The following is a 458,009-nucleotide window of genomic DNA, read 5'->3' on the forward strand; positions in this document are numbered from 1 at the left end:
GGCGTCTGGACCTCGGGCACGGCACGGGACGCGGAGAACTCCCTCGCCGAGCTGGCCGCCCTCGCGGAGACCGCGGGCGCGCTGGTGCTCGACGGCGTGATCCAGCGCCGTGACAAGCCCGACGCGGCCACGTACATCGGCTCCGGCAAGGCGCAGGAGCTGCGCGAGATCGTGCTGGAGACGGGCGCGGACACCGTCATCTGCGACGGTGAGCTGAGCCCCGGCCAGCTGATCCAGCTGGAGAACGTCGCCAAGGTCAAGGTCATCGACCGGACCGCCCTGATCCTCGACATCTTCGCCCAGCACGCCAAGTCCCGCGAGGGCAAGGCGCAGGTGGCGCTCGCGCAGATGCAGTACATGCTGCCGAGGCTGCGCGGCTGGGGTCAGTCGCTGTCCCGGCAGATGGGTGGTGGCCGCGGTGGTCTCGCGACCCGCGGTCCCGGTGAGACCAAGATCGAGACGGACCGGCGCCGGATCCGCGAGAAGATGGCGAAGATGCGCCGTGAGATCGCGGAGATGAAGACCGGCCGCGAGGTCAAGCGCCAGGAGCGCCGGCGCCACAAGGTGCCGTCCGTCGCCATCGCGGGCTACACCAACGCCGGCAAGTCCTCCCTGCTCAACCGCCTCACCGGCGCGGGCGTCCTGGTCGAGAACGCGCTGTTCGCGACCCTGGACCCGACCGTGCGCCGCGCGGAGACGCCGAGCGGGCGGCTGTACACCCTGGCGGACACCGTCGGCTTCGTCCGGCACCTGCCCCACCACCTGGTCGAGGCGTTCCGTTCCACCATGGAGGAGGTCGGCGACTCCGACCTGATCCTGCACGTGGTGGACGGCTCGCACCCGGTCCCGGAGGAGCAGCTCGCCGCCGTGCGCGAGGTGATCAGGGACGTCGGCGCCACTGGCGTACCCGAGATCGTCGTGATCAACAAGGCCGACCTGGCCGACCCGCTGGTACTCCAGCGGCTGCTCCGGGTCGAGAAGCACTCCATCGCCGTCTCCGCCCGCACGGGCCGGGGCATCGAGGAACTGCTCGCGCTGATCGACAACGAGCTGCCCCACCCGTCCGTCGAGATCGAGGCGCTGGTGCCGTACACGCACGGCAAGCTGGTCGCCCGCGCCCACGACGAGGGCGAGGTGCTCTCCGAGGAGCACACCCCGGAGGGCACGCTGCTCAAGGTCCGGGTGCACGAGGAACTCGCGGCGGAACTCACGCCGTACGTTCCGGCGTCGCTCGCCTGATCGCCGTACGGGTCCGGCACGGACCCGGTACGTCGTAGGTCCGAGGGCCCGCCTCCCGCTTCGGCGGTGGGGCGGGCCCTCGGACACGTCGTACGCCGGTGTCGTCGCCACGGGGATGACACCGGGAAGGGGGAGGCCGAGGGGGACGTCGAGGGTGACGCTGCGGGGTGACGCCCCTTCGCCGCGCTCGGCGCGCCCTCACTGTCCGGCAGGCTCCGCGCTGACCGCGTCGTACACGGCCTTTGCCTCCGGGCCGATGGAAGTGCTGGACACCTGCACCGGGTCGCCGTCGGCCCCGGCCGCCACCCAGCCGCCGCCGGACGAACCCGGCACGTCGTACGTCCTGTGCCCCTGCCGGTACCAGAACGCTGTACGCCCGCTCCGGGGAACCTCCGGCGGAACGTCAACGGGCTGCGTCACGGGCAGATCCGGCGGCAGGCCGTAACCCCGTGCGCGATCGGGGGTTGGTAGCGGTGAGGGGTGGCCTGCGGCCCGACCGCGGTCCCTCCCTGAACAGCGGAAGGACAGGAAACCGTGGCCGAATCCGGGTGCGGGGGGTTGGTGTCGACGGGGGACGGGGCGGCGGGGACGGCGGTGCGGGCCGTCCGGGAGGCGCCCTCGGGAATGTACGTGGGCGCACCGAGGCGCCAGCCGGCGCGTGAGACGGCGGCGCGTACCTACGCGCGCGCCCTGCCGGTCGTCCCCGTCCGGGCGCGGGGACTCACTGTCGAGGGCGCGGACGGCCGGCGCTATCTGGACTGTCTCTCCGGTGCCGGAACACTGGCCCTCGGGCACAACCACCCGGTCGTGCTGGAGGCGATCCGCGAGGTGCTCGACTCCGGCGCCCCCTTGCAGGTCCCCGACCTGGCGACACCGGTCAGGGAGGCCTTCGTCGGCGAACTGCTGCGCACCCTGCCGCCCGTTTTCGCCGGGCACGCGCGCGTCCGGTTCTGCGGTCCCGGCGAGACGGACGCGGTGGACACCGCCGTGGCACTCGTCCGCGCCGCGACCGGCCGGACGGGCATCGTCCCGTGCGGTGCGGACAGGCCCGCGTGCGGCCGGGGCGAGTCCGCGCGGCTCGCCGCCTTCGGGGCGGACGCGACACCGGCCGGGATGCTGCTCGCGCCGGTCTCGGACGAGGGACTGCTCCCCTTGTCCGACGACCGGATGCGCCGGATGCGGAAGCTGACCGCCGCGCGGTCCGTCGCGCTGATCGCCGACGAGCGAAGCACGGGCGTCGGCCGGACCGGTGCCTACTGGGCGGTGGACCACGCCGGGGTCGTGCCCGAGGTGATGGTCCTCTCCCGGGCGATCGGCGGCAGCCTGCCGCTGTCCGTCGTCGTCCATCACGAGGACCTCGACCCCGGCGACCTCGGCGCCCCCGCCGGAGCCTTCTGCGGCAATCAGCTCGCCATGGCCGCGGGCACGGCGACCCTGGCCCACGTCCGTGAGAACCGCCTGGCCGAGCACGCGGCCACCCTGGGCGCCGGCCTGCTCGGCCGGCTGCGGGAGCTGACCGGCGTACACCCGTGCGTCGGGGAGGTGCGCGGGCGTGGGCTGATGATCGGGATCGAGTTCGTGCACGCCGAGGAGGACCCGTCCGACGACGGCGCCGGTCGTCCCTGCCGCCGTCCCGCGCCCGGACTCGCCGCCGCCGTCCAGCGGGAATGCCTGCGCCGCGGTCTCATCGTGGGCGTCGGCGGCCGGCCCGCGAACGTCGTCCGGCTGCTGCCACCGCTGACCATCACGGAGGAACAGGCGGCGGCGGTACTCGACCGCCTGGCCGACGCCGTCCGCTCGGTGGCCCGCGGCCACTCCGGTCAGGCCCCGCCCTGCCCGCACCCACGCTGAGCCCGTCTGCGCGACGGCACCCTCGCCGCCGGCTCCGGCGCACGCGCCGTCCCCGCCCGCGTCACATCCCGCGTACATCCCGGCTGCGCGAGCCCGGACCATCCGCCGGACCACCTGTTCGTCCCGCTCCCGGCTTCCTGTCCATTTCGTAGTACTTCCCTACGGAAAAACGTTCGCTCAGAGGACTCGTCGTGATCTCCTTCCCCCCGTCCGAAGACCAAGTCCGCCCGCGGACGTCCGGCACCCCGGGCCACCACGAGTCGGTGCCCAGACAGCAGGTCCCCGCCCGGACGGACCCCTTGGCGCATCCGGACCCCCACACCGCTGCCCAGGCCGCCGCCGTGGAGAACCTGCTGCGCTGCTGGCTCCGGGAGACCGACGTACCCGCCCCGGAGCACGGGGTCCTCCGCGTCCCCCTGCCCGCCAGCGGTACGGCCCTGCTGGTGCCCGTCCGCCACTGGTCACCGACGGGATGGCACCGTTTCGGCGTGCCCTGCCTGGCCGGAGCTGCCCAGCCGGGCCGGCCGGTGGACGCGGTGACCGTCGCCGCGCTGCTCGCCAGGGAGACGCCCGGCGCCACGGCGGCCGACGCCGTCGACCTCGTGGCCCGGGTCGCCGACTCCGTCCGCCGGACCACCGTCTTCGTCCGCGACCGCAGGGAACGGCCCGCCGACGCCCCCGACCTCTTCCTCGCCGCCGAGCAGGCCCTCGTCCACGGCCACCCCCTGCACCCGACACCGAAGAGCCGCGAAGGGCTCACCGAGAGCGAGCTGCGCCGGTACTCACCGGAACTGCGGGGCTCCTTCCCGCTGCACTGGATGGCGGTCGCCCCCTCGGTGCTGCGCACCGACTCCGCCTGGACCGAGCGCGGCCGCCCCGTCACCGGCCCTCGGCTCACCGCCCGGCTGGCCCCCAAGAGCGAGCTGCCGGACCTGCCGGACGGGTACGCCGCCCTGCCCCTGCACCCCTGGCAGGCCCAGGAGATCCGGCGCCGGCCCGAGGCCGAGACCTTGCTGGACGCCGGTCTGCTGCGTGACCTCGGCCCCCGCGGCCTGCCCTGGAGCCCCACGTCCTCCGTACGCACCGTCCACCGCACCGCCGCGCCCGCCATGCTCAAGCTCTCCCTGGGCCTGCACATCACCAACTCACGCCGGGAGAACCTGCGCAAGGAACTGCACCGGGGCGTCGAGGTCCACCGCCTCCTGCGCCGGGGCCTCGCGGCCCGCTGGCAGGCCGCGCACCCGGGGTTCGACATCGTCCGCGACCCGGCCTGGCTCGCCGTGGACGGACCGGACGGCACACCCGTGCGCGGACTGGACGTGGTCATCCGGCACAACCCGTTCCGCCCCTGTGACGACGTCTCCTGCGTCGCCGGGCTCGTCGCGCCCCGCGCCCACACGCCCGCGTCCCGGCTGGCCGAGATCATCCACGGCCTGGCCGCCCGGACCGGACGGTCGCCCGGCGCCGTGGCCGCCGAGTGGTTCCCGCTCTACTTGGAACAGGTCGTCCGCCCCGTCCTCTGGCTGGACGGGGAAGCGGGCATCGCCCTGGAGGCTCACCAGCAGAACACGCTGTTGCTCCTGGACGCCGACGGCCGGCCCGCGGGCGGCCGCTACCGCGACAACCAGGGCTACTACTTCCGGGAGTCCCGCCGCGCCGAACTCGACGCCCGGCTGCCCGGCCTCGGCGAACGGAGCGACACCTTCGTCCCCGACGAGGTGGCCGACGAACGGCTCGCGTACTACCTCGCGATCAACAACGTGCTCGGCCTGGTGGGCGCCTTCGGCTCCCAGCGGCTCGCCGACGAAGGGCTGCTGCTGGACGCCTTCCGCCGCTTCCTGTGCGAGGCCGCGGCGGGGCCGCGCCGGATGCGCAGCTCACTGCCCGGCCGGCTGCTCGACTCGCCTGTCCTGCGCTGCAAGGCCAACCTGCTGACCCGGGTGCGGGGCCTGGACGAACTCGTCGGTCCGGTCGACACCCAGTCCGTCTACGTCACCCTGTCCAACCCCCTGCATCGCTGACCCGTACGAGACAGGAGCGGCACCGTGCCACGCACCGAGGCGAGTATCCAGGTGGCCGCCTGGGGGCCGGCCGACACGCCCGCCGGCGTGTTCCGCCTGCTCCCCGTGCGCCTCGCCCGGGACCTGCGGCTGATCAGCCGCTGGATGAACGATCCGGCGGTCGCCCTCTTCTGGGAACTGGCCGGACCACCGAGCGTGACCGAGTCCCATGTACGCGCCCAGCTCGCCGGGGACGGCGGCAGTGTGCCGTGCCTCGGTGTCCTGGAGGGCAGGCCGATGAGCTACTGGGAGATCTACCGCGCCGACCTCGATCCGCTGGCCCGCCACTGCCCCGTACGGCCCCACGACATCGGCGTCCACCTGCTCATCGGCGCGGCCGCCGACCGGGGGCGCGGTCTTGGCACCACGCTGATCAGGGCCGTCGCCGAGCTGGCGCTGGATTGGCGGCCCTCGTGCACGCGCGTCCTCGCGGAACCGGACGTGCGCAACACCCGCTGCGTCGCCGCGTTCCTCGGCGCCGGTTTCCGGTTCCGCGGCGAGATCGACCTGCCGGCCAAGCGCGCGGCCCTCATGGTCCGGGACCGTGCCCCTCGCCGCTCGCTGTGACGCCAGGGGCACATACGGCGCCGTCCGCTGATGTCCACCACCCCGCGCGCCCTCCTTTCCTCCCCTGCGCCCCTGCCGGGCCGTCCGCGGCCGGGTGCTCCCCGTCGCCTGCTCGCCCGTTTGTCAGTCCCGGGCCGTAGGGTGGTCGCGCTATGACGAAGCCCTCACTTCCCGAACTCCTGCACGCTGCCGTCACTGCCGTCGGCGGCACGGAGCGCCCCGGCCAGGTGGCCATGGCCGAAGCGGTCGCGGAGGCGATCGACGACGGTTCCCATCTGCTGGTCCAGGCCGGCACCGGCACCGGCAAGTCGCTCGGTTACCTCGTGCCCGCGCTCGCGCACGGGGACCGGGTGATCGTGGCGACCGCCACCCTGGCCCTCCAGCGCCAGCTCGTCGAGCGGGACCTGCCGCGTACGGTGGACGCGCTCCACCCGCTGCTGCGCCGCCGCCCGGAGTTCGCGATGCTCAAGGGCCGGTCGAACTACCTCTGTCTGCACCGGCTGCACGAGGGCGTTCCGCAGGACGAGGAGGAGGGCCTCTTCGACCAGTTCGAGGCGGCCGCCCCCACCAGCAGGCTGGGCCAGGACCTGCTGCGGATGCGCGACTGGGCGGACGAGACCGAGACCGGCGACCGCGACGACCTCACGCCCGGTGTGTCGGACCGGGCCTGGTCCCAGGTGTCGGTGTCGTCGCGGGAGTGCCTGGGCGCCACGAAGTGCGCCTACGGCGCCGAGTGCTTCGCGGAGATGGCCCGGGAGCGCGCCAAGCTCGCCGAGGTCGTCGTCACCAACCACGCGCTGCTCGCCATCGACGCCATCGAGGGCGCCCCGGTCCTCCCGCAGCACGAGGTGCTGATCGTCGACGAGGCGCACGAGCTGGTCTCCCGGGTCACCGGCGTCGCCACCGGCGAACTCACCCCGGGCCAGGTCAACCGTGCGGTGCGGCGCGCCGCGAAGCTTGTCAACGAGAAGGCCGCCGACCAGCTCCAGACCGCCTCGGAGGGCTTCGAACGGCTGATGGAGCTGGCCCTGCCCGGCCGCCTGGAGGAGGTCCCGGAGGACCTCGGCTACGCGCTGATGGCCCTGCGCGACGCGTGCCGCACGGTGATTTCCGCGATCGGCGCCACCCGCGACAAGTCCGTGCAGGACGAGGACGCGGTACGCAAACAGGCCCTCGCCTCCGTGGAATCCGTGCACGACGTGGCGGAGCGGATCGTGAACGGCTCCGAGTGGGACGTCGTCTGGTACGAGCGGCACGACCGCTTCGGCGCCTCGCTGCGGGTCGCTCCGATGTCCGTCGCGGGCCTGCTGCGGGAGAAGCTCTTCGCCGACCGCTCGGTGGTGCTGACCTCGGCGACCCTGAAGCTGGGCGGCGATTTCAACGGGGTCGGCGCCTCGCTCGGCCTGGCCCCCGAGGGCACCGAGGGCGAGGACGTCCCGCAGTGGAAGGGCGTCGACGTCGGCTCGCCCTTCGACTATCCCCGGCAGGGCATCCTGTACGTCGCCAAGCACCTGGCGCGTCCCGCGCGGGACGGCGACCGCGGCGACATGCTCGACGAGCTGACGGAGCTGATCCAGGCGGCGGGCGGCCGGACGCTCGGGCTGTTCTCGTCGATGCGGGCGGCGCAGCTGGCCGCCGAGGAGCTGCGGGCGCGGATTCCCGAGTTCCCGATCCTGCTCCAGGGCGAGGAGACGCTCGGCGAGCTGATCAAGAACTTCGCGGGCGATCCGAAGACCTGCCTGTTCGGCACCCTCTCCCTCTGGCAGGGCGTCGACGTGCCCGGCCCCAGCTGCCAGCTGGTCGTCATGGACAAGATTCCGTTCCCGCGCCCGGACGACCCGTTGATGAGCGCCCGGCAGAAGGCGGTGGAGGAGGGCGGCGGCAACGGCTTCATGGCGGTGGCCGCCACCCACGCGGCCCTGCTCATGGCCCAGGGCGCGGGCCGGCTGGTCCGGGCTTCCGGTGACCGCGGCGTGGTCGCCGTACTGGACCCGCGTCTGGCCACGGCCCGGTACGGGAGCTATCTGAAGGCGTCACTGCCCGACTTCTGGTACACCACGGACCGTAATCAGGCCCGGAAGTCGCTGGCGGCCATCGACGCGGCGGCGCGACAGGCGGAAGCGGAAGCGGAGGCCGGGTGATCGGTGGGTGGCCTGGCGCGGACGCCCCGCCGGGCCACCCACCGATGCGCAAGCCGCGGCCACCGGGGTCTCGGGACAGCACAGGGCCCCGGAACCGGCGCAGGGGTCCCGGGGCCCGGTCAGGACGGCGGGGCCCTCAGTGGCCCGCCCGCCGTGGCACTCAGACGCGGCGCAGAACGGCCACCACCTTGCCGAGGATGGTCGCGTCGTCGCCGGGGATCGGCTCGTACGCCGAGTTGTGCGGGAGCAGCCAGACGTGGCCGTCCTCACGCTTGAAGCGCTTCACCGTGGCCTCGCCGTCGAGCATCGCGGCCACGATGTCGCCGTTCTCCGCGACCGGCTGGCGACGGACGGTGACCCAGTCGCCGTCACAGATGGCGGCCTCGATCATCGAGTCGCCGACCACCTTGAGCACGAACAGCTCGCCGTCACCGACCAGCTGCCGGGGCAGCGGGAAGACGTCCTCGACGGACTCCTCCGCGAGGATCGGGCCACCGGCCGCGATGCGTCCGACGAGCGGGACGTACGACGCGGCCGGCTTGCCCGCGGTGTCCGTGGGCTGCACGGAGGCCGCCTGGTCGGAGCCGCGCACCTCGTAGGCGCGCGGGCGGTGCGGGTCGCGGCGCAGGAAGCCCTTGCGCTCCAGCGCCATCAGCTGATGGGCGACGGAGGACGTGCTGGAGAGGCCGACGGCCTGGCCGATCTCACGCATGGACGGCGGGTAGCCCCGGCGCTGGACCGAGTCCCGGATGACCTCGATCACCCGGCGTTGGCGGTCGGTGAGTCCCGAGCTGTCCGCCCTGATCCCTGGAGGTCGGCCGGGCATGGAGCGCTTGGCTCCCTCTGGATTCGTGGCTTCGTTCATCGCGTGCACCGGCTCGATCCGCCCCGGGGAGCGGTCCTGGGCGGTGATGGCGGCACTGTCTGCGGTGGTGGTCACGTCGGCCCCTCTCGATGGTCTCCCTGCTGGACAACGGTAGTTGCTTTCGAAAGGTTGCGCCAAACACACGTTCGAGTGAAAAAACGTGGTTTGCCTGACGTGATCAGGTGTCCAGGTGTATTGCCCCCACAGGGTTCGGCGGGCATAAGGGTCCATTGCTGTACCCTTCACCGCCGGGGTGGTGGCCTCGCGGGCTGTGGCCCCAGTCTGCCATTCGGCATTCCGTCGGACGGGGAGCGGCCCTCATCTGCGCGGGAGTCCCACCTCGCCTCCCCGCGGCGCCCACGGTATCTCCGCACCCGCCGCATCGGCGCCGCCGTGCGTACGCGCGCGTGACGTGTCGTCCCGCCCTACGGGCTCGGGGGCGGCCCCGCCTTCCGCCTCGGCGGACCGGGGGTGCCCCGTCCTCCGGGTCCGCGGGCGTCTCGCCGTGCGGGTTCGCGGACGGTCCGCCTCCCGGGTGCGCGGATGTCCGGCCGTCCCGCGGCGCGGATGTCCCGCCGTCCCGCGGCGCGGACGTTCCGGCGTCCGGCTTCGCGGGTGCGTACGGTCCGGCTTCGCGGACGTGCACGCGCGACGAGGGCGACGCGGCCCCGCCGGCGGACCGCGCGCGAGGGCGGGAACGAGCCGCAGGGCGGCTCCGGCGCCGGCCGCGGCCGGGCGCGGCCCGGTTCGCCGGGGTGAACGGCCGGGCGCCGACCGCCGGTGCGGGCGCGACACGCGTGAAGGCGTGGATGTGTGAGCCAATCCCCATATCTAGTGGTTGGATTGCATCAGTGGCCCACAAGTTGTGGTGCCCCCGGTCTTGAGGCCGGTGGCGATCGCCTATGCTTGGGGCTGCTTCGAGGGGCCTGAAGGGCCTCGTGAGGCTATTGAGTCTGCCGTGAGGAGGGTTGGAGTCCCATGCACTGCCCCTTCTGCAGGCACCCCGACAGCCGTGTCGTCGACAGCCGTACGACCGACGACGGCACGTCGATCCGCAGGCGCCGCCAGTGCCCTGACTGCTCCCGTCGGTTCACGACCGTGGAGACCTGCTCGCTGATGGTGGTCAAGCGGTCCGGGGTCACCGAACCGTTCAGCCGCGCCAAGATCATCAACGGCGTGCGCAAGGCGTGCCAGGGGCGGCCCGTCACCGAGGACGCGCTCGCCCAGCTCGGCCAGCGGGTCGAGGAGGCGGTGCGGGCCACCGGGAGCGCCGAGCTGACCAGTCACGACGTGGGGCTGGCCATACTCGGCCCGCTCCAGGAACTGGACCTCGTCGCCTACCTGCGGTTCGCCTCGGTCTACCGAGCGTTCGACTCGCTCGAGGACTTCGAGGCCGCGATCGCGGAACTCAGGGAAGAGACGGGACAGCCGGGCGTGAGCGACGGCGACGGAGCCGGCGCGGGGAGCCAGGAAGACGGCCACGGGCCCGAGGGAACCGCGCAGGTCCCCGAGCCCGCAGGCGCCGCCGACTGACCGGCGGGCCGGCCCCGTCCCCCCGGGTGGGAGGAACCGGGACCGGCCGGACGGCGGCGGAGAAGAGACCTGTTGCGGGCGGAGCCAGTAGGCCCGCAACACCAGACAGAACACCGTGCCACGGGAACATCGGGGCACTTCAGGGCGTTTTCGCCCGTATCAGGGAGGCGGCATGACAGAGACGGCGAGCGGTCCGGCACGGAGTTCCCGCGCCAAGGGCACGAAGGCGAGCAAGGGGCTCCGCGTCGAGCGCATCCACACCACCCCGGGGGTGCACCCCTACGACGAGGTGGCCTGGGAGCGTCGTGACGTCGTCATGACCAACTGGCGCGACGGCTCGGTCAACTTCGAGCAGCGCGGCGTCGAGTTCCCCGACTTCTGGTCGGTGAACGCGGTCAACATCGTCACCAGCAAGTACTTCCGGGGCGCCGTCGGCACCCCGCAGCGCGAGACCAGCCTCAAGCAGCTGATCGACCGCATCGTGAAGACGTACCGGAAGGCCGGTGAGGACTACAAGTACTTCGCCTCGCCCGCCGACGCCGAAATCTTCGAGCACGAGCTGGCCTACGCCCTCCTGCACCAGATCTTCAGTTTCAACAGCCCCGTGTGGTTCAACGTGGGCACGCCCCAGCCGCAGCAGGTCTCCGCCTGCTTCATCCTGTCCGTCGACGACTCCATGGAGTCGATCCTCGACTGGTACAAGGAAGAGGGCATGATCTTCAAGGGCGGCTCCGGCGCCGGCCTGAACCTCTCCCGGATCCGTTCCTCCAAGGAACTGCTGTCCTCGGGCGGCAACGCCTCCGGCCCGGTCTCCTTCATGCGGGGCGCCGACGCCTCCGCCGGAACGATCAAGTCCGGTGGCGCCACGCGCCGTGCCGCCAAGATGGTCATCCTCGACGTCGACCACCCCGACGTCGAGGACTTCATCGAGACCAAGGTGAAGGAAGAGGAGAAGATCCGCGCCCTGCGCGACGCGGGCTTCGACATGGACCTGGGCGGCGACGACATCACGTCCGTCCAGTACCAGAACGCCAACAACTCGGTCCGGGTGAACGACGAGTTCATGAAGGCGGTCGAGCAGGGCGGCAAGTTCGGCCTGCGCGCCCGTATGACCGGCGAGGTCATCGAGGAGATCGAGGCCAAGAGCCTCTTCCGCAAGATGGCCGAGGCCGCCTGGGCCTGCGCCGACCCGGGCATCCAGTACGACGACACCATCAACCACTGGCACACCTGCCCGGAGTCCGGCCGGATCAACGGCTCGAACCCCTGCAGCGAGTACATGCACCTGGACAACACGTCCTGCAACCTGGCCTCGCTGAACCTGATGAAGTTCCTGAAGGACGACGGCAAGGGCAACCAGTCCTTCGAGGCCGACCGCTTCCAGAAGGTCGTCGAGCTGGTCATCACCGCGATGGACATCTCGATCTGCTTCGCGGACTTCCCGACCCAGAAGATCGGCGAGAACACCCGCGCCTTCCGCCAGCTCGGCATCGGCTACGCCAACCTCGGTGCCCTGCTGATGGCGACCGGCCACGCCTACGACTCCGACGGCGGCCGTTCCCTCGCCGGTGCCATCACCTCCCTGATGACCGGCACCGCCTACCGCCGCTCCGCCGAGCTGGCCTCGGTCGTCGGCCCGTACGACGGCTACGCCCGCAACGCCGACGCCCACCAGCGCGTCATGAAGCAGCACTCCGACGCCAACGGCGCGGCCGTGCGCATGGACGACCTGGACACCCCGGTGTGGGCCGCCGCCACCGAGGCCTGGCAGGACGTCCTGCGCCTCGGCGAGAAGAACGGTTTCCGTAACTCCCAGGCGTCCGTCCTCGCCCCGACCGGCACCATCGGCCTGGCGATGTCCTGCGACACCACCGGTGTCGAGCCCGACCTCGCGCTGGTCAAGTTCAAGAAGCTGGTCGGCGGCGGCTCGATGCAGATCGTCAACGGCACGGTGCCGCAGGCCCTGCGCCGCCTGGGCTACCAGGAGGAGCAGATCGAGGCGATCGTCGCCCACATCGCCGAGCACGGCAATGTGATCGACGCCCCCTCCCTCAAGCCCGAGCACTACGAGGTGTTCGACTGCGCCATGGGCGAGCGGGCCATCTCCCCGATGGGCCACGTCCGCATGATGGCCGCGATCCAGCCGTGGATCTCCGGCGCCATCTCCAAGACGGTCAACATGCCGGAGACGGCGACCGTCGAGGAGGTCGAGGAGATCTACTTCGAGGCCTGGAAGCTCGGCGTCAAGGCACTGGCGATCTACCGCGACAACTGCAAGGTCGGCCAGCCGCTCTCCGCCAAGACGAAGGACGTCAAGGAGGAGAAGGCCGAGGCGCCCGCGGCCGTCGAGGCCAAGGTCGAGAAGGTCGTCGAGTACCGCCCGGTCCGCAAGCGCCTCCCGAAGGGACGTCCCGGCATCACCACGTCCTTCACCGTCGGCGGCGCCGAGGGCTACATGACCGCCAACTCCTACCCGGACGACGGTCTCGGCGAGGTCTTCCTCAAGATGTCCAAGCAGGGCTCGACCCTCGCGGGCATGATGGACGCCTTCTCCATCGCGGTCTCCGTCGGCCTCCAGTACGGCGTGCCGCTGGAGACGTACGTCTCGAAGTTCACCAACATGCGCTTCGAGCCGGCCGGTATGACGGACGACCCGGACGTGCGGATGGCGCAGTCGATCGTCGACTACATCTTCCGCCGCCTGGCGCTGGACTTCCTGCCCTTCGAGACGCGCTCCGCGCTCGGCATCCACTCCGCCGAGGAGCGTCAGCGTCACCTGGAGACCGGTTCGTACGAGCCGTCGGACGACGAGGTCGACGTCGAGGGCCTGGCCCAGTCGGCGCCGCGTGCCCAGGAGCTGAAGGCGGTGGCCACGCCGAAGGCCGAGGTCGAGGCGGCCAAGCCCGCGCCGAAGCAGGCGCACACCAGCGCCGAGCTGGTGGAGATGCAGCTGGGCATCCAGGCCGACGCCCCGCTGTGCTTCTCCTGCGGCACGAAGATGCAGCGGGCCGGCTCCTGCTACATCTGCGAGGGCTGCGGCTCGACCAGCGGCTGCAGCTGACGCCTAGGACCTCATGAGCAAGGGGCGCCGACCCGATGGTCGGCGCCCCTTGCTCGCGTACGGCAGCCTCAGGGCCGCCGCAGTGCTCCCATGGTCGCGGTGAAGTCGGCGGGATCGTCCTCGTAGCCGTGCACGCCCGCGCGGAACTCCCACGCCCCGTCCTCGTCGCGGACGAACTCCGCGACCGTGGCCGCCGTCGCCCCCAGGACGTTCCCGAAGTCGGTCGAGGCGAGTTCGGTGTATCCCTCACGGATGCGCAGGCCCGGGTGGGTCACGCTGACGAAGGTCCGCCGGCCGGCACGCTGCTGGATGACCACACCGACCAGCACGCGCGCGTACCGGGCGTCGAGCCGTTCCAGTTCCAGCGTCATGACCTCGTCGAAGCCGAAGCCCTTGCCGTCCTGGCTGTCCCGGTTGAGATAGATGGTGCCGTCGGGGGAACGGCTGTCGAAGTGCACCACATAGGAGGGATCGCCGTACGGATCGTCCGCCAGGTAGGTCCCGGCGATCAGGTCCAGGTCGGCCGGCGGCTCGCCCGCCGGGTTCGGGTCCCACCTCAGGGCGACCTCGACCTTGCGGATCCCCTTGCTGAGGGCGTTCACTCACTTCCCCTTCCCAGTAGCCCGCCCTGTCCGTCCACCCCAACTGCCGAACAGCGACGGCCGGTTGTCCATCCTGCCACGCGTCCCGGCGCGCGGGCGGAAAGCAGACCTCGCAAGGGTGACCGGGGCCGCCTTCCCTGGCCTTACGATGGCGCGGTGCTGGTCAAGTGGATTCGCTGCACCGTGGTGGACCGCCGCGGCTTCGAGCGGGGGCAGCGAAAGTGGGCGGGGCTTCCGGGGGAGCCGGGTTTTCGCGGACAGGGCGGGGGCTGGAGCCGGATACGCCCGGACGTGGCCCACGTCTTCACCTTCTGGGAGAGCCGCACCTTCTACGACTCCTTCATGGCCCGCTCCCACGACCGGCTCGCCGCCGCGCAGTCGGGCACCTTCAAGGATGCCAGGACCAGGCTCTTCGACTACCGCTTCGATGTGAAGACCGGCTTCGAACCGCGTTTCACCGACGCCGATCTGGTGCGGGTGGCCCTCTGCCGGGTCCACGAGGAGCGCGCCGAGCACTTCGTCCTGATGCAGGAGAAGGTGTGGAACCCCGCGATGGCCGGCTCGCCCGGCATGATCCGCGGCCTGTTCGGCGAGGCGCCCGGCCACGAGTACCTGGTGCTGTCGATGTGGCAGGCCGCCGCCGAGCACGGCAAGTACCGCACCGAGCGGGTGGAACGGCTCGCCCTGCGTGCCCAGACGGAGGCCGACATCGCGGCCCTCACCGGGGACATCGTGGAGCTGGAACCGTCCTGGACCGTGTGAGCCGACGCGCGAGGCGGCGGGCGGGGCGACGTGTGAGGACTCTGTGACCTACGCCGTATGGAGCCCGGCCGGGTACTCGGCGGCGGTCGGCGGGATCTAGGGTTTTGGCATGGCACGACCACGGCGCATCGTCCTTGTCCGGCACGGCGAGTCAACGGGCAACCTTGACGACTCCGTGTACGAGCGCGAGCCCGACCACGCCCTGGGCCTGACCGAGCAGGGCCGGCGGGAGGCCGAACAGGCGGGTGAGAAGCTGCGCGAGGTGTTCGGCCGCGAGCGGGTCAGCGTCTACGTCTCCCCGTACCGGCGCACGCACGAGACGCTGCGCGCCTTCCGCCTCGACCCCGGCCTCATACGCGTACGGGAGGAGCCCCGGCTGCGTGAGCAGGACTGGGGGAACTGGCAGGACCGGGAGGACGTGCGTCTCCAGAAGGCGTACCGGGACGCCTACGGCCACTTCTTCTACCGCTTCGCCCAGGGCGAGTCCGGCGCCGACGTGTACGACCGGGTGGGCGGCTTCCTGGAGAGCCTCTTCCGCAGCTTCGAGGCCCCCGACCACCCGCCCAACGTGCTCCTGGTGACGCACGGCCTGGCCATGCGCCTGTTCTGCATGCGGTGGTTCCACTGGACGGTGGCGGAGTTCGAGTCGCTCTCCAATCCGGGGAACGGTGAGATACGGATGCTCGTTCTCGGTGAAGACGGCAAGTACCGCCTCGACCGGCCGTTCGACCGCTGGCGGGATCCGGAACCGTACTGGATGACCGGGTGACTGGATAGGGTGGCAGGGCCATGACCGCACGATCTCCTGCCGAGAGACGTCTTCCGTCCGCCGCGGAGCGCCTGGAGCGCGCCCTGGCCAGTCTGCGCGGACTGGCGGTGGGCGACGCGCTCGGTTCGCAGTACTTCGTACCCGTCAACCACCCCTTGCTGAAGCGGCGCGAGGTGCCGCCCGGGGCCTGGCAGTGGACGGACGACACGGAGATGGCCTGCTCCGTGGTGGCCGTACTCGCCGCCCACCAGCGCGTCGACCAGGACGCGCTGGCCCGCTCCTTCGCGGAGCACCACGACTTCGACCGTGGCTACGGCCCCGCGGTCAACCGGCTCCTGCGGCTGGTCCGGGAGGGCGGCGACTGGCGGGAACTCGCCGCCGCGCTCTTCGACGGACAGGGCTCCTGGGGAAACGGCGCCGCGATGCGCGTCGCCCCGCTGGGCGCCTGGTACGCGGACGACCCCGAGCAGGCCACGCACCAGGCGGAGATCTCCGCCTATCCCACGCACCAGCACCGGGAAGCGGTGGTCGGGGCCATGGCCGTGGCCGCTGCCGCCGCCCTGGCCGCGGCACCCGACGGCCCGCCGGGCGCGGAGGCGCTCCTCGACGGGGTGATCGCGCTGGTACCGGGCCGGAGCGCGGTCGGCGCGGGGCTGCGCCGCGCGCGGGACATGCTCGACTACGGCGACGCGGCCACGGTGGCGGCGGTCCTGGGCTGCGGACGGCGTACCACCGCTCACGACACGGTCCCGTTCGCGATCTGGTCGGCGGCCCGGGCCCTCGGAGACTACGAGCGGGGCTTCTGGACGACGGCCCAGGTCGGTGGGGACGTGGACACGACCTGTGCGATCGTGGGCGGCGTGATCGCCGCCGCGGGGCGGGCGGGAGCCCCGCCTCTGGCCTGGGCGGAGCGGACGGAAGCACTGCCGGACTGGATGACGCGCGCGGCCTGAGCCGGGGTGCCGGTGACGCACCGCTCATGGCGGGAACTCTCCGTGACCGTCCGCTCGTTGTCGCGACGAGTGCTGTGTGGGGCGTGAGGCCACGCACAGGTCGGCCGTGTGTCGCGAGGAGGACGGTGGACGGTCATGGATTCTCTGCGGGGCCTGGCCGTGTCCGGTGCGGCCGTGTCCGCCATGTCGGGCCTGGCCACTGCCGGCGTGGCCGTGTCCGGTGTGGCCATGTCGGACATGGTCGTGTCCGCGCTCGTCATGTCTGTCCTGGTGATGTGCGCTTCAGCCGTACTGCTGGTCGGCGGACGGCGCGTGGGGGCCCAGGTTCGTGGGCGTCACGGAAGACCGCGGAGCGGCCGGGCGGGGCTGCCGCGAGCCGGTGGCGCGGGAGCCGGCGGGCCGGGGAGCACAGGCCGCCTGTCGACCGGCCCCGGCCGGCCCGCGGTGCCGCCTTCTCACCCGACGCCGGGTCCGGCGGCCCCGGTCAGGGCCTCCAGATCGCTCTTGCGGACCCGGATCACCAGCCAGGCCGTGGCCACGGCGAGCACGGCCATCGCGGCGGCCGGGATGAACGCCGCGGAGATGCCCTGCGCCAGCACATCGTGCCCCCAGGGCGCGGGAAGCTGCTGTGTCCGGGCGAACTCGGCCTTCTGCTCCGGCGAGCTGTCGGCGAGGAAGCCCGGCAGCTGCTTCTCCGCCTCGTTCCTGCTCGCCGTGCCGAACACGGTCGTCAGGATGGACAGTCCGAGTGCTCCGCCGACCTGCTGCATGGTGTTCAGCAGACCGGAGGCCGCGCCCGCCTCGTGCTGTGCGACGCCGGAGACCGCCGTGAGCGTCAGCGTGACGAAGTTCAGCCCCATACCGAGGCCGAAGACGAGCATGGGGCCCAGCACCCCGCCCACGTACGAGCTGTCGGAGCTGATGAGCGCCTGCCAGGCCAGTCCGACCGCCGCCAGCGTAGAGCCGGCGATCATGAACGGCTTGGGGCCGAAGACGGGAAGGAAACGCTGGGACAGACCGGCACCCAGCGCGATCACCACGGTGACGGGGAGAAAGGCGAGCCCGGCTTCGATGGGGCTGTAACCCAGTACGTTCTGGACGAACAGCACGATGTAGAAGAACATCCCGAACATCGCGGCGGCCAGGCTCAGCATGATCACATACGTGCCGGAGCGGTTGCGGTCGGTGAACATCCGCAGCGGGGTGATGGGTTCCCGGGCCCGGGACTCGATGCGCACGAACGCCAGCAGCAGGACCACGGCGGCCCCGAAGGAACCGATGGTCAGGCTGTCCCGCCAGCCCTCGTCCGCGGCCCGGATGAAGCCGTACACGAGGGTCGCCATGCCCGCCGTGGAGGCCACCGCACCGGCGATGTCGAAGCGGCCGGGGTGCCGTTCGGACTCGTTGATGTACAGGGGCGCGAGCGTGGCGATCAGCAGGCCGATCGGCACGTTGACGAAGAGCACCCAGCGCCAGTCGAGCCATTCGGTGAGCATGCCGCCCGCCAGCAGGCCTATCGCGCCGCCGCCTGCGGAGACGGCGGCGAAGACACCGAAGGCGCGGTTCCGCTCCGGACCCTCGGGGAACGTCGTGGTGATGAGGGCCAGCGAGGTGGGAGAGGCGATCGCGCCTCCCACACCCTGGAGCACTCGCGCGGCCAGCAACTGCCAGGGCTCCTGGGCGAATCCACCGAGCAGCGAGGCGAAGGTGAAAACCAGGATTCCGGTCATGAAGACGCGGCGGCGGCCGAGGATGTCACCGGCCCGGCCGCCGAGGAGCAGCAGGCCGCCGAAGGTGAGCGTGTAGGAGCTGACGACCCAAGTGAGGTCGGTGGTGCTGAACTGCAGAGCTTCTTGAATGTGCGGGAGGGCGATGTTCACAATCGTCGCGTCGAGTACCACCATGAGTTGGCAGGCCGCGATGACGGTGAGCGCGATGCCGGGACGCTGGTTCCTGCGGGCCGAACCCGGCTTCTGATCTTGGAGTAACGGAGAGGTTGTCACTGTGAATCCCCCACGAGAGCCTTAGTGAACGATGGCGTTCACTGTCGTGTCGACCGTAGTGACTCCCGGACAGTGAACGCAACCGTTCACTGTCGTCGACGTCGCGATCTTCGCCCCCCCCGGTGACGGTCACGTGGCGTGATCCGGCCCCTCGCGGTCACGCGCCGTGCCCCCGCCCTGTCCCCGTCCCCTGACCCGCGTCCCCGGTCCCCGCTCGTATGCCTCTGGAGGCAGCTGGAATGACTACTTCTTCGCACTGGGGGGCCGCCTCCGCTCAGACGGCCTCTCGCCGGCGCGGCGCCGTGCTCGAACGCGCGATCCTCGACGCGGCGCTGGAGCAGCTCGGCACGGTCGGCTGGAACGGGCTGACGATGGAGGGTGTGGCCGCCGGTGCGCAGACCGGCAAGGCCGCCGTCTACCGGAGATGGCCGTCCAAGGAGGATCTCGTCGCGGACGCGCTGCGGTCCGGGCTGCCGCGTTTCGACACCGCGCCGGACCTGGGGAGCGTGCGCGAGGACCTCCTCGCCCTGTGCCGGAGGGCGCGCGACGCCATGTTCTCCCGGTCAGGTTTCGCCCTGCGATCAGTCATTCACGAATGCGACACCTTGCAGGCGGAACGCTTCCATGCCGTGATCGCGGAAGGGGTGATCGAGCCGACCCTAAGGCTGCTGAGGGAGGTCATCAGTCGTGGAATCGAGCGAGAAGAGGTGCGCCCCGACGCGGCGAACGGCTACGTCTTCGACGCTGTCCCGGCGATGATGATGTACCGCTCAAAAGTGTGCGGATGCGAATGGACGGATGCGGAGATCGAGGAGATGATCGACCAGTTGATGGTTCCGCTGCTGCGCCCAGTCGGCTCCTGACAGTGCGCGTGGGAGGTCCTTGAGCCGTTGCGGGAACCGGGGTGTCGGCGGCGGTTCGAGGCGGCGTACGCTATGAGCGCCATGCCGTACGAACCACCCACCCACACCGTCGAGCGCTCTCTCCGCGCCACGACCGGAGCGAAGATCGTTGCCGGTGTCGACGAAGTGGGGCGTGGCGCGTGGGCCGGTCCCGTCACCGTCTGCGCGGCCGTCACCGGCCTGCGCCGGCCCCCGGAGGGTCTCACCGATTCCAAGCTGCTCACCGTCAAGCGACGGGGCGAGTTGGCCGAGGTGTTGCGGACCTGGGTGACGTCCTACGCCTTGGGGCACTCCTCTCCCGACGAGATCGATCACTTGGGGATGACGGCCGCGCTGCGTCTCGCGGCGGTCCGCGCCCTTGAGGCTCTGCCGGTCCGTCCCGACGCGGTCATCCTCGACGGCAAGCACGACTACCTCGGGGCACCCTGGCGGGTACGCACGGTGATCAAGGGTGATCAGTCGTGCGTGGCGGTTGCGGCGGCCTCGGTGATCGCCAAGGTCCAGCGCGACAAAATGATGGCCGAACTGGGTATCGACCATGCAGACTTCGGTTTTGCGGACAACGCCGGGTACCCGTCGCCCGTGCACAAGGCCGCACTGGCGGAGCGGGGCCCCACCCCGTACCACCGGTTGTCGTGGGCGTATCTTGATGCGCTGCCCCAGTGGCGGCACCTCAAGAAGGCCCGCGGCTTGGCGGAGGGAAGCGTTCCGGAGATCGAGGGTCAGCTCGGTTTCGATTTCTGACGCCGCCGTCCGTGCGTATGTGCCACCCGCTGGCGCGAACCGCACCAACGTTTGATAAAAATCAGCTCATGCCTCTCATTCCCGAGGAGCCTCAGATTCACGAGAGTGCCCAGGGTCCCCGCGCCACTCCGGCCAGCGGCCGCATCGCGCCGACCCCCCGCCCCGTTCCCGGTCCCCGCCCCGCGGCCCCGCCGCGCCCTGGGCGTCCCGGCCCGGTCCGTCCCACACCGCCGGTGCAGCGCACGTCACGTGACGCGGCTGCGGCGAAGCCGGCTCCGTCGGGTCCCGCTGCTCCTTCGGCGGCCCCTTCCACAGGTTCGGCCGCCCCGCAGATCCAGCTGATCCCGGCCTCGGTCGAAGGCGCCCTCGACGCCGCCGAAGAGGCAGTGGACCTGCTGCTGGACTCCGGTCGCGCCCCCGGCGACGTGCTGGTACTCACCACCGGCGAGTCACATCCGTGGGCCACCCACGAACTGTCCTTCGGCGAGGCCTCCTACTGGGCTCAGCACGACGCGGGCGATGACGTCTTCTACGCCGACGCGGCCGTCGCGGACCGTGCCGCCGCGCGGCCCGTGGTCGTCGTGGCGGTCAACGGCGGTTCCGAGGCCGCTGCCGCCACCGCGCTGTCGCTGGCCCACGGGCGTGCCGGTGCCCTGCTGATCGTCTGCGGCGACCCGCAGCGCATCAACGCGGTGCTGGGCGCGAAGGTCTGAGCCGGCTCCCTCGCGCCGGGACCGCGCCGGAGTGACGAAGGAGCCGCCGTGCGGATGCCGCACGGCGGCGGCTTTCGTCTGCCCGGTGAGCGCGTCCGGCGTCCGGTCGGCACCGGAGACGCATCCCTCCGCGCCTTGTCCCTCCCCGACGCGCGCCACGCTGTGCCGGGTCGCGCCGGTTAGCGGACGCACCGTGGCCAAGGGCCGTTTGACGAGGCGCCGTTACCGGCGTCTGCGGTCGGCCGGGCGTTTCGACGGAAGCAGTGCGGAACGGACGCCGCCGGTGTGCGAGGGCGTACCCGGGGGCGTCAGAGGGCGTACCCGAGGGCGTACCTGGGGCGTCCGAGGGCGTACCTGGAGCGCCAGTGAGCAGCCGTGCGGGCCGGTGCCCGGGACTTCGGGTTGTGCTGTCGTGCTGGGACGTATCCGGGACGGTGGGTTGAGCTGTCGTGCTGGGACGTATCCGGGACGGTGAGTTGAGCTGTCGTGCTGGAAGATGCCCCGGGAATGGTCACGTGCGGCCGCGCCGGAACGTACCGAAGACGGTCAGCGCGCAGCCGCGCGGCGCAGTACCTCCGAGGCCGCTCCACCCGTGCGAGGCGGGGGAAGCGGTACCTCCGACGTGGCGAACGGCTCCGGCGTCGAAGCCGAGTTGGGGCGGCGTCCGCCCCGGCCCTCGCCGAAAACCTGCCACCCGTCACGGGTCAGCGTGATGTACGCCCCGCAGCGCAGGCCGTGCAAGGTGCAGGCGTCCCTCAGGCCCCACATCCACGCCCCGTCCTCCTCCGTCCAGCGCGCGTCGCCGTCGCGGCAGCGCATCAGCACCGCGGTGCGCACCGGTGTGCGGCGGCGCAGGTCGTGCGGGATGACCCGGCGCAGCTGGGAGAGCAGGACATTGCGGAACATCCACCCGTCGGCCTGAGCCGGACGACTGGCGAACGAGGCGCTGGCGCGCAGGCGTTCGTCCGGGTCGAGTACGGCCACGATCGTGGTGCCGGGCCTGGGACGATGGCGCGTGTGCAGTCCGTTGACGATCTCCCGGGGGCTGCGCAGCAGCGGGATCCCGGCGGCGGCCCACTCCGCCGGTTCGAGTACACGGGTGGCGGACGTGGTGGACGGCGACAGCGACGCCGCCGAGGACGGAGCGAATCCGAAGGTCACGTTCCTCCCTTCGGCTACGCGCCCGCACGCGGGCAGGGTCGGATTCGGGGGACGCGCACCGCAGTGAAGCCCTGCCGGATCGCGGACGAGCCGTGCGGGGAGCGGAGTCCAATTCTTCCTGTCGAACTGGGTTGCGGCAACGAGCAATCGGAATGGTCGACCCTTATAGGGCGATGTGTGTTGTATATCCCTACCCACGTCTCTCCGGGTGACGCATGGGACGTCTGGAACGGGTGCCCGGGCACGTGACGGGCACGCGACTCCGGACACGGGTGACCGGACCCGACGCCGTAAACCGTGCCGGCAATCAGCCTCCTGAGCCGGCTTGCACCGGCCTGCCCAGTCGGCCTGCCCAGCTGGTCTGCGATCCGGCCTACGAAGCCCCTCCGAAGCCGACCTTAGGAACCGACCTCCGGAACCGACCTCCGGAACCGACCTCCGGAACCGACCTCCGGAACCGACCTCCGGAGCCGGTCTCCGAGACAAAAGCCCGGGAGCCCGCACGGTCGCGCGTGATCAGCCCTGTACGGCCAGGACCAGCGGCAACACCTCTTCCGCGCCGGCCCGCCGGAGCAGACGGGCGGCGACCGCGAGGGTCCAGCCGGTCTCGGTGAAGTCGTCCACGAGGAGCACGGGTCCCGGCTGCCCGGCGAGGACGGAGGCGAGGTGGGGCGGCACGGCCAGTGCCCCGTCGAGGACCTTGAGGCGCTGCGCACTGTTGCTGCGCGTCGCCCGGGTGGCGTCGGCCGTGTACTCGACGGTGCCCAGCAACGGCAGCCGTCCGACCTCGGCGATGCGCTCTCCGAGGGAACGGATCATCAGGGGGCGGGTGCGGGAGGCGACGGTGACCACGCCGATCGGGCGCGACCGGGCTTCCGGCACGCCAGGGGCCCAGCCGCCGGGCCCCTTCGCCCAGTCCGCCAGTACTCCGACGACGGCACGGGAGACGTCGTCGGGCACCAACCCGTCCGGAGCCTGCGCCGTGAGCATGGGCCGCAGCCGGTTGCCCCAGCCGATGTCGGACAGCCGCCCCAGCGCCCGGCCCGTCGCAGCCTGCTCACCGGCCGGGATACGGCCCTTCAGCTCGACCCCGATCGCCGGCAGTCCGGTCGGCCACATACGGCGCGGCTCCACCTCCACGCCCGCCCGGCCCAGGTCGGCGCGGGCGGCGTCGAGCGCGGCGACGGACGTCTCGGCGGTGAAACGCGGCCCCGCGCAGTTGTCACAGCGGCCACAGGGCTTGGCGCCCTCGTCGTCCAGTTGCCGTTGCAGGAACTCCATGCGACAGCCCGTCGTCGACGCGTAGTCGCGCATCGCCTGCTGCTCGGCCTTGCGCTGCCGGGCGACCCAGTCGTACCGCTGGGCGTCGTACGTCCACGGCCGCCCGGTGGCGGTCCAGCCGCCCTTGACCCGCTGGACCGCGCCGTCCACGTCGAGGACCTTGAGCATGGTCTCCAGACGGGACCGGCGCAGCTCCACCAGCGGCTCCAGCGCGGGGAGCGACAGGGGCCGTTCGGCGCGGGCCAGGACGTCGAGCGTGCGGCGTACCAGGTCTTCGGAGGGGAAGGCCAGCGAAGCGAAGTACTCCCAGATCGCCTCGTCCTCCCGGCCGGGAAGGAGGAGCACCTCCGCGTGCTCGACCCCGCGCCCGGCCCGGCCGACCTGCTGGTAGTAGGCGATGGGGGAGGAGGGCGAACCGAGGTGCACCACGAAGCCCAGGTCGGGCTTGTCGAAGCCCATGCCGAGCGCCGAAGTGGCGACCAGCGCCTTGACCCGGTTGGCCAGGAGATCGTCCTCCGCCTGCTGCCGGTCGGCGTTCTCGGTCTTGCCGGTGTAGGAGGCGACCGTGTGCCCGCGGTGCCGGAGGAAGGCGGTGACCTCCTCGGCCGCGGCCACGGTGAGCGTGTAGACGATCCCCGACCCCGGCAGCTCGTCGAGGTGGTCGGCGAGCCAGGCCATCCGGGCCGGCGCGTCCGGCAGCCGCAGCACGGACAGGCTCAGGCTCTCCCGGTCCAGCGGGCCGCGCAGCACCAGGGCGTCCGAGGCGGCACCCGTGCCGAGCTGCTCGGCGACGTCGGCGGTCACGCGCGCGTTGGCGGTGGCCGTGGTGGCGAGCACCGGGACTCCTGGCGCCAGGTCGGCGAGCATGGTGCGCAGACGCCGGTAGTCCGGCCGGAAGTCGTGGCCCCAGTCGGAGATGCAGTGCGCCTCGTCCACCACAAGGAGGCCGGTCGCGGCGGCGAGCTTCGGCAGGACCTGATCGCGGAAGTCCGGGTTGTTCAGCCGTTCCGGACTCACCAGGAGCACGTCGACCTCGCCCGCGGCGATCTCGTTCTGGACCATGTCCCACTCCTCGGTGTTGGAAGAGTTGATGGTCCGGGCACGGATGCCCGCCCGGGCGGCGGCGTCGACCTGGTTGCGCATCAGCGCGAGCAAGGGGGACACGATCACGGTGGGTCCGCTGCCGCGAGCGCGGAGCAGCGCCGTCGCGACGAAATAGACCGCGGACTTGCCCCAGCCGGTGCGCTGGACCACCAGGGCGCGGCGCCCTTCGGCGACCAGTGCCTCGATCGCCCGCCACTGGTCCTCGCGCAGCCGGGCCTCGCCGGAAGGGTCCCCGACGAGACGGGAGAGGACCGCGTCGGCGTCTTCCCGGAGATCCGCGTTGCTCGTGTGCTCCATGCGTTCCATACAACAGGAAGCCACTGACAATCGGGGCGCCGCCTCGGGAGTCGATGGGCGGCCGTCGGAAGACCGGTGGTCCGCGACAGCTTCGCCGAGGTGACGTGTTCCTGATCGAAGTTATCCACAGGGCAAGCGGAGTTTCGTGTTCCGCGAGATCGTCGGGCCATGACGAACCACAGCGGATCGACCGGATCCTCCGAGAACGGCGACATCAGCGGACGTGAGCGGCCGGAGGGCGCCCCGCTCCCGTACGGGCATGAAGACGAGCACCCGATCACCCTGCGTACCCCGGCCGAACTGGCCGACGCGCTGCCCTACCTCCTCGGCTACCGCCCCGAGGACAGCATCGTCCTGGTAGCCCTGCACGAACGGGACGGGCGGGGCCGATTCGGTGGCCGCGCCCGGCTGGGTATCCCTCCGCACCCGGACGACTGGGACGCCGCGGCCAGGCAACTGGTCACCGGCCTGGTGACCGGCAGCGAGCGCAGGGGCAACCGGCCCGAGCAGATGGTCGCCTACCTCTGCCAGGAACCCGCCGAGGGCGAGACGGGGCAGCAGGTCATGGCCCGGCTGCGGGCGCTGGCCCAGACGCTGCGCGTCGCGTGCGGCGCCCTCGACGTGCCCGTGGTCGAGGCCCTGTGCATCTCGGACGGACGGTTCTGGTCGTACTGCTGCGACGACCAGTCCTGCTGTCCGGCCGAGGGGACCGCGATGGGCCTGCCCGGCACGTCCGTGCTGGCCGCCGCCGCCACGTACGCGGGCATCCAGGTGCGGGGCACGCTGCGCGAGTTGCACGCCAGGCTGCGCCCCCGGGAGGGCGCCGCCGCCCGTGAGCAGGAAACCGCCCTCGACGCGGCCGGCATGACACTGGTCTCCCGCATCCTCGACGACGGGAGCCGCGCGGAGGTGGCCGAGGAGACGCTCGACCTGGCGGAGCGGATCATGAGGCGGCTGGCCGACGCCCCACCGGTGACCGGTGTGGACCGGGCGGACCTCCGTGACGACGGACTTCTCACCCATGACGAGGCGGCGCGGCTGATCCTCGGCCTCCAGGACCGGACGACCCGCGACCGGGCGGCGGAGTGGATGGAGGGCGACGAGGCCCGCTGGGCGCTTCGGCTGTGGCGTGCGCTGGCCCGCCGCTGCGCCGGGTCCTACGGAGAGTACGCGGCAGCGCCGCTCACCCTGGCGGGATGGGTCGCGTGGTCCACCGGCGACGAATTGGAGGCGCGAGAGGCGCTGGCCATGGCACTGGCGGCGGACTGCGACTATCTCTTCGCCCGACTGCTGCACCAGGCGTGCAACGAGGGCCTCGGCCCGGAGTCGATCCGTGCCTGTCTGCGCGGCCAACGGAGCGGCCGAGACCGATCGGACACAGGAACGCGAGCCGGGGGCGGTGTCACCGAGGAGGAGGACGAGAGTGTGCCGGCCCGGCACACTGACGCGCCTTGCGCTGCTCCGGCAGACGGGCCTTCCTCCGCTCCGGAACCGGCAGCCGGCCGGCTGACGCGCGCGTGCGCCGCGGATCCGGCGGGCGGCTCCCGCCGCCGTCCTGGCGGTCGAGCCCGAGGAACGGCTACGAACCGCGTCCGTCCGCGCACGCCGGTGGGCGGCACGCGTCCGGGTGCGGCGCCGTCGGGCCGTGCGCGGCGATCAGGCCGACGGCCGCAGGGGTGAGCGGAGTGAGTGCCCGCGTCAGTCGTCTCTCCGCCGGGGCACCGGGCCGTGGGCGTGACCTGAAGCAGACCGGTTCCGTTCACCTGAGTGGCGGAGCGCCGGAACGGGGCGCGCCGCCGCGCCAGGCGTGTCCCCACGGAGCGCGCCCCGGACACCGCGCCTGCCCGAGTCCTGCCGAGCGCAGAGGAAGCCCCCGCATGCACGAGCCGACTCCGCCCTACGCCGCCGACGGCATCCGTCCGCTTCCGAGCGGCGCCGGGGTGTCTCACGGGCCACAGGGAGGACCCGTGCGACCGGTGGAGCCACCACGCGCCACCGGGCGGCCGACGGCATCCCTGGGACAGCCGGGCAACGAGCGTGGGCAAGATACCGTCGACTTATCGATGAAGCGCCCCGAAGTGACCATCGCCGTGGCCCCTGCTCCGGCCCTTGCCCGTCCGGGCGGCCGGACGCCGGCTCACGCGGCTGGACGGGCGCACAGCGCGTCCACCGCTCACCGGAGCACCGCGCCGCCGGGAGGCCCACGGTCCGGTGCTCTGCCGCCGGCTCACGACGTCATGATCTGCGTCGCGCTGCCGGGGCTGGCCGTCTCCGACGAACAGGGGCAGTTGACCGGCCGTGGACTGGAAGGGTTCTACCGCGAAGGCCGACGCCTGCTCTCCCGATGCCGACTCCTCGTGGCGGGGCGCGAACCGGTCCCCGTGCAAGCGCGCAGAACCGCCGCCGACCGTGCCCGCTTCGTCGGGACCGTACGGATCTCCTCGCCACCGGGGCCGGACCCGGACGTGGTGGTCGAGAGGACCAGGCAGGCGGACGGCACGGAGCGGATCACCCTGCGCAACTGGTCCCCCCGCGCCATACGTCTTCCCGTCGAACTGTCGCTAGGTACGGACCTGGCCGACCTCGGGGCGATCGCGGCGGGCGCCGCTGGACGGGACCTGCCCGCCACCGTGCACGGCTCGGGCCTCCGCTGGTCCTGCCGCGACGGGACCTCCTCGGTCACGGCAGAGCCGCCGCCCGCCGACGCGCTGGCCTCCGCGGGCGTGCTGCGCTGGGAGTTCGAACTGCCCTCGGGTGGCAGCAGAACGCTGGAACTCCGGGTACGGCGGGGCGGCACCGGACCGGTCAGGGCCGCCGGCCGTGTGGTGAACGGCCCGTTCGCCCCCGCCGCCGCGAGGGGCGACGACCCGGGGGCGGCGGCGTTGCTCCGGGCGAGCGTCGAGGACCTCCGCGCCCTGCTGCTACGGGACCCGGCGCACCACAACGACCTGTACCTGGCGGCCGGGGCGCCGTGGCGTTGCGGCCTGGCCCCCGCCGAGGCACTCGCCGCCGCCCGGATGACGCTCCCCCTCGGCACCAGGCTCGCGGCGGGGACCCTGCGCATTCTCGCCCGCACCCAGATTGCCGCTCGCGGACCGGGCTACGGCATGATCCCCGGACCGAGACGCGACGCGGGCCCGTATCTGCCTCCGGGCTGCACCGGCACCGAGGCCACCCTGCTCTTCCCTGTGCTGCTCGCGGAGGCCCGTCGCTGGGGACTTCCCGCAGCCGAGACGGAAGAACTGCTGCCGGCGGCCGAACGCTGCCTGACCTGGCTGCGCAACACCGCTGGAGACGGTCCTTATCTGCATGACCCCCACCCCGGCGGACCGGTCCGCTGCGAGACCCAGGCCCATGCCCACCGGGCGGCCCTGCTCGGCGCCGATCTGTTCGATGCCTGCGGCAGACCGGGCGGCGCCGGACTGCGGCACTGGGCGGAGGAACTGCGGAGCGCGTTCCGGCGAGACTTCTGGATCGACGACCCGGGCGGCGGCCGGCCCGCCGCGGCCCGCATCTCCGACGGACGCCGGTCACCGCACCTCGGTTCGGCCGTCGCGCACCTCCTCGACACCGGGCTGCTGGGTGGGGGCGTCCATGCCCCGGGTCTGCTGGACAAGGCGCAGACCGATCAGCTGGCCCGGCTGCTGGCCACCCCGGCGCTGGACTCCGGTTGGGGGCTACGCGGACTCGGTGTGAAGGAGAGGGGGTACAACCCGTTCGGTCACCGTGCCGGCGCCGTACGGGTTCACGAGACGGCGGTGGCGGTGGCGGGGCTGGCCGCCGCCGGGTACGAGCGGGCCGCGGGTTCGCTGCTGAGAGGGGTGCTGGCCGCGGCCGGGGCCTTCGGCCACCGGCTGCCCGAGATGTACGCGGGGGAGCAGCGCACGGAGGGGAGCGTGCCCCTGCCGCACCCGGCCGCCTGCCGGCCAGCCGCAACCGCGGCGGCGGCAGGTGTCCTCCTGCTCACGACGCTCGCCGGTATCCGCCCCGACGCCCCCGCCGGGACGGTCGCACTGCACCCCGTGCGCGGCGCGCCCCTGGGGGAGATCGGCCTGACCGGGTTGCGAGTCGCGGGCGCACCCTTCGCCGTGCGGGTCGGCAGACTCGGGCTGGCCATGGTCGAGGAGGCGGCCGAAGGGCTGCAGCTGGGGGTGTGACCTGGCGTGACGCCGTATCGAACGACAACCGGGAGCAGATGGTGAGCCCCACCCCGTACCCTGCTGGACCACCGGCCGGTGCAGGCACCGAAGGGCGTGCTTATCGTCAGGAAGACGACTATGATCGCGGCATGCCCTACGACCCGTCAGCCTTTCCACCCTTCGCCGTCACAGTGGACCTGGTCGTGCTGACCGTGCGACGCCACTCCCTGTGCTCGCTGGCGGTGCGCAGGGGTGAGCCGCCGTTCCAGGGGCGCTGGGCCCTTCCCGGCGGTTTCGTGCGGACCGACGAGGACCTCGCGCAGGCCGCGGCGCGCGAACTGGAGGAGGAAACGGGACTGTGCGTCCACGATCCCGCCGCGCCCGCCCAGGACAACGGCGCGCACCTCGAACAGCTGGCGACGTACGGTGATCCCCAGCGTGACCCCCGGATGCGGGTGGTAAGCGTGGCTCACCTCGCCCTCGCCCCCGACCTGCCCGCGCCCCGGGCGGGCGGCGACGCCAGCAACGCGCGCTGGGCGCCGGTCGAGGAATTGCTGGACCGGAGCGCGTACGGCCGGGAGGGCGAGCCCGTCGCCCCGCTGGCCTTCGATCACGCCCAGATCCTGGCCGACGGTGTGGAACGGGCCCGTTCCAAGATCGAGTACTCCTCCCTGGCCACGGCGTTCTGCCCGCCCGAGTTCACGGTGGGTGAGCTGCGCCGTGTCTACGAGGCGGTGTGGGGAGTGGCGCTGGATCCGCGCAATTTCCATCGCAAGGTCACGGGCACGCCGGGATTCCTCGTCCCCACCGGCGGTACGACCACCCGCCAAGGGGGCCGTCCGGCCCAGCTCTTCCGGGCCGGTGGCGCGACCCTGCTCAACCCGCCCATGCTGCGTCCCGAGGTGTGACGGCCGGGCCCTCACGAGGACCGCGGGCCCGCACCGCCGGGGGAAGAGTGAGCGGACGGCCCGCAGAGCAGGGCGCCCGTAGAGCCGGACGACCGGTGCCGGATGGGCCTTGCGATGCCCGGAAAAACGGACATACCGCGCTATCTTGCTGCGGGTGATCCAGGCCTTCGGACTGACCAGCACCCCACGCAAAGAGCTACCGCCAGCCGTCGACGACGTCTCCTTCGAGGCACGCGCGGGTCGCGTCACCGCGCTGCTCGGAGAGCCGGGCGCCGGCAAGACCACGGTGCTCAGGCTCATGCTCGAACTGCAACGGGGCCGTGGCGTCACGCATTTCAGAGGCCGCCCCCTGCACCGGATCGCCCACCCGTCACGCGAAGTCGGCGTGCTGTTGGGCGAAGTGCCCGGACACCCGGCCCGCACGGTCCGCGGACACCTGCGGATGCTGTGCGCGGCGGCCGGTGTCCCGGTGCGGCGCGCCGACGAAGTGCTGGAAGCGGCCGGACTCGTGAGCCTGCGCGACGAACGCCTCGGCACCCTGTCCCGCGGCACGGACCGTCGCCTCGGTCTCGCCTGTGCCCTGTTGGCCGACCCGCACACCCTCGTCCTCGACAGCCCCGCCGAAGGGCTCTCCGTACGTGAAAGCCGCTGGTTGCACGACGCCCTGCGCGCGTACGCGGTCCAGGGCGGCACGGTGCTGTACACCACGGCCGACCCCAAGGAAGCCGCCCGCACCGCCGACCACGTCGTGACGCTGGAGCGGGGCAAGGTCGTCGCCGACCAGCATGCGGCGGACTTCTCGCGCACCCGGCTGCGTCCCCGCGTCGCCGTCCGCAGTCCGCACGCCGCCCGCCTCGCCGCGCTCCTCGCCAAGGAAGCGCGCACGGCCCACCGCTCGGTCGAGGTGGTCCGCGAAGGGGGCAATCGCCTGTCCGTGTACGGCAGTACATGTGCCGACGTCGGTGAGACCGCGTACCGGCACGGCATCCTCGTCCACCAACTGGCCCACGAGGTGGGCGACATGGGGCCCGGCGCGAGCACGGAGGAGCGGTTCGACCCGGAGGTACTCACGGTCACGGCGGGGAACGGGCCGGGGCCTGGTCCCTCGGCGGTCAGGGGCACGGGCGCCGCGGGCGCGGAGCGGGAGACGCACCCGTCCGCCCGGCGGAGCCCGGCCGTCACGGCGGCGAAAGGGCCGCGACCCGGGCAGTCCGATGCCGCGGCGGAAGCGCCGACGGATGCGAGCCAGACGACAAACCGGTCCACACCGGCGAGCACCACCAGTACCACCAGCGCTACAAGCAGCATGAACACCACGGACGCCACAAACACAGATGCCGCGAACACCAGGGACGCCCCGAACACCAGAGACGCCTCGAACACCACGAACACCACGGTCGCGCCGGGAAACCGGACCGAGTCGGGTCGGTCGGACACCGCACCCCTCCCGCCCACGCCGACGTCAGCTCTCCGTACCCCCGCGCCTGCTCCCTCCCCGGCCCTCTCCCTCACCCCCGGCAACGAGCCCCTCGGCGGCGCCTCGTCCGTTCTCCCGCCCCCCATCACCGTCCGTTCCGCACCCAGCCCGCTCCGCCCCCTGCGGTACGAGTTGCGCCGTGTCACCGGCGTCGGCACCGGGATCGTCACCGGAGCGGTCGTACTCGTCCTGTCCGCCGTCACCGCCGTACTCCTCGCCCGTGTCGGGCACACCCCGCAGCCGCGTCTGCTGGCCGCGTGGCCGCGGGAGGTGCCCCTGCCGCCGGCGGCGCTCGGGGCGGGGCTGCTGGGGGCGCTCGCGTTCGGTGACGAGTTCCGCCATCCCGCGCTGGCGGCGGATCGCGGCACCGTGCCCCGCCGGCTGGGACTGCTGACCGCCAAACTCGTCGTCTCCGCCGCCACCGCGCTGCTGCTGGCCGTCCTCACGGTGGGCTGCGACGCACAAGTGCTCCACCTGTTCTACGGACGAGAACTTGTGCGGGTTCCCGCCGACTGGGCTGTCCTGGGCGCGGGTTGGGCCGGTCTGATGATCGGCTGCGCCTGGGCCGGCGTGCTGGCCGCGGGCCTTTTCCGGTCCACCACGGCCGGACTGGCGGCGGTGGTCGCCGTACCCGTTGTCGTCGTCCCTCTCGTACAGAAGGTCTGGAACGGCCAGTCCGTACGTACCGCGGCCGACCTTCCGATGCGGGTACGCGAGGTCCTCCTGAGCCAGTGGCCCTTCGGTGGAGAGCGCTACGTGGTGGCGGTGCTGCAGGCGCTCGTCCAACCCGTGGGCAGCGCGCTGGCGTTGTCGCTGACCGCTCTGCTCTGCGCGTATCTGCTCATGACCCTGCGTGGACGGGTCCGGTGACGGCAGCTCGGACCCGTCCGGTCCGGGCGTGCGCGCAACTCCCCGGGGAAAGTCCATTTCTTTCCGATAAGGCGTCAATTGCGAAGGGGTGAGCGATCACCCTTTCGTGTGCTTTTCACTAAAGACCTCAAGGGAGTTGGGAACGGCGCCGACAAAGGATGCGTGAGTACCCTTGCGCACACCATGATGACCGCCGCCCGCTCCGCAGACTCCGGCCTCCAGAGCCCGGGCGAACTCGACCGCTACCCCTACGCCGAGACGCCCGGCGTCGACCGCGTCGGGGCCTCCGCCTGGGAAGGGGCGGACCCCGAACTGGGCCGCGTGGGCCGGCGTACCGCGGGCAGCCGCGGCCGCGGACTGCACGGACAACTGGTTCAGCAGCTCGGTCAGATGATCGTTTCCGGCGACCTGGGTGCCGACCGCCCGCTGGTGCCCGAGGAGATCGGCCAGCGCTTCGAGGTGTCCCGCACCGTCGTCCGGGAGTCGCTGCGCGTCCTGGAAGCCAAGGGACTGGTGAGCGCCCGTCCGAACGTCGGCACGCGCGTGCGTCCCGTCAGCGACTGGAACCTGCTGGACCCTGACATCATCGAGTGGCGGGCCTTCGGACCGCAGCGCGACGACCAGCGCCGCGAGCTGAGCGAGCTGCGCTGGACGATCGAGCCGCTGGCCGCGCGCCTGGCCGCCGGGCACGGCCGGGAGGATGTGCAGCAGCGCCTGTCCGACATGGTCGGCGTCATGGGCCACGCCATGGCGCAGGGCGACGCCCTCACCTTCTCCCGGGCCGACGCGGAATTCCACACGCTGCTCATTCAGGTCGCGGGCAACCGCATGCTGGAGCACCTCTCCGGGATCGTGTCCGCCGCCCTCCAGGTCTCGGGCGGTCCGGTCACGGGCTGTGACCGGCCGAACGACGTGTCGCTGGCCCAGCACGCACGGATCGCCGACGCCCTCGCCGCCGGTGACGGGGCGGCGGCCGAGACCGCCATGCGTCAACTGCTGACCGTCCACCCCGAGGTGGAACGCGTGGTGCCCGCCCCGCGCGAGCACTGACCACGCCCCGCCCCAGCGGTGCGGCCGGGCCTGCCATCCCCTCCTGTGGCGGCGCCCGGCCGGGGCGCTGCCGCCGTCGACCCCGCAGCGCTTGGACGGCGCTGCGGGGTCGACGGTGTGACGCCGTACTGTTGGCATGGTCGGATCGCACGGGCGCTGTTGCTGATCCCTTTTGACCGCATCTGGTCGAGTTTGGACCCTTACGGGGTGTGACTCGGGCCACGCGGATTGGGCGTAACGCTCGTGGGAACAACGCGATGACCTAAGAGGTGACAGCCGAGGAGGGAATACGGACGCCGTTCACGGCGCTGTGCTTCTCCCGGCCCGCGCCCGCGCCGTCGGCCCATCCCCAAGCCGGCGGTCGGCACCTGTCCGTCAGGACGGGGCCGAAAGCCGTTTTCAACGTTCCGAGAGGTTGTTCGTGTCGGCCAGCACATCCCGTACGCTCCCGCCGGAGATCGCCGAGTCCGTCTCTGTCATGGCGCTCATTGAGCGGGGAAAGGCTGAGGGGCAGATCGCCGGCGATGACGTGCGTCGGGCCTTCGAAGCTGACCAGATTCCGGCCACTCAGTGGAAGAACGTACTGCGCAGCCTCAACCAGATCCTCGAGGAAGAGGGTGTGACGCTGATGGTCAGTGCCGCGGAGCCCAAGCGCACCCGAAAGAGCGTCGCAGCGAAGAGTCCCGCCAAGCGCACCGCCACCAAGTCGGTCGCGGCCAAGACGGTGACCAGCAGGAAGACCGCCGCCAGCCCGGCGCCCCCCGCGACTGAGCCCGCAGCCGAGGACGAGGCGCCCGCCAAGAAGACGGCGGCGAAGAAGACGACCGCCAAGAAGGCGGCGGCGAAGAAGACCGTCACCGCGAAGAAGACGGCGGCCAAGAAGACCACGGCCAAGAAGGACGACGCCGAGGTTCTCGAGGACGAGGTGCTCGAGGACACCAAGGTCACCGAGGAGCCCGAGGGCACCGAGAACGCCGGCTTCGTGCTGTCCGACGACGACGAGGACGACGCTCCGGCCCAGCAGGTCGCCGCGGCCGGTGCCACGGCCGACCCGGTCAAGGACTACCTCAAGCAGATCGGCAAGGTTCCCCTGCTCAACGCCGAGCAGGAAGTCGAACTGGCCAAGCGCATCGAGGCGGGACTGTTCGCCGAGGACAAGCTGGCCAACTCCGACAAGCTGGCGCCGAAGCTCAAGCGCGAGCTGGAGATCATCGCCGAGGACGGGCGCCGCGCCAAGAACCACCTCCTGGAGGCCAACCTCCGCCTGGTGGTCTCCCTGGCCAAGCGCTACACCGGCCGCGGCATGCTCTTCCTGGACCTCATCCAGGAGGGCAACCTCGGTCTGATCCGCGCGGTGGAGAAGTTCGACTACACCAAGGGCTACAAGTTCTCCACGTACGCCACCTGGTGGATCCGGCAGGCGATCACCCGCGCCATGGCCGACCAGGCCCGCACCATCCGTATCCCGGTGCACATGGTCGAGGTCATCAACAAGCTCGCGCGCGTGCAGCGCCAGATGCTCCAGGACCTGGGCCGCGAGCCCACTCCGGAGGAACTGGCCAAGGAGCTCGACATGACCCCGGAGAAGGTCATCGAGGTCCAGAAGTACGGCCGCGAGCCCATCTCGCTGCACACCCCGCTGGGCGAGGACGGCGACAGCGAGTTCGGTGACCTCATCGAGGACTCCGAGGCGGTCGTCCCGGCCGACGCGGTCAGCTTCACGCTCCTGCAGGAGCAGCTGCACTCCGTCCTCGACACCCTGTCCGAGCGAGAGGCGGGCGTCGTCTCCATGCGCTTCGGTCTCACCGACGGTCAGCCGAAGACCCTCGACGAGATCGGCAAGGTCTACGGCGTCACGCGCGAGCGCATCCGCCAGATCGAGTCCAAGACGATGTCCAAGCTGCGCCACCCCTCGCGCTCCCAGGTGCTGCGCGACTACCTCGACTAGGCCAGAGCGGCACGGTCGGCGAAGGGCCCGCCTCCTGTCCCGGAGGGCGGGCCCTTCGCCGTGCCGGGAGACGGAGCGCTCGTGCGCGCGGGGTGCGGAGCGATGCCGGGTGGATCACTCTGGGTGTTTCATCAACACAATGAGTGAGGAGCCCGTATGCGTCGCCCTAGTGCTCGGCCGCCGGTCCGATCGCTGATCCGGCCGCTGGCCCTGGCAGCCGCCGCGACCGCCATACCGCTGATGTCACCGGTGACGACCGCGCGCCCCGCGGTCGCCGACAGCGTCGTCGTCGGGGGATTCCCGGTGGATGCCGCGGAGAGCCCGTGGACGGTGGCCCTGTCCAGCCGTGACCGGTACGGGGCGACGAGAGCGGGGCAGTTCTGCGGGGGAGTGGCCGTCGGGCGGACCACCGTGCTCACGGCGGCTCACTGTCTGGGGCAGGAGGCCCTCGGCGCGCGGCCGACGCGCCTGGGCGATCTGAGGGTCATCGCGGGCCGTACGGACCTGCTGGGGGGCGGGGGCGAGGAGATCCCGGTGCGCGACGTCTGGGTGAATCCGGCCTACGACGAGGTGAGCAACGCCGGCGACTTCGCCGTGATCACCCTCTCCCAGGCCCTTCCGGCCGGTTCCGCCCTGGCGATGGCGGCCGAGAACGACGCCGCGTACGAGCCGGGGACGGCCGCGGTGGTCTATGGCTGGGGCGACACCTCGGGTGCGGGGGACTATGCGAGGAGTCTGCACGGATCACGTGTGAGCGTGCTCCCCGACGCGGTCTGCGAGCGGGCGTATCCCGGCAGTGAGGAAGGTGAGTACCGCGCGGGGACGATGGTATGTGCCGGGGATCAGGCCGGTGGCCGTGACGCGTGCCAGGGGGACAGTGGGGGACCGCTGGTGGCCGACGGGAAGCTGATCGGGCTGGTGTCCTGGGGGAGCGGCTGCGGACAGACGGGCAGCCCGGGGGTCTACGCGCGCGTCTCCGCCGTTCTGCGGACCCTGGGGTGGGACCACGGAGGCTCCACCTCCGAGGGCGGCACGGGCGCGTCCCGCGCGCCCTAGGCGCTCTGTACGCGAGCAAGGGCGGCCCGCCTCCGGGTGGGGAGGCGGGCCGCCCTTACCGGCCTGTGCCGGTCTGCTCGTCGTGGGACGCGATAGGTCAGCGCTCGTCTTCCGAGTCGCTTGCCGGAACGGAGGTCAGGCGCTCGGTCTCGTCCTGTATCTCAGCGGCGATCTTCTTGAGTTCCGGCTCGAACTTGCGCCCGTGGTGGGCGCAGAAGAGCAGTTCTCCGCCGCTCAGCAGGACGACGCGCAGGTACGCCTGGGCGCCGCAACGGTCGCAACGGTCGGCGGCCGTCAGCGGGCTCGCGGAAGTCAGAACAGTAGTCACGTCGCCTCTTCTCTAGCTCGACGAGCTGTCGTACCAGGGTCAACATCCAACCAGCCCCAAAACGTTCCCGCTCGTGGCTTTTCCTCGAAAAATTTTCCGAGGAGGCTGGCTGTTGCCGGTTGGCGGCGAATGTGCCGTATTGCGTGTCTATGTGTCGTACGGGTTCGCGCTATCGGTCAGTGTCGGTCCCCGCCGGCTGGCTTGCCGGTTGTTCATGAGGACGTGCCCGGAGCCTAAATGGTTCATGCCTCGAAGGGAACGTGATGTGCACTTCACCCCGACGAGGGATCGAACAGGTATGCGACCGTGGACTAGGCTGCCGTCGTGACGAGGGTGGCGTTACAACGGCTCTACCTGGGCTCGGTACCCTCTGAGCGGTGAACGACGCCGCGCCCTTACCCAACGGGGCCCCATCTGAAATTCAGCGAGGAGCGAACCGCGTGACCGCCGAGACGTCCGTGCCGTCCACTGCGCTGCTGGCAGGAGCAGACCGGGACGGTTCCAACTACACCGCGCGGCACCTGCTCGTCCTCGAGGGGCTCGAGGCCGTACGCAAGCGCCCCGGTATGTACATCGGGTCGACCGACAGTCGCGGTCTGATGCACTGCCTGTGGGAGATCATCGACAACTCCGTCGACGAAGCCCTCGGTGGCTACTGCGACCACATCGACGTGATCCTCCACGACGACGGCTCGGTGGAGGTCCGCGACAACGGCCGCGGCATCCCGGTCGACGTCGAGCCCAAGACCGGCCTCTCCGGTGTCGAGGTCGTCATGACCAAGCTGCACGCCGGCGGCAAGTTCGGCGGTGGCTCGTACGCCGCCTCCGGCGGTCTGCACGGCGTCGGTGCCTCCGTGGTCAACGCCCTGTCCGCACGGCTGGACGTCGAGGTGGACCGTGGCGGTCACACCCACGCCATCAGCTTCCGGCGAGGCGTTCCCGGTGCCTTCACCGGCGGCGGTGCGGACGCCGGGTTCGAGGTCAAGAGCGGGCTGCGCAAGGCCAAGAAGATCCCGAAGTCGCGCAGCGGCACGCGCGTGCGGTACTGGGCGGACCGGCAGATCTTCCTCAAGGACGCCAAGCTCTCGCTCGACACGCTGCACCAGCGGGCTCGCCAGACCGCTTTCCTGGTGCCGGGCCTGACCATCGTCGTCCGGGACGAGTTCGGGCTCGGCGAGGGCGGCAGCAAGGGTGAGGAGTCCTTCCGCTTCGACGGCGGCATCAGTGAGTTCTGCGAGTACCTGGCCAGTGACCGGGGTATCTGCGATGTCCTCCGCTTCACCGGGCAGGGCAGCTTCAAGGAGACGGTCCCCGTCCTGGACGAGCACGGTCAGATGACGCCCACGGAGGTCACCCGTGACCTGGGCGTCGACGTGGCGATGCGCTGGGGAACCGGCTACGACACGACCGTCAAATCGTTCGTCAACATCATCGCCACGCCCAAGGGCGGCACCCACGTCGCCGGCTTCGAGCAGGCCGTCGCCAAGACCATGAACGAGGTGCTGCGGGCCAAGAAGCTGCTCCGTGTCGCCGAGGACGACATCGTCAAGGACGACGCCCTGGAGGGGCTCACCGCGGTCGTCACGGTGCGTCTGGCCGAGCCGCAGTTCGAGGGGCAGACCAAGGAGGTGCTCGGCACCTCGGCCGCCCGCCGCATCGTGAACAACGTGATCACCAAGGAACTCAAGGCGTTCCTGACCTCCACCAAGCGTGACGCCGCCCAGCAGGCGCGGGTCGTCATGGAGAAGGCGGTGGCCGCGGCCCGCACCCGCATCGCCGCCCGCCAGCACAAGGACGCCCAGCGTCGCAAGACGGCCCTGGAGTCCTCCTCGCTCCCGGCCAAGCTGGCCGACTGCCGCAGCGACGACGTCGACCGCAGCGAGCTGTTCATCGTCGAGGGAGACTCCGCGCTCGGCACGGCGAAGCTCGCCCGGAACTCCGAGTTCCAGGCGCTGCTGCCGATCCGCGGCAAGATCCTCAACGTGCAGAAGTCGTCCGTGACGGACATGCTGAAGAACGCCGAGTGCGGCGCGATCATCCAGGTCATAGGGGCCGGCTCGGGCCGGACCTTCGACATCGACACGGCCCGCTACGGCAAGATCATCATGATGACCGACGCCGATGTCGACGGTTCGCACATCCGCACGCTGCTGCTGACCCTCTTCCACCGCTACATGCGGCCGATGGTCGAGGCCGGCCGGGTCTTCGCCGCGGTGCCGCCGCTGCACCGCATCGAACTGACCCAGCCGAAGAAGGGCCAGGACAAGTACGTCTACACGTACTCGGACCGTGAGCTGCGTGACAAGCTCATGGAGTTCCAGAGCAAGGGCGTCCGGTACAAGGACTCCATCCAGCGCTACAAGGGTCTCGGTGAGATGGACGCCGACCAGCTGGCCGAGACGACCATGGACCCGAGGCGCCGCACCCTGCGCAGGATCAACCTCACCGATCTGGAGGCCGCGGAGCAGGTCTTCGACCTGCTGATGGGCAACGACGTCGCGCCCCGCAAGGAGTTCATCTCCAACTCGGCGGCGACGCTCGACCGGTCGCGGATCGACGCGTAGGCGCCGCGGCGCCCGGGCGGGGAGCCTGCGGTAACGGACAGTGACAGGGCGCCTGTGACCGAGGCCCGGAGCAGCGGTCCCGGGCTGGCCTGGGGCCGCTGAGGTGCGGGGGGCCGAGCCCTCGGCCCCCCGCAGCCATTGCGTCATCGAGCTGCTGAGGCGCCGAGCTGCTGTGGGAGGGGACCGACGGGCCGCCTCCACCCGTGGGTGGAGTCCCTTCGCTCCGAGGCTCCACCCATGATCCACCCGGACTCCGATCTTCTGGTCCGGCACTTTCCGTAACGTCGAAGGCGTCGGCAGGACTCGCTGCCGACTTGCCCTTCTCGTGCACGGAGGCTTGGATGTCCGGGGTTGTCGACGCGCTGGTGATCGTGGCCGTGGTCGGCCTGGTGGTCTCTCGCCAGTTCCGCCCGAGCCGGATCAACACGGAGAAGCGCTGGTGGCCAGCGCCCGTCGTGCTGGCCCTGGTCGCGCTGAAGCAGCCGGGACTGCTCGCCGCCGACCACCACACCGCGTCGGCGGCCCTGCTCGCCGTGGAACTGCTCCTGGGGGCGGTGGTCGGAGCGGGGCTGGCCTGGACCACCCGCATATGGGCGGAGGCGGACGGCACCGTCTGGAGCAGGGGCAGCAAGGCGACCGCCGCGGTGTGGGGAGCCGGCATAGCCGTCCGTGCGGCCGTGTTCCTCCTCGGCCCGGTCCTGGGAGTGCGTCACGACACTCCCGCCCTGCTGCTCGCCCTCGCGGCCACCCTGCTGGCCCGCTCCGCGACACTGGCCTGGCGCCTGCGCACGGTGCGCCCGATGGCCCCCTCGGCCGCGATGTACGGAACCGACGCGTCCTGGTCCGCCCGGAAGGAGTTCGTGTGACGGAGAACGCCTGGACGCGGTGGCCGTCCAAGGAAGCGCTGGGGAGGGAGAGACGCTCGGCTCACCGGCGCCTGCTGGCCGTGGTCGTACGGGTGCTGGGGCTGGGCGCGCTCCTGTGGGGAGCGGTCGCCGGCGGCCAGGACGGGTGGCGCGCGGTCGGTGCGACAGCGGTGGTTCTGCTGGCCGTGGTGGTGGCCTGGGCACTGTTCCGGACCACGCTCACACACCGGCTCCGGCCCTCCCTGGGCCTCGTGGCGGCTCTCCTCGGCCTTGGCGGCATCGCCCAGGGCGCCGGCTTCGATGTCCCCGCTGCGGTCCTGTGGTGTGGATGTGCGGTCATCGCGCTGGAGCGGCTCCCCCTCGTGGTGGCGCTGCCCGTGGACCTGGTGGCTTTCGCCGCCTACGCCCTGGTCAGCGACAACTCCTGGGCGAGCAGCGCCGCCTTGGCGGCGGGGCTGGCCCTGGGCGGATACGTCCTGCGGCTCGACGCGGAGGCCCGGGGGCACGCGCAGCGGATGCTGGCCCAGGAGCGTGCCGCGCGGGCGGCCGAGGCAGAGTCGGCTGCGCTCGCCGAACGCGCCCGCATCGCACGGGAGATCCACGATGTGCTGGCGCACAGTCTGTCGGCACAGATGGTGCACCTGGAGGCGGCACGGCTGCTGATCGAGAGGGGAGCGGAGCGGGAGCAGATCCTGGAACGAGTGGTGGCAGCCCGGGGGATGGCCCGCGACGGACTGGCCGAGACCCGGCAGGCACTGTCCGCCCTGCGCGGAGAGCTGACGCCACTGGAGGATTTCCTGGAGCAACTCGTGGGCACACCGGACGGCGCCCGTACGACCGTCACACTTGCGGGTGAGCGTCGGCCACTGCCGGTCGAGGTGTCGCAGACCGTACGCCGGGTCGCCCAGGAGGCGATGACCAACGTCCGTAAGCATGCTCCGGGCGCGGAGGTCCGAGTGGTCCTCGACTACGGCAGGCACGAAGTGACCCTGGATGTCCGCGACTCGGGCGGCGCAACCGGTGAACTGGCCGGCACCGGAGGCGGCTACGGTCTTATGGGCATGCGGGAGCGTGCCGAACTGCTGGGTGGCTCGCTGCGGGCAGGACCGGGCGAGGAGGGGTTCGTGGTGACGTTGAAGGTCCCCGTATGACGGGGGAGGACCGGGACAAGGACGTTGGGGACAAGGACGCCCCGGGGAAGGACTCTTGGGGCGGCAAGGACGCCCGGGTCCTGGTCGTGGACGATCAGACAGTGGTGCGCGAGGGCATCGTCATGCTGCTGGGGCTGCTGCCGGGTGTCGAGGTGGTGGGCGCCGCGGGCGACGGTGAGGAGGCGGTGCGGCTGGTGGCCGAACTGGCTCCCGACGTGGCGCTGATGGACCTGCGCATGCCGCGGTGCGACGGGGTCGAGGCGACCCGGCGGATCCGGGCCGAGCACCCCGGGACGCAGGTCGTGGTTCTCACGACGTACGTGGACGACGAGTCGCTGTTCCCGGCCCTGCGAGCGGGGGCGCGCGGTTATCTCACCAAGGACGCGGGCGGGGAGGAGATCGTACGGGCCGTTCACAGTGTGCTCTCCGGGGATGCCGGCCTGTCACCGGGTATCCAGCGCCGGCTGCTGGAGAGACTGTCGGGACCGGAAGCGCGCCCCGCACCGCCGGCCGAGGCGCCGGACGGGCTCACCGCGCGGGAGACCGAGGTACTGGTGCTGATCGCGGAAGGGCTGAGCAACCAGGAGATCGCCCGCAGGCTGCATGTCTCCACCGCGACGGTGAAGACCCACATCAACAACCTGTTCGCCAAGACGGGGATCAAGGACCGTGCACAGGCGGTCCGTTACGCCTACGGGAAGGGGCTTGTACGGCCACCGGTGGGGTGAGTCACCTGAAGGGGTGAAGAGCGGGAGGAGTAAGAGTCGGGGATCTTCCCGTTCTGTCCATCCTTGGGCATGCAGTCAAGCAATGATCGCCTCCGTGAGGCAGGGGCCTATGACGACCCTTGGTACGACGCCCTCGCCTCCGGATGGGGTGAGGTGGCGGAAGCGGCCGGCACGGTGACGTCGGTCTCCCCGTCGCCGACTCGACGGGCACCGGGCGACGGCGCCCCCGCCGGGACTGCGCCCACGTCCGCGACGAGGGCCGCGAGCACGGCTGAGGCTACGGTCACGGCTGCGGCCGAGGCCTACTTGGAGGTGCAGGGGAGCGCGGCGTTCCAGGAGGTGCGCGGCCGGTATCGGAGGTTCGTGGTACCGGCGGGGGCCGGCTTCCTCGCGTGGTACCTGGGTTATCTGGTGGCCGCCACGACCGCGCCGGGGCTGATGGGCCGGCCGGTGGCGGGGGCCGTGAACGTGGCGATGCTCGCCGGGCTCGGCCAGTTCCTCACCACCTTCCTGCTGACCTGGGCCTACACCCGGCACGCCCGGCTGCGCCGGGACCGGGCGGCACTGGAGCTCCGCTGGCACACGCAGGAACGGGCCCGTGCGCGGGGTGGCGCGGCATGACCGGGGAGCATCAGACGCTGGCGGTGGTGCTGTTCAGCTGCTTCGTGGCGGTCACGCTGGGGATCACCACCTGGGTGGGCCGGAACCGGCGGGGATCGGCGGAGGAGTTCTACGCGGGCGGCCGTCTGTTCTCCCCGTCGGAGAACGGGTTCGCCCTCGCGGGGGACTACATGTCCGCCGCTTCCTTCCTCGGCATCTCCGGCCTCATCGCGCTCTACGGCTATGACGGCATGCTCTACTCGGTGGGTTTCCTGGTGGCGTGGCTCGTGGTGCTGTTCCTCGTCGCGGAACTGGTGCGCAACTGCGGGCGGTTCACCCTCGCCGACGTGGTGGCGGCGCGGATGCGGGAGCGCCCGGTGCGGATCGCCGCGGGCACCTCGTCGGTCACCGTGTCCGTGTTGTATCTGGTGGCGCAGATGGTAGGGGCGGGCAGTCTGGTCGCGCTGCTGCTCGGCGGCACCGGCGAGGCGGCGCGGGCCTGGACCGTCGTAGGAGTCGGCGCGCTCATGGTCGTCTATGTGTCGTTGGGCGGGATGCGGGCCACCACCTGGATCCAGATCGTGAAGACGGTGCTGCTGCTCGGCGGCACGGCGACGCTGACCACGCTGGTCCTGGTCCGCTTCCACGGCGACTTCAACGAACTGCTGCTCAGCGCGGCCGCGCGCAGCGGGCACGGTGAGGCGTTCCTGGCGCCGGGGCTCAAGTACGGCGGGGACTGGACCGCCCGTCTCGACTTCATCAGCCTCGGGCTCGCCCTGGTCCTGGGCACCGCAGGGCTGCCGCACATCCTGTCCCGCTTCTACACGGTGCCCACCGCCCGGGCGGCCCGGCGGTCAGTGGTCTGGTCGATCGGACTGATCGGCGGGTTCTACCTGATGACGATCGTCCTCGGGTTCGGTGCGGCGGCTCTCGTCGGACCGGACGCCGTGCGGCAGTCCAACGCGGCCGGGAACACGGCGGTGCCGCTGCTGGCGCTCGACCTGGGCGGCGGCCCCGATTCCACCGGCGGAACCGTGCTCTTCGCGGTCGTCGCCGCGGTCGCCTTCGCCACGATTCTCGCGGTGGTCGCCGGAGTCACCCTGGCCTCCTCCGTGTCCGTGGCCCACGATCTGTACGCCTCGCTGCGCCGCCGCCGCCGTGCCGAGCCGCGCGGCGAGGTGGCCGTGGCCCGCTGCGCCGCTGTCGGTGTCGGGGCGGTGGCGATCGCCCTCGGGCTGCTGGCCAGGGACCTCAACGTCGCCTTCCTGGTGGGCCTCGCCTTCGCCGTGGCCGCCTCCGCCAACCTGCCGGTCCTGCTGTACTCACTGTTCTGGCGCCGCTTCACCACACGCGGCGCCGTGTGGGCGGTCTACGGCGGTCTGGTCCCGGCGGTGGCGCTGGTACTGGTGTCGCCGGTGGTGTCGGGCAGCCCCGGGGCGCTGTTCCCGGACGCCGACTTCCAGTACTTCCCGCTGCAGAACCCCGGCCTGGTCTCGATCCCGCTCGGTTTCGTCGCGGGCTGGCTCGGCACCGTCACCTCCGCCGAGCCCGCGGACCGGGCCAAGCACGCGGAGACCGAGGTACGGGCGCTGACGGGGGCGGGAGCCGTGTGACGGGGGCACGCACGCCTGTGGTGCGTGCCGGCTCGTCCGTGGTGCAGTACCGGCTCGTCTGTGGTGCCCTCAGGTGTGCGTCGCCCACACATACCGGTGTTCCGGGCGGCCGGCGTCGCCGTATCTCAGGGTCAGTCTGGCCCGTCCCGTGCGCTCCAGGAGCTTCAGATAGCGCTGGGCGGTCTGCCGGCTCACGCCGGTCCGTTCGGCGATCTCCTGGGCCGACAGAGACCCCTCGGCCCGCATCAGGCACTGGCGCACCAGTTCCGCGGTGGTGGGGGAGTGGCCCTTGGGAAGCCCGGGCTCCGACGATGCCGACAGGGCCCCGAACATGCGGTCCACCTCGGCCTGTTCCGCCTCGCCGCCGCCGTCCAGGGCGCGGCGCAGCTCCGCGTACGCCTCCAGCTTGACGCGCAGGCCCGCGAAGGCGAACGGCTTGACCAGGTACTGCAGCGCGCCCTGGCGCATCGCCGCCTGTACGGTCGCCCGGTCCCGCGCGGCCGTCACCATGATCACGTCGGTCTGGTGGCCGCGCCGGCGCATCTCCTGGACGACCGCCAGACCGGTCCGGTCCGGCAGGTAGTGGTCCATGAGCACGAGGTCGAGACAGGGCAGGGTCTCCAGCCGCCGCAGGGCCTCGGCCGCGCTGTGCGCCTGGGCGGCCACGTGGAAGCCCGGTACTTTCTCGACGTAGGCGGCGTTCACTCGTGCGACGCGGGTGTCGTCGTCGACGACCAGGACCTCGATCATCGTGACTCCTCCTCGCCGTCGGCCCCGGCGTCCGGCCGGGTCGAAGGCACGGTGACGTCCGGCCGGGTCGAGGCCGCGGTGACGTCCGAACGGGCCGAGGGCACGGAGGCGGCCGCCGCGGGAGCGGGGTCGGTGGCGACCGCCTTGGTGCCGGGTTCGGTGGCGGCTGCCGCGGGGCCGGGTTCGGACAGTGCCTCGGGCAGGACGACCGTGAACTCGGCGCCCCCGCCGGGAGCCTCGCCGGCCACGGCGCTGCCGCCCTGCCGCTCGGCGAACGTCCGGACCAGGGAGAGCCCGATCCCCCGCCGGCGGTGCGCCGGAGGCTCCTTGGTCGACCAGCCCTCCGTGAACACCACCTCACGTTGCGAGGCCGGCACACCCGGCCCCGTGTCGCGTACGCGAAGGACCGCCGTACGCCCCTCGCCCCGCAGTTCCACCTCCACGCGCGCGTGCCGGGTGCCCGCGGCGGCGTCGACGGCGTTGTCGACCAGGTTGCCGACGACCGTGACGAGTCCTCTGGGGTCGATCAGCCGGTCCGGCAGCCGGGTCCGGTCCGACACCCACAGGGTGACGCCGCGCTCGGCCGCGACGGTGGCCTTGCCGACCAGCAGGGCGGCCAGCAGCGGGTCGGTGATCCGCTCGGTGATCTGTTCTGCGGTGGCCCGGTGGTTGCCGACCACCTCGCCGACGAACTCCGCGGCGTCGTCGTACATCTCCAGTTCGAGCAGTCCCAGCAGGGTGTGCATGCGGTTGGCGTGCTCGTGGTCCTGGGCGCGCAGGGCGTCGATCAGGCCGCGCGTGGAGTCCAGTTCCCGGCCGAGCTGCTCCAGCTCGGTGCGGTCGCGCAGGGTGGCCACGGCGCCGCCGTCGCCGGTGGGCATCCGGTTGGCGACCAGCACGCGCGGGCCGCGGACGGTGAGCAGGTCGGTGCCGGTCACCCGGCCGGCCAGCACATCGGCCGTACGTCCCTCTCCGAGCGCCTCGCCGGGGGTGCGGCCCACCGCCTCGTCACCTAGGTCCAGCAGGCGCCGTGCCTCGTCGTTGAGGAGGCGGACACGGCCCGCCCGGTCCAGGGCGACGACGCCTTCCCGGATGCCGTGCAGCATCGCCTCGCGCTCCGAGAGGAGCGCCGAGATGTCGGAGAAGGCGAGGTCACGGGTCTGCCGCTGGACCCGGCGCGCGATCAGCCAGGCGGCCAGCGCGCCGACCGCCAGCGCGCCCCCGGCGTACGCGAACAGCCCCGGGACGGCGTGCAGCAGACGGGCCCGGACGCTGTCGTAGGCGATCCCGACCGAGACCGCCCCGACGATGTCGCCCTCACCGTCGCGCAGCGGCACCTTGCCGCGGGCCGAGCGGCCCAGGGTGCCCTCGTCGATCTCCATCACCTCGTGCCCGGCCAGGGCCTCGCCCGGATCGGTGGACACGGCCGCGCCGATCCGGGCGGGATCGGTGTGCGACCAGCGCACACCACGCCGGTCCAGCACCACGACGTACTCCGCCCCGGTGGCCTTCCGGATCCGTTCCGCCTCCCGCTGCACCGGACCGTCCGCCGCCGCGGGGGTGCTCCGCAGCTCCGCCGCGAGCTGCGGCTGCTGCGCGGTCGTCTGCGCGATGGCCAGTGCCCGGCGCATCGCCTGGTCGTCCAGTTGATCACTGAGTGGCGCGAGGAACAGCCCGGTGGCCAGCACCGCGACTCCGGCGGCGATTCCCAGCTGCATCAGCAGCACCTGGGAGAACACCCGCCGTGGCAGACCGAGGCGCAGGCGGCGCGGGGGAGGAGTGGGGCTCATGGCCCTCGACGGTACGTGGTGCGGGCACCCAGCCGAAGACGGTGTGACGCGGATCTACCGGAAGCCCGGATGCCCGGAAGCCGGGAAGTCCAGAAGCCCGGATGCCCGGAAGTCCGGAAGTCCGGAAGTCCGGAAGTCCGGAAGCCGGGAAGTTCGGAAGCCGGGAAGTCCGCACGCCCGGATGCCCGCGAGCGGGAGGCGGTCAGCGCCGTCAAGACCCCGGAAATCCCCGGCGGCGCCGAACCTCCGGCGGCCGGACAGCGGCACCGGAGCCCTCAGGAGGGGCGACCAGCGGCATCGGGCGAATCCCGGCCGGTCAGCCGGTCAGCCGGCGAGCGCCACTGCCGTCGCCACCGCCAGTTCGCGGATCCCGGTGACCTCCATCCGCGCCGGCGAGCCGAGGACCGACGCCCCGCAGCTCTCCGGGCGCGGCGGCAGCGAGGCGCCCTGGGCCACCGTGACCCGCCAGTGCCGCCCGTCGGCGTGGGCCACGGTCACCTGCCAGCGTGGTGCCGCGCCCTCGGTACGTACGACGCTGAGCGTCTCGGCCGCGTACTCGCCCACCGCCGCGCGGACGGCCAGCTCGGCGGCCTGCCCGGGCCGCTCCCAGGCCGAGCTGCCACGGCATCCCGCGAGGACGATCCGCTTGTCCCGTACGCCCCGCAGGACCTCCCCGACCGCCTGAGCGTCGACCCTGCCGTACGCGTATCCGTACGGCAGGACCAGCACGGTCGGCGAGAACCGGTGGCCGCCCAGATGGGTGACCTCCCAGACGCCCTCGGTGCCGGCGGCGGCGAGGTCCGCGGCCAGCGGCCGGCCCAGCAGCGCGCAGCACCGGTCGCGCTTGCCGTTGGTGCAGACGAGGACGAGCGGGTCGCCGGTGTGCGCCCCGCCCCGGAGCGCGGTGTCGAAACTTCGGTGGTCCCCCCGGCCGAGCGCGGCGAAGTCCAGGTCGAGCAGGCGGGCGGGGTCGGCGACCGTGGCGGCGCGCAGCCAGGTGTTCCCCGGCGCGGTGTGAGCCGTGTAGACCCGTCGCTCGGCGGACGCGCCGGGGTCCGCGTGACGCCCGGGGCGGCGGATGAGCGCGATCCGCACGCCCGTGCCGCGCGTGGCCTTCTCCAGGGCACGGCCCAGGGCGGGATCCAGGTGGCTCGATGTCAGCGCCTTGGCACCCCACGGGCCGGGCTGCTCCAGCAGCAGCCAGGTCCGGGCGGTCGCCGCGGTTCCCGAAACGGGCTCGTCGAGGTCCTGGGAGACGGTTGAGCACCTACTCACAGAGGTGAGCCTAACCTGAGTTGAGTGGGACGACTTCCCGCCGCACTCGAACAGCCGCCGGTGGAGTGACGCCGGAGTGGACGCGGAGCGTGCGCGCCGCTCCCGGACACGCGTGAGGCCTGGTGCCGTGTTCCGGGACCAGGCCTCATCGGTGGAGCGTCGAGCGGGGGCGGAGTGCCGGGCTGCTCGCCGGGTGGTCGGTCCGTCCGGCTCGGGCGTCGGGGATGTCCGCCTTGGCGCGTACGAGGGGTTCCCGGCTGACGACGAAGCGTTCGTGGTCGGCGCGGGCGGCGTCGGCGGGCAGTGCGCGTTCCAGTGCCTCGGTGGCCTCGGTGCCGATGACGGCGCAGTTGCCGTCACTCGGTTCGAACGCGTCGGGGCAGATCGATCCCGAGGTACTGCGGCCGCAACGGCCGGACCGGCACTGGCCGCACGTCAGCGGCGATTCGGGCGGGCACGCCAGCAGGCCGGTCGCGGCCACCTCCGGAGCGCCGAGCGGCTCTGACCGGCGGAGAGGCGGAGAGGCGGAGAGGCGGCGCACGGAGGGAAGCGGGGTCACACGCACCGGCGCCTTCTCCCACGTCTGCCCCCGCGTACGCTGCTGACAATCGTTCACTCCGAGGCGTTACCGGGACTCGTATTCTGGGGTGGCACACGGCCCGGCAGACGTCAGAGAGGCAGCACCTTGGGGCAGAGTCCGACCCCGCGGGTTCCGGCCCCGCAGATCCCGGTGGTCATCCTCGCCGGATTCCTCGGTTCCGGAAAGACCACGCTCCTCAACCACCTGCTGCACCGCTCCGGGGGCAGCCGCATCGGCGCGATCGTCAATGACTTCGGCGCCATCGAGATCGACGCGATGGCGGTGGCCGGCGCACTCGGCGACTCCACCGTCTCCCTCGGCAACGGCTGTCTGTGCTGTGCCGTCGACCCCGGCGAACTCGACGTCTACCTCGCACGGCTCGCCCGGCCGGAAACCGGCGTCGACGTCATCGTCATCGAAGCCAGCGGTCTCGCCGAACCGCAGGAACTGGTGCGCATGCTGCTCGCCAGCGAGCTGCGGGGCATCGTCTACGGCGGTCTGGTCGAGGTGGTCGACGCCGCCGAGTTCGACGGGACGCGGGCCCGGCACCCCGAGATCGACCGGCACCTGGCCCTCGCCGACCTGGTCGTGGTCAACAAGCTCGACCGGGCCCCGGACGGCGGCGAGCGGGTGCTCGACCTGGTCGGCTCGCTCACCGACCGGGCCGCCGTCGTCCCGGCCACCTACGGCCGCGTCGACCCCGAGTTCCTCTTCGACTGCCGGCCGGCCGAGGAACGCGTGGGGCAGCTGTCCTTCGACGACCTGCACGACCACGCCCGGACCGGCGGCCACGCCGACCATCTGCACAGCGCCTACGACAGCCTGTCGTTCGTCTCCGACGTCCCGCTGGACCCGCGACGCCTGATGCGGTTCCTCGACAGCCGGCCCGAGGGCCTGTACCGGATCAAGGGGTACGTCGACTTCGGTCCGTACGACCCGCGCAACCGCTACCTCGTGCACGCCGTCGGGCGCTTCCTGCGCTTCTACCCGGAGCCCTGGCGGCCCACCGGTGCCGGTCCCGGTACGGGGACCAGCGCCGAACGGCTGACCCAGCTCGTCCTGATCGGCTCCGGCATCGACGCGCCCGCCCTCACCAAGGAACTCCAGGAGTGCGCGAGCCACGCCCCGCACGCCGACGAGCACGGCATGTGGGGCGTCCTGCGCTACGTACAGGGCCCCCAGGAGCAGGACCCCGACGAGGGGGAGGAGCCGGACCAGGACCCGGACCCCGACGACGGGGAGGGCCCGGACCCGGACTCCGTCGGCTAGCTAGGCCGGTCCGGCCACCACCGCCACCGTCTTCGGGAGGGACACGCCCGATCCGTCGCGGCGCGGGTCGATCTCCGGCAGCTCGGCCGGTGTGCCGTTCTTCTGCGCGGCCCGGGCCGGCGCGGGACCCGCCCAGGCCAGAGCCAGGCAGTCCTCGCCCTTCAGGAACCGCTGGCAGCGCACGCCGCCCGTGGCCCGGCCCTTGCGCGGATACTGGTCGAAGGGCGTCAGCTTGGCCGTGGTCTGCACGGAGTCGTCCAGCGTCCCGCGCGAGCCGGCCACGGTGAAGATCACCGCGTCCGCCGCCGGGTCGACCGCCGTGAACGAGATGACCTTCGCGCCCTCGGTGAGCTTGACGCCGGCCACGCCGCCCGCCGGACGGCCCTGCGGACGGACCTGCGAGGCCTGGTAGCGCAGCAGTTGGGCGTCGTCGGTGATGAAGACCAGGTCCTCGTCGCCGGTGCGCAGCTCGACCGCGCCGACGATCCGGTCGCCCTCCCTGAGGGTGATGACCTCCAACTCCTCCTTGCTGCCCGGGTAGTCGGGCACCACCCGCTTGACGACGCCCTGCTCCGTGCCGAGCGCGAGGCCGGGCGAGGACTCGTCGAGGGTGGTCAGGCAGACCACCGTCTCATCGTCCTCCAGGGAGACGAACTCCGCCAGCGGCGCGCCGCCCGCCAGGTTGGGCGTGGACATCTCCTCCGGCAGTTGCGGCAGGTCGACCACGTTGATCCGCAGCAGGCGCCCGGCGGACGTCACCACGCCCACCTCGCCGCGGGCCGTGGCGGGCACCGCCGAGACGATCAGGTCGTGCTTGACGCGCTTGCCGCCGCCCCCCGAGGCGAACGGCTCGCCGTTCGCCGTACGGGCCAGCAGCCCGGTGGAGGAGAGCAGCACCCGGCACGGGTCGTCCGCCACCTGGAGCGGCACGGCGGCCACGGGGGTGGCCGCCGACTCCAGCAGCACGGTCCGGCGGTCGGTGCCGAACTTCTTGGCCACCGCCGCCAGTTCCGCCGAGACCAGCTTGCGCAGCTCCTGGTCGGAGTCGAGGATGCGGGTCAGCTCCTCGATCTCCGCGTTGAGCCGGTCCTTCTCGGCCTCCAGCTCGACGCGGTCGAACTTGGTGAGCCGGCGCAGCGGCGTGTCCAGGATGTACTGGGTCTGCACGTCGCTCAGCCCGAAGCGCTCGATCAGGCGCTCCTTGGCCTGCGCGGAGTTCTCGCTGGAGCGGATGAGGCGGATGACCTCGTCGATGTCGATCAGCGCCGTGAGCAGGCCCTCGACCAGGTGCAGCCGGTCGCGTCGCTTGCCGCGGCGGAACTCGCTGCGCCGCCGTACGACGTCGAAGCGGTGGTCGAGATAGACCTCCAGCAGCTCCTTCAGGCCCAGGGTGAGGGGCTGCCCGTCCACCAGGGCGACGTTGTTGATACCGAAGGACTCCTCCATCGGCGTCAGCTTGTAGAGCTGCTCCAGGACGGCCTCCGGCACGAAGCCGTTCTTGATCTCGATGACCAGGCGCAGCCCGTGCTCGCGGTCGGTGAGGTCCTTGACGTCCGCGATGCCCTGGAGCTTCTTCGCGCCGACCAGGTCCTTGATCTTGGCGATCACCTTCTCCGGACCGACCGCGAACGGCAGCTCGGTGACGACCAGGCCCTTGCGGCGGGCCGTCACCGTCTCCACGGTCACCGTCGCCCGGATCTTGAACGTGCCGCGGCCCGACGCGTACGCGTCCCGGACGCCCGGCAGCCCGACGATCACGCCGCCCGTGGGCAGGTCGGGGCCGGGGACGTGCTTCATCAGGGCTTCGAGGTCGGCGTTCGGGTACCGGATCAGGTGCCGGGCGGCGGCGATGACCTCGCGCAGATTGTGCGGGGGCATGTTGGTGGCCATGCCGACGGCGATGCCGGAGGCGCCGTTGACCAGCAGGTTGGGGAAGGCGGCGGGCAGCGCCTGCGGCTCCTGCTCCTGACCGTCGTAGTTGGGGGCGAAGTCGACGGTGTCCTCGTCGATCGACTCCGTCATCAGGCCGGCCGCCTCGGCCATCCGGCACTCGGTGTACCGCATGGCGGCGGGCGGGTCGTCGTTGCCCAGCGAGCCGAAGTTGCCGTGGCCGTCGACCAGGGGGACGCGCATCGAGAACGGCTGGGCCATGCGGACCAGGGCGTCGTAGATCGACGCGTCGCCGTGCGGGTGCAGCTTGCCCATCACCTCGCCGACGACGCGGGCGCACTTCACGTACCCGCGCTCGGGCCTGAGGCCCATCTCGTTCATCTGGTAGACGATGCGGCGGTGCACCGGCTTGAGTCCGTCGCGTGCGTCCGGCAGGGCACGGGAGTAGATGACCGAGTACGCGTACTCAAGGAATGAGCCCTGCATCTCGTCGACGACGTCGATGTCGAGGATCTTCTCCTCGTACGGGTCGTCGGGCGGCGGGGTCTTCGTACTACGGCGGGCCATCGCTGCCGGCTCCTCGCTGAAGCGTGAACGGTGATCTGACGCGGTCCATTGTGGACTGCGGCACTGACAGCGACCGACCAGGACCCGTCGCGGGCGCCCGGCCCGGTGCTGCCCGCAGGGTACGCCCTCGCCTCGGGCGCCCACACGCGCGTGCCCGTGCCCACCGTCGGCGGTGCGCCTGCGGGGAGCGGTCCGGGACCAGCCTCCCGATCCCCGGTGCGCGTCACGACGGGCGCCCGGCCGCTGTCCGCCGTGGTGCGCGCCGGGGCGCTCGCCCGCCCGCGCCCGCCGCCCGTCCCTGCCCGCAACCGCAGCCCCGACCGCCGCGGCCCCCGCCCCGCGGCCGCCCCCGTGCCTGCCCGCGGCTCCCGCCCGCCACTCCCCGGGCTGCTCGCTCTCGGCGTACCGGAGGCGGGAACTTCTCCAGTGGCCCGCGCGCTTGCATACAGTGGCAGGACCGACAGGAATTCCGCAGTTCCGACCGCTGATACGGCCGGGACCGAGGATTCCGTCCAAGGTTTCCGCGAGCGAAGGGACGTACATGCCCATGGGTCACACGGCCACAGCCGAGGCAGGCTCCGGCGGGCTGACAGCGACCGAGTACCGCTTGGCCAACGGCCTGCGCGTGGTGCTCTCCGAGGACCACCTGACCCCGGTCGCGGCGGTGTGCCTCTGGTACGACGTCGGCTCGCGCCACGAGGTCAAGGGCCGTACCGGTCTGGCTCACCTCTTCGAGCACCTGATGTTCCAGGGCTCCGCACAGGTGGAGGGCAACGGCCACTTCGAACTGGTGCAGGGCGCCGGCGGCTCCCTCAACGGCACCACCAGCTTCGAGCGCACCAACTACTTCGAGACCATGCCCGCCCACCAGCTGGAGCTCGCCCTCTGGCTGGAGGCCGACCGCATGGGCTCCCTGCTCGCCGCCCTCGACGACGAGTCGATGGAGAACCAGCGGGACGTCGTCAAGAACGAGCGCCGCCAGCGCTACGACAACGTGCCCTACGGCACCGCGTTCGAGAAGCTGACCGCCCTCGCCTACCCGGAGGGCCACCCCTACCACCACACGCCGATCGGCTCCATGGCCGACCTGGACGCGGCCACCCTGGAGGACGCCCGCGCGTTCTTCCGCACCTACTACGCGCCCAACAACGCGGTGCTGTCCGTGGTCGGCGACATCGACCCCGAGCAGACGCTCGTCTGGATCGAGAAGTACTTCGGTTCCATCGCCTCCCACGACGGCAAGCCCGCCCCCCGGGACGGCGCGCTGCCCGAGGTCATGGGCGGGCAGCTGCGCGAGGTCGTCGAGGAGGAGGTCCCGGCCCGCGCCCTGATGGCCGCCTACCGCCTGCCGCACGACGGCACGCGCGCGTGCGACGCCGCCGACCTGGCCCTCACCGTCCTCGGCGGCGGCGAGTCCTCCCGCCTCTACAACCGCCTGGTGCGCCGCGACCGTACGGCCGTCGCGGCCGGCTTCGGCCTGCTGCGCCTGGCCGGCGCCCCCTCGCTCGGCTGGCTGGACGTGAAGACCTCCGGTGACGTCGAGGTGCCGGTCATCGAGGCCGCCATCGACGAGGAGCTGGCCCGGTTCGCCGAGGAGGGACCCACCGCCGAGGAGATGGAGCGGGCCCAGGCCCAGCTGGAGCGCGAGTGGCTGGACCGGCTCGGCACGGTCGCCGGCCGTGCCGACGAACTGTGCCGCTACGCCGTCCTGTTCGGCGACCCGCAGCTCGCCCTGACCGCCGTACAGCGCGTCCTGGAGGTCACCGCCGAGGAGGTCCAGGAGGTCGCCAAGGCCCGCCTGCGCCCCGACAACCGCGCGGTGCTCGTCTACGAGCCCACCGCCCCCGCAGCCGACGCCGACGACGCCACCGACGAGAACGAGGAGGCGGCCAAGTGACCGAGCTCGCCACCATGGACTTCCACCCCCGGCCGCAGGCGGGCGAGCCCAAGCCCTGGGCCTTCCCCGCCCCCGAGCGCGGCACGCTCGGCAACGGACTCACCGTCCTGCGCTGCGACCGCCCCGGCCAGCAGGTCGTCGCCGTCGAGCTGTTCCTGCGGGCGCCCCTGGACGCCGAGCCGGCCGGTCTCGACGGTGTCGCCACCATCATGGCCCGCGCCTTCTCCGAGGGCACCGACAAGCACTCCGCCGAGGAGTTCGCCGCCGAACTGGAGCGCTGCGGCGCCACCCTGGACGCGCACGCCGACCACCCCGGCGTCCGCCTCAGCCTCGAAGTGCCCGCCTCCCGCCTCGCCAAGGCGCTCGGCCTGGTCGCCGACGCCCTGCGGGCACCCGCGTTCGCCGACAGCGAGGTCGAACGCCTGGTGCGCAACCGCCTCGACGAGATCCCGCACGAGCTGGCCAACCCCTCGCGCCGGGCCGCCAAGGAGCTCTCCAAGGAGCTGTTCCCGGCGGACTCCCGGATGTCCCGCCCGCGCCAGGGCACCGAGGAGACGGTCGCCGGCATCGACTCCGCGGCCGTACGCGCCTTCTACGAGAAGCACGTCCGTCCCGCCACGGCCACCGCCGTGGTCGTCGGCGACTTCACCGGCGTCGACCTCGGCGCGCTGCTCGACGACACCCTCGGCTCGTGGACGGGCTCGGCCGCCGAACCGCGGCCCGTGCCCCCGGTGACCGCCGACGACACCGGCCGCGTCGTCATCGTGGACCGCCCCGGTTCCGTCCAGACGCAGCTGCTGATCGGCCGTACCGGCCCCGACCGGCACGACAGCGCCTGGCCCGCCCAGGTGCTCGGCACGTACTGCCTGGGCGGCACCCTCACCTCCCGCCTGGACCGCGTCCTGCGCGAGGAGAAGGGCTACACCTACGGCGTCCGGGCCTTCGGCCAGGTCCTGCGGTCCGCGCCCGACGGCACGGGTGCCGCGATGCTCGCCATCAGCGGCTCCGTCGACACGCCGAACACCGGTCCGGCCCTCGACGACCTGTGGAAGGTGCTGCGCACGCTCGCCGAGGGCGGGCTCACCGACGCCGAACGCGACGTCGCCGTGCAGAACCTGGTGGGCGTGGCGCCGCTGAAGTACGAGACCGCGGCGGCCGTCGCGAGCACACTGGCCGACCAGGTCGAGCAGTACCTGCCCGACGACTACCAGGCGACGCTGTACCAGCGGCTCGCCGCGACCGGCACGGTCGAGGCCACCGCGGCGGTCGTCAACGCCTTCCCGGTGGACCGTCTGGTGACCGTCCTGGTGGGTGACGCGGCGCAGATCAAGGAGCCCGTCGAGGCCCTGGGCATCGGCGAAGTCACCGTCGTACCGGCCGAGTAGACGGCGGAGGGGCGCGCCACGCGCGCGTGAGGGCCCCGGTGACCGGTCTGTCACCGGGGTCGCCCTTTGCCTGAATTCGACGCATTGGGGCGAAGGTTGCCTGTCTGCCCTGTGGGATGAGCAACAAAAACCCTGTTGCGTTTGAGTCTTGAACGGGCGCCCGCTTAGCGTCTCCGAGGCTGTTCGTCAGGCAGTGCGCCGCACCCGCGGCACCGGACAGTCATCGCCGAGTCCCCGTACGGCGCGAGCCAGGGGAGCCGGGGACCCACCGCAGTCCCTGGGGTGAATCGGACGCCCGCGCGTACCGCGAGGGGGTCCGTAGGAGACCTTCCTGCTCCGAACCCGTCAGCTAACCCGGTAGGCGAGAGGGAAGGAAAGGACCAGCCTCTACATGGCGTTCACACGCGCCACCGGGAAGCACCGCCGTCCCGGCCGGGTACACCGCACCACCGTCCGCGCGGCGGGCGTCGCGACCCTCACCACCACCGGCGTCCTCGGCACCCTCGCGGCCCCCGCGCTCGCGGCCGAGCCGTCCCCCGAGGACACCGGACTCACCCCCGTCATCACCCTCGGCGACGCCGTGGCCGAAGAGGTCGACGCCCAGGCCGCCGCCCAGCGGCAGGCCGCCGAGGACGCCGCCGCCCGGGAGAAGGCCGAGCAGGCCGCCCGCGAACGGGCCGCCGAGGCCGCCGAGCAGGCCCGCGAGGACAAGGAGCGCGCCGCCCGCGAGGCCGAGCGCAAGCGCCTGAACACCTACGTGGCCCCCATCGGCGGCTCGTACGTGTCCACCGCGTACCAGGCCGGCAGCAGCCTCTGGTCTTCCGGCTCGCACACCGGCATCGACTTCCACGCCGCCTCCGGCACCACCGTCCACGCGGTCGGCGCCGGCACGGTCGTCGAGGCCGGCTGGGGCGGAGCGTACGGCTACCAGGTCGTGATCAAGATGCACGACGGGACGTACACCCAGTACGGCCACCTGTCGTCCATCGGCGTCTCCGTGGGCCAGACGGTCACCCCCGGTCAGCAGATCGCCCTCTCCGGGGCGACCGGCAACGTCACCGGACCGCACCTGCACTTCGAGGCACGCACCAGCGCGGAGTACGGGTCGGACATCGACCCCGTGGCCTACCTCCGCTCCCACGGCGTCACCGTCTGACCCCCCGCGACATCGAAAGCCCCGGCTCCCCGAGCCGGGGCTTTCGGCGTTGAAGCTGACCAAAAACAGACCAAAAACAGCCGGGGAAACCGGCTCCCCTTCGGAAAGTGCGGCGCATTGCAATAGAGTCACTGAACACGCGTCAATCGTCGACGTTTCACGGGGATTAAGGCGGAGGTCGGTCATGCGTATTCCGGCGCACTCGGTGTGCACGGCGATCCGGGACGACATCGTCGCCGGTGTCTACGAGCGCGGCAGCCGGCTCACCGAGGAACTCCTCGCCCGCCGCTACGGCGTCTCCCGCGTCCCCGTGCGCGAGGCCCTGCGGACCCTGGAGGCCGAGGGGTTCGTGGTGACGCGGCGGCACGCGGGCGCGTGCGTGGCCGAACCCACCGAACAGGAGGCCGCCGACCTGCTGGAGATGCGGCTGCTCCTGGAGCCGCTCGGCGCGGCCCGGGCCGCCCAGCGGCGCACCGAGGCCCACCTGAAGGTGCTGCGCGGCCTGGTGCGGCTGGGCCAGGAGCGGGCCAGGCGGGGCAACAGCGACGACCTGCGCTCGCTGGGCGGCTGGTTCCACGAGACGCTCGCCCAGGCCGCCGGCAGCGCGGCGATGACCTCGACGCTGACCCAGCTGCGGCACCGGATCGCCTGGATGTACGTCGTGGAGGCGCCCGCCAGCCCGGTCGACACCTGGGCGGAGCACGGCGCGATCGTCGACGCGGTGGCCCGGGGCGACGGCGAACGCGCCCGGTCGCTGACCGCGCTGCACACCGAGCGGTCGACGGCCGCGCACCGCCTGCGCTTCGCCTCGGGCGCCGATCGCGCGGAGCGTGTGAGGAACTCGCAACGTGCCGTAAACATGCCGAGCCTGCGGCATTAACACGGGCGCCGTATACAAAGAGGGGTTATTCGGCGGGGTCTTTTTCTGCTGCCGTTTTATTGTCGTCCCCGCGTGCTTTTCCCGAGAGGGCGCGGCCGATTACCGACGCCCGGTGCCGGAAAAGCGAAAGCCGTGCCGGCCCCGAAGGGTCGGCACGGCTCGCCTTGGCGCGCGCGACGGCTCAGACGGTCTCCGGAAGCTCCTCGAGCCCCTCGGCGACCAGCTTCGCCAGACGGTCCAGCGCGACGTCCGCGCCCTCGGCGTCCGAGGCGAGGACGATCTCCTCGCCGCCCTGGGCGCCCAGACCCAGGACGGCCAGCATGGAGGCGGCGTTGACGGGGTTGCCGTCGGCCTTGGCGATCGTCACCGGGACGCCGCTGGCCGTGGCGGCCCGGACGAAGATGGAGGCGGGGCGGGCGTGGAGACCCTCGGCCCAGCCGACGTTGACGCGGCGCTCAGCCATGTGTTGCTGCCCTTCAGTTGTGCAGGCTTGTCTAGACCAGTCTTCCATACGGTGTCCCACCGGCCCGTTCCCGCTCGGCCCCCCCCCACGGCCCCGGGCCGTTGTCGTACCCGGGCCGTACGCTGGGCCTCATGCAGACCGCGTCGGACCGGCACGACTACCCCGCCCACTGGGAGGCGGACGTGGTGCTGCGCGACGGCGGTACCGCGCGCGTGCGCCCCATCACCGCCGACGACGCCGAGCGGCTGGTCAGCTTCTACGAGCAGGTCTCGGACGAGTCTAAGTACTACCGCTTCTTCGCGCCCTACCCCCGGCTGTCCGCCAAGGACGTCCACCGCTTCACGCACCACGACTTCGTGGACCGCGTGGGGCTCGCGGCCCTGGTGGGCGGCGAGTTCATCGCCACCGTCCGCTACGACCGGATCGGCGCCGACGGCACGCCCGCACACGGCCCGGCCGACGAGGCGGAGGTCGCCTTCCTCGTCCAGGACGCCCACCAGGGACGCGGCGTGGCCTCCGCGCTCCTGGAGCACATCGCCGCGGTCGCGCGCGAGCGCGGCATCCGCCGCTTCGCCGCCGAGGTGCTCCCCGCCAACACCAAGATGATCAAGGTGTTCACGGACGCCGGGTACACCCAGAAGCGCAGCTTCGAGGACGGCGTCGTCCGCCTGGAGTTCGGCCTCGAACCCACCGACCGCTCGCTCGCCGTGCAGTACGCGCGCGAACAGCGCGCCGAGGGCCGTTCCGTACGGCGGCTGCTCACCCCCGGCTCCGTCGCGGTCATCGGCGCCGGCCGCGCCCCCGGCGGTGTGGGCCGGGGCATCCTCGGCAACATCAGGGACGCCGGTTTCACCGGCCGGCTGTACGCCGTGAACCGGGCCTTCGAGAAGGAGCGGACGGAGCTGGACGGAGTGGCGGCCCACCGCTCGGTCGGGGAGATCGACGGGCCCGTGGACCTCGCGGTCGTCGCTGTCCCCGCCGAGCAGGTCCGGGAGGTCGTCACCGAATGCGGCCGGCACGGCGTGCGGGGACTGGTCGTCGTCTCCGCCGGGTACGCCGAGAGCGGCCCCGAGGGCCGTGAGCGCCAGCGCGCCCTGGTGCGGCACGCGCGCGCGTACGGCATGCGGATCGTCGGCCCCAACGCCTTCGGCATCGTCAACACCTCACCCGGGGTGCGGCTCAACGCCTCCCTCGCCCCCGAGATGCCGCGCCCCGGCCGGATCGGGCTGTTCGCCCAGTCGGGCGCCATCGGCATCGCCCTGCTCTCCCGGCTGCACCGGCGCGGCGGCGGGGTCACCGGCGTGACCGGCGTCTCGACCTTCGTCTCCTCCGGCAACCGGGCCGACGTCTCCGGCAACGACGTCATGCAGTACTGGTACGACGACTCGGACACCGACGTCGTCCTGATGTACCTGGAGTCCATCGGCAACCCGCGCAAGTTCACCCGCCTCGCGCGCCGCACGGCGGCGGTCAAGCCGCTGGTCGTCGTGCAGGGCGCCCGGCACGGCGGCACGGCCCCGCAGGGGCACCCGGTACGCGCCACCCGGCTGCCGCACGCGACCGTCTCGGCCCTGCTGCGGCAGGCCGGCGTGATCCGCGTCGACACGATCACCGAGCTGGTCGACGCGGGGCTGCTGCTGGCCAGGCAGCCGCTGCCCGCCGGGCCGCGGGTGGCGATCCTGGGCAACTCGGAGTCGCTGGGCCTGCTCACCCACGACGCGTGTCTGTCCGAGGGGCTGCGACCGCTGCCCCCGCTGGACCTGACGACGGCCGCGTCACCGGCGGACTTCCGTGCGGCGCTCTCGGCCGCGCTCGCCGACGACGCGTGCGACGCCGTGGTCGTGACCGCGATCCCGGCCCTCGGCGAGGGAGCGGCCGGCGACGCCGCCCTGGCCGAGTCCCTGCGCGCGGCCACCGTCGAGGCTCCCGCCAAGCCCGTCCTGGTGGTCCACGTCGAACTGGGCGGCCTGGCGGAGGCCCTGTCGGCGGCCACGAGCACGGCCCCGCCTGCGGTGCCGCACACGGCACCGCACACGCCCCCCTCCGCGGCCACGCAGGCGACCCGGCCTGCGACCCCGCCTGAGGCCCCGCACACGGCCCTGAGCACGGCCCCGTCTGCGGCCACGAGCACGGCCCCGCCTGCGGCACCGCACACGCCCCCGCCCGCGGCCCCGCAGGCGACGCCGCACACATCCCCGGACACACCCCCGCCCGCGACGGCCGACCGCACCCCTGCCCCGGCGGCGAAGCCCTCCGTCCCGCCCGAGCGGGCTCCCGCCCCCGCCCCCGCCGGGAAGCCCACGGACGGCACCCACCTCATCCCCGCCTACCCCGCCGCCGAGCGCGCGGTCCGGGCCCTCGCCCAGGCCGTCACCTACGCCCGCTGGCGCCGCGACACCGCCGAGCCCGGCAAGGTGCCGGAGTACGAGGACGTCGACGAGAAGGGCGCCGCCGAGCTGATCGAGCGCCTCCTCGCGCGCGGCGAGGGCCTCACCCTCGGCAGCGAGGAGACCTGCGAACTGCTCGGCCGCTACGGCATCCACGTCCACCGTGCCCTGCCCGCCCCCACCCCCGACGCCGCCGTCGCCGCCGCGCGCGCCCTGGGCCGGCCCGTCGCCCTGAAGGCCACCGCCCCCCACCTGCGCCACCGGGCCGACCTGGGCGGCGTACGCCTCGACCTGGCCGACGAGGAACAGCTGCGGCGCGCGTACGAGGAGCTGACCGGGCTGTTCGGGACCCCGGCCGAGCTGCGGCCCGTGGTACAGGCCATGGCACCGCGCGGCGTCGACACCGTCGTACGGGCGGTGATCGACCCGGCGGCCGGCGCCGTGCTCTCCTTCGGGCTCGCCGGGGCCGCCACCCAGCTGCTCGGCGACACGGCGCACCGGCTGATCCCGGTCACCGACCGGGACGCGGCATCGCTCATACGTTCGATACGTACCGCTCCGCTCCTTTTCGGCTGGCGCGGCTCCGACCCGGTCGACACCGCCGCCCTGGAGGAACTGCTCCAGCGCGTCTCCCGCCTGGTCGACGACCACCCCGAGGTCGTCGCCGTCACCCTGGAACCGGTGGTCGTCGCCCCGCGGGGCCTCAGCGTCCTCGGCGCCTCCGTGTGCCTGGCGCCGCCGCCCGCCCGCGACGACCTGGGCCCGCGCACGCTCCCGGCGTACTGACCACGGCCCGCGGCCCACCGCCCAGGGTCTGCGGCCCACGGCCCACGGCCTGGGGCGGTCCCGGAGGTCCACGACCGTGCCGGGCAGTCAGCGGGTCCCCGTAGGATGGACGGCATGGCCAAGACCAGTACGACGACCCAGGGGCTGCGTGCGGCGATCGAGCGCAGCGGCTACTACCCGGCCCTCGTGGCCGAGGCGGTGGAAGCCGCCGTGGGCGGCGAGCCCGTCCGGTCGTACCTGGTCCACCAGGAGACGACGTTCGACCAGAACGAGGTGCGGCGGCACGTGACGGTGCTCGTCCTCACCGGCAACCGCTTCATCGTCAGCCACACCGACGAGCAGGCCGCCGACGACACCTCCCCGTCGCCCTATGCCACGACGTCCACGGAGTCCGTCAAGATCGGCCGGATCTCGTCCATCGTCGTCAGCCGGGTGGTCGCCAACCCCGAGCAGTACAAGCCGGGCACCCTGCCCCGCGAGATCGTGCTGACCATCGGCTGGGGCGCCGTCGCCCGCATCGACCTGGAGCCCGCCGCCTGCGGCGACCCCAACTGCGAGGCCGACCACGGTTACACCGGCAGCTCCACCGCCGACGACCTCAGCCTGCGCGTCAGCGAGGCGGGCGACGGCCCGGAGACCGTGCGGCAGGCCCTCGCCTTCGCCCAGGCCCTCTCCGAGGCGACCGCGGACACCGCGCACTGATGTACCGGTCCACCGCCTGGGACATCCACCCCGAACCCCTCCCCGTCGACTCCGCGCCCGTCCCCGAGTACGGCAGCGGCTCCCTGGCCGACCTGCTGCCCACGCTCGCCGCCGGCATGGACGTCCCCGGCATGACCGCCGCGATCGAGGAACTGGCCCCCGCCGACCGGAACTGCGTCTTCCTGATCGACGGCCTCGGCTGGGAGCAGCTGCGCGCCCACCCCGAGTACGCCCCCTTCCTGACCTCGCTCCTCGGCAGCTCGCGCGGCGGCACCGGCCGCCCCATCACCGCCGGCTACCCGGCGACCACCGCGACCTCCCTCGCCTCCGTCGGCACCGGCCTGCCCCCCGGTGCCCACGGCCTGCCCGGCTACACCGTCCGGGACCCGGCCACCGGCGAGCTGATGAACCAGCTCCGCTGGCAGCCCTGGACCGACCCGCACGTCTGGCAGCCCCGGCCCACCGTCTTCCAGCTCGCCCACGCCGCGGGCGTGCACGCCGCGCAGGTCTCCGCCCCCGCCTTCCAGAACACGCCGCTGACCAAGGTCGCGCTCAGCGGCGGCACCTTCCTCGGACGGGAGTCCGGCGAGGACCGCATGGACCTGGCGGCCGAGCGGCTGGCCGCCGCCGACCGCGCCCTCGTCTACACGTACTACTCGGAGGTCGACGGCGCCGGTCACCGCTTCGGCGTCGACTCCGACACCTGGCGCGGCCGGCTCTCCCACGTCGACCGGCTCGTCCAGCGCCTGGCCGAACAGCTCCCGCCGCGCACCGCCCTCTACGTCACCGCCGACCACGGCATGGTCGACGTGCCCTTCGACGAGGAGCACCGCATCGACTTCGACGCCGACTGGGAGCTGCGGGCCGGCGTCGCCCTGCTCGGCGGCGAGGGCCGCGCCCGGCACGTCTACGCCGTACCGGGCGCCCACGGCGACGTCCTCGCCTGCTGGCGCGAGGTGCTCGGCGAGCAGTTCTGGGTGGCCTCGCGCGACGAGGCGATCGGGGCGGGCTGGTTCGGCCCGCACGTCGAGGAGCGGGTGTACGACCGCATCGGCGACGTCATCGCCGCCGCCCGGGACGACGTCCTGCTCATCGCCTCCGACCGGGAGCCGAACGAGTCGGCGATGGTCGGCAACCACGGCTCGATGACCCCCGCCGAGCAGTTGGTCCCGCTCCTCGAAGTACGTACCTGAACCGCCGAAGTCCCCCGAAAGGTGCCCGCCCCACCATGCCCGAACTGGTCTTCTTCTCCGGAACGATGGACTGCGGGAAGTCGACCCTGGCCCTCCAGATCGAGCACAACCGCTCCGCACGCGGCCTCATCGGCATGATCTTCACCCGGAACGACCGGGCCGGCGAGGGCAAGCTCTCCTCCCGCCTCGGCCTGGTCACCGACGCCGTCGAGGTCGAGGACGGCACCGATCTGTACGCCTACCTCGTCGACCACCTCTCCCGGGGCGGCCGGGCGGACTACGTCATCGCGGACGAGGCGCAGTTCCTGGCTCCGGACCAGATCGACCAGCTGGCCCGCGTCGTCGACGACCTTGGCCTGGACGTCTACGCCTTCGGCATCACCACAGACTTCCGCTCCAAGCTGTTCCCCGGCTCCCAGCGCCTGGTGGAACTGGCCGACCGGGTCGAGGTGCTCCAGGTCGAGGCCCTGTGCTGGTGCGGGGCCCGGGCCACGCACAACGCCCGCACGGTGGGCGGTGTCATGGTCGTCGAGGGCGCCCAGGTGGTCGTCGGCGACGTGGACCAGTCCCTGGACGAGGTCGGCTACGAGGTGCTGTGCCGCCGCCACCACCGGCGCCGTATGACGAGTGCCTCCGCGCACGCCGGCACGCTGTCGCCGGATGTCCTGCCCATCGTCTCTGGCTGACCCCCCCTTCCTGACCGAACCTTCCCTTCCCGGCTCCCGGGTCGGCGCGAAACGGTCCGTCACGCGAGTTTGCTCTCCCTGCCCCGTACTCCGTCGGCCGCCCGTCACGGCACCCGCCCCGACCCCGCGCCCCGGCCGGACACCCTGCTGTGGCCGGACGCCGACGTCTGGCACGACACCGTGCGGCGCACGACGCGGAAGCAGAGCCGTACCTCCTCGAACGTCTGATGAACAGCTCGCACCAGGCGCGCGGTCAGGTCGCCCAGGCGAGCACCGCGTGGCGGTACGGCGGCCCGCCCGCGCGCTCTCCGCCCTGGACGCCACGCCCCACCCGACCAGGACAGCGAGCGCGCCGCCCGCGAACAACTGGCCCAGGTACGCATCAGGGGCCGCGGCGCCCCGCCCCTCCTCCCGCGCACCCGGGGCCGGCTCCGCCTGGTCGGAGAGGACGTGGAACCGCGCTGGGGCACCGACGCCCGCTGGTACCCGTACACCGGACACCGCGGCCAGTGGCAGCCGGCCCGCCCGCACCCGACGCGGCGGAGGCGCTGCGCGGGGCCGTCACTCTGGAGCAGCGGCAGCGGTAGGAGAGTCGTCGTCCGGGTCGGTCACCAGCACGGCTGGCAACGGCAGCCCGTACTTGAGTGTGGTCACTGGGACTACGATGTCCTGTCAGTCAGTAGGCACGTGGGTGAAGCCGTCGTCCTGGTAGAGGTCGTGAATCGACCCCCCTCGCGAAACGCGGGCCGGCGTCATCCTCGCCCGCCCCGGTTCCGCCGGTACTCGGCCAGTGCTCCGCCCGCCCACAGCGGGGCCAGCCTGGGGACCTCGCTCGCGGGCACCATGCCGCGCAGGGCACGCAGGCCGAGCCTGGCCAGGGAGTCGGCGGCTTCGTTGAGCGGGTGGCCGACGACGTGGGCCTTCTCGTGGACGAAGGCCGGCTCTGGTGTGTACTCCGCGTACATCTGGAGTTCGACGAGACTGGGCCGGCGGCCCTCCGAGCGCAGCCGGGTCTCATATCCGTGCGGCATCCGCCGGCCGCCGCCCCGCCACTCGTGCAGGTACTCCTCAACCGCTGCCAGCCGCTCGACGGCGCTCAGGGCGCCCCGGCGGTCCCGGCCCAGCGCAAGACCCGCCGCGGGTACGAGAACGGCGTCAGCGCACTGACGCCTGCATTCGGCCGTGTCCAGGTAGTCCGTGACGGCCCCGCGAGGGTGTCAGACCTGGCCGTAACCGCCGTCGACCTGGTAGTCGGCGCCGTTGACGTGGGAGGCCGCGTTCGAGGCGACGAAGGAGATCACTGCGGCGACCTCTTCCGCGGTACCGGCCCGGGTCATCGGGGTCCCGGTGCCCATCGTGGCGATGAGCGCCTCGCGTTCCTCGGCGGTGGCGGCCAGCTGCGCGATACCGGGCGTATCCGTCGGGCCCGGGCTCACCACGTTCACCCGGATCCCGCGTGGGGTCAGCTCAAGGGCCCAGGTGCGGGCGAGAGCGCGGACCCCGGCCTTGGAAGCCGCGTAGAGACTCCGCCCGCGCGACGCCTTGTGAGCGGCCATCGAGCCGGTGAGGACGATGACACCACCGTCCGCCAGCAGCGGCAGCGCCTTCTGGACGGTCATGATCGTGCCGGTGATGTTGACGTCGAAGACCGTCCTGATGACGTCCTCGGTGATGGTTCCCAGCGGTGCGGTCGCGATCGCCGCCGCGTTGACGACCAGCACGTCCAGCCGGCCGCTGCGCCGCTCCACCTGCGCGAAGAGCCGGTCGAGGTCGTCGGTCGAGCGCGAGTCGGCCCGCACCCCGATGACATCACCCGGTATGTCCGCGGCCGCCGCCGTCACGGCGTCCTGGTCCCGTCCCGTGATGTAGACAGTGCCGCCCCCTTCGGCGATCTTCCGCGCGGTGACATGCCCGATACCGGCACTTCCACCCGTCACGACCGCGACCTTGTCGTGAAATGCGTTGCTCATGGAACTCGTCGTCCGTTCATCTGGGTAGCCGTCCTTCGGAACGTCGTGCAAGACGTCCCGGAAAGTCCTGAGGAGCACAGGCGGTACGAGCCTGCGCCTGTGCTGACACCGGTGCCAGAAGCCTGCTGATACTGGTACTGGCAGCACCAGGCCGACGCCTCCCGGCTCTGGCACAGTGGACCTGTGCCGACAACCACGAACCGGACCGAACTACGGGATTTCCTGCGCTCACGACGCGCGCGGATCTCACCCGAGGACGTCGGCATACCCGCGACAGTCCGTCGGCGCACCCCCGGACTGCGCCGCGAGGAGGTCGCCCAGCTGGCCGGTGTCGGCATCACCTGGTACACGTGGCTGGAGCAGGGGCGGCCGATCAACGTCAGCTCCCAGGTGCTCGACGCGGTGGCCCGCACGCTGTTTCTGAGCGCCGCCGAGCGTGACCACCTCTACCGTCTGGCCGAGGTCCCCCAGCCTCCGGCCATCAGTGATCCGCCGACCGAGCTCCCCGGCCACCTCGACAGCGTCCTGGGAGCCCTGGACCCGTTGCCCGCCATGCTGGTCGACGCCCGCACCGACGTGCTGTACTGGAACCGCGCGTACGCGGCCCTGCACCCCGCTCTGGTCAGTGCTCCGCCCGGCAAGCGCAACACCCTCTGGCAGCTCTTCGCGGCACCGGAGGGGCAACCCCGCGTCGTCAACCGCGACGAGCAGGCGCCCGAGGCCGTGGCAGGGTTCCGCTATCGCTACAGCCAGAACGCGGGCGACCCGCGATGGCAGGACTTCGTCGCCCGTCTGTGCACCGCCAGCCCGCTGTTCTCCCGGCTCTGGGCCACGCACGACGTCGCTCCACCGCACCTGTGCGACAAGCGCTACGACATCACGGGGATCGGCGAAGTGAGCCTGCGTGCGACCAGCATGGAACTGACCGACCACCCCGGCGTCCGCCTCGTCGTCCAGACCCCCACCGACAGACGCAGCCGCGAGAACATCGACCGTCTGCTACGCCGGGCGACGCACCTGTGACGAATGGACCGAGGCCCGGGTATGGGCCAAGCTCCACCGCCTTGGTCCTGGACGAAGTCGGTGCCCGCAGCGGACTGGACCGGTCGCGGTGCGCGATCGACTTCGTCAGCGTCCGGATCCTCAAAGGGACGTGAACGCCAACGTCTCGGGAGCGGATCACCACACTCCCGGCAGTACCGCCGAGCCGTGCCATCACCACCCGCACGCCAGACCGTCCAGCCAGGCGGCCTGTACCGCAAAGGTCTGCCCCATTCCGAACTCCTCGTCGCCGAGCCGCTCGTCCGCACCGAGATCAAGATCAGGTACGCGCGGGTGTCCAGCGGCGGGCAGAAGCTCGACCGGCAGGTCGACGCCCCCACCACCGCCGGGTGCCGGAAGATCTTCGCGGACGAGAAGTCCGGCAAAACCGCGCTCCGTCCGGAGCTGAAGGCGTGCCACGCCTTCCTCGACGCTGGCGACACCCTCCTGGTCCCCTAGCTCGACCGCTACGGCCGCAGCCTCCAGGACCTCATCAACATGGTCGCCGAACTGCGCGAGCGCGGGATCGGCTTCACCTCGCTGCACGAAGCGCTCGACACGACCACGCCCGGCGGGCGCCCCACCGTCGCCACCGAGGAAGTCATCAAGGCCGCCCGCGACTTGCTGCCCCATCCCGGCCGCTCCATCACCTCGATCGCCACACTCCTCGGCGTGCCCCCGGGCACCCTCCACAACCACATCCCGAACCTCCGCGAACTCCGTACGGTCCCCCGCCGGCTCGACGCCACGGAGCGGTGACCCCCGCGTGTTGATCCGACCCGAGAACCGCGACCGCTACCCGGACACCTGACCGGTCATCTCACAGGCCATCAAGGACCGCTCCGGGTGGCGGTGCGAGTGTGAGGGCGAGTGCGGACGCGGCAGCCACACCGGCCGCCCGGACCGAGAACCGGCACGCCACCCTCGAATCCTCAGGGCAACTGGCGTCCCAGCTGTAGCAGCTACTTCGCACCGTGGGTCAGGGATAGGACACCGGGGCCTACGAGGGCGAGCCGGCGCGGTCGAACGGGCGACCGGACACGCCCTACCGGCCGAGGCGGACCATCTCTACCTCGTGCGAGTCGAAAAGGCCCCCACAGGGCGCACGCCCCGTCACCCCCGCCCTTCGAGCAACGCGAACCGCGCCCCCTCCCGGTCCGCCACCATCGCCACCCGCCCCCACGCCCCCTCCCGGGCCGCCTCCAGGACCCGCCCGCCCAGGCCGACGACCCGCGCCACCGCCCCGTCCACGTCGGCCGTCTCGAAGTACGTCACCCAGTGCGGCCCCCGGTCCCGGGGCAGGGCGTCGCCCACGCCGCGGACAGCGGCGACGGGCCGGCCGCCGACGTGCAGGGTCACGGGGCCGGCGGCGGACACCGTCTTCGGCGCGTGGCCGAACACGGTCCCGTAGAACGTGGCGGCGCCCGCCGCCTCGTAGGTGATCAGCTCGTTCCAGGCGGGCGTGCCCGGGACCCCGCTGACGGCCGTGCCGAGGTGGGCCGCGGCCTGCCAGACGCCGAAGACGGCGCCGGCCGGGTCGGAGGCGATCAGCATCCGCCCGGCCTCGGCCGCGTCCAGCGGCCCCACGCCGATCGTGCCGCCGCACAGCCGGACGGCGCAGGCCGTCCGGTCCACGTCGTCGGAGGCCAGGTACGGCGTCCAGGCGACGGGCAGATGCCGGTCCCGGGGCAGTCGGCCGATGCCGGCCACCTCCCGTCCGTCGAGCAGGGCCCGTACGTAGGGGCCGAGTTGCTGGGGGCCCGGCCGGAACTCCCAGCCGAACAGCGCTCCGTAGAACTCCTGGGTGGTGTCCAGGCCGTGCACCATCAGGCTCACCCAGCACGGTGTGCCGGGCGGGCGCCGGGCGCGCTGGTCGCCGTCGCGGCCGGCCCGTCCCCGTGACTCGGTCATCGTCGCTCTTCTCTCGGCCCCTCGCGGTGGCCGGTCGCTTCCGCACTGACGGACCCCGTGGCCGTACGGCAACGTGCCGGCTCTCGCCGCGCTGTCCGTTTCCGCACGCTGGTTGACGGATGCCGATTGGCTGTACAGCATGTGCCCGATCCCGTACGCCTCGTGATCGAGGCTGCCCGGCGGGCAGGTTAACCCGACAACGACGTGTCGGCCAGACGGTGCGTCAGGATGGTGGCCATGAACGCCATCATCTCCGCACCCGACCTCGCCGACGACCTCGCGGGCACCGACCCGCCGGTCCTGCTCGACGTCCGCTGGCAGCTCAGCGCGGCCAAGGCGGCCGGTGAGCCGCCGTTCGACGGCCGGGCCGAGTACGCGGCCGGTCATCTCCCCGGCGCGGTCTACGTCGACCTGGACCGGGAACTCGCCGCCCCGCCGGGGCCGGGCGGCCGGCACCCGCTGCCCGACCTCGCGGAGTTCGGCGCCGCGATGCGCCGGGCGGGCGTGTCGGCCCGGCGGCCGGTCGTCGTCTACGACGGCGGGCAGGGCTGGGCGGCGGCCCGTGCCTGGTGGCTGCTGCGCTGGACCGGCCACCCCGACGCGCGGGTCCTGGACGGCGGACTGCCGGCCTGGCGGGGACCGCTCGTGACCGACGTGCCGGTGCCCGCGCCCGGCGACTTCGAGCCGGCCCCGGCCGCCACCGGCCTGCTCGACGCGGACGGCGCCGCCGAACTGGCCCGCACCGGTCTGCTGCTGGACGCCCGCGCGGGCGAGCGCTACCGGGGCGAGGTCGAGCCGATCGACCCGGTCGGCGGGCACATCCCGGGCGCGGTGTCGGCCCCGACGGCCGAGAACGTCGCGGCGGACGGGCGGCTGCGGTCCGCCGGGGAACTCCGCGCCCGCTTCGCGGAACTGGGCGCTGCCGGGGACACCGAGGTCGGCGTGTACTGCGGGTCGGGCGTCTCCGCCGCGCACGAGGTGCTGGCCCTCGCGGTGGCGGGCATTCCGGCCGCGCTGTACGTGGGGTCGTGGTCGGAGTGGTCGGCGGACCCCGAGCGGCCGGTCGCCGTGGGACCGGACCCGCGCTGAGGACATGAGCGAGGGCCGCTCTCCAGGAGAGCGGCCCTCACCCGGGGGCCGTACGGCAGCCCGTCTACTCCTGCTTCTTGCGCCGCGTCCCGAACACGATCTCGTCCCAGCTCGGGACCGCCGCCCGGCGCCCGGGCCGGACCCCGTCGGCCTCGGCCTGCCGGTCGGTGGAGCCGACCAGCCGGTCCCGGTGGCTGCCCACCGAACGCGGCATGAGCACATCGGCGTACGCGGAGCCTGCCCCGGCCGACGCGGCGGGGGCCGGGGGCTCCTCGGCCTCCGGTTCCTCGGCCGGCTCCTCCACGGGCTCGGGCGCGGCGGACGGGCGTTCGGGCACGACCAGGTCGCCCCGGAAGCTCGGCACCGCCTCAAGGAGGCTGGTCAGCGAGTCCCGCTCGCTCTCCTCGGCGACCGGCTCGGCCGGCTGCGCCGGCAGGCCCGGCCGCTCGCGCTCCCGGTCGCCGGGCCGGTCCAGCGGCCGGTCGCGCGGCAGCCGGGCGATGCGCGGCACGAACGGGAAGCTGGGCTCGGGCGCGGCGAGGTCGTCGGACTCGCCGATCAGCGCGCGCGCCTCGTCGTCGACGGCCTGGACGAGCCGCCGGGGCGGGTCGTAGGTCCAGCTCGCCGAGTGCGGTTCGCCCGCGACCAGGTAGACCAGCAGCACTTCCCAGGTGCCGTCGTCGCGGCGCCAGGAGTCCCACTGGACGGTGTCCTTGTCGGCGCCGCGCAGCAGCAGCCGCTCCTGGACGGCCTCGCCGAGCGGCGGACCGGAGTTCTCGCCGGGGCGGCGGACGGGGGTCTTGCGGGCCCGCTCGGCCATGAAGGCGCGCTCGGCGAGGACGGGTCCCTCGAAGCGGCGGACCCGGTCGACGGGGATGCCGGCCATCTGCGCGACCTCTTCCGCGGTCGCGCCGGCTCGTATACGCGCCTGGATGTCACGGGGGCGGAGATGGCTCTCCACCTCGATCTCGATCTGGCCGAGGCGAGGACGGTCGCCGCGTACGGCGGCACGGAGGCGCTCGTCGATCGGAAGCGTGTACTCCGTCGCGTCGGCAGCCTTCAGCACCAGCCGTGTGCCGTCATTCGAGACGGCCACGACACGCAGTTCGGGCATGGGGACCTCCCGGGTGGTGCCTGCCGACGTCACGTGCGTCGCTGCTTCCGCTCTGTCGAGTGTGGCCTGCCCGGGTGCAGCCTGCCACAACCTTGCCGAGTTGCCCGGCGTGTCGGGCGAGGGCCCTGGATCGCCGTTATGGCACGGTTACCTATTCGCAACGCTAAGTGACCACTTTAGTCACCCAGTGCAACTAGCCCCCTCCCGGCGGTCCTTTCAGGCCCTGAACCCCCTGACGGGAGACCGGACCCAGGGCTCGCAACAGTACTCCATTCGGGCCACGCGCGTGGATCGGCGCGCCGCCCGACTTCCACCGGGAAGGGCCGCCGGGCCCGTTCCCGCCCGGTACCTGGATCTTTCGGGTGGCGTACTTCACGTAATCACCAGAAACGGAACTAAAGGTTTCGCCCGTACGTCCCCTTCTCGTGCAGTTGTCGGCTCACGTTCGGAAAAGACAGGCAAGGTCCGGTGATGCGGGAAAGGTCCGTTGACGACGTCACGGAGAACAACACCGAGGGCGGCTCGGGCAGGCGGATCGACCTGAGCGTGCCCCAGGTCGCGGGCAGCGCCCTGGCGGCCGTGGTGGCCGCCAAACTCGCCGCCTCCTTCGGGGTGTACGGCACGATCCTCGGCGCCGGTGTGGTCAGCGTCGTCGCCACCTGCGGCGGCACGCTCTTCCAGCACTTCTTCCGGCGTACGGGCGAGCAGCTGAAGGTCCGGCGCACCGCCGAGCAGCCCCGGGTGGCCGGCGGCCCGTCCCGCTCCGGGGAGTTCGGCGCGGGCACGGTCTACCGGGCGCGGGTCAGGAGCTGGCGGCGGCCGGTGGTCGCCGCGGCCGTCGTCTTCGGCGTCACCATGGGCGGCATCACGACCTACGAGCTGATCACCGGTCAGAACCTGAGCGGCGGCAGCAGTACGACGGTGGGCGACGCGCTCTCCGGCCACAACGGCTCCTCCTCCTCGGACTCCGGTGACTCGGGCGGGACGGGGGACGGGGGCGGCTCCACGGGCTCACCCGGCCCGGGGGAGTCCACCGGGTCCGGCACGGGCGGCACCCCGGCGGCCACCCCGTCCGGCCCGGCGGCCGCGTCCGACGGCGCCACGTCCGCGCCGGGCGGCGGTACGACGTCCTCCCCGTCGCCGACGCCGACGCCGAGCGCCACCGCCGGTGTGGACGGCGACGGCTCCGGCGACGCCGCCGCCCAGGACCCCACCGCCTCGGCTACGGCCCCAGAATCCTCCGCAAGTGGTCGTTCCGGAACCGGCGGTCAGGGTCGAGACGATCCCGCAACGCCGTGAACTCACCGAAGCGCGGATACACCCGGGAGAGGTACTCCGCGTCCCGGGTGTGCAGCTTGCCCCAGTGCGGCCGGCCCTCGTGCGCGGTGAAAACACGCTCGGCGGCGGTGAAGTACGGCCGGTAGGGCGTGCCGCGGAACATGTGGACGGCGATGTAGGCGCTGTCCCGGCCCGACGCGGTGGAGAGCGTGATGTCGTCGGCCGGGGCGGTGCGCACCTCCACCGGGAAGCTGATCCGCAGCCGGGAGCGGTCCACCATCGCCTTCAGCTCGCGCAGCGTCTCGACCACGGCCGCGCGCGGAACGGCGTACTCCATCTCCACGAAGCGCACCCGGCGCGGTGAGGTGAAGACCTTGTGGGGGATGTCGGTGTACGTGCGTGCGCCCAGGGCTCTGCTGGAGATCCGGGCGATGGCCGGGACCGTGGCGGGTACCGCGCGGCCGACCCAGTTGGCGGCCTGGAAGACGCCGTTGGAGAGGAACTCGTCCTCGTAGAAGCTCCGCAGCCGCCGCACCGGGCGGTCCGGGCCCGCGCTGCGGTTGTTGCGCTTGGTGTTGGTGTTCCCGGTGTGCGGGAACCAGTAGAACTCGAAGTGCTCGTTCTCCGCCCACAGTTCGTCGAACCGCGACAGGACCTGGTCCAGCGGCATCGGTTCCTCGCGCGCGGTGAGCAGGAAGAGCGGTTCCACGGCGAAGGTGAGGGCGGTGACGACGCCCAGTGCGCCCAGGCCGATGCGGGCGGCCGCGAAGACGTCCGGGTTCCGGTCCGGGGAGCAGGTGAGGACGGAGCCGTCGGCGGTGACCAGTTCCAGGGCCCGGAGCTGGGCGGCGATCGAGGCGGAGTCGCGCCCCGTGCCGTGGGTGCCGGTGGCGGCCGCCCCGGAGACGGTCTGTTCCATGATGTCGCCCATGTTGGCCAGCGACAGGCCCTCGCGCGCGAGGGCGAGGTTGAGCCGCCTGAGCGGTGTGCCGGCCTCCACCGTGACGGTCATCGCCGCCCGGTCGACGCGGCGGATGCCGGTCAGCAGGTCGGGGCGTATCAGCAGTCCGTCGGTGGCCGCTATCGACGTGAACGAGTGTCCGGTGCCCACGGCCTTGACCGGCAGTCCCTCCTCGGCCGCCCGGCGCACCGCCTCGGCCAGTTCCTCCGCCGAGGCGGGGGCGATCACCCGCGCGGGGCGGGCGGCGACGGTGCCGCCCCAGTTACGCCAGGTGCCGTTCCTGCCGCTCACGCTCGCTGTGCTGCTCAACGATGCCTCCCCGACCCGCGGCCGGCCGTTCGAGCCGGCGGAACCCGAGGAAACCGACCGCCAGCGCGACGGCACCGGCCACCGCCGGAACCCCGTACCCGGCGCTCGCCCCCGCCGCGTCGATCACCCAGCCGCCCGCGGCGGAGCCGAGCGCGACGCCGACCGCGAGGCCGGTGCTCACCCAGGTCATGCCCTCGGTGAGCTGTGCGCGTGGTACGTGCTCTTCGATGAGGGACATCGTCGTGATCATCGTCGGAGCGATGGACAGGCCCGCCACGAACAGCGCCACGGCCAGAGACGGCAGGTTTCCGACCAGTAGGGGTGGGATCATACTCACGGCCATCGCGCAGACGCCCAGCAGCCAGCGGCGCGCGGGCGGTCCCGCGAAGCGCAGCAGCCCGAACACCATGCCCGCCACGCAGGACCCGGCCGCGTAGACGGCGAGGACCAGGCTGGCGGCGGCCTTGTGCCCCTCCTCCTCGGCGAACGCCACGGTGACCACGTCGATCGACCCGAAGATCGCGCCGGTGGCCACGAAGGTGCCGACGAAGACCTGGAGCCCCTTGGAGCGCAGCGCGCTGCCGCCGCTGCCCCGGTCACGCGGATGCGGCTCCGGCTCGGTGGCGCGCTGCGCGGTCAGCCAGAAGACGCCGGCCGCCAGGAAACAGGCGGCCAGCAGCGGCCCCGCCTCCGGGAACCAGGCCGTGGACAGCCCGATGGAGATGATCGGCCCGAAGATGAAGCAGACCTCGTCGATCACGGACTCGAAGCTGTACGCGGTGTGCAGCTGGGGCGTGCCCCGGTACAGGGCCGCCCAGCGGGCCCGCACCATCGCGCCGAGGCTGGGCACACAGCCGATGCCGGCACAGCACACGAACAGCACCCAGTCCGGCCACCGCAGGTGCGCGGCGAGCAGTAGCCCGGCCGCCGCGGCCAGCGAGACCAGGGTGGCGGGCCGCAGCACCCGCCGCTGCCCGTACTGGTCCACCAGCCGGGAGACCTGGGGGCCGCACACCGCGGCGGCCAGCGCGATGGTGGCGGAGAGCGCCCCGGCCAGCCCGTACCGCCCGGTGAGCTGCGAGACCATGGTCACCACGCCGATGCCCATCATCGACAGCGGCATCCGGCCGAGGAAGCCCGCGGCGGAGAAGCCCCTGGAGCCGGGGGCGGCGAACAGGGCGCGGTAGGGGCTGGGCAACGGGGTCTCCGGGAAACGGCTCAGTAACGGCTCAAAACGGCTCAGCGGGGTCCGAGTAAGGTCCGAACGTAGTCGATACAGCTTACTGGGCGGGTGGCCCGGGTGCACCCGTCCGGACCAGCCGGTACGGGGAACGGTGCGGGGAACAACCCCGCCGTGGCCCCGTTGTCAGTGGGGGGTGGCAGGATCGAGACATGCCAGACGTGCTCGATGCCACCCCCTACGACGCCCTCCTCCTGCTCTCCTTCGGCGGCCCTGAAGGACCCGACGACGTCGTCCCGTTCCTGGAGAACGTGACGCGCGGCCGCGGCATCCCCAAGGAACGCCTGAAGGAGGTGGGTCAGCACTACTTCCTCTTCGGCGGGGTCAGCCCGATCAACGACCAGAACCGCGCCCTGCTGGACGCCTTGCGCAAGGACTTCGCCGAGCACGGCCTGGACCTGCCGGTCTACTGGGGCAACCGCAACTGGGCGCCCTACCTGACGGACACCCTGCGCGAGATGGTCCGCGACGGCCGCCGCCGCGTCCTGGTCCTCGCCACCAGCGCGTACGCCTCCTACTCGGGCTGCCGCCAGTACCGCGAGAACCTCGCCGACGCCCTGGCCACCCTCCAGGAGGAGGGCCTGGAGCTGCCGAGGATCGACAAGCTGCGGCACTACTTCAACCACCCGGGCTTCGTCGAGCCGATGGTCGACGGGCTGGTGCGGTCGATCGAGGACCTTCCCGACGACGTCCGCGACGGCGCCCAGATCGCCTTCACCACCCACTCCATCCCGACCTCCGCCGCCGACACCTCCGGCCCGGTGGAGGAGCACGGCGACGGCGGCGCGTACGTCCGCCAGCACCTGGACGTGGCCCAGGTGATCGCCGACGCGGTCCGCGAGCGCACCGGCGTCGACCGTCCCTGGCAGCTCGTCTACCAGTCCCGTTCCGGCGCCCCGCACATCCCGTGGCTGGAGCCCGACATCTGCGACCACCTGGAGGAGCGGCACGCGGCCGGGGTCCCGGCCGTCGTCATGGCCCCCATCGGCTTCGTCTCCGACCACATGGAGGTCCTCTACGACCTCGACACGGAGGCCACGGCCAAGGCCGAGGAGCTGGGGCTGCCGGTGCGCCGCTCGGCCACCGTCGGCGCCGACCCGCGGTTCGCCGCCGCGGTCCGCGACCTGGTCCTGGAGCGCGCCGCCGCCGAGCAGGGCCGCGGCGTCACACCGTGCGCCCTGGGCGCGCTGGGCGCCAGCCACAACCTCTGCCCGGTGGGCTGCTGCCCGGCCCGCGCCCCCCGCCCCGCCGCCGCGGGCGCCGACAGCCCCTACGCGTGAGGAAGGCCGTGACCAGCCCTGTGACCGACGTGACCGACCCCCTGCACGCCGAGCTGCTGGAGACCGCCCGGGAGGCCGCCCGCCGCGCGGGCGAGCTGCTGCGGGACGGGCGCCCCGCCGACCTTGCGGTCGCCGCCACCAAGTCCAGCCCGATCGACGTGGTCACCGAGATGGACATCGCGGCGGAGAAGCTGATCACCACGCTGATCGCCGACCGCCGCCCGGACGACGGCTTCCTCGGCGAGGAGGGCGCCTCCGTCGAGGGCACCAGCGGCGTCCGCTGGGTGATCGACCCGCTCGACGGCACGGTGAACTACCTGTACGGGCTGCCGACCTGGTCCGTCTCCATCGCCGCCGAGCAGGACGGCGAGACCGTCGCCGGAGTGGTCGCGGCGCCGATGCGCGGCGAGACGTACCACGCGATACGCGGCGGCGGGGCCTGGGCGACCGGCTCCTGGAAGGGCGAGCGCCGGCTCACCTGCCGGCCCGCGCCGCCGCTGGACCAGGCCCTGGTCTCCACCGGGTTCAACTACGTCGCCGAGGTCCGCACGCACCAGGCGGAGGTCGCCCGGCAGCTGATCCCGCGGCTGCGGGACATCCGGCGCGGCGGCTCGGCCGCGATCGACCTGTGCGACCTGGCCGCGGGCCGCCTCGACGGGTACTACGAGCGCGGTCTGCACCCCTGGGACCGTGCCGCCGGTGACCTCATCGCCCGGGAGGCGGGCGCGCTGACCGGCGGACGCCCCGGTGAGCGCCCGACGGACGACCTGACGGTCGCCGCCACCCCGGGCGTCTTCGAGCCCCTCCAGCGGCTCCTGGAGGAACTCGGCGCCTGGCACGACTGACGCCGCCCGTCCCGACGGACGCACCGCACCCCCGGCGCTGGATTCGCCGGGGGTGCGGTGTCGTGCGGGCGCGGTCCTGTGAGCGCGCGGGGCGGTCAGCCGCTGGTCGCGGTGACCTCCACGCCGTGCTCGGCGGCGAGGCGGCGGAGGTCGTCCAGCTCGCCGAGCTCCACCTCGACGAGGAAGTCGTCCCCCTCGTCACGGGCCCGCGACAGGTCGGACTCGGTCGCCTTTATGCGCTGCAGAAGTCCTGTGGTGAAAGCGTCCATGCTGCGCCCCCTCGTCCTGGGTCGTGGGTCGATGGCACGGGGGTGTGCCGTTCGGAAGGGGCGATCACGTCTGCGAAGGTGCCCAGCGCCGCGCGACCGGGCGGCGACGGTGCCGGACACCCGCGCCCGCCCTGCGGCGAAGGGGCGCCGCGCACCGCCGGTCGTGCGGTACGGGCAGAGCGTGATCGCGGGGTGTAAAGCCGTCCTCCCCCCGCTCCCTTCCGCGGAAACCTCAACCTTCCGAGAAAATCTCGCATTCCCGTTCGGACCGGTTTTCTCCAGGGCACCGGGGCCTGGGCGCCGCCGGGTGCCGCCGGGGGCCCGCTGACCATCCTGAGCACCGTGGGCCCCGCCCCCGCCTTACAGCCGACTTATGGCCGAAAAGGGCAGGATGGAGGTCAACACACCCACCAGACCCCTGCCCGCGTGCGCCCGCCAGGCGCGGCCGGGCGGACACAGGAAGGACAAGCGACGTGCGCGTACTCGTCGTCGAGGACGAGCAGCTGCTCGCCGATGCGGTGGCCACCGGACTCCGCCGGGAGGCCATGGCCGTCGACGTCGTGTACGACGGTGCGGCCGCCCTGGAGCGCATCGGCGTCAACGACTACGACGTGGTCGTCCTCGACCGCGACCTCCCCCTCGTGCACGGCGACGACGTCTGCCGCAAGATCGTCGAGCTGGGCATGCCCACGCGCGTGCTGATGCTCACGGCCTCCGGTGACGTCAGCGACCGGGTCGAGGGGCTGGAGATCGGCGCCGACGACTATCTGCCCAAGCCCTTCGCGTTCAGCGAGCTGATCGCCCGGGTCCGGGCCCTCGGCCGGCGCACCAGCGTGCCCCTGCCGCCGGTCCTGGAGCGCGCCGGGATCAAGCTCGACCCCAACCGCCGCGAGGTCTTCCGCGACGGCAAGGAGGTGCAGCTCGCGCCCAAGGAGTTCGCCGTCCTGGAGGTGCTCATGCGCAGCGAGGGCGCGGTCGTCTCCGCCGAACAGCTCCTGGAGAAGGCCTGGGACGAGAACACCGACCCGTTCACCAACGTCGTCCGGGTGACCGTGATGACCCTGCGCCGCAAGCTCGGCGAGCCCCCGGTGATCGTCACCGTACCCGGCTCCGGCTACCGGATCTGATCGGCCGTGGCTGCGTCCCCCGCGCCCCCGCAGGCGCCTCCGAAACCCACCTGGGACCCCCCGTCGGCCGCCCCTTTCCCGTGGCTGCGCCCCACCATCCGGATAAGGCTCACGCTGCTGTACGCCGGTATGTTCCTGATCGCCGGCATCGTGCTGCTGTCGATCATCTACCTGCTGGCGGCGCAGGCCCTGGACGTGGGCAGCGATCTGCCGTTCAAGATCACCTCGGGCAGTGTCACCAGCGACACCTGCAACCTGCCCACCAACGCGGTGCCCGAAGTGTTCAACTCCGCGATGAACGACTGCGTCAACGAGCAGCGCCAGCATGCCCTGGACAGCCTGCTCAGCCGCTCGCTGCTGGCCCTGCTGGGCCTGGCCGTGATCGCCTTCGCGTTCGGCTACGCCATGGCCGGCCGGGTCCTGCTGCCGCTGGGCCGCATCACCCGCACCGCGCGCGCGGTGGCGGGCTCCGACCTGTCCCGCCGGATCGAGCTGGACGGCCCGGACGACGAGCTGAAGGAGCTGGCGGACACCTTCGACGAGATGCTGGAGCGCCTCCAGCGGGCGTTCACCGCACAGCAGCGCTTCGTCGGCAACGCCTCGCACGAACTGCGCACCCCGCTGGCGATCAACCGCACGCTCCTGGAGGTGCACCTGTCGGACCCCGGCGCCCCGGTGGAGCTCCAGCAGCTCGGCAAGACCCTGCTGGCCACCAATGAGCGCAGCGAGCAGCTCGTCGAGGGCCTGCTGCTGCTCGCCCGCAGCGACAACCAGATCGTGGAGCGCAAGCCCGTGGACCTCGCCGAGGTCGCGACCCAGGCCGTCGACCAGACGCTGGCCGAGGCCGAGGCCAAGGGCGTCGAACTGCGCGGGCGGCGTGCGCCCGCCGTCGTCCAGGGCAACGGCGTCCTGCTGGAGCGCATCGCCCTGAACCTGGTGCAGAACGCCGTGCGGTACAACATCGCCGAGGGCGGCTGGGTCGAGGTCACCACCGAGGTGGAGCACGGCCAGGCGGTCCTCGTGGTGACGAACACCGGCCCGGTGGTGCCGGCGTACGAGATCGACAACCTCTTCGAGCCGTTCCGGCGGCTGCGCACCGAGCGGACCGGCAGCGACAAGGGCGTCGGCCTCGGGCTGTCCATCGTCCGTTCCGTGGCCCGGGCGCACGGCGGCCACATCTACGCCCAGCCGCGCGAGGGAGGTGGACTCGTGATGAGGGTGACCCTGCCGGTCTGAGACGGCGCGCCGATCTGAGATCATGACGCCGATCACTGTTCCGAGGTCCGGGCTTGTTCGCTTTGCGCGGAATTTTCAGACCGAGGCTCCGGTGCTCGCCTGTGTGATCGATCACAGCGGCGCTTTTCCGGCCATCCACTCTCCGTGGCCAAGAACTCTGCCGGAAAGCCGGGAAAGTCCGGGTTTTCAGGGGTCTTGATCACGGGAAGTACACGGTGAGACGCCTTTGGCGTGCGGTATTCGGACCGTGTACGGTCCCCATCGCCATCCAAGCCGATCACTCGAGCGGAGTCCGGTTGGGTGTCGATTGAGTAACAGACCTTGATGTGAGGCAAAATCTCCGCCTCGGGTCGGGCACAAGTCCGGCCTCTCACGCGTTACGTGCGCTGGAGACACCGCAGACACCCAGAGGGGGAGAGCGACATGGCAACCGATTACGACACTCCACGCAAGACCGACGACGACGTCGACTCGGACAGCCTCGAAGAGCTGAAGGCTCGCCGGAACGACAAGTCGGCTTCCGCCGTGGACGTCGACGAGTTCGAGGCCGCCGAAGGCCTCGAGCTTCCCGGAGCCGACCTCTCGAACGAGGAGCTGGCAGTCCGAGTACTGCCCAAGCAGCAGGACGAGTTCACTTGCATGAGCTGCTTCCTGGTGCACCACCGCAGCCAGCTGGCCCGGGAGAAGAACGGCCAGCCGATCTGCCGCGACTGCGACTGAGGCGGGGTCGGCCGTGACTGGCTCGACCCCTCCCTGGAAGCGCCGCTTCTCCCAGCGGGGAGCGGACCAAGGGCCGTCCGACGGCCCCCATCGCGCGCGTGACGACGAGCGAGGCCCGACCCTCCCGGGAACGGCCTCGCTCGAACCGGCTGCCGACCGGACTGACCTCCCGGTCCCGGCGCCGACCGAGGTGCCCGCTGTCCGGCGCCGGGCAGCGGTGCTCCGGCAGAAGGCGGCGGCGGGCGCCCACAAGGGCAAGGACCGCGCCAGGGCCGCCCTGGCGCATCTCGCCGACCGCGTCATCGAGATCGCCCCGCGGGTCCCCGTACGGGACCTGGCGACGCTCCGCCGCCAGTTCCCCGGCCTCGGGCCCGAGGAACTGGCCGACCGGCTGGTGGCCGGTGCCACCAAGGCCACGGCCACCGTCGGCGCGGGCGTCGGCGCGGCGGCGATGCTCCCCGTGCCGCCGGCCATGCCCACCGAGCTGGCCGCGGAGGTGACCGGCGTCGCGGCCATCGAACTGAAGCTGATCGCCGAACTCCACGAGGTCTACGGCGTACGCCCGCCCGGCGGCCTCACCCAGCGCAGCACCGCGTACCTGAACGCCTGGTCGGACGAGCGCGGCGTCGACGTGACCAAGCCGTCGACGTTCGGCACGGCCGTGAACGGCCATCTGAAGCGCCAACTGCGCCAGCAGATCATGAAGCGGATGGTGCGCAACCTGCCCAACCTGATGCCGTTCATGGTCGGAGCCGCCGTCGGCGCGGTCATGAACCGCCGCGACACCCACAAGCTCGCCGCCCGCGTCCGCGCCGACCTGCGCAAGCACCAGGTGCCCTGGGAGAAGCTGCCCGCCCTGCCGCCCCTGGAGGTGCCCGAGGACGCGCTGGAACTGGACGGCCGGGAGCGGGGCGACGGGGAAGACCGCTGACGGCGAGGGCCGGGAGCGGCGTCGCGGAAGGCCGCCGAGCGCGCCGGCCCGGAGCGGAGCGGTGGGAAAGGCCCGCGGCGTCCGGAGAGGGGTGGTCAGGGAAAGGCCACTGACTACGCGGCCGCCCTCGCCGCCTCCAGTGCCTCGGCCAGCCGCTCGGGCTCGCGGGTCGACAGGTAAAGGTACGGCGTCGGGTCGTCGGGGTCGGTGACCTCGACGCGCAGCGCCGTGGGGATGTAGGCGCGCAGCAGCAGGAAGGCGCGGGTGTCGGCCTTGTACGTGCGCCAGGCACGGGCCTCCTCCGCGTCCATCACCGTGGCCTCGCCCAGCGCCGTGACCGGGATCTTCGCCTCGCCCGCGATCAGCGAGCCGCCCACGACCCGGATGCGGACCGAGCCGTACGAACTGGCGACCACCGCCGCCGCGGCCGTACCGCAGGCCAGGCCGCCGAGGATCGGGAGCGTGCCGAAGGGCACCAGGACGATGGCGATCGCGAGACCCACCAGGAAGCACAGCAGCCACGAGGAGCGGGGCGTGGTGAGGCGTTCTTCGTACGGGGCGGCGGAGAGCTGCATGGAGCCAAGCTTGGCACGGGTTCACGGCGGGGGCGCAGCCAGGTCGGACAGGTAAGGTCTGCGCCTGTGAGTGGTACTTCCCCGGCCCTTCAGCCCCCCGTCGACGCCGTGAAACCCGTACGGCACCCCGACGCGCCCGCCCCCGGCGAGCTGCTCGGCGCGCATTACGGACAGTGCTTCGGCTGCGGCGGCGACCAGCCCCACGGACTGCGCCTGGCGGCGCGGGCCGGCGAGGGCGTGACGATCACCGCGGAGTTCACCGTCCAGCCCGCCCACCAGGGTGCCCCCGGCCTCGCGCACGGCGGGGTGCTGACCAGCGCCCTGGACGAGACCCTCGGCTCGCTCGGCTGGCTGCTGCGCACGATCGCGGTGACCGGACGGCTGGAGACCGACTTCCTGCTGCCCGTGCCGGTCGGCGCCACCCTGCACCTGGCGGCCGAGGTGACCGCGGTGGCCGGCCGCAAGATCTACTCCACCGCCACCGGCCGGATCGGCGGCCCCGACGGCCCCGTCGCGGTGCGCGCGGACGCCCTCTTCGTCGAGGTCGAGGTCGGGCACTTCACCGACCACGGCCGGCCGGAGGAGATCCGGGCCGCGCTGGACGACCCGGACCAGGTGCGCCGGGCGCGCGCCTTCGAGGTGAACCCGTGAGCCGCGCCCCGCTGGAGGTCCTGCTCCGGCGCGTCGATCCGGACGTACCGCTTCCGACGTACGCGCACCCCGGCGACGCGGGCGCCGATCTGCGGACCACCGTCGCGTGCGAGCTGGCGCCCGGTGAGCGGGCCGTCCTGCCCACGGGCGTTTCCGTGGCCCTCCCGGAGGGGTACGCGGCCTTCGTGCACCCCCGTTCCGGCCTCGCGGCCCGCTGCGGTGTCGCCCTCGTGAATGCCCCGGGGACGATTGATGCCGGGTACCGTGGGGAGATCAAGGTGATCGTGGTGAATCTCGACCCGCGCGAGGCCGTGCGGTTCGAGCGCTTCGACCGGATTGCCCAACTGGTCGTCCAGCAGGTCGAGAGGGTCCGCTTCCGCCAGGTCGCGGAACTTCCCGACGCGGCACGGGCCGAGGGGGGCTTCGGGTCCACCGGCGGACACGCCGGCGCGGGCCCGGCAAGCGGCACAAGCGGTCGGGCCGTCGAAGGCGGTCCGACGGGTGGGAATCGATACGCTTCGGTCGTATCCGACCGGGAAGGACAGTGACGTGTTCGGACGTCGCAAGAAGAAGGGTGCCGCCGAGGACGCGGCCGGCGAGGCCGAGCAGGTCGTCGACAGCGTCGACACCGAGGCGGACGACGAGGGCACCCGCGTACGGCTGGAGCCGGAGCCGCGGCCCGACGGGCCCTGGGACAGCACCGAGGTCCGTGACCCGGCCGAGGGCCGGGTGGACCTGGGCGGCCTGTTCGTGCCCGGTGTCGACGGCATGGAACTGCGGGTGGAGGTCGCGGGCGACGCGATCGTCGCAGCCACCGTTGTGCTGCGCGACAGCGCCATCCAGCTCCAGGCGTTCGCCGCCCCCAAGCGCGAGGGCATCTGGGGCGAGGTCCGCGAGGAGATCGCCTCCGGCATCACCCAGCAGGGCGGCATCATCGACGAGGTCGAGGGCCCCCTCGGCTGGGAGCTGCGGGCCCAGGTGCCGGTCAAGCTGCCGGACGGCACCGGCGGCTTCCAGGTCGTGCGGTTCGTCGGCGTGGACGGCCCCCGCTGGTTCCTGCGCGGGGTGATCTCCGGGCAGGGCGCGGTGCAGCCGCAGGCGGCCGGCCTGCTGGAGCAGATCTTCCGGGACACGGTCGTGGTCCGCGGCGAGGGCCCGATGGCCCCCCGCGACCCCATCGTGCTGAAGCTGCCGAACGACGCGCAGATGGTCCCCGAGGGCGTCCAGCAGGAAGAGGGCTCCCGCTTCGCCGGCGGCATGGGCCAGCTCCAGCGCGGACCGGAGATCACCGAGGTCCGCTGACCGACGTGGCGCGCGGGGCGGCGGCCCACGCGCGCGTGGCGGGGCCGTGTACCGCGACGGGTACCCGGCAGGGCACGGCAGGGCCGCGTACCCCACCCGGGGTACGCGGCCCTTCGCCGTCGACGGGGGAAGCCGCCCCGCGTCAGAGTTGCGTCAAAGACGCCTCAGGCGCCGCGATCCGTCCGATTCGCCCCGGTCGCCGGTCGTAGGGTCGACGCTGCGCGGGCAGCGGTCGGCGGCCGGCGGGTGGCGGAAGACAATGAGGACATGGGACGCGGCAGGCTTCGGATCTACCTCGGCGCGGCGCCGGGCGTCGGCAAGACGTACGCCATGCTCTCCGAGGCGCACCGGCGGGTGGAGCGCGGCACCGACTGCGCCGTGGCCTTCGTGGAGCACCACGGCCGTCCGCGCACCGAGGTGATGCTGCGCGGCCTGGAGCAGGTGCCGCGCCGGACGGTGGAGTACCGCGGGACGCTCTTCGAGGAGATGGACCTGGACGCGGTGCTGGCCCGGCGACCCCGGGTGGCCCTGGTGGACGAGCTGGCCCACACCAACGTCCCCGGCGTGCGCAACGCCAAGCGCTGGCAGGACGTGGAGGAACTGCTGGCCGCCGGGATCGACGTCATCTCCACCGTCAACATCCAGCACCTGGAGTCGCTCGGCGACGTCGTCGAGTCCATCACCGGCGTACGGCAGCGGGAGACCGTGCCGGACGAGGTGGTGCGCCGCGCCGACCAGATCGAGCTGGTCGACATGGACCCCGAGGCGCTGCGCCGCCGCATGGCGCACGGCAACGTCTACCAGCCCGACAAGGTCGACGCGGCCCTGTCGAACTACTTCCGCCCCGGCAACCTCACCGCCCTGCGGGAACTGGCCCTGCTGTGGGTGGCCGACCGCGTCGACGCGTATCTGAAGCAGTACCGCAGCGACCACCGGGTGTCGCGGATCTGGGGCTCCCGGGAGCGGATCGTGGTCGGCCTGACCGGCGGTCCCGAGGGCCGGACGCTGATCCGGCGGGCCGCGCGCCTCGCGGAGAAGGGCGCCGGCGGCGAGGTGCTCGCCGTCTACATAGCCCGCAGCGACGGGCTGACCTCCGCCTCCCCGAAGGAACTGGCGGTGCAGCGCACCCTGGTCGAGGACCTCGGCGGCACCTTCCACCACGTGGTCGGCGACGACATACCGGCCGCCCTGCTGGACTTCGCGCGCGGGGTCAACGCCACCCAGATCGTGCTGGGCTCCTCCCGCCGCAAGACCTGGCAGTACGTCTTCGGCCCCGGCGTCGGCGCCACGGTCGCCCGCGAGTCGGGACCCGACCTGGACGTGCACATCGTCACCCACGAGGAGGTCGCCAAGGGCCGCGGACTGCCCGTGGCCCGCGGGGCCAGGCTGGGCCGGTGGCGGCTGCTGTGGGGCTGGCTCGCCGGCATCGGCGGTCCGCTGCTGCTGACGCCCGTGCTGGACAGCGTCCACCTCGGCCTCGCCAACGACGTCCTGCTCTACCTGGCGCTCACCGTCGCCGCCGCGCTGCTGGGCGGGCTCTACCCGGCGCTCGCCTCGGCCGCGGTCGGCTCCCTGCTGCTGAACTGGTTCTTCACCCCGCCGGTCAGCCGCATCACCATCTCCGACCCCAAGAACATCCTGGCGCTGGCGATATTCGTCGGCGTCGCCGTCTCCGTCGCCTCGGTCGTCGACCTGGCGGCCCGGCGCACCCACCAGGCGGCCCGGCTGCGCGCCGAGTCGGAGATCCTCTCCTTCCTCGCCGGTGACGTGCTGCGCGGCGAGACCAGCCTGGAGGCGCTGCTGGAACGGGTCCGGGAGACCTTCGGCCTGGAGTCGGCCGCCCTCCTGGAGCGCGAGAGCGACGTGGCCCCCTGGACCTGCGCCGGCCGGGCCGGCCAGGGACCGCCCGTCGAACGCCCCGAGGACGCGGACGTGGACATGCCGGTCGGCGACCACATGGCGCTGGCGCTGACCGGCCGGGTCCTGCCCGCCGAGGACCGCCGGGTGCTCGCCGCCTTCGCCGCCCAGGCCGCCGTCGTACTGGACCGGCGGCGGCTGCGCGAGGAGGCCGACCAGGCCCGCACGCTGGCCGAGGGCAACCGCATCCGCACCGCCCTGCTGGCCGCCGTCAGCCATGACCTGCGGACCCCGCTGGCCGGGATCAAGGCGGCCGTCTCCAGCCTGCGCTCCGACGACGTGGCGTGGTCGGAGGAGGACCAGGCCGAGTTGCTGGAGGGCATCGAGGAGGGCGCCGACCGCCTCGACCACCTGGTGGGCAACCTGCTCGACATGTCCCGGCTGCAGACCGGCACGGTCACCCCGCTGATCCGCGAGATCGACCTCGACGAGGTGGTGCCGATGGCCCTGGTCGGGGTCGCCGAGGCCGACGTGGAGGCGGACATCCCCGAGACGCTGCCCATGGTCGCCGTCGACCCCGGGCTGCTGGAGCGGTCGGTGGCCAACCTGGTCGAGAACGCCGTCAAGTACAGCCCGCCCGGCGCCGGCGTCCTGGTCGCCGCCAGCGCTCTCGGGGACCGGGTCGAGGTCCGGATCGTCGACCGGGGGCCCGGCGTGCCGGACGAGGCCAAGGACCGCATATTCGAACCCTTCCAGCGGTACGGGGACGCCCCGCGCGGCGCCGGAGTAGGGCTCGGCCTGGCCGTGGCCCGCGGCTTCGCCGAGGCCATGGGCGGCACCCTCGACGCGGAGGACACCCCCGGCGGCGGCCTCACCATGGTCCTCACGGTGCGCGCGGCGGGACCGGCCGCTCGACCCCGTAGTGCTTCCCCAGCAGAAAGGCAGGCTGCCCGATGACCCGGGTGCTCGTGATCGACGACGAGCCGCAGATCGTGCGTGCCCTCGTGATCAACCTCAAGGCGCGCCAGTACGAGGTCGACGCCGCCCACGACGGCGCCACCGCCCTCCAGCTCGCCGCCGCCCGCCACCCCGACGTGATCGTCCTCGACCTGGGCCTGCCCGACATGGACGGCGTCGACGTGATCAAGGGGCTGCGCGGCTGGACCCGGGTGCCCATCCTGGTGCTGTCCGCCCGGCACTCCTCCGACGAGAAGGTGGAGGCGCTGGACGCGGGCGCCGACGACTACGTCACCAAGCCCTTCGGCATGGACGAACTGCTGGCCCGGCTGCGGGCCGCGGTCCGCCGGGCCGAACCGGTACCGGGCGGCACGGACGACGTGATCGTGGACACGGGCGGCTTCAGCGTCGACCTGGCCGCCAAGAAGGTCGTCCGGGGCGGGAAGGACGTACGGCTGACCCCCACCGAATGGCATCTGCTGGAGGTGCTGGTGCGCAACACCGGCCGCCTGGTCAGCCAGAAACAGCTGCTCCAGGAGGTGTGGGGGCCGTCGTACGGCACGGAGACGAACTATCTGCGCGTCTACATGGCGCAGCTGCGCCGCAAGTTGGAGGCGGACCCCGCCCACCCGCGGCACTTCGTCACCGAGCCCGGCATGGGCTACCGGTTCGAGAAATGAGCGTTCCGGTTCCCTCCCCGGCGGATGCCCGGCTGTCGGCGCGTCCCGGTACGCTTCAGGTATGAGTGCTGTTCCTCGTTCCGGCAAGCCGACGGGCCGGTTCCGGCGCATGTTCGACCGGCTCTCCTCCTCGCAGGAGGACCTGGAGTCGGAGGAGCTGCGGGAGGACACCGAGACCACCGGCTGCACCCGCATCGGCGACTGCCAGGACCGGCAGGTCGTCTCGGTTACTGGTACCTTGCGCACGGTCACGCTGCGTCCGCGGGCGGGAGTCCCCGCGCTGGAGGCCGAGCTGTTCGACGGCTCCGCGGCTTTGGACGTCGTGTGGCTGGGCAGGCGTTCCATCACGGGCATAGAACCGGGACGCAAGCTCATCGCATCGGGCCGGATCTCCATGAGCCGGGGCCGCCGGGTGCTGTTCAACCCCAAGTACGAACTGCGACCCCTCGGACGGGAGTAGCCGGTGACGTCCCTCGACAAGCCGACTGAGGACATTGAGGACACGGGAGCGGACGACGCGCGGGCGGTGACGGAGGCCGCCCTCTTCGAAGCCTTCGGCGGCGTGCGGGGCATGATCGAGACGGTTCTGCCGGGTCTGCTCTTCGTCACGATCTACACGGTCAACAAGGACCTGCGCATGTCGGCGATCGCGGCGCTGGCCGTGTCGATCGTGCTGGTCGTGGTCCGCCTGGCGATGAAGGACACCGTCAAGCACGCCTTCAGCGGCGTCTTCGGGGTGGCCTTCGGCGTCGTCTTCGCGATGATGACCGGCAACGCCAAGGACTTCTACCTGCCCGGCATGCTCTACACCTGCGCGCTGGGGCTGGCGTACATCGTCACGACGCTCGCCGGTGTCCCGCTGATCGGCCTGATCCTCGGCCCGGTCTTCAAGGAGAACCTCTCCTGGCGCACCCGCAACCCGGGCCGCAAGAAGGCGTACGCCAAGGCCAGCTGGGCCTGGGGGCTGATCCTGCTCGCCAAGTGCGCGATCCTCTTCCCGCTGTACTGGTGGGCGGACACCACGGAGCTCGGCTGGGTCCTGGTGGCCCTGAAGATCCCGCCCTTCCTGCTCGCCGTCTGGCTGACCTGGGTCTTCCTGGCGAAGGCGCCCGCGCCGATCGACGTGTTCGCGGAGATGGAGGCGGAGGAGGAGCGGCAGAAGGCCGAGGAGGCGGAGCGGGCCGCCCTCGGCACGTATCCCGAGGGCACGCATCCCGAGGGCGGCCGTCACCGCAAGGGGTGACGAGAGCGCCCCGCAAGGGGCGCGGGGCTGTGTCCGACACGCGGCTCCGCCGCCTGGGCGGCGGCCGGCCGCGACGCGCCCGCGACTGACGTCACCGCGGACCGGGCGCCCGGAACACCGCAGGCCGCGACGCGCCCGCCACTGACGTCACCGCGGACCGGGCGCCCGGAACACCGCAGGCCGGGGGCGTCCCGGGACGCTCCGGGCGCCCCCGGGCCCCCGCTCAGCCGGCGGAGCCGCCCCGCCGCGCCGACAGCAGGTCCTCCAGCTGTCCCTCCCGGTCCTGTGCCGCGACGAAGAGCAGTTCGTCGCCCGACTCCAGCGAGTCCTCCTGCGACGGCGCCAGGACGCGGGTACCGCGGATGATGGTGACCAGGGAGGTGTCCTCGGGCCACTGCACATCGCCGACCCGCGTGCCGGCCAGCGCGGACTCCTCCGGCAGCGTCAGCTCCACCAGGTTCGCGTCGCCGTGGCTGAAGCGCAGCAGCCGCACCAGGTCGCCGACGCTCACCGCCTCCTCGACCAGGGCCGACATCAGCCGCGGCGTGGAGACGGCGACGTCCACGCCCCAGGACTCGTTGAACAGCCACTCGTTCTTGGGGTTGTTCACCCGGGCGACGACGCGCGGGACGCCGTACTCGGTCTTGGCCAGCAGGGAGACGACCAGGTTGACCTTGTCGTCGCCGGTCGCGGCGATGACGACGTTGCAGCGCTGGAGCGCGGCCTCGTCCAGGGACGTGATCTCGCACGCGTCCGCGAGCAGCCACTCCGCCATCGGCACGCGCTCGACCGAGATGGCGGTCGGCGCCTTGTCGATGAGCAGGATTTCGTGCCCGTTCTCCAGCAGTTCGCCCGCGATCGAACGTCCGACCGCGCCGGCTCCGGCAATGGCGACCCTCATCAGTGACCGCCCTCCTCTTCGGGACCCTTGGCGAACGCCGCCTCGACCTTGTCGACCTCGTCGGTGCGCATCATCACGTGCACCAGGTCGCCCTCCTGCAGCACCGTCTGCGAGCTGGGCAGGATCGCCTCCCCGAGCCGGGTGAGGAACGCCACCCGCACGCCCGTCTCGTCCTGGAGCCGGCTGACCTTGTGGCCGACCCAGGAGGCCGCCGTGTGCACCTCGGCGAGCTGGACCCCGCCGGTGGGGTCGCGCCACAGCGGTTCGGCGCCCGAGGGCAGCAGGCGGCGCAGCATCTGGTCGGCCGTCCAGCGGACGGTCGCGACGGTGGGGATGCCCAGACGCTGGTAGACCTCGGCGCGGCGGGGGTCGTAGATGCGCGCGGCGACGTGCTCGACGTCGAACATCTCGCGGGCCACCCGGGCGGCGATGATGTTCGAGTTGTCCCCGCTGGAGACGGCGGCGAAGGCCCCGGCCTCCTCGATGCCGGCCTCGCGCAGGGTGTCCTGGTCGAAGCCGACGCCGGTGACCCGGCGGCCGCCGAACGAGGAGCCCAGGCGGCGGAAGGCGGTGGGGTCCTGGTCGATCACGGCGACCGTGTGCCCTTGCTGTTCCAGGGCGTGGGCGAGAGCGGAGCCCACGCGCCCGCAGCCCATGATGACAATATGCATCGCGTCACACCGTGCTTCCTGCGGGCCTTCTGACAGGCCTTCCGGCCTGCGTTCCTGTCTTGCTCATGTCTCTCTTTCGGCTCACCTGGCGGCATGGTGCGGCCAGTGCGCGGGCCGCGGGGGACCATCATGCCGGTGACCGTCGGCCCTGACCCCTCCAGGGGCCCGGGACGCCGGGTTCCCCCGTCCGGGACCAACGTATCGGCGGGGTGCGGGGCGGGGGAGGGTACGGGGCCTCGGGTCATGGGCTGCTGGCTGCTGACTACGGGCGGGCCGGGGGCCGGCGGCGCCCGATGCTGCGCACGCTGGCACGGGTGAGGAATCCGAGGCCGACGAGTGCGGCGAGGGCACCGATCAGCTCGGCGTGCGCGGGCATACGGCCTCCCGGGTGGCGGCGAAGGGCCGCTGAAGTGGCGAAATTCGCATGGGTGGAACGAGTTTTGTCATATAGACACACCAAGCCCGTCACCTGCGGAATCCGTAGCCGCACGGCCCTGTGATTTCACCCGGAGGGCAGAGGACGGCCGCGGCGGGGGTGGCGGGTGGGCGACCCCCCGTTCGAACGCTTACGATCCTCTGTTGTGTCCAAACTGACCGACGTGCCCAAGCGGATTCTGATCGGGCGCGCACTGCGCAGTGACCGGCTGGGGGAGACCCTCCTGCCGAAGCGCGTCGCCCTCCCCGTCTTCGCCTCCGACCCGCTCTCCTCCGTGGCATATGCCCCCGGCGAGGTGCTGCTGGTCCTTTCCATCGCGGGCGTGTCGGCGTACCACTTCAGCCCCTGGATCGCCGTCGCGGTGGTCGTGCTGATGTTCACCGTGGTCGCGTCCTACCGGCAGAACGTCCACGCCTACCCGAGCGGCGGCGGCGACTACGAGGTGGCGACCACCAACCTCGGCCCCAGGGCCGGCCTGACCGTGGCCAGCGCGCTGCTGGTCGACTACGTCCTGACCGTGGCCGTCTCCATCTCCTCCGGCATCGAGAACCTGGGCTCGGCGATCCCGTTCGTCGTCGAGCACAAGGTCTTCTGCGCCCTCGCCGTCATCGTGCTGCTGACGCTGATGAACCTGCGCGGCGTCAAGGAGTCCGGCAAGCTCTTCGCGATCCCGACGTACGTCTTCGTCGCGGGCGTCTTCATCATGATCGTCTGGGGTGCGTTCCGCGGCGCCGTGCTCGGCGACGACATGCACGCGCCGACCGCGGACTACGAGATCAAGCCCGAGCACCAGGGCCTGGCCGGCTTCGCCCTGGTCTTCCTCCTGCTGCGCGCCTTCTCCTCCGGCTGTGCGGCGCTCACCGGCGTGGAGGCCATCTCCAACGGCGTCCCGGCCTTCCGCAAGCCCAAGTCCAAGAACGCGGCGACCACCCTCGCCATGATGGGCCTGCTCGCCGTCACCATGTTCTGCGGCATCATCGGCCTGGCCATGGCGACCGACGTCCACATGGCCGAGAACCCGGCCGCCGACCTGATCCACAACGGCGTCGCGGTCGGCGCGGACTACGTCCAGAACCCGGTGATCTCCCAGGTCGCCGAGGCCGTCTTCGGCAAGGGCAGCTTCCTCTTCATCGTCCTGGCCGCCGCCACCGCGCTCGTCCTCTTCCTCGCCGCGAACACCGCGTACAACGGTTTCCCGCTGCTCGGCTCGATCCTCGCCCAGGACCGCTACCTGCCCCGCCAGCTGCACACCCGCGGCGACCGCCTCGCCTTCTCCAACGGCATCGTGCTGCTGGCCGGTGCCGCCATGCTGCTGGTCTGGATCTACGGCGCCGACTCCACCCGCCTGATCCAGCTCTACATCGTCGGCGTGTTCGTCTCCTTCACGCTCAGCCAGATCGGCATGGTCCGCCACTGGAACCGCCACCTGGCCACGGAACGGGACCAGGCCGCCCGCCGCCGCATGGTCCGCTCCCGCGGCATCAACGCCTTCGGCGCCTTCTTCACCGGCCTGGTCCTGGTCGTGGTGCTCTTCACCAAGTTCACGCACGGCGCCTGGGTCGCGCTGCTCGGCATGTGCATCTTCTACGCCACGATGACCGCCATCCGCCGGCACTACGACCGGGTGGCCGACGAGATCGCGCCCCCCGAGGGCCCCGACACCGATGACGTCGTCCGCCCCTCCCGCGTCCACTCCGTCGTCCTCGTCTCCAAGATCCACCGCCCGGCGCTGCGCGCCCTGTCCTACGCCAAGCTGCTGCGCTCGGGCAGCCTGGAGGCGCTCAGCGTCAACGTCGACCCGGCCGAGACCAAGACGCTGCGCGAGGAGTGGGAACGGCGCGGGATCGACGTACCGTTGAAGGTGCTGGACTCGCCGTACCGGGAGGTCACCCGCCCGGTGATCGAGTACGTCAAGAGCCTGCGCAAGGAGTCGCCGCGCGACGCCGTGTCGGTGATCATCCCGGAGTACGTGGTCGGCCACTGGTACGAGCACCTGCTCCACAACCAGAGCGCGCTGCGCCTCAAGGGCCGCCTGCTGTTCACCCCGGGCGTCATGGTGACGTCCGTCCCCTACCAGCTGGAGTCCTCCGAGGCCGCCAAGCGGCGGGCCCGCAAGCGCCAGGACTGGAACGCGCCCGGCGCGGTCCGGCGCGGCCCGGCCCACGACCACCACGACCGGGCCAAGGAGTCCTCGCGGTCGACGTAGACTGGTCGGCTGTTGTCGTCACTCGCCCCCTTTCACTGGAGTCACCCCGCCATGCAGGCAGAACAGAACACGTCGCCGGCCGGGTCGCTGGTAGGGGAGGAGTACGAGGTCGAGGTCGGCCCCGTCGCCCACGGCGGCCACTGCGTAGCACGCACCGCCGAGGGCCAGGTGCTGTTCGTCCGGCACGCGCTGCCCGGTGAGCGGGTCGTGGCCCGGGTCACCGAGGGCGAGGAGGGTGCCCGCTTCCTGCGCGCGGACGCGGTCGAGATCCTGGACGCCTCCAAGGACCGTATCGAGGCCCCCTGCCCCTTCGCCGGCCCCGGCCGCTGCGGCGGCTGCGACTGGCAGCACGCCAAGCCGGGCGCCCAGCGCCGCCTCAAGGGGGAGGTCGTCGCCGAGCAGCTGAAGCGGCTCGCGGGCCTCACCCCCGAGGAGGCCGGCTGGGACGGCACGGTGATGCCGGCCGAGGGCGACAAGCTGCCCGCCGGCGAGGTCCCGGCGTGGCGCACGCGCGTGCAGTACGCCGTGGACGCCGACGGCAACGCGGGCCTGCGCCGCCACCGCTCGCACGAGGTCGAGCCGATCGACCACTGCATGATCGCGGCGCCGGGCGTCTCCGAGCTGGGCATCGAGAAGCACGACTGGGCGGGCATGGAGTCGGTGGAGGCCATCGCGGCCTCCGGCTCCCAGGACCGCCAGGTGATCCTCACCCCCCGGCCGGGAGCGCGGCTGCCCCTGGTCGAACTGGACCGTCCGGTGTCGGTCATGCGGGTCGGGGAGAAGGACGGGGGCGTGCACCGCGTCCACGGCCGCCCCTTCGTCCGCGAACGCGCCGACGGCCGCACCTACCGCGTCGGCAGCGGCGGCTTCTGGCAGGTCCACCCGAAGGCCGCCGACACCCTGGTGACGGCGGTCATGCAGGGCCTGCTGCCGCGCAAGGGCGACATGGCGCTCGACCTGTACTGCGGTGTCGGCCTCTTCGCCGGCGCCCTCGCCGACCGCGTCGGCGACACGGGCGCGGTCCTGGGCATCGAGTCCGGCAAGCGGGCGGTGGAGGACGCGCGGCACAACCTCGCCGGGTTCGACCGGGTACGGATCGAGCAGGGCAAGGTCGAGGCGGTCCTGCCGCGCACGGGCATCTCGGAAGTCGACCTGGTCGTTCTGGACCCGCCGCGGGCCGGTGCGGGTCGCAAGACGGTGGAACACCTGGCGTCGCTGGGCGCGCGGCGGATCGCGTACGTGGCCTGCGATCCGGCGGCGTTGGCCCGGGATCTGGGGTACTTCCGGAGCGGGGGGTATCGGGTGCGGATGCTGCGGGTGTTCGATCTGTTTCCGATGACGCACCATGTGGAGTGTGTCGCGATCCTTGAACCGGCCGCGAAGGGCTTCTGACCTGCGGTTTTTTGCGTGCGCATTATGTGCGGTGTGGGCGTTACGGGCGACATCCTGACGCTGAAATGACGCTCGGCGCAATTCCTCAGCGTCTGCTCGATTCCCCCACTTGATTGAGCGGTGAACGGTGAGGCCGGGGCAGCGCCCCGGGACCGCTTGGGATCAGCCCAACGCGTCCATCAGGGCCGTGACATAGGCATCCAGCCGTTCCTCCACGGCTCGCCTCGTCAGCTCCGTCCTGCCTGCCTCGCGCCACGGCCGCGACACCAGGTGCACTTCCTCCGAGCAGGCCAGCCCGTCCCGTACCTGCCAGTACAGCCGCTCGTCCGGGGCCGCGGCCAGCGTCCCGCCGGCCTCCTCGTACGCCTCAGCGAACCGCAGACCCCACGCCGGTCCGTGCAGCAGCGCGAGACTGGTGGCGCAGTGCGCAACATCGAGGTCCGCAGGGCCCCAAGAGGTCGCCGCCCAGTCGACGACGCCGGTGATCCGGGCCCCTGCCGGGTTTGCAGGCGGCACGTCGAACAGCACATTGCCGGGTTGGAAGTCCCGGTGCAGAAATCGCCCCTCGTAGGGCGGCGCGGGCCTGCGGATCACGTCGATCGCCGCGGCCCATGCCGCCGCGTCGGCGCCCCGCGGGACGACGACGGTGTCGGCGGTCGTCAGCGTCACGTACGTCGGGGGCCGCTCGTCGGGTCGCAGCGCGTGGATCGCCACGAGCTGGCGGGCCAGCAGCGGGACGCGCGTCTCCACTCCCTCGTCGTCGAGGATCGTCCGGCCCGGAAGATGCGTCATGAGGAGAGACGGATACTCGCAGTGCGCGGCGGTCGGATCAACCGCGACCAGTCGAGGAGCCGGCACGTCGGTTCCCTCGAGCAGGGCCAGAGCGCCCGGCTCCCTACCCATCGAGTCCTCGGCGTGCACGTAGAACGGGTCGACAATGCTCCGCAGCACCAGATCACGGGTGCCGCCGTCCCGCGTGCTGATGGTCAGCCTCCGCATCACGGCGGTGATGCCGCCGTGCAGCGCCTCGGTGCCAACAACTCGTTCGCCGGCCTTTAGGTGCCGGCTCACCCAGGCCAGCGTCAATGGTCGAACAGCCGCCGCTCCATCGTGGTTGGTCACCGTGCCACCTCATCATCCGGACGGTGCCTCCGAACAACCCGACAACCTCGATTCCGACAACCCACTTGCCTAGCCTCGAAGTTTCGTGACGGTCCACCGACGGAGTCGGTGGGCCGTTTTCGTGCTGTGGGCTGAGGCGGGGCAGGCCGAGGGCCCGAGTGTCGTCTCGGGGCGGCGCCGGGTTCCACTGCTCCGGATGAGTGTGGTGCTGTCGTTTGGTTGGGGAAGCCACTGGTCAGCCGGGGTTCGGCAGGAGTGCGCGCCGTTCGAGTGCGGTGGTGATGTGGCGGGTCCAGGGCCAGTGCCGGGTCAGGCGAAGGATTCGCCGGCGGCCGGTGGCCGCGAGTTGTCCGGCCGCGGAGAACAGCCGGAGCCGCAGGCGGCGGGGCTCCCAGAGACGGGCCTTGCCGGTCAGCGCGAGCATCGGCAACCAGGCGAGCAGGTCGAGAGCGATCTGCACGATCTCCAGCCAGATCCGGTTCTGGGCGGTGCGCTTCAAGGGCAGGTTCCGCAGGCCGGTGGCCCGGGCGGCCCTTATACGGTCCGCTGCCCTCGCCCGCCGGCGGTGACGCAGCTCGAGGTCGGCGATCGGCCGGTCGGTGGTGTTGGTGGCGAAGCAGGTCAGCCGCATGCCGTCCGCGTCCGTGAGCCTCAACTGGGCCCCGGAACGGGGCCGTTCCTTGCGGACGATCAGTCGCATGCCCTTGGGCCGGCCGTCCAGGACGTCGCCGGTGAGTTCGGCGACCCAGGCCCCGCCCCGGACCTCGCCGTCCGCCTCGACGGCCGGTGTCCAGGCGGAGGCGGGGATCTTCAGGACGTGCTGGTGGACCTGCTCGGTGATCACCATGCCGACCGAGTAGGACAGCCACCGTCCCCGTCGGGCCAGCCAGGTCACGAAGTCGTGGGTGCCGCCCGCGGAATCGGTGCGGACCAGGGTCCGCCGGCCGCGCCGGAACCGGGCCGGCACCTGGGCCAGGGCGAGTTGGGCGGTGGTGACGTGGTCGGCGGCGGTGGTCGATCCTGCGTTGCCCGGCCTGAGCAGGGCCGCGACAGGCTCCCCGGTACCGCCGGGGCCGTGGTCGGCGAACGCCATGAGCGGGTGATGGCCGTAGGTCCGCTTCCGGGTGGGTGCGGCGTCCTCCTTATCGGAGTGCGCGATCACCAGCACTCCGTCGAGGTCGACGGTCACCGTCCCGCCCGAGTCGGGCGCCGCCTGGCCGGCCAACTGCCAGACCCGCTGCCGTGCTTGGGCCCGCGCGGAAGGGATGGCCTTCAGGGCCTTCTCGCCGGAAGCGGCAAGGGTGTCGATGAGGCGGGAGACCGTCGGGTCGGAGGCGACCGGCCCGAACACGGCCGGCTCGGCCCGCGGCATGCCCACGTCCGCGAGACAGTCCCCGCCCGAGGCGACCGCCAACGCGACGTCCAGCAGAATCTTCCCGGGATCATGGACGGCCCGCGGCTTCCGCCATGGCGACAGCGCCGCAGATATCGCCCGGTCAAGGCCGCTGGCATCTGTCGCCGGTGCACGGTCACGGCGGCGTCCACAACGTGCGCGCGTCAGCGCCGCCGCCGATCGTGCTGCTCCCGCATAGCGTGACCACCGGCGCACTTGTCGCGCTTGCGGCGGCGTTGGTCGCGTTGGCGGAGCACCGGTACGACGAGCTTCCAGTGAGCGTGCACTGGCTGCTGTGCGCGAGCTTCGCGGTGTACGTACTCGTCGCCTGGCCGGTGGCCGCGCAGGCCGCCGAAGGCCCGCCGCTCGTCGGTCAGCCCACTCCCTTGCGCATACCTCATGCAGTCGGCATACCGCAGGGATCACGGGCCGTCAGCCCCTCCGACACCAGGCTTCGAAGCTCAGTACTCTGTCCCTACGAAAAGAGGACCCAGCCCGGAACAGTGGAACCCGGCGCCCACCCGACGTGACATTCGGGCCGCTGAAATGTCCGCTATCAGCCCCCGGAAGCGAAACGGTCCACCGACTCCGTCGGCGGACCGTCATGCAAGATCGAGGTTAGATAATTCCACCACAAGCGATGATCGACAGATCGTCCGTCGTGCGGTGAGTGGCCGGGGAAAGTCCTCTTACAGGATTTCGATCCGGTCGACAAGCGGCGGCCTGTTGGGGAACGTGATGATGAAGTTCTTGGGGTAGCTGACGACTGCGCTATTGCTGTCGTAGTACTTGACATTGTTGTTTCCGGTGGAGATCTTGTCGACCCACACGGCCTTTTGCGTCGGCCACTTTTGTGTGAAGTCGTGGACGCCCCTGTTCGCGAAGCAGAAGGAAGTGTAGACTCGGCCGCTCGGCCCCTCGTAGTGGGCGTCAACCGTCAGGTAGTCGGACGGGCCACAGTTCACTTGGTCGATGGCGTGTGCCGTTCCGACTGGTATTACGGCGCTCATGACGGCCGCTGCGGCTATCGGAAGGGCGATCCGAAGCTTCTTGGAGAGCACTTTTTCGCTCCTTTTTCTTTGAGGGGGCAGGTCGTTCAGCGTGAGCACTTGTCGTGTGCAATGTAAGCGAGAAGCTCTTTTGCCTAATGTCAACTTGCAGTGATCATGCTAGAAGTGTGATCGTCGCGCTGTCAACGGCGGTTTCTCGCTCCATCATTCAGCCGTGTGCAGGCGTCGGCGAACTGCTGGAACGCGACTTATGCCCGCCTGCGCCGACGCGGCCGACCGGTGCACGTTGCGTCGAAATGATGCCACTGGACGGCGGATTTTTGGCTTGTTCCTTTCGCTTCCAAGTGAAGCCGGAGGCGGATGAGCGATTGTCGGACCGGATCGGGTTTCGAGCAGGAGCTGACCTTCGAGCCGTGCGAGCCCCATGCGATCAACGAGACCGATGCGGAGACGCCGCCGGCCACAGCGTCCACCCCGACCCCGCCCTGAACATGTTGGCCACCCCCGACGGCGACCGTGACACAGCCCCGCGCTACCTCACCCACCTCGCCGAACGGGCCTCGGCCGCCGAGACCAGCAGCACGCCACCGGCCTGGCTGACCACTCCACGGCCGCCGCCCTCGACGCGGACACACGGATACGAGCCGATGCGCTTCTTCACCTGACGAGTGCAGCTTTCTTGACGACGACCCGGACCCCAGACAAGTCCAATCGTTCCAGGTCAGGTGCAGTCCTCACCTCTTTGATCACGCTACGGACAGACTCGCTCGTGAACGCGCAAGGCTAATGAACGGCCAGGACGTGCCAGGTGGACGGCGCGAACGCGGAGTCGGGGTGGCGCAGCCCGAGCAGCACCGTCCCGTCGGGGCGTTCCAGGTAGAGGTGGACGCCGATGATGTTGGGGACCGTGCTGTGCGGCGAAGTCAGACGTTCCTCCTCGGGTTCCGGCCCGCTCTGGGCCGCCGGAAGGCTGGCGGCGTGGCGCCGTACGAGGTCGCTGGTCGTGTCCGCGATGCGCAGGCGGTGGAGGTCGTCGGGAGCGAACCCAGCGAGCATTACTCCTTCGGTCAGATGGAGTTCGCGCGGGTCGCCGTTCCAGCGGCCCGCGTAGATGGCGATGGGTACGGTCGTACCGTCGTCGTGGGAGGCGTACTCGGTCCGCGTACTCGGTTCCGAACGGGGACAGGTCGGCGAGATCGAGGCCGGCCTCCTCGGCCAGTTCGCGCCGCACGGCGTGTTCCAGGGTGGCCTCCTGGGGCTCTCGGCCACCGCCCAGCAGGGACCACATGCCCGGCTCCCAGATCTGACCGGGGAAGTAGTCGCGGAGATGGGGCAGGTACTCGCCGCGGTCGTTGTAGATCAGGGCCGAGGCGTCGTCTCCGGCTCGACTTGGGGCTCCGTCAACGTGTACTTCACCGCGGCGGCTCCTCGACGGTCCGTGGACGGGAGGGCCAACTCAGGGCCGCTATAGACGTCTCGTGTGCAGAGGTGCTTCGTACGGGTGAATCGGGCTGTCAACAACCACGGCCGCTACAACGGCGATGTAGGAGGTCGGGGGATCCCCCCTCCCATCGGGTGGGAGCCGGCATTCCGGGCGACCTTCAGTACGCGGCGCTCTGGCTCGTACGCCACACCAGGAAGGGGCCCACGCGATGCCCCGTCCACCGGCTGGTGGCGGTGCGGGTGCGCCCCGGGGACGGACCGGGCGTCACCGAGGGGTGGGACGCAGAACGAGCCGCATGGGTGCCGTATCCGAAGCTGTTGCTGCTGCTCTCCCAGGCACGCGAACCGGCGGCGAGCGGCGGGAAGGAGATCGGCACGGGGAAGCTCGTCGATGACTCGGCAGCCCCCGGAGGATCCCGGCCCGCTGCCCGCCCGGGCGTGGAGCAGGACAGGCAGCGGGAGACCGAGCGGCAGATCCGGGCACTGCTCTTCCAGCTCCGCGACCGTCCGACGCTGCTGCTGGCGGACGCCGGCAATCTGCGTCAGTGCTGGCCTGGCCTGCGCAACGGTGCACTGGACCGCGACATGCTCGGCTTCGGGGCCGAACCCGCCCAGCGGCACACGCTCTACGGCCATGACCTGCGGGTACTGCTCGTGCGGGACGCCAACGCCCGGGGTGAAGTGGCGGAGTGGTACGCCCACGACACCGAGGACGGGGTCGGCTTCGCCGAGGGTGTGTGGGGGACGGCGGATACGGAGGGCCGTGTCTTCGCGAGTACGGCCTCGAAGCCGCACACGGTGGCCAAACTGCCGAAGGGGCTCATGAAGCTGGTGCCCACGGCACAGGGCCGGACAGCGCCCGGGAAGACCGCGTGGAACCCCGGGCAACTGGAGATCACCGTGCTCGGCTGTCTGTCGGAGAAGGCACTGACGGACTCGGGGCGTGCGGGTGACCCGCCCGACCGGCCGGCGGAGTGGGCGACGCTCGCGCACCAGCTGCGTTACCACGACGACTACCCGCCGCTCGCCCGGCCTCTCCCGCTGCACCTGGCGCGTCTCGCCGGTGAGTACGTGCTTCCGGTGGCCGGAACGAAGTGAGCGGGGAGTACGTCACCGCTTCCTGAGCGAGGTGCCGCCTGCATGGGGCGGCCCAGACGATCGACGCTGCCAAGAATCGATGCTTCCCTCGTGTGGGTGCCGAAGCCTGCGCCTGACCACGGTGGACGACGTCTGGCGCACTCCTTGCTGGGGTCACTGGGCGTCATTGTTCTCTCCGCCGTGACGCTCGTTCGACGCTCTTGGCGCCTGGTGGCTCCGAGGCGGAGACGAGAGACCTCACCTGACCTGCGGTTCGCCCGTGCGCATCAGGTGCGGTGTGGGCGTGGCCCATCGGGAGGGGCCCGCTCGGGCGTCCGGCCAGTGTTTCCTTTCCTGAAGCGTCTCGCGTGTCGTGGTCGCGCTACCGACTTCGGCTCGCAGGAGTCGGCCTATCAGTGGCACCGGTTGTGACGGGACGGTGGTGTGCAGGCGGAGCAGCGTGCGCGCGACCGTCATGGCACCGCCCGAGACCCACGGTGTGATCGGCAGCCTGGTGGCGGTCGTGCTCTGCGTCGGGTCGGTCGTGCTCGACTTCGTCGGCGTGATGCCGCTCAACGCGACAGCCACCGACTCGCTCGTCGCGGGGGTCGCCGCGAACTCCCTGGCCGGGGTGCAGCTCCGCATCCTGAGGGGTGGCGCGGCGCTCGTCGCGGCCGCGGTGCTCGCGACGGTGCTGGTGCGCAGGCGCGGGTGAGTCACGTGTCCAGCCGGGCGGCGATCCCGTCGAGGACCATGCCGAGGAGCCGTTCGAACCGCCGGTCGCCGTCGTCTCGGAGGTGCCCGGCCTCCTTGACCAGTGACGCGCCTTCGCCGAGCCAGGCGTCGCGCTGGTCGATCGAGTAGCGCGACGGATCGGCCCCGGCGGCCTGACGCCTCTCCTGCTCCTCAATGACGAAGCCGACGGCGAACGCGGTGACCAGGTCGATGGCGTCGTCCGCGTCGGCGGGCTTCCAGCCGGACGCGGTCCAGCGTGCGAACAACGGCTCCTTCATGCGGATCACGTCCGGGTCGGTGATCCGCGTGCCGCTGAAGATGCGGGCCCCGTCGCGGTGGAGCAGGTACTCCGAGCGCAGCACGCGGGCGTAGGCGGCGAGGTCGTCGCGCCACCCGTCGCCCGGCGGGACCGCGGCGAGGGCGCCGGCCACGCGGCGCATGACCTCGGTGGCCATCTCGTCGAGCAGCTCCTGCTTGTTGCGCACATGCCAGTAGAGGGCGGAGGGGCGGACGCCCAGCCGGGAGGCGAGCGCGCGGACGGTGAGGGCGTCCGTGCCCTGGTCGTCGAGGAGTTCGAGCGCCGCCGTGACGATCTGCTCCCGGGTGATGCCCTTGGTCATGGTTGACAGCTTAACAGCGTTCAGTAATGCTGGTAGCAGCCTTGAACTTAGTTAAGGAGAGCCCGTGATGCGTGCTGCAGTCGTCACCGCGCCCGGTGCGTCGCCCGTCTGTGCCGACTTGCCCGAGCCGACGGTCCCGCCCCGTTCCGAGCCCCCGCCCCTCCTCGGAGCCGGCCTGGACGACACCGTGCGCGGGCTGGCCACCTGGCGGCGCTACGGCCGCGGCCGGATGAGGTGTCCGCCGGTACGGGCGACTGGTCCGCACCGGGCGCGCGCGTCCGCACTTCGAGACGACGGCCGAGCGGCTGGTCGCTCCCTTCCAGGCGGAGGTTCCGGCGGCGGGGGGCGGATCCACTCGCGATCGCCGCGGGCATGAACCCCGGCCTGTCGGGCTGGGATGGTCCCCACCGCGCGACGCAAGGAAGTGGGGGCGTCGGGCACCGTGCTGGTGCTGGGCGCCACAGGATGTCGGGCAGCCTCGCCGTGCCGGGGGCGCCGGCTTTCCGGGCGGAGGGGATCATCGCCGCCGGGCGCCATCCGCAGGCGCCGGAGCGACGGTGCGGCACGGGAGCGACGACCGTGCCGGCGGCCCAGGACGGGCCCGACGGCCCGGAGAAGGCCCTGGCCGACGCGGTGTCCGAGACGTCGCCCGGTCTCGTGCCGGACTGCCTGTAGGGCCCGACACCGAGGCCGCCTTCGCCGCGCTGTGGCGCAGCGGCGAGGACACCGAGGCGAACAGGCCTACGCGCAGATCGGCTCGCTCCGGGGCCTGGAGGCGTCGCTGCCCGCGGGCCTGCTGCGCAGCCGGCGAATCCGGATCACCGGGAGCGGCGTCGGATCGCGGTCAGCCGAGGAGATGCTCGCCGAGGCGCCCGCAGTCATGGCCCGCTTCGCCGACGGGCCCCTGCAACCGCCCTGCACCGCGTTGCCGCTGAGCCTGGCCGGCGAGGCACGGGCACACACCGGCCGCAGCCGCGCCGTCGTCGTGCCGGATTGAGTCATCCATGCATCAGAAAGTGATCGGAGAAAGGAAAGCCATGCAGAAGAGGGCATTAGTGGTGGGGCTCGGGATCGCGGGGATGTCCGCGGCGATCGGGCTGCGCCGGGCCGGTTGGACGCCGGTGATCGTCGAACGGGCACCCGAGCGACGCACCGGGGGCTACTTCATCTTCATGTTCCCGGAGGGCGTGCGCGCCGCGGCCGACCTGGGGATCGCCGACCACCTGCACACCCGCAACCCGGAATGGCGACCGGGCGGGAACTCGTGGTCGGTGGATCGCCGGGGCAGGCGGAAGCCGGCTCTGGGATTGCTGGACGCGCCCAGCGGGCTGGCGGCGGTGCTGCGCAGCGACATCGAGGCCGCGTTGTGGCAGGGCATCACCGGCGACGGGACCGAGGACGCGGTCGAGGTGCGGTTCGCGACCACTCCGGTCGAGATCACCGAGGGCGCCGACGGGGTGCGGGTCCTGCTGGAGGACGCCGGCACCGGGAAGCAGTACCGCGAGGACTTCGATCTCGTGGTCGGCGCCGACGGGATGCGTTCGAGCGTGCGCCGGATGGTGTTCGGTCCGGACGAGGACTACCTGGCGAACTGGAAGGCGATGATCTGCGCGTTCCAGATGAAGGAGCAGGTGCCCACGTACGAGGCGAGCGACAGCATCATCGTCTCGCGCCCCAAGCGTGCGATGTGGGTGTTCGGACTCGCCGACCACGCGCCCTGCGCGTGGTTGACCTACCGCACCGAGGACATCCCGGACCGGTTCGCCGGGTCGTCGATCGAGCAGGTGCGCGCGGCCTTCTCCGGGATGGACGACGACCCCGTGGTGCGTCACGTCCTGGACTCCCTGGAGCAGGCCCCTGACCACGTGTTCGACTCGATCCACCAGGTGAAGATGGACCGGTGGAGCAAGGGGCGGGTCGTGCTGGTGGGGGACGCGGCCTGGTGCATGAACACCTACTCGGCCATGGGCTCCTCGTCCTCGCTGCGCGGCGGCGCCGCACTGGGCGCGGCCCTGCGGGAGCACCCCGGCGACCTCGCCGCCGCTCTGAACGCCTGGGAGGCCGGGCTGCGTCCTTACATCACCAGCCAGCGGCGCTCCGCACGGATCAAGCAACAGCGGTTCGTACCGTCCAGCCGCCCGGTCCAGGTGCTGGTCTCGGGCGTTCTCGAACTGATCCGCAAGGTCGTCCACCGCCGGCTGGCGGCGGAATTCACCGCGGCGGCGGCCGCTGCCCCGTCCGTCACGGCGCGGTGACGGCCATGGGGAAGAGGGCGTTGGTGGTGGGGCTCGGGATCGCGGGGATGTCCGCGGCGATCGGGCTGCGCCGGGCCGGTTGGACGCCGGTGATCGTCGAACGGGCGCCCGAGCGGCGCACCGGGGGCTACTTCGTCGGGCTGTTTCCGGAGGGCCGGCAGGCCGCGGTCGACCTGGGGATCGCCGACGACCTGCACACCCGCAACCCGGAACGGCGACCGGGCGGGAACTCGTGGTCGGTGGATCGCCGGGGCAGGCGCAGGCCGGCTCTGGGATTCCTGGACCAGCCCGGAGAACCGGCAGCGGTGCTGCGCGGCGACATCGAGGCCGCGTTGTGGCAGGGCATCACCGGCGACGGGACCGAGGACGCGGTCGAGGTGCGGTTCGCGACCACTCCGGTCGAGATCACCGAGGGTCCCGCCGAGGTGCAGGTCCTGCTCGAGAACGCCGAGACCGGTGCCCAGTACCGCGAGAGCTTCGACCTGGTGGTCGGCGCCGACGGGATGCGTTCGAGCGTGCGCCGGATCGTGTTCGGCCCGCACGAGGACCACCTGACCACGTGGGACGCGATGATCTGCGCCTTCCAGCTGAAGGAGCAGGTGCCCACGTACGAGGCGAGCGACAGCGTCATCATCGCGCGCGCCAAGCGGGCGGTGTGGGTGTTCGGGCTTGCCGACCACGCGCCCACCGTGCTGCTGACCTACCGGACGAGGGACATCCAGAAGCAGTTCAGCGGATCGCGGGTCGAGCGGCTGCGCGCGGTCTTCTCCGGGATGGACGACGACCCCGTGGTGCGTCACGTCCTGGATTCCCTGGAGCAGGCCCCTGACCACCTGTTCGACTCGGTGCACCAGGTGAAGATGGACCGGTGGAGCAAGGGGCGGGTCGTGCTGGTGGGGGACGCGGCCTGGTGCATGAACCTCTACTCGGGCATGGGCGCCACGTCCTCGCTGCGCGGCGGCGCCGCACTGGGCGCGGCCCTGCGGGAGCACCCTGACGACCTCGCCGCCGCCCTGGACGCCTGGGAGGCCGGGCTGCGTCCGTTCATCTCCAAGCACCAGCGCACCGCGCGGCTCAAGCAGCAGATGTTCGTCCCGTCCAGCCGTCGGGCCGAGGCGCTGCGCTCGGTCCTCGTCGGTCTGGTCCGCAGGATCCGCAGCCGTCGGCCGGCGGCGGAGGCGGACGGGCCGCAGGCCATGGCGCGGTCCGGCACGTCGCGGTGACGACGGTGCCCGCGCCGACGAGGGACGATGCGGGTCGCCGGAGCCTGGTGAGCGGGCAGTGTGGTGGCCGGGGCTCGCGCCCCTGCTCGTGACGGATTCGGTCCCGCCGATGATGCTGGGAAAGCTCGGTCCGATCCGCTTCCTGCTCCTGCACGGCAGCATGACCTACGGCCGGCGCGGCGCCCTGGGGTTCTTCGCTTGCGCGTATCCGGTGGCGTTCGCGTTCGGGGCGCTGGCCATGCGACGGGGTTCCCCTTCGGCTTCTCCACGACGGGCCCGGTCCACCGGGCCGCGGTGTTCGGTCCAGTGGCCCTGGACCCGGCCGTCTCCCGTCTCATCGGCACACCCGCGTCCCGCAGAAATCGGACCAGCACAACGAGGAGACATCCGTATTGGCGTCAGCAGCCGTACCTTATTCACGCTCACTCTTATGCCGGGTCTCGCCCCTCAGGCCTGCTCGCCCTTATTTCCTGTACCCCCGGTCATTTCCCCGAGGGAAGACGGCGGTTTTTGGGGCAACGCGTATCGAGGAGTGAAAAGAACAAGCCAGGCGTAGGCCGCCGGGTGGCGTCATTTCCATGCGGTGCGCACCGGTCGGTCACACCGGTCGGCGATGCCTGCCGCGACGCGCAAAATGCCGGGGCCATACAGGCCACCGGCGACTCCGGCATGGCCTCAGCGCAACCTCAATGCCATTGCGGAAAACCGCCGTTGACAATCTCGTGACCATGCTTTTAGCGTGAATACCGCATGCCGGCAGGTGAACTGTCCGTCGATTTTTTTGCGCCACGACAAGCTCTCGCCGGCCGGCCGGTTACCTCCCCCAAAAAAAGGAGTCAGAGGATGCTGTCCAGGAAATTGCGTCTCGCCCTTCCAGTAGCCGCGGCCGCCGTCATGGCCGCCGTCATACCGACCGGAGCAGCACACGCCATCGACAAGGTCAACTGCGGCCCGTCCGACTATCTGCGAGCCGATGTGCACGGCCAGACCTGGGGCGGCGGATCCTTCGACTTGAGTTACTGCTTCGCCAACAAGGGCACCTACAACTTCGAAGCGAGCGGGCCGGGCACCGCCGTGTGGGTCGACAAGATCTCCACCGGGAACAACAAGGTCAGGTACCACGACACGAACGGGACGATCATCGACTACCCCAAGCACTACATCATCACCTTCCCCAACCGGCCGCCCCACGTCGACTGGATCGAAATCCTGTAACGGAGTGGCGTGCCGCTGCCGGCTTCGCTCACCCGCGGCCCGGCAGCGGTACCCGTTCAGTGCGAAGTCGTGCGGCACCGGGCCGCCTTGGCCTCGCGCTGCCGCGAGTGCGCCTGCGTGGAACACGCGCGCCGTCGATGGGCGCTGAAGAACCCCCTGATCGCCGGGGAAGGCGAGGAACTCCTCCCGTGCGTGTCCAGTCGGCATGCGCAGGAGGAGTTCGCATCGGCATCACCGGCCGGGCCGATCCACTGGTTGGACCGCCGGAGAACGTCCGGCGTGCCGACCGGACGGAGCGCCGCGCGGACAAGTCGCCCCTCACCCCTGCCGAACACGCCCACTGGTACTCGCCGCACAGGCGTTGACATCACCGTCGCGTCATCGGGCGGGCTGATGCGGCAGCTGAACCGGACGGTCCGGGAGACCTCACCGAGTATTGATCGACCCGAACTGGTGACACCCCAGGCGTGCCGCGGAATTGAGGACGATACTGCGGCACACTCATCGAGAAACGAGGAGAAATTGCTGAAATCGCTGGTGCGCAAGAACCTGGCCATCGGGCTGGTGATCACGGCCGTCATGACGACGCTGTCGGTGGTCATGGCGGACGACGGCAGCAAGATGGAGGAATTCAGGAGGTCGCTGATGGTGGGCTTTTTGGTGACGGGAGTGGTGACAGGGGCGACCTGGTTGCTGCAGCGGAAACGTTCGGCTCCGTGACGGGCGTTGGAGCACCGGCCCCACACGTGCCGGCGCTCCAACGGCATCACCTTGTGAGTGAGCCTCCTTCATTTCGGCGCGGACCGCGGTCGCGTTCAGCTGTTCCAGCGGGTGGACTGGATCTTCTTCCAGTGCCGGTGCGGGAGGTCTGCGAACGCGGTCAGCTCTTCCTCGGCCGCCAGCAGCAGCTCTGACCCGGGCCCCGTTCGACAGGCACTCGTGGGACAGCAGCGCCGAGGCGCATCACGCGGCCTTCCTCGCCCTGTCGGAGGGCCGGGACGCTGCCCGACGGCCGTACGCGCGCGCCCGCGCCGCCCTCGACGCCTTGGCTGACGACGCGTCGTGGTCTCCGTACGTCATCCGCTCCAGAGGGCGGGCCCCCTTCACGTACGACACCGCCGCCGGCCCTACCGGCCTTGGCACGCCGGACGCTGTGGCTGAGGATCCGAGCCGTCGGGGAGCAGGCCGACTACGCCGGCGACTCCGCCTGAACCGGCTGCTCGCCCACTGGTCCGACGGCTCCCCCCAACCTCGGCCGAAGCCGTACGCGGCCCGTCGGGCGGGGTCTGTCCAGCTTCTTGCCGACAGGCCGGGCCAGCGGGGAATGGACCCGGCCTGCTCATGGTTGCCGTAACCGAATCTGATTCGGATAACGGAAGGACAGCCATGACCGACTCCTCGCGGCGGGACGCACTCCTGGAAGCCCGCTACGGGCAGCAGGCGACGCCGGGGAACATCATCTGGAACGAGCAGATCGAAGCGCTGCTCGCGCACCGCTCGGTGCGCGCGTTCACCGACGAACCGCTGCCGGAAGGCGCTCTGGAGACGGTGGTGGCGGCCGCCCAGTCGGCGTCCACGTCGTCGAACCTTCACCAGTGGAGCCTCGTGGCCGTCTCGGACCCGGAGACGAAGGCCGAACTGGCGAGGCTGACACACGGCGTGGAGTTCGCCGGGTTCGACTTCGTCGCCCAGGCCCCCAGCGTGCTGCTGTGGGTGGCGGACATGTCGCGCACCCACGCGATCAGCGTCGAGCAGGGCGCCGAGCCCGTCGTCACCGACTACGTCGACGCCTTCCTGATGGCGTCGATCGACGCGGCCCTGGCCGCCCAGAACGGTCTCGTCGCGGCAGAGGCGATCGGCCTGGGAGGCGTGTACCTGGGCTCGCTGCGCAACCACGCCAAGGAGCTCGCCGACCTGATCGGACTTCCCGCGTACGCCTACGTCGTATTCGGCATGGCCATCGGCACCCCGGACCCGCACCGCCCCAGCGCGGTGCATCCCCGCCCGGCGCAGGACGTCGTGCTGCACCGCGAGCGCTACCGGACACGGCCGACCGAGGAGTGGATCGAGGACTACGAGACCGCGTTCAGGGACTTCCGCGCCGAGTACGGACTGCGTGACAAGACGTGGAGCCACTCCGTCGTGGTGGGCACAAGCCTGGCTTACATGGACGGGCGTGAGAACCTGCGTCGTACGCTGGAGGAGCGCGGCTACCTGCTGCGCTGAAGGGCATTCGACGGGAAGTGAGGGCGCCGGGCGTGGCCAGGCCGAAGACGCCGCTGTTGTCCGCCGAACGGATCGCGGACGGCGCGATCGAACTCGCCGACCGCACCGGTGACGTCCAGATGACTCAGCTGGCCCGGCACCTCGGCGTCGCCCCGTCCTCCCTCTACTCCCACGTCACAGGCCGGGCGAAGGTCATCGACCTCGCCCGGCTGCGGATGCTGGAACGGATGGAACCCCTCGGCCCCGCGGACGACTGGCGCGGAGCCGTGGCCAACCTGCTGCGCCGGCTCACCGCCCTGTACGCCAGACACCGACGCATCCTGCCGCTCCTGTCCACCACCGCGATGGCCTGCGACCGTTCCCTCGCGGTGTACGAGCCGATGTTCGCCGCACTGATCGAAGGGGGCTTCCGGCGAGACCAGCTGCGCCTGGTCGTCGCCGTGGTCGAGTTCCAGGCGTTCGGCCTCGCGCAGGGACTGCCGGCACCGGTCATGTCCGACCACATCCGCGAGACCCTTCCCGCCTACACCGCATCAGTGGACCACTCGCGCTACGACCTGGCCACCGCGACCGAGTTCTCCGTGGCCATGGTCATCGGCGGGCTGGAAGCGATCCGGGCCGACGCCGGTGGGCCGTGACACACTCCGGCACACGACACACCAGCTCCTTGGACGGCCCTCCCCGCAGGCCCCTGAGGGGCTGTCCGACGTCGCCGAGGGCCGCGACGTCCGACGCAGGTGCACAAGGCGGTCCGGGCCCGTGGCTTCCACCGCGCGGCGCGGGGCAGCGGGCAGCCTTTGCACACGCGGACGGCCCGGCCCCCCTACCCGGCGGCCGTGTCACCGCGGACGCGGGTCGACCAAGCGCTCGAAGGCACGGGCGGCTGCGCTGGGGGCGCGGTTGCCGGGCGTGGCCAGCGCGATCGGCCAGTCGAGGTCCGCGCCGGTGACGGGCAGCGAGACGAGGCCGGGGTCGGGCGCGACACTGCCCCGGGGCAACAGCGCGACGCCCAGGCCGTGACGGACGAAGTCGGCACCGGCACCGATGGCGGTGATCTCGATGGTGACGTGGCGTCGAAGCCCGGCCGCGGTGAACGCGCGATCCGTCACGACGCGGTTGCCGTAACCGGAGGGGAAGTCGATGAACGCCTCACCGGCCAACTCCCCGAGCGCCACCCGGCTCCGGTCGGCAAGCCGGTGGCCCGCGGGAACGACGAGGTCCAACGGCGTGGCGGTGAGGTCTCTCCACCGCGCGCTGGACGGCGGCGAGTCAGGAATCGACACGAACGCGAGGTCGAGCCTGCCCTCGGTGAGCGCGTCGAGGAGCCCGGGTGAGCCGCCGTCCGACGCCGCGGTGACCAGACGCACGGAGACGGCGGGGTGCTCGCGGTGGAAGCGGCCCAGCAGCGCCGGCAGGTCGATCACGCCGAGAGAACTCAGTGTCCCGACGCGCAGGGTGCCGCGGATGCCGCCGTTGACCTCGTCGACCGCGTCCCGTGCGTCCCGCACGGCATCGAGGGCAGCCCGCGCCTTCGGCAGCAACGCGCGCCCCGCGTCCGAAAGACCGACCCGCCTGGAGGTGCGCTCCAGCAGTCTGGTGTGCAGCTCCCCCTCCAGGGCCGCGATCGTCGCCGACACGGCCGACTGCACGACGTGCAGCCGAGCGGCGGCGCGCGTGAAACTCGACTCCTCGGCCACCGCGACGAAGCACTCCAACTGACGCAGCTCCATCTCCCCACTATCTCTCGAAGTGATGGCTGCGAGCGAAATCATTCGTTGGACGTGATCTGTCGGGCGGCGGAGTGTGGAAGGCCCACGAGCCCACTTCTCCAGGAGCCGACCGTCATGACCACCGCACTGTCCGACCGCCGCCACGCCCCCCGCACCCACCGCGAGATCCGGCTGGCGGCCCGCCCCGCGCCGGGGGCACCGCTCACGGACAGCCTCTTCGAGATCGTCGAGGTCCCGGCCCCCTCCCCACAGCCCGGCCAACTCCTCGTGCGCACCCGGGTGATGAGCGTGGCTGCCGTGATGCGGACGCTCATGGACGAGACGACCAGCGTGCCGATGCGCTCCTTCGCACTCGGTGCCCCGCTGTACGGCCCCGCGATCGGCGAGGTCGTGTCCGCTCCCGGCACCGCATTCGCCCCCGGCGACCTCGTACAACACGATCTCGGCTGGCGCGAGTTCGCCCTCCTGGACGCCACCGCCGCACAGCGCGTCGAACCCGGCCTGCTGCCCGACCCGGCCGCCTACCTGTCTCAGGGCCCCACCGCCTGGATGGCCGTCACTCGCGGAGCCGAGGTGGGCCCGGGGGACACCGTCTTCGTCAGCGGCGCCGCGGGCGGTGTGGGTTCCCTCGCCGGACAGGCCGCCCGGCTCCGGGGGGCCCGGCGGGTCATCGGCAGCTCCGGCTCGCAGCGCAAGGCGGACATCCTGCGCCAGGAACTCGGTTACGACGCCGTGATCCTCCGCGACGCGGGACCGGTCGAGGAGCAACTGCGCGTTGCGGCTCCCCAGGGCGTCGACGCGGTGATCGACACCGTCGGCGGCGAACAGCTCCAGGCTGCGATCGCCGTGGCGAACCGGGGTGCCCGTATCGCCCTCGTCGGGGCGCTGGGCGCCCAGCTCACAGGCTCCGGCACCCCGGCGACGGCCATCGACACCTTCTCTCTGCTGACCCGGAGCATCACGCTGCGCGGCACCGTCCTCCACGCGGACCACCTCGACCTGATTCCCGAGTGGCACCACCAGTTCGGCGCCGGACTGCGCGACGGCACGCTCACCTTCCCGCACTCCCGGCTGCACGGCCTGGACAATGCCCCCAGGGCCCTGCGCGAACTGATCGAAGGCCGCCACACAGGAGCGGTCCTGGTAGAGCTGTGAGACAGGAACTCACTGAGCCATCGCAAGCTCGGCAGGTGTGGCGGCCGTATGGGCGGGAGGCGGTCGGGGGCGGCACTCCGCGGCCGCGCCGCGCCGTATTCGGGACGCCGTCCTCGGACGACTCGGCTGTCTGAGCGTGACGTGCCTGCGCCGGCTGAGGCCGCGACAAGCGGAGGCAGGGAGGAGCCGGCAGCCGAGGGGTGGTTACGGCCCTGGTGAGGGCGGGCCCGCCCGCTTCGTACCGCCCCCGGGCTGCGGCACGAGGCGGGCGGGCCACCGGAGGGCGGACACTGATGCGTCGGCCCTCCGGTGCCCCATGCGCGGCCGGATCGGGACAATGCCGCACACCTTCAGTCGATGACCGATCCGCCCTGGGCGGGACGGGTCTCGTGAGGCAGGAGGATCTGTCCGCCCGCTTGTTCGGCGACGCCCGCACCGAACAGGGCGCCGGGTGTGTGGGCGCCCGGCCGGCCCTCGCCGCGGGCGAGCCTGGCGGCCACTGTTGCTGCCACCGAGGCGGTGTAGGCCATGCCGTCGTCGGCGCGCAGCCAGCCCTCGCGGCGGGTGCCGTCAGGCCAGGTGACGACCGCGTGTCCCCAGGAGTACCGGCGCGGGGCCGGGGTTTCTTTCATCTTGGCCTTGGCCAACTGGCTGACGGTGAAGCGTCGCAGCGGCTCGATGGACAGCAGCTTCCCGGCCAGCGGGGCCACGGTCCGCACGACGAGCGAGGTGGGGGCCATCCCGGTGGTCACCGTGACGGACGGTGCGTTGCTGGCCCGGTGCGCGGCGAGGAGCTCCGCGCTGGGAGCGCCGGCGGACTTCGCCTGCTGCCCATCGGGCAGGGTGAGGTTCTGGAGACCGGCGCCGAGACGTGCAGCGACCAGGCGGCCGTCGGTGTAGCGGCGTCCACCCGTAGCAAACATGTCGATCATGGAGGAGGCGAAGGCGGAGCCGACGACTCCGGCGCTGAGGGACACCGAGGCCAGGGCGTCGACGCGCACGGCGGCGGGGGCCGGGCGGTCCTCGCACAGCTTGATCACGACGGCTTCGGTGGCCAGCACGCCGAATCCGGCACCGGTCACCAGTGTGCTGCCCGCCTGTTGGGCCTCCTGGTCCAGGTCGAGCAGGCGGGGGACGGCTGTCAGATCCGCGGCCAGGTCGAGGTAGTGGCCGCCGGGCATGCAGGCCCGGGCGATGACCGTGGCCGTCTCGGTGTAGTTGCCGATGCCGTTGAAGACCACGGCAGGTCGCTGCCGAGTGATCTCGGCTGCGATGCCGTCGACGCCGTTGGCGATGACGACACGGCTGCCGAGGTCCGCAGCGGCCTTGCGCAGCCGGTCGCCGCCGCTTTCGCGACCGACGAGAACGGGCTTGAGTCCTTGAGCGGCGAGGTTCGCCGTGACGGCACTTCCGATGCGCCCGCCGGCGCCCAGGATCCAGATCTCTCCAGATCGTGCGCTCTGGGTGGTGTCAGTCATGGGCTTGCTCCTGTCGTTCGGCACGTGAGGTGATCGCCCGCTCCACAGTGATGTCTCACTGTGTCATTACCAACCCTACCATCGATGACACACTGGGACATCGCTTGATAGTGTCCGGCCATGGCCAGATGGGATCCCGGAACCGAGGAGCGCCTCACACAGGCGGCGCTCGAGCTCTACACGGAACACGGATACGACAACGTGACCGTGACGCAGATCGCCGAGCGGGCCGGGATCACCCGCCGCTCGTACTTCCGCTACTTCCCTGACAAGCGCGAGGTCCTGTTCGCCGGCTCGGAACGGCTGCCCGCCGCAATCCGCGAGGCGGTCCTCGATGTCCGCCCGGCCGCCTCCCCGTTGTCGGCGGCCCTTGAGGCCCTCGCCCAGGTCGGCGCCACTATCGTCGAGCACATCGGCCGCACCGCCGAACGCCGCGCAGTGATCGCCTCCAGCCCGGAGCTCCAGGAGCGGGAGCGCACCAAACTCGCCGCGGTTACCAGCGCGATCCACGACGCGCTCCTGCAACGAGGCGTCGGCGACGACAGTGCGAAACTGGTGGCGCAGATCGCCACCATCGCCTCCCAGAACGCCATCGACCGCTGGGCCGACGCGCGCGGCCAGGAGGACTTCGCGGCCTGCCTCCACGCAGTCGCCGCGTCACTCCGAGACGCGCTCACCGCAGACAATGAGGCCTTTCGCTCCGAGTGAGCACTCCACCACCAGCTGCCCTGCCGTCGAAGCCGTACCTCGGCTGTCGGCAACGCTTGTGGTCACTGCACCTGCGCCGTCCGCCAGGACCGCCGAAGCGGCCTGTGTACCCGCGGGCAAGAAAGAGCGATCCCGGCACTGGGTCCTGCGGCGACGGCGGCGATGAATGACCGGGGCGGCTGTGGGCGCCTGCGCGCCCGGGGCCGGGCATCCGACGTCGACCGTCAGGACGTGTGGCTTGGCGACCGAAGCGGGGAGTCGTTTCGGCGTGACTGCGGAAGTCGCCTCCTGACCGAGTTCGCAAGGTCGGCTTTTGGTGCCGTTCAGGACACGCCCACTCCCTCAGCGTGTGGTTCTGATCCAGTTCAGGATCCGGGCGTTCGTCTCCGGTGCGTTCCTGTGCAGTTGTACGTTGTGGCCGCTGTCGGGCACGACGATCGATGTGAGGCCGGCCAGGTCGGAGTAGTAGGGCCGTTCGTTGGCCAGCATCGTCTCGGGGGTGCAGGTGCCGGCGGTGCAGTACTGGTCCTTGTCGCCGGTGACCAGGAGGGTGGGCACTTCGATGGCGCGGGAGGGGGACTTGGCGGGGGGAAGGGGTGTGCTGTCGGAGTCCGCGGCGGTGCTGACGTCCTTGAGGCGTTCGTCGGCTTCGATGACGGCGGGGTCGGCGTTCGGGGGGTAGTAGAAGAACTGCCGCATGCCGGCGTTCGTGGTCAGGTAGCCGGGGTCGTTGACCGCGCCGCGGAACTTGGGGTCGTCCTTCGCCTTGATCTCGAATGGGATGTCCTGGCCGGGGCCGTCGTCGGAGGGCTCTTCGTCGCGCACGACGTGGCTCATGCTGGTGAGCACGAAGGCGTCCACGTCATGGGTGTACTTCGCGGCCTGGGCCCAGGCCATGGACGAGCCCAGCGAGTGGCCGACCCAGACGACCTTGTCGAACGCGCGGTCCTTGATCTGGCCGTCCCGCAGCTGGGTGATGACCTGGTGGAGGGCGTCGGTGCCGGTGTCGAGGGTGTACTGGGGGCTGGGCGGCAGCGTGCTCTTGCCGGTGGCGAGGCGGTCGATGTTGAAAGTGGAGAAGCCCGCGTCGAGTGCCGCGGAGACGTAGGAGTAGCGGCCGTCGGCGACCGGCATGTCGTAGTAGCTGTGGTTGTAGGTGGAGCCGGGGACCAGCAGCTGAACGGTCTTGCTGGTCGTGCTCTGGTGGCGCGGTCGGCACAGCTCCCCGTAGATGTGGGCGTTGCCCCTCTTCTTCACCGACACCGGGACCCGTACTTCGTAGCAGGCCGCGTCGGGGTGCAGCTTCTGCACGCTGCTGACGGGCGTGTGCGCGGTGCCCGCGTTGGCGGACGTCGCTGGCTCGCCTCGCTCGCTCATGATCACCGGTATGGCGATCCCCGTCGCCGCTACGGTCGTCAGCACGGCGGTGAAGGCTTTGGTCTTCGTCGAGAAGGTACGACGGCGTCCGGTCATGATCGTCTCCAAGAAGGGGGTCATGAAGGGTTCGAGGGCGGCTGAGGAACGGCCGGTGGGCGAGGACGGTGTGATCGCTCGCACCCTGCACGTCCGGCGTGAAGGCGGAGCGGAGGCGGCACGGGAGCGGCTCGGGCGGTGCGAGAGCGCGGGATGCCGGCGAGCTTCGTACAGGTGAGGTTGATGCCGCCGCGTTCCGCGCGGGTGCGCCGTGGGGAGGCCGGTGGTGTCAGCGGATACCGTCGACGGTTGGTCCGGCCCGCCCGGGCGGTCAACCGTCTTCATGGGATGCCCGGTGGGCCGGGCAGTGGTGCAGAGCGCGCGTAAGGGGCGCGGACCAGGGCGAGGGTGAAGTCTTCCTCCATCAGGGCGCCGATGCGGGCGTGCAGCTCGTCCCATGTGGGGTCGGCGTCCTGGGCGGCGAGGGCTTCGTCGCTCTTGAGGAATTCCATGGCCCACAGGGTGTCGGGGTCGTCCTCGGCGCGCGCGATGATGACCTTGTCGGTGGCGGCGGACTCGTCGCTCGACTTGGCGCACAGGGCGAACAGTTCAGCTCCCTTGCCGGGCTCGGCCTCGAACCGCAGGACCTTGCCGGGCCGGCTCGGGCCGATCACGCCGTGCTCCTCGCGCGTCGTGCACCGTCATGGACGGCGCTGGGCGGGGGTGAACCAGCGTGTGGCGGCCTGCTCGAAGGAGCTGGGGTCACGGTCTTCTGCTGCGGCCCAGGCCACGACGCCGTCCGGGCGTACGAGCACCGCTGTGAAGCCGAGGGCGTTGCGTGCCGGGCCGGACCGGTACACGATCTGGTCCTGGTGGCTTTTGGCCGCAGACCGCAGGGTGTCGTCGGCACCGAAGTCGAGCAGGACGCCCCGGCCGTGGCGCAGCAGGTCGCCGAGGCGGGTGCCGTCCTCGAAGCAGAAGTCCGGGGCGGTGCTGCCGACGAGGGGGTGGGTATCGCCCAGGTCGTAGCGGTGAAACAGGCCGGTCGTGCGCCGGTAGGCGAGGGTCGTGCCGTCGGTGGTGCGCAGCAGCTCATGGACCAGCTTGCGCAGCGCGGGTGCGTTGGGGCCCGGCTTCATGGTCGCCACCTGGGCGCGCGACCAGTCGAGGACCGCGGCGCCCACGGAGTGGCGTTCGCTCGTATAGGTGTCGAGCAGGCCCTCGGGTGCGGTGCCGCGCGCGGTCGCCGCGAGCTTCCAGCCGAGGTTCACGGCATCGCCAATGCCCAGGTTCAGGCCCTGGCCACCGAGCGGTGAGTGGATGTGCGCGGCATCTCCGGCCAGCAGGACGCGGCCGTTGCGGTACGTCGTGGTCTGCATGGCGCGGTCGGTGAAGCTCGATGCCAGACGCACCTCGCTCAGCGTCACGTCGGTGCTCGTGATACGGCGCAGGACCTCTTGGAGGTGCTCGCGGGTCAGCGGCTGCGACCGGTCGAAGGAGCCGCCGTCGAAATCCATCATGCCTACGTGACCGGGGAAGGGGGTGCGCAGGTACATGCCGTTGTCCGTCAGGTGGAAGCCGAGAGGCAGCTGGTCGGGGTCGGCGAAGGTGACCTGGGCGGCGTAGCCGGTGAACAGCGGGTCCGTGCCGACGAAGTCGAAGCCGGCCAGGCTGCGCACCGTGCTGCGTCCGCCATCACAGCCCACCAGGTAGCGGGCCTGGTGGTCGTGGCCGCCGGCGGTGACCGTGACGTGGTCGGCGTGCTGTGCCAAAGCCGTGACGGGCGTGCCGCGCAGGAGGTGCACGCCCAGCTCGGCTGCGCGTTCGGTCAGGATCGAGGTGACCGCCTCCAGGCTGGTCATGAAGCCTTCCATCGCCGGGCTGGGCAGCCGCCACGGGAGCGAGGCCACGTCGATGTCGGCCGCGTCCAGGCTCATGCCGGCGAAGTGGCTCACGTCGTGGGGGTCCGGTGCTTCGGTCAGGCCGGGGGCGGCGCCGACCTTGGCCGGGTCGGCGTGCGAGGCGCTGAGTACGGCATCCAGCAGGCCGCGGCGGTAGAACGTCTCGGCCGATCCCGCGCTCAGGCCCCGCAGTCCCAGGGGGAGCGCCTTCCATGCCGAGGTGGCTTCCTCGTCTCGCTCCAGGACCAGGACGGAGGCGCCGCCCAGGGCCAGCTCGGTGGCCAGGAACAGACCGACCGGGCCGCCGCCCGCGATCACTACGTCACGCATGAGGGATTCCTTTCTGAAACACACGGGGACGGGCCGACCGGGGCGGGTCAGCCGAGCCGGGTGAGGCCGTCGACGATCACGGTGATGCCGGTGAGGAACTGCTCGCGGTCGTCGTGAGCGTGTAGCTGAGAGACGACGGCGTGCATGAACGGGTAGTCCTCGGCGTCGAGGTCCTGCCAGGCCGCCTCGGTCGCGTCGAGGAACGCGCCGCGGTCGTGTGACCCGTCCGGAGTGTCGCCCTCCATCGCGGTGTTCTGGCTGACGGCGCCGAGGATGTAGTGCACCAGCGTCGACGCCGCGTCGAACCAGGAAGCCCGCGGCACGCCCAGCGCGCCGACCTGACGGCCGATCCGCTCGAAGATGCCGACCGTCACCGTCCCGAACGGCTTGCGGACCACTTGCCGGGTCAGGCGCGTCGCCAGCCACGGGTGCTCGGCGATCACGTCGAACAGCGCCAGCGCCACAGTGCGGATCTCATCCTCAGGCGAGGGCGAAACCGACACGGAGTCGGCGGCCAGAGCGGCGGTGACAAGCGTCTCGGTCGCCGCGTCCAGCAGATCGTCGCGGCTGCCCACCCGGTAGTAGATCGCTCCCGAGCCGGTGGACAGGCGCTCGGTGAGCGCCCGCGTCGTCATGGCGGCGTCTCCGCCCGCGTCGAGCAGTTCGATCGCCGTCTCGATGATCCGTTCGCGCGAGAGCACCTGGTTACGCCGCTCTGGGCGGGGACTTCTCGTTGCCATGCGTCCACCATGACACATTTGGAGCCTTGCACCAAGTTAGTTCGTCGATCCAAAAAAATGCTGTTACAGAGGAGACCTGCCATACCTGACGGGTTACGGCGACCCAGGTGGTCGACCTATGGCCCAGTGGGCGCGAAGCCGACGAACGTGAAGGGCGCGAACGGCGCGGTCGACGCGGACGAGCACGCCGAGACCAGCGGGACGGTGACGTTCGTGGCGAAGAAGGAGACGAAGGCGGCCCCGTCCGCCGGTCGCGCCCCGAGCCTGGCGAAGCCTGCGACCGGGCCGACCTGCGCGGATGGTTGCGCGGCAAGTGAATCGGCGTGCGGATCGCCCGCAAGGGCACTGAGTCCAGCGAGCGATGGGGGTGCCGACGGTGGGTCGTCGCGCTGACGATGTCCTGGCTGACCGGCTGCCGCGGTCTCAGCCCCCGCCACAAGCGAGATCCCCGCGACTGCCTGGCTCTTCTCGGTCTCGCTGCCGCCTGTGCCGCTGCAAGCGGCTCCTCCGCTCCTCCGTCTCACCACGCAGGACACGGTCCTGAGCCGTGTCAGCGGGCCTACGGCAGACAGGGCGACGGCGCACCCGGCATCGGCTTCGGCGCAGCGGTCTCCGGCCGTCGGTCACGAGGTGCGGGAGGGGTCCCGTCACACGTCTGACACGGTGGCCCCGCATGTGGAGCACCACCGCGAGGTGCGCCATCTCGCGGTTACCGACCACAACCGTCCGGCCCCGGACCAGCCGTCCCGATCGTCCGGGGCCGTCAATCGAAGCGAGGCCCTATGAGACGCATGTTGCACGGGTTGTTAGCGGGTGCGGCCGCCGTCGGAGTCTCGGGTGGTCTCCACCCGGTCGCGTCGGCCGCGGAACCCTCCCCGCTGGAGGTCAAGAGCGTCACGGCGAGCGCACATGACGGCAACGTCCCCGCCAACACCCTCGACAACAACCTCAGCACCCGCTGGTCCGCCGAGGGCGACGGGGTGTCGATCCGCTACGACCTCGGCTCGGCCCAGACGGTCGGATCGGTGTCGGTCGCCTGGCACCAGGGGGACCGGAGGAAGAGCACCTTCGACGTCCAGCTGTCCGTGGACGGATCGTCCTGGACCACGGTGGTGAACCGGAAAGCCAGCAGTGGCAGCACTCTTGAGCAGCAGAGCCACGACTTCACCGATGCCTCGGCCCGCTACGTGCGGATCGTCGGCCACGGCAACACGTCCAACGACTGGACCAGCATCACCGAGACGGACATCTACGGAGCCGATGGCGGCGGAGGCGACGGGGGCGGCACCTGCGCCTACCCGGCCGACGTACTGGACCTGACGGACTGGTACATCGGGCTGCCGGTGGGCGAGGAGGAATCGCCCACCAACGTCTACCAGCCGGAACTCGCCACGTACGCGAACGACCCGTGGTTCGTCGCGGCCGACGACTGCTCGGCCGTCCGATTCCGGGCCCCGGTCAACGGGGTCACCACCAGCGGCTCCAGCAACCCCCGCTCGGAGCTGCGGGAGATGACGGACTCCGGCAGGACCAAGGCGAGCTGGTCGTCCACGTCCGGCACTCACACGATGGTGATCGACCAGGCCATCACGGACGTTCCCGAGGGAAGGCCGTACGTCGTCGCCGGGCAGATCCACGACGCCGCCGATGACGTCACCGTCTTCCGTCTGGAAGGCAGCAAGCTCTACATCACCGCCGGGAACACGTCGCACCACCATCTGGTGACGGACGACTACGAGCTGGGTACGAGGTTCCAGGCGAAGTTCGAGGTCAGCGACGGCGAGACCAAGGTCTACTACAACGGCCGGTTGCAGACCACGCTGTCGAAGGACTACTCCGGCGCCTACTTCAAGGCCGGCGCGTACACACAGGCCAACTGCGGCAACTCGGACCCGTGCAGCGCCGACAACTACGGCCAGGTGAAGATCTACGACCTGGACGTCACACACGCGGACGGCGACGGTGAGGGCGACGGCGGGGGAGACGGCGGGGGAGACGGGGACCGGACCGAAGCCGCCGAGCGGTACGGCTGGGGCACACCGCTGCCGATCTCCGACGAGTTCACCTACACCGGCGCGGTCGACTCCGCCAAATGGGCGGTGCCCACGGGCGAGATCGGCGGTACCCAGGGATGTTGGGAGGGGCACGCGGGAAACGGCCGCCGATGCGCCAAGAACAGCACCGTCGCCGACGGAATGCTCACCATGCGCGGCGAGGCGAACGGCGACACGGGATGGCTCAGGCAGCAGCGTGACGCCCAGTACGGCCGGTGGGAGATCCGCTCGCGCTCACGGAACACCGGCCCGGACGGCGGGCTCTACCACGCGCTGCACCTGATCTGGCCCACTGCGGGCAACCGGCTGGAGAACGGGGAGTACGACTGGGTCGAGACGTCCGATCCCGCCGCACAGTGCCTCACCGCTTTCCTGCACTACCCGAAGAGCCCGACGGACGAGAAGGAGCGCAACGACCTCTGCCCCCTGGACATGACACAGTGGCACAACTTCGCGTTCGAATGGACACCGGACGCGTTGGTCGGTTACGTCGACGGGGTCGAGTGGTTCCGGGAGTCGGGCGGCGCGAACGCCGACCGGGGGGACATCCAGGCGATGCCCTCGGGGCACCTGAACATCCAGCTCGACAACTTCACCGGCGACAGCGGGCTGCGCCCGGCCGTGCTCGAGGTCGACTGGGTCCGGACGTACGACATCGAGCCCGCGGGCGAGAATCCCCCCGATCCCGGCGGGGACTCGCCGGTCGGGGTCGTGGGCGTCTCGGCGAGTCCCGACGACGGCAACGTTCCGGCCAACACCCTGGACAACGATCTCGCCACCCGCTGGTCGTCCCAGGGCGACGGTGCGTGGATCCGCTACGACCTGGGATCGGCGCGGACCGTCGGGTCGGTGTCGCTCGCCTGGCACCAGGGGGACAGCAGAAAGAACACGTTCGACGTCCAGGTGTCCGGCGACGGGTCGTCGTGGCAGACCGTCCTGTCCCGGACAACCAGCAGCGGCAGTACACGTGAGCAGCAGAAGTACGACTTCTCCGACACCTCGGCCCGCTACGTGCGGATCGTCGGCCACGGCAACACGTCCAACGACTGGACCAGCATCACCGAGACGGACATCCACCCAGCCGACGGCAGCGGCGGAGACGACGGAGAGCCGGGCCCGGCCCGCACGGTCCGGGTCGCGGACTCGGACGCGTTGAAGAGCGCGTTCGGGGACGCGCGGCCCGGGGACCGCATCGTGCTCGCGGACGGCTCCTACGCGATCGGCAGGATGACCGGCAAGAACGGAACGGCCGCCGAGCCCATCACCGTCGTCGCGGAGAACCGCGGCAAGGCGGTGATCGACGACGGGCAGTTGGAGGTGGCGGACTCCTCCTACGTCACCTTCGAAGGGCTGAAGTTCACGAACAGCGACACACTGAAGATCACCAGCTCCCACCATGTGCGGCTGACCCGCAACCACTTCCGGCTGACCGAGGAGTCCTCGCTGAAGTGGGTGATCGTCCAGGGTGCGGACAGCCACCACAACCGGATCGATCACAACCTGTTCGAGGAGAAGCACCAGCTCGGTAACTTCATCACCATCGACGGATCCGAGACCCAGCAGTCGCAGCACGACCGTATCGACCACAACCGCTTCAGCGACATCGGTCCCCGCGCGGACAACGAGATGGAGGCCATCCGGGTCGGCTGGAGCGGCATCTCCCGGTCGAGCGGATTCACCGTCGTCGAGTCGAACCTCTTCGAGAACTGCGACGGTGACCCGGAGATCGTCTCCGTGAAGAGCAACGACAACATCGTCCGCTACAACACCTTCCGCGCCTCCCAGGGCGTGCTGTCCCAACGGCACGGGAACCGGGGCGAGTTCTACGGCAACTTCTTCCTCGGCCAGGGCAAGGCGGGGACCGGCGGGATCCGCATCTACGGACAGGACCACAAGGTCTACAACAACTACTTCGAGGGTCTGACCGGCAGCGGCTATGACGCCGCCCTGCAGATCGACGGCGGCGACGTGGACACCTCGGGCGCGCTGAGCGCGCACTGGCGCGTCCACCGGGCGACCGTCGTGAACAACACCTTCGTGAACAACGCGTCGAACATCGAGATCGGCGCCAACTACACACTCGCCCCGGTCGACTCGGTCATCGCCCACAACGTCGTCACCGGCAGTGAGGGCAAGCTGATCAACGAAGTCAGGCAGCCCCAGAACATGACCTACGCCGGGAACATCGCGTGGCCGACCGGATCGGCGACCCTCGGCGTGTCCGTGCCCTCCGGCTCCGTCAGGGCGGTCGACCCGCTGCTCGCCTCCGACGGATCGCTGTATCGGATCGGTGCCGGGAGCCCGGCGATCGACACCGGCACCGGCGACCACGCCTTCGTGACCGACGACATGGACGGCCAGGCCCGCACCGGAGGCGTCGATGCTGGCGCCGACGAGCGGTCGGCGTCCACGATCACACGGGCCCCGCTCACCGCGGTGGACGTCGGCCCCGGCGCCGCGTAGGACGGGCGGAGGTACCGGTGGCGGGTCGGGCCCGTCACCGGTACCTTGCCGTCGCGCGGGGTGCTCCGGTCCGGCTCCGCCACCGGATGGTCGATCACCACCGTGCAACGGCCCGGGTGGCACCATGCCGACCCGACCGGGGCCGGCGGCTGCGGTCGCACCGGCGGGGGAGGCGCGTGAGCCCGTGTGCGTCGCGGATCCGGCTACGGCTGTCCTGCCGGTGTCTCGTCCGGCCCGTCGGGGGCGTCGTCCAGGAGGACCAGGTCCGGCGGCACGAGTGTCGTCGACTCGACCAGGCCCTTGAGCAGGTTGTGCAGCAGGCTGTTGTCGGAGGGGCGTTCCTCGGATCTGTCGTGCATCAGCGCGTACTTGAAGCCGGTACCGTGCAGCCGGCGGCGTACCGCCTCGATGCGGTACTCGATCCTGCGCTCGTTCCAGTTGCCGTCCGGGTGCAGATGGACGAGCTGCCGGGCGGCCATGGAGTAGGTCAGGGGCCGCGGATCCTCCTCGTAGAGCAGGTACCGCTGGCCCAGGACGACGAGGAGCAGCCGTTCGTCGTCGTCGAGGGCCCAGGTCTGTGGCCGCAGGGTGTCGGCCCGGCGACGGGAGACCGGGCCCTGGTCGTCGTAGTCGGCCACGTACAGCTCGACCAGGTGCTCGCGGTAGCCGGAGCCCTTGACGAACAGGGGGGTGTATCCGGTCGTGAGCGGCACGGGCTCGGTGGTGGTGTGCATCCATCGGCCGCGCGGCAGCCGCACGAGCTGACGTCCGGTGTTGCGCAGCCACCAGCGGTCCTGGCGGAACGTCAGCTCCCCGTGTCGCCGGCTCACTCGGAGGTCGTCGACACCGACCTCCAGGTCCACGTCGGGGCGCTCGCCCCGCCCGAAGCGGACGGTCCGTCCGGGGCTGGGCGGTATACGGAGGTCGCCGGTGACCGTGCGCGCGTGCAGGGTGCCGGGCGCGGTGGGCGCAACGCCGCGCGCGAGGCTGGTGGAGAAAGGCATCGCTGGTCTCCTCGGTGCGCGGGGCGCGGGACGCCTGCGGATCGGCAACGGTGGGACCTGCGGCCGGCCGGCCCCGCCTCACGTGCTCACCACGATGCGCCGATCCGCTCGGGACCCCTCCCGGAAGTGCCGGCCGGCCGGAATCAGGCGGCGGGCAGCTTCTCGGCGGCGGAGGCGGCGAGGTCGGTGGCCATGGCGCAGAGTTCGGCCACGGGACGCCGGCCGCCGGCATACAGGCGCAGCATCTCCGCGGCTGTCCCGGCGTCGTGGCCGCTGTACTCGCGGTAGGCGACGAAGACCGTGCAGGTTGTGCCGCCGTTGCCCTCCGGCACCACGACGGCGTCGCGGCCGCCCAGTCGGACGGGGTCGCCGTCACGCGCGGACTTGGGCTGGTCGCGGAAGAAGGAGATCCCCGCCTCCAGGTCGTCGACATCGCTGAACCACTCGCAGCTCCAGTGCGCGACGCCCGCCTCGGGCGCGTCGGCGGCGATGCCCGGCACGGCGGACAGGGCCTTGGCGTCGAGCAGCCCGCAGGCGTCCGACCAGGCCAGGGAGTCGTCCGGGTAGGCGGGCTCACGGCGGGGCAGCGGGCCCCGGTTGAGGGCGTCGGCGGCACTGCGGGCGGCGGTTTCGGCGACCGTGCACAACGTGGCCGCGCCGCCGGCCACCGTGCCCTCGCCGACGTCGACGCGGATCCGGACGACGTCGCCCGCCTCGCCCGGCTTCCCGTGGGACAGCAGGAGCCCGCACTCGCCCTCGGCCGGTGGCTCCTCCCGGACGGCGATCTCCCCGATGGTCCGGGAGGGAAGTGACACCTCCGGGGGCGAGCCGTCGCGCAGTTGGAACGACACGTCGACGCGGTTCCTGTCGTCGGTCTGGACGAGCACGTCACAGCGGTCGAAGTTGCCGTAGTCCACATCCACGTGGCTCTCGCCGAAACGGTCGAACGCCGAGGGACGGGCCAGGGCGCACACGTCGGCGGTGTGCGGATCGCCGATCAGGGACCGCGCCGCGCCCCGCAAGGAGCCGCCGGGAAGCTGCCGCTGGGCGGAGTTGCGGCCAGTCCCGCCCGCGGCGTCGTCGTCCCGGTCGCCGGAGAAGGTGCACAGCGCGGCCACCAGCGCGGCGCTCAGACCGAGCGCCGCGGTGAGTAACCACCATGGGCCGCGCGGGCGCCGGTCCTCGTCCTCGCCCACGGCTGCCAGGAGCCGCCACGCTTCGGCCGCCTCCGGGCGTCCCCCTGGATCGTGCCGCAACATGGCCGAGAGCACGGGGTACAGCGGGCCCACGGCATGGGCGTCGATCTCCACGACCCCCTGTTCCGCCTTCCAGTACGCCAGGCGGGCCCCGCCCTCGCCGCCGGTCCGGCCGGCACCTGGCCCGTCAGCGTGCCCTCCCGCGTCTCCGCGCGGTGGCGCGCCGGTGACCAGGGCATGGACCGTGGCGGCCAGGCAGAACACGTCCGAGGCGGGCAGGGGGACGTTCCCGCGGGCCAGTTCGGGAGCGGCGTAGTCGGGAGTGAAGCTGTACGGGCCGTTGGCCGTGATGGTCTCGGTGCCACCGACGCGGTATGCGGCGCCGAAGTCCAGCAGCTTGGCCGTGCCGTGCCGGGTGAGGCCGATGTTGGCGGGCTTGACGTCGCAATGGACGACCCCCGCCTCGTGCAGCGCGGCCAGTGCGGTGGCGAGCTGGGCGCCGATTCGGGCCGCCTGCCGGGGCGGCAGCGGCGGCGCGTGGTCCAGGCCGCCGGGCACGTACTCCATGACGAACCAGTACGTCGTGGCGGCGCCCTCCTCCGGCGCCTCGGTCACCACGTCGAACAGCGTCACGACGTGGGGATGGTCGCGGAACTTGGCCAGGGCCCGCGCCTCGCCCAGCAGCCGCAGCGCGGCCTCGCGGTCTCCCTCGATCCGCTGGGGTTTCAGCGCGACGTCCTGCCCCACCACGGTGTCGTGGGCGAGCCACACCTCGCCACCCCGCCCCGCGCCGATGACCTCTTTCACGACGTAACGGTCGGCCAGCTCGTCTCCGGGACGCACCCTGTTCCCTCCCCTTGCGCCGGTCCGGAAGGCACGCGGCCGTCCTGCCCGCGCATGAGGACGAATCTACTGGGTGAGGGAGGTGTGACACACGGTTTCCGCAGCGACGGTCGCGGACGTAGCCGCCTCGTACGCGGTGACGCGTGCCGGGCCGTTCGCGCGCAGGCGTTCCCGGCGGGGCCGCCGCAGTCGCGTCCGCACGCGCTCGAAAGTTTCGAAGCTCGCGCACGTGCTTGCGGTACGTTCCTTCCCTGTCTCTTCCCGTCCCTCGCACGTGCTTACCGGGGAGGCGGCTTGACCAGCGAAATTGTCCTCTCGGAGCCCTGCTCCGTGACGGATGTGTTTCCGAAAGGTTGCCGAAAGGATTGACAGGGTCATGGCGTTCTACGAACACTGTGGCCACCGGACGACAGGAGACCGTCGTTTCCCCCGCGCCACATGGCCGGGGACGGCGGTCGGTCGTCGCGGCACGACGACGGGCGACCCCCGCCGTGTTCCATGCAAGGCCGCGGACAGCAGAAACTGGCCGCCCCCCACCAGCCTTCATCGGGAGGACGCATGCAGAAGGACGGCACGCAGCAGGACCAGATCCAGCAGAACCCCGCTCCCTTCAGCGGCTTGAGCCGACGAGGCTTCCTCGGCGGCGCCGGCACGGTCGCGCTCGCCACCGCGTCCGGACTGTTGCTGCCCGGCACCGCCCAGGCCGCCACCACCATCACCACCAACCAGACCGGCTACGACGGCATGTACTACTCGTTCTGGACCGACGGCGGCGGCTCCGTCTCCATGACGCTCAACGGCGGCGGCAGTTACAGCACCCGGTGGACCAACTGCGGCAACTTCGTCGCCGGCAAGGGCTGGAACACCGGCGGGCGCAGGACGGTCCGCTACACCGGCTACTTCAACCCGTCCGGCAACGGCTACGGCTGCCTCTACGGCTGGACGTCGAACCCGCTGGTGGAGTACTACATCGTCGACAACTGGGGCAGCTTCCGGCCCACCGGCGAGTACCGGGGCACCGTCTACAGCGACGGCGGCACGTACGACATCTACAAGACGACGCGGTACAACGCCCCCTCCGTCGAGGGCACCCGCACCTTCGACCAGTACTGGAGCGTCCGGCAGTCGAAGGTGACCAGCGGCTCCGGCACCATCACCACCGGCAACCACTTCGACGCCTGGGCGCGCGCGGGCCTGAACCTGGGCCAGTTCAGGTACTACATGATCATGGCCACCGAGGGTTTCCAGAGCAGCGGGAGCTCGAACATCACGGTCAGCGGCTGACCTCTGCCCGGTGAACAACCGGTTGCGGGCTCCGTCCCCGTGGCGGATCCCGCAACCGCGGCGAACTCGCCGCCGCGGTGGGGGCTCCTCCGGCCGAAGGCGGGAGGCGGGCCGACCGGTTCGACGCGTAGTCAGCGCCGGCGTCGGCCCAGCCGGGGTTCTCCACCGCCGGCCCGCGCGGCGGGCGCGGGGGCGTCTCCGGGGCGTACGCGCGCCCGGTCGTGACCGCCTTCCGGGGCGGCGTCAGCCGGGATTCCCGCGGCCTGGCTCAGCCGTGTGATCCGGGCGCGGGCGCAGGCCGTCGAGCAGGATGGCGAGGTGGCGGCGCCAGTCGGTGACGCCGGCCAGGACGACCTGGGCGAGACCGATGTACAGCGGTGACATGTCGGCGGCGGTGAGGTCGGTGCGGACCGAGCCCTGTGCCTGGGCCCGCTTGAGCAGGGTGTCGTTGAGTTCGTCGAGTTCGGCGATCGCCTTCTCGTCGAACTTGCTGCCGCCGACCAGGGCCGTGACGGTCTCGACGTGGCCCCGGTCCTGCTCCTGCATGGTGGCGCAGTACTCCAGGGAACGCACGAGGCCGTTCCAGGGGTCGGGATCGGGGAGCACCTCCGTGCGCAGGAACTCGACGATCTGCCGGAAGCGGTGTTCCAGGATCGCCTGGGCCAGGGACTCCTTGGTCGGGAAGTGCCGGTAGACCGTTCCGACGCCCACGCCGGCGCGTCGGGCGATGTCGCTCATCTGCGCGTCGTGGCCGGTCTCGGAGAAGGCGGCGCGTGCCGCCTCCAGCACTTTCAGCCGGTTGCGAGCGGCGTCCGAGCGCAGCACTCCGCCCTCGGTGGGGCGGCTTTCGGCAGGGGGGCGGGCAGTGTTTGACAAGGGGAACCGCGCTTCCGTATCGTCTCGAAACGGAACCGGACATCCGATTCCGTATCCACTTTACCTCATCACCGGGAGCGTACCCCTCCATGGCCATGCCCACAGAACGGCCGTTATCCCCCGATCCCTTGCGGTGGAAGGCACTGGCGGTGCTGGCCGTCGCCCAGTTGATGGTGGTCCTGGACGCGTCGATCGTGAACGTCGCGCTCCCCTCGATCCAGCGGGACCTGGGCTTCAGCGACGCGAACGTGCAGTGGATCGTGAACGCCTACGCCCTTGCCTTCGGCGGGTTCCTGTTGCTCGGCGGCAGGACGGCCGACCTGTTCGGACGCCGCAGGGTCTTCGTCACCGGTCTCGGGCTGTTCTCCGTCGCCTCCCTCGTGGGCGGCCTGGCGCCCACGGCGGGCTGGCTCATCGCCGCACGGGCCGGCCAGGGGCTCGGCGCCGCGATCATCGCGCCCGCCGCGCTGTCGATCGTCACGACGACGTTCACGGAAGGCGCCGAACGCAACAAGGCCCTCGGGATCTGGGGCGCCCTCGCCGGAGCGGGCGGCGCCATCGGCGTCCTGCTCGGCGGTGTGCTCACCGAATGGGCCGGGTGGGAGTGGGTGATGTTCGTCAACGTGCCGATCGGCCTGGCCGCCGCCCTCCTCGCGCCCAGGTTCGTCCGTGAGAGCCGCGGCCAGGAGCGCACCGGCCTGGACATCGGCGGCGCCGCGCTCGTCACCGTCGGGCTGGGAGTCCTCGTGTACGCCCTCGTCGACGCCGAGCAGGCGGGCTGGGGCTCGGCCAGGACCATCGGCATGCTCGTCCTCTCCGCGGTGCTGCTCGGCGCGTTCGTCCTGGTGGAACTGCGGCTCGTCGCCCACCCGGTGATGCCGCTGAGGATCTTCCGCAACCGCAACGTCTCCAGCGCCAACGCGGTGTCGCTCCTGGTGGGCGCGGCACTGCTGTCGATGTTCTTCTTCATCTCCCTCTACCTCCAGGCGGTCCTCGGCCTCTCCGCCCTGGAGGCCGGGCTGTCCTATCTGCCGTTCTCGGTCGCGACGATCGTCGCGGCCGGCGTCGCCTCGCAGCTGGTGACGCGGACCGGCCCGAAGCCGGTGCTCGTGGGCGGCCTGGTGCTGACCACGGCGGGCCTGCTGCTGTTCACCCGGATCTCCCCGGACGGTACGTTCCTCGGCGATGTCCTGGTGCCGTCGGTGATCGCGGCGCTGGGACTGGGTTTCTCGTTCGTACCCGTCACGATCATCGCCGTCTCCGGGGTGACCCCGCAGGAGTCGGGGCTGGCCTCCGGGCTCATCAACACCGCCCAGCAGATCGGCGGAGCCCTGGGCCTGGCGGTGCTGTCCTCGGTCGCCAACGCGCGTATCTCCGGACTGCTGGCGGGCGGCCGTCCCGACGAGGCCGCCGTCGCGGACGCCACCACCGAGGGTTTCCGGCTGGCCTTCGCGGTGGGGGCCGGCTTCGCCCTGCTCGGTGTGGTGATCACGCTCGTCGCGGTGCCCCGGACGGACCGCTCGGCGAAGGACGGCGTTCCGGCACCGGCGGTCATGTGACGCGCCGCCCGTGACGCGTGCTCGGCGCTCCCCGACCCCGGCGCGCCGCGGCCCGGCCACCTCGCTTCTCAGGTGGCCGGGCCGCCTTCGGGTACGCGTGCGGGCGGGTCAGTAGGACAGCCCCGGGCAGTACACCCCCGACTCGGGGCCGGTGTAGGAGCCCCGAGTGATCAGCGTGTCGAGCCGCACCAGGGACAGACCCCGGTTCCGCATCGCCCACGACAGGGTTTCCGGATAGAGCCGCCCCGCGATCCGCAGCACCGGCTCGGGCCCGTCCGGGACGGCCCTCCGCAGCAGTTCACCGGCGCCCGCGAAGAGCGCCCGCAGGGCCGGCTCGGACCTGGTGACGGCATGGCCCAGGTCGGACAGCCCGGTCGTGTACCCGGCGATCCGGCCATCGGCCCGGTCCACCACCACATACGGAGCCGACCAGGCGAAGGCGTGCTTGGCGGCCATGTGGATCTCCCCGTCCCGGGCGTGGCCGTTGACCGTCCGGTACAGCTCCTGGCACACGGCGACGTCCGCCTCCTCAAGGGGACGCACCTCGAAACCCGCCATGACGGCGGGCGTCGGCGCGGCGAACCCCCGGACCACCGACAGCTGTTCGCGCGGGGCCATCCCGAGCGTCGCGTACAGCCGGTACGTCGGCAGGTTGCTGGCGACCTGCACCCCCCGCACGGACGTGAAGCCGAGACGATCGGCCGCCGCGAACGCCCCCTCCATCAGCGCCCGCCCGATTCCGCCCGACTGGGCGTTGACATCCACGCTGAGGGGCCCGACCGCCGCCACCGTCCCGCCCGACACCAGGAAGTTGGAGCCGACGACCGTCCCGTCGGCGTCCTCGGCGACCAGGGCGACACAGCCGGGCGCGGCGAAGCGACCGCGGAACAGCTCCTTCACCGCCTCCACCGACGGCCATTCCGGAGGCAGCCCCAGAGCGGTGCTCGTCGCGTTGAAGGCGTCGAAGCAGATCTCGGCCGCGCGATCGAGGTCGGCCGCGGTGGCGTCCCGCAGCCGCGGCCCCTGAGCGGGGGTCCCCGCGCGCACCACGCCGGGCTGCGGGAAGTAGCCGACGCGTACGAAGAACCGCACGTACTTCTCGAAGAGTTCGCGGGTCATGGGCGGGCACTCGATGCCCGTGCCGGCCAGCAGCTGCCGCGTCTCGGTCGTGTCGACGGTCAGGTAGTGGTTCCTGCCGCTGTAGATCGTCGACTCGAAGCCGTCGATCAACGGCACGATCGCGTTCTCACGGTCGGCTTTCACCCGGGCGACCCAGCGGTCCCACGGCAGTTCGTCGACCGGGTGGCCGAGGTCGCGCAGCGCGGTCATCATCTCGGCGAACGGCAGATGCGTCCGGTTCGCGATGTGGTGGGTGCCGCCTGCGGCCGGCTCCTCACGCGACAGCCGCACGATCGCCGCGCTCACGTGGTCGACCGGCACCAGATGGAAGACGCCCGCGGGGTCCGCGGGCGCCGCCCCCGCCTGCACGATGCCCTTGATGCTCAGCCACACGAAATCGTGGGTCTGGCAGAAGCCGCGGTCGGAGTCCCCGGATATCTCGTCGACCCGGTACACCGAGACGGGCAGGCCCCGGTCCCGGGCGAGCCCGATGATCTGCTCCGCCACCAGCTTCGTCTGCCGGTAGCCGGAGGACAGCGCCGACGCCGGGCCGGGGGTGTCCGTCACCTTCAGCGCCACCCCCGGCACGGCCTCGGCCGCGAACACGCCCGTCGACGACACGTGGTGGACGGGCACGGTCCGGTGCCGGGCCGCCAGCCGCAGGATCTCCTGAGTGCCCGACACGTTCGCGGCCCTGAGCGCCGAGTAGGGGTACAGACCGTTCACGGTCGCCGCCGCGTGGTAAACGGCGTCGACGGTACGGGCCAGTTCGTCGAACCGCTCCGGGGTCAGCCCCAGCAGCGGTTCGGCCAGGTCGCCGACGACGACCGAGATCCGTGCGGTGTCGATGTCGTCCCAGAACTCGTACCACTCCAGGTTGGCCCGCAGCCGGCCCAGCGCCTCCGCCTCGTCCGCGCCGCGCACCAGGCAGCGTACCCGCGCGCCCGTCGTGCCGAGCAGCTCCCGCAGCAGGTAGGCGCCGAGGAAGCCGGTCGCGCCGGTCAGCAGCACCTCGCGCGGGTCCGCGGCGACCCGGACCGTGGTGTCCGCGGGCACGATGTCCTCGTCGAGCGCGACCTCCGCCGCGAAGTCCACCTCATCGAGGTCTCGTTCGCCGCTCGCGGTCTCGCTCAGGACCTTCGTCAGCACATGGTCGGCGAGCACGGCCAGGCTCGGGAACTCGAACACCAGCGTCGCCCGCAGCCTCAGCCCCGTCAGATCACCGAGCTGATTGCGCAACTCCACGGCCGTCAGGGAGTCGAAGCCCATCTCCGTGAACGGCTGGTCGGGGTCGATCTCCGTGGGGTCGCCGTGACCGAGGACGGCGGCGACCCGGGCGGCCACCCGCTCCATCACGTACAGCAGCTGCTTGTCCTCGTCCAGCCCGGCCAGTCCCGCCGCGAGGGCGGCGGTCGCACCGGCCGGGCGCCGCTCGGCCGGCGCCCCGGTGGTCACCGCGGGCGGCTCCGCGGTCTCGCCCGGGGCCGCCGGCGCACCGGCCGGCAGGACGGGCGCGGCGCCGTCCGAGGGGACCCGCGACCGGAGCGGCAGCCAGTACCTGCGGCGCTGGAAGGCGTACGTGGGCAGGGTGACGTGCCGTGCTCCGGTCCCCGCGAAGAACCGTTCCCAGTCGACGGGGACACCCACCGTGTGCAGCGCGCCGAGGGCGGCGACCGCCGTCTCCGCCCCGGGCCGGTCGCGGCGGGCCAGCGGCACCGCCGTGTGGCCGTCGTCACCGAGGATGTCCTTGGTCAGTGCCGTCAGCACCCCGTCCGGCCCCAGCTCGACGAACACGCCGTGACCCCGCTCGCGCAGGGTCCGGACCGCGGGCGCGAACCGGACGGCGGCACGCGGTTGTCCGGCCCAGTAGTCAGGGGTCAGCAGCGCGGGCCCGGCCGGTTCCCCGGTCACGGTCGACACGATCGGCAGCGACGGCTCCCGGTACTCCAGAGCGCTCGCCACGGTGCGCAGACCGTCCCGGGCGGCGTCCATGAGAGGGGAGTGGAAGGCGTGGCTGACCGTCAGCCGCCGTGTCCTGCGCCCCAGCTCCCCGAGCCGTGCCGCGATCGACAGCACCGCGTCCTCGTCGCCGGAGACCACCAGCGAGGCGGGCGCGTTGAGCGCGGCGATCCCCGCCCGGTCCTCCAGCCCGGCGAGCAGCGGCAGCACCTCCTCCTCGGTCGCCTCCACCGCCACCATGGCCCCGCCCTCGGGCAGCGCCTGCATCAGCGCGCCGCGGGCGGTGACCAGCCGGGCCGCGTCCGGCAGCGACAGTACGCCCGCCACGTGGGCGGCCGTCACCTCGCCCACGGAGTGGCCCGCCAGGGCGTCCGGCCGCACGCCCCACGCCTCCAGGAGGCGGAACTGGGCGGTCTCCAGGGCGAACAGGGCGGGCTGGGCGAAGACCGTCCGGTGGATCCGCCCGTCGTCGGCCGTGCCCGGCGGGGCGAGCAGCAACTCCCGCACCTCCCGGTCCAGATGGCCGCACACCTCGTCCAGGGCGTCCGCGAACACGGGGAACGCCTGGTGCAGGGCGCGGGCCATGCCCAGGCGCTGGGCGCCCTGGCCGGTGAAGAGGAACGCGGTGGACGGGTTCGGGGAAACCGTGGCCGTGACGGTCCCCGCCGCGGGCTCGCCCGCCGCGAGCGCGGACAGACCCCGCAGCAAGTCCTCGGTGCCGTTCGCGACGACGGCGGCCCGGTGGTCCAGGCCGGCCCTGGACAACGCCAGGGTGCGGCCCACGTCCACCGGGCGGGCCCCCGGCGCGCCGCGCAGGAACGTCTCCAGCCGGCGGGCCTGGTCGCGCAGGGCGGCGGCCGACCGGGCGGACAGCAGCCAGGGCAGGTACGCCGCCCCGGCGTCCGCGGCGGGCCCGGTCGCCCCAGCCTCCTCCCCCTCGGCTCCCGGCGCCTCCTCCAGGACCACATGCGCGTTGGTTCCGCTGATGGCGAAGGACGACACGCCCGCGCGGCGGGGGCGGTCCGCGGCGTCCCACGCGCGGGCCCGCGTCAGCACCCGTATCCCGCCCGCGGACCAGTCGACGTGGCGGGAGGGCCGGTCCACGTGCAGGGTGGCGGGCAGCGTGGCGCGGCGCATGGCCTCCACCAGCTTGATGACGCCCGCCACGCCGGCGGCGGCCTGGGTGTGCGCGATGTTCGACTTCACCGATCCCACCCACAGGGGCCGTTCCGGGTCCCGCCCTCGACCGTATGTCGCGAGGATCGCCCCGGCCTCGACCGGGTCGCCGAGGGCCGTGCCCGTGCCATGGGCCTCCACCAGGTCCACCTCGGCGGCGGCGACCCGCGCGTTGGCGAGCGCCTGAGTGATCACCCTCTGCTGGGCCAGACCGTTGGGGGCGGTGAGCCCGTTGGACGCGCCGTCCTGGTTGACCGCGCTGCCCCGGACCACCGCCAGCACCGGGTGGCCGGCCCGCCGGGCGTCGGAGAGCCGTTCCAGCAGCAGGACACCGGCACCCTCACCGAACGCCGTGCCGTCCGCGGTGTCGGAGAAGGCCTTGACCCGCCCGTCCGGGGCGAGTCCCCGCTGCCGGCTGAAGGTGATCATGTCGTCCGGGGTGGACATCACCGTGACCCCGCCGGCCAGCGCGAGCGACGACTCGCCCGAGCGCAGCGACTGGCACGCCAGATGGAGCGCCACCAGGGACGCGGAGCACGCCGTGTCCACCGTGATGGCCGGTCCCTCCAGGCCCAGGGTGTACGCGACCCGCCCCGACATGACACTGCCGGACGTCGCGAACCCGAGGTAGCCCTCGTACTCCGAGGCGGGCGCCGCCAGGGTGCTGTAGGTCTGTCCCTTGCTGCCGACGAAGACCCCCGTGCTGGTCCCCGCCAGCCGGGCCGGATCGATGCCCGCCCGCTCGAACACCTCCCAGGCGATCTCCAGCAGCAGCCGCTGCTGCGGGTCCATCGCCGTCGCCTCACGCGGGCTGATGCCGAAGAAGCCCGCGTCGAAGCCGGCCGGGTCGGACAGGAACGCACCCCGCGACACATAGCTGGTGCCCAGCCGGTCCGGGTCCGGGTCGACGAGGTCCTCCAGGGGCCAGCCCCGGTCGGTGGGGAACTCCGAGGTGGCGTCCCGGCCCTCGGCGACCAGCTCCCACAGGTCCTCCGGGGACGCGACGCCGCCGGGGTAGCGGCACGCCATCCCGATGATCGCGACGGGCTCGTCCGTGCCCGCCGCCCGGGCCGGGGCCGCCGGTGCCGGACGGGCCGAGGGGGAGGAGCCGGACAGCTCCGCCAGCAGCCGGTCCGCGAGCGACGCCGGCGTCGGGTGGTCGAAGACCACCGTGGCGGGCAGCCGCAGTCCGACCGCCGCGGTCAGCCGGCCGCCGAGCGCCACCACGGCCTGCGAGCCCAGCCCGAGGTCGACGAACGGCCGGTCGTGCGCGACCCGCGTGCCCTCCTCCAGCCCGAGTGCCCGCGCCACCTCGTCGAGCACGAGGTCCGACACGGCGCGGGCCCGTTCGGCCGGCGGCATCCCGGCCGTCCGCAGCCGCCGCGCGCCGTCACGCTCCCCGTCCCTCCCGTCCCCCTCCGCACCGAGCAGCGCGGCCGACCCGAGCAGCCGGCCCCCCGCGTCCGCCAGCAGATGCCGGGTGATCTTCCCCGAGGCGGTCCTGGGGATCCGCTCGACGGTGTACAGCCGTTCGGGCACCTTGAAGTACGACAGCCGGTCACGGCAGTGGGCGAACAGCGCCTCGGCGTCCACCCCGCCCTCACCCGGCACCACGTATCCGACGGGCACCTCGCCGAGTACGTCGTGCGGCTCCGCGCCCACCGCCGCGTCGGCCACCCCCGGAACCTCGCGCAGCACCTCGTCGATCTCGGCGGGGTGGATGTTCTCGCCGCCGCGGATGATGAGTTCCCTCAGCCGGCCGGTGAGGGTCAGGTGCCCCAGCGCGTCACGCCGCGCCAGGTCGCCGGTCCGGTACCAGCCGTCGCGCAGCACCTCGGCCGTCGATTCGGGGCGCCCGTGGTAGCCGAGCATCACGTTGGGGCCGCTGACCCAGACCTCGCCCTCCGCGCCGGCCGGCACGTCGGCCCCGGTGCCGGGGTCGGCCAGGCGGAAGCGCACACCCGGTACGGCAGGGCCCGCGGAGCCGTGCACCCGGTCGCCCGTCGGCCGGTTGGAGGTGATCGCCCCCGTCTCCGTCGAACCGTACTGGTCGACCAGCGGAACACCGAAGGTCTCCTCGAACCGGGCGCCCAGCGAAGCGCCGCTCGCCGAGCCCGCCACGAAACCGAGCCGCAGCGCGGGCAGTTCGAGGTTCTCCTGCCGCGCCCGGTCCAGCAGGTAGTGGTACGTCGTCGGCACACCGGCGAGGAACGTCACCCCGTCCGACCGCAGCGCCTCCAGCACGTCGGAGGCGGCGAAGCCGTTCATCAGCCGGGCACGGGCGCCCACGGCGATCACGCCCATCACGCACAGGTTCTGGCCCAGGCCGTGGAAGAGCGGCATCGGCCAGAGCACCCGGTCGTCCTCCGTCATGCCGAGCACCGGCACATGGCAGGCCTCCACCAGCCAGAGCGAACTGCGCAGCGAGTACAGCACGCCTTTGGGACGGCCGGTCGTGCCCGACGTGTACAGCATCCACGAGGGCGCGTCGAGGGCGTTCTCCCGCGGTGCGGGCCCCTCCGGCCCGGAGGCCGCCAGCGACTCGTACTCCACCGTGCCCTCCGGCACACCGGAGTCCGGGGGGATCTCCCCGGTCAGTACGATCCGCGGGCCCGGCCGGCCTTCCAGGACTTTCAGCAGCCGCTCCAGCCGGGGCGGATCGCACAGCACCACCGACGCCCCGCTGTCGTCGAGGAAGTGGGCGAGCTCCGCCTCCGACGCCTGCGGGTTCAACGGTACGGCGACACCGCCCGCCCGGATGACGGCCAGCGAACTCTCCACCGCCTCCACGGTGTTGCCCATCAGGATGGCGGCGCGCCCGCCGCCCGCCGCCCCGAGGAGCGCCAGATGTCCCGCCAGCCGAGAGGTGCGCCGGTCCAGTTCTCGGTAGGTGACGCCGCGCCGCGCGTCGTAGAAGGCGGTACGGTCCCCGATCCGGGCGGCGTGGTCGCCCAGCAGGCCGGACAGCGGCCGGATGATCTCAGTACGCATTCCTCGCACCTCTCGGCTTCGTGCTCAGGGTTCGCTTCGGGGAAGGGGGGCCGTCAGCGGACGGCCCGCACGGTCCTGGTCGGGCAGGAGAACTCGAGGGAGCCGTCGGGCCCGGCGAGCACCCGCAGCGCCTCGCGGGCCTCGTCGGTGGCCTCCGCCTGCCGTTCCTCGGGCACCAGGTCCCACTGGACGCGCGTGGTGACCGTCCGGGTCCAGACCAGGTAGTCGTCGATCGTCTCGAAACGGGACTCGGCCGGCACATGGCTGATGTCGACCTCGCGGAAGCCCGCCGCACGGAACGCCGCCTCCGTCGACTCGGCGCTCATCAGCGGACCGCCCAGCCCGAGCACCACCTTCCACGGGTCCTCGACGCCCTCGGGCAGATAGCGGGCCAGCACACCCGAGAGGATCTCCGCCGACTCCCAGCCCGTCGCCAGGCGGCCGTTCTCGGTGGGGAAGGTGGTGGCCGCGAACCGCCCGCCGGGACGCAGCGCGGCGTGCACGCAGGCCAGCGCCTTCTCCGCGGCCGGCAGCAGGAACAGCACCATCCCCGCGCTCGCCGCGTCGAACGGCTCGGCGAAGGAGAAGTCCTGCGCGTTGCCCAGCTCGGCCCGCGCCCGGCCCTCCAGACCGCGGGCCCGGATGTCGGCGGCACAGGCGTCGACCATGCCCTGCGCCTGGTCGATGCCGAGGACGAAGCCCTCCGGGCCCACCTGGTGCGCCACCGGGAACAGGCAGGCGCCGCGCCCGCAGCCGATGTCGAGCACGCGTTCGCCCGGCCGCAGGTCCAGGGAGTCGGCGACCAGCTTGCCCAGCGGGTGGAAGAGCATCTGCCCCGCCGAGTCGTACTGTTCCGCGGACTTGTCGTACGCGTCCCTGACCAGGTTGGTGATACGTCGGTCGTCGTTCACGATGCGTTTCTCTCCTCGATGTGTGTCACTTGTCGGAAAACTGTTGTCCGTCGCCCGGCCGGAAACGCGCCGAGCCGTTTTCTCCGATTCCGGAAACACGCGAGCCGGGCGGCTCACGCATTCCGTACCGGACTCACCACGAATCCGAGCCGGACCTCGGCGCAATGCGGCCGGCCGTCCACCCGCCACCACAGCGCGTCGGGTGTGGGCAGCATTTCGGAGACGAGCACCTCGTCCTCCACGAGCCGCGCCAGGTCCAGGACGGCGAGCGGATCCGCGAAATCCACGTACAGCGGCTTCGGTTCCGCCGGGTGCTTCACGTAGACGTGCCGGGGCAGCGCGTGCTCCGCCCGCAGCCGCTGCATCGCGCACCACCGGCCGTGGTCGTCAGCGGCCCGGGCCGGCAGCCGCAGACGCCAGCGCGCGCGCTGCACCACGACCCCCTCCACCGTGATCCGGGGGGTGTAGGCGCCGAGGTCCACCGGGACGGGCACCAGGGCCGGCCGGGAGACCGCCCGGTGCAGCGGGGACGACATGTCCCCCGGGTACAGCAGCCTGCGCCGCCCGCCGACCAGCACCGCGTCCCCGGACGCCGGCACGGTGACGTCGGCGATGGGCACCGTCTCGGCCCGGTCCTTCGCCGACAGCCCGCTCAACTCGATCGAGATCCCCGGAAGTTCGGGTGTCACGTGGGCGCTGCGCCTGCGGGAGACGATCGTCGCCGACGTCTCCGGGGGCAGCGCCCCGCTCACCCGCTCGGTGAAGCCGGCCCACAACCCGTCGGGGTCGCTGTGCAGCGGCCGTTCCAGACCGCCGAAGACGGAGCTGCAGTCGTCGTGCATCTCCGACAGCACCCAGGTCGCGGTGGACGGATCGGGCCCCACGGCCATCAGGTCGGGACTGGGCAGGCACGCGTCGCCGGGCCCGTAGGAGACCGTCTCCCACAGCGGCGCCATCGCCTCGTCCAGGTCCCGCGCCCGGAGTTCCACGACGGCCGGACGGCCCCCGCCGGAGGCGGCCGCGGCCCGTTCGGCCGCCGCGGACACCACGTGGCGCAGCACGCTGTCGAGCCGTCGCCGGCGCTCACCTCGCACGGGGACGTCCCGTACGGCCAGGGCCGCCAGTGAGCCCGGTTCGCCCCCGAGCGCCCGGCGCAGCCCGTCCCGGGCGTCCTCCCGCGCCAGCAGCGCGGCGAGGAACGACAGCGGGAACACGGCCTCGGTGACCTGCCGCAGCCGCTCGACGACCGGCCCGCCGAAGGCGACCCGCTCGCTGAACGGGCTGGACCTGTCCTCGTGGAACAGTTCCCGGTCCGCGTAGTGCCGCCCGCCGTCGCGCGACACCTCGCCGCCCGAACGCCGGCTCACCTCCCACGCCGCCTCCAGGTGCCCCGCGCGCCCGGGCCAGGCGGCCTCGGCGTACTTGTCGCGGTATTCGGCCAGCTCCACCGCGTCGGCCGTCGGATGCTCGGCGGCGATCCTGGTCAGCGCGTGCAGTTCGGTCGCCGGGAGCCGCCACGGCGACACGACGAGCGCCGGCCCCAGAGCCTTCACCAGCCGCGCCGCGTACTCCTCCGTGGCGCCGGCCGCACCGGCCGCCGCGAGCAGCGTGTCGAGCCGCTCCCCGGCACCCGCGCGGGCGGCCCGCCAGAGCGCCAGCGCGGGCTCGGCCACCGTGAACCGGCGGCCGTCCACGGTCCGTTCCAGCCCGGCCCCCGGCACCGGCTCGCGGAACAGCGGGCTCGGCCACACGCGCCGCCGGGCCAGCGGCACCCCGGCCACCGCCTGCTCCCTCAACTGCTCCACGAGCCAGGCGCTCGCCTCCACCACGACGCGCTCCGGGCCGGCCGGGCCGACCAGCACCGGCTCCGGCTGTCCGGGCAGCAGCCGGGCGAAGAGCACCGGCCCGAAGAACGACACTGTCTCGCACTTGGTGGCGAACCGCCGCAGATAGCGGTGCAGGGTGTCGAGGCGGCGGCGCAGTCCGCGCGGCAACTCCGCGCCCCCGGCGGCCCAGCCGGCGTGCGCGGCCGGGGGGGTGTCCAACGCGGTCCGGAAGAACGCCGGGTTCGACACGAACACCGCGTGCCGGACGGCCTCCAGCCCGCCCGCCTCCGCGGTGCGCAGCCTCGCCCGCCGCAGGGCGGCCGTGAACGCCGCGCGCGACGTCTCCAGGCGCTCCTCACGGGCCGCGACGAGGGCGTTCCAGCGGGGTGCGAAGTCCGGCAGCCCGGTGGCGTCCAGGACCTCGGCACAGCGCTCGTCCAGCGCGGCTCCCTCCTCGACCGCGGTGCGGCAGCGGTGCAGGGCGCGCAGCGAGCGCTGCCGGGGTTCGACACCGCGCACCCGCTCCCGCAGCCCCGCCCAGCGCTCGTCCAGGAAGCCCGCCCGTTCGGCGGCCACGGCACCCTCCGACGCGAGCAGCCCGGCGGCGTCGTCGAGGAGTTCCGGGAACGCCAGCCCGTCCAGCAGCCGGACGGGGAAACCCGTCGTCCGCAACAGCGACCAGGGCATGGCCTCGACGGCGAGCTCCCCGTCCCCCGCCGGTACGTTCCATGTCAGTGACGGCATGCCGGATCTCCTTGCCGGTCTCGCTTTTCGAAGTCGACTCCGGTAGGAAAGAAAAAGCTCGTCCGGAAGACGGCGAGCTGTTTCCCCGTATCCTGGAGGCAAGAATGCGGATGGCTATTTCTTCTCGGACGAAAAGCCGCTGCGGCGATGCCGTGGACCGTGCCGAGGAGAAACTCATTGCCCTGTCGAGAAGTATTCACGCCGAACCCGAGACGGCGTTCCGGGAACACCGCAGCGCAGCCAAGGTCGCCACTCTCCTGCGCGGTGAGGGATTCGAGGTGGAAGAGGGCGCCGGCGGTCTCGACACCGCGTTCACCGCCCGTTTCGGCAGCGGCCCGCTCACCGTGGGACTCTGCGCCGAGTACGACGCGCTGCCCGGACTCGGCCACGCCTGCGGACACAACGTCATCGCCGCGTCCTCGGCCGGCGCCGCCCTGGCGCTGCGCGACGTCGCCGACGAACTCGGCATCACCGTGCTGGTCATCGGGACCCCGGCCGAGGAGGAGGGCGGCGGGAAGATAACCCTGCTGGAGGCCGGCGTCTTCGACGAGGTGTCGATGGCGATGCTGGTGCATCCGGCCCCCGAGGACAACTGCGCGCCGCGCCCGCTCGCCCTCGTGGAACTGGAGGTCCGCTACAGCGGGCGTCCGTCGCACTCCGCCCTCGCCCCGCACCTCGGCGTCAACGCGGCCGACGCGCTGACCGTTGCCGAGGTGGCCGTCGGTGTCGGCCGCCAGCACTTCGAACCCCGGCAGCAGGTCCACGGCATCGTCACCCGGGGCGGCGAGGTCCCGAACGTGGTGCCCGCCGACACCCGGGCCCTGTACAACCTGCGCGCCGCCGACATGGAGTCGCTGCACCGCCTCCGGACCCGGATCGAGGCGTGCTTCGAGGCCGGTGCGGTCGCCACGGGCTGCACCCACGAGGTGCTGTCCACCCCCGCGTACGCCGAACTCGCGCACGACCCGTTCCTGTCGCAGGCGTACCGCTTGGCCGCCACCGAACTGGGCCGGCCCCTGGTGTCCCCGGAGGCGGAGCGTGACATGCCCACCGGCAGCACGGACATGGGCAATGTGAGCCGGGCGCTGCCCGCGCTCCAGCCCAGCATCGGCATCGGCAGCGGTGACGCGGTCAACCACCAGCCGGAGTTCGCCGCCGCCTGCGTCGCCCCGGGCGCCGACCGCGCACTCGTCCAGGGCGCGGTGGCCCTCGCCTGGACCGCCGCGCAGGCGGCCCGGGACGAGGGGACCAGGGAGCGCCTGCTGGCCCACCAGGCGGCCCGCCACGCCGCCCCGGACCTGGCTCCCTGACACCGCCGCGCGCGGGACCCCCGTGGCCGGCAGCGCGGTCACCGCTGCCGGCCGCGGGGCCGGTTCCCACCGTGCCGGAACCCGCCAGGGGCGTGGAGCGTGCCCGGGCCGTGAATGCCGCCGCCCGGCCGGTCTCCCCTCCGGCTCCGGCCCGTACTCGTCCGGCACTTCCCGGTGCGGGGCCCGCACCCGCTCCAGCCCGCCCCGCCCCGGCCGGGGCACCCCGGGCGGCGCTCCCGGCGTGCCCGGCACCGCCACCGGCGTCCCGGGCGTGTCCCGCATCCCCGGCACCGGCAGCGGCTCCGGCGCCGCTGCCGCCGTACCCCTCGCCGGCCGGGGCGCGGTCACCCGCCGGCGAGCCGGGTTCCCCGCCGTCATGGCAGCCGCACCACGGTCTCGCCCTCGGCGGTGCCGATGTGCACCGCGGTGATCTCCGGACCCGCGGCGGCGTCGGTGGTGACCGCGAGGCCGGCCAGCCCCGGCCAGTCCGGCGCCCACTCCCGCTCCCGGGCCGGGCCGGTCACCAGCCGGTCCAGCGTGCGCGGACACACCCGGTGGCCGGCGGCCGCCAGGTCGCCGGGCACCCGGGCCGCGCGTACCCGGGGGTTGCCGTAGCTGAGGAAGAACGGCAGCACACGGCTGCGCCAGGACACGTCGAACGCGGCCTCCGCCCACGGCACACGCCCGCCGTCCGCCCGCACCGACTCGCCCTCGTACAGACCGGGGTCCGCCCCGGTGAGCGCCTCCACCGCGCGGGCCGTCCCCTTGATGTCCTCGGTGAGGGCCGCCCAGTTGAGGAAGGCGGGGCCGTCCGCGGTGCGTTCCAGGAACAGCCGGCCGAAGTCGCTGCCCGCCAGCTTCTCCTCGTCGTGTGTGACCAGCAGCTCCAGGTACTGCACGTCGGGCGTGTCGAAGGGCACCACCCAGCTGGCCGTACCGTCGGGGTTGGGGCTGCCGTCGGTGATACCGAACCCGTGGCGCTCCCACAGCAGTTCGCGCAGTGGCCCGATCGTGCGGGCGCCGAGGATCACGTGGTCGAAGCGCATCAGGCCGAACCCCCCAGGGCGTGGTCCGGGCACATGCTGTAGGGCAACGCGTCCCAGTCGTCCTCGGTCAGACCCGCCGCCATGCCCTTGCCGGTGTGCCGGGCGGACAGCAGGCCGTGACCGGCGTGCCCCGCCGCCATGAAGACCCGCTCGCGGCCGGGGACCGCTCCGGCGAGCGGCCGGCCGGTGCCGGAGACGGGCCGGAGCCCGGCCCGCAGCTCCACGGGCACCGACTCGGCCAGCCCCGGCATGACGGTGGTGGCGAACCGCAGCAACTGCCCGATGCCGTGCGCCGTGACGTGTTCGGCGAACCCGCTGTCCTCCTCCGTGGCGCCTACGACCACGTCGTCGCCGACGCCCGGCGCGAGGTAGTACGCGGAGGAGAAGATGCCACCGAGCCTTTCCCCGGAGCGCAGCACCGCCATCTGACCCCGCTGCGGTCGTATGCCGGTCGCCTCCGCGAGTCCCTTGCCCGAGGTCCACGCCCCCGCGGTGATCACCACCCGGTCGGCCGTGACCGTGCCCTCGTCCGTGACGACGGACACCGCGTCCCGCTCCTCCCGCACCTCGCGCACGGTGCGGCCCTGGTGCCAGACGACCTTCTGCGCGAGGCAGCGTCGGCGCACCGCGTCGAGGTAGCGCCGCCCGTCGACCATCAGCCCGCCGTCGTCGAGCAGGTACCGCCTGCTGTCCGGCAGCTTCAGGCCGGGCCCGGCGGCGGCGAGTCCGTCCCGGTCGATCCACCGGCCCGCGCCCGCGCCCTCCAGCGCCTCACCGTGGGCGTCGACGTCGCTCTGACGCAGCGCCCGCACGATGGGCCGGGCCACGCTGAACGTGCCGTACTCCGGCTCCAGCCGCGCCACATCGGCGTCCAGGTCCTTCTTGGCGAGCCGCAGCCAGCCGTAGAACTCCGGGTCGGACAGATAGCGCAGGGAGGGGACGGCCACTCCGGCGGCCTTGTTGGTGGACCGGCCCGGTTCCCGGCCGGCGTCCAGGACGACGACCGAGGCACCTGTGGCGCTCAGTTCCTCGGCCAGGCAGGCACCGACGATGCCGCCGCCGACCAGCAGGAAATCAGGGGGTGTTGACGGAGACGACGGCATGTCCGCTGCCTTCCAGTTCGGCTGCGCCGGCGAGCACCAGCGAGCGGGTGGTCACATCGCTGTCGCTGTGGACAGCCGTGGGCGGGCCGGCCAGGCCGTGGGCCCGGCGCAGCAGATGCACGGGCCTGCCCCGCAGGACGACGGTGAACCGGACGCCGGGCCGGTCGGCGATCCGGGCCAGGCACCGCATCCGTACGGTGCCGTCGCCGTGGTAGCGCTGAAGTCCCTCGACGCAGCGGACGAGTTCCACCGCGTCCGCCGGAACGGCCGTGTCCGGGCCGAGGAGTTCGAACCGGGCCAGCTGCGGCGGTCCGCACGCCCCGGTGTCGTGGTCCCAGACCGCGCGCCCCACCGCCACGCCCTCCCGCAGGGGAACGGGCGGGCGGATCCGGCCGTCGTCCACGAGGACCGCGGGCTCCGCGGGGGCTCCCAGGTCGTCCCGCCCGCGGGCCGGGGGAGCCGTGGGCAGGTCGCGCAGGGTCAGGGACGGCAGGACCCGGCGCCCGGCGAGCCGGCGCGCGGTGTCCCGGCCGCCGCGCGAGGTCAGGGAGAACGCCGTGCCCGCGGCGAGCACGGCGGCGGGGGAGGGCCGCAGTACGAGCGGCCGCTCCCGCCAGTCCGCCGGAGGCCCCTCACCGGCCGTGTCGCCGGGCCCGGCCCCTTCGTGCCAGGGCAGTTCCGCGGCCGTGGCGAGGGGCTCGCCGTGACCGGAGGTGCCGAACAGGACCGGTCCGGCAGCGGTCTCCACCCGGGCCAGCAGCTCGGTCCGGCGATCCAGCAGCCGCCCGTCCGCGTCGTACCACTCGCGGACCGTCGCCACGGCACTCTGCAGCCCGCCGTGGGCGGTACCGGCCCCGGCGGCGGTCCGCGAGAGCAGCGCGCCGGTGTGCCGGGCAGCCTCCCGGCCCACCGGTTCCGTGATCCGCCGGGAGCCGGTGACCCGGCCGTCGGCGTCGCGTTCCAGACGCAGCGTGTCCACGGACACGGTGACACGGGGCCCGCCGGGGGCGGGCGTCAGAACCCCGAAGGCCCGTACGCGTGACTCAAGCACGGCCCACCGCCCGCAGGCCGACCAGACCGGCGGGGACGCGCAGTCCCGCGTTGGCGAACGACACCAGCACCGGGTACTGCCCCAGCTTGCCGCAGCCTCCCGTGGCGCGCAGATAGCCGTCGACCCGGTGGTCGAACGGTTCGATCCCGGACAGGACACGGGCTCCGTGACCCGTCACCGTCAGGGGGCCGAGGCGGGACACACCGCCGTCGGCGCGGTGCAGCAGGGAGAACGGGGCGTCGAAGACGAACTCGCCCGAGGCGACGTTCATCAGGTGCAGCCGCAGCCCGTAGGGGGTGACCCAGTCGCCGGCCGGCGGCCGGGTCACGGTCCCGGGCTCCACCCGCGCCACGGTGTGCGTCATGCGGGGAATCGCCGGATGGCGGTAGTCCTGACGGCGGCCGTGGCCCGTGCCCCGGGTGCCCAGCCGCCCCGCCAGGGCCAGATCGGTCATGGGGCGGCCCACGCGGCCCCGGTCGATCAGCCGGACCGTCGAACAGTCGGTGCCCTCGTCGTCGAACGGGCTGCGGTAGCCGCGTACGGCCTCCAGCCCGCCGTCCACGACGGAGAGCCAGCCGGGAGCCACCCGCCGTCCGGCGCGGACGCCGAGATAGCTGGTGGCCGATGCCACCACGTCGCCCTCCATGGGATGGCCCACGATCTCGTGGAAGAACGCACCGGCGAGCCCCGGCAACAGCACCAGATCGGCCCGCTCCGGGACGGAGTCCGCCAGGGGCAGCGCGAGGCGGCCGAGGATGTCCCGTGCCGTGCGGGTGGCCGCCTCCCGCAGCGCCGCCGTGTCGTCGGGGCTGTCGCACAGCACGGACCGCGAGTGACGGGTGCCGTCCTCGCCGGCCACCCCCACCTCCAGGGTCGTCACCCTCCGCTCCGTGGCCCGCACCCGGTCCGGCCCGCCCGCGGCGACATGCTGCTGGACCACGCCCAGGGTGAGGTCCGCGCCGGTCTCGGCGGACACCTCGGCCAGCGTTTCCGCGCCTTCCTCGGACAGCGCGAACAGCGGGCGCTCCTGGACCTCGCGCAGCGTGTCCGCGTCGACGGGACCCGCCCCGGCGCGGCGCGAACGGAGCAGGGCGTCGTCGTCGGCGAAGCGGTGCTCCGCCCAGCCGTCCCCGGTGGAGCGCTCCACGCTCATCCCGCGCACCACGGACCGCCGTTCGACGGGTCTGCCGCCCGGCGAGACATCGGCCCGCAGCCGCAGGGAGTGCTCGGCGAACACCGTCGTGTACGCGCTGCCGGAGTCCGGCACGGCCATGTCGCGCGTCTGTGTCGTCCTTGTCATGCCCGCGCGCTCCTGCCGATGACCTGGATCCGCAGTTCGCTCGTGTACCGCCGCCCCTCGGCGTCGCGCAGCCACAGGCCCTCCGGACCCGGAGCCATCCGCTCCACGTCGAGCCACGGCGTGTCGCGTGCCACATGGGCGACCAGATCGGCGGCGAGCGGGGAGGCGAGGTCGAGCAGATACGGCTTGCGTTCGCGCGCGCTGCGGCAGAACACGAACCGGCCCTCCGTGCGTTCGGCCAGCCGCCGCAGGGCGAGGAACCGGGCGTACGGCTCCGGCGCGGTCAGGGCCTCGGCGGGCACCCGCCACCGCGCGCGCTGGAGCACCACCTGGCCGACGCTCACCTCGGGCTGCTCCCCGTCCGCCGAGGCGAACGTCGGGTGCAGCACCTGCGGATGCGACAGCGCGGCGATCGGCGCGTACTTGACGAAGTCGCTCAGCGGCACGTACGCACGCACCTCGCGGCCGTCCGGGTCGCGCAGTCTGACCGCGTCCGGCGCGATCTCGACCCGCATCCGCTCCGGCGGCGTCACCTCCTCGCGGCCCTGGTCGGTCCAGCCGAGCGGGCGCATGGCGACCTCACGCCCGGGGAAGCGGTAGTAGCCCTTGTTGCGGCGCCCGAAGTCCAGTCCGACGAGCGTGCCGTCCTGTTCGGCGACCCAGTCCGCCGCGTCCGCGCCGAGGCGGTCCGGATCCGGATGCATGGTGCCCAGCCAGCTCCGTACCAGCAGGTGGTGATGGACGCGGGAGAGGACCAGCGGCGCGGCCGGGAGCCCACGGGCGTCCGCGGCGGACGGGCACAGGTCGACCACCGCGTACCGGTCGCCGTCGCGGGAGCCCGCCTCGCGGGCCAGCCGCTCCACCTCGGTCCGCCACCGCGCCCCCGAGTGCACGGGGGCGTGGGCCGCCTGGAAGGTGCTGGTGGAATCGGCCCGGCTCGCCGCGGCACGCGTCGCGTAGTCGAGCAGGTCGAGTTCCACCACCTCGTCGCCGGTTTCGTCCGTGAAGGCCGCGCGCACCGCGTCGGCGGCCGCCGCCTGGGCGGCGTGGCCGTGCGCCACGCACACCTCCAGGGCCGGAGCCAGCTGTTCTTCCCAGCGCCGTACCACGTCCTCGCCGACGGTCAGGGCGAACGGCGAGGCGCACTCCTCGAAGAACACCGCACGGTCCGCGTAGGCGGCTCCCGCCCCCCGGCGGGCGGGCTTGCCGGTGATCTCCGTGAACCGTTCCTCCAGCGCGGCCACGGCCGGCGCCTTGCCGTCGAGCGGCTGCTCCGCGATGTCCCGCAGCAGCGCGGCGAGTTCGTCGAGGTGGCCGCACCACCGGTCACGCGCGGCGGAGGCGGGCAGCGCGGCGAGCTGGCCGCGCAGGGTGGCCAGCGGATCGAGGTCGTAGTCGCCGCCGCCGAGGCCGATGGTGAGGGCCTCGGCCGCCACCAGCCGGGTCAGGGCCCGGGCCACCTCGCCGGCCGGCCGGCCGGCCGCGCGGACCACGTCCCGGAAGGCGGTCCCGCCGGGCGTGACGTGCCGCAGGAGGGGCTCGGCCCCGGCGTCACCGCGGCCGGTGCTGTGGAACGCGAGGTGGGGCAGGATCTTGGGGTCCCGGGCGATCGCCGTCACGAGGGCGCGCGCGGCCCAGTGGGAGAAGAACACCCTGCGGGTGGGCGGGACGTCCCCGCGCAGCGCGGCACCGGGACCCGGCCGGACGGACCCGTACGCCATGGGGCCGAAGAAGCTCACGGTCTCGTTCTTGGCGCAGAACCGCTGCACGTACGTGTACATCTGCCGGCGCACCCGGCGACGGCGTGAGGTGAGCGGTCCGTCGCCGGCCAGCAGCGGACGCAGCATGTTGCGGTACGCGTCCGGGTTGGACAGGAACACCGCCTCCGACACCAGCGGGTGCGCGAGCAGGTCCCGCAGCTGTTTCCCGGCCTGTTCGTCGGCCTCCTCGTAGGCCGCCGCGCAGCGCCGTACCGCACCCTCCCAGGCGCGCACCGCCTCGCTCCAGTCCCCGTCGCCCGACTTGGGCAGCCGGTCGGTGCGCCCGCGCAGCACTTCGGCCCTCAGGGCGTCCGCCCGCTCGCCGGTGAAGCGCGCCGCCACCAGGGCGAGCAGGACACGCTCCCGTTCGAGGACCTCGTGGGCCAGGTCCAGCAGGGGCTCGGGGGCACCCAGCTCCTCCAGCCAGTCGAACGGCATGCCCGCGTGACGCAGGATGAACTCCCGTCCGATACGCCATCGTCGGTTCACTGGGGCCTCCGCATCACACCGGCCCGTTCCAGCTGGCCGGAGAGTCTGGTACGGACCGTCTCGCCGAGCCGGTCCCAAACGGTGGGGTCGCCGGCCGCCAGCCGCCGTACGACGGGCGCGAGCCGGGGGTGCAGCCGGAAGGCGCCGCCCGACCGCAGGTTCACCACGAAGTGCCCGGGGCCGCGGCCGTCGGGCCCCTGGCCCTCCTCGGGCACGACGGCGGCCGACGGCTCCCACCGGGGGGCCGGGCCGGGCGCCCGCACGGTGCAGGCGGCGAACCGGCCGGGGAAGAGGTCGGTGGCCGCGCCGAACTCGCCGGTGAGCCCGGCGATGAGGGCGGTCCGCTCGTCCGCGCCGAGCGTGCCGGGAGCGTCGAACGCGTCCCAGCGGGGGAGGTCGTGGCCGGCGGTGGCGTGCCGTGCCAACGGCCGGCCGTCCCAACGGGCCGGGACGTCGCTGCCCCGTGCGGCGGGCAGCCGGAACGGGCTGAACCCGGCGAGCCGTGGCCCTGGGCCGGCCGCCAGCCTCCGGGCGGTGGCCGTGATGTCCCCGGCGTCCGCACCGGGCGCGCCGACCAGCAGCTCGGCGGCCAGCCGCCGCACGCCGGCGAGTTTCACCACGGGCTCCAGGTCGACCGGGTTGCCGTGGGCCCCGGTCACCCGGGCCCAGGACTCCAGCCCGGCGACGGTCAGCGCGACGCCCCGGCAGCGCTCCCAGGCCTCCTCGGGCAGTCGGGCGGCCTCCTCCGGTTCGAGCCAGCCCGCCCAGGGCTCCCCGGCCCGCCACGCCGTGGCCCGGCGCACCCAGCGCACGGCCTCGGAGCCGGGTGTCCACTCGGGCCGCAGCCGCCAGTCCGGCGCCCAGCTCTCGATGCCCGCGACACCCGCGAACGGGGGCAGCGCCGACAGCGCCGCGCGGTGCTCGGCGGCGAACCGGCCGCACAGCACGACCCGTTCGGCACCGAGCGCCCCGACCAGCAGGACCGCGGCGGGCAGTTGCTGGTCCGTCTCGACCAGCAGATGCACCTGGTGCCCCGCCGCCCAGCCGCGGGCGCGTTCGGTCTCCGGTCCCCACAGCGCGGTACGGGCCGCCGCCGCGACCACGTCGGCGCCGGACTCGGTGGTCCCGTGGGCGAGTTCCACGTCGTCCCCGGCGAGCCGCAGCGCCGGATCGTCCGCGGCGGACAGCCGCAGGACGACGCCCACGGCCCGCAGCCGGCCCGAGTCGTGACGGCCACGCGCGAGGACGGCCGCCGCGGCGCGCACGAAGAGCGCCTTGGTGGCCCGCTCGCCCGCGTCGCCGCCGACGCCGCGTCCGCCGGTCGCGTACGTGGCGGCCAGGGCGCGCAGACACGCGTCGTCCGTGAGCCGGGCGACGAAGGCCGCGTTGAGATCGAGGAGGTCGTCGCCCGGCGCGAGGTCCGGGACGAGACTCAGGTCGAACAGCGGGGGTACGACGAGCCGGCGGGCCATCAACGTCCGCCCCCGCCCCGCAGATAGACACACCGCAGCTCGGACGCGAACCGCAGCTCGCCGTCGCGCAGCCAGGTCTCCTCCGGCGCCGGCAGCGCCTCGGACACCGCGAGCCGTTCGGCGGTGCCCGCCAGCCGGGCGAGGCCCTTCAGCAGCTCGGGCGCCGCGGTGTCCACGTACACCGGCTTCCGCTCGGCCGGGGACTTCACGAAGAACCGCGCCGGCAGCCCGTGCTCGCGCACCAGCCGCGCCGACTCCAGCAGCCGGTCGCCGTCCCGCGGCCGGCCCGCCGTGTCGAGCACCACCTGGCTCGGCACCGTCCAGCGGCGCCGGGAGAACACCACGTTGCGCCAGCGCAGCCGCGGCACGTGCGGCAGGTCCGGCAGCAGCGGCCGGCGGATGCGCGGCAGGGCCAGGGCCGTGTGGACGGCCGTGTCCAGCTCACCGTTGTGGAACAGCAGGCTCCGGCCGGGGTGGGCGTCGCTGCGCAGCTCGACCCGCTCGCCGTCACTGTCCAGCCACAGCTCGTCCAGCCCGACCCGCTCGCGTCCCGGCGAGGCCGTACCGCCCAGTTCCAGGACGACACCCGGGAACTCCAGCGGCGGCAGTCCCGTCGTACGACGCGAGATCACGTTCACCGCGAGCCGGTCGCCGAGCGCACGGCGCACGGCCGCGTCCCGCTCGGCCAGGAGGGCCGCCGCGTCCGGATGGAACTGGAGCGCCCACGGGGTGAGCAGCGCCGCGTCGTGGATGTCGCCGAGCACCAGGGGGGTCTCACCGGACCGGTAGTCCGCGAGGCCGGTCACCGCGACGAGGACGTCGATCGAGCACAGGACCGGTTCCCGGGCGGCCGGCGGCGTCGGCAGCAGCCCCGCCACGTCCAGTTCGGCACGGTCCGCACCGGCGTCCCGGACCGCCTTGCCCAGCTCGGCGCCCAGCCATCCGCCCGGCTCGATCTCCAGGGACGCGCAGTCGCGCAGCGCCCGGGTCAGCGGAATCCGGCCGGCCCCGAGCCGGGCGGCGACCGCACGGTTGGTGCGCGCACGGGTCAGCTCCGCCTCGTGCGCCAGCAGGTCGAGCACCGGGGCGACCGCTTCGCGCATGTCCCGCGCGAGCGGCCCCCGGACGGTCAGTTCGGCCGTCCCCACGGCCGCCTCGTGGACGATCACCCGGTCGTTGTAGAAGCGGCCTTGCTGCGCCGGCCCCGAGACGCCCGGGACCAGCGACTCCAGCTCCGCCTGGACGGTCAGCTTGCGCTCGGGCGGCGCCGACGGGTAGCCGTCGAGCAGGTCGAGCACCTTGACCAGCAGGGCGCGCACCCCGGCGGCCCGGCTCGCCGTCCCGGGATCCGCCGTGTCGATCCGCTCCAGCGTCCAGCGCAGCGGATCGACCACGGTCGCCGGAGGGCACAGGGTGTGGGTGAGCAGTCCCTTGGCCAGGGCCGCACGGAACTGCCCGGCCACGCGCTCCTCGTCCGCGGCCAGCGCCGAGGCGATCTCCGCCACCGTGCGTTCGCCGTCGGCCTCCCGGACCAGGGCGGCGAGCGGGCCGTCCCCCCGGGGCCCGGCGAGCACCGTCTTGCGCACCGGCACCAGCCGCGCGACCAGGGCGTCGTCCGCCACCAGCAGCGCCTGCACGGAGTCGGTCACACGCGCCGCGGTGTGGGCCTGCCGGACGGGTATCTCGGTGTGCCCCCGCCAGGTGAGGGTCGTCGGGGTGCCGGCCTCGGCGTCCACCCGGCCGTAGTTGATGGGGCCGAAGAAGCTCATCGTCTCGCTCTTCGACGCCAGCCGTTGTGCGTAGGAGGCGAGCTGTCTGCGGATCCGGCCGCCCGTCGCGCCCCGCGCCAGATCTCGGTGGACGGCGGGGGAGGAGCACACGATGGCGTCGTTGACCCGGGGGTCGTTACGGATGCCGGTGAGCGCTTTCTCGACGGCGTCGGCGTCGGCGTCGACCGCCGGCCCGATCCGCTCCCGGACCCCGGCCACCCTCCCGGCCACGTCGTTCCACTCCGCGAACCAGTCGTCGGAGAACGACTCCGCCGGCGGCAGGGGCCGCAGATTGCGGAGTTTGCTCTGCTGGCCGCGGGTGAGACGGCCGTTGGGGCGCAGCCGGGCGGCGACGTCGGCCGCCTCCTCCTCCAGCGCCGACAGCTCACCGACGAGCGCGCGGGTGCGCTCGTACGCGAGGGATTCGACCATCTGCCAGGGGAAGCCGGCGCTGCGCAGGACCACGGTCGGCAGCAGCTCCCAGCGCGGCCCCGCCGGGGCGGCTCCGGTGGATTCGTTCACGACGCGGCTCTCTTCATGGCGATCCGGAATTCGGAGGTCACGGGCGAACCCTGGTGGCTCAGCCACAGGGCGTCCGGCGCGGGGCGCATCTCGGCGAGCGAGACCTGCCGGTCCTCCCCGGCCAGGACCATCGCCACCAGCGCGTCGACCGCGAGCGGGTTGTCCAGGTCCAGTCCGACGGGTTTCGGCTCGTGCGCGAGCGAGGCGAAACAGAACCGTGGGATGCGGTGCCGGGCCCGCAGCGACTGCACCGCGAGGAACGCGCCCGCCGGATCGCGTACGGCGTCGACGCCGAGGTCGGCGCGGTCGATCCACCAGCGGGCCCGCTGCACGATCACGTCACCGACCGTGATCCGGGGAGCGAAGTCATCGATCCGCACCTGCGGCAGCGCCACGCCCGGCGCGGCGAACGCCCTCAGGTGCACATGGTCGTCCTCGCCCGCGTACAGGACGAGTTCGCCGTCGGGCGAGCGCAGCCGCGGCACGTCGCCGTCGAGGACGACGGTCAGGTCGGTGAGCGGAACGGCCCGGTCCGGGTCGTCCGTGGCCACCGCGGTGATCTCGACGAAGCGGCCCGGGAACCAGTCGGCGACCAGGCCCTTGTGACGCCGCCGCCGGATGACCGTGGCGATGCGGCCGGAACCGCCCCACGGTTGAAGTCCGGAGGCGAAGTCCTCCAGCATCCGCTCCTGTTCGTCGCTGAACAGCCCTTGCGAGCCCCAGGCGAACACATACGGGTGCAACTCGCCCAGGACCAGCGTCTCCGCTCCGCCGGGCCGGCGCTCCAGCATCAGGTCGGGGCTGACGAACCGGTCCCGGCCGGGAGCGGGGCCCAGCACCGCCAGCTCCCCCGGTGTCAGCCGCGTCTCCTGACCGTGCAGTCCCGATCGGACCAGCTCGGTGTACGTGCGGGTGAACTCGTCCGTCTCTGCGGTCAGTTCCGCGAGCGCGCCGCGTTCGACCGCCGCGTGCGTACGGCGGATCAGCTCGTCGTACGGCATGACGTCCACGCCCGCGTCCCGCACGATCCGCTCGCACAGCCGTGCCGCGGCGCGCTGCTGCAGCTCCCCGTACCGCGCCGCGGCGTCCAGCACGGGTGTGAGCTGTTCCTCCCAGCGCCGGGCCACGGACCCGCCCACCACGACGGGACTCTGGTCGCCCTTGGCGTCGAGGGACACCACCAGCCGGTCCGCGTACATGCGGCCCCCGGCGCGACGCGCGTCGACCGACGTGAGCGAGGTGAAGCACTCCTCCACCTCGGCCAGCGCGGCGGCTCTGGCCCGGTGGTCGCCGGCCGCGGCGTAGCGGTCGGCGAACTCCCGCAGTCCGCGCAGCCCGGCGGGCCAGTCCGTCGCGGGGGCGTACCGGTCCGCCCAGGCGATGAGCCAGTCGAGCGGCCGTGCGGCGGTCGACGGGGGTTCGGGCCACAGCCGTACGGCGCCGGCCTGCCGCAGTCGGTCCAGCACGCGGTGCGCCTCGGCGATCCCGACGCCGGCGAGGCCGGCGAGGTCCGTGACCGACCGGCGGCCGTCGGTGCCGTGGGCGATGGCCCACTGGGCGCCGACCAGCCTGATCCGGCGGCCGTCCGCGGGGCGGATCGTTCCCTCGCCGGGGGTGCTGCCGGCCTCCCGGCGGCAGGAAGGCAGCCAGGACACCGGTGACGTGTCACGGACCGCGGGATCGGTACCGACGAGCCGGGCCAGCTCGCAGACGGCCCAGAACGCCGTCTGCGCCTGGAGGAAGTGGACGCCCGACTCCGTCTCGGGGCCGAGCGCGATGCCCTCGGCGTCCGGGTCGATCCTGCCGTGGACGAGTGGCCCGAAGAAACTCGTCGTCTCGTTCTTGGCGCCGAGCCGCTGCCCGTACAAGTACACACGGCGGTAGAAGGCACGGTCCTTCGCGCGGTTGCGCCGCTCGGCGTCCCGCTCGGCCCAGCCGTCGTTCCAGCGGAGCACCTCCGTGTGGAACGACGGGGAGAGCTGGAGCAGCGCGTCGCACACCCGCCCGTCGTCGAGCAGCTCCCGGACGCGCTCCGGGCGGCGCGGCGCCTCCTCGGCGAGGACCGCCGTCAGCCGTCGTGCCGCTTCGCGCTCGGCGGTGAGCGCCGTCCCGTAGGCGCTCACGGCGCCCTCCAGCTCGGGGCTGAGCGCGCCCGGCGCGACGGGCAGTCTGCGGCCGACCCGGCTGCGCATACCGGACAGTTCGCGCAGTTTCGCCCGGTCCGTGCGCCGGTCCGCGCGGGCGACGGCCTTGGCGATCTCCTCCCGCAGCAGGGTGCGGCTCTGTTCGAACCGCCGCGCCGCCGCGCGGTACTCCGCGGCCGTGTCCAGGGTGGGCCCGTCGGCCAGGGCTGTCAGCAGGTCCACCCCGAACCCGGCCCGCCGCAGCAGCAGGCGCGGGTACAGCCGCCATCCCTGTGTCTCGTCCGTCATGGCCGGTCCTGAAAGTTGATCAGGTCGAAGGGACGGTTGAGCTTGGTGCGCGGCGCGGGCAGCAGCCCGGACAGCTCCGTACCCTCCCGCACGGCCTTGGCCAGTGCCTCCGCCTCACCGGGACGGGTCAGGCTGAGGGCGGCGTGCTCCTCCGCGGACCGGGCGGCCGCCGCCGACCCCGTGGTCAGGAACCGTCCGGCCCGCGCCTGCGCGATCCGGTACGGGTCGCCGAGCCGGACGGCCGTTTCCCCGGCCCGCTCGTACTGGTCGGCGGCGGCCTCCCGGTCACCGGCCGAGGCGTGCAGGCTGCCGAGCTCCAGCCGCACCTCCGTCTCGTGGAACACGTCGGCCAGGGCGTTCGCGTTGACCAGGGTGGTGTCGAGATCCGCCAGGGCCCCCGCGCGGTCCCCCACCAGCAGCCGCAACCCGGCGCTGCGGTACGCGTGGTGCTTGGCGAAGCCGGCGTTCGACGACCCGGTGGCCTCCTTGAACTTCTCCCAGGTCCGCAGGGCCGAGGCGGCCTTGCCGGCCTTCTCCTGGAGCACGCTGATGTTCGAGTAGAGATTGATCCGCAGATGGGCGGAGCTCGCGTCGGTCAGACCGGCCATACAGGCCAGCGCCTGCTTCTCGTGCTCGAACGCGGCGCCCAGTCGCCGCTCGGCGAACAGGGTCAGGCCGCGCAGATTGTGCAGCCAGCCTCGCTCACGGCGTACGCTCTCGGCCTCGTCGGGGTGTTCCTCTACCGCCGTGAACCCCTGCTCCACCTCCGCGACGGCCTCGGCCAGCCGCTGCTTGCGCTTGGAGAGGGTGAGGGCCGCATAGAGATGGGACTGGGCGCGGATCTCCGGGGAGAGCCCGGGAGCCTCCTCCCGCATGGCGCGGAAGCAGCTCAGGGCGGTGTCCTGGTCACCGCGGAAGCCGGCCTGGATACCGAGCACCTTCAGCAGGAACCCGCGTACGTCGGAAGGACCGCGCAGGATCGCGGTCTCGAACTCGATGGCGTGGACCAGCTCGTCCTCCCGCTCGGCCTTCGCCAGCAGCTCGGGGATCACCGCACCGGGAAGGCCGTCGAGCAGCCGGACCGCCTCGTCGGCGACGACCGCCATGCCCTCCCAGTTCGCGGAGAAGAACGCCCGTCGGCTGTAGGCGAGGGCGGCCGCCACCCGGTCCACGGCGGAGCTGTCCTGGTCCCGGGCCCTGAGGTAGAGCTCGCCCTCCTCGGACTCGGGCACGAACGGCACGCCGCGATCTGCCGCCGGGTCCGGCACCAGGTCCCCGGCCGTGAGGGAGACCCCCATGCGGCGCAGGCAGCGGACCCGCTCGTCGCGGTAGTCGGCGTGGGTGCCGGCCGGGGTGCGGATCGTCCGCGGGTCGTCGAGCAGCAGCCGGGCGCCGGGTACCACCCGCGCGTGTTCCACCGCTCGCATGAAGCCGCGCAGGGAGGACAGGTCGGTGCCGCCGATGCCGCTGATCAGCAGGGGTCGGCCGAGTTCGGCGGTCCCGGCGCACAGCGCGGCGGCGGCCACCGACAGTACGCGGTACACCTGCTCGCTCTCGCGGTGCAGCCGCCGCTCGGAGGGGGCGAGGGCGATCTCCTCCAGCGGGGCCGTGCCGGGCACCGGCTCGGCGGGGAACAGCTCGGCCCACTCGGACGCGTGCCGGGCCGGCAGGTCACCGAAGGACGCCCCGTCGGCCCGCAGCGCCCTGAGGCTCTTCCGGAGTCCGGTGTAGGAGGCCGCGGGGCCCGTGTTCACATTGGTGCGGACAGCGTTCCCCCTGGCGGTGTGGGCACTCGTGGTGGTCACCATCGGGCGGACTCGTTCGAGGCGAGCGCCAGGGGGGCGATCTTGTTCTCGACCTCGTCGAGGTCGAAGTCCACGTCGTCGAGGTCGTCGAGCCCTTCGAGTTCGGTGTCGTCCTGGACATCGGGGGAGACGCCGGTGGACTCGGCGGTGGACTCGGCGGCGGACTCGGCGGCGGACTCCGCTGTGGGGTCGGGCTGGGTGGGCTCGGTGACGCTGTCCATGGTGTTCTCCGTTTCGGTCCGGTCGACCGGCGGCAGCCGGTCATCGTCAGGTGGTTGGTCTGCGGGCAGGCTGGCTCGCCCGGCCGCCGGGGCACGGGCATGCCGAGGACGAGGGTGACGGAGCAAGGGGTGGTGGGGCGCGGCGTGTGACGGGCCGGGTACGGTGCCGCGCACCGGGCGGCTCAGCGGGTGGCGGTGCGCACCCGGACGAAGTCGACGACCTGCTCGCCCAACGCGGACAGCTGGGCCGTGACGCGCGGATCGGTGCTGGTGCCGTCGTGCGCGAGCGTGGTCGTCTCGGTGTTGAGGGTCACGCCGAGCGGGGTGGGCCAGCCCCGCAGGGCGTGCACCACGGAGCGCAGGCCGGAGAGCGCCAGGGCGGCCTGCTGCCCGCGGGCGGTGACCACACAACCGACCGCGCGGCCGTGCAGATAGGGGCGGGAGTCCTCCCGCAGGTCCTCGATGTAGTCGAGGGCGTTCTTGACGAGCCCCGACACACCTCCGTGGTAGGCCGGAGTGCCGATGATCAGGCCGTCGGCTCTCATGACCGCGTCGATCAGGGCCCGCGCCTCTGGTGTCCGCCGAGCCTCGGACGGTGAGTACAGGGGCAGTTGCAAATCGGCGGCGCCGATCAGGAGTGTCCTGGCCCCCGCCCTGCGAGCGGCGGCCAGGGCGGCCTGGACCGCGCGCTCCGTGGAGGACGAGGGACGGACGGTGCCGCCGATGCCGACGACGAGAAGAGGGGCTTCGCTGTCGCCGGGACCTCTGCCTCGATCCCCCGCGAGGGAGCCGACGCCGCGTTCCGTTTCCAGCATGGAGCCACCAGCCTTTCGGGGCGAGCACATGTCCGCACGCTAGTCAGCGGGCGTTACGGAGTGGTTATGCGGACGGCCGGCGGGCCACCGCCGTGCACGCGACGGACGGCTGCCGCAGCAGGCGCACGTCCCGGGCCGGGAGTCCCGCCCCGCGCATCACCCGTTCGAGGACGCGCCGGGTGTCGTCGGTGACACCGACGTCGAGTTCCTCGGACAGCCGCCGGTGGCACTGGTCGTACCACGCCCGGGCCTGGCCCAACTGGCCCAGGTCGCCGTGGAGCCCGATCAGTGTCCGGTAGACGTTCTCCTGGTAGGGGTCGACCTCAAGGGTCCGTCGGCACAGGGCGATCGCCTCGGGGACGTCGTCGTGCGACAGCGCCTCGTCGAGCAGGTGGTCCAGCGCCGTCAGGGCCAGGGACCGCACCCACTCCCGCTGTTCCATGACCCATTCCTCGCTCTGCCCGCGCAGGAAGTCGCCCGTGTACAGCTCCTGCGCGCGATGGAAGCGGTCGAGGGCGGTGGCCCGGTCCCGGCGGGCGACGGCCCTGCGCCCCTCGTCGCAGAGTCTCTCGAACGCGTCGATGTCGAGCCACAGGTCATGGAGCATCAGGGTGTAGCCCTGGTCCTGCGAGACGATCTCGGCGGCAGGACGTCCGTCGTCCCCGGCGGTGCCGCGGAGTATCTGGTGGACCGCGTGTTTGGCCACGCGCACCGAACTCGACCGCGGTGACCACGTTCTGCCGGGCCACAGGGCTTCGTGGAGTTCGTCCTTGTCGACGGTCCGGCCGCGGTGGACGAGGAGATACAGGAAAAGGTCGCGTGCCTTCCCGGCACGCCACCGAATCTTCTGGCGGCCCTCCACATTCAGTGAGAACGTGCCGAGGCTGTGCACCACGATACGGGCGGAAGCAGCGGATGAGGGCAAGGGGGCCTCTTTTCTCGCCGATGATGAGACAGACGTGCCCGCACGCATTCCGGATGTGCGGTGGAGAAGTACCGGTCCGCTGGCCGGACGGACTGCGCAGGCCCCTCTTCGTCGCCTGCTTCGGTGGGAGGGTGAAGTGAGCGACCGAGATTTTCCCGGCCGATGCGGACTCAGTTTCCGTACGGAAAAGTCACGGGGGCAACTCTTCTTCCCAGTGACTGGGAATCCGCGGCCTTCGCCGGGGTATTCCGATTACGGCGTCCCCGGCCTCCGTGCGCAGGTCGGCGCGTTCAGGGCCGGGTGAAAGAAGGCAGCACCCTGATGTGCGAAATGGCAATGTACACGACATGCAGGCAAAGGGTTCTCCTGCTTCCGGCGAGGCGAACCGTGCCGGGTTCCGGCGGTGGTTCGGGGCTGCTGGGCCCCCAAGCCGCGAGTTCGACGTCCGTGGGGATCGCGGGGTTCGTGGAAGACGCCGTCCCGGAGCATGGCGAGCAGGCCGTCCGCGCGGGGCGGGCGAGCGGAGGAGGGCGCGGGGTGGGGTGCGCGCGGGACCGCAGGCGGTCGTGGCGGGTTCGGGAGGCGGGGCCGGCGTTCAGTACGGGGCGCCGGGCGGCGGTTCCTCAGTGCGCCTTTCCCGACAACGCCTCGGTGGCGCGTATCACCGCCCGTAATGCCCCGGGAATGTGAGGGCGGGCGATCGCCCCGACGACGCCCAGTGCGGCCACGGTCCGTCCCTCGGGATTCCGGATGGCGCCGGCGACTTCGCTGATGCCCGGGTCGAGCCGGTCCTCCGTCACGATGTGTCCGGTGCGGCAGGCGTGTTCCACGACGTGCCGGGGCCAGGACGACTCGCTCCGGTCGGCGGTGGGGCCGACTGCCCCGGGGCCTTCGGCGTGGGCCTGGAGGAGCAGACCCAGCGCGCTGTCGTCCGAGGGGATGCGGTCTCCGGGTCGTGGCGGCGCCGCGGTGCACCTCTCTCCGGGCAGTACTTCGAGGAGGACCATTTCGTTGGAGTCCCGGACGCCGAGCAGTGCCGTGGCGCGGATCCCGACGGAGAGCTGGAGCAGGTGGGGGAGGGCGGCCTGGCGGAGTCCGGCCAGGGGCGACCCGGCCACCGCTTCCCACAGCCGCAGTCCGATGCTGTACGCGCCACCGCTCCGCCGTTCCAGCGCGCCGAGGGCCACCAGCTTGGTGACCAGACGGTAGGTGGTCGCCACCGGTAAGCCCGAACGCCGGCTGAGCTCACTCGCCGTCAGGACCGGGTGGTCGTGGTCGAAGGCGGTGAGGATACGCATGGTGCGGGCCGTGGCCGAGCGATCGGCCGGCGATGTGGACAGGTCGGGTGACATCCCTGGTGGTCCTTTCCGTCGAGCACAGGTGAGGGAGCGGTGGGGACGCCAAGGGGCGAGAGGCCGCGGTGGTGCCGTGGGCCCCGAGGGGGAGCGTGTCGCGCAGGGGTGAAGAGACGGTGGCATGGGTGACCGGGGAGTCGCGCCCCGGGTGGCGCAGCGCTTTCGGGGATCCGCGTGCGCTGCGACGCGGTGTCCGGTGCGTCCGTACGGGATGAGCGCGAAAGCCGGTCGCGACCAGGTCCTTCGTATACCCGTAGGGACGTTCACCGTCGGAAGCTAAGTGCCTTCGCCGGTGCATTGCCAATACTTGACGGTAAAAAACGAGCCAAGTCCCGCCCGGCGCAACGTCGTTCGGCGTACGTGCGGGTAACGCGGAGGGAAGCGCTCCGGTGTTCCTGGCGGAGAGGAGCCCGGCACGGAGCGGCCGGGCCGCGCGAAGCTCGGGAAAACGGGTGCTCGGCGCCGCGCGGGACGATGTCGCGCGGCGCGTCGCTCGCGGCGGCCGGGGGCCTCGGCGACTGCCGGGCTCCGGCCACGGTCACGGCCCTCGCCGGCGCACCCCCCGGCGGCTCGGTGAGCAGCCGCCGGTAAGCCGTGGTCGCTGAGGAGGGGAGCGGTCTCGGGTGTGGGGGCGGGCGACGAGGGTGGAGGGGCGGCGGCGGTTGTCGGCCGGAAACATCACTGTGGGATTAGTCGCAGCAACCACTTCCTCCCCTGGGCCATCTGAAGGAAAAGGGCGCGGTCGCGGGAGACCGTCGTCGCCGGCCAAGGGTCCCCGCAGTCGGTCCCGCGCGCCGCGCGCCGGCACAGCGCCGCGGACCTGGAGCGGTCTCTCCCGGCGCCAGGGCTATGAGGCCGCCACCTCCGAGCGGCTCGCGAACACCGGCCCGGTGGTGGTCAGACGGCTGCTCGGCGTGCTGTTCGCCCTCCACCGCGCTACCCCGGGAGCGGGGACGCGGGATGGCGCGTCAGCGCGGCCGACCGCTCCGGACCGGCTGCCGGGTGCGCGGCGTGCGGTGTCGGTCCGCCGGGTTGTCGAAGATCCAGCGGGCCAGTGCCACGAGGGCGTCCTCCATGCTCCTGGCGGTGACGTCCCGCAGGGCGTCGAGGTCCGCGTAGGTGGAGCCGAGGACGGGGTCCGCCGCGAGCAGCCGCCACGTCTGGGTGAGCAGGGTCCCCGGCCCGCCGGGGCGAAGGTCCAGCGCCGGCGGACGACGGGCACGGGCGCCGAACCGCGCACGGTGCAGGTGAACTCGGCGCCGCGCACGGCCTCCCGCACCTGCGGACGGCTGTCCCACTCCGTGTCCCCGCGCCGGTTGTGGCCCCGGAACCAGGCGCCCGCCCGTGGTCCGGCGCCTTCCTCGTACGGGGCGTGGGTCGCGTCGGGGCTCCAGCGACCGACGTTCGACACGGTGCTCAACAGGTCGTACGCCCGCTCCGGGCCGGTCGCGACCCGGGCTCGTCGGGTGACGTGGCAGCCGGACACGTTGAGGACGGCGGTCGTGCTCTCCGGGTCACCGGGCAACGTGGTGGACATGGAGTTCCTCCTTGGAGGGGGTGGACCGTCGGATCAGGTGCGGGAGCACGGCGCCCAGGCTTCTGGTTCCCTCGCCCGCACATCGGTGGGGCGCCGGTATGCGGACGTCCTCCAGCCTGCGGGCGGCCGGCGCCTCGGGGGTATCGGACACGTGACTGCACTTCTCCGGCGGACGGGCAGCCGGCGCACCGCCCGGGTGCGGGACCGGAACCGCGGGCCCGGCTCCGGTGACCGGCGTCCACCTGGCGCGCCGGCCGTGGGGATGCCGACGGGCTGACCGCGGAGCCGTCGGACCGGGCGGGTGTCCCCCGCGGCACGAGAAGGCGGCGGCACCGCTGTACTCCGTCGCCCGCGACCGCGCGCCGCGCTCGACGTTCCGCTGGCGGCGACCGCGCGAGGTGCCAGGGCGGTCCGCCGGCGGCGTCGGCGGAGCTGGTGGTGGCCGACGGCTCCCGGGGGGGCGGCTCACCGAGCGGCTGGCGCCGCGGCGGACGGCCGCGGACCAGAGCGTCCGGGCGTGGTCCGGGGCGGGCGGCGGCCGGACGTCACGCGTGCCGCGCGCGGTGACCGTCGTCCAGGGGTGCCAGCCGCCGGCTGAGCTCCAGGACCTTCTCGACGGTCCGGGGGTCGTCGGCGCCGCGGAAAACGGGGACCCGACGGGCTCCGGGTCCGATGAGCACGCCGGTCCGTCCTTCGAGTGAGGCGTCGGTGGCCGCGAAGACGGACGGCGCGGCGGCCACCGACGCGGGGCCGGCGGTGGCGCGTGCGAAGGTTCGGCGCACCAGCGGCCACAGCAGGCGCAGCGGCGGGGAGACGATCTCCGGTGAGGTCATAGTGCCGTCGGTCATGCTGGTGGCGGCGCCGCCGGGGTCGGCCGCGAACACGGCGACCCCCGTGCCGCGCAGACGGTCGGCCAGGTGAAGGGTGTAGGCGAGGTGGGCGAGCTTGGCCCGGCCGTACCAGTGGAAGCCGTAGTAACCGCCCGGTGGTTCCACGGCGTCGAAGGTGCGCCTGGCGGCCTTGACGGCGGCGGAGGTGACGTTGACGATCCGGCTCGGGCCGGCCTCCCGGAGCCGGTCGAGCAGCAGCTCGGTCAGCAGGTACGGCGAGAGGTGGTTGAGGGCGAAGGACGACTCGATGCCGTCGACGGTGGAGCGGCGGTGGGTGAACATCGCGCCGACGTTGTTGACCAGCACCTTCAGCGGGCCTTCGGCTGCCAGGCGCGCGGCCAGCGCGCGCACCTGGTCGAGCGACGCGAGGTCGGCGGCCACGAATCGCGGTGCGGCTCCGGTCGCGACCGCCGCGATCTCCGTCACGGCGCTCGTGCCGCGCTCGGCGTCGCGGCCGACCACGGTGACGGTGAACCCGTGCCGCGCGAGTCCCTTCGCGGTCTCCAGGCCGATGCCCCCGGTGCCCGCCGTCACCACTGCGCGCTCGCTCATAACCCCGCTCCTCACGTCGCGCGATCGGATAGCTATCCGTTTCGATGGGCGCACGCTAACACAATCGGATAGCTATCCGTTTGTTGCGGGGGAGGGGGAGACGGGTGATCCGACGAATCGCCCGTCGGCACGGGCGGGAGACGAGGTGCGCCGCCGTCAGCGCGGCGGGCGCAGACCCTCCAGCAGAACGGCGAGGTAGAGGTCCCGGCGGGTGCCGCCCCCGGAGCGCACCGCGTGTTGGATCCCGCACAGCAAGCGGCGCACGTCCTCGGCATCGACACCGTCTCTGATCGCGCCACCGTGACGGGCGCGGTCCAGCAGGCCGGTGACCGTCCGGTCGAGTTCGGCCCTCATCTGCGAGGTCTGCGAGTCGGCATCGTCCGCGGACTCCAGCACGGCCGCGAAGTCCGGGTCGTCGAGCATGCGGTCAAGTCCGAAGCGCAGCAGACGGTGCAGGCCCGCGAGGGGGTCCCCGGCGGCGTCCGCCGCCTGTGCCTCCGCGATCAGTTCCTGAAAGCGCTCTGCCGAGAGTGCCGCGACCAGGGCGTGACGGTTGGGGAAGTGCCGGTAGACCGTCCCGACCCCCACTCCGGCGAGCCGGGCGATGGCGTTCAGCTGCAGTGACGTGTCACCGGCGGCCAGTTGTCCGCGGGCCGCCCGGAGAATCCGGGCGCGATTGCGCACCGCGTCCGCCCGCAGTTCTGTCTCCTGCCTCGCCCTGGGTGTCACGGCCCCAGCATACGACCGCGGCGTATCAGGGCCCGTCCGTCCGTCCGGACGGGCCCGGCCCCGGCGCCGGAGTCACCGCGGTGAGCCCGCCGAACGGGAGGGCCGCCGCCGTCACGGCGGCGGCCCGGGACCGTCAGCTCTCCTCGGGGGCAGGCCCCGTCAGGAGCGGGTCCAGCGCTGGTTGCTGCCGTTCGAGCAGGTGTAGAGCTGGATCAGGGTGCCGTTGGCGGTGCCGGATCCGACGGCGTCGAGGCAGAGGCCGGACTGGACGCCGACGATGGATCCGTCGGAGCCGAGGCGCCATTTCTGGTTGTCGCCGCCCCAGCAGCTGTAGATCTGGACTTTGGAGCCGGTGCCGGTGCCGGCGGCGTCCAGGCACTTGTCGCCGTAGACCCTGAACTCGCCGGCGTCGGTGTACGCCCACTGCTGGTTGGTGCCGCTGTGGCAGTCCCACAGCTGGAGCTGCGTGCCGTCGGTGGTGCTGGTGCCGGGCACGTCCAGGCAGCGGCCGGAGGCGACGCCCTTGATCGGCCCGCCGTCCGGCGGGGGCGTGGTGGAGCCGCCGTTGAGCGCGTTGAGGACGGAGGTGTAGGCGGCCTTCTTGCTGCCGTCGCCGTTGAACAGCAGCGGCGTCTGCTCCGACCGCCAGGAGTCGGTGTCGCGGACACCCCAGACGGTGATGCCGAGGCAGCGCGGGACGGCCAGGCAGTCGTTGACCACGTTGGCGTAGGTCGAGGCGGAGGCGCCCTGGATGTCGAGTTCGGTGATGGCAACGTCGACGCCGAGGGCGGCGAAGTTCTGCAGCGTGGTACGGAAGTTGGCGTTGTACGGGCTGCCGCTGTTGAAGTGCGACTGGAAGCCGACGCAGTCGATCGGCACGCCGCGTGCCTTGAAGTCCCGGACCATGTTGTACATGGCCTGGGTCTTGGCCCAGGTCCAGTCCTCGACGTTGTAGTCGTTGTAGCAGAGCTTGGCCGCCGGGTCGGCGGCGCGCGCGGTGCGGAAGGCGACCTCGATCCAGTCGTTGCCGGTGCGCTGCAGGTTGGAGTCGCGCCGGGCCCCCGAGTTGCCGTCGGCGAACGCCTCGTTCACGACGTCCCACTGGGCGATCTTGCCCTTGTAGTGGGCCATCACGCCGTTGATGTGGTCGATCATCGCCTGGCGCAGCGCGCTGCCGCTGAGGCTCTGCATCCAGCCGGGCTGCTGGGAGTACCAGGCCAGGGTGTGGCCGCGCACCTGCTTGCCGTTCTGCACCGCCCAGTTGTAGACGCGGTCGGCGGCGGTGAAGTTGAACTGGCCCCGCTGCGGCTCGGTGGCGTCGATCTTCATCTCGTTCTCGGCCGTCACCGAGTTGAACTCGCGGTTCGCGATCGTCGTGTACGTCGAGTCGCCCAGCTTGCCCGAGGCGATCGCGGTGCCGAAGTAGCGGCCGCTCTGCGCCGCCGCGGCGCCGAGCGTGCTCTCGGCGGCGTGCGCGGTCGGCGGCGCGGCCAGTGCGGTGACCGCACCGAGGATGCCGACGATCAGTGCCAGCAACAGGCCGCGGAGCCTCCGGCGGACGACGGGTCTGGGTAGGGCGTACGAGCCCATCACTGTGCCTCCAAGGTAGAAATCACGGAAGGACTGAAGCGCAGGGGTCCCGTCGTCCGCTCCCGAGCGGCAGACGGACGCGGCCGGCGGACAGCCGGGCGGCGTCAGGAATGATTGAGGTGTTGACGATGCATCGTCAATACTCCGCGCACAAGAAAGTTTCTGGCGTGATTCCGAAACTTTCGAACCCGGTGGGTCGGGTGGGTGACTTCGGTCGTGTCGTCCCAGGCTGGCGATGATGCGGGCCGCGGTGGGGTCGGCGGGGCGTCGCTCGGAGCTGCGGTCGGCGGTTCCGTGAATCGTTGTCCGGTACTCCGGGGGCGTGGTCGCGGCGGGGTGGCCGTGCGGTGCGGCGGTGAGACGTGAATGTTTCGGTTTCGAAAGCGATAGATGCGAGAGGGGTTGACGTCGGTCGTCGGCTCCCTAGCATTCAGGCTTCCCGATACTCCGACCCTTGTTCGGGATCTCGAACAAGCCGACCGCCCACTCACAGGAGAGGAAGTCCCCATGCGCAGCGGAAGTCTCACACGCGGGCACCCGTCCGTGGTGCTCGCCGCCATGGTTGCGGCCGTCGCCGTACTGGCGGCGCTGCTCGCCGCCGCCCCGGCTCAGGCGGCCGCCAGTGGCGCCTTGCGCGGTACCGGCTCGGGCCGGTGTCTCGATGTGCCGGGCGCCGTCCAGACCGACGGTACGTACGTGCAGATCTACGACTGCTGGGACGGGGTCAATCAGCAGTGGACGCTGACTGACAGCCAGCAGTTGACCGTGTACGGCAACAAGTGCCTGGACGTTCCCGGTCACGCCACCGCGCCCGGGACGCGGGTGCAGATCTGGAGCTGTTCCGGCGGTGCGAACCAGCAGTGGCGGGTGAACTCCGACGGCACGGTCGTCGGCGTGGAGTCAGGGCTGTGCCTGGAGGTCGCGGGCTCCGGTACGGCCAACGGCACGGCGGTGCGGATCGGGACGTGTACCGGTGGCAGCAACCAGAAGTGGACCGGCCTGACCGGGACGCCGCCGACGGAGTGTTCTCTCCCGTCGACGTACCGCTGGACGTCGACGGGTGTCCTGGCGCAGCCGGCGAACGGGTGGGCGGCGGTCAAGGACTTCACCACCGTGACCCACAACGGCAAGCACCTGGTCTACGCGTCCAACTTCTCGGGATCGTCGTACGGCTCGATGATGTTCACCCCGTTCACGAACTGGTCGGACATGGCGTCGGCCGGCCAGACCGGGATGAACCAGGCCGCGGTGGCGCCCACGCTGTTCTACTTCGCGCCCAAGAACGTCTGGGTGCTGGCGTACCAGTGGGGTGCGTGGCCCTTCATCTACCGCACGTCGAGCGACCCGACCAACCCCAACGGCTGGTCCGCGCCGCAGCCGCTGTTCACCGGGAGCATCTCCGGCTCCGACACCGGTCCGATCGACCAGACCCTGATCGCCGACGGCCAGAACATGTACCTGTTCTTCGCCGGTGACAACGGCAAGATCTACCGGGCGAGCATGCCGATCGGGAACTTCCCGGGCAACTTCGGTTCGTCGTACACGACGATCATGAGTGACACCAAGGCCAACCTGTTCGAGGGCGTACAGGTCTACAAGGTCCAGGGCCAGAACCAGTACCTCATGATCGTCGAGGCGATGGGCGCGAACGGGCGCTACTTCCGCTCCTTCACGGCCTCCAGCCTGAACGGGTCATGGACCCCGCAGGCCGCCAGTGAGAGCAACCCCTTCGCGGGCAAGGCCAACAGCGGCGCCACCTGGACCAACGACATCAGCCACGGTGACCTGGTCCGCGACAACCCCGACCAGACCATGACCATCGACCCCTGCAACCTGCAGTTCCTCTACCAGGGCAAGGACCCCAACTCGGGCGGCGAATACAACCGGCTGCCGTGGCGGCCGGGCGTCCTCACCCTGCGACGCTGACCTCCGATTCACGTCGAGCGTGATGTGGCGCGGACCACCGTCCAGCACGTCGGCGACTTCGCCGGCGCGCTGGACGGAGCGCTGGACGAGGGGGACCGGCGGGCTCAGGCGCATGCCCTTGACCTCATCGAGCGGGAGACGCGTGCCGGCCGCGCATCCGCAGAGCGCGTGGCGGCGTCCTTGGGGGCAAGTGACCGCCACGGAGGGGTAACCCGATGGATCAGCGAACGTCCGACCGCAAGGCCGATGTGACCACCGAGTTCGAGAGGGACGTCGTCAAGCTGTTGCTGGAGACGATGCGCGCGGTGGGCAAGCAGGAGCGTGCGGATGTCGGTACGGAAGCCCTGTTGTACGCGCTCGTGTCGGGCGAATGGGCCGAGGGTTCGGTGATCGCCCCCGGGATGAAGACCTCCGGCACGCTCGGCGGCTCGATCGCGGCCCGGGGGACCTCGGTGTGGATCAGCGGGGACGCGGGTGACGGCGAGGCGGGGAGCCCGGACGACGAGCGGGAGATCGACGCCTGCTGGCGGGAGGTCCGGCACGAGGAGGCCAAGAGGCTGCGCTGGAAGAACCGGAAGGAGGAGGAGCCGCGGACCATGGAACTCCCGCCGATGACACCCGCGTTGCGCGCCTGTCTGCGCAAGGCGCTGGAGGCGGCACGGGAAGAGGGCACCGTTTCCGTCCGCGTCCGCCACGTGGCGTGGGCGCTGCTCGACGTGCCCGACACGCGTGCCCGTGAGGCCCTGGTGGTGGAGAAGCTGGACGTCTCGGCCGCCTCGACCGCGCTGCGCGCGCTGCGGGGGAACGGCGAAGTGCCGGAACCCGGACCGGTGTTGTTGATGCGCAAGGCGGGGACGTTCGGGAAGAGCGGTAACCCACTGACCCGGAAGTTCATCTCCTGGGTGTCCGGGGGCGGCGCCGGGTTCGGCTCCGCGGTCGTCAGCGCGGTGCGCTCGGAGGCCCACCGGGGTGCGGTGCGGCGCGGGGCGTCGCGGACGGAAGCGGTCGACGTGCTGCTGGGGATGCTGGCACTGGAGCGGTCGTTGACCGTCGCGGAGCGTGAGCTGCCCGAGGAGCTGACGGGAGCCAACCGCGGGGCGGAACTCCTGCGCCGGCACGGCGCACGGCAGAGTGCCGTCGCCCGAGTGCTGCTGCCCTCCACCGGGGTCGCGCGGGCGGTACCCCCGGAGTTCGACGGCTCCGCCGGCTTCGAGCGACGACTCCTGCACGTCACGCAGTTCACCGCCGCCGCCCAGGGCTCGCCGACGGTCGGCACGACGCATCTGCTGGCGGCCCTGCTGGACGAGACCGGGACGGCCCCGGAGTCCGCGGCGGAGGTCGCGCGTGTGCTGGCGGAGAGCGGGGCGGACGTCGACGGGCTGCGGGCGGAGCCGGAGCTGCGGGTCCCCGGAGGAGCGGCACAAGGAGTCTGAGGCCGCGGCGGTGCGGTGACGCGGATGACCGCGTGCTCCAGCGGTTCGGGCCCGGACCGGCCGGCACCGTCCTGATCGACGCCCGGGGCCAGACGGTCGCGTTGCCGGAGGCAACCTTCTGCGGGGTGCCGGTTCGCACCGTGAGGTCCGCTGGGGGGGGGGATCGACGCCGGACCCGGCGGTGCGGGTCCGGGCCGGGCCACGGCGCCGCCCGACGCCGCGGTATCGGATCGGCCGTCACGACGACGTGACCGGACGCGCGGTCTTCCGCCGGATACCGGTTCCGGCGGCGGCGAGCAGTGCGACGAGGGCCGCCGCGACGAGAGCGCGGCGGTAGCCGTGGGCCAGGGCGGCGGGCCCGGGCGCCGCCGGGGCGGCGGCGGGGCCCGCGAGGGACGTGAGGACCGCGAGCCCCAGAGCGCCGCCGACCTGCCGGGAGGTGTTGATCAGCCCGCCCGCGATGCCGGAGTGCCGGGGCTCCACGCCCGCGACGCCCATCCCCGTCAGGGGTACGAAGGCCAGGCCCAGGCCGGTGCCGATGAGGACGGACGGGCCGAGCAGGTCGGAGAGGAACGTTCCGTCGAGTGGCAGCCGGGCCAGCCACAGGAGTCCGGCCGCGAGCACGACGAAGCCCGGCAGGAGCGTGCCCCGCAGCCGCCCCGCGCCCCAGGACGCCGTCATCAGGGCCGCGGCGAGCGGCACTTGGGTGAGGCCGGCTTCCAGGGGGGAGTAGCCGAGGACTCGCTGCTGGTAGAGCGGAAGGAAGAAGAACGTGGCGACCCACACCGCACCGAGCAGCAGCATCAGCAGATTGCCCGCCACAACCGAAGGGTTGCGCAGCAGCACCGGAGGCAGCAACGGGTTCCGCGCGCGCCGCTCGACCGGCATGAGCGCCAGCAGCAGGAACACTCCGGCCGCCGGCAGGACGAAGTCCGGCAACGGCGACCGGCCCTGGACGCCCAGGCCGGTGACGAGCAGGGTGAGACCGGCCGTCACGACGAGCGCGCCGGGCAGATCGAGGCGGGCGGCGCGCTCACGCTCCCCCCGGCCCAGAAGCAGGGGAGTGGCCGCGATGCCGGGCAGGGCGAGGAAGGCGCTGAGGGCGAAGACGGCCCACCAGCCCAGGGCGCTGGTGAGCACTCCGCCGAGCAGGACCCCCGCGGCGCCCCCGGCCGCCGAGGCCGCTCCCCACCAGCCCAGGGCCTTGCCACGCCCGGGCCCCGGGGGCCAGTGGGCCAGCAGGATCGCCAGACCGGCCGGTGACAGCACGGCCGCGCCGATGCCCTGGACCACACGGGCCGCGATGAGCGGTCCGGCGTCGGAGGGGACGCCGGCGGCGAGGGACCCGGCGGCGAAGACGCAGAGCCCCGCCAGGAAGGCGACGCGGTGCCCGAGCAGGTCGGTGAGGCGGCCACCGACGGGCAGCAGCGCCCCGAACGCGACGAGGTAGGCGTTGACGATCCAGGCCAGACCGGTCGGGGTCAGCCGCAGGTCCTGGCCGATGGCGGGCAGGGCGACGTTCACGATCGAGGTGTTGAGGACGACGAGGAACTGCGCACCGGCCAGCAGGGAGAGGACGGAGCCGGGACGGTGCGGGGGCGAGGGGGACATGATGCCTTCCGGAACGGTTGCTCGGCCGAGCGGAGCCGAGCGGGGCCGAGCGGGGGAACGGGGGACAGGGGTCGGGGGTCGGGGGACGGGGGACGGGGGGAACCGGGTCGGGTTCGCCGGTCAGCGGCAGGTGTCCTTCCCGCCCCCGGGGCGCTGCTCCGCCCGCTGCTTCAGGTTGTGCAGCCAGGCGTCCAGCGAGGCGTCCAGCGCTTCCTGGAGGTAGGCGGTGTTGGCGGTGACCGGTTCGCCGGTCCAGGACTCCTCGGTGTGGACGTGCACCCCGTCCTCGGCCCGGGTGAAGGTCCACACGTGGACGGCGGTGATGCCCTGGGCCGGCCCGCCCCAGACGATGCGGTGCCGGGGCCGCACCTGCTCGACCGTCGAGGTGATGTTCTCCAGGCCCTCGGTGGACCACACCCACGAGGAACCGGGGCGCAGCGGACCGGGGGTCTGCTTGACCGAGGAGCTGACCCCCGGCTGCCAGGCGGGCCAGTTCTCGACGTCCGTCTGGATGCGCCAGACCCGCTCCAGTGGCGCGTCGATGACGATGTCGTCCCGGGTGATCACCGGGGCCTGCTCGTCGATCCCGACCGGCGCGGGGCCGCCGAAGGCCAGGGGGAGTGCGGTCAGCAGGGCGGTGGTGACGGTGAGCATGAGGGTCTCCTACTAGTAGAGAAGGAAGCGAGAGAGAAGAGAGTGGTTGTTTACTCACTCACGCCGACAGGCCGGACCGGGCCGAGGTCCCGTTGGCGTGTGAGTAGTCGACCACTCTCACTCCCAAGTGTCAATCACCCCCAGCTCGCCACCCCCCCTCCTGACTGCCAGGCTTGACGCTCTGACGAGTGAGTGGTTGAGTACTCACATGAAGACGGAACGCCGCCAACTGTCCACGGCCGAAGAACGTCGGGAGACGGTGCTGCGCACGGCCATCGGGGCGTTCGCGGCCCGCGGGTACTTCGGGACCACCACCACCGAGGTGGCCAAGGCCGCCGGCATCTCGCAGGCCTACGTCTACCGCCTCTTCCCGAACAAGGAAGTACTGTTCACCGCCGTCGTCGAACACTGCTTCGTCCGGGTCCGCGCCGCCCTCGAAGGCGGTGCGGCGAACGCCGAGAGCGGTTCCCCCGAAGCGGTCCTCGCCTCCATGGGGGACGCCTACGCCCGCCTGATCAGCGACAACGACCTCATGCTGGTCCAGTTGCACGCTCAGGCGGCGGCCGTCTCCGAGCCGGCGATCAGGGAGGCGGTGCGGGCGGGGTACGCCCGCACCGTCGAGTACGTCCGCGGCGCCTCGGGGGGCAGTGAGGAGCAGGTTCAGCAGTTCTTCGCCACCGGCATGCTCTGCCACCTGCTCGTCTCCATCGACGCCGAGGCGATCTCCGCGCCCTGGACCCGCACGCTGACCGCCGGGATCACGCACTACTGACCACCTGGATCACGCACTACTGACCACCTGGGTCGCGCACCGCCGGCCACCTGGGCCGGCACCGCCGACCCACCCGCCCTCCCGGCAAGCGGCCCCGCGTCGGCGCACCCGGTGGCCGCCCTTTCTCGGCATGCGAAGTGAGTGTTCAACCACACACTCCCCGCATGCTTTGCCACCACAACCCATCCCTCCTCCGAAACCGAGGTCCGTCATGGCCAGCAAGCCCTACCTGACCGGTCACTACACCCCCGTCGCCGACGAGATCACCGCGACCGAGCTGACCGTCGAAGGCGCCCTGCCGCCCGAGCTGTCCGGCCGGCTGATCCGCAACAGCCACAACCCCAAGCCCGGCATCACCCCCACCCACTGGTTCAAGGGCAGCGGCATGGTGCACGGCATCCGGCTGCGGGACGGCCGCGCCGAGTGGTACCGCAACCGGTGGGTCCGCACCCCCGCCCTGGACGGTGCCCCGTACATGACCGACCAGGGACCCGACCTGACCGCCAGCACGGCCGGCACGCACGTCATCGAGCACGCCGGGCGGCTGCTGGCCCTGTCGGAGGCGGCGCTGCCCTTCGAGCTGACGGCCGAGCTGGAGACGGTGGGCGCCTACGACTTCGGCGGCAAGCTCACCTCCGCCATGACCGCCCACCCCAAGGAGGACCCGGTCAGCGGCGAGCTGCACTTCTTCTCCTCCTCGCCGTTCCCCCCGTACCTGATCCACCACGTCGCCACCGCCGACGGCCAGGTGCTGGACAGCCAGGAGGTGCCCGGGGCGAGCGCCGCGCTGAAGCACGACTTCGCGGTCACCGAGCACTACGTGGTCTTCCTGGAGGGCTCGGTCACCTTCGATCCCGCCGAACACTCCGGCATCCCGTACGGCTGGAGCGACGCGCAGGCCTCGCGGATCGGCGTCATGCCGCGCGGAGCGGGCGGCGCCCGGCAGATCCGCTGGTTCGAGATCGACCAGGGGTACGCCATGCACTTCGCCAACGCCTACGAGGACGCCCGCGGGCACATCGTCGTCGAGGGCCCCACGGTGGGCCGCGAGGGCTGGCGGCGCTCCTGGAACTGGTGGGTCGGCGCCCCCGACCGCGGCGCAGAGCCCAACTCCGGCTCCCGCAGCCGCCGCTGGACCGTCGACCTGACCGCCGGAACCGTCACGGAGCGGCAGACCGACGACCTGACGGTGGAGTTCCCCACCATCAACGACCAGTTCACCGGCAGCGAGCACCGCTTCCAGTACGCGCTGTCGTTCCCCGACGACCTCGGGATCGGCGAGCACGCCCTGGTGAAGTACGACCGGGCCACCGGCACCCGCCAGCTGCTGCCCTTCGGCACCGGCCGGCTGCCCAGCGAGGCCGTCTTCGTCCAGGCGGACGGCACCACCGGTGAGGACGAGGGATACCTGCTGACCGTCGTGAGCGACCTGAACGCCGACGCGTCCCGGATGCTCGTCCTCGACGCCTCCGACCTCACCGTGCCCCCGGTCGCCACGATCCACCTGCCGCGACGCGTGCCCGCCATGATCCACGGCTCGTGGATCCCCGACTCCGCCCTCTGACCGCCCCGAGCGGGGCGCCGGACGGCAGCCCGGAACCGCTTCCCGGGGTGCCCGCGCGGAGGCGATCAGCCCGGTGCCCGCGGCGCCGTGGTCCCGCGCCCTCAGGAGTGGACGCCGCGGCGCCGCAGCGCCAGCTCCAGCGCGCGCACCGCGTAGTACGTGCGGGACTTGACCGTCCCCCGGGCCACGCCGAGCGCCTCGGCGGTCTCGGCGACGCTGTGGCCCAGGAAGTACGTGTGGTGCAGGATCTGCCGCTGCAAGGGCGTGAGGTCGCCCAGGGCGTCGTGGACGACGTGCCGCAGCAGGATCCGTTCGACGTCGTCCTCGACGGGGAGGACGACGTCGTCGACCGGACCGGCGCTGACGGGCCGGATCAGCCGGGCCCGGTGGTCGTCGATCGACAGGTTCCGCACGACGGTGAAGAGCCACGGCCGCAACCCGGTCGCCTCCTGCTGCCGCAGCAGACCGACGTGCCGCCACGCCCGGACGGCGGCCTCCTGGAGGATGTCCTCGGCCCTGATCCAGTCCCCGCCCAGCAGGCGCGCGGCGTAGCGCAGGAGTTCGCCGCCGTGTTCGTCGTAGATCAGGCGGACGAAGCGCTCGCAGTCCGGGTCGCCGGCGTCGGGACGGGTGCCGCGCCGGTCCCCCGGCCGTGCGCGCGTCCGTGGCCCGGAAGTGCCCCGCGGGGCGCTCACGGCCTGCCTCATGGCGCCGACGGCCCCCATGTCTCCTCCTGCTGACTCCGGCCCTCGCCCGGTGGCGGCGGCGTCGTCAGCGTGGGGGAGACCGCTTGGCCGATTCTTGTCGTCGTCTTGCCGAGCCGAACCGTCCGGGGGATCTCCCCGTCGTACAGGTGAGCGGGCGCCGTCGGCCGCCCGTGGAACCGGGACGGGCGGCCGACGGAGTGGGCGCGGGTGAGCAGCGTTCGGGCTGTCGGGTGAGCATTCGACCGGGTGAGGGTGGCACCGAGCGAGAGAGGTGCCACCGTGACCACCGTGGAGTTTCGTTTGCTGGGCGCGCTGGAGGCGCGGCGGGACGCCGAGACACTGGCTCTGGGGCCGCCCAAGCGACGCGCCCTGCTCCTGCGTCTGCTGCTGGAGAACGGCCACACCGTCGGTGTGGAACGGCTCTGCGACGACCTCTGGGACGGCCGGCCTCCCCCCAGCGCCGTCTCCTCGGTCCACGCGCACATCAGCAGACTGCGCGCGGTGCTGGAACCCGGCCGCGGGCGCGAGGAGCGGCCCACGCTCCTGCGCAGCGCCCCCACCGGGTACGCCCTGTGCGTCCCGCCCGAACTGCTGGACTCGGTGCGGTTCGAACGGGCCGTACGGCAGGCGCACGAGCTGGCGGCCGACGGACGGGCCGGCGAGGCCCGCGAGGAGGCCGAGCGCGCGCTGGGCATGTGGCGCGGCACCCCGCTCCTCGACGCCCGCGACCACCGGTTCGCGCGGGCCGAGACCAGCAGGCTCGAAGGGCTCCGGCTGGCGGCCGAGGAACTCCGTACCACCCTGCTGCTGCGCGAGGGGGAGACGCTCCAGGCCGTCACCGGCGCGGAACGGCTCATCGCACGCGATCCCCTGCGCGAGGCGTCCTGGGCCGTGCTCATGCGCGCGCTGTACTTGGCGGGCCGGCCCGCGGAGGCACTGCGACGCTACGAGGAGGTACGCGCCCTCCTGGCCCGGGACCTCGGCCTCGACCCCGGCCCCGCGCTGCGCGAGACACAGCTCGCGGTCCTCCGTCACGACACGGCGGCACTGCGGCCACCGGGCCGGCGCGCTCCGGCCACCGCGCGGGCCGCGCACCCGGACCTGCCGGGCCGGGCGGCGGAACTCGGACGGCTGTCCGAGGTACTGCGGAGCGCCGCCGCAGGCCGCGCGGGGTGGGCCGTGGTGTCCGGGGAGCCGGGGGCGGGCAAGACCCGGATCGCCGAGGAGGTCGCCCGCGAGGCCGCCGAGAGCGGCTGGGAGGTCCTGTGGACGCGGTGCGCCGAGGAGGGCTACCCCGGGGCCCGGATCCCGGACCGCCAACTGCGGCGGCTGCGCGGCCGGCTGGAGCAGCTGACCGAGAACACGGGCGGCGCCGCCCCGCGACCCGCCCTCTACGTCGTCGAGGACGTTCACCTGGCGTCGGACGACGTACGGGGGCTGCTGCTCACCTGCGCGCGGACGCTGCGCGAGACGCCGTACGCGGTGCTGTGCACCGTGGCGGAGGACGCGGGCCCCGCCACGGAACGCTTCCTGGCCGAGCTGGCGGGCCGCGGCGCCGACCTGATACCGCTCGCTCCGCTGACGGAGTCCGCGGTACGGCTCGTCGCGTCGGCGTCGGCGTCGGCGTCGGCGTCAACGTCGGCGGAGGCGGCTTGCCGGCTGCGTGAGCTGAGCGGCGGCAACCCCTTCCTGCTCGACCAGTTGATCCGTCACTCCGCGGTTCCCGTCTCCGGCGGGCGGGTGTCCGTGCCGCCGGCCGTCCGGAGCATGGTCAGGGCCCGGCTCGCCGAACTGTCGCCCGCCGCGCGGCAGGTCGTCGACCGGGCGGCCGTGCTCGGTGACCGGCCCGACATGCGGCGCGTGGCCCGGCTCGGCCGGATGCCGGTCGACGAGGTGCTGGCACTGGCGGACCAGGCCGTCGCGGTGCGGCTGCTGTCCTGGACCGAGGCGGCGTCGCCGTACGCCGGTCAGGGCTACCGCTTCCCGGCCGGGGTGCTGCGGCTGGCCGTGCTCGGCGAGCTGAGTCCCGTACGCCGCCGGACCCTGCGCACCGACGCGGCCCGCGCGCTCGCTCGGCGGTAGCGGCCGGCGGCCGCATCTCGTGCCACGCGATGCGAGACGCGACGCTGCGCCAGACCGAAGCTTCTGGCAGCGTCCGGCCCTGACCGGACGCCGTCGTCGATGCCGGCGATGACGGCGATGTTCACGGAGCGCGCGGGGCCGGTGTTCGCGCCCCGTCGATTCCGGGGAGCGCTCTCCTGCGTCCCCGGGCTGGTGCGGCGTCGGAGCGCGGACCGCTGAACGCCGGACGCCATCTCCCGCCCATGTCAACGGAATTGGGCCCAGCCCTCCTGACGGCGTACCGGTCAACGGTCTTCCGCGGCATTCACCTCCCCAAGGTGGTGCCGTTTTTCCGACGTGTCGTTAGTCGTAGTGCTCCGGCCGCGACGGCCGGGCGAGCGATCCGACAGCGAAGAAGGACGGGTACAGATGTACGGCACTCGACGCATGGCGGCAGTGACCTCGATCGTGGGGATGCTCATGGCTGTTCCGGCCGGCATGGCCACGGCCCACGCCGGGGACGGCGACGCGGGACCGGGCGGTGTGCTGTCCAACGTCACCGGCCGGAACTCCTCCGGCCACGCCAACCTCTGCGGCACGGGCAAGGTGGCGCTGTTCAAGGAGCGCACCTGCGTGACCGAGGACGGCGGGAAGGGCGGCGGCGACCAGGTGGGCCCCAGCGGCGGCATCCTGTCCAACCTGGTCTTCGCCCGGAACGCCTCGGGCCACAGCAACAACTGCGGCAACGAGACGGTGGCGGTGTTCAGCAGGACCACCTGCGTCACCACGGAACGTTCCGGCCACTGAGCGACCGCACGGTCCAGCAGACAGAGGTGTCACGATGGCGTCGACTCCGTCGACTTCCCTGTGCGTCGGCGTAGTAGCGCCCCTGACAGGTCGGCTGGCCCCCCTCGGGTCACCGTTGTCGTACGCGCTGCGCAGGCTCACCCCTCGACTCGCGCGCGTACGCAACGGTGGCCGCCACCACGACGTGACCATCGCCGTGCGCGACAGCCGCTCCGATCCCGACGCGGCCCGGCGGGCCGCGCGCGACCTGGCCGACACCGACGGCGCGCACGTCGTCCTCACCATGGCCGGCACCCGGGTCCTGCCCGCCGTCACCCGGGCCTGCGAAGAGGCCGGGGTGCCCTGTGTGTCGACCACGTTCCCCTGGCAGGCGTACGTCCACACGCGTGGCGCCGAGCCCGGGCACCGTTTCCGGTGGACGTACCACTTCGCCTGGGGGCTGGACGACATCGCGGCCGTCTTCGCCGACCTGTGGGAGCGCGTCGACGGACAAGGCGCCGTCGGGTGCCTGTGGAACGACGACCTCCAGGGCGCCCTGCTCCGGCACGAGCGGTACGGCTTCGCCCCCGTGACGTCCCCGCGCGGGCACGCCCTCGTCGACCTCGGCTCCTACCCGGAACCGGCCGACGGCTTCCGCCCGCAGGTCGGCCGGATGCGCGAGCACGGCGCCGACGTCATCACCAGCGCCGCCACGGCCACCGACCTCGCCCTCTTCCACCGCCAGGCCCGCGAAGCGGGGCTGCGCCCGCGGCTGATCACCTGCTCACGCTGGCTGACCTACCCGCACACCCGCACCGCCCCCGCCCCCGGCGGCCACGGTGAACTCGCCGACGCGGGCGTGGCCACCCTGGTCTACTGGAGCCCCGGCCACCCCTACCGCTCCAGCCTGGACGGCACCACGTGCGCCGAACTCGCCCACGCCTACCAGCGGGACACCGGCACGGCCTGGCTCCAGCCCCTCGGCCTGGCCCACGCCCTTCTGGAGACGGCACACCACGCCCTCACCGTCGCGAGCGACCCCACCGACCGGGCCTCCGTCGCCGACGCCCTCGCCGGCACCAGGCTCGACACCATCGCCGGGCGCCTGGACTGGACCCGGGGGCCGACGCCCAACATCGCCCTGCTCCCCCTGGCCGGCGGGCAGTGGCAGCACGACGCGGAAGGCTCCCGGCTCGCCGTCGTCAGCAACCGCGCGCATCCGGACGTACCGCTCACCGGGGAGCTGACGACGGCGCAGTGACACGGGCGCGGGGAAGGTCCGGCAGGTCGCACCGAACCGGTCGGGGGTGGGGCTCGTAGCAACAGGTGTGAGGCACCGGGTGGTCACCGCCCCGGGCCGCCGTGTTCACCAGCAGCCCGTACCGGGCGGAAAGCGGATCTCATGCACACCACCCTCACCGCCCTCATGGCCGTCGTCATCGTCATCGCCCTCGGGGCCACCGCCGTCGCCCGGGGCCGCTGGTCCGGTCCCTGGTGGCTGGTGCTGATCGGCGCGCTGGTGGCGTACCCCTTCTCCCACACCTTGCTGGACCGGGTGTCCGAGGCGCCCGGCGGCTGGCTCCGCTGGGCCTTCCAGATCGCCTGCGGCATGGTGCTGGCCGTCCTCTTCGCCCCGCTCTACCACCGGTTCCGCGAGCCGGGCGAGGACCGGGCCGGGGAACGGGCGGAGGAGCGGACGGAGGAGCGGGCCGGCTGAGGCCCGGCTCAGCTGAACGGGACGGCGTCGGCGGGGTCGGTGTGCCAGTTGGTCGCCACGGGCTCGTCGACGACGGCGCTGTCGATGTCCAGGGAGACGGGGTTGGGGTCGCCCTCGCTGACGGAGGCGATGATCGTGCTGTACTCCACGCCGGTGTCGCCGTCGGCGCTCTTCGGGTTGACCCCCGCGTACACCGTCTTGCCGCCGCTGAGCGTGATTTCCTCGCCCGCGACCTGCTCGGCGGGACCGGCCTGGGTGCCGCCGGAGCCGAAGGCGAAGACGGGCAGACCGGCGGGGAGTACGCAGGTGATGCCGGACTTGGCCTTGACGCTGACCTGGTAGTAGCCGCCGGCCTGGGTCTTGGACTCGGCGGACCACTGGAGGTCGTTGGTGCCGCAGCTCTGGCCGTACCCGCTCTTGTCGGCGGCACCGGCGTCGCCCGCGGACGACGAGGACTGGCCCTCGGCGTCGCCGCCGCCGGTCCCGCCGCTCTGCGTGGCGGTCGGGGTGGCCGTGCCGCCGGCCGCCGCGTCCGCGGAGGTGCTGGAGGAGGCCGTCTCCGCGTCGCCGGCGCCGGTCGAGCCGTCGTCGCAGGCGGTCATGAGCAGGCCGGCGCTCAGGGCGGCGGAGACGACGAGGGCGGTGCGCAGGCGGCGGTTCATGACGGGGGTCCTCTCGGTCGGTGAGCGGGCCGCGGGGTGTTCCGCGGTTCCGCCTTCTCAGTCAGCACGACGACCGTCCGAGCCGGCTGGTTCGGTCGGTGGACTCGATCATGACGCCTTCGGCACAGCGCTGTGACAAACGCGGCCGGAACAGGAAAGGACGGGAACGGACAGGAACGGGGGAGGAACGAGGGAGGAACGAGGGAGTATGGAAGATCTGTTCATCGTGCGGGTGGCGCTCGGCGTGGGGCTGGCCCTGCCGGCGGGACTGGCCGTGCTGGCGCTGGCGGCGCTGGCCCGCGCGGCCCGGCCCGCCGCCCGCCGGGCCACGCGGAGCCCCGCCCCGGGCGACGGTCCCGGAACCGGGGAGTCCGACAGCCTCTAGGGCCTGTCGTCCAATTCCGGCCTGCCGCGCGGCGCGGCCCGCCCTACGGGCGGACGACTGGAATGTGACGACAGCCCCTAGGGGGTGCCCGCGGGGCCGTCGATCGCGGCGAGGAGTTCGGCCCTGCCGGGACCCGGTTCGCCGTAAGGCGGCCGGAGTCCGAAGCCGGCGATCCGTGCCGCCGTCTCGGCCTCGGGGAGCCGGGCCCCGGGGCCGGTGAGCAGCGCCGCCCCGGCCGCGTACACCCGCAGCAGGTCCGGGTCACGGAACTTGAGGGCGTCCAGCGCCCTCCTGATGTGCCACTCCCGGTCATCGGTGTCGTACGGCGCGGGAACGTCCGCCCGCACCGCGTCGATCTCGGCGAGCCTGTGCCGGTCCCAGCCGGCGATGCCGCGGTGGACCGGACCGAGTGTCGTCTCCGTCGTGTCCGCGAACGTCAGGGCCAGCTTCTGCGGATCGTCGCTGACGGCCGTGCGCAGCAGGTCGCGGAGCGCGGTGGCGTGCAGCGCGCCCAGGGACAGGCCGAGGCCGAACAGCGGGTTGGTCGTGGCCCAGGCGTCCCCGACGCTCAGCACCCCGGTCGCCACGGGGTCCCCGTCGACCACGGAACGCCGGTGCCGGCGCTCCATACCGGACATGGCCATGATGTCCGTGACGGGTTCGCCGTACTCGGCCAGGTGGGCGACCGGCGGCAGCAGGGCCACGGCCCGGTGCCACGCCGCCGGGCGGGCCAGTGCCCGCAGGGCGCGGTCACGGCTGGAGATGCCGACCGACAGCGACCAGACGCCCGCGTCCCCCAGGGTCGCGACGGTCGACACGCACGCGTAGTGGGCGCTGTGCGCGGGCGGCAGGTCCGGTACGCGGCCGTCCGCCGAGCGGAAGTACCGGGTGTACGCCAGGAATCCGTCCTCCTCCCGTTCCTCCACGGGGCCCGGCGCGCCGAGGTCCCGCAGCATCCTGCCCACGGGCGAGTTGCGCCCGCAGGCGTCGATCACCAGGTCGGCGAGGACGGCTTCGCCGCTCCTGGTGAGCACCCCGGCGACATGAGGGCGCCGCGGTGCCCGCTCGTTACCGGGCAGCAGCGCCGCGACCTCCGTGCCGCGGCGCACCGTGAGGCGGTCACAGCCCTCGGCGACGGAGCCGAGCGCCGCTTCGAGGAGTGGACGGCGGGCCGTCATCATGGCGAACCGGTCGTCGCCCGGCCGCCACGCGCCGGCCGCGCCGACCCGGCGCGGACCGTCGAGGAGGTTGGCCGGCACCGCGCCCCGGGCCGTCAGTTCGGCCACGACCTCGGGCAGTTCGTCCGTCAGGGTCCTGAGCACCGCGGGCAGCAGCAGGTGCGGATGGCGGAACTGGCTGACGCCCGGCCGGTGCCACCCCCGCCACACCTCCTCGCCGTCCCCCGCGGGCGGCGGCGCGCCGTCGCGCTCCAGCACGGTGACCCGGTGCCCGTCACGGGCCAGCATCATCGCGGCCATGAGTCCGACGGGTCCGGCTCCCAGTACGACTACGTCCATCACACCTTCTCCTGGTCGCGCTCCGGGGCGGAGCGACGGTCACCAGGCTGGGCGCGGGCGTTGTCCGGTTCCCAGACCGGTTCGCTGCCCAGTGCGACCGGACGGTGCTCACTCAGGAGTGGCCGGCGGGCGTCGGCGGGTGTGCGCCGGTGGGTTCGGCGCCGTACATCTCCTGGCGCCACAGCGCGTCGCAGAGCCGGGTGACGCCCTCGGCGAGGTGGCGGCGGTAGGTGCTGAACGGCAGGCCCAGCCGGGCGGCGACCGCCTGCTGGGTGGGTCTGCCCCGGCCGAGGTAGGTGGCCGCCACGGCCCGGTAGTACCTCTCGCCAGCGCGCTGCCGGCGCAGGCCCTCGGCGGCCTCCGCCACGACCTGGGGCAGGGACAGACCGCCGTCGGCCGCCAGCCGGCTGTGGCACAGCGGGTTCTTCGCCAGTTCACCGGGCTGGTCCAGGGCACGCAGCGCGTCCCGCAGGGCGTCGTCGAACTCCGGACGGGAGAGTACGGCGAACACCTCGCCCGGCCCGTCGCCCTCCGTCTCCGAGGCGGCGGCGGGCGCTCCGGGGACGCGGGCCAGCAGCGAACGTGTCTTCTGCTCCGCCCACGCCCACAGCGGCTTCGCCCGCCAGTCGGTGGCGAACAGCGCGTACCTGGTGCCGCCGGCACCGGGCCGGTCGGCCAGCCGCCGCAGACCGAGACCGGTCAGGTACGGCTCCCAGAAGTCGGCGGCCCGAATGGCGATGTACGTCCAGGTCAGGCCCGGTTCCGCACGTGCCACCTCGGCCAGGGCACGCCACTGGTGGAGGTCCTCCACCGGCGATATCTTCGGGTACTCCGGTGACGTCACCGAGAAGCGGGAGACCGCCAGGTGCTCCCCGTCGCGCAGCGCGGCGGTCGCGCGGGTGTGGCGCCAGGCGGCCTCGACCACCGGATCGGGGCCGGCCTGCGCCGGGTCGGACAGCCGCAGCCAGACGGAGAAGCCGACGATGCGGTCGTCCCGCGTGGTGCGGCACACCCGGAAGGCCCGCGGCTGCCGTTCCAGCCAGTAGCGCGCCAACGCGGCCGACTCGGGGCCCTCGACGAGTGCGGCCAGCTCCAGTACCGCGGCGTGGTCGGCCGGGTCGCAGGCCGTCAGCCGTACTTCGCCCGCCCGCCAGCTGTTGTAGGCGGACATGTTCCGGTCGTCGCGGTACAGGTACATGAAGGCGCCCACCGCCGGCAGGGTGCCGCTGTCGGACGACAGGCGGATCTGGTCGAACAGGTGGCGGCTGACGCGGCTGTGCAGTTCCGCGTACCCCTCCGGGTCCCGCCAGCGCAGGTCGGCTTCCAGCGCCCGGCGGACGACGTCGTGGGGGAACAGGCCCTGCCGGGCGGACTCGATGAACGGCAGGCCGCGCAGCCAGGCGAACATCGCGGCGGCGTCGTCGCCGAGCACGGCACGCAGCAGGGACTCGGTCGTCATGTGGGCGCGGGCGCACACCTCCAGGGCGCGCCGGTGCAGGGGCGAGGGCACCTCTCCGACCAGCCGCGCCAGCAGCGTGGCGATGACGTCACGGCCGGGCTCCCAGCCCTCGGCCCCCTCCTCCTTGAGCGCCACCGCGGCGGCGAGCGCCAGGGCCAGCGGGTGCCCGCCGGTGAACGCCAGCAGCGCCGTCTGCGCCGGCTGCGGCACCCCTCGCGCGTCGAGGAAGGCGGTGGCCTCCCGAGGGGCGAGGTTGCGCAGCGCGACGACGCGCAGCAGCGTGGCCCAGCCGGGGTCGCACACCCAGGCGGGGTCGGGCGCGTACCGGCCGGCGATGACGACGACCGTGCCGACGGGCAGCCGCGGCAGGAACTTGTCCCGCAGCCAGCCTTCGAGTGCCTGGCAGCGTTCGAAGGTGTCGATCAGCAGCACGGACCGCTCACCGGCGACGACCGGCCCGGCCTCCCTCTCGAACGCCTCGGGCGTGGGCTGGGTGGTGCGGGCGTCGATCTCCAGGACCTGGCGTCCGGCGTCCCCGGTCCCGGCCGCGCAGGCCGCGAAGCGGCGCAGCAGCATGGACTTGCCGATGCCGCCGGGGCCGTGCACGTACAGCACGGAGGGGGCTCCGTCGCTCCCGGACAACGCAGCCCGGAACAGCGCCAGTTCAGCCGTCCGTCCGGTGAACGCGCGGTCCCTGGCCCGCTGTACCCGGTCGGCTACGAGAAGTGTCTGGTCGCTGGTCATGGTCCGGGTACCTCGTGGCTGCGGTCGGAGAGCGGGGCGGTTCGGCGCCCGCCGATGATCTCATCCGGGCCGCGGCGACGACCGGTCGCGCGACGACGTCCACCACCAGGCCCCGGTCAGGGGGCGGGCAGCCGCGCGTCCAGGAGCTGTTCGGCCAGTTCGATCATGTGGTCGCCGGGAGCGGTGGTGCCCAGGGCGGCGGCCAGGACCTGTGCGCCGTCGAGGATGACGAGCAGCTTGCCGGCGGTGTCCTCGGGGTCGGTGTCCCCGGCCTCCCGGAGCTGCTCGCACAGCCACTCCTGCACCTCGGTCTTGTGCGCGACGGCCGCGGCGTGGGCCGGGTGTCCGGCATCGGGGAACTCGCTGGTGATGTTGAGCGTGGCACAGCCCCGGTAGCCGGGCCGGGACATGTCCTGCCGGGTGAGGTCGAACAGGAGCCGGACGCGCGCGCGGGCGTCGGGCGCGGCGGCGGCGGACGCGCGCAGGTGCCGCCACCAGTCGTCGTTGCGGCTGACGAGGTAGGCGGTGACCAGGTCGTCCTTGGTGGCGAACTGGCGGTAGAGGGTGGCGTTGGCCACCTCCGCGCGGCTGATCACCAGGTCCATGCCGACCGCGCGGACCCCGCGGGCGTAGAAGAGGTCGCCCGCGACCTTCAGGATGTGCCGCCGTGTCTCCTCGGCGGAGCGTCGCGCCACGGGTCCTCCTCGGGTCGGATGGGTCGGGTGGGTCGGGTGGTCCGGTCGGGGGTCGGGCCGGTCCCAGTATGAGACAGAACGTTCTCTGTAACAAAGCCCGCAACAGGGTTTGACAGGAGAGAACGCTCCGTCTCAAGATGAGTGAGAACGATCCGTCTCAATCTTCGAGGGGCACGACACACCATGCAGATCGACTTCGCCGGCCGCACCGCCCTGGTCACGGGCTCCACCCTGGGCATCGGGCTGGCCACGGCCGAGGCATTCGCCCGTGCCGGTGCCCGCACCGTCCTCAACGGACGTGACGAGACGCGCCTGAAGGCGGCGGCCGAAGGCATCCGGCAGCGCGTACCCGGCGCCGACCTGGTCACCGTCGCCGCGGACGTCACCACCGCCGAAGGGGCCCGGGTCCTGCTGGAGGCGGTCCCCCGGGTGGACGTCCTGGTCAACAACACCGGCATCTTCGCCTCGACCCCGGTCCTGGAGATCGAGGACGCCGAGTGGCGGCACTTCTTCGAGGTCAACGTCCTCAGCGGCGTACGGCTGGCCCGCCAGTACATGCCCGGCATGATGGAACGCGGCTTCGGCCGCATCGTCTTCGTCTCCAGCGAGACGGCCATCGACACGCCGCTGGACATGGTCCACTACGGCATGACCAAGACCGCGCTGCTGGCGGTCGCCAGCGGCCTGGCCAAGGCCGCCGCGGGCACCGGCGTCACCGTCAACTCCGTACTGCCCGGCCCCACGCACACCGAGGGCATCGAGCAGTACATCACCGCCCTCATCCCCGAGGCGGAGTCCTTCGACGCGGCCCAGCGCGAGTTCATCTCCCGCTTCCGCCCCACCTCCCTGCTGGGCCGGCTGATCCGTCCCGCCGAGGTCGCCGACCTGATCCTCTTCACCGGCTCGGAACGGGCGTCGGCCACCACCGGCGCGGCACTGAAGGTCGAGGGGGGCACCCTCACGTCGCTCACCCCGTGACGGGCGCACGGGCGTGTGGCCCGGGGTGTGGCGCGTACGGTGCGTCAGCGTACGGGCACAAAGAGTAGACGGTACGACGATGTCGCCGTCACTCTGGGTGCTGTCGATCGCGGGGATACAGCACGCAACGTACGCACCTGGAGGTGGCCGCGGATGACGCACGGCGACATGAGCGAGAGCAGGGAACCGGAGGCGGCCTGTGAGACGGAGGTACGGGAGCCCGACCCCTCGGACAGTCTGCGGACCTTCGGGGCCGTCGTCCAGGCCCTGCGGGAACACGCGGGGCTCAGCAGGGCCGAGTTCGCGACACGCGTCCGGTTCTCCAAACACACCGTGGAGTCGGTGGAGTTGGGCCGGCGGATGCCGGACGAGTCCTTCGTGGAACTGGGGGAGGAGGCGACGGGGAACACGGGGGCGCTCAGAAAGTCGTCACGGCATCTGACGCGCGGCGAGGTGGGATTGGCGGCCTGGTTCCGGCGGTGGGCCCGGCTGGAGCAGCTGGCGGTGAGCCTGTGCACGTACGAGTGCCGGCTGGTGCCGGGGCTGCTCCAGTCGCCGGGGTACGCGCGGGCGGTGTTCGAGGGGACGGTGCCCGTGGCGCCGGACGAGCGGTTGGAGGACTTCATGGCCCGGCGCATGGAGCGGCAGCGGATGCTGTTCGAGCGGCCCACCACGCCGTTCAGCTTCATCGTCGAGGAACATGTCTTCCGGCGGCGGTTCGGGGACGCGGAGCAGATGCGGGAGCTGCTGGACCACGTCCTGGAGCTGACGGCACCGCGCAACGTGACGCTCCAGATCGTGCCGTTGGAGGCGGGGTTGCATACCTGTCTGGACGGGCCGGTCCGGCTCTTGGAGACTCCCAAGGGGCAGCGGCTCGCGTACTCCGAAGGCCAGCAGAACGGTCGCCTGATTTCCGACGTGAAAGAGGTGAGCCTGCTCTATCAGCGCTATGACACACTGCGCTCGCAGGCCCTGAACGCCAAGGACTCGCGGGGTCTGCTGGAGCGACTCCGAGGAGAACTATGAGCACGACGGAACTGGCGTGGTTCAAGTCCAGCTACAGCGGCAGCCAGGGTGACGACTGTGTGGAGATCGCTGTCACCGAGCAGGTCATCCACATACGGGACTCCAAGGACGTTACGCGTCCGCACTTCGCCGTCGGGCGTGCGCAGTGGTCGCGGTTCGTGGGGTTCGCGGCGCGGGTCTGAGCCGTGCGCGGGTGCGTCCCGGCGGTCGGTCGTCCGCCGCCGGGGCGCCCGACCTGCTCGGACGGACTCGCCGATATGGTCCGATCGTCCCGCGGTGAGTCGACCCCCGGGATGTGGCGGCGGGAGGCGGGCACCGTGGTGCGCCGGGCCCTGGCGCTGCCGTAGCGGACGACGGCCCCGTCCTCCGTCGTCGCCGGCTTCCGCGTCGTCCCCGTCCCCACGGAGTATCCGCCGCACGCGCACGACCCGCACGAACTGGTCCGGGTGCGCGGGGGAACGCTGACCTCCCGGGTGCGGAACAGCGTCTTCACCGTGTTCGGCGGGCACGGGCTGTGGATGCCCGCCGCAATGGTGCACGAGGGCCGGGCGACGGCGGGTGCGGAGTTCTTCCACGCCTTCTTCGCGCCCGAGCACACCCCGTTCGCGTACGGGGAGCTAAAGGCGATCGCGATGACGCCGTTGCTGGAGTCGCTGCTGACCCATCTGTCCCGTACGGATCTCGACGCGGCGGCCAGGGCGCGGGCGGAGTCGGTCGTGTTCGACGTGATGCGGCCCTCTGAGCGGCAGTTCGCGTCGCAGTTGCCCGGCGACCCCCGGATCGACGCGATCTCCGCGGCCCCGCCGGACGATCCCGCCGACTGCCGCTCGCTCCGGAGGGCGCGGCCGGACCGGCCGCCGGATACGTCCGCTGGCTGCACGACCACCCGGTGAGCGAGCCCCCGTACTACGGCCAGAGCACCCACTTCACCTGCGGTGCCGTCACCGCCCTCGTCGCGCAGGCCCACGCGGGCACACTGCCGTGGGCGGCGCTGGACCGGCAGGCGGAGCTGACGCTGTGGCGCGACCCGACCAACTTCCTCGCCCGCGAGCCCGTCGGACTGGGCGTCGCCCCGCGCCGGGCGTGGCCGAGGTCCCCCGTCACGGTCCACCTCGACACGGCCCGGCCCGTCCTCCTCGACCACCTCGCGGCGAAGGACCAGGAGCGGCGGGCCCTGCTCCGGACCGCCTCCCGCACGGACGCCGCCCGCCTCGGTGTCCCGGTCGACCCGAGCCGCCTCTCCCCGACCGCGCTCCGGGACACGCTCGGCCGACGGGAGCGGGTGCTGCTCCTGCTCTCCCTCGCCACGATGCAGGGCTTCGACGTCCCGCACTGGGTGCTCTGCCCCGGCGTCGTCCCCGGCGCCGTCGTGATCGACGACCCCTGGGCCCACGCGGCGACGGGGGACACCTGGGCCGACGCCCACCTCCTGCCGGTGCCGGACCCGTCGCTCGACGCGATGTCGACGATCTCGCCGGGGGGGGGCTTCCGGGGGGGGGTGGTGGTGACCGTCGGGCGCGCACGCCCCCTCAACGGGGGGCCGGCAGCGTGATGCCGTACGCCCGCATCTTGCGGTAGATCGTCGTGCGGGAGATGCCGAGGCGCTGGGCGGCCAGCAGTTTGTTGCCGTCCGCCGCCAGCAGGGCCTGCACCAGGGTGTCGCGTTCGGACGCCTCCCAGGGGCTCAGGGCACGGCCGGCCGTGCTGTGCAGGGACGGGGGCAGGTCGCGGGGCTCGATGCGGTACGTGCGGCGGCCCGCGGCGGCCCTGCTCAGGACGTGGTTCAGCTGGCGGACGTTGCCGGGCCAGTCGTGCCGGCGCAGCAGGGGCAGGACCTCCGGCGCGCACTCCAGGTCCGCGCCGACGCGGCGCAGCAGGCAGTCGACCAGGGCGGGGAGGTCCGCGAGGCGGTGCCGCAGCGCGGGTACCGCCGCCGCCTCGGTGAAACAGCGCCGCAGGGGCTCGGGCACGACCGCCGCGTGGTGGAGCGTGCCCATGACGCCCACGATCCAGGTGCCCTGTGCCGCCGCGGCGTCCAGGGCCCGGACGACGGCCGGTGCCTGCTCGGCGGGTACGGCGTCGATGTTCCGCAGGACCAGGGCACGGCCCGGACCGGCGGGTGCGGTGCGCAGGGCGGCGGGCAGGTCGGAGGGCAGAGCGGCGGGCAGAGCGGCGGGCAGGTCGGTGCCGGTCCCAGGCGTGGTGTCCGAGGCCGGAGGGTGCGGGGCCGACGGGTGCGGGGCCGGAGGGTGCGGGGCCAGGGCGTCCACGACGACGGGTGCCGAGGCCGCCCCGGTGAGCGCGTGGGCGGCACGGGCCAGGGCGGTCTTGCCGGTGCCGGGCTCGCCGTGCAGCAGCAGTGGCGTCCGTTCGCGGGCGCAGCGCGAGGCCGTACGGGAGACGGTGTTCCAGGCCGGGTCCGTCCCGGCCAGGCCCGGCAGCGGCCACGGCAGGGACGCGTCCCGCTCGCCACGGGAACGGGAACGGGAGCCGGTGCGGGAGCCGGTACCGGGACGGTCTTCCTCGCCGCCGGGGTGCTCCGGGAAGGCCAGTTCCAGCAGGTACCCGGCCGCGCCCGCGGGGCTGTCGACCTGACGGCAGCGCATCAGGACGGTCCGCCCGCCGGTCAGCCGCACTTCCGTGCGGACGCGCGGCGCGTGTCCCGACTCGGCGGCGGCCTCGTGCAGCAGCCGGTGGTCGTCGCCGGTGAGCCGGGCGGAGGCGGCGGAGTTGGCGAGCACCAGGTCCTGGCCGAGGCAGAGCACCGGCCGGTCGCCGTAGTGGGTCACCTGCTGGAACGCCTCCAGCAGGGCACGCTGGTGGGAGCTGGTGAACTCGTACATCACGCGCTCGATGTCACCGACGGCCTCCTGCACCAGGGCGGCCATGAGGGTGCGCGCCGGACCGTTCCAACAGGTCAGGTTCATGGCCCCCTCGACCCGTCCGGTGACCGAGTTGCGGATCGGGGCGGCGGCGCAGGAGACGCTCTGCAGGCGCTCGTTGAAGTGCTCGGTGCCCAGCACCACGTTGGGCCGGCGTTCCTCCAGCGCGACCCCGATGCCGTTGGTCCCGACGAACTGCTCGGCGTAGTTGAAGCCGGGCGCCAGGTGGACCCGGTCCAGGTGTGCCGAGAGCCGCTTCTCGCCGACACGCCGGTCGCGTACCCAGCCCTTGCGGTCCGTCACGATCACGCAGGCGTCGGATCCGGCCAGCGCCCGTTCCAGACGGTCCAGGACCGGCGTGGCGGCGCGCACCAGACGGCTCTCCCGGTCGTAGTCCGGCTGGTAGGGGACGACCACCTCGTCCGGGCGGATCCCCAGGTACTTGGAGCGCTGCCAGGAGTTGCGGATGCTCTCGGGCACGATCGGCGCGGGCGGGTCCTGGTTCTCCAGGAACTCCAGGCGCGCTCGCGCGATGGTCCGGTCCCGCGCTGTGCTGTCGCTGAGCATGGCGCCTCCGATGAGCGTGTTTCCGCCATATTACGAACGCGTTTGCACCTGTCAACGGGTGGTTCGCCACGACTTTCCGGCGCGTTCGCCGCGCCCTGATCACGGGGCGGGCCGGGTGTGTTCCACATTGAAAAACTCGACGGCGCTCCCCGCCCCCACGCTGATGACAGCACCGCACGAAGGCGCGGTCGCTCAACGTCGAGCACAGGAGCAGCACGATGACCTCTTCCTCCGGCAACGCACCCCGTACCGCCATCGTCACCGGCGCCGCCCGCGGCATCGGCCGCGGCATCGCGGAGCGACTGGCCGAAGACGGGCTGGACGTGGCCGTCGCCGATCTCCCCGGTATGGGCGAGGAGTTGAGCGAGGTGGCGGCCGGTATCGAGAAGAAGGGCCGCCGGGCCCTCGCCGTGCACGCCGATGTGACCAGCAAGGAGCAGACCGACGCGCTCGTCGCGGAGGTGGCGGACCGCTTCGGCCGGGTCGACGTCTACGTCGCCAACGCCGGCATCGCCCGGGTCGCCCCGCTGCTGGAGACCGGGCTCGACGAGTTCGAGCAGATCATGGCCGTGAACCTGCGCGGCGTCTTCCTCTCCTACCAGGCCGCGGCCCGGCAGATGATCGCCCAGGGCGGCGGCGGCAAGATCATCGGTGCCGCATCGATCGTCGCGTACCGCCCGTTCGCGCTGCTCGGCACCTACTCGGCGTCGAAGTGGGGCGTACGCGGACTGACCCAGGCCGCCGCCATGGAGTGGGCGCGGTACGGCATCACCGTCAACGCGTACTGCCCGGGGATCGTCGGCACCGACATGTGGGACCTGATCGACGAGCGGCTGGCCGAGGAGGCCGGCATCCAGAAGGGCCAGGCCATCAAGAAGCACGCGGAGGCGATCGCGCTGGGCCGGGTCGAGGAGCCCGCGGACGTCGCGTCCTTCGTCTCGTACCTGGCCTCGCCGGACTCGGACTACATGACCGGCCAGTCCGTCATGATCGACGGCGGCATCCAGTTCTCCTGACGTACCTCGGCCACCCCAGCGAACCGAAGGAGCGAGATGTATTCCAAGGACGGCGAGAACTACTTCATCGTGGACGCGCACATCGCCCTGTGGGACGCGCGCCCCGAGAACCAGCTCAACATCCACGGCAAGCAGTTCATCGACTGCTTCTACGACTACCACCGCAACCTCGGCCCCGAGTCCGAGCACTGGCCGTACGAGGAGTTCCTCTACCAGGGCGGGGAACGCCTGATGAAGGACCTCTTCGCCGACGGGTACGTGGACCACGCCGTCTTCCAGCCCGCCCGCCTCGGCGCCTTCTACCGCAACGGCTTCGGGCAGACCGAGGAGGCGTCCGCGCTCGCCCGCGAGCACCCGGACAAGCTGACGTACAACCACTCGTGGGACCCGCGCTACGAGCAGAAGGGCCTCGACCAACTGCGGCGGGACGCCGAGCGGTTCCAGCTCAAGGGCGTCAAGCTGTACACGGCCGAGTGGAAGGGCGACTCGCGCGGCTACAAGCTCGACGACCCCTGGTCGCGCCGCTACCTGGAGACGGCGATCGAGCTGGGCATCAAGAACATCCACATCCACAAGGGCCCCACCATCCGCCCGCTGGACCGGGACGCCTTCGACGTCGCCGACGTCGACTCGGTGGCGAGCGACTACACGGAGCTGAACTTCGTCGTCGAGCACTGCGGGCTGCCCCGTCTGGAGGACTTCTGCTGGATCGCCACGCAGGAGCCCAACGTGCACGCCGGCCTCGCGGTGGCCATCCCCTTCATGCACACCCGCCCGCGCTACTTCGCGCAGATCATCGGCGAGCTGCTGTACTGGCTGGACGAGAACCGCATCCAGTTCTCCAGCGACTACGCGCTGTGGACGCCCCGCTGGCTGATCGAGCGCTTCGTCGACTTCCAGATCCCCGAGGACATGCAGGACGAGTACCCGCCGCTCACGGTGGCCCAGAAGAAGAAGATCCTCGGGCTGAACGCGGCCGCCATGTACGACATCGAGGTCCCGGCCGGCCTCGGAGCCGGCCGCACCGACCCGGCGGTGGTCTGAGATGCCCGCCCGTACCGCCGCCGCGCGGGAACAGTCCGTCCGCGCGGCGCTGGACACGGTCTACGACCCGGAACTGGACGAGCCGATCACCGACCTCGGCTTCGTACGCTCCGTGACGACGGCCCCCGGCGGCAGGCTCACCGTCCACCTCAGGCTCCCCACCTCCTTCTGCTCACCGAACTTCGCCTACCTGATGGCCTCCGACGCCAAGGACGCGCTGACGGCGCTGCCGTGGACCCGGGAGGTCGTGGTGCTGCTCGACGACCACCACGACTCGGACCTGATCAACCGGGGGCTGGCCGCGGACGCCGGCTACCGGGGCACCTTCGGGGCGGAGGCGGAGAAGGACCTCGAAGCGCTGCGGCTGACGTTCCGCCGCAAGGCGCACGCCGCGGCGATGGAGCGGGTGCTGACCCTCGTACTCCGTGCCGATCCGGGCCTCACCGAGGAGGACCTCCACGACGTGGTGCTCGGCGACCTCCCCGACACGGCGACGACCCACGCGCTGCTGCGCCGACGCGAGGCCCTCGGCCTCTCCACGGCACCGGCCGACCCGGTCCTGGTGGACGAGGAGGGGCGGCGCCACCCGCCCGGGGAGATCCCCCTCCGCCTCCGCTTCGCCCGTTCGATCCGGGTGTCGATCGACGGCAACGCCCACTTCTGCCGGGGCCTGCTGCGCACCCGCTATCCGCGGTCCGCGGCCGACCAGTCCCCGCGCGCGGCGGAACTCTTCCATGTCACCGCTCCGCCGAAGGAGAACGTCTCGTGAAGGCAGTCCAGGTCGTCGCCTACGGCAAGGACCTCGAAATGGCCGAGGTCCCGGCCCCCGAGATCACCGGCCCGTACGACGTGATCGTCAAGATCGGCGGGGCCGGCGTGTGCCGCACCGACATCCACATCCTGGAGGGGCAGTGGGCCGAGAAGTCCGGCGTGACGCTGCCCTACACGATCGGGCACGAGAACGCCGGCTGGGTCCACGCGGTCGGCAGTGCCGTCACCAACGTCCGTGAGGGCGACAAGGTCATCGTCCACCCGCTGATCACCTGCGGACTGTGCCGGGCGTGCCGGGCCGGTGACGACGTGCACTGCGAGCACAACCTCTTCCCCGGCATCGACACGGCCGGTGGGTACGCCGAGTACCTGAAGACCTCCGCGCGCAGCGTCGTACGGATCGACGACTCCCTGGAACCGGCCGACGTCGCCGCGCTCGCCGACGCGGGCCTGACGGCCTACCACGCGGCGGCCAAGGCGGCCCGGAAACTGCGGCCGGGCGACCGCTGCGTCGTCATCGGCGCGGGCGGCCTCGGACACATCGGCGTCCAGGTGCTCAAGGCCATCACGGCCGCCGAGATCGTCGTCGTCGACCGCAACGCCGACGCCGTGTCCCTGGCCGTCGCCATCGGTGCCGACCACGGCGTCGTCGCCGACGGCGACCAGGTGGACCAGGTCCGCGAACTGACCGGCGGCAAGGGAGCGGAGGCGGTCATCGACTTCGTCGGCGAGGGCGGCGCCACCAAGGACGGCGTCGGCATGCTGCGCCGGGCGGGCGACTACCACGTGGTCGGCTACGGCGAGAACATCGACGTCCCGACCATCGACATCATCTCCGCCGAGATCAACTTCATCGGCAACCTCGTCGGGTCGTACAACGACCTGTGCGAGCTGATGGTCCTCGCGGCGCGGGGCCGGGTACGCCTGCACACCTCGAAGTACCCTCTGGACCGCTTCCAGGACGCCCTGGACGACCTCGGGAAGGGCCGGATCCGGGGCCGGGCGATCCTCACCCCGTGAACCCCCTGGAAAGGAAGTGACCCTTGATCTTCATCACCGCGAAGTTCCGCGTCCTACCCGAGCACGCCGACCGATGGCCCGAGGTGGTACGGGAGTTCACCCTGGCCACCCGCGCCGAACCGGGCTGCCTGTGGTTCGACTGGTCCCGCAGCGTCGCGGACCCGACGGAGTACGTGCTGGTGGAAGCCTTCCGGGACGACGAGGCCGGCGCGGCCCACGTCGGCTCGGCCCACTTCGAGGCGGCCCGGCAGACCCTGCCGCCCCACCTGGCCGCGACGCCCAGGATCGTCAACGCGAAGGTGGCGCGGGACGACTGGTCGCCGCTGGGTGAGATGGCGGTCGAGGAGCGCTGACGCGGTCGGCAGTGTCGCGGAGGGGGCCGAAGCCGGTGGCACGGGCGTCGGCCCCCTCCGCAGGTGTTTCCCGCGCGGGCCGCGCTGGTCAGGCGGGAGCGTCGTAGACCAGGGTGTACCGCCAGAACAGGCGGCGGCGTATCCGGGCGCCGGGCAGCTCCCGGGCGGCTGCGGCCCGGATGTCGTTCAGGGTCTCCCGCGGGTCGGTGGTGGGCGCCGTCATGTGCGGGGGCGGGACAGTGGCGCGGGCGGGGTGCTTGGCCAGTCCCACGAGCGGGTTCGCGAGTACGGCCGGCAGGGTGGCCAGCAGGTCGGCGGGGCCGGCCTCCCGGTAGCAGCCGACGATCACGAGGCGCCCGCCCGGGGCGAGACAGCCGCGCAGCTCCCGCAACGTGGGCACCAGAGGGAGGTGGTGCAGGACGGCGACGAGGGTGACGGCGTCCCAGCGGCGCCGCCGGTCGCGGTCCGCGAAGCCGGCCTGGACGATGGTGACCGCGGGGTCGCCGGCGAAGCGTTCCGCCGCCGCGCGGGCGGTCGCGGGGTCGGGTTCGAGCCCGGTGACGGCGGTGGCGCGGCGGCGGAGCAGTGCGACGAGATGTCCCGTGCCGCATCCGACGTCGAGGACGTCACGGGCCCCGGACGCGGCGACACGGCCGGCGGTCCAGGGGCCGTAGTGGTCGTTGTGGCTCCACGGGTGCCTCTGGTTGAAACGGTGGAGGCGGGACGACAGGGACAGCGCCATGGCGCCACGGTAACGCTCCGGCGGGGCCCGCTGCCGAAGGGAACGTCAGCGGCCGCCGGCGTCGATGCCGCAGAGGTCCGCCCGTTCCTTCTCCACGCTGCCTCCGACCACCACGCCGTCCACGGACTCGTCGTAGAACGCCATGAACTCCACCTCTTGGAGAGTCCCCGAATCCCTCTTCCAAGCGTGACCCGCCCTGTCGACGAAATAGAACCCGTCGACCATCGAACGCCGCGGCGTGACCGGCTTGTGCCCGAAGGAGGAATACGGCGACGCGCGCAGTTCCCCGAGCGGATAGGTCGCCTCGGTGCAGGGGCCGAGGTCGTTCCGTCGCAGCATCACGGACGAGAACGGGCCTCCGGCTCCTTCTCCCAGGATCAGGACCACGGCTATCTGCTGCACGGGATCGGGCGATCGGTTCAAGAGGTGGACCTTGCCGATTCCATCGCCGACCGGATCTTCCACCCAGGCCGTGACCCTCGACGCCTGGGCACGGACTTCGCGTTCGCTGTTCTCCCGCGACTGCGTCAACTGGTCCCGTGCGGTCTGCTGACTCCAGTACGTCGCGACGGCCTGGAACCAGAGCCCGACGATCGCGGCGATCGCCGCGGCACCCGCACCGGCCACCGTGACGACGTTCGGCCACCCCAGGGCCTCGAAGCGCCGCCGCAGACGACGCGACCTCGACGGCCGGGGACCCGGCCCGGCGCCCGGGGCAGGTGGCGCGGCGGCCGGCTGCTCCTCCCGGACGCGGGCCCTGACACCGGCCGGAGCCGGACGCCGCCTCGCGAGGCGGAGCCGGACCTGCCGCTGCGGTTGCGGTCCTCCAGACACGAACTCCCCCTCCAGGCACGTCCGCGGGCACGGACAGACACTGCCACAACCCGTCCTGAAGGCGGGTCTTCGGTCACCTCAGGAAGAGTCGAAGCCCGTGTCCGAGGGCGTCGGCGGTGTCCCGCCGGCCTCCGGGGCGGGAATCTCGCCGTCCCGACCGGCCCGGTCCGACGGTCACGGCTCCGTGTCGGGAAGGTCCAGCCGGGCCAGTGCCGCGGCGCTCGGGCTGCCGGGGTCCGCGGTGTAGAGCACCAGCCGCAGCCCGGTACCGGGCACGAGCAGGGTCTGACGGTCCAGCTCCAGCTCACCGAGGTCCGGATGACGCAGGTGTTTGCGCACCGTCGGCCGGGGACGCACGTCGTGGCTGCGCCATTCGGCGAGGAAGTCAGGGTCGTGCGCGGCGTACTCGTCGACCAGCTCGCCCAGCGCCCGGTCCCCCGGGCGGCGGGCGCCGGCCGCGCGCAGGTGGGCGGCGGACTGCCGGGCGAAGTCGCCTTCCGCGCCGACGGGTGCCGAGCAGAGCGTGCCGCCCAGCCGGGCGGCGAGGCGCAGGGTGTTGCGCTCGTGGCGGGGCACCTGTGCGAAGTCGGTGATCAACGCGGCCGCCGCGGTGTTCCAGGCCACGATGTCCTCCAGGTCGTTCACCAGGTAGGCGGGGATCGGCCCGAGCCGGCGCAGCAGCCGGTGCGCGTCAGCGGGCACCGGCGCACCGTCCGCGTCCGTACTGGGCGGGATCTGCCCGGCGAGTCGCGCCAGGTGCTCGCGCTCCGTGGCGGTGAGGCGCAGCGCCGTGCCCAGCGCGGTCAGCACCTGCGGCGACGGGCGCGGCGCGCGGGCCTGCTCCAGCCGCTCGTAGTAGCTGGTGGACACCCCGGCCAGGGCGGCCACCTCTTCCCGGCGCAGCCCGGGGGTGCGCCGGGCACGCGGGCCGGGCGGATGGACGGCGGCGGCCGGCATGTGGGCCGGGCGCAGCGCCTCGCGTCGGCGGCGCAGGAAGTCGGCCAGTTCACCTCTGCTCACCCGGCCAGGGTGGCACAGAGGCAGCCCGCTCAGCCACGGACCAGTGGTCCGGGGCTAACCGGTGCGTTCCACGGTGCCGCCCGGTGCGCCCACTCTGGTGCGGACACACGTCCCGCCGAACGCTGGAGCATCACCGTGCCACCACGCACTCCCGAAGAGACCTTTCGCCGGCTGCTGGAACTGCTGCTGGCCAAGGACATGGACGCCATCGCCGATCTGTGGGCGGAGCACGGCACCGCCGAGTTCCCCTTCGCCGAAGGGGACGCACCGAGACAGCTGACCGGGCGTGAGGCCGTCCGGGCCTATCTGGCCGGCTACCCGGACCTGATGGACGTACGGGAGATCCCGGCCGTCACCGTGCACCACACGGGCCGGCCCGACACGATCGTGGTGGAGTTCACCGCGCACGGCCGCACGGTGGCCACCGGCGAGCCGTACCAGCTGGACTACATCACGGTGCTCACCACCCACCGGGGTCTGATCAGCCGCTACCGTGACTACTGGAACCCGCTGGCCGCCGCCTCGGCGGCCGGCACGCTGCCCGGACTGCTCGGCTCGCTGCGGTCGGGGGCCACCCGATGACCGGCGTGCTGATCACCGGCGGCACCGGGAAGACGGGCAGGGCCCTCGCCGAGCTGCTCCGCGGCAGCGGTGTACCGGTCCGGGTGGCCAGCCGCACGCCGTCGGCGGACGCCCCGGACACGGTCCGGTTCGACTGGAACGACCCGGCCACCCATCCGGCCGCGCTGCACGGGACGGACCGGGTCTACCTGGTGCCCCCGGTGGACACGACAGATCCGATGCCGCTGGTCGAACCGTTTCTGGCCGAGGCCGAACACGTCGGCGTGCGCCGGGTGGTGCTGCTCGGGTCCGCCATCGTGCTGCCCGACGCGCCCAGTGCGCTGGAGCTGGCCGCGTACGTGCGGGCCCGGCCCGGGTGGGTCGTGCTGCGCCCCTCCGGGTTCATGCAGAACTTCCTGGCCCCGCATCCGCTGGGCGAGCGGATCCGGCGACGCGGCGAGATCCGCACCGCCGCCGGACCCGGCCGGGTGGGCTGGATCGACGCCCGCGACATCGCGGCGGCGGCCGCCGCGCTGCTGACCGAACCCGAGGGCCACCCCGGCGGCTACCGCGACGACCGGCGTGACTACCTGCTCACCGGGCCGCAGGCGCTGAGTTACCAGGACGCGGCGGAGATCATCGCCGACCGCACCGGCCGGCCGGTCCGGGTCGTGCCCGTCGGGGAGGCCGAGCAGGCGGACGCCTACCGGGCGTCGGGCATGCCGGACGCCTTCGCGGCCGCCCTCGCCGCCGTCGACGCGGGTATCCGGACCGGCCGGGACGACCGGATCAGCACCGACGTGCTGGACCTGACGGGCCGACCGCCCCGTACCTTCGCCGAGTTCGTCCAGGACCACGCGGCCCACTGGGCGGACACCGGGACACCCTGAGGCTCGTGTCCGAGGCGTGCGGCCTCAGTCCAGGTAGGCGTCGTACTGCTCGACGTCACCGGGCTTCAGCCGCATCTTCGGGTCGGTCTTGATGCTGGACAGCTCCGTGCCCAGGATGCGTCCGGTGTGCTCGTCGAGGATGATCGTCCACCGCACCGTCCCCTTGAAGTCCGCGGCGTACGCCTGGCCCTGGCGCCCCACACGGTCCGTGACCGGGCCGATGGCGCGGATGCCGGGCTGCTTGGCGAGCAGGCCGTCGATCGCCGCCGTCTGGGCGGGGCCGGGCGTCCAGTCGCGCAGCAGCGCCTCCACGGAACTCAGCGTCCAGTACCCGCTGCCGCGGGTGTCGGGGTTCTCCTCCGCCAGGTAGTCGGCGAGGCCGCCGACGGTGGTCGGGGGCGTGCTCGGGTAGTCGGCGAGCTTCTCCCACGACCCCGCCGGCAGGTGCGTACGGTCGATGACCCGGCCGTCTTCGAGGTCCTGCACCTCACCGCTGCCGTCGGCGTCGAAGTGCTCGCGGACCTCGATCACCGGCATCTGCTCCGGCTTGTGCTCGCCGTCGTCCCACATCCCCAGTGCCCACTCCCGGCGGTGGGTGCCGCGCTGCGCGGCGCCGGGGGAGTCGGCGAGGGCGGCGGCCCGCTTCGCGACGGTGGCGAGCGGCACGGTGGCCCGGGTGCTCTCCACCTTGAGCGGGGCGGGCGCGGCGACGGCCGTCTGACCGCTGCTGCCGGTGAGGGCGAACCCCGTCATGGTCGCCGCGACGACGGCGGCGGCCGCTCCGAGGGACATCGACCGCACGGGCGTCAGCCAGCCGAAAGCCGAGGGGCGGCCGGCGGCGGAGCGGGACGTGGCCGTGTCGTCGGCCTCCTTCATCAGGTGTGCTTCGAGCACCGCGCGCCGGGTGGGCGAGAGCCGGGGGACGACGGGCTGCGGGATCATCTCCCGCAGTGCGGCGAGTTCGGCGCGGTCGCGGGCCTCCTGCCGCTCCCGCTCCTCCTCCTCGTGGGCCGGGTCCGCCGGGCTGGAGGACGGGCGGGAGGACGGGGTGGCGGAGCCGGAACGGTTCCGGAACAGGGCGTTCATGCGAGGTTCTCCTGGGTGGTTCGAGCCAGAATGCCGTCTACGTGCTGTATGTGTCCGCTGCCGCCGGGCGGTTCCCGGCCGGGTGCGCCCTGGGTGTCGTCGCGCCGGGTGGCCGGGTGCCCCACGGAGTCGCGCAGCTTGGCGCGGGCGCGGGACAGCCGGGAGCGCACGGTGCCGACGGGTATCCCCAGGGCCTCGGCGGCGGACGCGTAGTCCAGCCCGCCCCAGACGCACAGGGTGAACACCTCGCGCTCGGCGCGCCGCAGTCCTGCCAGCGCCGCCTTGGCCGCCGCCAGTTGTTCGGCGTCCGCCAGCCGCCCGGTCACCTCCTCGGCGAAATCCGGGACGGTGTCCGAGCGCGGCATCCGGGCCAGGGCCCTGCGGTGCCGCCGGACGGAACGGGCCGTGTTGCGCAGCACGTTGGTGGCGATGCCCAGGAGCCACGGGCGCAGACTGTCGGTCTCCTCGGGGCGCAGCCGCTCGCGCGAGCGCCACGCCTCCAGGTAGGTGAGGGAGACGACGTCCTCGGCCGTGGCCCAGTTGCCCGTGGACCACAGGGCATGGCGGTACACGGCGTCAGCGTGCTCCCGGAACGCCTCGGCGAGCGCGGCCGGGTCGCCTGCGCGGAGGCGGGCGGGGGTTGAGTGAGTCACGTGGATTGATGTCCGACCGGTGCGAGGGGTTCCTGTGTTGTGCGTCACACGCGCTGGGCGGATCGTGAAGCCGATGCTCAGGCCCCCGCGATCCCCTTGAGGATCACATCCGCGAGCATGCGGGCGACAGGGGCGTCCCCGGCGTCGATGGCCTCCTGGATCTACGCGGTCGCGGTCATCGGCATCCTTGTCCGTCGGGTCGTACGGGAGTGGCTGCACCTCCCGAGTCGCAGGACAGCGGCTACAGCGGACTGGCCGGCCAGGGCTCGTACCCCAGCGGCCACACCTACGGCGGCTACGAGGCCGGCACGATCCTCGCCACGCTGCTGCCGGAGCCGGCGCCGTCGATCCTCGCCCGCGCCTCGGAGTACGGGGACAACCGGATCGTCCTCGGCTTCCCCTACCCGCTCGACGTCATGGGCGGCCGGATGACCGCCCAGGCGACCGTCGCGCACCGGTGGGCGGACCCCGAGTTCGGGAAACTGCTGACCCAGGCGCACACCGAGATGCGGAACGTGCTGCTCGCGGCGTGCGAGACCAAGGGGTACGGCGACACGCTCACCGAGTGCGCGGGCGACCCGTACGCCGGGCTGAGCACGGCGCGGCACATCGACCTGTGCACACAGCGCCTGACGTACGGGTTCTCGCAGGTCGGCAGGGCCGGTCAGGCGCTGGACGTGCCGTCCGACGCGGCGGCGCCGCTGACCACGGCCTTCCCCGGCCTCACCACCGAGCAGCGCACGCAGATCCTGGAGCAGACGGCGACCGACTCCGGCTACCCGCTCGTCCTCACCGCCGGGGGAGGGGAGAGCTGGCAGCGGATCAACCTCGCGGCGGCGATGGCGGCTCAGGTCGTCGTGGGCGCCGACGGATCGGTCACGGTGACCGACTTCTCCGACGCCACGAAGGCGAGCGTCGCCGACGCGTCGGCGATCACGGTCGGGGGCGTGGCGCTCGACGGGTTCGACCCGCACGCCGGCACGTACGTCGTGGACTGGCCGGAGAACGGAAAGCTCCCGGCCGTCGGCGCCGTGGCGGCCGAGTCCGGGGCCCGGGTGAAGGTCACCACCGGCAGCTCCACCGTCTCCTCGTCCGTCCCCGGGTTCACCACCCGCACCATCACGGTGACCTCGGCCAACGGCAAGGTGGTGCGCATCTGCACGGTGGGCTTCCAGCGGACGGAGCGGGACCACCGGTCGCCCGCGCAGGGCGGCGGTGCCCATGACCACGGCATCTGGTCACCGGCCAGGGAGTGGGAGGGCGGCCTGAGCTGAGAGCCGGTCGGCGACGACCCGCGGGCCCGGGATCAGCATGGCGATGATCGCGAAGTTAGCTTAGCCTCACCTTCATGAGCTCCAGCGAGCGTCCCAGCCGACGCGACCCGAGACTGTTCCGCGCCACGGTCGTGTCGAGCACACGCCTCACCCCGAACATGCAGCGGGTGACCGTACGCGGCGACGACCTCCACGCGTTCCCGTGGCGCGGCTACGACCACTGGTTCCGGCTGTTCTTCCGCTACCCGCACCAGGACCGCTTCCACGCGCCCGAGGTCCAGGCCGACACCTGGTGGAAGCCCTACCTGGCGATGCCCGACGAAGTACGGCCCTACTGCGCCAACTACACCGTGGCCGACTTCCGTCCCGAGCCCGGCGAACTCGACATCGACGTCGTCGTGCACCGCGGCGCCGACGGGGAGATCGAGGGCGGCGTCGCCGTCTGGGCGTGCGCGGTCGAAGCGGGCGAGGAGATGGCCCTGCTCGACCAGGGCCTCCTGTACGAGGCGCCCGCCGACGCCACGAGCGTGCTGCTGGTCGCCGACGAGAGCGGACTGCCGGCCGTCGCGGGCATCCTGCGGTCGCTGGCCGGCGACCCGGCGCCCGGCGAGGTCCGGGTGCTTCAGGAAGTGCCGACCGACGCCGACCGCCGTGACCTGACCGCCCCGCCCGGCACACGCATCGACTGGATACCGCGCGCCGACCCGCACGCGGTCCCCGGCACGGCGGCGCTGGCCGCGCTCCGTGCCCACGTCGACGTGGACCCGCGCGGCTACGCCTTCGTCGTGGGCGAGCAGTTGCTCGCGGCGGAGGGGCGCCGGCATCTGCACCGCGCCGGCCTGCCGAAGGACCGCATCACGTTCTCCGGCTTCTGGAAGAGCGACCGGCACGCCGGGAGCGGCTCTCGGAAGTGATGCCGTCCGCGGGCCCCCGGGGGAGGAAGAGCCCGCGAACCCGTGTCAGCCGGCCGGCCGGTGCCCGGCCGCCCGCTCCAGACGGGAACCGAGCAGATGGGCGTCGAGCAGCGCGATGTCCGCCGTCCGCTGGGCCCGCGCGTAGCCGGTGAGCATGCGTTTGGTCAGCACCAGCGCCTCGGGGGAGCGCCGGGCGAAGGACCTCGTCCACCCGGCGATGGCGTGGTCGAGCTGGTCCAGGGGGGCCACCTTGTGCAGCAGGCCGATGCGGTGCGCGGTCGGGGCGTCGAAGGTCTCGCAGGTGAGCATGAGTTCGCGGATGCGCGAGCCGCCCACCTCGTGGATCAGCCGGCCCATCGCCCCGCCCCAGGCCGGCGGCAGTCCCAGCCCCACCTCCGGCATGCGGAACCGGCAGCTGTCCGCGCCGGCCCGCAGATCGCAGTAGGCGGCGAGGGCCAGTCCGGCGCCGATCACCTTGCCGTGCAGCCGGGCGATGGTGACGGCGTGGCACTCCTCCAGGGCGCGGCACAGGCGCTGGGCCTTGTCGAGCAGGCGCCGCAGTCCGGCGTCCGCGGGGCCGTCGGCGAGGGCCGCCTGGTACTCGGTGCGGTCGGCGCCCGAGCAGAAGTCGTCGCCGGCGGAGGACAGGACGAGGGCGCGGATGTCGGGGCGGTCGTGCAGGCCGTCGAGCAGCGCGAGGAGGCCGTCGACGACGGCGGTGCTGAGGGTGGGGTCCGTGCCCTGGGGATCGAGCAGGACGTGCAGGACGGGGCCGTCCTGCGTGACGCCGACGGCCTTGGAGCCGGTGACGGGGGAGAGAGCGGGTATGTGGTTCATGCGAGGGCGACATCCAGGCTGAGTAGGCGCCGGAAGACCACGCGCGGCGCCATCGGCGGGCGGCGCACGAGGCAGAGGCGGGGCAGACGGCGGACGAGGTGGCGGAGCAGGGTCTGGGCTTCCAGCCGGGCCAGCGGGGCACCGAGGCAGTAGTGGATGCCGCCGCTGAAGCCGAGGTGCTGGGTGACGTTGCGGGAGGGGTCGAACCGTTCGGGGTCGGGGAACCGGGCGGGGTCGTGGTGGGCGGCGCCGACCATGAGGTGGACCATGTCGTCGGCGCGGACCTCGAAGCCGCCGAGTACACCGTCCTTGGCGGCGACCCGGCTGATGACGTGGGTGGGCGGGTCGTAGCGCAGGGTCTCCTCCACGAAGGCGGGGACCAGGTCGGGGGAGCCGGCCAGCGGGTCCCACCGCTCGGGCCGCTCCACCAGGCGCAGCACCGTGGCCGAGAGCAGCGTGGACGTGGTCTCCAGGGCCGCGAGCAGGACGAACAGGGCCAGGAAGTAGACGCCTTCGTCGGCCTTGTCCCGGTCCGCCTCCATCGCGTCCCAGGTCCGTATCCACCGGGAGACGGGGTCGTCGCCCAGACGGGCGCGCCGGTGCCGGATCAGGTCCAGGAAGTAGGCGCGCAGTTCCCCGAGGGCGGCGTCGGAGCGGGCGAGCTGGCTGGCGGAGGGCAGCAGTTCCTGGGTGAAGACCTGCTCGTGGGTCAGGTCGCGCAGCCGGTCCCAGTCCGCGGACGGCAGCGCCAGCCAGCTGCCTATGGTGGCGATCGGCAACCGCTCGCTCACCAGGGCCGAGAAGTCGGCCTCGCCCTCGCGCAGCCGCTCCGCGAGGGAGTCGAGCAGTCCGTCGACGATGCCCTCCACGGACCGGCCCAGTTCCTGGATGGTGGTCCGGTCGAAGGACCCGGCCGCGCGGCGCACCCGGGTGTGCTCCGGCGGGTTGAGCGCGGGCATGGTGTTGCTGATCTCCCGGGAGGAGGGCGCGCTCCAGCGGGTGCGTGGCCCCTGCCGGGCCCGCCACTCCTGGTCCGGCTCCAGCCAGTCGCCGTCGCGCAGCAGCGCGGCGCACAGGTCGTAGCCGGTGACGACGAATCCGCCCCAGGGCGCCGGGCTGACCTCGCCCATGGACCGGAGCTTCTCGTACAGCGGGAAGGGATCGGCCTGGCCCTGCGGGGTACGCAGGCGGGAGAAGAGAGCGACGGCGGCGCGACGGTCGGTGGATGGGGTGGTGACACTCCCCATGGCGGCAGCTCCTTTCTCAGCAGCAGCCGCCATGCATACCCTCTAGATGATCATTACATCCAATAACCGTCTGTTCCCACAGGGTTACTTATGTCACTCACACGTTCACCCCGCTCGTCCGCCGGCGTCACTCGCCCTTGATCCAGGAGACGAAGTTGCTGAAGAGGCCCCCCTTGCGCTGCGGGGCGGCGGGAGCGGCGGACCGGGTGGCGGCAGCGACGGCGCGCTGCGGCTGCGCGGAGGAGTGCGCCGTACGGTCGCCCGCCGGGCTCGCCGGGGCGGCGTCGGAGGGCGCAGAGCGCGGCGTGAACCTCACCGGCAGGGTCACCAGGCAGCGGCTCCACGGCGCCGGGATCCAGGGCAGGTCGGCGAAGGGCACCCGCATCTCGACGTCGGGCAGCCGGTTGAGCAGGGCCTCCACGGCGGTGACCGTCATCTGGAAGGCCGGGTCCTTGGCGGGGCAGGCGTGCGGCCCGGCGCCGAAGGCCAGGTGCGCCTTGCTGAGCTGCTCGCGGTGGCGTTTCAGCTTCGGGTCCGTGTTGGCCGCCGCGAAGGAGATCAGGATCGGGTCGCCGGCCCGCAGGGTCCGGCCGGCCAGCTCCACGTCGTGGGTCGGGTAGTGCCCCGCGTAGTTGGCGATCGGCGCGTAGTCCCACAGCGTCTGCACGACCGCGTCCTCGACGGGCAGCCCGGACCGCCACTCCTCGCTGAGGTACAGCGCGGCGCTGGTGCCGATGGCCGCCGACAGGGGCGCGGTGCCGCCGGACAGCAGCGTGACGAGCTGGTGCAGCACCTCCTCGTCGGTGAGCTGGGCGGAGTGCTGCATCAGCCGGGTCGTCAGGTCCTCGCCGGGCTGCCGGTGCTTGAGCGCGATCAGCTCGGTGAGCGCACCGGCCAGCACCTCGTCGGCGCCGGCCGTGCCGTCGAAGATGCCGCTGATGCCGACGATGACCCGGTCGCCGATCTCGGGCGGGCAGCCGAACAGGTCGCTGAAGACCAGCAGCGGCAGCGGCTGGGCGTAGTCGGCCATCAGGTCGGCCTGGCCGCGCGCCGTGGAGCCGAAGCGGCTGATCAGGTAGTCGGCGGACTGCTGGGTCTGCCGCACGAACCGCATCTCGTCGATGGTGGCCAGACTGTCGGTGACCGCCCGCCGCAGCCGGGCGTGCGCCGCGCCGTCGCTGAACAGCGCGTTGGGCCGGTAGCCCATCATCGGCAGCGCCGGGCTGTCCTCGGGGACGCGGCCCTCGTTCAGCGCGTTCCAGCGACGGGCGTCGCGGACGAACCAGGCCGGGTTCTGGAGGAAGTACAGGGCCTCGTCGTAGCCGGTGACCAGCTCGACCTCGACGCCCGGCGCGATGTCGACGGGCGCGCTGGGGCCGAGCGAGCGCAGATGGTCGTAGTGCCGTTCGGGATCGGAGCCGAAGTCGTTGCCGAACAGCTGGGTGTTGCCGTGTGCGGGGCAGCCGGGGGGTATCTCGGGGGTGTTGGACTGCTGCATGCCGTGGCTCCTAGCCGAAGTGGGTCATGAGGTGTTCCACGAGAGCGATCAGCGCCTTCGCCGACGACTGGCTGTCGCGGACGTCGCACTCCACGACAGGGGTCTCCTCGGGGAGGTTGAGCGCCTCGCGGACCTCATCGAGCGGGTAGGCGGCGGTGTCGTCGAAGCGGTTGACACCGATGGCGTACGTCAGGCCGAACCGCTCGACCAGATCGAGGACCGCGAAGCTCTGGTCGAGCCGGGAAGGGTCGACGATGACCAGCGCGCCCAGCGCGCCCCGGGACAACGCCTCCCACATCTCCTTGAAACGCTCCTGGCCGGGCGTTCCGAAGAGATACAGGACGAGGGTGTTGCTGAGCGTACGCCGGCCGAAGTCCATCGCCACCGTGGTGGTGGTCTTGTCGGGGACGCCCGACAGATCGTCGAAGCCCTCACTGGCCTCGGTGATCGTCTCCTCGGTCTTCAGCGGCTCGATCTCGGAGATGCTGCCGATGTAGGTGGTCTTGCCCACGCCGAAGTGGCCCACCACGAGGACCTTCACCGAGTGGGAGACGTCCGGGTTCAGGTACTCGGGTGAGTGTGCGGCATCTGATGTGAGTGTCACGGGTCACGCTCCGAATTGGTTTCTCAGGCCGTCGAGCACAGCGCTGAGCAGTTCGCGGTCGACCCGTTCGGCGCGTGGGATGGGCTTTCGCACGAGGAGGAGACCGTCGTTGTCCAGTTGCGCCACCAGGATGCGCACGATGCCCAGCGGCAGCCGCGTGTGGGCGGACACCTCGGCCAGCGACAGGAAACCGTCGGCGACCAGGTCCGTGACCCTGCGCGCCTCCGGGGACAGCGCTCGGGTCGCGGTGGCCGGGGCGTTCTGCGCGGTCACCAGCGTGGTGTGCTCGTACTCGTGGTCCGGGGGCAGCGCACGCCCCTCGGTGATCACGAACAGTGGTACTAACGACCCGGTGAGTTCCGGTCCTTCGTCGGATCCGTCATGCATCGCCGGACCTCCTCGCGCCACTCGTGCCGTCCACGCCGAGCCGGGGCACGGCGTCGGCCAGCCGCGCGGTGAACCGGTCGATGTCGCAGTCGGGCGCCGCGGAGGCGGCCAGGAAGGCACCGTCCCCGGCCGCGATCAGGAAGATCCACCCGTGCTGGAACTCGATCACGGTCTGCCGCCACTGGAAGTCCGGGTCGCCCACGAACTGCGCCGTGGCCCGGCTGTAGGCCTGGATGCCGGTCATGGCCGCCGAGATGGTGTCGGCGAGGTCCTGGCCCATGCCGGAGGACGCCCCGCGGGGCAGCCCGTGCGACCCCAGCAGTACGGCGTGCCGGGCGCCCGGCACCTCGGCGATCACCTTGTCCAGCTCCGGCAGGACGAAGCCGGCCGGGGCGCCGCCCGCCGACAGCCGCGCGGCGCGCTGCTCCGCCTCGGCGGCGTTCTCCCCGTTCACCCTCGGCGGTGCCGTCAGGTTCTCGCCCAGCCGGGCGACCAGCCGGTGCATCCGGAAGGAGATCTGCTGGAGGTCGACGTCCGGGTCGGCGGCGGCGGCCAGGTACGCGCCCTGCCCCGCGCCGATCAGGAAGGCCCAGCCCTCGGTGAACTCGACGACGGTCTGGTTCCACCGCCGCTCGGCGGCCGGTCCGGCGAAGTGGGCGGTGGCCTTGCTCAGGGCCTGCATGCCGGACATGGCGGCGGAGATGGTCCGCACGTCCTTCTCGGCCAGGCCCTCTGTGGCACCGCGGGGAAGGCCGTCGGCGGACAGCACCACGGCGTGCCGCGCACCCGGCACGTTGTCCACGATGTCCCGGACCATCCACGACATGTCTTGGTTCACGCCTCTTCAGACCCTTCGGGCGTCGGTGCTGCGAGGTCCCGGCCGCGAAGCGTGCCGCGCTGGAGCCCGCCCAGACCGCGGCGGGGAGCCCTGATGGGCGTGATCGGGCCGTTGCCCTCGGTGCCCTGAACACTCTCGACCGGAGCCTGCCGGGCCCCCCGCTTCGGCAGGCCGTGCGCCGTACGAGCGGCGTGCTCGTCGGTGTCCTCGACGCGCCGGATTCTGCGGACGGGCGCCTCCTCGGTGGGCGGCGGTGTGATCTCCTCCATGGTCCACAGCTCCTCGGGCAGCAGGACGACGGCCCGGACACCGCCGTAGCGGGAGACGCCGGTGACATCCACCTTGAATCCGTAGTGGCGGGCGATCAGGCCGATCACCGGGAAACCGAACTTGGGCTGGGTCCCGAGCTGGGACAGCTGCGGGGGAGTGTCACCGGACAGCAGCGCGGTCGCCTTCTGGCGCTCCTCGTCGCTCATGCTGACACCGGCGTCGTCGATGATGATGCACAGGTTCTTCTGGACCTGCTGGAAGGTCACCTCGATCGGCGCGTCCGCCTGGGAGAAGCTGGCGGCGTTGTCGAGCAGTTCGGCGACCGCGAGGGCGACGGGCGCGACGGCGGACGCCTTCAGCGCCATGCCGTTGTGCTGCATGACGGTGACCCGCGAGTAGTTGCGGATCTGGCCCTGGGCGCTGCGGACGACGTCGTAGACGCTGGCCGGCTGGGTACGGCGGCCCAGCGGCGCGCCGCACATGACCGCGATGCCCTGGGACTTGCGGGCCATCTGGGCGTTGGCGTGGTGGACCTCCAGCAGATCGGCGAGCACGGGGTGGCCGCCGTACTTCTGCTGGATTCCTTCGAGGATCATGGTGGCCTCGGCCGTGAGGCTCTGCAGCAGGCGCGCGGCGCCCTTCAGCACCACCTTGGTGTTCTCCTCCGCCGTCCGCTCGGCCTCGCGGATGGCGGCGTCCTGCTGGTTGAGGACCTGCCGCAGTTCGTTCTCGCTGCGGGCGAGGCTGCCCTGGACGTCACCCAGCTGTCGCTTGGATTCCGCCAGTTCGGCCTCCAGCCGCCGCTTTCTCGCTTGCAGGGCTCTGCTGCGGACGAACAGGACCGCGGCTGTGGCGGCGGCTACCGCCGCCACAGCAACCAGGCACCATATGAGCACGTCTTGATTCATAGAAACCTTCCCGGCGCGTGGCATGCAGGCATCTGCGGACAGGCCTCGGGGGATCCGCGTGACATCCGCTGGGAGCTGCATCACCGCTGTCGCGCGATGCGCAGGCCGACCTCGGATCAGCACCTAAGCCGAGTGGATCAAGGTCGTGAACGCCGGAAGGCTATCACCGCGCGCCACCTTGAAAAGCGGCGCCCTCTATGCCCAAAAAGGCGGCAACGCGCCGGTCACGCGGGATTGTTGCGACGCGATCCGGCCACGGAGTGGCTGATTATCGCCGCTTTGGCAACATGCCTCGCGCGCGGGTCATGAATCTTCACAGAAAGGACATGAGGGCCCCGGCAACAGCCGTCCGCAGTACACCCTTTGACGGCAAGTGAGCCGCTTTGGCCACTGCGCTGACGGCTGGAGCGCATATGCCGGAGGAAAGTCGGCACCGGACACCGCGCCGAGGGGCCGGCCGGGGCGGGCGCTCAGATCTGCGAGCCACCCCCGTCCACGGCGAGCTCGGCACCGGTGGTGAAGGTCGCCTCGAAGGCGAGGAACAGCACGGCCCTGGCGACCTCCTCGGGCCTGCCCACCCGCCCCATCGGGTTCTCCGCGGCCATCCCCGCCTTCACCTGCTCCGCCGCCTCCCTCGGCATCGACTTCTCCAGGATCCCGGAGTCGATCGGCCCCGGGCTGACCGCGTTGACGCGGACCTTCCGGGGCAGCAGCTCCCGGGCCAGACTGCGGGTCATCGACCGCACCGCCGCCTTGCCGGCCGCGTAGGCGCTGAGCGCGGGAATGCCCAGGACGTTGACGACGGAGGTGGTGAACACCACGCCGCCGCCCTCGGCCAGCAGCGGGGCGAGCTTCTGCACCGTGAAGTACGGCCCCTTGGCGTTGACGGCCATCAGCTGGTCGAAGAGTTCCTCACCGGTCTCCTCGAACGGGGCGAAGCCGTTGACGCCGGCGTTGGCGAACAGCGCGTCCACCGTGCCGAACTCGGCCTTCACCCGGTCGGCCAGCGCGTCGATCCCGGCCAGTTCCCCCGCGTCGCTGCGGACCGCGACCGCGTTGCCGCCGAGCCGCGCGGCGGCCGTGTCCAGAGCGTTCCGGTCGCGGCCGGTGATCAGCACCCGCGCCCCTTCGTCCACCAGCAGCCGCGCGGTGGCCAGCCCCAACCCGCTGCTGCCACCGGTGATCACGACCTTCTTGCCCTCGTACTTGCCCATGACAGGACACACCCCTCTTGCGACACAGGTTCTGGATCGCGATCCAGGTTCTGGATGACGAACCGAGCCGTCCGGCGGGAGGTCCCCGCCGGACACCGTCGAGTCAACTCCCGCCCTCACCAGGGCGTCCAAGACCTGTTCCGCACCCCGTCATGCGGCAGCGGTATGACGTTCGGACGTATGGTGGCCGGATGGCTGACAGCACCCCGCCCCTGGACATCGACCTGAGGCTGGTCCGGTACTTCACCGTCGTCGCCGAGCACCTGAACTACGCCCGCGCGGCCGAGGCCCTGCGCGTCGCCCAGCCCTCCCTCAGCCGCCAGATCCAGCGGCTGGAGAAGACCCTCGGGGTACGTCTGCTGGAGCGCGGCACCCAGGGCAGCACGCTCACCGCGGCCGGCGCCGCCTTCCTCCCCCGGGCCCAGGAACTGCTGTACGCCGCCCAGCAGGCGACGCTGGCCGCCCGCTCCGCCGCCCCGCCGCGCACGATCACCGTCGGCTACGTCGAGGACCTCGTCATCACTCCCGCGGTCCGGGACCTGCGGCGCCGCCGCCCCGACGCCCACGTCCGCACCCGGCACCTGGACTGGGACGAGGCCCGCGCCCTGCCCGAGGGCCGGGTCGACGCGGTCGTCGTCCGCACGCCGCTCCCGATCCCGGCCGACGGCCTGGAGACGACCGTCCTCTACGAGGAACCCCGGGCCCTCCTCGTGCCCGCCTCGCACCGCCTCGCCGGCAAGGAGTCCGTCACCCCGGGCGACTTCGCCGGTGAACCGCTGGTCGCCTGCGCGGGCATGGCCTCGGCGTGGACCGGCTTCTGGCGCCTGGAACCCCGCCCGGACGGCGCCCCGGCCCCGCTCGGCCCCCTGCTCGTCGACACCTTCGAGGACAAGCTCGAAGCGGTGGCCGACGGCCGGGCCATCGCCCTGATCCCGTCCGGCGACCGCCGCTGCGCCCTCCGCGACGACCTGGCCACCGTGCCGGTGGAGGGCGTCGAGCCCTGCGCGGTGGTCGTCGCGAGCCGCCGGGGCGAGACCAACCGCCTGGTCGCGGACTTCCTGGAGTCGGCGAAACGGCTGCTGGCCGGGGGCGCGGATGAGGGCGGGAGCGCGGACGCTTCCTGAGTACGTCGATGAGGCGGGCCACCGCCCCCGAGGGAGGGACGGCGGTTTCGGGGTCGTGGCATTCCGGGGTCCCGGGGCCGGGTCCCGGGGCCGCGGGTGATCGCGTCGGCGAAGCGGAATATCAGCGGCCGCCGGCGGGTTGTGGAGCCCGTTGTCGATCAACAAGGAGGACCCGTGCCCACGATCCGTCGCCCCCGTGCGCTGCGTTCCGGCGATCTCGTGGTCGTCACCGCGCCCTCGGGCCGGCTGGAGCCCGGTGAGGAGCCGCTGCTCGCTCGCGGTGTGGCGGTACTGGAGCGGATGGGTTTCCGCGTGCGGGTCAGTCCGCTGGTCGACCCCGCACGGGGCCGTTGGTGGGCGGCGGGCACACCGGCGGAGCAGGCCGCCGAACTCAACGCGCTGCTCCGGGACCCGGAGGTGCGGGCCGTCGTCGCGCACACCGGGGGCCAGGCGACCATCGGTTACCTCGATCTGATCGACCTCGACGCGGTCCGGGCCGACCCGAAGCCGATCATCGGCTACAGCGACATCTCGCTGCTGCACATGGCGTTGTACGCCAGGACCGGCCTCGTCGGCTTCCACGCCGACATCGCCACCCACGGCTTCGGCAGCGACTGGTACACGTTGGGCGACGAGGCCCGCCGGTCCGAACTCGTCGACCTCTACGCCCGTGCGCTCACCAAGGCCGAGGCGCCGGGCACGCTGCCGGCCGGGGGGACGTGGCAGACCTGGCGGCCGGGCCGCGCGCAGGGGCCACTGGTCGGCGGCTTGCTGAACCGTCTGGTCCAGTTGCAGGCGACACCGTTCGCGCTGGACGCCGAACGGTTCGACGGCGCCGTCCTGTTCTGGGAAGAGCTGCAGCGGCCGGTCTCACGGGTCTGGTGCGACCTGCACGCCTTGCGGCTGTCCGGCGTGCTGGACCGGATCGCGGGCATGGTGGTCGGCATCCCGAGCGAGGTCACGCCCTACGAGGACGGCGACGACCGGATTGGTCTGCGCGACGTCGTGCTCGACGTCCTGGCGGAGCGCGACATCCCCGTCCTCGCCCAGGTCGACTTCGGCCACACCTCCCCGAACCTCCCCCTGCCGCTCGGCGTCCGCGCGGACGTGGACGCCGACAACCGGACCCTGTCCCTGCTCGAACCGGTGGTCGCGGAACGCTGAGCCCGGGGGTACCGCCGCAGGGCCCGTATCCTGAAGCAGGCGATGCGGGCACTGCCGACACGCCTCGCCCCTGCCCGCTCCAGCCGGGCGCCGTCCCACCCGGGGCGCGGCCACCCGGCAGAGGATCAGGAGTTGACCAGTGATCAGTCTGGCCGCGGTGGGGGGAGTGGCCCTGGTCGAACTGGGCATGGCCCTGACCCCGGGACCGAACATGATCCACCTCGCCTCCCGGGCGATCACCCAGGGCCGCAGGGCGGGCCTGGTCAGCCTGAGCGGGACCGCCGTGGGCTTCCTGTGCTATCTCGCGGCCGCGGCGGCGGGCCTGTCCGCGCTGTTCGCCGCCGTGCCGCCGGCGTTCACGGTGGTCAAGCTCGCCGGGGCCGCCTATCTGGCGTACCTGGCCTGGGAGATGCTCAGGCCCGGTGGGCGTTCGCCCTTCGCTCCGGCCCAGGACCTGCCCCCGGTCTCCGACGCCCGCCTGTTCTCGATGGGGCTCCTGACCAACCTGCTCAACCCCAAGATCGCTCTCATGTACGCCGCTCTCCTGCCCCAGTTCATGGAGCCGCAGGCGGGCCCGGACTGGGCGCAACTGCTCCAGCTGGGCGGTGTGCAGATCATCGTGGGGATCTCGGTCAACGCTCTGATCATGCTGGGCGCGGCGCGGGTGTCGGGGTTCCTGGCCGCCCGGCCCCGTGTGATGACCGCCCAGCGGTTCGCGTCAGGCGGCCTGCTCGGCTTCTTCGCGCTGCGCACCGCCCTGTCCCGTACGCCCGCCGCGGCCTGAGCCACACCCGCGCACCCGCACCTCCGGGGACGGCACGATCCGCGCCTCGGTGGCCGTCCGGGCGGACGACGGCTGGATCGGACGGCAGCGGTTCGGCGACGGGGAGTGGGCCGACACGGTGGCCCGGCTCCACGGCATGTTCACCGGCTGGAACCCGGAACTGACCGCGATGATCGACGCCTGCGACCCCGGATCGCTGGTCGCGCGCCACCATCACGGCCCTGCCGGTCGGCACCCGCTGGCCGTCGCGCCCGGACGTCACCCTGCTCGGTGACGCCGCCCATCTGATGCCCCCGGTGGGCGAGGGTGCCAACCAGGCGATGCTGGACGGCGTGGTGCTGGCCCGGGCGATCGCCGGGCACGCGGCCGACCCCGCCGCGGCGATCGCTGCCTACGAGGCCGGGATGTTCGAACGCACGGCGGCGATCGGGGCCGGCTCGGCGCGGCTGGAGCAGAGGGGTCTCGCGCCGGACGCGGCCGAGCGGATGGCAGCCTGTTTCGGCTGGTTCCGCGTCCGGACCAGGCCGCCCCCCCCGCCCGTGCGGACCTCGACTTGAGGCCCCAGGGCGGGGCGTCGGCTGTCCCCACTTCGCCGAGGGGTTGACGTGTACCTGTCGTACTGGCTTGATGGGAGCGCTCCCACAACCATTCCGCTTCCTTGCCTCACTCCAGGAGCCGCAGTGAGAACGACAAGAAGCACGACTCCCCCCGCCGCACCCGCCTTGTGGACAGCCCTGATCACCCTCCTCGCCCTGCTCGCCCTCACCCCGAGCACCGCCCACGCCGCCGCCCCCGAACCCCCCTCCGCCGCCGCAACCGGCCTGCACATCAGCGACGGCCGCCTCCTCGAAGGCAACGGCAACGACTTCGTGATGCGCGGCGTCAACCACGCCCACACCTGGTACCCCGGCGAGACCCGGTCCCTCGCCGACATCAAGGCACTCGGCGCCAACACCGTCCGCGTCGTCCTCTCCGACGGCCACCGCTGGTCGCGGAACACCCCCGAGGACGTCGCCGCCGTCATCGCGAACTGCAAGGCCAACCGCCTGATCTGCGTCCTCGAAGTGCACGACACCACCGGCTACGGCGAAGACGCCGCCGCCGGCACGCTCGATCACGCCGCCGACTACTGGATCAGCCTCAAGGACGTCCTGGCCGGCCAGGAGGACTACGTCATCGTCAACATCGGCAACGAGCCGTGGGGCAACACCGACCCGCAGGGCTGGACCGCTCCCACCACCGCCGCGATCCAGAAGCTCCGCGCCGCCGGCTTCGAGCACACCATCATGATCGACGCCCCCAACTGGGGCCAGGACTGGCAGCAGGTCATGCGGACCAACGCGCAGACCGTCTACGACGCCGACCCCACCGGCAACCTACTCTTCTCCATCCACATGTACAGCGTCTTCGACACGGCCGCCGAGATCACCGACTACCTGAACGCCTTCGTCACCGCCGGACTGCCCCTCGTCATCGGCGAGTTCGGCGGCCCCGCCGACGCCTACGGCGACCCGGACGAGGACACCATGCTGGCCACCGCCGAGCAGCTCGGCCTCGGCTACCTCGCCTGGTCCTGGAGCGGCAACACCGACCCGGTCCTCGACCTCGTGCTCAACTTCGACCCGGCGCGGATGACGTCCTGGGGCGAGCGCGTCTTCCACGGGGCGAACGGCATCGCCGCCACGGCGAAGGAGGCCACGGTCTTCGGCGGCGCCGCCCCCGACACCCAGGCCCCGACCGCCCCCGGCACCCCGGTGGCGTCCGCCGTCTCCGCCACCTCCGTCACCCTCACCTGGCCCGCCGCCACGGACAACACCGGCGTCACCGGCTACGAGGTGGTCCGCGTCAACGGCGCGACGGAGACGACGGCCGCGTCCTCCGCGACCACCTCGGTCACCGTGCCGTCCCTGACCGCCGACACGGCGTACACCTTCGCCGTCTACGCCAAGGACGCGGCCGGCAACCGGTCCGCCCGCTCCGCCACGGTCACCGTCACCACCGACGAGGACACCGGCACCCCGGGCGCCGCCTGCTCCGTCGGCTACCGCGTGGTGGGCGAGTGGCCCGGCGGCTTCCAGGGCGAGATCACCGTCCGCAACACCGGAACGGCGGCGGTGAGCGGCTGGACCCTGGGCTTCACCTTCCCGTCCGGCCAGACCATCACCAACATGTGGGGCGGCACGCCGGCCCAGAGCGGTTCCTCGGTGACGGTCGCCGCCGCGTCGTACACATCGGCGATCCCGGCGGCCGGTTCGGTCACGCTGGGCTTCACCGGCACGAAGCTCACCACCAACGCCGCGCCGACGGCCTTCACCCTCGACGGGACGCGCTGCTCCGCGGGGTGAGCGGCCCGGTGAACACGCCCACGCGTCAAGGGACACGGCCGGCGTGGGCCCTCGGGACCAGGTGATCGGCCGGGCGGATGCAGTGCGCGTGATGGCCCTGCTCCGGCTCGACCGAAACGGTGAGACTACAGGTTGTTCACCGCTTCGCTGATCGTCGCTACGAGCGCGGCAAGGGGGGCGAAGCCTTCCGTCGCCACCGCCAGCCCGGCAAGGAGTCGTCGCAGCCTGCCGGTCGGGGAGGGGGACGAGGTGACAGCGTCGCGTGCCCGCTCGGTCTCTTCGATCAGCTCGGAGCGTTCAGGGTGATCGGACTGGGCGAGTTCGTCGATGAGCCGGGACAGCAGCTGACGGATTTCCTCCATGGCGGCGTCCTGGTCCGTGTCCGTCTGCTCCGCTGCGGCGGTGTGGCGAATCTCCGCCTTGGCTCCCTTGCCGCTCGCGACCGCGTTCCAGGAGACGTCCGCGCCGTTACTGGCGGTGATTCCGTAGTTCGTTCCCATGCCGATTCCTTTCGATTGCCGACAGCAGTGGTACGGTTCACCTTCTCCGCAGGGGACTTCGGGTGTTGTTCTTCATAGAGATGCGCGACCTCGTGCCCGAGGCGACCGAATTGCCCCTGACCTTCGCACCGGCTCCGACGATCAGACCGTTGTTGATGATCACGTTCCGGTGCTCCAGCAGAGCGCTCACGTCGAAACGATGTTGACGGGCGAACTCGATCAGAGCGTCCAGCGCGCGTCGTTCGTACGCCTTGCCCGCCAGGCTGTCGTCGAGCTTTTGGAAGTGGTTCTGGTACTCGTCCTTGGACGCGCTCTCCCGGACCGCGAACTTCGCACCGTAGTTGAAATTATCGGTTTCCTCGATCTGTCGCCGCTGTTTGCGAGGACGCAACCGCATACGGAAGGCCCAGATCAGTCCCTTGATGCCACGTTCTGGTGAAGTCAGCAGGGCGAACAACGTGCGGATCGCGGTTCTGCCCGACAGCTTCACCAGGTCGAAGAGACTGGGGCGCCGCGTGATGGTGTCGATCCTCTGGTATCGCTCCCGGAGCGGGCAGAGAACCGTGTGGACGCCGTCCACGGAGAGGCTGGACCCGTAAACAGCGAACCGGAGAAAGAAGGAGCTGACCAGCCAGCCGTCCCAGCTTGTGCTGTGTACGGCGAGATACGGTCGGGCCCCCTCGTCCGGGACCCGCTTCAGGTGGTCCAGGTCCTCCGCGGAGATGCTCGCCGCCGGCCTTCCGAACCGGCTCTCCAGGAGCGGCCGGCTCTCTTTGAGGCCCTCCCCGGCGACGAACAGTCGCTCTTCGATCTGTGCGCCGGGCAGCGAGAGGTCGTGCAGACGCTCGGAGACGTACGCGTAGAGGTCCGTCACGTCGAATCCCAGAGGGTCGCCGCCCGGATCGCTTCCCTTGCTGGTGTCCAGGGTGAAGGACCAGGACTCGCGCTCGGTACCGTACCCCGTGAAGGGCGAGTAGCCGCTGTATACGCTGACGTTTCCCCCGGCGTAGGCACTCGCCTGAGCGATGAGTTCACCGATTCTTCCGCTGGGCGCAGGAGGCGCCTGCGCGGGGTCGAAATTCCCTGGCCGAAGGTTTTTCAAGGGGCGCCCGTACAGTGTTGACACTTCGAAGCAGAATATGATCACCCAGGCGCCGAGGAGGAGCGAGATCAGCCGTAACGCGTGATCGGGAGAGCAGACTAATTTCATCTTCTCTGGGCACGTCATGAATCCGGCTGGCACAAGAAGTGCGGAAAGGGAAAGATCTCGAACGAGGTGCCGCCTATTGCTTCGAAAAGCATGCCGAGCCACGACGGAAAGGTCACATCCGGGCGCCGGGGCAACTCCACGATGGGGTTCGGTCACGACCATTTCGATGATTGATTTCGCGTACTTCCAGTCCAGGTAGGCGGCGGCGCACAGGTATCGGGTCACGTCGCTCTGCCCGGTGGGCGTCGCGTTCGTCGTCTTCGGCAACGTGCCAAAGACGCTCTCGCCGTTCTCCCGCGGCCTTGGCCCCGGCACCGGCGCCGCGCCCCTCGTGGGGCTCTCTTCCGGCTGTCGCACATGCCCCCCAGGCATCAATCGGTCACGTCTGGCGGAAGACCGTCCGGTGGATCAGTGAAGCCTCAACGGTACCGTCCCAGGGTCTCCGAGAAGGGTCGATCCGGGCACTTCACCTGTTGGAGTGCGAAAGTGACGGACGGGGTCGCTGCGGGAGCGGGTGGCGCCTGACCCGACTTGCCGAAGGGGTTCCCCGAGGACGTCGTGAGGGCGCGCGCAACCGTGAGCCCGGTGCCACGGACATCGCCGGAAAGCGGCAGTGTGCCGACGGGCCGAGGCGAGTACCACGGCTGCGGGGAGCAGCACGGCGAGCGCTGGCAGAGAGCCGGTTCCGGGACCGCGTAAAGTGCGATTCCGTCACCCGTCGCACCGCGGGAGTGCCACCCCCCATCGCCAGACCCGAGGAACCGAGCCGCCGTGAACCCCGTCCCCTCCCCGCCCGTGACCGTCGTCGGGATCGGAGCCGACGGCTGGGACGGCATCCCGGACGCCTCCCGTGCCGTCCTGCGCGACGCCCAGGTCGTCGTCGGCGGTCCCCGCCAGCTCGATCTCCTGCCCCCCGAGTGCGCCGGGGAGCGGATCGCCTGGCCCTCCCCGCTGCGCCCCGCCGTCCCCGGCCTGCTCGCGGCGCACGCCGGGCGCCGGATCGCCGTGCTGGCCAGCGGCGACCCCATGTTCTACGGCATCGGCCGCGCCCTCACCGACGTACTGGGCGCCGGTGCCGTGCACGTCCTGCCGCACCCGTCCTCCGTCTCCTACGCCGCCGCCCGGCTCGGCTGGCCGCTGGAGGACGTCGAGGTGGTCACCCTCGTCGGTCGTCCGGCCCCCCGGCTCGCCGCCGCCCTGCACCACGGCCGCCGCCTGCTCGTGCTCAGCGCCGACGCCACCACCCCCGCCACCGTCGCCGCCCTGCTGCGCGACCGCGGCTTCGGTCCGAGCCGGATGCGGGTGCTGGAGCGGCTCGGCGCACCCGAGGAACACACCAGTGAGCCGTCCACCGCCGACGACTGGACGCGTCCGCCCGGCGACCCCCTCAACCTCGTCGCCGTCGAGTGCCGCCGCGCCTCCGACGCCCCGCACCTCGGCGCCGTCCCGGGCCTGCCGGACGACGCCTACGAGCACGACGGGCAGCTCACCAAGCGGCATGTGCGGGCCGCCACCCTCGGCATGCTCGCCCCCGCCCCCGGCGAACTGCTGTGGGACATCGGCGGCGGCTCCGGCTCGGTCGCGATCGAGTGGATGCGCGTCCACCCCTCCTGCCGTGCCGTCACCGTCGAACGCGACCCCCCCCGCGCCGAGCGCATCGCCCGCAACGCCGAGCGGCTCGGTGTGCCGGGGCTGAAGGTGGTGACCGGCCCGGCGCCCGACGTGCTCGGCGGACTCCCTTCCCCGGACGCCGTCTTCGTCGGCGGCGGGCTCACCGCGCCCGGTCTGCTGGACGTCTGCTGGGAGGCGCTCCCCGCCGGCGGGCGGCTGGTCGCCAACACCGTCACCCTGGAGTCGGAGGCGCTGCTCGCCGACGCCCGCCGCCGCTACGGCGGTGAACTGGTCCGGCTTGCCGTCGCGCACGCCGTTCCGGTGGGCGGCTTCACCGGGTGGCGGCAGGCGATGCCGGTGACGCAGTGGGCGGTACGGAAGGTCTGACGTGCACGTCCTCATCCTCGGCGGGACCGCCGAGGCCCGCCGGCTCGCCGAGTCGCTGGCAGCAGGCCGGCCGCACGCCCGCGTGACCACCTCCCTCGCCGGACGGGTCGCCGCGCCCCGCACACCCCCCGGTGAGCTGCGTGTCGGAGGGTTCGGCGGGGCCGAAGGGCTGGCCGACTGGCTGCGCGCGCATGCCGTGGACGCCGTCATCGACGCCACCCACCCCTTCGCCGGCACCATCAGCCGCAACGCGGAACAGGCTGCCGCCGCCACCGGCGTACCGCTGCTCGTGCTGCGGCGGCCCGGCTGGCAACCCGTCGCGGGAGACCTCTGGCACGAGGCCGGTTCTCTCACCGAGGCCGCCGCACTGCTGCCCTCCCTCGGGCGCCGGGTCTTCCTCACCACCGGACGGATGGGGCTCGCCGCCTTCGCGGACGGCCCGGACGACCTGTGGTTCCTCGTACGGTCCGTCGAACCTCCCGAGCCCCCGCACCCGCCGCGCATGGACGTGCTCCTCGACCGGGGGCCGTTCACCCTCGACGGGGAGCGGCGCGTCCTGGCCCGGTACCGGATCGACGTGCTCGTCACCAAGGACAGCGGGGGAGCGGCCACCGCGCCGAAGCTGACGGCCGCCCGGGAGGCGGGCGTGCCGGTGGTGGTCGTGCGGAGGCCGCCGGTGGCGGAGGGGGTGCCCGTGGTCGCCGATCCGGAGGCCGCCCTCCGGTGGGTCACCGGATAGGGCTCACTCCGCCTCGCTCGCCAGCGCGTTGACCGCCGCCGCGGCCATCGCGCTGCCCCCGCGCCGGCCCCGTACCACCAGGTACTCCAGGCCGAACGGGTTGGCCGCCAGGGCGTCCTTCGACTCCGCCGCCCCGACGAAGCCGACCGGTACGCCGATGACGGCGGCGGGGCGCGGGGCGCCGTCCCGGATCATCTCCAGGAGCCGGAACAGCGCGGTCGGCGCGTTGCCCACCGCCACCACCGCGCCGTCCAGCCGCTCCCGCCACAGTTCCAGCGCGGCGGCGCTACGGGTCGTGCCGAGCCGGGCGGCCAGGCCGGGAACGGCCGGGTCGGAGAGGGTGCAGAGCACCTCGTTGCCGGCGGGCAGCCGGGTGCGCGTGACGCCGCTCGCGACCATCCGCACGTCGCAGAGGACCGGCGCCCCGGCGCGCAGCGCCGCGCGGGCGCTCTCCGCGACACCGGGCGAGTACGCGATGTCCTCGACGAGGTCGACCATGCCGCAGGCGTGGATCATCCGGACCGCCACCCGGCTCACATCGGCCGGCAGCCTCCCGAGACCGGCCTCCGCGCGGATGGTGGCGAAGGACTGCCGGTAGATCTCGGCACCGTCCCGCTCATAGTCGTACGTCGTCACTCCGGGAGCATATCCACCGTCAAGCGCGCTCCCCGAAGGCGTCCAGGATCTCCTCCGCCGCCCGCGTCGCCGTCAGCTCGCCCTCCCGGACCCGCCGCTCCAGCTCGGGCGCGAGACGGCGGACCGCCGGGTCGGCGTGCAGGCGGCCCAGCAGTTCGTCGTGGACCATCGTCCACGTCCAGTCGACCTGCTGCTCGCGGCGCCGGGCGGCGAGGCGGCCGGTGGAGTCCAGGAGCGTACGGTGCTGCTCCAGGCGGTCCCAGACGGTGTCCAGGCCCGTCGACTCCCGGGCGCTGCAGTGCAGGACCGGCGGGGTCCAGAAGGCGTCCTTGCCGTGCATCAGGCGCAGCGCGCCCGCCAGTTCGCGGGCGGCGGCCCGCGCGTCGCGTTCGTGCGGGCCGTCCGCCTTGTTGACGGCGATGACGTCGGCCAGCTCCAGGACGCCCTTCTTGATGCCCTGCAACTGGTCGCCGGTGCGGGCCAGGGTGAGGAGCAGGAAGGAGTCGACCATGTCGGCGACCGCCGTCTCCGACTGGCCCACGCCCACCGTCTCCACCAGCACCACGTCGTACCCCGCCGCCTCCATCACCACGATCGACTCGCGCGTCGCCTTCGCCACCCCGCCGAGCGTGCCCGCCGTGGGGGAGGGCCGGACGAACGCCGCCGGGTCGACGGCGAGGCGCTCCATCCGCGTCTTGTCGCCGAGGATGGAGCCGCCGGTCCGGGTGGAGGAGGGGTCGACGGCGAGGACGGCCACCCGGTGGCCGAGCCCGGTCAGCATCGTGCCGAAGGCGTCGATGAACGTCGACTTGCCGACCCCCGGCACCCCGCTGACCCCGATCCGCCGGGCCCGGCCGCTGTGCGGGAGCAGCTCGGTCAGCACCTCCTGGGCCAGTGCGCGGTGCTGGGGGCGCGTCGACTCCACGAGGGTGATCGCGCGGGCGATCACCGCCCGCTTGCCGTCGAGGACACCCTTGACGTAACCGTCGACATCCAGCATCACAGCTCGCCGTGACCGAGGTCGGCCGCCAGCTTCGCCACCAGGTCGTGGGCGGCGTCCGGGATCACCGTCCCGGGCGGGAAGACCGCCGCCGCGCCCATCTCCAGCAGCGTGGGCACGTCCTGCGGCGGGATCACCCCGCCCACCACGATCATGATGTCCTCCCGGCCCTCCTCGACGAGCTGCTCGCGCAGCGCCGGGACGAGGGTGAGGTGCCCGGCGGCCAGCGACGACACCCCGACGATGTGCGCGTCCGCCTCGACCGCCTGCCGGGCCACCTCGGCCGGCGTCTGGAACAGCGGGCCGACGTCCACGTCGAAACCGAGGTCGGCGAAGGCGGTGGCGATGACCTTCTGGCCCCGGTCGTGACCGTCCTGGCCCATCTTGGCGACCAGTATGCGCGGCCGGCGGCCCTCGGCCTCGGCGAAGGCGTCCACCAGGGCCCGGGTGCGGTCCACGTTCGGCGCCTGACCTGCCTCGTTCCGGTACACCCCGGAGATGGTACGGATCTGGCCCGCGTGCCGCCCGTAGACCTTCTCCAGGGCGTCCGAGATCTCACCCACCGTGGCCTTGGCCCGCGCCGCATTCACCGCCAGCTCCAGCAGGTTGCCGTCGCCCCCGGCGGCCCGGGTCAGCGCGTCGAGCGCGGCCCGGCAGGCGGCCTCGTCCCGCTCCTCGCGCAGCCGCCGCAGCTTGGCCGACTGCCGTTCCCGCACCGAAGAGTTGTCGACCTTGAGGACCTCGATCCTCTCGTCGGTCTCCACCCGGTACTTGTTGACGCCGATCACCGGCTGCCGCCCCGAGTCGATCCGGGCCTGTGTCCGCGCCGCCGCCTCCTCGATGCGCAGCTTGGGGATGCCCGCGTCGATGGCCCGCGCCATGCCGCCCGCCGCCTCCACCTCCTCGATGTGCTGCCAGGCGCGGCGCGCGAGGTCGTACGTCAGCCGCTCCACGTACGCGCTGCCGCCCCACGGGTCGATCACCCGCGTCGTGCCCGACTCCTGCTGGATGAGCAGCTGGGTGTTGCGGGCGATGCGGGCGGAGAAGTCGGTGGGCAGTGCCAGCGCCTCGTCGAGGGCGTTGGTGTGCAGCGACTGGGTGTGGCCCTGGGTGGCGGCCATCGCCTCCACGCACGTACGCGTGACGTTGTTGAACACGTCCTGCGCGGTGAGCGACCAGCCGGAGGTCTGGGAGTGCGTGCGCAGGGAGAGCGATTTGGCGTTCTTCGGGTCGAACCGCTTCACCAGCTTCGCCCACAGCAGGCGCGCCGCGCGCAGCTTGGCGATCTCCATGAAGAAGTTCATGCCGATCGCCCAGAAGAAGGACAGGCGGGGCGCGAAGGCGTCCACGTCCAGCCCCGCTTCCCGGCCCGCCCGGATGTACTCCACGCCGTCCGCGAGGGTGTACGCCAGCTCCAGGTCGGCCGTCGCGCCCGCCTCCTGGATGTGGTAGCCGGAGATGGAGATCGAGTTGTAGCGGGGCATCCGCCGCGAGGTGTAGGCGAAGATGTCGGAGATGATCCGCATCGACGGCTTCGGCGGATAGATGTAGGTGTTGCGGACCATGAACTCCTTGAGGATGTCGTTCTGGATGGTCCCGGCGAGCTTCTCGGGCGGCACGCCCTGCTCCTCCGCCGCCACGATGTACAGCGCCAGTACGGGGAGCACCGCGCCGTTCATCGTCATCGACACCGTCATCCGGTCCAGCGGGATGCCGTCGAAGAGCTGCCGCATGTCGAGGATCGAGTCGATCGCCACGCCCGCCATGCCGACGTCACCGGTCACGCGCGGGTGGTCGCTGTCGTAGCCCCGGTGGGTCGGGAGGTCGAAGGCGACCGACAGGCCCTTCTGGCCGGCGGCGAGGTTGCGGCGGTAGAACGCGTTGGACTCCTCGGCCGTGGAGAAGCCCGCGTACTGGCGGATCGTCCAGGGCTGGTTCACGTACATGGTCGGGTACGGGCCGCGCAGGTACGGGGCGATGCCCGGGTAGGTGTCCAGGAAGTCCAGGCCCTCCAGGTCCTGCCCGGTGTACAGCGGCTTGACCGCGATGCCCTCGGGGGTCTCCCAGCGCAGGTCGTCACCGCCGGCGGCGTTCTTCACCGCCGTACGCCACTCGTCGGGTCCGGCGTCGGCGGACGGCGTGCCCAGCTCGATCCCGGAGAAGTCGGGGATGGTCATCGGGACACTCCCATACGGTCGAGCATGCGGTCGAGCGTGGCGGTCAGCACGGCCACGGCGTCACAGCCGGCGAAGACGTACGTGTCGATGCCGTGGTACGTCCCCGGGCGGCCCGCGAGGAACAGGTGCCCGGCACCCGCCGCCCGCAACCGCTCGGCGGCGCCGTCGGCCTGCTCCTCGTACACCGCGTCACTGGAGCACAGGCACGCCTCCCGCGCCCCGCTCTCCTCGAAGGTTCCCTCGGTGACGGTCTCGATGCCGCCCGCCTGGAAGAGGTTGGCGGCGAAGGAGAGGCGGGCGGTGTGCGCGGCGGCCGGGCCGAGCGCGGCGAGGTAGATCCGGGGCCGGGCGCCGGTCGCGGCGAGGTGGGCGTCGGAACGGGCCCGCAGCGCCTCGAACGCCTCGTCCCGCCGCACCCGGGGCAGCCCCCCGGACGGCGGCTCGGGCGCGGGTTCGCGGACCACCGGCTGCTCGGCCAGGTGCGGGAACTCGCTCACCCCCGTGACCGGCTCCCGGCGCGTGGCGAGCTTCGCGCCGCGCGCCGCCCACGTCGCGGCCAGCCGGTCCCCGACCAGGCCCGAGCGCAGCGCCGCCGCCTGACCGCCGCCGCGCTCGATCTCCTGGAAGAACTCCCAGGCGGCGTGCGCCAGTTCGTCCGTCAGCCGCTCCACGTACCAGGAGCCGCCCGCCGGGTCGGTCACCTGGGCCAGGTGGGACTCCTCGATGAGGATGGTGGAGGTGTTGCGGGCGATACGGCGCGCGAACGCGTCCGGCAGCCCCAGCGCGTCGTCGAACGGCAGCACGGTCACGGCGTCGGCGCCACCCGCCCCGGCGGCCAGCGCGGCGACGGTGGTGCGCAGCATGTTCACCCACGGGTCGCGGCGGGTCATCATCACCGGCGAGGTCACCACGTGCTGGAGCTGCCCGCCCGCCCGGGGCGCCCCGCAGACCTCGGCCACCCGCGCCCACAGCCGCCGCGCGGCCCGCAGCTTGGCGATGGTCAGGAACTGGTCGGCGGTCGCCGCGTACCGGAACTCCAGCTGTCCCAGGGCTTGTTCGGCGCTCAGGCCGGTGCCGGTCAGCTCCCGCAGATACGCCACCCCGGTCGCCAGCGAGCAGCCCAGCTCCTGCGCCGCCGACCCGCCGGCCTCGTGGTACGGCAGCGCGTCCACGGTCAGCGCCCGCAGCCCCGGGTACCGCTCGGCGTACCCGGGCACGTCCGCGAAGGCGACGTCGTACGGCTGTCCCGTGCGGGCCTCGTGGCCCAGCGGGTCGGCGCCCAGGCTGCCGCGCACCGCCTCCGGGGCGGTGCCCCGCTCCTCGTGCAGCGCGAGCAGCCGCCGTACGGCCTCCCCGGTCTCGGCGCCGGCGTCCAGGACGACCGGGGCCAGGTCCAGGTGGACGCCGTCGAGGGCGGTGGCGAGGGCGCCTGCCGGGAGGCCGGCCAGCCACAGGGAGGTGACGCCGTTCTCCAGGTCGGCCAGGACCGCGGCCCGGTCGGCGACCGTGTGCCGCTGGCGCACGTCCCAGCCGCCCGCCGTGTGTCCTTCCGCGCGGCCACCGCGCACGAAGGGCGCGAAGCCGGGCAGCCCGGGGTCGGGCGCGGCGTCCCGGGCGGTGTAGAGGGGCCGGACGCGGAGTCCGTCTTCCAGCTCGGTGGACAGTTTCCGCTCCGCCTCGGTGTCCGAGATCTCCTTGCCGGACTTGCGCAGAACACCCGCCACGAGGTGCTGCCACTGCTCATGTGTCGCGTCAGGGAACTCGGTCGCCAGCGGGAGCCTGTCGTCAGGCAGGGCCGTCATGGTCGGGATGCTAGGGCAGAAGGATGTACGCGCAGCAGAGGGCACGTGGTGACCTTCTTCTCTTCGGTCATGTGATGTGGAACGCTCGCCCGTTCGACGCAGCCGGTGTGACACGCGTCACGCCGCTCCATGTGAGTGGGGTACCGGGACAATGTCCGTACGCTCCCGTGAGGCGTGGGACACGGATACGGGGATGAGGGCGCCATGACGGCTGGGGGGTGCTCGCGGGCGGGACGTGCCGCGGTGTGCGCGGCCGTCTGCGTCGTGCTGGCCGCGCTCGGGCACATCCTGATGTCCGGTGCGGCGGTGCCCTGGTGGGCGATGGCCGGCGGTGCGGTGGTCACCGGCGGTGCGGCGTGGCGGCTCGCGGGCCGGGAACGCGGGCCCGTGGCGGTCGTCGCCTTCACGGTGGCCGCCCAGACGGCGCTGCACGGCTGTTTCACGCTCACCCAGGCGCCGGTGCCGGGCATGCCGGCGGTACCTGGGGCGTCCGCCATGCAGGCGATGTCCTCCATAGGGCCGACGAACTCCACGGGCTCGATGGGGCCGATGGGCTCGATGGCCTCGATGGGGGCCGGTCACGCACACGTCATGGAGCACGGCGGCACGGTGGCCGGGACGTCCTCGGTCGGCATGCTCGCCGCCCACCTGTTGGCCGCCCTGCTCAGCGGGCTCTGGCTCGCGCGCGGGGAACGCGCCGTCTTCCGGGTCCTGCGCGCCGTAGCGGGCTGGCTCCGCGCGCCGCTGCGCCCGCTGCTGCGGGCCCCCGCGCCGCCGGAGCGTCCGCGGGTCCGCGCGCGCCGGGGCGGTTCCGGGGGTGCGCCGCGCCGGCTCCCGCTCACGTACGCGATCACGTCCCGGGGTCCGCCCGCAGGGGTCGCTGTCGCCTGACGACAGCCGGCTTCCCGAGGCCGCCGCGGACCGGCGCGACCGTCCGCCGCCTCGGGCACCGGCCGCGCACCGCCGTGCCCGGCCGCCCCTTTCACCCATGCACCGGCACGGGCCGCCGTGCGCGTCGTACGCGCCGCTGCCCGACGCCGGTCGCGGACCCGAAGGACACTCAGGTGACCCTTGTGACCACTGTGACCACTGCAGCCTCGCCGTACCCACCGGGCGAGCCGGAGGCAACACCGGGAGAGGAGTCGATAACCGCCTGGGCGCTGGCCGCCCGCGCCGGGGACGCCGACGCGGTCGAGCGCTTCGTCCGTGCCCTGCACCGCGACGTCCGCCGCTACGTGACGTTCCTCGGCGCCGATCCGCAGAGCGCCGACGACCTGGCCCAGGACACGTTCCTGCGGGCCCTCGGCAGCCTGCACCGCTTCGAGGGCCGCTGCTCGGCCCGCACCTGGCTGCTGTCGATCGCGCGCCGCGCGGTGGCCGACAGCATCCGCCGTACGTCCAGCCGGCCCCGGCTGTCGGACACCGAGGACTGGGAGGCGGCCGTCGAACGCGCCCAGTCGCGGGACCTGCCCGGCTTCGACGAGGGTGTCGTCCTCGCCGCGCTGCTGGACGCGCTGCCCGCCGACCGCCGGGAGGCGTTCGTCCTGACCCAACTCCTGGGCCTGCCCTACGCGCAGGCCGCCGCCGTCAGCGACTGCCCGGTCGGCACGGTCCGCTCCCGCGTGGCCCGCGCCCGCACCGCGCTGCTCCGGTCCCTGTCAGAGGCCGAGGGCGAGGACGAAACCGAGGGCGAGGGGGTGCCGGCCGTCATGGCGGCGGCCTGAGGGCAGGGGTCGAGCAGGGGTGAAGCAGGGGTGAGGCACCCTCGCGCAGGGCGGGTCCGGAGGGTCCGGCATGCTCATAGGGCCCTCCGGTTCGGTCGCGGATCGTGTCGCTGTTGGGCCGAACGGGTGACTTGGCGTAAGAATTGGCTGGTGCAGGCATTGAAGGCGAGTCGGAGCGGTCGGATCGGGGGGAGCCGGTGAACAGTCACGACGTCACCGATGAACAGTGGGAGGGGCTCGCCCAGGTCGTTCCGTTGCGCGGACGCGACGCGTGGCCGTCCTCGGTGGGGCATCGCGCGCTGCCCGAGGCGGAGACCGAGGCCCGGCGCCGATTCGTGGTGATGCGGGTCAATGTGTTCGCGGACGCCCGCGAGGTCGCCGAGACGCTGATGTCGGGCATCCCGGTGCTGCTCGACCTCACCGGCGCGGAGACGGACGTCGCCAAGCGCGTCCTGGACTTCAGCACGGGTGTCGTCTTCGGCCTGGCGAGCGGGATGCACCGCGTCGATCGCAATGTGTTTCTGCTCACACCGGCGGGCACGGAGGTCACGGGGCTGATGCAGGGGGCCGGGATTCCCGGGATGTGACGGCGGGGCGGGGCGCGGCGGTCGGCCCGCGAGGCTGACGGCGGCCAAGGCGGCCCGTGCCGTGACAGTGCCGTCCCCGAACGCGGGACCGCCCCGAAGGCGGGCGGAACGGTTCGCCGGCGAACCGGGTCCCACGGTCCGGGCGGACCGCGCCCCCGTCCTCGGCCCCGCCGCGATGTGCGCGCGGGGGCACATCCGGCTGGTGGGCGCGGTCCGCGACGCCTCCTGGGCGCCGGGACGGCGGGCGTCACGGTGGTACACCTGGAGCCGTGACCGATGAAGATCCCCTGGACGTGCCGGCACTCCAGCGCCGCCTGGCCGAGTTCGCCGCCGCGCGCAACTGGCAGCCGTACCACACCCCGAAGAACCTCGTGGCCGCGCTGAGCGTGGAGGCGTCCGAACTCGTCGAGATCTTCCAGTGGCTGACGCCCGAGCAGTCGGCCCGCGTGATGGACGACCCCGGCACCGCGCACCGGGTGCGGGACGAGATCGCCGACGTACTGGCCTATCTGCTCCAGCTCTGCGAGGTGCTCGGCGTCGACCCGCTGGCCGCCCTCTCGGCGAAGATCGACCGCAACGGACGGCGCTTCCCGGTGCCCGGCTCCGACCTGGCGGAACCACCAACTCCATAATCACGTACAGTAGTTGTTTCTCTGCCCGAAACCGAATTGTTGTCCAGAGATTTCCGTCTTCCTCTGGCTTTTCGGGCCCCTTGCCCTCACTCTGGGTAGTGGACAACGGAGTTCGGGCGGACGCGCCGCGAGCGCGTCGGGACAGACGGGGACGACCCATGGACGCGGTGCGGCTCATTGTGACGAGCAGACGTGCCCTGACCGCCGGCGGCGACGTGCCGCACATGCTGGCGGAGGTGTGGCAGGCGCAGGCCCTGGCCCAGGCCATCGGCAGCCGGCTGGCGGTCGTCGGGCCACCGGCCCTGCGCGGCGAGGCCCGGGGCCTCACCGAGCTGGCCGGACGCGGCTGCGGCGTCCTCGGCGATCCCGACCTGCCCCCCGGTGAGCTGCGCGCCGCCCAGCTCACCGAACTGGGCGACGCCCGCCAGACCCTGATGCGCCTGGGCACCCTGCTCGCCGAGACCGGCATCGCCCTCGTCGCCCTGGCCTGCGCGGCGGACGACGAGGGCATGTACTGGCAGTGCGTGGAGGCCATCGACGCGGCCGACGAGTCCCGCGACCGGGTCCTGCGGATGCTGGGCACGCTCGCGGAGGAGGACGGGACGCCGGAGCGCGAGGCGGGGTAGCGGTCACGGACCCCGCCAGGACGGCGGGTGCCGCCGGAGGCGAGGGCTCCGGCGCGCAGGGCGGGGGTGGGGACCCGGAGGCGGCCGAGCGTGCAGGATGGAACCATGGATCTCCGCATCTTCACCGAGCCCCAGCAGGGGGCCACCTATGACACCTTGCTCACCGTCGCCAAGGCCACCGAGGACCTCGGCTTCGACGCCTTCTTCCGCAGCGACCACTATCTGAAGATGGGCTCCGTGGACGGCCTCCCCGGCCCCACCGACGCCTGGATCACCCTGGCCGGCCTCGCCCGCGAGACCAAGCGCATCCGCCTCGGCACGCTGATGACCGCCGGCACCTTCCGGCTGCCCGGCGTGCTCGCCATCCAGGTCGCGCAGGTCGACCAGATGTCCGGCGGACGCGTCGAACTGGGCCTGGGCGCGGGCTGGTTCGAGGAGGAGCACAAGGCGTACGGCATCCCCTTCCCGAAGGAGAAGTTCGGCCGCCTGGAGGAGCAGCTCGCCATCGTCACCGGCCTGTGGGCCACCGAGGCCGGCAAGACCTTCGACTTCCACGGGAAGTTCTACGACCTCACCGACTCGCCCGCGCTGCCCAAGCCCGCGCAGGCCAAGGTGCCCGTCCTCATCGGCGGCCACGGCGCCACCCGCACCCCGCGGCTGGCCGCCCGGTACGCGGACGAGTTCAACATCCCGTTCGCCTCCGTCGAGGACACCGAGCGGCAGTTCGCGCGGGTCCGGGCCGCCGCCGAGGAGGCCGGGCGCGGCGCCGACGCGCTGACCTACTCCAACGCCCTCGTCGTCTGCGTCGGCAAGGACGACGCCGAGGTCGCCCACCGGGCCGCCGCCATCGGCCGCGAGGTGGACGACCTCAGGGCCAACGGCCTGGCCGGCTCCCCGGCCGAGGTCGTCGACAAGATCGGCCGCTACGCCGAGGCCGGCGTCCAGCGCGTCTACCTCCAGCTCCTCGACCTGCACGACCTGGACCACCTGGAGCTGATCTCCGCCCAGGTCCAGTCCCAGCTGGCGTAGCCGTGCGAGGCCGGTGCCCGCCCGCCGAGCGGGCACCGGCCTCGGACAACCAGTCGTCACACGGCTGCGCCCGCGAGCTGGAGACCCCGCTCGGCAGGCTCGGCCACACCGACGGCATTCACCCCGAGGGCGTCCGCCCCGACGGCATTCACCCCGAGGGCGTCCGCCCCGACGGCGTCCGCCCCGACGGCGTCCGCCCCGACGGCATCCGCCCCGAGGGCCGCACCGCCGTCTTCGTCGGCGACCTCGCCGGCCGGGACTCGGACGTATCCGCCGAGCGGGTCTGCTACGAGCCGGCCGCCAAGCCGCTCGCCACCGCGGCGCCGCCGCCGCGGCGCCCTGCGCCGTCCCCGCCGCCCCCGCGCTGCCCCCACCGCGGCGCCGCCCCGCTGCCCGCCGCCCCGCCGCGACGGCCGCCCGGCCCCTGGTCACTGACCGGTCCCCCCGTCGCTGACCGGGCACTCTCGTCACCGCCCGGGCCCCCCTCGTCACCGCCCGGGCACTCTCGTCATCGCCCGAGCCCCCCTCGTCACCGACCTGGTCACCCCTTGTCGCTGACGGGTGCCGCCGGCGCCCCGTCCGGCTGTCGTCGGGGCGTCGGGAGGGCGGTGGCGCGGTCCCGGGCCGCCAGGTGGTCCGTCAGCCGCAGCAGGGGCTGGGTCAGGAGGGTCGTCGTGAGGGCCATGAAGACCAGGACCGTGTAGAGGGGGCCGCTCAGCAGGCCCGCCTGGCGGCCCGCGTCCAGGGCGATCAGCTCGGTCAGGCCGCGGGCGCTGAGCAGCACGCCGACGGTCCGCGCGTCGTGCCGGTCGAGGCCGCCCAGCCGGGCGGCGACGGTCCCGCCGCCGACCTTCGTGGTCACCGCCAGCACCGTCACCACCAGCAGCGCGATCCAGCCGGTGGCGCCCATGCCGGCCAGGGTCACCGACTGCCCCGAGACCACGAAGAAGAACGGCAGCAGCAGCGAGCCGACGTCGTGCAGCGGACGCAACAGGTCCGGATCGAGCGTGCCGCCCTCCTCGCGCGGCACCACCACCCCGGCGAGCAGCGCCCCGAAGATCACGTGCAGCCCGAGGGAGTGCGTCACCCACGCCGAGGCCAGGGCGAAACCGAGCAGCAGCGCCAGCCGCAGCGAGGGCTCCAGCCGCGTACGCCACAGCAGCCGCCGCAGTACCGGCCGGGCCGCGACCCCCATCACGGCCACGAACCCGGCGGCCAGCGCCACCCGCCACGGCCAGCCCAGCCCCTGAGCCCCGCCGCCGCGGTCCATCATCGCCCCGGCCAGCACCGTCCAGCCGATCACGTCCAGCACCCCGGCCGCCGAGACCGCCACCACGCCCGGCACCGACCGGGACAGGCCGTTCTCCCGCACGATCGCCGTCAGCACCGGCACCGCCGTGATCGACAGCGCCACCCCGGCGAAGACCACGGCGGCCGGCGGCAGATCCCGGGGCATGCCCAGGTCGTGGAGCTGGTCTTGGAACAACAGGGCGCAGCCGCTGCCCACCGCCATCGGCAGCGCGAACGACGCCAGCGCCACCGTCACCGCCGTACGCGCCCGGTCGCCGAGCATCCGCAGATCCAGCTCGTAGCCCACGCCGAACAGGAACACCACGAGGGCCAGTTGCGCCAGCCCGGTCAGGGCGGGGCCGAGGGCCGCCGGGAAGAGCGTCGCGTACGCGTCGGGGGCGATCGCGCCCAGCAGGGACGGGCCGAGGGCGATGCCCGCGGTCAGCTGGCCGATGATGGAGGGCTGCCGGAGCCGCCGGGCCAGCCATCCGGCGGCGTGCGCGGCCACCAGAATCAGCGCAGACGCACCCACGAAGTGAGTGATCAGGGCGTCTTGGTCCACTGGCGTCTCCCGTTTCTCCCGTACCGCTCGCTGACGACCGTCCCAGCCTGTGGGGCACCGGGCGTCGCACCGCAGGGGGCACGCGCGCTCCGCGCCCGGGCGCCGGGAGCACGGCCCGGCGGTCGACGGCGTCCGGCGCACGGGTCAGCGGCGTGCCGCGCCCCGCTGCGCCCGAGGGGCGCCCCCCGGCCGGAAAATGCGCCCGTCGGCCGGGTGAAGACCCGCCCGACTGGTCAGGATGGAGACATGGGATTCCACGTCGACTCCGAGGCCGGCCGGCTCGGCCGCGTCATCCTGCACCGGCCGGATCTGGAGCTGAAACGGCTCACGCCCAGCAACAAGGACGCCCTCCTCTTCGACGACGTGCTCTGGGTGCGCCGGGCGCGCGCCGAGCACGACGGTTTCGCCGACGTACTGCGCGACCGCGGGGTCGCCGTCCACCTCTTCGGCGACCTGCTCACCGAGACCCTCGACATCCCGGCCGCCCGGGAACTGGTGCTGGACCGGGTCTTCGACGAGAAGGAGTACGGCGTCCTGGCCACCGACCACCTCCGCGCCGCCGTCGAGCCGCTGCCCGCCCGCGACCTGGCCGAACTGCTGGTCGGCGGCATGACCAAGCGCGAGTTCCTGGAGGCGCACCCCGAGCCGGTCTCCGTGCGCTTCCACGTCATGGAGCTGGACGACTTCCTGCTGGACCCGCTGCCCAACCACCTGTTCACCCGGGACACCTCCGCCTGGATCTACGACGGCGTCTCCATCAACGCGATGCGCTGGCCCGCCCGGCAGCGCGAGACGGTCCACTTCGAGGCGATCTACCGGCACCACCCGCTCTTCCGGGCGGAGCGCTTCCCGCTCTGGTCCGAGGGCCAGGCCGACTACCCCTCCACCATCGAGGGCGGCGACGTCCTGGTCATCGGCAACGGCGCGGTCCTCATCGGCATGAGCGAGCGCACCACCCCGCAGGCCGTGGAGATGCTCGCGCACAAGCTGTTCGCGGCCGGCTCGGCCCGCACCATCGTCGCCCTCGACCTGCCGAAGTCCCGCGCCTTCATGCACCTCGACACCGTGATGACCATGCTCGACGGTGACACCTTCACCCAGTACGCCGGGCTCGGCATGCTGCGCTCCTACACCATCGAGCCCGGCACCGTCGACAAGGAGCTGAAGGTCACCGACCACCCGCCGGAGCACATGCACCGCGCGATCGCCGCCGCGCTGGGCCTGAGCGAGATCCGGGTGCTGACCGCGACCCAGGACGTCCACGCGGCCGAGCGGGAGCAGTGGGACGACGGCTGCAACGTGCTCGCCGTCGAACCGGGCGTCGTCGTCGCCTACGAACGCAACGTCACGACCAACACACACCTGCGGAAGCAAGGCATCGAGGTGATCGAGATCCCCGGTAGTGAACTGGGCCGGGGCAGGGGCGGCCCGCGGTGCATGAGCTGCCCGGTGGAGAGAGATCCCGTATAAGAATTCAGGGGCCTGTATAGTATTCCGTTAGTATGGAGTCGGTAACCCGTACTTCGCTGTTCTCGTACCTCTGGAGCGCCCCATGGCGACTGTCCCGACCGCCCTCGCCGGCCGGCCCTTCCTCAAGGAGCTGGACTTCACCGCCGAGGAGTTCCGCGGCCTGGTCGAGCTGGCCGCCGAGCTGAAGGCCGCCAAGAAGGGCGGGACCGAGACCCGGTACCTGCGCGGCAAGAACATCGCGCTGATCTTCGAGAAGACCTCCACGCGCACCCGCTGCGCCTTCGAGGTCGCCGCCGCCGACCAGGGCGCCGCCACCACCTACCTGGACCCGTCCGGCTCGCAGATCGGCCACAAGGAGTCCGTGAAGGACACCGCGCGGGTACTGGGCCGGATGTACGACGGGATCGAGTACCGGGGCGACAGCCAGGCCAAGGTCGAGGAACTGGCCGCCTTCGCCGGCGTGCCCGTCTTCAACGGCCTCACCGACGACTGGCACCCCACCCAGATGCTGGCCGACGTGCTCACCATGAGCGAGCACAGCGACAAGCCCCTGGACCGGATCGCCTTCGCCTACCTCGGCGACGCCCGCTTCAACATGGGCAACTCCTACCTGATCACCGGCGCCCTGCTCGGCATGGACGTCCGGATCGTCGCCCCCAAGACCTACTGGCCCGCCCAGGACATCGTCGACCGGGCCCACGAGCTGGCCGTCACCAGCGGCGCGCGGATCACCCTGACCGAGACCCTGGCCGAGGGCGTGCGCGGCGCCGACTTCGTCGCCACCGACGTGTGGGTCTCCATGGGCGAGCCCAAGGAGGTCTGGACGGAGCGGATCGCCGCGCTGGCCCCGTACGCGGTGACCATGGACGTGCTGCGCGCCACCGGCAACCCGGACGTGAAGTTCCTGCACTGCCTGCCCGCCTTCCATGACCTGGGCACCAAGGTCGGCCAGGACGTCTTCGACGCGCACGGCCTGGACTCCCTGGAGGTCACGGACGAGGTCTTCGAGTCGCCGTACTCGGTCGTCTTCGACGAGGCCGAGAACCGGCTGCACACCATCAAGGCCGTCCTGGTCGCCACCCTGGCCTGATCGGCCCCCACTCCGTCCGGCGGCACCGGAACCACCCCACCCGGCGCCGCCGCGCGCGACCACCCTCGCGCCCCGCACCACCGCGTACCACCAGAAACGAGCACCACCCGCATGCCCCGCACCAAGTCCCCCCACCTCCTCGTGGCCGAGTCCGGCGCCGACCGGGCCGGCCACAGCCTGAAGCGCACGATGGGGCTGTTCCAGCTCGTCTGCTTCGGCGTCGGCGCGATCGTCGGCACCGGCATCTTCGTCGGCCTGTCCGACTCGGTCGGCGAGGCCGGCCCGGCCGTCGTGATCTCCTTCGTCCTCGCCGCGATCACCTGCGTGCTCACCGCGTTCGCCTTCGCCGAGCTGGGCGGCGCGATCCCGGTCTCCGGCTCCTCCTACTCCTTCGCCTACGCCGGCCTCGGCGAGACCACCGCCTTCCTGGTCGGCTGGTGCCTGCTCCTGGAGTACGGCGTCTCGGTCTCCGCGGTCGCGGTCGGCTGGAGCCAGTACGTCAACGAACTCCTGGACGGCGTCCTGGGCATCCAGCTCCCCGACGCGCTGTCCGCCGGCCCCGGCGACGGCGGCGTGATCAACCTCCCGGCCGTGATCGTCATCGCCCTGGCCTGCGTCCTGCTGGTCCGGGGCGTGCGCGAGAGCGCCCGCGCCACCGCCGCGATGGCGGTGCTGAAGCTCGCCGTCCTGGTCGCCTTCTGCGCCATCGGCTACACCGCCTTCGAGGACGGCAACCTCACCCCGTTCTCCCCGGCCGGCCTCGGCGGCATCGGCGCCGGCACCACGGCCGCGTTCTTCTCGTACATCGGCTTCGACGCGATCACCACCGCCGGTGAGGAGGCGAAGAACCCGCGCCGCGACATCCCCGTCGCCATCCTGGTCTGCATCGGCCTGGTCACCCTGCTGTACTGCGCGGTCGCCCTCGCGGCCATCGGCGCCATCGGCGGCGACGCCGTCGGCGACCGCCCCGCCGCCCTCTCCTACGTCGTCGACCAGGTCACCGGCTCCGCCGTCGGCGGCACGATCGTCGCCTTCGGCGCGGTGGTCGCCATCGCCTCCGTCGTCCTCGCCGTGATGTACGGCCAGACCCGCATCCTGATGTCCATGTCCCGCGACGGCCTGATCCCGCGCGTCTTCGAGAAGGTCTCCCCGCGCACCGCCACCCCGGTCGCCGGCACCTGGATCGTGGGCCTGGTCTTCGCCCTGCCGGCCGCGTTCGCCTCGCTGGACTCGGTGGTCAACCTGTGCACCATCGGCACCCTCGCCACCATGGCCGTCGTCAATGTCGCGGTCCTCGCCCTGCGCCGCCGCGAACCGGGCCTGGCCCGCACCTTCCGGGTACCGCTCTACCCGGTCACCCCCCTGCTGGGCATCGCCTTCTGCCTCTACCTGATGTACGAGACGGGCAGCACGACCTGGATCCAGTTCGCCGTGTTCCTCGCGGCGGGCCTGCTGGTCTACGCCGGCTACGGGCGCCGCAACTCCCGGCTGGCCCGCCCCGGGGCCGGCGTCACGCCGGACGCCGCTGAGCGGGGACCGCGGGGAGCCTGAACCAGACCGCCTTGCCGGAGCCGGTGGGGCGGTGCCCGCAGGAGGAGCTGAGGGCGCGGATCAGCAGCAGTCCGCGCCCGCCCTCCTGCAAGGGGTCGGGCTCGGGCGGACACGGGACGGTGAGGCCGGTGGGCGGCGCCGGGTCCGGGTCGTGCACCTCGACCCGGCAGCCGGTCGGCAGCAGCTCCACCACCAGCTCGATCGGCGTCTCGCCGGCGGTGTGCTCGACGGCGTTGGCGACCAGCTCGGCCGTCAGCAGCTCCGCCGTGTCGCAGTCGGCGGCGTGCCGCAGCTCGGCCAGCGCCGTACGCACCAGGGCACGGGCGACCGGCACGGCCGCGGCGGTGTGCGGCAGCGCTACGCGCCAGGAGGCGGAGGCGGGAGTGGAATCGTGCACGACGGTTTCCGTTCGTGGAACAGGCGGCCCTGTCCGGCTTTCAACTTCATGAATGGTACGGCGCCGCCCGGCAGAACCTCGAAGGGCACCGGGCGGGACCCGGCCAGGACCTGTATAGCGCACCCGTGACGACGGTCACATAGCGGTGATAACTTCGTCATGTCCCCGCATGAGGAGGCCGCCGTCATGAGTCCCTTCACCGGCTCCGCCGCCCGCACTCCCTCCTGGCAGCACCTGCGCGTCGACTTCGCCGGCGGCGTCGCCACCGTCACCCTGGCCCGCCCCGACCGGCTCAACGCCCTCACCTTCGGCGCCTACGCCGACCTGCGCGACCTGCTCGCCGAACTGTCCAGGGAACGGAGGGTGCGCGCCCTGGTGCTGGCCGGGGAGGGCCGCGGCTTCTGCTCCGGCGGCGACGTCGACGAGATCATCGGCGCGACCCTGTCCATGGACACCGCCCGCCTCCTCGACTTCAACCGGATGACCGGCCAGGTCGTCCGTGCCGTCCGCGAGTGCCCGTTCCCGGTGATCGCCGCCGTCCACGGCGTCGCGGCGGGCGCCGGCGCCGTCCTCGCGCTGGCCGCCGACTTCCGGGTCGCCGACCCCGGCGCCCGCTTCGTCTTCCTCTTCACCCGCGTCGGCCTCTCCGGCGGCGACATGGGCGCCGCCTATCTGCTGCCCCGCGTCGTCGGCCTCGGCCACGCCACCCGCCTGCTGCTGCTCGGCGAACCCGTCCGGGCCCCGGAGGCCGAGCGGATCGGCCTGATCAGCGAAGTGACGGACGAGGGCCGCGCCGACGAGGCCGCCCACGCCCTCGCCCGCCGTCTGGCCGACGGCCCCGCCCTGGCCCACGCCCAGACCAAGGCCCTGCTCACGGCGGAACTGGACATGCCCCTGTCGGCGGCGGTGGAACTGGACGCGACGACCCAGGCGCTGCTGATGACAGGGGAGGATTACCGGGAGTTCCATACGGCGTTCACGGAGAGGCGCCCGCCGAAGTGGAGCGGACGGTGACCGCGGTCCCCCCGGGGGCGCGACACGCCACGACGAACGGACACGCGCCCCCGAAGACCAGCCACCCGCACCGAATCGCCATCCTCGGCGGCGGTCCCGGCGGCCTCTGCACCGCCGCCCTCCTCAAACGCCTCGACCCCACCCGGGACATCACCGTCTGGGAACGCAACCCCGAAACGGAGACGTTCGGCTTCGGCGTCGTCCTCTCCGACGAGACCCTCGGCGGCATCGAACACGCCGACCCACAGGTCCACGAGGCCCTGGAACAGCACTTCGTCCGCTGGGACACGATCGACATCGTCCACCGGGGCACCCACCAGACCTCCTCAGGACACCGCTTCGCCGCCCTGGCCAGAAGCCGTCTGCTCGCCGTCCTCCACGCCCGCTGCCGCGCCCTCGGCGTGGACCTCCGCTTCCGCGCCGAGGCCCCGCCCGCCGCCGCACTGGCGCGGAGCCACGACCTGGTCGTCGCCGCCGACGGCGTACACAGCGCCACGCGCGACACGTACGCCGCCACCTTCCGTCCCCGGATCACCGAGCACCGCTGCCGCTACATCTGGCTGGCGACGGACTTCCCGTTCGACGCCTTCCGGTTCGAGTTCGCCGAGACCGAGCACGGCGTGATGCAACTGCACGGCTACCCGTACGCCCCCGACGCCTCCACCGTGATCGTCGAGATGCGCGACGAGGTCTGGCGCGCGGCCGGCTTCGACGGACTCGACGTCGCCGAATCCACCGCCCGCTGTGCCGGAATCTTCGCGAACGCCCTCCGAGGCCGCCCCCTGCGGTCGGACAACTCCGCCTGGACCACGTTCCGCACGGTCGTCAACGACCGCTGGTCGCACGGCAACACCGTCCTCCTCGGCGACGCCGCGCACACCGCCCACTTCTCCATCGGCTCCGGCACCAGACTCGCCGTCGAGGACGCCCTCGCCCTCGCCGCCAGTCTGGCGGAACAGCCCACCACCGAGCGGGCCCTGGCCGCCTACGAGGCCGAACGCCGTCCCGTCGTCGCCTCCGTCCAGCGCGCCGCCCGCGCCAGCCTGGAGTGGTTCGAGAGCCCGGCCCGGCATCTCGGCCGCCCGCCCCGCCAGTTCGCCTTCGACCTGCTCACCCGCAGCCGCCGCGTCACCCACGCCAACCTGCGGCTGCGCGACCCCCGCCTCACCGAGTCCGTGGAGCGCGAGTTCGGCTGCCCGCCCGGCACCCCGCCGATGTTCACCCCCTTCCGGCTGCGCGGCCTCACCCTGCGCAACCGGGTCGTCGTCTCCCCGATGGACATGTACTCCGCCGCTGACGGCGTCCCCGGCGACTTCCACCTCGTCCACCTCGGCGCCCGCGCGCTCGGCGGCGCCGCCCTGGTGATGACCGAGATGGTCTGCGTCAGCCCCGAGGGCCGCATCACCCCGGGCTGTACGGGCCTGTACACCGCCCGGCAGACGGAGGCGTGGCGGCGGATCACCGACTTCGTCCACGCCCACGCCCCCGGCACCGCGCTCGGCGTCCAGCTCGGCCACAGCGGACGCAAGGGCTCCACCCGCCTGATGTGGGAGGGCATGGACGAACCCCTCCCCGAGGGCAACTGGCCGCTGGTCGCCGCCTCGGCGCTGCCCTACACGCCGCACAGCCAGATCCCGCGCGCCTTGTCCCGTGCGCAACTCACCGACATCCGCGAACAGTTCACCGCCGCCGCCTCCCGTGCCGCCCGGGCCGGCTTCGACCTGCTCGAACTGCACTGCGCCCACGGCTATCTGCTCTCCGGGTTCCTCTCCCCGCTCACCAACCACCGCACCGACGCCTACGGCGGCACCCTGGCCAAGCGGCTCCGCTTCCCGCTGGAGGTCTTCGACGCCGTACGCGAGGTGTGGCCCGAGGAGCGGCCCATGACCGTCCGCGTCTCCGCCACGGACTGGGCCGAGGGCGGCACGAGCGCCGACGACGCCGTGGAGATCGCCCGCGCCTTCGCCGCGCACGGCGCCGACGCGATCGACGTGTCCACCGGGCAGGTCACGGCCGACGAACGCCCGGAGTCCGGGCGCTCGTACCAGACCCCGTACGCCGAGCGCATCCGGCACGAGGCCCGCGTCCCGGTGATCGCGGTCGGCGCCATCTCCTCCTGGGACGACGTCAACTCCCTCGTCCTCGCCGGACGCGCCGACCTCTGCGCCCTCGCCCGACCGCACCTGTACGACCCGCACTGGACGCTGCACGCGGCGGCCGAGCAGGGCTACGACGGTCCGGGCGCCGTCTGGCCCCTCCCGTACCGGGCGGGCAGCCGGCGCCCGCCGACCGGACGCACGGACGCCCCGCGTCCCCGGCTCACGCTGGGCCGCTGAGCGCCACCATCCCGGCGGTGAGCGTCGCCCCGTCGGCCGGGTCGATCAGCAGGAACGCGCCGGTGCGCCGGGAGACCGCGTAGTCGTCCAGCGGCAGCGGCTCGGCGGTGCGCAGCACGATCCGGCCGAGGTCGTTGGCGGCCAGCGAGTCCACCCCCGCCAGGTCCTTGACGACCGCCTTCACGGTCCGGGTCGTGTGCCGCAGCAGCACCCGGTCCCCGACCCGCAGCGGACGGTCGGCGAGGTGGCAGACGGCGGCCCGCACATCCTGGGTCAGCGCCGGCGCGTCCACCCCGGCGGTGATCATGTCCCCGCGGGAGACGTCCCGCTGGTCGGCGAGGCGCAGGCTGACCGACTGCGGGGCGTACGCCGCGTCGGCCGGGGTGCCGAGCACGTCGATGCCGGCGATCTGGGAGACCTCCCCCGACGGGTGCACGGTCACCCGGTCGCCCACCCGCAGGGCGCCCGACACCAGCTGGCCCGCGTAGTGGCGGTCCTCGCCGTGCCGGATCACGTACTGCACGGGGAACCGGGCCGGCGCGGCGACCGGTCCGGCGGCGACCGGCACGGTCTCCAGGAACTCCAGCAGGGCCGGCCCCCGGTACCAGTCCATGTGCGCCGAGCGCTCCACCACGTTGTCCCCGGCGAGCGCGGAGACCGGGATCGGTGTGAAGGACGGCAGCCCCAGCTCGGCCGCCAGCGCGGCGAACTCCTCGGCGATGTACTCGAAGACCTTCTCCTCGTAGCCGACCAGGTCCATCTTGTTGACGGCGAGGACGGCGTGCGGGACGCGCAGCAGGGCGGCGATGGCGGCGTGCCGGCGGGTCTGTTCGACGACGCCGTTGCGGGCGTCGACGAGGATGACCGTCAGTTCGGCGGTGGAGGCGCCGGTGACCATGTTGCGGGTGTACTGCACGTGTCCGGGGGTGTCGGCGAGGATGAACCGCCGGCGGGGCGTGGCGAAGTACCGGTAGGCGACATCGATGGTGATGCCCTGCTCCCGCTCGGCCCGCAGACCGTCGGTCAGCAGCGCCAGGTCCGGGGTCTCCTGTCCGCGTGACGCGGAGGCGCGCTCGACGGCCTCCAGTTGGTCGGTGAGGACCGACTTGGAGTCGTGCAGCAGCCGTCCGACGAGGGTGGACTTGCCGTCGTCGACCGACCCGGCGGTGGCGAACCGCAGCAGGGTGGTCTCCGAGAGGATCTCGGTGGTGGTGCTCATGTCTAGAAGTACCCCTCGCGCTTGCGGTCTTCCATCGCGGCTTCGGAGAGTTTGTCGTCGGCGCGGGTGGCGCCGCGTTCGGTGAGCCGGGAGGCGGCGATCTCGGCGATGACCTTCTCGATGGTGTCGGCGTCGGAGTCGACGGCGCCGGTGCAGGACATGTCGCCGACGGTGCGGTAGCGGACCTGCCGTTTCTCGATCCTCTCGCCGTCCTTGGGGCCGCCCCAGTCGCCGGCGGTCAGCCACATGCCGGCCCGGGCGAAGACCTCGCGTTCGTGGGCGTAGTAGATCTGGGGGAGTTCGATGTTCTCGCGGGCGATGTACTGCCATACGTCCAGCTCGGTCCAGTTGGAGAGCGGGAAGACGCGGACGTGTTCGCCGGGGGCGTGGCGGCCGTTGTAGAGGTTCCACAGTTCGGGGCGCTGGCGGCGGGGGTCCCACTGGGAGAACTCGTCGCGCAGGGAGAACACCCGTTCCTTCGCCCGCGCCTTTTCCTCGTCGCGGCGTCCGCCGCCGAAGACGGCGTCGAACTTCTCGTGCTGGATCTTCTCGGTGAGCGGGACGGTCTGGAGCGGGTTGCGGGTGCCGTCGGGGCGTTCTTTCAGTGCTCCGCGGTCGATGTAGTCCTGGACGGAGGCGATGTGCAGTCGCAGTCCGTGCTGTTCGACGGTCCGGTCGCGGTAGGCGAGGACCTCGGGGAAGTTGTGCCCGGTGTCGACGTGGAGGAGGGAGAAGGGAACCGGAGCCGGGGTGAAGGCTTTCAGCGCCAGGTGGAGCATGACGATGGAGTCCTTGCCGCCGGAGAAGAGGATCACCGGCCGTTCGAACTCGCCCGCGACCTCGCGGAAGATGTGCACCGCCTCGGACTCCAGCGCGTCCAGATGCGAGAGGGCGAAGTCGTTCACACCAGCCCCCGCTCCGCCAGCACCGCGTACACGGTGTCGGCCGACTCCGCCGGAGTCTGCTCCTGCGTCCGCAGCACCAGTGCCGGGTCGACCGGCGGCTCGTAGGGGTCGTCGACCCCGGTCAGTCCGGTCAGCTCACCCGCCGCCTGCTGGGCGTACAGCCCCTTCACATCGCGCTCGCTGCACACCTCGACCGGCGTGGCGACATGCACCTCGACGTACGGCGTCCCGCTCGCCTCGTGGCGCTTGCGGACGGCCTCCCGGCTGTCGGCGTACGGCGCGATCACGGGGACGACGGAGAGCACGCCGTTGCGGGCGAGGACCTCGGAGACCAGACCGATGCGCTGCACATTGGTGTTGCGGTCCGCGCGGGAGAAGCCGAGGCCCGCCGAGAGGAAGCGGCGGATCTCGTCACCGTCGAGCACCTCCACCCGGCGCCCCTCCGCCTTCAGCCGGTCACCGAGCAGCCGGGCGATGGTCGTCTTGCCCGCGCTCGGCAGCCCGGTGAGCCAGACGGTGGCTCCCAGCGGTCTTGCCGTGGTGGTCATGCGCAACAGTCCTCTTCTCGTTCCTTGCCCCCGTGGACGACCTCACGGACGGTAGGCAGGAAACTTGAGAAGAGGCACAGAGAAACCTGAGGGTTGCGTGAGTGACCCGCGTTGTGCGTGAGGTCACAGATCCGCGAAGACCGCCCCCGCGTCCCGCAGCCGCTCGTGCAGCGCCCGGAACACGGCGGCCGAGCGGGCACCCGGCCAGTCGTCCGGCAGCAGACGGGCGGGCAGGCCGGGATCGGCGTAGGGCAGGCGGCGCCAGGAGTCCAGGGCGAGCAGGTAGTCGCGGTAGGCGTCCTGCGGCGGGGTGTCCGGGCGTTCCTCCCAGTCGCGCAGCACGCCCGCGTGGCGGTCGAGGAACGCGTCGTGCTCCTTGGCGATCGCGGCCAGGTCCCACCAGCGGGCCACCGCCTCGGCGGTCGGCGCGAACCCGAGGTGCTCGCCGCGGAAGAAGTCCACATAGGTGTCGAGCCGCAGCCGGCCGAGGACGTGCCGGGTCTCCTCGTACAGCCGGGCCGGGGCGATCCACACCCCGGGGGCGGCGGTGCCGAAGCCGAGGGCGGCGAGGCGCGAGCGCAGTATGTGCCGTTTCTGCCGTTCCGACTCCGGCACCGAGAACACGGCGAGCACCCAGCCGTCGTCGGCCGGGGGATCGGTGGCGTAAATACGCCGGTCGCCGTCGTCGAGCAACTGCCGGGCCTCGTCCGAGAGTTCGTATCCGGCCGCGCCCCGGGCGGTGCGGGCGGGCAGCAGCAGGCCGCGCCGTTTGAGACGGGACACCGACGAGCGCACGGACGGCGCGTCCACCCCGACCGCCGCCAGGAGCCGGATCAGCTCGGCGACGGGGACCGGGCCCGGCGCGTAGCGGCCGTACGCGCCGTAGAGCGTGACGATCAGGGACCGTGGTGCATGCTGGTCGGACACGTTGATCATCTTAGGTCGTCGGCATCACTGCCGGTCACCCCCTGTTTCCCTGCCGGTCGGCGACTCGGCGCCCCCGCCGGTCGTCGACTCCGCGTACCCGTCGACCGGCAACCGGAACCGCTGGAGTTTGCCGGTCGCCGTGCGCGGCAGCGCGGTGCGGAACACGATCTCGCGCGGACACTTGTACGGCGCCAGCTCCGCCCGTACGAAGGCGCGCAGCGCCTCGGCGTCCCGCTCGGCGCCCTCCTTCAGTACCGCGAAGGCGACCACGACCTGCCCGCGCCGCGCGTCCGGCCGCCCCACCACCGCCGCCTCGACCACGTCCGGGTGGCGCAAAAGCGCCTCCTCCACCTCCGGCCCGGCGATGTTGTACCCGGCCGAGACGATCATGTCGTCGGCGCGGGCGACGTACCGGAACCAGCCGTCGGGGTCGCGGACGTAGAGGTCCCCGGTGATGTTCCAGCCGCCGCGCACGTACTCCCGCTGCCGCGGATCGTCGAGGTAACGGCACCCGACGGGCCCGCGCACCGCGAGCAGCCCCGGCTCCCCGTCGGGCACCGGACGGCCGTGCGCGTCCTGCACCTCGGCCTGCCACCCCGGCACCGGGACGCCGGTCGTGCCGGGCCGGATCTGCTCGTCGGCGGCGGAGACGAAGATGTGCAGCAGTTCGGTGGCGCCGATGCCGTTGATCAGGCGCAGCCCGGTGCGTTCGTACCAGGCCCGCCAGGTGGCGGCGGGCAGGTTCTCCCCGGCGGAGACACAGCGCCGCAGCGACGACAGGTCGTACGTGCCCGGCGCGGCGAGCATCGCGCGGTACGCGGTCGGCGCGGTGAACAGCACCGACACCCGGTGCTCGGCGATCGCGGGCAGCAGTTCCCGCGGCCCCGCCCGCTCCAGCAGCAGGGAGCAGGCCCCGGCCCGCATCGGGAAGACCACCAGCCCGCCCAGACCGAAGGTGAAGCCGAGCGGCGGACTGCCGGCGAAGAGGTCGTCCGCGCGGGGCCGCAGGACGTGCCGGGAGAAGGTGTCGGCGATCGCCAGGACGTCCCGGTGCAGGTGCGCGCACCCCTTCGGGCGGCCGGTGGTGCCCGACGTGAACGCGATCAGCGCCACGTCGTCGGCGGCGGTGTCCACGGCCGGGTACGGCGCCGAGGGTGCCGGACGGTTCAGCAGGTCGCCGGGGCCGTCACCGCCGTACGTCGTGATCCGCAGCCCCGGGACCCCGGCCCCGGCGAGGTCGTCCACGCACCGTATGTCGCACAGGGCGTGCCGTACGCGGGCGATCTCGCACATCCGGCTCAGCTCGGACGGCCGCTGCTGCGCCAGCACGGTCACCGCGATCGCGCCCGCCTTGAGCACCGCCAGCCAGCAGGCGGCCAGCCAGGGGGTGGTGGGGCCGCGCAGCAGCACCCGGTTGCCGGGGACCACGCCGAGGTCACGGGTGAGCAGATGCGCGAGCCGGTCCACGCGGGCGCGCAGCTCGCCGTAGCTCCACACGTCACCGGACGGGATGCGGAAGACCGGCAACCGGCTGGCACCGCCCCGGAGCAGTTCGGCGGCGGCGTTCAGCCGGTCCGGGTAGCGCAGCTCCGGAAGGTCGAAGCGGAGGTCGCCACTGGTCGGGCGGTGGCAGCCGGTCGCGGGCGAAGGTGTCGACGTGGGCGGTGGCGGTGCTCCGGGGATTCATGACGGTGCGCCCCCTGCTCGTGGTGAGCTCGCGTCCGCGCAGCGTATCGCGTCGGTGACGGTGGTCAATACACCGCGATAACCTGGGAGTTGAGGACCCGGCAGACAGGCAGGCAGCAGACAGATAGACAGCAGGCAGGCAGGCAGGCAGCAGGCAGGCAGGCAGCAGGCAGGCAGGCAGCAGGCAGGCAGCAGGCAGGCAGACAGACAGGGAGACCGCCGATGGGGGACCGCCGATGACGGCATTCGCGCTCGCGCCGGAACAGTCCGCCTGGTGCGCCGAGTTGCGCGCCCTGGCCGCCGGACGGCTGCGCCCGCTCGCCGACCGGGGAACGCCCGGCCGGGTCAACCGGCCCTTGCTCGCCGCCCTCGGCTCCCTCGGTCTGCTCCCGCGCCTGTTCACCTCCCCGGCCCTCGACCTGTGCCTGATGCGCGAGTCCCTCGCGTACGCCTGCACGGAGGCCGAGACCGCCCTCGCCCTCCAGGGCCTGGGCGCCCACCCGGTGCACACCCACGGCACCGAGGTCCAGCGCGCCCACTGGCTGCCGCGCGTCGCCGACGGCAGCGCGGTGGCCGCCTTCGCCCTCACCGAACCGGGCGCCGGCTCGGACGCGGCGGCCCTGTCGCTGGCGGCCCGCCGGGACGGCCCGGCCGGCTGGCGGCTGACCGGCGAGAAGTGCTGGATCTCCAACGCCCCCGAGGCCGACGTCTACACCGTCTTCGCCCGGACGACCCCCGGCGCCGGCGCCCGCGGCGTCACCGCGTTCCTGGTCCCCGCCGACCGCCCCGGCCTCGGCGGCACCGCCCTGGAGATGCTCTCCCCGCACCCCATCGGCACCCTCGCCTTCGACGGCGTACCGGTGACGGAGGACGACGTACTGGGCGAGCCGGACCACGGCTTCCGGGTGGCGATGGACACCCTGAACCGCTTCCGCCCCAGCGTCGGCGCCTTCGCCGTCGGCATGGCCCGGGCCGCCCTGGACGCCACCGTGGCCCACACCCGCGCCCGCGACGCCTTCGGCGGCCCGCTCAGCGACCTCCAGGCCGTCTCCCACCAGGTCGCCGAGATGGCCGTGCGCACCGAGGCGGCCCGCCTGATGGTGTACGCGGCGGCGACGGCGTACGACGCGGGGGCGCCGGACGTCCGCGAACGCGCCGCGATGGCCAAACTGCTGGCCACGGAGACCGCGCAGTACGTCGTCGACCGCGCCGTCCAACTGCACGGCGCCCGCGCCCTGCGCCGCGGCCACCTCCTCGAACACCTCTACCGCGAGGTGCGCGCCCCCCGCGTCTACGAGGGCGCGAGCGAGGTCCAACGGGGCATCATCGCCCGCGAGTTGTACACGAGAGCCGAGGGGGACGCATGAGCGCCGAGCGCGTGAACCCACCCGCCCTCGCCCCGCCCGCCGGCTTCTCGCACGCCGTCGTGGCCACCGGCACCCGCGTGGTCTTCCTGGCCGGCCAGACCGCGCTGGACACCGAGGGGAAGGTGACCGGGCGGACCCTCCCCGAGCAGTTCGACACGGCGCTCGCCAATCTGCTGACGGCCCTGCGCGCGACCGGCGGCACCCCCGCCGACCTGGCCCGGGTCACCGTCTACGCCACCGACGTCGCCGCCTACCGCGCCCAGGCCGCCGTACTGGGCCGGATCTGGCGCGAGCGGATGGGCCGCGCCTACCCGGCGATGGCCGTCGTCGAGGTCGTCCGGCTGTGGGACGAGACGGCGCTGGTGGAACTGGACGGGTTCGCCGTACTGCCGTAGCACCGTTCGGGCGTACGGGGTTCGGGCCTACCGGGTTCAGGCGGCGGTCGTCAGCCGGTCGGCGGGGACGCCGGCGCGGTCGCGGCGCGGGGCCACGGCCCGCCCGTCGGGCAGCAGTTCACCGCTGTCGTCGAAGACGATGGTGCCGTCGCACAGCAGGCTCCACCCCTGCTCGGGACGGGCGGTGACGATGTGTACGGGACGAGTGTCGGGGCCTGGGCACGAGGGCCGGTGGGAACACATGGCGCACCTCCGCGTCTGCTCTTCTTCTGTGAGAAGACGATGCCCGCGCCGCGCGCGCACCGGAACCGGCGGCGGCCGACCGTGACAACACGGGGACACGACCGGCACGGTCCGGCGACGCCGCCCACCGCACGCGGGACGCGCCACCGAAGGGGTGACGGTCACACCGAGCGCCGCACCCGGCGGGTACCAGTGGAAACCCCACTCTTCAGGAGGTTCCCGTGTCCTTGAAGTCCGCGCTGGCGCGCCCCGCCCTGTGCGCCGCCCTGCTCCTGCTGACCGCCGCCCCCGCGGCGCAGGCCGCCCCCGCCGAGCAGACCGGCACCGTCCCGCCCGCCGGCGTCCCGTCCGCCGTCGTCCCGTCCGGCAGCGGCACGGTGACGGTCGACCCGACCGGCCGCATCGCCCCCGACGGCACCGTCACCCTCGCCGGCACCTACCGCTGCGACGCCGCCCGGGGCCTCGCCTTCGTCAGCGCCTCGGTCAGCCAGGACGCCGGCTCCGTACGGTACGGCCTCCGCGGCACCCGCGCGGTGTGCGACGGGCAGGTGCACCCCTGGGCCGGCTCCGGCAGACCCACGACGGCGAGCGCCGCGCCGGCCCTGAAGCCGGGACCGGCCCAGGTCGAGGCGACCGTGGTGGAACTGCGCCCCCTGATCCTCCCGCTGCCCACCATCCACGCCTGGCAGCGGCAGGACGTGACTCTGGTACGGGGCTGACGGAGGCGGGTCCGGCCGGCGGAACCGTCACCGCCGGCCGTACAGCTCACTGATCCTGCGCCACGAGGTCCCGCGCCATCGGGTGCGGCAGGGGCGGCGTGGCCGGCTGGCCGTAGATCTCCTGCCGCCACAGCGCGTCGCACAGCCGGGTGATGCCTCCGGTCAGGTGTCTGCGGTACGTGCTGAAGGGCAGCCCCAGCCGTTGGGCGACCACCTGCTGGGTGGGCATGCCCTTGGTCAGGTAGGTCCGGGACACCGCTCGGTAGTACTTCTCGCCGCCTGCTTCCGTGCGCAGTTCCTCGACCGCGTCCGCCAGGACCTGGGGGAGTGTGCGGCCGGTGCCCGCGGTCAGTCTGCTGCGGGTGAGCGGGTTCGCGCACCATTCCTGCGGGCGGAAGAAGGTGCGGAGCGCGTCGCGCAGCGCGGCGTCGAACTCGGGGCGCGACAGGACGGTGAACTCCGCGGCCGGCAGCGCCTCCTCGCCGCCCGCCCCCACCGCGCACGACCCGTCCCGGAGGTGGGACAGCATCAGCCGGCTCTTCTCCTCGGCCCAGGCCCGCACCGGCTGGACCCGCCAGTCGACGGCGAACAGCGTGTAGGTCAGGGCGCCCACCCGGGGCCGCTCCGCCAGGGGACGCAGCCCGAGGCTGGTCATGTACGGCGTCCAGAACGTCCCCGTCCGTACGGCGACGTACATCCATGCCACCCGGCCCTCGCTCTTCGCGGCCTCGGCCAGGGTCCGCCACTGGTGGAGGTTCTCGACCGGGGAGATCTTCGGGTACTCCGGCGCCGTCACCGAGAAGCGGGCCACCGCCACGTGCTCGCCGTCGCGCAGGGGCCGGGTGGCCCGCGCGTGGTTCCAGGCCGCCTCGGCCACCGGGTCGTGGAACGCGCGCGGGGCCTCGTCGAGCCGCAGCCAGGCGGAGAAGCCGACCGTCCTGTTCTCGCGCGCGGTGCGGCACATCCGGAACGCGTCCGGGCGGCGTTCCAGCCACGCCACCGCGAGGGCGGCCGACTCCTCGCCCTCGACCTCGGTCACCAGCGCTTCGACCCGCCGCCGGTCCTCCGCCTCGTACGGGGTCAGCCGTACCTCGCCCGCGTCCCGCCAGCTGTTGAAGTCGGACATGTACCGGTCGTCGCGGTACAGGAAGAGGAAGGAGCGTACGGCGGACAGCGTCCCGTCCGCGGGTGAGGTGCGGATCTGCTCGAACAGGTGGCGGCCGAGCCGCCCGTGCAGCTCGGCGTAGCCGTCCGGGTCGCGCCAGCGCAGGCCCTCCTCCAGCGCCTGCCGGACCACGTCGTGCGGGAAGAGGCCGTCCTGCGCCGACTCGATGAACGGGAGCGTGCGCAGCCAGGCGAACAGGGCGGCGGCGTCGTCGCCGAGGACGACCCGCAGCAGTGTCTCCGTGGTCACGTGGACGCGGGCGCACACCTCCAGCGCCCGGCGGTGCAGCGGTGAGGGAACCTCGCCGACCAGCCGGGAGAGCAGGGTCGCGACGACGTCCATGCTGGGCTTCCAACGGGTGGCGGTACGGTCGGGTTCGCGGACCGCCACCGCGGCGGCCAGGGCCAGGGCGAGCGGATGCCCGCCGGTGAAGGCCAGCAGCTCGGCCTGGCTCTGCCGCGGTACTCCCCGGGCGCTGAGCAGGGCGCCGGCCTCGTCCGGGGACAGATTGCGCAGTGCCATGCGGTACAGCAGGTCCGCCCACCCCGGGTCCGAGGTCCACTCCGTGTCCGGCGCCCGCCGCCCGGCGATCACCGCCACCGCGCCGTCCGGCAGCCTCGGCAGGAACCTGTCCCGCAGCCAGCCCTCCAGTCCCTGGCAGCGTTCGAAGGTGTCGACGACCAGGACCGCGCCCTCTTCGGTGAGGGCCGCCCCGGCCTCCCGCTCGAACGCCTCCGGTGTCGGCTGGACCGTACGGCCGTCGATCTCCAGCACCGGCCGGCCGGCCGCCCGCGCCTCGGCCGCGAAGCGACGCAGCAGCATCGACTTGCCGATGCCCCCGGGCCCGTGCACGAAGAGCACGGCCGGGGCTCCCTCGTCACCGGCCAGGGCGGCGCGGAAAACAGCGAGTTCCGCTGTCCGCCCGGTGAACCCCCGGTCACGTCCGCGCCGCAGCCGGCCCGCCATGACGCGGGGAGCACTGCCGGTCACGTGGGTCTCCTCCTGCCGTCGCCGCTCGCCCACTGGTCGGCGTCACTGACCTCGCACCATACACCACACAGGGGGGTTACTTGTTGGGGGTAACTCTCCTCTTCTCTATGGCGTTTGGAGTGTCTGGCCGGAAGGAGAGGGGTTAAAACACCGCCTTGGACGGTGTCGCGGTCGTGGTCAGGCGTTGCGCAGGGCCGCCAGGACCTCCTTCGCCGTGGTCGAGCTGGACTGCGGGTTCTGCCCGGTGATCAGGTTGCCGTCGACGACGACGGTGTCCGACCACGGCGCGCCCGCCCGGAAGTGGGCGCCGCGCTCGCCGAGGCGGTCTTCCACGAGCCACGGCGCGGCGTCGCCGAGGCCGCCCTGCCGCTCCTCCTCGTTGGTGAAGCCGGTGAGGTCCCGGCCGGCGAACAGGAATGTCCCGGCGCTGTCGGTGGCGCTGAGCAGGGCGGCGACGCCGTGGCACAGCGCGGCGACGGTCCGGCCCCGCTGGTCGGCCTCGGTGAGCAGGGCGCCCAGCGCGGGGTCGTCCGCCAGGTCGGCCATCGGGGCGTGCCCGCCGGGCAGGTAGAGCGCGTCGTAGTCGGCGGCCTTGACCGCGCCCAGGTCGAGCGGCGCGTCGAGGTCGGCGGCGATGGAGTCCAGGTAGGCGCGGAACTCGGCCCCGTCGGCGGCCTGCACGCCGCCGCGCTCGTCCAGCGAGATGGGGTCCACGGTGGGGCGGACTCCGGCGGGGGTGGCGATGTCCACCTGGTGGCCTGCCTCGACGAGCACCTTGTGGGACACGGCCACCTCCTCCGCCCAGTAGCCGGTGGGGTGGGCGCTGCCGTCGGCCAGTACCAGCGTGTCCGCGGCCGAGACGATCATCAGGATCTTCGCCATGACGGTTTTCTCCGGGTTCGGTGGGTGTCGGAACGCCACCCACTTTCCATCAACATCCCGTTGGCGTCCGAAGCCCTCCATAAGATTTCTTATGTACGGTGCTTGCATGAGCGACCTCGACCTGCTGGCGAGCTTCCTGGAGATCTACCGCCGCGGATCACTGACCGCCGCTGCCGCCGCCCTCGGCGTCTCCCAGCCCGCCGTCAGCGGGCAACTGGCGCGTCTTGAGGAGCAGATGGACACCGTGCTCTTCGAACGCTCCCGGCGCGGGGCCGTACCGACAGCGCGTGCGCACGACCTCGCCCGGCGCGTCGCCGCTCCCCTGGACCAGTTGCGCGGCGCCCTGGCCCAGGACGCCGACGGCCAGGCCCACCGGGGCACGGTCCGGCTCGGCGCGGCGGGGGAGCTGACCGCCTCCCGGCTGATACCGGCGCTGGCGCCCCTGGCCGGTGGCGGCCTGCACCTGGACATCACGCTCGGGCTGGCCGAGGACCTGCTCACCGCCCTCGCCGACGGGGAACTGGACCTGGTGGTCTCCTCCGTCCGCCCCCCGTCCGGCCGGCGCGGACTCGCCGCCGTACCGTTCGTCGACGAGGAGTTCGTCCTGGTGGCGACCCCCACGACGGCCCGCTCCGTCGATCAGGACTGGCTGGCCGAGGACCCCCTGGCCGCCCTGGCTCATCTGCCGATCGTGGCCTACAGCCGGGAACTGCCGATCGTCCGCCGTTACTGGCGCAGCGAGTTCGGCCGCCGGCCGCCCAACCCGGTCTCGGTGATCGTGCCCGACCTGCGGGCCGTGCTGGCCGCCGTCGTCGCCGGCGCCGGGATCTCCGTACTGCCCCGCTATCTGGCCGACCCCGCTCTGGCCGCCGGCTCCCTCGAACTGCTGCACCACACGCAGATCCAGCCGCTCAACACCCTCTATCTGGTCACGCGCTCCGGGCCCGCGCCGGCGCCCGTGGCTCTGGTGCAGCGGCAGTTGCACCGGCAGGCCGAGACCTGGGGGCCCCTGTGAGGCGGGCCGTCCGCCCCCGGTGACGGCCCGGCCCGGTGCGGGCGCGCTCACCGGGTCAGGTGGCGCAGTTCGCTGTCGTACAGCTCGGCCGGGTCGAATCCCATGCCGGTGAAGTGGCCCGCCAGTTCCAGGGAGAGGAGACCGTGCAGGCGGGTCCAGAAGACCAGGGCGCGGCGCAGGGCGGCCGGTGTCGCCGGGTGGCCGGCGGCCCACCGCCGGTGCTCGGCCAGGTGGGCCTCCAGCCGGGTGTCGGGGCCGCTGCCGGAGCGGGCGCCGGAGTGGCCGTCGGCCGGGGTGTCCGCGGCCGTGCCGGTCACGCGCTGGGCGGCGTCGAGGAGGGGGGCCATGATCTCCGCGGCGATCGCGGTGATGTCGTCGGGCGCGTGGTAGCCGGGGACGGGCGTGCCGTAGACGAGGAAGTAGCGCTGGGGGTCGTCCAGAGCCCAGGCGCGCAGCGCGTGTCCCAGTACGGCCAGATCCGCGTCGGGCGCGGCGGCGGAGCGGATCGCGTCGGCGAGGCTGCGGTACGCGTCGCGGATCAGCTCGGTGATCAGCTCGTCCCGGCCGGCGAAGTACCGGTAGAGCGCGGGGCCGCTCATGCCCATCTGCTTGGCGATGGCGTTCAGTGACAGCCCCGGCGCCCCCGCCGCGGCGATCTGCTCCCAGGCGCGCTCCTTGATCTCGGCCCGGAGCTGGGTCCGGTAGCGCTCGCGGGGGGTCTCCTTGCCGGCGGCGGTCATGTGCTCGTCCCTTCCCTGTCGGATCACCGGCTCACCGGCTCCCGGGGCCGTACGAGCGGTTCGTTCCCGCTCGCCGTTAGACCCTATTACGAAAGTTCTTGACCGTCACTCTAGAGGGGGTTATAACTTCTAACGAAAGCGCCAGCCGCTAACTGTCGCTGGTGAGAGGTCGATGGAGGTCGCCATGAACGCTGGGGAAATGATCGAGGTCGTGCTGCCGGGCAAGGTCGAGCCGGAAGGGCTGCAGCTGCGGCAGGGAGCCGTGCCGGCCCCCGGCCCGGGTCAGGTCGTCGTCCGCATGGAAGCGACCGGCGTCTCCTTCGCCGAGCAGCAGATGCGCCGAGGCCGCTACTACGACCAGCCGCCGTTCCCCTTCGTCCCCGGCTACGACCTGGTAGGCACCGTCCTCACGGCCGGGGACGGGGTCGCCCCGAGCCTGGTCGGCACCCGGGTGGCCGCGCTGCTCAAGGTCGGCGGCTGGGCCAGCCACGTGGTCGTCGACGCCGCCGACGTGGTGCCGGTGCCGGACGGGATCGGCGCGGCGCAGGCCGAGACCCTGGTGATCAACGGCATCACGGCCTGGCAGATGCTGCACCGTCAGGCCCGTGTCCGTGCCGGGCAGACCGTCCTGGTGCACGGCGCCAACGGGGGAGTCGGCTCGGTCCTGGTCCAGCTCGCCCGGGCCGCGGGCGCCGACGTCATCGGCACCGCGTCCGCGCGCCACCACGCCGCCCTGCGGGAACGGGGAGTGACCCCCGTCGACTACCGCACCGAGGACATCCCCGCCCGCGTCCGCGAACTCGCCCCGGGCGGCGTGGACGCCGTCTTCGACCACGTCGGCGGCCGCAGCGTCGTCGACTCCTGGGGGCTGCTCGCGCCCGGCGGCACGCTCGTCTCCTACGGCACCGCCTCCACCCGCGACGACGAGGGCTCCAAGCAGTGGCCCGTGCTCAAGCTGCTGGGCCGGGTGTGGCTGTGGAACGCCCTGCCCAACCGCCGCCACGCCTACTTCTACAACGTCTGGGCCGGCCGCGCCCTGTCCAAGGACCGGTTCCGGGCCCGGCTGCGCGCCGACCTCACCGAGGTCTTCGAGGCGCTCCGGCGCGGCGACATCACCGCCCAGATCGCCGCCGAGCTGCCCCTCACCCAGGCCGCCGAGGCACTGCGCCTGGCCGAGTCCGGCACCGTCGCCGGCAAGGTCGTCCTGCACGCCTGACGTGCCGACGCGCAGCGCGGACCGACACCGCGGCCTCGGCGCCTGCGGGCCGGCCTCGGCGCCTGCGGACCGGCTGGGCATCGCCGACCGGCCCAGCACCACCGACCGGCCCGCCATCGCGAACCGGCCCGCCATCGCGGACCGGCCCGCCATCGCGGACCGCGCCGCGAACCGACCCCGAACCGACCTCGAACGGTCAGCCCGCCGTCTGCCGGCGCCTGCGGTAGTTGGCCACCTTGTGCCGGTTGCCGCACTCGGCCATGCCGCACCAGCGCCGGTTGCCGGACCGCGACAGGTCCACGAAGAGACGGGTGCACTCCTCGTTGAGACACTCCCGCACGCGGGCGAAGTCGGCGCCGCCCAGCAGATCCACGGTGTCCCGGGCCACCGCGCCCAGCACCTCGTCGACGCCCCCGGTACGGGCGAGGCGACCGTCCTCGTCGAGCTGGTGCCTCGGCAGCGGCAACCGGGCCGCCTCGTTCACCTCGGCGAGCGCTTCCCGTACCTCGCTGTCCGCGGCCGGTGTCAGGGGCCACGCGCGGACCAGGGTGTACACGGCCTCCCTGAGGCGGCCCGTCCTCGACAGGGCGCGTCCGTCCAGTGGACCGGGCGCGTCGAGCAGTCCGGCCTGCTGGATCCAGCGCCCCAGGTCGTCGGGCGAGCGCAGGAGTTCGATGCGCCGGCTCCGCCGCCACAGCAGGGTGCCCGCGAGGTCCAGGGACAGCCGCCCGCTGACAAAGACGAAGTCATCCACCCCCTCATGGTGCCAGGTGGCCCCCGGCACCGCCGTCACCCCTCCCTTCCGCCCAGCGCCTCGACGACGCGGCCGAGAACCTCCTCCAGCACGTGCCACGAGGTCGCGAAGTTCAGCCGGAGGAACCCGTCGGCGCCCGGCCCGAAGGGGGCGCCGCCGTCGAGCAGGACCCGGCCCTCCCTCAGGACCTTCTCCACCGGCGGCTCGTCCAGCCCGAGCGGCCGGGTGTCCAGCCACGCCAGGTACGTCGCCTCGGGCAGATGGTGGCGGACCAGGGGGAGCCGGTCGCGCACCACCTCGTGGACGCGCCGGCGATTGCGGTCCAGCACGGTCAGCAGCTCGCGCTGCCAGGCGTCGCCGTGCCGCCACGCGGCGAGGGTGGCGACGACCCCGAGCGGTGAGACGGTGCCGTAGAGGTCGGGCGGCTGTGCGTCGCGCAGCGCGAGGAGACGGTCGGGGCCGTAGTGCGTGACGGCACAGCGGATGGCCGCCAGGTTGAACGCCTTGGTCGCGGAGGTCAGGGTCACCGTGCGGCGCGCGGTGTCGCCGGACAGGCTCGCGAAGGGGATGTGCCGGTGCGGGGCGTGGGCCAGCTCGGCGTGGATCTCGTCGCTGACGACGAGCAGGTCGTGTCGTCGCGCGATGGCCGCGATCTCGTCGAGTTCGTCCCGCGTCAGCACCCGGCCGGTGGGGTTGTGCGGGTTGACCAGGATCAGCGCGGTGCAGCCGGACCGCTTCACCGCGGTGTCCAGCGCGGCGAAGTCCATGCGCGGGCCGTCGTTCGTGTCCCGCATCGGGACGGGCACGATACGGCGGTTCATCGTCCGCAACGTCGCCAGGAACGGCGGGTAGTTGGGAACCTGCACCGCCACCGCGTCCCCGGCCGACGTCGCGAGGTGCAGGACGAGTTGCAGGCACTGGATCAGGTCGGTCTGCTCGCGCACCCGGTCCGCCGACGCGGCCCATCCGAACCGCTCGGCCATCCGCTCGGCGAAGGCCGTACGCAGCGGGCTGCCGTCCGGCCAGTCCGGGTAACCGAGATCGCGGCCGTCGACCGCCTCGCGCAGCGCGGCCACCACCGGCGGCGGGGTGGGGAAGTCCATGTCGGCCACCCAGGCCGGCAGCACGTCCCGCTCCGGGCGGTGCCACTTCACGCTGGAGCGGGCGCGCAGCCAGTCCATGCCGAGGTCGTCGAAGCCGGGCACCGCCCGAGCCGGCGCGAGCTTCATGCCAGGGCCCCCGTCCGCAGCAGATCGCGGGTGATCTCCACCTGTCCGTGATGCTGGGCCAGTTCCTCCAGGACGTGGAGCTGGACGCCCCGCACGCTCAGGGGACGCTCCGGGCCCTCGAAATCGGCGGGCGGCACGTTGCGCGGGGGCTGTGACGGCAGCGCCTCGCGGAGGTCCGCCTCCAGACGTACGAAGAGCGCGTCGACCTCCTCGCGCAGGTGTCGCACGTTCCCCTTCGCCGTGAACTCGGAGGGCCGGTCGCGCTCGACCCTGCGCCCCGCGACCACATGCCCCAGCCAGTAGTCGGCCACCGCTACGCAGTGGTGGGCGATGGCGTAGGGGGAGTTGGCGCCGGGCAGCGGCGGCGCGGTGTTGCCGAGATCGCCGCCCAGTCGCTCCAACTGCTCCAGCGCGCCGAGCAGGCCGTCGAAGGCGCGGCGAAGGAAGTACAGGTACTCGTCGTGATCGTGCACGGTGCCTCCTCATCGGTAAGAGCATCAGCATCATCTTCACGGAGACACCGGTCAAGATGGTGTTTGAAAGAAGGTGAAAAGTCTGTTACGAGGCATCAATGGCAAGTAATGGGGATCGGCAGGAGTGACATGTAACCCTCTAGGCTGGTGTCTACTTCCGCGAAGAACCCCGCCATCCCCGTTTCCGCGCCGGGTCGCACGGCCCGTGCCAAAATGGGCATGCCGTCCGTTCCGCCGTCCATCGAGGTTTCCCCGTGCCCAAGCCGGTCGCCCGCGTTCCCCAGCGACGTAACGCGCGGTCCAACCGGGCGCGCATCCTGGCCACGGCGCGTCAGGAACTGGGGCGCAACCCCGACGTCACCCTTGAGGAGCTGGCGCGGGCGTCCGGTGTCGTACGGCGCACCCTGTTCGGTCACTTCCCCGGCCGGGCGGCGCTGCTGGAGGCGCTGGCCGAGGAGGCGGCCGAGAGCCTGCGCGACGCCATGGCGGCCGGTGTGCGACCGGCGGAGCGTGCCGAACTGGCCCTCGCGTACTTCACCTTGTCGCTGTGGCCCGTGGGGGACCGTTACCGGATGCTTCTGGCGCTGGCCCGCCGCGACCTGGGCGAAGAGCGTGTCACCGAGATCCTCCGGCCCGCGCGGGAAGAGGTCGCGGCCATCCTGGAGCGCGGTCAGCGCGACGGTGTCTTCCACACCCATCTCCCGCCGGAGGCGCTGAGCGCCGGCCTGGAGGCGGTCACGGTCGCGCTGCTCGAAGCCGTCAACAAGGGGACGCTGGAGGACGACGGCACCCGGTCCACCACCGCCTCGCTGATTGCGGCCGGTGTGCCGGACGAGCGGGCGCGCGCGGTGGTCGACGAGGCCGTCTCCCTGATGGCCGCCCAGCAGACCGCCGTCGAAGGCTGAGTCGAGCGGGCGGAGGCGCCGCCGTGCTTGTCATGAACATGATCACCTCTTGAGGTGACCACGTTATTTGCGCATCGATGTGCAGACAACTTACGCTGCTCATGAATGTGCAAATAACGTGTCCCCTCGGGAGTTCTCCGTGCCTCTGCCGGCCAATACACCTGTCGACAGGACGGCGGGGCCGTACCCACGGCGCTGGTGGGCGCTGGGCGTTCTGTGCCTGAGCCTGCTGATCGTGGTCATGGCCAATACGTCCCTGATCGTCGCCGCCCCCGACATGACCCGGGAGCTGCGGCTGAGCAGCAGTGACCTGCAATGGGTGATCGACGGCTACACCGTTCCCTACGCCGCGCTGATGCTCGTACTCGGGGCGATCGGCGACAAGTACAGCCGCCGCGGCGCCCTGGTGACGGGCCTGGTGGTCTTCGCCGGTGGTTCCGTGCTGGGCAGTGTGGTCGACGAGACCGAGCTGGTCATCGCCGCCCGCGCGATCATGGGGGTGGGGGCCGCGGTCGTCATGCCCGCCACGCTCTCCCTGCTGGTGGCCATGTTCCCCAAGGGCGAGCGGGCCAAGGCCATCACCGCCTGGACCGCGACCTCCGGACTCGCCATAGCCGTCGGCCCGGTCGTGGCCGGCTGGCTGCTGGAGCGGCACGCCTGGGGCTCGACCTTCCTGATCAACGTGCCCGTCGCGGTGGCCGCCGTCATCGGCGCCTTCGCCCTCGTACCGCCGTCGAAGGCGGAGGGCATGGGCCGGATCGACTACGTGGGCGGGCTGCTGTCGATCGTCTCCGTCGGCACGCTCGTCTACGCCATCATCGAGGGCCCGCACTTCGGCTGGGGCACCGGTCCGGTCGCCGCGGCCGTGGTCGCGGGCGCCGGCTCCGTCGCCTTCGTCCTGTGGGAGCTGCGGCACCCCCACCCGATGCTGGACGTGCGCAAGTTCAGGCTGCGCGGCTTCAGCGGCTCGATGCTCGCGGTGCTGTTCTTCTTCTTCGGCACCTTCGGTTCGATCTACTACGCCACCCAGTTCCTGCAGTTCGTGCTCGGCTACGACGCGCTGGAGACCGGCGTCCGTCTGCTGCCGCTGGCCGGCGCCGTGTTCGCCGGCGCCGCGGCCACCGGACAGCTGACCCCGAGGCTCGGGGTGAGGGCCGTGATCGTGCCTGGCATGGCGATCGGGACCGTGGCCGTGTTCCTGCTCACCCGGATCGACGGGGGCTCGACGTACGGCGACTTCCTGCCGTCGCTCCTGCTGCTGGGCTTCGCGATCGGCCTCAGCGTCTCCCCGGCCACCGACACGATCATGGACTCCTTCCCCGAGTCCGAGCTGGGTGTCGGCGGCGGCGCCAACGACACCTCGCTGGAACTGGGCGGTTCCCTCGGCATCGCCGTCCTCGGCTCCCTGCTCGCCACCGCGTACCAGGACAAGCTGAGCGACCTGGTCGGCGGCCGGCTGCCGGCCGCGGCACTGGACGCGGCCCAGGACTCGGTGGGCAGCGGCCTGGCCGTCGCCGAGCAGGTGGCCACCGACCCGGCCGGCGGGGTCCAGCAGGCCCGGACGCTGGTGGGTGCCGTGCATGAGGCGTTCGCCCACGGTGTCGCGCACACCAGCCTCATCGGCGGCGTCATCATGGCCGCCGGAGCGATGATCGTCCTCGCGGTCCTGCCGGGCCGCCGACCGCCGCGCGAGGGGGCGGAGGAGATACCGGCGCCGACCGCGGACGCGGCGGACGCCGGGCCGGGGCAGCACCGCGCCGGGCGGTAGCTGGACGGGCTGACCAGTCGCCGGCTCGGCGTCAGGGCGTCGACGAACAGCCGGCGGACGTGCTCGACGCGCTGGGCCGCCGCCTCTTCGATCGCCTTGTAGCCGGCCGGGTGCGGCGTCGGCCGAACTCCTCCAGCTCGGCCACGGTGAAGCACGCGGACAACGGGGCGGACTCCAGCGCGTGCACCCCCAGCCTCGGGCCTCCAGGCCGATACGGAGCGTGGCGGCGACGTCGAGGTCCTGGCCGGGGCGCATCACGGGTGCGCCCGCACGGCGTACCCGCCGGTGAGAACCAGCGGATACGGGAAGCCGAACGCGATCACATCCGCCAGGAGCCGCGCGCTGGGGGAAGGCGTCTTGACTGAGGGCGGCCAAGCAGCTCGACTGGTCCCGGACGGTGATCGACTCCAGCCACGTCCGAGCTGCTCGACGCGGCCCAGAAGCGGGCCGAGCCCGGTCGATCGTGCCAAGCCGGGCAGCAAGCACCACCTCGTCGTGGACGGCCAGGGCATCCCGCTCGTGGTCTCGCTGACCGGCGGAAACCTCAACGACGACACCCAACTGATCCCGCTGCCGGAGAAGATCCCGTCCGTGCCGGGCATGGTCGGCCGGCCGCGGACGACCCGGCGCCCTTCCGGGTGACCGTGGTTACGACCATGACAAGTACCGTCGTCTGACCTGGGCGATGGGCGTCGAGCCGGTCATCGCGCGCCGCGGCGTGCCCCACGAACGAGACCCGGCGTTCACCGCTGGGGCGTGGAGATCCGCTGGGAACGTCGCGACGACATCCACGAAGCCTCCCTCGGCCTCGCCACCTGCCTCATCACCCATCGCCACATCCAACGCCTTCGTGAGGACTCCTAAAGAGACGGAGGGGCGTAACCATTGGCGGATGTGAGGGTGCCGGCGGGTGGCGAGGCTGCTGGCATGTCCCTACACCACACGCCCGCCCCCGAGGGCGGCGCGCGAGAAGAAACTGTCCGGCTCCCCCGCAGAATCTGGTTCCCCGGGCGCTTCATCGGTGGGACGGCTTGCATCCTTGCTCCCGTCATCTGGTGCGTCGGGCTGCTCCTGCGCTACCTGGCCGTGCGCACGGCGGGTTTCACGCCGGAGCAGTTGGCGTGGTACGACAGCCAGCCGTTCCCCGCCTACGGTCAGCTCGCTGCCTTCCAGGCCAGCCCTGACCTGACCACCGCAGGCTACGGATGCTTCGCCGCAGGCGCCGTCCTGCTGTGTATCGCCTTCGTCACCCTCGCCGGGATCGTCGCCGTGCGCGCCCCGCGACTCGCCTGCACCGGCGGCACGCTCGTCGTAATCGGCCTGTTCTGCCGCCTGTACTGGGCCGGGGTGGACCACACCGCCTTCCAGCTGATCGAACCGCTGGGGCTGGAGCGGGCCACCCAGTTGGTGATGGCCGACTACACGGACATCTCCTACGGGCCCCTGCGGGTGCCCATCACGGCCGCTTTCGCCCTGTACGCCGGCACGGCAGTGCTCGCCATCGGGGCTTTCCGGTCGGGAACCTTCGGTACGGGGCGGCTGGTGCTGTTCCTCCTCGCGGGATCTCTGTGGACCGGCGCGCTCAAGGAGAGCGGGCTTCTCGACGTCGTCCTGTCCGTCGGTCTGTGCGCGGTGTTCGTCCCCCTCGGCATCCGAGTGCTCCGGGACACCGTGCCCGAGCTGCGCAGCCAGGGGGTGCTCGCGGCCGGACGCAGGCCGTTGAGGATCCTGAGCTGGTGACACAACCATCATGCATGGCAGGAGTGTCGGCGAGGCCGAGTAATCCGGTCCGTCGTCGGCTGCGAGCCTGGTTGCTTCCCGTCGTCGCGTTCGGCAGCGCCTTCTTTCCGGCCGCACTGCCCGGTCCGTACGGGCCCGCATGGCCGGTGCTTGCCTCGGTGCCCGGCCCGGTCGTGGCCGCGGTGGCGGGGCTGCTGGCTGCGGTGGCGGCCCGGACCGCGTCGGAGCGGCCGTGGCTGCTGTTTCTGCTCGCAGGTGTCGACTCTGCGGTCAGGCCGCCGGGGCTGCTGGTATCGGTGGCCTCCTATGTGGCCGCAACCTCGTACCGACGGCCTCGTCACCTGGTGCTCTTCACGGTGGCCGCGAGCCTGCTGGTTGCGGTGCCCCGGCCGGGAGTCGAGGCGGTGTCGGCGCTCGGCGGTGTGGCGCTGTTCGTCTGGCTGCCCGTCGTGGGCGGGTTGTGGCGGGGTGCCCGGGCGCTGGTGGTGGCCGGGCTGCGCGAGCGGGCCGAACGGCTGGAGCGGGAGCAGGCCGTACGGACCGAGCAGGCCCGCGCGCAGGAACGTGCCCGCATCGCCCGAGACATGCACGACGTCGTGGCCCACCGCGTCTCCCTGATGGTGCTGCGCGCCGGAGCCCTGGAGATCAGCACCACCGACGAGAGGGCCGCGCAGGAGGCAGAGCTCATTCGCACCACGGGAAGGGAGGCGCTCGCTCAACTCCGCTCAGTTCTGGGTGTCTTGACGGAAGTGGAGACAGCCGAGCCGTTCCTGCCGCAGCCGACGCTCGCCGACCTCGAACGGCTGCTGGAGCAGTCCAGGTCGGCGGGTATCCCCGTCGAGCGGCAGGACGAGGGCACTGTGCGCGATGTCCCCGCCATGATCGAGCACACCGCCTACCGGGTCGTCCAGGAAGCGCTCACCAATGTCCACAAGCACGCCGTCCGGCCCACGGTCCGGGTGGCGGTACGGCACCTGCCGTCGGCGTTGGAGGTCACCGTCACGAATACCGCAGTGCACGTTCCCGCTTCTCCGCTGCCCGGCAGCGGTCTGGGGCTCGTGGGGCTGCGGGAGCGCGTCGAACTCCTCGGCGGGCAGTTCGCGGCTGCCCCCGAACCTGCTGGAGGGTTCGCTGTCACTGCGAGACTGCCGACATGACCTGGACCTCCCGCCTCATCCGCACTCTGGTAGTCGACGACGAAGCCCTCGTCCGGACCGGCCTGCGCATGATCCTCGAAGCTGCCGGGAACATCGAGGTGGTCGCCGAGGCCGACTCCGGAACCGCTGCCGTCGACGCGGTCGCGCGCCACCGGCCGCACGTCGTCCTGATGGATGTACGTATGCCCGGCATCGACGGCGTGGACGCGCTGACGGAGATCAACCGGCTGCCTGACCCGCCGGCCGTGATCATGCTGACGACCTTCGACCGCGACGAGTACGTCCACGGCGCCCTCCGCGCCAGGGCCGCTGGGTTCCTGTTGAAGGACACCGCACCGCGCGACCTCATCGCCGCCGTCCGTGCGGTCGCCGAGGGCAGCGCGATGCTCGCGCCGACGGTCACGAGGCGTCTGATCGATGCCTACGCCGGACAGCACTCCGCCGACTTCGTCGCAGCCAGGCAACGTCTGTCGGTCCTGACTGACCGCGAGCGAAGGGTTGTCGCCGCGGTTGCCCGCGGGCTGGCCAACGCGGAGGTCGCCCGTGAGCTAGGGATGGCGGAGACCACCGTCAAAGTCCACGTGAGCCGGTCGCTCACCAAACTCGGCCTGTCCAACCGGGTGCAGATCGCCCTCCTCGTCCGCGACGCGGGCAGTCCGGGGGCTGAGTCGCGGGATTGACGGGCGAGTTCCCCACTTCCTCACGCCCGGACCTACGAGCCCCCGGGCGATCGCTGCCGATCGCGCGTCTTCGCTGGTGAAGTCTCGGGCGTAGAGCAGCTCTTCGGCCAGGATGCGCTGGTAGCGTTCCACCTTCCCGTTGTGGCGGGGTGTGTAGGGCTTGGTCTTCTGGTGGCGGGTCTGGTTGCCGACGACCCGGGCGAAGTCGCCGGATCGGCGGCAGGCGCCGTTATCGGTGACGATCCTGTGGATGCGGTTGATGCCGTGAGCGGCGAACCAAACCCTCGCACGGGCGAGGAACGCCGCCGCCGTGGAACCCTTCTCGCGCAGGGGTTCGGTGTAGGCGAGCCGGGAGTGGCCGTCGACGATGGAGTGCAGGTAGATGTAGCCGCGCTTGGCGCCGGCCGTCTTCGCCCGTGCCGTCACCTTGGCCGGGTCGCTGTTTCGGCCGTGCATCCGCCAGCCTCCGCCGTCGGGGATCCGGCCGGCCTTCTTCACGTCCAGGTGGACCATGTGCCCGGGCCGGCGGGCAATGATCTTGCCGGGTCCGCGGTGGGGGCCGCCACTGGGGTCGAAGAACCGTCGTCGGCCCAGCCCGAGTCGGCTCAGGTGGCGGCCGACCGTGCGTCGGTCGATGACGATGCCCAGGTCGGCGAGTTCGTCGGTGATCCGTCGGGCGGACCACTTGTGCCCACGCCGCCATGCCTCGACCTGTTGGATCACCTCGGGCGGCGTCGCGGTCGGGCTGCTGTGCGGCGTCGAGGGGCGGTCCTGAAGACCGGCTTCGCCATGTCGACGCCATCGGTTGACCCACTTGGACGCGCAGGCACGCGAGATTCCCATCTCGGCTGCTACGTGAGCGATCGGTCGGGGGTCGGGTCCGACACCGAGCGATCAGGCGGCGCCGCCCATCGGGGCTCAACGGGGTGTTGCGATGCACCATGAGCACATCCATTCTCGTTGGTGACAGCGTTACGCCGTGGTCGGACCGTCGCGCTGCATCTCGCACAGCTCCCAGATGGTGTTGCGGGTGGTGTCGTCCAGGACGGCATCGGGCCACGGGGTCCGCTTGGCCTTGCTGTTGAAGTAGGCGCCGTTCGTTGTGCGCTCCTCAGGGCTGGAGGCGAGGTACACGCTGGAGCGCGTGGCCCTCAGCAGCGCCCGGCGGCCGTAGACGACGGGCATCGCCAGCCGCAGCAACGGGACGATGGGGCGAGCCAATGGCGGATAGGTGCCGACGGTGAGGTTCTTGTTCATCGAGGTGTAGGCGTGTCCGGGGTAGGCGACGTTCAGCGTCACCGGTGTGGCCGCGAGTTCCTGGGCGAAGCGGTAGCTCATCGCCATCTGCGCCAGCTTGGTCTGGTTGTAGAACGACAGCCCGACATAGGACTTCTCGCCCTGCAGGTTGTTGAGGTCGATCTGCCCCCGGGGGATGCCGCCGGTGATGTTGATGACCCGGGCCTGCCTGGACGCTGTCAGGGCCGGCATCAGCCAGTGGGTGAGGCAGAACGGCGCGACCACGTTGACTGCGAACGCGGTCTCGATGCCGTCCTCGGTCACCTCGCGGTGGTTTCGGGTCGCTCCGGCGTTGTTGATCAGCACGTCCACGCCGCCGGCCCGGCCGCTGGCCTCCTGGGCGAGGCGACGGACGTCGCGCAGCCGGGACATGTCGGCCGTGATCGCCGTGACGTCATCGTTCCCGCTGGTGTGACGAATATCCGCCACGGCAGCGTCGGCGCGGCACTCATCCCGTCCGACGAGGATCACGCTCGCGCCGAGCGCGGCCAACTGTCGCGCGGTCTCCTTGCCGATGCCACCCGTGCTGCCGGTCACCAGGACGGTCTTGCCTTCCACTGTCACCACCCCATTCGCGATCTGTCACTTGGTGACATGATAGTCATCGAATGATGCGAAGTAGACTGGGTGCATGAAAGAGGGACTGCGCGAACGCACCCGCCGAGCAGTGCGGGCGGAGCTCGCCCAAGTGGCCGTCGACCTGTTCGCCCGCCAGGGCTTCGACGAGACGACCGTCGAGGACATCGCCCGAGCAGCCGGCATGACCAAGCGCAGCTTCTTCCGTTACTTCCCGACCAAGGAAGACGTCGTCTTCGACGGCATCGACCTCACTGGTGAGAGCGTCGTCGCCGACATCGCAGCGCGACCAGCAGGCGAAGGGCCGTGGGAGTGCCTGCACCAGGTCCTGCGGGCTTGGCAGGAAGAGATCCACGCCAGTGAGCAGGCGCTCTCAACCATCCGCCTGATCGAGGCAACGCCCGCACTGGCCGGGCGACTCCACCAACGCAGAACCGAATGGCGCAGGCGAGTCAGCGACGCGCTCCAAGATCGGCCAGGGACCGACCTCGACCCGTACACCGCGGACCTGCTCACCAACGCCGCCACGGCTGTACTCGACGCTGTATCCAGCCAGTGGGCCCGATCAGACGGGAACGTGGACCGCCCAGCCCTGCTGGACCAGGGGTTCAACCAGGTCCACGTTGATCTCAGCCCGCGGCAGGTGTGACCCGCCCCCCGTCACCAACGTCCTGCCCGACAACAGGTAGACGTCAGCCAGGGGCGTCTTGTGAGGCGGCCGGGCCTGGGTGAGGGCCGGGCGGTAGGCCTACGACCAGTTGCTGCGACCGAGGAGGCCGGCCGACCACCCACCGGTGAGACCCCGAACAGCGGGGCGAGCTGCCGCATGGTCAGGTTCGTGCGGTAGTACACCGCCACCAGCAGCACCCGCTCGGCCAGCGGCAGCCGCCACGGACGACCCCAGCCGCAACCCTCGCCACCACGCTCCCGGACCGCTTTCAGCGACCACCCGAACTGATCGACCCGCAACCCGGTAAACGTCTCCACCCACACCCGCTCGGCCCTCAACACCCCAGCCACACAACGGATATGCCCTGCTCACGGCCTTCCGCAACACCCTTCAGCTTGTTCTTTATCTACCAGGATCTCCATTCTGGACGCGGGTCACCGGGAAAGCGCCGGGGTGTTCCATCAAACCCACAAGAGTGACACAACGCATCAGGAAGCCACGGCAGGGGCAGGCTCGGCGCGTCAGCATCTCTGTGAGAGAGGGCATCATGCGTCGAACCATCACCGTCATTCTTGGCTCTCTTGCGCTTTTCGGCGTCCTCACGTCACCGGCCAACGCTGTCCCGGACCCAGTGGCAACCATCGACTGTGCCGTTGCAGACATCACGGGTGTCATTGACCTGGCCAGTCCGGGAGTTCCCGCAGAAGTTCCGTTTACTGGCTGCCTCGCGCCCTGACCTGAGCCTGCTCTTCTATTCCGGCCTCGAACGGCGCCTCGTACTGAGTCGTCACCTGGGGATTCGCCGGACGCGAGGGCGGCCTTCGTCTGATCATGTGCTCCGACCAAGGTGCACGTGATCACGACGAAGGCCGTGAGGGTGAGTCTGTTGCCTGATGCTGTCAGGAGGGAAGCGTTCGCGGAAGCGTCACGCTTCCGGGGCGAGTTCTACGAGTGTCTGACCGCTCGGCGCGACAAGTTGTTCGAGCTGACGGATGCGGTGCTGTGGGCGGACGGGGCGGTGAAGTACCCAGTGGACCGTACGCTGTTGCCCGAGCATCGTCGTGGACACGGAGCGATGTATGGGGGCCTCAACCGCGGCCGGATCGATGTGGATCGGCTGCGGACGGTGCTGGCCGGCTTGCCGCTGCCGCGGTTCGACGGCGGGCACCTGGTCCTGGCCGTCGATGTGTCGCCGTGGCTTCGCTCGGACGCGCCGTGTTCGGCCGAGCGGCTGTTCTGCCACGTCTACGGTCGGGCGAAGACGGCGTCGCAGTTCATCCCGGGCTGGCCCTACCCATTCGTCGCCGTCCTGGAGCCGGGTGCCACCTCTTGGACCGCGATACCGTGCTGGTCGCGGCCATCAGCGAGTGGCTGTGACCAGCACTTCGAAACTCCCCGTGGGCGCTGTTGCCGGCCCACGATTTTTAGAACGAGGCGGGCGGGAGAAGGACAGGGGACGCGTCCAGCAGCTGGAATCGGTTGTCCCGCTGCTGGACGCGTCCGCTGGTGGGATGCGTGAAGTGGGTGCCCAGCAGCAGGTCATCGGTACCGGCCAGCTCGGTGAGCAAGTGGTGGCGGGTGGTTCGCGCCTCGGCGGGATCGACGTCGCCGACGCTACCCATGTCGGGGTACGCCAGTTGCACGGGATGATGCAAGCTGTCGCCGCTGATCAGCGCATTGCGGCCGGCGCCTGTCAGCTTGACCGACAAGTGGCCGGGCGTGTGGCCGCGTGTCGGTACCAGGCGGACGCCGTCGGCCACCTCAAGGCCTGAGGCGGGGATGTCGAGCAGGTCGTACAGACCGTTGTCACGGATGGGTCGCAGGGAGTCGCGGTGCACCTGGGCGACTTCCTCGTCGCTTTCGGCGGCGGCGGTCCAGTAGTCCCATTCTCTGCGGTCGGTGAGGTAGCGGGCGTTCGGGAAGGTCGGTGTCCAGCGGCTGTCGACCAGGTGAGTGTTCCAGCCGACGTGGTCGACGTGCATGTGCGTGGTGATCACCAGGTCGACGGTGTCCGGGGCGAAACCCGCGGCGGTCAGCCAGCGCAGCAGCGGGGTCTGCAGGTTGTCGGCGTCGGGTATCTGCCGGGGCTTGTCGTTGCCGATGCCGGTGTCGACCAGGATGCGCTTGCCGTTCACCTCGATCGCGAAGATGTGAACGTGCATCGCAAAGGCTGTGCCGTCGGTGAAGTGGGGTCGCAGCCAGGTGTGGTGCAAGTGTTCAGGTGTGGCATCGGGCAGAAGCCATTGACTGGTTGCCGGTGACATGTCGATTTCGTCGACTCGGCGCACAACGATGCCTCCGAGGTCCCAGCCCAGGAAGGCCGGGGATGCATGGCTTGTGAACACTCTGAACCCATTCGTCTTGTTTGGCCGCCGGTTCCGTGGGTCGACTCTAGGGCTGTCGGTGACCTTTCGTAAGTACGTACCTTTTTGTAAGCTGGTGGCATGGCGGTGAGTGAGCAGCTCAAGGATGTTTTCGCCCAGCTTCCGGCAGACTCTTTCGACAAGGACTGCCCGACGCGGCCGGTGATGGCCCAAGTGACCGGCCGGTGGGGTGCGTTGATCATCGCTGCGCTGGTTCCCGGACCGATGCGCTTCTCCGGCCTTCACCGGCACATCGGCGGCATCAGCCAGAAGGTGCTGTCGCAGTACCTCAAGTCGGTGGTGCGGTACGGGCTGGTCGAACGCCTGGTGGAGCCGACCGTCCCGCCGCAGGTCACCTACAGCCTGACGCCACTCGGGCGGAGCCTGGCGGAGCAACTGTGCGCGCTGCTGAGCTGGTTCAGCAGCAACACCGCGGCACTGGAGGCCGCCCAGCAGAGCTACGACGCTGCCGATTCCCCGGCCCGGTAGCGTGTCACGGGGCTGCTGGCCATCGACCCGCTGATCGCCCGCCGCGATGTCCATCTGCGGGAGAAGACCCTGCGGCGGATGCTCTACGAAGCGGTTGCGCGGTCGGAGGAGATAATCGGAGTCAACATCGAGGAGCTGGACCTCGCCGGGCGCCTGGCCCCGGTGAAGGCCAAGAGCGCCCGGCCTCGCACCCGGCGCCGCAACACGGTGCGTGAGGACTTCGTGCTGGAGACCGTGTACTGGGACGCGGGCACCGCCCGGCTGCTACCCCGTCTTCTCAAGGGCCGTACGCGCGGGCCGGTGTCCGTCACCCACCGCAGGCCGGGCCCGGGCAAGGTCCTCGCGCCGCGCGACGTGTGCACGGACACTGGGCTGGTCCGGCTGTCGTACGGGCAGGCCCGCATGCTGCTGGACGAGCACACCGCCCTCGGCGACAAAAGCGGCGCGGGCCGGGACCTGCACGAGTGGCGGCAACCCGGGCTCACGGACCTCGGCGAGGCGAGGGCGAGCCTGCTGATACTGATGGCGAAGTCTCGGCACAAGAAGCCCGAGAACGTACGGAAGTACTTCCATCCCTCGGCGGACGCGATCGCCGACGTCACGAGCCCGCTCGCGCCCGGGGACAGCCGATGCTGAGCACACGACCAGGTGGTCAGCACGCGGCGGATGGCCCGTCGGGCTGGGGAACGGTGATAGCCCCACCGGCTCCGGTATCCGCGGATCTTGGCGCCCGCGACCGCCCGCCTGCGCTGCTGTCCTTCCGACACCACCTTCGCGGAGTTGGTGTGGTCGAACCCCTGCTGCCCCGGATCTCGCTGGGAGCCGAGGCGCGTCCTCCTAGAGCTTGCGGGACAGCCATTTGTTGACGATGGTGGTGGTGCTGGCAGCGTTGCGCTGGAGGGCCAGGTCGTGGCCGGCTCCGGGAATGGACTTCACGTCGACGTCAGGGCTGGCCGAGTAAGCGGCGGTCTCCGCCTTGAGGGTCGTGTTCAGGTCGGCGGGGTCGAAGTACAGGCCATCGTGCTGGCCCACGAGCGACAGGACGGGAACGTTGACGTCCTTGCCGTAGGTGTTGTGGCTCTGTTCGTCCTCGAAGGAGGTGAATTCCCCGAGGGTGGCGATCTGCTTGACCTTGTCGTCGGCCTGCACGGTGCTCAGATCGGCGTTGAACGGCCAGTAGAACGTGTGGCGCATGCCGTCCCGGGTGGTGAGGGAGCCGTCCGGAATCGCGCGGCCGGCGAAGGCAGCGTCTTCGGCGGCCGGGTGCATCGCGGCGTTGAACAACAGCCCGCCGGAGCCGGCATGGTGCATGAATCCGGTGACGACAACGGCGTCGACGTCCTTGTAGGACGCGGCTTCCTGGATGGCGACCACGCTGCCCATGGAGTGGCCGACCAGTGCGATCGGCAGCCCCCTGTGGTCGCTCCTCAGCCTGGTGATCAGCTGGTGGACGGCGGCGGAGTGAGTCGTGCCGTTCAGCTGGTCCGCGGCCGGGCTGCTGGAGTCGCCGGTTCCGAGGCGGTCGACGGCGACGGTGATCCAGCCGTCCTTGGCCGCCTCGCGGGCTTGCGAGATCCAGCCGCGGTTCGTCTTGAGATCGAAGTACCGGTGGTCGTAGGTGACGCCCGGGATCATCACCTGAACGCCCTTCACGCGGGCGTGGCTCGGTTGGTATTCCACGGCGCTCAGCGTCTGGTCGGCCGGTCCGCTGCCGGTGAGCGAGACCTTCTGGGTGATCGTGTGGAGGGTGTAGCCCGGCCCACGGTCGGGGGCGGCAGACGCGCCCTGGGCCGTGACCGTTACGGCCGTAACGAGCAACGCGGCGGACGCCGCGCCCGCGGTGAGGCGGGCCGTGCGGTTTCGTGGTTTGTCCGAGGACATGGGGAAGATCCTTGCTGTCTGGGCCGAGGCGCACGCCTCGGGTGAAGCCTGAGCGGGCGTCGCGCCGTGACTGCTGGTAGGCGAGTGCGCCCCGTCCTTGGAGCGGCTGCGGGAGCAGTTGGAAGGGGTGGTGTGGCGGTTCCGTACCGGCAGTCCGTGGCGGGACATGCCCGCTGATCACGACATCTGGACGACGGCCTACCAACGGGTTGTGCAGTGGTGCGACTCAGAAGTCATTTCAGTTGGCGTGATCTTGCGGAGTCTGGGGTGATGACTGCTGCGCTTGTCGAGCGGATGGCGCCGGATGACCTGTGGACGTTGTTCCAGCGGGTGGTGCCGCGGCACCGGTTCGCGCGCAGGGTGGAGGACACCGTCGGCGAGGCGACCGCGAGGTGCTGGCCGCCATCGTCTTCGTGGCCACCTCGGGTCGCACCTGGCACCAACTGCCGCCGGGCTTGGGACTGTCGGGGGTCACCGCCTTCCGGCGGTTCACTGAGTGGACCGAGGCTCGGGTGTGGGCCAAGCTGCACCGCCTGGTCCTGGACGAGCTCGGTGCCCGAGGTGAGCTGGACTGGTCGCGGTGCGCGATCGACTCCGTCAGCGTCCGGGCCCTCGAAGGGGACAGGTGACGGGACCGAATCCGACCGACCGCGGCAAGAAGGGATCGAGAATCCACCTCATCGTCGACCGTCACGGGCTGCCCCTGTCGGTCGGCATCTCCGCTGCCAACCTCCATGACAGCCAGGTCCCTCATCCCGTTGGTCCGTGGCATCCCGCCCCCCCACTCCCGTCGCGGCCCGCGACGCCGGCGGCCCGGCAAGCCGCACGGCGACAAGGGCTACGACTACCGCCACCCGCGCAGATGGCTCGCTTCTCGCAGCATCCGGCACCGCCTTGCCCGCAAGGGCATCGAGTCATCCCGACACCTGGGCCGGCACCGCTGGGTCGTGGAGCGGACCATCTCCTGGCTGTCCGGCTGCCGACGCCTCCACCGCCGCTACGAACGCAAGCCGGAACACTTCCTCGCCTTCACCGCCATCGCCGCGACCCTCATATGCCACCGCGGACTCACCAAGTGAAATGACGCCTTGAAGCGTGGACTCCGCTGCGGCCCGGACCCACCACGACGCCGCCGGCATGCTCGTGGACGCCGAGGTCCTCACCGCGCTGGAGAAGGCGGTTGAGGAGGAGAAGGCACGCGCGAAGAGGGCGGGCGGTGGCGGGTGCCGAACCTGCCGGCCTGACTCGCGCGGCAGCTGTCGCCCGCTGTCTTTCTCGTTCTCACCCCGGGCGAGTGCGCCGACAGCCCCCGATTCACCACCATCCTGGCCGGCATCAAGGTCCTCGGCTCCCTGATCTGGGTCCGCAGCCTCCGCCTCACCGGGTGATCCCACCCGGAACAGGTCCTAACGGCCGATCTTGTCCAGCTCGGCAAGGTCCTCGTCGGAGAGCGGGAGTCCCGCGCCGGCGACGTTCTCGCGCAGGTGGGCCACCGACGAGGTGCCGGGAATGAGCAGGATGTTCGGTGACCGGTGCAGCAGCCAGGCCAGGGCGACCGACATCGGCGTCGCGGCGAGCCGGGTGGCCACGGCCGAGAGCGCCGTGGACTGGAGCGGAGTGAAGCCGCCGAGCGGGAAGAAGGGCACGTAGGCGATGCCCTGGTCGGCGAGTTCGTCGATCAGCTCGTCGTCCTGGCGGTAGGCGAGGTTGTACATGTTCTGTACGCACACGATCGGCGCGATCCCCTGCGCCTCGGCGACCTGCTCCGTGGTCGCGTTACTCACGCCGAGGTGCCGGATCAGGCCCTGCTGCTGGAGTTCGACGAGGGTTTCGAAGGGCTCGGCGAGTGAGCCGGGCACGGGGCCCTGGGCGTCGCCGAGCCGGAGGTTGACCACGTCGAGTGATTCGCGGCCGAGGTCCGCAAGGTTCTCGTGGACGGCGCGGCGCAGGTCCTCGGGCTGCCGGGCAGGGGGCCAGCCGCCCTGCTGATCGCGGTCCGCGCCGACCTTGGTCACGATGTGCAGCGATGCGGGGTAGGGGTGCAGTGCTTCGCGGATCAGTTGGTTGGTGACACGCGGTCCGTACGCGCCGGCGGTGTCGATGTGGGTGATTCCGAGATCGGCGGCCTCGCGCAGGACGGCGAGCGCGCCGTCGTGGTCGGCGGGCGGGCCCATGACGCCGGGGCCGGCGAGCTGCATGGCGCCGTAGCCGAAGCGGGTGACGGTCAGATCGCCCAGGGTCCAGGTGCCGCCGGGCAGTGACGCGGGGGGTGTGTTCATGGCTGTGCCTTTCCTGCTGAGCCGGATACTTCGGAGGGCTGTGGGTCGCGTGGTCCGTCGCTCGTCGACGGCGCCTTGTCCGCGTCGGCTACCGGAGCGGACTTCGGTTTCCCATGTCGTCGATGTTCGCTCGCCGACCAGCGGCGCATCCAATACCGACAGGGTGCCCTGTCATACCCGGCGAGTATCACCGAGTTGGGCTGGGGCCCATGGACACCTTGGAGACCCGCGAGCTGAGGTACTTCGTGGCCGTCGCGGAGGACCTCCACTCCGGCCGCGCCGCCGAGCGCCTCGGCATGGCCCAGCCACCGCTCTCCCGGGCCATCCAGCGGCTTGAGCGGCGCCTCGGCGTCTTGCTGCTGGAACGCAACCGTCGCGGAGTCTCCCTGACCGGCGCCGGAGAGATGCTGCTGCACGAGGGCCGCGCAGCCCTCGACGCGACCACCGCCGCCGCTCGCCGCACCCGGCGCGCCGACAGTCCGGGCGGCCCTCGCAACCGCCTGGTCCTTGCGGTGAAGGCCGGCTCGTCTCACGAGCTGCTGCACAAGCTCATCGACGCCTATGCGGCCGAGCCCGACGCCGCCGAGATCGAGGTGCTGCCGAGTGGCACATGTGAGCAGGGGGAGATGCTGCGCGACGGCCGCGCCGATGTGGCGCCCCTGCGACCCGGCGAGCAGCAGCATGGCGCCGCCCCCGCAGCCGACGGACGAAGCATCACCCCGAGAGCCACCTGGTGGCCACAACCACCTCCTTCCCGCGGGGCCTCGGGGCGCTCCACCCGCTGGAGGGCCCGGACGAGGACGAGGTCCGAAGCCTCACCCCGGCCAAGGTCGCCCTGGCGCACCATGTCACCGCAGTCCGGCTGACACGCTGGCTCCTGGAAACGGCGGAGTTCACCTGCGGGCTGAGGACGAAACCCGCCCCCTCCTGGCTGCGGGCCTGAGGGCCGACCGCGCCTGCCCGCGCGTCACCCGGTCACCGGGCCAGCGTGGCCGCCCACCGTGTGAAGATCTCGGCGTACCGCGCCGGGTCGGACTGGTGCATCATGTGCGTTGCGTCCGGCACCGACTCGTAGTCGACCTTCACCCCCGCCGACTCCATCAAACGCCTGGCCTGCGTGGCCTGTTCGTCGGAGAGCGCCCCGATCAGGTTCCCGGTCTCCGGGTCGGTGCCGCGCATGTGATGGGTGAGGAGCACCGGTGTTTTGACCTGGCCCAGCATGCGCTCGTGCGGGCAGTTCAGCCCGACGGTCCCCTCGTAGAAGGCCCGGGCCCATTCCGGGTCGTACTCCTTGAGGTGCTGCGGGATCACGTCCGCCACGAAGGACCGCGCCATCGGCGACGACGAGACTTCGGCCGCGCGGCAGAACCCCTCCCAGTCACCCACGCTCCACTGGTCGCCGAGAAACGTCCGGAAGAGGTCGAACACCGGCCCCACCGCCTGCCGGATCGAGTGACCGCGCGCCGGGACGAGTTCGGACGCGAAGAGCGGCGGGTCCTCGCACAGGACGCCCCGGAGCTGACCGGGCATGGAGTACGCCGACAGCCACGCCGCCAGGACGCCGCCGGAGGAATTGCCCGCGACGACGACGGGCCGCTTCACCACCAGGGCGATGAACCGGACCAGGTCGTTGCCGAAGTTGTCGAGGCTGTAGCGCTTCGGGGTCCAACTGCTGCGCCCCTGGCCCCGCAGGTCGACGGCGTAGACGTGGAAGTGCTCGGCGAGGAGGCCCATCGCCTCTTCGTACGACCACCAGGATCCCGTCTGCTCGGGGATCAGCAGTACGGCGGGCCGGTCCGGGTCACCGGCCTCGGCGTAGTTCATGACGATCTCGCCGAGATCGACCTGCTGTTCGGGGTAGGCGTGCGGGACGTGGACGTCGCGCAGCGCGGGGCTGGTCACCATTGTGGTCTCCTCGGTCTGTGCTGCCCGTCGTTACGGGCGGACGGCGCTTCCCCCGGCCCGGCGCCGGCGATCAGAGCCGGCGACCGCCCTCACCGGGTGGCACGTCACGAGCTATTATTCGAACCGTGGCAGACGACGCGCACCGACGATTCCGATGAGTGGAACGCCGGTGCGAGTCCCGCGCTCGGGCAGGCCGTTGCGCGGTGAGCCGGTCCTGGAGCGGGCCTTCCGGGTCCTGGGTGCCTTCTCCGAGGCCGGCGAGGGACTGGCACTGCACACACTCGCGGCCCGGGCGGGCCTTCCGAAGAGCACCACGTCCCGGATCGCGGCCCAGCTGACGGACGTCGGAGCCCTCGAACGCCTCGACAACGGCGACTTCGTCGTCGGCCTGCAACTGCTCGAGATCGCCTCGCTGGCACCCCGCGGCCACGGACTGCGCGCCGCCGCGCTGCCGTTCATGCAGGACCTGCACCGGGTCACCGGCCAGCACATCCTCCTGGCCGTGCGCGACGGCGACGAGGCCGTTCTGGTCGAGCGGCTGTCCGCACGGGACGCGGCGGCGATCAAGTACCGGGTCGGCGGACGCCTGCCCCTCATCGGGACCGGTATCGGCATCGCCCTGCTGGCGCACGCCCCCGGGCGGATTCGGAAGGAAGCACTGGCCGACGCGGACGACGCGGCCTGCGTCCGCCGGCTCCTGGCCACCGTCCGCACGGACGGCGTCTGCGCCGTGACGGTGCCCAACCCCCTGCGCTCCGGGCCCGCCGTCATGTCGACCGTCGCCGCCCCGATCCTGAACCGTCGCGGCGACGCACTGGGCGCGTTGTCCCTGGTCGCACCCGACGAGGGCGGGCCCCGTACCGCGGCCGTGACGGCGCTGCGCAGGGCGAGTCTGGCGATCTCCCGGGCCGCGGGCCCGTGAACCACGCGCCTGCGCCCGGCAGCAGACCGGCGCCCTGCCGGCGGGGACTGCCACGGCCCGGTCCCCTGTCACCGTTCCGGCTGTCCACGGCGCCGCCGCCGTGGACAGCCGGAACGGCACACCGCTCTGTGCCTGCTTCGGCCGTGCAGCCGCCGGCGGCTCAGGGCTCGACGAACTTGCCGGCCAGTCCCCGGTCCAGGTAGTCGTCCGGCAGATCCTGGGAGACCAGCTCGGCTTCGCTGTGCCCGCTGTGCAGCCGCCAGCAGGCGTCGGCGATCGTCTGCGGCTGGGAGTCGTGGCCCCCTGGCCGATGAAGGCGGCGATCGCCACGTGCGCGGCGTGGACGCCGGTGCCGGAGAGCGCCGCGTGCAGGTCGAGGATCCAGTTACGCATCCCGCCGGTGGCGATCTGGACGTCCGCCACGTGCGGGGCGATCACCGGCCCCGACCCCGCGCCACTGCTGACCAGGATCGTCCCCGTGCCGCGCTCCAGCATGCCGGGCAGGACGTGCCGCACCGCCGCCACGCCCCCGAGCGGGTAGAGGTCCAGCTGGGCCAGAACCGAGTCGACGGTGACCTTCGTGGCCTCGACCAGCGGCGCCCGGCGCAGGTCAGCCGGGGACGGCGCGGGCGAGTACTCGAGTATGTCGATCGGTCCCAGCCGTTCCTCGGCGGCGGTCAGCGCCGCGTGCGGAGCGGGACGATCGGTCACGTCGGCGGGGAACACCTCGGCCCGCACGCCCGTGTCGGACAGGTCGTCGGCCACTGCCTGCAGCGTCGTGCGGCTGCGGGCGATCAGCGCCACGTCGACCCCTTCGGCGGCGAACCGCCGGCCGATCGCGCGCCCGAGTTGAGGGCCTGCGCCCACGATCGCGAGCGTGCTCAATTCGCCACCTCGTGATCCTTGTATCGACATTCCGGACCGCGGATGTCGGAGCTTCGATGCATGCCGGAACAACGGTAGGAAGCGTGTGGTCTCGGCGCCTCGGACCGGCGCGTCAGGCCGAACGGGAGATGCGCGACAACGATGAGCGGCACTTTCTCGGCGGACGTGAGCGGCGCGAACGCCTTCAGCGACTTCGCACACGAGTGGCGGAGCCGGATGGGCGAGACCTTCGCGCCGGCGCCCTTCCGCCGGACGACCGTGTCCGACTTCTCGGCACGGTCCCGCGGGTTCCGGGTGCGGGACATGATGTTCAACCGCTTCGAGACCGGGGCCGCTCTGCGGACGGCGGGCCGGCGGGTCGGGGCCGACGATCACGTAGGTACGACTCGTGGATCTCTGGCGGCTCGCACCGGCGGTGCTCGGTCCGGACGGGCGGGTGATCAGATGCGCTCAGGCAGCGTTGATGTCGAGCGCGGTGTGACTTCGTACTCGCTCCCCCGGCGGCAGTGCGGGCCGCGTCCGCTGCGGACGGGCCTCCCGGATCTGGTCGGCGCCCCGGAGGTCTGCTTCTCGAGGATGTCGGGGACCCAGGGGGTGGAAACCAGGACCTCCCTCCGGCCGGACCAGCAGACGCCGCCCCCTACCAGGCCGGGGAGCCTCGCCGCCCTCGCGGAACCCCTTCCTCCGCACCGGTTCAGGCTGGTTCGGCGGCTGGCAGCAGGACCGGCTTGACGACCTCCGCGCTCTCGACCGCCTCGCTCCAGGCGGCGACGTCGTTCAAGGGGAAGGTGGTCACGAACCGTTCGACCGGCAGATCCCCGCGTTCCGCCATCGCCACCAGGCGGGGGATGAGTTCGTGAGGGCGTGAGGATCCCTCCACGACGCCGACGAGTCGTTTGCTGCCATTGACCAGGTCCATGACGTCCAGCGGGATCGTGGCGCCCACCTGGGCGGTGCCCACGACGGCCAGGGTACCGCCGGTGGCGAGAGCCCGGACACCGTCCCGCAGCGCCGCCGGAGATCCGCTGCTCTCCAGCATGTAGGGGGCGCCGCCGCCGAGTATGGACCGGACCGCTTCGTCGGCGGCGTCGCGGGACGCGTTGACCACATGGGTGGCGCCGACCTTCAAGGCCAGGTCCAGACGGCTGTCGCGGGTGTCCACGGCGACCACCGTGCGGTCCTCCAGTGCGGCCGTCATCACCGCCGAGAGGCCCACGGCACCGGCGCCGATCACCACCACCGGAGCCGTGGCCTCGGGGGCGAGGACGCCCAGTACGCTGCCCGCCCCGGTCTGTACCGCGCAGCCGAAGGGAGCGAGCAAGTGCGGAGGCAGGTCGCTGTCGACGACGACCGCGTTGCGCTCGTTCACCAGAGCGTAGGAGGCGAACGCCGACTGACCGAAGAAGTTGCCGTTCACCGGGTCGCTGCCGCGCCACAGGCGTGCGGTGCCGTCCTCGCGGGTGCCGGCGGTGAAGTTGCGGGACACGAAGTGGTCGCACTGGCTGGGGACGCCGGCCCGGCACCGGCCACAGCGCCCGCACGAGTCGAAGGTCAGCACGACCCGGTCGCCGGGCCGCACCCCGGTCACCGAAGTGCCCACTTCCTCGACCGTTCCCGTGCCCTCGTGACCGGCCACCAGCGGCGCCGGGACCGGCAGTCCTCCGGTCCGCGCCTGGATGTCGGCGTGGCACACGCCGACGGCATCGATGCGTACCAAGGCCTCGTCGGCCCGCGGCGCGTCGATCTCCAGTTCGGCAAGGGTGAAGGGTTCACCGGTGGCGTCGACCACGGCGGCGGTGACACGACGCCGCGCGCCCACCGTGGCACTCCGCCGGCCTGGGCCGGGCGGGAGGTTCGATGCAGCGGACATGGTGTTCACCTGTCTCTCAGAAGGACGGAAGCTGGCGCTCACCGCTTTGCACGGTGATGGCGATCTGGTCGGTGAAGTCGTGCAGGGAGTGGGGCCCGCTGCGGCCCCACCCGCTGTCGCGCACACCACCGATCGGCGCCTGTATCTCGTCGTCGATGGTGGGCAGGTTGATGCGTACCGAGCCGGCCCGAATACGCTCCGACAGCCGGACGGCGCGATGGGTGTCGCCGGAGAGGATCGCCGAAGTGAGCCCGTAGTCGAGGCGGTTGGCGATGTCGACGGCCTCGTCGGCGCTCCGCACCGACCGTACGACGACCACCGGTCCGAAGGTCTCCTCCGTGGAGACGGTCGCGTCCTCCGGTACGTCCACCAGGATGGTAGGGGCGTAGACCGGGCCGTCGTGGGTGCCGCCGGTCAGCAGTCGGGCCCCCTTCGCCACGGCGTCCTGAACGCGCTCGTCGACACGGCGCAGGGCGTCGCGCGTGATCAGTGGCCCGATGAAGGTCCCCTCCTCCAGCGGGGAGCCGGCCCGCAAGGTGCTGGTCCTGGCCACCAGCCGTTCGACGAACACGTCGTACAGGTCGTGGTGGACGAGGATCGTGCGGGCGTTGAGGCAGATCTGCCCCTGATGGAAGAAGGCGCTGAACGTGGCCACGCGCACCGCGTAGTCGAGATCGGCGTCGTTCAGGACGATCAGCGGGTTGTACCCGCCGAGTTCCATGACCGACCGCTTCAGCGCCCCTCCGGCGCGCTCGGCCAGCATGCGCCCGGTGGGAACGCTGCCGATGAAATTGACGCAGCGCACCGAGGGATTCTCGAAGATCTCGTCGGCGATCGGGCCCGCTTCACCGGGACCGTGCGTCACCACGTTGACCACCCCGGCCGGCAGACCTGCCTCGTGGAGGATCTCGGCGACCTGGATGCCCGCCGAGACCGGCGCCAGCTCGGTGGGCTTGACCACCACCGTGTTTCCGGCGACAAGCGGCGAGAGGACCGCACGCCAGGCCAGAATCTGCGCCCCGTTCCACGGGGTGAAACTCGCGACCACCCCGAGCGGGCGGCGCACCACGGTCTGTGTGGTGTCCGGGAAGTCGGAGCGCAGCAGTTCACCGGCGGGCAGGTAGGCCCAGCCCGCGGCCTGTTCGATGAGCTGGACGACCAGGTCGAGCTGGAAGCGGCCGTTGAGCAGTGTGGTTCCGGTCTCCCTGGCCATGGTGGTGGCCAGCTCCTCACGACGCCGCTCCACGATGGATGCCGCCTTGCGCAGGATGCGGGCCTTCTCGGCCGGCGAGGTCCGGGACCAGGCCGGGAAGGCGCGGTCCGCGGCGGCGATCGCCGCCGCCGTCTCCGCCCGCCCACAACGGGCCGCCGTGGCAAAGACCTGGTCGGTCCACGGGTCGAAGTCCTCGAACGTACCGGCCTCGGCCGTGAGCCACTGGCCGTCACTGAAATACCCGTATTCGGCGGGGTGGTTTCCGGGCCGTCCCGCCCGAGTTTCTACCGGCGAGGGAATTCGGTGATTCATCGCTGCCCTCCAGGGACGCTCAATGAAGCCCACAGCGGGCTTCCACATCGATCTTCCACCGCAACCCAGCATGCCGTCCAATGCATGTCGAGCACTGTTAATATGCGCGCCATGCATATCGAGAGTGTTGATCTGAATCTGCTCAAGGCACTTGACGTGCTGCTGGACGAGCGGCATGTCTCGCGGGCGGCAGCCCGCTTCCACCTCAGCCAGTCGGCGATGAGCCGCACCCTGAGCAGACTGAGGGAGGCATTCGCCGACGAGTTGCTCGTACGAACCTCCAGCGGTTACGCCCTTACGCCGCGCGCCCGTCACATCCAGGCCGAACTGTCGGAAATTCTGCCCAGGCTGCGAAATCTGGTGACCGAGGAGAATTTCGATCCCTCGACGGCGAACGGGCGGATACGCATAGCGGCATCCGACTACTTCCTGGCCGTCATTGGGAACAGAGTTTTCTCGGCCTTCTTCGAGCAGGCCAAGGGAATCTCATTGATCGTGGAGCCGGTGAGTCCCACCACGTTCGACGATCTCGACCGAGGCCGTGTGGACATGGCGTTCGTCCCGGCGTCGGCACCGCCCCAGATGTCCAGGCACGTGCTGTTCACCGAGGACCACGTGTGCGTGCTGGCCGAGGACCACCCGCTGACCCGGGACCGGCTGACGCCGGCCGACCTGGGGGCGTATCCGCATGCCGCCGTGGCGGCCCTGGAGAGCGGACACATGCTGGTGGACGCGCACCTGAACCGGCTTGGCGTCCGCCCGCCCGCCGGGTTGACCGTTCCCTATTTCGCCGCGGCTGCCGCCGCCGTGCGCGGTACCCGGCTGATCGCGATAGTTCCCCGGCGTCTCGTCGGCCTCCTGCGTGAACCCGGGCTGCGCGTGGCCGAGGCACCGGAACAGTTCTCCTCCTTCGACTACCCGATGCTGTGGCATCCGCGTCTGACGGGCGATCCGGCGCATCGGTGGATGCGCTCGCTCCTGATCCGCGCCGGGGCGGATCTCACGCCCGGGCCGGACGCCGGTGCTGCACGAGAAGAACCGTCGGCCTGACGTTCACCGGAGTTCCCTCCCAGCCGCTGTGGCTGTCGCGGGGCCTTGTCCCCCGGATGGCGTCCCGCCGAGTGGTGTAGGGGATCTCCGCGGTTGAGTGCGCGGGTTCCGCTCCCTGGAGTGCACCGTCTGTTGGTGAATACTCCCTGCTCAACTGGCAGGCCACCGTGCGACTGTCCTTGGTGAACGGGCAGTTCAACCTTGAGAGGTGCACGGTGACCTTGTCCCGGCATGACCTACTTCGTCTGCTTGAGTCACACTATGTTCAGCGGCTGTTCTTGAACTGGTCCGAGAGGTTGCCGAGCGGCTGCCGCAGGAACTGATCAAGACCGAGGCGAGTGCGAAGATCGGCGCCGAATGGGGAGAGCGCAGCGACACCCGCACCACCTGGCGCAACGGGCACCGGGAGAAGACGGTGACCACGCAGGCCGACGACCTCGAGCTGGCCTGGTCGATGCGTCGCCGACGCTCAAGGAGGCTGGGGAAGAAGCTCCCGGCCGGCATTTTCGGGATCGCGACCGGATGTGGTCCAGCGGCCGGGTGCGGAAAGCGTCGAGCTGTTCGTCCAGGTCCGCGCAGATCCGGGACCGACAACGAACAGGGCTTCACCTTCCGCACCCACGAAGGGCTGGAGCAACGCCGCCAGACGACGCCGCCACGGAAGCAAGTAGCGCCCCGTATGCGGTCTTTGTCATCTATGTCGGATTCAGTGAAAGTCATGCGGAACCGTCAGTCGCCGTGACAACACCGCAGGTCGCGAAGCCTGCTCCCCGCGCCCTCGGGGGTGGTCCCAAGATCGAGGTGCCCGGGCAGGGGTGTCGCGGATGCCGTCGGCGGGCGCCTCGGTCAGCAGGTCGCCGACCCGGACGTGGAGGTCAGCGGAATGATCGAAGGAGCGCCGGTGCGCGTGGAGGTCCGGGCTCGGAACTGGCCGGAGCGGTGTAGTTCGCTTGACGCCCGTGCGCGGCGAGCACTCCCCGTGAGGACTGGCGGGTGCTCGGACATTCCTGACGCGCCGTCAGCGATCCAAGATCATCTTGCGCGCGCGTTGCGCAAGGCGATGAAGAACAGGGATGGTCAATGGAGGGTCCTGCAAGTGTGTAACAGCAGGTCAGCAGGCATTTAAGGGTGTCGTGCCCCTCGTCTCCCAGAGGCACGACACCCCGCCGATCAGATGTCCCGGAAGATCTCGATCTGCGCCCCGATCGAGTTCAACCGCTCCGCCAGGTCCTCGTAACCCCGGTTGATGACATACACGTTCCGCAGCACCGACGTCCCCTCCGCCGCCATCATCGCCAGCAGGACGACCACCGCCGGGCGCAGGGCGGGCGGGCACATCATCTCGGCGGCGCGCCAGCGGGTCGGGCCCTCGACCAGGACGCGGTGGGGGTCCAGCAACTGCAACCTGCCGCCCAGCCGGTTCAGGTCCGTCAGGTAGATCGCGCGGTTGTCGTAGACCCAGTCGTGGATGAGGGTCTTGCCCTGCGCGGAGGCGGCGATCGCCGCGAAGAACGGGACGTTGTCGATGTTCAGGCCCGGGAAGGGCATGGGGTGGATCTTGTCGATCGGCGCCTCCAGTTTGGAGGGGCGGACGGTGAGGTCGACCAGGCGGGTGCGGCCGTTGTCGGCGAAGTACTCCGCGGTGCGGTCGTGGTCGAGGCCCATCTCCTCCAGGACCGCCAGCTCGATCTCCAGGAACTCGATGGGGACGCGACGGACCGTCAGTTCCGATTCCGTGACGACCGCCGCGGCCAGCAGGCTCATCGCCTCGACCGGGTCCTCGGAGGGGGAGTAGTCGACGTCCACGTCGATGACCGGGACGCCGTGCACGGTGAGGGTCGTGGTGCCGATGCCCTCGACCCGCACGCCCAGCGCCTCCAGGAAGAAGCAGAGGTCCTGGACCATGTAGTTGGAGGAGGCGTTGCGGATGACGGTGACGCCGTCGTGGCGGGCGGCGGCCAGCAGGGCGTTCTCGGTGACCGTGTCGCCGCGTTCGGTCAGGACGATGGGGCGGCCGGGGCGGACGCCGCGGTCGACCACCGCGTGGTACTGGCCCTCCGTGGCGGCGACGTCCAGGCCGAAGCGGCGCAGCGCGATCATGTGCGGCTCGATGGTGCGGGTGCCGAGGTCGCAGCCGCCGGCGTAGGGCAGCTTGAAGCGGTCCATACGGTGCAGCAGCGGGCCCAGGAACATGATGATGGAGCGGGTGCGCACCGCCGCCTCGGCGTCGATGGCGTCCATGTCGAACTCGGCCGGCGGCACGATCTCCAGGTCGACACCGTCGTTGATCCAGCGGGTGCGCACGCCGATGGAGTTCAGCACCTCCAGGAGGCGGTAGACCTCCTCGATGCGCGCGACCCGGCGCAGTACCGTGCGGCCCTTGTTGAGCAGCGAGCCGCACAGCAGCGCCACGCACGCGTTCTTGCTCGTCTTGACGTCGATGGCGCCGGAGAGGCGCCGGCCGCCGACCACCCGCAGGTGCATCGGTCCCGCGTAGCCCAGAGAGACGATCTCGCTGTCCAGCGCCTCGCCGATCCGGGCGATCATCTCAAGGCTGATGTTCTGGTTGCCGCGTTCGATCCGGTTGACCGCGCTCTGACTGGTGCCGAGCGCCTCCGCGAGCTGTGACTGCGTCCAGCCGCGGTGCTGCCGGGCGTCACGGATGAGCTTGCCGATGCGTACGAGGTAGTCGTCTGCCATGAGGTTGAGGCTATCTCAGATATGAGATGGCGCCTCTTGGGGGGTCTGTTCGGGTGACGAACGAGAGGCCGACGAGGTGACGGTCGGTCAGCGGCGCCCGGCGGTGCGGGTGCGGCGCCAGCCGAACGGCCCGGGCAGGTCCATTGACGTCGTACGGCGCCCGGTGCTGCTGCGGGTGTGGCGCGGGCCGTTCCCGCCGCCGGTGGTGATGGACCAGGACCGCTTGTTGATGTTCAGGCGCACTCCGGGAAGTATCCGGAAACTCTTGCGGAACGTGAGGGGCATCGTGCCTCCTTCCGAGTCGCGCCGGGAGACCCCGGCACAAGTCGGATACCCCCGCTCGGCGTACTGATGGCCCCGAGGGTCACCCGGGCAGGGGCGGGTGTGGGGCGCACGCCACACCGGGTCCGGGCATGACCGTTCCGCCCCCATGTACTAGAGTTATCTCGACATCGAGATATCTGCCGAGGCGTACTGCGGTCGCCGCCCCGAAGCCCGCTCCAGTAAGGGTTGCCTAACTTAGCCTTACCTTAGCGGATTCGCCAGGGCGGCGTGGCGGCAGGATGCGGTGGTACGCGCACATGAATGAAGGAGACTGTCGTGTCGGCGAACAGCTTCGACGCCCGCAGCACGCTGCAGGTGGGCGACGAGTCGTACGAGATCTTCCGGCTGGACAAGGTCGAGGGCTCCGCGCGCCTTCCCTACAGCCTGAAGGTGCTGCTGGAGAACCTGCTCCGCACCGAGGACGGCGCGAACATCACCGCCGACCACATCCGCGCCCTCGGCGGCTGGGACTCGCAGGCCCAGCCGTCCGAAGAGATCCAGTTCACGCCCGCCCGCGTCATCATGCAGGACTTCACCGGCGTGCCCTGTGTCGTGGACCTCGCCACCATGCGTGAGGCCGTCAAGGAGCTGGGCGGCGACCCGAACAAGATCAACCCGCTCTCCCCGGCCGAGATGGTCATCGACCACTCCGTCATCGCCGACAAGTTCGGCACCCCCGACGCCTTCAAGCAGAACGTCGACCTGGAGTACGGCCGCAACCGCGAGCGCTACCAGTTCCTGCGCTGGGGCCAGACCGCCTTCGACGACTTCAAGGTCGTCCCCCCGGGCACCGGCATCGTCCACCAGGTGAACATCGAGAAGCTCGCCCGCGTGGTGATGGTGCGCGACGGCAAGGCGTACCCGGACACGCTGGTCGGCACCGACTCGCACACCACCATGGTCAACGGCCTCGGCGTCCTCGGCTGGGGCGTCGGCGGCATCGAGGCCGAGGCCGCGATGCTCGGCCAGCCGGTCTCCATGCTCATCCCGCGCGTCGTCGGCTTCAAGCTGACCGGCGAGCTGAAGCCCGGCACCACCGCCACCGACCTGGTGCTCACCATCACCGAGATGCTGCGCAAGCACGGCGTCGTCGGCAAGTTCGTCGAGTTCTACGGCGAGGGTGTGGCGGCCACGAGCCTCGCCAACCGCGCCACCATCGGCAACATGTCCCCGGAGTTCGGCTCCACCGCCGCGATCTTCCCGATCGACGACGAGACGCTGAACTACCTGCGCCTGACCGGCCGCAGCGACCAGCAGGTCGCCCTGGTCGAGGCGTACGCCAAGGAGCAGGGCCTCTGGCTGGACCCGGCCGCCGAGCCCGACTTCTCCGAGAAGCTGGAGCTGGACCTCTCGACGGTCGTCCCGTCGATCGCCGGCCCGAAGCGCCCGCAGGACCGCATCGTCCTCGCGAACGCCGCCGAGCAGTTCAAGCAGGACGTCCGCAACTACGTCGACAGCGTGGACGAGGCGGGCCAGGAGTCCTTCCCGGCCTCCGACGCCCCCGCCGTCACCAACGGCGTGCCGTCCAACCCGGTCCAGGTCACCGCCCCCGACGGCACCACCTACGAGCTGGACCACGGTGCGGTGACGGTCGCGGCCATCACCTCCTGCACCAACACCTCCAACCCGTACGTCATGGTCGCCGCCGCGCTGGTCGCGAAGAAGGCCGTGGAGAAGGGCCTGACCCGCAAGCCGTGGGTCAAGACCACCCTGGCCCCGGGCTCCAAGGTCGTCACCGACTACTTCGAGAAGGCGGGCCTGACCCCGTACCTCGACAAGGTCGGCTTCAACCTCGTCGGCTACGGCTGCACCACCTGCATCGGCAACTCCGGCCCGCTGCCGGAGGAGGTCTCCAAGGCGGTCAACGACCACGACCTCGCCGTCACCTCGGTCCTCTCCGGCAACCGGAACTTCGAGGGCCGCATCAACCCCGACGTCAAGATGAACTACCTGGCCTCCCCGCCGCTGGTCGTCGCCTACGCGATCGCCGGTTCCATGAAGGTGGACATCACCAAGGACGCCCTGGGCACCGACACCGACGGCAACCCGGTCTTCCTCAAGGACATCTGGCCGTCCGAGGCCGAGGTCGAGGAGGTCGTGGCCGGCGCCATCGGCGAGGACATGTTCTCCAAGTCCTACAGCGACGTCTTCGCCGGTGACGCCCAGTGGCAGGCGCTGCCGATCCCCACCGGCAACACCTTCGAGTGGGACAGCGAGTCCACCTACGTCCGCAAGCCCCCGTACTTCGAGGGCATGACGATGGAGACCACGCCGGTCGAGGACATCTCCGGCGCCCGCGTCCTGGCCAAGCTCGGCGACTCGGTCACCACGGACCACATCTCGCCCGCCGGTGCCATCAAGGCCGACACCCCGGCCGGCAAGTACCTCACGGAGCACGGCGTCGAGCGCCGCGACTTCAACAGCTACGGCTCGCGCCGCGGCAACCACGAGGTCATGATCCGCGGCACGTTCGCCAACATCCGCCTGCGCAACCAGATCGCGCCGGGGACGGAAGGCGGTTACACCCGCGACTTCACCCAGCCCGACGCCCCGGTGTCGTTCATCTACGACGCCTCGCGCAACTACATCGAGCAGGGCATCCCGCTGGTCGTCCTGGCCGGCAAGGAGTACGGCTCCGGCTCGTCCCGCGACTGGGCCGCCAAGGGCACCGCGCTGCTTGGCGTCAAGGCCGTCATCGCCGAGTCCTACGAGCGCATCCACCGCTCCAACCTCATCGGCATGGGCGTCCTGCCGCTCCAGTTCCCGGAGGGCCAGAACGCCGGCTCCCTCGGCCTCACCGGCGAGGAGACCTTCTCCTTCACCGGTGTCACCGAGCTGAACGACGGCACGACCCCGCGCACGGTGAAGGTCACCACCGACACCGGCGTCGAGTTCGACGCGGTCGTCCGCATCGACACCCCCGGCGAGGCGGACTACTACCGCAACGGCGGCATCATGCAGTACGTGCTGCGCAGCCTGATCCGCAAGTAAGCGGAGGGGCAAGGCGGTTGAGGGCCGTGTCCGCCGGTTTCCGGAGGACACGGCCCGGCCTGTATCACCGGCTCATTCCCGTATGGCCAGGGGTGACCGGCGTCACGTACGCTGGTTGTTCGGTCACTTCGGGTGAGGGGGCGGACGCGGCTGAGGATTCCGGGTGGGGGAATTCCGGGTACTCACTGCGACAGTGCACACCCGTCCACTAACCTGGACGGGCACCTATCCAGGCATGTGGGGGAAGCAGGGGGGCTGGGGCAGTGCATAAGGGGAAACCCTTGTGGCGCAGGAGCAGCAGATGTGGCAATGAGAGCGAGTGTGTGGAGGTAGCCGTGCGCGAGGGCCGAGTGCTGACGCGCGACTCCAAGGCGCCCGCGCGTTCCTGGCTGCGTTTCACCGCCTCCACTTGGACACATTTCCTGCATGCCGTGGAACAAGGAGAGTTGGACGGTCCGTGACGTTCTTATCCAGCCATCGGCAGGCGGTAGGGGGCCATATGAATGCCGAGGCATCCGCGGTGCGGCAATCGGGCGGGAAGCGGAGAGCCGGCGTCCTCGTGGGCGGTGTCATCACGTTCACCGTGACCGCCGGGGCACTCGCGACACTGGCTGCCGCCGTCGCGTCCATGCTTGTCGACAGCGTGCTCGCCAAGAGGATCCTGTGGGTGACCGTCGCCTTCGCCGTGGCGGTCGGCGCCGGGGTGTGGCGAGCGGGGAACGGGCCTACGACGTCCCCACCTGGTTCTGATCGCCCTCGCTACGATTCTCAGGCGGGTTCTGCGGAGTAGCCGAACCGCCCCGCGCGGCGTTCAGCTTGCGTTTCGCCCACCAGGCGAGTCCGGCGACGGCCGCGGTCGACACCAAGGTGCCGACCGTGGTGCCGATCTCGGACCAGGGCAGCTTCAGAGCGCGGGCCGCGCTCAGGACGACCGGCGCCATCTTGACCACGATGCAGAGCGCCACCAGCGCGATCGCGCCGATCAGCGCCGTCTGCTTGCGCTTGTCGCGCGCACGGGACGCCTCGATGGCTATGAGACGCTCCGTTTGACCCGGGTCCTGGATGGCCTGGGCCTTCAGCTCCTCGTCGTTCATGCTGGAGCCGAAGGCTATTCGCACCGTTTCCAGGAGCGCCTCGACTGTCGACCTGGAGACCACGCCGGTCCTCCCCTGCCTCTGCCCGCCCTCAGTGCCGCGGTTCTAGCGGGCCTCGAGGTTCTGCCTGACGCGTTCGATCAGGTCGAGGGACGTGGTCTCGTCCAGCGCCCGTTCCATGATCGTCTGGAAGCACTCCTGGTACCGGGCCAGGAGTTCCAGGTCCTCGCCGCCGGTCATGCTGCCGGCGGCGTGCTCCAAGTACACGAGATCGTCGTCGTCGGGGAACCGGAGCAGCACGAAGCTGCCCAGCGTGCTGTAGTGGGCCCCGGCCGCGAAGGGCAGCACGCGCACGGTCACGCCGTCGCGCCCGGCGAAGTCCAGGACCTGTCCCAACTGCTCGCCGAACACGGCCGGTCCGCCGATCTGCCGCCGCACCGCGGCCTCGTCCAGGACGAAGGTGGCCGTCGGCCGGCCGGTGCCGTCCAGCATCCGTTCCTGCCGCTCCATCCTCAAGTCCACCACGCGGCGTATCCGTTCGGCGGTCAGTCCGCGCTCGGCGAGCAGCGCCTCCGCGTACGCGCGGGTCTGCAGGTGTCCCGGTATCACGATCGGGTGGTACGTGTCGACGGCGTGCGCGGCGCCCTCGTAGCCGAGGTACTGGGCGAACTGCGGTGAGACGACGTCGTGGTACTGGGACCACCAGCTGGGGCCCTTGCTGCCCCGGGCCGCCTCCACCAGCTCGTTCACCGTGTCCGGCTCGGTGACGTCGTACAACGCCAGCAGGGCGCGCAGGTCGCTGACGGACACGCTCACCGTCCCGGTCTCCACCCGGATGAGCTTCGACTGCGACCACTCCACCCGCTCCGCGGCCTCACGCTGGCTGAGCCCGGCGCCCTCACGCGCCTTGCGCAGGGCGAGGCGCAGCTTGCGCCGGTTGAGACTGGGGTCCACAGGGGGTGTCATCGTCGCTCCTTCGACCGTGCACGTACCCTGGTAAAGGGTAGCCATGCACAGAAAGTTCCTAGCATTACGCTCGAACCATTATGCACGCAGCTTTCTGCATAGAGCCGAAAGCCTGACCGGGGCGGACAACGGCCGGAGCGCGCAGGCCCGGCACGTCCCGGCACGCACTGCGGCCCGCCCGGTGACCGGGCGGGCCGCAGCGGTGGCACGTGCGCGAGCGGTACTCGCACCAGCGGTGCCTACGCGAGCAGTTCGACCTCCGACAGGGTCGCCCCGCCCGTCGGCACCAGACGGTACTTCGCGTACGTCCCCGGCGACTTCACCGAGAAGACCCGCGTCTGCCGGTCCCAGGCGAAGGACTCCCCGGAGCGCTCGTCCAGGGTCTTCCACGTCGTCCCGTCGGCCGAGCCCTCCAGCTTCCAGCCGGTCGGAGCCGACGTGCGGTCCTTCGGGGACGTCAGCGTGTACTGGACCGCTTTCGTCCCGTCGGCGACCGGCAGGTCCACCGCCGGGGCCAGCGTCGCCTGGGTCGCCGACGTGTCGTCGAACAGGGCGCCGTCACCCGAGACGGCGTCCTCGCGCGGCGCCGGCACCTCGTCGCCGGTCGTGATCGACACCGGCGCGGCGTTCTCGCCGGTGCCCCACTTGGACGGCCGCGGCCCCATGTCGAACTCCAGGACGCCGCCCTTGGCGAGCACGGAGTGGGGCAGGGACGTGGAGTTCCAGGAGCGCCCGTTGACCTTCAGCCCCCGCACGTAGACGTTCTTCGCGCTGTTCTTCGGAGCCTTGACCACCAGTTCGCGCCCGTTCTCCAGGTGCACGGTCGCCTTGGTGAACAGCGGGGAGCCGATGGCGTACTCGCCGCTGCCCATCACCAGCGGGTAGAAGCCGAGCGCGGAGAAGAGGAACCAGGCCGACTGCTCGCCGTTGTCCTCGTCGCCGTGGTAGCCCTGGCCGATCTCGCTGCCGGTGTAGAGGCGGGAGAGCACCTCGCGGACGTTCTTCTGCGTCTTGTACGGCTGCCCGGCCGCGTCGTACATGTACAGGGCGTGGTGGGCGACCTGGTTGGAGTGCCCGTACATGCCCATCCGGACGTCGCGCGCCTCGACCATCTCGTGGATGACGCCGTTGTAGGAGCCCTTCAGCTCCGGCGAGGCGGTCTCCGGGGTGGAGAGGTACTCGTCGAGCTTGTCGGCGAGGCCGGAGCGTCCGCCGTAGAGGTTGGCCAGGCCCCGGCTGTCCTGCGGGGCGGTGAAGGCGTAGCCCCAGCCGTTGGTCTCGGTGTAGTCGTAGCCCCACACGCGCGGGTCGTACTTCTCCGAGTCGACGCGCCACTTGCCCGAGGCGTCCTTGCCCTGGAAGAAGCCGGCCCGGTCGTCGAACAGGTTGACGTAGTCCTGGGCGCGGTTCAGGAAGTAGGCGGACTCCTCCTGGTAGCGCTTCTCTCCGGTCTCCTCGTAGAGCCTGGCGCCCATCCGTGCGATGCCGTAGTCGTTGAGGTAGCCCTCCAGCGCCCAGGACAGGCCCTCGTGCGTCTCGGTGGAGGTGTAGCCGAGGAAGGGGGAGGTCTCCATGCCCTTGCGGCCCACGCCCGAGGACGGCGGCACCACGGTGGCGTTCTTCAGCGCCGCCTCGTACGCCGCCTTCGCGTCGAAGTCGACGCCCTTGACGTACGCGTCGGCGAAGGCGACGTCGCTGGAGGTGCCGGTCATCAGGTCCGCGTAGCCGGGGGAGGACCAGCGCGAGGTCCAGCCGCCGTCCTTGTAGTGCTGCACGAACCCGTCCACCAGCTCACCGGCGTGCTTCGGGGTGAGGAAGGAGTACGCCGGCCAGGTCGTCCGGTACGTGTCCCAGAAGCCGTTGTTGACGTACACCTTGCCGTCGACGATCTTCGCGCCGGTGTGGGTCGGGGTGTCCGGCTCGGGCATCCGCTGGAACGGGGAGGCGTACTTGTACTCCCCGTCGACCTTCTCGAAGCCCGAGTTCGGGTACAGGTACAGCCGGTAGAGGCTGGAGTACAGGGTGGTCAGCTGGTCCCGCGTGGCGCCCTCGACCTCGACCTTGCCGAGGATCCGGTCCCACTGCGCGCGGGCGTCCCGCTTCACCTTCTCGAAGGAGGTGCGCGCGCCGATCTCCTGGCGCAGGTTGTCCTTCGCCTGGTCGACGCTGATGAGGGAGGTGGCCAGGCGCAGCGTGACCGTGCGGTCGTCGCCCGCGTCGAAGGTCAGGCTGCCCTTGACGCCGCTGGAGCCGCCGCCGGTGACCTCCTTGTCGAACTCGCCGTAGACGAACAGGCGGGTCGCGCCGGTCGACAGGTCGGACTTCACGTCCGAGTAGCCGGTGAAGGTGCCGTTGTCCTTGTCCAGGGTCAGGCCGGCCTGGTCGTTGACGTTGTCGAAGACGACGCCGGCGTCGTCACCGGGGTAGGTGAAGCGCATCATCGCCGCGTGGTCGGTCGGCGCCATCTCGGCCTTCAGACCGTTCTCGAAGGTGACGCCGTAGTAGTACGGTCGCGCGGTCTCGTTCTCGTGCCGGAACGGCAGCGCGCGGGCCTCCCGGCCGGTGTCCGGGGAGCCGGACGCCGCCGACGGCATCACCTGGAACGTCTGCCGGTCACCCATCCACGGGCTCGGCTCGTGGCTCGCGCTGAACGCCTGCAGCGTCGGCAGGTTGTCCGCGTTGTTGCGGCGCGCGTAGTCGTACAGCCAGCTCGTGGAACCGGCGTCGGTCACCGGCGTCCAGAAGTTGAAGCCGTTCGGGACGGCCGTCGCGGGGAAGTTGTTGCCGCGCGAGAAGCTGCCGCTGGAGTTGGTGCCGCGGGTGGTCAGCGCGTAGTCCGCCAGGTGCGCCTCGGGCCGCTCGGCCTCGGCCCGCTCGATCGACACGTCGTCCAGCCAGCCCCGGAACTTCGCCGGGCCCTTGGGGGAGTCGTACGCCACCAGAATCCGGTCGACCGTCTTGCCGGCGGCGACCGACCCGATGCCGGACTCGACCGCGTTCCACTGGTTGACGTAGAGGATCTTCGCGTCGCCCTGGCCGCGCGGGGTGAGCGGGAAGCCGTGGGCGTCGGTGGCGCCGAGGCCGCTGAGGTAGGTGCCGTCGGTGAAGGCGAGGTCGACGGAGACGTGGGTGGCGTCGTAGTCGAGGTCGCCGTCGGCCATCGACGGGAAGATCTTGTAGGAGAGTTCGCTGCGACGGTCGACCTTGACGTTCACGTCGAAGACCTTGTTGTACGAGTACGCCCGGCCGTCGGCCGTGTGCCGCCCGGCGTAGCGCAGGGCCCGCTCGCCGGTGAAGCCCGCGCCCGCCTTGGCCGTCGGGGAGCCGGTCGGGCCCTTGTCGACGAGGGAGAGCATGTCCTCGGGTGCCGGGACCTCGCTGCCGCCCGTGGACAGCTGCACGTCGGCGAGCTGGAGGGCGTCGCCCGCCCCGTTGTTCTTGGTGAACTCCAGCCGGAAGTGCTGGTACTCGGCCTTCTCGGCCAGGTCGTACGTCTTGGTCTGGAACCGCTCGGAGAAGGACTCGCCGGAGCGGGTGTCCAGCGTCGTCCACCGCTCGCCGTCGGCCGACCCCTTGAGCGTCCAGTCCACCGGGTCGCGCTCGTCGTGGTCGTTGGCGGAGGTGAGCGCGTACCGGGTGATGCCGGCCGCCGCCTCCAGGTCGAACTCCACCCAGCCGGTGGGCGCGAAGGTCAGCCACTTGGTGGCGGGCTCGGTGTCGGTGAGGTTCTCCTTCACCTCGCCGCCGCCCGTGTTCTCCCCGCTGGCCCGCACGCCCGTGACGTCGCCGCTCACATTGCCGGGGATGCCGGTGCTGTACCCGCCGTCCACCCCCGCGGCGCGCTTCTCGCCGTCCGGGCCGGTGTCGACGGTGTTCAGCCAGTCCGGAGCCGGATCGTCCGCCTCGAACGAGGACGTGAACTCCCGGTCCGGAGCGGTGGCCGCCCGCGGCAGCGCGACCGCCGCGCCCTGCGAGCCCACCGCCAGTGCGAAAGCGGTCGTCACCACGACCGCCGGACCCCATCTGTGCCGAGTTCTGCGCTGCATCTCCCAGGACCCTCCCTGCACGCCGGACAACGTTGTCAATTCGTGTGCGCAGGGTCCAGTAGTGGGTCAAGTGGCAGGTGATGTCAAGGGTGTTGGTCGCGGCGTTCGGGGTTTATGTCGCGGACTTTTCCGGCAAGCTGCTCACAGGCCCCGCACATGTCCGCCAGATCTCAACTCGGAAAAGACCCGTGGCCAACCTTGCGTTCGATCTTGCTCCGCCGCCGGGAAGTGGACTATACCTGTCGGCCACCGGAGCGTTGTGAACACGCGAGATCCGCACTGCCTGCACGACCCAGCGAGACCGAACGCGGTGCCGGGAGGATCCGGTTCACCGCCTGAGTCCTGGAGAAGGCGAGGACTTGAGCAATGGGATCCACTTCCGCCGAGCACACCGGTACCGCCGCCGAGAACGCCAGTACGCCCGACAGCACCGGTACCCGCGCGGGCACTGGCCGCCGCGACCTGATCAAGAGGGCCACCGCGCTCGGCCTGCTCGCCGTCCCCGCGACGGGTCTCCTGTCCGCCTGTGCCAGCGGTGGCGGCGGTGACGACCAGGACAAGGCGGAGGCGGGCGAGAAGACCGCCGAGAACCCGCTCGGCGTGAACCACGGCGCCCCGCTGGAATTCGTCCTCTTCGACGGTGGATTCGGCACGGAGTACGCCGAGGACGCGGTGAGGATCTACGAGGAGAATTTCCCCGACGCGACCGTGAAGTTCTCCGCCACCCAGAAGATCCAGACCACGCTCCAGCCCCGTTTCAACCAGGGCACCCCGCCCGACCTCATCGACAACTCCGGCGCGGAACAGATGGACATGGGCGTCCTGGTCGGAAAGAAGCAGCTCGCCGATCTCACCCCGCTGCTCGACGCCCCCTCCTACGACGACCCGGACAAGAAGGTCCGCGACACCCTGCGCCCCGGCATCGTGGAAATGGGCCAGTTCGACGGGGAGAAGGTCTGGGTCTTCTATTACGCCTACACCGTCTACGGCGTCTGGTATTCACAGAAGGCGCTGGACTCGCTGGACGCCGCGTACCCGAAGACCTGGGACGAGATGCTCGCGGTCTGCGCCAAGGCCAAGAAGAAGGGCAAGGCGGGCTGGACGTACGCGGGCAAGTACCCGTACTACATCCCCTTCTCGCTCTACCCGATGATCGCCAAGGTCGGCGGCGTGGAGGTGCTGGACGCCATCGACCACCTGGAGCCGAACGCCTGGAAGCACCCGGCGGTCAAGGCGTGCTTCGAGGCGTACTACGAGCTGTACCGGAAGGGGTACGTCCTCAGGGGCACCCCGGGTCTGGACCACGTCCAGTCGCAGACCGCCTGGGCCAAGGGCGACGCCCTGTTCCTGCCCAACGGCTCCTGGGTGGAGAACGAGTCGGCGAACGTCATCCCCGGCGACTTCGGGGTGACCGTCTCCGCCCCCTCCGGCCTGGACTCCTCGGACAAGCTGCCCTTCGGCACCGTCTGGGCCTCCGGCGGCGAGCCGTTCATCGTCCCCGCCAAGGCGAAGAACGGCACCGGCGGCATGGAGCAGTTGCGCATCATGCTCAGCGAGGCCTCCTCGCAGAACTTCACCTCCAAGGTCAAGTCGCTCTCCGCCTACAACGGCGGCACCGACGGCATCGAGCTGACCCCCGGCCTGGAATCCGGCGTCGCGGCCCTCGAACTGGCCGGCGACAACGTGGTCAACCCCCGCATCCAGGACTGGTACGTGAAGCTCCATAAGGAGCAGATCGGCGTCGGCTGCCTGGGCGAGATGATGGCCGGCCGGCTCACCCCCGCCGAGGCCGTCAAGAAGATCCAGGGCTACGCCGACGACACGGCCAAGGACCCCTCGATCAAGCACTACAAGCATCAGTAGGGACGCCGGATCGGGGTCGGTTGGCAATGCAGCACGGCAAGTACCGGTTCATCGTGGGGTTCCTGGCGCTGCCGCTGGGGATCTACGCCCTCTTCGTCGTCTGGCCGTTCGTCCAGTCCATCTACTACTCGTTCACCGACTGGACGGGACTGAGCCCCGAGTTCGAGATGGTCGGCTTCGACAACTACGCCCGGATGCTCGACGACGACGTCTTCTGGAAGTCGCTGTGGCACAGCGTGCTCTTCGCGCTGCTCGTCCCCCTGGCGACGCTCGGCCTCGCGCTCTTCCTCTCCTTCATGATCAACGTCGGCGGGCGGAAGCGGAAGGGCGGCCCGGTGGTCTCCGGCGTCCGCGGCTCCGCCTTCTACAAGATCGTCTACTTCTTCCCGCAGGTGCTGTCCATCGCCATCGTCGCCCTGCTGTTCCAGTTCGCGTACAACCCGGACAGCGGTGCGGTCAACTCCCTGCTGCGCGGGATCGGCCTGGACTCCGTCCAGCCGCTGTGGCTCGGGGACCCGGACTTCGCCCTGTGGTGTGTCATGGCGGTCCTCGTCTGGTCCACGGTCGGCTTCTTCGTGGTCCTCTTCTCCGCCGGCATGGCCTCCATCCCGGTGGAGCTGTACGAGGCCGCGCTGCTGGACGGGGCGACCCGCTCCACCACGTTCTTCCGGGTCACCCTGCCGCTGCTGTGGGACACCGTGCAGTCCGGCTGGGTCTACATGGGCATCCTCGCGCTCGGCGCCGAGTCCTTCGCGGTCGTCCAGATCATGACCGTCGGCCCCGGCGGACCGGACTACTCGACCACCGTCATGGTCCTGTACGTGTACCAGAAGGCGTTCCGGGACGGTCAGGCCGCCTACGCCACCACCATCGGCGTCGCCCTGCTCGTGGTCACCCTGGCCTTCGCGGCCGTCGTGATGCGGCTGGGCCGGCGCGAGCGGCTGGAGTACTGAACGATGAAGACGACCGACACCCCCGCCCGGAGGGGCGCGAAGAAGGACGGCGGCGCCCTCGACGTCTTCTCCCACGGCATCCTCGTCATCTGGGCGGTCATGGTGGTGCTGCCGCTGGTGTGGGCGGTGATGACGTCCTTCAAGGACGACGCGTCGATCTTCGGTTCGCCCTGGTCGCTGCCGGACACCCTGCACTTCGACAACTGGTCCAGGGCCTGGACCCACGCCCACATGGGCGACTACTTCCTCAACACCGTCCTGGTGGTGGGCGGCTCGCTCATCGGCACCCTGGTCCTGGGCTCGATGGCCGCCTACGTCCTGGCCCGGTTCGACTTCCCCGGCAACCGGTTCGTCTACTTCCTGTTCGTCGGCGGCATGAGCTTCCCGATCATGCTCGCGCTGGTCCCCCTGTTCTACGTGGTGGACAACATGGGGCTGCTGAACACCGTCCACGGGCTGATCCTGGTCTACATCGCCTACTCGCTGCCCTTCACGGTGTTCTTCCTGACCGCGTTCTTCCGCACCCTGCCGACCTCGGTGGCGGAGGCCGCGTTCGTCGACGGGGCCTCGCACACCCGGACGTTCTTCCAGGTCATGCTGCCGATGGCCAAGCCGGGGCTGATCAGCGTGGGGATCTTCAACTTCCTGGGGCAGTGGAACCAGTACATGCTGCCGACCGTGCTGAACACCGACCCGGACCAGCACGTCCTCACCCAGGGCCTGGTGCAGCTCGCGGTCAGCCAGGGGTACAAGGGCGACTGGTCGGGGCTGTTCGCGGGCCTGGTGATGGCGATGCTCCCGGTGCTGGCGGCGTACGTCCTCTTCCAGCGGCAGGTGGTGCGGGGGCTGACCGCCGGCGCCCTGAAGTGACCGCCGCGCGGAGGGCGCGGGCACCCGGATGCGGTTCAACCTCTTGACGGGAGGCGACCCGAACGGCTCAGCTTAGAGTTCACTAGTTGGACATGGACGGGGTCTCGTCGACGCGGCCCCGGCGCAGGAGGTCGTCGTGGAGACTCCGGGGTCGCAGTCGTCGCTGCACCGAGCCAACCTGGAGAGGGTCGTACGCGCCGTACGGCTGGCCGGGTCGCTCACGCAGGCGGAGATCGCGAGGACGACGGGGCTGTCCGCGGCGACCGTCTCCAACATCGTCCGGGAACTGAAGGACGGCGGGACCGTCGAGGTCACGCCCACCTCGGCGGGCGGCCGGCGGGCCCGCAGCGTCTCGCTGAGCGGCGACGCCGGGATCGTGATCGGGGTGGACTTCGGCCATACCCACCTGCGCGTGGCGGTCGGCAACCTCGCCCACCAGGTGCTGGCCGAGGAGTCCGAGCCGCTGGACGTGGACGCCTCCTCGGCACAGGGCTTCGACCGGGCGGAACAGCTGGTCAGCCGACTGATCGAGGCGACCGGCGTCGACCGGTCCAAGATCGCCGGCGTGGGCCTCGGCGTGCCGGGCCCGATCGACGTGGAATCCGGCACGCTGGGGTCCACCGCGATCCTGCCCGGCTGGGGCGGCACCCGGCCCGCCGAGGAGCTGCGGGGGCGGCTCGGCGTGCCCGTGCACGTGGACAACGACGCCAACCTCGGCGCCCTCGGCGAGCTGGTCTGGGGCAGCGGCCGGGGGGTGCGGGACCTGGCGTACATCAAGGTCGCCAGCGGTGTCGGCGCCGGGCTGGTGATCAACGGCAAGATCTACCGGGGGCCCGGCGGCACGGCGGGCGAGATCGGGCACATCACCCTCGACGAGGCCGGCCCGGTCTGCCGCTGCGGCAACCGCGGCTGCCTGGAGACCTTCACCGCCGCGCGGTACGTGCTGCCGCTGCTCGGATCGAGTCACGGCACCGGTCTGACGATGGAGGGCGTGGTGCGGATGGCCCGGGACGGCGACCCGGGCTGCCGCCGGGTCGTCGCCGACGTCGGCCGGCACATCGGCAGCGGAGTCGCCAACCTCTGCAACCTGCTCAACCCCAGCCGGGTCGTCCTCGGCGGCGACCTCGCCGAGGCCGGCGAGCTGGTCCTCGGCCCCATCCGGGAGTCCGTGGGCCGCTACGCCATCCCCAGCGCCGGACGCCAACTCTCCGTGCTCCCGGGGGCACTTGGCGGCCGTGCCGAGGTGCTCGGCGCGCTCGCCCTCGCCCTGAGCGAGATGGGTGATTCGACCCTGCTGGACGGCAGCGCGGCCGGCGGTCTGTCCGCCGCGACCCCCGTCTTCACTTAGAGAACGGATGGCACCGTTGCCATCTCGTTAAGGATTTACTTCTTGACGTCGCACGTGTGGCCGAGTTGACTTCCAGCCACCTCGGCCGCAACGACGCGGCCTCGTCAGGGAGGTTTCTGAAGTGAACACGCGTATGCGTCGTGCCGCCGTTGCCGTAGCCGCCACCGCGATGGCCGTCTCACTCGCCGCCTGTGGCAGCGCCAAGGAGTCCGGAGACAACGCCGACTCGTCGGACGACTCCGCCAAGAAGGGCGACGCCATCAAGGTCGGTCTGCTCCTTCCCGAGAACCAGACCGCGCGCTACGAGAAGTTCGACAAGCCCTTGATCGAGAAGAAGGTCAAGGAGCTGACGAACAACAAGGGCGAGGTCATCTACGCCAACGCCAAGCAGGACGCCAGCCAGCAGGCGCAGCAGGTCGACACGATGGTGACCAACAAGGTCGACGTGCTGATCGTGGACGCGGTCGACTCCAAGGCCATCGCCGGCTCGATCAAGAAGGCCAAGGACCAGGGCATCCCGGTCGTCGCCTACGACCGCCTGGCCGAGGGCCCGATCGACGCCTACACCTCGTTCGACAACGTGACCGTCGGCAAGACGCAGGGCGAGGCGCTCCTGGAGGCGCTGGGCGACCAGGCCAAGGACGGCCAGATCGTCATGATGAACGGCTCCTCCACCGACCCGAACGCCGCCCAGTTCAAGGAGGGCGCGCTCTCCGTCCTCAAGGGCAAGGTGAACATCGGCCGCTCCTACGACACCAAGGAGTGGAAGCCGGAGAACGCCAACGCCAACATGGAGGGCGCCATCTCCGCCCTGGGCAAGGACAAGATCATCGGCGTCTACTCCGCCAACGACGGCATGGCGGGCGGCATCATCACCGCCCTGAAGGCCGCCGGCATCGACGACATCCCGGTCACCGGCCAGGACGCCGAGCTCAACGGCGTGCAGCGCATCCTCACCGGCGAGCAGTACATGAGCGTCTACAAGTCCTACCCGCAGGAGGCGGCCACCGCGGGCGAGATGGCCGTCGCCCTCGCCAAGGGCGAGTCGCTCGACTCCCTCGCCACCAGCAAGTCCGACAGCGCCACCACCAAGGGCATCCCGACCGTCCTGGTCCCGGTCGTCTCCCTGACCAAGGACAACATCAAGGACACCGTGGTGAAGGAAGGCTTCTACACGGTGGACGAGATCTGCGCCGGCAAGTACGCCTCCGCCTGCTCCAAGGCCGGCCTCAGCTAAGCAGCCCCGCCCCTGAGCAGCCCCGTCTCCCGCGGCGCGTGACACGCGCCCGGGACCGGCTGCCCCAGCTCCTCCGGCGCCCCGCACCCATCAGCCCCGCAAGCTAGGCGGGGCGCCGGACGGACCACCCCCCAAACTTCTGCACAACCTCCCGCCGGGTCAGGCGGCGAAGGAGTTGGTTCACGTGTCCGCTACGCCCGTGCTGGCGTTGCGCGGGGTCTCCAAGCGGTTCGGTGCCGTCCAGGCGCTCACCGACGTAGAGCTTGAGGTCCACGCCGGTGAAGTGGTCGCCCTGGTGGGCGACAACGGCGCCGGAAAGTCCACGCTGGTCAAGACGATCGCCGGCGTGCATCCCATCGACGAAGGCGCCATCGAGTGGGACGGCAAGGCCGTCACCATCAACAAGCCGCACGACGCCCAGAACCTGGGCATCGCGACCGTCTACCAGGACCTCGCGCTGTGCGACAACATCGATGTCGTCGGCAACCTCTACCTGGGCCGGGAGATCCGCAAGCGCGGCGTCCTGGACGAGGTGGAGATGGAGCGCCGCAGCCGCGAGCTGCTGGACACGCTCTCCATCCGCATCCCCAGCGTCCGCATCCCGATCGCCTCCCTCTCCGGCGGTCAGCGCCAGGTCGTGGCGATCGCCCGCTCCATGCTCGGCGAGCCCAAGCTGGTCATCCTCGACGAGCCCACCGCCGCCCTCGGCGTCGAGCAGACCGCCCAGGTCCTCGACCTGGTCGAGCGGCTGCGCGAGCGCGGCCACGCCGTCATCCTCATCAGCCACAACATGGCCGATGTGAAGGCGGTCGCCGACAAGGTCGCCGTGCTGCGCCTCGGCCGCAACAACGGCATCTTCGAGGTCAAGTCGACCTCCCAGGAAGAGATCATCTCCGCCATCACCGGCGCCACGGACAACGCCGTGACCCGTCGTGCGGCGCGCACCAATGGGGAGATCCAGAAGTGAGCATCGACAAGACCTCCGCCGCCGCCACCGAGCCGGCGGAGAAGACCGCCGCCGCGGCGGTCCCCGCGGTCGACCCCCGCCTGCTGGTGCGCGAACAGGGCTTCGCGGGCTACTGGAGCGAGTTCAAGCGCAAGATGAAGGCCGGCGACCTCGGGTCCCTCCCGGTCGTCGTGGGCCTGCTGGTCATCTGGGCCATCTTCACCAGCCTGAACTCCAACTTCCTCACCGCCGGCAACTTCTCCGACATGTCGGTCGCCATGGTCGGCACCGGCCTGATCGCCGTCGGCATCGTCTTCGTCCTGCTGCTCGGCGAGATCGACCTGTCGGTCGGCTCGGTCAGCGGTGTCGCGGGCGCCACCTTCGCGGTGCTGAACATCACGCACGGGATGAACGAGATCCTGGCCCTGGTGCTGGCGGTCCTCACCGGCACGGTGGCGGGCGCCATCCACGGCTTCGTCTTCGCCCGCATCGGCGTCCCGGCCTTCGCCGTCACCCTGGCCGGCCTGCTGTTCTGGCAGGGCTTCATGCTCCGGATACTCGGCGACAACGGCACCATCAACCTGGACGCCGACGGCATCGTCGTCAACCTGACCAGCTACTACTTCAGCGACGTGGCCGCCGCCTACGGCCTGGCGGTCGTCGTGACCGCGGGCTACTTCCTCTCCGCGTACTTCGGCAACCGCCGCCGCGAGGCCGCCGGGGTGCCCTCCCGGCCGCTGAGCGAGATCATCGTCCGTACGGTGCTGCTGGCGGTCCTCGCCTTCGTCGTGGCGTTCGTCTTCAACCAGTACAAGGGCCTGCCGCTGGCCGTGGTGATCTTCCTGGCGTTCTTGCTGCTCACCGACTTCGTGCTGCGCCGCACCGCCTACGGCCGCAAGGTCTTCGCGCTCGGCGGCAGTGTCGAGGCGTCCCGCCGGGCCGGCATCAACGTGGAGCTGGTGCGGATCTCGGTCTTCGCGATCGCCGGCACCTTCGCCGCGATCGGCGGCCTGTTCGTCGCGTCGAAGATCGCCTCCGCCAACCAGGGCGCGGGCACCGGTGAGTTCCTGATGAACGTCATCGCCGCGGCCGTCATCGGCGGCACCTCCCTCTTCGGCGGCCGGGGCCGCACCTGGGACGCGCTGCTCGGTGTGATGGTCATCGTCTCCATCCAGTACGGCCTGGCCCTGGAGGGCATCGCCTCCCCGGTCCAGTACATGATCACGGGTGGCGTGCTGCTGGCCACGGTCGTCATCGACGCGGTCACCCGCAAGACCCAGAAGACGGCCGGCCGCGCCTAGCGTCACCGCCGCTTCTGAACGGACCTGTGCCCGGTACCAACGGCGGTACCGGGCACAGCCGTGTCACAGCTCCTGCCATAGCCGGGGCCCGTGGTGGGTACAGCCGAACGCGTGACGTACGACGCACCGCCCGGACACCGACCACCGGAGCGGAACATTAGACTCGACAGGCCCGGCAACAGCTCTACTGCAAGGAGGCACGGGTGCCGCTGCTGACCCGCATCACGGGACCGCGCGATCTGGACCGGCTCAGCCTGGAGGAGCTGGACCAGCTGGCCCAGGAGATCCGGACCTTCCTCGTCGAGGCCGTGTCCAAGACCGGCGGCCACCTCGGCCCGAACCTCGGCGTGGTGGAGCTCACCATCGCCCTGCACCGCGTCTTCGACTCACCGAAGGACAAGGTGCTCTTCGACACCGGCCACCAGTCCTACGTGCACAAGCTGCTCACCGGCCGGCAGGACTTCTCCAAGCTGAAGATGAAGGGCGGCCTGTCCGGCTACCCCGCGCAGGCCGAGTCCGAGCACGACGTCATCGAGAACAGCCACGCCTCCACCGTGCTGGGCTGGGCCGACGGCATCGCCAAGGCCAACGAGATCCTGCAACAGGACCGGCACGTCGCCGCCGTCATCGGCGACGGCGCGCTCACCGGCGGCATGGCCTGGGAGGCGCTGAACAACATCGCCGCCGCCAAGGACCGCCCCCTGGTCATCGTCGTCAATGACAACGAGCGCTCCTACGCCCCCACCATCGGCGGCCTCGCCAACCACCTGGCGACCCTGCGCACCACCGACGGCTACGAGCGCTTCCTGGCCCGCGGCAAGGACCTCCTGGAGCGCACCCCGGTCGTCGGCCGCCCGCTCTACGACACCCTGCACGGCGCCAAGAAGGGCCTGAAGGACTTCATCGCCCCGCAGGGCATGTTCGAGGACCTCGGCCTGAAGTACGTCGGCCCGATCGACGGCCACGACATCGAGGCCCTGGAGTCCGCGCTGACCCGGGCCAAGCGGTTCGGCGGCCCGGTCATCGTGCACTGCCTCACCGAGAAGGGCCGCGGCTACCAGCCCGCCCTGGCGGACGAGGCCGACCGCTTCCACGCCGTCGGCAAGATCCACCCCGACACCGGCCTGCCGATCTCCACCTCCGGCGCCGACTGGACCTCCGTCTTCGGCGAGGAGATGGTCAAGCTCGGCACCGAGCGCGAGGACATCGTCGCCATCACCGCCGCGATGCTCCAGCCGGTCGGCCTCGACAAGTTCGCCAAGCGCTTCCCCGAACGCGTGTACGACGTCGGTATCGCGGAGCAGCACGGCGCCGTCTCCGCGGCCGGCCTCGCCCACGGCGGTCTGCACCCGGTCTTCGCCGTCTACGCCACCTTCCTCAACCGCGCCTTCGACCAGGTCCTGATGGACGTGGCCCTGCACAAGTGCGGTGTGACCTTCGTCCTGGACCGGGCCGGTATCACCGGCACCGACGGCGCCTCCCACAACGGCATGTGGGACATGTCGATCCTCCAGGTCGTTCCCGGCCTCAGGCTCGCCGCCCCGCGCGACGCCGACCAGGTCCGCGCCCAGCTCCGCGAGGCCGTCGCCGTCGACGACGCGCCGACCGTGGTCCGCTTCTCCAAGGGCGCCGTCGGCCCCGCCGTGCCGGCCGTCGGCCGCGTCGGCGGCATGGACGTCCTGCGCGAGCCCGGCAGCGAGCGCCCCGACGTCCTCCTGGTCTCCGTCGGCGCCCTCGCCCCGATGTGCCTGGAGATCGCGGACCTGCTGGACAAGCAGGGCATCACCACCACCGTCGTCGACCCGCGCTGGGTCAAGCCGGTGGACGAGGCGATGGCCCCGCTGGCCGAGCGGCACCGCGTCGTCGTCACCGTCGAGGACAACTCCCGCGTCGGCGGGGTCGGCTCCGCCGTCGCCCAGGCCCTGCGCGACGCGGGCGTCGACGTACCGCTGCGGGACTTCGGCATCCCGCCGCGCTTCCTCGACCACGCCTCCCGCGCCGAGGTGCTCGCCGAGATCGGGCTGACCGCCCCGGACATCGCCCGCCAGGTCACCGGACTGGTCGCCAAGCTGGACGGCCGGTACGAGCGGGCCGGCGCCGAAGCGGTGGAGGCCACCCGCGACTGACGCGCGACGGCTCCGACGGGCCGGTCCCGCCACCCGATGCGGTGGCGGGACCGGCCCGTCCGCGTGGATCCACGCCCGCCGGGGCATACGTACCGCGCCCCCTTCGATCATGCCGAGGGCGACCAGCGTGGGAGGTCCCGTGAGCAGCACCCTCTTCCGGACGAAGAAGATCGAGCAGTCCATCCAGGACACCGAGGAACCCGAGCACGCCCTCAAGAAATCCCTGTCCGCGCTCGATCTGACCGTCTTCGGCGTCGGCGTCGTCATCGGCACCGGCATCTTCGTGCTGACCGGCACGGTCGCCAAGAACAACGCGGGACCCGCCACCGCCCTCGCCTTCGTCGTCGCCGGCGTGGTCTGCGCGCTGGCCGCCCTGTGCTACGCCGAGTTCGCCTCCACGGTCCCGGTGGCCGGGTCGGCGTACACCTTCTCCTACGCCTCGCTGGGCGAGCTGCCGGCCTGGATCATCGGCTGGGACCTGGTCCTGGAGTTCGCGCTCGGCACGGCGGTGGTGGCCGTCGGCTGGTCGGGGTACATCCGCTCGCTGCTGGACAACGCGGGCTGGCAGTTCCCGGACTACCTCGGCGGCCGGGACGGCGCCGACGGCTTCGGCTTCGACATCCTCTCCGCCGCCCTCGTCCTCGTACTGACCGCCATCCTCGTCCTCGGCATGAAGCTCTCGGCCCGGATCACCTCGGTCGTCGTCGCCATCAAGGTGGCGGTCGTCCTCATCGTCATCATCGCCGGGGCCTTCTTCGTCAAGGGCGCCAACTACGACCCGTTCATCCCCAAGTCGCAGGAGGTCGAGGCGGGCGGCGGACTGCACTCGCCCCTGATCCAGCTGCTGTTCGGGTGGGCGCCCGCCAACTTCGGCGTGATGGGCATCTTCACCGCCGCCTCCATCGTCTTCTTCGCCTTCATCGGCTTCGACATCGTCGCCACGGCCGCCGAGGAGACCAAGAACCCGCAGCGCGACATGCCCCGCGGCATCCTCGGCTCCCTGTTCATCTGCACGATCCTGTACGTCGCCGTGTCCGTCGTGGTCACCGGCATGCAGCACTACAGCGAGCTGTCGGTGGACGCCCCGCTCGCCGACGCCTTCAAGGCCACGGGGCACCCCTTCTTCGCCGGCGTCATCAGCTTCGGCGCGGCGGTCGGCCTGACCACCGTCTGCATGATCCTGCTGCTCGGCCAGACCCGGGTCTTCTTCGCCATGAGCCGCGACGGACTGCTGCCCCGCTTCTTCTCCCGGGTCCACCCCAAGTTCAAGACTCCCTACCGCCCGACGATCCTGCTCGGCGTCGTCATCGCGATCGTCGCCGGCTTCACCTCCCTGAGCGAACTCGCCGAGCTGGTCAACATCGGCACCCTCTTCGCCTTCGTGATCGTCGCCTTCAGCGTGATCATCCTGCGCCGCACCCGCCCCGACCTGCCCCGCGCCTTCCGCACCCCGCTGGTGCCCGTCCTGCCGATCGTCTCCGTGGCGGCCTCGCTGTGGCTGATGCTCAACCTGCCCGCCGAGACCTGGCTGCGGTTCGGGATCTGGATGGCGATCGGCATCGTCGTCTACTTCCTCTACGGCCGCGGTCACAGCCGGCTGGGCCGCGGCGAGACGGAGAGCGGCAACAGCCGGTGACCGCGCGGGGCCGCTAACGTGCGGGTGTGCCGCTCTCCCCGTCACCCTCCGTGTCCGCACCGCGGGCGCGGAGCGGCTACTGGACCCGCCTGCTGCCCCTGCTCGCGCTGCTGGTCTGCCTCACCCGCCTCCCGTCCTTCGCCCGCCCGCTGTGGAACCCCGACGAGGGCTATCTCGCCGTACAGGCCCGCCTGCTCGCGGACGGCGGCCGGCTCTACGAGACGGTGGTCGACCGCAAGCCGCCGCTGGTGCCGTGGCTGTACGAGGGCGCGTTCGCGCTGGCCGGCTCGGAGTCGCTGACGCCGGTACGCGTCCTGGCCGTCCTCGCCCAGCTCACCACGGCCGTCCTCCTCGCCTCGCTGGCCCGCCGCCGCTGGGGCGACGGGTCCGGGCGTACCGCCGGGGTGCTGTACCTGCTGGTCTCCGTCGGGCTCAACCCCGAGGACGCCCAGGCCGCCACGTTCGAGGTGTTCATACTGCCGGGCACCGCCGCCGCCCTGTGGTGCGCCGACCGCCGCCGCTGGGGTGCCGCCGGGGCCGCCGTCGCCGGTGCCTTCCTGGCCAAGCAGACCGGCGCGGCGGTCCTGCTGCCGGTGCTGTGGCTCAGCGGACCACGGCGCGGCCCCCTGCTGCGGCTGGCGGCGGGCGCCGCACCTCCCGTCCTGGGCGCCGCCCTCGCCACCGACCCGTCCGGCTTCCTCTTCTGGACGGTCACCGGCTCCGGCTCCTACGCGTCGTTCTCCGGCTCCTGGACGCATGTCCTGGGCCGCGCCCTGGGCAACGCGGCCGTCCTCGCCGTCGGCTGCGCCGCGCTGCTGCCACCGCTGGCCCGCCGGGCGCCGGGCCGCGCCGGCCTGTGGGTGTGGCTCGCCGCGTCGGCCGGGGCGGTCGCCACCGGCCTGCACTTCTTCGGCCACTACTACCTCCAGCTGCTGCCGCCGCTGACCCTGCTGGCGACCGCCGCGCTGCGCACCCAGCCCCCCGAGCGCACCGCCCGCGCGGTCCTCGTCGCGGCCTGCTGCTGCGCGCTGTTCCTCGGCTGGGGCCTGTCCGCCCCGCGCGCCGAACTGGACCACGCGCGGCGGCTGGCCGACGCCGCCGCCCGCGCCACCGGTCCCGGCGAGCGCGTACTCGTGTGGGGCATACACCCGGAGACGTACTGGCTCGCCGACCGCACCCCCGCCACCCGCTACCTCACCGCCGGTCTGCTCACCAACCACAGCGGCGGCCGCTCCGGCGCCCGGGTCGGCGAACGGCAGGCCGTCGCGGGCGCCTGGGACGTCTTCCGGCGCGAGACCGCGGCCCGCCCACCGGCGCTGATCGTCGACGACTCGCGCGGCGCCCCGTACGCCCCGGAACACCTGCCGACCCTGCGCCGGCTCCTCGCGGCCCGCTACGAGGAGGCGGGGACGGTCGACGGGGCGGTGCTGTACGTCAGGACGCGGCGCCGCTGAGCCGGGCCGCGGGGCGGCACACGCCTCCGGCCCCGCTGACCGGCCGTCGGGCGGTTCAGCCCCGCGGCCGCACCGTCCGGGGCCCCGCCACCTCCGCCCCCGACTCCGTGACCCTGCGCCGCAGTCCCCGGTCGGCGGTCACCACCAGCACGGCCCGCCCGCCGGCCCGCCCGACCAGGTCGACCATGTGGTCGTCGCCGCTGCCGGGCGCGTCCTCCACCCGTACGCCGGGCACGGACGCCACCCCGCGGGCCGCGCCCTCGACGACCAGCACGATCTCCACGGGTCCGGCGTGCCCCGGCACCCCGTCCGCCGCCAGCCGGTCCCGCAGCCGCTCGGCGGCGCCGCGCCGGTCCCGCCACCAGCCGTCGGGCACCGACCCGACCACGTTGGCGGCGTCGACGATCACGAGCAGCGGGGCGCAGTCCTCCATACCGTCAGGGTCCCACGGCCGGGCCGGCCCGATCCCACCCGGCCGGTACCGACCGGGCCGCGCCGCTTAGAGTGAACCGGGTGAACGGCGACTGGCTCCTACGCGGCCGCGACGGCCGCCTCTGCGTCTATCTGCCGTCGGGCGACGCGATCCTGTGCCGTGCCGAGCTGGGGCCCGACGGCCCCTGGGAGGCCCCCCGCCGGATCGGCGGCGACCAGAAGCTGCGCCCCGGCCTCGCGGTCGGCGTCGGCGCCGACGGGTACGCCCATCTGGTCGCCTGGCGGCCCACCGGCCGGGGGCAGTCCGGGCTGGTGCACTCCACGCACTTCCGGCCCCGGCTCGCCCCGCTGGACTGGAGCCCGGTCGGCCACCCCGACAAGAAGGGCGCCCGCACCGGGACGCCCGCCGTGGCCGTCGACGCGCAGGGCCGCGCCCATGTCTTCGTCCGGAACGCGGGCGGCGGGATGAGTGTGCTGGCGCAGAAGGAGAAGGGCGGCTGGGAGCCCTGGCAGGACCTCGGGGGAGCGGACGCCCAGGAGGAACCCGCCGCCGTCACGGGGGAGTCCGGCCTCGTCGAGCTGTACGCCGCCGCCGACGGCGTACTGCTGCACTGGCGGCAGGAGAAGCCCGGCGCGCGGCCAATCCTCGACGCGCGGACCGAGGCGACCGTGCGCCCCGGCACGCTCCGGGCGCTGGCCACCTCCGCCGAGCACACCACCGTGTTCTTCACCGACGGTTTTGGAACCCTGTGCGCCTGGCGCCCCGGCGGCGTGCCCGTCCCGCTGGTCGCCGCCGCGGGGCCCGGCCCGGCCGCCGCCGTGCGCTGCGTCATCGAGGGACACGACTGCACGCTGCTGGGACAGCGGTCGGCCGACGGCCGGGTGGCCTTCGCGGCCTATCCGACCGAGCAGGAGGCGGCGGGCGCCTGGTGGACCGGGTCCGGCCCCGCGCTCACCGACGACACGGAACTGGCCCTCGCCGTGGACGAGACGGACCGGGTGGTGGCGGCGACCCTCTCCCCGTCGACCGGCCGCCTCCTGCTGTCCCGCCGCAAGGACGAACCGGGCCTGGCGCTGCGGGCCTGGCAGGAGGTCTGAGCGAGGACCCCGACCGGGGCCGAAGGGAAAAAGAGGGGGCGGGCCGTGTTCGGCCCGCCCCCTCTTGGCGTCGCGCCTACGCCGGGACGCTCGCCACGCCCGGCTCCAGGAACCGCTTGCCGTTCACCCGCGCGGCGACGCCCGCCCGGTCCAGGTACGGCGTGACACCGCCCAGGTGGAAGGGCCAGCCCGCACCGGTGATCAGGCACAGGTCGATGTCCTGGGCCTCGGCGACGACGCCCTCGTCGAGCATCAGCCCGATCTCCTGCGCCACCGCGTCCAGCACCCGGTCGCGCACCTGCTCCTCGGTCAGGACGGTGTCGCCCTGCTTCAGCAGCGCGGCGACCTCCGGGTCCAGCTCGGGCTTCCCGCTGTCGTAGACGTAGAAGCCGCGCTTGCCCGCCTCGACGACCGCCTTGAGGTTGGGGGAGACGGTGAAGCGGTCCGGGAACGCCTTGTTGAGCGTCTCCGAGACGTGCAGGCCGATCGCCGGGCCGACCAGTTCGAGCAGGACCAGCGGGGACATCGGCAGGCCGAGCGGCTCCACCGCCTGCTCCGCCACGGCCACCGGCGTGCCCTCGTCGATGACGTTCTGGATCTCGCCCATGAAGCGGGTCAGGATGCGGTTCACGACGAACGCCGGGGCGTCCTTGACCAGTACGGCCGTCTTCTTCAGCTTCTTGGCCACCGCGAACGCGGTCGCCAGCGACGCGTCGTCGGTCCGCTCGCCGCGCACGATCTCCAGGAGCGGCAGCACGGCGACGGGGTTGAAGAAGTGGAAGCCGACGACCCGCTCGGGGTGCTTCAGCTTCGACGCCATCTCGGAGACGGAGAGCGAGGAGGTGTTGGTGGCGAGGATCGCGTGCGCCGGGGCGACCGCCTCGACCTCCGCGAACACCTGCTGCTTGACGCCGATCTCCTCGAACACGGCCTCGATGACGAAGTCCGCGTCCGCGAAGCCCTCGGCCTTGTCCAGCACGCCGGTCACCAGGGCCTTGAGCCGGTTGGCCTTGTCCTGGTTGATCCGGCCCTTGCCGAGCAGCTTGTCGATCTCGGCGTGGACGTACCCCACGCCCTTGTCGACCCGCTCCTGGTCGATGTCGGTCAGCACGACCGGCACCTCCAGGCGGCGCAGGAACAGCAGCGCGAGCTGCGAGGCCATCAGACCGGCGCCGACGACACCGACCTTGGTGACCGGACGGGCCAGGTTCTTGTCCGGCGCTCCCGCCGGGCGCTTGGCGCGCTTCTGGACGAGGTTGAAGGCGTAGAGCCCGGCGCGCAGTTCGCCGCTCATGATGAGGTCGGCCAGGGCCTGGTCCTCGGCGTCGTAGCCGGCCTGGAGATCGCCGTCCTTGGCGGCGGCGATGATGTCCAGGGCGCGGTAGGCGGCCGGGGCGGCGCCGTGCACCTTGGAGTCCGCGATGAACCGGCCGCGTGCGACGGCCTGGTCCCAGCCCTCGCCGCGGTCGATCGCCGGGCGCTCGACGGCGATCTCGCCCTTGAGGACGGCCGCCGTCCAGGTCAGCGACTGCTCCAGGAAGTCGGCGCCCTCGAAGATCGCGTCCGCGATGCCGAGTTCGTGGACCTGCTTGCCCTTGAGCTGCCGGTTCTGGTTCAGGCTGTTCTCGATGATGACCGTCACGGCCTTGTCGGCGCCGATCAGGTTCGGCAGCAGCGTGCAACCGCCCCAGCCGGGGACCAGGCCGAGGAAGACCTCGGGGAGCGAGAACGCGGGGACGGCCGAGGAGACCGTGCGGTACGCGCAGTGCAGGCCGATCTCCACGCCGCCGCCCATCGCGGCGCCGTTGTAGTACGCGAACGTCGGCACGGCCAGCTTGCCGAGGCGCTTGAAGACGTCGTGGCCGCCCTTGCCGATGGCGACCGCGTCCTCGTGCCGCTTCAGCAGCTCGACGCCCTTGAGGTCGGCGCCGACGGCGAAGACGAACGGCTTGCCGGTGACGCCGACGCCGACGATGTCGCCGTCCGCGGCCTCCTTCTCGACCTGGTCGATGGCGGCGTCGATGTTCGCCAGCGACTGCGGGCCCAGGGTGGTCGGCTTGGTGTGGTCGTGACCGTTGTCCAGGGTGATCAGCGCGAAGCGCCCGGCACCGAGGGGGAGGTCGAGATGACGTACGTGTGCCTGGGTGACGACCTCGCCGGGGAACAGCTCGGCCGCACCCTTCAGCAGCTCAGCGGTGGTGCTCACTTGTCCCCCTCGAAGTGCGGGTTCTCCCAGACGACCGTCGCGCCCATGCCGAAGCCGACGCACATGGTGGTCAGGCCGTAGCGGACGTGCGGCTGCTCCTCGAACTGCCGGGCCAGCTGGGTCATCAGCCGGACGCCGGAGGAGGCGAGCGGGTGACCGAAGGCGATGGCGCCGCCGTACTGGTTGACGCGCTCGTCGTCGTCCGCGATGCCGTAGTGCTCCAGGAAGGCGAGCACCTGGACGGCGAACGCCTCGTTGATCTCGAACAGGCCGATGTCGTCGATGGACAGCCCGGCCTGGGCGAGGGCCTTCTCCGTCGCCGGGATCGGGCCGTAGCCCATCACCTCGGGCTCGACGCCCGCGAAGGCGTAGGCGACCAGCCGCATCTTGACCGGCAGGCCGTTCTCCCGGGCGAACTCCTCGCTGGCGATGATCGAGGCGGTGGCGCCGTCGTTCAGACCGGCCGCGTTGCCCGCGGTGACCCGGCCGTGCACCCGGAACGGCGTCTTGAGGTTGGCCAGGTTCTCCAGCGTGGTCCCCGGTCGCATCGGCTCGTCGGCGGTGACCAGGCCCCAGCCGGTCTCACCGGCCTCGGGGTTGGTACGGCGTACCGACACCGGCACCAGGTCGGCCTGGATCTTGCCGTTGGCGTACGCCTTGGCGGCCTTCTCCTGGGAGCGCACCGCGTACTCGTCGGCCCGGCGCTTGGTGATGCCCGGGTAGCGGTCGTGCAAGTTCTCCGCCGTCATGCCCATGAACAAGGCGGACTCGTCGACCAGCTTCTCGGAGACGAACCGCGGGTTGGGGTCCGCGCCCTCGCCCATCGGGTGCCGCCCCATGTGCTCGACACCGCCGGCGATGGCGACGTCGTACGCGCCGAAGGCGACCGACCCGGCCACCGTGGTGACGGCGGTCAGCGCGCCCGCGCACATCCGGTCGATGGCGTAACCGGGCACCGACTGCGGCAGGCCCGCGAGGATGCCGGCCATGCGGCCGATGGTCAGTCCCTGGTCACCGACCTGCGTGGTGGCGGCGACGGCGACCTCGTCGACCTTCTTGGGGTCGAGGCCCGGGTTGCGGCGCAGCAGCTCCCGGATCGCCTTCACGACCAGGTCGTCGGCACGGGTCTCGTGGTAAATGCCCTTCGGGCCCGCCTTGCCGAACGGGGTGCGGACGCCGTCGACGAAGACGACGTCCCTGACGGTACGAGGCACGATGGCTCTCCTCCAGGGTGCGGGACGCTGAGCGCTTGCTCAAGCCATGCTACTTACCAGTAACGTAGCTGCCCAGTCCCAGAGGGTACAGCGGCGCAGGTCACACCTCTTCGGGGGAGCGGTTGAGCCACGCGGCGTCAGCACGGGGTCCCGGCGCAGACCTCGAACGGCGTCCGGGCCGCCTCCGCCCCGAGGGCTTCGACGTCGCCCTCGCGCCCGGCGGCGACTGCGCGGCATCGTCGAGGGCCCTTTGATGATCTTGGCGTGATCTCGACGTCGCTGTTCCGTTCCGAGGCGCCTCCGGGACGCGCCGGGAGACGATCTCCGGCAGGTGCGGTGCTCGTCTGCGGCGTTGTGACGGCTTCACGCGCGGGGCGACGAAGCGACGGTGGTCAGGGCTCCTTCGTCAGCGCCGCCACCAGTACGGGCGTCACCTGCTCCACCTGCCACGGCCGGGCACCGTGCGCGGCCAGCGCCGCGGCCACCGACCCGGCGTCGGCCGGCGCCGGGGGCTCCCAGCAGACCCGGCGCACGGTGTCCGGGGTGATCAGGTTCTCCTGCGGCATGTTCAGTTCCTCGGCCAGGGCCGTGATCGCGGCCCGCGCCGCCGAGAGCCGGGCCGCGGCGGCCGGGTCCTTGTCGGCCCACGCGCGCGGCGGCGGGGGACCGGTCACCGGCTGCCCCGGCTGCGGCAGCTGGGACTCCGACAGCTCCCTGGCCCGGTCGACCGCCGCCTGCCACTGCTCCAGCTGCCGGCGGTTGACCCGCCCGAAGCCGCTCAGCTGGGCGAGTGCGTGCACGTTGGGCGGCACCGCGAGGGCCGCCTCGACGATGGCCGCGTCCCCGATCACCTTGCCCGGCGAAACGTCCCGCCGCTGGGCGATGCGGTCCCGGGTCTGCCACAGCTCCCGGACGACGGCGAGCTGCCGGCGCCGGCGCACCTTGTGCATGCCGGACGTACGGCGCCAGGGGTCCTTGCGGGGCTCGGGCGGCGGCGCGGAGGCGATGGCGTCGAACTCCTGCCGGGCCCACTCCAGCTTGCCCTGCCGGTCCAGCTCCTTCTCCAGCGCGTCCCGCAGGTCGACGAGCAGCTCCACGTCGAGGGCGGCGTAGCGCAGCCAGGGCTCGGGCAGCGGGCGGGTGGACCAGTCGACGGCGGAGTGGCCCTTCTCCAGGACGAAGCCGAGGACGCTCTCGACCATCGCGCCGAGGCCGACCCGCGGGAACCCGGCGAGCCGCCCGGCCAGCTCGGTGTCGAACAGCCGCGTCGGCACCATCCCTATCTCCCGCAGACAGGGCAGGTCCTGGGTGGCGGCGTGCAGCACCCACTCGGCGTCCTTCAGCGCGTCGCCGAGCCCGGACAGATCGGGGCAGGCCACCGGGTCGATCAGCGCGCTCCCGGCGCCCTCGCGGCGCAGCTGCACCAGGTAGGCGCGCTGGCCGTAGCGGTAGCCGGAGGCGCGCTCGGCGTCGACGGCGACCGGCCCGGACCCGGCGGCGAAGGCGGCGGTCACCTCGGCGAGCGCCGCCGCGTCGGCGATCACCGGCGGAATGCCCTCCCGTGGCTCCAGCAAGGGGATCGGCGCCTCCGCGGCAGAAGTTCCGGTCTCGTCCGGAGGGGCGCCTCCGGTGGTGTGCGGTGCACGGTCTGCTGCGGTTTCGTGGGCGTCGGTCACCTGTCAAGGGTATCTGCACCGGACGCTCTGCTGACCTGCGGTTTCGGTCGAAAATTCGGCTGACCTGCGAAAACGACTTCTCGGTACTTGTCACCGTTATCCGGTGATCCTGCCCCGCGAGCCCTGTGGGGCGTCACCGGGGGCGTAACCAATGGGGTGTTACGCCGGGCGTCGCCGGACGCGCCCCCTTCGCGTCGTGACATGCCTGGTGCCCGCCGACGGAACGTTCCGTCGGCGGGCACCAGGGGGGCGGGGTGGTCGGGTCAGTGGATGATGCCGGTGCGCAGGGCGACGGCGACCATGCCGGCGCGGTCGCCCGTGCCGAGCTTGCGGGCGATGCGGGCGAGGTGGCTCTTGACGGTCAGGGCGGACAGGCCCATCGAGACGCCGATCGCCTTGTTGGACTGGCCCTCCGCGACCAGTCGCAGCACCTCGACCTCGCGGCCGGACAGCTCGCGGTAGCCGCCCGGGTGGCTCGGGGCACCCGGGGGGCGGCGGTGGAGGCGGGCGGCGGCGGCGCCGATGGGGGCGGCACCGGGTCGGGTGGGGAGCCCGACGTTGGTGCGGGTGCCGGTGACGACGTAGCCCTTGACGCCGCCGGCGAGGGCGTTGCGCACGGCGCCGATGTCGTCGGCGGCGGAGAGGGCGAGCCCGTTGGGCCAGCCCGCGGCGCGGGTCTCCGACAGCAGGGTCAGACCGGAGCCGTCGGGGAGGTGGACGTCGGCGACGCAGATGTCGCGGGGGTTGCCGATGCGGGGACGAGCCTCCGCGACGGACGAGGCCTCGATGACGTCGCGCACACCGAGCGCCCACAGATGACGGGTGACGGTGGAACGGACGCGGGGGTCGGCCACGACCACCATGGCGGTCGGCTTGTTCGGGCGGTAGGCGACCAGGCTTGCGGGCTGCTCAAGAAGAACGGACACCAGGCCTCCTGGGTGCGGGGACGGGGCCGGCTCATGGGGAAGAAGCCGGGACGAACCGTGCTTTCAAGGTCACAGTCGTCTTCGGCATCAAACCTGTCCTCCTTTAGAGAATGATCACGATCTGGTGAGTAACAATCCGAGCAATTCGGACAGGCGATCGATCATTCGAAGATCGAACGGTTCCGGTCTGCGTCGTTACGCGCTCGAAAGTGGCCGTATCGACAAAGTGACCTGACCGGTTCGAGGGGAGAGAAGGGAAAAAGGAACGGAGGGTACGGCGCAAGCCGTACCCTCCGTTCCTCTGCCTCCGGCTAGCGGGACTGCGGCCCCCGGCGCTGCGGCAGCGTCACCACCGACGCGTCGCCCGGACCGGCCGGCGGCAGCCCGCCGACCTGGGCCAGCAGATCGCACCAGGCGCCCAGGTGCGCGGCCGCGTCCGGCACCCCGCCCAGGCCCTCGCGCGGGGTCCAGGAGGCGCGGATCTCGATCTGCGAGGCGGCCGGGCGCGCGGACAGGCCGCCGAAGTAGTGCGAGCTGGCGCGCGTCACCGTGCCGCCGGCCTCGCCGTAGGACAGCCCGCGTCCCTGGAGGGCGCCGGTGAGCCAGGTCCAGCACACCTCCGGCAGCAGCGGGTCGGTGGCCAGCTCCGGCTCCAGTTCCGCGCGCACCAGCGTCACCAGCCGGAAGGCGCCCTGCCAGGCGTCGTGCCCGGCCGGGTCGTACAACAGCACCAGGCGCCCGTCCGCCAGGTCCTCGTCGCCGTCGACGACCGCGGCCTCCAGCGCGTACGCGTACGGCGCCAGCCGCTGCGGCGGGCGGGTCGCCTCCACCTCGACCTGCGGGCGCAGCCGCGTCGCCCGCAACGCGTCGACGGCGGACCGGAACGGCAGCGGAGCCGTACTGTCCGGATATCCGACGCCGTCCGCACCGTCCTTGTCGTCCTTGGGTTCGTCCATTCCGCCCGTGCCGTCCGACAGTCGTCCCTGAGCCGCAGCCATGCGGGGAAGATTAAGCGGAACGCGGCCCCGGCGCAGGGAGGACACCCGCGACAGGGCGCGATGTCCGGATCACGCGGCGCGCGGGCGGGGAGGGCGGCGCACGGCCGGGCGCGGCACCGGGGCCGCCCGCCCCGGTGCGCCCCGCGGTCCGGGACGGTCGCCGGGGCGTGCGAGACTTTCCGTCGTGAGTGCCAACCAGAGCCCCGACCAGAGCCCCGCGGGCCAGCCGCCGACCGCCACGTACGACTCCGCCTTCCTCAAGGCGTGCAGGCGTGAGCCGGTGCCGCACACGCCCGTGTGGTTCATGCGCCAGGCCGGACGCTCGCTGCCGGAGTACCGCAAGGTGCGCGAGGGCATCCCCATGCTGGAGTCCTGCATGCGGCCCGAGCTGGTCACCGAGATCACCCTCCAGCCGGTCCGCCGGCACGGCGTGGACGCGGCGATCTACTTCAGCGACATCGTCGTCCCGCTCAAGGCCATCGGCGTCGACCTCGACATCAAGCCCGGCGTCGGCCCGGTCGTCGAGAACCCGATCCGCACCCGCGCCGACCTGGCCCGGCTGCGCGACCTGACCCCCGAGGACGTCTCCTACGTCACCGAGGCGTTCGGCCTGCTCACCGCCGAACTCGGCGAGACCCCCCTGATCGGCTTCGCGGGCGCTCCCTTCACCCTCGCCAGCTACCTCGTGGAGGGCGGCCCGTCCCGCAACCACGAGCACACCAAGGCACTGATGTACGGCGACCCGCAGCTGTGGGCCGACCTGCTCGACCGCCTCGCCGAGATCACCGCCGCCTTCCTGAAGGTACAGATCGAGGCGGGCGCCAGCGCCGTCCAGCTCTTCGACTCCTGGGTCGGCGCCCTGGCCCCGGCCGACTACCGCCGCTCGGTGCTGCCCGCCTCCACCAAGGTCTTCGACGCCGTCGCCGGCTACGGCGTCCCGCGCATCCACTTCGGTGTCGGCACCGGTGAGCTGCTCGGTCTCATGGGCGAGGCCGGTGCGGACGTGGTCGGCGTCGACTGGCGGGTCCCGCTGGACGAGGCCGCCCGCCGCGTCGGCCCCGGCAAGGCGCTCCAGGGCAACCTCGACCCGGCCGTCCTCTTCTCCTCCCGCGAGGCCGTCGAGGCCAAGACCGACGAGATCCTCGCCGCGGCCGAGGGGCTGGAGGGCCACGTCTTCAACCTCGGCCACGGTGTGCTGCCGACCACCGACCCGGACGCGCTGACCCGCCTCGTGGAGTACGTGCACACGCGCACCGCGCGCTGACGTTCCCCCTGCCTCTGCCCCCGGTCGCCCAGCCGGCGCCGGTGCCGTCGCCGCCGGCCCGGCCGCCGGCGGAGCGGGTGCGGGAGGCCGTCGACCGGACCAACGGCACGGACCAACGGCACGGCGTGCGGGGTCAGCCCGCCCGCTCGACCGCCCGCGCCGCCTTGCGGGCCGCCACCAGCACCGGGTCCCACACCGGCGAGAACGGCGGGGCGTAGCCCAGGTCCAGCCCGGTCATCTGCTCCACCGTCATGCCCGCCGTCAGGGCCACCGCCGCGATGTCGACCCGCTTGCCCGCGCCCTCCCGGCCGACGATCTGCACGCCCAGCAGCTTGCCGGTGCGGCGCTCGGCGAGCATCTTCACCGTCATGGGGGAGGCGTCCGGGTAGTAGCCCGCGCGGCTGGTCGACTCGATGGTGACCGCGACGAACCGCAGGCCCACCCGGCGGGCGTCCTTCTCGCGCAGCCCCGTCCGGGCGATCTCCAGGTCGCAGACCTTGCTGACCGCCGTGCCGACCACGCCCGGGAAGGTGGCGTACCCGCCGCCCGCGTTGGTGCCGATCACCTGGCCGTGCTTGTTGGCGTGGGTACCGAGCGCTATGTGCCGCGACTGCCCGGACACCAGGTCCAGGACCTCCACGCAGTCGCCGCCCGCCCAGATGTCCGTGTGCCCCCGCACCCGCATCGCCCGGTCCGTCAGCAGGCCGCCGTGGCCGCCCAGGGGGAGACCGGCGGCCCGCGCGAGCGAGGTCTCCGGGGTGACGCCGATGCCGAGCACCACCACGTCCGCCGGGTACACCGCGTCGCCGGCGACGACCGCGCTCACCCGCCCGTCCTCGCCGGTGCGCACTTCGGTGACCTCGGTGTCGTTCACCATCGTGATGCCGAGGCCCTCCATGGCGTCGTGCACCAGGCGGCCCATGTCGGGATCGAGGGTGGACATCGGCTCCCGGCCGCGGTTGACGACCGTCACCTCGTAGCCGCGGTTGATCAGCGCCTCGGCCATCTCCACGCCGATGTAGCCGGCGCCGACGACCACCGCGCGACGGCCACGCGCGCGTGCCAGCGTGTCCAGCAGCGCCTGTCCGTCGTCCAGCGTCTGCACGCCGTGCACCCCGGGGGCGTCCGCGCCGGGCAGGTCGGGCCGGACCGGCCGCGCGCCGGTGGCGATGACGAGCTTGTCGTACGCCGTCCAGGACTCGGCACCGGAATCGACGTCACGCGCGCGTACCCGCCGGGCCGCCACGTCGATCCGCGTGACCTCGGTGCGCATGCGCAGGTCGATGTGGCGGGCGCGGTGCTCCTCGGGGGTGCGGGCGATCAGCCGGTCCCGGTCGTCGACCTCGCCGCCGACCCAGTACGGGATGCCGCACGCCGAGTAGGAGGAGAAGTGGCCGCGTTCGAACGCCACGATCTCCAGCTCGTCGGGGCCCCTCAGCCGGCGTGCCTGCGACGCCGCGGACATCCCCGCGGCGTCGCCGCCGATCACCACCAGCCGCTCACGTCCACCCGTCGCACCGTTCATGTCCATGCGGACACGCTACGGGGGCGGGGCGTCCGGGTCCCGCTCAGTCCTCCTCCCGCTCCTCCGTACGCGCCTCCCCTGTACGTGCCTCCTCCGTACGCCCCTCCGGCGAGCGGGCCGGCCGTGGTGCCGGGCGGGCCGACGGCAGCGGGCCGAGGGCGGTCGCCGCGGGCGCGGGTGCCGGGCGGCGCGGCAGCCGGGGCCGTACCAGCCGCGTCCACACCAGCGCCAGCAGCGCCGTCACCGCCGCGAACGGCAGCACCGCGCCGAACACCACCGCCAGCCAGCGCAGCATCGCCACGAACGCGTCCCAGCCGCCCGCGAGGGCGTCGGTGAACCCGGGGTCGCCGCCGTCCGTACTGTCCGGGCGGGGCGGCGTCTCGGTGAGGGAGAGGGTGATGGTCGCCAGGGCGGCGCGTTCCCTCAGGGACGCCTGGCGGGCGAGCAGCGACTCCAGCTCGGCCTGACGGCTGCTCAGCTCGCCCTCCAGTGTCACCACGTCGCTCAGCCGCTCCGCCCGGTCCATCAGCTCACGGATCCGGGCGACGCTGGCGCGCTGCGAGGTGATGCGGCTCTCCACGTCCACCACCTGGTCGGTGACGTCCCGCGCCTCGGTGGTCCGTTCCAGCAGCTTCCCGGTGCCCGCGAGGCCGGTGAGGACCCGGTCGTAGGCGTCGGCGGGCACCCGCAGCACGACGTCGGTGTGCTCGTTGCCGTCCTCATCGCGGCCGGTGGTCTCCTCACCGACGTAGCCGCCCGCGTCCTCGGCGGCGGTACGGGCCTCGGCGAGTGCCTCGGGGACGTTCCCGACCCGCACGGTCAGGGAGGCGGTACGGATGATGTGCTGCGCGGGAAGCTTCGCCGGGGCGGTCGCCCCGGAGCCCTTCGCGGCAGCGTCCCCGGCGCCCTGCCGGGCCCCCTGCTCCTGGCCGGCCGCCTTGTCGGCGCTGCCGCTCCCGGCGGAGTCGTCACCGCCGCCACCGCATCCGGTGAGCGCGAGGGCGGCGGCCAGCAGGAGCCCGGCCAGGGCCGGAACGGGTCGTACGGAACGCTGTGCGGACATGCGGGTCTCCCCCGGGGACGTGACGACTGACGCTCCTTCGACGCCGGGGCGGGCCGGAACGTTGGCGTGCGCGGGTCCCGATGCGGTCACGGTCCGGACGCGCGACGGACACCGGCGCCCCGCGCCACGGTGATGGCCCCGACGAACTCGAATTTCGCGCCCTGTCCGACAGAAAAGGCAGAGGCTGACGCGTGCGATGCACCCACAAGAATGAGTGTGCCTATTTTCATATCAATAGGGGGAGAAGTGGTCGTTCTCTTTTTCTCGCTCCATGTGGCGTGCGAGGGCTGTGGGGAGGAATGGTGATATCTGAGTTCACCGTCACGGTGATGAGAGTTGTCCCCCGTTTTCCTGTGGCGCGAGTCGCGTACTGGTGCCGCGCATCGTGACCCTTCCCGGATGGCGAGGAGCGGGTGTGACCCGCGGTTTCATTCTGATCGCGCGTGCATCCGGAATTCCGCCGGGTAAGAGCTGATCGAGAGTTCACGCTTGAAATCCGGGACAGAGAGGGGAAGGCGATGAGCGAATTCGTCGTGTCGGGGAGGTCCAGGAGGGGGATAGCACTCCGAGGATTACCACGGTGGCGGGCAACGGGTATGCCGAATAATCCGGTGACGGGCAGAAAGCCACCGAGGCCGGGCTTTTCCAGCCCAACGCCGTCGCGGTGGACGGTGCCGGCAATTTCTACATCGCCGACACCGAGAACCACCGGGTGCGAAAAGTGGACGCGGAGTCCCGGACGATCACGACCGTGGCGGGCAACGGAGACCAGGAATACTCCGGCGACGGCGGGCCGGCGGTCGCCGCGGCCCTCAAACGCCCCCGTGGCGTCACGGCGGATTCCGTCGGCAACCTCTACATCGCGGACACCGAGAACCACCGTGTACGACGGGTCGAGGCGACCACCGGGGTGATCACGACCGTCGCCGGCACCGGCAGGGCCGGTTACGGAGGCGACGGCGAGAGCGCGGTGGCGGCGCACCTCTACACGCCCTTCAGCGTGTCGTTGGACGCCGGCGGCAACCTGTACATCGCGGACACCGACAACCACCGGGTGCGGAGGGTGGACGCGGGCTCGGGGACGATCACCACGGTCGCGGGCAAGGGCCACGGTGACTTCGGAGGTGACGGCGGTCCGGCCGTCGACGCGGCGCTCAATCGTCCTCGTGGGGTCGCGATCGGTTCCGCGGGTGACTTGTACATCGCGGACACCGACAACCACCGGGTGCGGAAGGTGGAAGGGGGCTCGGGGACGATCACCACGGTCGCGGGCCACGGCTACGGCAACTTCGGCGGTGACGGCGGACCGGCCGTCTACGCGGCCCTCAATCACCCGCACGGCGTCGCGATGGACACCAGGGGGAACCTCCTCATCGCCGACACCGACAACAACCGCGTACGGGAAGTGAGCGGCCTCCCCGCTCCCGACGCCCCGTTCGAGGTGTCTCCCGGAGGAAGGGTGCCGGTGGAGCGCGGCACCGGCGCGTTCGCGTGGCCCGGCGTGTACGTGAAGTCCCTCGGCGAAGGCCGGGTCCCTCCGCAGACCGTCGGCGTGACCCTCCCGCCGGACCGGGGCCTGCGGTTCCACGGCAGCGGGAACCTGATCGTCTACGGGGAGGACGAGAACGGCGTCTTCCGGCAGCTCGCGTCGTACGGCGGCACCGTGTCGGCGGACGGACGGACCTTCACCACCAACGGCCCCGTCGACCTCCATCTGCGCGAGGCCGGCGCCACCAACTCCCTGCTGATCGGCGTGGTCGCCGACGCCGACGCGGTCCTCGGCGACACGGAGCTGACCTTCACCGTGGGCGACCGGGAGTCGGCGGCCGCACCCGTCGTCATCACGGTTCCGTTCTCGGTGACGCAGGCCGGACCCGTGACGCTGAAGCGCGAGCCCGGCGCGTCCGCGTGGCCGGGCGTGTACGTCAAGGCGCTCGGCAACGGCAACGTCTTCCCGCAGACGGTCCGTGTCACCCTCCCCTCGGGCAAGGGCCTGCGGTTCCACGGCAGCGGCAACCTGATCGTCTACGGGGAGGACGAGAACGGCGTCTTCCGGCAGCTCGCGTCGTACGGCGGCACCGTGTCGGCGGACGGGCAGACCTTCACCACCAACGGCCCCGTCGACCTCCATCTGCGCAAGGCCGGCGCCAGCAACTCCCTGCTGATCGGCGTGGTCGCGGGCCCCGAGGCGGTGCCGGGCGCGACGGAGCTCTCCTTCACCGTGGGCGACCGTCCCCCGGCCGCCGCGTACCTCACCGTCGAGTGAGCGAAGGGGATCACGTGAACCCGGCGGCGCCCCGCGCGTGCATGCCCGCTCCGGCCCCGTTCGCCCCGCCGTGGAGTCTGTCCGTCGCGGCCCGGGTGTACGGTTATCCACCGGCCCACAACGCGGGGTCCGAGTGGATGCTCCACTCGATGCTGCGCCCGCTCGCCGAACGCGGCCACCGGGTGACGGTCTGGCTGTCCCATCCCGGGAGCATCGAGAAGAGCTACGAGATCGACGGCGTGTCCGTCGTCCCGTACCAGGAAGGCGCCGACTTCGCCGCCGCCGCGCAGAAGGCGGACGTGCTCCTGTCCCACTACGAGAACGTCCCCCTCGTGTCAGGCCTGGCCCGCGCCCGGCACATTCCCGTGGTCGTGATCTGCCACGACAACTTCGAGACGACCTTCCACAACGCGGCGGGTGCCGATCTGCTCGTCTACAACAGCGAATGGATCAGACGGGACGGCGAGATCTTCTACGCCCGCTACCCGCAGGAGTTCCTGCCCCGCCGCACCCTCGTGGTCCGCCCCCCGGTGATCGCGGAGGACTACCGGACCGAACCGGGCGACTGCGCGACCCTGGTGAACCTCAACGCCGACAAGGGCGGCGAACTGTTCTGGCAGATCGCCGCGTGGACCCCGGACTGGAACTTCCTGGGCGTCCGGGGCGCCTACGGACAGCAGATCATGCCGCCGGCCCGGCTGGCCAACTGCGACGTCATCGACAGCGTCCCGGGGTCGGAGATGCGCGAACACGTCTACCGCCGGTCGCGCGTCGTCCTCATGCCGAGCCTGTACGAGTCCTGGGGCCGGGTGGCGGTGGAGGCGTTCGCGTCCGGGATTCCGGTCATCGCCCACCCCACCCCCGGACTGGTCGAATCACTCGGGGAAGCGGGCATCTTCGCCTACCGCGACGACGTGAACGCCTGGATCCACGCACTGATGGCGCTGCGGGACCCACGGACCTGGCAGGTCGCCTCCCGCCGGGCCAGGGCACGCTCCGACGAACTGACCAAGAACCTCGACCTCGACATCTGGTGCGACGCCGTCGAGTCGTTGCGCGAAGGGAAGCGGCCGGTATCCCGAGCGCGGCTCGTCCGGCATCCCACACTGCGGCCCTCCTCCTGAACACCGAGCCAACCCGCCACGAGACTCCCGCAGCCAAGGAGGCGATGAACCACCCAGCGAAAAACGCACAGCGCAAAAACGCACAGCACGAAAAAGGCAGATCAGTCAGCTGGAACGAAAGGAAAAGCAATGCCCGTGGAATTCAGGACCGTGACGTTCACGATGGACTCCGCCCCCCATGGCGGCACCCATCGAGACCACGCAGGGCTTCACCCTCAGGGGCAAGGTCCGCAAGATCGACGGCAGGCCGGTCATGAACGTGGCGCTGCAGTCGTACTCGCTGGAGGTGCTCCACAGCGGCAACCCGCATCACGCCTCCATGTCGCTGGACAAGGTGGCCGTGGAGATCGTCCCGTCCTCGAACTCGGAGTACGACGGCGCGGTCAAGCTGACCGTCTGGCGCCGCAACCATCCCAACGACTCCAAGGCCCCCGCCTGGAGGTTCCGGTACACCGTCACCGCACTTGTCATCGCTGACCTGGTGAGCGCCTGATCCGGCCGGGCCGTCCGGCCGGTGCCCGAAACCCGGCCGGGCGGCCCTCACCACGCCCGACTCACGACCACGGACCGACGCGATCCCCGAGGAGGGGTATCCGTGCGCATCGCCCTCGTCATGCCCTTCCGGCCGCAGCCCAGCCGGGAGTACGCCCATGACCTCTGCGTCGCCCACTGGCGGCGTGTGCTGCCGGCCGTCACCGTGACGCACGTCGACACCGGCGCCGAGCCGTTCAACCCGGCCGCCTGCCGCAACGCGGGAGTGTTCCGGGCCGCACGGTCCGGCGCCGGCGTCGTCGTGATCGCCGACGCCGACACGCTGGTCGAGGAAGGCCCGCTCCGGCAGGCGGTCGAGGGCGCCGCCGGCAGCGGTCTCGTCCATCTGCCCTACACCGAGTACCGGGCACTCGGCGCCGAGGGCAGCGCCCAGTACCGCGCGGGGACACCGCTGCGCGACTGCCACGCCGTCACGGTCCCCGGCGCGTGCAGCGGCGTCTACGTGACCACCCCGACGACCTGGTGGGCCCACGGCGGACAGGACGAGCGGTTCCGCGGCTGGGGGTTCGAGGACGCCGCCTGGGAGATCGCCCACACCACCCTGCTCGGGGCGCCCCCCGTCCGCCACGAGGGCCGGGCCCATGCCCTGCACCACGCGCCCGCGGTCAAGGACGGACGGCAGTACGAGGCCAACGCGGCCCTGTGCCACCGGTACCACCAGGCCGCGAACGACCCCGTGGCCATGCGCGCCCTCACGGCCTCGCCGGTGTCGTGGCCGGCGCCGGGCGGGGCCGGCCGCGCCGCGGGCTGACGCGGCCGGCCTACCGGGCCCGTCGGGTACGTCGTCCGAAGAGGATGCCGGGCGGTTCCGGCGGCGGGGGAGTGCCGGGCTTGAGGGGCCAGGCCAGCAGCAGGCCGGCCGCGAAGCCGGCGACGTGGGCCACGTAGGCCACGGTGCCGGCGTCGGAGAGGCCCTGGCCGGCGGAGTAGAACGCCTGGAGGACGAACCACAGGCCCAGCACGATCCAGGCGGGCAGCCGCAGCGGCAGGAAGACCAGGAACGGGACGAGCACCCAGACGCGGGCCCTCGGGTAGAGGAGCAGGTACGCGCCGAGGACGCCGGCGATCGCCCCCGACGCGCCGATCAGCGGGGCGCCCGAGCCGGCGTTCAGCAGGGCGAAGCCGTAGGTCGCCGCGTAGCCGCAGACGCCGTAGAAGAGGAGGAACCGCAGGTGGCCCATGCGGTCCTCGATGTTGTTGCCGAAGATGTACAGGAACAGCATGTTGCCCAGCAGGTGCGGCCAGCCGCCGTGCAGGAACATCGCCGTCAGGACGCTCAGCTCCGGGGACTTGCCGTAGTCCGGCGGGGCGATCACGCAGCCGGGCCCCTGGGAGCCGACGCCCACGTCGCCGGTGGGGACGAGCCGGGGCAGCCGGTGGTGGATCAGCTCCTGGGGGACGGCCGCCCAGTGGTCCAGGTACGCCTGGAGACGGCACTGCTGGACCAGGCCGCCGGCGCCGGTGAGCGAGTCGGCCATGCCGGGCATGGACAGGAACACCGCGAGGTTCGCGGCGATGAGCGCGTAGGTGACCCACGGGGTGCCGCGCACCGGGTTCACGTCATGGACGGGGATGACCACGGATGACTACTGCCCCGGGCGGCGCCGGTGAAGCGGCCGATGGGCTGAACGCCGCCGCCCGGTGACGCGTATGACTCACCGGCCGGCCGCGGCACGGCGCAGGCGTGCCGCGCGGACGAGGTGAGGAACAGGCGATGGACGACCGAGTGACTCCCGCACCGCGGGCCCTGCCCGACGGCGAGGCGGAGAGCGCACTGGTACTGCGGCTGCCCTGGGAGGACGTCGCCCGGCCCGGCCAGGAGGCCGGGCGGCCGGCCGCGCAGCGGCGGCGGCCGGTCACCCTGGACGAGGCCGCGAGCCACCGGCTGCGCTCCGCGCGGGCCGCCGCCCCCGCCCGGCAGGCCGGGGAGCAGCCGCCCCAGGCCCCCCGGTCGGCGCCGGTGTCGTCGCTGCCGGCCCGGCCGCCGGCGGAGCAGGCGCGGCAGGTCATCGACCGGATCAACGGCACGGCGTGAGCGGTCGGTCCGGCCGTCGCATCCCGTGAGCCTTCGCGCCCGCCGGGCGCCGGGGCCCTTCGGTCCCTGTCAGCGGGGTCTGAGAAGGTGGGAACATGTGCGCAAGTCGGACCCGTGCGGGCACGGGGCATGTCGTCGTCATCGGAGCCGGGATCGCCGGTCTGGCCGCCGCCCACCGGCTGTCGGAGCGGGGCGCGCGGGTGACCGTGCTGGAGGCGTCGGACCGCGTCGGCGGCAAGCTGCTGCCCGGCGAGATCGCGGGCGTGCGCGTCGACCTGGGCGCCGAGTCGATGCTGGCCCGCCGCCCCGAGGCGGTCGGCCTGGCCCGTGCGGTGGGTCTCGGCGACCGCCTCCAGCCGCCGGCCACCGCGACCGCCTCGCTGTGGACCCGCGGCGCCCTGCGGCCCATGCCCAAGGGCCACGTCATGGGCGTCCCCGGCACCGCCGCCGCCCTGGCCGGCGTGCTGTCGGACGAGGGACTCGCCCGCGTCGAGCGCGACGCCGAACTGCCCCCCACCGAGGTCGGCGACGACGTGGCGGTCGGTGAGCACGTGGCGGCGCGGGTCGGCCGCGAGGTGGTCGACCGCCTGGTGGAGCCCCTGCTGGGCGGGGTGTACGCGGGCGACGCGTACCGCATCTCGATGCGCTCGGCCGTACCCCAGCTGTTCGAGGCCGTCCGCGCCCACCCGTCGCTCACCGAGGCGGTCCGCGCGATCCAGGGCCGTACGGCCGCCGCCCCGGGCCCCGGCGGCCCCGTCTTCATGGGCATCGAGGGCGGCATCGGCACCCTGCCCCCGGCCGTCGCCGACGCCGTCCGCGCCCGCGGCGGCGAGATCCTGCTGAACAGCCCGGTGACCGAGCTGCGCCGCACCGCGCCCGCCGGCTGGCGCGTCGTCGCCGGCGACCGGGTGCTGGCGGCCGACGCGGTGATCGTCGCCGTGCCCGCCCCGGCCGCCGCCGCGCTGCTGGCCGCCGAGGCGCCCGCCGCCGCGGCCGAGCTGGCCGCCGTGGAGTACGCCTCCATGGCGCTGATCACCCTCGCCTACCGCCGCGCGGACGCCGCCGCGCTCCCCGAGGGCAGCGGCTTCCTGGTGCCGCCGGTCGACGGACGCGCCATCAAGGCGTCCACCTTCGCCTCCCGCAAGTGGGGCTGGATCGACCGCGAGGACCCGGACCTGGTCGTGCTGCGCACCTCCGTCGGCCGTCACGGCGAGACGGAGATCCTCGGCCGCGACGACCCCGGACTCGTCGCCGCCTCCCGGCACGACCTGGAGCGGGCCACCGGCCTGACCGCCGCGCCCGTCGCCACCCGCGTCACCCGCTGGCAGGACGGCCTGCCCCAGTACCCCGTCGGCCATCACGCGCGCGTGGCCCGCGTCCGCGAGCACCTCGCCGAGCTCCCCGGCCTCGCCGTGTGCGGCGCGGCGTACGACGGCGTCGGCATCCCGGCCTCCATCGCCAGTGCCCAGGTGGCCGCCGACCAGGTCCACGACGGCCTCGGCGGTGTGGAGGAACTCACCACCGCCCCGGTGCCGAGCCCACAGAACGGAGCGGGAGAATATGGCCATGAGTGACGACGCCTCCACCCCCGCGGCCGAGCGCATCCCCAACAAGGGCAAGCTGGCCAAGGACCTCAACGAGGTCATCCGCTACACCCTCTGGTCCGTCTTCAAGCTGAAGGACGTGCTCCCCGACGACGCCGCGCGCGCCGGGTACGCCGACGAGGTCCAGGAGCTGTTCGACCAGCTCGCCGCCAAGGACGTGACCGTGCGCGGCACCTACGACGTCTCCGGGCTGCGCGCCGACGCCGACGTGATGATCTGGTGGCACGCCGAGACCAGCGACCAGCTCCAGGAGGCGTACAACCTCTTCCGCCGCACCAGGCTGGGCCGCGCCCTGGAGCCGGTCTGGTCGAACATGGCGCTGCACCGCCCCGCCGAGTTCAACCGGTCGCACATCCCGGCGTTCCTCGCCGACGAGACGCCGCGGAACTACATCAGCGTCTACCCCTTCGTGCGCTCCTACGACTGGTACCTGCTGCCCGACGAGGACCGCCGCCGGATGCTCGCCGACCACGGCAAGATGGCCCGCGGCTACCCCGACGTGCGCGCCAACACCGTCGCCTCCTTCTCGCTGGGCGACTACGAGTGGATCCTCGCCTTCGAGGCCGACGAGCTGTACCGCATCGTCGACCTCATGCGCCACCTGCGCGGTTCCGAGGCCCGGCTGCACGTCCGCGAGGAGGTCCCGTTCTACACGGGCCGCCGCAAGGACCTGCCGGAGCTGATCGCCGGGCTGGCCTGACCAGCTGCCGGAGTCCGAGGCCCGGTCAGCTCTCCGGCGCGGGCACCGGGGCCGGGCGCGGGGCGCAGGACGCGTCCCGCGCCGGGAGGCGGCCGTCGAGCAGATACGCCTCCAGGTGCCCGTTGACGCACGCGTTCGGGCCGCCCGCGATGCCGTGGGAGCCGGCGCCCCGCTCGGTGACCAGCACCGAGCCCGACAGCCGGCGCCGCAGCTCCAGCGCCCCGGCGTAGGGCGTGGCCGCGTCCCGCTCGGCCGCCAGGATCAGCACCGGCGGCAGTTCACCCGGCGCGGTGCGCACGTCCAGGGGCCGCTGCCGGGGCGCCCGCCAGAAGGCGCACGGCAGATTGGTCCACACGTTCTCCCAGGTCTCGAACGGCGCCCGGCGCGCCAGCCGCGTGTTGTCCCGGTCCCAGACCGCGAACTCCGTCGGCCAGGGCGCGTCGTTGCACTCCACGGCCGTGTACACGGCGCTCGCGTTCTCCGTCTCCGCAGCCGTCTCCGGAAGCGGCCCCGCCAGCTCCACCAGCGGCCCCGCGTCCCCCTTCAGATAGGCCGACAGGGCCCGCGCCCGGTGCGGCCAGTGGTCGTCGTAGTACCCCGCCCGCAGGAACGACTTCTGCAGCTGCGCCGGTCCGACCGTGCCGCCCGCCGGCCGCGCCGCCAGCGACCGGCTCGCCCGCTCGTAGCTGTCCCGCACCGCGCCCGGCGTGGTTCCGAGCCCGTACACGTCGTCGTGCGCGGCGATCCACGTCCGGAAGTCCCGCCAGCGGCGCTCGAACGCCGCCGACTGGGCGAGGTTGTTGCGGTACCAGACCCCCGCCGGGTCGGGGTTCACCACCGAGTCGAACACCATCCGCCGCACCCGCCCCGGGAACAACTCCGCGTACAGCGCCCCGAAGTAGGTCCCGTACGAGGCACCCATGAAGGTCAGTCTCTCCTCACCCAGCGCGGCGCGGATCACCTCCAGGTCCCGGGCGTTGTTGAGGGAGTGGTAGTGGCGCAGCGCGTCGCCCGCCCGCTCGGCACAGCCACGGGCGTACGCCGCGGCCTCGGCGGCACGTTCCTTCTTGTACGCCGCGGAGGGCCGCGCCGGGGACGGCCGGGGACCCCGCACGGAGCGTTCCGGGTCCTGGCAGCTCAGCGGCGCGGAGGGGGCGACCCCGCGGGGCGCGTAGCCGACCAGGTCGTACGCCGCCGCCAGCCGCTTCCACTCGGGCACCATGCCGATGAGGGGGAAGTGCAGCCCGGAGGCGCCCGGCCCGCCCGGGTTGTAGACGAGGGCGCCCTGCCGGGGCACCGCCCGCCCACCGCGCCCCGGGTCCTTGCCGGTGGCCCGCACCCGGCCGACGGTCAGCTCGATCCGCTGGCCGTCGGGGCGCGCGTAGTCGAGCGGGACGGTGACCGTGCCGCAGCGCATGCTGCCCGGCAGCTCGTCGGCGTCCGGGCAGTCGCCGAACCTGATGCCGGCCGCCGCGGCGCGGGCGGCGGCCACCTCGGTGCCTCGCCGCTCGGCCGTACCCGTACCCGTACCTGTGCCCGTACCTGTGCCCGTGCCCGTGCCCGTGCCCGTGCCCGTGCCCGGGTCTTTCGGGGCGCCGTCGGCGGGGGCGGCGGTGAGGGCGGCCAGGAGCAGGGAGCCGGCGGCCGAGTAGAGGGCGGCTGCTCTCATCGCGTGTCCCTTCGGTGCGCAAAGTGCGACAAAAGGGATGTTTCGTTCGATGGTGGGGGAAGGCAAGCACCCCGGCGGGTGTCGGCGCCGCGTCTTTCCGAGGAGCGGCCGGGGGCGGCCCGGACGGCTCAGTCCCGCAGGCCCTCGTACTCCTCCCGGTGCGCGAAGGCCGCACGCAGGTCCGGCTCGCCGATCGCCCGGACGCCGCGGACGGCGACGGAGGTGAGATCCGCGGCGGCGTCCCCGGGCCGGCCGGCCCGCCGGGCGAAGGCGTACAGCAGCCGCTGCCCGGCCGGTGACGCCCACGCCGAGTACGGGTGGACCTCGATGCGGGCTATGGCCAGGCAGCTCAGCGTCACCGCGAGCGGCAGCGCGAACCACAGGGCGATCAGGTAGCGCGGCACATCGCCGGGGGCGGGCAGGGCCAGCGCCGCCGCGCCCAGCGCGCACACCGCCAGCGCGGCGAGCCGCACCCGGTGGACGGCGGCGGCGACCGTGCGGACGCCGTCCGGTACGGCCAGGCCCGCGCTGACCAGCCGTTCGGCCAGCCCCCGCACCGCGTCCGCCGCCGCGGCCGAGGCCCGCACCGGCGCGATCAGGGACTGCCCCCCGGGACCTATGGCCCCGATCACGGAGCGCTCCATCTCGTCCTGCCCGCGCGGGTCGACGACGGTCGCCCAGCCGGTGCGCGCGAGCAGGAGCCGGCGCTGACGGGCCATGGACACCATCGTCAGGTCGGCCACCCGCGCGGGGCCGCCCGACAGGAAGGCCGCCTCGTAGAGGTCGAGTTCACGTCCGCCGGCCGAGTCCGTGCCGTCGTTCGCCGCGCGGGCGGCGGCCAGACACAGTCGCGTGCACGCCGTACCGGCGACGGCCCAGGCCGGCAGCAGAAGGAGGACCCAGAACATGCCGTTTTTCTATGCCGAAGAGACGGGCCCACGCCACGGTCTGTTCAGCATCCGGACCCAGTGTTGCCGGTATGTGACGTTCCGTTCGGGGAAGTTCAGTGCCCCGGCAACACCCGTCGCGTGGCCCGCACCAGTCGCACCGCCGGACGCCGCGAGGGGGGCACCGGTCCCGACCGCTCCCGCCACCACCGCCGTACCCCGCGCCGGACCCGGGCGTCGGCCACGGTCCCGCTCCGCGCCAGGTGCGCGGCGAAGTCCAGGGCGTCCCGGCGGTAGCCCCCGGCCATCGGCGTCTGCCGCGCGTACGCGAGGAAGGCCGGACGGTACGCCGCGCCCAGGATCTCCGGCAGTTCGGGCGCGACCTTCGCCACCACGTCGGCCCGCTTCCCGGCCAGCGCCCGGGCCTGCACCTCCAGCCGCGCCCGGTCGAACCCCTCGGGCGCGGGTGTTCCCGCGACCAGCGAGGAGAGCAGGGCGGTCTGGGCGAGGGCGAGCCGCCTGCGGGTGCCTTCGCCCGCAGCCGCAGCCGCAGCCGCAGTCCGCGCCCCGCGGCCCGCCGCCGCGCTGTCCACCGCCCCGCCCGGCAGCCGCACGGCCTCCCGGCCCCCGGCCGCCCGTCCCTTCTCCACCGCCGTCCCGATCGCGGCCAGTTCCCCCTCCAGCTCGGTCGGCTCGGGGAAGTCCTCGTCCCGCTCCAGCAGCACCCCCGGCGGCGCGACCCGCGAGGCGAGGTCGGTCAGCACGTCGAGCACCGGCTGGGTCACGGGGTGGGCGTGGCTGTCGTGCCAGACGCCGTCGCGTTCGAAGCCGCCCGCGACATGGACGTAGGCGAGGGCCTCCAGCGGCAGCGCGGCGAGCGCCTCGGCCGGGTCCTCGCCGCGGTTGACGTGGTTGGTGTGCAGGTTGGCCACGTCGATCAGCAGCCGTACGCCGGTCCGGTCGGCCAGGTCGTACAGGAACTGTCCCTCCGTCATCTCCTCGCCCGGCCAGGAGAAGAGCGCGGCGATGTTCTCGACGGCCAGCGGCACGGGCAGCGCGTCCTGCGCGATGCGGACGTTCTCGCACAGCACGTCCAGGGCGTCCCGGGTACGTGGCACGGGCAGCAGGTGCCCCGCCTCCAGACGCGGTGAGAAGGTCCCGGGCCCGCCCGCCCGGACGAACGCGATGTGCTCGGTGACCAGCGGTGACCCGAGTACGTCGGCCCGCTCGGCCAGTGCCGCGAGCCGCCCCGCGTCGGGCCGGTCCGCGCCGCCGAGGCCGAGGGAGACGCCGTGCGGCACCACGGTGACACCGCGCTCGCGCAGCCGCAGCAGCGAGGCCGGGAGGTGTCCGGGGCACACGTTCTCGGACACCACCTCGACCCAGTCGATGCCCGGCATCGCCTCGACGGCGTCCGCGATCTCCGGACGCCAGCCGATGCCGGTTCCCAGTCGGTGCACGGCCTCCACCCCCTCTCCTGAGTACATGTCGGGGGTATCGCCGCCGCGAGCGGGGCCGAATCATAAAAGGCGGGCGTTCAGAGCAGAATTTGAGGTTCGGTGCGGCTCACCGCGTCACCGCAGCTCCGGGTGGTCCGCCACCACCGTGCACGAACCCGGCGCGATCTCCGTGTACCCGGCGTCGCGGACCACCGGCAGGCCGCCCGCGGTGAGGCGGGGCCAGTCGGCGGCGGACGCGGTGCGGACGGCGAGCGGGAAGCCCGCGTCGCGCCAGGCGGCGCGCTGCTCGCCGGTCAGTTCCCACCAGGCGAGCTGGGCTCCGTGCCCGGCCTGCGCCATCGCCTTGCCGGCCGACATGGTGATCTCCGGGCTCAGCCACAGCACCGGCCCGGCCGGGTCGGCGTCCGCCGGCGGTTCGGGGTCGTCGAGTTCGGTGCCGGAGACCTGGAGCTTGGCCAGCTCCTTGGGCCAGCCGTCCAGCGGGACCGGCGGGAAGACCCGTACCTCCGCCGACTTGCCGGTGACCGTGATGCCGGGCAGCGCCTCGGCCCGCCGCCACTCGGCGCCGCGCGCCCGCCGCACCACCTTGCGGATGCGGGCGTCCTGCCAGTCCCGCATCGCCCGCGCCCATTCCCCCTCGCCCACCGACCGCTCGTCGGCGAGCATCACCAGCACCGCCCGGGCGGCGGTCTCCAGCGCGTCGGTACGGGCCGGCGGCGCCGCGCGCTCGATGCGGACCACCAGCGGCAGCACGAACTGGGGGGCGAGGTCGCGGTCACCGGGTTCGGCGCGGAACGGGCTGTCGGCGGCGGGGCCGCCGGGTGCCGGGCTGTCGGGGACGGGTGTCGCGTCGTTGTTCACGCGCCCAGTCTGCCAAGCCGCCGGGACCCGGGAGAGTACGGGGCCGTGACGTGAGGTACGGCGGACGGGTGCGGGCCGCCGCGGCGCGGATCAACCCGAGCAGGCCGTCCGCTGTGCCTCCAGCCACTCGCAGGCCGGGCAGAGGGTGACGCCCTTGTACGACTCCGGGTACTCCGTCGGCTCCCGGCACACGACGCACTCGGCGTACGGCGGCCCAGCCGCCCTCGGCGGCCTGCCCGCGTCGTCGATCAGGCAGTAGTCGTTGTCGCTCATGTCTCCAGCGTAGGACCGTCAGGTCCGCCCGTGCACGGCGCCGACCAGCTCGGAGACCTTCACGAAGCGGTAGCCCTGCCGACGGAGTTCGGGCACCACCGTCCGCACCGCCCGCTCGGTGACGGGGGCGGCGCTGCGGGTGCAGTGCAGGACCACCACCGACCCCGGCCGGACCCCGTCCAGCACCTGCCGGGCCACCGCGTCCGCGTCGGTCGCGAAGGCGTCGCCGCTCACCACGTCCCACTGCACGGCGGTGACTGCGGCGGCCGTCAGCTCCTTCAGCGCCGCCGGGTCGTGGCAGCCGCCCGGGAAGCGGAAGTACGGCATCGGGTCCTGGACGCCCGCCTTCCGGAACGCCGCGTACGCCCGCTCCACGTCCGCCCGCATCCGGTCGCGGGAGACGGTCGGCAGGCCGTAGCAGTCGTCGGTGAAGGCGTAGTGGCTGTAGGAGTGGTTGGCGACCTCGAAGAGCCGGTCACGGCCGATCGAGCGGGCCTGGTCCGGGTACTCCTCGGCCCACCGCCCGGTCATGAACACCGTCGCCGGCACCTCCAGCTCCCGCAGCGCGGCGATCAGCTCCGGGTTGTCGAACCGCTCGCCCGCCGCCGCCCGGGGCCCCTGGTCGGCGGTCATGTCGGCGTCGAAGGTCAGCGCCACGGTCCGCTCGCCGGTACGCGGGCCGTGCGAGAAGACCGGGGTGAGCCCGGCCGGGCCGGGCGCGAGGGTCGGAACGGACGGCTTCCCGGACGGGGAAGGGGAGGGGGACGCGGCCGGGTGCCGCGGTGGCTCGGCGGTGCCGCAGGCGGCGAGGGCGGCGCCCAGGAGAGCGACCAGGACCGCACGTCGTACGAGAGTGATCATCGTACGAACGTATGGGCGGCTTCGCCGCTTTCCTCGCCGCCGGGCGCCGACCCGGCCGTACGGTCACCCGGCCGGGCGGCCGGTCAGATCTCCCGCCGCTCCAGCGGCTTCGTCGCCGGGCCCTCGATGACCTTGCCGTCCGTGTCGAAGCGGGAGCCGTGGCAGGGGCACTCCCAGGCGCGCTCGGCGGCGTTGAAGCCGACCAGGCAGCCGAGGTGGGTGCAGCGCGGGGAGACGGCGTGCAGGGCGCCGGCCTCGTCGCGGTAGACGGCGACGCGGTCGCCGCCCGCCCGGACGACCGCGCCCTCGCCGGGCGGCAGGGCGTCCACCGGAGGCGCGGGCCTGAGCCGGTCGCCGACGAAGTGCCGGGCCACCTCGGCCTGCGTCTGGAGGAACTGCGGCGCCTCGCGGACCTGGGTGCGCAGCCGGCGCGGGTCGTACAGCTCGCTCCACGGGCTGCCGGCGCCCGTGATCCGCGCGGTGAGCAGCAGGCCGGCCATCATGCCGCCGCTCATCCCCCAGCCGCCGAAGCCGGTGGCGACGTAGGTGTGGTGCGCGCCCGGGTGCAGCGGGCCCACCATCGGCACGGTGTCGGTGGGGTCGATGTCCTGGGTGGCCCAGGAGTGGGTGAGAGCGACGCCGGGGAAGTGGCCGCGCGCCCAGTCGGACAGACGTTCGAACCGCTCCCGGGTGTCGCCCGTGCCGGGGGTGAAGTGCTCCCCGGTGACGATGAGCAGACGCCGGCCCGTGTCGTCGAGGGGGGCCGTGCGCGCCGAGCGGGTGCCCTCGTCCGGGGTGATGTACATGCCGTCGATGTCCTGGCCGGCGTCCAGGGGACCGGCCACGACCAGCTCGCGGCGCGGGGAGAGCCGGGTGAACAGCAGCGCCCGGTCGAAGACCGGGTAGTGGGTCGCCACCACCACGTCGCGGGCCCGCACCGTCGCTCCCGTGTCCGTCGACAGTCGGCAGGGCTCGCCCTCGTCCAGTCCGTGCACGACGGTGTTCTCGAAGATCAGGCCGCCGCGCGCCAGCAGGTCCCCGGCGAGGGCCAGCAGGTACCTGCGCGGGTGGAACTGGGCACCGCCCGCGACCCGCACGGCGCCCGCGACCGGGAACGGCAGCCCGGTCTCCGTCACGAACTCGGCCGGCAGCCCCGCCTCCTTCGCCGCCGCGGCCTCCGCCCGCACCTCGTCCACCCGGCCCGCGTCGCAGACGTAGGTGTACGCGCTCCGGGACTCCCAGTCGCAGTCGATGCCCAACTCGTCCACCAGCGCCGCGGCGCGCGCGATGGCCTCGGTCTGCGAGCGGGCGTACAGCCGGGCGCCCTCGGGGCCCCGGGTGCGGCGCAGCTTGTCGTAGACCAGGGTGTGCTGGGCGGTCAGCTTGGCGGTGGTGTGGCCGGTGACGCTCGCGGCGATCCGCCCGGCCTCCAGCACCGCCACGCTCCGCCCGGCCCGTGTCAGCTCGTACGCCGTGCTCAGTCCCGCGACGCCGCCGCCGATCACGGCGACGTCGACGTCGAGATCCTCCGTCAGCGCGGGGTGGGGTTCACCCGGCGCCGTCTCCAACCAGTACGAGCCGCTGGGCCGCGCGTTCTCCGTCATGCGGCTGCGGGTACCCCGCGCCGCGCCGCCGTCACCCGGTGGCCGCCCGCCAGGGTCCCGTCACCGCGAACGTCGTCCCCGGCGTGTAGCAGTTGACGTACATCGTGTCCCCGTCGGGGGAGAACGTCACCCCGGCGAACTCGCCCCACTCGGGTTCCCCGGCCGTTCCGATGTTCTGCCGGCCGCGCGCCACCGCGTACACCTCGCCCTTGCGTGTCACCCCGAAGACGTACTGGGCGCCGCCCCCGTCCTCGCAGACCATCAGGCCGCCGGAGGGCGCCAGGCAGATGTTGTCCGGGGACTCGCCGGGCAGCCGTACGCCGGTGTCCGGGCCGAAGACGATCACCAGGGTGAGCCGCCGCCGCTCGGGGTCGTAGCGCCAGATCTGGCCGTGGTGGTCGGCCGCCGAGCCGTCCGCGCCGCGGGCGAAGGACGACACGAAGTACACGCAGCGCCCGCCCCAGTAGCAGCCCTCCAGCTTCTGGGCGTGGGTGACGCCGCCGCGGCCGAAGTCCTGGAAGCGGATCGGGGTCCCGGCGGCCAGCGGATCGGGGACGTCCACCCATGCGACGCCGTCGAACACCGCGCCCGTCTCCTGGATCGTGGACAGGTCGGGTACGCCCGGCACCCGCATCGCCTGGAGCCGGCCGCCCGCGCGCAGCGACCCGGTACCGCCGAGCGGCCTGTCGGGCAGGAAGCGGTAGAAGAGGCCGAAGGGGTGCTCGAAGGCGTCCTCGGTCTCGTAGACCACGCCCCGCCCCGGGTCCACGGCGACCGCCTCGTGCGGGAAGCGGCCCAGCGCGGTCAGCGGTACCGCGCCGGTGCGGCGCGGGTCGGCCGGGTCGACCTCGAAGACGAAGCCGTGGTCCTTGGTGTAGCCGTCGGTGCCGGCCTTGTCCTCGGTCTCCTCGCAGGTCAGCCAGGTGCGCCAGGGGGTGGGCCCGCCCGCGCAGTTCACCGCCGTACCGGCGATCGCGACCCGCTCGGACAGCACCCGGTTGCGGGAGTCCAGGGTCAGCGCCGTGCAGCCGCCCCGGCCGGCCGGGTCGTAGGTGAGGCCCTCGACGGCGGGGACGGGGACGCGGCCGTCGGCGCGGTTCTCGTGGTTGCGGACGAGGTGGACGCGGCCCCGGGCGCCGGGGAAGGCGGACATGCCGTCGTGGTTCGAGGGGACCGGGCCTTCGCCCGACCGCAGGGGCTCGCCCTCCCGGGACAGCACCCGGTAGCGGAAGCCGGCGGGCAGGTCGAGCAGTCCGTCGGGGTCGGGGACGAGGGGGCCGTACCCGGTGTGGCCCAGGGAGTGCGCGGCGGCGGTGCCGGTGAAGAGTTCGGCCAGGGCGCCGGAGAAGACGATGCCCGCTCCCAGGGCACCGGAGCGGGCGAGGACGTCACGTCGGGACGCCGGACGAGGGGACGCCGGACGAGCCGGACGGGAGGACGGCACGGACATGGGGAAACCTTCCTGCTGGCGGACAGGACTGTGACCCGCTGTGTTTATCACTACACAGAAGACCCGGGAACCACGTGCGGCGCGGGTGTGAGTCCGGGCACCCCACGGGGGCGCGTGGAGTGCCCGGACGTCTCAGCCGGGCGTCAGCCCGCCGGTTCGGTCACCGCAGCCGGTTCCTCGGCCCGCGCCGGTGCCGCCACCCGTGCCGGTTCCGTCACCTTCACCGGGTCCGTGCCGGTGGCGCTGTGCCGCTCGGCCCAGTTCTCCAGGGCCGTACGGCAGGCGTGGTCCAGGTGGTGCAGTCCGGACAGGTCCAGCTCGATGGGCCGGTCCTGCGGGAGGGACTCCAGGCTGTCGAGGATCTTCGGCAGCCGCAGGAAGGTGGCGTTCCCCGACAGGTACACCTGGATGGGACCGGCGCCCTTGTCGACGATCTCCGTCTTCAGGTGCGAGGCATCCCAGGCGGTCTTGACCACCGACAGGGCCAGACCGATCAGCACGCCCTCGAACATGTTGACGGCGACGATGGACAGGGCCGTGACGATCAGGATCAGCGCCTCGCCCCGGTGCGTCCGCCACAGCGTCACCAGCGGACGGAACGGGATCAGCTTCCAGCCCGCGTGCACCAGGATGCCGGCCAGCGCGGGCAGCGGGATGTAGGCCAGCGCGGCCGGGAGCAGCGCCGCGAAGAGCAGCAGCCACACACCGTGCATGACCCGGGACGCCTTGGTCCTGGCGCCCGCGTTCACATTGGCCGAGCTGCGCACGATGACCGCGGTCATCGGCAGCGCGCCGAGCACTCCGCAGATCGTGTTGCCCGCGCCCTGCGCCATCAGTTCCTTGTTGTACTCGGTGCGCGGACCGTTGTGCAGCCGGTCCACCGCGGCGGCGCTGAACAGGCTCTCGGCGGAGGCGATCAGGGTGAAGGCGATGATCGTGCCGATGATGCCGACGCTCGCCAGTTCGCCGAAGGCGTCGGCGCCGGGCGGCTGGATGGAGTCGAACAGGCCGTTGACCTCGACCGTGGCGACCGGCAGCCCGAAGGCGAGGACGGCGAGCGTGGCCAGGACGACCGCGGCGAGCGCGCCCGGCACGGTCTGGGCCTGCTTCGGCAGCTTCTTCCAGCCGACCATCACCACGATGGTGCCCGCGCCGACCGCCAGCGAGGCCAGGGCATCGGTGGAGCCGAACGCGTCGGCCGCCGCCCCCGGCAGCCCGGCGATCTTGCCGAGCCCGGAGGCGGGCGCCTCCAGGCCCGCCGCCGCGTAGAGCTGGCCCGCGATGATGACGAGCCCGATGCCGGCCAGCATGCCCTCGACCACCGACAGCGAGATGGCCCGGAACCAGCGCCCCAGCTTCAGGGCGCCCATGCCGAGCTGGAGCAGCCCGGCCGCCAGCACGATCACGCCGAGCGCGGGCAGGCCGTAGGTGTCGACGGCCTCGTAGACGAGGACGGTCAGTCCGGCCGCGGGGCCGGACACCTGGAGGCTGCTGCCGGGCAGCAGACCGGTGACGATGCCGCCCACGATGCCGGTGATCAGGCCGAGTTCGGCCGGGACGCCGGAGGCGACGGCCACGCCCACGCACAGCGGCAGGGCGACCAGGAACACGACGAGGGAGGCGGCGAAGTCCTGCCGCAGGAACGGGTACTTGGATATTCGGGACACGGTGGCGCTCACAGGACGTCGAACGTGTCGGTGTCCGCCTGGTGGGCGCGCACGGTGCCGGTGTGCACCTCGTAGTACCAGCCGTGCAGCCGGAGGCTGCCCTCGGCCAGACGGCGCTCGACGCACGGGTAGGAGCGCAGTCGCAGCAACTGGGCCAGTACGTGGTTCTGCACGGGCTCGGCGACCGCCGGGTCGGCCGGGTCGGAGCAGTCCGGCTGGTCCGCGCCGTAGCGGAGCCAGTCGCGTACGGCCGGTACGGCGGTCAGGTCGTCGCCGCGGACCATCGCGCCGACGGCGCCGCAGTGCGAGTGGCCGCAGACCACGATGTCGTCGACGCCGAGCACCTGCACGGCGTACTCGATGGTGGCCGCCTCGCCGGTGGGACGCTCCGCGGTGTACGGCGGGACGACGTTGCCCGCGGTGCGCAGCTCGAAGAGCTGGCCGGGCCGGGCGCCCGTGATCAGCGCGGGTACGACCCGCGAGTCGGAGCAGGTGATGAACAGGACGTCGGGGGACTGGCCTTCGGCGTACCTGGCGAACTCCTCAGGGCGCTGTCCGTACGTGCGGGCGTGGTCGATGAGGGGTTGCATGAGGGTGTTTTCCTCCTGGCGCGCAGTGGGGGCGCGTCGGACGGTCAGTGACAGAGGTGGGGGCTGCTGCTCCGGACTGTCAGCAGCGGAACACCTGGAGTGCCGCGGGGGAACGGTCCGCCGAGGAACTCGGCGGCCGTGCGTGCCCGATGCCGGGCTGGACCTGCTCGAAGACGGCCGGGATGCGCTGCCTCAGGAGTGGTCGCTCGGCCGACCGGGGTTCCGGGGCGGTGGCGGTGCGGTGCCGGTCGCGGACCCGTGGGGGACCGGTCGGGTCCCCGGGCCGGCCGGCGTCGTGGCACGTGACGGTCTCGATGCGCGCGACCCATCCGGAGGGGATGGCTCCGGACTGGGCGTCGGCCACGACATCACGGCTGGTGTGCGCAGTCGCGAAGGACGCGCCGGATGCGAACAGCTGGAAGGTGAGCAGGGCGGCGGCGAGGAGTGAGATCACGGTTCTCACCGTCGTGCCTCGTGGCATATGCCCCCCTTCGCTCACCTCGAACGTTTTACAGGAACCAACACTTGGTCAATGGCTGGTCAAGAAAGACGTTAACCCGGCAAAGTCCGTTGCAGGGTTACATCCGTGTTTCGTGTCTGAGGAGAGCCTGAAAAGAGGGGTCTGCTGGCGTGAACGTCCCCTTGACGTCAGGGGACTTGACTGCTGTCCGCCGTCTCAGCGGGTGTCGGCCAGGCGTGCCGCGTCGCGCGCCAGCGCGGTCAGCCGGGAGATCGCCCGGAAGTACTTCTTGCGGTAGCCGCCCTGCAGCATGTCCTCGCTGAACAGCCGGTCGAAGGGCAGCCCGGAGGCGAGCACCGGCACCTCCCGGTCGTACAGCCGGTCCGCGAGCACCACCAGCCGCAGCGCCGTCGACTGGTCCGGCACCGGACGGACCCCGGTCAGGCACACCGCCGTGAGGCCGTCGGTCAGCGCGCCGTAGCGGCTGGGGTGGACCCGGGCCAGGTGGTCGAGGAGGTCGGGGAAGGCGTCCAGGGAGGCGCCGGCGGTGGCGTGCGCGGCCCGGGTGACCCGCTCGTCGGAGTACGGCGCCGGGGCCTCGGGCAGACCGCGGTGGCGGTAGTCCTCGCCGTCGATGCGCAGGGTGCGGAAGTGCGCCGACAGGCCCTGGATCTCGCGCAGGAAGTCGGCCGCGGCGAACCGGCCCTCGCCGAGCTTGCCGGGCAGCGTGTTGGAGGTGGCGGCCAGCGCCACGCCCGCCTCCACCAGCCGGGAGAGCAGGCTGGAGACCAGGACGGTGTCGCCCGGGTCGTCCAGTTCGAACTCGTCGATGCACAGCAGCCGGTGCCCCGACAGCGTCCGCACGGTCTGCTGGAAGCCGAGGGCGCCGACCAGGTTGGTCAGCTCCACGAAGGTGCCGAACGCCTTGCGGGACGGCTCGGCGTCGGTGGCGTGCCAGAGGGAGGCCAGCAGGTGGGTCTTGCCGACGCCGTAGCCGCCGTCGAGGTAGACGCCGCGGGGGCCGGCCGGGGTCTTCGGCGCCTTGCTCCGCCCGAGACCGAACAGGCCGCGCCTGCCGCCGCCCGCCGGCACCGCCCGGCCGAGGCCGGACGCGAAGCCCTCCAGTACCCGTACCGCCTCGCTCTGGCTGGGCTGGTTCGGGTCCGGTACGTAGGTGTCGAACCGGACCGAGTCGAACCGCGGCGGGGGTACCATCTCGGCCACCAGCCGGTCGGCGGGGACGTGCGGCTCACGGGCGCACAGGGACAGCGGGGCGGTGCCCGCGGTGCCCGCTATGGGCGCGGAGCCGGAGGCGGCGGGGCCGGGGGCGGGGGAGGGAGACGACACGGTTCATCATGGTAGAGGGCGTGGAACACTGCACCGCATGCGACGCCTGTTCCCTGTGACCGACCAGACAGCAGCGCCGGAGACCCCGGTCACCCGCGAAGGAGGTGACCGGGAGTGGAGCCTGGCGGAGCTGGCCGCCGTGTACGCCTATCCGGACACCCCCGGCGCCGGCGGACCGGGCGTGTGGCTGCGGGCCAACATGGTCTCCACGCTCGACGGGGCCGCCCAGCACGACAACCGCTCCCAGCCCATCTCCAGCGCCGCCGACATGCGGATCTTCGGCACGCTGCGGGCGCTGGCGGACGTGGTCGTCGTCGGCGCCGAGACCGTACGCCAGGAGGGGTACCGCCCGGCACGCGCGCGTGCCGAGTTCGCGGCGGACCGGCAGGCCGCCGGACAGGGCCCGGTGCCCGCGATCGCGGTGGTCAGCGCCGGCCTCGGCCTGGACTTCGCCCTCCCGCTGTTCACCTCGCCCCTGGTCCCCACGCTGGTCCTGACCGGCGCCGCGGCGCCCGCCGGCCGCGTCGCCGCCGCCGAGCGGGCGGGCGCCCGCGTGGTGGTCGCCGGGGACGGGGCCGGCGTGGACCCCGCGCGGGCCGTGGAGGCCCTCGCCGCCCTCGGTCACCGGCGGCTGCTGACCGAGGGCGGGCCGCGGCTGCTCGGCCAGTTCGTCGCGGCCGGGGTGCTGGACGAGCTGTGCCTCACCGTCTCCCCGCTGCTGACGGCGGGGGACGCGCAGCGGATCGCCGGGGGGCCGTCCGTCGCGGTGCCGCGACGGTTCGAGCTGGCCTCCCTGCTGGAGGAGGAGGGCTTCCTCTTCAGCCGGTACCGGAAGGTGTGAGCGCGACGGGGCGGGGCGCGGCAGAATCCGGAATATGCTGTTCCGTTTAGTTCCCGACGGGCACACTGATTCCGGCAGTACCTGTGCGATCACGGGGCAGGATGGTTTCGGCAGGGCCGGACACGGCTCACCGAGGGTTGGGGCCCACGGGCCCGCGAGGGAGTAAGGGGCGCCTGGTGTTCAGAAGCGTTTTGATGATCGAGAAGGCCCTGACGTCCGCCGACGTGGAGTTCGTCACCACCTTGCACGGGGACGAGGCCGTCTCCTTCTACGTGCTGCTCCAGCCGCGCGGCGACCAGGCGGACCGGCTGCTGCGCGCCATCGACGACATCGCGCTCGGCGAGCTGGACGAGGCCGTCCGCGAGGGGGAGACACCCGAGGGCGAGGAGGCGCTGACCACGGGACAGCGGGCGCTGGAGGTGTCCCTCACCGCGCTGCGCGCCTCGGGCCACGAGGCGGTGGGCCGGCTGATCGACGACCATCCGCTGGACGCGCTGAAGACCCTGGTGGAGGAGATCGGCGCCGACGAGGTGATCGTGCTGACCGACCCGCACTACGTGGAGGAGTTCTTCCACCGGGACTGGGCCTCCCGGGCCCGGCACAAGGTCGGCGTCCCGGTGCTGAAGCTGTTCTCGCACAGCAAGGCGTGAGCACCCCGCCGGTCGGCGACCGCGCCCGGCACCGCATAGGCTGACCGGCGCAGACAGGCACGTACAGAGCCGCACGTACAGAACCGCACGCGCCGAACGCGCGCACGGAACCGCACGCACAGAACCGCACGCACAGGGAGACAACATGGCACCCGGCCTCCCCACCGCCATGGACCGACCGCACTTCATCGGCATCGGCGGCGCCGGAATGTCGGGGATCGCCAAGATCCTCGCCCAGCGCGGCGCCAAGGTGGCCGGCAGCGACGCCAAGGACTCCGCGACCGCCGAGGCGCTGCGCGCGCTGGGCGCCACCGTCCACATCGGGCACGCCCCCGCGCACCTCGCCGACGACGCGAGCTGTGTCGTCGTCTCCTCCGCGATCCGCGCCGACAACCCCGAGCTGGTCCGCGCCGCCGAGCTGGGCGTCCCCGTCGTCCACCGCTCCGACGCCCTCGCCGCCCTGATGGACGGCCTGCGTCCGCTCGCCGTGGCCGGCACCCACGGCAAGACCACCACCACCTCCATGCTGGCGGTCGCCCTGTCCCACCTGGGCCTGGACCCCTCGTACGCGATCGGCGGCGACCTGGACGCGCCCGGCTCCAACGCCCTGCACGGCGACGGCGAGATCTTCGTCGCCGAGGCCGACGAAAGCGACCGCAGCTTCCACAAGTACGCCCCCGAGGTCGCGATCGTCCTCAACGTCGAACTCGACCACCACGCCAACTACGCCTCGATGGACGAGATCTACGAGTCCTTCGAGACGTTCGCCGGCCGGATCGTGCCCGGCGGCACGCTGGTGGTCTCCGCCGACCACGAGGGCGCCCGCGAACTGACCCGCCGCCTGGCCGGTACGGTGCGCACGGTGACGTACGGCGAGGCGGCCGACGCCGACGTCCGCATCCTCTCCGTCGTACCGCAGGGACTGAAGAGCGAGGTCACCGTCGCCCTCGACGGCACGGAACTGACCTTCGCCGTCTCCGTCCCCGGCCGCCACTACGCCTCCAACGCGGTGGCCGCCCTGGCCGCGGGCGCCGCCCTCGGCATCCCGGCCGCCGAACTGGCCCCCGCCCTCGCCGCCTACACCGGCGTGAAGCGGCGGCTCCAGCTCAAGGGCGAGGCGGCCGGCGTCCAGGTCATCGACTCCTACGCGCACCACCCCACGGAGATGACCGCCGACCTGGAGGCGATGCGCGCGGCGGCCGGCGACGCCCGCATCCTCGTCGTCTTCCAGCCGCACCTGTTCTCCCGCACCCAGGAGCTGGCCAAGGAGATGGGCCAGTCCCTCGCCCTCGCCGACGCCTCCCTGGTCCTCGACATCTACCCGGCCCGCGAGGACCCGATCCCCGGCGTCACCAGCGACCTGATCGTCGAGGCCGCCCGCGCGGCCGGCGCCGACGTCACCCCGCTGCACGAGGCGGCCGGGGTACCGGAGGCGGTCGCGGGAATGGCACGGCCCGGTGATCTCGTTCTCACCATGGGCGCGGGCGACGTCACCGACCTCGGCCCGCTGATCCTGGACCGTCTGAACAAGCAGTAGGGAGCTGAGGACTCATGGCGTACGACGTCGAGAAGCCGGACGAGCAGTGGCGCGCGGAACTGTCCCCGGCCGAGTACGCCGTCCTGCGGCAGGCCGGCACGGAGCCCGCGTTCACGGGTGAGTACACCGACACCAAGACCAAGGGCGTCTACTCCTGCCGCGCCTGTGGAGCGGAACTGTTCACCTCGACCACGAAGTTCGAGTCGCACTGCGGCTGGCCGTCCTTCTACGACCCGAAGGACTCCGCCGCGGTCGAGCTGATCGAGGACCGCTCGCACGGCATGGTCCGCACGGAGGTCCGCTGCGCCCGCTGCGGCTCCCACCTCGGCCACGTCTTCGAGGGCGAGGGCTACCCGACCCCGACCGACCAGCGGTACTGCATCAACTCGATCTCGCTGCGGCTGGAGCCGGCCGAGAACGCGGGCTGAGACTCGGCCGGAGGGCGAGGCGGGCCCACACCGTCTTGCCGGACGGTGGGTACGGGGCCGTGCCCCAGCGGTCGGCCAGCGCCGCCACCAGGAGCAGGCCCCGGCCCGATTCGGCGGTGGCGTCGAGGCCGGTGCCGAGGGGCGGGAGCGGGCGGTCGCCGCGCGGGTCCGCGACTTCGACGCGGAGCGTTTCCGGTGTCTCCACCGTGAGGGAGAGCCGGAAACAGCGGCCTGCCACGCGGGCGTGCGTCACCGCGTTGGCCGCCAGCTCGGCGACGACCAGCGCGGCGTCCTCGCTGACCGGGCAGGACGGCGGCCAGCCCCACTCGCGGAGTTGCTGCGTGGTCAGCAGACGGGCGAGCCGGGCACCCCGCGGCGTGGCGCTGAGGAGCTGGGTGAACTTTCGGGTGGAGATCTGCGACTTCACCTCACCGAGCGTGGCCCCGTCGCTCTACCCTGACCAGGAATTCCTCCGGTACGGAGGGTCCGCGTACCGGTACGGAGCGTGAGCGGTACCGGTGCGTCGGTCGTCACACGACGGGGTACGGGACATGTTCGACGAGGGTGAGCTGAGCGCCGACTTCATGCGGGCGATCGGCAAGCAGGTGAAGCTGCTGCGGGAGCGGGCCGGGCTGACGCAGAAGGAGTTGGGCGACCGGCTCGGGTACAGCGAGGACCTGGTTTCCTCCATCGAGCGGGGGCGCCGGGTCCCGCAGCCGGACTTCCTGAAGGCGGCGGACGAACTTCTGGACGCGGGCGGCCTGTTGAAGGCCGTCATCGAGGACATCGAGAAGGCCAAGGCGAAGGCCCGGGTGCGGCATCCGGCGTGGTTCAAGGACTATGCGCGGATCGAGTGGGAGGCCGTCGAGATCAACGACTACAGCTGCCATGACATCCCTGGACTGTTCCAGACCGAACGACGGATTCGGGCGCTGTACGAGATGCGGAAGCCCCTGCTCGACGAGGAGACCATCGAACAGCGGGTGGCCTCACGCATGGCCCGGCAGGAGATCCTCACTCCGTGGCCCCCGCCCATGATCACCTCAGTCATCGACGAGTCCGTGCTGCGGCGGCCGCTCGGTGGGCCGGAGGTGCACAAGGAGCAGTTGGAGCACCTCGCGCACCTGGCCGGCTTGCGCAACGTGGAACTCCAGGTGATGCCGACCGACCGGGAGGAACACGCGGGTATGGGCGGGTCGTTCATTCTGTTGACGCCCAAAGGGAAACCGCAGGTGGGGTACACCGAGTCGCAGAGTTCCGCACACCTGTCAACCGACCCCGAGGAAGTACGTATTCTGGCCGCACGGTACGGAAGCATCAGGGCGCAGGCGCTCACCATGCAGGAGTCCCTCACCCTGATCAAGGACATGCTGGGAGAACGATGAGCAACCTCACCTGGGTCAAGAGCAGCTACAGCGGCAACGAGGGTGGAGCCTGCCTGGAGGTCGCCACCACTCCCGCCACCATCCACGTCCGCGACTCCAAGGCCCCCACCCGCGCCCGCCTGGTCTTCCGTCCTACGGAGTGGTCGGCGTTCATACGGTTCGCCGCCGGGCGCTGACGTTTCGCGGCCGTCCCGTCAGGTTTCGAGTACCGGGCGGTCGGGTGTCTCCCCGCCCAGGGTCTCGTACATCCACGGGTCGGCGCGGGGGACCTTGGTGATGCTCAGGGTGCGGAGCAGGGGCCCCACCGCGCTGCGGGCCTTGTCCCCTGCCAAGTCGCCGCTGCGGAACCGGTCCAGGGCGGCACGGGCCTCCTCCAGCTCGGGAGGCTCGTCGCCCTCCGTCTCCGCACGCGTCTCACGCGTCCGGTAGGAAGCCGGCACGTCTCCGGTGGTGCACAGGCAGCTTGCCGCGTGGCGTACGGACACCTCCCCGCGCAGGAGGGCCGGGGCATCCCGGGCGGGACCGAGCGCGGCCTCCTCCGCCTCGGCGAGCACGCGACGCGCTTCCTCCCAGGAGCCCTGGGACGCGTGCACCGCGCTCAGGTCGACGAGTGCCTCCAGTGCCCGGGGGTGCTCCTCGGCGCGCTGCCACAGGTGGGCCGCGCGGTGGAACTGGTGCGAGGCGGCCACCGGGTCGTCCAGGCGGTGGGCCGCATAGCCGGCGTTGGAGTGCTCGTTGGCGGCGTTCGACGTGTTGCCCACCGCTTCCCACAGCCCGGCCGCGTCCTGGTAGAGCGCGAGGGCGGCGGCGTGACCGCCCGCGTCCTCCTCGGCCAGGCCGCACTGATTACGGGCCATCGCCCGGTAGGCGCCGGTGCTCCAGCGGTCGGCCAGCTCCACGGACCGTCGGCCCCAACGCAACGCCTCCTCGGTCTCGCCCAGGTCACGAGCGAGACGGCTGTTGTTGATCGTCAGGGGAACCGCGGCGGACGGGCGGCCGGCGGCTTCCAGCAGGGCGACCGCGCGTTCGCCGGCCGCCAGCGCGTCGGCCCGGTCCCCCAGGTCCCACAGGGCGAGGCTGAGCTGGAACTCGGCCGCGGCGGCATCCTCGTCGAGCCGGTACTCGCGGGCGAGGCGGACCGCCTGGCGCGCGGCGTCGGCCGCCGGGCCCGCCGCGTCTTCGAAGCGCAGCGTCTCCGCGTTGAGCAGACACGCCTTGACGGCTTGCGCGGGTTGCCCCTGACGCAGAAGCAGGGCGATCCGGTCCTCGTTGACGGCGACCACGGCGTCGAGTTCACCCCGGGCGCTGTACAGGACGTGCAGGCCGACGGCGAGGTCGGTGGCGAGGTCCAGCCACCCGTTGGCCGCCGCGAGCCGCTGCGCGGCGTGGAAGCGGCTGGGGTCCAGCTCCCCCGACAGCTGCGCGCCGGACGTCTGATCGGTGATCTCCGTCAGCCGTTGGCACAGGTAGGAGACCGAGTCCCGCTGGAAGGCCCGTACGACGTCGTCGTCCTCCTCCAGCTCCAGGCGTTCGGCGGCGAAGAGCCGCACCAGGTCGAACAGCCGGAAGGTGGCCAGCAGACCGCCCTCGGGCATGCGGACGAGGTCCTGGTGCGCCAGGCTGTGGTCCACCAGGCGGTTGAGCAGCAGTTCCTGCCGCAGCGCGGGCTGCCGCAGGCAGTGGCCGAGTTCCGCGCCGGTGACGGCGGAGCCCGGAGCGGCGGTGATCAGCCGCAGCACGCGGCGGGCCGGGGGATCGAGGGTGTCGTGACTGAGCCGGATCGCCAGCCGGACGGCCCGGTCGCCCCAGGACAGGGTGTCCAGCCGAGCCTCCTCCAGCAACTGGCGGAGGTAGGCCGGATCACCGCCCGAGGGCTGCGCCAGCCGGGCGCCGACGATCCGCAGGGCCAGCGGAACGTCGTCGCACAGGTGCGCCAGCCGGTGCAGCTCGTCCGGCGCCCCGCCGCCGTCCGGCGAGCCGGAGCCGCTGTCCTGCGCGCACCGCCGGAGCACCTCCACCGACGCCTCCCGCTCCAAGCGCCCGACCTCGAACGTCAGCCCCGGACCGGCGTAGTCCTGGGCCCGGTTGCGTGAGGTGACGACGACCGCGCAGCCGGCGGGCGCCTTCACCAGCGGCCGGACGTGGGCCGCGTCGCGGGCGTTGTCCAGCACCAGCAGGACGCGCCGGTCGTGCAGCCGCGCCAGGAACGACGCGATGGTCCGGGCGTCGTCCCGCAGCGAGACGCCGGCGTCGAGCCCCAGCGCCTCGCTGACGATCCGCACCACGGTACGGACGCTCAGGCAGGCGTCCGGGACGAGTCCCTGGAGGTCGACGTAGAAGACTCCGCCGGGGAAGGCGGGCGCGAGCGCGCGAGCGGCCTCGACGGCGACGACGGAGGTGCCGACGCCGGGCTGCCCGGACAGGAACGCGGTCGCCGACCCGTACCGCGTCATGCTCCGGTCGATCTTGGAGACGATCCCGGCCACCTGTGCCGCGCGGCCGGCGGTGCACGGGTCCGCGAGGGGCAGGCGGCACATCTGCGCCGCGACGGAGACGAGTTCGGGTCGTTCGGCGGGCCGTCCGGCGCCGATCGCCCGCCGCCCCGGTCCGCTCGGCCCCGCCGAGGTCCGCTCGCCCGGTCCGTTCCCCGCCGTACCGCGGCCGGGCAGCCATACGGCCTCCACCGCCGCGGAGCGCGGCCCCGGGAGCCGGGCCGACAAGGCGTGCAGGAAGCCGGAGAGCGGCAGCGCGTCCCCGTCCTCCAGCGCTTCCAGCAGATAGCCGTGGCACGAACCGGCGATCCCCACCAGCACCCCGTCGCGCAGCGCGCCGGCGAGAGTGCGGCGGACTCCGGTGAGCAGCGCGCGGGCGACGTGGCCGGTCACCTCCCCGGACGCGCCGGGGAACGGCCCCGACCACCGCCGTACCGCCTCGTCGTGGTCCGGGAGGCGGGGCAGGAGCGCGGCCGGTTCCAGGCCGCGCAACCGGAGTCTCCGCCGCAGGTCCTCGATCACCTCGGTGCTCCAGCCGCCCGCTGCCATCCGCGTCGCGAGGAGGTCGACGAGCCCGACGAGCGGGCCCGTGCCCCGGCACGAGCCGTCCAGCGCGGCGAGCACCAGCTCGGCCTCCCGGGCCGCCTCCGCCGGGCCGGCCGCCGGGGCCGGGGCGAGCTCGGCCGGGGACGGCCCGGTGCCGTGCACGGACAGCTCGATGCCGACGGTGTCCCCCAGTACCAGTCGCTGCCGCACCGTGACGCGGCCGTGGACGGTCAGCAACCGGGTGAGGTCCTCCGTCCTGGCCACCCAGACCGTGTCCCGCAGCCAGCCGCCGGCGCTGTGGTACCGCTCCGACACGACGCCCACGACCCGCCCGTCGTCCCCGCGCAGGACCGGCGCGCCGCTCATGCCGGTGAGCACGGCGGAGCACGACAGCCGTCCCAGCGCGACGCCGTCCCGTTCGGTCGCGCCCTGCCACTCGCCCGTGGCCTGCAAGAACTCGTAGCGGTGGCCGGGATCGTCCACCTCCGCGACGCCGCTGACCACCACCTTCGTCCCCGGCGGCACCGAGTCCGTCGGCACCCACCCGGGAACCGACTCCGCCAGCGGCTCCGCGCGGCGCAGTACGGCCAGGTCCCGTACGGCGTCGACCGCGGTGACGGTCGCGGGGGCGGGGCCCGCCGACCCGTCGAGCGCGTCGACGGCGACCTCCTGGCCCGCCGCGCCGTGGCCCAGGCCCGTCAGGACGTGCCGGGCCGTGACGAGCAGGCCGGGCGCCACCTGGAAGCAGGTGCCGGCCGGGTCCCCGCCGGGCCCCAGTACCCGCCCCAGGCTGCCCGGGACCCCTGGACGCCGTGCATGGTCCATACCCACATCCCCCTGTCCGGCGGGCGGCGGAGCCTACGGCCCGCTCTCCGCCTCCGGCGCCCGGTACGTCATCCGCACGACCAGGGACGCCTCGCCGGAGGAACCGACCAGGACTACGTTCCCCTGCACGGACAGGCGCAGTCCGAACTCGACCTCGACCTGTTCGGGGCGTACCGCCTGCGCGCGCAGCTGCCCCACCGCCTGGGCCGCCGAGGTGCCGATCTCCACCACGGCGTCGCGGACCTGGTCGAAGGAGTCGGTGACCCGCCGGCCCGCCTCGCCCAGCCGTGACGTGGGTTCGGAACCCGCCACGGGCACGGTCTCCACCAGGAGTTCGACGTCGCCGACGCGCACGGGAAGCATCCGGTTGCTCATGCGGCCAACCTGCCACAGAGCGGCCCGCGCTGTCCGTCGATCGGGTCACGGAAGGTCATCGGCGACCGCGCCGCCCGGCGGCAGGGTCACGCTGAACACCGTCGCCCCCGGCCCGCTGTCCAGCTCCACCGTGCCGCCGTGGGCGAGGACCAGCGACCGCACCACCGCCAGGCCCAGCCCGCTGCCGCCGCGGTCGCGGGTGCGGGCCTTGTCGACGCGGTAGAAGCGGTCGAAGACCCGGGCCCGGTCGGCGGGCGGGATGCCCGGTCCCGCGTCGGCCACCTCGACCCGGGCCGCCCGCGCGTCGTGCGTGACGCGCAGGGTCACCTCCGTGCCGGGCGGGGTGTGCACGGCCGCGTTGGTGAGCAGGTTGTCCAGGACCTGGCGGACGCGCTGCGGGTCGAGGCGCAGCCGTACCGGCTCCGCGGGCGCCGTCACCGTCAGCTCACGCCCCGGGTGCGAGGCGCGGAACGCGTCGGCGGCCTGGCGGGCCAGGTCGGTCAGGTCCGTGTCGGCCATCCGCAGCGGGGTCTCCACCTCCGCCGCGTCCAGGCGGGCGAGGAGCAGCAGGTCGTCCAGGAGCACGCCCATCCGGGCCGCCTCGGCGCGCAGCCGGGCCAGGTGCTTCTCCCGTTCGCCGGGTTCGTTGGCCGCCGCGTACTGGAAGAGGTCGGCGTAGCCCCGTACCGACATCAGCGGGGTGCGCAGTTCGTGCGAGGCGTCGGCGACGAACCGGCGCAGCCGCCGCTCCGCCTCCGCGCGTACCGCGAGGGAGTCGTCGATGTGCTCCAGCATCGCGTTGAACGCGGTGCGCAGCTCCGCCACCTCGCGCCCGCCGTCCCGTCCGGGGTCCCGCAGCGGCAGCCGGGCCGCCGACTCGGTCAGGTCGTGCGAGGCGATGCCGTGCGCGGTGTGCGCCATGTCGCTCAGCGGCTGCAGCCCGCGCCGCAGCATCCGCCGCCCGAACACCACCAGCGCCAGCAGCGCCAGACCGAAGGCGACGACCTGTACGGCGATCAGATGGTCCATGGTGTTCTCGACGTCGCCCAGCGGCGCGGCGCTGACCAGCACCACCCCGGGCTCCACCTCGCAGGCCCGCAACAGGTACGGGCCCCGCCCGTCGATCCGGACGGTGCGCGTGATGTCCTCGTCCGCGTCGGCCATCTCCTCGGCCAGCGCGGTCAGCGCACCCGGGTCCGAGGGCACGTCGGCGGGCTTGCGCAGGCCGGCCGAGGAGCCGGAGACGTCGTAGACGGCCGTGTACCAGCCGTAGTACGGCTTGCGCTGGACCGTGCCGTGCTCGGCCGCGTCCTTGCTCTGCACCACCTGCGCCAGCTTCATCTGGTCGACGAGCCGCGCCTCCAGGTAGTCCCGCATGTACGCGGTCAGCGCCGTGCCGACCACGGCGAACGCCAGCAGCGACAGCGCGCCCAGGCCGAGGGCGAGACGGGTGCCGAGCCGCGAGCCGCGGTAGGCCCGCCACAGCCGCCGTACCAGCCGGACCGGCCGTATCACGGGGCCGCCCGGCGCAGCGCGTATCCGAAGCCGCGCACCGTGTGGATCAGCGGACCGCCGTCGCCCGCCTCGTCGAGCTTGCGGCGCAGCCGGCTGACGACCAGCTCGACGACGTTGGACCGGCCGCCGAAGCCGTACTCCCACACGTGGTCCAGGATCTGCGCCTTGGTCAGCACGGTCGGCGACTTGCGCATCAGATAGCGCAGCACCTCGTACTCGGTGGGGGTGAGGGACAGCAGGGTCTCGCCGCGCCGCACCTGGCGGGTGTCCTCGTCCATCGTCAGGTCGGCCACGCTCAGCACGGAACGCTGGAAGCCGGGTCCGGCGCTGCGCCGCAGCACGGTCCGCAGCCGGGCCATCAGCTCCTCCACCGCGAACGGCTTGACCAGGTAGTCGTCACCGCCCCGGGTCAGCCCCGCCACCCGGTCGGCGACCTGGTCGCGGGCGGTGAGGAAGACCACCGGCACCTGGGTCCCCGAGCGGCGCAGCCGGTCCAGGACGCCGAAGCCGTCGAGGTCCGGCAGCATCAGGTCGAGCACCACGATGTCCGGACGGAACGCGGCGGCGGTGCGCAGCGCCTCCTCGCCGGAGCCCGCGGTGACCGCCTCCCAGCCCTCGTACCGGGCGACCGTGGCGACCAGGTCGGCGATGGGCGGGTCGTCGTCCACGACGAGGAGTCGTACTTTTTCCACCCGCCCATAGTGCGTCACCGGGCCCGCACAGCCGAGTCCCAGGTCATCGCCGTACCGGGATCGATAACCAGTCGAAAGCCGTCCGACAGGAAAACGACAGGGCGCGCGGGTCAAGCTCGGGGGCGTGACCACTGCCCCGCGCGCTCCCCGTGTCGTCCAGCCGCCCCCCGCACCGGCGCTCCGCCCCCGGGTGGTGGCCCGTGCCGGCCTGTACGCGTTGCTCGCCGCCAACGCGGCCGTCGTCGCCGTCCTCTTCGTCCAGGGCGGCTTCGCCTCCAACGCGCTGATCGTGCTGGGCCGGCTGGCCGGGCTGTACGGCGCCCTGTTCATGGCGTTCCAGCTGCTGCTGGTCGCCCGGCTGCCCTGGCTGGACCGGCGGATCGGCATGGACCGGCTGACCTCCTGGCACCGCTGGACCGGCTTCGGCGTGCTGTGGACGCTGCTCGCCCATGTCGTGCTCATCACCTTCGGGTACGCCCAGGCGTCCTCGCTGGACCCGCTGAACCAGCTCGTCGACCTCGCCGAGACCGTCGAGGGCGTGCTGCGGGCGGTGGTCGCCTTCGCGCTGCTGCTGGTGACCGGCGGCGCCTCGGCCCGCGCCGCGCGGCGCCGGATGGCGTACGAGACCTGGCACTTCCTGCACCTGTACACGTACGTCGCGGTGGTGCTCGCCTTCACCCACCAGGTCGCCGTCGGGACCAGCTTCGCGTCCTCGTCGTGGGGGACGGCGTACTGGTACGCCCTGTGGGGTGCCGCGCTGGGCGCGGTGTTCGCCGGGCGGCTCGCGCTGCCGCTGTGGCGGAACTGGCGGCATCGGCTGCGGGTGACGGCCGTCGTGCCGGAGAACGACCAGGTGGTGTCGGTGTACGTCGCCGGCCGGGACCTGGAGCGGCTGCCCGCACGGGCGGGGCAGTTCTTCCTGTGGCGGTTCCTGACCCGGGACCGCTGGTGGCAGGCCAACCCCTTCTCGCTGTCCGCCGCTCCCGACGGCCGCACCCTCCGGCTCACCGTCAAGACGGCCGGGGACGGGACGGCGGCGCTACGGCACCTCAGGCCCGGCACCCGGGTCTTCGCCGAGGGCCCCTACGGCGCCTTCACCGCGCTGCACCGCACCCGGCCGGACGCCGTGCTCATCGCGGGCGGCGTCGGCGTCACGCCGATCCGGGCGCTCCTGGAGGAGCTGGACGGCCACGCCGTCGTCGTCTACCGGGTCACCGCCGACCGGGACGCGGTCCTGTACGACGAACTCAGCGACCTCGCCGCCGCCAGGGGCGCCGAGCTGCACCTGGTGACCGGGGGTCCGGTGCCCGACCGGCTGGCCCCGGCGGAGCTGGCCCGGCTGGTCCCCGACCTCACCGGCCGCGACGTCTTCCTGTGCGGGCCGCCGCCCATGATGAACGCCGTGCTGGGCAGCCTGCGCGAACTGGGCGTGCCCGGACCGCAGATCCATTTCGAGCGCTTCAGCCTGGCGGGCTGAGGCGACGACGGCAGACGAGAGACGAGAGCACGCCGTGAAACGAGCCATCCCTGTCCTGGTCCTCAGCGTGGCGGGGCTGATTCCCGTGTGGCGGTACGCGCCGTCGACCGAGACGACGACCACGACCACCACCACGACCACCGAGGCCGCTCCCGCCCCCACGCCCACGGTGTCTTCCTCGGGCGGCACCGCCGGGCGGACCGTCGCCGGTTCGACCGTGAACACCGAGAAGGGTCCCGTCCAGGTCCAGGTGACCTTCGAGGGCGAGCGGATCACCGCCGTCACCATGCTCCAGCAGCCGGACCACCCGCAGACCACGGCCGCCGTGCCGCAGCTCGTCGAGGAGACCCTCCAGGCACAGAGCGCCGACATCGACACCGTCTCCGGCGCCACCGTCACCAGCGACGGCTACCGCGAGTCCCTCCAGGCCGCCCTCGACGCCGGCGGCGCCTGAGATGCGGCGCGTCGAGCACGTCATGGGGTTCCCGGTCTCCCTGCGCGTGGACGACGAGGACGTGCCCGAGCGGGCCGCCGACGCCGTCTTCGCCTGGCTGCGCGAGGCCGACGCGCGGTTCAGTCCCTTCCGGGCCGACAGCGAGGTGTGCCGGCTGGACCGGGGCGAGTCGTTCCGCACGAGCGACGACCTGCGGGAGGTGCTCGCGCTGTGCGAGGAGTACCGCGAGGCCACCGGCGGCGCGTTCGACGCCCGGCTGCCGGGGCGGGGGCTCGACCCCTGCGCGGTGGTGAAGGGCTGGTCGGTGCAGCGGGCGGCCGGGCTGCTGACGGCGGCCGGGGCGCGCCGCTTCTGCCTCAACGCCGGCGGTGACGTGGTCGCCGCCGGCGGCCCCTGGCGGGTGGGGATACGGCACCCCGAGCACGCCGACCGGCTGTGCGCGGTGCTCGACGTCACCGACGCGGCGGTCGCGACCTCCGCCCGCTACGAGCGCGGCGACCACATCCTCGACGGGCGTACCGGGGCACCGGCGACCGGCCTGCTCAGCCTGACGGTGGTGGCCCCGACCCTCACCGAGGCCGACCCGGTCGCCACCGCCGCCTTCGCCCTGGGCCGCGAGGGCGTCACCTGGGCCGCGGCACGGCCGGGCTGCGAGGTGTTCGCGGTGGACGCGGAGCGCCGGGTGCTGCGCTCGCCGGGGCTGCCGGTGGCGGAATCCGGCCGGCGGGCGGCGGCGTGACGGGCCGGCGGCCGGGCGGCCGGGAGCGGTGCGGGGCAACGGGCGAGAGAGCGGCGTAACGGTCCGCAAGCCGGGGCAGGTGAGCGAGGCGGCCGCGTCTAGACTCACCCGGCAGCAACTGCCCGTACGACCTCTGGCCGGCACTTCCCGGAATGTCCGCCCCACCCGAAGGGTATTCGGCGCTTTGATACGGATGGAATCAGTCACCAAGCGGTATCCGGACGGCACGGTGGCGGTGGACCGGCTGTCACTGGAGATACCCGACCGCTCGATCACGGTCCTCGTCGGGCCCTCGGGCTGCGGCAAGACCACGACCCTGCGGATGATCAACAGGATGGTCGAGCCCAGCGAGGGCACCATCCTCCTCGACGGCGAGGACGTCACCCGGCAGCCCGTCACCACCCTGCGCCGCTCCATGGGGTACGTCATCCAGAACGCCGGTCTCTTCCAGCACCGGACGATCGTCGACAACATCGCCACCGTGCCCCGCATGCTCGGCTGGAGCAAGCAGAAGGCCCGCGACCGGGCGGCGGAGCTGATGGAGCGGGTCGGCCTCGACTCCTCCCTCACCAAGCGCTACCCGTACCAGCTCTCCGGCGGCCAGCAGCAGCGCGTCGGTGTGGCCCGGGCGCTCGCCGCCGACCCGCCGGTGCTGCTGATGGACGAGCCGTTCTCCGCCGTCGACCCGGTGGTCCGCAAGGGCCTCCAGGACGAACTCCTGCGCATCCAGGAGGAACTGGGCAAGACCATCGTCTTCGTCACCCATGACATCGACGAGGCCATCAAACTCGGCACGATGGTCGCGGTGATGCGCGAGGGCGGTCACCTCGCCCAGTACGCGCCCCCGGCCGAACTGCTCTCCGACCCCGCCGACGCCTTCGTCGAGGACTTCCTCGGCGCCGACCGGGGCGTGCGGCGGCTGTCCTTCTTCCCCTCCGCCGAACTGGAGCTGACGACCGCCCCGGTGGTGCCGGTGGACGCCACCGCCAAGCGGCTCGGCGCCGCCGCGAAGTCCCCGTACGTGCTGGTCACCGACGCCGACGGACGGCCGCTCGGCTGGAGCGAGCCGCGCGGACTCACCCCGGGCGACATCGATCCGGCGCGGCTGCTGCCGTACGGGCGGCCGTTCACGCCCGGCACCGACTCGCTGCGGGCCGCCCTCGACTGCGCGGTGCTGTCACCGACCGGCTGGGCCGTCGCCGTGGACGCCGACGGCAAGGTCACCGGCGTCGTCTCGCAGACGGTCATCGGCGACGCGATCCGCGCCGCGCACGCGGAACACACCGCCGCTGCCGCCGGGGCCGTGTCGTGAACGGCTTCTTCGACATCCCCAGCGACCTCCAGAACACCTGGCCCGGACTGATCGGCCTGCATCTGCGCGAGGCTCTGCTGCCGGTCCTGGCGGGGCTGGTCCTCGCCCTGCCGCTGGCCCAGCTCTGCGTCCGCTTCCGCTGGCTGTACCCGCCGGTGCTCGGCGTGACGACGGTCCTCTACGCGGTCCCGTCCCTGGCCTTCTTCGTCGTCCTCATCGACTACACCGGCCAGACCGAGCTGACCGTGATGATCCCGCTGGCCGTCTACAGCCTGGTCGTCCTCGTCCCGGCCATCGTCGACGGCGTCCGCTCGGTCCCGCAGGAGACCCTGGCCGCCGCGACGGCGATGGGCTTCGGGCCCGTACGGCGGTACGCGCAGGTGCAGTTGCCGATCGCCGTGCCCGCGATCGTGGCGGGCCTGAGGGTCGCGGTCGTCTCCAGCATCTCGCTGGTCAGCGTCGGCGCCCTCATCGGCAACCAGGGCGCCCTCGGCAACCTGCTGGCCGCCGCGCAGAAGTACGACCGGCCCGAACTGGCCGCCAACTCCGTCATCACCACGGCGCTCCTGGCGATCGCCTGCGACGCGGCCCTGGTCGGGCTGCGCGCCCTGCTGACGCCGTGGATGCCGCGCGGCTCCCGCACCCGTCGCCCGGCGGTGGTGGCCGAGTGAACGTCCTGAACTTCGTCGACGCCTTCTTCAGCGACAGCGCCCACTGGCACGGCTACGACGGCATCCCGCAGCGCCTGCTGGAACACGTCCAGTACTCGCTGCTGGCCCTCGGCGTCGCCGCCCTGATCGGCCTGCCGGTCGGCCTGGTCACCGGGCACACCGGGCGCGGCGGCAACGCGCTCGCCCTCGTCGCCACCGCCGCCCGCGCGCTGCCCAGCTTCGGCCTGCTGGTGCTGATCGTCATCATGATGGGCTTCGGCCTGCTGCCGGTGATGATCCCGCTGGTCGTCCTCGCCGTCCCGCCGATCCTGGTCACCACCTACGAGGCGGTCCGCTCCGTGGACCCCGCCCCCGTGGACGCCGCCCGCGGCATGGGCATGCGCGAGTCCCGCGTCCTGCTCCAGGTCGAACTGCCGGTCGCCCTGCCGCTGATCCTCAGCGGACTGCGCTCGGCGGCCATCCAGATCGTCTCGACGGCCACCATCGCCGCGTACGTCAGTCTGGGCGGGCTCGGCCGGTACATCGTCGACGGGCTCTACCAGCGCGACTACGAGAAGGTGGTGGGCGGCGCCACGCTGGTGGCCGTCCTGGCCCTGGTCACGCTGGCCCTGTTCTGGGCGGCCGGCCGGCTGGCGGTGTCACCGGGGGTCCGCAGGCGCTGAGACCGCCGAGGGGGCCGCCGCCCCGTCCGGCAGCAGGCGGGCGACGAGGGTGTGGGCCCACTCGGTGGTGAGCGGCAGGCCGGTGAAGACGGCACGGTAGTAGAGGGGCGCGAGGATGGCGTCCGTGGTGTGTTCGAGGCTCGGGGCGGTGCCGCCCCGGGCCTCTTCCCGTTCCAGGATCGCTTCGAGCTGGCGCCGGCGGTCCGCGGAGCAGGCGGCGGCGCCCTGCTCGCCGCCGGTGCCGATGGTGGCGCGGACCAGGGCGAGGGTGTCCGGGTCGCCGAGGTCCTTGGCCAGGTCGGACGCGTAGCGCTCCAGGTCGCCGCGGAGGCCGCCGGTGTCCGGTACCACGATGTCGCCGGAGAAGCGGCTGGTCATGACGTCGGAGAGCAGGTCCCCGACGGTGCCCCAGCGGCGGTAGACCGTGGTGGCGTGTACTCCGGCGCGGGCGGCGACGACCGGGATCGTCGGGGGCTCGGCGGAGTCGTCGGCGACCAGTTCCTTGACGGCCCGGTGGACGGCCGCGCGGACCCGGGCGGAACGGCCTCCTGGCCTGCTCCCGGACTGCGGGGCGGGGGAAGCGGTGGTGGACACCGGACCAGTATCGCACTGATCGCTGCGCCAGGGCCTGCCCGGCCGGCCGAGTCGCGCGACCTCGGCCGAGTCGCGCGACTCGGCCGCGTCATGGTCACTGCGAGCATTACGCAATGATCATTGCGATAATAATGCAGCGATCGATGCGTTTGTGTTAGCGTGCGGCCACTAACGCACAGATCGTTGCGAGGCTTTCATGTCCGTCAACACCGCTGTATCCGCTCCGTCCGCGCCGCGGTCCGGCCCGGGCAGGCGCCGCGTGGCACGCGGGGGCGCCTTCCCCGCCGTGGCCGCCGTCTTCGTCGCCTTCCTCGCCGCGTCCGCCGTGCCGTCCCCGCTCTACTCCGTCTACCAGGGGCAATGGCACTTCGCGGCCTGGGTGCTGACCGTCGTCTTCGCCCTGTACGTGGCCGGTCTGCTGGGCTCGCTGCTCGTCGTCGGCGCGCTCTCGGACCACGTCGGCCGCCGGCCGGTGCTCGCCGCGTCGATCGCGCTGGAGGCGGTCGCGCTCGTCCTGTTCCTCACCGCCGGGAACGTGTACGTCCTGGCCGCCGCCCGGGTCCTCCAGGGCGTCGCCACCGGGGCGGCGAGCACCACCCTGAGCGCCGCCCTCGTCGACCTCGAACCGCCGCACGCCCGGGGACGCGCCGGCGTCGTCACCTCGGTCGCGCCGCTGGCCGGGCTCGCCCTCGGCGCCCTCGGCTCCGGCGCCCTGGTCCAGTTCGGCCCCGCCCCGACCCGGCTCGTCTACGCCGTACTGCTCGGCGTCATGGCGGTGGCGGCGCTGATCACCGCCGTCCTGCCGGAGACCTCACCGCGCCGGCCCGGCGCCGTCGCCTCCCTGCGCCCCCGGGCCGCGCTGCCCGCGCACCTGCGTGCGGACATCGTCCCGGTGGTGCCGGTGATGATCGCCGGCTGGGCCCTGGCCGGGCTGTTCCTCTCCCTCGGCCCGTCCGTCGCCGCCCAACTGCTGGGCCTGCACAGCCGTCTGGCCGGCGGCGTCGTCGTGACCCTGCTGACCGGCACCGGGGCGCTCGCGGTCGCCGTACTGCGGTCCCGGTCCGCCGCCGCGCTGCTGGCCCCGTCGTCCGCCCTGCTCGGCGTCGGCGTCCTGGCCGCGCTGGTCGGCACCATGTCGGACCTCGTCGGGCTCGCCGCCGCCGGCACGGTCGTCGCGGGCGTCGGGGTCGGCGCCTCGGCGCTGGCCACGATCGGCACCTTCGCCCGGATCGCCGAACCGCACGAGCGCAGCGCGGTCTTCGCCTCCGCCAACATCATCAACTACCTCGGCAACAGCGTGCCCGCCGTGCTCGGCGGCATCGCCGTCACCGCGCTGGGCCTGCGCACCGCGACCGAGATCTACGCGTCGGCGATCGTGCTGGTCGTCCTCGCCGCCCTCCTCCTGCACGTCCACCGGCTCCGGACGCGGCGCCGGGCCGCCTGACCCGCCCGCGGTCCGGCAGTCCCCGCGCACCCGCCCACCCCGGCGACACCCACAGGAGTCACCATGACCACGTACGCACGCACCACGCGGCACCTCCAGGTACGGCGATCGGACCACACGACGATCCACTACACGGCGAGCGGCCCGGCCGACGGCCCGGTCCTCGTCCTCGTCCACGGCTGGGGGTGCAGCCGTGCGGACTTCGACGCGGTGACCGCCCAGCTGCCCGCGCACCTGCGCGTCCTCGCGGTCGACCTCGCCGAGCACGGCGCCTCGCGGTCGACGCGGGACGTGTGGACCATGACGGAGTTCGCCCACGACGTGGCGGCGGTTCTGGAGGCCGAGGCGGTGGACACGGCCGTCGTGGCCGGACACTCCCTCGGCGGAGCGGTCGCCGTGGAGACGGGCCGGCTGCTCCCCGGCACGGTGACGCACGTGGTCGCCCTCGACTCGCTGGTCTACCTGTCCCTGTTCCCGGCGCAGAGCGAGGAGCAGACCGAGGCGACGGTACGGCTGTTCCGCGACGACTTCGCGGGCGCGGTGCGCGGTCTGGTCGAGGCGGGCTCCCCGGCCGGGTTCGACCCGGCCCTCAAGGAGGCCTACTTCACGAAGATGGCCGCCGTACGGCAGCCCGCCGGCGTGCGTGCCATCGAGGGACTGGTGCGCTGGGACATGGACGCGGCGCTGCGCCACACCCGGCAGCCGGTCACCGTGTTCGCGGTCCGCGACCTCGCCGCGCCGGAGGCGGTCGAGCGCTACGGCGACCGCCTCGACATCGTCCTCGTCGACCTGGGCAGCCACCACTTCCCGGTGGAGGTGCCCGAGGCCACCGCCGGGCTCCTGGCCGGGGTGATGTCCGGCTCCCGGAGTGTCAGGAAACCGTAACCAGGTCGCTCTTGACTGACCGAGAAGCGGCGGGATGGGATCGGTGAATGACTTCTACGGCACGAAGCAGCAGGTCCAGGACGAGGCACACCGGTGCGGCGGCCGTCGCACTCACGGCCGCGGCGGCGCTGCTCGTGGGCTGTTCCTCCGGCGACGACGGCGGTGACAACCCCCTGGACGGGGAGAAGGCGGAGGCCGGCACGGTCGTCGTCGGCTCGAACAACTTCGCCGAGAGCACCCTGCTCGCCGACATCTACGGCGAGGCGCTCAAGGCCAAGGGCATCGAGGTCTCCTACAAGCACAACATCGGCAGCCGCGAGACGACGTACGGGCTGATGAAGAACGGTTCCGTCACCGTCCTGCCCGAGTACAACGGCTCACTGCTCGCCTATCTCGACGCCGACGCCGAACAGACCTCCGCCGAGGCGGTGAACACGGCGGCCAAGGCCGCGCTCGACAAGAGCCTGACGCTGCTCGACCCCTCGCCTGCCGAGGACAAGGACTCGGTGAGCGTCAACGCCGCGACGGCGAAGAAGTACAAGCTCACCTCGGACTCGACGCTCGCCGACCTGAAGGACATCGCGCCGGAGCTGGTGATCGGCGGCTCGCCCGAGTTCCAGACCCGGCAGCAGGGGCTGAAGGGCCTGGAGTCGGAGTACGGGCTGAAGTTCAAGTCGTTCAAGGCGCTGGACGCGGGCGGTCCGCTGACCCAGGCGGCCCTGACCAAGAACACCGTCCAGGCCGCGGACATCTTCACCACGGACCCGACCATCGTGAAGGAGAAGTTCGTCGTCCTGAAGGACCCGGACAACTTCTTCGGCTTCGCCAACGTCACCCCGCTGGTCAACAAGGAGGGACTCTCCGAGGAGGGCGTCGCCGCCCTGAACGCGGTCTCCGCCGCGCTGGACACCGAGACGCTGCTCGACCTCGACGCCCAGGTGCAGTTGGAGAAGAAGGACCCGCTGGACGTGGCCAAGAGCTGGCTGGCGTCGGTGAACCTGGACTGACCCCGGTCAGCCGCCCGCCGCGGCGATCAACTCGTCCACCAGGGCGATCAGTACGTCCCGTGAGGAGGTCCGCTCGCGCGCGTCGCACAGCAGCACCCGGACGTGGTCCGGAAGCGCCAGCGCGTCGCGGATCTCCTCCGGCGGATACGGGTGTTCCCCGTGGAAGCCGTTGACCCCGACGACGAACGGGATGCCCCGCCGCTCGAAGAAGTCGATGGCGGCGAAACTCGACTCGGGTCTGCGCACGTCCAGCAGCACGACCGCGCCGAGGGCCCCGATCGCCAGGTCGTTCCACATGAACCAGAACCGCTGCTGCCCCGGCGTACCGAACAGGTACAGCACGAGGTCGTCGCCGACGGTGATCCGGCCGAAGTCCAGCGCCACCGTGGTGGACCGTTTCTCCTCGATGCCGACGAGGTCGTCGACGCCGAGGCCCGTCATGGTGAGCGGTTCCTCGGTGCGCAGCGGGGCGATCTCGCTGACCGACCCGACCATGGTGGTCTTGCCGACGCCGAAGCCGCCGGCGATGAGGATCTTCACGGCGTCGGGGGCGGCGGGCGCCGTCTCCACGGGGTGGTCAGAGCCGGCCAAGGCCTTCCCTCACTTTCCGTAGCAGGTCCAGGTCGGCGGTGGTGTGCGACACCGCGTGCGGCGCCCGCGCGGTGATCCGGCCGTCCTCCAGCAGATCGCAGAGCAGGATGACCACCACGCTCACCGGCAGGTCGAGCAGGGCCGCCAGCTCCGCCACGGCGACGGGCTCGGCGCACAGCCGCAGGATGCGGGCGTGCTCCGGCTGGCCCCGCGCCGCCCGCTCGGGCGGCGGGTGCACCGCGGTCACCGTCGTGATGAGGGTGAAGTCGGCGCGGCTGGGCCGGGTGCGCCCGCCGGTCAGGGCGAACGGCCGGACGAGCCGGCCCTCCGCGTCGCCTTCCCTCATGTCACTCGCCGACGGCGGTGCCGGACCGGGGGGCCGCGCTGAGGTGCTCGCCGATCTTCTTCACCAGCATGTTCATCTGGTACGCCACCACTCCGACGTCCGCGTGCGGACCGGTGAGCACCACGAGGTGGGCGCCGGGACCGGCGGAGGTGAGGATCAGGTAGCTGTTGGCCATCTCGATCAGCGCCTGGCGGACCGGGCCGCCCCGGAAGTCCATGCTGACGCCCTTGCTCAGGCTCATCAGGCCCGAGGCGGTCGCCGCGAGCCGTTCCGCGTCGTCGCGCGGGAACCCGGTGGACTTGCTGACGACCAGACCGTCCTCGGAGAGCACGACGGCCTGGTTCACGTCGGCGACCCGCTCCACGAGTCCGGTGAGCAACTGGTCCAGCTGGGTGTGGGTGGCGGGCGTGGGGCGTGTCATGGCGTGTCCTTCGTGAGCGGGCGGCGGGCGGAGTCCGGGAAGCGGCCGTCCCGCTCCTCGGGCTCCTCGTCACGTGCCTGGAGCGTGCCGCGCTGGAAGCCGGCGAGGGAGGCGGCGGCACGCTCGGCGGTGAAGTCGGGGTAGCTGTCGCGGTCCTCGGGCGCGGTGGCGGTCCCGCCGGGGGCGCGGGGCGGTTCCTCGCGCAGCTCGGCGGCGAGACTCGTCTGCGGGACGCGGCGGGGCAGGGGGGCGGGGGAGCCGTTCGCGGGGCGGGGGGTGGCGGGGGCCGGGGTGGCTCCGGGGGTGGGCGAGGGCGAGGGCGCCGGGGGTGTCGCGGTGTCGGCGGGAGGGGCGGACGTGGCGGACGTGGCGGACGGGGCGGACCGGGCGGGGCTGGAGGGGGTGGCCGGGCCGGCAGGGGCGGCGGGGGTGGTGGGACCGGAGGGGTCAGTGGGGATGGTGGGGCCGGAGGGGTCAGTGGGGGTGGCGGGGCCGGTGGGGGTAGCGGGCAGTTCCCGCACGACTATCTCGTGCGGCACCAGCACGATCGCCGTCGTGCCGCCGTACGGCGACGGGCGCAGGGTGACCGTGATGCCGTGCCGGTGGGCGAGCCGGGCGACGACGAACATGCCGAGCCGCAGGTCGCCGGCGAGGGCCACCACGTCGAACTGCGGCTCCACCGACAGCTGCTCGTTGAACGAGGCGTAGTCCTCCTCGGACAGCCCCAGCCCCCGGTCCTCGATCTCGACGGCCAGCCCCTTGGCCACCATCGACGCCCGCACCCCGACCGGAGCGGGCGCCGGCGAGTAGGCGGTGGCGTTGTCGATCAGCTCGGCCAGCAGATGGATCACGTCGGCGACCGCGGGCGGCGCCAGGTACACCTCCTCGTCGCTCCCCTCGGTGTACTCGGTGGACACCTCCACCCGCTGGTACTCGGCGACCTCGCCGACCGCGCCGCGCAGGATGTCGATCAGCGCGACCGGCTCCCGCCAGCTGCGCCGCGGCTGCTCACCGCTGATGATGACGAGATTCTCCTCGTAGCGGCGCAACTGACTGGCCACCGAGTCGAGTTCGTAGAGTCCCTTGAGGACCTCGGGGTCGGTGTGCCGGCGCTCCAGCGCGTCGAGCTTGCCGAGCTGCATGTTGACCAGGTTCTGGCTCTGCCGGGCGATGCCGAGGATCACCTTCTGGAAGCCGCGCCGGGTGTCGGCGAGTTCCACGGCGGTGTGCACGGCGGTGCGCTGTGCGGCGTTGAACGCCTGGGCGACCTGGCCGAGTTCGTCCCGCCCGTAGTCCAGCGGCGGGGTCGCCGACTCCACGTCGACCGTCTCGCCGCGCTCCAGCCGGGCCACCACGTCGGGCAGCCGCTCCTCGGCCAGGCTCAGGGTGGCCCGCCGCAGGCCGGTGAGCCGCCGGGACAGCGAGCGGGTGATCCGCCAGGAGACCACCACGCACAGCAGCAGGGCGAGCAGCCCGCCCGCGCTCAGCCAGCCCGCCGTGAACAGCAGCCCGCGCGCCTCCTCGGCGCTGCGGTCGAGCAGTCCTGTCGTCTGCCCCTGGATCAGCGCCGCGTACCGCAGGGAGACCTCGTCGAAGGCTGCGGTCCACCGCTCGCGCGCGTCCGGCAGCCGGATCGTGTCCTCGCCGTCGGCGGAACGGGCCGCGAGGACCTCGTCCTCGACCGCCTCCACGGTCTTCCACGCGTCGCCGGCCAGGATGGCCTCGACCTGCGTCTTCGCCGAGCCGCGCAGCGAGGACACGATCTGGTCCCGGACCAGCCAGCGACGGGTGTGCACCGCCTGGGAGAACGCCGCCCACTCCGCCTCGTCGAGCTGCCCGGAGGGCCAGGCCAGGGTGAGCAGGGCGTCCTCCTGGGAGGTCAGTTCCGCCGCGTGCTCCAGCGCGACCAGCGGGCCGGCCTGCGAGGTGAGGTCGCCGTCGTCGACCTGGGACAGCTCCTGGAAGGCGTGTATCTGCTCGTCGACGATCGAGGAGTACTGGTCGAGCGCCTGCTCGGGGGTGATGTCGGTAGGGTCGTCGACCTGGTCGCGGTAGTACTCCAGGCTGCCCAGCGAGCCGAGCACCGCGTACAGCCGCTCCGAGACACGGCCGGACGCCTGCCGGATGGCGTCGGTCTCTCCGACCAGCTCGGCCACCGCGGCGTCCGTCTCCTCGCGCCGCGCCTCCAGTTCCGCCCGGGAGCCGCCGGGCGTGGCCAGCCAGGCCGCCGAGACGCCGCGCTCGCGCTGGAGGGCCAGGGCGGCCTCGGTGCCCATCGCTCCGGTGGCCTGGCTCAGCCGGGTCTGCGACCGCAGCTCCAGACCCTCGGAGAGCATCCGGTTCGTCGTCACGCCCCACATCACGGCCAGGGTGACGCTCGGGACGAGCGCCAGGAGGATGAGGGAGAGACGTATGGAACCGAGGCGGCCGAAGCGGCCGAAGCGGCGCGGGGCACCTGTCCGTGCAGACATCGTCGTCCTAGGCGATCGGGGACAGCGGGCGGCGTCGGGGAGCGGACGCGGGGGGCAGGGGGTGCCGGTGCCGGTTCGCGGGGTGGACCACGGGGTGGTTCACATGCCGGTCCACAGGGCGGTCCACAGGGCGGTCCCTGTGCCGGTCCACAGGGCGGTTCACCGGGTGCCGTTCGCGGCGAAACGCCCGACGGCGTCCGCGTTGGCCTTGGTCACGAACGCGGGCCCGGTGAGCACCGGTTCGCTGCCCCCGCCGCTGACGTTGCCGTTGGTGCGGTACAGCCAGAGCGCGTCCACCGCGAGATAGCCCTGGAGGTAGGGCTGCTGGTCGACCGCGAACTGCACGTCCCCACGCTTGACGGCGGCGACCAGGTCCTTGTCGAGGTCGAAGGTGGAGACCTTGGCGCTGCTGCCCGCGTCGCGCACCGACTTGACGGCGGCCAGCGCGTACCGCGCGCCGTTCATGACGACCTCGTCGATGCGGGTGTCCTGCCGCAGCCGGGCGGCGACGGCGTCCCGTACCGCCGCCATGTCCGTGCCCTCGACATAGAGCATCTCCGTCAGGCCGCCGAAGGTCTTCTTCACCCCGGCGCAGCGGGCCTCCAGCGCGACGTTGCCCCGTTCGTGGATGACGCACAGGGTGTGCTCGGCCTTGAGGGCGTCGAGCCTGTCGCCGACGGAACGGCCGGCCACGCCCTCGTCCTGCCCGAAGTACGACAGCACGCCCGCGGAACGCCAGGCGTCCATGCCGGAGTTGAGCCCGACGACGGGTATACCGGCCTTCCTCGCCTCGGTGACCGGGTCCTTCATCGCCCCCGGCTTGGCCAGGGTCACGGCGATGCCGTCGACCCGGTCGCCGATCGCGTCCCGGACCAGTTCGGCCTGGCCCGCCGTGTCGGCGTCGCCGGCGTACGTCAGGTCGATGCCGTCCTTGGCCGCGGCCGCCTCGGCGCCCTTGCGCACCAGGTCCCAGAAGGCGTCGCCCTCGTCGCCGTGGGTGATCAGGGCGATCCTCGTCCGGCCGCTGCCCGTCCCGGCGCTGTGCGAGGTGGCCTCGTCGTCCGCACCGGTGCCGGAGCAGCCCGCCGCGAGCAGGCAGACCGCGGCCGTCAGGGCGGCGAGACGCGCCCGCGCGGACGGAGCGAACGGCGGGGGAGAAGTGTTCATGAGGGTGCGGCACCTCGCTGAGCGGCCGAGCAGGAGGAACAGGGCGAGGGGCCACCGTCGTGGGACGACCTGTGCGCCAACTGGGTGTGTCTCGCTGGCCGGAGCCAATCGCGTGTGACCACCGGTAGTCAAGTGACCAACGATCCGCTGGGGCTTGTCACTACCGCATCGTGACCATTCGGTCGCCGTCCGGTCGTCGGCCGACGAGGTCCGAACAGACCGCGTCAGCCCGAACGGCGCGGGATCCCGTAGGCGACGAACGCCTCGGGATCCCGTCGCCGCGGACCGGCTCGGACCGGCTCAGGCCGTCTCGCCCGCCCCCCGCTCGAAGGGGTGCGGAACGGCCTCGGACCGGCTGGCCGCCCGCTTCCGGCGTCGCCGGCGGCGCGGTTCCTGGTCGGGCAGCCAGCCGAAGGCGAGACAGCTCCCGACGACTCCGAGCAGCAGCCCGATGACGAACCCGCCGAGGTTCGAGGTGAGCCACGTGCCCAGGGAGACCAGGACGCCGATGATCGAGTAGAAGAGGCGCTGGGCCGGATTGACGAGGAGCAGCAGACCGCACAGCAGCATCACCGTCGGGAGCAGATAGCCCGCCACGCCCTGCGGGCCGATGTGCAGCACCACCTTCAGCGACGCCTTCATGGTGAACCACACCTCCGCCCCGCCCAGCAGGAGCAGCAGCCCGCCCCAGAAGGGACGCCGGGACCGCCAGCGGCGGAAGGCTGCCCGTGCTCCCGTACGCCGGTCCTCCGTCATCAGCAGCCCGACTCGCTGAACCGCAGCTTCAGGCCGGGCAGCTTGAACACGGCCGCGGTGGTGGCATAGTTGGTCTGGCGCAGTTTGTCGATGTGCACGGTGTCGGCCTGCTGGCTGAACACGCCGATCGGACCGCGTCCCTTGGGTCCGGCCTTGTCCAGGGTGCTGGCGTCGTTGCCGATCTCGATGTTGTTGAACGAGGCGTCGCCCGACAGGAACGTGGAGTCGGTGGTCAGGTCGCTCGCGGACACCCGGGTGCCGCTGTCGCCCGCCGTGATCAGCAGGTTGGTACCGCCGAGGTCGACGCTCTGGCACAGCTTGGTGAGCTTCGCGTCCTTGATCACGGAGGTGACGACCAGTACGTCGCCGCCGGTGTCCCCGGCGTTCGGGCTGTTCTCGGCCATGTGGTCGAGGCCCCCGAACTGGGCGAAACCGGTGCCGTCCAGCTCCGTGGCGGTCACGGTGAAGGGCATGCCGGAGATGGCGAACTGCACCCCCAGCGCGCCCTGGGCGGTGAGAACGGCCAGCGTGGCGGTGACCGCGGCGGCCGGCACCGCCATCACCGCGGCCCGGCGCAGCCGGACCCGGCCGCGTCTCGGGCCCGGACTGTCGGGGGTCTGGTCGGCGGTCGGGGGGGCTTCCGAGGACGGGGCCATGTCTGCTCCAGAGGCATAGTCGATGCGGATCGGGCTGAGACGGCACGTTGTCCTGGCGCGGACAGCGGTTGGTGCGAGATCCTCCGCCCAACTCCCGGCGGTCGCGCGGATTTTCGGGTTACGCACCAGTAACCGATGGGGAAGTTACCGGTGGTTACGTCCGGCGGTCAAGCACGTTGTGGGTAAAGAGTGGGGGTTGTGTGCCCGCCGGCGCCGCCGGCCTCCACCGGTTCCGGCCAAACCGCCGTCGTGGACGTCAACTCGTGCGCGGCGTATTGACGTTGGCTACTCGTCGGTTCTAGAACTTCCCCTGTTTCCCGGATCCGTGGCGCCGGATCCGTTCCCGCGGTACCCGTCCGCGCTCCCGGACAGCCCGGCTCATCGCGAGGCACCGCCCCACGCCCCGCCGCGCCGCGGCTGCTCCCGCACGAGCGGCCCGCCCCGCCCCCGTGGCGCGGCGCGGTCGCCCGCCTCTCGGTCCGTCACGTACGGAGAAGGCGTCACGGACCGATGACGGCGGCGGGACGCTCCACGCGCGTCCCGCCGTCCCGCACCACGCGCCCCGGCACGTGCTCGGCACCCGCTCCACCCCGCACCCCGCTCCACCCCCCCCCGCGCACCGGCACACGCACCGGCGCGCTCTCCGGCACGTGCTCTCGCGGACGGTCCCAGTACGACGTACGAACGTACGACGTACGACGCACCCCCGTACGCCGCACCGCGCATGACCGCACGACGCACGACCGCACCGCGCATGACCGCACGACGCACGACCGCACCGCGCATGACCGCACGACGCACGACCGCACGACGCACCACGTACGACCGCAGCACACCGCACGACGCTGCACCGCACGACGCACCACCGCACCTCCCCACCCAGGTCACGACGTTCCCCCGATCCGGAGAAGAGGTACCCGCATGCGTACGCGCACCCTCCTGGCCCTCACCGCGGCCGTCGCCGCGCTGTCCGTTCCCACGGCCTTCACCGCCGTCGCCGCCGACACCACCGGCGCGGCCGCGTCCTCCGTGCTCACCACCGGCTCCGTCGGCGGTGCGGCCGTCGCGGTGGGGGAGACCCTCACCGCCCCGCTGGCGAGCGGCACCAACGCCACCTTCTACTCCAGCGCCACCGGTACAACCGGCCTCTCCTGCACGTCCTCGCAGTTCGCCGCCACCGTCACCGGCAACCCGACCGCCCCCGGCACGGCCACCGAGTCGGTCACCGCCCACACCTTCAACGCCGCCAGCTGCACCACCAACGTCACCGGTGTGCTCGGCGTCAACCAGATCAGCCTCGGCAACCTGCCCTACACCGCCACCGTCGCCTCCGGCGGCGCCCTCACCGTGACCCCGCCGAGCGGGTCCACCATCCGGGCCACGGTCGCCCTGCGCACCCTGCTGGGCACCATCAACTGCGTCTACGAGGCACCCTCCCTGTCCGGCACCGCGAACAACGACGACAACGGCATCCACTTCAGCGACCAGCACTTCACCAAGGTCTCCGGCTCGGCGCTCTGCTTCGCCAACGGCTACTTCACGGCCGACTACGCCCCGGTGACGACGTCCGGCGGCGGGACGGTCTTCGTCAACTGACCCTCCTGTCCGAGCACGGTCACGCGGCACGCGCGCGTGCGGGCCGGTCGGCCGCGCCGGGGTCCGCCCCCGGGGCGCCGGCCGGCCCGCGACCTCGTCAAACGGGCTGGTGGCAGGGTGAGTTATTGTCTGCTGCGGGTCAGAACACACGGCATGGCCCGTACGGTTCCAGCCCAGGAGTGTTCCACCGATGGCGAGGCAGTTACGCGCCGAGCAGACCCGCGCGACGATCATCGCGGCCGCCGCCGACCTGTTCGACCGTCAGGGGTACGAGTCGACCAGCCTGAGCGACATCGTCCAGCACGCGCGCGTGACCAAAGGCGCGCTGTACTTCCACTTCGCGGCCAAGGACGACCTCGCCCAGGCCATCATGGAGTTACAGTCCAGGACCTCGCGCCGAATGGCCCGGGAGATGGACGGCCGGGGCTACTCCTCCCTGGAGGCCCTGATGCGGCTGACCTTCGGCGTCACCCGGCTCTCCGTCGAGGGCCCGGTGCTGCGGGCCGGACTGCGGCTCGCCACCGCGGGCGTGCCGGTACGCCCGCCCCTGCGGCACCCCTTCACCGAGTGGCTGGAGCTGGCCTCCACCCGGCTGGTCGGCGCGGTCGAGGAGTCCGACCTCCACCCGGACATCGATGTCGACGCCGTCGCCCACAGTTTCGTCTGCTCCTTCGTCGGAACCCGCGTCGTGGGCCGCACCCTGGAGCCCGTCGCCCGCCAGCCCCGCCGGGTCGCCGAGATGTGGCGCCTGCTGATCCGGGGGCTGGTGCCGGTGGCCCGCCGCCCCCATTACGCCCGCCTCGCGGTACGCCTGGAGCGGGAGCCGAGCCCCCTGTGACCGCCGCGCTACGGTGAGCCGCATGCCCGACACGCCTTCGCCGTCGCCTTCGCCGTCCGGCCCGCAGTCCGCCCCGCCGCCCGTGCTGCTCGCCGACGAACCCGGCTCCTTCCCGCACTCCGTGCTGGCCGAGCGGCACCCCGCGATCATCCGGCAGGTGCGGGAGAACCTCCCCTACGGCCCCGACCGCCGCCGCGCGCTCGACGCCCTGCTGGAGAACTGCCTGCGCGGCGGCATCGAACCCCCGGACGCCGGCAGCGACGCCGACGACCACGGCCGGTGGGCGGCCTGGGGGCTGAGCGCGTACACCGGCCGCTCCTGGTTCCAGGTGCCGTGGCTGTGGTCCGAGAGCTACTTCTACCGCCGTCTCCTCGACGCGACCGGCTGGTTCGGCCCCGGTCCCTGGCGCGGCGTCGACCCCTTCCGCCCGGTCAAGCTCGCCGAACTCGGCGCCCCGGAGACGGACGAGGAACTCGCCGCGCTCGACGCCCTCACCGGGCTCCCGGCGCAACGGCGGGCGGACGCCCTGCTGCACGGCTCCCTCTGGGGCAACCGAGCCGACCTGGGCTTCCGCCTCTCCGCCCCGGCGACCGGGGCCGGCGCCGACGCCCCACCCCTGGTCGCCGACGACAGCGCGCACCTGTGGGCACTGCTGCCGCCCTCCGCCTCCGGAGCGAGCGGTGCCTCAAGAACGGGCGGCCCGGGCACCTTGTGCCTGGTCGCCGACAACGCCGGCCGCGAACTCGTTCCCGACCTGCTCCTCATCGACCACCTCCTCGCCCACGGCCACGTCACGCGCGCGGTACTCCACGTGAAGCCGTACCCGTACTACGTCTCCGACGCCACGCCCGCCGATGTGCTGGACGCGGTACGGCGGCTGACCGGCGCGCGGGGGGCCGCCGCCGGGTACGGCCGCCGGCTGTGGGACGCGCTGACCGACGGCCGCCTCACCGTCCGCGCCCACCCCTTCTCCTGCGCCCCGCTGCCCTACTCCGACATGCCCGACGACCTGCGCGCCGAGTTCGCCGCCGCGACGCTCACCGTGTTCAAGGGCGACCTGAACTACCGGCGGCTGGTCGGCGACCGGCGGTGGCCGCCGACCACGCCGTTCGCCGACGTCACCGGGTACTTCCCCGGCCCGGTGGCCGCGTTGCGCACCCTGAAGTCCGACGTGATCACCGGCCTGGCCCCCGCCACGGAGGCCGCGCTCGTCGCCGCGGAGGGGCAACGGTGGCGCACGAGCGGGACGCATGCGCTGATCCAGGTGTCGACGCTCACTACTGGACAGGGAGCGGCCGGAGTTCCGTGATCCGCCGTGATTCACGCGATGGTGTGATCATGTACCACCCCGAGGATGCCCCCGAAAGGCCGTGGGTAGGGCCCGGCCATGACGCAGCAGCCCTTCGAACTCCCGCACTTCTACCTGCCGCATCCCGCACGGCTGAACCGCCACGTCGACGAGGCGCGCGCCCACTCGACGCGGTGGGCGCGCGACATGGGCATGCTGGAAGGCTCCGGAGTCTGGGACCAGGCCGACCTGGAAGCCCATGACTACGGCCTGCTCTGCGCCTACACGCATCCCGACTGTGACGGACCGGCCCTCTCCCTGATCACCGACTGGTACGTGTGGGTGTTCTTCTTCGACGACCACTTCCTGGAGAAGTACAAGCGCACCCAGGACCGCGTCGCCGGCAAGGCCCACCTGGACCGGCTCCCGCTGTTCATGCCGCTCGACCTCGCCGCCGAGGTCCCCGAGCCGGAGAACCCGGTCGAGGCCGGCCTCATCGACCTGTGGCGGCGCACGGTGCCGGCGATGTCGGCCGACTGGCGCCGCCGCTTCGCCGTCGCCACCGAGCACCTGCTGAACGAGTCGCTGTGGGAGCTGTCCAACATCAACGAGGGGCGGATCGCCAACCCCGTCGAGTACATCGAGATGCGCCGCAAGGTGGGCGGCGCCCCCTGGTCGGCCGGACTGGTGGAGTACGCCACCGCCGAGGTGCCACCCGCGGTCGCCGGGACCAGGCCGCTCCGGGTGCTGATGGAGACCTTCTCCGACGGCGTCCACCTGCGCAACGACCTCTTCTCCTACCAGCGCGAGGTCGAGGACGAGGGAGAGCTGAGCAACGGCGTCCTGGTCCTGGAGACCTTCTTCGGCTGCACCACCCAGGAGGCCGCCGACATCGTCAACGACGTCCTCACCTCCCGGCTGCACCAGTTCGAGCACACCGCGTTCACGGAGGTCCCGGCGGTTGCCCTGGAGCAGGGCCTCACCCCGCCCGAGGCCGCCGCCGTCGCCGCCTACACCAAGGGACTCCAGGACTGGCAGTCCGGCGGCCACGAGTGGCACATGCGCTCCAGCCGCTACATGAACGAGAACGCCCGGGCCACCACCGCCCCCTGGCAGTCCCCGACCGGCCCCGGCACCTCCGCCGCCGACATCGCAGCCCTGCTCGCCTCTGCCGGAGCCGAGCGCCTGCGGCCCCACACGCACGTGCCGTTCCAGCGGGTCGGCCCGTCCCGCATCCCCGACATCTACATGCCCTTCCCGCTCACGCTCAGCCCCGCCCTGGACGGCTCCCGGCGCCATCTGTCCGAATGGACGCTGCGGATGGGCATGCTCAGCGAGGGCGTGTGGGACGAGGACAAGCTGCTGAGCTGCGACCTGCCCCTGTGCGCCGCGGGCCTCGACCCGGACGCCACCCAGGACCAGCTCGACCTGGCCTCCGGCTGGCTGGCGTTCGGCACCTACGGCGACGACTACTACCCACTGGTCTACGGGCACCGCCGCGACCTGGCCGCCGCCCGGCTGACCACGGCCCGTCTGTCGGCGTGCATGCCGCTGGACGGCGAACCGGTCCCGCCGCCCGCCAACGCCATGGAGCGCTCGCTGATCGACCTGTGGGCCCGCACCACGGCCGGCATGACCCCGCAGCAGCGGCGCCCCCTCAGGGAGGCCATCGACAAGATGACCGCCGCCTGGGTGTGGGAGCTGACCAACCAGATCCACCACCGCGTCCCCGACCCGGTGGACTACCTGGAGATGCGGCGCGACACCTTCGGCTCCGACCTCACACTCGGCCTGTGCCGGGTCGGCCACGGGCCCGCCGTACCGCCGGAGGTCTACCGCAGCGGCCCGGTCCGCTCCCTGGAGAACGCGGCGATGGACTACGCCTGCCTGCTCAACGACATCTTCTCGTACCAGAAGGAGATCGAGTACGAGGGCGAGCTGCACAACGCCATCCTGGTCGTGCAGAACTTCTTCGGCATCGACTACCCGACCGCGCTCCACGTCGTCCACGACCTGATGACCCAGCGCATGCGCCAGTTCGAGCACGTCGTCGCACACGAACTGCCCATCGTCTACGACGACTTCCAGCTCTCCGAGGAAGCGCGCCAGATCATGCGCGGCTATGTGACCGACCTGCAGAACTGGATGGCGGGCATCCTCAACTGGCACCAGCAGGTACCCCGTTACAAGGCCGAGTACCTGGCCGGACGGAGCCACCTCTTCCTCCCGGACCGGGCACCGGCGGTGCCCGTGCTCCACTGATCCACATCTTTTTGCACAGAACGGATCATTCCAGGAACTTCGGGACCGCGTGGGGCGTCCTTCTCGGTGAGGTACACGGGCAACACGAGGTGAACAGAGAGCAGAACACGGGGGTGTTCGACCTTGTCCGAAATCACCGCGACCACCGCGACCACTGCAACCACTGCAACCACCGAAAACGCCGAGAGGGCCGAGAGGGCCACCGAACTGACGCCGTACGCGGCGCCGCTGACCGTCCCGCCCGTCCTGCGCCCGGCGTCCGGTGACGTCCTGCGCGAGACCGAGATCGCCCTGCGCCCGGCCTGGGTGCGCCTGCACCCGCAACTGCCGCCGACCCTGATGTGGGGGTACGACGGGCAGGTGCCGGGCCCGACCATCGAGGTGCGACGCGGACAGCGCGTCCGCATCGCGTGGACCAACCGCGTTTCGAAGGAGAGCGAGTACCCGGTCACCTCCGTCGAGGTGCCGGTACGCGCCCCGGGCATGCCGCCCGCCACCACCGAGCCCGGCCGCGAGGGCGTGGAGCCCGACAAGGACGTCGCGGCCCTCCCGGCCTGGTCGGTGACCCATCTGCACGGCGCCCAGACCGGCGGCGGCAACGACGGCTGGGCGGACAACGCCGTCGGCTTCGGCGACGCCCAGCTCTCCGAATACCCGAACGACCACCAGGCGGTGCAGTGGTGGTACCACGACCACGCCATGAACATCACCCGGTGGAACGTGATGACGGGCCTGTACGGCACCTACCTGGTCCGTGACGACGAGGAGGACGCCCTCCGCCTCCCCCGCGGCGAGCGGGAGATCCCGCTGCTGCTGGCCGACCGGAACCTGGACACCGACGAGGACGGCCGCCTCAACGGACGGCTGCTGCACAAGACGGTGATCGTCCAGCAGAGCAACCCGGAGACGGGCAAGCCGGTCTCCATCCCCTTCACCGGCCCCTACACCACGGTCAACGGCCGCATCTGGCCGTACGCCGAGGTGGACGACGGCTGGTACCGGTTCCGGCTGGTCAACGCGTCCAACGCCCGCATATACGACCTCGTCCTGATCGACGAGGACGACCGTCCGGTGCCGGGCATCGTCCACCAGATCGGCAGCGACGGCGGCTTGCTGCCGCGCCCCGTACCGGTCTTCGGCGAGGAACTGCCGACGCTGATCGCGGCCCCGGCCGAGCGGTTCGACCTGCTCGTCGACTTCCGCGGGCTGGCCGGCCGCAGGCTCCGCCTGGTCAACAAGGGGCCGAACCAGCCGGCGGGCGTACCCGACCCGGAGGGCGACGTGCGGTACCCCGCGGTCATGGAGTTCCGTGTCGGCAAGGGCGCCGAGCCCGACGCCTTCGAGGTGCCCGAGGTGCTCTCCGGTTCCTTCCGGCGGCTCACCCACGACATCGGCCACGGCCACCGGCTGGTCGTGCTCACCCCGCCCGGCACCAAGGGCTCCGGCGGCCACCCGGAGATGTGGGAGATGACGGAGGTGAAGGAGCCGGGCGGCATCCAGGTCCCCACCGAGGGCGTCATCCAGATCATCGGCCCGGACGACACCACGCCCCGCACCTGGCGGCGCACGGCCCGGACGTTCAACGACGCCCTCGGCTACACCATCGCCGAGGGCAGCCACGAGCAGTGGAGCTTCCTCAACCTGGCGCCGATCGTCCACCCCATGCACATCCACCTGGCCGACTTCCAGCTCCTGGGCCGCGACGCCTACGACGTCTCCGGTTTCGACCCGGCCATCGGCGGCACCCGCACCCCGATCCGGTACGACGCGGACACGACGATCGTGCCCGCGCCCAACGAACTGGGCCACAAGGACACCTACCGGGTGCCCGGCGACCAGATGCTGCGGATCATGGGCAGGTTCGACGGTGCCTACGGCCGGTTCATGTACCACTGCCACCTGCTGGAGCACGAGGACATGGGCATGATGCGGCCCTTCGTCGTGATGCCGCCCGAGGCGCTGAAGTTCGACCACGGCGGCGCCCACGGCGGTCATGGAGAGGGGGCCACGGGCTGACGCCGGCCCCGGACGACGGGGCCTACCGCTTCTGACCACCGGTCAGTCTCACTCGTTCGTGGCTCGTCGCCCGACGGGGGCCCGGGTAGGGCTCCTGTCGGAGGCGATCGATGGAACAGACAGTGTTGCGTCCCAAGCCGATGCCGGGCCGGGACCCCGGAGCCGGCGCCGAGCAGGCCCCCGCCCGGCCCCCGCAGCCGACGCGCCGGCGTCGGCGCCGGCTGGTCACCGTGATGTGCGGTGCGCTGGCCGGGGCGGTGCTGGTGCTGGCCGGGGCGGGGATCGGGGCGATGGGTACCACGGTGGCGGGCATGAGCAGGTTCGCCGAGCTGCGGCAGCGGGGCGGCAGCCCGGACGCGGCGGCCCTCCAGAGCGGCCCGTCCTCGGTCCGCGCCCGGTCCGCCGCGCCGTCCACCCCGGCGCCCGCCGCCCAGCCGTCCGCCGGTGCGACGCTCGGCGTGGCCGCGGTGGACGACGACGGGCCCGGCGCCCTGGTCGTCGACGTCCAGGCACCCGGCCCGGGTCACGCGGCCGGCCTGGTCCGCGGCGACCTCCTGCTGGTCTTCGGCTCGACCCGGGTCGACTCCGCCGCCGACCTCGCCCGCGCCGTCGCCCACGCCCGGCCCGGCGTACGGGTGAAGCTGACGGTGCGTCGGGTGAGCGGCGGCTACCAGCAGCTGACCGTGGTGCCGGGCGTCGTGACCTGACCGCCGGACCGGTCGCCCGGCAGGGGACGGACGCTGAGAGCCGTCGCCGGTCGGGAAGGGGAGCGTGCGGGAGGGCGGTTCGCGGGCCCCGTGGTGAGCGGCTCCCGGGCCGGCTGTCCGGGCAGGGGGAAGGGCTCTGTGAGTTGCTGTCGGCCCGCAGCGGCAGCGTGCGGGAGGTAACGGCCGGCGCGGACCCCGTAACCGGCTCGCGTCGCCCTCCCGCTGCGGGCAGGATGCTGCCGTGGCCCTTCACTCGCTCAGGGAGGTCGGATGACCGGCAGTACGCCCGTTCCGTTCACCGCAGGCGACTACCGGGCGCGCCTGGAGCGCGCCGCGCGGGCGGCGGCCGACGCCGGTCTGGCGGGGCTGCTGGTGGCGCCGGGACCGGACCTCGTCTGGCTCACCGGCTACACGCCCACCGCGATCACCGAGCGGCTCACCCTGCTGGTGCTCGCTCCCGGGCAGGACCCCGTCCTCGTCGTCCCGACGCTGGAGGCCGCCGACGCGCGCAAGGCACCCGGCGCGCCCGCCCTGACCCTGCGCGACTGGACCGACGGCACGGACCCCTACGCCGTCACCGCCGCCCTCCTGGACGGTTCGGGACGGTTCGGCGTCAGCGACAACGCCTGGGCGATGCACCTCCTGGGGCTCCAGCGCGCCCTGCCCGGTATTTCCTGTGCCGCCCTCACCGAGGCGCTGCCGATGCTGCGCGCCGTCAAGGACGCGGCGGAACTGGAACTGCTCGCCGCCGCCGGCGCGGCGGCCGACGCCGCGTTCGAGGAGATCAGGAACGTCCCCTTCGGAGGCCGCCGGGAGGCGGAGGTGGCCGCGGACCTCGACAGGCTGCTCCGCGAGCACGGGCACACGGTGGTGGACTTCACCATCGTCGCCTCCGGACCCAACGGCGCCGACCCGCACCACGAGGCCGGCGAGCGGATCATCGAGGCCGGCGACATGGTCGTCCTCGACTTCGGCGGCCTGCTCGGCGGCTACGGCTCCGACACCTCCCGCACGGTCCACGTCGGCCCGCCCACGGAGGAGGAACGCCGGGTCCACGACATCGTGCGCGAGGCGCAGGAGGCGGGGTTCCGCGCGGTGCGGCCCGGGGTCGCCTGCCAGGAGGTCGACCGGGCCGCCCGCGCGGTGATCGAGAAGGCCGGTTACGGCGCGTACTTCATCCACCGCACCGGGCACGGCATCGGCGTCACCACGCACGAACCGCCGTACATGATCGAAGGCGAACGGCGGCACCTCGTGCCCGGGATGTGCTTCTCCGTCGAACCGGGCATCTATCTCCCCGGCCGTTTCGGGGTACGCATCGAGGACATCGTGACGGTGACGGAGGAGGGCGGCCGGCGCCTGAACGACACCGAGCGGGAGCTGGTCATCGTGGACTGACCGGCCCCACCGGCCCCACCGTCCCCGCACGTCTCCGGAAGACAACGGCGCGACCATGACCCAGGCACCCACTCCCACCGCGGAGACCGTCCGTCCACTGGCCCGTTCCCTGCTCGGTGAGGGCCGGGCCGGGCCGGCGGACGGGCCCGACGTCCGGCTGGTCGACGCGGGCACCGGCGCGGGAACCGCCTGGTGGGTCGGCACCCGCCATGTGCTGCGGCTCGCACCCGACCGCGAGGCCGCCGTCCGCCGGCGCCGTGAGCTGCGGCTGCGGGACCTGGTCCGGCCGCACGTCCCGGTGGCCGTACCGGTGAGCGTGGCGCGGGGTGAGTGGGCGCCGGGACTGCCCTGCACGCTGGACACCAGGGTGCCCGGCGGCACGGCCGACGAGCACGAGGTGTCCGCGGTCGGTGAGACGGACCTGGCGGGGCTGCTCGGCGGGCTGCGCGAGGTGCCCGTCCGCCGGGCGGAGAGCCTCGGCGTGCCGCGGATCTCACCGCGCTCGCTGGAGGCGCTGCGCCGGGGGGCCGAGCGTGCCGCCGTCCGCCTGGCCGAGGCCGGCGAGTTCGACGCCGCCCGCCTGGCCCAGCTCACCCCGGCGGCCACCGCGCAGCTCGCCGCCCAGTCCGGCGCCGCGGTCCTGGTCCACCGCCGGCTCACCGCCGATCACCTCGTCGTCGGCGCCGACGGCCGGGTGCGCGGTGTGCTGGGCTGGACCGGTGTGGCGGTCGGCGACCCCGCCGAGGACATCGCCTCGCTCGCGCGCGCCGTGGGTTCCCCCGCTGCCGTCCGCGCCGCCACCCTGGCCGGCTACGGTGCCCGTCCCTGCCTGCGCGGCCTGTGGCTGGCCCGCTGCGACGGCCTCCTGGACTGCGCCGAGGCCCTCACCGGCCCCGCCGCCGAACCACCGCTGCTCCTCACCGACCGCCTGCACCGCGCCTGGGAGCCGATCCTCCTGGAACGCGTCACGGAACTCCGCGAACACACCACCGACGACCCGGACACGGACGCCACCGGGTTCTGAGGCGCCCGGACACGCACGTCGTCATCGGGTTCTGAGGCGCCCGGACACGCACATCGTCATCGGGTTCTGAGGCGCCCGGACACGGACGTCGCCACCGGGCCCTGAGGCCCCGGACACGGACGCCACCGGGCCCACGGGCCCCGGACACCGGCCGCACGCGAGACGACCACGCTCACCACCCGCCCCGAGAGCCGGGCGCTCCTACTCCTGCACCAGCACCACCGCCGATTCCCCGGGCACCCGGAGCACTCCGTCCGCCCCCGGCGCCTCGACCGGCTCCCACGCGGCCAGCACCCGCGCCGGACGGCCGCCGAGCGGGATCGCCGCCTCCTCGGCGCCGAGGTTGACGGCGACCCGGATGTCCCCGCGCCGGAAAGCGAGCCAGCGCGCCGCACCGTCGTAGGCGACCTTCGTGCCGGTGAGGGCCGGGTCGGTGAGGTCGGGGCGTTCACGGCGCAGGGCGATGAGCCGGCGGTACCAGTCCAGTACGCGCGCGTGAGGCTCGCGTTCCGGCTCCGACCAGTCGAGGCAGGAGCGGTCGCGGGTGGCCGGGTCCTGCGGATCCGGAACGTCCTCCTCCTTCCAGCCGTGCGCGGCGAACTCCCGGCGCCTGCCCCGCCGTACCGCCTGAGCCAGTTCGGGATCGGTGTGGTCGGTGAAGTACTGCCAGGGCGTCCCCGCCGCCCACTCCTCGCCCATGAACAGCATCGGGGTGAACGGGCCGGTCAGTGTCAGCGTCGCCGCGCAGGCCAGCAGACCGGGGGAGACCAGGGCGGCGAGGCGGTCGCCCTGGGCGCGGTTGCCGACCTGGTCGTGGGTCTGGGCGTAGGCCAGCAGCCGGTGCGCGGCGATCCGGGAGCGGTCCAGCCGGCGTCCGTGGTGCCGGCCCCGGAAGCTGGAGTACGTGCCGTCGTGGAAGTAGCCGCCGGTCAGCGTCTTGGCGACGGCGGCGAGGGGGTCGCGCGCGAAGTCGGCGTAGTAGCCCTGCGACTCGCCGGTCAGCGCCGTGTGCAGGGCGTGGTGGAAGTCGTCGTTCCACTGGGCGTGCACGCCCAGGCCGCCCGCCGCGCGCGGGGTGATGATCCGCGGGTCGTTGAGGTCGGTCTCGGCGATCAGGAACAGCGGCCTGCCGGTCTCCTCGGCCAGCGCGTCCACAGCCGTCGACAGCTCCTCCAGGAAGTGGCACGCGCGCGTGTCGACCAGCGCGTGCACCGCGTCCAGGCGCAGCCCGTCGATCCGGTAGTCGCGCAGCCACGCCAGCGCGCTCCGCACGAAGTAGTCCCGGACCTCGTCCGAGCCGGGCGCGTCCAGGTTCACGGCGACGCCCCAGGGAGTGTGGTGGCGGTCGGTGAAGTACGAGCCGAAGGCGGGGAGGTGGTTGCCGGAGGGACCCAGGTGGTTGTGGACGACGTCCAGGACGACGCCGAGTCCCAGCCCGTGGGCCCGGTCGACAAAGCGTTTCAGCGCCTCGGGTCCGCCGTACGGCTCGTGCACCGCCCACGGCGCGACCCCGTCGTACCCCCAGCCGCGCCGCCCCGGGAAGGGACACAGCGGCATCAGCTCCACGTGAGTGACGCCGAGCCGCACCAAGTGGTCCAGCCGCTCGGCGGCGGCGTCGAGCGTGCCCTCGCGCGTGTACGTGCCCACGTGCAGCTCGTACAGGACGGCACCGGGCAGCGCGCGCCCGGGCCAGTCGGCACGCCACGCGTAGCGCGCGTGGTCGACGACCGCGCTCAGCCCGTCCGGGCCGTCCGGCTGGCGCCGGGAGCGCGGATCGGGGAGCACGGGGCCGTCGTCCAGCGCGAAGCCGTACCGCGAGCCGTCCCGTGCCCGCGCCTCCCCCCGCCACCACCCCGCGCGCTCCGGGTCGCGCTCCATCGCTCGCGCGACCCCGTCGCAGTGGAGCGTCACACGGTCGGCCTCAGGTGCCCACACCTCGAACTGCACGGACGGTTCCCCTTCGTCTGCTCACAGTGACGTAGCCCGTCCATGGTCCTGCAAAGACGGCCGATCCGCCGTCGAACAGGCCGTTTCCGCCGCGACCGCCGTCCGCTCCCGTCCGCCGCCGTCGTCTGCCGTCCGCCGTCGTCCGTCGGAACCGGTCGCGCGTGGACGGCGCCCCGCCCTGTTCTGGACACCCCGCGCGCGCTGACCGACAATCAGCTTCGTGACGTCGTCCTTCGAGTTCCCCACGCACCCCGCGCGGTTGTCCGACGCGGAGCGCGACAAGGCGCTGCGGCTGCTCCGGGACGGGGTCGCGATGGGGCGGCTGTCGCACGACACGTTCGTCCACCGCATGGAGCTGGCGCTCACCGCCCGCCGTTCCGAGGAACTGGCCGCGCTCACCGCCGACCTGCACACGGAGGGCCGGGTGGCGCGCCTGGTGCTCGGCTCGGTCGAGGCGGTCTCCGGCTTCGGCGTACGGCTGCGCCGGGCCTGGCGGGCCGAGCGGCTGCCCAAGCTGCTGCTGCCCCACCCGGTCACCGGGCATCCGCTGCGCATAGGCCGCGACCCGGGCAGCGGGCTGCGCCTGAACCACGAGACGGTCTCCCGGGCGCACGCCGAACTGAGCCGCCAGGGCGGCATGTGGGTGCTGCGCGACCTCGGTTCGACCAACGGCACGACCGTGAACGGGCGGCGGGTCGTCGGCGCCGCCGTGGTCCGCGAGGGCGACCAGATCGAGTTCGGCCGGATGGCGTTCCGCCTCTCCGCGCACTGAGCCGGAGCACGCCCCCCGGCCTGCGCGGCACACCGTGTGCCCCATGCCGTGCGCGCGCCCGTACGACACGCCGTGCGGCGGGCGCGCACGGCGCAGTTCCCCGCGCCCGAGGCGGTGTTGACGTACCCCGCGACTCGTGACTGACTGGGCGTACGCCGCACACGCCCGTGAACCGGCGGCACTCCATCGTGGAGGTGTGTGCCCTGCCGCCCCTCCCGCGCTATCCGACCGTCGACGAGCTGCGTGCCGGGGCCGCGACGCTCGCGGCCCGGCATCCCGACCGGGCCCGGCTGCGCCGCGTCGGCACCTCGCGCGCGGGGCAGCCGCTGTGGCTGCTGTCCCTCGGCCACGGCGACCGTCAGGCCCTCGTCGTCGCCGGACCGCACGCCAACGAGCCCGTCGGCGGCGCCACCGTCCTGCGCCTGGCCGCCCGGATACTCGGCGACGCCCGGCTCACCGAGGGCGCCGACGCCACCTGGAACCTGCTGCTCTGCCTCGACCCCGACGGCCTGCGCCGCAACGAGGGCTGGCTGTCCGGGCCGTACAGCCTCGGCCGCTACGTCCGGCACTTCTTCCGGCCGTCCTTCATGGAACAGCCCGAGTGGCTGCCCGACGGCGCGGACCGCGCCGCGCTCCCCGAGACCCGCGCCCTGCTCGCCCTCCAGGACGAACTGCGGCCCTTCCTCCAGTGCTCCCTGCACGGCGCCGACGTCGGCGGCGGTTTCGCCGAGCTGACCCACGACCTGCCCGGCCTCGCCCGCCGCCTGGCGCACGCCGCGGTCCGCCTCGGCATACCCCGCGAGCTGGGCTCCTACGACGCCCTGTACTGGCCGGTGCTGGGTCCGGCCGTCTACGGGATACCGCCGCCGCGCCGGGGCAGTCTGACCGCGGCGATCACCGAGGCCGCCGTCGACTCGACCTGGACGCACCCGCGGCGGTACGGCACCGTCACGGCCGTCGTCGAGGCACCCATGTGGGCGGTGGACGCCGTGGCCGACGGCTCGCCGCCCGCCGACCGGGACGCGGTGCTGACCACCGTCAGCGGCACCCTGCGCCGCGACACCCGGCTCCTGCACCGCCTGGTCGCCCGGCTCCGCCCGCACCTGCCCGCCACTGCGGACACCGCCCGTCTGCTGGCGCCGGTCGACGACTACCTGCTGGTCTGCCCCCGGCTCGCCGACGCCTGGGACCCCCAGGCCGACGACGGATCGGGACGTGAACTGCCGCCGCTGAGCACCGCGCACCTGGCCGCCCTGCGCATCGCCGGCCGGCGGCTCGCCCTGCGCACGGCCGGACTGCTGTACCAGGCGGTGACGGTGTCCGGCCGCGACCCGGCCGGTGCGCTGCCGGAGCTGGAACGGCTCGTCGACCGGTGGAGCGACGACTACCGGGACTGCTGCGCGGCGCGCTGGGTGCCGGTCGCGCGGCAGGCGGAGTTCCAGTCCCGCGTGGTGCTCGCCGCGTTCGACCTGGCGGGACGGCACCCGTCCGCCGCCTCCCGTCCGGACCGTCCGGACCGTCCGGGCCGGGGGCCGCAGACCGCCGTGCCGATGCACTGGGAATGACACGGATCACGACGGGCCCCCGCAGCGACGCCCTGCCCCCGCGGAACCGGGCGCGGCACGTGGCGGGACGGCCGGTGCGGTACGCGGAGACCGTCCCGACGCCTGCGCGCCGGCCTCCCGGACGGGCACCCTGTGTACGTCGGCGGACGCGCGGGCGTGCGCCGGTCACCGCGCCCGGGTCACCGGCCACCGCGCCCGGGTCACCGGCCACCGCGCCCGGGTCACCGGCCACCCTGGCCGGGTCACCGGTCACCGGTGACCCGCCCGGTTCGGTCGCCGGCCGCCCCCACCCGCTCCAGCAGCGCCACCGGCAGCCGCTCGAAAAGTTCCGCCACGCGCGCGTGCCCGCTGAACTCCCGCCCGGCGGTCAGCACGTCCGCCCACCTCCCGGGCGGCAGCGGCAGGCTCGTCTCCCGCCAGCCGCCAGCCTCGGCCAGCCGCAGGGACAGCCGGGTCACGGCGGTGAGCACCTCGCCGGAGCGGACGAACGCGGCGCAGTGGGCCGCCGCCGGCCCCTCGGCGGTGAGCGGCCCGTACGTCGCCGAACGGCCGAAGGCACCGGGCCGCCGGAGCCGCAGCGCCAGCGCGGCCCGGGTCACCGCCTCCTTCGCACCGGCCCCTGCGGAGTCCCCGTCCGGAAAGGAGACCGGGCGGCGGTTGTCCGGGTCGACCAGAGCCCGGTACTCGCGCTCGGTGCCCTGGTAGAGGTCCGGCACGCCCGGCATGGTCAGGTGCACCAGGGCGGTGCCGAGGACGTTGGCCCGGACGTGCGGTTCCAGCGCGTCGCGGAAGGCGGCGACCCGTTCGCCGGGCGCCCCGCACGGCCCGGCCGTGACGAACCGCGCCACCGCCTCCTCGTACGGCGGCTCCCGCTCGGTCCAGCTGGTGTACATGCCCGCCTCGCGCACGTGCTTCAGCAGCGCCTCCCGGACCCGCTCCCCGTCCGCCGCGCCGCCCAGCCCGAACACCGTCTGCCAGGCCGCCCACGCGAGCTGTCCGTCCGGCACCTCCTCGACGCCGCGCGCGGCCTGGGCCAGCACCTCCGCCCACCGCCCGGGGCACTGGGTCAGCACGGCCAGCGCCGCCCGTACGTCGGCGCTGCGCTTGGTGTCGTGGGTGGAGACCACCGTGCCGGTCAGCGGCCAGTCGCGCTGCACGCGCGCGCAGTACGCGTGGAACTCCCCGGGCGGCACCGCCGGCTGTCCGGGGCCGCCGCCGACCTCGTTCGCCGACAGCAGCGGCACATAGCGGTAGAACGCCGTGTCCTCCACGGACTTGGCCCGCAGCGCCGACGCGGTCTGCGCGAACCGCGTCCGCAGCTCCACCGCGTCCGGTCCGTCGCCCGCCCGGCCGAGCAGCAGGTCCCGTACGACGTCGACCGCGCCGGCCTCCTCGGACACCGCGAACGCCGACCGGGCCTCGGCCGCCGCCTCCTCGGTGACGACCCGCGCCGGGTCGGTCGAGGTGTAGGGGCGGTAGACCTCCATGCGGACCAGCAGTTCCTGGAGGGCCAGCCGCAGCGCCCAGGGCGCGCGGTCGCGCAGCGCGGGGTCGGGCGACGCCTCGCACAACCGGTGCGCCACGCGCGTGAGCCGGTTCATCTCGGTGGCCAGTTCGTGCGTGAGCACCTTGTACGCCGCCCGCCGCACGGTCGCCGCCCACGCGCCGCCCCGGTCGGTCTGCGGGGCCGCGAACCTGCGGTACTCGGCGACGAGTTCCTCGTGCCCCGCCGGGTCCGTGAATAGCCCGTCCACGTGCCGCAGGGCGTCGTACCCGGTCGTCCCCGCCACCGGCCAGGCGTCCGGCAGGGGTTCCCCGTCGGCCAGGATCTTCTCCACGACCGTCCACCGGCCGCCGGTCGCCTCGTGCAGCCGCTCCAGGTAGGCGTCCGGGTCGGCGAGCCCGTCGGGGTGGTCGACGCGCAGCCCGTCCACCACCCCCTCGTGCAGCAGCCGCAGCACCGTGGCGTGCGTGGCCTCGAACACCTCCGGGTCCTCCACGCGTACGCCGATCAGCTCGGAGATGCTGAAGAAGCGCCGGTAGTTCAGCTCGGTCCGGGCCAGCCGCCACCACACCGGGCGGTACCACTGCGCGTCCAGCAGCCGCGGCAGCGGCAGCCGGGCGGTGCCCTCGCGCAGCGGGAAGGCGTGGTCGTGGTAGCGCAGCACGTCGCCGTCGACCCGCAGCTGGTCCAGGACCTCGCCGACCGGGCCGCCCAGCACCGGGACCAGCACCTGTCCTCCCTGCGCCTCCCAGTCGATGTCGAACCACCGCGCGTACGGCGAACTCGGACCCTGGCGCAGCACCTCCCACAGGGCGCGGTTGTGCCGCGGGGACATCGCCATGTGGTTCGGCACGATGTCCACCACCAGGCCCAGACCGTGCTCCCGCGCGGTACGCGAAAGCTCCCGCAGCCCCCGCTCGCCGCCGAGTTCCTCGCGCACGCGCGCGTGGTCGACGACGTCGTACCCGTGCGCGGAGCCCGGGACGGCCTCCAGGACCGGGGACAGGTGCAGATGGGATACGCCGAGCGAGGCCAGGTACGGTACGGCCGCCGCCGCGGCCCCGAAGGGGAACGAGGGCTGGAGCTGGAGCCGGTACGTGGCCGTGGGGGCCCGGTCGGGTCGCTCAGGTGTCATGCAGAGCTACGTACCCGCCCCGCCGCCTTTCGTGTCACCGGCCCCCCACACAGGCGTACGCGCGGTTGCCCTACACGGGCCTCCTCAGCACCGTCAGGCTCCGGTCCACCAGGGACAGCCGGTCCCCGGCCTGCACCTTGCGGGCCTCGTCCGCGGGCACCCCGTCCGGCAGGGCGGTGTCGACCACCACCTCCCACTGCCGGCCGTGGTCCACCGGGACGACGAAGTCCAGCCGCCTGGGGGAGGCGTTGAACATCAGCAGGAACGAGTCGTCGCCGATGTGCTCCCCGCGCGCCCCCGGCTCCGAGATCGCGTTGCCGTTCAGGAACACCGTCAGCGCCGACGCCTGCGCCGAGTTCCAGTCCCGCTGGGTCATCTCCCGGCCCTCGGGAGTGAACCAGGCGATGTCCGACAGATCGTCGTGGGTGCCCTCCACCGGCCGGCCGTGGAAGAAGCGGCGGCGCCGGAAGACCGGATGGTCCTTGCGCAGCCACACCATCGCGCGCGTGAAGCGCAGCAGGTCGGGGTCCTCGTCGGGCCATTCCACCCAGGCCAGCTCGTTGTCCTGGCAGTAGGCGTTGTTGTTGCCCCGCTGTGTACGGGCGAACTCGTCGCCGTGGCTGATCATGGGCACGCCCTGGGAGAGCAGCAGCGTGGCGATGAAGTTCCGCATCTGCCGCTGCCGCAGCTCCCGCACCGCCGGGTCGTCGGTCTCGCCCTCGGCACCGCAGTTCCAGGAGCGGTTGTGGCTCTCGCCGTCCCGGTTGTCCTCGCCGTTGGCGTGGTTGTGCTTCTCGTTGTACGCGACCAGGTCGTGCAGGGTGAAACCGTCGTGGCAGGTGACGAAGTTGATCGAGGCGAGGGGGCGGCGGCCGTCGTCCTGGTAGAGGTCGGAGGAACCGGTCAGCCGGGACGCGAACTCCGCCAGGGTGCGCGGCTCGCCGCGCCACAGGTCGCGCACGGTGTCCCGGTACTTGCCGTTCCACTCGGTCCACAGCGGCGGGAAGTTGCCCACCTGGTAGCCGCCCTCGCCCACGTCCCACGGCTCGGCGATCAGCTTCACCTGGGAGACCACCGGGTCCTGCTGCACCAGGTCGAAGAAGGACGACAGCCGGTCCACCTCGTGGAACTGCCGGGCCAGGGTGGCCGCCAGGTCGAAGCGAAACCCGTCGACATGCATCTCGGTGACCCAGTACCGCAGCGAGTCCATGATCATCTGGAGGACGTGCGGGGACCGCATGAGCAGGGAGTTCCCGGTGCCCGTGGTGTCCATGTAGTAGCGGGGGTCGTCGGTCAGCCGGTAGTACGACGGGTTGTCGAGGCCCTTGAAGGAGAGCGTCGGGCCCAGGTGGTTGCCCTCGGCGGTGTGGTTGTAGACGACGTCCAGGATCACCTCGATCCCGGCCTCGTGCAGCGCCTTGACCGCCGACTTGAACTCCAGCACCTGCTGGCCCCGGTCGCCCCAGGAGGCGTAGGCGTTGTGCGGGGCGAAGAAGCCGATCGTGTTGTAGCCCCAGTAGTTGTTCAGCCCCATGTCGACCAGGCGGTGGTCGTTGACGAACTGGTGCACCGGCATCAGCTCCAGCGCCGTCACGCCCAGTTCGGTGAGGTGTTCGATGATCGCCGGGTGCGCCAGGGCCGCGTAGGTGCCGCGCAGTTCCTCGGGCAGCCCCGGGTGGCGCATCGTCAGGCCCTTGACATGGGCCTCGTAGATCACCGTGTGGTGGTACTCCGTGCGCGGACGCCGGTCGTCGCCCCAGTCGAAGTACGGGTTGACCACGACCGACGTCATCGTGTGCGGCGCCGAGTCCAGGTCGTTGCGCCGGTCCGGTTCGTCGAAGTGGTAGCCGTACACCTCCTCGCCCCACCGGACCGCGCCGCTGATCGCACGCGCGTACGGGTCGAGGAGCAGTTTCGCGGAGTTGCAGCGCAGCCCGCGCTCCGGGGCGTACGGGCCGTGCACGCGGTAGCCGTACCGCTGCCCGGGCATCACGCCCGGCAGGTACGCGTGCCGCACGAACGCGTCGCTCTCCCGCAGTTCGACCGCCGTCTCCGAACCGTCGTCGTGCAGCAGACACAGCTCTACTCGGTCGGCGGCCTCCGAGAAGACCGCGAAGTTGGTGCCCGCTCCGTCGTAGGTGGCACCGAGTGGATACGCCTCTCCAGGCCAGACCTGCATGGACACGACTCTTTCAGGTGTACGGCGCCGGTGGGGGCGCCTTGGCTCCGAGTCTCCCCGAAAGTGAGGGAAGCACTCAGGACGCGCGGCCGAACTTTCCCTGGACCACAGGGGTTCCCTGCTCCGGCCGCCCGTCACGGCTATGAATCCGCTCACTCCGGCACCGCCCGACGCGCGGAACGAGCGGGGACCGGCGTCCAGTTGGTGAACGAGCCTGCGCATCAGGCTGCACCGCGCACCGCTCGCGGAGTACCCTTCCTTGATCGTTGAGACGGGCAGGTCGGGGGAGCGGAAGGCGGTGCGCGGGTGGGCTCGGGAGGGCTGGAGCTGCCCCCTGGTGACGAGGGTCACGAGGGTCACGAGGGGAGCTCCACGGACGTCCCGGCCGGTGCGGTGTCCCTGGCGCGGCCGATGAACGCGGGCGCGATCGGACCGGAACTGGAGTGGGACGCCGACGCCTGGCACGAGGTGCGCACCCGCGCCCAGCGGGCCGGCCGCGCCTACATCTGGCTGAACCTCGTCGAACAGCGGCTGAGGTCCGTCGTGGCCGCCGTACTGCGGCCGGTCTACGAACCGGTCCACGGCGGCGACGAATGGGTGGTCGCCGCAGCCGGACCGGCCGGCCAGGAGTGGGTGCAGCGCGCGGTCGCCGTCCGCGAGGTCAGCCGCCGCAAGGGCTATCTGCTCGATCCGGCCGACGACAACGTGCTCAGCTTCCTGACCCTGCCCCAGCTGCGCGAGCTGATGGTCCAGCACTGGCCCTGCTTCGAGCCGTACCTGGACGACCGCCGGGACGTGGAACTGGCCCTGGACGAGCTGGAGGTCACCCGCAACGTCGTCTCCCGCAACCGGGCGCTGTCCGAGACGGTGCTGAACCAGGCCGAGCGGGCCGCGGCCCGGCTCCTGGAGATGCTCGGCGCGGGCGGCGACGTGCCCTCCGCCCGCCGCATGCCGGTGGACGCGGTGGAGGACCTGGTCGGCGACCGGTACGCCGACGTGGTCGCCGTGCACCCGGACCGGGTCCGGCTGCTGCGCCAGTTCCCGGCGGAGGACTTCTTCGGCGGTGCCCGCCGCCTCGACGCCATCGGCATCGGCCTCAACCTCCTCGTGCAGAACTTCTCCGGCCGCCGGCTGGTCCGCCTCGCCGAGGCGGGCGGCCGGGTCCGGCTGCTGTTCCTCAACCCGGCCTCCAGCGCCCTCAAGCGGCGCGAGCGCGAACTGGGCGTCAAACGCGGCGAGCTGGGCCGGGCCGTGGAGACCAACATCCTGCACATGCGCCGGGTCCGCTCCCGGCTGCGCGACCCGGGGGCCTTCGAGATCCAGGTGTTCGACGAGACGCCCCGCTTCACCGCCTACCTCGTCGACGGCGACGGCGCCGACGGCGTCGCCGTGGTGCAGTCCTATCTGCGCCGCACCCGGGGGATGGAAGCCCCGGTCCTGGTCCTGCGGAACGGGCGGAACGGTGGCAAAGTCGTCAAGTCGGACCATGCGGAGGACGGCGGACTTTTCCCCACCTACCGCGAGGAGTTCGAGCTGATGTGGGCGGATTCGCGGCCGGTTTCCTGACCGTCCGGCGGCCGCCCTCCCGGGCGGTGGCCGCCGGATTGTCAGTGGCCCGTGCGAAGGTGGAGGCCACTGGGGGAACGCACCGAGAAGGGGGGCCACCCATGGGCTGGCACCAGGAGTTGCTGGTCGGTTTCGACCTGGAGACCACGGGCACCGACCCGCGCGAGGCACGCATCGTCACGGGCGCCGTGATCGAGGTCAGAGCCGGGGAGCCGCTGGGGCACCGGGAATGGCTGGCCGATCCCGGCATGGAGATCCCGGCGGGCGCGGTGGCCGTGCACGGCATCAGCACCGAGCGCGCCGCCGCCGAGGGCCGGCCCGCCGACCAGGTCGCGGACGCCATCGCGGACGTCCTCGTCGCCTACTGGAAGACGGGCGTCCCGGTCGTCGCCTACAACGCGGCCTTCGACCTCACCCTGCTCACCGCCGAACTGCGGCGCCACGCCCTGCCGTCCCTGCGCGACCGCCTCGGCGGCCCGGACCCCGCCCCCGTCATCGACCCGTACACCATCGACCGGTCCGTCGACCGCTACCGCCGCGGCAAGCGCAACCTGGAGGCGGTCTGCGCCGAGTACGGCGTCGCGCTCGACACCGCCCACGACGCCTCGGCCGACGCCCTCGCGGCGGCCCGCCTCGCCCGGGCGATAGCCGCCCGCCACCCCAAGGTCGCGGCCCTGACGCCGGCCGAGCTGCACCGTCGGCAGATCGAGTGGTACGCCGAATGGGCGGCGGACTTCCAGAGCTTCCTGCGCCGCAAGGGCGACGCCACGGCCGTGATAGACGGGACCTGGCCGGTACGGGAGCCGGTGGACGAGCGGGTCTGAGCACCGCCCGCCGGAAAGGGCCTCAGATCGCGAAGGGCCTCAGAAGGGATACCACCGCACCGTCGGATCCCCGTCCCGCAGCGACGCCACCCGGCGTTCGAACTCGGCCAGCGCCTTCGGGTTGCTCGGCGCGTGCTGCGCCACCCAGGCGCAACTGGCCGTCTCCCGGGCACCGCGCAGCACCGCGCAGCCCTCCCAGTCGCGCACGTCCCAGCCGTAGGCGCCGGTGAACGCGTCGTACGCCTCGGCGGGCAGGCCGTAGCGGTCGCGGCTGAGGGCGAGGACCACCAGGTCGTGCTCGCGCAGGTCGCTGGAGAAGGTCTCCAGATCGACCAGGACGGGACCGTCCGGGCCGATGTGCACATTGCGGGGCAGCGCGTCACCGTGGATCGGGCCCGGCTCCAGCGCCGGGACGAGCGCGGCGGCGGCCGCCGCGAAGCCGTCGCGGCGCGCGCGCAGGAACTCCGCGTCGGCGGGGTCGATCGTGTCGCCCGCCAGCCGCAGCCAGCGTTCCACACCGCCCAGCAGCTCGCGGGGCGGCAGCCCGAAGGAGGGGGAGGGCAGTGCGTGCACGACCCGCAGCAGCGGAGCCAGGTCCCGGGGCTCGGCGGGCCGCACCGGCTCGGGCAGCCGGTGCCACACGGTCACCGGATGGCCCTCGACCGACAACGCCTCGGGCACAGCGGCCCGGACGGCCGGCACCCCGGCCTCGGCCAGCCACAGCGCGACGGCCAGCTCCCGGCGCGCCCGGTCGAGCAGCCCGGCGTCGCGGCCCACCTTGACCACCAGAGGGCCGGCGGCGAACACGGCGTTCTCGCCCAGCGTGAGCAGCCGCGCGCCGGCCGCCGCGCCGGGCAGCACTCCCGCCGCGTCCAGTACCTCCCGCGCCCGTGCCTCGTCCATCGTCCGCCTCCGTGCTCCGAATCCCGCCCCAGTGTCGCATTCGCACAGGTCGGGGCGGTGTGCGAGGTCCCTTGACGGGGCGCGCCGCCTTCACGACCATGACCAGGCCCGCCCAGGGCGAACAAAACGGCAGATCGGGGTGGAATTCGTGACGAGAACGGCCGCGGCCGGGACAGCCGGGGCGGTGACCGGACCCGCGCGCCGCGCACCCGGCCCCGGCGCCTGGTTCCTGGTGCTGCCCGCCCTGATCCCCATCCTGGTGCTCAGCGTCGGCCCGCTGCTCCACGGTGTCCTGCTGGCCTTCACCGACGCCCAGTCGGGCCGCACCGAGCCCACCCAGTGGATCGGCGCCCTCAACTTCCAGGACCTGCTGCACGACACGCTGTTCTGGGAGTCGTTCCGCATCGGTCTGCTGTGGGCCCTCGGCGTGACCGTGCCGCAGTTCCTGCTCGCCCTCGGCCTCGCCCTGCTGCTCTCCCAGGACCTGCGGCTGCGCTGGCTGGCCCGCGCCCTGGCGATCATCCCCTGGGCCATGCCCGAGGTCGTCGTCGGCATCATGTGGCGCCTCGTGTACAACACGGACGCCGGCATCCTCAACGAGACCCTGCGCGACCTCGGCCTCGGCGACGGCCGGGACTGGCTCAGCGGCCTGGGCACCGCGCTGCCCGCCGTCATCGTCGTCGGCGTCTGGGCGGGCATGCCGCAGACCACGGTCACCCTGCTCGCCGGGCTCCAGAACACCCCGCGCGAACTGCACGAGGCCGCCGCGGTCGACGGCGCGGGCGCCTGGCGCCGGTTCCGCACGGTGACCTGGCCGGCCCTCAGACCGGTCGCCCTCGCCATCACCGCGCTCAACCTGATCTGGAACTTCAACTCCTTCGCCCTGGTCTACGTACTGACCGGCGGAGGCCCCGGCGGACGCACCCGGCTGCCGATGCTCTTCGCCTACGAAGAGGCGTTCCGCTACGGGCAGTACGGCTACGCGGCGGCGATGGGCTGCGTGATGGTCGCCGTGATCTCGGTCCTGCTGGCCGTCTTCCTCGTCGGCCGGCTGAAGGGGGGCGAGGACACGTGAGGACCTCGAACCGGGCCCGCGCGGGCCAGTACGCCGCACTCCTCGCCTACCTGGTCTTCCTCGCCTTCCCGTTCCTCTGGCTGCTCTCCACCGCGTTCAAACCCCCGCGCGAGCTGGCGAGCCTGCACCCCACCTGGATCCCGCACGACCCCACCCTCGCCAACTTCCGCCAGGCCTTCGACGAACAGCCGCTGCTGCGCGCCGGGCTCAACTCCCTGCTGGCCGCTCTCGCCGCCGCGCTGATCGCCGTGGTGCTCGCGACCCCGATGGCCTACGTCATGGCCCGGCACCGCACCCGGCTCACCAAGGCGGCCACGGGCTGGGTGGTGGTCAGCCAGGCGTTCCCGTTCGTGCTGCTGATCATCCCGCTGTTCCTGGTGCTGAAGAACCTGCGGCTGATCGACTCGGTGCCGGGACTGGTGCTGGTGTACGTGGTGTGGTCGCTGCCGTTCGCGCTGTGGATGCTGGCCGGGTACGTGCGCGCCGTGCCGGCCGAGCTGGAGGAGGCGGCGGCGGTCGACGGGGCCGGGCGGCTGCGCACCCTGGTGTCGGTGACCGCGCCGCTGCTCGCGCCCGGGATCGTGGCGACGGCGCTGTTCGCGTTCATCACCGCCTGGAACGAGTTCTTCTTCGCGCTGGTGCTGCTGAAGACCCCGGAGAAACAGACCCTGCCGGTCGTCCTCACCCACTTCCTCGGCGCCGAGGGCGTGGCCGACCTCGGCCCGCTCGCGGCGGCGGCCTTCCTGGCGACGCTGCCCTCGCTGGTGGTCTTCGCCCTCATCCAACGACGGATCACGAGCGGCATGCTCGCCGGGGCGGTGAAGAGCTGATGCGGACGAGGATCGCCGCCCTGACGGCCGTGCTGTTCCTGCTCCTCGCGGGCTGCGCCGGAGGCGGGGACGGCGCGGACGACGGCCGGATCACCCTCCGCTTCCAGTCGCTGGCCTGGCAGCGGGAGTCCGTGACCGCCAACAAGGAACTGGTGGCGGAGTGGAACGCCGCCCATCCGGACATCCACGTCGAGTACGTCCAGGGCAGCTGGGACAGCGTCCACGACCAGCTCCTCACCTCCTTCGAGGGCGGCGAGGCGCCGGACATCATCCACGACGCCTCCGACGACCTCGCCGACTTCGCCTACGGCGGCTATCTGGCCGACCTCGGCGGCCTGCTGCCCGAGCGGCTGCGCTCGGACATCCCGGCGAGCAGCTGGGAGACGGTCACCTTCGGCGACGGGATCTACGGGGTGCCGTTCCTCCAGGAGCCACGGGTGCTGATCGCCGACGCGAAGCGGCTGGCGGAGGCGGACGTCCGGATACCGACGGTCGAACGCCCGTGGAGCTGGGCGGAGTTCCGGGAGGTGGCGAAACGGCTGAGCGGGCCCGGGCGGTACGGGGTGGCCTGGCCGCTGAAGGAGCCCGTGTCGGCCTCGCTCAACCTGTCCCTCTCGGCGGGCGGGCAGCTCTTCCACCGCGGGGCGGACGGCAAGGTGACCGTCCGCGTCGAGGCGGGCGACGAGGTGGTGCCGCGCACCATCCACGACCAGGTCAACACCGACCGCAGCGCCTCGCCGACGACCCTGGGCAGCGGCGGTTCCGACACGCTGCCCGGCTTCTTCGGCGGCAGGTACGCGATGGTGCCGCTCGGCTTCTCCTACCGCCAGCAGATCGAGCAGCAGGCGCCCGAGGACTTCGAGTGGCGGGTGCTGCCCGCGCCGGCCGGGGCCGGCGGGCTCACCCAGGGGGTCAGCCCGCAGACGCTGTCCGTCGCGCGGGACAGCGCGCACAAGAAGGAGGCGGTGGCGTTCCTCGACTTCCTGCTCCAGCCCCGCAACATGGTGCGGCTCGCCCTCGGCGACTGGATGCTGCCGACGGGGGCCTCGGCCCTGGCGGACCCGGCGTTGCGCACGCCGGAGGACGGGTGGGCCGTCGGAACCGCGCTCGCCAGGCATCTGCGGTCGGCGCCCGCGCAGTCGGTGCGGGGGTATGCCGAGTGGAAGGACAAGGTGGCCACGCCCGCGTTCCAGGAGTACTACAGCGGGGCCATCGGGGCGGGGGAGCTGCGGGAACGGCTGGAGGAGGACGGGAACCTGGTGCTCGCCCGGTATCAGCGGTGAGTTCCCGGGCGCGGGTTCGTTGTGGTCGTCCGTGCGGTTCCCCGTACCCCGCGCCGGTTCGGGGGCGCCGCAGAAACCCGTTCCCCGCGCCGGTTCGGGGGCGCCGCAGAAACCCGTTGCCGGGGAAGTGGCCGTCGCCTAACGTCGTCCCCGTGGCAGCGTTCAACGCGATTTTCGACTCCGGTCTCGGCCGGGGCTGCACGTACTCCATCCGGATGCGTGGCGGCCTCGGTGCCCTGACCGGCCCGGGCCGCGCGCCCGTATCGCGGTAGCGCTTCGCGCTCTCTTCGTAGCGCTCTCCACGCTTTCGTCTTCCGGTCAGGGCCTTCGGCTGCCCTTTCCCGCCTTTCACGGAAGACAAGGACCGCTGGCCATGGCCCGCCCCTCTTCGCGTGCCCGCACGCTCTCGCAGAACTTCCTCGCCGACCGCGCCGCCGCCGAGCGCTTCGCGCGGCTCGCCGTCCCCGACCCCCGCACCGCGCCCCTCGTCCTCGAAGTCGGCGCGGGCAAGGGCGCGCTGACCGAACCGCTCGCCCGCCGCGCCCGGGAACTGACCGCCTACGAGATCGACCCCCGGCTCGTCCCCGCACTGCGCGCCCGTTTCGCCCGCGCGCCGCACGTCCGCGTCGTCGGCGGTGACTTCCTGGCCGCGCGCCCCCCGCGCACGCCGTACTCCGTCGCCGGGAACGTGCCCTTCTCCCGTACCGCGGACATCGTGGACTGGTGCCTCACCGCACCCGGCCTCACCGACGCCACCCTCCTCACCCAACTGGAGTACGCCCGCAAACGCACCGGCGACTACGGCCGCTGGACCCTGCTGACGGTCCTGACCTGGCCGCGTCACGAGTGGCGTCTGGCGGGGCGGGTGAGCCGGTACGGCTTCCGGCCCGCGCCGCGCGTCGACGCCGGGATCATCCGCATCGAACGCCGGCCCGCCCCGCTCCTCGACGCCCGCGCGTACCGCGGCTGGCGGCGCCTGGTCGAGCTGGGCTTCTCCGGCGTCGGCGGCTGTCTGCACGCCTCCCTGCGGCGCGAGCACCCCGGGCGCCGGGTGGACGCGGCCTTCCGCGCGGCCCGCCTGGACCCGGGCGCGCTCGTCGGCGAGGTGGCGCCGGAGCGCTGGCTGCGGCTGTACGAGGTGCTGGCACCGTGACGGCGAACGTGACCGCGACCCCGACGGGAACCCCGACCCCGACCCCGACCGTGCCGTCAGCCGACCCGGTAAACCACTTGCACGAGACGTATCGTCTCGTTACGGTCCTCGGTATGACCAGTCGCTCCCACATCGCCATGTTCTCCATCGCCGCCCACGGCCACGTGAATCCCAGCCTGGAGGTGATCCGCGAGCTGGTGGCGCGGGGGCACCGGGTGACCTACGCGATCCCGCCCGCCCTGGCCGAGAAGGTCGCCGGGACCGGCGCCGAACCCAAGCTGTGGCACAGCACGCTGCCCGGCCCCGACGCCGACCCGGCGGACTGGGGCACCACCCTGCTGGACAACGTGGAGCCGTTCCTGGACGACGCGATCCAGGCGCTTCCGCAGCTCGTCAAGGCGTACGAGGGCGACGAGCCGGACCTCGTCCTGCACGACATCACCTCCTACCCGGCCCGGGTCCTCGCCCACCGCTGGGGCGTGCCCGCGATCTCCCTCTCGCCGAACCTCGTCGCCTGGGACGGGTACGAGCAGGAGGTCGGCGAGCCGATGTGGGAGGAGCCGCTGAAGACCGAGCGCGGTCAGGCGTACTACGCCCGGTTCCACGCCTGGCTGGAGGAGAACGGGATCACCGAGCACCCGGACCCGTTCGTCGGCCGCCCCGCCCGCTCCCTGGTGCTGATCCCCAAGGCGCTCCAGCCCAACGCCGACCGGGTCGACGAGTCGGTCCACCGTTTCGTCGGCGCCTGCCAGGGCGACCGGGGCGCCGAGGGCGGCTGGGAGCGGCCGGCCGGTGCCGAGAAGGTCGCGCTCGTGTCGCTCGGCTCGTCCTTCACCAAGCAGCCGGCCTTCTACCGGGAGTGCGTGCGGGCGTTCGGCGGGCTGCCGGGCTGGCACCTGGTGCTCCAGGTCGGCCGGCACGTCGGCCCGGCCGACCTGGGGGACATCCCCGACAACGTGGAGGTGCGGTCCTGGGTCCCGCAGCTGGCGATCCTCAAGCAGGCGGACCTGTTCGTCACGCACGCCGGGGCCGGCGGCAGCCAGGAGGGGCTGGCCACGGCCACCCCGATGATCGCCGTACCGCAGGCCGTGGACCAGTTCGGGAACGCGGACATGCTCCAGGCGCTCGGCGTCGCCCGCAAGCTGCTCACCGAGGAGGCCACCGCCGAGGCGCTGCGCACGGCCGCGCTCGCCCTGGTCGACGACCCGGAGGTGGCCCGGCGGCTGACGAAGATCCAGGCGGAGATGGCCGAGGAGGGCGGTACCCGACGGGCGGCCGACCTGATCGAGGCCGAACTGGCCGCCGTCCGGGGAGCGTAGCGGCGAGGGCCTCCCACCCCCGACCCGTTCGCCTCTCGTCGTGGGCGAGGCCGCCGGGGCGTGGGAGGCCGGCCGGTGCGGGAGCGGCGGGCAACGGCTACAGTTCGCGGGGTCCGCCCGGAGCGGACCGCGGCCGTCGCGCCCACCCCCACGGGGCACGACGGCCGCATTATCGTCTGTCCATGACGACGACGTACGCGGCGCTGCTGCGCGGCATCAACGTGGGCGGCAAGCGGAAACTCCCGATGGCCGGCCTGCGTGCCCTCATGGCGGACCTGGGCCACACCGGCGTACGCACCCATCTGCAGAGCGGACAGGCCGTGTTCACCGCGGAGCACGGCACCGAGGAGGAGCTGGCGGCCGGGCTGGCGGACGCGATCGAGGCGCGGTTCGGGTTCGCCGTGGACGTGATCGTGCGCGACCACGCCTATCTGCGGGCGATCGTGGAGCAGTGCCCCTTCCCGGCCGCCGAACTGGCGCCCAAGCAGCTCCACGTCACCTACTTCTCCGCGCCGGCCGGCGCGGAACGGTTCGCGGAGATCGACCGGGCGGCCTGTCTCCCCGAGGAGTTCCGCCTCGGCGACCGCGCCCTCTACCTCTACGCGCCGGACGGCCTGGGCCGCTCCAAGCTCGCCGACCTCATGTCCAGGCCCCGCGTCACCCAGGGCCTCGTCGCCACCACCCGCAACTGGAACACCGTCGTCAAGCTGGTGGAGCTGACGGCGCCCTGACTCCTGACTAAGGTGGGCCGGACGTACGGGGGAAGGGCGTGTCACCGTGGGGGGAAGGGCGCTGCCGGCGCTGCCGCAGTACCGCAAGGACGGGGTCACCCGGCGGCTGTGCGCCTCGGTCCACCTCGACGCGGACCTCGCCCGCTGGACGGACCGGGAACTCACCGGCGACCGGCTGACCTCGCCCGGACTGACCCTCGGCATCAACTTCGTCGCCCTCGCCCGGCACGCCCGCGCCGCCGCCTCGCGCCGCGACGCGCTGGAGAAGCGGCTCACCCGGCTCGCCGCCGCCCTGGCCGGCGCCGTCCTGGTGGGCCTGTGGGGACTGACCGGCGGCCACGGCACGCTCGCCGCGGTCGGGATCTACGGGGCGCTCGCCGTCCTCGGCGCCTCCTGGTGGTTGATCCACCGCGCCGAGTCACAGGCCCGCGACGCGGCCCGCGCGGTCTTCGTGGGCACCGAGAGGGCCGAGAAGCTCGCCCCGCCCGTGGAACCCGAGGCGGAGGCGTGGCTGCACGGACTCAAGCGGGCCAACGTGCTGCCCTACGCCGACGCGGCGGCCCTGACCACCCCCTTCGTCGGCAGCGGCACGAAGATCAAGGAGGTGGTCTGGCAGCCCATCGACGTCAGCCGGCCGGCCGAGGCACCCGGCGGCGGCAAGCTCCCGCTGCTCCCCTTCGACGCCGTCGACCTGCACACCTACGTGGCCCGGCAGATGGAGTCCATCGCCGGCCTGGAGGGCCTGCGCGCCAGGAACCGGCTCTACGTCCTCGGCAGCCACGCCCACCTGCTGCCCGAGCTGGTCCCCGACCGCACCGCGCGCCCCCGCGCCCAGGTCCCCAAACAGCTCGTGCAGGCCGGCCTGCACACCCCCGGCGCGGGCATGCGCACCCACCTGTGCCTGGAACGGGTCGGCGAGGGCGGCCGGGTCGTCGTCTGCATGTATCTGCGGGCGATCCTGCACCGGCCCAACCTGACCTGGGAGGTGGCCGCCTACGTGATCCCGCCGCTCGGCGCGCGCTTCGACCGGGTGGACCGGCTGCCGGTGGCCCCGTTCGACCGGTGGTGGAGCCTGGTCGCGTACGCCTGCTCGCACCTCTTCACCGACCTGCGCCGGGCGCCGGGACGCCGGCGCGCGCGCCGGCGCCGGGCGCGACAGGAGGCGCGGGCGCTGGCCAGGCGGCGGCGGGAGATCACCGACCAGCACCTGCTCGTCGACCACGGCGCCGACGACAGCGTGCGGGCCCGGCTGAGCGACTGGGCGGAGGCGGGGTACGCCGAGCGGACCGACGCGCAGGACTACCTCTTCCGGCTCCAGCAGGGCGTGCTGGTGGCCACCGAACGCTTCCTGAAGGACCACAACGTCGACACCAGTTCCTTCGACCGGGCGCAGCAGGTCATCAGCACCCAGACCTACCACATCTCCGGCGACATCACCGGACCCAGCAACATCGGCACCGGCGGCCAGATCACCGTCAACGGCGGGCCGCAGGGCCAGGGGGGTCCGGCGGCGCCGGGTCAGCAGGGAGGACCCACACCATGAGCACGTACAACTTCCACGGGAACATCAGCGGGCCGGCGAACATCGGCGACCACGGACACATCGAGATCCACCACGGCGCGGACCCGGCCGCGGTGCTGGCGCTCGCGGACCGGCTGGTCGAGCGGCTGCGCGGCGAACACCCCGCGCTGGCCCCCGAGGCCGAGGTCGTCCAGGGCGAGCTGGTGCGCGCCGGGCAGGAGGGGCGGGCCGTCGACCGGGGCCGGATCCGGGCCGCCCTGGAGACCATCGGCATCGGCGTCGCGGCGGGCAGCGGCAGCCTCGCCCTGGCTCAGGAGATCCAGCGGGCCCTGGGGCTGTGACGGCACGTCACCTGGGGTGCACCACCGCCCGCGCCCCCTCCCCGAGGTCCAGTTCGAGACCGGCCCGCAGCGGCACCGTCTGACCGGGCGCGATCCGCTGGAGCGTGCCGTCGGAGCGGGCGCCGGTCCAGGTCCGCTCGGAGCGGTTGGCGATGCCGAACCGGCCCGGCTTCGAGGGGTGTTCCACCAGCTCCGCGACGAGCGCCGCGTCCGAGCAGTCGTGCCGCTCCGGCTCCGGCGCCAGATGGTGGTCCTGCACCCGGGCCGCCCGCCCCAGCCGGATGTGGTGCCCGGCGCGCGGCGGCGGCGTGGTCACCACCAGCCGGGGCGGCAGCACCACCTGGGCCCCGCACCCCCAGCAGCTCCTGGGCGGCGGGTTCTCGCCCGGCTCCGTCATGTTCTGCCGCCCGCAGGCCGCGCACTCCACCACCGTGTCGAGCACCGCCCGCAGCGCGTCCCGCCACTCGGACTCGCGCACCCGCGCCGCCGGATCGCGCAGGCCCGTCGTGAAGACCCGGCGGAACAGCTCCCGCAGCCGCTCCGCCGTCGCCTCCCAGGTGGCCAGCACCGTGGTGTGCTCCATCGGGTCGGGGGCGTTGGCGTCGTCGGCCGGGTCGAAGACGAACAGCGGATCACGGCCGTACAGCTTGCGCTCGGCCGCGTCGTCCAGACAGTGGATGCCCAGCTCGCGGCGGCCCTCGAAGGGGTGGTGGTTCATCAGCAGCATGAACAGCAGCACGGCCAGGGAGTGCAGGTCGGACTGGGTGCCGGGCCGGGCGCCCGGGTCGCCGCGCACCAGCTCCGGGGCCATGAACTTCATGGTGCCGGAGATGCCGCTGACGTCGCCCTCCACCACCGCGTTGTCGTTGTCGCAGACCAGCACCTCACCGGTGGCCGGGTCGAAGAAGATGTTGCCCCAGGAGATGTCCCGGTAGGCGACGCCCCGCATGTGCAGCGCCTGGTAGGCCTCCACCGTGTACAGACAGGCCCGCAGCAGGGCCCGGGTGTTGGTGCGCAGCCGGCGGCGGAACAGCTCGGGCAGCCCCTTGAACCGTTCGGGGCGCAGGTCCATCAGATAGCCGAAGGAGCCGCGGTACGGACCGACGTGGGCCTCGGGCCACAGGAAGCGGTCGTCGTGGAAGTCGCGGTGCACCAGTTCCCGGACGATCGCCTCCTGCTGGGGCGTCGCCGAGGTCGGGTAGTACCACTTCAGGGCCTTCTCCCCGGTCCAGGTCGCGACCCGGTACACCTCTCCCTGCCCGCCGGCCCCCAGCAGGGCGAGGATCTCGACCTCGTCCCCGTTCTCGGTGGCCAGCCGCGTGCCGCCGTCCAGCATGCCGCTCATCTCTCAGCTCTCCGTCTTCCGTTCCAGTTCCGCCCCGGCCCCCGGCTCCGGGGGCCGCAGCGCCGCGGTGAGGGTCGTGTCGTCCCCCGAGTGGCGGGCGGCGTGCTCCAGCCACTGGGGGAGCAGGTGCCGCACCCCCGCGCTGCCGTCCGCGGTCAGCCGGCCCTGGAGGTCCTCGACGAACGCCGGGTACCCGTCGGCCGACGCGAAGCTCTTGGACAGCCCGTCCGTCGACAGCACCACCAGCCTCGGCAGCCGGGCCTGTTCGAACACCGGCGCCCAGTGCGTGCGCACCTGACGCCAGGCCCGCGGCCCGCACAGCGAGTCCGTCTCGTCCCCGAGGGCCTCCTCGGCCGGCGCCAACGGCCGCTCCAGCGTGCCGTCGTGCGCCACCACCGCGAGGTCACCGTCCCCGATCTGCCAGGCCACCAGCAGCCAGGGCGTGAGCACCGCGCCGATCAGCGTGGTGCCGTACAGCCGCAGCTTCTCGTCGTCCCCCGGCTCCGGCGCCCCGTCGTCGGCGACCGGCCGGTGCCGGTCCCAGTGCCCGAGCGCCGCCGCGCGCCACTGCCGTACCAGGGCGCGCGGGAAGTCGTCGCGGGCGTACGTCATCAGCCGGGCCGGCCGCCCCGGCCCGTGCGGGTCGCGGGCCGCGCGGCCGAACTCGGCGGCCAGCACCGCGAAACGGTCCACGGCGAACCGCGCGCCCAGCTCGCTGCGGGCGTACGCGGGAGAGCCGTGCCCGTCCGCCACCGCCAGCACCAGCGGGTCGTCCGCGCTGCCCGCCCCCTGGCAGGCGTACCAGTCCTGGTTGCACCGCTTGCCGACGCCCCGCACGCTCTCGCCGAGCGTCTCCCAGGGCCGTACCCGTAGCGTCACCACACGTCGTCGTCATCGTCGTCGTCGAGGACCGGCGGGGCGAACGGCTGCTTGACCGTCGGGTCCTCCTGGCCCGCCATCGGCTGCGAGGCGGCCTTCACCGCGGCGGTCGACGCCCACCGGATGGCGGCGGCCAGCTGCTTGCCGTTGTGCGCCTCCAGCGGCTTGAACTCCGGGTTGCCGATGAACTCCTGGAGTACGCCCTTGTCCGCGTCGTGGCCGATCGCGATGGCGATCCGAACCGCCTTGCGGCCCCAGGGCGTCGCGTCGACCGCCGCGAGGCCCGCCCGCCAGTCGTCGGTGGGCACCCCGTCCGACACCAGTGCCAGGACCGGCTTCAGCGCGCGCTGCGGCATCGGCGGGGTCTGGAGCTCGCGGGCGGCCAGGGTCAGCGCCTCGCCCAGGTTGGTCATGCCGTCCACCTCGACGTCCTGCCAGGTGAAGTCGTCGACCGGGACCGGCGCCTGGTGCAGCCACTGGGCCGTGGTGGAGAAGGTGATGGTGCGCAACAGCAATTGTGCCGCCGGGTTGTCGGCCGCCACCGCCCGCATCTCCGGGAGGGCCTCCCGGATCGCGTAGTTCAGCTTGGCGATCTTGTCGCCCTGCATGGAGTACGAGCAGTCCAGCAGCCAGATGAAGTGGACCGGCCGGTTCGCCATGGGCCCGCCGGGGATGTCGCTCACGTGGTTGTCGCCTTTCCGGTAGTCACGGTAGTCGCGTGGAGGGGAGGGGTGCGCGGGTCCGTCACAGCAGCCACCACACCAGCGCGGCCACCGCTGCGGGGGTCAGCGCCAGGGAGGCGATGAACAGCGCCGCCACCAGCCGCCGTCCGCGTCCGATGGAGGGGGTCACCCGGGTCATGCCGTCGTGTACGTCCTCTCCGTCGCGCCTCGGGTACGCAGCCCCGAGGCGGCGAGCAGCCACAGCACCGGTTCGGCCGCCCTCAACTGCTCGCTCTCCAACGGGCCCGCGCAGGTGGCGGCATGGGCGCTCACCGTCCAGTAGCGCGCCGACCGGAAGTCGTGCCCGAGGGCGCGCACCAGGGGGCCGAGCCCGATCTCGGTGAGCCACTCGTCGATCCGCGCGCCGGGCACCGGCAGCGAGGCGAGCCCGTCGAGAACGTCCCGCTTGGTGACCACCGCGGCCACCGGCAGCCGGGACCGCCGCCCGGTCAGCGCCGCCAGCTCCCCGGCCAGCCGCTGGTACGTCTCCCAGGGCCCCTGCGCCGAGGGACGCGCGTCCTTCACCAGCCGGGCGTCCTCGGGCGAGAGCAGGCCGCGCACCTTGGGATCGGCCAGCACGTCGGCGACCAGCACCACCCCGTCCGCGTGCGCCAAGTACCCCTGCCCGCGCACCCGTTCGGCCTCGCTCACCGACTCGCCCATCGGGTCGTACAGGTACAGCAGCCGACGCCGCCGGCCCCGGCGGACCAGCAGCATCAGGGCGCGCGGCTGTCCGCCGGTCGTGGCGTGCGCCCAGCCGGTGCGCCGTACCTCCTGGGCCAGACCGGTGGCGGTGCGCCGGTCGTCCTCCGAGGCGTACTCCACCGACAGCCCGCCGCGTCGCGCCCATGCCTGGAGCCCCTCCGTCATGGCCGTCATCAGCATCGTCTTGCCGGACGAGGTGCCGCCGATCAGCGGCGCGTGCACGACGCGGGTGGTGGTGGCGGCCTCGGGCAGCCACCGCTCGCAGTACGGGCAGCGGGCCGTGAGCCCGCCGCCGCCCGAGAGCCGGGTGGCGGGCAGCCGGTGCCCGCAGTCGCAGACGTGCCACAGGGCGCCGTACCGGCCGGGCCGCAGCGCGCGGTGTTCGGCACGGCAGTTCGGGCAGGGGTGCAGGGCCAGCGGCACGGGGCGGTAGCAGCCGGGGTGCGGGCACTTGACGCGGATGCCGCGCAGCAGCCGCCGGCCCCGCTCCAGGCCGCGCAGCGCCGGTACGGACGCCGCCCAGCCCAGCCAGACCAGCCCGAGCAGCAGGGCGAACACGGTGAGTACGGCGGTCAGGGCGGCGCAGGCGAGTGCGGCGCCGAGGGCCGCGCCGGCGGCGGTGCCGGGCGCGACGAACACCGTCAGCAGAAACCGGTTGGCCGGGATGTCCACCCGGCGCCCGTCCGGCCGCCGCCCCGTGAACAGGTTGCGGGCGGTCCGTCGCAGCCACCCGTCGACGAGGCCGCGCCAGACCGTCCGCGTGCCGTGCCGGGCGGCGGTCGACGCGTCCACCCACATCTGCCGCCACCAGTAGGCCAGGTGCGCGGGCTCGGGCTGCTTCGCCGTGCCCAGCCGTCCGTCGCCGTCCCCCGTCCGCCACGGCCCGAGCCGCCGCCAGACGGCACCCAGCCCGGCCGCCGCCAGCTCCCACACCGCCCGGCCGGCGCACACGCCCACGGCGATCAGCGCGGTCCAGCCGCCGAGGAGGAGGAGCGGGAGCGGGACGAGGCCGGAGGTCATGGGATTCCTCCGTCGCCGCGCGTCGGGGACGTCGGGGACGTCACGGGCGTCGGGGGCGTCACGGGCGGCCCTCCTCGGCCGGCGGCTCGATGTCGCCGTGCCGCACGGGCGGGCGTTCGATACGGCGGTTGCGGCCGGAGAAGCGGCCCGCCAGGCGGCCGAGGGTGCCCGGCCGGTTCCAGGAGCGGAACGCGTCGAGCCTGCCGCCGCCCGCCCGGCCGAGGGTGTCCTCGATCCCGGCCAGGTCGGCCGCGGGCAGCGCCCGCACCACCGGGCGCAGCACCTTGGTCAGCAGGGCGGTGCGGGTCTCGTCCCAGGCCGGATGGGTGCCGGGGCAGGCGCTCCAGGCGCAGAAGCAGGCGGCGGCGTACGCCGGTGACGTCCGCAGCCGGTCCCGTACCCGCTCCGAGCGCCCCGCCCGTTCGTACGCCGCCAGCAGCCGGGGCTCGCCCGACCGGGCCAGTCCGTACAGCTCGCTGTCCGGCGCCGGGCCGTCCACCAGCCGTCGGGCCAGCGCGGCGAAGACCCGCTCCGTCACGGTGTCCGGCACCGGCTCGGCGGCGCCGTCGCGCAGCCCGAGCGCCCGGCCGACCCACTCCTCGCCCTCACCCTCGGTGCCCAGCAGCCCGGTGAACTCCAGGAGGAGCAGCGCCGCCCGCTGTCCCGGGCGCAGCTCGGTCGGGAAACAGCGCAGCAGGTCGGCGGCGAGGACGGGGGCGTCCAGGTCGTCCGGGGGCGCGGCGAGGGCGGCGTCGACCAGGACGTCGCGGGTGCCGGCCGCGCGGTGGATGTCCGAGCCCAGCTGGTTCAGCAGCAGGCTGGCCTCCTGGCTGGCCGGCAGCTCGCCCGGCCACACCAGGTGCAGGGCGGTCGCGAGGACGGCCGGGTCGGCGTGCGGCGAGACCGCGGCGGCGCGCAGCACCCCGTGGAACCGGGTGAGCCGGTCGCCCGGCTCCCGCGCCTCGGGCGGCAGCACGCACATCCGCAGGTGCGGGAAGCCGGGTTGCAGCCCGACGGGCAGCCGCGATCCGGCGAGCCGCCGGGCGACGGCCACCGGATCGGCGGCGGCCAGCGCGTCCAGGGCGCCGAACAGGGCGATGCGCAGGGCGGGATGCCCCTCGACGGCGTCGAGCAGGGCGGGTGGGCAGCCGTCGGGCTCGGGGGCCGTGCTCCCGTACGTGCCGGTCCCGGTGGTGCCGTACGTGCCGCTCCCCGCGGTGCCGTACGTGCCGCTCCCCGCGGTGCCGTACGCGCCGGTCCCTGCGGTGCCGTACGCCGTGCCGCGCGGGGCGTCACGCCGGGCACCTTCCGAGCCGGTCCCGGCGGTGCCGTACGTGCCGGTCCCGACGGTGCCGTACGCGCCGCTCCCCGCGGTGCCCTCCCCGTCGTCACCCGCGCGGCCCTCCCCGCCGCCCTCCGGTCCCGCCACCAGTGCCCGCGACAGCCGTCCCGCCAGTTCCGGCAGCAGGTCCTGGCAGTCGACGTCGAGCAGGTCGGCGGTGCCCAGCAGGAGCAGGGGCCGGCCGACGGCGGGCTCGCGGGCGTCCGCGATGCCGGACCGCAGCGGCGCGGCCAGCGTCCGGGCCAGCTCGTCCCGGACCACCGGCGTCAGCGACCCGGCGCGCAGCGCGGGCACCGGCCCGCCGCCGAGCACCGCCGAGGTCAGCACCCGCCCGGCCAGCGGCGCCGTCACGGCGGTCGGCAGCCGCCCCTCGACCCGGTCCAGGAGCGCGGCCAGCGCGGCCCGTTCGGCACCGGCGTCCTGCGGGGACGTACCGGACGTACCCCCTTCGTCGCCGCCGGACGTGCTCAGCACGCCGATCAGCGCCGTCAGCGTGGCCTCGGGCAGCGACCCGACCCGCTCCCCGGCCCAGCGGGCGGCGGCGGCCCGGGCGTCGGCGCGCAGCGCGACCCCGGCGGCCAGCGCCGACGCGGCGAGGCACCCGAGGTCCAGCGAGGCGTCCCGGAACAGCTCCGGACGCGCCGCGCACCACACCCGCGCGCAGGTGTCGGCCCACGCGTCCGGGACCGTACCGGCCGAACCGCCGGCGGACCGCCCGGTGCAGTCGTGTACCCGCAGCCGGTGCCCCGGCGCGCACGGCTCGGACGACGGCAGCGCGCCGACGATCTGCTGGCGGGCCTGGAGCGGCCGGCGGGTGTACGTCGTGAAGGTCAGCCGGTGCGCCACCTCCCGGGGCAGCACCGCGCAGGCCAGCGCGATCCACTGGGCCACGGCCGCGCTGTCGTGCTCCACCAGCACCACCTGGCAGGCGTCGGGGTCCTCCGCCAGCACCCGCAGGTCGGCGAAGAACGCGGCGAGCCGGTCCGCGCGGGACGCGGCGAAGGCGACCAGGGCGTCCCGGCGCAGCAGCCCCGACGGCTCCAGCCGGTCCACCGGCGTGGGCCGCCGGTCGGCGGGCGTGGCGTCGGCCCAGCGCGGCGACTCCCACGCCGTGATGGGCAGCGCCCCGTCCGGCAGCCGCGCCCCCGGCGGCAGGTACAGGGCGTGCGCGTGGAAGTTGCCCCAGCGCCCGCTGTAGTCCGCGCCGGTGTAGACGGTACGGCTCAGCAGCCGTCCCCCGTCGGAGAGTTCGTGGAAGCCCAGCGCCTTCGGGAAGGCCCGCAGCTGCGCGGCGTCCGGCCGGGCCGGCAGGTCGCGCGGCGGCTCGTACCCGATGAGCTGCTCGGCCTCCCGCAGCAGCCCCTGCGGTACGCCCGGACTGACCGCGGTGAACCGGAACCCCGAACCGTCGGGGCCGGGCGGCGCGGACGTGTAGTGCAGCTGGGCGAGGCTCACTTGGTCCGTCCCTTCCCGGCGCCGCGCACCCGCAGCAGCCCGCGGCGGCTCAGCAGCCACAGCAGCGGATCCTCCACCCGTACCGGCCGCGGCCCCGACTTCGGGGCGTCCGCCGGGGCGTCGGCCGGGGGCGGGGCGCCCAGCGCCGACAGGCCGAACAGGGACACCTCGGCGAAGTCCAGCTCCAGCCGCCGCAGCAGCGTCCCCGAGTCCCAGTCGGCCAGCAGCGACCGCATCTCCTCGTGCACGGCGAGCCGGTCCACGTCGTCGTACACGCCGCCTTGGTGCGGGGCGTTGGCCAGCAGCGGCGAGTGCGGGTCGAGCAGCGCCCCGAGCATGTCCGTCTTGGTGACGGCCACCGCGATCGGCGTGCTGACCCGGCCCCGGGCCCCGCGCCGGCCGTGCGCGCGCAACTGGGTCGCCAGATCGGCGGCGATCTGCTCCGGCGGGGCCTCCACCGCGGGCAGCGGCGGGCCGTCGTGCACCGGCAACCGGTCCCGAACGGAACCCAGTTGCAGCGGGTCGACCAGCAGGATGATGCCGTCGGCGGCGCTGAGGTAGCGGGTGTAGCGGTCCATCGCCTCCGCGTCCGCGAGGTCCTCGCCCGCCGCGTCGAAGAAGACCAGCGTGGTGTGCCGGGTGCCGCCGCCCGGCTGGCCGCGCCGGGGCAGGCTCAGCCGGTACAGCAGCGGGTCACTGAAGCCGAGCGCCGCCGGGCGGGTGGCGTCCGGCAGCCGCAGCCGCTCGTAGAGGTCCTCGGCCATCTCCTTGTCGCGCCGCTGCGTACTCGCGCCCATCGCGGCCAGCGAGGCGTGGTACGCCTGCCCGACGCGCTGGTTCAACTCGTTGACCAGGACGGAGACGTACGTGCTCTTGCCCGACGCCTTCGCGCCGACCAGCGCGATGATGCGGCTTTCCTGGTCGCAGTAGTCGCTGGGCAGGTCGTTGTGGCAGGTCCCGCAGACCCGGACCGGCGTGCCGACCCCGCACTTGGGGCAGGGCACGCTGCCGGCCGAGGTGCCGAGCACGCGGCCCACGCTGCGCGGGGCGTTGAAGACGGGGCCGCGCATCCGGGCCGCCGGGGGAGCGGCGGGGCCGGTGAACCCGGCCCACACGTCGTCGCGCACCGGACCGCACGGCGCGCCCCGCACGCCGCTCGGCATCATCTGGCAGCGGTAGGGCAGCCGGGCCGCCGAGGCGCGGGTGAAGCAGTAGGGACAGGTGACGGTCGTCATGGCTCAGCGCACCACCAGGCTCGTGGGGGAGGGTTCTTCGAGGCGTACGGCCGTGGCGTGTTCGCCGAGCAGGAAGCCGCGCAGGGTGTAGGGGGCGGGGAAGGGCGCGTCCGGCAGTTCCTGCTCCACCGTGCCGCCGTGCCGGGAGAGGTCGCGGCCGGCGATCCGCAGCACGGTGGTGCCGTCGCTCGCGTCCCGGGGGCGCAGGGTGCCGCCGCGCACCACGCACACGAACTCGGGCAGGTCCGCCCCGGCCGGGTCCGGGCCCAGCAGGGTGACCCGCAGCAGGGTCCGGCGGCGGCTGCGGGGCAGGAACCGGCCCGGCGGGCGCACCAGTTGGTAGCCGATGGCGGTGTCCGCGGCGAGCAGGACCTCGGCGGTCTCGGCGGGCAGCACCACCGCCTCCGGTATCTGTGAGGTGACCGAGGCGCGCAGGCGCACCGCGTGCGGGCCGACGGGCAGCCGCAGGCCGCCGCGCCGGTACGCGTGCGCGGTGACCGTCCGCTCGCCGCCCTCGCCGGCGGTCTCCGGACCCGGCAGGGGCTCCCAGGCGACGGTGACCTGTCCGGTGCCCTCCGGCCAGTCCAGGGTGACGGCGGCCTCCCCGTCCGGGAGCCGGCGGGCGGCGAGGGCGGTGACCGGACGCAGCGCCTCGACGTCGACGACGGGCCCGGCCAGGGCCCGGTCGCCCAGCACGGCCACGGCGGCGACGCGCAGGTGCCCGCCCCGGCGGGGGCGTACGGTCCGGGAAGGCCCGGGTGCGGTCCCGCCCGGGCCCGGGCGGGCCGTCCCGGACGGTTCGTGCCCGGGTGCGTCCAGGCGGGGCGGCAGCTCGTCGGTGCGCAGTTCGGTGCCGGGCGCCGGCGCGTCGCCGGGCCACTCCACCAGCCGGACGTCGGCGCCCGACGCCCCGGTCCAGCCGAACCGCAGCGCGTCGCCCTCGGGTTCGGCGGTGAGCGTGCCGACCGGCTCCGGCCAGGGGTGGACGGTACGGGTGAGCAGACGGCCCGGCGAGGCGACGGACGTGCCGTCGGGGGCCCGGTAGTGACAGCTGACGCGGAACGCGTGGGCGCCGACGGCCAGCCCCGTCGCGGTGAGCCCGTCGGGGCGGGCGTCCAGCCGCTCGGCCGTGCTCTGCGGCCCCGTGTGCTCCACCGTCACACTGGTGGCGCCGGGCGGGCACGTCCACGCGCAGGTCACCCTGCCCGGCCCGTCGGTCACGGCCGGGTCGCCCACCTCCGGGGTGACCGCCAGCCGGTGCGACACCAGCGGCGGCCCGGCCACCTGGCCGTCGCGCAGCGGCAGGGCGGCGTAGCGGACCGTGGTGCCGGGCACGACCCCCGTGTCCCGGGCGGCGCCGGCCAGGGCGGGTACCTCGCGGTGCCCGGCGGCGCCCCGCTCGTCCTTCAGCAGACACAGCAGCCGCCAGGAACCGGCGTCCGCGTCGCCCTCGACGGGCCACGACAACGCGACGTGGCCGAAGCCGAGTTCGGTACGCAGCGGAGCGGGGCGGCCGGGTTCGGGCCGGTGGACGCGGATCAGCCCGTGCAGCGCCCGCCGGTCGTCCGCGGCCTGGCCCAGCGCCCGCAGATACTGCTCCGTGGCCGCCTCGGTGTCCCCGCGCCGTACGGCCCGCCGGGCCGCCTCCAGCGCCGACTCCAGGACGGCGAGCCGGCCGGCCAGCTCCGTCCGCAGCGCGCGCAGCGCCGGGTCGTCGCCCTGCGGCAGCCGCTCCAGCAGCATGCGGGCCCGGTACAGCCGGCGCTCCTCCCAGGCGTCGGCGAGCGACTCCGCGGCGGCGCGCCGGTCCTGGTCGAGGACGGGCCGCACCCGGGCCGCCGCCAGCAGCCCGGCCGCCTCGCCGGCGTGGATGCCCGACTCGGCGATGGCCTGCTGCCACTGGTCCGGCGGGCGGTCCTGCACCAGACCGATCAACTGGTAGAGCACGACCCGGCGCAGCGCCAGCGGGTCGCGCCGGTGCACCACGGCCAGCAGCCGCGCCAGCTCCGCCGCCGGACCCGCGCCACGGGCGACCCGGTCCAGCAGCGCGCCGTCCACCCGCCGGTGGCCGCGCGGACCGGACGGCACGGCCAGCCCGTCCAGGACCCGCAGCCCGCCCCCGGACGGTAAGAGGATCTCCGCCGCGTGCCGGGCGCCCGCCGCGTGCTGGGCGGCGGCGAGTTCGGCGTAACCGGGGACCAGCGGACTCAGCGGCAGCCCCGACAGCGCGCCCGGCAGCCCCAGATGATGTCCGAATACCCGACCTGCCCCCACCTGTGCTGTTTCCCCCCGCGCTCGTTCTCCGAAGAACCATCCCAGCAGATCGGTGACCGGGGAGGGAAGGCTTTTCCCCAACCCGCGCACGCCGGACGCGAGACCCGCGCATCCGCACGCCCCGCACTCCGCCTCCGCGCCCCGCGCACACCGCCCGCTCGCATCCTAGGCTCCCGCCCCCTCGGTTCCCGGCGGGAACCGGGCCCGCCGGAAGCCGATCCTCACGCCGGCGGCCGGGTGAGCCTGGCGGCCACGGCGTCGAGGACCCACTCCAGGCCGGTGGCGAAGGAGGTCTCGGCGTCCACGTGCGTGCCGTCGTGCACGGCCTTGGACAGTGCCGGGAAGCGGCCGGTGGCCAGCATCCTCGTCACATGCGGGCCACGGGTGCGCTGCCAGTCGCGCTTGGACAGGCCCGTGGCGCGCTCGGCCCGCAGGTCGGCGGCCTCGCGCCGGATCGCCCCGGTGAAGTAGGCGCTGACGGTCTCCACCGCGCGCATGACGGTGTCGATGTCGGCGAGGCCGTCGAGCGCGGACAGCGTGGCCTCGGACACGGCGAGGCCGCTCGGCCCCAGGGCCGGGCGCCCGCCGAGCAGGTCGGCCAGCCATACGTGACGCAGAGCGGCCCGCCTGGTGCGGTGGGCGAGCACGCGCAGCGCCTCCCGCCAGTCACCGGGCCGCTCCTCGGGGAGGATCTCGGCGTACACCTCGTCCACCATCAGGTCCAGCAGCTCCTGCTTGGTGGAGATGTAGCCGTACAGCCGCATCGGGCCCGCGTTCAGCCGGGCGGCGACCTTGCGCAGCGACACCGCCTCCAGCCCGCCCTCGTCGGCCAGCGCGACGGCGGCGGCGACGATCCGCGCCCGGTCGAGCGGCACGGGGCGGGGCGGCGGCTCCGGCCGGTCCCAGACGGTCATGGTCACGCCGTTCTGTCGTGAGCGTCACAGTAGCGATACGGTGTATCGGCATGAGACATCGTATCGCCGTGGTCGGAGGCGGCCCCGCCGGCCTCACCTTCGCCCGTGTCCTGCACCGCCACGGCCACCCCGTCACCGTCCTCGAACGCGATCCCGGCCCCGACGCCCGCCCTCAAGGCGGCACCCTCGACCTGCGCGAAGGGCAGGGCCAGCGCGCGCTGGACAAGGCGGGACTGCTGGCGGAGTTCGCGGAGTCGGCCCGTCCCGAGGGACAGGCCATGCGCATCCTGGACACGGACGGGACCGTGCTGCGCGACTGGCGCCCCCGTCCGGACGAGCGGGCCCATCCCGAGATCGACCGCGGGCAACTCCGTGACCTGCTGCTCGGCCCCCTCGACGTCCAGTGGGGCCGGGGCGTGACGCGGGTGGTGCCGGGCGCCCCGGACGGCGTGCGAGTCCACTTCGAGGACGGGCGACAGGAGACGTACGACCTCGTGGTAGGCGCGGACGGCGCCTGGTCCCGGGTCCGCCCGGCCGTCTCACCGGTGACGCCGCACTACACCGGCGTCACCCTGGTCGAGACCTCCCTGGACGACGTCGACACCCGCCACCCGGCTCTCGCCCGGCTGATCGGCGACGGTTCCGTGGCCGTGTACGGCGTGAACCGCGCCGTCGTCGCCCAGCGCAACAGCGGCGGCCACGTCAAGGTGTACGCCCAGTACCGCGCCCCGCTGGACCGGCGCCCGGACCCGGAGCGGGACCCGGACCCGGCCGACGCCGAGGCCGTGCGGGCGGGCCTGCTGGCCCTGTTCGACGGCTGGGCCGCTCCCGTCCTCGACCTCCTCCGCCACGGCACCGCCTTCGCCCGCCGCCCCCTGCACGCCCTGCCCGTCGCCCACACCTGGACCCATGTCCCCGGGGTGACACTCCTGGGCGACGCCGCCCATCTGATGCCCCCGCTGGGAGCGGGCGCCAACCTCGCGATGCTGGACGGCGCCGAACTGGCCGAGTCCCTCGCCGCCGGCCCGGACGATCCGGACGGGACCGTCCGCGCCTTCGAGGAACGGATGTGGGCACGGGCCGGCCGGTGGGCGGAGATCACCGCGGCGGGCCTGGAACGCCTGGTGAGCCCGGACCCCGCCGAAGCCCTCGCCCTCTTCGACCAGGTCCAGCCGTCCTGACCAGCGGTTCGACCGGGTCCAGCCGTCCTGACCAGCGGTTCGACCGGGTCTGGCCGTCCTGACCAGCGGTTCGACCGGGTCTGGCCGTCCTGACCAGCGGTTCGACCGGGTCTGGCCGTCGTGACGGCCGGGCGCGAGGGCGGCGGCGAGGGCCGCCGTTCACGCCCCCACGGCCACCCGCACGGACGCCCCCGCGGCCACCCGCGCCGCCTCGTACCGCTCCACCAGCAGCCGGGCCACCTCGGGCGCCGGACCGAGCACGTCCGCCAGCACGTCGGTCCCGGCCGCGCCGCGCGCGATCCGGTCCGGCAGGCGGCCGGGGGCCAGGACGTACGGGGCGACGGCGACCCGCGCGCAGCCGAGGTCCCGCAGTTCGCGCACCGCCTGTTCGGTGCGCGGCAGGGACGCGGAGGCGAACGCGGGCCGCACGGCGCACCAACCGGTGTGCCGCCACTCCCGCGCGATTTCTGCGATCACCGCGATCGCCTCCGGGTCGGTGGACCCCGCCGAGGCCAGCACGACCCCGGTCGAGGACTTGTCGGCGGGCGTCAGGCCCGCCTCGTACAGCCGCCGCTCCAGCGCGGCCAGCAGCAGCGGGGACGGCCCCAGCACCTCGGCCTGCCGGATCCGCAGCCGGGGCGGCGCGTCCGCGAGGACCGCCGGGATGTCCGCCTTGGCGTGGAAGGCGCGGGTCAGCAGCAGCGGAAGGGCCACCACGTCCCGGACGCCCTCCGTCGCCAGGGACTCCAGCACCCCCGGCACCGAGGGCACGTTGAAGTCCAGGAACCCGGTCTCCACCCGGACGTCCGGGCGCAGCGAACGGACCCGGCGGACCAGGGCGTGCACGGTCGCGGCGTGCCGCGGATCGCGGCTGCCGTGGGCGATGACGAGCAGGACGGGTCGGGACATGACGCGGTCAGCTCCTCACCAGCAGGCCGCGGCCGCGCAGCACCCACCGCTCCAGCGGGCTGAAGACCAGCAGGTCGACGGCGATGCCGACGACCAGGATCAGCCCGATCGCCTCGAACACCATGGCCATGTCGCTGGCGTTGCGGCCGTTCTCCAGCAACTGCCCGAGCCCGACGCCCAGGTCGGGGAAGGACGCGATGATCTCGGCGGCCATCAGCGACCGCCACGAGAACGCCCACCCCTGCTTCAGACCGGCCACATAGCCGGGCAGCGCGGCCGGCAGCGTGATGTGCCAGGTGCCCTTCAGCCCGGTCGCGCCCAGCGTGCGGCCGGCCCGCAGGAAGACCGGGGGGACCTGGTCGACGCCGGAGACCAGTCCGTTGGCGATGGACGGGACCGCGCCGAGCAGGATCACCGCGTACATCATCGAGTTGTTCAGGCCCAGCCAGATCACGGCCGGCGGCACCCAGGCCACCGACGGCAGCGACTGGAGGCCGGACAGGATCGGGCCGATCGCCGCCCGCACCCACCGCACCCGCGCCACCAGCAGTCCCAGCGGCGTGCCGATCAGCAGCGCCAGCAGGAAGCCGGACAGACCGCGCGAGACGCTGGTCCAGATGTAGCCGAGCAGCGTGCCTTCGAGCCAGGCCCGGTGCACCACGTGCCACACGTCGGCGGGCGCGGGCAGCTTGGTCGGGTCGTCGACGACGCCGAAGGAGATCAGCGCCTGCCACCCGGCCAGCACCAGCAGTACGGCGACGACCGGCGGCAGCACCTTCTGGGTGAGCGTCTGCCGGAAGGAAGCGGTACGCCCCGGCTGCCGGGTCTCCAGCGCGTCGAGGCCCGCCTCCAGACCGGCGAGATCGCCCGTGTCCTGCTTCCCCGGTGCTGTGCCGGAGCCCGGTGTCGTGTCAGTGCCGGCCATGACGACGGATCTCTCCCCGCAGTTCTTCGGTGATCTCGACGGACAGTTCCGCCACCGCCGCGTCCTCGATGCGGCGCGGGTGCGGGAGGTCCACCGTCCACTCCCGGGCGACCCGGCCGGGGCGGGAGGACAGCAGCACGACCCGCTCGGCGAGGCGGACGGCCTCGCGCACGTTGTGCGTGACGAACAGGACGGACAGCTTCGTCTCGCGCCAGATCCGGGTCAGTTCGTCGTGCAGGACGTCACGGGTGATCGCGTCCAGCGCCGCGAACGGCTCGTCCATCAGCAGCAGCCGGCTCTCCTGCGCGAGCGCGCGGGCCATGGCGACCCGCTGGCGCATCCCGCCGGACAGCTCGTGCACCCGCTTGCCGTACGCGCCGCCGAGCCGGACCAGCGTGAGCAGTTCCTCCGCCCTGTCCCGGCGCTCGGACTTCGGTACGCCGCGCAGCTTCAGGGCGAGTTCGATGTTCTTGCCCGCGGTCAGCCACGGGAACAGGGCGTGCTCCTGGAACATCAGCGCCGGGCGCCCGTCCGTGTCGATCGTCCCGGCGCTGGGCCGGTCCAGGCCCGCCACCAGGTTCAGCAGCGTGGACTTGCCGCAGCCCGAGGCGCCGAGGAGGGTGACGAACTCGCCGGGCGCGACGTCGAGACTGACGTCGTCCAGGACGAGCTGCTGCCCGGCCGGGCCCGCGAAGGACTTCGAGACGTGCGTGATCCGGGCGGCGTGGGTGGCCGCTCCGGTGCCGTCGGCGGCCTTGGCGAGGGTCGTGGCCATGGTCGTCACCTCCTGGGACGGGTAGGGGAAGGGGCGGGAACGGATCTACTCGACGCCGAGCCCGGCGTCGTCCACCGCGGGCTCGCCCTCGGCCGCCAGGACCTTGTCGAGCAGCGTGAGGTCGTAGATGCCCTTGAGGTCGGTGTCCTCCAGCAGCCCCGCCCGCACGGCGTGCCGGGCCTGGACGGCGAGGGTGGCGGCCAGCGGGTCGTCGGTCACCTCCAGCGACTCCCAGGCCGGGTCGAGGACGCCGGCGGGCAGCGCCTTGCCGGAGTCGGCCGCCAACTGCTCGTTGGCCGCGGCCTTCGCCGCCTCGGGGTGGGCCTCGATCCAGCGGTTGGTCTCCACCGAAGCCCTCAGCACCGTCTCGACGGCCTTCGGATGCTCCTTCAGGAACTCCTGCGACACCACGATGTTGGTGATCACGAACTTCTTGTCCGGCCACAGGTCGGCCTCGTCGACCAGCACCTTGCCGCCCTCGGCGACCAGCCGGGACGCGGTCGGCTCCGGCACCCAGGCGCCGTCCACCGAACCGGTCCGGAAGGCGTCCGGAGTGACCTTGTTGTCGCTGCGTACGACGGTGACGTCACCCCGGCCGCTCTGCGCGTCGACCTTCCAGCCCTGCTCGGCGGCCCAGTCGAGGAAGGCCACGTCCTGGGTGTTGCCGAGCTGCGGGGTGGCGATCCGCTTGCCCTCGACGTCCGCGACCGACGTGATCTTCTCGGGGTCCACCACCAGCTTCACCCCGCCGGAGGCCGAACCGCCGACGATCCGCAGGTTCTTCCCGCCCGACCTGACATAGCCGTTGACCGCCGGGGACGGCCCGATCCAGCCGATGTCGACCGACCCCGCGTTCAGCGCCTCGATCTCGGAGGGACCCGCGTTGAAGACCGCGTACTTGGCCTCCGTGCCGCCCAGCGCCTTCTGGAAGAAGCCCTCGCGGTTGCCGACCAGGGCGGTGGCGTGGGTGAGGTTGCCGAAGTAGCCGATCCGGACCGCGTCCAGACCGTCGGTCTTCGGCGCCCCCGCGACCACCTTGACGGTGTCGTCCACCGTGGCCTGCGACCCGTAGCCGCAGGCGGCCAGGGCGAGCAGGGGCAGGACGGCGACGACCGTCAGAGCGCGACGCGCGGCGGAGGCCATGCTCAGAAGTCCCACCCGTCGTCGTCCGCCTCGGCCGTGACCGGCTCCGGGGACGCGAAGGACTCGCCGACCATGCCCGCGGTGAGCGTGGTGCCGTCGGCCGGGTCGATCAGGATGAACGAGCCCGTGCGCCGGGAGTCGGCGTAGGAGTCGGCGGGCAGCGGCTCGGCGGTGCGGATCTTCACCCGGCCGATGTCGTTGGCGACGAGCTGCCCCGGGTGCGGGTGCAGGGACAGGTCGTCGAGGGTGAGCCGGGCCGGGATGTCCTTGACGATCGCCTTCACCGTGCGCGTGCCGTGCTTGAGCAGCACCCGGTGGCCGACGGTCAGCGGCTGGTCGGCGACGTGGCAGACGGTCGCCTCGACGTCCTGCGTGGTGGCCGGCGCGTCCTGGGTGGGCACGATCAGGTCGCCGCGCGAGACGTCGATGTCGTCCTCCAGCAGCAGCGTCACCGACTGCGGCGTCCACGCCACGTCGACCGGCTCGCCGAGCAGGTCGATCCCGCTGACCCTGGTCGTCCGCCCCGACGGCAGCACGGTGACCGGGTCGCCGACGCGGAAGGAACCGGCGGCGATCTGACCGGCGTACCCCCGGTAGTCGGGGTGCTCGGCGGTCTGCGGCCGGATCACGTACTGCACGGGCAGCCGGGCGTGGCAGTGCGCCAGGTCGTGGCTGACCGGCACGGTCTCCAGGTGCTCCAGCACTGTCGGGCCGCCGTACCAGTCCATGTGCGCGGACGGCTCCACCACGTTGTCCCCGACCAGCGCCGAGATCGGGATCGCGGTGACCTCGGGGACGCCCAGCTCGGTCGCGTACGCCGTGAACTCCTCGGCGATGGCGGCGAACACGGACTCCTCGTAGCCGACCAGGTCCATCTTGTTGACGGCGAGGACGGCGTGCGGGACGCGCAGCAGGGCGGCGATGGCGGCGTGCCGGCGGGTCTGTTCGACGACGCCGTTGCGGGCGTCGACGAGGATGACCGTCAGTTCGGCGGTGGAGGCGCCGGTGACCATGTTGCGGGTGTACTGCACGTGTCCGGGGGTGTCGGCGAGGATGAACCGCCGGCGGGGCGTGGCGAAGTACCGGTAGGCGACATCGATGGTGATGCCCTGCTCCCGTTCGGCCCGCAGGCCGTCGGTCAGCAGTGCCAGGTCCGGGGTCTCCTGTCCGCGTGACGCGGAGGCGCGCTCGACGGCCTCCAGCTGGTCGGTGAGGATCGACTTGGAGTCGTGCAGCAGCCGTCCGACGAGGGTGGACTTGCCGTCGTCGACCGACCCGGCGGTGGCGAACCGCAGCAGGGTGGTCTCCGAGAGGATCTCGGTGGTGGTGCTCATGTCTAGAAGTACCCCTCGCGCTTGCGGTCTTCCATCGCGGCTTCGGAGAGTTTGTCGTCGGCGCGGGTGGCGCCGCGTTCGGTGAGCCGGGAGGCGGCGATCTCGGCGATGACCTTCTCGATGGTGTCGGCGTCGGAGTCGACGGCGCCGGTGCAGGACATGTCGCCGACGGTGCGGTAGCGGACCTGCCGTTTCTCGACCCTCTCGCCGTCCTTGGGGCCGCCCCAGTCGCCGGCGGTCAGCCACATGCCGGCCCGGGCGAAGACCTCGCGTTCGTGGGCGTAGTAGATCTGGGGGAGTTCGATGTCCTCGCGGGCGATGTACTGCCATACGTCCAGCTCGGTCCAGTTGGAGAGCGGGAAGACGCGGACGTGTTCGCCGGGGGCGTGGCGGCCGTTGTAGAGGTTCCAGAGTTCGGGGCGCTGGCGGCGGGGGTCCCACTGGGAGAACTCGTCGCGCAGGGAGAACACCCGTTCCTTCGCCCGCGCCTTCTCCTCGTCGCGGCGTCCGCCGCCGAAGACGGCGTCGAACTTCTCGTGCTGGATCTTCTCGGTGAGCGGGACGGTCTGGAGCGGGTTGCGGGTGCCGTCCGGGCGTTCCTTCAGTACTCCGCGGTCGATGTAGTCCTGGACGGAGGCGATGTGCAGTCGCAGTCCGTGCTGTTCGACGGTCCGGTCGCGGTAGGCGAGGACCTCGGGGAAGTTGTGCCCGGTGTCGACGTGGAGCAGCGAGAAGGGAACCGGAGCCGGGGCGAAGGCTTTCAGCGCCAGGTGGAGCATGACGATGGAGTCCTTGCCGCCGGAGAAGAGGATCACCGGCCGTTCGAACTCGCCCGCGACCTCGCGGAAGATGTGCACCGCCTCGGACTCCAGCGCGTCCAGATGCGAGAGGGCGTACGGGCTGTCCGTGCCCTCCTCGGCGGTCGCGACGGTCGTCGTCATGCCAGTCCCCTTTCGCTGAGCAGGGCGTGCACCGCCGCGGCGGACTCCTGGACGGTCTGGTGCTGCGACTCGATGCGCAGATCGGGAGCCACGGGCTCCTCGTACGGGTCGTCGACCCCGGTCAGCCCGGTCAGCTCACCCGCCGCCTGCTGGGCGTACAGCCCCTTCACGTCCCGCTCGCTGCACACCTCGACCGGGGTCGCGACGTGCACCTCCAGGTAGGCGGTGCCGTTCTCCTGGTGGCGCTTGCGTACCGCGTCGCGGCTGTCCGCGTACGGGGCGATGACCGGGACGAGGGCCAGGACGCCGTTGCGGGCGAGCAGTTCGGCGACGAAGCCGATGCGCTGCACGTTGGTGTGCCGGTCCTCGCGGCTGAAGCCGAGGCCCGCCGAGATGAACTCGCGGATCTCGTCGCCGTCGAGCACCTCGACGCCGTGGCCCTCGGCGCGCAGCCGGCCGGCCAGTTCGTGGGCGATGGTGGTCTTGCCGGCGCTCGGCAGACCCGTGAGCCAGACGGTGGCTCCGGTCGTCACTGGGGACTCCTCCATGATCGTGGTCATCCGTGCAGCCCGCACTCGGTCTTGGCGCGGCCCGCCCAGCGGCCGGCGCGCGCGTCCTCGCCCTCCAGCACCCGGCGGGTGCAGGGGGCGCAGCCGACGGAGGCGTAGCCGTCCATCAGCAGGGGGTTGGTGAGGACGCCGTGCTCGGCGACATAGGCGTCCACGTCGTCCTGGGTCCAGCGGGCGATGGGGGAGACCTTGACCTTCCGCCGCTTCTCGTCCCAGCCGACGACGGGGGTGTTCGCCCGGGTCGGGGACTCGTCGCGGCGCAGCCCCGTCGCCCAGGCCACGTAGTTCGTCAGGCCCTCTTCCAGCGGCTTGACCTTGCGCAGGGCGCAGCACAGGTCGGGGTCGCGGTCGTGCAGCTTCGGCCCGTACTCGGCGTCCTGCTCGGCGACGGTCTGCCGGGGCGTGAGGGTGATGACGTTGACGTCCATCACCGCCTCCACCGCGTCCCGGGTCCCGATCGTCTCGGGGAAGTGGTAGCCGGTGTCGAGGAACACCACGTCGACGCCCGGCATCGCGCGGGAGGCGAGGTGGGCGACCACCGCGTCCTCCATGGAGGAGGTCACACAGAACCGCTCGCCGAACGTCTCCACGGCCCACTGGAGGATCTCCAGCGCGGAGGAGTCCTCCAGCTCGCGGCCCGCCCGCTCGGCGAGTGCCTTGAGATCCTCGGTCGTACGCTCTTCCTGTATCGCCGTCATATCGCTTCCCCTCCCGAGGGGTCGGGCCGGAGCCCGCGGGCCAGCAGCCCGCGGAACTTCAGCTGGAATGCGCGGTTGCACGCCCCGCATTCCCAGGCGCCGTGGCCCTCCTCGCTCGGACGGAGGTCCTCGTCGCCGCAGTAAGGGCAGTAGAAGGGAGCGGCGCGCTCGCTCATTTCAGGGCCTCCTCGGAGGCACGCGCCGCCCAGGTGGCGAATCGTTCGCCGTCTTCCCGCTCGGCCTGGTAGCGCTTCAGCACGCGCTCGATGTAGTCGGGCAGCTCGTCCGAGGTGACCTTCAGGCCGCGCACCTTGCGGCCGAAGCCGGGGTCCAGACCGAGGGCGCCGCCCAGGTGGACCTGGTAGCCCTCGACCTGCTCGCCCGCGTCGTTGACGACGAGCTGGCCCTTGAGACCGATGTCCGCCACCTGGATACGGGCGCAGGCGTTGGGACAGCCGTTGAGGTTGATGGTGAGCGGCTCGTCGAACTCCGGCAGACGGCGCTCCAGTTCGTCGATGAGCTGGGAGCCGCGCGCCTTGGTCTCGACGATGGCCAGCTTGCAGAACTCGATGCCGGTGCAGGCCATGGTGCCGCGCCGGAAGGTGGAGGGCCGGGCGGTCAGGTCCAGGGCCTCCAGGGACTCGACCAGCGACTCGACCTGCCCCTCCTCGACATCGAGGACGATCATCTTCTGCTCGACGGTGGTGCGCACCCGGCCCGAGCCGTGCGCCTCCGCCACGTCCGCGATCTTGGTCAGGGTGGTGCCGTCGACCCGGCCGACGCGCGGCGCGAAGCCGACGTAGTAGCGGCCGTCCTTCTGCCGGTGCACCCCGATGTGGTCGCGCCAGCGGGCCACCGGCTCGTCAGGCGCGGGACCGTCGGTCAGCTTCCGCTTCAAGTACTCGTCCTCCAGCACCTGCCGGAACTTCTCCGGGCCCCAGTCGGCGACCAGGAACTTCAGCCGGGCGCGGTTGCGCAGCCGCCGGTAGCCGTAGTCGCGGAAGATCGAGATGACGCCCTCGTAGACGTCGGGGACGTCCTCGATCGGCACCCAGGCGTTCAGCCGCACGCCCAGCTTGGGGTTGGTGGACAGACCGCCGCCGACCCACAGGTCGAAGCCCGGGCCGTGCTCGGGGTGGCGGACGCCGACGAACGCCACGTCGTTGATCTCGTGCACCACGTCCAGGACCGGCGAGCCGGAGATCGCGGTCTTGAACTTCCGGGGGAGGTTCGAGTACGCCGGGTTGCCCAGGACCCGGCGCTTCATCTCCTCCAGGGCCGGCGTGCCGTCGATGATCTCGTCCTCGGCGATGCCCGCGACGGGGGAACCGATCATCACGCGGGGCGTGTCGCCGCACGCGGTGACCGTGGACAGGCCGACGCCCTCCAGCCGCTCCCATATCGCCGGCACGTCCTCGATCCGGATCCAGTGGTACTGGACGTTCTGCCGGTCGGTGATGTCGGCCGTGCCACGGGCGAACTCCTGCGAGATCTCGCCGATCACGCGGAGCTGCCGGGTGGTCAGCGCACCGCCGTCGATGCGGACGCGCAGCATGAAGTACTCGTCGTCCAGCTCCTCCGGCTCCAGGACGGCCGTCTTGCCGCCGTCGATGCCGGGGCGGCGCTGGGTGTACAGCCCCCACCAGCGCATCCGGCCGCGCAGATCGTTGGGGTCGATCGAGTCGAAGCCACGCTTGGAGTAGACCGTCTCAATCCGTGTCCGGACATTGAGACCGTCGTCGTCCTTCTTGAACTGTTCGTTGCCGTTGAGCGGGGTGAAGTGACCCGCGGCCCACTGACCCTCACCGCGGTGACGGCTCACCTTGCGGCGGGGAGTCGTGGCGGCAGGCTCGGGCGGGGTGGCGGCCATCGTGGACACGTCCTTCAGACAGGCGGAATACGGCACTGACCTGCGCGGCGGGCGCATGGGCATACGGGCGCGACGTCGCGCGAGGAATTCAGGCGAAGGGAGAGACCGGTGCTGCTGGGGTAGCTCTCAGCGCGCCGGACAGATGGCGCTGGACATGCGGCCGAGGTCGACGTGGCGTCGACTCACCAAGGCAATTCCAGTTCCAGGCATGACGGAAGCGTGGCACGGCGTTCTGGACACAGTCCAGCTTCATCCGGAATGTGGACACCATTGTCTCGTACCGTGAGACAATGGTGTCGTTGGTCACATGGGCCGGTTCCGGCCGTTTCGGCGCAGGTCAGGAGGGGAAGGCGCCGGGCCACGGCCCGGGGGAGGGCACCTCGGTCTCCTCCTCGACCTTGGTGTCGAACAGCCGGAAACCCCGCCGCTGGTAGTTGGCCATCGCGTGCTCGCCGTCCTTGCTGCACGTGTGCAGCCACACCCGCTTGGTCGCCGGCAGCCCCGGCCGGCGCTCGGCGAGGTCCCAGGCGCGGGCGGTGGCGTACGACAGCAGGTACCCGCCGATACGGCGGCCCCGGAACGCCGGGATCAGGCCGAAGTACTCGATCTCCACGGTGCCGTCGTCCCCGGCGACCAGTTCCGCGTATCCGGCGGGCGTGCCGCTCGCGTGGGCCACCCAGGTCTCCACGCCCGGCCGGGCCAGGCGTTCCTGCCAGCGCGCGTACGTCCACTCCAGCCGGTCGGTCCAGCGGACGTCGCCGCCGACCGCCGTGTAGAGGAAGCGGCTGAACTCGGGGGAGGGCACCTCGGCGCGCACGACACGCACGTCCCCCTCCGGGGCGTCGGACGGCAGCAGGTCGGACGGCGCCGTCTGCTCCAGGGACCAGGTGGTCACGGGGATGGTGGTCATGCCGGTCAGAAAATCATCCGGTGCGGGCCGCTGTCGACGGCGGCCGGCTACCCCAGCGCGCCGTCGACCGCGTCGAGCGGCAGCGCGAACAGGGTCTGGCCCGCCTGCGACCACACCTCGCCGGTGCGGGGCGAGTACGCCAGCGAGCCCGGCTCACCGCTCCAGCACAGGTGCGAGCGGTCGGCGCCGCACTCGGTGGCCCGGGCACCGTCCAGGTCCGTCCGCCACAGCGTGCCGCGCCCGTCCGGGCTGCCGACGGTGCCGCCCAGGTACCACTCGGCGTGGTCCGCGCCGGCCGCGCGGTGGGACAGCACGCCGCGGATGCCGCGCGCCCCGGTCTCGTACACCTCGCGCGCCCCGGCCCGGCCGGTGGGGTCGGTGGCGGGCAGGCCGGCGCGGCCGGGTTCGGTGCTGAGGGAGTAGCGCCACAGCCGGGAGGGACGGTCGTCGTCCACGGGCACGGACTCGCCCGCGACAAGGCTGTCGGGTGTGGTGCCCCGGTCCAGGGACAGGACGTCGGGGCGGCCCGCGCCGGGGCTGTCGTCCGCCTCGTAGGAGGCGACGGCGGGCAGTACGTAACGGTGGCCGCCGGCCGACCAGCCGCCGGTCACCCGGCCCACGGTGTCGGTGTCGGCGGTGGTCCGCTGGATGCGGTCCAGGTCGTAGGCGTAGAGCGCGTTGCGGTCCCCGGCGCCGGCGGTGACCAGCAGCTTGTCCTGGTACCAGACCATGCCCGAGACGGGCGAGGCCAGCGGCCGGTAGTCCCGGCCGCCGTCGACCGGGAGGACCAGCAGGACCGAGGTGTAGCGCGGCCGGCCGGTGCCGTCGGCGTCGACGAAGGAGACCCGGGTCATGCGCCGCCCGGTGGCCGTGTCGTCGCGCGACCAGGCCGACAGGATCACCTGGTCGGCGCCCCAGCGGCCGTCGTCGTCCGCGTCGGCCGAGGTGGTCACGGCGCCCGGGGACCAGCCGCTGGTGTCGGCGCCGTCCCAGCAGTAGGCGCGGGTGGCCGTGGGGGCTATCGGCAGGGACTCGCGCTCGGCGTCCGTACAGTCGTCCGTGGGGCGCAGCGTGCGGTCGGCGGAGGCCAGGACGGTGCGGACGCCCACCGGGGAGCCCATCGACGCGGACAGCCGGCCCAGCCAGCGGCGGGGCACCTGGCGCTCGGTCAGCCCGAGCCGGGTGACGTCGGCGGACGCCGTGAGCCGCTTCAGACCGCCGGGACCGTCGGCGACCTCGGCCTGTGAAGCGCTGATCATCGTGGCGGCGGCCGTCAGCGCCAGGGCGGCGCCGGTCAGGGTCGCGCGCAGTGCTCTGCTCCGCCTGCGCCGGCGGTGTCTGCCGCGATGCGTCATGAAACCTCCACAGGCAGCGGACCAACTACGCCCGATGAGTCGATCGTTGACTCTACGACAGACGGGCTCCTCCGTGGACGCGGGTCCCGTAAAAGAGTGGAAGAAACCCCACTCGTACCCCTGGCGCCCACGATCCGGTCACACTTGCCCGCGGGCGCGGGGTGCCGTCCCGGTCAGTGGACCGCCGCCGAGCGGCGACGGCGTTCCGCCACCGCCGGGGCCGTCGAGTGGGGCAGCAGGTCGCGGGGGTCGTCGGGGAGGAGGACCTCCACCTCCGTGTCGTCGGAGAAACGATACGGCCGATGGGCCAGCAGGCCCCCGAGGTAGCGCCGGACGCGGGACAGCTCGGCCCGCACGGTCACCGTGCGGGCCGGGTCGCCGAACATGTCCTCGGCCAGGCCCGCGGCGCTGCGGCCGGAGCGGTGGACGGCGAGCAGGTAGAGCAGCTCGGCGTGCCGGGGGCTCAGCTCGTGGCTCCAGTGGCCCGCGCCGCCCCGTACCCGCAGCGACCGGCGCCGCGGCTGTGCGAGGTCCAGCACGATCCGGGTGACCTCCCGCGGCGCCGGCTCCTCGACGGCCCGCACCAGCCAGCCGTCGGCCAGCGGCTCCACCGCGCACGGCCCCAGCGACGGCAGGGACAGCACCCCCGCCGGCACGGACTCGGGCAGGGCGATCCGCCGCGTGTACGGCACCCCGGTCACCGCGGCGGCCCACCCGTCCCGGTCCACCACCAGGGCCCGCCCGCCGATCCGGGCGAGCACCGGCGCCGCCACCGCGCGCAGCCGCTCCAGCGACCGTACGTGCAGCTCTCGCAGCCGGGCCTCGGCGAGCTTGGCCACCGCGCCGACCCAGGCGAGGGTCGCCGGGTGCATCGTCGTCAGCGGCCCGCTGACGTCGACCACCCCGAGCAGCCGCCCGTCACGCGGGTCGGTGATGGGCGCCCCGGCGCACGTCCAAGTGGCGTGCGAGCGGACGAAGTGCTCGGCGGCGAAGACCTGTACGGGCCGCCGGACGACCGCCGGGGTGCCGATGCCGTTGGTCCCGACCACGTCCTCCCGCCAGTCCGCGCCGAGTTCGAACCCGAGCCCGTCGGCCTTGCGCAGCACCTGCGGACTGCCCTCCCGCCACAGCACCCGGCCCTCGTCGTCCGCGACCACCATGATGTGCTGGGCGATGTCCACGGCGGACAGGAGCCCCTCGCGCAGCACCGGCAGCACGTGCCGCAGCGCCGACGCCTCCCGCCGCCGTTCCACCTCCTCGCGGGAGAGCAGACCGGTCCGGACGTCGTGGTCCGGGTCGACCCCGCTGCGCAGCATCCGCTCCCAGGACCGCTCGATCACCGGTCGCGGAGCCACCGGGGCCCGCCCGCCGGCGAGCCGGGCGGAACGGACCGCGTCCAGCATCCGTGCCGCGTGTGTCACGTCCACGGCCGCCACCTGCGTCACGTCCATCGGCGAGAGCGTCACCGGCCTGGGTCCTCCCTCCGAGAGACGGGCTCGCACCCCGTCTGGCGTCTGCGTCTCATTCTCACCGCTTGCCCTGGCACCGGAGACACAGTCCGCACACAGCGCACGGCGAAGTTGCAACCCCTTGCAACCCTGGTGGAGCGCCGCGCGGTGCCCCAGACTTGACCTCGCGTCGCCCAAGGCGACGCACGCCCGCCTGAAACGGGCCGGTGCGCGGGGGGTGGTGCCGTGTCGGCGCAGCACCACCCCCCGTATCACCCCCGGTACCACCCCCGCGCCCCCCGCGCCATCGTCCGGATCAAGCCACCGGGCGCGCCCGCTCCACGACGGACGCCAGATCGAGGGTGGCGGGCAGCGTGCCGAAGGCCGCGCCCCCGTCGCCGCCCAGCCGCGCGGCGCAGAACGCGTCGGCGACCTCCGCGGGCGCGTGGCGGACCAGCAGCGCCCCCTGGAGCACCAGCGCCAGCCGTTCCGTCAGCCGTCGCGCCCGCGCCTCGGCGTGCCCCAGGTCCGCCAGGTCGGTCAGCAGGTCCCGGATCGCCGCGTCCAGCCGGTGGTCGGCGCCGCGCGCCCGGCCGACCTCGGTCAGATACGCGTCCAGCGCCGCCGGCTCCCGCTGGAGCGCCCGCAGCACGTCCAGCGCCTGGACGTTGCCCGCGCCCTCCCAGATCGAGTTCAGCGGCGACTCCCGCACCAGCCGGGGCATCCCGGACTCCTCGACGTACCCGTTGCCGCCCAGGCACTCGGCCGCCTCCACCGCCACCGGCGCGCAGCGCTTGGTCACCCAGTACTTGGCGGCCGGCACCGCGAGCCGCAGGAAGGCCCGCTCCGCGTCACCGCCGTCGTCGTACGCCGCCGCCAGCCGCAGCCCCAGCGTCGTCGCCGCCTCCGACTCGATCGCGAGGTCCGCCAGGACGTTGCGCATCAGCGGCTGGTCGGCCAGCTTCGCGCCGAACGCCTCCCGGTACGCGGCGTGGTGCACGGCCTGCGCCACCGCCTGCCGCATCAGCCCCGCCGAGCCCAGTACGCAGTCCAGCCGGGTCGCCGCCACCATCCCGATGATGACGCGCACCCCCTGGCCCTCCTCGCCGACCCGGCGCGCCCAGGTCCCGGCGAACTCGACCTCGGCGGAGGCGTTGGACCGGTTGCCCAGCTTGTCCTTCAGCCGCTGGATCAGGAACACGTTGCGGGTGCCGTCCGCCAGCACCCGCGGCACCAGGAAGCAGGTCAGTCCCGCCGGGGCCCGGGCCAGGACCAGGAAGGCGTCCGACATCGGCGCCGAGCAGAACCACTTGTGTCCCGTCAGCTCGTACGCGCCCTCCTCGGCCAGCGGCCGCGCGGCGGTCGTGTTGGCCCGCACGTCGCTGCCGCCCTGCTTCTCCGTCATCCCCATCCCGAACAGGACGCCGGCCTTCAGACGCGCCGGCCGCAGCTCCCGGTCGTAGATCGTCGAGGTCAGCCGCGGCTCCCACTCGGCGGCGAGAGCGGGATCGGCGCGCAGCGCGGGCACCGCCGCGTGCGTCATCGACAGTGGACATCCGTTGCCCGCCTCGACCTGCGTCCACATCAGGAACGCGGCGGCCCGCCGTACGTGCCCGCCCGGCCGGGACCAGGCGGCGGTCAGCCCCGCCGCGACGCCCTTGCCGAGGAGCCGGTGCCAGGCCGGGTGGAAGTCGACCTCGTCGAGCCGGTTCCCGTACCGGTCGTGGGTGCGCAGGACGGGCGGGCTGGCGTTGGCCTGCGCCCCCCACTCCTGCGCCTGCGCGGACCCGCAGCTGCGGCCCAGGCCGGACAGCTCCGCCCGCGCCTCCTCGGCCAGGTCCGGCGCCAGATGCCGCTCGACCGCCGCCGTGAGGGCCCGGTCGGCGGCGAAGACGTCGTACCCGACCAGGGGCGGGGCCTGGTTCGTCACGGTGTGGGTGCTGCCTGTCATGTTGGCAACCTACCCGGGACCCGGCACCGGCACCGCGTTCCCGTGGCCGGGCCGGGTGGAGCGGAAGCGATGCCGGGACTAATGCCGGGACCGATGCCGGGACCGATGCTTTCCGGTCAACGCGGACATGCCAGACCGGTCCCGGCCGGTGTCCGCCGTGCCGCGGGCCACCGCGGGATGAGAGGCGCCGGTCACGGCGGATACCTTTAGGTCGTGCAGCCAGCAAGTGAACCCCCCGAGCGGCCGTCCGGACGGCTCCATCGCGCCCGCGCCCTCTACCGGAACGTCTCCAAGCGCAGGACCGCCTGGCTGCTCCTGAAGGACACCGTCAACTCCTGCATGGAGTACCGCATCCTGGGACTGGCCGCCGAGGCGGCGTTCTTCACCCTGCTGTCGGTGCCGCCCCTGCTGCTCAGCCTCGTCGGCCTGCTCGGCTACGTGGACCTGTGGATCGGCGCGGACACCACCGACAGCCTGCGCGCCAACATCCTGGACGCCTCCCGCGCGGTCCTGTCCGAACGGGGCGTCAAGGAGATCACCGAGCCGATCCTGGAGGACGTGATGAAGGGCGGCCGGCCCGACGTCATCTCCCTCGGCTTCCTGCTGGCGCTCTGGTCGGGCTCCCGCGCGGTGAACGTCTTCATCGACACCATCACCGTGATGTACGGCCTCGACGGCGTCCGGGGCATCGTCAAGACCCGGCTGCTCGCCTTCGGCCTGTTCATCGTGGCGCTGCTGATCGGCTCGGTCGCGCTGCCGCTGATGGTGGCGGGCCCGGACGCGGTGGTGCGGATCGTGCCGTGGTCGACGACGGTCGTGCAGGTGCTGTACTGGCCGGTCGTCCTCGTCCTGTCGGTCGCCTTCCTGACCACGCTGTACCACGTGTCGGTGCCGGTGCGCTCGCCCTGGATCGAGGACGTCCCCGGTGCGCTGGTCGCCCTCGCCATGTGGGTGTTCGGCAGTATCCTGCTGCGGATCTACCTCACCAGCACCGTCGAGGGCCCCACCATCTACGGGTCGCTCGCCGCGCCGGTCGCCGTGCTGCTGTGGATCGGCGTGTCCGCGTTCGCGGTGCTGGTGGGGGCGGCGGTCAACGCGGCCATCGACCGGGTCTGGCCGGCCGCCGCCACGGCCGCCGCCCGCGAGGCCAACGAGCGGGTGCGCCAGGCGCAGGTCGCCGAGTACGTCGCCCGTACCGCCGCGCAGGGCGAGGCCGACCCCGACATGCCCTCCGAGTTCCCCGAACGCTGGTCCCGCTTCCTGCCCCCGGAGGACGTCACCTCCCGCCTGCGGACCCACGCGAAGTCGACGCCGCGGGGGGAGGAGGGGCCGGGGCCACGAGGCGGGGAGGACTGACCCCCCGCGGGCGCCCGGCCCCTGCCCTCGCCCACTGGTCCCCGGGCTCCTGTCGTCCGGGCGCGCCCCTCGGCCTGGCCGCCGCCTTCGAACGGGCCTACGGCGTCAGCCCCCGGGAACACCGCGCGCGGGCCCTGACGGCATAGCCTGGCACCCGTGTACACCGAACGGCCGTCCCGACTGCCCGGCGCGGTGGTGTGGAGCAGCACCCCGGACGGCACCGGACGTGTGCTGCCCGACGGCTGCATGGACCTGCTCTGGCACGACGGGCACCTGCTGGTGGCCGGCCCCGACACCCGCGCCCACGTCCCCGGGGGCACCGGCGACCGGTGGGCGGGCGTCCGCTTCCACCCGGGCACGGCGCCGGCCCTCCTCGGCGTACCGGCCCACGCGCTGCGCGACCGGCGCGTGCCGCTCGCGGACCTCTGGCCGGCCGCCGCCGCCCGCCGCCTCACCGCCCGGGTGAACGCGGCGGCGGACCCGGCGCGCGGCCTGGAGGAGGCGGCGCTGTCCCGGGCGGCGGACACGGACCCGCCCGACCCGCTCCTGCTGCGGATCGTGGCCGCCCTGGACGCGGGCCGCCCGGTGGCCCGTACCGCCGACGAACTCGGCATCGGCGCCCGCCGGCTGCACCGCCGCTCGCTGGCCGCCTTCGGCTACGGCCCGAAGACCCTGGCCCGGGTCCTGCGCCTGCGCCGCGCCCTCGCCCTGGCCCGGACCGGCGTCGCCCTCGCGGAGACGGCCGCCCGGACCGGCTACGCCGACCAGGCCCACCTCGCCCGGGACGTACGGGACCTGACGGGCCTGCCCCCGACGGCGCTACTGGGCGGCGGCGCCGGGTAGCGCGGCGAACAGGTCCACGCCGTTGCCGTCCGGATCGTGCACGACGGCGTACCGCTGCCCCCAGAACGCGTCCCACGGCTTCAGCTCACCGTGACAGCCGGCGCGGACCAGCTCCTCGTAGAGCGCGTCCACCTCCTCCGGCGTCTCGCACCGCAGGGCCAGCGAGGCCCGGCCCCCGCCGGCCGGCGGCCGGAACCCGGGGTGGAAGGAGCGGACGGTCTCCTCGGTGTCGAGCAGCAGCCGGATGCCGCCCGGCAGCCCGGCCTCGGCGTGCGGCTGTTCCTCGGCACCCTGCGGGAAGGGGAAGCCCAGGCGGCGGTAGAAGGTCACGGAAGCGGCCATGTCGGAGACGACCAGGCCGACGGCGTCGAATCGTGCGGTCATGCGGCCACCGTAGGCGGCGCTGGGCGGCCGGTCTTGAAGAAATCGGACGGGCGCGGACCCGGTGGGCACCGGCGAGCGGACGGGGGCCCGGCGGTGACGCCCGCCCTCACCCGCCGGGCCGCTCCCGCCGCCGTACCACCGCGGCACCCGACACCTCCAGCAACTCGTCACCGCCCGGGACGGCGAGGACACCGAACCCGCGCCTGCCGCGCTCCGCCTCCCGCCGCACCTCACCGGCGTACCAGGCACCGTGCTCCAGCGACTCGGGCCAGTGGCGCCGGCGGGTCGGTTTCCGCGCGGACATGGGTGCGGTCGGCTCCTCGCCCTCGGCGTACCGCAGTCGGACGGGGACGCCGTTGAGATCCTTGGCGTCCGAGGAACGGTGTGCCGCGGGGATGGCCTGCCAGGGGTGCTGCTCCAGTACGCGCCGAATGCGGTTCAAAGACCCCATGACATCGCGGCGCAGATAAAGGACCGACAGGTAGACGAGCGTCACGAGAGCGATTCCCCCGGCGATCCGTTCCCTGGCCAGGTCGCTGGAGGCATTCGCGTGCAGCGCACCGAACACCACCCAGGACAGGAAATACAGGGAGTGCCAGATCCAGCCCCTTCGCTTCGCTCTGCGCCGCTCTTCCTCCCACGCCGTCCGGGTCGCGGGGTGGTCGAAAGCGCGTTTGTCCAGAGGGGCCTTCACGGATTCTCCTAGCGTATGACTCGTGTGTGGCGGTGGCTGTGGAAGGTCGTCTCCGAGCGTGATCGACGCGCCACTCTACTGCTATAAGCTGCCACCCGGACGGACGGAGTTACTACGGGGGTGCGAGGTGGGTGACCACTTCAAGGTCGACGTCGACCAGTTGGACCGATTTGTCAGAACGCTGCAACAGGCGACGAAGGATCTCGATGAGGCCCGCAAGGCGCTTTCTCATGTCCGCAGCGCCGAGATCGGCACCGCGCGACTGGACGAGGCCTGTGATGCTTTCCAGGAGAGGTGGAAGTACGGGTCCGGACAACTTGCCGAGATGATCGGTGCCATCAGTGAGGGCGTGAAGGCCAACAAGCTGAGTTATGAAGAGTTCGAGGAGAACCTGGAAAAAACTCTGAAGCAGATGGCGGAGTCCTCCACTTCGGGCGGCGGGGGGACGAACTGATGACGACGAACCCGTATCCGAACCTCGGCTGGAACCCGGTCCCCGGCATTCCCGCGGAGGTCGCCTCACTGCGGCAGAAGGTGAAGGCCGCGGCGAACGCGCTGGACAGCTCTCACCGCCAGATCGAGAAACTGCTCGGGGAGAGCGCGCACTGGGAGGGTGACGCGGCGGACGCCTTCCGCGACGCCCTGGACGGTGAACTGCCGGAGTACATGCGGAACGCGGCGCGTTCGCTGGACAAGGCCGCCGCGTCGCTCGACACCTGGAACGGCGACCTCTCCGCCCACCGGGACCTGGCGAAGAAGTACGACGAGGAAGCCGGCGAGAAGAAGTCCGCCGCCGAGAAGGCCAAGCGGCACCATGACGACGCCGCCCGGCACCCCGATCTCCAGTTGGCCGGCCAGGAGTTCCCCAGCCGGCAGGAGGCCGACGCCGCCACAGCCCGCCTGCGTGCGGCCGAGCGCTCGCTGAACGAGGCGACCACCCAGCTCGACAACGCCAACCAGGCGTACGAGGACGTGCTCGCCAAGGCCCGCACCCTGGAGGGCGAGAACAGGGACAAGGCCGAAAGCGTCGCGAAGAGGCTCGACGAGGCGGACGACAAGCTGGCGCCCAAGGAGCCGGGGTGGCTGAGCAAGGCCGTCGAGGGCATCGGCGACCTCCTGAAGGACGTGGGCACGTTCCTGCTGGAGCACGCCGGAACGATCGGCGCCATCGCCGGACTCCTGGCGCTCTTCCCGACCCCCCTCGCGCCCGCCTTCGCCGCGATCGCGATCGTGGCGAGTGCCGCCGCGCTCAGCAAGAACCTCGCCAGCGAGGACTTCCGGGACTCGCTCATGGGTGAGCACGGGTGGAAAGCCGGCCTGACCGCGTGGGGTTCCGTCGTCGGCGACACCCTGGGCGTCGTACCCGGCGTCGGCATGCTCGCCAGGGCGGGCAGCGAGGTGGGCCTGGCGGCGGCGGTCGCCAGGGAGGGCGGCGAGGCCATGTCGCTCGGTTCGAAGGCCACGACGTTCGCCACGGAACTGAAGGCGGTCAACTGGGACCGTGCGGTAGACGTGGCCACGGCGCCCAGCAAGGTGCGCGACTGGGCTCTGAACGGCATCAACGCGACGGCGAACACCGTCTCCTCGGCGGAGACGCTCGGCGTGTTCCCGGACGACGGCATCGGCCACGATTCCACCGAAGCCACCAAGGCGGGCGTCGCCCTGTCCGGCGCGGCGGGCACGCTCGGGACCTTCGGTACCGACATCGCCGAACTCGCGGGGAGCATCCGGCTGTGAACACGGACACGAAGACCAGGCCGATGCCGCGGTTCTGGTACGGACTCCCGCACGGGTACACGGAGGTGGACCTGGACCCGACGGAGGAAGGGGTCGCCGAACTGGCCCGGCAGCTCAGGGAACTCCCCGAGGAAGCCCGTGCCCGGGCCGACCAGACGTTCCGCCTGTACGCCATGACCGTGCTGCTCCTGCGGAAGCAGCCGGTGGCGGTCTACGCGCTGGGCGTGCACCCCGACGCCGAGGGGAAGCCCGCGTCGTCGGTCCTCACGATGTCCGCCGTCCCCTCCGAGGGGGCGAACCCCCTGCGCGTGCTCGCCGGCATGGTGGCCGACGGCGCGGGGGGCGACGAGACCGACGGTGTGCGCCCTGTCGAACTGCCCGCGGGCGTCGGGTTCCTGACCGAGCGGGTCCGCAGGACGCCGGCGCCCGGCGCCCCGCCCGCGGGCCAGCAGGAGCCCAGGCAGGGGAGTGTCTGGCAGGGCACGGTGGCGGTGCCGGAGCCCCGTACGTCGTCGATCGTCGTCGTGCAGCTGGTGACTTCGTCGGTCGAACTCGCCGACGACTACCGTTCCGTGCTCCTCGGCACGGCCCGCACGCTGTCGTTCACGGATCCGGCGGCGGACCAGGGGCGAGGCTCCGAGAGGGCGTCCGGCCCCGCCGCGCGGGCCATGGAGTCGGACTTCGGCTGACCGGGACCGCCGCGGCTCACCCGCCGGCCGCCCGGCGGCGCCCCGCGTCCGCCAGGACCGCCGCCCCGTACCCGGTGTCCTCGGGGTTGAGGTCGGTGCCCGGGGACACGACGCGGTCGACGGCGTCCAGTACGGCGGGGTCCAGGACGGTGTCCGCGGCGGCGAGCTGGCCGCGCAGGTGCTCGGCGGTGCGGGGGCCGATGATCGCCGCCGTCACCGCGGGGTGCGTGGTGACGAAGGCCAGGGCCAGCTGGATCAGGGTCAGGCCCGCTTCGTCGGCCACCGCCGCGAGCCGTGTGGCGGCGTCCAGCTTGGCCCGGTTGCCCGGCACGTCCAGGTCGTAGTGGGCGAGGGTGGTCGGGAAGGGCATCGTGCTGGTGCGGTGGCTGCCGGCCGGGCGGGCCGCGTCGCGGTGCCAGCGTCCCGACAGCCAGCCGCCGGCCAGCGGACTCCAGGCCAGCACCCCCATGCCGTACCGCTCGCAGGTCGGCAGCACGTCGGCCTCCACGCCCCGGGCCAGCAGGGAGTACGGCGGCTGTTCGCAGACGAAGCGCTCGCGGGCGCGGCGCTCCGCCGTCCACTGGGCCTGGACGATGGCCGAGGGGGCGAACGTGGAGGAGCCGGCGTAGAGGATCTTCCCGGCGCGTACGAGGTCGGAGAGCGCGCCCAGGGTCTCGTCGAGGTCGGTGGCGGGGTCGGGGCGGTGTACCTGGTAGAGGTCGATGCGGTCGGTGCCCAGACGGCGCAGGCTCTCCTCGCAGGCGCGGACGATCCAGCGCCGGGAGGCGCCGCGTTCGTTGCGGCCGGGCCCCATCGGGCTGGACACCTTGGTCGCCAGGACGACGTCGTCGCGCCGTCCGGCGATCGCCTTGCCGACGATGCGCTCGGACTCGCCGTCCGAGTACACGTCGGCCGTGTCGATGAGGTTGACGCCCGCGTCGAGCGCCGTGCGGATGATGCCGGCCGAGTCGTCGTGGTCGGCGTTTCCCCACTTCCCGAACATCATCGCCCCGAGACAGAGCGAGCTGACCTGGACTCCGGTACTGCCCAACGTGCGGTACTGCATGGGGTGCCGCCTCTCGTGACCTGTTACCGTTCCGAGCATGCGGAGTCGGCTCCGCTTGGTTGGCAACCGTAAGCGGAGTCGGCTCCGCATGGCAAGTCGAGAGGATGACCCGGATATGCCCGCTCCGGCCGACCGGCCGGTCCGTGCCGACGCACGGGCCAACGAGGACAAGCTGCTCGCCGCCGCCGCCCTGGCCTTCGCCCGGGACGGCGCCGCCGCCACCCTGAAGCAGATCGCCAAGGACGCGGGCGTCGGGATCGGCACCCTGTACCGGCGGTTCCCGACCCGCGAGCAACTCGTCGACGCCACCTACCGCTACGAGACGGCCCGGCTGGCCGCCCGGACCGCGGACCTGCTGGCCGAACTGCCCGCCGACCGGGCCCTGCGGGCGTGGATGTCCGAGGTCCTCGACTACCTCGCCGCCAAGCACGGCATGGCGGACACGCTGAAGGCCCTCCTCCGGGACGACGAGCGGCTCGGCTCGCACACCCGTGAGCGGATGGCCGGCGCCATCGAGGAGTTGCGCCGCGCCGGGGTCGCGCAGGGGGTGCTCCGGGACGACGTGCCGGCCGCCGACCTGCTGATGTCCCTGGCGGGCGTCACTCTCGTGGCGGGCGCCGCCGACCAGCGGGAACAGGGCGAGCGGCTGCTCGACCTGCTGATGGACGCCGTCACCCGCTCCGGCCGGTGGCGTCCGGCCTGAGCGACCGCCCCGGTCTCAGGGGAGCGGCCAGGCGCGCAGGGCCGCGTCGGCCAGTTCCTGGAGCTCGTCGCGGCGGACGCCGCTGGCGGCCTGTACGGCGAGGCCGTAGGCGAGGGTGGTGACGTAGCGGGCCAGGAGGCGGGGGTCGGCCCCGGGGGGCAGGTCGCCGTCGTCCACGGCGCGCTGGAACCGGTCCCGGACGCGGCAGCAGCCGTCCTGGCGCCAGGCGACGAGGAGTTCGCGGACCTCCTTCCCGGCGTCGCTGGTGGTCAGCGCGCTCTGGACGCCCAGGCACCCGTGGGGGCCGGCCGGGCGAGTGGTCGTGCGGACCGTGCCCGCCAGGATCGCGGCGGCGACGCCGTGGGCGGTCGGCTCGTCCAGGGCGCGGGTCAGATAGGCGCTCGGGCCTTCGGAGTAGCGCTCCAGCACCCTGCGGAACAACTGCTCCTTGTTGCCGAAGGCCGCGTACATGCTGGTCGTGGAGATGCCCATCGCCCGCGTCAGCACGGCCGTGCTGGCCCCCTCGTAGCCGTGCTCCCAGAAGACCAGCATGGCCCGCTCAAGGGCTTCCTCGGTGTCGAACCCCCGGGGCCGGCCGATGGCGCTGCTCTGTCTCGTCTCCACGCCACCACCTTACTACTTCTGTAGCGACCGCTGCGGAAGTGCTACCGTTCGACTTCCGCAGCGATCGCTGCATAAATCGAAGGGGTTTGCCCGACATGGGACTGCTCGAAGGCAAGACCGCTCTCGTCACCGGGGGCGCCACCGGCATCGGCCTGGCCAGTGCCGTCCGGCTGGCGGCCGAGGGCGCGCACGTGTTCATCACCGGCCGGCGCGAGACCGAACTGGACGCGGCCGTCGAACTGATCGGTCCGGCGGCCACCGCCGTGACCGGCGACATCACCGACCTGGCCGGCCTGGACCGGCTCTACGAGACCATCCGCAGCCGGGGCACGGGCCTGGACGTCCTGTTCGCCAACGCCTCCGTCGCCTCGTTCGCGCCACTGGAGCAGATCACCGAGGAGCACTTCGACGCCCTCTTCGGCATCAACGTCCGCGGCATGGTCTTCACCGTCCAGAAGGCACTGCCCCTGCTCAACGAGGGAGCCTCGGTCATCCTGAACGGCTCCACCAACGCCGACGTCGGCGCCGAGGCGTTCGGCGTGTACGCGGCGACCAAGGCCGCCACCCGGTCGTTCGCCCGGACCTGGGCCAACGAACTCAAGGGCCGCGGCATCCGCGTCAACACCGTCACGCCCGGCCCGACCGAGACGCCCGGACTGCTGGGGCTCACCCCCGACCCCGAGGGATTCAAGCGGAACCTGGCGACGAGTGTGCCGCTGGGGCGGCTCGGGCGCCCGGAGGAGATCGCCGCCGCCGTGGCCTTCCTCGCCTCCGGGCAGAGCAGCTTCGTCACGGGTTCGAGCCTGTACGTCGACGGCGGTCTGAACCAGATCTGATCCGACCGCGCGTTCCGCCCGCGCCGCGCCGGACGCGGTGCCCGGCCTCCGTCACCGGTCAGCGGCCTCCCGGCGGGGCCGTGCTCGCCCGTCGCACCAGCCGGGTCGACAGCTCGGTGCGGGTGCTCTCCGGATGGGCGCCGTCCATCATGCGCAGCAGCGTCCGCAGCGCGGTCGCCGCCATCTCCGCCAGCGGGCGGCGGACGGTGGTCAGGGCGGGGGCGGCCCAGCGCGCCTCCGGCAGGTCGTCGAAACCGACCACGCTCATGTCGTCCGGCACGCGCAGCCCCCGCTCGGCCAGCGCCTCGTACACCCCGAGCGCCATCGCGTCCGAGCAGACGAACACGGCCGTCGGCGGCACCGGCAGCTCCAGCAGCTCCCGCGTCCGTCCACGGGCGGCGTCCCGGTCGAACCCCGCGTGCCGCACGTACTCGGCGCGGTGCCGCACCCCCGCCGCGGCCAGCGCCGACCGGTACCCCGCCACCCGCGTCCCGCTGACCGCCGTACCCCGCTCCCCGGCGATCACCGCGATCCGCTCGTGCCCGAGCCCCAGCAGGTGCTCGGTCGCGGTCACCCCGCCCTGCCAGTTCGCCGCGCCCACCGACACCACCCCCGACGGTGGCTCGGCCACCGGGTCGATCAGTACGAACGGCACCCGGTGCCGCTCCAGCCAGGCGTACTGCGTCCCGGTCAGCTCCGCCAGGTCGAACAGCACCCCGGCCGACCCCCGCGCCCTCAGCTTGTCCAGCCAGCCGCCGCGCTCCACGGTCCCGCCCCGGCGCCGTTCCAGCCCCGCCGAGACCACCACCTCCAGGCCCGCGTCGTACGCCGCCTCCTCCACCCCGTGCAGCACCGCGCCCGAACCGGAGTCCGCCGGCGAGCGCACCACCAGGTCGACCATCCGGGGCGCCCGCGCCGTCGGGTCGAACCGGGGCCTGCGTACGTAGCCCAGCCGGTCCAGCGCCTCCGACACCCGGCGCCTGGTCTCGGGCGCCACGTCCTCGCGCCCGTTGACCACCTTCGACGCGGTCGGCACCGACACCCCCGCCTCGCGGGCCACCACCGCCAGTGTCGGCCCGGTCGCGGTGCTCGCGCGCGCCGTACGGACCATGGGGCACCCACCTCCGGGACCGGGGCCGTGAAGGCCGCCGCAGCAGGCTGTAGAAAGCGCTTCCTAAGCGCCCCCAATGTAGATCGGCCCGCCCCCGGCGGGAAGACCCCGGAGTGGTCCGCGCGAAAACGGATGACAGAAGCGGTGTGGGTGTCCTTGGTGTGCTCGGGTGAGCGGGTTGATGACAGTTGGGGCGAGGGTGTCATCTGTTTTTGGGTGCATGGGTGTATGGCGGGGGGTCCGTCGGGGCCGGAATATCACCGCGGCCCGCGGTGCTCACGGAATACCGGTGCCGGGCGCGGAGAAGGGCTGGTGGGCGGATGACCGCGAACCGCACGAACCCCGTGGCCGGCACCCCGTACGGAGCGGTACGCGGGCGCTGGGAGAACGGTGTCGCGGTGTTCAGGGGCATCCCCTACGCCGCCCCGCCCTTCGGTCCCCGCCGCTTCCGCCCGCCCGTGGCGCCGGAGAAGTGGGACGGCGTACGGGACGCCCACGCCTTCGGCCCCACGGCGCCCGGACCGCCGTACTCGGAAGCCTTCGGCCAGTACCTCTCCGACCCCTCCGTCCCCGGCGACGACTGCCTCAACCTCAACATCTGGACCCCCGACCCGGCCCCCGGCGCCCGCCTCCCGGTCCTGGTCTGGCTGCACGGCGGCGCCCTCACCCGGGGCTCCTCCGCCGTCCCGGTCTACGACGGCCGCACCTTCGCCCGTGACGGCGTCGTCTGCGCCTCGCTCAACTACCGCCTCGGTGTCGAGGGCTACGGCCTCTTCCCGGACGCCCCCGCCAACGCCGGCCTGCGCGACCAGCTCGCCGCCCTGGAGTGGGTCCGCGACGCCATCGCGGCCTTCGGCGGCGACCCCGACCGCGTGACGCTGGCCGGCCAGTCCGCCGGAGCCATCAGCACGGGCGCCCTGCTGTCCGCCCCGCGCGCCCGGGGCCTGTTCCGCCGGGCGGTGCTCCAGAGCGGGGCGCCGGAGGTCTCCGACCGGGCCAAGGTGCGGCGCGTGGTCCGCCGGATGGCGGCCCGGCTGAGGATCCCCGCCACGGCGGAGGCGTTCGCGTCCGTCGACCGCGACGTGCTGCTGCGCACCCAGGCCGAGGTGGGCAGGCTGAGCAGCCCCGTGCTCGGCGGTCCCGCCTTCGGCATCGTCGTCGACGGCGACCTCGTGCCACGTGATCCGCTGACGGCCCTGGTCGAGGGTGACGCGGCGCCCGGCGTCCGCCTGCTGATGGGCTGGACGCGTGACGAGTACCGGCTGTGGCTGGTGCCGGGCGGCTTGGTGGAGCGCGTGGACCGCCTCGGCGCGGTGGCCCTCGCCGGGGCGCGGGCACGCTGCCGTTGCGGGCACGACGTGCCGCGCGGCTACCGCACCCTGCATCCCGACGCGGGCACCGCCGAGACGGTCGGCCAGATGGTCACCGACCATCTGCTGCGCGTCCCGCTGCACCGGCTGGCCGACGCGCGGCCCGGATCGTCGTACGTCTACGAGTTCGCCTGGCCGTCGAACCGGCCGGGGCTCGGCGCCTGCCACGCGCTGGAGCTGGGCTTCGTCTTCGACAGCGGGGACCTGCCGGAGTCGCGACGGCTGGCGGGGGAGGGAGCGCCGCGCGCACTGGCGGACGAGATGCACGCGGCGTGGGTGTCGTTCGTGGCCGACGGCGACCCGGGGTGGGAGGCGTGGGACGCCACCCACCCCGTACGGGTCTTCGGCGCGGGGACGCCGGTCACGGTCTTCGGCCCCCGGGACCGGGAGGTGGCCCTGTGGACGACCGACAGAGCCGAGATTGTCACCGAACCAAGCGCAAGAAGGTGGTCCAGGCTTCGGGGGTGACGGAGAGGTGGGGGGTAGCGGGGATTTTCGAGTCGCGGATGTGGATGGCGGTGGCTTCTCGGGCGACTTCGAGGCAGGCGCCGCCCTCGCCGCTGCTGTAGCTGGACTTGAACCACTCAAGTTCGGTGCCGGTCATGCCTCTCCCAGAAGACGGTCCAACAGGTCCCTCGTGTCCTCGGTGTTGAGGGCCTGCGTCCGCAGCATCGCATACTTCTGGGTGAGGATCCCCACCTCGTCGGGGTCGGCGACGAGCGTGCTGCCGCGCTGTGTCTCGCTGTAGGCCAGCCGTTGATGCTCAGGTGTTTCCAGCAGGATGAACGGCCCCTCCAGCCCAGCATGTGAAGCGCGGCCCAGCGGGAGGATCTGCAAGGCGATGCCCGGCACGTCGGCGTACTCCCGTAGATGACGCAGTTGTTCGACGTAGACTTCTTGACCGCCAAGGCGGTCCCGGAGGGCCGCCTCCCAAATGACGAAGCTCGCGGCCGGTGGGAGTTTGCGGTGCAGCACCTCTCGGCGCTCGATGCGAGCTGCCACCAACTGCTCGATCTCGTCCGCGTCGTAGACCGGAATGCGGCTGCGAAAGACTGCGCGTGCGTAGGCCTCGGTCTGCAACAGACCAGGGACCAGCAGGCTCTCGTACCAGGAAATAGCGATGGCTTCCCGCTCCCGATCCAAGAACTCCTCCGCCCATAGCGGGATGAGATCCACCTCCGGCATCCTGCTCACCGCAGTGACCAACGCCCCCTTGGTCTCCAGGAGATCGTCGAGCTTCTCGGCGAGATCCAGCTTCAGTGGCCGTCTGCCCTGCTCGACCGACGCGATCTGCTGCTCGCTGATGCCGAAGACCTCACCCAGTGACCGCTGGGTGTACCCCGCCGCCTCCCGGTAGAGCGCGAGCAACGCGCCCACCATCTTCATCGCCGACGCGTTCTTGCGCTTCCTGGTGCTCATGCCGGTCGAACTCCCCACCCGTACACGTACGTTCACCCACGCGCGCCCGTACGGACGATCCGTACGGCATCGCGCACTGTTTCATCATGGGCACAGAGCGTGACCATCGTCACGTGAACAGCGAAATTCCACCCGGGCCACGTGAACGGCTGTACCGCCGTGAACGCCAGTCCGTGCCCGCCGCGCGGGCGTTCACGCGCCGGGCGCTCGTCGACTGGGACGTGCGCCGGTGCGCGGACGACGTACTGCTCTGCGTCAGTGAACTGACCACCAACGCCCTGCTGCACGGCGTACCACCGGGCCGCGGCTTCCTGCTGAGGCTGGTGCCCCATGTCGACGACGACGGCGGCGGCGGTGTACGGATCGAGGTGCACGACACCGGAGACGGCGTACCGGCCCTCCGGGAACCGGACGAGGGCGGGCGCGGGCTGCTGCTGGTGTCGGAACTGGCGGACAAGTGGGGCGTGGAGGACCGCGAACCCGGGAAGATCGTGTGGTGCGAGGTGGGTCTCGACGGGCGGGGTTGCCCCGGCGGAAGCCGGGAATTGCCCCCGTGACCGCCCGCAAACACCTGTCCGCGGTACCGCCGGTGCGGTAGGAGTAGGCGGATACCCCCCTACGCCCGTGGAAGTGACCGCCATGCACGCTGAACGATCCCGTGAGGACGGACGGGCCGGGGCGGTCCAGGGTCGGCCTGCCGCCGGACGCCCGCCCGTTCCGTCCCGGGGCGCCGTGCCTCATGCCCTCACGCTGCAACGGAGCGCGGGCAACGCCGCCGTGAACCGGGTGCTCGGCTCCGGCGGAGCCGCGACCCCGGTGCAGCGTCTGGTCCTGGTCGGCGGGAAGGCGCACTCCAACGATCCCGGGCTGCCCGGCAGCGAGCCGTCCACCGAGTCGCTGTGGGAGTCCGTCGTCCAGGTCGCCGAGCGCGGGACGGAGGAGGAACGGGCGGAGTTCGCGAAGTACCGGGAGCAGATGCGGGCGCAGCTGGACAAGTGGGTGGACGACCAGGCGGTCGGCCGTCCGCACCCGGACCCGGACAGGGCCCGTACCCGTCCGCTGGGCCGCAAGCGGCAGTCCCGGTCCTACCGCAACGCCGAGGAGCTGCACGCCGCCCTGCTGGGCTGGGTCAAGCAGAAGCCGGGACGCCGTGAGGAGCGGGCACTGGCCGAGCAGGTCCGGGGCTCCTCCGACATCGACCGCCACCTCGACGCCCTGCTGGTGAAGATCAAGGAGTACATCAACCAGCATATGGAGAGGTACGCAGCTTCGCTCAACTGGCAGCGCCTGTGGGAGGAGCTGAGTACCAGCCAGGTCAAAGCGCGGAACGGGAAGATGGTCCCGCTGGGCACCTACCGGCAGCACTTGGCGAGGATGGCCAAGGAAGGGCGGGGTGAGCCCACGCGGATCGGGAACGACATGGCCGCCGTGATGAAGCATCCGGAGAAGTACGGCCAGGCGGACAAGATCGCCGTCCTGCACGATCTGATGGAATACCTGAGCGATCCCCGTCACGGTGGCACGCGTACCGCGGGTTCGGACGTGCTCGGAGACCCCGTCGCGAACCGGTTCCTGAACACCCAGGAGATAGACCCCGCCACCGGCCAGCGGACCAAGAGCACGACATCGCGGGGTATGCGATCCCAACTGTGGAACGGGCCTCTCGTCACCCGCGACGAGGCCGACCCCACCACCAAACTGGCCCGGCGTCACAACGTGCCGGTGTGGGCGGGCCAGTCCAACACCATGGTCCGGACGCTCTTCCTCGGTGAGGTGGCGGGCGGCACCTCCAGGGAACTGGGGGCGATGGCCTGGGCGCTGTTCGCGTTCTGGCGCATCAACTACGACCACACGTGGCGGCTGGCCTACCACACCCTGCACGAGACCCTCGACGGGGCGTCGAACTACGGCGTCCCCTACAACATGCTGGACCGCGGCGCGGGCCTGGCCGACTACCGTCCCGGCACCCAGCTGCGTGACATGCGGGAGACGATCGCGGCACTGCGCGGGGACCTCGCCGGTCTGGGCGAGGCCGTGAAGGAGCACGACCGCGGGTCCCCGGACCATCTGGCGCTCGCGGGCCAGTACCAGACCCTGCGCGAGAAGGTGGACAAGGCGGCCAAGGGCACCGGGTACATGTGGCTCTCCGACCCCGAGAAGAGGGCGGTGGCCCGCCGTGAGGCGGCCCTGACGCTTCAGGACGCGTTCTACGAGTACACGAGTCTCTGCGAGGCCCTGGCCCGCTCACCCCGGACGGACCCGGATTGGCTCAGCGGGCCCCCGGATTGGACCGAACTCGGCTGAGCGGCCCGTCGCCGGACACGTTGGGGGAACCCTGCGTGAGGCGCGGTGGCGCGAGGCCGGAGCGGACGGCGAGGGTGCCGTCCGCTCGCTGGACCGGACTCAGACCGTTTTGACAGCCCCACCGTCGATCAGCAGGTCCGTGCCGGACATGCCGGCCGCCAACGGTGAGGCGAGGTAGGTGACGGCCGTGGCGACCTCGGACGGTTCCAGCAGGCGGCCGGTGGTCACGCCCATCGCGGCCGGCATCTGCGCCAGCAACTGCTCCTGGGTGACCCCCATGGAGCGGGCCAGCTCCGCGCCGTAGCCGTCCGGGCTCTCCCACATCGCGGTACGCACCGCGCCCGGCGAGATGGTGTTGACGCGTACACCCTGCGGCCCGAACTCCTCCGCCAGCGCCTTGCCGAAGGCAGTCAGCGCGGCCTTCGCGGTGGTGTAGGTGATGGGCCCGGCGCTAGGCATCCGGGCGCCGTTGGAGGAGATGTTGACCAGCGCCCCACGGCGGCGCAGCAGGCTGGGCAGCGCCGCCCGGCTGGTGCGCACGGCGGCCAGGAAGTTCAGGCTGAAGCCCTGCCGCCAGTGCTCGTCGGTGAAGGAGAGGAAGCCGCCGGTCTGGCCCTCTCCGCTGTCGCCACCGCCGACGTTGTTGACGAGCAGGTCGAGGTCGCCGAGCTCGGCGGTGGCCCGGTCGATCAACCGGGCGGGGGCGTCGCAGTCCAGCAGATCCAACGGTATGGCCAGGGCGCCGGTCTCCCTCAGCTCGGGGGTGATGGTGCGGGCGGCGGCTGCCACGCGCACGCCCTCGGCGGTGAGCGCTCGGACGATGGCCAGTCCGATACCGCGGCTCGCGCCGGTGACCACGGCGGTGGTGTTCGTCAGCTGCAGATCCATGGATGCACTCCTGTCGTGGCACAGAATCTGTCGCGACATCCGCGACGCGGTAAAGCTAGTAGATGCAACATTGGTGTTGCAACTAGCTCGGTGACCGGCGTCTCGCTGTACTGTCTGCTCCATGGAGACGAGGGGGCGAGCGCTGCGCGCCGACGCGGAACGGACGGTGCGGACGATCCTGGAGGCGGCCGAACGCGTGCTGGCCGCCGACCCGACGGCGACCATGGAGCAGATCGCGGCGGAGGCCGGGGTGGCCCGCACCACCGTGCACCGGCGCTTCGCCACCCGCGAGGCGTTGGTCGAGGCGCTGACGGCCTGGGCGACCGAGCGGTTCCGGCAGGCGGTGGAGGCCGCCCGCCCGCTCACCTCCCCGCCGCTGGTCGCCCTGCATCAGGTGACCGTCAACGTCCTCCAGGTGAAGATCGGCTGGAGCTTCGCGATGGGCCGGACCGCCCCGTCCGACCCCGAGGTGGCGCGCGTGCACGCCGACGTCCTGGCCCAGTGCGATCAGCTCTTCCGCTGTGCGCGGGAGGCCGGCCTGCTGCCCGCGGACGCCGACCTGGAGTGGGTCCGCCGGGTCTACTACGCCCTGATCCACGAGGCGGCGGAAGAAGGGCGGGAGCTGGTCGACGTCGGCGCGGTCGACAAGTTGGCCGCACGTGTGGTGGACACCCTGTTGCACGGAGTGGGGGCACCGGCGAAGGCCTAGTGCGCGGCGCACCCCCGAGGCCGCGATCCCGCGGACTTCCTGCCTGGCGCGAGGAGGTCCTCAAGCGCGCGGTCCGGGCTCCGTCCCGGTGAGGCGAACCGTGAGGCGGGCCGGCAGGCCGGCGCACTCCCGCAGCCGCTCCCGCTCCTCGGCACTGAACGTGTCCCGCAGGGCGGCGTCCAGGACGCCGGTGCGGCGCGCGCGTTCGTACCGGAGGCGGGCGCGGCCGGCGTCGGTGAGGTGCGCCAGGAGCTTGCGGCCGTCGCCGGGGCGGGGCTCGGTGCGGGCCAGACCCGCGCCGGTCAGGTCCTTCACGGACTTCGCCGCCGACTGATGGGTGACCCCGCGCCGGTGGGCGAGGTCGGCGGCTTCCTCGGCGACCAGGGCCCCGGCACCCGGTACCACCGGCTGGCCTCGGGGGAGACCGCCCGGTCGGCCGGGAGCCGGGTCAGGCCAGTGCCTCGGCCACCCCGGCGATCGCCTGAGGCCCCACCCGGCAGCACCCCCCGATCAGCCGTGCCCCGGCCGCCCGCCAGCCCCGCACCAGACCGGCGTCGAACGCGGACGGCCCGGTCCACCGCCGGGCCGCGGCGTCCCAGGACTCCCCGCTGTTCGGGTACGCCACGACCGGCTTGCCCGTCACCCGCGCCGCGACGGCGACGGCGTGCTCCACGTCCGCCGGGGCGCAGCAGTTCACGCCGACCGCGACGACCTCCGGCGACGCCGCCGCCAGACCGAACGCCTCCTCCAGCGGCTGGCCCGCCCGGGTCCGGCCGCCCGCCACGGTGTACGACAGCCAGGCCGGCACCCCGAGGCCCCGCACCGCCCGCAGCAGCGCCGCCGCCTCGTCGGTGTCGGGGACCGTCTCCAGGGCGAGGACGTCGGGGCGGGCCGCGGCCAGCACCTCCAGGCGGGGGCGGTGGAACCGCTCCAGCTCCGCGACCGTGAGCCCGTACCGGCCCCGGTACTCCGACCCGTCGGCGAGCATCGCCCCGTACGGGCCCGCCGACGCCGCCACCCAGAGCGGCCGGGCGGCGCCGGACCGGCGGGCGGCCTCCCGGGCCAGTTCCACACCGCGGGCCATCAGCCCGGCCGCCCGCGCCCGCCCGGTGCCGCGTGCCGCGAACCCCTCGAAGGTCGCCTGGTAACTCGCCGTGATCGCCACGTCCGCGCCCGCCGCGAAGTACGCGCGGTGCGCCTCGACGACCGCCTCGGGCCGCTCGTCGAGCAGCCGCGCCGACCACAGCGCGTCGCCCAGGTCGTGCCCGGCGGCCTCCAGCTGGTTGGACAAGCCGCCGTCCAGGACGAGGGACGGCGAGGCGGTGGCCAGGGCCTGGGTGAAATCGGGAGTGCCGCTGCTCATGCGACGACCGTAACGCCGCCGCGCGCGCCCCACCCCGCCCTGCGATCCTGGGGGCAGCAGCGGCCGTACGCGAGACGAGGCGGTGACCGACCCATGTGCCGTTGGCTGGCCTACTCGGGCACCCCGGTCCTGCTGGAGAACATCCTCTACCGGCCGCGGCACTCCCTGATCGACCAGAGCCTGCACGCCAAGATGGGCGTCGAGACGACCAACGGCGACGGCTTCGGCGTCGGCTGGTACGGGACGTCCGGCACGGCCAAGGACACCCCCGCCGTCGTCCGCGAGATCGGCCCGGCCTGGAGCAACCGCAACCTCCGGGAGATCGCCGGCCACGTCCGCTCCCACCTGTTCTTCGCCCACATCAGGGCCTCCACCGGTTCCGCCGTCCAGCAGACCAATTGCCACCCGTTCCGGCACGGCCGCTGGATGTGGATGCACAACGGCGCGGTCACCGACTTCCAGCGGGTACGGCGCGCCCTGGTGCTGGCCGTCGACCCGGAGCTGTTCCTGCACGTCGAGGGCTCGACCGACTCCGAGGTGATGTTCTACCTGGCGCTCACCTACGGCCTGGAGGACGACCCGCCGGGCGCGGTGGCCCGGATGGCCGGGCTGGTGGAACGGGTCGGTCACGAGCACGGCGTCGAGTACCCGCTCCAGATGACGGTCGCCGTCACCGACGGGCTGCGCCTGTGGTCCTTCCGCTACTCCAGCCAGGGCGCCTCCCGCTCCCTCTTCTACAGCACCCGCGTCGAGACCCTGCGCTCCCTCCACCCCGACCTGGACTTCCTGCGCGAAGCCTCCGACGACACCCGCCTCATCGTCTCCGAACCCCTGGGCGACCTGCCGGGCGTGTGGAACGAGGTCCCGGAGAGCACGTACGGGGTCGTCCAGCCGGAAGGGGACGCGATGTTCTCCTTCGCGCCCGCCCCGCCGGCCTGATCCGTCCCGGCCCGTTGACCTTCTCCTGGCACACCCGTACCTTTTCGACGTTCGTCATGCCAGATGCCGTTCACCATGCCGAACAGACATCGAGAGGCACCGCATGAGCCGCCGCACCGACGACGCCCCCGAAGGCCCCATGGACCCGGCGAGCTGGACCAAGTCGCCGGTCCCCGTCTTCGCCAGCGACGACACCACCGGGCAGTACGGCCCCGGCCACAACAGCTTCACCGTCGCCGAGGACGGCCGTACCGACGTGCTCGTGTACCACGCGCGCCCGTACAAGGAGATCGACGGCGATCCGCCGCACAACTGGAAACGGGACGGGACCCCGGACTTCGGCGCCCCGGTCGCGGACTCGGTGTGAGGGAGGGGACAGCGGTGTACACGGGTCGGATGAGGCGTACGGGAACATCACTGGCCGCCGTGGCGCTGGCCGCCGTCCTGGGGAGCGGGGCGGTCACCGCCGCGCCCGCCCAGGCACGGGAAGGACGGCCGTCCTGGGGTGCGGAGAACTGCGTCGCCGGCACCTGCCACTTCGACGTGGCGCCGGGCACGTACGACGTACGGGTCCGGCTCGGCGGTGACGCGGCCTCACGGACCGCGATCAGCGGGGAGACCCGGCGGGCGCTGCTGCCGGAGACGGCCGTCGGGGCGGGGGAGCGGGTGACACGCTCCTTCACCGTCGACGTCCGGACCCCGGAGGGCGAGCCCGCCGGGGCCGACGGGAGCCCGGGGCTCGACCTGGTCGTCGGCGGCGCGGCGCCCGCCCTCGCCGACCTCCGGGTCACCCCGGCCCACCGCGCCCGGCAGGTCTTCCTCGTCGGCGACTCGACCGTCTGCGACCAGCCCGGGGAGCCGTACACCGGGTGGGGGCAGCGGCTGCCGCAGTACCTGCGCGCGGGCGTGTCCGTCGCCAATCACGCCGACTCCGGGGAGAGCACGGTCAGTTACCTGGCCGACCCGCGCATGTGGGACACCGTCCGGCCGCTGATCAGGCCCGGCGACCTGGTGCTGGTCCAGCTCGCCCACAACGACAAGACGACGGACGGGGCCGCCTACCGGGCCAACCTGGAGACCCTCGTCGGCCAGGCGCGGGCCGAGGGCGGCCGGCCCGTGCTGGTCACGCCGATCGTGCGGCGCTGGTTCAACGCCGACGGCACCCTCGACAACGGCACCGCGCTCCTCGTCAACGGCCTCGGCGTCGACCACCCGGCCGTCGTCCGCTCCGTCGCCGCCGAGCGGCGCGTCCCGCTGATCGACCTCACCGCGCGGACCAAGGCGCTGGTGGAGTCCCTGGGGGTGGAGCGGTCCAAGGCGCTCTACCTCACGGACGAGAAGCGCGACAACACCCACACCTCCGAGTACGGCGCCACGGTGTACGCGGAGCTGGTACGGGACGCCCTGGCCGACCTGCGTCTCGTTCCCGCCGGGAAGGTCAGGAGGTAGGCGCGCGCCGGCCGGACGGGCGGGCCGCGGGTACCGGGGCGCCCGGCACCAGGACAGTTCGGCCGGAGCCGAACCGACCCGCGGCTAGGGTCCCGGACATGAGCGACAGCACCATCGTCACCCCGGGCACCCGCCCCGCCGACGCCGTCACCGGCATGGTCGGCCACGTCCTCGCGCTGGCCGGGACCTGGACCCGCTGGGACGGTGTACCGGCCCACGTGGACGGCCGGGTCTACACCCCGCACAAGGCGATCCGGCGGGTCGCCGACCACCTCGTCGACCACCTGGCGGAACTGGAGGCCCGGCTCGCGGGCGAGGAGCCGCAGCCCGACCACTGGCACGCCTCCGCCAGCACGACCGACGCCGACCGCGCGCCCTTCACCGCCGAGGACCTCGACGAGGCCCGCAGCCGTCTCACCCGGCTCGCCCGGATCTGGGCCAACCGCCTCGACGCGCTCACCGACGACCAGCTCGACCACTCGCCCGGCCCGGGCTGGAGCTTCCGTCACCTCGCCCTGCACCTGGCGGAGTCGACGTACTACGCCGACGCGGTGGGCGACCTGTCCTGACCGGCAACCGCGCCGGCCGACCCGCGGCGGGGCCGACCCGCCCAGGTGCCCAGGACGGGTGTTATCGCCGCGTTTCCGACACCAGGACGCCGACGTGTGTCTAGGGTTGCTGTCCGTATCGGTAACCGTGGGGGTCGGGATGCGCAGCGAGAACACCGTCGACAGTGGTCCGGGGGACAGCGCGGGTGACGGACCGGGCGCGGTGATCGCGGGCCGGTACCGGCTGCGGCGCCAGCTCGGGCGTGGCGGGATGGGCGTGGTCTGGGAGGCCCTCGACACGCGTCTGAACCGGCCGGTGGCGGTCAAGGGGCTGCTGTACCCGGGCGCCGCGGCCCCCGAGGCCCGGGCGACCTGGGTGAGCCGGGCCCGCCGCGAGGCACAGGCCATCGCCCGGATCAGGCACCAGAGCGTGGTCGACGTGCACGACGTGATCGAGGACGGCAGCCAGGTCTGGATCGTGATGGAACTGCTCGACTCGCGCTCCCTGGCCGACCTGTTGCGCGAGCGGCGGCGGCTGCCCGTCCCCCAGGCGGCGGGGATCGGTCTCCAGGTGCTGCGCGGACTGGCGGCCGTGCACGAGTCCGGCGTACTGCACCGCGATGTGAAGCCCCACAACATCCTGTTCCGCCCCGACGGGCTCGCGCTCCTCATGGACTTCGGGATCGCCACCTTCGAGGGCGCCGCGCAGGTCACCCGGTCCCACGAGATCATCGGGACGCCGCAGTACCTGGCGCCGGAACTGCTCAGCCACACACCGGCCGGACCACGCCCCGCGTCCACCGCGTCCGACCTGTGGGCGCTCGGCGTCACGCTGTACGAGATGGTGGAGGGCAGGCGCCCCTTCGAGGGGACCACCGCCTACGAGGTCCTCATCGCCGTACGCGAGCGCCCGGCGCCGCCCATGGAGTACGCCGGCCCGCTCACCGCGCTGATCGAGGCGCTGCTCTCGAAGGACCCCGGCGGTCGCCCGGACGCCGCCGCGGCGGAGCGGATGCTGCGGGAGGCCACCCGGACCGTCACCGTGCCGGCCGCCCCTCCCTGGGAACCGGACGCGCCTCTTCGCCCGGAGTCGCCGGAGTCGCCGGGGTCGCCCGAGTCGCCGGTGTCCGGGCCGCCGCGGAACCCCGGCGGCACCGGAGCCGAGGGGACGGGCCGGCGCCGGTCCCGGTGGCGGGTGACGGCGGCCGTGGTCTGCGCCGCGCTGCTCACGAGCGCGGCATGGTTCCTCTGGACGGACCGGAAGGACGACGCCTCCGACGCCGCCGGCTCGGGCAAGGGGGCCGCGGCGGGGGAGCGGGACGGCGGGCCCCGGTTCAGCGACACCCACGACGTGCTGCGGGTCGGCGTCAAGAAGGACCAGCCCGGACTGAGCGAGCGGGACGGCGGCACCTACCGGGGTTTCGAGGTCGACCTCGCCTACGAGATCGCCCGCGAGATGGGCTTCGAGAAGGACGCGGTCGACTTCTACGAGGTCAATTCGGACAACCGCGACGACGCCCTGAAGACCGGCCGGGTCCACCTCGTGCTGGCCACCTACAGCATCGACCGACAGCGCGAGAAGCGGGACGGGGTCCGCTTCGCCGGCCCCTACTTCGAGGCGCTCAAGGGGCTGCTGGTGCGCAAGGACCGCGAGTACAACGACCTCAGCGACCTGCAGGGGGACCCCACCGCCGAAGTCTGCACCGCCAGGGAGTCGGTCTACGTGTCGTGGATCGAGAAGGAAGGGCTGGCGGACCGGATGGAGCTGCGGGCCGGCTACGAGGACTGCGTGAAGGCGCTGCTGGACCCGGAGACCGACGTGTACGCGGTCGCCACCGACGACGTCATCGTCGCCGGACTCGCCGACAAGTACCACGTCCGGACCAAGGCCCTCGAAAGCCTCGGCGGTTCGGAGGGCTACGGGGTGGCGGTGGACGGCGAGGAGCGGGAGCTGCGACAGGAGGTGTGCGAGGCGTTGTCGGCCGTCATGGCGAAGTCCCCGGGACAGACCTCGCGGTGGTCCGCCGTCTACACCCGTCACCTCCAGCCGATCATGCACCGGCCCGCACCCGAGGAACCGGACCTCACGTCGTGCTGATGCCCCGGCCCGGCCGCACGTATTGCACATGATGTGCAGTTGAGAGTCGTCAGTAACTGCGAATCCCCGCATTACCACACCCGTTGACGTCCCCGCGGCACAAAGGCCGACCGGACGTGTCGACTACGCCCGCCGCTCACCCGGAAGTCGACCCGGCGTCACCTCGCACATCGATTCTCCTCACGCGGCCCACGCACCCCAGGTGCGGCCGCAGCGACGCAGCCGCGCAGACGGCGGCCATCCACGAGGAGCGACATGGGTCACGGGCACGGACACGGCCATCACCACCACCACGACCACGACCACAGTCACGGTCACGGTCACGGTCACGAGCACACGCACGAGACGGCGCCCCTGCCCGCCGCGTTCGACACCTCCGTACCCGACGAGGCGCTCAGCCCCGAACAGCAGTCCCGCCGCACCCTGCTGCGCCGCGCCGGTCTGCTCGGCGCCGGCCTCGCCGCGAGCAGCGTGCTGACGGGCGCCGCGAGCGCCCCGGCGTTCGCGGGCGGCCGCGGCAACGGCAACGGCAGGAAGGGCTTCCTGTGGCTGGCCGGTGACCACCACATCCACACCCAGTACAGCAGTGACGGCAAGTACCGCGTCGGCGACCAGGTCCGCCAGGGCGCCCGGCACGGCATGGACTGGCTGGTCATCACCGACCACGGCAGCGCCACCCACGCCAAGATCGGTGTGGAGAAGGTCAACCCGGACATCCAGGACGCCCGCAGCGCCCACAAGGACACCCTCGTCTTCCAGGGCCTGGAGTGGAACATCCCGGCCGCCGAGCACGGCACCGTCTTCGTCCACCCGGGCAAGAACGAGGTCTCCGTCCTCAAGCAGTTCGAGACCGGCTACGACGGCGCCGTCAAGGCCGCCACCGGCTCCTCGCCCGCCAACGAGGCCCTCGCCATCTCGGGCCTCGCCTTCCTCGCCGACCAGGTCAAGCGGCGCAAGGTCAAGGACGCCCTGATGCTCGCCAACCACCCGGCGCGCAAGGGCATCGACTCCCCGCACGAGATCCGCGCCTGGCGCGACGCCACCTCCGCGAGCCACCGCATCGCCGTCGGCATGGAGGGCGCCCCCGGCCACCAGGCCGGCGGCCTGCCCGCGCCGCTCGGCCCCGGCGGCGCCCGCGGCATCTACGACAACAGCCCCGGCTCCAACTCCTTCGCCGGCTACCCCCTGGAGTCCTACCGCACCTGGGGCGGCTTCGACTGGATGACCGCCACCGTCGGCGGCCTGTGGGACAGCCTCCTCGCCGAGGGCAAGCCCTGGTGGATCACCGCCAACTCCGACTCCCACCAGGTCTACGGCGACACCGCGGCCCGCGGCGGCGGCGACTTCAACACCAACGGCCGCTACGACGACCCGGTCTACGGCGGCTCGATCGACATCACCGAGAACGACTACTGGCCCGGCTACTACAGCCGCACCCACGTCGGCGCCGAGAACTTCTCGTACGCCGCCGTCATGGCGGGCATCCGCGCCGGCCGCGTCTGGGTCGACCACGGCCAGCTCATCTCCGGCCTCGACGTCCGGGTGTCCGGCGGCAGCCGCTGGGCCACCCTCGGCGGCGCCCTCCAGGTCAAGAAGGGCACCCGCGTCACCCTCAGCGTGGACGTGGCGCCGGCCGGCGGCCCCAACTGGGCCGGCTTCCAGCCCACCCTGGCCCGCGTCGACGTCATCCAGGGCGACGTGACCGGCGAGGTCCGGGACAAGGACACCTTCACCGCCCCGTCCGCCAAGGTCGTCAAGTCCTACGAGGTGAACAAGAACGCCGGCACGGTCACCCTCACCTACGACCTCGGCCGCGTCGACCGCCCCGTCTACCTCCGGCTGCGCGGCACCGACGGCAACCGCTCCGCCGTCGGCGCCATGGGCGCGGCCGTGGACCCGCACGGCCCGGCCATCGACGTCATCGGCGACGCCGACCCGTGGAAGGACCTGTGGTTCTACTCCAACCCGGTCTGGGTCCTGCCGTCGTGACCCCGCCGCCGTACGTCATCGCCGTCGACACGGACGCCACCTCGCTGCGCGACGCCGACCACCTGCTGAGGGAGCTGGCCGCCGCATTCACCGAGGAGGACGGCCTGTTCGGCTGCACCCACCTGGTGCGCGAGGGCGGCCGGCGGCGCGTGGCGCTGTCCCTGGCCGCCGGGGACCGGGCGGCCGTCGACGCGGCCCGCGAGCGGCTCACCGCCCAGGGGCACACGGTGACGGACGGCGCCTGGGACGACCGGGGGCGGGCGGTGCTCTACCCGGGCGCCGCCGCCCTGACCGGCACCCTCACGGTCGCGGAGCTGCTGGACCGCTCCGCGATCGAGCGGGTCCGCGTCCTCGGCACACCCGGCGAGCCCGACCCGGAAACCCGGCTGGTCACCCGGGAGTTCGTCCGCCCCCACTGGGAGAACGGCGCACTGACCCTCGCCGCCATGCCCCACGTCGGCGGCACCCTGGTCCCCTTCGAGGACCCGGACCCGACGCCGTGCTGCGCGGACCACTGACGGCACTGACCGCCCGTAAATCGTTACCGGCCCCTTCCCCGCCCGTCCTACGGTGACCCGGCACACCGTGACGGGTCACCCGACGGGGAAGGGACCGGATGACGCACGAGGCACACCACCGCCCGAAGACCGGACGGGCACCGGACGACGCCGCCCCGCGCCCCCTGTGGCGGCAACGGGACTTCGGCGTCTTCTGGGCCGCGCAGACCCTCTCCGTCCTCGGCGACTCCTTCGCCCTGATCGCCCTGCCCCTGCTGGTCCTGGAGGCCACCGGCTCGATCGCCCGCATGGGACTGCTGACGGCCGCGGGCGGCGCCGCCTCCGTCCTCGCCGCGGTCTTCGCCGGGGCCGTCGTCGACCGCGTCGACCGCCGTAAGCTGCTCATCGGCTGCGATCTGGTCCGCACAGCGCTGTACGGGGTGATCCCCGTGGTCTGGCTGTTCGGTCCCGAACTCTGGCTGCTGTACGTCGTCCTGCCGCTGTGCGAGGCCGTCGGCATGTTCTTCGCCGTCGGCTACGTCACCGTCGTACGCGGCCTGGTCGGCACCGGGCGGCTCACCGAGGCCAACGGCCGGCTCAACGCGACCGCCGCCGCGGCCGGCGTGCTCGGCCCGGTGTGCGCCGGGGTGGTGGCCGCCTGGTCGGGGCCCGCCGCTGCGGTCGGCGTGAACGCGGCCAGCTTCGCCGTGTCCGCCGCCTGCCTGGTCTTCGTACGGCTGGGGGCCCGCGCCGCGCAGGAGGCACCGGACGAACGGCCCGGACTGTGGCGGGACCTGCGGACCGGGGCGGGCTTCCTGTACCGGCACCCGGTGCTGCGCGCCCTCACCGCCCTGCTCGCCGGGTTCAGCTTCCTCACCCTCGGCCTGAACGACCTGGTCATCTACCACCTCAAGCACGACCTCGGCCACGACGACCACACCGTCGGCATCGTCATGGCGGCCGGCGCCCTCGGCACCATCGCCGGCGCCCTGCTCGTCGCCCGGGTCCGCCGGCGGCTCGGCTTCGGCCGGACCTGGACCGGCGCGGTCGCGGTGTGCGGGCTCGCCTTCGCCGGCCTCGGCTGGGTGCGCGAGGTGCCCGCCGTCGCCGTCCTGAGCGCGGCCTTCCTGGCCTGCGTCGGCATGGCGGGCACCTGCTCGATGTCCCTGCGGCAGGAGGTGACCCCCGAGCACCTGCTCGGCCGGGTCACCGCCGCCTTCTGGACCCTGCACTACGCGGCGGCGCCCCTCGGCGCGGCCGTGCTGACCTGGGCGGCCGAGCGGCACGGCACCGCACCGGTGGCCGCGGCGGCCGGCGCCTGCTGCGTACTGATCGCGGCCGTCGCGCTGTTCACGCCGGTCCGCCGGTCAGCACCTCGCTGACGAACGCGTTGGTGAACTTGCCGGCCGGGTCCAGCTCCCGTACGAGGGCACCGAAGTCACCGAGCCGCGGATACAGCTCGCGCAGCCGGGCCGGCGCCGTGGTGAACACCTTCCCCCAGTGCGGCCGGGCCGCGAACCCGTCCAGCGCCTCCTCCACCCGCCGCACCACCGGCAGTACCGCCGCCGTGTCCTCGACCCAGGTGAAGTGCACCGCCACCGTGTCCCGCCCGTACGCCGGGCTCAGCCACTGCGCGTCCGCGGCGACCGTGCGCCACTCGCAGGTCTGCGTCACCGGCGCCATCACGTCCCGTATCGCGTCCAGCGCGCGCAGCGCGTCGACGGCGTGCTCACGCGGCATCAGGTACTCCGACTGCAGCTCGGCACCGCTGCTGGGCGTGAACTCGGCGCGGAAGTGCGGCAGCCGCTCGTGCCAGGGGCCCGGCACCCCGAACTGCTCCGTGCAGTTCTCCGCCGGCATCCCGGGCACGGGATGGGTCTTCTCGGTGGCCGGGGCCGCGTGGGGGAAGTCCGGCAGCGGCCGGTCCGTCCGCCGCTTCAGCCACACCTGCCGGAAGCCCGGCGCCCGCCAGTCGGTGAACAGGCTCACGCTGTACGCGGCGGACAGCACCTCGTCCAGCGGCGCGGTGAGCGGCAGCTCCCCGAAGACGTGCTGCTCGACCTCGTACGCCTCCTCCAGGTCCAGCGTGAGTGCCGTCACGACACCCAGCGCGCCCAGCGAGGTGACCGCGCCGCCGAACCGCTCGTCGCCCCGCGCGAGCGTCACCTCCGTACCGTCGGCCGTCACCAGCTCCACCTCGCGCACCACCGACGCCAGTGAGCCGTTGGTCACACCCGAGCCGTGGGTGCCGGTCGCCACCGAACCGGCGACGGAGATGTGCGGGAGCGAGGCCATGTTGGCCAGGGCGAGACCGTGCGCGTGCACCACCCGGGCCAGCTCCGCGTACCGGACGCCGCCGCCCACCCGTACCGTACGGGCCGCCCGGTCCACGTCGATCTCCGGCGGCAGGTCCGCCAGCGACAGCAGCACCCCGTCGGCGCCCGGCTCGGCGATCTCGTTGAACGAGTGGCCGCTGCCCAGCACCCGCACCCGGGCGCTGTCGGCCACCAGCGCCCGCAGCGCGCCCGGCGAGTGCGGGCGGTGCAGCTCCTTGGCCGTGTAGGTGATGTTGCCGGCCCAGTTGGTCACGGTGGTGTCGGTCATCCCGCAGCCCCTCCCAGAAGTTCCATGAGGACCAGGAGTCCTCCGGCGGAAACCTACCTGGCACGCCGAGGGGGGACCCGGCGGGGAAGACGCGCGGGCAGGGGCATACCGTGAGAAGTCGAACGCGAGCCGGGAGGAGACACAGGATGGGCAGCCGCACCGCGCTGGTCGAGGATCTGATGGAGCGCTTCCCGCACGTACCGCGGGAGGCGGTCTTCAAGGAGGACCTGCTCCGCGGCGGGATGGCCTTCGACCCGTCCGCGCTGTCGGACAACGAGGACGGCGAGGTGAAGCCGAAGTCGTACTTCATCTTCTCCTTCGACCACGGCACCCTGCCCGAGCTGGGCGAGGCCGCGCTGCGCCGCCCGCCCGAGGAGATCATCCTCACCGGCGGCCCCTACGACCTGCGCCGCACCGTCGTCTCGGTCCGGGTGAACCCGTCCTCGCCGTACCGGGTGGCGGCGGGCGAGGACGGCGTCCTCGGCCTCTACCTGGACGGCAAGCGGATCGCGGACGTCGGCGTGCCGCCGATGCCCGAGTACTACCGGCACAAGCTCTCCAACGGGAAGTCGGTCATGGAGGTGGCCCCGACCATCCAGTGGGGCTACCTGATCTACCTGACCGCGTTCCGGGTCTGCCAGTACTTCGGCGCCAAGGAGGAGTGCCAGTACTGCGACATCAATCACAACTGGCGCCAGCACAAGGCGGCCGGGCGGCCCTACACGGGCGTGAAGGACGTCGACGAGGTCCTCGAAGCGCTCGACATCATCAACACGTACGACACCGGCAAGATCTCCACCGCCTACACGCTCACCGGCGGCGCGATCACCTCCAAGGTCCAGGGTCTGGACGAGGCGGACTTCTACGGCCGGTACGCCAGAGCCATCGAGGAGCACTTCCCGGGCCGCTGGATCGGCAAGGTCGTCGCCCAGGCGCTGCCCAAGCCCGACGTCCAGCGCTTCAAGGACTACGGCGTGCAGATCTACCACCCCAACTTCGAGGTGTGGGACGAGTACCTGTTCAAGATGTACTGCCCCGGCAAGGAGCGCTACGTCGGCCGGGACGAGTGGCACCGGCGCATCCTGGACTCCACCGAGGTCTTCGGCCCGCGCAACGTGATCCCCAACTTCGTCGCGGGCGTGGAGATGGCCGAGCCGTTCGGCTTCAAGACGGTCGACGAGGCGATCGAGTCGACCACCGAGGGCCTGCGCTTCTTCATGTCGCACGGCATCACGCCCCGGTTCACCACCTGGTGCCCCGAGCCGACCACCCCGCTCGGCAAGACCAACCCCGACGGGGCGCCGCTGGAGTACCACATCCGCCTCCTCCAGGCGTACCGGCAGACCATGGAGGACTTCGGCCTCTCCTCGCCCCCCGGCTACGGCCCGCCCGGCGCGGGCAACGCCGTCTTCTCCGTCAGCTCCTTCATGGACAGCCTTCCGGCGGACGCGCCCGTCGAGGTGTGACGGGGCGCTCGGTGCTCCGGCCCGGTGCGCGCGGGCGCACGCCCGGCGGCCGGGCCGTCGCCGTGCCGGGCTGGGACGCTTGTCAGGCGCGGTGGGCCCGTGGCAAGCTCGCCCCTTGCCGCGAGGTATCACCAACTCCACCGTCGGCGTGCCGGAGTTGGTCTCGCCCGTGTGACGCGGGAGATCCATGTCCGACGACCTGCCGATGCCCCAGGACGCCGCCGGCGCCGCCTCCGACACCGCCGAGGCCGCGCGGTTCGCCGAGTGCTGGGACGCCGTCCTGTCCTACGCCGACCTGTGCACCGCCGGTTCCGCCGCGGCGGCCCGGCTGGCCACGGAGGCGTTCACCCGGGGCCTGCGCGAGGCACGCGGCGCGACAGCCGCCCGTACGGCCTCCGGACCCGGCCGCCGCCCGGTCCGGCTGCTGCCGCCCATCCCCCTGCTCCTGACCGCCGTACGCACCACCGCGGCGTCCTGGGAAGCCACCGGACAGGGCGACGACCTCACCCCCGACCTCCGTCTCTGGCTCCACTCCGACCGGGCCGCCCGGCACACCGGACCTCCCGCCGGCCGCCCGCTGGCCCTGCGCGCCCTGCGGGACATGCAGCTCCCGGACGCCGAACTGCTCTGGCTGGCCGAGGTGGAGGCCCTGCCGCTGCCCGTGGTGGCCCGCCGGCTCGGCCTCGACCCGGCCGCCACGACCGGCGAACTCGCCCAGGCACGCGACATCTTCCGGGACCGCTGCCGCCGCGCCCACCTCGACGGCCCGGCCGCCGAGACCTGCCGCGACCACGCCCGCCCGCTGGACACGGCGGATCCCGGCGCCGCGGAGGAACGCTCCCGCCACCGGGCCGGCTGCGCCGGCTGCGCCGAGGCGGCGGGCTGTCTGCGCACCGACCCCGGCTCCCTGCCCGCGGCCCTGGCCGACGGCGTCATCGGCTGGGGCGGCCTGGCCTACCTGGAACGCCGCCGCCGGGCCGCCGAGGTACGCCTCGTCGCCGTCCGCCCGGCACCGGCCGACGACGACGGCGTCACCCCGGGCGGCCGGGGAGCCCGCCGGGCCCGCGCGGTGCGCGGCGGTCTCCTCGCCACCGCCGCGCTGATCTCCCTGCTGGCCCTCACCGCGTCCCTGCACCCCTTCGGCGGCCCCGCCTCCAGCGCCGCCCCCGGCGTTCCGGGCGCCGGTACCGCCGCCCCGTCCGCCACGGCCGGCGGGCGACCGGTACCGGACCCTCCGGCCGGCTCCTCCTCCGCCCCGGCCCCGCGTCCCGCCCCCGCCGGCTCCGAATCGCCGACGGCCACCCCGTCCGCCCCGGCCGCCGCCACCCTCCGACGGAACCCGGCACCGCGGGGCACCGCCACGGCCACCTCCGCCGCGCCGACCGCCACGCCCGCCCGCGACGCCGCCACGGGCGCCCCGCCGCCCTGCCAGGTCCACTACGACCTGGTCAACCAGTGGCCGGCCGGCTTCCAGGCCACCGTCACCGTCACCACCACCCGCGCCCTCGGCACCTGGCGCGTCTCCTGGACCTTCCCCGACGGCCAGCGGATCACCCAGATGTGGGACGCCACCCACACCCCGGCCGGCTCCCGGGTCACCGCCATCGCGGTCCCCTACAACGCCACGGTCCCCGCGGGCGGCACGCTGTCCTTCGGCTTCCTGGCCACGTGGGAGGGGAGCAACACGGTGCCGGAGCACTTCACGCTCAACGGGCGGGCCTGCTCGGCGACCTGAGCGAAGGGCGGGGTGAGCCGGTGAGCCGGGCGGCCGGTGGAAAGCCCCTGGCGCGGCGCCGGTACCGGCGGTCGCCGTCACGAGGTTCGTGCTGCCTCACTCCGCGGCGTCAGCATGAGGCAGCACCCCTGCTCCCCCGTCTCAGGCGCGGGGAGGGTGTCGACGCCCGGTCAGAACATCGCGATGGGGTTGACCGGTACGCCGGTCAGGCCGTGGATGCGGGGCGGGGCGACGGTGAGCAGGAAGCTGTAGCGATCCAGCCGCTCGCACATCCGCGCGAGGTCATCGAGCCGGGGCACGTCGATCAGAGGCATCGCCATCCGGCCGAGCGCCACCCCGTGCAGCGGGGAGGGTTCGTCCGGGTTCAGGGGAGGATGCGCGTCGCCCCTGTCCGGGGCGACGACGGCGACCCCTCGGCGGTGCATCCACCGGACCGCGTCCATGCTGATTCCCGGGCTCGGTACGTCATGGGGCCCGCCTCCCGTCCAGCCGAGTCGGACCACCAGCGCGTCACCGGAGCCCACCATGACTCCCTGCCGCTTCTCGGCCTTCTCGAAGTCGTGCGACGTCACCGCGTAGGCAGGGGGGAGGGGGCCCTCGGCCGCCAGGTCGAGCAGGACCCCACGTGTCACTATCCCGGCGGCGAAAGCAGTCGTCGACGCGTGCGTGATGCCGAAGGGGGTGACGACCTGCTCCCTCGGGCGGCCCGGATAGACCTGGCCGTCGGTCGACCAGTGCGCGAGCGCGTCGAGGTGCGTCGAGCTCCAGTGGTGGTTGTAGATCACCGACAGATCGGCTGCCACTGGTCCGCCGGTGTGGGACACCATCTGCTGCACCGGCGACGCGTTGGCCGTCGGGGGCATGAACGGGCTGAAGAACATCGCGCTCGGCTCGATCGGCTGTGCCAGTGACACCCACTGGCCGGTCCGCGCCTCCGCGGCGGCCCTGGCGCGCACCTCGTCGGTGATGAGGTTGAGGGTGCCGAGTTCGTCGTCCGCTCCCCAGCGACCCCAGTTGTCCGGCAGGTCCGTCTCGTTCGTATCGGCCATGTCGATGGCCCCTTTCGTTCTGATGTGCTCGGACCGCGATGGCCCGCGCGAAGGAGCGTACGCGCGGTGCACGCGCGGCCCCGTCGAGGGCCGCGACGTCGTGGAGCGGTGCTCCGACCGGTCGAAGCGGTGGCGGGGCGGCGTCATCCGCCGTGAAGGACCGCCCGTTCCGGCGCGGTAGCCGTCAAGCTCGCGCCACGCCTGACGGGGGCGCGAGCGGACGGGGACCGGTCAGGGTCGCGGAGGGGTGGCCGGCCGGACGGCGATCGCGTCGAGCGCGGTGACGGCCTCCTCGTCGAGGGTGATCGCGCCGGCTTCCAGGTTGTCTTCGAGGTGGCTGATGGTGGCGGTGCCGGGGATGAGGAGGATCTGGGGGTCGGTGCAGCAGCCAGGCCAGGCCGACCTGGGCCGGGGTGCATCCCAGGCGCTCGGCGGCGGCGATCACGGCGGGCTCGTCGGTCACCTTGGCCATGCCGGGGAACGCGCCGCCGAGGGGGAAGTAGGGCACCCAGGCGAGCTGCTCCTCGGTGCAGAGCCGGAGCAGTTCCTCGTCGTCGCGGGCGACGAGACTGTAGGTGTTCTGCACGCACACGATGCCCGCGGGCAGGGCGCGGCGCGTCACGTCCACGGAGACGCTGCTCAGGCCGATGGCGCCGATCTTTCCGGCGTCGCGCAGGGCGGTCAGCTCCGCGAGCTGGTCG

General features: G+C 72.5%; 385 protein-coding genes, 22 pseudogenes and 1 riboswitch (2 of these 408 cut by a window edge). Of the genes and pseudogenes, 217 read left to right on the forward strand and 190 right to left on the reverse strand.

Features of this window, described 5'->3' with window-relative positions:
- On the forward strand, positions 1-1,239 hold the 3' portion of the coding sequence (hflX, locus tag ACZ3IG_RS13700; RefSeq protein WP_467431747.1) for a GTPase HflX. 252 nt of this gene lie to the left of the window's left edge; the window shows 1,239 of its 1,491 coding nt (coding positions 253-1,491); the start codon falls outside the window, past its left edge; the stop codon is at positions 1,237-1,239.
- Positions 1,240-1,437: 198 nt separating this feature from the next.
- Here hflX and ACZ3IG_RS13705 read toward each other — a convergent pair whose 3' ends face one another.
- Positions 1,438-1,572 (reverse strand): hypothetical protein, encoded by a 135-nt coding sequence (locus tag ACZ3IG_RS13705; protein WP_467431749.1) that lies wholly within the window; start codon positions 1,570-1,572, stop codon positions 1,438-1,440.
- A 291-nt stretch (positions 1,573-1,863) separates the two neighbouring features.
- Between ACZ3IG_RS13705 and ACZ3IG_RS13710 the strand changes: the two genes are divergently transcribed.
- The 4 genes from ACZ3IG_RS13710 (at position 1,864) to ACZ3IG_RS13725 (ending at position 7,858) form a co-directional block, all read left to right on the forward strand.
- Entirely contained in the window at positions 1,864-3,090 is a 1,227-nt protein-coding gene (locus ACZ3IG_RS13710) for an aminotransferase class III-fold pyridoxal phosphate-dependent enzyme (protein ID WP_467432456.1), read from the forward strand.
- Positions 3,091-3,281: 191 nt separating this feature from the next.
- A complete protein-coding gene (locus ACZ3IG_RS13715) occupies positions 3,282-5,111 on the forward strand; it encodes an IucA/IucC family protein (RefSeq protein WP_467431750.1) in 1,830 nt (609 codons plus the stop codon).
- Positions 5,112-5,135: 24 nt separating this feature from the next.
- A complete protein-coding gene (locus ACZ3IG_RS13720; protein WP_467431751.1) occupies positions 5,136-5,717 on the forward strand; it encodes a GNAT family N-acetyltransferase in 582 nt (193 codons plus the stop codon).
- A 152-nt stretch (positions 5,718-5,869) separates the two neighbouring features.
- Complete coding sequence (locus ACZ3IG_RS13725) at positions 5,870-7,858, forward strand: ATP-dependent DNA helicase (RefSeq protein ID WP_467431752.1); 1,989 nt, start codon at positions 5,870-5,872, stop codon at positions 7,856-7,858.
- A gap of 160 nt (positions 7,859-8,018) precedes the next feature.
- Here ACZ3IG_RS13725 and lexA read toward each other — a convergent pair whose 3' ends face one another.
- The gene (lexA, locus tag ACZ3IG_RS13730; protein ID WP_215172467.1) at positions 8,019-8,798 is read right to left on the reverse strand and encodes a transcriptional repressor LexA; all 780 of its coding nucleotides are present in this window, start codon (positions 8,796-8,798) and stop codon (positions 8,019-8,021) included.
- A gap of 903 nt (positions 8,799-9,701) precedes the next feature.
- Between lexA and nrdR the strand changes: the two genes are divergently transcribed.
- Together nrdR and ACZ3IG_RS13740 are read left to right on the forward strand one after the other, a co-directional pair.
- Positions 9,702-10,256 carry a transcriptional regulator NrdR gene (gene nrdR / locus ACZ3IG_RS13735; protein ID WP_467431754.1) on the forward strand — a complete coding sequence of 185 codons (555 nt, stop codon included), beginning with the start codon at positions 9,702-9,704 and terminating at the stop codon, positions 10,254-10,256.
- 172 nt (positions 10,257-10,428) lie between these two features.
- A complete protein-coding gene (locus ACZ3IG_RS13740) occupies positions 10,429-13,317 on the forward strand; it encodes a vitamin B12-dependent ribonucleotide reductase (protein ID WP_467431755.1) in 2,889 nt (962 codons plus the stop codon).
- Between the two features lie 68 nt (positions 13,318-13,385).
- Here ACZ3IG_RS13740 and ACZ3IG_RS13745 read toward each other — a convergent pair whose 3' ends face one another.
- A complete protein-coding gene (locus ACZ3IG_RS13745; protein WP_467431757.1) occupies positions 13,386-13,919 on the reverse strand; it encodes a TerD family protein in 534 nt (177 codons plus the stop codon).
- 156 nt (positions 13,920-14,075) lie between these two features.
- Between ACZ3IG_RS13745 and ACZ3IG_RS13750 the strand changes: the two genes are divergently transcribed.
- The 3 genes from ACZ3IG_RS13750 (at position 14,076) to ACZ3IG_RS13760 (ending at position 16,403) form a co-directional block, all read left to right on the forward strand.
- Positions 14,076-14,681 carry a YdbC family protein gene (locus tag ACZ3IG_RS13750; RefSeq protein WP_467431758.1) on the forward strand — a complete coding sequence of 202 codons (606 nt, stop codon included), beginning with the start codon at positions 14,076-14,078 and terminating at the stop codon, positions 14,679-14,681.
- A 109-nt stretch (positions 14,682-14,790) separates the two neighbouring features.
- Positions 14,791-15,450: a histidine phosphatase family protein gene (locus ACZ3IG_RS13755; RefSeq protein ID WP_467431761.1), complete on the forward strand. Its 660-nt coding sequence runs from the start codon at positions 14,791-14,793 to the stop codon at positions 15,448-15,450.
- 20 nt (positions 15,451-15,470) lie between these two features.
- Positions 15,471-16,403, forward strand: a complete 933-nt coding sequence (locus tag ACZ3IG_RS13760) for an ADP-ribosylglycohydrolase family protein (RefSeq protein WP_467431762.1) — start codon at positions 15,471-15,473, stop codon at positions 16,401-16,403.
- Between the two features lie 455 nt (positions 16,404-16,858).
- On the opposite strand, the gene ACZ3IG_RS13765 is transcribed toward ACZ3IG_RS13760, so the two are convergent.
- On the reverse strand, positions 16,859-18,406 hold the full coding sequence (locus ACZ3IG_RS13765; RefSeq protein ID WP_467431763.1) for an MFS transporter: 1,548 nt from the start codon (positions 18,404-18,406) through the stop codon (positions 16,859-16,861).
- A gap of 239 nt (positions 18,407-18,645) precedes the next feature.
- On the opposite strand from ACZ3IG_RS13765, the gene ACZ3IG_RS13770 reads away from it, so the two are divergent.
- The 3 genes from ACZ3IG_RS13770 to ACZ3IG_RS13780 all read left to right on the forward strand — a co-directional run bounded on the left by ACZ3IG_RS13770 (position 18,646) and on the right by ACZ3IG_RS13780 (position 20,765).
- Complete coding sequence (locus ACZ3IG_RS13770; RefSeq protein WP_467431766.1) at positions 18,646-19,269, forward strand: TetR/AcrR family transcriptional regulator; 624 nt, start codon at positions 18,646-18,648, stop codon at positions 19,267-19,269.
- An 81-nt stretch (positions 19,270-19,350) separates the two neighbouring features.
- A complete protein-coding gene (locus ACZ3IG_RS13775) occupies positions 19,351-20,052 on the forward strand; it encodes a ribonuclease HII (RefSeq protein ID WP_467432457.1) in 702 nt (233 codons plus the stop codon).
- Between the two features lie 68 nt (positions 20,053-20,120).
- Positions 20,121-20,765 carry a hypothetical protein gene (locus ACZ3IG_RS13780; protein WP_467431767.1) on the forward strand — a complete coding sequence of 215 codons (645 nt, stop codon included), beginning with the start codon at positions 20,121-20,123 and terminating at the stop codon, positions 20,763-20,765.
- A 546-nt stretch (positions 20,766-21,311) separates the two neighbouring features.
- Here ACZ3IG_RS13780 and ACZ3IG_RS13785 read toward each other — a convergent pair.
- Together ACZ3IG_RS13785 and ACZ3IG_RS13790 are read right to left on the reverse strand one after the other, a co-directional pair.
- On the reverse strand, positions 21,312-21,926 hold the full coding sequence (locus tag ACZ3IG_RS13785; protein ID WP_467431768.1) for a hypothetical protein: 615 nt from the start codon (positions 21,924-21,926) through the stop codon (positions 21,312-21,314).
- 516 nt (positions 21,927-22,442) lie between these two features.
- Positions 22,443-24,608, reverse strand: a complete 2,166-nt coding sequence (locus ACZ3IG_RS13790) for a RecQ family ATP-dependent DNA helicase (protein WP_467431770.1) — start codon at positions 24,606-24,608, stop codon at positions 22,443-22,445.
- Positions 24,609-24,776: 168 nt separating this feature from the next.
- Here ACZ3IG_RS13790 and ACZ3IG_RS13795 point away from each other — a divergent pair, with 168 nt between their 5' ends.
- From ACZ3IG_RS13795 to ACZ3IG_RS13825, 7 genes are all read left to right on the forward strand, one after another.
- Positions 24,777-26,288 carry a DUF4192 domain-containing protein gene (locus tag ACZ3IG_RS13795; RefSeq protein ID WP_467431771.1) on the forward strand — a complete coding sequence of 504 codons (1,512 nt, stop codon included), beginning with the start codon at positions 24,777-24,779 and terminating at the stop codon, positions 26,286-26,288.
- A 557-nt stretch (positions 26,289-26,845) separates the two neighbouring features.
- A complete protein-coding gene (locus ACZ3IG_RS13800) occupies positions 26,846-28,765 on the forward strand; it encodes a glycogen debranching N-terminal domain-containing protein (RefSeq protein WP_467431773.1) in 1,920 nt (639 codons plus the stop codon).
- Between the two features lie 131 nt (positions 28,766-28,896).
- Positions 28,897-29,655, forward strand: coding sequence for an NUDIX hydrolase (locus ACZ3IG_RS13805; protein ID WP_467431774.1), 759 nt, complete (start codon positions 28,897-28,899; stop codon positions 29,653-29,655).
- 154 nt (positions 29,656-29,809) lie between these two features.
- On the forward strand, positions 29,810-32,002 hold the full coding sequence (locus ACZ3IG_RS13810) for an ABC transporter ATP-binding protein (RefSeq protein ID WP_467431775.1): 2,193 nt from the start codon (positions 29,810-29,812) through the stop codon (positions 32,000-32,002).
- A 162-nt stretch (positions 32,003-32,164) separates the two neighbouring features.
- The gene (locus tag ACZ3IG_RS13815; RefSeq protein WP_467431778.1) at positions 32,165-33,052 is read left to right on the forward strand and encodes a FadR/GntR family transcriptional regulator; all 888 of its coding nucleotides are present in this window, start codon (positions 32,165-32,167) and stop codon (positions 33,050-33,052) included.
- A 421-nt stretch (positions 33,053-33,473) separates the two neighbouring features.
- Positions 33,474-35,000: an RNA polymerase sigma factor gene (locus tag ACZ3IG_RS13820; RefSeq protein ID WP_467431779.1), complete on the forward strand. Its 1,527-nt coding sequence runs from the start codon at positions 33,474-33,476 to the stop codon at positions 34,998-35,000.
- Between the two features lie 156 nt (positions 35,001-35,156).
- Entirely contained in the window at positions 35,157-36,056 is a 900-nt protein-coding gene (locus ACZ3IG_RS13825; protein WP_467431781.1) for a S1 family peptidase, read from the forward strand.
- A 97-nt stretch (positions 36,057-36,153) separates the two neighbouring features.
- On the opposite strand, the gene ACZ3IG_RS13830 is transcribed toward ACZ3IG_RS13825, so the two are convergent.
- Positions 36,154-36,384 (reverse strand): DUF7455 domain-containing protein, encoded by a 231-nt coding sequence (locus tag ACZ3IG_RS13830; RefSeq protein ID WP_189420941.1) that lies wholly within the window; start codon positions 36,382-36,384, stop codon positions 36,154-36,156.
- Between the two features lie 440 nt (positions 36,385-36,824).
- On the opposite strand from ACZ3IG_RS13830, the gene ACZ3IG_RS13835 reads away from it, so the two are divergent.
- The 6 genes from ACZ3IG_RS13835 to ACZ3IG_RS13860 all read left to right on the forward strand — a co-directional run bounded on the left by ACZ3IG_RS13835 (position 36,825) and on the right by ACZ3IG_RS13860 (position 43,906).
- Positions 36,825-38,948 carry a DNA gyrase/topoisomerase IV subunit B gene (locus ACZ3IG_RS13835; RefSeq protein ID WP_467431784.1) on the forward strand — a complete coding sequence of 708 codons (2,124 nt, stop codon included), beginning with the start codon at positions 36,825-36,827 and terminating at the stop codon, positions 38,946-38,948.
- A gap of 341 nt (positions 38,949-39,289) precedes the next feature.
- Positions 39,290-39,814: a DUF1453 domain-containing protein gene (locus tag ACZ3IG_RS13840; protein ID WP_467431785.1), complete on the forward strand. Its 525-nt coding sequence runs from the start codon at positions 39,290-39,292 to the stop codon at positions 39,812-39,814.
- Positions 39,811-40,965, forward strand: coding sequence for a sensor histidine kinase (locus tag ACZ3IG_RS13845; RefSeq protein ID WP_467431786.1), 1,155 nt, complete (start codon positions 39,811-39,813; stop codon positions 40,963-40,965). The genes ACZ3IG_RS13840 and ACZ3IG_RS13845 overlap by 4 nt, the downstream gene beginning before the upstream one ends.
- Positions 40,962-41,693, forward strand: a complete 732-nt coding sequence (locus tag ACZ3IG_RS13850; protein ID WP_467431787.1) for a response regulator transcription factor — start codon at positions 40,962-40,964, stop codon at positions 41,691-41,693. The genes ACZ3IG_RS13845 and ACZ3IG_RS13850 overlap by 4 nt, the downstream gene beginning before the upstream one ends.
- A gap of 69 nt (positions 41,694-41,762) precedes the next feature.
- Positions 41,763-42,314 (forward strand): DUF485 domain-containing protein, encoded by a 552-nt coding sequence (locus tag ACZ3IG_RS13855; protein WP_467431788.1) that lies wholly within the window; start codon positions 41,763-41,765, stop codon positions 42,312-42,314.
- Complete coding sequence (locus ACZ3IG_RS13860; RefSeq protein ID WP_467431789.1) at positions 42,311-43,906, forward strand: solute symporter family protein; 1,596 nt, start codon at positions 42,311-42,313, stop codon at positions 43,904-43,906. The genes ACZ3IG_RS13855 and ACZ3IG_RS13860 overlap by 4 nt, the downstream gene beginning before the upstream one ends.
- A gap of 69 nt (positions 43,907-43,975) precedes the next feature.
- On the opposite strand, the gene ACZ3IG_RS13865 is transcribed toward ACZ3IG_RS13860, so the two are convergent.
- The 4 genes and pseudogenes from ACZ3IG_RS13865 to ACZ3IG_RS13880 form a co-directional block, all read right to left on the reverse strand.
- On the reverse strand, positions 43,976-44,656 hold the full coding sequence (locus ACZ3IG_RS13865; RefSeq protein WP_467431791.1) for a response regulator: 681 nt from the start codon (positions 44,654-44,656) through the stop codon (positions 43,976-43,978).
- Entirely contained in the window at positions 44,653-46,446 is a 1,794-nt protein-coding gene (locus ACZ3IG_RS13870; RefSeq protein ID WP_467431792.1) for a sensor histidine kinase, read from the reverse strand. Before ACZ3IG_RS13870 ends, ACZ3IG_RS13865 begins: the two co-directional genes overlap by 4 nt.
- Before the next feature lie 324 nt (positions 46,447-46,770).
- Positions 46,771-47,721, reverse strand: coding sequence for a sucrase ferredoxin (locus ACZ3IG_RS13875; protein ID WP_467431795.1), 951 nt, complete (start codon positions 47,719-47,721; stop codon positions 46,771-46,773).
- Positions 47,722-47,935: 214 nt separating this feature from the next.
- Positions 47,936-48,160 (reverse strand): annotated as a pseudogene (locus ACZ3IG_RS13880) (hypothetical protein); the annotation flags it as partial.
- 246 nt (positions 48,161-48,406) lie between these two features.
- Between ACZ3IG_RS13880 and ACZ3IG_RS13885 the strand changes: the two are divergent.
- Positions 48,407-49,570 carry a CobW family GTP-binding protein gene (locus tag ACZ3IG_RS13885; RefSeq protein WP_467431796.1) on the forward strand — a complete coding sequence of 388 codons (1,164 nt, stop codon included), beginning with the start codon at positions 48,407-48,409 and terminating at the stop codon, positions 49,568-49,570.
- Here ACZ3IG_RS13885 and ACZ3IG_RS13890 read toward each other — a convergent pair whose 3' ends face one another.
- Positions 49,571-52,027, reverse strand: a complete 2,457-nt coding sequence (locus tag ACZ3IG_RS13890; RefSeq protein WP_467431797.1) for a DNA gyrase/topoisomerase IV subunit A — start codon at positions 52,025-52,027, stop codon at positions 49,571-49,573.
- Between the two features lie 541 nt (positions 52,028-52,568).
- Between ACZ3IG_RS13890 and ACZ3IG_RS13895 the strand changes: the two genes are divergently transcribed.
- From ACZ3IG_RS13895 to ACZ3IG_RS13910, 4 genes are all read left to right on the forward strand, one after another.
- Positions 52,569-53,924 (forward strand): M16 family metallopeptidase, encoded by a 1,356-nt coding sequence (locus ACZ3IG_RS13895; RefSeq protein ID WP_467431799.1) that lies wholly within the window; start codon positions 52,569-52,571, stop codon positions 53,922-53,924.
- Positions 53,921-55,309: a M16 family metallopeptidase gene (locus tag ACZ3IG_RS13900; RefSeq protein WP_467431800.1), complete on the forward strand. Its 1,389-nt coding sequence runs from the start codon at positions 53,921-53,923 to the stop codon at positions 55,307-55,309. Before ACZ3IG_RS13895 ends, ACZ3IG_RS13900 begins: the two co-directional genes overlap by 4 nt.
- A 214-nt stretch (positions 55,310-55,523) precedes the next feature.
- A riboswitch (cyclic di-AMP (ydaO/yuaA leader) is annotated at positions 55,524-55,688 on the forward strand.
- 12 nt (positions 55,689-55,700) lie between these two features.
- On the forward strand, positions 55,701-56,465 hold the full coding sequence (locus ACZ3IG_RS13905; protein WP_467431802.1) for a M23 family metallopeptidase: 765 nt from the start codon (positions 55,701-55,703) through the stop codon (positions 56,463-56,465).
- Between the two features lie 184 nt (positions 56,466-56,649).
- On the forward strand, positions 56,650-57,345 hold the full coding sequence (locus ACZ3IG_RS13910) for a GntR family transcriptional regulator (protein ID WP_467431803.1): 696 nt from the start codon (positions 56,650-56,652) through the stop codon (positions 57,343-57,345).
- A 181-nt stretch (positions 57,346-57,526) separates the two neighbouring features.
- On the opposite strand, the gene ACZ3IG_RS13915 is transcribed toward ACZ3IG_RS13910, so the two are convergent.
- A complete protein-coding gene (locus ACZ3IG_RS13915) occupies positions 57,527-57,808 on the reverse strand; it encodes an HPr family phosphocarrier protein (RefSeq protein WP_151477559.1) in 282 nt (93 codons plus the stop codon).
- 131 nt (positions 57,809-57,939) lie between these two features.
- Between ACZ3IG_RS13915 and ACZ3IG_RS13920 the strand changes: the two genes are divergently transcribed.
- From ACZ3IG_RS13920 to ACZ3IG_RS13940, 5 genes are all read left to right on the forward strand, one after another.
- Positions 57,940-60,981 carry a bifunctional acetate--CoA ligase family protein/GNAT family N-acetyltransferase gene (locus tag ACZ3IG_RS13920; protein WP_467431805.1) on the forward strand — a complete coding sequence of 1,014 codons (3,042 nt, stop codon included), beginning with the start codon at positions 57,940-57,942 and terminating at the stop codon, positions 60,979-60,981.
- A 105-nt stretch (positions 60,982-61,086) separates the two neighbouring features.
- The gene (locus tag ACZ3IG_RS13925) at positions 61,087-61,683 is read left to right on the forward strand and encodes a DUF5998 family protein (protein WP_215170084.1); all 597 of its coding nucleotides are present in this window, start codon (positions 61,087-61,089) and stop codon (positions 61,681-61,683) included.
- Positions 61,683-62,876 carry an alkaline phosphatase family protein gene (locus ACZ3IG_RS13930; RefSeq protein WP_467431807.1) on the forward strand — a complete coding sequence of 398 codons (1,194 nt, stop codon included), beginning with the start codon at positions 61,683-61,685 and terminating at the stop codon, positions 62,874-62,876. Before ACZ3IG_RS13925 ends, ACZ3IG_RS13930 begins: the two co-directional genes overlap by 1 nt.
- A 35-nt stretch (positions 62,877-62,911) precedes the next feature.
- Positions 62,912-63,562 carry a thymidine kinase gene (locus tag ACZ3IG_RS13935; RefSeq protein ID WP_467431809.1) on the forward strand — a complete coding sequence of 217 codons (651 nt, stop codon included), beginning with the start codon at positions 62,912-62,914 and terminating at the stop codon, positions 63,560-63,562.
- A 69-nt stretch (positions 63,563-63,631) separates the two neighbouring features.
- Positions 63,632-63,790, forward strand: a complete 159-nt coding sequence (locus tag ACZ3IG_RS13940; protein WP_467431810.1) for a hypothetical protein — start codon at positions 63,632-63,634, stop codon at positions 63,788-63,790.
- 524 nt (positions 63,791-64,314) lie between these two features.
- Here ACZ3IG_RS13940 and ACZ3IG_RS13945 read toward each other — a convergent pair.
- Both ACZ3IG_RS13945 and ACZ3IG_RS13950 read right to left on the reverse strand, forming a co-directional pair.
- Positions 64,315-64,593: a hypothetical protein gene (locus ACZ3IG_RS13945; protein ID WP_467431812.1), complete on the reverse strand. Its 279-nt coding sequence runs from the start codon at positions 64,591-64,593 to the stop codon at positions 64,315-64,317.
- Between the two features lie 186 nt (positions 64,594-64,779).
- Positions 64,780-65,532 (reverse strand): SDR family NAD(P)-dependent oxidoreductase, encoded by a 753-nt coding sequence (locus tag ACZ3IG_RS13950; protein ID WP_467431813.1) that lies wholly within the window; start codon positions 65,530-65,532, stop codon positions 64,780-64,782.
- Positions 65,533-65,715: 183 nt separating this feature from the next.
- Between ACZ3IG_RS13950 and ACZ3IG_RS13955 the strand changes: the two genes are divergently transcribed.
- The 3 genes and pseudogenes from ACZ3IG_RS13955 (at position 65,716) to ACZ3IG_RS13965 (ending at position 67,332) form a co-directional block, all read left to right on the forward strand.
- Complete coding sequence (locus ACZ3IG_RS13955; protein ID WP_467431815.1) at positions 65,716-66,555, forward strand: helix-turn-helix transcriptional regulator; 840 nt, start codon at positions 65,716-65,718, stop codon at positions 66,553-66,555.
- Positions 66,545-66,683: pseudogene (locus tag ACZ3IG_RS13960) on the forward strand (IS5/IS1182 family transposase); the annotation flags it as partial. The gene ACZ3IG_RS13955 and the pseudogene ACZ3IG_RS13960, both read left to right, overlap by 11 nt.
- A 58-nt stretch (positions 66,684-66,741) precedes the next feature.
- Positions 66,742-67,332: pseudogene (locus tag ACZ3IG_RS13965) on the forward strand (recombinase family protein).
- A gap of 354 nt (positions 67,333-67,686) precedes the next feature.
- Here ACZ3IG_RS13965 and ACZ3IG_RS13970 read toward each other — a convergent pair.
- The gene (locus tag ACZ3IG_RS13970) at positions 67,687-68,484 is read right to left on the reverse strand and encodes a VOC family protein (protein ID WP_467431817.1); all 798 of its coding nucleotides are present in this window, start codon (positions 68,482-68,484) and stop codon (positions 67,687-67,689) included.
- A 237-nt stretch (positions 68,485-68,721) separates the two neighbouring features.
- Between ACZ3IG_RS13970 and ACZ3IG_RS13975 the strand changes: the two genes are divergently transcribed.
- Positions 68,722-69,573 (forward strand): sulfurtransferase, encoded by an 852-nt coding sequence (locus ACZ3IG_RS13975; protein WP_467431819.1) that lies wholly within the window; start codon positions 68,722-68,724, stop codon positions 69,571-69,573.
- 64 nt (positions 69,574-69,637) lie between these two features.
- Here the strand turns inward: ACZ3IG_RS13975 and sepH are convergent, their stop codons facing one another.
- Positions 69,638-70,687, reverse strand: a complete 1,050-nt coding sequence (gene sepH, locus ACZ3IG_RS13980) for a septation protein SepH (protein WP_467431820.1) — start codon at positions 70,685-70,687, stop codon at positions 69,638-69,640.
- A gap of 471 nt (positions 70,688-71,158) precedes the next feature.
- On the opposite strand from sepH, the gene ACZ3IG_RS13985 reads away from it, so the two are divergent.
- The gene (locus tag ACZ3IG_RS13985; protein ID WP_467431822.1) at positions 71,159-71,986 is read left to right on the forward strand and encodes a hypothetical protein; all 828 of its coding nucleotides are present in this window, start codon (positions 71,159-71,161) and stop codon (positions 71,984-71,986) included.
- Here ACZ3IG_RS13985 and ACZ3IG_RS13990 read toward each other — a convergent pair.
- Positions 71,910-73,235: a D-arabinono-1,4-lactone oxidase gene (locus tag ACZ3IG_RS13990; RefSeq protein WP_467431824.1), complete on the reverse strand. Its 1,326-nt coding sequence runs from the start codon at positions 73,233-73,235 to the stop codon at positions 71,910-71,912. The genes ACZ3IG_RS13985 and ACZ3IG_RS13990 overlap by 77 nt on opposite strands.
- Positions 73,189-74,433: an MFS transporter gene (locus ACZ3IG_RS13995; protein WP_467431825.1), complete on the reverse strand. Its 1,245-nt coding sequence runs from the start codon at positions 74,431-74,433 to the stop codon at positions 73,189-73,191. Before ACZ3IG_RS13995 ends, ACZ3IG_RS13990 begins: the two co-directional genes overlap by 47 nt.
- 194 nt (positions 74,434-74,627) lie before the next feature.
- On the opposite strand from ACZ3IG_RS13995, the gene ACZ3IG_RS14000 reads away from it, so the two are divergent.
- Together ACZ3IG_RS14000 and ACZ3IG_RS14005 are read left to right on the forward strand one after the other, a co-directional pair.
- Positions 74,628-75,755, forward strand: coding sequence for a ferrochelatase (locus tag ACZ3IG_RS14000; protein WP_467431827.1), 1,128 nt, complete (start codon positions 74,628-74,630; stop codon positions 75,753-75,755).
- A gap of 29 nt (positions 75,756-75,784) precedes the next feature.
- Positions 75,785-76,600 carry an inositol monophosphatase family protein gene (locus ACZ3IG_RS14005; protein ID WP_467432459.1) on the forward strand — a complete coding sequence of 272 codons (816 nt, stop codon included), beginning with the start codon at positions 75,785-75,787 and terminating at the stop codon, positions 76,598-76,600.
- Between the two features lie 95 nt (positions 76,601-76,695).
- On the opposite strand, the gene ACZ3IG_RS14010 is transcribed toward ACZ3IG_RS14005, so the two are convergent.
- On the reverse strand, positions 76,696-76,869 hold the full coding sequence (locus ACZ3IG_RS14010; RefSeq protein WP_215172632.1) for a hypothetical protein: 174 nt from the start codon (positions 76,867-76,869) through the stop codon (positions 76,696-76,698).
- A gap of 473 nt (positions 76,870-77,342) precedes the next feature.
- Between ACZ3IG_RS14010 and ACZ3IG_RS14015 the strand changes: the two genes are divergently transcribed.
- From ACZ3IG_RS14015 to ACZ3IG_RS14030, 4 genes are all read left to right on the forward strand, one after another.
- Positions 77,343-77,996: a response regulator transcription factor gene (locus ACZ3IG_RS14015; RefSeq protein ID WP_003993508.1), complete on the forward strand. Its 654-nt coding sequence runs from the start codon at positions 77,343-77,345 to the stop codon at positions 77,994-77,996.
- Between the two features lie 6 nt (positions 77,997-78,002).
- Positions 78,003-79,232 (forward strand): sensor histidine kinase, encoded by a 1,230-nt coding sequence (locus tag ACZ3IG_RS14020; protein ID WP_467431829.1) that lies wholly within the window; start codon positions 78,003-78,005, stop codon positions 79,230-79,232.
- Positions 79,233-79,655: 423 nt separating this feature from the next.
- Positions 79,656-79,952, forward strand: a complete 297-nt coding sequence (locus ACZ3IG_RS14025) for a DUF4193 domain-containing protein (protein WP_003993510.1) — start codon at positions 79,656-79,658, stop codon at positions 79,950-79,952.
- A gap of 13 nt (positions 79,953-79,965) precedes the next feature.
- Positions 79,966-80,883, forward strand: coding sequence for a hypothetical protein (locus ACZ3IG_RS14030; protein ID WP_467431831.1), 918 nt, complete (start codon positions 79,966-79,968; stop codon positions 80,881-80,883).
- Between the two features lie 113 nt (positions 80,884-80,996).
- Here the strand turns inward: ACZ3IG_RS14030 and ACZ3IG_RS14035 are convergent, their stop codons facing one another.
- Entirely contained in the window at positions 80,997-81,458 is a 462-nt protein-coding gene (locus ACZ3IG_RS14035; protein ID WP_467431833.1) for a DUF3093 domain-containing protein, read from the reverse strand.
- 66 nt (positions 81,459-81,524) lie between these two features.
- On the opposite strand from ACZ3IG_RS14035, the gene ACZ3IG_RS14040 reads away from it, so the two are divergent.
- The 7 genes from ACZ3IG_RS14040 to ACZ3IG_RS14070 all read left to right on the forward strand — a co-directional run bounded on the left by ACZ3IG_RS14040 (position 81,525) and on the right by ACZ3IG_RS14070 (position 88,148).
- Positions 81,525-82,109: a PaaI family thioesterase gene (locus tag ACZ3IG_RS14040; RefSeq protein ID WP_467431834.1), complete on the forward strand. Its 585-nt coding sequence runs from the start codon at positions 81,525-81,527 to the stop codon at positions 82,107-82,109.
- Positions 82,106-82,657: a dUTP diphosphatase gene (gene dut / locus ACZ3IG_RS14045; RefSeq protein ID WP_467431836.1), complete on the forward strand. Its 552-nt coding sequence runs from the start codon at positions 82,106-82,108 to the stop codon at positions 82,655-82,657. The genes ACZ3IG_RS14040 and dut overlap by 4 nt, the downstream gene beginning before the upstream one ends.
- A gap of 1 nt (position 82,658) precedes the next feature.
- On the forward strand, positions 82,659-83,411 hold the full coding sequence (locus ACZ3IG_RS14050) for a DUF3710 domain-containing protein (RefSeq protein WP_467431838.1): 753 nt from the start codon (positions 82,659-82,661) through the stop codon (positions 83,409-83,411).
- A gap of 267 nt (positions 83,412-83,678) precedes the next feature.
- Positions 83,679-86,225: an ATP-binding protein gene (locus tag ACZ3IG_RS14055; RefSeq protein ID WP_467431840.1), complete on the forward strand. Its 2,547-nt coding sequence runs from the start codon at positions 83,679-83,681 to the stop codon at positions 86,223-86,225.
- A complete protein-coding gene (locus ACZ3IG_RS14060; RefSeq protein WP_467431841.1) occupies positions 86,222-86,905 on the forward strand; it encodes a response regulator in 684 nt (227 codons plus the stop codon). Before ACZ3IG_RS14055 ends, ACZ3IG_RS14060 begins: the two co-directional genes overlap by 4 nt.
- A gap of 61 nt (positions 86,906-86,966) precedes the next feature.
- Positions 86,967-87,365 carry an OB-fold nucleic acid binding domain-containing protein gene (locus ACZ3IG_RS14065; protein ID WP_467431843.1) on the forward strand — a complete coding sequence of 133 codons (399 nt, stop codon included), beginning with the start codon at positions 86,967-86,969 and terminating at the stop codon, positions 87,363-87,365.
- A 3-nt stretch (positions 87,366-87,368) separates the two neighbouring features.
- Positions 87,369-88,148 carry a DUF3159 domain-containing protein gene (locus ACZ3IG_RS14070; protein ID WP_467431845.1) on the forward strand — a complete coding sequence of 260 codons (780 nt, stop codon included), beginning with the start codon at positions 87,369-87,371 and terminating at the stop codon, positions 88,146-88,148.
- Between the two features lie 223 nt (positions 88,149-88,371).
- Here the strand turns inward: ACZ3IG_RS14070 and ACZ3IG_RS14075 are convergent, their stop codons facing one another.
- Both ACZ3IG_RS14075 and ACZ3IG_RS14080 read right to left on the reverse strand, forming a co-directional pair.
- Positions 88,372-89,049, reverse strand: coding sequence for a potassium channel family protein (locus ACZ3IG_RS14075; protein ID WP_215172653.1), 678 nt, complete (start codon positions 89,047-89,049; stop codon positions 88,372-88,374).
- Complete coding sequence (locus ACZ3IG_RS14080; protein WP_189421006.1) at positions 89,049-89,720, reverse strand: potassium channel family protein; 672 nt, start codon at positions 89,718-89,720, stop codon at positions 89,049-89,051. The genes ACZ3IG_RS14075 and ACZ3IG_RS14080 overlap by 1 nt, the downstream gene beginning before the upstream one ends.
- Positions 89,721-90,301: 581 nt before the next feature.
- Between ACZ3IG_RS14080 and ACZ3IG_RS14085 the strand changes: the two genes are divergently transcribed.
- Positions 90,302-92,362, forward strand: coding sequence for an APC family permease (locus ACZ3IG_RS14085; RefSeq protein ID WP_467431846.1), 2,061 nt, complete (start codon positions 90,302-90,304; stop codon positions 92,360-92,362).
- Positions 92,363-92,413: 51 nt separating this feature from the next.
- Positions 92,414-93,754 carry a class I SAM-dependent RNA methyltransferase gene (locus tag ACZ3IG_RS14090; RefSeq protein ID WP_467431847.1) on the forward strand — a complete coding sequence of 447 codons (1,341 nt, stop codon included), beginning with the start codon at positions 92,414-92,416 and terminating at the stop codon, positions 93,752-93,754.
- Between the two features lie 162 nt (positions 93,755-93,916).
- Here the strand turns inward: ACZ3IG_RS14090 and ACZ3IG_RS14095 are convergent, their stop codons facing one another.
- The 3 genes and pseudogenes from ACZ3IG_RS14095 to ACZ3IG_RS14105 all read right to left on the reverse strand — a co-directional run bounded on the left by ACZ3IG_RS14095 (position 93,917) and on the right by ACZ3IG_RS14105 (position 97,330).
- Positions 93,917-94,825 (reverse strand): phosphotransferase family protein, encoded by a 909-nt coding sequence (locus tag ACZ3IG_RS14095; RefSeq protein ID WP_467431848.1) that lies wholly within the window; start codon positions 94,823-94,825, stop codon positions 93,917-93,919.
- A gap of 286 nt (positions 94,826-95,111) precedes the next feature.
- Positions 95,112-96,383, reverse strand: a pseudogene (locus tag ACZ3IG_RS14100) (IS1380 family transposase); the annotation flags it as partial.
- Positions 96,384-96,958: 575 nt separating this feature from the next.
- A complete protein-coding gene (locus ACZ3IG_RS14105) occupies positions 96,959-97,330 on the reverse strand; it encodes a beta/gamma crystallin domain-containing protein (protein ID WP_467431850.1) in 372 nt (123 codons plus the stop codon).
- Between the two features lie 440 nt (positions 97,331-97,770).
- Between ACZ3IG_RS14105 and ACZ3IG_RS14110 the strand changes: the two genes are divergently transcribed.
- Positions 97,771-97,944, forward strand: a complete 174-nt coding sequence (locus ACZ3IG_RS14110; protein ID WP_467432486.1) for a hypothetical protein — start codon at positions 97,771-97,773, stop codon at positions 97,942-97,944.
- A 118-nt stretch (positions 97,945-98,062) separates the two neighbouring features.
- Here ACZ3IG_RS14110 and ACZ3IG_RS14115 read toward each other — a convergent pair whose 3' ends face one another.
- Both ACZ3IG_RS14115 and ACZ3IG_RS14120 read right to left on the reverse strand, forming a co-directional pair.
- Positions 98,063-98,335: a hypothetical protein gene (locus ACZ3IG_RS14115; protein WP_467431852.1), complete on the reverse strand. Its 273-nt coding sequence runs from the start codon at positions 98,333-98,335 to the stop codon at positions 98,063-98,065.
- Between the two features lie 31 nt (positions 98,336-98,366).
- Positions 98,367-98,642: pseudogene (locus ACZ3IG_RS14120) on the reverse strand (NUDIX domain-containing protein); the annotation flags it as partial.
- Positions 98,643-98,854: 212 nt separating this feature from the next.
- On the opposite strand from ACZ3IG_RS14120, the gene ACZ3IG_RS14125 reads away from it, so the two are divergent.
- Positions 98,855-99,820 (forward strand): RNAseH domain-containing protein, encoded by a 966-nt coding sequence (locus ACZ3IG_RS14125; RefSeq protein WP_467431855.1) that lies wholly within the window; start codon positions 98,855-98,857, stop codon positions 99,818-99,820.
- A 439-nt stretch (positions 99,821-100,259) separates the two neighbouring features.
- Entirely contained in the window at positions 100,260-100,514 is a 255-nt protein-coding gene (locus ACZ3IG_RS14130) for a hypothetical protein (RefSeq protein WP_467431857.1), read from the forward strand.
- Position 100,515: 1 nt separating this feature from the next.
- Here the strand turns inward: ACZ3IG_RS14130 and ACZ3IG_RS14135 are convergent, their stop codons facing one another.
- Positions 100,516-101,154: a TetR/AcrR family transcriptional regulator C-terminal domain-containing protein gene (locus ACZ3IG_RS14135; RefSeq protein WP_467431859.1), complete on the reverse strand. Its 639-nt coding sequence runs from the start codon at positions 101,152-101,154 to the stop codon at positions 100,516-100,518.
- Positions 101,155-101,619: 465 nt separating this feature from the next.
- Here ACZ3IG_RS14135 and ACZ3IG_RS14140 point away from each other — a divergent pair, with 465 nt between their 5' ends.
- The 8 genes from ACZ3IG_RS14140 to ACZ3IG_RS14175 all read left to right on the forward strand — a co-directional run bounded on the left by ACZ3IG_RS14140 (position 101,620) and on the right by ACZ3IG_RS14175 (position 108,711).
- Positions 101,620-101,829: a hypothetical protein gene (locus ACZ3IG_RS14140; protein WP_467431862.1), complete on the forward strand. Its 210-nt coding sequence runs from the start codon at positions 101,620-101,622 to the stop codon at positions 101,827-101,829.
- Positions 101,830-101,860: 31 nt separating this feature from the next.
- The gene (locus tag ACZ3IG_RS14145; RefSeq protein WP_467431863.1) at positions 101,861-102,151 is read left to right on the forward strand and encodes a hypothetical protein; all 291 of its coding nucleotides are present in this window, start codon (positions 101,861-101,863) and stop codon (positions 102,149-102,151) included.
- A gap of 40 nt (positions 102,152-102,191) precedes the next feature.
- Positions 102,192-103,409, forward strand: coding sequence for an FAD-dependent monooxygenase (locus ACZ3IG_RS14150; RefSeq protein ID WP_467431865.1), 1,218 nt, complete (start codon positions 102,192-102,194; stop codon positions 103,407-103,409).
- Between the two features lie 5 nt (positions 103,410-103,414).
- Positions 103,415-104,632, forward strand: a complete 1,218-nt coding sequence (locus ACZ3IG_RS14155) for an FAD-dependent monooxygenase (RefSeq protein WP_467431867.1) — start codon at positions 103,415-103,417, stop codon at positions 104,630-104,632.
- A gap of 843 nt (positions 104,633-105,475) precedes the next feature.
- Entirely contained in the window at positions 105,476-105,847 is a 372-nt protein-coding gene (locus ACZ3IG_RS14160) for a beta/gamma crystallin domain-containing protein (protein WP_467431869.1), read from the forward strand.
- Positions 105,848-105,964: 117 nt separating this feature from the next.
- Positions 105,965-106,567, forward strand: coding sequence for a hypothetical protein (locus tag ACZ3IG_RS14165; protein WP_467431871.1), 603 nt, complete (start codon positions 105,965-105,967; stop codon positions 106,565-106,567).
- Between the two features lie 666 nt (positions 106,568-107,233).
- Positions 107,234-108,073, forward strand: coding sequence for an NADPH-dependent oxidoreductase (locus ACZ3IG_RS14170; RefSeq protein WP_467431873.1), 840 nt, complete (start codon positions 107,234-107,236; stop codon positions 108,071-108,073).
- A 32-nt stretch (positions 108,074-108,105) separates the two neighbouring features.
- Entirely contained in the window at positions 108,106-108,711 is a 606-nt protein-coding gene (locus ACZ3IG_RS14175; protein WP_467431875.1) for a TetR/AcrR family transcriptional regulator, read from the forward strand.
- Between the two features lie 201 nt (positions 108,712-108,912).
- On the opposite strand, the gene ACZ3IG_RS14180 is transcribed toward ACZ3IG_RS14175, so the two are convergent.
- Entirely contained in the window at positions 108,913-109,803 is an 891-nt protein-coding gene (locus tag ACZ3IG_RS14180) for a LysR family transcriptional regulator (protein WP_467431877.1), read from the reverse strand.
- A 114-nt stretch (positions 109,804-109,917) separates the two neighbouring features.
- Between ACZ3IG_RS14180 and ACZ3IG_RS14185 the strand changes: the two genes are divergently transcribed.
- Positions 109,918-110,958, forward strand: coding sequence for a zinc-binding dehydrogenase (locus ACZ3IG_RS14185; protein WP_467431878.1), 1,041 nt, complete (start codon positions 109,918-109,920; stop codon positions 110,956-110,958).
- 350 nt (positions 110,959-111,308) lie between these two features.
- On the opposite strand, the gene ACZ3IG_RS14190 is transcribed toward ACZ3IG_RS14185, so the two are convergent.
- Positions 111,309-112,436 (reverse strand): saccharopine dehydrogenase NADP-binding domain-containing protein, encoded by a 1,128-nt coding sequence (locus tag ACZ3IG_RS14190; protein WP_467431880.1) that lies wholly within the window; start codon positions 112,434-112,436, stop codon positions 111,309-111,311.
- Between the two features lie 120 nt (positions 112,437-112,556).
- Between ACZ3IG_RS14190 and ACZ3IG_RS14195 the strand changes: the two genes are divergently transcribed.
- Positions 112,557-113,144 (forward strand): TetR/AcrR family transcriptional regulator, encoded by a 588-nt coding sequence (locus ACZ3IG_RS14195; RefSeq protein WP_467431881.1) that lies wholly within the window; start codon positions 112,557-112,559, stop codon positions 113,142-113,144.
- A 342-nt stretch (positions 113,145-113,486) separates the two neighbouring features.
- On the opposite strand, the gene ACZ3IG_RS14200 is transcribed toward ACZ3IG_RS14195, so the two are convergent.
- From ACZ3IG_RS14200 to ACZ3IG_RS14215, 4 genes are all read right to left on the reverse strand, one after another.
- The gene (locus tag ACZ3IG_RS14200) at positions 113,487-114,617 is read right to left on the reverse strand and encodes an alpha/beta fold hydrolase (protein WP_467431883.1); all 1,131 of its coding nucleotides are present in this window, start codon (positions 114,615-114,617) and stop codon (positions 113,487-113,489) included.
- A gap of 281 nt (positions 114,618-114,898) precedes the next feature.
- Positions 114,899-115,231, reverse strand: a complete 333-nt coding sequence (locus tag ACZ3IG_RS14205) for a putative quinol monooxygenase (protein WP_467431884.1) — start codon at positions 115,229-115,231, stop codon at positions 114,899-114,901.
- 27 nt (positions 115,232-115,258) lie between these two features.
- On the reverse strand, positions 115,259-116,788 hold the full coding sequence (locus ACZ3IG_RS14210) for an FAD-dependent oxidoreductase (protein WP_467431886.1): 1,530 nt from the start codon (positions 116,786-116,788) through the stop codon (positions 115,259-115,261).
- Positions 116,789-116,835: 47 nt separating this feature from the next.
- Positions 116,836-117,528, reverse strand: coding sequence for a TetR/AcrR family transcriptional regulator (locus ACZ3IG_RS14215; protein ID WP_467431888.1), 693 nt, complete (start codon positions 117,526-117,528; stop codon positions 116,836-116,838).
- A 782-nt stretch (positions 117,529-118,310) separates the two neighbouring features.
- Here ACZ3IG_RS14215 and ACZ3IG_RS14220 point away from each other — a divergent pair.
- On the forward strand, positions 118,311-122,045 hold the full coding sequence (locus ACZ3IG_RS14220) for a chondroitinase-B domain-containing protein (RefSeq protein ID WP_467431889.1): 3,735 nt from the start codon (positions 118,311-118,313) through the stop codon (positions 122,043-122,045).
- Positions 122,046-122,248: 203 nt separating this feature from the next.
- On the opposite strand, the gene ACZ3IG_RS14225 is transcribed toward ACZ3IG_RS14220, so the two are convergent.
- A complete protein-coding gene (locus tag ACZ3IG_RS14225; protein WP_467431891.1) occupies positions 122,249-123,049 on the reverse strand; it encodes an FHA domain-containing protein in 801 nt (266 codons plus the stop codon).
- 143 nt (positions 123,050-123,192) lie between these two features.
- A complete protein-coding gene (locus ACZ3IG_RS14230) occupies positions 123,193-125,088 on the reverse strand; it encodes a serine/threonine-protein kinase (RefSeq protein WP_467431893.1) in 1,896 nt (631 codons plus the stop codon).
- A 558-nt stretch (positions 125,089-125,646) separates the two neighbouring features.
- Here ACZ3IG_RS14230 and ACZ3IG_RS14235 point away from each other — a divergent pair.
- Positions 125,647-126,372, forward strand: a complete 726-nt coding sequence (locus tag ACZ3IG_RS14235) for a glycoside hydrolase family 11 protein (RefSeq protein WP_467431894.1) — start codon at positions 125,647-125,649, stop codon at positions 126,370-126,372.
- Positions 126,373-126,615: 243 nt separating this feature from the next.
- On the opposite strand, the gene ACZ3IG_RS14240 is transcribed toward ACZ3IG_RS14235, so the two are convergent.
- On the reverse strand, positions 126,616-127,197 hold the full coding sequence (locus tag ACZ3IG_RS14240) for a TetR/AcrR family transcriptional regulator (RefSeq protein WP_467431895.1): 582 nt from the start codon (positions 127,195-127,197) through the stop codon (positions 126,616-126,618).
- Positions 127,198-127,376: 179 nt separating this feature from the next.
- On the opposite strand from ACZ3IG_RS14240, the gene ACZ3IG_RS14245 reads away from it, so the two are divergent.
- On the forward strand, positions 127,377-128,807 hold the full coding sequence (locus tag ACZ3IG_RS14245; RefSeq protein ID WP_467431898.1) for an MFS transporter: 1,431 nt from the start codon (positions 127,377-127,379) through the stop codon (positions 128,805-128,807).
- 108 nt (positions 128,808-128,915) lie between these two features.
- Here ACZ3IG_RS14245 and ACZ3IG_RS14250 read toward each other — a convergent pair whose 3' ends face one another.
- The 3 genes from ACZ3IG_RS14250 to ACZ3IG_RS14260 form a co-directional block, all read right to left on the reverse strand.
- Entirely contained in the window at positions 128,916-136,052 is a 7,137-nt protein-coding gene (locus tag ACZ3IG_RS14250) for a thioester reductase domain-containing protein (RefSeq protein WP_467431900.1), read from the reverse strand.
- Positions 136,053-136,105: 53 nt separating this feature from the next.
- Positions 136,106-136,963, reverse strand: coding sequence for a class I SAM-dependent methyltransferase (locus tag ACZ3IG_RS14255; protein ID WP_467431903.1), 858 nt, complete (start codon positions 136,961-136,963; stop codon positions 136,106-136,108).
- Positions 136,964-137,076: 113 nt separating this feature from the next.
- Positions 137,077-139,533 (reverse strand): lantibiotic dehydratase, encoded by a 2,457-nt coding sequence (locus tag ACZ3IG_RS14260; protein ID WP_467431904.1) that lies wholly within the window; start codon positions 139,531-139,533, stop codon positions 137,077-137,079.
- 110 nt (positions 139,534-139,643) lie between these two features.
- On the opposite strand from ACZ3IG_RS14260, the gene ACZ3IG_RS14265 reads away from it, so the two are divergent.
- On the forward strand, positions 139,644-140,843 hold the full coding sequence (locus ACZ3IG_RS14265; RefSeq protein WP_467431905.1) for a M20 family metallopeptidase: 1,200 nt from the start codon (positions 139,644-139,646) through the stop codon (positions 140,841-140,843).
- Between the two features lie 374 nt (positions 140,844-141,217).
- Here ACZ3IG_RS14265 and ACZ3IG_RS14270 read toward each other — a convergent pair whose 3' ends face one another.
- The 17 genes from ACZ3IG_RS14270 to ACZ3IG_RS14350 form a co-directional block, all read right to left on the reverse strand.
- Positions 141,218-141,889 carry a VOC family protein gene (locus ACZ3IG_RS14270; RefSeq protein WP_467431908.1) on the reverse strand — a complete coding sequence of 224 codons (672 nt, stop codon included), beginning with the start codon at positions 141,887-141,889 and terminating at the stop codon, positions 141,218-141,220.
- Positions 141,889-142,992 carry an NAD(P)/FAD-dependent oxidoreductase gene (locus ACZ3IG_RS14275; RefSeq protein WP_467431910.1) on the reverse strand — a complete coding sequence of 368 codons (1,104 nt, stop codon included), beginning with the start codon at positions 142,990-142,992 and terminating at the stop codon, positions 141,889-141,891. The genes ACZ3IG_RS14270 and ACZ3IG_RS14275 overlap by 1 nt, the downstream gene beginning before the upstream one ends.
- The gene (locus tag ACZ3IG_RS14280) at positions 142,964-143,971 is read right to left on the reverse strand and encodes a hypothetical protein (RefSeq protein ID WP_467431911.1); all 1,008 of its coding nucleotides are present in this window, start codon (positions 143,969-143,971) and stop codon (positions 142,964-142,966) included. The genes ACZ3IG_RS14275 and ACZ3IG_RS14280 overlap by 29 nt, the downstream gene beginning before the upstream one ends.
- 64 nt (positions 143,972-144,035) lie before the next feature.
- Positions 144,036-145,343, reverse strand: coding sequence for a metallopeptidase TldD-related protein (locus ACZ3IG_RS14285; protein WP_467431914.1), 1,308 nt, complete (start codon positions 145,341-145,343; stop codon positions 144,036-144,038).
- Positions 145,340-147,592 (reverse strand): lantibiotic dehydratase, encoded by a 2,253-nt coding sequence (locus ACZ3IG_RS14290; RefSeq protein ID WP_467431915.1) that lies wholly within the window; start codon positions 147,590-147,592, stop codon positions 145,340-145,342. The genes ACZ3IG_RS14285 and ACZ3IG_RS14290 overlap by 4 nt, the downstream gene beginning before the upstream one ends.
- Positions 147,589-149,064 (reverse strand): hypothetical protein, encoded by a 1,476-nt coding sequence (locus ACZ3IG_RS14295; RefSeq protein ID WP_467431916.1) that lies wholly within the window; start codon positions 149,062-149,064, stop codon positions 147,589-147,591. The genes ACZ3IG_RS14290 and ACZ3IG_RS14295 overlap by 4 nt, the downstream gene beginning before the upstream one ends.
- Positions 149,064-151,355: a hypothetical protein gene (locus tag ACZ3IG_RS14300; protein ID WP_467431919.1), complete on the reverse strand. Its 2,292-nt coding sequence runs from the start codon at positions 151,353-151,355 to the stop codon at positions 149,064-149,066. Before ACZ3IG_RS14300 ends, ACZ3IG_RS14295 begins: the two co-directional genes overlap by 1 nt.
- Positions 151,352-153,787, reverse strand: a complete 2,436-nt coding sequence (locus tag ACZ3IG_RS14305; protein WP_467431921.1) for a hypothetical protein — start codon at positions 153,785-153,787, stop codon at positions 151,352-151,354. The genes ACZ3IG_RS14300 and ACZ3IG_RS14305 overlap by 4 nt, the downstream gene beginning before the upstream one ends.
- Positions 153,784-155,595: a hypothetical protein gene (locus tag ACZ3IG_RS14310; RefSeq protein WP_467431923.1), complete on the reverse strand. Its 1,812-nt coding sequence runs from the start codon at positions 155,593-155,595 to the stop codon at positions 153,784-153,786. The genes ACZ3IG_RS14305 and ACZ3IG_RS14310 overlap by 4 nt, the downstream gene beginning before the upstream one ends.
- On the reverse strand, positions 155,589-155,813 hold the full coding sequence (locus tag ACZ3IG_RS14315) for an ammosamide/lymphostin RiPP family protein (protein ID WP_467431925.1): 225 nt from the start codon (positions 155,811-155,813) through the stop codon (positions 155,589-155,591). The genes ACZ3IG_RS14310 and ACZ3IG_RS14315 overlap by 7 nt, the downstream gene beginning before the upstream one ends.
- Before the next feature lie 182 nt (positions 155,814-155,995).
- The gene (locus tag ACZ3IG_RS14320; RefSeq protein WP_467431926.1) at positions 155,996-156,628 is read right to left on the reverse strand and encodes an NADPH-dependent FMN reductase; all 633 of its coding nucleotides are present in this window, start codon (positions 156,626-156,628) and stop codon (positions 155,996-155,998) included.
- Between the two features lie 64 nt (positions 156,629-156,692).
- Positions 156,693-157,334: an AfsR/SARP family transcriptional regulator gene (locus tag ACZ3IG_RS14325; RefSeq protein ID WP_467431928.1), complete on the reverse strand. Its 642-nt coding sequence runs from the start codon at positions 157,332-157,334 to the stop codon at positions 156,693-156,695.
- An 842-nt stretch (positions 157,335-158,176) separates the two neighbouring features.
- A complete protein-coding gene (locus ACZ3IG_RS14330; RefSeq protein WP_467431929.1) occupies positions 158,177-158,851 on the reverse strand; it encodes an IclR family transcriptional regulator in 675 nt (224 codons plus the stop codon).
- A gap of 904 nt (positions 158,852-159,755) precedes the next feature.
- A complete protein-coding gene (locus tag ACZ3IG_RS14335) occupies positions 159,756-160,445 on the reverse strand; it encodes an SRPBCC family protein (RefSeq protein WP_467431930.1) in 690 nt (229 codons plus the stop codon).
- A gap of 545 nt (positions 160,446-160,990) precedes the next feature.
- Positions 160,991-161,887 carry an SDR family NAD(P)-dependent oxidoreductase gene (locus ACZ3IG_RS14340; RefSeq protein WP_467431933.1) on the reverse strand — a complete coding sequence of 299 codons (897 nt, stop codon included), beginning with the start codon at positions 161,885-161,887 and terminating at the stop codon, positions 160,991-160,993.
- Between the two features lie 156 nt (positions 161,888-162,043).
- A complete protein-coding gene (locus ACZ3IG_RS14345) occupies positions 162,044-162,616 on the reverse strand; it encodes a TetR/AcrR family transcriptional regulator (RefSeq protein WP_467431934.1) in 573 nt (190 codons plus the stop codon).
- A 159-nt stretch (positions 162,617-162,775) separates the two neighbouring features.
- Positions 162,776-164,206, reverse strand: a complete 1,431-nt coding sequence (locus ACZ3IG_RS14350; protein WP_467431935.1) for an endo-1,4-beta-xylanase — start codon at positions 164,204-164,206, stop codon at positions 162,776-162,778.
- Between the two features lie 507 nt (positions 164,207-164,713).
- Between ACZ3IG_RS14350 and ACZ3IG_RS14355 the strand changes: the two genes are divergently transcribed.
- Complete coding sequence (locus ACZ3IG_RS14355) at positions 164,714-166,132, forward strand: non-reducing end alpha-L-arabinofuranosidase family hydrolase (RefSeq protein ID WP_467431938.1); 1,419 nt, start codon at positions 164,714-164,716, stop codon at positions 166,130-166,132.
- Positions 166,133-166,347: 215 nt separating this feature from the next.
- On the forward strand, positions 166,348-167,565 hold the full coding sequence (locus ACZ3IG_RS14360) for a hypothetical protein (RefSeq protein WP_467431939.1): 1,218 nt from the start codon (positions 166,348-166,350) through the stop codon (positions 167,563-167,565).
- A gap of 237 nt (positions 167,566-167,802) precedes the next feature.
- On the opposite strand, the gene ACZ3IG_RS14365 is transcribed toward ACZ3IG_RS14360, so the two are convergent.
- On the reverse strand, positions 167,803-169,176 hold the full coding sequence (locus ACZ3IG_RS14365) for an MFS transporter (RefSeq protein WP_467431941.1): 1,374 nt from the start codon (positions 169,174-169,176) through the stop codon (positions 167,803-167,805).
- A gap of 120 nt (positions 169,177-169,296) precedes the next feature.
- On the reverse strand, positions 169,297-169,830 hold the full coding sequence (locus ACZ3IG_RS14370) for an SRPBCC family protein (protein ID WP_467431944.1): 534 nt from the start codon (positions 169,828-169,830) through the stop codon (positions 169,297-169,299).
- 208 nt (positions 169,831-170,038) lie between these two features.
- On the opposite strand from ACZ3IG_RS14370, the gene ACZ3IG_RS14375 reads away from it, so the two are divergent.
- Together ACZ3IG_RS14375 and ACZ3IG_RS14380 are read left to right on the forward strand one after the other, a co-directional pair.
- Complete coding sequence (locus ACZ3IG_RS14375; RefSeq protein WP_467431945.1) at positions 170,039-170,602, forward strand: TetR/AcrR family transcriptional regulator; 564 nt, start codon at positions 170,039-170,041, stop codon at positions 170,600-170,602.
- Positions 170,603-170,813: 211 nt separating this feature from the next.
- Positions 170,814-172,166 carry a carotenoid oxygenase family protein gene (locus ACZ3IG_RS14380; protein ID WP_467431947.1) on the forward strand — a complete coding sequence of 451 codons (1,353 nt, stop codon included), beginning with the start codon at positions 170,814-170,816 and terminating at the stop codon, positions 172,164-172,166.
- A gap of 101 nt (positions 172,167-172,267) precedes the next feature.
- Here ACZ3IG_RS14380 and ACZ3IG_RS14385 read toward each other — a convergent pair whose 3' ends face one another.
- Positions 172,268-172,861, reverse strand: coding sequence for a sigma-70 family RNA polymerase sigma factor (locus ACZ3IG_RS14385; RefSeq protein ID WP_467431948.1), 594 nt, complete (start codon positions 172,859-172,861; stop codon positions 172,268-172,270).
- Between the two features lie 300 nt (positions 172,862-173,161).
- Between ACZ3IG_RS14385 and ACZ3IG_RS14390 the strand changes: the two genes are divergently transcribed.
- From ACZ3IG_RS14390 to ACZ3IG_RS14405, 4 genes are all read left to right on the forward strand, one after another.
- Complete coding sequence (locus ACZ3IG_RS14390) at positions 173,162-174,955, forward strand: BTAD domain-containing putative transcriptional regulator (protein ID WP_467431950.1); 1,794 nt, start codon at positions 173,162-173,164, stop codon at positions 174,953-174,955.
- Between the two features lie 408 nt (positions 174,956-175,363).
- On the forward strand, positions 175,364-175,741 hold the full coding sequence (locus tag ACZ3IG_RS14395) for a hypothetical protein (RefSeq protein ID WP_467431953.1): 378 nt from the start codon (positions 175,364-175,366) through the stop codon (positions 175,739-175,741).
- 34 nt (positions 175,742-175,775) lie between these two features.
- Positions 175,776-176,981: an ABC transporter substrate-binding protein gene (locus ACZ3IG_RS14400; RefSeq protein WP_467431954.1), complete on the forward strand. Its 1,206-nt coding sequence runs from the start codon at positions 175,776-175,778 to the stop codon at positions 176,979-176,981.
- A gap of 141 nt (positions 176,982-177,122) precedes the next feature.
- Positions 177,123-177,437, forward strand: a complete 315-nt coding sequence (locus tag ACZ3IG_RS14405; protein WP_467431956.1) for a hypothetical protein — start codon at positions 177,123-177,125, stop codon at positions 177,435-177,437.
- Positions 177,438-177,445: 8 nt separating this feature from the next.
- On the opposite strand, the gene ACZ3IG_RS14410 is transcribed toward ACZ3IG_RS14405, so the two are convergent.
- Positions 177,446-178,099 carry a DUF4232 domain-containing protein gene (locus ACZ3IG_RS14410; protein WP_467431958.1) on the reverse strand — a complete coding sequence of 218 codons (654 nt, stop codon included), beginning with the start codon at positions 178,097-178,099 and terminating at the stop codon, positions 177,446-177,448.
- A gap of 208 nt (positions 178,100-178,307) precedes the next feature.
- Between ACZ3IG_RS14410 and ACZ3IG_RS14415 the strand changes: the two genes are divergently transcribed.
- Entirely contained in the window at positions 178,308-178,484 is a 177-nt protein-coding gene (locus tag ACZ3IG_RS14415) for a hypothetical protein (protein WP_467431960.1), read from the forward strand.
- A gap of 77 nt (positions 178,485-178,561) precedes the next feature.
- Here ACZ3IG_RS14415 and ACZ3IG_RS14420 read toward each other — a convergent pair whose 3' ends face one another.
- From ACZ3IG_RS14420 to ACZ3IG_RS14430, 3 genes are all read right to left on the reverse strand, one after another.
- On the reverse strand, positions 178,562-180,001 hold the full coding sequence (locus ACZ3IG_RS14420; protein ID WP_467431961.1) for an FAD-dependent oxidoreductase: 1,440 nt from the start codon (positions 179,999-180,001) through the stop codon (positions 178,562-178,564).
- Positions 180,002-180,113: 112 nt separating this feature from the next.
- Positions 180,114-182,204, reverse strand: a complete 2,091-nt coding sequence (locus ACZ3IG_RS14425; protein WP_467431963.1) for an ATP-binding protein — start codon at positions 182,202-182,204, stop codon at positions 180,114-180,116.
- A gap of 116 nt (positions 182,205-182,320) precedes the next feature.
- The gene (locus tag ACZ3IG_RS14430) at positions 182,321-182,899 is read right to left on the reverse strand and encodes a TetR/AcrR family transcriptional regulator (protein ID WP_467431964.1); all 579 of its coding nucleotides are present in this window, start codon (positions 182,897-182,899) and stop codon (positions 182,321-182,323) included.
- Positions 182,900-183,082: 183 nt separating this feature from the next.
- Between ACZ3IG_RS14430 and ACZ3IG_RS14435 the strand changes: the two genes are divergently transcribed.
- The 5 genes and pseudogenes from ACZ3IG_RS14435 to ACZ3IG_RS14455 all read left to right on the forward strand — a co-directional run.
- A complete protein-coding gene (locus ACZ3IG_RS14435; RefSeq protein WP_467431965.1) occupies positions 183,083-183,877 on the forward strand; it encodes an SDR family NAD(P)-dependent oxidoreductase in 795 nt (264 codons plus the stop codon).
- Between the two features lie 153 nt (positions 183,878-184,030).
- Positions 184,031-184,903 (forward strand): helix-turn-helix domain-containing protein, encoded by an 873-nt coding sequence (locus ACZ3IG_RS14440; protein ID WP_467431968.1) that lies wholly within the window; start codon positions 184,031-184,033, stop codon positions 184,901-184,903.
- A complete protein-coding gene (locus tag ACZ3IG_RS14445) occupies positions 184,900-185,085 on the forward strand; it encodes a DUF397 domain-containing protein (RefSeq protein WP_467431970.1) in 186 nt (61 codons plus the stop codon). The genes ACZ3IG_RS14440 and ACZ3IG_RS14445 overlap by 4 nt, the downstream gene beginning before the upstream one ends.
- Before the next feature lie 75 nt (positions 185,086-185,160).
- Positions 185,161-185,736: pseudogene (locus tag ACZ3IG_RS14450) on the forward strand (AraC family ligand binding domain-containing protein); the annotation flags it as partial.
- A gap of 2 nt (positions 185,737-185,738) precedes the next feature.
- A pseudogene (locus tag ACZ3IG_RS14455) lies at positions 185,739-186,455 on the forward strand (peptidase C39 family protein); the annotation flags it as partial.
- Here the strand turns inward: ACZ3IG_RS14455 and ACZ3IG_RS14460 are convergent.
- Positions 186,433-188,352: a sigma-54-dependent Fis family transcriptional regulator gene (locus ACZ3IG_RS14460; RefSeq protein WP_467431971.1), complete on the reverse strand. Its 1,920-nt coding sequence runs from the start codon at positions 188,350-188,352 to the stop codon at positions 186,433-186,435. The pseudogene ACZ3IG_RS14455 and the gene ACZ3IG_RS14460 overlap by 23 nt on opposite strands.
- 218 nt (positions 188,353-188,570) lie before the next feature.
- Here ACZ3IG_RS14460 and ACZ3IG_RS14465 point away from each other — a divergent pair, with 218 nt between their 5' ends.
- From ACZ3IG_RS14465 to ACZ3IG_RS14485, 5 genes are read left to right on the forward strand one after another with little or no spacing between them, the layout of a single operon-like run.
- Positions 188,571-189,368, forward strand: a complete 798-nt coding sequence (locus ACZ3IG_RS14465; RefSeq protein ID WP_467431973.1) for an acetoin reductase — start codon at positions 188,571-188,573, stop codon at positions 189,366-189,368.
- 36 nt (positions 189,369-189,404) lie between these two features.
- A complete protein-coding gene (locus ACZ3IG_RS14470) occupies positions 189,405-190,412 on the forward strand; it encodes an amidohydrolase family protein (RefSeq protein ID WP_467431974.1) in 1,008 nt (335 codons plus the stop codon).
- 1 nt (position 190,413) lies between these two features.
- Entirely contained in the window at positions 190,414-191,181 is a 768-nt protein-coding gene (locus ACZ3IG_RS14475; protein ID WP_467431975.1) for a metal-sulfur cluster assembly factor, read from the forward strand.
- Positions 191,178-192,203, forward strand: a complete 1,026-nt coding sequence (locus tag ACZ3IG_RS14480; RefSeq protein WP_467431976.1) for an NAD(P)-dependent alcohol dehydrogenase — start codon at positions 191,178-191,180, stop codon at positions 192,201-192,203. Before ACZ3IG_RS14475 ends, ACZ3IG_RS14480 begins: the two co-directional genes overlap by 4 nt.
- 23 nt (positions 192,204-192,226) lie before the next feature.
- The gene (locus ACZ3IG_RS14485; RefSeq protein WP_467431978.1) at positions 192,227-192,556 is read left to right on the forward strand and encodes a putative quinol monooxygenase; all 330 of its coding nucleotides are present in this window, start codon (positions 192,227-192,229) and stop codon (positions 192,554-192,556) included.
- 88 nt (positions 192,557-192,644) lie between these two features.
- Here ACZ3IG_RS14485 and ACZ3IG_RS14490 read toward each other — a convergent pair whose 3' ends face one another.
- The 3 genes from ACZ3IG_RS14490 to ACZ3IG_RS14500 form a co-directional block, all read right to left on the reverse strand.
- Complete coding sequence (locus ACZ3IG_RS14490) at positions 192,645-193,298, reverse strand: class I SAM-dependent methyltransferase (RefSeq protein WP_467431980.1); 654 nt, start codon at positions 193,296-193,298, stop codon at positions 192,645-192,647.
- A 45-nt stretch (positions 193,299-193,343) separates the two neighbouring features.
- On the reverse strand, positions 193,344-193,925 hold the full coding sequence (locus ACZ3IG_RS14495) for a hypothetical protein (protein ID WP_467431982.1): 582 nt from the start codon (positions 193,923-193,925) through the stop codon (positions 193,344-193,346).
- Between the two features lie 381 nt (positions 193,926-194,306).
- Positions 194,307-195,152, reverse strand: coding sequence for a helix-turn-helix transcriptional regulator (locus ACZ3IG_RS14500; protein WP_467431984.1), 846 nt, complete (start codon positions 195,150-195,152; stop codon positions 194,307-194,309).
- A gap of 135 nt (positions 195,153-195,287) precedes the next feature.
- On the opposite strand from ACZ3IG_RS14500, the gene ACZ3IG_RS14505 reads away from it, so the two are divergent.
- Both ACZ3IG_RS14505 and ACZ3IG_RS14510 read left to right on the forward strand, forming a co-directional pair.
- Positions 195,288-195,734 carry a nuclear transport factor 2 family protein gene (locus tag ACZ3IG_RS14505; RefSeq protein WP_467431985.1) on the forward strand — a complete coding sequence of 149 codons (447 nt, stop codon included), beginning with the start codon at positions 195,288-195,290 and terminating at the stop codon, positions 195,732-195,734.
- Positions 195,731-196,603, forward strand: coding sequence for an NAD(P)H-binding protein (locus ACZ3IG_RS14510; protein ID WP_467431987.1), 873 nt, complete (start codon positions 195,731-195,733; stop codon positions 196,601-196,603). The genes ACZ3IG_RS14505 and ACZ3IG_RS14510 overlap by 4 nt, the downstream gene beginning before the upstream one ends.
- A 24-nt stretch (positions 196,604-196,627) precedes the next feature.
- Here ACZ3IG_RS14510 and ACZ3IG_RS14515 read toward each other — a convergent pair whose 3' ends face one another.
- Together ACZ3IG_RS14515 and ACZ3IG_RS14520 are read right to left on the reverse strand one after the other, a co-directional pair.
- A complete protein-coding gene (locus ACZ3IG_RS14515; RefSeq protein ID WP_467431988.1) occupies positions 196,628-197,689 on the reverse strand; it encodes a CU044_5270 family protein in 1,062 nt (353 codons plus the stop codon).
- On the reverse strand, positions 197,686-198,342 hold the full coding sequence (locus ACZ3IG_RS14520) for an RNA polymerase sigma factor (RefSeq protein ID WP_467431989.1): 657 nt from the start codon (positions 198,340-198,342) through the stop codon (positions 197,686-197,688). Before ACZ3IG_RS14520 ends, ACZ3IG_RS14515 begins: the two co-directional genes overlap by 4 nt.
- A gap of 209 nt (positions 198,343-198,551) precedes the next feature.
- Here ACZ3IG_RS14520 and ACZ3IG_RS14525 point away from each other — a divergent pair, with 209 nt between their 5' ends.
- Both ACZ3IG_RS14525 and ACZ3IG_RS14530 read left to right on the forward strand, forming a co-directional pair.
- Positions 198,552-199,616, forward strand: a complete 1,065-nt coding sequence (locus ACZ3IG_RS14525; protein WP_467431992.1) for a phosphatase PAP2 family protein — start codon at positions 198,552-198,554, stop codon at positions 199,614-199,616.
- Between the two features lie 74 nt (positions 199,617-199,690).
- Positions 199,691-200,530, forward strand: coding sequence for a siderophore-interacting protein (locus ACZ3IG_RS14530; protein ID WP_467431994.1), 840 nt, complete (start codon positions 199,691-199,693; stop codon positions 200,528-200,530).
- Between the two features lie 45 nt (positions 200,531-200,575).
- On the opposite strand, the gene ACZ3IG_RS14535 is transcribed toward ACZ3IG_RS14530, so the two are convergent.
- From ACZ3IG_RS14535 to ACZ3IG_RS14570, 8 genes are all read right to left on the reverse strand, one after another.
- Complete coding sequence (locus ACZ3IG_RS14535) at positions 200,576-201,367, reverse strand: enoyl-CoA hydratase/isomerase family protein (RefSeq protein ID WP_467431996.1); 792 nt, start codon at positions 201,365-201,367, stop codon at positions 200,576-200,578.
- Positions 201,364-202,614 (reverse strand): cytochrome P450, encoded by a 1,251-nt coding sequence (locus tag ACZ3IG_RS14540; protein WP_467431997.1) that lies wholly within the window; start codon positions 202,612-202,614, stop codon positions 201,364-201,366. The genes ACZ3IG_RS14535 and ACZ3IG_RS14540 overlap by 4 nt, the downstream gene beginning before the upstream one ends.
- Positions 202,615-202,741: 127 nt before the next feature.
- Positions 202,742-204,112 (reverse strand): cytochrome P450 family protein, encoded by a 1,371-nt coding sequence (locus tag ACZ3IG_RS14545; RefSeq protein ID WP_467432000.1) that lies wholly within the window; start codon positions 204,110-204,112, stop codon positions 202,742-202,744.
- 10 nt (positions 204,113-204,122) lie between these two features.
- Positions 204,123-204,716, reverse strand: coding sequence for a GTP-binding protein (locus ACZ3IG_RS14550; RefSeq protein WP_308114754.1), 594 nt, complete (start codon positions 204,714-204,716; stop codon positions 204,123-204,125).
- A 3-nt stretch (positions 204,717-204,719) separates the two neighbouring features.
- The gene (locus ACZ3IG_RS14555) at positions 204,720-205,103 is read right to left on the reverse strand and encodes a DUF742 domain-containing protein (protein ID WP_467432001.1); all 384 of its coding nucleotides are present in this window, start codon (positions 205,101-205,103) and stop codon (positions 204,720-204,722) included.
- A complete protein-coding gene (locus ACZ3IG_RS14560) occupies positions 205,096-205,920 on the reverse strand; it encodes a roadblock/LC7 domain-containing protein (protein ID WP_467432460.1) in 825 nt (274 codons plus the stop codon). The genes ACZ3IG_RS14555 and ACZ3IG_RS14560 overlap by 8 nt, the downstream gene beginning before the upstream one ends.
- A 17-nt stretch (positions 205,921-205,937) precedes the next feature.
- Positions 205,938-207,083 (reverse strand): ATP-binding protein, encoded by a 1,146-nt coding sequence (locus tag ACZ3IG_RS14565; protein ID WP_467432003.1) that lies wholly within the window; start codon positions 207,081-207,083, stop codon positions 205,938-205,940.
- A 506-nt stretch (positions 207,084-207,589) separates the two neighbouring features.
- Positions 207,590-208,333, reverse strand: a complete 744-nt coding sequence (locus tag ACZ3IG_RS14570; RefSeq protein ID WP_467432004.1) for an SDR family oxidoreductase — start codon at positions 208,331-208,333, stop codon at positions 207,590-207,592.
- Positions 208,334-208,524: 191 nt separating this feature from the next.
- On the opposite strand from ACZ3IG_RS14570, the gene ACZ3IG_RS14575 reads away from it, so the two are divergent.
- The 6 genes from ACZ3IG_RS14575 to ACZ3IG_RS14600 all read left to right on the forward strand — a co-directional run bounded on the left by ACZ3IG_RS14575 (position 208,525) and on the right by ACZ3IG_RS14600 (position 213,750).
- Complete coding sequence (locus tag ACZ3IG_RS14575; protein ID WP_467432006.1) at positions 208,525-209,457, forward strand: LysR family transcriptional regulator; 933 nt, start codon at positions 208,525-208,527, stop codon at positions 209,455-209,457.
- A gap of 174 nt (positions 209,458-209,631) precedes the next feature.
- Positions 209,632-210,621 (forward strand): S66 peptidase family protein, encoded by a 990-nt coding sequence (locus tag ACZ3IG_RS14580; protein WP_467432007.1) that lies wholly within the window; start codon positions 209,632-209,634, stop codon positions 210,619-210,621.
- Between the two features lie 139 nt (positions 210,622-210,760).
- Entirely contained in the window at positions 210,761-211,405 is a 645-nt protein-coding gene (locus ACZ3IG_RS14585; protein WP_467432008.1) for a LysE family translocator, read from the forward strand.
- 49 nt (positions 211,406-211,454) lie between these two features.
- A complete protein-coding gene (locus ACZ3IG_RS14590; RefSeq protein ID WP_467432009.1) occupies positions 211,455-211,679 on the forward strand; it encodes a hypothetical protein in 225 nt (74 codons plus the stop codon).
- A gap of 22 nt (positions 211,680-211,701) precedes the next feature.
- The gene (locus tag ACZ3IG_RS14595; RefSeq protein WP_467432012.1) at positions 211,702-211,962 is read left to right on the forward strand and encodes a hypothetical protein; all 261 of its coding nucleotides are present in this window, start codon (positions 211,702-211,704) and stop codon (positions 211,960-211,962) included.
- A gap of 123 nt (positions 211,963-212,085) precedes the next feature.
- Positions 212,086-213,750: a cellulase family glycosylhydrolase gene (locus ACZ3IG_RS14600; protein ID WP_467432013.1), complete on the forward strand. Its 1,665-nt coding sequence runs from the start codon at positions 212,086-212,088 to the stop codon at positions 213,748-213,750.
- A gap of 125 nt (positions 213,751-213,875) precedes the next feature.
- Here the strand turns inward: ACZ3IG_RS14600 and ACZ3IG_RS14605 are convergent, their stop codons facing one another.
- A complete protein-coding gene (locus tag ACZ3IG_RS14605; RefSeq protein ID WP_467432014.1) occupies positions 213,876-214,250 on the reverse strand; it encodes a hypothetical protein in 375 nt (124 codons plus the stop codon).
- A 37-nt stretch (positions 214,251-214,287) separates the two neighbouring features.
- Positions 214,288-215,727, reverse strand: a complete 1,440-nt coding sequence (locus tag ACZ3IG_RS14610; RefSeq protein ID WP_467432015.1) for a zinc ribbon domain-containing protein — start codon at positions 215,725-215,727, stop codon at positions 214,288-214,290.
- A 504-nt stretch (positions 215,728-216,231) separates the two neighbouring features.
- Between ACZ3IG_RS14610 and cbiE the strand changes: the two genes are divergently transcribed.
- Together cbiE and ACZ3IG_RS14620 are read left to right on the forward strand one after the other, a co-directional pair.
- Positions 216,232-217,458 carry a precorrin-6y C5,15-methyltransferase (decarboxylating) subunit CbiE gene (cbiE, locus tag ACZ3IG_RS14615; protein WP_467432016.1) on the forward strand — a complete coding sequence of 409 codons (1,227 nt, stop codon included), beginning with the start codon at positions 216,232-216,234 and terminating at the stop codon, positions 217,456-217,458.
- 1 nt (position 217,459) lies between these two features.
- On the forward strand, positions 217,460-218,197 hold the full coding sequence (locus ACZ3IG_RS14620) for a cobalt-precorrin-6A reductase (protein ID WP_467432017.1): 738 nt from the start codon (positions 217,460-217,462) through the stop codon (positions 218,195-218,197).
- Positions 218,198-218,200: 3 nt separating this feature from the next.
- Here the strand turns inward: ACZ3IG_RS14620 and ACZ3IG_RS14625 are convergent, their stop codons facing one another.
- Genes ACZ3IG_RS14625 through ACZ3IG_RS14640 form a run of 4 tightly spaced genes read right to left on the reverse strand, consistent with a single transcriptional unit; the run spans position 218,201 to position 223,812 of the window.
- Entirely contained in the window at positions 218,201-218,833 is a 633-nt protein-coding gene (locus ACZ3IG_RS14625) for a precorrin-8X methylmutase (RefSeq protein WP_467432019.1), read from the reverse strand.
- Positions 218,834-218,852: 19 nt separating this feature from the next.
- Positions 218,853-219,833, reverse strand: a complete 981-nt coding sequence (meaB, locus tag ACZ3IG_RS14630; RefSeq protein WP_467432020.1) for a methylmalonyl Co-A mutase-associated GTPase MeaB — start codon at positions 219,831-219,833, stop codon at positions 218,853-218,855.
- Positions 219,833-222,010, reverse strand: a complete 2,178-nt coding sequence (gene scpA / locus ACZ3IG_RS14635) for a methylmalonyl-CoA mutase (protein ID WP_467432022.1) — start codon at positions 222,008-222,010, stop codon at positions 219,833-219,835. The genes meaB and scpA overlap by 1 nt, the downstream gene beginning before the upstream one ends.
- Positions 222,007-223,812 (reverse strand): methylmalonyl-CoA mutase family protein, encoded by a 1,806-nt coding sequence (locus ACZ3IG_RS14640; protein ID WP_467432024.1) that lies wholly within the window; start codon positions 223,810-223,812, stop codon positions 222,007-222,009. The genes scpA and ACZ3IG_RS14640 overlap by 4 nt, the downstream gene beginning before the upstream one ends.
- Before the next feature lie 204 nt (positions 223,813-224,016).
- On the opposite strand from ACZ3IG_RS14640, the gene ACZ3IG_RS14645 reads away from it, so the two are divergent.
- From ACZ3IG_RS14645 to ACZ3IG_RS14675, 7 genes and pseudogenes are all read left to right on the forward strand, one after another.
- Positions 224,017-224,703: a hypothetical protein gene (locus ACZ3IG_RS14645; protein ID WP_467432025.1), complete on the forward strand. Its 687-nt coding sequence runs from the start codon at positions 224,017-224,019 to the stop codon at positions 224,701-224,703.
- Between the two features lie 191 nt (positions 224,704-224,894).
- Positions 224,895-225,536, forward strand: a complete 642-nt coding sequence (locus ACZ3IG_RS14650; RefSeq protein ID WP_467432027.1) for a sigma-70 family RNA polymerase sigma factor — start codon at positions 224,895-224,897, stop codon at positions 225,534-225,536.
- 197 nt (positions 225,537-225,733) lie between these two features.
- Positions 225,734-226,123, forward strand: coding sequence for a cell division protein SepF (locus tag ACZ3IG_RS14655; RefSeq protein ID WP_215174469.1), 390 nt, complete (start codon positions 225,734-225,736; stop codon positions 226,121-226,123).
- Between the two features lie 148 nt (positions 226,124-226,271).
- A pseudogene (locus tag ACZ3IG_RS14660) lies at positions 226,272-226,396 on the forward strand (ATP-binding protein); the annotation flags it as partial.
- Positions 226,393-226,755 (forward strand): nucleotide pyrophosphohydrolase, encoded by a 363-nt coding sequence (locus ACZ3IG_RS14665; RefSeq protein WP_467432029.1) that lies wholly within the window; start codon positions 226,393-226,395, stop codon positions 226,753-226,755. The pseudogene ACZ3IG_RS14660 and the gene ACZ3IG_RS14665, both read left to right, overlap by 4 nt.
- A 158-nt stretch (positions 226,756-226,913) precedes the next feature.
- Positions 226,914-227,381 carry a DUF6099 family protein gene (locus tag ACZ3IG_RS14670; RefSeq protein WP_467432032.1) on the forward strand — a complete coding sequence of 156 codons (468 nt, stop codon included), beginning with the start codon at positions 226,914-226,916 and terminating at the stop codon, positions 227,379-227,381.
- Between the two features lie 105 nt (positions 227,382-227,486).
- Positions 227,487-228,410, forward strand: coding sequence for an LLM class F420-dependent oxidoreductase (locus tag ACZ3IG_RS14675; RefSeq protein WP_467432033.1), 924 nt, complete (start codon positions 227,487-227,489; stop codon positions 228,408-228,410).
- A 541-nt stretch (positions 228,411-228,951) separates the two neighbouring features.
- On the opposite strand, the gene ACZ3IG_RS14680 is transcribed toward ACZ3IG_RS14675, so the two are convergent.
- A complete protein-coding gene (locus ACZ3IG_RS14680) occupies positions 228,952-230,232 on the reverse strand; it encodes a cation:proton antiporter (RefSeq protein WP_467432034.1) in 1,281 nt (426 codons plus the stop codon).
- Positions 230,233-230,508: 276 nt separating this feature from the next.
- Here ACZ3IG_RS14680 and ACZ3IG_RS14685 point away from each other — a divergent pair, with 276 nt between their 5' ends.
- The 3 genes from ACZ3IG_RS14685 to ACZ3IG_RS14695 all read left to right on the forward strand — a co-directional run bounded on the left by ACZ3IG_RS14685 (position 230,509) and on the right by ACZ3IG_RS14695 (position 234,373).
- Positions 230,509-231,732: an arginine deiminase gene (locus tag ACZ3IG_RS14685; protein ID WP_467432036.1), complete on the forward strand. Its 1,224-nt coding sequence runs from the start codon at positions 230,509-230,511 to the stop codon at positions 231,730-231,732.
- Positions 231,733-231,814: 82 nt separating this feature from the next.
- Positions 231,815-232,822, forward strand: coding sequence for an ornithine carbamoyltransferase (gene argF, locus ACZ3IG_RS14690; protein WP_467432037.1), 1,008 nt, complete (start codon positions 231,815-231,817; stop codon positions 232,820-232,822).
- Positions 232,823-232,933: 111 nt separating this feature from the next.
- A complete protein-coding gene (locus ACZ3IG_RS14695; RefSeq protein ID WP_467432039.1) occupies positions 232,934-234,373 on the forward strand; it encodes an amino acid permease in 1,440 nt (479 codons plus the stop codon).
- Here the strand turns inward: ACZ3IG_RS14695 and ACZ3IG_RS14700 are convergent.
- Positions 234,333-234,770, reverse strand: coding sequence for an ATP-binding protein (locus ACZ3IG_RS14700; RefSeq protein WP_467432041.1), 438 nt, complete (start codon positions 234,768-234,770; stop codon positions 234,333-234,335). The genes ACZ3IG_RS14695 and ACZ3IG_RS14700 overlap by 41 nt on opposite strands.
- Before the next feature lie 186 nt (positions 234,771-234,956).
- Between ACZ3IG_RS14700 and ACZ3IG_RS14705 the strand changes: the two genes are divergently transcribed.
- The gene (locus ACZ3IG_RS14705) at positions 234,957-235,784 is read left to right on the forward strand and encodes an enoyl-CoA hydratase family protein (RefSeq protein WP_467432043.1); all 828 of its coding nucleotides are present in this window, start codon (positions 234,957-234,959) and stop codon (positions 235,782-235,784) included.
- Positions 235,781-238,120, forward strand: a complete 2,340-nt coding sequence (locus tag ACZ3IG_RS14710) for a bifunctional salicylyl-CoA 5-hydroxylase/oxidoreductase (protein ID WP_467432045.1) — start codon at positions 235,781-235,783, stop codon at positions 238,118-238,120. The genes ACZ3IG_RS14705 and ACZ3IG_RS14710 overlap by 4 nt, the downstream gene beginning before the upstream one ends.
- On the opposite strand, the gene ACZ3IG_RS14715 is transcribed toward ACZ3IG_RS14710, so the two are convergent.
- From ACZ3IG_RS14715 to ACZ3IG_RS14735, 5 genes and pseudogenes are all read right to left on the reverse strand, one after another.
- Positions 238,104-239,339, reverse strand: a complete 1,236-nt coding sequence (locus ACZ3IG_RS14715) for a sulfate adenylyltransferase subunit 1 (RefSeq protein ID WP_467432047.1) — start codon at positions 239,337-239,339, stop codon at positions 238,104-238,106. The genes ACZ3IG_RS14710 and ACZ3IG_RS14715 overlap by 17 nt on opposite strands.
- Before the next feature lie 2 nt (positions 239,340-239,341).
- Complete coding sequence (gene cysD / locus ACZ3IG_RS14720) at positions 239,342-240,244, reverse strand: sulfate adenylyltransferase subunit CysD (protein ID WP_467432050.1); 903 nt, start codon at positions 240,242-240,244, stop codon at positions 239,342-239,344.
- Positions 240,241-240,792 (reverse strand): adenylyl-sulfate kinase, encoded by a 552-nt coding sequence (cysC, locus tag ACZ3IG_RS14725; protein ID WP_467432051.1) that lies wholly within the window; start codon positions 240,790-240,792, stop codon positions 240,241-240,243. The genes cysD (ACZ3IG_RS14720) and cysC (ACZ3IG_RS14725) overlap by 4 nt, the downstream gene beginning before the upstream one ends.
- Before the next feature lie 123 nt (positions 240,793-240,915).
- Positions 240,916-241,728: a PaaX family transcriptional regulator gene (locus ACZ3IG_RS14730; RefSeq protein WP_467432052.1), complete on the reverse strand. Its 813-nt coding sequence runs from the start codon at positions 241,726-241,728 to the stop codon at positions 240,916-240,918.
- A 15-nt stretch (positions 241,729-241,743) separates the two neighbouring features.
- Positions 241,744-243,406: pseudogene (locus tag ACZ3IG_RS14735) on the reverse strand (AMP-binding protein).
- A gap of 235 nt (positions 243,407-243,641) precedes the next feature.
- Between ACZ3IG_RS14735 and ACZ3IG_RS14740 the strand changes: the two are divergent.
- Positions 243,642-244,772, forward strand: coding sequence for an acyl-CoA dehydrogenase family protein (locus ACZ3IG_RS14740; RefSeq protein WP_467432053.1), 1,131 nt, complete (start codon positions 243,642-243,644; stop codon positions 244,770-244,772).
- Complete coding sequence (locus ACZ3IG_RS14745; RefSeq protein ID WP_467432054.1) at positions 244,769-245,167, forward strand: RidA family protein; 399 nt, start codon at positions 244,769-244,771, stop codon at positions 245,165-245,167. Before ACZ3IG_RS14740 ends, ACZ3IG_RS14745 begins: the two co-directional genes overlap by 4 nt.
- A 36-nt stretch (positions 245,168-245,203) precedes the next feature.
- On the opposite strand, the gene ACZ3IG_RS14750 is transcribed toward ACZ3IG_RS14745, so the two are convergent.
- The gene (locus ACZ3IG_RS14750; protein WP_467432056.1) at positions 245,204-245,410 is read right to left on the reverse strand and encodes a DUF5999 family protein; all 207 of its coding nucleotides are present in this window, start codon (positions 245,408-245,410) and stop codon (positions 245,204-245,206) included.
- Positions 245,411-245,631: 221 nt separating this feature from the next.
- On the opposite strand from ACZ3IG_RS14750, the gene ACZ3IG_RS14755 reads away from it, so the two are divergent.
- Positions 245,632-246,129 (forward strand): DUF6299 family protein, encoded by a 498-nt coding sequence (locus ACZ3IG_RS14755; protein ID WP_467432058.1) that lies wholly within the window; start codon positions 245,632-245,634, stop codon positions 246,127-246,129.
- A 46-nt stretch (positions 246,130-246,175) separates the two neighbouring features.
- Here the strand turns inward: ACZ3IG_RS14755 and ACZ3IG_RS14760 are convergent, their stop codons facing one another.
- Positions 246,176-248,284, reverse strand: coding sequence for an ATP-binding protein (locus ACZ3IG_RS14760; protein ID WP_467432060.1), 2,109 nt, complete (start codon positions 248,282-248,284; stop codon positions 246,176-246,178).
- Positions 248,285-248,461: 177 nt separating this feature from the next.
- Positions 248,462-249,166, reverse strand: coding sequence for a type 1 glutamine amidotransferase domain-containing protein (locus ACZ3IG_RS14765; RefSeq protein ID WP_467432061.1), 705 nt, complete (start codon positions 249,164-249,166; stop codon positions 248,462-248,464).
- A gap of 106 nt (positions 249,167-249,272) precedes the next feature.
- On the opposite strand from ACZ3IG_RS14765, the gene ACZ3IG_RS14770 reads away from it, so the two are divergent.
- On the forward strand, positions 249,273-250,181 hold the full coding sequence (locus tag ACZ3IG_RS14770; protein ID WP_467432062.1) for a LysR family transcriptional regulator: 909 nt from the start codon (positions 249,273-249,275) through the stop codon (positions 250,179-250,181).
- Positions 250,182-250,228: 47 nt separating this feature from the next.
- On the opposite strand, the gene ACZ3IG_RS14775 is transcribed toward ACZ3IG_RS14770, so the two are convergent.
- The gene (locus tag ACZ3IG_RS14775; RefSeq protein WP_467432063.1) at positions 250,229-250,921 is read right to left on the reverse strand and encodes a TetR/AcrR family transcriptional regulator; all 693 of its coding nucleotides are present in this window, start codon (positions 250,919-250,921) and stop codon (positions 250,229-250,231) included.
- A gap of 184 nt (positions 250,922-251,105) precedes the next feature.
- Here ACZ3IG_RS14775 and ACZ3IG_RS14780 point away from each other — a divergent pair, with 184 nt between their 5' ends.
- Entirely contained in the window at positions 251,106-252,137 is a 1,032-nt protein-coding gene (locus ACZ3IG_RS14780) for a medium chain dehydrogenase/reductase family protein (RefSeq protein ID WP_467432066.1), read from the forward strand.
- Between the two features lie 196 nt (positions 252,138-252,333).
- On the opposite strand, the gene ACZ3IG_RS14785 is transcribed toward ACZ3IG_RS14780, so the two are convergent.
- Genes ACZ3IG_RS14785 through ACZ3IG_RS14795 form a run of 3 tightly spaced genes read right to left on the reverse strand, consistent with a single transcriptional unit; the run spans position 252,334 to position 254,593 of the window.
- Positions 252,334-252,891 (reverse strand): CGNR zinc finger domain-containing protein, encoded by a 558-nt coding sequence (locus ACZ3IG_RS14785; RefSeq protein ID WP_467432068.1) that lies wholly within the window; start codon positions 252,889-252,891, stop codon positions 252,334-252,336.
- 35 nt (positions 252,892-252,926) lie between these two features.
- Positions 252,927-254,120, reverse strand: coding sequence for a MalY/PatB family protein (locus ACZ3IG_RS14790; RefSeq protein WP_467432069.1), 1,194 nt, complete (start codon positions 254,118-254,120; stop codon positions 252,927-252,929).
- Complete coding sequence (locus ACZ3IG_RS14795) at positions 254,117-254,593, reverse strand: DinB family protein (protein ID WP_467432072.1); 477 nt, start codon at positions 254,591-254,593, stop codon at positions 254,117-254,119. Before ACZ3IG_RS14795 ends, ACZ3IG_RS14790 begins: the two co-directional genes overlap by 4 nt.
- A gap of 254 nt (positions 254,594-254,847) precedes the next feature.
- Between ACZ3IG_RS14795 and ACZ3IG_RS14800 the strand changes: the two genes are divergently transcribed.
- Positions 254,848-255,498 carry a TetR/AcrR family transcriptional regulator gene (locus tag ACZ3IG_RS14800; RefSeq protein ID WP_467432074.1) on the forward strand — a complete coding sequence of 217 codons (651 nt, stop codon included), beginning with the start codon at positions 254,848-254,850 and terminating at the stop codon, positions 255,496-255,498.
- Positions 255,499-255,637: 139 nt separating this feature from the next.
- A complete protein-coding gene (locus tag ACZ3IG_RS14805; protein ID WP_467432076.1) occupies positions 255,638-257,266 on the forward strand; it encodes an MFS transporter in 1,629 nt (542 codons plus the stop codon).
- A gap of 20 nt (positions 257,267-257,286) precedes the next feature.
- On the opposite strand, the pseudogene ACZ3IG_RS14810 reads toward ACZ3IG_RS14805, so the two are convergent.
- Both ACZ3IG_RS14810 and ACZ3IG_RS14815 read right to left on the reverse strand, forming a co-directional pair.
- Positions 257,287-257,376 (reverse strand): annotated as a pseudogene (locus ACZ3IG_RS14810) (MarR family transcriptional regulator); the annotation flags it as partial.
- Positions 257,377-257,402: 26 nt separating this feature from the next.
- Positions 257,403-257,598, reverse strand: a pseudogene (locus ACZ3IG_RS14815) (hypothetical protein); the annotation flags it as partial.
- A 163-nt stretch (positions 257,599-257,761) separates the two neighbouring features.
- On the opposite strand from ACZ3IG_RS14815, the gene ACZ3IG_RS14820 reads away from it, so the two are divergent.
- From ACZ3IG_RS14820 to ACZ3IG_RS14835, 4 genes are all read left to right on the forward strand, one after another.
- On the forward strand, positions 257,762-257,908 hold the full coding sequence (locus ACZ3IG_RS14820; RefSeq protein ID WP_467432077.1) for a hypothetical protein: 147 nt from the start codon (positions 257,762-257,764) through the stop codon (positions 257,906-257,908).
- Between the two features lie 285 nt (positions 257,909-258,193).
- Positions 258,194-259,006, forward strand: a complete 813-nt coding sequence (locus ACZ3IG_RS14825; RefSeq protein WP_467432078.1) for a hypothetical protein — start codon at positions 258,194-258,196, stop codon at positions 259,004-259,006.
- 71 nt (positions 259,007-259,077) lie between these two features.
- Positions 259,078-260,163, forward strand: coding sequence for a sensor histidine kinase (locus ACZ3IG_RS14830; RefSeq protein WP_467432080.1), 1,086 nt, complete (start codon positions 259,078-259,080; stop codon positions 260,161-260,163).
- Positions 260,160-260,843, forward strand: coding sequence for a response regulator (locus tag ACZ3IG_RS14835; RefSeq protein ID WP_467432082.1), 684 nt, complete (start codon positions 260,160-260,162; stop codon positions 260,841-260,843). Before ACZ3IG_RS14830 ends, ACZ3IG_RS14835 begins: the two co-directional genes overlap by 4 nt.
- Positions 260,844-260,891: 48 nt before the next feature.
- Here the strand turns inward: ACZ3IG_RS14835 and ACZ3IG_RS14840 are convergent.
- A pseudogene (locus ACZ3IG_RS14840) lies at positions 260,892-261,786 on the reverse strand (IS481 family transposase); the annotation flags it as partial.
- A gap of 29 nt (positions 261,787-261,815) precedes the next feature.
- Entirely contained in the window at positions 261,816-262,697 is an 882-nt protein-coding gene (locus ACZ3IG_RS14845) for an SDR family NAD(P)-dependent oxidoreductase (protein ID WP_467432084.1), read from the reverse strand.
- A gap of 73 nt (positions 262,698-262,770) precedes the next feature.
- Between ACZ3IG_RS14845 and ACZ3IG_RS14850 the strand changes: the two genes are divergently transcribed.
- Positions 262,771-263,364 (forward strand): TetR family transcriptional regulator, encoded by a 594-nt coding sequence (locus ACZ3IG_RS14850; protein WP_467432085.1) that lies wholly within the window; start codon positions 262,771-262,773, stop codon positions 263,362-263,364.
- Positions 263,365-263,510: 146 nt separating this feature from the next.
- Here ACZ3IG_RS14850 and ACZ3IG_RS14855 read toward each other — a convergent pair.
- Positions 263,511-263,735: pseudogene (locus tag ACZ3IG_RS14855) on the reverse strand (helix-turn-helix domain-containing protein); the annotation flags it as partial.
- A 527-nt stretch (positions 263,736-264,262) separates the two neighbouring features.
- Between ACZ3IG_RS14855 and ACZ3IG_RS14860 the strand changes: the two are divergent.
- Positions 264,263-264,727, forward strand: a pseudogene (locus ACZ3IG_RS14860) (transposase); the annotation flags it as partial.
- 82 nt (positions 264,728-264,809) lie between these two features.
- Here ACZ3IG_RS14860 and ACZ3IG_RS14865 read toward each other — a convergent pair.
- Entirely contained in the window at positions 264,810-265,730 is a 921-nt protein-coding gene (locus ACZ3IG_RS14865) for an MBL fold metallo-hydrolase (protein ID WP_467432088.1), read from the reverse strand.
- Between the two features lie 99 nt (positions 265,731-265,829).
- Here ACZ3IG_RS14865 and ACZ3IG_RS14870 point away from each other — a divergent pair, with 99 nt between their 5' ends.
- Together ACZ3IG_RS14870 and ACZ3IG_RS14875 are read left to right on the forward strand one after the other, a co-directional pair.
- Positions 265,830-266,237, forward strand: coding sequence for a winged helix-turn-helix transcriptional regulator (locus ACZ3IG_RS14870; protein ID WP_467432090.1), 408 nt, complete (start codon positions 265,830-265,832; stop codon positions 266,235-266,237).
- Positions 266,238-266,252: 15 nt separating this feature from the next.
- Positions 266,253-266,873, forward strand: a pseudogene (locus ACZ3IG_RS14875) (site-specific integrase); the annotation flags it as partial.
- A gap of 201 nt (positions 266,874-267,074) precedes the next feature.
- On the opposite strand, the gene ACZ3IG_RS14880 reads toward ACZ3IG_RS14875, so the two are convergent.
- Entirely contained in the window at positions 267,075-268,118 is a 1,044-nt protein-coding gene (locus ACZ3IG_RS14880) for an alpha/beta hydrolase (RefSeq protein ID WP_467432093.1), read from the reverse strand.
- A gap of 97 nt (positions 268,119-268,215) precedes the next feature.
- Between ACZ3IG_RS14880 and ACZ3IG_RS14885 the strand changes: the two genes are divergently transcribed.
- Together ACZ3IG_RS14885 and ACZ3IG_RS14890 are read left to right on the forward strand one after the other, a co-directional pair.
- Positions 268,216-268,389, forward strand: a complete 174-nt coding sequence (locus ACZ3IG_RS14885) for a transposase (protein ID WP_467432095.1) — start codon at positions 268,216-268,218, stop codon at positions 268,387-268,389.
- Positions 268,389-269,197, forward strand: a pseudogene (locus ACZ3IG_RS14890) (IS5 family transposase). Before ACZ3IG_RS14885 ends, ACZ3IG_RS14890 begins: the two are co-directional and overlap by 1 nt.
- A gap of 327 nt (positions 269,198-269,524) precedes the next feature.
- On the opposite strand, the gene ACZ3IG_RS14895 reads toward ACZ3IG_RS14890, so the two are convergent.
- Positions 269,525-270,397 (reverse strand): aldo/keto reductase family oxidoreductase, encoded by an 873-nt coding sequence (locus ACZ3IG_RS14895; protein ID WP_467432096.1) that lies wholly within the window; start codon positions 270,395-270,397, stop codon positions 269,525-269,527.
- 209 nt (positions 270,398-270,606) lie between these two features.
- Here ACZ3IG_RS14895 and ACZ3IG_RS14900 point away from each other — a divergent pair.
- Together ACZ3IG_RS14900 and ACZ3IG_RS14905 are read left to right on the forward strand one after the other, a co-directional pair.
- Positions 270,607-271,053 (forward strand): annotated as a pseudogene (locus ACZ3IG_RS14900) (LysR family transcriptional regulator); the annotation flags it as partial.
- 77 nt (positions 271,054-271,130) lie between these two features.
- Positions 271,131-271,340, forward strand: coding sequence for a DUF6461 domain-containing protein (locus ACZ3IG_RS14905; protein ID WP_467432099.1), 210 nt, complete (start codon positions 271,131-271,133; stop codon positions 271,338-271,340).
- A gap of 32 nt (positions 271,341-271,372) precedes the next feature.
- On the opposite strand, the gene ACZ3IG_RS14910 is transcribed toward ACZ3IG_RS14905, so the two are convergent.
- The gene (locus tag ACZ3IG_RS14910) at positions 271,373-272,302 is read right to left on the reverse strand and encodes an alpha/beta fold hydrolase (protein WP_467432101.1); all 930 of its coding nucleotides are present in this window, start codon (positions 272,300-272,302) and stop codon (positions 271,373-271,375) included.
- Between the two features lie 154 nt (positions 272,303-272,456).
- Between ACZ3IG_RS14910 and ACZ3IG_RS14915 the strand changes: the two genes are divergently transcribed.
- Entirely contained in the window at positions 272,457-273,224 is a 768-nt protein-coding gene (locus tag ACZ3IG_RS14915) for an IclR family transcriptional regulator (protein WP_467432102.1), read from the forward strand.
- 492 nt (positions 273,225-273,716) lie between these two features.
- Here ACZ3IG_RS14915 and ACZ3IG_RS14920 read toward each other — a convergent pair.
- The 3 genes and pseudogenes from ACZ3IG_RS14920 to ACZ3IG_RS14930 form a co-directional block, all read right to left on the reverse strand.
- A pseudogene (locus ACZ3IG_RS14920) lies at positions 273,717-274,139 on the reverse strand (SDR family NAD(P)-dependent oxidoreductase); the annotation flags it as partial.
- 664 nt (positions 274,140-274,803) lie between these two features.
- Positions 274,804-275,928 (reverse strand): NAD(P)-dependent alcohol dehydrogenase, encoded by a 1,125-nt coding sequence (locus ACZ3IG_RS14925; protein WP_467432104.1) that lies wholly within the window; start codon positions 275,926-275,928, stop codon positions 274,804-274,806.
- 67 nt (positions 275,929-275,995) lie between these two features.
- Entirely contained in the window at positions 275,996-277,621 is a 1,626-nt protein-coding gene (locus ACZ3IG_RS14930) for an aldehyde dehydrogenase family protein (protein WP_467432105.1), read from the reverse strand.
- Here ACZ3IG_RS14930 and ACZ3IG_RS14935 point away from each other — a divergent pair.
- The gene (locus tag ACZ3IG_RS14935; RefSeq protein ID WP_467432106.1) at positions 277,616-278,554 is read left to right on the forward strand and encodes a LysR family transcriptional regulator; all 939 of its coding nucleotides are present in this window, start codon (positions 277,616-277,618) and stop codon (positions 278,552-278,554) included. The two genes, ACZ3IG_RS14930 and ACZ3IG_RS14935, sit on opposite strands and share 6 nt — an antisense overlap.
- A 215-nt stretch (positions 278,555-278,769) precedes the next feature.
- Positions 278,770-279,002: pseudogene (locus tag ACZ3IG_RS14940) on the forward strand (transposase); the annotation flags it as partial.
- A gap of 722 nt (positions 279,003-279,724) precedes the next feature.
- On the opposite strand, the gene ACZ3IG_RS14945 reads toward ACZ3IG_RS14940, so the two are convergent.
- The gene (locus tag ACZ3IG_RS14945) at positions 279,725-281,254 is read right to left on the reverse strand and encodes a helix-turn-helix domain-containing protein (RefSeq protein WP_467432108.1); all 1,530 of its coding nucleotides are present in this window, start codon (positions 281,252-281,254) and stop codon (positions 279,725-279,727) included.
- Between the two features lie 87 nt (positions 281,255-281,341).
- On the reverse strand, positions 281,342-281,539 hold the full coding sequence (locus ACZ3IG_RS14950; RefSeq protein ID WP_467432109.1) for a DUF4236 domain-containing protein: 198 nt from the start codon (positions 281,537-281,539) through the stop codon (positions 281,342-281,344).
- Between the two features lie 315 nt (positions 281,540-281,854).
- Between ACZ3IG_RS14950 and acnA the strand changes: the two genes are divergently transcribed.
- Together acnA and ACZ3IG_RS14960 are read left to right on the forward strand one after the other, a co-directional pair.
- Positions 281,855-284,569, forward strand: a complete 2,715-nt coding sequence (gene acnA / locus ACZ3IG_RS14955) for an aconitate hydratase AcnA (RefSeq protein WP_467432112.1) — start codon at positions 281,855-281,857, stop codon at positions 284,567-284,569.
- 335 nt (positions 284,570-284,904) lie between these two features.
- Positions 284,905-285,030 carry a DUF397 domain-containing protein gene (locus ACZ3IG_RS14960; RefSeq protein WP_467432461.1) on the forward strand — a complete coding sequence of 42 codons (126 nt, stop codon included), beginning with the start codon at positions 284,905-284,907 and terminating at the stop codon, positions 285,028-285,030.
- 264 nt (positions 285,031-285,294) lie between these two features.
- Here the strand turns inward: ACZ3IG_RS14960 and ACZ3IG_RS14965 are convergent, their stop codons facing one another.
- The 3 genes from ACZ3IG_RS14965 to ACZ3IG_RS14975 form a co-directional block, all read right to left on the reverse strand.
- Positions 285,295-285,663, reverse strand: coding sequence for a hypothetical protein (locus tag ACZ3IG_RS14965; protein WP_467432113.1), 369 nt, complete (start codon positions 285,661-285,663; stop codon positions 285,295-285,297).
- Positions 285,664-285,768: 105 nt separating this feature from the next.
- On the reverse strand, positions 285,769-286,629 hold the full coding sequence (locus tag ACZ3IG_RS14970) for a helix-turn-helix domain-containing protein (protein ID WP_467432115.1): 861 nt from the start codon (positions 286,627-286,629) through the stop codon (positions 285,769-285,771).
- Positions 286,630-286,868: 239 nt separating this feature from the next.
- The gene (locus tag ACZ3IG_RS14975; RefSeq protein ID WP_467432118.1) at positions 286,869-290,675 is read right to left on the reverse strand and encodes a GH92 family glycosyl hydrolase; all 3,807 of its coding nucleotides are present in this window, start codon (positions 290,673-290,675) and stop codon (positions 286,869-286,871) included.
- Positions 290,676-291,041: 366 nt separating this feature from the next.
- Here ACZ3IG_RS14975 and ngcE point away from each other — a divergent pair, with 366 nt between their 5' ends.
- The 10 genes from ngcE to ACZ3IG_RS15025 all read left to right on the forward strand — a co-directional run bounded on the left by ngcE (position 291,042) and on the right by ACZ3IG_RS15025 (position 304,409).
- Entirely contained in the window at positions 291,042-292,538 is a 1,497-nt protein-coding gene (gene ngcE / locus ACZ3IG_RS14980; protein ID WP_467432119.1) for an N-acetylglucosamine/diacetylchitobiose ABC transporter substrate-binding protein, read from the forward strand.
- Positions 292,539-292,564: 26 nt separating this feature from the next.
- Positions 292,565-293,491: a carbohydrate ABC transporter permease gene (locus tag ACZ3IG_RS14985; RefSeq protein ID WP_467432121.1), complete on the forward strand. Its 927-nt coding sequence runs from the start codon at positions 292,565-292,567 to the stop codon at positions 293,489-293,491.
- A gap of 3 nt (positions 293,492-293,494) precedes the next feature.
- Positions 293,495-294,361, forward strand: coding sequence for a carbohydrate ABC transporter permease (locus ACZ3IG_RS14990; protein WP_467432124.1), 867 nt, complete (start codon positions 293,495-293,497; stop codon positions 294,359-294,361).
- A gap of 136 nt (positions 294,362-294,497) precedes the next feature.
- Entirely contained in the window at positions 294,498-295,709 is a 1,212-nt protein-coding gene (locus tag ACZ3IG_RS14995) for an ROK family transcriptional regulator (RefSeq protein ID WP_467432126.1), read from the forward strand.
- A 133-nt stretch (positions 295,710-295,842) separates the two neighbouring features.
- Entirely contained in the window at positions 295,843-296,946 is a 1,104-nt protein-coding gene (locus ACZ3IG_RS15000) for an ABC transporter substrate-binding protein (protein ID WP_467432463.1), read from the forward strand.
- Between the two features lie 175 nt (positions 296,947-297,121).
- Complete coding sequence (locus tag ACZ3IG_RS15005; protein WP_215171171.1) at positions 297,122-297,913, forward strand: ATP-binding cassette domain-containing protein; 792 nt, start codon at positions 297,122-297,124, stop codon at positions 297,911-297,913.
- Entirely contained in the window at positions 297,910-299,193 is a 1,284-nt protein-coding gene (locus tag ACZ3IG_RS15010; RefSeq protein WP_467432129.1) for a sugar ABC transporter permease, read from the forward strand. The genes ACZ3IG_RS15005 and ACZ3IG_RS15010 overlap by 4 nt, the downstream gene beginning before the upstream one ends.
- Positions 299,194-299,396: 203 nt before the next feature.
- On the forward strand, positions 299,397-301,319 hold the full coding sequence (gene dxs / locus ACZ3IG_RS15015) for a 1-deoxy-D-xylulose-5-phosphate synthase (protein WP_467432132.1): 1,923 nt from the start codon (positions 299,397-299,399) through the stop codon (positions 301,317-301,319).
- A 139-nt stretch (positions 301,320-301,458) separates the two neighbouring features.
- Positions 301,459-302,955: an amino acid permease gene (locus ACZ3IG_RS15020; RefSeq protein WP_467432134.1), complete on the forward strand. Its 1,497-nt coding sequence runs from the start codon at positions 301,459-301,461 to the stop codon at positions 302,953-302,955.
- 26 nt (positions 302,956-302,981) lie between these two features.
- A complete protein-coding gene (locus ACZ3IG_RS15025; RefSeq protein ID WP_467432135.1) occupies positions 302,982-304,409 on the forward strand; it encodes an ArnT family glycosyltransferase in 1,428 nt (475 codons plus the stop codon).
- 55 nt (positions 304,410-304,464) lie between these two features.
- Here ACZ3IG_RS15025 and ACZ3IG_RS15030 read toward each other — a convergent pair whose 3' ends face one another.
- Positions 304,465-304,842: an NTP pyrophosphohydrolase gene (locus ACZ3IG_RS15030; protein WP_467432137.1), complete on the reverse strand. Its 378-nt coding sequence runs from the start codon at positions 304,840-304,842 to the stop codon at positions 304,465-304,467.
- An 80-nt stretch (positions 304,843-304,922) separates the two neighbouring features.
- Here ACZ3IG_RS15030 and ACZ3IG_RS15035 point away from each other — a divergent pair, with 80 nt between their 5' ends.
- Complete coding sequence (locus ACZ3IG_RS15035) at positions 304,923-305,939, forward strand: DUF8189 domain-containing protein (RefSeq protein ID WP_467432140.1); 1,017 nt, start codon at positions 304,923-304,925, stop codon at positions 305,937-305,939.
- A 76-nt stretch (positions 305,940-306,015) separates the two neighbouring features.
- On the opposite strand, the gene ACZ3IG_RS15040 is transcribed toward ACZ3IG_RS15035, so the two are convergent.
- From ACZ3IG_RS15040 to ACZ3IG_RS15060, 5 genes are all read right to left on the reverse strand, one after another.
- Positions 306,016-308,145 (reverse strand): 3-hydroxyacyl-CoA dehydrogenase NAD-binding domain-containing protein, encoded by a 2,130-nt coding sequence (locus ACZ3IG_RS15040; protein ID WP_467432142.1) that lies wholly within the window; start codon positions 308,143-308,145, stop codon positions 306,016-306,018.
- Positions 308,142-309,359, reverse strand: coding sequence for a thiolase family protein (locus ACZ3IG_RS15045; protein WP_467432143.1), 1,218 nt, complete (start codon positions 309,357-309,359; stop codon positions 308,142-308,144). Before ACZ3IG_RS15045 ends, ACZ3IG_RS15040 begins: the two co-directional genes overlap by 4 nt.
- Before the next feature lie 392 nt (positions 309,360-309,751).
- Positions 309,752-311,035, reverse strand: a complete 1,284-nt coding sequence (locus ACZ3IG_RS15050; protein WP_467432146.1) for an HRDC domain-containing protein — start codon at positions 311,033-311,035, stop codon at positions 309,752-309,754.
- A gap of 263 nt (positions 311,036-311,298) precedes the next feature.
- On the reverse strand, positions 311,299-311,961 hold the full coding sequence (locus ACZ3IG_RS15055; RefSeq protein ID WP_003972894.1) for a response regulator transcription factor: 663 nt from the start codon (positions 311,959-311,961) through the stop codon (positions 311,299-311,301).
- A 311-nt stretch (positions 311,962-312,272) separates the two neighbouring features.
- Complete coding sequence (locus ACZ3IG_RS15060; protein WP_467432148.1) at positions 312,273-312,959, reverse strand: DUF3000 domain-containing protein; 687 nt, start codon at positions 312,957-312,959, stop codon at positions 312,273-312,275.
- A 184-nt stretch (positions 312,960-313,143) separates the two neighbouring features.
- On the opposite strand from ACZ3IG_RS15060, the gene hemE reads away from it, so the two are divergent.
- Positions 313,144-314,223, forward strand: coding sequence for a uroporphyrinogen decarboxylase (gene hemE, locus ACZ3IG_RS15065; protein ID WP_467432149.1), 1,080 nt, complete (start codon positions 313,144-313,146; stop codon positions 314,221-314,223).
- A 133-nt stretch (positions 314,224-314,356) separates the two neighbouring features.
- Here the strand turns inward: hemE and ACZ3IG_RS15070 are convergent, their stop codons facing one another.
- Complete coding sequence (locus tag ACZ3IG_RS15070; protein ID WP_467432151.1) at positions 314,357-315,754, reverse strand: FAD-dependent oxidoreductase; 1,398 nt, start codon at positions 315,752-315,754, stop codon at positions 314,357-314,359.
- A 37-nt stretch (positions 315,755-315,791) separates the two neighbouring features.
- The gene (locus tag ACZ3IG_RS15075) at positions 315,792-316,811 is read right to left on the reverse strand and encodes a DUF4349 domain-containing protein (protein WP_467432153.1); all 1,020 of its coding nucleotides are present in this window, start codon (positions 316,809-316,811) and stop codon (positions 315,792-315,794) included.
- Positions 316,812-317,466: 655 nt separating this feature from the next.
- Between ACZ3IG_RS15075 and ACZ3IG_RS15080 the strand changes: the two are divergent.
- The 5 genes and pseudogenes from ACZ3IG_RS15080 to ACZ3IG_RS15100 form a co-directional block, all read left to right on the forward strand.
- Positions 317,467-317,523: pseudogene (locus ACZ3IG_RS15080) on the forward strand (hypothetical protein); the annotation flags it as partial.
- Between the two features lie 39 nt (positions 317,524-317,562).
- On the forward strand, positions 317,563-319,077 hold the full coding sequence (locus tag ACZ3IG_RS15085) for an NHL domain-containing protein (RefSeq protein ID WP_467432154.1): 1,515 nt from the start codon (positions 317,563-317,565) through the stop codon (positions 319,075-319,077).
- Positions 319,078-319,118: 41 nt separating this feature from the next.
- Positions 319,119-320,201 carry a glycosyltransferase family 4 protein gene (locus tag ACZ3IG_RS15090; RefSeq protein ID WP_467432157.1) on the forward strand — a complete coding sequence of 361 codons (1,083 nt, stop codon included), beginning with the start codon at positions 319,119-319,121 and terminating at the stop codon, positions 320,199-320,201.
- A gap of 178 nt (positions 320,202-320,379) precedes the next feature.
- Entirely contained in the window at positions 320,380-320,694 is a 315-nt protein-coding gene (locus ACZ3IG_RS15095; protein WP_467432159.1) for a hypothetical protein, read from the forward strand.
- 102 nt (positions 320,695-320,796) lie between these two features.
- Positions 320,797-321,504 (forward strand): hypothetical protein, encoded by a 708-nt coding sequence (locus ACZ3IG_RS15100; RefSeq protein WP_467432160.1) that lies wholly within the window; start codon positions 320,797-320,799, stop codon positions 321,502-321,504.
- A gap of 10 nt (positions 321,505-321,514) precedes the next feature.
- Here ACZ3IG_RS15100 and ACZ3IG_RS15105 read toward each other — a convergent pair whose 3' ends face one another.
- The gene (locus ACZ3IG_RS15105; protein WP_467432162.1) at positions 321,515-322,333 is read right to left on the reverse strand and encodes a rhomboid family intramembrane serine protease; all 819 of its coding nucleotides are present in this window, start codon (positions 322,331-322,333) and stop codon (positions 321,515-321,517) included.
- Positions 322,334-322,467: 134 nt separating this feature from the next.
- Between ACZ3IG_RS15105 and ACZ3IG_RS15110 the strand changes: the two genes are divergently transcribed.
- The 3 genes from ACZ3IG_RS15110 to hemQ all read left to right on the forward strand — a co-directional run bounded on the left by ACZ3IG_RS15110 (position 322,468) and on the right by hemQ (position 325,092).
- A complete protein-coding gene (locus ACZ3IG_RS15110) occupies positions 322,468-322,788 on the forward strand; it encodes a hypothetical protein (RefSeq protein WP_467432164.1) in 321 nt (106 codons plus the stop codon).
- A 95-nt stretch (positions 322,789-322,883) separates the two neighbouring features.
- Positions 322,884-324,362, forward strand: a complete 1,479-nt coding sequence (gene hemG, locus ACZ3IG_RS15115; protein WP_467432166.1) for a protoporphyrinogen oxidase — start codon at positions 322,884-322,886, stop codon at positions 324,360-324,362.
- Entirely contained in the window at positions 324,355-325,092 is a 738-nt protein-coding gene (hemQ, locus tag ACZ3IG_RS15120; protein WP_467432168.1) for a hydrogen peroxide-dependent heme synthase, read from the forward strand. Before hemG ends, hemQ begins: the two co-directional genes overlap by 8 nt.
- Before the next feature lie 25 nt (positions 325,093-325,117).
- Here the strand turns inward: hemQ and ACZ3IG_RS15125 are convergent, their stop codons facing one another.
- The 12 genes from ACZ3IG_RS15125 to zapE form a co-directional block, all read right to left on the reverse strand.
- A complete protein-coding gene (locus ACZ3IG_RS15125) occupies positions 325,118-326,761 on the reverse strand; it encodes an alpha/beta hydrolase (protein WP_467432170.1) in 1,644 nt (547 codons plus the stop codon).
- Between the two features lie 128 nt (positions 326,762-326,889).
- Positions 326,890-327,669 (reverse strand): TIGR04222 domain-containing membrane protein, encoded by a 780-nt coding sequence (locus tag ACZ3IG_RS15130; protein WP_467432173.1) that lies wholly within the window; start codon positions 327,667-327,669, stop codon positions 326,890-326,892.
- Between the two features lie 95 nt (positions 327,670-327,764).
- Complete coding sequence (locus ACZ3IG_RS15135; RefSeq protein ID WP_467432465.1) at positions 327,765-329,108, reverse strand: MbnB/TglH/ChrH family RiPP precursor modification enzyme; 1,344 nt, start codon at positions 329,106-329,108, stop codon at positions 327,765-327,767.
- A gap of 114 nt (positions 329,109-329,222) precedes the next feature.
- Positions 329,223-329,969 (reverse strand): peptidyl-tRNA hydrolase, encoded by a 747-nt coding sequence (locus tag ACZ3IG_RS15140; RefSeq protein ID WP_467432175.1) that lies wholly within the window; start codon positions 329,967-329,969, stop codon positions 329,223-329,225.
- Positions 329,970-330,059: 90 nt separating this feature from the next.
- A complete protein-coding gene (locus ACZ3IG_RS15145) occupies positions 330,060-330,242 on the reverse strand; it encodes a hypothetical protein (RefSeq protein ID WP_467432176.1) in 183 nt (60 codons plus the stop codon).
- 18 nt (positions 330,243-330,260) lie between these two features.
- Positions 330,261-331,103: a polysaccharide deacetylase family protein gene (locus ACZ3IG_RS15150; RefSeq protein ID WP_467432179.1), complete on the reverse strand. Its 843-nt coding sequence runs from the start codon at positions 331,101-331,103 to the stop codon at positions 330,261-330,263.
- 83 nt (positions 331,104-331,186) lie between these two features.
- Entirely contained in the window at positions 331,187-332,707 is a 1,521-nt protein-coding gene (locus tag ACZ3IG_RS15155) for an FAD-dependent oxidoreductase (RefSeq protein ID WP_467432181.1), read from the reverse strand.
- Positions 332,708-332,738: 31 nt separating this feature from the next.
- Positions 332,739-334,157, reverse strand: coding sequence for an alkaline phosphatase PhoX (locus ACZ3IG_RS15160; protein WP_467432182.1), 1,419 nt, complete (start codon positions 334,155-334,157; stop codon positions 332,739-332,741).
- A 143-nt stretch (positions 334,158-334,300) separates the two neighbouring features.
- The gene (locus ACZ3IG_RS15165; protein ID WP_467432183.1) at positions 334,301-335,836 is read right to left on the reverse strand and encodes a SulP family inorganic anion transporter; all 1,536 of its coding nucleotides are present in this window, start codon (positions 335,834-335,836) and stop codon (positions 334,301-334,303) included.
- Positions 335,833-336,414 carry a carbonic anhydrase gene (locus ACZ3IG_RS15170; RefSeq protein WP_467432185.1) on the reverse strand — a complete coding sequence of 194 codons (582 nt, stop codon included), beginning with the start codon at positions 336,412-336,414 and terminating at the stop codon, positions 335,833-335,835. The genes ACZ3IG_RS15165 and ACZ3IG_RS15170 overlap by 4 nt, the downstream gene beginning before the upstream one ends.
- A 79-nt stretch (positions 336,415-336,493) precedes the next feature.
- A complete protein-coding gene (locus ACZ3IG_RS15175) occupies positions 336,494-336,868 on the reverse strand; it encodes a hypothetical protein (RefSeq protein ID WP_467432186.1) in 375 nt (124 codons plus the stop codon).
- Between the two features lie 222 nt (positions 336,869-337,090).
- Positions 337,091-338,221, reverse strand: coding sequence for a cell division protein ZapE (zapE, locus tag ACZ3IG_RS15180; protein WP_467432188.1), 1,131 nt, complete (start codon positions 338,219-338,221; stop codon positions 337,091-337,093).
- 37 nt (positions 338,222-338,258) lie between these two features.
- Here zapE and ACZ3IG_RS15185 point away from each other — a divergent pair, with 37 nt between their 5' ends.
- The 4 genes from ACZ3IG_RS15185 (at position 338,259) to msrB (ending at position 341,677) form a co-directional block, all read left to right on the forward strand.
- A complete protein-coding gene (locus ACZ3IG_RS15185) occupies positions 338,259-339,062 on the forward strand; it encodes a pyrimidine reductase family protein (RefSeq protein ID WP_467432190.1) in 804 nt (267 codons plus the stop codon).
- Positions 339,063-339,238: 176 nt separating this feature from the next.
- Complete coding sequence (locus ACZ3IG_RS15190) at positions 339,239-339,712, forward strand: indole-3-glycerol phosphate synthase (RefSeq protein ID WP_467432191.1); 474 nt, start codon at positions 339,239-339,241, stop codon at positions 339,710-339,712.
- Between the two features lie 145 nt (positions 339,713-339,857).
- The gene (gene murC / locus ACZ3IG_RS15195; protein WP_467432193.1) at positions 339,858-341,249 is read left to right on the forward strand and encodes a UDP-N-acetylmuramate--L-alanine ligase; all 1,392 of its coding nucleotides are present in this window, start codon (positions 339,858-339,860) and stop codon (positions 341,247-341,249) included.
- A gap of 14 nt (positions 341,250-341,263) precedes the next feature.
- Positions 341,264-341,677: a peptide-methionine (R)-S-oxide reductase MsrB gene (gene msrB, locus ACZ3IG_RS15200; RefSeq protein WP_215171090.1), complete on the forward strand. Its 414-nt coding sequence runs from the start codon at positions 341,264-341,266 to the stop codon at positions 341,675-341,677.
- Here msrB and ACZ3IG_RS15205 read toward each other — a convergent pair.
- Positions 341,631-342,104: an ATP-binding protein gene (locus ACZ3IG_RS15205; RefSeq protein ID WP_467432197.1), complete on the reverse strand. Its 474-nt coding sequence runs from the start codon at positions 342,102-342,104 to the stop codon at positions 341,631-341,633. The two genes, msrB and ACZ3IG_RS15205, sit on opposite strands and share 47 nt — an antisense overlap.
- A 124-nt stretch (positions 342,105-342,228) precedes the next feature.
- Between ACZ3IG_RS15205 and ACZ3IG_RS15210 the strand changes: the two genes are divergently transcribed.
- Both ACZ3IG_RS15210 and ACZ3IG_RS15215 read left to right on the forward strand, forming a co-directional pair.
- Entirely contained in the window at positions 342,229-343,062 is an 834-nt protein-coding gene (locus ACZ3IG_RS15210) for a helix-turn-helix domain-containing protein (RefSeq protein WP_467432198.1), read from the forward strand.
- Positions 343,059-343,238, forward strand: coding sequence for a DUF397 domain-containing protein (locus tag ACZ3IG_RS15215; RefSeq protein ID WP_467432200.1), 180 nt, complete (start codon positions 343,059-343,061; stop codon positions 343,236-343,238). The genes ACZ3IG_RS15210 and ACZ3IG_RS15215 overlap by 4 nt, the downstream gene beginning before the upstream one ends.
- An 18-nt stretch (positions 343,239-343,256) precedes the next feature.
- Here the strand turns inward: ACZ3IG_RS15215 and ACZ3IG_RS15220 are convergent, their stop codons facing one another.
- The 4 genes from ACZ3IG_RS15220 to ACZ3IG_RS15235 are packed head-to-tail and all read right to left on the reverse strand — an operon-like array spanning position 343,257 to position 349,507.
- Positions 343,257-346,925 carry a trypsin-like peptidase domain-containing protein gene (locus ACZ3IG_RS15220; RefSeq protein WP_467432202.1) on the reverse strand — a complete coding sequence of 1,223 codons (3,669 nt, stop codon included), beginning with the start codon at positions 346,923-346,925 and terminating at the stop codon, positions 343,257-343,259.
- A 33-nt stretch (positions 346,926-346,958) separates the two neighbouring features.
- On the reverse strand, positions 346,959-347,300 hold the full coding sequence (locus ACZ3IG_RS15225) for a CU044_2847 family protein (protein WP_467432203.1): 342 nt from the start codon (positions 347,298-347,300) through the stop codon (positions 346,959-346,961).
- Between the two features lie 45 nt (positions 347,301-347,345).
- Positions 347,346-348,797: a sensor histidine kinase gene (locus ACZ3IG_RS15230; protein WP_467432466.1), complete on the reverse strand. Its 1,452-nt coding sequence runs from the start codon at positions 348,795-348,797 to the stop codon at positions 347,346-347,348.
- A gap of 14 nt (positions 348,798-348,811) precedes the next feature.
- The gene (locus ACZ3IG_RS15235) at positions 348,812-349,507 is read right to left on the reverse strand and encodes a response regulator transcription factor (RefSeq protein WP_467432206.1); all 696 of its coding nucleotides are present in this window, start codon (positions 349,505-349,507) and stop codon (positions 348,812-348,814) included.
- A gap of 193 nt (positions 349,508-349,700) precedes the next feature.
- On the opposite strand from ACZ3IG_RS15235, the gene ACZ3IG_RS15240 reads away from it, so the two are divergent.
- The 6 genes from ACZ3IG_RS15240 (at position 349,701) to ACZ3IG_RS15265 (ending at position 354,822) form a co-directional block, all read left to right on the forward strand.
- Entirely contained in the window at positions 349,701-350,984 is a 1,284-nt protein-coding gene (locus ACZ3IG_RS15240) for a ferredoxin reductase family protein (RefSeq protein WP_467432468.1), read from the forward strand.
- Between the two features lie 34 nt (positions 350,985-351,018).
- Positions 351,019-351,438 (forward strand): FMN-binding protein, encoded by a 420-nt coding sequence (locus ACZ3IG_RS15245; RefSeq protein ID WP_467432207.1) that lies wholly within the window; start codon positions 351,019-351,021, stop codon positions 351,436-351,438.
- A 1-nt stretch (position 351,439) separates the two neighbouring features.
- Positions 351,440-352,177 (forward strand): FAD:protein FMN transferase, encoded by a 738-nt coding sequence (locus ACZ3IG_RS15250; protein WP_467432208.1) that lies wholly within the window; start codon positions 351,440-351,442, stop codon positions 352,175-352,177.
- Between the two features lie 184 nt (positions 352,178-352,361).
- Positions 352,362-353,489 (forward strand): ABC transporter ATP-binding protein, encoded by a 1,128-nt coding sequence (locus tag ACZ3IG_RS15255; RefSeq protein ID WP_467432210.1) that lies wholly within the window; start codon positions 352,362-352,364, stop codon positions 353,487-353,489.
- Positions 353,486-354,160 (forward strand): ABC transporter permease, encoded by a 675-nt coding sequence (locus ACZ3IG_RS15260; RefSeq protein WP_467432211.1) that lies wholly within the window; start codon positions 353,486-353,488, stop codon positions 354,158-354,160. Before ACZ3IG_RS15255 ends, ACZ3IG_RS15260 begins: the two co-directional genes overlap by 4 nt.
- Positions 354,157-354,822, forward strand: coding sequence for an ABC transporter permease (locus ACZ3IG_RS15265; protein WP_467432214.1), 666 nt, complete (start codon positions 354,157-354,159; stop codon positions 354,820-354,822). Before ACZ3IG_RS15260 ends, ACZ3IG_RS15265 begins: the two co-directional genes overlap by 4 nt.
- Here ACZ3IG_RS15265 and ACZ3IG_RS15270 read toward each other — a convergent pair.
- On the reverse strand, positions 354,799-355,416 hold the full coding sequence (locus ACZ3IG_RS15270; protein WP_467432216.1) for a TetR-like C-terminal domain-containing protein: 618 nt from the start codon (positions 355,414-355,416) through the stop codon (positions 354,799-354,801). The two genes, ACZ3IG_RS15265 and ACZ3IG_RS15270, sit on opposite strands and share 24 nt — an antisense overlap.
- 259 nt (positions 355,417-355,675) lie before the next feature.
- Here ACZ3IG_RS15270 and ACZ3IG_RS15275 point away from each other — a divergent pair, with 259 nt between their 5' ends.
- The 3 genes from ACZ3IG_RS15275 to ACZ3IG_RS15285 all read left to right on the forward strand — a co-directional run bounded on the left by ACZ3IG_RS15275 (position 355,676) and on the right by ACZ3IG_RS15285 (position 358,752).
- A complete protein-coding gene (locus tag ACZ3IG_RS15275) occupies positions 355,676-356,860 on the forward strand; it encodes an MFS transporter (protein ID WP_467432217.1) in 1,185 nt (394 codons plus the stop codon).
- Positions 356,861-356,923: 63 nt separating this feature from the next.
- A complete protein-coding gene (locus ACZ3IG_RS15280) occupies positions 356,924-357,745 on the forward strand; it encodes an alpha/beta fold hydrolase (protein WP_467432218.1) in 822 nt (273 codons plus the stop codon).
- A 47-nt stretch (positions 357,746-357,792) separates the two neighbouring features.
- On the forward strand, positions 357,793-358,752 hold the full coding sequence (locus tag ACZ3IG_RS15285; protein WP_467432221.1) for an ABC transporter substrate-binding protein: 960 nt from the start codon (positions 357,793-357,795) through the stop codon (positions 358,750-358,752).
- 6 nt (positions 358,753-358,758) lie between these two features.
- On the opposite strand, the gene ACZ3IG_RS15290 is transcribed toward ACZ3IG_RS15285, so the two are convergent.
- The 7 genes from ACZ3IG_RS15290 to ACZ3IG_RS15320 form a co-directional block, all read right to left on the reverse strand.
- On the reverse strand, positions 358,759-359,343 hold the full coding sequence (locus tag ACZ3IG_RS15290; RefSeq protein WP_467432222.1) for a GTP-binding protein: 585 nt from the start codon (positions 359,341-359,343) through the stop codon (positions 358,759-358,761).
- Positions 359,330-359,689: a DUF742 domain-containing protein gene (locus ACZ3IG_RS15295; protein WP_215171062.1), complete on the reverse strand. Its 360-nt coding sequence runs from the start codon at positions 359,687-359,689 to the stop codon at positions 359,330-359,332. The genes ACZ3IG_RS15290 and ACZ3IG_RS15295 overlap by 14 nt, the downstream gene beginning before the upstream one ends.
- Position 359,690: 1 nt before the next feature.
- Positions 359,691-360,110: a roadblock/LC7 domain-containing protein gene (locus tag ACZ3IG_RS15300; RefSeq protein ID WP_467432223.1), complete on the reverse strand. Its 420-nt coding sequence runs from the start codon at positions 360,108-360,110 to the stop codon at positions 359,691-359,693.
- The gene (locus tag ACZ3IG_RS15305; RefSeq protein ID WP_467432226.1) at positions 360,107-362,581 is read right to left on the reverse strand and encodes a sensor histidine kinase; all 2,475 of its coding nucleotides are present in this window, start codon (positions 362,579-362,581) and stop codon (positions 360,107-360,109) included. The genes ACZ3IG_RS15300 and ACZ3IG_RS15305 overlap by 4 nt, the downstream gene beginning before the upstream one ends.
- A gap of 159 nt (positions 362,582-362,740) precedes the next feature.
- Positions 362,741-363,748, reverse strand: a complete 1,008-nt coding sequence (locus ACZ3IG_RS15310) for a substrate-binding domain-containing protein (RefSeq protein WP_467432227.1) — start codon at positions 363,746-363,748, stop codon at positions 362,741-362,743.
- 300 nt (positions 363,749-364,048) lie between these two features.
- Complete coding sequence (locus ACZ3IG_RS15315) at positions 364,049-364,504, reverse strand: DUF6114 domain-containing protein (protein WP_467432229.1); 456 nt, start codon at positions 364,502-364,504, stop codon at positions 364,049-364,051.
- Complete coding sequence (locus tag ACZ3IG_RS15320) at positions 364,504-365,160, reverse strand: DUF6230 family protein (protein ID WP_467432231.1); 657 nt, start codon at positions 365,158-365,160, stop codon at positions 364,504-364,506. Before ACZ3IG_RS15320 ends, ACZ3IG_RS15315 begins: the two co-directional genes overlap by 1 nt.
- Before the next feature lie 921 nt (positions 365,161-366,081).
- Between ACZ3IG_RS15320 and ACZ3IG_RS15325 the strand changes: the two genes are divergently transcribed.
- The 8 genes from ACZ3IG_RS15325 (at position 366,082) to ACZ3IG_RS15360 (ending at position 376,289) form a co-directional block, all read left to right on the forward strand.
- On the forward strand, positions 366,082-366,756 hold the full coding sequence (locus ACZ3IG_RS15325; protein WP_467432233.1) for a Tat pathway signal sequence domain protein: 675 nt from the start codon (positions 366,082-366,084) through the stop codon (positions 366,754-366,756).
- 190 nt (positions 366,757-366,946) lie between these two features.
- Entirely contained in the window at positions 366,947-367,594 is a 648-nt protein-coding gene (locus tag ACZ3IG_RS15330) for a ScbR family autoregulator-binding transcription factor (RefSeq protein ID WP_467432234.1), read from the forward strand.
- Positions 367,595-367,616: 22 nt separating this feature from the next.
- Positions 367,617-368,903, forward strand: coding sequence for a damage-control phosphatase ARMT1 family protein (locus ACZ3IG_RS15335; protein WP_467432235.1), 1,287 nt, complete (start codon positions 367,617-367,619; stop codon positions 368,901-368,903).
- Between the two features lie 78 nt (positions 368,904-368,981).
- Positions 368,982-371,144, forward strand: coding sequence for a germacradienol/geosmin synthase Cyc2 (gene cyc2 / locus ACZ3IG_RS15340; RefSeq protein ID WP_467432237.1), 2,163 nt, complete (start codon positions 368,982-368,984; stop codon positions 371,142-371,144).
- Positions 371,145-371,351: 207 nt separating this feature from the next.
- Positions 371,352-373,160: an O-aminophenol oxidase PhsA gene (phsA, locus tag ACZ3IG_RS15345; RefSeq protein ID WP_467432469.1), complete on the forward strand. Its 1,809-nt coding sequence runs from the start codon at positions 371,352-371,354 to the stop codon at positions 373,158-373,160.
- Between the two features lie 110 nt (positions 373,161-373,270).
- Complete coding sequence (locus ACZ3IG_RS15350) at positions 373,271-373,867, forward strand: PDZ domain-containing protein (protein WP_467432238.1); 597 nt, start codon at positions 373,271-373,273, stop codon at positions 373,865-373,867.
- A gap of 270 nt (positions 373,868-374,137) precedes the next feature.
- A complete protein-coding gene (locus ACZ3IG_RS15355) occupies positions 374,138-375,265 on the forward strand; it encodes an aminopeptidase P family protein (RefSeq protein ID WP_467432239.1) in 1,128 nt (375 codons plus the stop codon).
- 55 nt (positions 375,266-375,320) lie between these two features.
- On the forward strand, positions 375,321-376,289 hold the full coding sequence (locus ACZ3IG_RS15360; RefSeq protein WP_467432241.1) for an aminoglycoside phosphotransferase family protein: 969 nt from the start codon (positions 375,321-375,323) through the stop codon (positions 376,287-376,289).
- A 201-nt stretch (positions 376,290-376,490) separates the two neighbouring features.
- Here the strand turns inward: ACZ3IG_RS15360 and treZ are convergent, their stop codons facing one another.
- Entirely contained in the window at positions 376,491-378,236 is a 1,746-nt protein-coding gene (gene treZ, locus ACZ3IG_RS15365; RefSeq protein WP_467432242.1) for a malto-oligosyltrehalose trehalohydrolase, read from the reverse strand.
- Between the two features lie 220 nt (positions 378,237-378,456).
- On the opposite strand from treZ, the gene ACZ3IG_RS15370 reads away from it, so the two are divergent.
- Both ACZ3IG_RS15370 and ACZ3IG_RS15375 read left to right on the forward strand, forming a co-directional pair.
- Positions 378,457-379,008 carry an FHA domain-containing protein gene (locus ACZ3IG_RS15370; protein WP_467432243.1) on the forward strand — a complete coding sequence of 184 codons (552 nt, stop codon included), beginning with the start codon at positions 378,457-378,459 and terminating at the stop codon, positions 379,006-379,008.
- Between the two features lie 188 nt (positions 379,009-379,196).
- The gene (locus ACZ3IG_RS15375; RefSeq protein ID WP_467432470.1) at positions 379,197-380,573 is read left to right on the forward strand and encodes a M14 family zinc carboxypeptidase; all 1,377 of its coding nucleotides are present in this window, start codon (positions 379,197-379,199) and stop codon (positions 380,571-380,573) included.
- 242 nt (positions 380,574-380,815) lie between these two features.
- Here ACZ3IG_RS15375 and treY read toward each other — a convergent pair whose 3' ends face one another.
- On the reverse strand, positions 380,816-383,212 hold the full coding sequence (gene treY, locus ACZ3IG_RS15380; protein ID WP_467432244.1) for a malto-oligosyltrehalose synthase: 2,397 nt from the start codon (positions 383,210-383,212) through the stop codon (positions 380,816-380,818).
- Positions 383,213-383,282: 70 nt separating this feature from the next.
- Entirely contained in the window at positions 383,283-385,391 is a 2,109-nt protein-coding gene (gene glgX, locus ACZ3IG_RS15385) for a glycogen debranching protein GlgX (protein ID WP_467432245.1), read from the reverse strand.
- A 306-nt stretch (positions 385,392-385,697) separates the two neighbouring features.
- On the opposite strand from glgX, the gene ACZ3IG_RS15390 reads away from it, so the two are divergent.
- Positions 385,698-386,957: an SAV2148 family HEPN domain-containing protein gene (locus ACZ3IG_RS15390; RefSeq protein ID WP_467432246.1), complete on the forward strand. Its 1,260-nt coding sequence runs from the start codon at positions 385,698-385,700 to the stop codon at positions 386,955-386,957.
- Positions 386,958-387,058: 101 nt separating this feature from the next.
- Positions 387,059-387,781, forward strand: coding sequence for an exonuclease domain-containing protein (locus ACZ3IG_RS15395; protein WP_467432247.1), 723 nt, complete (start codon positions 387,059-387,061; stop codon positions 387,779-387,781).
- 39 nt (positions 387,782-387,820) lie between these two features.
- Here ACZ3IG_RS15395 and ACZ3IG_RS15400 read toward each other — a convergent pair whose 3' ends face one another.
- Complete coding sequence (locus ACZ3IG_RS15400; RefSeq protein WP_467432249.1) at positions 387,821-388,684, reverse strand: phosphotransferase enzyme family protein; 864 nt, start codon at positions 388,682-388,684, stop codon at positions 387,821-387,823.
- A gap of 148 nt (positions 388,685-388,832) precedes the next feature.
- Here ACZ3IG_RS15400 and ACZ3IG_RS15405 point away from each other — a divergent pair, with 148 nt between their 5' ends.
- From ACZ3IG_RS15405 to ACZ3IG_RS15440, 8 genes are all read left to right on the forward strand, one after another.
- Positions 388,833-389,759, forward strand: coding sequence for a carbohydrate ABC transporter permease (locus ACZ3IG_RS15405; RefSeq protein WP_467432250.1), 927 nt, complete (start codon positions 388,833-388,835; stop codon positions 389,757-389,759).
- Entirely contained in the window at positions 389,756-390,589 is an 834-nt protein-coding gene (locus ACZ3IG_RS15410; RefSeq protein WP_467432251.1) for a carbohydrate ABC transporter permease, read from the forward strand. Before ACZ3IG_RS15405 ends, ACZ3IG_RS15410 begins: the two co-directional genes overlap by 4 nt.
- Positions 390,589-391,872, forward strand: coding sequence for an ABC transporter substrate-binding protein (locus ACZ3IG_RS15415; protein WP_467432253.1), 1,284 nt, complete (start codon positions 390,589-390,591; stop codon positions 391,870-391,872). Before ACZ3IG_RS15410 ends, ACZ3IG_RS15415 begins: the two co-directional genes overlap by 1 nt.
- Before the next feature lie 373 nt (positions 391,873-392,245).
- The gene (gene erm(O) / locus ACZ3IG_RS15420) at positions 392,246-393,025 is read left to right on the forward strand and encodes a 23S rRNA (adenine(2058)-N(6))-methyltransferase Erm(O) (RefSeq protein ID WP_467432254.1); all 780 of its coding nucleotides are present in this window, start codon (positions 392,246-392,248) and stop codon (positions 393,023-393,025) included.
- A 113-nt stretch (positions 393,026-393,138) separates the two neighbouring features.
- A complete protein-coding gene (locus ACZ3IG_RS15425) occupies positions 393,139-394,344 on the forward strand; it encodes a glycosyltransferase (RefSeq protein WP_467432255.1) in 1,206 nt (401 codons plus the stop codon).
- 182 nt (positions 394,345-394,526) lie between these two features.
- On the forward strand, positions 394,527-395,075 hold the full coding sequence (locus ACZ3IG_RS15430) for a DUF1697 domain-containing protein (RefSeq protein WP_467432257.1): 549 nt from the start codon (positions 394,527-394,529) through the stop codon (positions 395,073-395,075).
- A gap of 46 nt (positions 395,076-395,121) precedes the next feature.
- Positions 395,122-396,618 (forward strand): hypothetical protein, encoded by a 1,497-nt coding sequence (locus tag ACZ3IG_RS15435; protein ID WP_467432258.1) that lies wholly within the window; start codon positions 395,122-395,124, stop codon positions 396,616-396,618.
- On the forward strand, positions 396,615-396,938 hold the full coding sequence (locus tag ACZ3IG_RS15440; protein WP_467432259.1) for a hypothetical protein: 324 nt from the start codon (positions 396,615-396,617) through the stop codon (positions 396,936-396,938). Before ACZ3IG_RS15435 ends, ACZ3IG_RS15440 begins: the two co-directional genes overlap by 4 nt.
- 7 nt (positions 396,939-396,945) lie before the next feature.
- Here ACZ3IG_RS15440 and ACZ3IG_RS15445 read toward each other — a convergent pair whose 3' ends face one another.
- From ACZ3IG_RS15445 to ACZ3IG_RS15480, 8 genes are all read right to left on the reverse strand, one after another.
- Positions 396,946-398,283 carry a protein kinase domain-containing protein gene (locus ACZ3IG_RS15445; RefSeq protein ID WP_467432262.1) on the reverse strand — a complete coding sequence of 446 codons (1,338 nt, stop codon included), beginning with the start codon at positions 398,281-398,283 and terminating at the stop codon, positions 396,946-396,948.
- A gap of 3 nt (positions 398,284-398,286) precedes the next feature.
- Entirely contained in the window at positions 398,287-399,165 is an 879-nt protein-coding gene (locus tag ACZ3IG_RS15450) for a protein phosphatase 2C domain-containing protein (RefSeq protein ID WP_467432264.1), read from the reverse strand.
- Entirely contained in the window at positions 399,159-399,821 is a 663-nt protein-coding gene (locus tag ACZ3IG_RS15455; protein WP_403543258.1) for a vWA domain-containing protein, read from the reverse strand. Before ACZ3IG_RS15455 ends, ACZ3IG_RS15450 begins: the two co-directional genes overlap by 7 nt.
- Before the next feature lie 198 nt (positions 399,822-400,019).
- Positions 400,020-401,609 carry a TRAFAC clade GTPase domain-containing protein gene (locus ACZ3IG_RS15460; RefSeq protein WP_467432265.1) on the reverse strand — a complete coding sequence of 530 codons (1,590 nt, stop codon included), beginning with the start codon at positions 401,607-401,609 and terminating at the stop codon, positions 400,020-400,022.
- A gap of 58 nt (positions 401,610-401,667) precedes the next feature.
- Positions 401,668-404,406, reverse strand: a complete 2,739-nt coding sequence (locus ACZ3IG_RS15465) for a GTPase-associated protein 1-related protein (RefSeq protein ID WP_467432267.1) — start codon at positions 404,404-404,406, stop codon at positions 401,668-401,670.
- Entirely contained in the window at positions 404,403-405,641 is a 1,239-nt protein-coding gene (locus tag ACZ3IG_RS15470) for a TRAFAC clade GTPase domain-containing protein (RefSeq protein WP_467432269.1), read from the reverse strand. The genes ACZ3IG_RS15465 and ACZ3IG_RS15470 overlap by 4 nt, the downstream gene beginning before the upstream one ends.
- A gap of 3 nt (positions 405,642-405,644) precedes the next feature.
- Complete coding sequence (locus ACZ3IG_RS15475) at positions 405,645-407,915, reverse strand: tetratricopeptide repeat protein (RefSeq protein WP_467432270.1); 2,271 nt, start codon at positions 407,913-407,915, stop codon at positions 405,645-405,647.
- Between the two features lie 221 nt (positions 407,916-408,136).
- The gene (locus ACZ3IG_RS15480; RefSeq protein WP_467432272.1) at positions 408,137-408,829 is read right to left on the reverse strand and encodes a TetR/AcrR family transcriptional regulator; all 693 of its coding nucleotides are present in this window, start codon (positions 408,827-408,829) and stop codon (positions 408,137-408,139) included.
- A gap of 50 nt (positions 408,830-408,879) precedes the next feature.
- On the opposite strand from ACZ3IG_RS15480, the gene ACZ3IG_RS15485 reads away from it, so the two are divergent.
- Positions 408,880-410,010, forward strand: coding sequence for an FAD-dependent oxidoreductase (locus ACZ3IG_RS15485; protein ID WP_467432273.1), 1,131 nt, complete (start codon positions 408,880-408,882; stop codon positions 410,008-410,010).
- A 159-nt stretch (positions 410,011-410,169) separates the two neighbouring features.
- On the opposite strand, the gene ACZ3IG_RS15490 is transcribed toward ACZ3IG_RS15485, so the two are convergent.
- The 15 genes from ACZ3IG_RS15490 to ACZ3IG_RS15560 all read right to left on the reverse strand — a co-directional run bounded on the left by ACZ3IG_RS15490 (position 410,170) and on the right by ACZ3IG_RS15560 (position 424,838).
- On the reverse strand, positions 410,170-410,919 hold the full coding sequence (locus ACZ3IG_RS15490) for a sirohydrochlorin chelatase (RefSeq protein WP_467432274.1): 750 nt from the start codon (positions 410,917-410,919) through the stop codon (positions 410,170-410,172).
- A 7-nt stretch (positions 410,920-410,926) separates the two neighbouring features.
- A complete protein-coding gene (locus ACZ3IG_RS15495; RefSeq protein ID WP_467432276.1) occupies positions 410,927-411,844 on the reverse strand; it encodes an ABC transporter permease in 918 nt (305 codons plus the stop codon).
- Positions 411,831-412,619, reverse strand: coding sequence for an ABC transporter ATP-binding protein (locus tag ACZ3IG_RS15500; RefSeq protein ID WP_467432277.1), 789 nt, complete (start codon positions 412,617-412,619; stop codon positions 411,831-411,833). Before ACZ3IG_RS15500 ends, ACZ3IG_RS15495 begins: the two co-directional genes overlap by 14 nt.
- 45 nt (positions 412,620-412,664) lie before the next feature.
- The gene (locus ACZ3IG_RS15505; protein WP_467432472.1) at positions 412,665-413,762 is read right to left on the reverse strand and encodes an aliphatic sulfonate ABC transporter substrate-binding protein; all 1,098 of its coding nucleotides are present in this window, start codon (positions 413,760-413,762) and stop codon (positions 412,665-412,667) included.
- A gap of 2 nt (positions 413,763-413,764) precedes the next feature.
- Positions 413,765-415,096, reverse strand: a complete 1,332-nt coding sequence (locus tag ACZ3IG_RS15510) for a sulfate adenylyltransferase subunit 1 (protein ID WP_467432280.1) — start codon at positions 415,094-415,096, stop codon at positions 413,765-413,767.
- A gap of 2 nt (positions 415,097-415,098) precedes the next feature.
- Positions 415,099-416,037, reverse strand: coding sequence for a sulfate adenylyltransferase subunit CysD (cysD, locus tag ACZ3IG_RS15515; protein WP_467432281.1), 939 nt, complete (start codon positions 416,035-416,037; stop codon positions 415,099-415,101).
- Positions 416,034-416,570: an adenylyl-sulfate kinase gene (gene cysC / locus ACZ3IG_RS15520; RefSeq protein ID WP_467432282.1), complete on the reverse strand. Its 537-nt coding sequence runs from the start codon at positions 416,568-416,570 to the stop codon at positions 416,034-416,036. Before cysC (ACZ3IG_RS15520) ends, cysD (ACZ3IG_RS15515) begins: the two co-directional genes overlap by 4 nt.
- Before the next feature lie 23 nt (positions 416,571-416,593).
- The gene (locus ACZ3IG_RS15525; protein ID WP_467432283.1) at positions 416,594-417,304 is read right to left on the reverse strand and encodes a phosphoadenylyl-sulfate reductase; all 711 of its coding nucleotides are present in this window, start codon (positions 417,302-417,304) and stop codon (positions 416,594-416,596) included.
- Positions 417,301-417,480, reverse strand: a complete 180-nt coding sequence (locus ACZ3IG_RS15530; RefSeq protein ID WP_467432284.1) for a hypothetical protein — start codon at positions 417,478-417,480, stop codon at positions 417,301-417,303. The genes ACZ3IG_RS15525 and ACZ3IG_RS15530 overlap by 4 nt, the downstream gene beginning before the upstream one ends.
- On the reverse strand, positions 417,477-419,174 hold the full coding sequence (locus tag ACZ3IG_RS15535) for a nitrite/sulfite reductase (RefSeq protein ID WP_467432285.1): 1,698 nt from the start codon (positions 419,172-419,174) through the stop codon (positions 417,477-417,479). The genes ACZ3IG_RS15530 and ACZ3IG_RS15535 overlap by 4 nt, the downstream gene beginning before the upstream one ends.
- Before the next feature lie 126 nt (positions 419,175-419,300).
- Positions 419,301-419,384 (reverse strand): putative leader peptide, encoded by an 84-nt coding sequence (locus tag ACZ3IG_RS15540; protein ID WP_310887545.1) that lies wholly within the window; start codon positions 419,382-419,384, stop codon positions 419,301-419,303.
- A gap of 127 nt (positions 419,385-419,511) precedes the next feature.
- Positions 419,512-420,084: a GNAT family N-acetyltransferase gene (locus ACZ3IG_RS15545; RefSeq protein ID WP_467432287.1), complete on the reverse strand. Its 573-nt coding sequence runs from the start codon at positions 420,082-420,084 to the stop codon at positions 419,512-419,514.
- Between the two features lie 47 nt (positions 420,085-420,131).
- Positions 420,132-421,439 carry a hypothetical protein gene (locus tag ACZ3IG_RS15550; RefSeq protein WP_467432288.1) on the reverse strand — a complete coding sequence of 436 codons (1,308 nt, stop codon included), beginning with the start codon at positions 421,437-421,439 and terminating at the stop codon, positions 420,132-420,134.
- A gap of 173 nt (positions 421,440-421,612) precedes the next feature.
- Entirely contained in the window at positions 421,613-422,890 is a 1,278-nt protein-coding gene (locus ACZ3IG_RS15555) for a GAF domain-containing protein (RefSeq protein ID WP_467432289.1), read from the reverse strand.
- A 313-nt stretch (positions 422,891-423,203) separates the two neighbouring features.
- Entirely contained in the window at positions 423,204-424,838 is a 1,635-nt protein-coding gene (locus ACZ3IG_RS15560) for an acyl-CoA dehydrogenase family protein (RefSeq protein WP_467432290.1), read from the reverse strand.
- Positions 424,839-425,051: 213 nt separating this feature from the next.
- Here ACZ3IG_RS15560 and ACZ3IG_RS15565 point away from each other — a divergent pair, with 213 nt between their 5' ends.
- Both ACZ3IG_RS15565 and ACZ3IG_RS15570 read left to right on the forward strand, forming a co-directional pair.
- Positions 425,052-426,194: a YihY/virulence factor BrkB family protein gene (locus ACZ3IG_RS15565; RefSeq protein ID WP_467432291.1), complete on the forward strand. Its 1,143-nt coding sequence runs from the start codon at positions 425,052-425,054 to the stop codon at positions 426,192-426,194.
- Between the two features lie 156 nt (positions 426,195-426,350).
- Positions 426,351-427,037, forward strand: coding sequence for a helix-turn-helix domain-containing protein (locus tag ACZ3IG_RS15570; protein ID WP_467432293.1), 687 nt, complete (start codon positions 426,351-426,353; stop codon positions 427,035-427,037).
- On the opposite strand, the gene ACZ3IG_RS15575 is transcribed toward ACZ3IG_RS15570, so the two are convergent.
- Together ACZ3IG_RS15575 and ACZ3IG_RS15580 are read right to left on the reverse strand one after the other, a co-directional pair.
- A complete protein-coding gene (locus tag ACZ3IG_RS15575) occupies positions 427,014-427,421 on the reverse strand; it encodes a VOC family protein (RefSeq protein ID WP_467432294.1) in 408 nt (135 codons plus the stop codon). The genes ACZ3IG_RS15570 and ACZ3IG_RS15575 overlap by 24 nt on opposite strands.
- Positions 427,422-427,527: 106 nt before the next feature.
- Positions 427,528-428,115, reverse strand: coding sequence for a hypothetical protein (locus tag ACZ3IG_RS15580; RefSeq protein ID WP_467432295.1), 588 nt, complete (start codon positions 428,113-428,115; stop codon positions 427,528-427,530).
- Positions 428,116-428,242: 127 nt separating this feature from the next.
- On the opposite strand from ACZ3IG_RS15580, the gene ACZ3IG_RS15585 reads away from it, so the two are divergent.
- The 3 genes from ACZ3IG_RS15585 to ACZ3IG_RS15595 are packed head-to-tail and all read left to right on the forward strand — an operon-like array spanning position 428,243 to position 430,541.
- Positions 428,243-428,569, forward strand: a complete 327-nt coding sequence (locus ACZ3IG_RS15585; RefSeq protein ID WP_467432296.1) for a hypothetical protein — start codon at positions 428,243-428,245, stop codon at positions 428,567-428,569.
- The gene (locus ACZ3IG_RS15590; protein WP_467432299.1) at positions 428,569-429,852 is read left to right on the forward strand and encodes a putative T7SS-secreted protein; all 1,284 of its coding nucleotides are present in this window, start codon (positions 428,569-428,571) and stop codon (positions 429,850-429,852) included. The genes ACZ3IG_RS15585 and ACZ3IG_RS15590 overlap by 1 nt, the downstream gene beginning before the upstream one ends.
- Entirely contained in the window at positions 429,849-430,541 is a 693-nt protein-coding gene (locus ACZ3IG_RS15595; RefSeq protein ID WP_467432301.1) for a hypothetical protein, read from the forward strand. Before ACZ3IG_RS15590 ends, ACZ3IG_RS15595 begins: the two co-directional genes overlap by 4 nt.
- A 16-nt stretch (positions 430,542-430,557) precedes the next feature.
- Here the strand turns inward: ACZ3IG_RS15595 and ACZ3IG_RS15600 are convergent, their stop codons facing one another.
- A complete protein-coding gene (locus tag ACZ3IG_RS15600; RefSeq protein ID WP_467432303.1) occupies positions 430,558-431,607 on the reverse strand; it encodes an aldo/keto reductase in 1,050 nt (349 codons plus the stop codon).
- A gap of 115 nt (positions 431,608-431,722) precedes the next feature.
- Here ACZ3IG_RS15600 and ACZ3IG_RS15605 point away from each other — a divergent pair, with 115 nt between their 5' ends.
- The gene (locus ACZ3IG_RS15605; RefSeq protein WP_467432306.1) at positions 431,723-432,310 is read left to right on the forward strand and encodes a TetR/AcrR family transcriptional regulator; all 588 of its coding nucleotides are present in this window, start codon (positions 431,723-431,725) and stop codon (positions 432,308-432,310) included.
- A 15-nt stretch (positions 432,311-432,325) separates the two neighbouring features.
- Here ACZ3IG_RS15605 and ACZ3IG_RS15610 read toward each other — a convergent pair whose 3' ends face one another.
- Entirely contained in the window at positions 432,326-432,934 is a 609-nt protein-coding gene (locus tag ACZ3IG_RS15610; RefSeq protein WP_467432307.1) for a TetR/AcrR family transcriptional regulator, read from the reverse strand.
- 95 nt (positions 432,935-433,029) lie between these two features.
- Here ACZ3IG_RS15610 and ACZ3IG_RS15615 point away from each other — a divergent pair, with 95 nt between their 5' ends.
- A complete protein-coding gene (locus ACZ3IG_RS15615; RefSeq protein WP_467432309.1) occupies positions 433,030-433,770 on the forward strand; it encodes an SDR family NAD(P)-dependent oxidoreductase in 741 nt (246 codons plus the stop codon).
- A 58-nt stretch (positions 433,771-433,828) separates the two neighbouring features.
- Here ACZ3IG_RS15615 and ACZ3IG_RS15620 read toward each other — a convergent pair whose 3' ends face one another.
- Complete coding sequence (locus tag ACZ3IG_RS15620) at positions 433,829-434,881, reverse strand: LacI family DNA-binding transcriptional regulator (protein WP_467432311.1); 1,053 nt, start codon at positions 434,879-434,881, stop codon at positions 433,829-433,831.
- 320 nt (positions 434,882-435,201) lie between these two features.
- Between ACZ3IG_RS15620 and ACZ3IG_RS15625 the strand changes: the two genes are divergently transcribed.
- The gene (locus ACZ3IG_RS15625) at positions 435,202-436,719 is read left to right on the forward strand and encodes a carboxylesterase/lipase family protein (RefSeq protein WP_467432313.1); all 1,518 of its coding nucleotides are present in this window, start codon (positions 435,202-435,204) and stop codon (positions 436,717-436,719) included.
- On the opposite strand, the gene ACZ3IG_RS15630 is transcribed toward ACZ3IG_RS15625, so the two are convergent.
- Together ACZ3IG_RS15630 and ACZ3IG_RS15635 are read right to left on the reverse strand one after the other, a co-directional pair.
- The gene (locus tag ACZ3IG_RS15630) at positions 436,676-436,855 is read right to left on the reverse strand and encodes a DUF397 domain-containing protein (RefSeq protein WP_467432316.1); all 180 of its coding nucleotides are present in this window, start codon (positions 436,853-436,855) and stop codon (positions 436,676-436,678) included. The genes ACZ3IG_RS15625 and ACZ3IG_RS15630 overlap by 44 nt on opposite strands.
- Positions 436,852-437,670 (reverse strand): helix-turn-helix domain-containing protein, encoded by an 819-nt coding sequence (locus ACZ3IG_RS15635; protein ID WP_467432318.1) that lies wholly within the window; start codon positions 437,668-437,670, stop codon positions 436,852-436,854. Before ACZ3IG_RS15635 ends, ACZ3IG_RS15630 begins: the two co-directional genes overlap by 4 nt.
- Before the next feature lie 86 nt (positions 437,671-437,756).
- Between ACZ3IG_RS15635 and ACZ3IG_RS15640 the strand changes: the two genes are divergently transcribed.
- The gene (locus ACZ3IG_RS15640; protein WP_467432319.1) at positions 437,757-438,227 is read left to right on the forward strand and encodes an ATP-binding protein; all 471 of its coding nucleotides are present in this window, start codon (positions 437,757-437,759) and stop codon (positions 438,225-438,227) included.
- A 175-nt stretch (positions 438,228-438,402) separates the two neighbouring features.
- On the forward strand, positions 438,403-439,974 hold the full coding sequence (locus tag ACZ3IG_RS15645; protein WP_467432321.1) for a hypothetical protein: 1,572 nt from the start codon (positions 438,403-438,405) through the stop codon (positions 439,972-439,974).
- Between the two features lie 99 nt (positions 439,975-440,073).
- Here the strand turns inward: ACZ3IG_RS15645 and ACZ3IG_RS15650 are convergent, their stop codons facing one another.
- Positions 440,074-440,862: an SDR family NAD(P)-dependent oxidoreductase gene (locus tag ACZ3IG_RS15650; protein ID WP_467432322.1), complete on the reverse strand. Its 789-nt coding sequence runs from the start codon at positions 440,860-440,862 to the stop codon at positions 440,074-440,076.
- Between the two features lie 121 nt (positions 440,863-440,983).
- On the opposite strand from ACZ3IG_RS15650, the gene ACZ3IG_RS15655 reads away from it, so the two are divergent.
- Complete coding sequence (locus ACZ3IG_RS15655; protein WP_467432323.1) at positions 440,984-441,571, forward strand: TetR/AcrR family transcriptional regulator; 588 nt, start codon at positions 440,984-440,986, stop codon at positions 441,569-441,571.
- 60 nt (positions 441,572-441,631) lie between these two features.
- Here the strand turns inward: ACZ3IG_RS15655 and ACZ3IG_RS15660 are convergent, their stop codons facing one another.
- Together ACZ3IG_RS15660 and mmuM are read right to left on the reverse strand one after the other, a co-directional pair.
- Positions 441,632-441,976 (reverse strand): MarR family winged helix-turn-helix transcriptional regulator, encoded by a 345-nt coding sequence (locus ACZ3IG_RS15660; protein ID WP_467432325.1) that lies wholly within the window; start codon positions 441,974-441,976, stop codon positions 441,632-441,634.
- Between the two features lie 43 nt (positions 441,977-442,019).
- Positions 442,020-442,934 carry a homocysteine S-methyltransferase gene (gene mmuM, locus ACZ3IG_RS15665; protein WP_467432326.1) on the reverse strand — a complete coding sequence of 305 codons (915 nt, stop codon included), beginning with the start codon at positions 442,932-442,934 and terminating at the stop codon, positions 442,020-442,022.
- 93 nt (positions 442,935-443,027) lie between these two features.
- Between mmuM and ACZ3IG_RS15670 the strand changes: the two genes are divergently transcribed.
- From ACZ3IG_RS15670 to ACZ3IG_RS15705, 8 genes and pseudogenes are all read left to right on the forward strand, one after another.
- The gene (locus tag ACZ3IG_RS15670) at positions 443,028-443,873 is read left to right on the forward strand and encodes a class II glutamine amidotransferase (protein WP_467432327.1); all 846 of its coding nucleotides are present in this window, start codon (positions 443,028-443,030) and stop codon (positions 443,871-443,873) included.
- 103 nt (positions 443,874-443,976) lie between these two features.
- Positions 443,977-444,240, forward strand: a pseudogene (locus tag ACZ3IG_RS15675) (family 43 glycosylhydrolase); the annotation flags it as partial.
- 29 nt (positions 444,241-444,269) lie between these two features.
- A complete protein-coding gene (locus ACZ3IG_RS15680; protein WP_467432328.1) occupies positions 444,270-445,322 on the forward strand; it encodes a rhamnogalacturonan acetylesterase in 1,053 nt (350 codons plus the stop codon).
- A 98-nt stretch (positions 445,323-445,420) separates the two neighbouring features.
- Positions 445,421-445,891, forward strand: coding sequence for a hypothetical protein (locus tag ACZ3IG_RS15685; RefSeq protein WP_467432330.1), 471 nt, complete (start codon positions 445,421-445,423; stop codon positions 445,889-445,891).
- Positions 445,892-446,030: 139 nt separating this feature from the next.
- A complete protein-coding gene (locus ACZ3IG_RS15690) occupies positions 446,031-447,968 on the forward strand; it encodes a serine/threonine-protein kinase (RefSeq protein WP_467432331.1) in 1,938 nt (645 codons plus the stop codon).
- Between the two features lie 255 nt (positions 447,969-448,223).
- A complete protein-coding gene (locus ACZ3IG_RS15695; RefSeq protein WP_467432332.1) occupies positions 448,224-449,957 on the forward strand; it encodes a PHP domain-containing protein in 1,734 nt (577 codons plus the stop codon).
- A complete protein-coding gene (locus ACZ3IG_RS15700; protein WP_467432334.1) occupies positions 449,954-450,475 on the forward strand; it encodes a hypothetical protein in 522 nt (173 codons plus the stop codon). The genes ACZ3IG_RS15695 and ACZ3IG_RS15700 overlap by 4 nt, the downstream gene beginning before the upstream one ends.
- A gap of 98 nt (positions 450,476-450,573) precedes the next feature.
- Positions 450,574-451,836, forward strand: a complete 1,263-nt coding sequence (locus tag ACZ3IG_RS15705; protein ID WP_467432335.1) for an MFS transporter — start codon at positions 450,574-450,576, stop codon at positions 451,834-451,836.
- Here ACZ3IG_RS15705 and ACZ3IG_RS15710 read toward each other — a convergent pair.
- Positions 451,805-453,058 carry an FAD-binding protein gene (locus ACZ3IG_RS15710; RefSeq protein ID WP_467432336.1) on the reverse strand — a complete coding sequence of 418 codons (1,254 nt, stop codon included), beginning with the start codon at positions 453,056-453,058 and terminating at the stop codon, positions 451,805-451,807. The two genes, ACZ3IG_RS15705 and ACZ3IG_RS15710, sit on opposite strands and share 32 nt — an antisense overlap.
- Before the next feature lie 146 nt (positions 453,059-453,204).
- On the opposite strand from ACZ3IG_RS15710, the gene ACZ3IG_RS15715 reads away from it, so the two are divergent.
- Both ACZ3IG_RS15715 and ACZ3IG_RS15720 read left to right on the forward strand, forming a co-directional pair.
- Complete coding sequence (locus tag ACZ3IG_RS15715; RefSeq protein ID WP_467432338.1) at positions 453,205-454,524, forward strand: radical SAM protein; 1,320 nt, start codon at positions 453,205-453,207, stop codon at positions 454,522-454,524.
- 187 nt (positions 454,525-454,711) lie between these two features.
- Positions 454,712-456,259, forward strand: a complete 1,548-nt coding sequence (locus ACZ3IG_RS15720; RefSeq protein WP_467432339.1) for a cellulose binding domain-containing protein — start codon at positions 454,712-454,714, stop codon at positions 456,257-456,259.
- A 170-nt stretch (positions 456,260-456,429) separates the two neighbouring features.
- Here the strand turns inward: ACZ3IG_RS15720 and ACZ3IG_RS15725 are convergent, their stop codons facing one another.
- Positions 456,430-457,308 carry a cyclase family protein gene (locus tag ACZ3IG_RS15725; RefSeq protein ID WP_467432341.1) on the reverse strand — a complete coding sequence of 293 codons (879 nt, stop codon included), beginning with the start codon at positions 457,306-457,308 and terminating at the stop codon, positions 456,430-456,432.
- Positions 457,309-457,539: 231 nt separating this feature from the next.
- Positions 457,540-458,009, reverse strand: a pseudogene (locus ACZ3IG_RS15730) (aldo/keto reductase) (it continues 461 nt past the right edge of the window).

The sequence above is a fragment of the Streptomyces sp. NPDC016677 genome (assembly GCF_055562815.1).

Bases quoted from the DNA above. Each gene is read 5' to 3' on its own strand.
- ACZ3IG_RS14180 (WP_467431877.1), bottom strand. From the start codon at position 109,803: ATGGAGCTGCGTCAGTTGGAGTGCTTCGTCGCGGTGGCCGAGGAGTCG.
- ACZ3IG_RS15095 (WP_467432159.1), top strand. From the start codon at position 320,380: ATGGCGGCACCCATCGAGACCACGCAGGGCTTCACCCTCAGGGGCAAG.
- ACZ3IG_RS14035 (WP_467431833.1), bottom strand. From the start codon at position 81,458: ATGCAGCTCTCCGCCGCCCCGTACGAAGAACGCCTCACCACGCCCCGC.
- ACZ3IG_RS13825 (WP_467431781.1), top strand. From the start codon at position 35,157: ATGCGTCGCCCTAGTGCTCGGCCGCCGGTCCGATCGCTGATCCGGCCG.
- ACZ3IG_RS14790 (WP_467432069.1), bottom strand. From the start codon at position 254,120: ATGAAGCTCGCGCCGGCTCGGGCGGTGCCCGGCTTCGACGACCTCGGC.
- ACZ3IG_RS14250 (WP_467431900.1), bottom strand. From the start codon at position 136,052: ATGCGTACTGAGATCATCCGGCCGCTGTCCGGCCTGCTGGGCGACCAC.
- ACZ3IG_RS15510 (WP_467432280.1), bottom strand. From the start codon at position 415,096: ATGAGCACCACCACCGAGATCCTCTCGGAGACCACCCTGCTGCGGTTC.
- murC (WP_467432193.1), top strand. From the start codon at position 339,858: ATGGCACCCGGCCTCCCCACCGCCATGGACCGACCGCACTTCATCGGC.
- ACZ3IG_RS13790 (WP_467431770.1), bottom strand. From the start codon at position 24,608: ATGGAGCACACGAGCAACGCGGATCTCCGGGAAGACGCCGACGCGGTC.
- ACZ3IG_RS14740 (WP_467432053.1), top strand. From the start codon at position 243,642: ATGACGGCATTCGCGCTCGCGCCGGAACAGTCCGCCTGGTGCGCCGAG.
- ACZ3IG_RS14730 (WP_467432052.1), bottom strand. From the start codon at position 241,728: ATGATCAACGTGTCCGACCAGCATGCACCACGGTCCCTGATCGTCACG.
- ACZ3IG_RS14775 (WP_467432063.1), bottom strand. From the start codon at position 250,921: ATGACCGCCGCCGGCAAGGAGACCCCCCGCGAGCGCTACCGGACCCAG.
- ACZ3IG_RS14235 (WP_467431894.1), top strand. From the start codon at position 125,647: ATGCAGAAGGACGGCACGCAGCAGGACCAGATCCAGCAGAACCCCGCT.
- ACZ3IG_RS15680 (WP_467432328.1), top strand. From the start codon at position 444,270: ATGAGGCGTACGGGAACATCACTGGCCGCCGTGGCGCTGGCCGCCGTC.
- ACZ3IG_RS13775 (WP_467432457.1), top strand. From the start codon at position 19,351: ATGCCGTACGAACCACCCACCCACACCGTCGAGCGCTCTCTCCGCGCC.
- ACZ3IG_RS13855 (WP_467431788.1), top strand. From the start codon at position 41,763: ATGCAGTCAAGCAATGATCGCCTCCGTGAGGCAGGGGCCTATGACGAC.
- cysD (WP_467432281.1), bottom strand. From the start codon at position 416,037: ATGACGACGACCGTCGCGACCGCCGAGGAGGGCACGGACAGCCCGTAC.
- ACZ3IG_RS15280 (WP_467432218.1), top strand. From the start codon at position 356,924: ATGACCACGTACGCACGCACCACGCGGCACCTCCAGGTACGGCGATCG.
- ACZ3IG_RS14770 (WP_467432062.1), top strand. From the start codon at position 249,273: ATGAGCGACCTCGACCTGCTGGCGAGCTTCCTGGAGATCTACCGCCGC.
- scpA (WP_467432022.1), bottom strand. From the start codon at position 222,010: ATGACCATCCCCGACTTCTCCGGGATCGAGCTGGGCACGCCGTCCGCC.
- ACZ3IG_RS14410 (WP_467431958.1), bottom strand. From the start codon at position 178,099: ATGAACCGCCGCCTGCGCACCGCCCTCGTCGTCTCCGCCGCCCTGAGC.
- ACZ3IG_RS15130 (WP_467432173.1), bottom strand. From the start codon at position 327,669: ATGTTCTGGGTCCTCCTTCTGCTGCCGGCCTGGGCCGTCGCCGGTACG.
- ACZ3IG_RS14210 (WP_467431886.1), bottom strand. From the start codon at position 116,788: ATGCGTGACGTAGTGATCGCGGGCGGCGGCCCGGTCGGTCTGTTCCTG.
- ACZ3IG_RS15540 (WP_310887545.1), bottom strand. From the start codon at position 419,384: ATGCCTGGAACTGGAATTGCCTTGGTGAGTCGACGCCACGTCGACCTC.
- ACZ3IG_RS15415 (WP_467432253.1), top strand. From the start codon at position 390,589: ATGCGGACGAGGATCGCCGCCCTGACGGCCGTGCTGTTCCTGCTCCTC.
- ACZ3IG_RS15125 (WP_467432170.1), bottom strand. From the start codon at position 326,761: ATGAGAGCAGCCGCCCTCTACTCGGCCGCCGGCTCCCTGCTCCTGGCC.
- ACZ3IG_RS14835 (WP_467432082.1), top strand. From the start codon at position 260,160: ATGACCTGGACCTCCCGCCTCATCCGCACTCTGGTAGTCGACGACGAA.
- ACZ3IG_RS13710 (WP_467432456.1), top strand. From the start codon at position 1,864: ATGTACGTGGGCGCACCGAGGCGCCAGCCGGCGCGTGAGACGGCGGCG.
- ACZ3IG_RS15310 (WP_467432227.1), bottom strand. From the start codon at position 363,748: ATGAACACTTCTCCCCCGCCGTTCGCTCCGTCCGCGCGGGCGCGTCTC.
- ACZ3IG_RS14220 (WP_467431889.1), top strand. From the start codon at position 118,311: ATGAGACGCATGTTGCACGGGTTGTTAGCGGGTGCGGCCGCCGTCGGA.
- ACZ3IG_RS15550 (WP_467432288.1), bottom strand. From the start codon at position 421,439: ATGACGCATCGCGGCAGACACCGCCGGCGCAGGCGGAGCAGAGCACTG.
- ACZ3IG_RS15430 (WP_467432257.1), top strand. From the start codon at position 394,527: ATGACGACGACGTACGCGGCGCTGCTGCGCGGCATCAACGTGGGCGGC.
- ACZ3IG_RS14340 (WP_467431933.1), bottom strand. From the start codon at position 161,887: ATGAGCGAGCGCGCAGTGGTGACGGCGGGCACCGGGGGCATCGGCCTG.
- ACZ3IG_RS15650 (WP_467432322.1), bottom strand. From the start codon at position 440,862: ATGGATCTGCAGCTGACGAACACCACCGCCGTGGTCACCGGCGCGAGC.
- ACZ3IG_RS14380 (WP_467431947.1), top strand. From the start codon at position 170,814: ATGGCCAGCAAGCCCTACCTGACCGGTCACTACACCCCCGTCGCCGAC.
- argF (WP_467432037.1), top strand. From the start codon at position 231,815: ATGGCGACTGTCCCGACCGCCCTCGCCGGCCGGCCCTTCCTCAAGGAG.
- ACZ3IG_RS14190 (WP_467431880.1), bottom strand. From the start codon at position 112,436: ATGACTGACACCACCCAGAGCGCACGATCTGGAGAGATCTGGATCCTG.
- ACZ3IG_RS13770 (WP_467431766.1), top strand. From the start codon at position 18,646: ATGACTACTTCTTCGCACTGGGGGGCCGCCTCCGCTCAGACGGCCTCT.
- ACZ3IG_RS14880 (WP_467432093.1), bottom strand. From the start codon at position 268,118: ATGTCCTCGGACAAACCACGAAACCGCACGGCCCGCCTCACCGCGGGC.
- ACZ3IG_RS15605 (WP_467432306.1), top strand. From the start codon at position 431,723: ATGCCCGCTCCGGCCGACCGGCCGGTCCGTGCCGACGCACGGGCCAAC.
- ACZ3IG_RS15575 (WP_467432294.1), bottom strand. From the start codon at position 427,421: ATGACCGCACGATTCGACGCCGTCGGCCTGGTCGTCTCCGACATGGCC.
- ACZ3IG_RS15560 (WP_467432290.1), bottom strand. From the start codon at position 424,838: ATGACAGGCAGCACCCACACCGTGACGAACCAGGCCCCGCCCCTGGTC.
- ACZ3IG_RS13795 (WP_467431771.1), top strand. From the start codon at position 24,777: ATGACGAACCACAGCGGATCGACCGGATCCTCCGAGAACGGCGACATC.
- ACZ3IG_RS15440 (WP_467432259.1), top strand. From the start codon at position 396,615: ATGAGCACGTACAACTTCCACGGGAACATCAGCGGGCCGGCGAACATC.
- ACZ3IG_RS14315 (WP_467431925.1), bottom strand. From the start codon at position 155,813: ATGGACAGCGTCACCGAGCCCACCCAGCCCGACCCCACAGCGGAGTCC.
- ACZ3IG_RS14745 (WP_467432054.1), top strand. From the start codon at position 244,769: ATGAGCGCCGAGCGCGTGAACCCACCCGCCCTCGCCCCGCCCGCCGGC.
- ACZ3IG_RS15655 (WP_467432323.1), top strand. From the start codon at position 440,984: ATGGAGACGAGGGGGCGAGCGCTGCGCGCCGACGCGGAACGGACGGTG.
- ACZ3IG_RS14170 (WP_467431873.1), top strand. From the start codon at position 107,234: ATGACCGACTCCTCGCGGCGGGACGCACTCCTGGAAGCCCGCTACGGG.
- ACZ3IG_RS14780 (WP_467432066.1), top strand. From the start codon at position 251,106: ATGAACGCTGGGGAAATGATCGAGGTCGTGCTGCCGGGCAAGGTCGAG.
- ACZ3IG_RS14445 (WP_467431970.1), top strand. From the start codon at position 184,900: ATGAGCACGACGGAACTGGCGTGGTTCAAGTCCAGCTACAGCGGCAGC.
- ACZ3IG_RS14895 (WP_467432096.1), bottom strand. From the start codon at position 270,397: ATGAACACACCCCCCGCGTCACTGCCCGGCGGCACCTGGACCCTGGGC.
- ACZ3IG_RS14265 (WP_467431905.1), top strand. From the start codon at position 139,644: ATGGCTATTTCTTCTCGGACGAAAAGCCGCTGCGGCGATGCCGTGGAC.
- ACZ3IG_RS14965 (WP_467432113.1), bottom strand. From the start codon at position 285,663: ATGAACGACGAGGAGCTGAAGGCCCAGGCCATCCAGGACCCGGGTCAA.
- ACZ3IG_RS15350 (WP_467432238.1), top strand. From the start codon at position 373,271: ATGGAACAGACAGTGTTGCGTCCCAAGCCGATGCCGGGCCGGGACCCC.
- ACZ3IG_RS14640 (WP_467432024.1), bottom strand. From the start codon at position 223,812: ATGACGGCCCTGCCTGACGACAGGCTCCCGCTGGCGACCGAGTTCCCT.
- ACZ3IG_RS14535 (WP_467431996.1), bottom strand. From the start codon at position 201,367: ATGAACCACATACCCGCTCTCTCCCCCGTCACCGGCTCCAAGGCCGTC.
- ACZ3IG_RS15150 (WP_467432179.1), bottom strand. From the start codon at position 331,103: ATGATCACTCTCGTACGACGTGCGGTCCTGGTCGCTCTCCTGGGCGCC.
- ACZ3IG_RS14010 (WP_215172632.1), bottom strand. From the start codon at position 76,869: ATGGACGCTTTCACCACAGGACTTCTGCAGCGCATAAAGGCGACCGAG.
- ACZ3IG_RS13925 (WP_215170084.1), top strand. From the start codon at position 61,087: ATGGACGGCATGGCCAAGACCAGTACGACGACCCAGGGGCTGCGTGCG.
- ACZ3IG_RS13950 (WP_467431813.1), bottom strand. From the start codon at position 65,532: ATGAGCAACGCATTTCACGACAAGGTCGCGGTCGTGACGGGTGGAAGT.
- ACZ3IG_RS14195 (WP_467431881.1), top strand. From the start codon at position 112,557: ATGGCCAGATGGGATCCCGGAACCGAGGAGCGCCTCACACAGGCGGCG.
- glgX (WP_467432245.1), bottom strand. From the start codon at position 385,391: ATGCAGGTCTGGCCTGGAGAGGCGTATCCACTCGGTGCCACCTACGAC.
- ACZ3IG_RS15030 (WP_467432137.1), bottom strand. From the start codon at position 304,842: ATGGAGGACTGCGCCCCGCTGCTCGTGATCGTCGACGCCGCCAACGTG.
- msrB (WP_215171090.1), top strand. From the start codon at position 341,264: ATGGCGTACGACGTCGAGAAGCCGGACGAGCAGTGGCGCGCGGAACTG.
- ACZ3IG_RS14605 (WP_467432014.1), bottom strand. From the start codon at position 214,250: ATGGGAACGAACTACGGAATCACCGCCAGTAACGGCGCGGACGTCTCC.
- ACZ3IG_RS14945 (WP_467432108.1), bottom strand. From the start codon at position 281,254: ATGGCAGACGACTACCTCGTACGCATCGGCAAGCTCATCCGTGACGCC.
- ACZ3IG_RS14295 (WP_467431916.1), bottom strand. From the start codon at position 149,064: ATGGCCCGCCGGCTCGTCGTACCCCCGCTGTTCGACCTGAGTCTCGTC.
- ACZ3IG_RS14065 (WP_467431843.1), top strand. From the start codon at position 86,967: ATGAGTGCTGTTCCTCGTTCCGGCAAGCCGACGGGCCGGTTCCGGCGC.
- mmuM (WP_467432326.1), bottom strand. From the start codon at position 442,934: ATGAGCAGCGGCACTCCCGATTTCACCCAGGCCCTGGCCACCGCCTCG.
- ACZ3IG_RS14705 (WP_467432043.1), top strand. From the start codon at position 234,957: ATGAGTCCCTTCACCGGCTCCGCCGCCCGCACTCCCTCCTGGCAGCAC.
- ACZ3IG_RS13895 (WP_467431799.1), top strand. From the start codon at position 52,569: ATGCCCATGGGTCACACGGCCACAGCCGAGGCAGGCTCCGGCGGGCTG.
- ACZ3IG_RS14750 (WP_467432056.1), bottom strand. From the start codon at position 245,410: ATGTGTTCCCACCGGCCCTCGTGCCCAGGCCCCGACACTCGTCCCGTA.
- ACZ3IG_RS14415 (WP_467431960.1), top strand. From the start codon at position 178,308: ATGGAAGATCTGTTCATCGTGCGGGTGGCGCTCGGCGTGGGGCTGGCC.
- ACZ3IG_RS15445 (WP_467432262.1), bottom strand. From the start codon at position 398,283: ATGAGCGGCATGCTGGACGGCGGCACGCGGCTGGCCACCGAGAACGGG.
- ACZ3IG_RS14285 (WP_467431914.1), bottom strand. From the start codon at position 145,343: ATGACAAGGACGACACAGACGCGCGACATGGCCGTGCCGGACTCCGGC.
- ACZ3IG_RS14645 (WP_467432025.1), top strand. From the start codon at position 224,017: ATGACGGCTGGGGGGTGCTCGCGGGCGGGACGTGCCGCGGTGTGCGCG.
- ACZ3IG_RS14375 (WP_467431945.1), top strand. From the start codon at position 170,039: ATGAAGACGGAACGCCGCCAACTGTCCACGGCCGAAGAACGTCGGGAG.
- ACZ3IG_RS14215 (WP_467431888.1), bottom strand. From the start codon at position 117,528: ATGGCAACGAGAAGTCCCCGCCCAGAGCGGCGTAACCAGGTGCTCTCG.
- ACZ3IG_RS14990 (WP_467432124.1), top strand. From the start codon at position 293,495: ATGAAGACGACCGACACCCCCGCCCGGAGGGGCGCGAAGAAGGACGGC.
- ACZ3IG_RS14355 (WP_467431938.1), top strand. From the start codon at position 164,714: ATGCGCAGCGGAAGTCTCACACGCGGGCACCCGTCCGTGGTGCTCGCC.
- ACZ3IG_RS15720 (WP_467432339.1), top strand. From the start codon at position 454,712: ATGTCCGACGACCTGCCGATGCCCCAGGACGCCGCCGGCGCCGCCTCC.
- ACZ3IG_RS15400 (WP_467432249.1), bottom strand. From the start codon at position 388,684: ATGGACGAGGCACGGGCGCGGGAGGTACTGGACGCGGCGGGAGTGCTG.
- ACZ3IG_RS14075 (WP_215172653.1), bottom strand. From the start codon at position 89,049: ATGAGGGTCGCCATTGCCGGAGCCGGCGCGGTCGGACGTTCGATCGCG.
- ACZ3IG_RS14425 (WP_467431963.1), bottom strand. From the start codon at position 182,204: ATGACCAGCGACCAGACACTTCTCGTAGCCGACCGGGTACAGCGGGCC.
- ACZ3IG_RS15320 (WP_467432231.1), bottom strand. From the start codon at position 365,160: ATGGCCCCGTCCTCGGAAGCCCCCCCGACCGCCGACCAGACCCCCGAC.
- ACZ3IG_RS14825 (WP_467432078.1), top strand. From the start codon at position 258,194: ATGTCCCTACACCACACGCCCGCCCCCGAGGGCGGCGCGCGAGAAGAA.
- ACZ3IG_RS15635 (WP_467432318.1), bottom strand. From the start codon at position 437,670: ATGAGCACCAGGAAGCGCAAGAACGCGTCGGCGATGAAGATGGTGGGC.
- ACZ3IG_RS14560 (WP_467432460.1), bottom strand. From the start codon at position 205,920: ATGGTCCGGGACATCGTGGACAACGTGCCGGGTGCGCGGCACGCCGTG.
- ACZ3IG_RS15305 (WP_467432226.1), bottom strand. From the start codon at position 362,581: ATGTCTGCACGGACAGGTGCCCCGCGCCGCTTCGGCCGCTTCGGCCGC.
- ACZ3IG_RS13975 (WP_467431819.1), top strand. From the start codon at position 68,722: ATGAACGCCATCATCTCCGCACCCGACCTCGCCGACGACCTCGCGGGC.
- ACZ3IG_RS13910 (WP_467431803.1), top strand. From the start codon at position 56,650: ATGCGTATTCCGGCGCACTCGGTGTGCACGGCGATCCGGGACGACATC.
- ACZ3IG_RS14910 (WP_467432101.1), bottom strand. From the start codon at position 272,302: ATGGTGACCAGCCCCGCGCTGCGCGACGTCCACGTCCCGCACGCCTAC.
- ACZ3IG_RS14675 (WP_467432033.1), top strand. From the start codon at position 227,487: ATGGATCTCCGCATCTTCACCGAGCCCCAGCAGGGGGCCACCTATGAC.
- ACZ3IG_RS14570 (WP_467432004.1), bottom strand. From the start codon at position 208,333: ATGGGCAAGTACGAGGGCAAGAAGGTCGTGATCACCGGTGGCAGCAGC.
- ACZ3IG_RS14060 (WP_467431841.1), top strand. From the start codon at position 86,222: ATGACCCGGGTGCTCGTGATCGACGACGAGCCGCAGATCGTGCGTGCC.
- ACZ3IG_RS14365 (WP_467431941.1), bottom strand. From the start codon at position 169,176: ATGTCCCCCTCGCCCCCGCACCGTCCCGGCTCCGTCCTCTCCCTGCTG.
- ACZ3IG_RS14000 (WP_467431827.1), top strand. From the start codon at position 74,628: ATGCCAGACGTGCTCGATGCCACCCCCTACGACGCCCTCCTCCTGCTC.
- ACZ3IG_RS13740 (WP_467431755.1), top strand. From the start codon at position 10,429: ATGACAGAGACGGCGAGCGGTCCGGCACGGAGTTCCCGCGCCAAGGGC.
- ACZ3IG_RS15395 (WP_467432247.1), top strand. From the start codon at position 387,059: ATGGGCTGGCACCAGGAGTTGCTGGTCGGTTTCGACCTGGAGACCACG.
- cyc2 (WP_467432237.1), top strand. From the start codon at position 368,982: ATGACGCAGCAGCCCTTCGAACTCCCGCACTTCTACCTGCCGCATCCC.
- ACZ3IG_RS14185 (WP_467431878.1), top strand. From the start codon at position 109,918: ATGACCACCGCACTGTCCGACCGCCGCCACGCCCCCCGCACCCACCGC.
- ACZ3IG_RS15295 (WP_215171062.1), bottom strand. From the start codon at position 359,689: ATGAGGGAAGGCGACGCGGAGGGCCGGCTCGTCCGGCCGTTCGCCCTG.
- ACZ3IG_RS13890 (WP_467431797.1), bottom strand. From the start codon at position 52,027: ATGGCCCGCCGTAGTACGAAGACCCCGCCGCCCGACGACCCGTACGAG.
- ACZ3IG_RS15220 (WP_467432202.1), bottom strand. From the start codon at position 346,925: ATGGACCATGCACGGCGTCCAGGGGTCCCGGGCAGCCTGGGGCGGGTA.
- ACZ3IG_RS14270 (WP_467431908.1), bottom strand. From the start codon at position 141,889: ATGCGCTTCGACCACGTGATCCTCGGCGCCCGCACGATCGGGCCACTG.
- ACZ3IG_RS15495 (WP_467432276.1), bottom strand. From the start codon at position 411,844: ATGGCCGGCACTGACACGACACCGGGCTCCGGCACAGCACCGGGGAAG.
- ACZ3IG_RS15250 (WP_467432208.1), top strand. From the start codon at position 351,440: ATGCGGCGCGTCGAGCACGTCATGGGGTTCCCGGTCTCCCTGCGCGTG.
- ACZ3IG_RS15500 (WP_467432277.1), bottom strand. From the start codon at position 412,619: ATGGCCACGACCCTCGCCAAGGCCGCCGACGGCACCGGAGCGGCCACC.
- ACZ3IG_RS15640 (WP_467432319.1), top strand. From the start codon at position 437,757: ATGGGCACAGAGCGTGACCATCGTCACGTGAACAGCGAAATTCCACCC.
- ACZ3IG_RS13780 (WP_467431767.1), top strand. From the start codon at position 20,121: ATGCCTCTCATTCCCGAGGAGCCTCAGATTCACGAGAGTGCCCAGGGT.
- ACZ3IG_RS15690 (WP_467432331.1), top strand. From the start codon at position 446,031: ATGCGCAGCGAGAACACCGTCGACAGTGGTCCGGGGGACAGCGCGGGT.
- ACZ3IG_RS15070 (WP_467432151.1), bottom strand. From the start codon at position 315,754: ATGGACATGAACGGTGCGACGGGTGGACGTGAGCGGCTGGTGGTGATC.
- ACZ3IG_RS13760 (WP_467431762.1), top strand. From the start codon at position 15,471: ATGACCGCACGATCTCCTGCCGAGAGACGTCTTCCGTCCGCCGCGGAG.
- ACZ3IG_RS14530 (WP_467431994.1), top strand. From the start codon at position 199,691: ATGAGCTCCAGCGAGCGTCCCAGCCGACGCGACCCGAGACTGTTCCGC.
- ACZ3IG_RS15590 (WP_467432299.1), top strand. From the start codon at position 428,569: ATGACGACGAACCCGTATCCGAACCTCGGCTGGAACCCGGTCCCCGGC.
- ACZ3IG_RS15710 (WP_467432336.1), bottom strand. From the start codon at position 453,058: ATGACCGACACCACCGTGACCAACTGGGCCGGCAACATCACCTACACG.
- ACZ3IG_RS14400 (WP_467431954.1), top strand. From the start codon at position 175,776: ATGGCGTCGACTCCGTCGACTTCCCTGTGCGTCGGCGTAGTAGCGCCC.
- ACZ3IG_RS14080 (WP_189421006.1), bottom strand. From the start codon at position 89,720: ATGCATATTGTCATCATGGGCTGCGGGCGCGTGGGCTCCGCTCTCGCC.
- ACZ3IG_RS14470 (WP_467431974.1), top strand. From the start codon at position 189,405: ATGTATTCCAAGGACGGCGAGAACTACTTCATCGTGGACGCGCACATC.
- ACZ3IG_RS13985 (WP_467431822.1), top strand. From the start codon at position 71,159: ATGCGGGAAAGGTCCGTTGACGACGTCACGGAGAACAACACCGAGGGC.
- ACZ3IG_RS14055 (WP_467431840.1), top strand. From the start codon at position 83,679: ATGGGACGCGGCAGGCTTCGGATCTACCTCGGCGCGGCGCCGGGCGTC.
- ACZ3IG_RS14360 (WP_467431939.1), top strand. From the start codon at position 166,348: ATGGATCAGCGAACGTCCGACCGCAAGGCCGATGTGACCACCGAGTTC.
- ACZ3IG_RS15630 (WP_467432316.1), bottom strand. From the start codon at position 436,855: ATGACCGGCACCGAACTTGAGTGGTTCAAGTCCAGCTACAGCAGCGGC.
- ACZ3IG_RS13865 (WP_467431791.1), bottom strand. From the start codon at position 44,656: ATGATCGAGGTCCTGGTCGTCGACGACGACACCCGCGTCGCACGAGTG.
- ACZ3IG_RS15300 (WP_467432223.1), bottom strand. From the start codon at position 360,110: ATGACACGCCCCACGCCCGCCACCCACACCCAGCTGGACCAGTTGCTC.
- ACZ3IG_RS15335 (WP_467432235.1), top strand. From the start codon at position 367,617: ATGCCCGACACGCCTTCGCCGTCGCCTTCGCCGTCCGGCCCGCAGTCC.
- ACZ3IG_RS14135 (WP_467431859.1), bottom strand. From the start codon at position 101,154: ATGACCAAGGGCATCACCCGGGAGCAGATCGTCACGGCGGCGCTCGAA.
- ACZ3IG_RS15185 (WP_467432190.1), top strand. From the start codon at position 338,259: ATGCGACGCCTGTTCCCTGTGACCGACCAGACAGCAGCGCCGGAGACC.
- ACZ3IG_RS13850 (WP_467431787.1), top strand. From the start codon at position 40,962: ATGACGGGGGAGGACCGGGACAAGGACGTTGGGGACAAGGACGCCCCG.
- ACZ3IG_RS14305 (WP_467431921.1), bottom strand. From the start codon at position 153,787: ATGACGGACGAGACACAGGGATGGCGGCTGTACCCGCGCCTGCTGCTG.
- ACZ3IG_RS15285 (WP_467432221.1), top strand. From the start codon at position 357,793: ATGACTTCTACGGCACGAAGCAGCAGGTCCAGGACGAGGCACACCGGT.
- ACZ3IG_RS15090 (WP_467432157.1), top strand. From the start codon at position 319,119: ATGCCCGCTCCGGCCCCGTTCGCCCCGCCGTGGAGTCTGTCCGTCGCG.
- ACZ3IG_RS15455 (WP_403543258.1), bottom strand. From the start codon at position 399,821: ATGGCGAACCGGCCGGTCCACTTCATCTGGCTGCTGGACTGCTCGTAC.
- ACZ3IG_RS15210 (WP_467432198.1), top strand. From the start codon at position 342,229: ATGTTCGACGAGGGTGAGCTGAGCGCCGACTTCATGCGGGCGATCGGC.
- ACZ3IG_RS14275 (WP_467431910.1), bottom strand. From the start codon at position 142,992: ATGCCGTCGTCTCCGTCAACACCCCCTGATTTCCTGCTGGTCGGCGGC.
- ACZ3IG_RS15505 (WP_467432472.1), bottom strand. From the start codon at position 413,762: ATGGCCTCCGCCGCGCGTCGCGCTCTGACGGTCGTCGCCGTCCTGCCC.
- ACZ3IG_RS15355 (WP_467432239.1), top strand. From the start codon at position 374,138: ATGACCGGCAGTACGCCCGTTCCGTTCACCGCAGGCGACTACCGGGCG.
- ACZ3IG_RS13840 (WP_467431785.1), top strand. From the start codon at position 39,290: ATGTCCGGGGTTGTCGACGCGCTGGTGATCGTGGCCGTGGTCGGCCTG.
- ACZ3IG_RS14090 (WP_467431847.1), top strand. From the start codon at position 92,414: ATGCAGGCAGAACAGAACACGTCGCCGGCCGGGTCGCTGGTAGGGGAG.
- ACZ3IG_RS14110 (WP_467432486.1), top strand. From the start codon at position 97,771: ATGTTGGCCACCCCCGACGGCGACCGTGACACAGCCCCGCGCTACCTC.
- ACZ3IG_RS14335 (WP_467431930.1), bottom strand. From the start codon at position 160,445: ATGTCCACCACGTTGCCCGGTGACCCGGAGAGCACGACCGCCGTCCTC.
- ACZ3IG_RS14435 (WP_467431965.1), top strand. From the start codon at position 183,083: ATGCAGATCGACTTCGCCGGCCGCACCGCCCTGGTCACGGGCTCCACC.
- ACZ3IG_RS14225 (WP_467431891.1), bottom strand. From the start codon at position 123,049: ATGCCTTTCTCCACCAGCCTCGCGCGCGGCGTTGCGCCCACCGCGCCC.
- ACZ3IG_RS15170 (WP_467432185.1), bottom strand. From the start codon at position 336,414: ATGCAACCCCTCATCGACCACGCCCGCACGTACGGACAGCGCCCTGAG.
- ACZ3IG_RS14515 (WP_467431988.1), bottom strand. From the start codon at position 197,689: ATGAACGCCCTGTTCCGGAACCGTTCCGGCTCCGCCACCCCGTCCTCC.
- ACZ3IG_RS14405 (WP_467431956.1), top strand. From the start codon at position 177,123: ATGCACACCACCCTCACCGCCCTCATGGCCGTCGTCATCGTCATCGCC.
- treY (WP_467432244.1), bottom strand. From the start codon at position 383,212: ATGACACCTGAGCGACCCGACCGGGCCCCCACGGCCACGTACCGGCTC.
- ACZ3IG_RS14330 (WP_467431929.1), bottom strand. From the start codon at position 158,851: ATGCGTATCCTCACCGCCTTCGACCACGACCACCCGGTCCTGACGGCG.
- ACZ3IG_RS15225 (WP_467432203.1), bottom strand. From the start codon at position 347,300: ATGAGCAACCGGATGCTTCCCGTGCGCGTCGGCGACGTCGAACTCCTG.
- ACZ3IG_RS15000 (WP_467432463.1), top strand. From the start codon at position 295,843: ATGCGTCGTGCCGCCGTTGCCGTAGCCGCCACCGCGATGGCCGTCTCA.
- ACZ3IG_RS14460 (WP_467431971.1), bottom strand. From the start codon at position 188,352: ATGCTCAGCGACAGCACAGCGCGGGACCGGACCATCGCGCGAGCGCGC.
- ACZ3IG_RS14850 (WP_467432085.1), top strand. From the start codon at position 262,771: ATGAAAGAGGGACTGCGCGAACGCACCCGCCGAGCAGTGCGGGCGGAG.
- ACZ3IG_RS15555 (WP_467432289.1), bottom strand. From the start codon at position 422,890: ATGGACGTGACGCAGGTGGCGGCCGTGGACGTGACACACGCGGCACGG.
- ACZ3IG_RS15215 (WP_467432200.1), top strand. From the start codon at position 343,059: ATGAGCAACCTCACCTGGGTCAAGAGCAGCTACAGCGGCAACGAGGGT.
- ACZ3IG_RS13800 (WP_467431773.1), top strand. From the start codon at position 26,846: ATGATCTGCGTCGCGCTGCCGGGGCTGGCCGTCTCCGACGAACAGGGG.
- ACZ3IG_RS15685 (WP_467432330.1), top strand. From the start codon at position 445,421: ATGAGCGACAGCACCATCGTCACCCCGGGCACCCGCCCCGCCGACGCC.
- ACZ3IG_RS15360 (WP_467432241.1), top strand. From the start codon at position 375,321: ATGACCCAGGCACCCACTCCCACCGCGGAGACCGTCCGTCCACTGGCC.
- ACZ3IG_RS15525 (WP_467432283.1), bottom strand. From the start codon at position 417,304: ATGACGGCGATACAGGAAGAGCGTACGACCGAGGATCTCAAGGCACTC.
- ACZ3IG_RS15155 (WP_467432181.1), bottom strand. From the start codon at position 332,707: ATGACGGAGAACGCGCGGCCCAGCGGCTCGTACTGGTTGGAGACGGCG.
- ACZ3IG_RS14930 (WP_467432105.1), bottom strand. From the start codon at position 277,621: ATGCATGGCGCGCATATTAACAGTGCTCGACATGCATTGGACGGCATG.
- ACZ3IG_RS14985 (WP_467432121.1), top strand. From the start codon at position 292,565: ATGCAGCACGGCAAGTACCGGTTCATCGTGGGGTTCCTGGCGCTGCCG.
- ACZ3IG_RS13905 (WP_467431802.1), top strand. From the start codon at position 55,701: ATGGCGTTCACACGCGCCACCGGGAAGCACCGCCGTCCCGGCCGGGTA.
- ACZ3IG_RS14540 (WP_467431997.1), bottom strand. From the start codon at position 202,614: ATGGGGAGTGTCACCACCCCATCCACCGACCGTCGCGCCGCCGTCGCT.
- ACZ3IG_RS13930 (WP_467431807.1), top strand. From the start codon at position 61,683: ATGTACCGGTCCACCGCCTGGGACATCCACCCCGAACCCCTCCCCGTC.
- ACZ3IG_RS13935 (WP_467431809.1), top strand. From the start codon at position 62,912: ATGCCCGAACTGGTCTTCTTCTCCGGAACGATGGACTGCGGGAAGTCG.
- ACZ3IG_RS14260 (WP_467431904.1), bottom strand. From the start codon at position 139,533: ATGCCGTCACTGACATGGAACGTACCGGCGGGGGACGGGGAGCTCGCC.
- ACZ3IG_RS15705 (WP_467432335.1), top strand. From the start codon at position 450,574: ATGACGCACGAGGCACACCACCGCCCGAAGACCGGACGGGCACCGGAC.
- ACZ3IG_RS14915 (WP_467432102.1), top strand. From the start codon at position 272,457: ATGAGTGGAACGCCGGTGCGAGTCCCGCGCTCGGGCAGGCCGTTGCGC.
- ACZ3IG_RS15535 (WP_467432285.1), bottom strand. From the start codon at position 419,174: ATGGCCGCCACCCCGCCCGAGCCTGCCGCCACGACTCCCCGCCGCAAG.
- ACZ3IG_RS14695 (WP_467432039.1), top strand. From the start codon at position 232,934: ATGCCCCGCACCAAGTCCCCCCACCTCCTCGTGGCCGAGTCCGGCGCC.
- hemG (WP_467432166.1), top strand. From the start codon at position 322,884: ATGTGCGCAAGTCGGACCCGTGCGGGCACGGGGCATGTCGTCGTCATC.
- ACZ3IG_RS14115 (WP_467431852.1), bottom strand. From the start codon at position 98,335: ATGCTCGCTGGGTTCGCTCCCGACGACCTCCACCGCCTGCGCATCGCG.
- ACZ3IG_RS15060 (WP_467432148.1), bottom strand. From the start codon at position 312,959: ATGGCTGCGGCTCAGGGACGACTGTCGGACGGCACGGGCGGAATGGAC.
- ACZ3IG_RS15715 (WP_467432338.1), top strand. From the start codon at position 453,205: ATGGGCAGCCGCACCGCGCTGGTCGAGGATCTGATGGAGCGCTTCCCG.
- ACZ3IG_RS14975 (WP_467432118.1), bottom strand. From the start codon at position 290,675: ATGCAGCGCAGAACTCGGCACAGATGGGGTCCGGCGGTCGTGGTGACG.
- ACZ3IG_RS15110 (WP_467432164.1), top strand. From the start codon at position 322,468: ATGGACGACCGAGTGACTCCCGCACCGCGGGCCCTGCCCGACGGCGAG.
- ACZ3IG_RS14475 (WP_467431975.1), top strand. From the start codon at position 190,414: ATGCCCGCCCGTACCGCCGCCGCGCGGGAACAGTCCGTCCGCGCGGCG.
- ACZ3IG_RS14950 (WP_467432109.1), bottom strand. From the start codon at position 281,539: ATGCCCCTCACGTTCCGCAAGAGTTTCCGGATACTTCCCGGAGTGCGC.
- ACZ3IG_RS15075 (WP_467432153.1), bottom strand. From the start codon at position 316,811: ATGTCCGCACAGCGTTCCGTACGACCCGTTCCGGCCCTGGCCGGGCTC.
- ACZ3IG_RS15485 (WP_467432273.1), top strand. From the start codon at position 408,880: ATGAGACATCGTATCGCCGTGGTCGGAGGCGGCCCCGCCGGCCTCACC.
- ACZ3IG_RS14555 (WP_467432001.1), bottom strand. From the start codon at position 205,103: ATGCATGACGGATCCGACGAAGGACCGGAACTCACCGGGTCGTTAGTA.
- meaB (WP_467432020.1), bottom strand. From the start codon at position 219,833: ATGCTGGATGTCGACGGTTACGTCAAGGGTGTCCTCGACGGCAAGCGG.
- ACZ3IG_RS15480 (WP_467432272.1), bottom strand. From the start codon at position 408,829: ATGACCGTCTGGGACCGGCCGGAGCCGCCGCCCCGCCCCGTGCCGCTC.
- ACZ3IG_RS14465 (WP_467431973.1), top strand. From the start codon at position 188,571: ATGACCTCTTCCTCCGGCAACGCACCCCGTACCGCCATCGTCACCGGC.
- ACZ3IG_RS15625 (WP_467432313.1), top strand. From the start codon at position 435,202: ATGACCGCGAACCGCACGAACCCCGTGGCCGGCACCCCGTACGGAGCG.
- ACZ3IG_RS14870 (WP_467432090.1), top strand. From the start codon at position 265,830: ATGGCGGTGAGTGAGCAGCTCAAGGATGTTTTCGCCCAGCTTCCGGCA.
- ACZ3IG_RS15470 (WP_467432269.1), bottom strand. From the start codon at position 405,641: ATGACGACCGTCACCTGTCCCTACTGCTTCACCCGCGCCTCGGCGGCC.
- ACZ3IG_RS14575 (WP_467432006.1), top strand. From the start codon at position 208,525: ATGGCTGACAGCACCCCGCCCCTGGACATCGACCTGAGGCTGGTCCGG.
- ACZ3IG_RS14510 (WP_467431987.1), top strand. From the start codon at position 195,731: ATGACCGGCGTGCTGATCACCGGCGGCACCGGGAAGACGGGCAGGGCC.
- ACZ3IG_RS15425 (WP_467432255.1), top strand. From the start codon at position 393,139: ATGACCAGTCGCTCCCACATCGCCATGTTCTCCATCGCCGCCCACGGC.
- ACZ3IG_RS15600 (WP_467432303.1), bottom strand. From the start codon at position 431,607: ATGCAGTACCGCACGTTGGGCAGTACCGGAGTCCAGGTCAGCTCGCTC.
- ACZ3IG_RS14970 (WP_467432115.1), bottom strand. From the start codon at position 286,629: ATGACACCCCCTGTGGACCCCAGTCTCAACCGGCGCAAGCTGCGCCTC.
- ACZ3IG_RS15460 (WP_467432265.1), bottom strand. From the start codon at position 401,609: ATGACCTCCGGCCTCGTCCCGCTCCCGCTCCTCCTCCTCGGCGGCTGG.
- sepH (WP_467431820.1), bottom strand. From the start codon at position 70,687: ATGCCCGAACTGCGTGTCGTGGCCGTCTCGAATGACGGCACACGGCTG.
- ACZ3IG_RS15530 (WP_467432284.1), bottom strand. From the start codon at position 417,480: ATGAGCGAGCGCGCCGCTCCCTTCTACTGCCCTTACTGCGGCGACGAG.
- ACZ3IG_RS14395 (WP_467431953.1), top strand. From the start codon at position 175,364: ATGTACGGCACTCGACGCATGGCGGCAGTGACCTCGATCGTGGGGATG.
- ACZ3IG_RS14685 (WP_467432036.1), top strand. From the start codon at position 230,509: ATGGGATTCCACGTCGACTCCGAGGCCGGCCGGCTCGGCCGCGTCATC.
- ACZ3IG_RS15160 (WP_467432182.1), bottom strand. From the start codon at position 334,157: ATGTCCGTGCCGTCCTCCCGTCCGGCTCGTCCGGCGTCCCCTCGTCCG.
- ACZ3IG_RS15620 (WP_467432311.1), bottom strand. From the start codon at position 434,881: ATGGTCCGTACGGCGCGCGCGAGCACCGCGACCGGGCCGACACTGGCG.
- ACZ3IG_RS14150 (WP_467431865.1), top strand. From the start codon at position 102,192: ATGCAGAAGAGGGCATTAGTGGTGGGGCTCGGGATCGCGGGGATGTCC.
- ACZ3IG_RS14350 (WP_467431935.1), bottom strand. From the start codon at position 164,206: ATGGGCTCGTACGCCCTACCCAGACCCGTCGTCCGCCGGAGGCTCCGC.
- ACZ3IG_RS14140 (WP_467431862.1), top strand. From the start codon at position 101,620: ATGTCGGGCAGCCTCGCCGTGCCGGGGGCGCCGGCTTTCCGGGCGGAG.
- ACZ3IG_RS13805 (WP_467431774.1), top strand. From the start codon at position 28,897: ATGCCCTACGACCCGTCAGCCTTTCCACCCTTCGCCGTCACAGTGGAC.
- ACZ3IG_RS14935 (WP_467432106.1), top strand. From the start codon at position 277,616: ATGCATATCGAGAGTGTTGATCTGAATCTGCTCAAGGCACTTGACGTG.
- ACZ3IG_RS13860 (WP_467431789.1), top strand. From the start codon at position 42,311: ATGACCGGGGAGCATCAGACGCTGGCGGTGGTGCTGTTCAGCTGCTTC.
- ACZ3IG_RS14670 (WP_467432032.1), top strand. From the start codon at position 226,914: ATGGACGCGGTGCGGCTCATTGTGACGAGCAGACGTGCCCTGACCGCC.
- ACZ3IG_RS14765 (WP_467432061.1), bottom strand. From the start codon at position 249,166: ATGGCGAAGATCCTGATGATCGTCTCGGCCGCGGACACGCTGGTACTG.
- ACZ3IG_RS14310 (WP_467431923.1), bottom strand. From the start codon at position 155,595: ATGGTGACCACCACGAGTGCCCACACCGCCAGGGGGAACGCTGTCCGC.
- ACZ3IG_RS13725 (WP_467431752.1), top strand. From the start codon at position 5,870: ATGACGAAGCCCTCACTTCCCGAACTCCTGCACGCTGCCGTCACTGCC.
- ACZ3IG_RS14160 (WP_467431869.1), top strand. From the start codon at position 105,476: ATGCTGTCCAGGAAATTGCGTCTCGCCCTTCCAGTAGCCGCGGCCGCC.
- ACZ3IG_RS15725 (WP_467432341.1), bottom strand. From the start codon at position 457,308: ATGGCCGATACGAACGAGACGGACCTGCCGGACAACTGGGGTCGCTGG.
- ACZ3IG_RS15330 (WP_467432234.1), top strand. From the start codon at position 366,947: ATGGCGAGGCAGTTACGCGCCGAGCAGACCCGCGCGACGATCATCGCG.
- ACZ3IG_RS13755 (WP_467431761.1), top strand. From the start codon at position 14,791: ATGGCACGACCACGGCGCATCGTCCTTGTCCGGCACGGCGAGTCAACG.
- ACZ3IG_RS14420 (WP_467431961.1), bottom strand. From the start codon at position 180,001: ATGGACGTAGTCGTACTGGGAGCCGGACCCGTCGGACTCATGGCCGCG.
- ACZ3IG_RS13920 (WP_467431805.1), top strand. From the start codon at position 57,940: ATGCAGACCGCGTCGGACCGGCACGACTACCCCGCCCACTGGGAGGCG.
- ACZ3IG_RS14370 (WP_467431944.1), bottom strand. From the start codon at position 169,830: ATGCTCACCGTCACCACCGCCCTGCTGACCGCACTCCCCCTGGCCTTC.
- ACZ3IG_RS14440 (WP_467431968.1), top strand. From the start codon at position 184,031: ATGACGCACGGCGACATGAGCGAGAGCAGGGAACCGGAGGCGGCCTGT.
- ACZ3IG_RS13945 (WP_467431812.1), bottom strand. From the start codon at position 64,593: ATGCCGCACGGATATGAGACCCGGCTGCGCTCGGAGGGCCGCCGGCCC.
- ACZ3IG_RS13870 (WP_467431792.1), bottom strand. From the start codon at position 46,446: ATGAGCCCCACTCCTCCCCCGCGCCGCCTGCGCCTCGGTCTGCCACGG.
- ACZ3IG_RS14490 (WP_467431980.1), bottom strand. From the start codon at position 193,298: ATGGCGCTGTCCCTGTCGTCCCGCCTCCACCGTTTCAACCAGAGGCAC.
- ACZ3IG_RS15615 (WP_467432309.1), top strand. From the start codon at position 433,030: ATGGGACTGCTCGAAGGCAAGACCGCTCTCGTCACCGGGGGCGCCACC.
- ACZ3IG_RS13915 (WP_151477559.1), bottom strand. From the start codon at position 57,808: ATGGCTGAGCGCCGCGTCAACGTCGGCTGGGCCGAGGGTCTCCACGCC.
- ACZ3IG_RS15325 (WP_467432233.1), top strand. From the start codon at position 366,082: ATGCGTACGCGCACCCTCCTGGCCCTCACCGCGGCCGTCGCCGCGCTG.
- ACZ3IG_RS15545 (WP_467432287.1), bottom strand. From the start codon at position 420,084: ATGACCACCATCCCCGTGACCACCTGGTCCCTGGAGCAGACGGCGCCG.
- ngcE (WP_467432119.1), top strand. From the start codon at position 291,042: ATGGGATCCACTTCCGCCGAGCACACCGGTACCGCCGCCGAGAACGCC.
- ACZ3IG_RS14200 (WP_467431883.1), bottom strand. From the start codon at position 114,617: ATGACCGGACGCCGTCGTACCTTCTCGACGAAGACCAAAGCCTTCACC.
- ACZ3IG_RS15670 (WP_467432327.1), top strand. From the start codon at position 443,028: ATGTGCCGTTGGCTGGCCTACTCGGGCACCCCGGTCCTGCTGGAGAAC.
- ACZ3IG_RS15490 (WP_467432274.1), bottom strand. From the start codon at position 410,919: ATGTCCCGACCCGTCCTGCTCGTCATCGCCCACGGCAGCCGCGATCCG.
- ACZ3IG_RS14545 (WP_467432000.1), bottom strand. From the start codon at position 204,112: ATGCAGCAGTCCAACACCCCCGAGATACCCCCCGGCTGCCCCGCACAC.
- nrdR (WP_467431754.1), top strand. From the start codon at position 9,702: ATGCACTGCCCCTTCTGCAGGCACCCCGACAGCCGTGTCGTCGACAGC.
- ACZ3IG_RS15145 (WP_467432176.1), bottom strand. From the start codon at position 330,242: ATGAGCGACAACGACTACTGCCTGATCGACGACGCGGGCAGGCCGCCG.
- ACZ3IG_RS14025 (WP_003993510.1), top strand. From the start codon at position 79,656: ATGGCAACCGATTACGACACTCCACGCAAGACCGACGACGACGTCGAC.
- ACZ3IG_RS14155 (WP_467431867.1), top strand. From the start codon at position 103,415: ATGGGGAAGAGGGCGTTGGTGGTGGGGCTCGGGATCGCGGGGATGTCC.
- ACZ3IG_RS14320 (WP_467431926.1), bottom strand. From the start codon at position 156,628: ATGCTGGAAACGGAACGCGGCGTCGGCTCCCTCGCGGGGGATCGAGGC.
- ACZ3IG_RS13970 (WP_467431817.1), bottom strand. From the start codon at position 68,484: ATGACCGAGTCACGGGGACGGGCCGGCCGCGACGGCGACCAGCGCGCC.
- ACZ3IG_RS15315 (WP_467432229.1), bottom strand. From the start codon at position 364,504: ATGACGGAGGACCGGCGTACGGGAGCACGGGCAGCCTTCCGCCGCTGG.
- ACZ3IG_RS15695 (WP_467432332.1), top strand. From the start codon at position 448,224: ATGGGTCACGGGCACGGACACGGCCATCACCACCACCACGACCACGAC.
- ACZ3IG_RS14715 (WP_467432047.1), bottom strand. From the start codon at position 239,339: ATGAGCACCACCACCGAGATCCTCTCGGAGACCACCCTGCTGCGGTTC.
- cysC (WP_467432051.1), bottom strand. From the start codon at position 240,792: ATGACCACCACGGCAAGACCGCTGGGAGCCACCGTCTGGCTCACCGGG.
- hemQ (WP_467432168.1), top strand. From the start codon at position 324,355: ATGAGTGACGACGCCTCCACCCCCGCGGCCGAGCGCATCCCCAACAAG.